Origin of the sequence: Herbaspirillum sp. LeCh32-8 (genome assembly GCF_017814915.1) — a bacterium.
GTDB lineage: Bacteria > Pseudomonadota > Gammaproteobacteria > Burkholderiales > Burkholderiaceae_D > Herbaspirillum.
The window spans coordinates 1-354,863 of the sequence record NZ_JAGIPZ010000003.1 but is presented as its reverse complement, the minus strand read 5'-3'; the positions used below and the strand labels follow the sequence as shown (position 1 = coordinate 354,863).

Here is a 354,863-nt window from a genome sequence, read left to right as displayed (position 1 = left end):
GTAGGTCATCGTCAGGCTTGTTACTCCGCATAACCCCACCATCACACGATGGTGGGGTTTTTGCTTTTGCGCTCCCACAACGCACTTCGCCACTCCAGCGGCATCCTCCACTCCCGCAGCGCCAGCACAACAACGTTTTTCTCCCACAACCCGGCCATTACGCCTCATACCCGGGCGCTCTTTTGCGTTTTCTCTGCCATTCCCACCGCTCTCGCATCGGATAACCTAGTTACGGCGTATCGGATCTAGCTGAAGAGGGCTTATCCGCCGAACGAACTGGTCCTCTCTTCAGAAAATCCCCCAAGATGAGTTGCGCTCGGAGCTCACAACATAACGCCGGCGGCGCTCCCGGCCGTTCTGGCTGTCCTGTGTGATGCGCAACGCTTGGGCGACCGCTCAGAGACGCGGAGATTTATCCTCGGGCTTCGTCGCATTGCTTCTCGCAGGGGTTAAGTTCTGCACAGGGAAATTCGGATGATGCCTGACCTGCATTTCTTCCCGCGCCTCGAATGAGTCCATTCGACGCCGACATCCGGACCAGCTTCACCAGGCGATGTGCATTTACCCGCATCACCGGCGGATAAGCATGACTGGCCATGACAATGAACATCGCCTCTCAGCGCTAAAGTTGTACACAGCCCAGATGCAGCGTGGTTTGATTTCTTATTCTTATGCACTGCGCGCAGTCGCCGTGCGTCCAATCAATCCATCTTGTTCACAGGCGCCTGAACAAAGCCCCATCTCGTTCCCCGCAAATCAGATCAGGCGGCAGCAAACAACGACAAACACCCAATAAAAAAGCCGGCTCGCGCCGACTTCTCAAGCAAACCAATTCCGACAGACCCGCCAACGTTCAAACATCGAGAGCACAACTCAATCTATCCACAGGCAAATTCGTAAACAACGCCTCGTTCTTGCCCTCCACCGCACGTCACTTAACGATCACGCAGCGCCTCCTTCATGCGCCGCTTCGTCTCCTTGAGCCATGGCTTGAGCAACTTCACATCATCCACCTGGGCAAGATCCGATTCGACAGCCGACTTCACGCTCGATTGCCTGGCGATCTCCTCCTTCAGCAGCGCCAGCGCCGTCTCAGGCGTCAGTCGTTGCGCGGAACGAATTCCATAGCCGTGCGCAAACTGCCCTTCCGCCTGCGCGACTTCCTGGTCAAGCTCGTCCAGCTGCTCCCTCAGCAATTTGTTGTAATGACGGAGACGATCGTCACCCAGGTCACCCAAGCTGTTCCGGTCAAGCTGCTGCAATTCGATCTGCACCTCCAGCAGATGCAGCAAGTCCTGCTTGTCATACGCCTGATTCACCGCCTGCAGCATGGCTGTCTTGCGCAACTTCAATTCAGGATCAGGCTCGCGATCCGGATGCAGTGCGCTTGCCAGCTTGCGGTAGATCTCGCGTAGCGACTGGTTCAGCTCCGCCTGCAGCGTCTCGCGTCGCAGTTGCGCGGCTGCCGGCTTCTTTGCCTTCGCACGTTCGGCGCGGCGCTCAGCGCGCGCCTCTTTGCGGGCCGTTTCCTGTGCTTGTTGATCGGCCAGCTTGCGCCGCGCATGGCGCAGCAACTCGGCCGTCGACGCGAAGTCCTCGCTGCGTCCCAATGACTGGCCCAGCCATTGCTCCATCTCGTCCTTCATTGCCGCTACTTCTTCGGCGGCATCCTCGTCATAGTCGGACGCGCTATGCCGATTGAACACCGCCTTCAGCACATCATCCGTTGCCACGTCATCTCGCTTGCCGGCCAAGGACGCCACCAGCGAAGACAACGTGCGTCGCTCCGAAGCGCTCAGCGCGTCGTTGCAGGCGTGCGCGTCGAGCGCCAGGATCAGCTGCCGCTCCAGCGCATCGGCGGCATTGCGCAATGGCAGCAACCGCCCGGAAAATGCCTGCTGGAAATCGGGAACCACACGCTCCCAGTCGGCCAGCAATGCGCGTCGCTGACCAATCTGGGCCACGAGCGAATTGAATGTCTGCTGCTCTCTCGACAGCGTCGCATCGGCAGCGAGCGACGCACTGAGCATCATGGAGGACATGGGGGAAGTGGGGGCAACGGACATGGCAAAAAGTGTAAATCAACGCAGGCCGCCAGTGTAACAACGAAGCGGCAAGGACGACCCACTGCGCCGTTGTCATCCGTCATGCGCGCGTGAGCGAGAAAGCCGCAGCGCGTCAGCAACTCATGTCGCCGTCACCGCCGCAAACATCACCATCGCATTGAGCCCGTCGCATTCGGCGCGACCAGGCGCGAAGCGGTTATCCAGCCGTATCGATGCATTCATCGAATCGACGATTTCGCCGCAGATCGTCAGCCCCAACCCACCGGACGAAGCGCCGCTGGAAGAAAACGCCTTGAACACATTCTCCATCGTCTCCGCAGCAATGCCCGCACCGCTGTCCCACACCAGCAGGCTGGCTTGCATGCCTTCGCTGCGAATACGCACGCCCAGCTTGCCGCCCTCGGGCGTATGGCGAATGGCGTTGTGCAGCAGATTGGAAATGAGCTCGCCCACCATCCACGGGTGGCCCATCACGAAGGCCTTTTGCGCGTCGAGCTCGAAGTCCAGGTTCTTCTCTGCAATCAACGGCGAGAGATCCACCGCCGTCTCGCGCGCCAGCATGCCGAGGTCGCAGACCTCCTGCACGCCGCGTCCGCGCAGCTGCTCCACCTTGGCCAGCGACAGCAGCTGATTGGCCAGGTTGGTGGCGCGCTCCACCGTGTCTGACATCTCGCCCAGGATCACCTGCGCCGGCGCATCGCCGCGCAGGCCGGATTGCAGCTGGGTCTTCAGTACCGCCAGTGGCGTACGCAGCTGGTGCGAAGCGTTGGCCACGAAGCGCTGCTGGTGATCGAGCAGGCGGCGCAGCCGCGACATCAACTGGTTCAGTGCATTGATGAACGGCTGCAACTCGCGCGGCGCCATCGGCGGCGCCACCGGGGACAGATCGTCGGCGCTGCGTTCGTCAAGCTGGCGCCGCAATGCATCCACCGGCTGCAACGCGCGCGAGACCACATACAGTGTCACCGACACAATCACCACCAGCAGCAGCGCCTGGCGTATCAACGTCTCCCAGAAGATCTTGCGCGCCAGGGCGCTGCGGTTCTCCATGGTCTCGGCCACCTGAACCAGCGCGGCGCCGTGCGGACCATTGGTCACCACCGGCTGGAACAGCGCGGCCACCCGCACCGGCACGCCGTTATACGTATCCTCGTAGATGCGCGCCAGCGCAGGGTAAATAGCCGCTTTGTCGGCCTTGCCCTTGTAGGCCGGCAACTCCGCGTCGCCGTCGAAGAACTTGCCGTCGAGGTCGTTGATCCGGTAGATCATGCGACTGGAGTAATCCGCTTCGTAGATTTCCAGCGCCGCATAGGGTAGCGATGCCTTGAGCTCGCCGTTCTCGATGCGCAGCAGGTCGCCGATGGAGTGCACTGAGGCGATCAGCATCCGGTCATAGGCGGTGTTCACCGACTCCAGCGTATTGCGATACAAAGAGAAGGAATCGATCACGATGAACAGCGCGATCGGCGAGATGATCCACGCCAGCAGATAGGCGCGCACCGAGCGGCGACGAGACAGCACGCGCATGGCTCAGCCTTCACCCGGCGTGCTGCGTTCGCGCAGCAGGTAACCCAGCCCGCGCAGCGTCATGATCTCGGTGCCGGTCGGCATCAACTTCTTGCGCAGGCGATGCACTACCACTTCCACGGCCTCGATCTGGGTATTCTCCTCCATCGGAAACACCAGTCGGAACAGCCGCTCCTTGGTCACCGCATGGCCCGGCTTGGCGATCAGCGCCTTGAGCAAAGTGTGCTCGCGCGGCGTGAACTCCAGCGGCTCGTCGTCGCAATAGAAGGCGCCCGAGCTGCGCTCCAGCTTCAGGCGGGCGCAACGCTGGAAACTGTCCTCGGCATTATTGCGCCGACGCAACAGCGCGCGGATACGCGCGTCCAGTTCATCCAGGTCGAACGGCTTGGCCAGGTAATCATCGGCGCCGGCATTCAAGCCCACCACGCGGTCGCCCACTGCGCCGCGCGCGGTCAGCACGATCACCGGCGTATGGATCTCCTGTGAGCGGATACGCTGCAGCAGGTGCAAGCCATCGAGCCCGGGAATGTTCAGGTCCAGCACCACCAGGTCGCCCACGCCGTCCTTGATGTGCGAGAGCGCGCTGATGCCGTCGGCGCAATGTGTCACCTGGAAGCCGCGCCGCTCCAGCGCGCGAAACAGGGCGCGCGACATGTCGATGTCGTCCTCTACCAGCAGGATATGCATGATCTCCGGTGTCGTTATCGTTAAGCAGTCGCCTTTATACCGCCAAACCAGGCCGGGCGCGAGCCCTCGCTGCGGCTCCCGCCGCGTGGTAATCCCGCGCCAGGCGCGGCATTGAAAGCAGATTGAAAGCCTGCAGAAAGCCGGCTGCAAGGAAACCCCGGATTTGCTGCGTGCGCGCAATAGTAAAAGCTGTCGCGCTCGCCTACACTCCCGCACATCCTCCGCACCCGCTGCGGACTATGATCACAAACCATCCATCAGGAGACAGCATGACCCAGCGTCTGATCAAGACCCTGCTCGCACTGGCACTGGCACTCGCCCTGCCGGCGATCGCCTTCGCACAGGACACCTGCCCCAACCGCGGCGACCTCGACCAGCAATACTGCGACGCCAACAACGACCTCACGGCCGACACCCCCACCGACCCGAAGAAGCTGAAGACCCCCAACACCCTGGTGTTCACCTTCACCCCGGTGGAAGATCCGGCCGTCTACGACAAGATCTTCAAGCCCTTCACCGACTACCTGTCGCAGTGCACCTCCAAGAAGGTGGTGTTCTTCCAGGTGCAGTCCAATGCCGCTGAAATCGAAGCGATGCGCTCCGGTCGCCTGCACGTCGGCGGCTTCTCGCCCGGCCCGACCAACTTCGCCGTGAACATCGCCGGCGCCGTGCCGTTCGCCGTGATCGGCGACGCCAAGGGTTACCAGGGCTACACGCTCAACGTGATCGTGCGCAAGGACAGCCCGATCCAGAAGATGACCGACCTGAAGGGCAAGAAAGTCGCCCACACCGCACCTTCGTCGAACTCCGGCCACATGGCGCCGATGGCCCTGTTCCCCAAGCTGGGCGTGACCCCGGACAAGGACTACAAGGTCATCTTCTCCGGCAAGCATGACCAGTCCATCCTGGGCGTGAACTCCGGCGACTACGATGCCGCCGCCATCGCCTCTGACGTCTTTGACCGTATGGTCGAGCGCGGGGTGATCAAGGCCGAGAACTTCCGCGTGATCTGGCGCAGCGAGAAATTCCCCACCCAGGACTTCGCCTACGCGCACGACCTGGAGCCGAAGTTCCGCGACAAGATGCTGCAATGCTTCTACGACTATCGCTTCACCGACGAACTGAAGAAGGCCTTCGCCGGCGCTGACCGTTTCTACCCGATCAACTACAAGAAGGACTTTGAAATGGTGCGCTTCGTCGCCCACTCTGCCGGCGAGTCCTTCAACCGCGCCGCCTACGACAAGCAGAATTCCGGCAAGAAGTAAGCCGCGCAGCAGCACACCTCAACCGGCCGCGCTCATCAGGCGCGGCCTTCGCAGCAACCGCAATACACCGTCACAAGCAACACGGCCCGGGCGCAATCCCGGGCCGCGGCCGCCTGCATCCCGCAGTCGCGCGCCGACCACCGATAGAAAGCTCCGCGCATGTCACACGCCATCGAAATCCAGGGCCTGGTCAAGGAATACAAGCCCGGCCACCCCATCCTCAAAGGCATCGACCTGAAGATCGGCGACGCCGGCCTGGTCGCCATCATCGGCCCCTCCGGCACTGGCAAGTCGACCCTGATTCGCTGCATCAACCGCCTGGTCGATCCCAGTCGCGGCGCGATCTGGTTCGAGAGCGAAGGCAAGCGCGTGAATTTGGCCGAACTGCGCGGCCGCGCGCTGCGCGAGAGCCGTCGCCACATCGGCATGGTGTTCCAGGAATACAACCTGGTGGAGCGCCTGTCGGTGATGGAAAACCTGCTGTGCGGCCGCCTCGGTTACGTGAACGCATGGACCGCATGGCGCCGCAACTTCGCCAAGGAAGATATCGCCCACGCCTTCGAGCTGCTTGACACGGTCGGCCTGGGCAACTTCGCCAACCAGCGCGCCGACGCATTGTCGGGCGGCCAGCGCCAGCGCGTGGGCATCGCCCGCGCACTGATGCAGCGCCCGCGCCTGCTGCTGGCCGACGAGCCGACTTCTTCGCTGGACCCCAAGACCTCCTTCGAGATCATCTCGCTGTTGAAGGAACAGGGTCGCGCGCAGAAGATCCCGGTGATCGTCAACATCCACGACGTCGAACTGGCCAAGCGCTACGCCGACCGCATCATCGGCATGTCCGGCGGTCACGTGGTGTACGACGGCAATGCCGAGAACCTGTCCGACGATTTCCTCAAGCAGATCTACGGCGGCGAGGACTGGCTGGCATGAGCGCGCTCAACAATACTCCACGCGTGAGCCTGGCCTTCAAGCCGCAGCTCATCACGCGTATCGTCGGCTGGCTGATCGTGCTGTACGCGATTTACGCCGCCACCCAGCTGGGCTTCTCGTGGGAGCGCTTCTCCTCGGGCCTGGGCAACGGCGCCAAGTTCATCGGCCGCATGTTCCCGCCTGACGTGAGCAAGGGCGACATCCTGTGGGACGGCATCAAGGAAACCCTGCAGATCGCCGTGCTGGCCTCGCTGTTCGGCATCCTGTTCTCGCTGCCCATCGGCCTGATGGGCGCGCGCAACCTGATGCCGGCCTGGATCTCCTGGCCCGCCCGCGCGCTGGTCTCGGTGTGTCGTTCGCTGCACCCGGTGATCGTCGCCATCCTGTTCGTGAAGGCAGTCGGTTTCGGCGCGCTGGCCGGCGTGCTGGCATTGATCGTGGCCTCGATCGGCTTCATCGGCAAGCTGTTCGCCGAAGCCATCGAAGAGATTTCCATCAAGCAGGTCGAAGCCATCCGCGCCACCGGCGCCTCGTTCATGAACGTGATCCTGTTCGGCGTGCTGCCGCAGGTGCTGTCGCGCTTCGTCGGCTTCTCCACCTATCAGCTCGACTCCAACCTGCGCAACTCGACCATGGTCGGCATCGTCGGCGCCGGCGGCGTGGGCGGCGTGTTGTTCTCCGCCTTCCAGCGCTTCGACTACGACTTCGTACTCACCATCCTGGTCACCATCATTACCATCATCGTCGTCGGCGAACTGCTGGCGAACTCGGTCAAGAAGGTCTTCAATGTCTGATACCGCACTCCGCAACCCGCAGGCCATCGGCAATCCGGCCGAGCGCGAATGGCAGCGCCACACGCCGCTGCAGCGCGTGCTGCGCTTCGCCGTCTGGCTGCTCATCGCCGCCGCCGTGGTGCAGTCGCTGCGCTACATCGAGATCATCCCCGAGTTCCTCTACGACGCGCCGGAACAGATGAGCGACATGCTCGGCCGCATGTGGCCGATCGACTGGGAATATTTCGGCACCGACGTCAAGGCCGGCCTGATCGAGACCCTGCACATCGCCACCCTGGGCACGCTGTTGTCCATCGCACTGGCGATACCCTTCGGCCTGCTGGTCGCACCCAACCTGACCCGCCATCGCGGCCTGAACCTGTTCGCCCGCATCGTGCTGGTGGCCAGCCGTTCGGTGAACTCGCTGGTGTGGGCGCTGCTGTTCCTGGCCATCTTCGGCCCCGGTCCGCTGGCCGGCACGCTGGCCATCGCCTTCCGCTCCATCGGCTTCGTCGGCAAGATGGCCGGCGAGACCATCGAGCAGATGCCGCGCGGCCCGATCGAGGCGCTGCAGGCTTCGGGCGCCGGCAAGTTTTCCGAGATCTGGTACGGCTATTGGCCGCAACTGAAGCCGGCCTTCATGTCCATCGTCCTGCTGCGCTGGGACATCAACGTGCGCGAATCCGCGGTGCTGGGAATCGTCGGCGCCGGCGGCGTGGGCATGGTGCTGGACACCGCGCTGAACCTGTTCCAGTGGCCGCGCGTGGCCACCGTGCTGGTCTCGATCTTCGCCATCGTGATCGTCACCGAAGTGGTGGTGACGCAGATCCGCAAGCGCGTTCTGTAAGCGGGTGGTCGACATGCATGCACAGAGCAGACAATCGGTCTCCTTCCCGCTGGAGTGTGATGTCCTGGTGGTGGGCGGCGGCATCAACGGCGCCGGCATCGCACGCGACGCCGCCGGTCGCGGCCTGTCGGTGGTGCTGTGCGAACAGCACGACCTGGCCTCGCACACCTCGTCCTCGTCCAGCAAACTGATCCACGGCGGTCTGCGCTATCTTGAGCACTACGAGTTCGGCCTGGTGCGCAAGGCGCTGATCGAGCGCGAGGTGCTGTTGCGCAGCGCGCCGCACATCATGTGGCCGCTGCGCTTCGTGATGCCGCATGCCAAGGGCCAGCGCCCGGCATGGCTGATCCGCATGGGCATGTTCCTGTACGACCACCTGGCGCGGCGCGAATTGCTGCCCGGCTCGCGCGCGCTGGATCTGCGCCGTCACGCCGCCGGTGTACCGCTGAAGGCGGAGTTCAAGCGCGGCTTCGTCTACTCCGACGGCTGGGTCGACGACGCGCGCCTGGTGGTGTTGAACGCCATGGATGCCGCCGACAAGGGCGCGCAGATCTACACCCGCACCCGTTGCGACTCGCTGGAGCGTCAGGGCCAACAATGGCAAGCTACGCTGCGCCGCGACGACGGCCATGCGGTGCAGGTGCGCGCACGCTGCGTAGTCAACGCCGCCGGTCCCTGGGTGGCGCAGTTCCTGGGCGAGGCGGCGCATGTGCGTTCCAGAAAATCGGTGCGTCTGGTCAAGGGCAGCCATATCGTGGTCAAGCGCTTGTTCGAGCACGACCATGCCTACATCTTCCAAAACCCCGACGGCCGCATCGTGTTTGCGATTCCCTATGAGCGCGACTTCACGCTGATCGGCACCACCGATGTCGAGTACCGGGGCGCAACCGAACACGTCGCTATCTCGCAGGAAGAAATCGATTACCTGTGCGCCCTGTCCAACCGTTACTTCAACCAGCCCATCACGTCGTCCGACGTTGTCTGGTCCTATGCCGGCGTGCGTCCGCTGCTGGAAGACGCGGCAGCTGACGCGTCCGCCGTCACGCGCGACTACCAGCTCGACCTGAACACCGAGGGCGCGCCCTTGCTGTCGGTGTTCGGCGGCAAGATCACCACTTTCCGCAAGCTGGCTGAAGAAGCCGTGGACATGATCGCGCCGGTGCTGGGCAACCAGCGTGAAGCATGGACCGCCAACGCCTGCCTGCCCGGCGGCGACCTCTTCGCCGCCACGCCGGAGAACCGCGCGGTGCGCGAGTTCGACGCCTTCGTGCAGGGTCTGCAAACACAATACGCCTGGCTCGCGCCGCAGTTGCTGCGTCGTTACGCGCGCGCCTATGGCAGCCGCACCCACGTGCTGCTCAAAGGAAGGAACAAATTGGAAGAGATGGGAGAAGAGATCTTCAGCGGATTGTATGCCGCCGAGGTGGACTACCTGCTGCGTCACGAGTGGGCCAACAGCGCGGCCGACATCCTGTGGCGCCGCTCCAAGCTCGGCCTGCATTTTCCCAAGGGAAGCGAGGCCGTGCTGGATGCGTGGCTGGCCGCGCGCGGCCAGCGTTCACTGCAACAAACTGCCGACGAGCCTCAGGCCGCCAGCAGATAAGCGCCCACGGCGGCAATGCCCACGCCGCCGATGCGCACCACGCGGTCGGCCATCTTCTGGCCGGCCACCACGCCCACGATCAGGCCGGTCGCATGCAGGACGGCGGTGGCCAGCACGAAGCCGGCGCCGTACATCGCGGCCATCGAGCCGTGCGGCAGTTCAGCGCCATGCGCGAAACCGTGGAACAGCGCGAACAGCGACACCACGGCGGTGCTGCCCCACAGCGGCATGCGCACCGCGAATGCAATCAACAGGCCCATCACCGCGACCGAGGCGGCAATACCGGTTTCCACCGCCGGCAGGCTCATGCCGCCGATGGCCAGCAGGGCGCCCACCACCATCATCAACGGGAAGGCCAGCGGCAGCACCCACAGCGCGCGCTGCTTGTTTTGCGCCGCCCACAGGCCCACGGCCAGCATCGCCAGCAGGTGATCAACGCCCGAGAACGGATGCGAGAAGCCGCTCATGAAGCTGGCCGAGGCGTCCATGTGCGCGCCGGGGTGGCCCGGGTGGGCGAAGGCCGAGCCGGTCGCCAGTGCGGCCGCTGCCAGCAGGCCGAGGCGGGCGCAGTTTTTGGTCGAGAGTGCAAACATGTTTTTCTCCTTGTGCAGAAAGCGGATCGTTAAGCTGAAATCGTTGGATGGACGGGCGCGGCGTGCATGAGCTGCAGATTCACTGCTTCGGTTTCTCGTCCAGCAAGCCCTGCTTGCGGATGTAGTCGATCACCTTTTCCACGCCGTCGCCGCTGCGCAGGTTGGTGAACACGAAAGGCCGCTCACCGCGCATGCGCTTGGCATCGGCCGCCATGATATCCAGATTTGCGCCGACGTAGGGCGCCAGATCGGTCTTGTTGATGATCAGCAGGTCGGAACGGGTGATGCCGGGGCCGCCCTTGCGCGGGATCTTCTCGCCGCCGGCCACGTCGATCACATAGATGGTCAGGTCCGACAGCTCGGGGCTGAAGGTGGCGGCCAGGTTGTCGCCGCCGGACTCCACCAGGATCAGGTCGAGGTCGGGGAAGTCGGCGCTCATGCGCGCGATCGCCTCCAGGTTGATCGAGGCATCCTCGCGGATCGCCGTGTGCGGGCAGCCGCCGGTCTCCACGCCCATCAGGCGCTCGGCCGGCAGTGCATCGGCGCGCAGCAGGATCTCCATGTCTTCCTTGGTGTAGATGTCATTGGTGATGACGGCCATGTCGTAGCTGTCGCGCATGCGCTTGCACAGCATTTCGCACAGCGCCGTCTTGCCGGAACCGACCGGGCCGCCGATGCCCACGCGCAGCGGATTGGGAGTGTTGGAGTGGCTCATGTGTTCTGTCTTTTGGTGATGTTGAACGATATTGTTGCGGAATCAGGATCGGTAGATGCGGCTGTACTGCACCTCATGCTGCATCGACAGCAGCGACAACCCGGGTGACCAGTTGGACAGTTCGTCGTCCTGCAGCGTCTGCGCGGTCGCGGCGGCGCGCTCCAGTTCCGGTTGCAGCGACAGCAGCATGCGCTGGCCGGCGACCTGGCCCAGCGGCACGGTCTTCACGCAGGCCAGCACCTGGTTCTCGGCCCAGGCGAACAGCATGCCCAGCACGGCCGCCTCGCGCGGCACCTGCAGCGCTACGGTGGCAAACGCCAGTGCGGTGGGCAGCGGCACCTCTGCTTGCGCCTGCAGGATCGCCAGCAGCTCGGGGTCGCCCAGCTTCAGGTCGGCCGCCAGCTTGCCCAGCGAGTAACCCATCTGGATCGTCTCGGCGCGAAACTCGGACGTGTCGCGCGCGGCGATGAAGCGCTCGGTCCACAGGGTCACCGCCTGCGCATCGCGCGCGGCGAAGGCATCCACCAGGCGCGTGAAGATGGGGGCTTCAAAACGCGCCACCACTTCATGCAAGGCATGCGCGATCCAGGCGCGCGCGCCCGCCTCGTTGGCCACGCGGCCGTTCTCGATGGCGGCCTCCAGTCCCTGCGAATAGCTGTACGCGCCGATCGGCAACGACGGACTGGACAGCTGCAGCAGGTGGAGCAGGGCGGCGGCGTGCATGGCGCTTACGATTCCTTCGGATCGCTTGGGCGATGGATCTTCTGGCGCAGCGGAATCGGCGCCAGCGGATTGTGATGGTGGTCGTCGCCATGATGGTGGTGACCGCCGCCGTAGGCGCCCGCCTCCGGTTCGAACGCCGCCTGCTCTTCCGACACGCGCGCGCCCAGACCTTCCAACATTTCTTTCAGCACCGGGTCCTTGCGGATGCGCAGGAAACCGACGCCGCCTTCCTGGCCGATATGCGCCTGCGTGTGGCGGTTGCCGAGGTGGAAGGCGCAGCGCAGCAGCAGGTGGGCGTCAGTGGCGTCGACCCGATAGGTGGCTTCGGCGGCGGCGGTGATCTTCACCACGCGGCCGTCATCGCCGCGCAGCAGGTCGCCGTTGCGCAGCACGGTGCCGCGCACGGTGAACACGGCCACGTCTTCGCCGGAGACCATGGTGGCGCGCAGGCGGCTCTTCTCGCGCTGGTCGTACGGCAGCACCAGCTCGCTGTCGATCTGGTCGGCCCGTTCGACCTTGGTATTGAGTGTCAGCATGTTTTTCGTGAATGAATCAGAACAGGAAATAACGTTGCGCCAGCGGCAGCGACACCGCCGGCTCGCACACCAGCAGTTCGCCGTCGGCGCGCACTTCATAGGTTTCGGAATCGACTTCCATCTTCGGCGTGGCGCCGTTGTGGATCATGTCGCGCTTGCGCAGGTTGCGCATGTTCTTCACCGCCACCACGGGTTTGTTCAGCTTCAGTTGCTCGCCGATGCCGGCGTCGAAGGCGGCCTGCGAGACGAAGGTCATCGAGGTCTTCAGCCCGCCGCCATAGGCGCCGAACATCATGCGGTAGTGCACCGGTTGCGGCGTCGGGATCGAGGCGTTGGGGTCGCCCATCTGCGCCGCGGCGATCATGCCGCTCTTCAGAATCATGGACGGCTTGGCGCCGAAGAAGGCCGGCTTCCACAACACGATGTCGGCCACCTTGCCGATTTCCAGCGAACCCACCACGTGCGAGATGCCGTGCGTGATGGCCGGGTTGATGGTGTACTTGGCGATGTAGCGCTTGATGCGGAAGTTGTCGTTGCGCGACGAATCTTCCTTCAGCGAGCCGCGTTGCACCTTCATCTTGTGCGCGGTCTGCCAGGTACGCATGATCACCTCGCCCACGCGGCCCATGGCCTGCGAGTCGGAGGACATCATCGAGATCGCGCCGATGTCGTGCAGGATGTCTTCGGCCGCGATCGTCTCGCGCCGGATGCGCGACTCGGCGAAGGCGATGTCCTCGGCAATCGCCGGGTCGAGGTGGTGGCACACCATCAGCATGTCGAGGTGCTCGTCCAGCGTGTTCACGGTGAACGGGCGGGTCGGGTTGGTGGAGGAGGGCAACACGTTGCCTTCGCCCACCGCCGCGATGATGTCGGGCGCGTGGCCGCCGCCCGCGCCTTCGGTGTGGAAGGTGTGGATGGTGCGGTCCTTGAAGGCGGCCAGCGTGTGTTCGAGGAAGCCGCCTTCGTTGAGCGTGTCGGTGTGGATCGCCACCTGCACGTCCATGCGGTCGGCCACCGTCAGGCAGTTGTCGATCGCCGCCGGGGTCGAGCCCCAGTCTTCGTGCAGCTTCATGCCGATGGCGCCGGCGCGCACCTGCTCCTCCAGCGGCAGCGGCAGGCTGACGTTGCCCTTGCCGAGGAAGCCCAGGTTCATCGGGAACGCATCGGCCGCGGCCAGCATCGAGTGGATGTGCCACGGGCCCGGGGTGCAGGTGGTGGCGGCGGTGCCCACCGCCGGCCCGGTGCCGCCGCCGAGCATGGTGGTGACGCCGCTCATGAGCGCCTCCTCGATCTGCTGCGGGCAGATGAAGTGGATGTGGCTGTCGATGCCGCCGGCGGTGACGATCATGCCTTCACCGGCGATGATCTCGGTGGCGCCGCCGATGGCCATCGTCACGCCCGGCTGGATGTCCGGGTTGCCGGACTTGCCGATGCCGGCGATCTTGCCCGACTTGATGCCGATGTCGGCCTTGACGATGCCCCAGTGGTCGATGATCAGCGCATTGGTGATCACCGTATCCATCACGTCGGCATGCGCGCGCTGCGACTGGCCCATGCCGTCGCGGATCACCTTGCCGCCGCCGAACTTCACTTCCTCGCCGTAGATGGTGTAGTCCTTCTCGACTTCCACGAACAGTTCCGTGTCGGCCAGGCGCACGCGGTCGCCCGTGGTGGGACCGAACATCTCAGCATAGGCCGAGCGGGAGATTGTGCTCATCTTATTTTCCCTTTCCGCTGTCTTTGTCCTGCGATTTGAGCTTGCCCATCACCAGCGCATTGAAGCCGTAGACGCGACGCTCGCCCGCCAGCGCCACCAGCTCGACCACGCGTTCCTGGCCCGGCTCAAAGCGCACCGCGGTACCGGCGGCGATGTTCAGGCGCATGCCGTAGGCCGCGCGACGTTCGAATTTCAGCGCCGGGTTGGTTTCGTAAAAGTGAAAGTGCGAACCGACCTGGATCGGGCGGTCGCCGCTGTTGGCCACCGTCACGCTCACGGTCGGACGGCCGACGTTCAATGCGATCTCGCCGGGTTCGACCAGCATTTCTCCTGGAATCATGGCGTGCTCCTCACGGGATGGGGTGGTGTACGGTAACCAACTTGCTGCCGTCGGGGAATGTGGCCTCCACCTGGATGTCGGGGATCATCTCCGGCACGCCCTCCATGACGTCGGCGCGGCTGAGGATGGTGGTGCCTTCGGACATCAGCTCGGCCACGGTCTTGCCGTCGCGCGCGCCTTCCATGATGGCCGCGGTGATCAGCGCCACCGCCTCCGGATAGTTCAGCTTCAGGCCGCGCGCGCGGCGGCGCTCGGCCAGCAGCGCCGCGGTGAAGATCAGCAGCTTGTCTTTTTCCCTTGGTGTCAGTTCCATGTTGGCTCCCGGCCGCGTGCGGCCTTCAGGTTCTTTGGATGTTGCAAACGGTATTGCGATATGCGTTCAGGTCGTGCGTGATGCGTTCGATGTTCGAGGCTCGGGTTCAGGTATTCCAGATGCGCGGTATTGCCGCCTCGTGCCGCGTCACCGCTGGCCGCAGCACGCGCCAGGCGGTGTGCAGCCAATGTCGCGCGGCCAAGCTGGAGTGCCCCAGGTAACGCGCCACCAGCACCTGCTTCATCAACGTGGCGCCGCTGTGGCCTTCCAGCTGCAGGGCGCCGATGGTCTCGCGCAGCCTGCCCAGCAGCGCCGCGTCCATGCCGTCGCCCACCACGATCAGGGTGCCGCACACGGTGCGGCCGTCCAGCGCCAGCGGGCCGCGCATCAGCTCGGCCTGCAGCTTGCCTTGTTCGAACCAGACCAGCTTGCCGCCGCGGCGAATCGACGTGCGCTGGGCCACCGCGCCGGTGTTGAAACTTTCTCCCGATGCGGTGCGGCCGAAGCAGAGGATCTCGGCGCCGATGTAGGCGGCGTCGGCGGCCAGATCCACCTCGTGCTCCATGCGCACGTCGGCATCGTCGAAGAAAATGGTTTCCTGCGGCAGCCATTCCAGCACCGCGCCGGCCTCGGCCTTGAGGTTCACCGCCTGGCGTGAATGCCCGCCGTTGGCGCGGTACCACTTGCCGGCGCCCGGCGTGGTCAGCAGCGCATGCGCGCCGGCGCCGAGCTCGGCCGTGATGGTCAGCTGGTCGCCGCCGACGATGCCGCCTGGCGGGTGCACGATGATGGCGTGGCAGATGGACGGATGTTCGGGATAGAGCGGCTTTTGGACACGTAGCGGGCCAAAGTGCTGGCGTCGCAGCAGGCGGGTGGTGCCGGTGTCGTCGGCAAATCCCAGCGACAGGCGCGCATGATCCGGCGCGTGGCGCTGCTCCGGCGCCGTCGCCGGGGACAAGGCCGCTGCGCCGGCGGATTCCGATTGGCCGGTGATTCGTTTCATACCTTGTTGTTGTCAGTTTGGAATGCAGCTCGCCAAGGGCGCGTGCAAGTTCTTCATTGTCATGGCAGCCACGTCTCCCGCCAGAGCTGTGAGTGTATAGCAGAGCGCCCGATTACACGGCGAGGTGCTTTTTGACGTCGTCGCCGTCCATCTGGTCCCGGGTGCCGGAGGCGACCACCTCGCCGCGCGACATCACCACGAAGGTGTCGGCCAGCTCGCGCGCGAAATCGAAATACTGTTCGCACAGCAGGATGCCGATGTCGCCGCGCTGGCGCAGCAGGCTGATGACGCGGCCGATGTCCTTGATGATGGAGGGCTGGATGCCCTCGGTCGGTTCATCCAGGATGATCAGCTTGGGTTCGGCCAGCAGTGCGCGCGCGATCGCCAGCTGCTGTTGCTGACCGCCGGAGAGATCGCCGCCGCGCCGGTGCAGCATTTCTTTGAGCACCGGGAACAGTTCGTAGACCTCGCCCTTGATCTGTGAGGCGCGCCGGCCCGACAGCGTGGCCATGCCCATGAGCATGTTCTCTTCCACCGTCAGGCGCGCGAAGATCTCGCGGCCCTGCGGCACGTAGGCGATGCCCAGCTTGGCGCGCTGGTGCGGCTTCAGTCTGGTGATGTCATGCCCGTCGAACATGACGTTGCCTTTGGCCACCGGCAGCACGCCCATCAGGCATTTCAAGAGCGTGGTCTTGCCCACGCCGTTGCGTCCCAACAGCGAGAGCACGCGGCCCTTTTGCACGTCCAGCGATACGCCGCGCAGCGTGTGTGCGGCGCCGTAGTACTGGTTGAGTTGATTGACTTGCAGCATATTCTTGCGCTCCTGCCTTAAGCTCTTGGTGGAAGTGCCGGGGCGGCATGTGCCGTGAAAACGGGTTGTCGTTCCTGCGAAAGCAGGAACCCGGTGTCGTTGAGCATTTCCCCGCCTGGCGAAAAAAGTCGCTGGGCTCCCGCTTTCGCAGGAGCGACAGTCGCTGTTGAGGCGTGATGCTGTCGCGCCCGCAATGTCTCGTTCATCGCTCAGCGTCCCAGATAGACTTCAATCACGCGTTCGTTGGACTGCACCTGCTGCATATTGCCCTCGGCCAGCACCGAGCCTTCATGCAGCACGGTCACCTTGCCGCCTTGCGCGATCTCTTCGACGAAGCCCATGTCGTGCTCCACCACCATGATCGAATGCTTGCCGCGCAGCTCGTTCAACAGCTCGGCGGTGCGTGCGGTCTCGGCGTCGGACATGCCGGCCACCGGCTCGTCCAGCAGCAGCAGTTGCGGCTCCTGCATCAGCAGCATGCCGATCTCCAGCCACTGCTTCTGGCCGTGCGAGAGCAGGCCGGCGGTGCGGTGCTCCTGGCCGTTCAGGCGGATCAGCTTGAGGATCTCTTCGATCTTGCCGATCTGCGCAGAGTTCAGCCGTGCGAACAGCGTGGTCTTGACGCGCTTGTCCATCTTCATGGCCAGTTCCAGGTTCTCGAACACGGTGTGCTGCTCGAACACGGTAGGGCGCTGGAACTTGCGGCCGATGCCGGCGTGCGCGATCTCGTATTCGGTCATGCGGGTCAGGTCGATGGTCTGGCCGAAGAAGGCGGTGCCCGCAGTCGGGCGCGTCTTGCCGGTGATCACGTCCATCATGGTGGTCTTGCCGGCGCCGTTGGGGCCGATGATGCAGCGCAGTTCACCCACCGAGATATCCAGGTTCAGGTTGTTGATGGCCTTGAAGCCGTCGAACGAGACCGTGATGTTTTCCAGATAAAGAATCGCGCCGTGCGTGGTGTCCACGCCTTCGGGTTTGATGCGCTCGTAGGACGTGCCATGGTCGGCGTGCGGCGTGTCGACGTTGCCGCCCAGGCCGCTCACGCCGTGCGCCTTGCCGGCGCTGTGCAGTTCGCTCATGCTGCCTCCTTGGATGCGGCTTCCTCTGTTGCGGGCGAGTTGCCGGCGTCGCGCTTTTTCAGTTTCTGCACCAGTCCCAGGATGCCTTGCGGCAGGAACAGCGTGACCAGGATGAAGATCAGGCCCAGCGCATACAGCCACAGGTCGGGGAAGGCGGCGGTGAACCAGCTCTTCAGGCCGTTGACGGTGAACGCGCCGATGATCGGCCCCAGCAGGGTGCCGCGTCCGCCGACGGCGGCCCAGATCACCATCTCGATGGAGTTGCCCGGCGACATTTCAGACGGATTGATGATGCCCACCTGCGGCACATAGAGCGCGCCGGCGACGCCGCAGATCACGGCCGACAGCGTCCACACGAACAGCTTGAACCACAGCGGGTTGTAGCCGATGAACATCAGGCGCGATTCGGAGTCGCGCACGCCCTGCAGCACGCGGCCCAGCTTGGAGGTGACGATCATGCGGCACACGAACAGCGCGCCGAACAGCAGCGCCAGCGTCACCAAATAGAGCGCCGCCTTGGTGCCCGGCGCGGTGATGGTGAAGCCGAGGATGCGCTTGAAGTCGGTGAAGCCGTTGTTGCCGCCGAAGCCGGTATCGTTGCGGAAGAACAGCAGCATGAAGGCGAAGGTCATGGCCTGCGTGATGATGGAGAAGTACACGCCCTTGATGCGCGAACGGAACGCAAAGTAACCGAACACGAAGGCAAGCAGACCCGGCACCAGCACCACCAGCAGCATGGCGAACCAGAAGTGGTCGGTCATCCACCAGTACCACGGGTAGACCTTCCAGTTCAGGAACACCATGAAGTCCGGCAGGTCGCTCTGGTACACGCCGTCGCGGCCGATGGCGCGCATCAGGTACATGCCGTGCGCATAGCCGCCCAGCGCGAAGAACACGCCGTGGCCCAGCGACAGGATGCCGGTGTAGCCCCACACCAGGTCCAGCGCCAGCGCCGCCATGGCGTAGCACATGAACTTGCCCACCAGCGCCACGGTGTAGCTCGACACGTGCAGCGCGCTGCCGTCGGGGAACATCAGGTTGCATACCGGCAGCAGCGCCAGGATCACCGTGCAGACCACGATGCCGGTCCATGCGGGTTTGGAAAACAGCGAAGGTTTCATCAGGGCGCTCATTCCACGCTCCTTCCCTTGAGTGCGAAGAGACCTTGCGGACGCTTCTGGATGAAGACGATGATGAAGACCAGGATGGCGATCTTGGCCAGCACTGCGCCTGCCACCGGCTCCAGGAATTTGTTCACTTCGCCCAGGCCGAAGGCGGCGATCACGGTGCCGGCCAGCTGGCCGACGCCGCCCAGCACCACCACCATGAAGGAGTCGACGATATAGCCCTGGCCGAGGTCGGGGCCGACGTTGCCCAGCTGCGAGAGCGCCACGCCGCCCAGGCCGGCGATGCCGCAGCCCAGGCCGAAGGTCATCATGTCGATCCGGCCGGTGGACACACCCACGCAGTCGGCCATGCGGCGGTTCTGCGTGACGGCGCGCACGAACAGGCCCAGGCGCGTCTTGTTCAGGATCAGCCACACCGCGACCACCACGAACAGCGCGAAGAACACGATCACGATGCGGTTATAGGACAGCACCAGCGAACCCAGCACGGTCACCCCGCCGGACATCCAGCTGGGGTTGGCCACCTCGACGTTCTGTGCGCCGAAGATGGAGCGCACGCACTGCATCAGCATCAGGCTGATGCCCCAGGTGCACAGCAGGGTCTCCAGCGGACGGCCGTAGAGCCAGCGGATCACCAGGCGCTCCAGCGCGATGCCCACGGCAGCGGCGACGATGAAGGCAGCCGGCAGCGCCACCACCAGATATGCATCGATGGCGCCCGGGAAGAATTTGCGGAACACCAGCTGGCACACGTAGGTGGTGTAGGCGCCGATCATCAGCAGTTCGCCGTGCGCCATGTTGATGATGCCCATCAGGCCGAAGGTGATCGCCAGGCCCAGCGCCGCCAGCAGCAGCACGCTGCCCAGCGAGACGCCGTAGAACAGCTTGCCCGCGAAGTCGACGACGGACAGGTGGCGATCCAGCGCAGCCAGCGTGCGCACGGCTTCGATGCGTACGCCTTCGTCGGGCTCGGCGTAGCTGCCGTCGGTATTTTTCGCCAGCATCTGTTCCAGCACCGGCTTGAGCGAGGCGTTGGTGGTGCCGGACAGCGTCTTCACCGCAGCGCGGCGCGCGGCCGGATCGGCGGCGTGCAGGTTGGCGGTGGCCTGCACCTGCTGCAGGATGTCCTTGATCTGCGCGTCGCTTTCCTTGGCCAGCGCCTTTTCGATCAGTGGCAGCTGCGACGGGTCGGCGTTCTTGAGCAGGTCGCCGGCCGCGGCCAGGCGTTCCTCGCGCTTGTCCGAGAGCAGCTTCAGGCCCGACAGCGCGCCATCGATGGCGCTGCGCAGTCGGTTGTTGGCGGTGATGCCTTCGGCGTCGTCCGGCGCCGGGCCGCTTTGGCCGGTGGCGGGATTGAAGGCGTTGCCGCTGTCGTCCACGATCAGTACCTCGCCGGCGGGCGTGGCATAGAGCGTGTCGCTACCCAGTGCTTTGAGCACCTTCACGGCGTCATCGGTGGCCAGCGCCGCGATCTGGTTGACGGCTTCAATGCGGGCGTCGGGGTCGTCTCCGCCGAGCGGTTTGAGCAGCGCCGGGTCGATCGCGGCCTGCGCGATGAATGCCTGCGCGCACAGCCAGAGCGCCAGCAGCGTGCGTAAAAAGTGAACCAACGGGATGGCAGGTTTCATTGTCGTTGTGCGCATCGATGCTCACGGCCGGGCACAGCGGTGCCGCAGGTGCACTATCTGAACAGGGCAGCTGAACAGGCCGGCGGATCGGGAAGCGGCTTTTGGTCGAGGAGGGTGGAACGCCTGCGCAGCCGTCTCAGCGCTGCGCAGGTCGGCCGGCGCGCGCGCCGGCCATGCCGCATTACATCTTCTGCTTGCTTTCGTTACCCGGGATGTACGGGCTCCAGGGCTGCGCGCGGATGGTGGTCTTGGTCTTGTTGACCACGTTGAACTGACCATCGGCCTTGATCTCGCCGATCATCACCGGCTTGTGCAGGTGGTGGTTGGTCTTGTCCATTTCCAGCGTGTAGCCCGACGGCGCCTTGAAGGTCTGGCCGCCCATCGCTGCGATCACCTTGTCGGTGTCGGTCGATTTGGCCTTCTCGACGGCCTGCGCCCACATGTGGATGCCGACATAGGTGGCTTCCATCGGGTCGTTGGTCACGACGGTGTCGGCGTTGGGCAGGCCCTTGGCCTTGGCGTAGTCCTTCCACTTCTTGATGAAGGCGGTGTTGACCGGGTTCTTCACCGATTCGAAGTAGTTCCAGGCGGCCAGGTGGCCCACCAGCGGCTTGGTGTCCACGCCGCGCAGTTCTTCTTCACCCACGGAGAACGCCACCACCGGCACGTCGGTCGCCTTCAGGCCGGCGTTGCCCAGTTCCTTGTAGAAGGGCACGTTGGAGTCGCCGTTGATGGTCGAAATCACGGCCGTCTTGCCGCCGGCGGCGAACTTCTTGATGTTGGCCACGATGGTCTGGTAGTCGGAGTGACCGAACGGGGTGTAGACCTCGTCGATGTCCGAATCCTTCACGCCCTTGCTGTGCAGGAAGGCGCGCAGGATCTTGTTGGTGGTGCGCGGGTAGACGTAATCGGTGCCCAGCAGCACGAAGCGCTTGGCACCGCCGCCGTCCTTGGACATCAGGTATTCGACCGCGGGAATGGCCTGCTGGTTGGGCGCGGCGCCGGTGTAGAACACGTTCTTCTCAAGCTCTTCGCCTTCATATTGCACCGGGTAGAACAGCAGGCTGTTCAGTTCCTTGAATACCGGCAGCACCGACTTGCGCGACACCGAGGTCCAGCAGCCGAACACCACCGAGACCTTGTCCTGCGAGATCAGCTGGCGGGCCTTTTCAGCGAACAGCGGCCAGTTGGAGGCCGGGTCGACCACCACCGGCTCGAGCTTCTTGCCCATCACGCCGCCCTTGGCGTTGATTTCGTCGATGGTCATCAGCGCCACGTCCTTGAGCGAGGTCTCGGAGATGGCCATGGTGCCGGAGAGGGAGTGCAGGATGCCGACCTTGATGGTGTCCGCGGCGAAGGCGGAAGGCAGCCATGCGGATGCGGCCAGGGCGAACGCGCCCAGTGCGGTTGCTTTCAGTACGGTACGACGTGACATGTTTGCTCCCTCGAGAAAAAAGTTTGAATGGTTTTTTTCACTGCCCTTGGCTCATAGCAGAATGCGTGCCAATGGACGGAGGAAGCTGGTGCGCGTGCATCAAAGCGGGGCGCACCGCAGCGAGGCGAGTCGGGATGTGTTGCCAATGCGGATAATTTTCCGCACCAAACACGGGAGGCATTGTCGACAAAAAATCGGAAAACAGAGCGCCTTCACCAAGCTGGAGCTCGGCTGTGCCCGATGTTGGGGCGCGCTGCGGCGGGCGCTTGCAGCGGGTGATGGCCCGCGCATGGGCAACAATCAGCGCGCAGTTGCCGCCGGTCATCAAGGCGGAGGACGCGACGGCAGCGGCCGCCGGGGCCGGCCCTAGCGCAGGATCACGCGCTGCATGAACTGGCGGATCGGGAACTCGATCATGCTCTGCACCGCCGTGGGCAACTCCAGCGGGCGCATGATCATCTTGATGGTGGTCTCGGGTTTGAGGTTCACGCGCACCGTACGGCTCATGCGCGAGGCCAGCTCCTTCACCTGCGCCGGATCGGCCGCCAGCTCGGGTTTGTGCACCTTCACCACGTGACGGATGGCGCAATCGGCATCCTCGTTCTTGAGCTCCAGCGTGCGCCGGCTCAGGGTGCCCAGCACGCGCGAGCGGCCGATGTTCTCCTGGTTGCGGTAGCGGCGGAAGTATTTATAGAAGTGCTTGTAGTGATTCACTTCATCGTTGGCGATCAGGCCGGCCAGGTGCTTTAACACCGGTTCGTCGGTGGCGCGCGCCAGGGCGCGGTAATAGGTCGAAGTGCCGGTCTCGACCACGCAGCGTGCGGCCAGCTCCAGCGCGCGCGTCGGCTCCAGCAGCTCCACCTTGCAGTATTGGGAATATTCGTCGAGGAAGCCCCGGTAGGCGCGCTCCCATTCGAACTCCGGCCATACGTACTCGACATAGGCGCGCAGCGCAGCGCCGTGCTGCAGTTCTTCCTTTTCCCATTGCTCGCGCAGCCACCCTTCGACCTCGTCATCGCCGCGGTAGTACTCCACCAGGTTGTGGGTGTAGAGGTCGGAGCCGCTTTCGATGAAGGAGGCGCAGGCCACCAGATAGAACAGCTCTTCGTCGCCGCGTACGCGCGCCACGTCAATGCGCGCCAGATCGATATCTTCCACGGTCCAGTGTTTTTTTTCTTCGCGGCTCGGCGTCATCTGCTGTTCCTTCTATTGATGGTTGGCATGCAGATATGACGCAACGCGCCATCATTGGTTCAGGTGAGACGGGGCCGGATGAGCATTCTTTGCATCTGCAATGCGAGCTGTCAGCTGCGCGTCAACAGATTGTCAGCAAGATGCCGGAAGGGCGCCGACAGCGCCGCCGGCATTCTGCCCGGCAGCCTGCGGCAAGAACAGGAATCGAGGGAAACGCGCGCCGCAGTGGGGCATGACCGCGTTCAGAGTGCGTGGGCGGCGTCGCTGCCCAGCACCACGCGGTTGCGGCCCTGATATTTGGCGTGGTACAGCGCCTGGTCGGCAATGCGCAGCACGCGCTCGGGGGCGACCTGGTCGTCCGGCTGCACCGCCGCCACGCCGATGCTGGCGGTGATGTAGCCGAAGGGCGAATCGGCGTGCGGAATCTTCAGCTCGAAGATGGCGTCGCAGATGTTCTCGGCCTGCTGGATGGCGCTGCCGGCATCGCTCTCGGCGACGATGATGACGAACTCCTCGCCGCCGTAGCGCGCCACCAGGTCGGTGGCGCGGCGTGAGCTTTTCTGCAGCACGCGCGCCACGATGCGCAGGCATTCGTCGCCGGCCTGGTGACCATAGCGGTCGTTGTATTTCTTGAAGTAATCCACATCCAGCATCAGCAGCGCCAGCGGCTTGTTGGAGCGCGCCGCGCGCCGCAGTTCGTTGGCCAGCGCTTCGTCGAAGCGGCGGCGGTTGGCCACGCCGGTCAACCCGTCGGTAGAGGACAGCGCCTCCAGCTTGCGGTTGGCGCGCTCCAGTTCGCGCGTGCGCAGCGCCACCTGGTCTTCCAGCTGTTCCTTGTTCTGGTGCAGCTTGCTGGCCATCTCGTTGAACTTGCGCGAGAGCACCGCGATCTCGTCGTTGCCGGCCTGTTCCACGCGGATGCGCGAATTGCCGGACTCGGTCTCTTTCATCACCATGATCAGCCGCTTGAGCGGCGCGGTAATGCTGCGCGCGATCAGCGCCGACAGCAGCAGCGAGGCGGCGAAGCACAACAGGCCGATGGCGAGGATCTTGTTGCGCAGCGAGCGGGTGTCGGCGTTGAGACGATCGTTGGAGGTAGCGCTGACTACCAGCCATGAGGTATGCGGCACCTTGGCAATGGCGGCGTAGTAGGGCACCTTGTCGGCGCCGGTGTAGGCGATGAAGTCGGCATCGCGGCGCTGCGCCAGGCTGTTGGCGATGCCCTGCAGCAGCGCCGAGTCGGCGGTGCCGGTGCCGCCGCCTTCGCGGTTTTGCACCACCACCGCGCCGTTGTTGGCGTCGACGATGAAGATGCTGGAATCGTAGCCCAGGTCGATGCCTTCAAAGATGCGGAAGAAGTAGCTCGGCCTTACCCCCACCAGCAGCGTGCCGGCGCTGCGGTTGTTGGCGGTGAAGCGGATCGGGCGCAGCATGGCCAGGCTTTTCTGGCCGTGGCCGGCGTTGTAGACGGTCCACCACGGTCGGCCGGCGAGGTCGGGCGCTTCCTCGGCCAGGCGGCCGATGCTGTTGGCCAGCGGAGCGAAGATCTGCGGATCGATCACTTGGCGATTGCGGTCCAGAACGTATTTCTGATTGACGTAGGAGAAGGCGCCGTAGCTGTCCAGCAGCACCTTGGTGACGCCGGTATGGGCGGCGGCGCTGGCCGCCTCGTCGCTGCCGTAGTAATCGGTCAGCAGGTTCTGCAGGCGGTCCGAGAGGACCAGCTCTTCGCTGGTGTCCTCGATCTTCTCCATGCGCAGCAGCAGGTTCTGCGAGATCTGCTTGACCACCTGCATCGAATATTCGCGCACCTTTTCCTGTGTGGCGCTGCTGGTTTCGCCATAGGCCAGGAAACCCGAGATCAGCAGCGGCAGCAGCGACACCAGGATGAAGGAATTGATGAGTCGATAACGGATCTCGATTTTGCGCACGAAATGCAGCAGGCGGAGATCGAGCCGGTTGCGCAGAGGTCGTTGTTCGCTCATCGGCTGTCCGTGCTTACTTGTTGTTGGAGCGGGCCTGGTCGGCGATCGAGGCCTGCAGCGCGCGCGCGGCCTGATCCGGCGATGTCTTGCCCGACAGCACGCCCTGCATCAGGCCGTGCAGCACATCGATGGTATTGGCCGGCAGATAGGAATAGTACAACCCCGGGCCGTCGCCGGCCGGACCGGTTTGCACCATGCGATCCACCAGCGAGAACAGCGCGCGGTCGCCGCTGACGTCTTCCGAGATCTTCCTGAACGGCGGAATGTTCTGCCGCTTGCTCTGCCAGATCGGCATGCCGGGGCCGTACAGGAAATCGATGAACTGCTTGGCCGCCTTGCGGTTGCGCTCACTGCTCTTTTGCGCCACGGCGAAACCGGTCTCACTGCCGATCACCGGCGTCAACGTCTGGCCGCGGTCGTTCCACGGCGGCATGAACACGCCGGCGCGCACCTCACGCCCATGCATCAGCGTGCCGGCCGCCCAGCTGCCCTGGAACACCATCGCCACCCGGCCTTCGACGAACTGGCGCAGTGTGTCGTCGTAGCCGGCGCGCAGGTTGTCGGGCTGCACCAATTTCTTGTCGGCCAGCGCGCGCAGCTTGGCAAAGATGCCGGCGCCTTGCGCGTTATCCAGCGCCAGCGTGCCGTGGTCGATGCGCGCGCGCCAGTCCGGCACGTGGGCTGCAACGGCATTGGCGAAACCGTAGCTGAACGGACCGTTGCCCAGCATGTTGGGAAACGCGCCCGACAGCGCCAGCGGCGTGAAGCCGGCCTTCTTCAGCGCGACGGCGGCGGCGATGAATTCGTCGAAGTCGGCCGGTGCTTTGCGGATGCCGGCGCGCTCGAACATGTCGCGGTTGTAGTAGATCAGCGTGGTGGCCAACCCGCCGGGGATGCCGAAGCGGCGCCCGCCGGGCGAGGTCCATTCCCGCTGCAGGCTCTCAAGCATATGGCCCCAGGCTGCGGTGTCGGCCATGTCTGCCAGCAGGCCCTGGTCGGCCAGCGTCACGGTATAGGGGTTGGGATTGACCGAGATGATGTCGGGCAAGTTGTCGGTGGCGGCCTTGGGCTTGAGGTTTTCCTCGACCGAGTTGCCGATCATGAATTGCAGGTTGATCCGGATGTCGGGGTGCTCGCGCATGAAGGTGTCGGCCACACGGTGCATCTCCTCGGACCAGTCCGGCGCCCACACCAGCGCGTTGAGCACGATGGGCTCGGCCGCGGCCTGCGGCGGCGCGCTCGCCTGCTCATGCCGGCCGCAACCGGTCAGCAGCAAGGCTGCAACAAGTCCGGCCGCCAGCACCCCCCGGCGGCTGCGTCTGTTCGCCGGCGCGGCCTCATCGGGCCCGGCGTCCGGCATTTTTTTCGCTGGTGGCGAAAATCGCGCAATCATTGCTTCCCCTGCGGCAATATGCTCTGGCTTGTATCGTTCGGCTTGTTGCCTGGCGCGCCATGCTGCGGCATCGCCGGCTATTGTCAGCTCGCATGTCGCTTGTATGTCAGCTTATTCCCGCCTCTCCTCGCCGATGATCCCGGTGAGTGAGAACTGTCTCGGGCAGTGTGCCATTTTTCGCAACAAGCTGCACGCGACTTGTCGGCAATATGTGTCACCGGCTTGGTTTTTTTATGCCTTGGTTGCCGCTGCGCAATCCCTGCGCCTGAATCGAAATGCCCGCGGACTTATAATGGCCGTCCGCACTTCAGGGCCGCGTACCGTGGCCGTCCCAAGACTTTCCACATGCACAACAACGATACTTCGCTCTCGACGGGCAAATTTCCCCCATGGCTGGCGGTCCTGGCCGGACTGACCGCGATGGGCGCGCTGGCCATCGACATGTACCTGCCCAGCTTCACGGCCATCGCGCGCGATCTCAACGTCGGCACCAACCTGATCCAGCTGACGCTGGCGGCCTTCCTGATCGGCCTGGCGGTGGGGCAGATGTTCTATGGACCTCTGTCCGACCGCTTCGGCCGCAAGCCGCCGCTGTTCTTCGGCATCGGCCTGTACTTCATCAGCTCCTTGCTGTGCATCTTCGCCCAGAACATCGAGACGCTGATCGTGCTGCGCCTGTTCCAGGGCCTGGGCGGCAGCGCCGGCATGGTGATTCCGCGCGCCATGGTGCGCGACCGCATGGGCGCCGAAGGATCGGCCAAGGCCTTCTCGATGCTGATGCTGGTGTTCGGCCTGGCGCCGATCCTGGCGCCCTTCATCGGCGGCATCATGCTGGTGTTCGCCAGCTGGCGCGGCATCTTCGTGGTGCTGACCATCTTCGCGCTGCTGTGCATCCTGGGCACCCGCAAGTACCTCAGCGAGACCGTCGACGTCAGCCGGGCCGAGCCGCTGCACATCGGCCGCACGCTGCGCCAGTACTGGGGTTTGCTGCGCCACCGGCAATTCATGTCCTACGTGCTGTGCGGCGGCCTGGTGCAGGCCGGCATGTTCGCCTACATCTCGGGCGGCCCGTTCGTGGTCATCGAGCTGCACGGCATCAAGCCGCAATATTTCGGTTTCGTGTTCGCCTCCAACGCCATCGGCCTGATCGCGGCTTCGCAGGTCAATGCGCGGCTGGTGATGAAGCGCTCGGCCGAGCGTGTGCTGGGCAAGGTGCTGTGGGTGCCGGCCGGCCTGTCACTGTTCGTGGCGCTGGCGGTGCTGGCCGGCTACGAAAGCCTGCCGTTGCTGCTGGCGGGCTTCTTCGGGTTTCTCACCGCGTACGGCTTCACCGGCCCCAACGCCACGGCCATCGCGCTCAAGCATCAGGGGCGCCAGGCCGGCACCGCGGCGGCGCTGATGGGCACGCTGCAGTTCGGCATGGGCGTGCTGTCGGGCGTCATCATGAGTTTCTGGCATGACGGCACGGCCTTGCCGCTGGTGGCTGTGATGGCCTTCTGCGGGGTGGCGGCTTTCCTGCTGTACCACCTGGTGGCCAAGCATGAGACCTCGGCGCCGGTGGTGGCGCAGCCGTAATTGTCGTTGCCGGTCTGATCGGGGAACGCCGCTGATGGTATCAGCGGCGTTTTCTTTTTGGCGACGCTGCGTCATCGATGTACATCGCCAACTTGGCGCACGCCGTCCACGCAGCGCACATTCTTGGCGCTGCACCATGCCCGTCGTGCGCCTGCGCGGCGGTGTTTTTCCCACTCCACGGCACATTTCCGTTTGGCACGCTAATTGCTGATCCTTCGTTCGCGGTCTGACCAGTCAGGCCAAACCAAGGATTGCACCATGAGCATGCCCAACATCGCAGCGCAGACCCTGCAGCGTCAGATCCTGTCCGGCACTTACGAGCCAGGCACGATGCTGCCCAGCCAGCGCGAATTGTCGGACTCCATGGGCATCAGCCGGGCATCGCTGCGCGAAGCATTGTCGATGCTGGAGGCGCTGGGCTTCATCCGCTCGGTGCCGGGCAAGGGCACGCTGGTGACGGAGCGGCAGGCCGGGCGCGTGGCGCCGCCGCCCTTGCATGACGCGGCCGATGGCGAGGCCGTCAGCGCCGCATCGGCGTTGCAGCTGGCGGCGATCTTTCAGCTGCGCTACGTACTGGAGCCGGCCTCGGCCGCGCTTGCTGCGCGCAACATCACGCCCCAGGCCACGCCGCGCCTGTGGGGTATACAAGCGCGCTTTGAAGAGGCGCTGAAGAACTTCGACCTGGTCAGCGCGTCCCACGCCGACCTCGAATTCCACCAACTCATCGCCGAGCTCTCCGGCAACCCTGGCTTTACGCAAGTGGTGCGCCAGTTCGAGAGCCCGATCAGCCACAGCCTGCGCGTGCCCTTCGCTGATCCCGAGCGCATCTGGACGCCCGCCGTCGAGCATCGCGCCGTCGCCGCGGCGATCTCCGCCGGCGATGTCGACGGTGCGCGGCGCGCCATGCAGCAGCACCTGGTCAATGCTGCCGCGCGCGTCGAACTGGAGTTCGTTCTGCCCTGACTATCCGTACCGGTTTCATGCGTCACCCGCATCCGTCGTTTGTTTCATCTGTCGTCGTTTCCACCGTCATCCCAACAAAGGAAAGCACTGATATGAAATTCCCGCAAACCGCAACCCTGACGCTGGCCTGTACCTTGGCTTTCGGCGCCTTCGCCTCGCTGCCGGCGCACGCCGAAAAGGTGCTGCGCATCGCCATGACCGCGGGTGATATCCCGCGTACGCTGGGCCAGCCCGACCAGGGCTTCGAGGGCAACCGCTTCACCGGTATCCCGATGTACGACGGCCTCACGCAGTGGGACCTCTCCAAGGCCGACAAGGCCAGCGAGCTGATTGCCGACCTCGCGCTGTCGTGGGCGGTGGATGCGAAGGACAAGACCAAGTGGATCTTCAAACTGCGTCCCGGCGTGAAGTTCCATGACGGCTCCGCCTTCAATGCCGGCGCCGTGGTGTGGAACGTCAACAAGGTGCTCGACAAGAACGCCGTGCAGTTCGATCCCAGCCAGGTCGGCGTCACCGCCTCGCGCATGCCCACGCTGCGCTCGGCCAAAAAGATCGACGACATGACCGTGGAACTGACCACCTCCGAGCCTGACTCCTTCCTGCCGATCAACCTGACGAACCTGTTCATGGCCTCGCCTGCGCAGTGGGAGAAGAAGCTGGCCGCGGTGCCGGCTTCGGTGACCGACAAGGCCGAGCGCAGCAAGCAAGCCTGGGCGGCGTTCGCAGCTGACGCCTCCGGCACCGGCCCGTTCAAGATGGCCAAGTTCGTACCGCGCGAGCGCCTCGAAGTGGTGAAGAACGATGGCTACTGGGATGCGCATCGCCGTCCCAAAATCGACCGCGTGGTGATGCTGCCGCTGCCCGAAGCCAACTCGCGCACCGCCGCACTGATGTCGGGCCAGGTCGACTGGATCGAAGCGCCGGCGCCGGACGCGCTGGATGCCATCAAGGGCCGCGGCTTCAAGATCTACTCCAACCCGCAGCCGCACGTCTGGCCGTGGCAGTTATCCTTCGTGACCGGTTCGCCGTGGCTGGACAAGCGCGTGCGCTACGCCGCCAACCTGTGCATCAACCGCCCCGCGATGAAGCAGCTGCTGGGCGGCCTCATGGGTGAGGCTACGGGCACCGTCGAGCCCGGCCATCCGTGGCGCGGCAACCCCACCTTCCAGATCAAGTACGACCCGGCCGCCGCCAAGAAGCTGATGACCGAAGCCGGTTACTCCGCCGCCAAGCCGCTGACGGTAAAGGTGCAGATCTCGGCCTCCGGTTCCGGCCAGATGCAGCCGCTGCCGATGAACGAGTTCATGCAGCAGAACCTGAAGGAATGCTTCTTTGACGTGCAGTTCGACGTGATCGAGTGGAACACCCTCTACACCAACTGGCGCATCGGCGCCAAGGATCCGAGCGCGCACGGCGCCAATGCGGTCAACATCAGCTTCGCCTCGATGGATCCGTTCTTCGCGATGGTGCGCTTCGTCGACACCAAGGCTGCGCCGCCGACCTCCAACAACTGGGGCTACTACAGCAACGCCGATGTGGATGCTCTGATCGCCAAGGCGCGCACCACCTTCGAGCCCAAGCAGCGCGACGCCTTGTTGGCCCAGCTGCACGCCAAGATCGTGGATGAGGCGCCGTTCGTCTGGGTAGCGCACGACACCGGGCCGCGCGCCATCTCGGCCAAGGTCAAGGGTGTAGTGCAACCGCAGAGCTGGTTCATCGATATCGCCACGATGAGCATGGACTGACGTGATGCGCTGAGCTGAGTTGAGCACCGCCGGTTGCAATGTGGCGGTGCGATCTCGCCGCAGGGCTCGGCCCCACGTCAACAAGACGCAGCAATTCTTTCTACCCAAGCCGCCGAGGCCGGCAACGGCGCCGGCGGCAGGCAAGAGCCATCATGATTTCCTATCTGATCCGCCGCGTGCTGTACGCCTTGCCCATCATGCTGGGCGTGGCCTTCTTGTGCTTCATGCTGGTCCACATCGCACCCGGCGATCCACTGGTGTCGATTCTGCCGCCGGACGCCTCGGTCGACCTGCAAAAGCAGCTCATGGAGCTGTACGGCTTCAACCGCAGTTATCCCGAACAATTCTTCAGCTGGGTCTGGCGTGCGCTGCACGGCGACCTCGGCAGCTCGATTGCCACCGGTCGTCCGGTCGCTGCCGAAGTGTGGAAGGCCGTTGGCAACACCTTCATGCTGGCGTCCATGGCCACCGTGATCGGTTTCGTCTTCGGCTCGCTGTTCGGCTTCGTGGCCGGCTACTTCCGCAATTCGTGGCTTGATCGCGCCGCCTCGTTCATTTCGGTGGTGGGCGTGTCGGTGCCGCATTACTGGCTGGGCATGGTGCTGGTCATCATCTTCTCGTCCAAGCTGATGTGGCTGCCGGCCACCGGGGCGGGGCCGGACGGCTCCGGCGCCTGGACCTGGGATCTTGAGCACATGAAGTACCTGCTCATGCCGGCGGTGACCATGTCCTTCATCCCCATGGGCATCATTGCGCGCACCGTGCGTGCGCTGGTGGCCGACATCCTCTCGCAGGAATTCGTGGTGGGGCTCAAGGCGCGCGGTCTGTCGGAGGCGGGCGTGTTGCGCCACGTGGTCAAGAACACCGCACCCACCGCACTGGCGGTGATGGGCCTGCAGCTGGGCTACCTGCTGGGCGGCTCTATCCTGATCGAGACTGTGTTCTCCTGGCCCGGCACCGGCTTCCTGCTGAACCAGGCGATCTTCCAGCGCGACCTGCCGCTGCTGCAGGGAACCATCCTGGTGCTGGCCCTGTTCTTCGTCGGCCTCAACCTGCTGGTCGACATCCTGCAGACCATCTTCGACCCACGCATCGAGCGAGCCTGACATGGACCTGTCCGCTACCCCTGCTTCTTCCCTTGCCGCCGCCGCGCCGGTCGCCCCCTATCGCCGCTCGCGCGGCCACTGGGCCAACGTCGCTGCGCGCCTGGTACGCAATCCCACGGCGATGATCGCCGGCGCCGTGCTGCTGGCGCTGATCGTCATGGCTATCGCCGCGCCTTGGCTGATGCCGGCCGATCCCTTTGCCACCTCGATGTTCGCGCGCCTGAAACCGATCGGCACCGCCGGCCATCTGCTGGGCACCGACGAACTCGGGCGCGATCTGCTCTCACGTCTGATCCTGGGCGGCCGGCTGTCGCTGTTCATGGGCATTACGCCGGTGCTGCTGGCCTTCGCCATCGGCAGCGCGCTGGGCATTCTGGCCGGCTATGCGGGCGGTTTCACCAACACCGTCGTCATGCGCACCATCGACATCCTGTATGCCTTCCCCTCGGTGCTGCTGGCTATCGCCTTGTCGGGCGCGCTGGGCGCCGGCATCTTCAACGCGCTGACGTCGCTGACCATCGTCTTCGTGCCGCAGATCGCGCGCATCGCCGAAAGCGTCACCACCCAGGTGCGGCGCAGCGACTATGTGGACGCCGCACGCGCGTCCGGCGCCGGCGCCTTCACCATCGTGCGCGCACACGTGCTGGGCAATGTGCTGGGGCCGATCTTTGTCTACTCCACGAGCCTGATCTCGGTGTCGATGATCCTGGCCTCGGGTTTGTCTTTCCTCGGCCTGGGCGTCAAGCCGCCCGAGCCGGAGTGGGGCCTGATGCTCAACACCCTGCGCACTGCCATCTACACCCAGCCGTGGGTGGCGGCATTGCCGGGCGCGTTCATCTTTGTCACGTCGATTTCCTTCAACATGTTGTCTGACGGCCTGCGCTCGGCCATGGAGGTCAAGCAATGAGCCTGACTGCACACCTGATGAACGAGGCCGACCGGCGCGATGTCGGCGGCCCACGCCAGCCCTTGCTGGGCGTACACAAGCTGCTCAAGCATTTCCCGTTGAAGAACAAAGGCCTGCCGTTTTCCGGTCGCGCCGGCGGCGCCGTGCGCGCGGTCGACGGCGTGAGCTTCGACATCATGAAGGGCGAAACCCTGGGCGTGGTCGGCGAGTCCGGTTGCGGCAAGTCCACTACCGCGCGCGTGCTGATGCAACTGATCGAACAGGATAGCGGCGAGCTGGTGTTCGACGGCCGCACCGTCGGTTCGCGCGCCATGCCGCTGCGCCAGTTCCGGCGTCAGACGCAGATGGTGTTTCAGGACAGCTATTCCTCGCTCAACCCGCGCATGACGATCGAGGATTCGATCGCCTTCGCGCCCATCGTGCACGGCCTGTCGTCGCGCGAGGCCATCAGCCGCGCACGCGACCTGCTGGCGCGCGTTGGCCTGCAGCCGGAACGCTTCGCCGGTCGTTATCCGCACGAGCTCTCCGGCGGCCAGCGCCAGCGCGTCAATATCGCGCGCGCATTGGCGCTGGAGCCGCGCCTGGTGATCCTCGACGAGGCGGTGTCGGCGCTCGACAAGTCGGTCGAAGCCCAAGTGCTGAACCTGTTGCTGGACCTGAAGCAGGAGTTCGGCCTGACCTATCTCTTCATCAGCCACGATCTCAACGTGGTGCGCTTCATCTCCGACCGCGTGCTGGTGATGTACCTCGGCCAGGTGGTCGAGGTGGGGCCGGCCGACCAGGTGTTCGACGCACCCAGGCATCCCTATACGCGCGCGCTGTTGCGCTCCATGCCCAGCATGGATCCCACCCGCCGCACCGAGGAGGCGCCGCTGGCCGGCGATCCGCCCAACCCGATCAACCCGCCGCCAGGGTGCCGCTTCCACACGCGCTGCCAGTTCGCGCAGGAAGTGTGCAAGCTGCGTGCGCCGTCCTTTGTGGAGGGCGACGACGGCCACGGTGTGGCCTGCCTGCGCTACGAACCGGGCAGCGGCTTTGATGCCGACACCTTCGATGCCGGCATGGCGATGCATTCCCAAGGCAAGGAGGCCGTTCATGGCTGAGATGAAAAGCATGGTCAGCCTGCGCGACTTGCGCGTGACGTTCAAGGCGCCCGACAAAACCATCCGTGCCGTCAGCGGCGTCGACCTGGATGTGGGCGAAGGCGAGGTGGTGGCATTGATCGGCGAATCGGGATCGGGCAAGAGCGTTACGCTGCGCTCCATCATGCGCCTGCATCCCGAGCGCCGCACCACGCTGGAGGGCGCGCTGGAAGTCGCCGGGCAGGATGTTCTGAAGATGTCGCCGCGCGCCTTGTCGGCGCTGCGCGGCGACACGGTGGCGATGATCTTCCAGGAGCCGCTACTGGCCCTGGATCCGGTCTATACCGTCGGCAGCCAGATCGCCGAGACCATTCGTCGCCACAAGAAAGTGTCCGGCGCCGAGGCGCGCGCGCAGGCACTGGCGCTGTTCGAGAAGGTACGTATTCCCAGCCCCGAACGCAGGCTGGATGCCTATCCGCACGAGATGTCCGGCGGCATGCGCCAGCGCGCGATGATTGCACTGGCGCTGTCGTGTTCGCCCAAGGTGCTGCTGGCCGACGAGCCGACCACCGCGCTCGATGCTACGGTGCAGATCCAGATCCTGCTGCTGCTGCGTGAGTTGCAGCGCGAGCTGGGCCTGTCCATCATCTTCGTCACGCACGACATCGGCGCGGCGGTGGAGGTGGCCGACCGCATTGCCGTCATGTATGCCGGACGCATCGTCGAGCAGGGTCCGGCGGCGGAGCTGCTCAAGCAGCCGCGCCATCCCTACACCATGGCGCTGCTGCAAAGCCGCAGCCACGGCGCGATGCAGAAGGGCCAGCGGCTGCAGACCATTCCCGGCTCGCCGCCCGATCTCGCCAACCTGCCGCCGGGTTGCGCGTTTGCTGAACGCTGCGCGCATGCCGCGACGCGGTGCCATACCGAACAGCCGCCGGAACAGGTGCTGGCCGCATCGCACACGGTGCGCTGCCTGCGCGTGCAGGAGCTGCAGTTCGCCGTCGCTTGAGTGAGGCGATTCGTCAGTATCATCGAACCATAAGCTGGCCACAATCGCACTGTATTCGCCGACCATTTGCATAAGGAATCCGCATGACCGCCGACGCTTCTTCCGCACGTTGTTTCGTTCCCTATCCCTTTGTTCCCGTTGCCTCCTCCAGCAGCGGACCGCTGGCCGGATTGACGTTCGCGGTGAAGGACATCTTCGACGTCGCCGGTTATCCGACCGGCTGCGGTAATCCGCACATGCTGGCGTTGTCTGGCATCAAGCCGCAATCGGCGGCGGCGGTGCAGGCGCTGGCGCAGGCCGGCGCGCGCTTCGCCGGCAAGGTCTACACCGACGAGCTGGCCTTCTCGATGAACGGCAGGAATGCCCACTTCGGTACACCGCGCAACGGCGGCGCGCCAGACCGTATCCCTGGCGGTTCCAGCTCCGGCTCGGCCTCGGCAGTGTCCAACGGCCTGGCCGATATCGCGCTGGGCACCGACACCGGCGGCTCGGTGCGCGCACCGGCCAGCCATTGCGGCCTGATCGGACTGCGTCCGACGCATGCGCGCGTATCGCTGGCCGGTGTGATGGATCTGGCGCCGGGCTTTGACACATGCGGCTGGTTTGCGCGCGACATGGATGCGTTCTCGCGCGTGGGTGACGTGCTGCTGGGCACCGACAGCGCCGCGCTGCCGGAGACCCCGCGTGTGCTGGTCGCAGCGGACGTGCTGGCTCTGCTGGAGCCGCGTGTGCAGGGCGTCTTCTCCGAGACGCTGGACCGTCTGGCCGGCGCCATCGGCACGCCGTTGCCGGTGAAGACCGCCTCACCTTCTTTCGACGCACTCTACTGGGCTTTCCGCCATATCCAGGGTTACGAGGCATGGCACAGCCACGGCGAGAACATCCGTCGTCACGACTTCCAGCTCGGCCCCGGCGTGGCCGAGCGCTTCGCCTGGTCGGCCACCATCACGCCGCAGCAGATGGCGCAGCACGCGGCGGTGCGTGCCGCCTTCCGCGAGGATTTCGCACGCCTGCTCGGGCGCGACGGCGTACTGCTGATGCCGACCATGCCCGATATCGCTCCGCTGTTGACCGATTCCGAACAGTCGCTGGAGAACTACCGCAACCAGGCCATCCGTATGCTGTGTCTGGCCGGGCTGTCGGGTTTGCCGCAGATTTCGCTGCCGCTGATGCGCCTGGATGAAGCGCCGTTCGGCTTCTCGGTGATCGCGCCGGCCGGCAGCGACCGCTCGCTGATCCGTTTTGCCGCAAGGCTGATGCATGAGTGCGCCTGAGGTCATGCGCGTCGTCGTGGCGCAGCCGCTTACGCATGAGGCCTTCACGCCTTATGGCGAGCTGATCGCACCGGGTGCGGATGAGCGCGCCATCAACTTCGGCACCACGCGTCGCTTCGATGGCGTGGCGCATCTGGATGTGGAGGAGGGCGGCGGTCGCGCCTGCGTGGCGATCTTCCGCACCGATGAAGGCACGCACCGCGCGCCGTATCCGCTGCGTGCCTTCGAGCGCCACCTGCTGGGCAGCCAGAGCTTCGTGCCGATGGGCGCCGGCCGCTGCTTGGCCGTGCTGGCCGGTGTCGGCGCGCAGCCTGACGAGGCGGCGATCGCGGCCTTCATCATCGAGCCGGGGCAGGGTGTCACGCTCAGGCGCGGCGTCTGGCACCATCCATTGATCACCATCGGCGCGGCCGACGTCCTCGTGATCGAACGCGCGGCGCAGGCCGAGGACTGCGAAGTGGTGATGCTGCACGCCCGCGCCGAAGTGCATCTGCCGCAGTAGCGCGGCCGCCGGACTGATCCGGCGCAAGCCGGGATCGGCGAATCCTGCAATAATGTCGCTTCCGCCGGGCTGTCATACAACTTGGGTCGCATATCAACGCGCGCGCCCGCACAACAAAGACAGTCTCCTATCCGAGTCCATTGTCGCCGCCATGCTTTACGCCGTGTCCGCCTCCGTCCTGTGGGGGCTGTTTCCGTTGTACTTCAAACTGCTCAAGGAAGTACCCTCCTTCGATATCGTCGTGCACCGGCTGTTCTGGTCCTTCGTGTTCCTGGCCGTGGTGCTGCTGTGGCGCCGGCAGTGGAGCTGGCTGGGGCAGGCGCTGCGGCGACCGCTGGTGGTGTTGAGCTTTTTGTTGTCGGCGCTGCTGCTCTCGGGCAACTGGACGCTGTATGTCTGGGCCGTCAATGACGGTCGCATCGTCGACACCAGCCTGGGCTACTTCATGAGCCCGCTCATGAGCGTGTTCATGGGCTACCTGATCCTGAAGGAGCGCATGCGCCCGCTGCAGTGGCTGGCCGTCTGCATGGCGTTGGGCGCGGTGCTGTGGCTGACGGTGGCCAACGGCAACCTGCCGTGGATCGCGCTGGTGATCGCCACCACCTTCGCCCTCTACGGCCTGCTGCGCAAGGTGGCTCATCTGGGCGCGCTGGAAGGGCTGTCGCTGGAGACCCTGCTGATGCTGCCATTGGTATTGCTGGTGCTGGGTTTGGACACCTGGCGCGGCAGCAACAGTTTCAGCAGCGCCTCGCTCGGCGTGCAGCTGCTGCTGGCGCTGGCCGGTCCCATCACCGCCGTGCCGCTGCTGCTGTTCGCCCAGGGCGCGCGCCGCATCCCGCTGTCGATGTTGGGATTGATGCAATACATTTCGCCCACCATTCAGCTGCTGACCGGGGTATTGCTGTTCGACGAGCCGTTTACCGGCCATCGCGCCATCGGGTTTTGCGTGATCTGGCTGGCGCTCGCGGTATACTCCGCGGAAGGCTTGTGGCGTTTCTGGCGCAGCCGCGCGCAAAGCGCCGCGGGCGCCTAGCTGCAACTCGCAACTCATCCATTTCATTTCACCGGCATCGCTAAAAATGGCTCAATACGTATTCACAATGAACCGCGTCGGCAAGATCGTGCCGCCCAAGCGGCAGATCCTGAAGGACATCTCGCTGTCCTTCTTCCCCGGCGCCAAGATCGGCGTGCTCGGCCTGAACGGCTCGGGCAAGTCGACCCTGCTCAAGATCATGGCCGGCATCGACAAGGAAATCGAAGGCGAAGCCATCCCGATGCCCAACCTGAACATCGGCTACCTGCCGCAGGAACCACAGCTGGACGCCGAGAAGACCGTGCGCCAGGAAGTCGAGAGCGCGCTGGGTGAAGTGTTCGAAGCCCAGGCCAAGCTGGATGCGGTGTACGCCGCCTACGCCGAGGAAGGCGCCGACTTCGACGCGCTGGCCACCGAGCAGGCGCGCCTGGAAGCGATCATCGCCGCGGCCGACGGCAACAGCCTGAACCAGCAGCTGGAAATGGCCGCCGACGCGCTGCGCCTGCCGCCGTGGGATGCCGTCATCGGCGTGCTCTCGGGCGGTGAAAAGCGCCGCGTGGCGCTGTGCAAGCTGCTGCTCTCCAAGCCCGACATGCTGCTGCTGGACGAGCCCACCAACCACCTGGATGCTGAATCGGTGGACTGGCTGGAGCAGTTCCTGCAGCGCTTCCCCGGCACCGTGGTGGCGATCACCCACGACCGCTACTTCCTCGATAACGCCGCCGAGTGGATCCTGGAACTGGACCGCGGCCACGGCATCCCCTGGAAGGGCAACTACTCGTCCTGGCTGGAGCAGAAGGAAGCCCGCCTGAAGCAGGAGGAGGCCAGCGAATCGGCGCGCCAGAAGACCATCGCCAAGGAACTGGAGTGGGTACGCCAGAACCCCAAGGGCCGCCAGGCCAAGAGCAAGGCGCGTCTGGCCCGCTTCAACGAACTGTCCGAATACGAATACCAGAAGCGCAACGAGACCCAGGAAATTTTCATCCCCGTGGCCGAGCGCCTGGGCAATGAAGTGATCGAATTCAAGGGCGTCTCCAAGGGTTACGGCGACCGCCTGCTGATCGACAACCTGAACTTCAAGATTCCCGCCGGCGCCATCGTCGGCATCATCGGCCCCAACGGCGCCGGTAAATCCACGCTGTTCCGCATGCTGGCCGGCCGCGAAACGCCGGACGCCGGCGAACTGGTGCTGGGCCCCACCGTCAAGGTGTCGCTGGTGGACCAGTCGCGCGAAGACCTGGGCAACAAGAAGACCGTGTTCGAGGACGTGTCCGGCGGCGCCGACATCCTGACCGTGGGCCGCTTCGAAATGCCGTCGCGCGCCTATCTCGGCCGCTTCAACTTCAAGGGCGGCGACCAGCAGAAGATCGTCGGCAACCTGTCGGGCGGCGAACGTGGTCGCTTGCACCTGGCCAAGACGCTGCTGCAGGGCGGTAACGTGCTGCTGCTGGACGAACCGTCCAACGACCTGGACGTGGAAACCCTGCGCGCGCTGGAAGATGCGCTGCTGGAGTTTGCCGGTACCGTGCTGGTGATTTCCCACGATCGCTGGTTCCTGGATCGTATCGCTACGCACATCATCGCGTTCGAGGGTGATTCGCAGGTGACCTTCTTCGACGGCAACTATCAGGAATATGAAGCCGACAAGAAGAAGCGTCTGGGCGAGGAAGCCGCCAAGCCCAAGCGTATTCGCTACAAGCCGGTGACGCGCTGATTGTTGTTGCTGTTGTTGGTTTGATGAGGACGCCGCTGATGTTTCAGCGGCGTTTTTCTTTTGGGGGTGGTGGGGTTGGGGCGGCGTTTTTGGCGGTTCTGTTTTCTGGTTTTTTTGATGGTGAGCATGGGGGCGGCCTGCAGTCCTGATGCGCAGGTTAGCTATCTCATTTAATCCGTCATCCCGGCGCAGGCCGGGATCCAGCGTCGTTCGTTGTGCTTCTTCGGCGCCGGCGTTCATCACTCAAGCCGCATCAGGTTTCATCGGTAGCGGCAAAGACAGACTCCCCCCGGTCATTTAATCCGTCGTCCCTGCGAAAGCAGGGACCCAGCGTCGTTTGTCGCGCTTCACCGGTGCTTGTTGAGGCGCGTTGGGTAGTCTGGTCTTGCTGCATGCAGATGTACTGGCTTTGTGTTTTTCTTTCTCCGGTCGGAACTGAGCGCCGGGGGCGGCCCGGCAGCCGCTCACTTTTCTTGCTCCGCCAAGAAAAGTAAGCAAAAGAAGGGTTGGAGCACTGCTCCAACAAAACCTAAGTGCCAGCCCCCTTCGGGGGTTCCCGTCGCAGCGCGCTGAAAAATGGGCAAGGCAGAGTCGCTGCGCTCCGACTGCCTTGCTGATCCATTTTTCACCGCGCTCCGCCGGCTGGCCCACAAGGGGAAATACCATCCGCCTCGCCTGCGGCATCGGGATGGGGCTCGCCTTCGGCATCGTGTTGCTTGCGCCTCGCCTGAGACTTCGATGTGTTGGCTCGCTATCTGAGTTAATCCGTCGTTCCTGCGAAAGCAGGAACCCAGTGTCGTTCGTTGCACATCACAGAACAAGGATCAGGACGCCCACCGTCGCATCTCCCACGTCGAAGCACCGCCTCGCCGTCCCAATTAACCCGTCATCCCGGCGCAGGCCGGAACCCAGCGTCGTTTGCTGCACTCCACCGTCCTCCCAAACGAAGCGCAGCAACCCCGTCGCCGCGATGTAAAGAGTTGTAGGGATGCATGACGTCATGCACGCCCGCCGCTAACATCGGCCCAGACATGCACACGAGGGGGATGGGAGCGGCAATGAAGGCACGATATCTGGCGATGGCAACAGCAGCAACTGCGCTCCTGGCCGCCTGCGCGTCTTCCAGCGGCGTCACGCAGCTGGATCGCGATACCTACATGCTGACCGCCAGCTCGCTGTGGCGCGGCAACGATGGCGTGGCGATACAGGGGCTGCGGCAGGCCGATGCGTATTGCAAGAACCTGGGGCGGCGCATGCGCGTCGTCGGCAGCGAGCGCTCCGACGGGCTGCCGGTGGTGTTGCCGCCCAAGGCGCTGCTGACCTTCAAGTGCGATCCGGCGACTTGATCTTGTGGCGGGTTTTCCCGGCGCTTGCCCCGGCCCTGTGCGGGCTTTCGGCAGAAATCCCGTGCCGCGGGTAGAATCACGCCCTTGCGCCCACAAGGCGCCATAACGAGAAGAGGCCGCCGCCATATGGGTGCGATGCCGAGCCTACGAGTCTGTTGTCCGCGTCATCCGCGATCATTCCTATAACTAAACAAACGCGCCTCCCACGCTGCCGTCCTCGCGCGGCGCAGGAAGCAGTACTTACTCATCCGGTTTCAACCATGCTCGCAACCATTACCCGCCTGTTCCCCGTGTGGGCGCTGCTGCTTTCCGCAGCCGCCTACTTCGCTCCGCCGACCTTCACGCCGATCGGCAAATACGTCACCCAGCTGCTGACCCTGATCATGCTGACCATGGGCGTGACGCTGACCGTCGACGATTTCAAACGCATCATCAAGCGCCCCGCGCCGGTGGCCGCCGGCATCATCCTGCATTACCTGGTCATGCCGCTGGCGGCCTGGGTGATCGCCAAGGTGCTGCGCATGCCGCCTGACCTGACCGCCGGCATGGTGCTGGTGGGTTCGGTCGCCTCCGGCACCGCCTCCAACGTGATGATCTATCTCTCGCGCGGCGACGTCGCGCTGTCGGTCACCATTTCCACGCTGTCGGCGCTGGTGTCGGTGTTTGCCACGCCGATGCTGACCGAGTTGTATGTGGACGCATCGATCCACTTCGACGCCCACGCCATGCTGATGTCCATCGTCCAGATCGTGGTGGTGCCCATCGTGGTCGGCCTGGTGCTGAACATTTTCGCCGGGGGCTTCATCCGCCGTATTGAACCCTATCTGTCGCTGGTGTCGATGGTCGCCATCCTGCTGATCATCGCCGCCGTGGTGGCGGGCAGCCAGGCCAGCATCGCATCGGTCGGCCTGGTGGTGCTGGTGGGCGTGATCCTGCACAACGGCCTGGGCCTCTTGGGCGGCTACTGGGGTGGTCGCCTGCTGGGCTTCGACGAAGCGGTGTGCCGCACGTTGGCCATCGAGGTGGGCATGCAGAACTCCGGTCTGGCCGCGGCGCTGGGCAAGCTGTACTTCACGCCGGTGGCGGCCCTGCCGGGTGCGCTGTTCTCGGTCTGGCACAACCTCTCGGGTTCGCTGCTGGCAGGTTATTGGCGTGGCCGTCCGCCGCGCGACTGATTTTTGCGGCGTGAAATCCGCACCATGAAAAACGGAGCTTCGGCTCCGTTTTTTGTTGTGCGGAAATTAAATCTTCGTTCGAATTCGATATTTTTTCGAATGTGACGGCAATGTGGCTTGTCACGTGGCCGAGCAGCTACCTTTCTCGGTTTTCCGGCCGGCATGGCTGTCGTCGCGCAGGGTGAGGCAGGCTGCTTGGGTCGTATTTCGGAGACGCCATGTTCAGCATCATCGCCCGCCTGAAGCAGATCGCCACCGTCGTACTGTTCCTGTTGTTGCCGCTCACGTCCATGGCGGCGCAGGAGGCGCAGGTGAAGACCGTCCTGATCGGGTTTTCGGGTCCCCTGAGCGGCGTGTCGGAGACCTTCGGCAAGAGCCTGGCCAACGCCGCCGAGATGGCGCTGGCGGAGACCAATCGGCAAAGCCCCAGGATCGGCGGCCAGCGCGTGTTCTATCGTCTGCTGCGCCAGGACGACCGCAACGATCCCCAGACCGCTGTGGCCGTGGCCAAGTACTTCTTGCAGGAGGGCGTGGTGGCGGTGATCGGCACCGCCAATTCCGGCACCGCGCAGGCGGTGGCCAAGATCTATGCTGACGCCGGCGTGGCGCTGGTGACGCCGGCGGTCAGCGCCAGCGTGTTGACCGAGCAGGGCTTCGGCAGCTTCTTTCGCATGATCGGGCATGACGACCTGGCGGCCGCCAACCTGCTGCACTACGCGATCCGCGTGATGAACCTGCGTCGTTTTGCCGTGGTCGACAACGGCTCCCTGTATGGCGTGGCGGTGTCGGCAAGCGTGCACGAGCAGGTGCGCCAGCTGGGCGCCCAGACCGTGGCGCGCGAGCGCATCAGCTACTCCACCGACCTGCATCAGCTGGTGCGGCGCCTGAAGCAGCGCGGCGCCGAGGCAGTGTTCTTCGGCGGCTACAGTTCGCAGGCGATGTTGCTGGCCCAGGTCATCCAGCAGGAGGGCGGCGGCCTGCGGCTGATGGTGGCGTCCATGGGCGCGGCCGGCTCCACCTTCCTGATCGCGGCGCGCTCGGCGGCCAATGGCGTGCTGGCCATCGAATCGGGCGTTCCCACTTCCTTCATGCCGGGCTGGCGTCGCTTCGAAGACGACTATAACCAGCGCTACGGCCTCAACCTGTACGGCCTTACGCCCTTCGCCTACGACGCCGCGCAAGTGCTGATGGCGGCGATGCGCCAGTGCGGCTGCACCCGGCCGCGCATGATCGTGGAGACGCTGCGCCAGATCGTCATCAAGGGCCTGACCGGACCCGTCGCCTTCGACGCTGCGGGCAATCCGCGCAACCAGGTGTTCACCATCTACCAGGCGCAGAACCAGCGCTGGGTGCCGCTGCAGACCTATGAGGACAATCCGGCGCCGATGCGCAAGCGCGGCGAGTCGGGCGAATCCGGTGATGACGCGGTTGCGGGGAGGGATGCCCGCCAGCCGTAAGCGGCATTCCGGCTCTACAATGCGGGCAGCGCGCCGTTCCGGCTGCGTCGGCCCCCATGCCTCATGGACAGGAGAGGAACACCCATGAAGAAGCGACACTTCCTGCGCACCGCCGCCTCCGCGCTGGCCGCCACCGCTGCGACGGCGACGATGAGCGCGCCGGCCCTGGCCGCCCGCAAGTCTGCAGCCGGCGCCGGCCCGGTGCTGCTGACGGTGACCGGCGAGATTGCCGCGCCCAACCGCGGTCCGCTCGACCATGCGCTGGACCAGATGATGCACAAGCAAAAGCTGGAGTTCGACAAAGCGCGCACCTTCGATTTCGCCGCGCTGACGGCGCTGCCGGCGCTCGACATCCGGCCCACGCTGGAATACGACGGCAAGCGCCACACCCTGCGCGGCCCCTTGCTGGAAGACGTGATGCGCGCGGCCGGCGCCGATCCTGCAGCGCAAGGCTATGTGCTGCGCGCCATCGACGGCTACGCGGTGATGGTCTCGCGCGAGGACGCGCAGAAATACCGTTTCATCGTCGCCACTCACCTGGACGGCAAGCCGATGGCGCTGGGCGGCCTCGGTCCGCTGTGGGCGGTGTACGAGGCCGATCGCTTCCCGGAGATGGCCTCACGCCCGGTCTCCGAGCGCTTCGGCCTGTGCCCCTGGGGCATCTATCACATCGCCGTGCGCAAGGGCTGAGGCAGGGAAGGGTGAATCAAGCAAGGGCGATCAGGTATCGATCGCGCTGCTGGACTTCATTCGTTTGCGCAACTCGAACTTCTGGATCTTGCCGGTGGAGGTCTTGGGCAGCGGGCCGAAGTACACCGCCTTGGGCGCCTTGAAGCCGGCCAGGTGGCCGCGGCAGAAGTCGATCAGTTCCTGCGCTTGCACTTGCGCTCCTTCCTTCAGCTCGACGAAGGCGCAGGGCGTCTCGCCCCATTTCTCGTCCGGCTGCGCCACCACGGCGGCGGCCAGCACCGCCGGGTGGCGGTACAGCACGTCCTCCACCTCGACGCTGGAAATGTTCTCGCCGCCGGAGATGATGATGTCCTTGCTGCGGTCCTTGATCTTGATGTAACCGTCGGCGCTCATCACGCCCAGGTCGCCGGTATGGAACCAGCCGCCGGCGAAGGCATCGGCGGTGGCGCGGTCGTTCTTCAGGTAGCCCTTCATGCAGATGTTCCCGCGGAACATGATCTCGCCGATTTCCTCACCGTCGGCCCTGACCGGCTCCATGGTCTCAGGCGAGAGTACCGTGACGCCGCTTTGCAGGTGATAGCGCACGCCCTGGCGCGACTTCAGCACGGCCCGCTCGTCCACCGACTTCGTGTTCCAGTCCTCCTGCTCGGCGCATACCGCGGCCGGCCCGTAGACCTCGGTCAGGCCGTACACGTGGGCCAGCTCGAAATCCATCGCCTCCATCTTCGCCAGCACCGCCGCCGGCGGCGGCGCGCCAGCCACCATGCCACGCACCGGACCGCGGATGCTCTCGCGCCAGTTCTCCGGCGCATTGGCCAGCGCCGCGTGCACGATGGGGGCGGCGCAATAGTGGCTGATGCCGTGTTCGCGGATCAGGTCGAACACCAGCTTGGGCTCGAACTTGCGCAGGCAGACGTTGACGCCGGCGCGCGCGGCAATCGTCCAGGGGAAGCACCAGCCGTTGCAATGGAACATGGGCAGCGTCCACAGGTAGACCGGGTGCTTGGGCATGTCCCATTCGAGGATGTTGGAGATCGCGTTGATGGCCGCGCCGCGATGGTGGTAGACCACGCCCTTGGGGTCGCCAGTGGTGCCGGAGGTGTAGTTCAGCGCGATTGCGTCCCACTCGTCGGCCGGCAGTTGCCAGGCGAACTGTTCGTCGCCGCCGGCCAGCAGCGCTTCGTATTCGAACTCGCCGAAGCGCTCGCCGGCCACCGGCGGCGGGCCCAGCTCGTCGTAGACTTCGACCACCTTCAGCGCCGGCAGCTGCGCCTTCAGCTGGCGCGCCATCGTTGCGAACTCGCTGTCGACCAGCAGGACCCTGGCCTCGCCATGGCGCAGCATGAAGGCGATCGAGTCGACATCCAGGCGGATGTTGAGCGCATTAAGCACGGCGCCGGCCATCGGCACGCCGAAGTGCGCCTCCACCATCGCCGGCGTGTTGGGCAGCATGACCGAGACGGTATCGTTCTTGCCCACGCCCAGCTGTTGCAGCGCGCTGGCCAGCCGGCGCGCGCGGCGATAGGTCTGGTCCCAATCCTGGCGCAGCCTGCCGTGCACGATGGCGGTGCGGCGGCCATAAACCTCGGCCGCGCGGGCGATGAAGTCGATCGGGGTGAGGGCGGCGTAATTGGCCGCGTTGCGGCCGAGGCCGGTGTCGAAATCTGCCATGCTGGTCTCCTTGCGGCGGCGTTTTCTGTCAGGGGCGGTGCGCGGGCCGCTTGTTGTTTTCTGATGGCCGCGCTTGTGTTTCTCCTAGGGTAGCACCGATGGCGGCTTGCGCTTTGTCATCACGACGACAAGGCGCGCGTGCGACAATGACCGCCTCACTGGAGCAATGGCGCACCCGATGGAGCAACACCTACAGCAGCACGACTGGTATAACGCGCTGTCGCCCGAACACCGCAAGCTGGCGGCCGCCGCCACGCAGCTCGCGCGCTTTGGCGCCGACTCGTTTATCGCGCGCCGCGGCGAGCTGTCCAGCCATTGGATCGGCGTGCATGAAGGCCTGATCAAGCTCGCCGTCTACAACGTCGACGGCCGCAGCAGCACCTTGTCAGGCGTGCCCGAAGGCGGCTGGTGCGGCGAGGGCAGCGTGATCAAGCGCGAGGCGCGGCGCTACGACGTGATCGCGGTGCGCGCCTCGCAAATCCTGCTGGTGCCGGCCGACACCTTCCACCTGCTGATGGCCCGGAGCCTGCCGTTCAACGCTTTCGTGATCCGTCAGTTGAACGAGCGCATGGGCCAGTTCATCGCCACCGTGCAAAACGAGCGCCTGCTCGACGTCGACGCCCGCGTGGCCCAAGCCATCGCCCAGCTGTTCCATCCCATGCTGTACCCGCGCACTTCGCCGGTGCTGGAGTTGTCGCAGGAAGAGATCGGCCTCTTGACCGGCCTGTCGCGCCAGCGCGTGAACCAGGCCATGCGCCGGCTGGCCGAGCTGGGGCTGGTGGAGATTTCCTACCAGAGCATCCGCGTGGTCGACCTCGACGGCCTGCGCGCCTTCGGCATGGCCTCGTTATGAGAAGATGCATGGTCGCCGCGGCGACAGTGTGTCGAGCGCGGCTCGCTTAACATCATCTTCACCTCATCATCGTCACCTGACTTCGGATTGCGTACCCCATGGCCATCGTCACCCACCATCACCTGCAGCTGCGCGAACTGCGTTTTACCGCGCCTGCGCGCGTGAAGGTGTGGAAAGGCGCGGCCACGCTCAAGAGCGGCGGCGTCACCATCGAGCTGCACGAGGGGGAGAGCTTCACCGTGCCGCCCTTCGTGCGCTTCTCCTGCCTGGCGCATCCGCGCATGGCGCAGCTGCTGATGCAGGGACCGCGCCCGGCGGTGTGGTCGCTGGCGCTGGAGACCGACGCCGGCAGTGACATGGAGCGCGCCGCCGACGCCAGTAAGCCCTGGACCCGCAAGCTGGCCGCCGCCATCTTTGCCGAGCCGACCGCCGACTGGAGCGCCGCGCGCATCGCCCGTCTGTGGCAACTGACTCCGGCACGGCTGCGCGCCTTGCTGTTTGCCGAGGGCGAGTCGCTGCGCAGCCTGGTGCGCGAGCAGCGTGTGGCCTGGGCGCTGGCGCGGCTGGCGCGCATGGATGACGCCGCTTGTGATTTTGGCGGCGCCGGGTTTGCCTCGGCTGCCGCCTTTGCGCGAGCTTGCCAGGATGTCATCGGCCTGCCGGCGGAGATCGCCGGCCGCGCGATCTCGCTGCTCAGCGCCGCGCCCGCACCTGCATCCAACGCATCCCAGCCGTCGGCGCGTACCGACGCCTCCGCGCGGCGGCCGCGTTATCGCCCGTATTTCTGAGCCGTCCGCCGCCGTCCGGCGGCAAGTTTGCTACCATCTGCGCTTTCCTCTTCAATTCGTCATGCCCCGCGCGGGCCGATTTCCCATGAGCAAGTTCTGGAGTCCCATCGTCAGCCGCCTGACGCCCTACACCCCCGGCGAGCAACCCAAGATCGCCAACCTGGTCAAGCTCAATACCAACGAGAACCCCTACGGTCCCTCACCGCGCGCGCTTGACGCCATCGCGCGCGAGGTGAGCGAGAGCCTGCGCCTGTATCCCAATCCGGATGCCGAGCCGCTCAAGCTGGCCATTGCCGCGCGCCACGCCGCCGATGGCATCACGGCGCGCGAAGTGTTCGTCGGCAACGGTTCCGACGAAGTGTTGGCGCACGCCTTCCACGCGCTGCTCCAGCACGGCAAGCCGATCCTGTTCCCGGACATCACCTACAGCTTCTACCCGACCTATTGCGGCCTGTATCAGGTCGAGCATCGCGCAGTGCCGCTGGCCGATGACTTCACCATCCGCGCCGACGACTACCTGGGCCACGGCGACGCCATCGGCGGCATCATCTTCCCCAATCCCAACGCGCCCACCGGCTGCCTGATGGGACTGGCCGAGATCGAGCGCATCCTGCAGGGCAATCCTGAGCGCGTGGTGGTTGTCGACGAGGCTTACATCGACTTCGGCGGCGATACCGCGATCCCGCTGGTGCAGCGCTATCCCAATCTGCTGGTGGTGCAGACCTTCTCCAAGTCGCGCGCGCTGGCCGGCATGCGCGTCGGTTTCGCGATCGGCCACGCCGACCTGATCGCTGCGCTCGAGCGTGTCAAGAACAGCTTCAATTCCTATCCGCTGGATCGCCCGGCGATCGCCGGCGCCACCGCCGCGATCGAAGACGAGCAGTATTTCCGCCAGACCTGCGACATGGTCATCGCCAGTCGCGACAAGCTGGATGCGTCGCTCACCGCGCTCGGTTTCGAGGTGCTGCCGTCGGCCGCCAACTTCGTGTTCGCGCGCCATCCGCGGCATGACGCCGCCAAGCTGGCGGCGGCGCTGCGCGGCGACGGCATCATCGTGCGTCACTTCACGAGTGCGCGCATCAACCAGTTCCTGCGCATTACCATCGGCACCGACGAAGCTTGCGGCACGCTGGTGGACGCTTTGAAACGTCATCTGGCGTAAACATTTGCGCGTAAAAAAAGCGGCCTGCGGGCCGCTTTTTTATTGTCGGAAGAAATGACTCATACGGGTTTGGGCAATGCTTGCTGACGCCAGGCCAGCGCCGCGCCCGCCAGCAGCGTCAGCGCCGAGAACACCAGCCCGCGCTGCAGCCCGCCGGCGCCGTCGGCGATCCAGCCGACGATGGTGGGGCCGACGATCTGGCCTGCCGCGAAGATGATGGTGAAGGCGCTGATGCCGGCCGGCCAGTCGGCCTGCGGCAAGTTGTGGCGCACCATCGCGGTGGTCGAGGCCACGGCCGACAGGAAGCAGGCGCCGAACAGGATGCCCGAGGCGAATACCGCCGCCGGTTGCGCGGTGAAGGCCGGCAGCAGCGTCGCCACGCACAACAGCGTGTTGAGCATCGCCAGCGACTGGCCGCCGCGGAAACGATCCAGCATGCGCGCCCAGATACGCGAGGAGGCAAAGGTCGCCACGCCCAGCAGCGTGAAGAACAGCGTGATGCGTTCGGGCGCCATGCCTTCTTCTTTCAGCAGCGCGATCACGAAGGTCATGTAACCGATGTAGCCCAGGCCGAAGCAAAGGTAACCCAGCAAACCGAACAGCAGTCCGCGCGCATGGAAGCTGCCGCGCGCCGAGGCCTGCGCCGGCGGCGAGGGAATGTGCCGCACCGGCAGCGACATGAACACGCTGGCCACCAGCGCCAGCGCGCCCAACAGCAACCAGGCCCATTGCCAGGGATGTGCGGCGCCGTGGGCGGCGGCCGCCTGCATCACCGGCGGCACCAGCAGCGAGGCGGCGGCGATGCCGATGCCGGTGCCGCCGTAATACAGCCCCAACAGCAGCCCGGCGCGTTGCGTATGCAGCGCCGCCAGGCGGCTCACCAGCAAACCGCCGGAGACGAAGATGAAGGCGCTGGTGATGCCGGTCGCCACGCGCAGCACGAGTTGCGCGCCGGTGTCGGTGACCAGGCCGGGGACGAAGGTCAGCAGCGCCGTGCCGAAGGCGCCGCCGACCAGCACGCGCCAGGCTTCATGGCGGCGCATCAGCAGCGGCGTGACCAGCGCGCCCAGCAGGTAGCCGAGTGCGTTGCCGGTGTTCATGCCGCCGGCGATCAGGTAGGGCCAGCCGAGGTCGGCGCGCATCGGCGCCAGCAGCAGCGCATACGAGAAGCGCGCCACGCCCAGCGCGACGGCGGTGCCCAGCGACAAGGCCAGGGCGGTCAGGATGGGATGGCGCAGGACGAAGTCCTGCGGCGCGGGTGGTGTGCTGTGCTGCGCGGTGTGCATGGGTGGCGTCTCCGGGGCCTGTGTTTTTTGTTCTGCCCCGAGTGTAGCCGAAAGGCCGGCCGGCGATGCGCTCAGGCGGCGGCTTCGTGCCAGAGATGTTGTTCGATCACCTGCAGGCAGGCGTCGACCACCGCCGGGTCCAGGCGGGTGCCGCGCAGGCGGCGGATTTCGTCGAGCGCGGTTTGCATGCCCAGTGCTTTGCGGTAGGGGCGATCAGCCGAGATCGACTCGACGATGTCGGACACGGTCAGGATGCGCGACTCCAGCGGAATCGCCTCATCGGTCACGCCGCGCGGATAGCCGCTGCCGTCCAGGTACTCGTGGTGGCACCAGACGATCTCGGCCAGGTTGAAGGGGAAGCTGATGTGCTTCAGGATGTCGTAGCCGATCTGCACGTGCGTCTTGAGCACGGCGTATTCGTCGTCGGTGATGCGGCCGGGTTTGTTGAGCAGTTCCTGCGCGATGCGCGCCTTGCCGATGTCGTGCACCTGGGCCGCCATGTGCAGCACGTCGATGCGTTCGGCCGGCAGGCCAAGCTGGCGCGCGATGGCCACGCACAATTCGGCGGTGCGGTCTTCATGGCTGGGCGTATAGCCGTCGGTGAGCCGATGCATGGCGATCAGCGCATCGACGATTTCCTGGTAGATCTTGTTTGATTCTGAAACTGGCATCCCTGTCCCTGCAAGATTGCAGCGCGCGGCGCGCTCAGAAGCGGCTGGCAGGTCCGGCGGCGCTGGGACAGTCGTGACAGTCTGCGCACATCGTGAACCTCTGAGAACGGCCGCCATCTGATGGCAGCCTGAGCGCAGCTTACCGACCATGGCTCATTTCATGGAGCCTTCCCGGTTGTCGGATAATAGCGGCTGCAATGCCAAGGCAGTTTACCTTCATGACGTATCGATGACAACCAAGCTCTCCACCTCCCGCGCCGGCCTGCTGGGCCAGGCGCGCTGGCGCCAGATCGCCATTCCGCTGTTTTTCCTGCTGCTGGGAATCGTCTTTTCCAGTTGGGCCGCGCGCATCCCGGCCATCCGCGATCACCTGCAGCTGGACGCAGCCACCTTGGCGCTGGTGCTGCTGTGCGGCGGCATCGGCGCGGTCGGCTCGTTCCCGCTGGCGGCCTGGCTGACCGGCCACTACGGCGCGCGCCACAGCACCCTGTACGCCGGGCTGGCGCTGCTGGTGTCGTTGCCGCTGCTGGGCCTGGCCCCCGAGCTATGGACGCTGATGGCCATCAGCACCTTCTATGGCGCCGCCTCCAGCTGCTTCGACGTGGCCATCAACGCGCTGGGCGCGCAGGCCGAGAAGGACGCCGGCCGTCCCATCATGTCGATGTTGCACGGCTGGTTCTGCGTCGGCACCTTTTCCGGCGCGCTCATCGCCAGCGCCATCGCCGGCATGGGGATCGCGCCGGTGTGGCACTTCCTGCTGATCTCGGCGCTGTTCCTGTGGCCGCTGTACGCGGCCTATCAGGCCATGCCGGACGACCGGCCCGAGCATGACCCGCATCGCAAGATCTTCGCCATCCCGCACGGCCACCTGGTGGTGCTGGGCGTGATCGGCTTTTGCGGCGCCATCGTCGAGGGCTCGATTGCCGACTGGAGCGGCATCTACATGAAGGATCATATCCACGCCAGCGACGGCGGCACGCCGCTGGCCTATGCCGGTTTCGCCGGCATGATGCTGGTCATGCGCATGATCGGCGACCGGCTGAAACAGCGTTACCGTGCGCGCCCGGTGGTGACCATCGGTACGCTGTTCGCGGCGTTCGGCATCGGTATTGCGGTGCTGGCGCATTCGATGGTCCCGGCCATCCTCGGTTTCGCGATTGCCGGCGCCGGCGTGGCGGCGGTGTTTCCGTTTGTCTTCAGCGCCGCCGGCCGCCATGGATCGAGTGCGCTGGCGGCGGTGGCCACGCTGGGTTACAGCGGCAGCCTGATCGGCCCGCCGGCGGTGGGCTTCCTGGCGCACGGCTGGGGCTTGCCGGCAGCGCTGGCCTTCATCGGTGTGCTGTGCCTGGCGATTGCCGCCTGCAGCAGCCGTGCGCAGTGGCTGGAATAAGGTCGACCAACATTGCGGCCAACGGGCCGCCAACAGAGAGGACACATCATGCGCAACCTGGTTCTGCTGCCAGGCTTCATGCTCAACGAGCACCTGTGGGACGACATGCGCGCCGACCTCGGCACGTTGGGTGCGCTCCACTTCGGTGACCTCGGCCGCGACATCGGCATTGAGGCCATGGCCGACGCTGTGCTGCGCGACGCGCCGGCGCGGTTCCTGTTGTTCGGCTTTTCGATGGGCGGTTTCGTGGCCCAGGCGGTGGCGTTGAAGGCGCCCGAGCGCGTGCTCGGGCTGGCGCTGCTGAACACCTCCTCGCGCCCGCAGAGCGAGCAGGAGTCGGTCTCCACCAAGGCCCAGATCGACATCGCCAGCCGCGCCCCCTTCAAGGGGCTGACCTCACGGCAGCTGGCGGCGTCGCTGCATCCGGCGTTGAGCACCGACCGCGCCTTGCTGGACCGCCTGCAGGCGATGGCGCTGTCCAACGGCAAGGAGGTGTTCCTGCGCCAGCTGCAGACGCTGCGCGACAGCAATGCCGAGCAGTTGAAGGAGTTGCGCTGCCCTGTGCTGATCGTCGCCAGCGACCACGATCGGTTGCGCTCGGTGGAAGAGTCGCAGGAGATGGCGCGGCAGATCGACCATGCGCGTTTCGAGATCGTCGCCGATTGCGGCCACATGACGCCGATGGAGAAGCCGCGCGAGTTGTTCGCGCTGGTCGATGACTGGATCGCGCGGTCGGGTCTGTAGATCGCCGCATCGGCCCATCGGCATCGCAGGCGCAAAAGAAAAGGCAGCAGGAAAACCCTGCTGCCTTTTTTCGTGTCGACATTTGCACGTCGGCCGCCATGTAGCTGCAACGGCCGCTGCCGGCCGGATCAGCCTTCGTCCGGCTCCTTGGGCGGCGCCCCGGCCGAACGGCGGCCGGGGGCCTTGTTGCCCTCGTCCAGTCCGCCGGTGCCGCGCAGGTCGGTATCTACCTGGCCCTCACGGATATCGTTGTAGGCATGGCGGATCTCTTGGCGCTCCACCTTGTGACCGCTGCGCCCCGCATCCTGGCGGTCGAAGTTCTGGTCATGCTCATGCGGCAGACGCGGCTTGTCGTGTTTTGGATGACGATCTTTTCTGGTTCTGAGAAAGCTGGTCATATTTTTTCCTCGCATCAAGTGTCGGGCTTTTCCCCCTTCGCCGTGCGCGGCAGGATCCGGGACAACCGACCGGATCACCGTGGCGGCGGTAGCGTTGAGCTGCGCGCGCCGTGCGCTTGGGGCAAGCGAACACGTACGACCGGGCACTGCACAAGAAGTGCCGGACGTTACAACTTGCATGAAAATTAGAGGAGTTGTCCGACGGACGAATCGCACAAGTGCGGTCAGATAAGCGGAGAAAGGTAGGGCCGCGAAGAGGGATGAGCCCACCCGGGGGCGCAATGCTTGGATGCGCGCGGTGGGTCGCAGGTTCAATTTGCGCGGATCGATGCGCAAAAAAAGGCGGATCAGCGATCCGCCCCGTTATTGCCGGCGTTGACCGCTTACAGCGCCAGGCGTGCGCGCGCCGCTTGGTATTCGGCTTCCAGGCGATCCACCATCTCCGCCACCGTCGGCACGTCGTCCATCAGGCCCACGCCCTGGCCTGCGCCCCAGATGTCGCGCCAAGCCTTGGCCTTGCTGTTGCCGCCGGAGCCGAAGTTCATCTTGGTCTTGTCCGCCTCGGGCAGGTTGTCCGGGTCGAGCCCGGCGTTGACGATGGACTTCTTCAGGTAGTTGCCGTGCACCCCTGTGAACAGGTTGGTGTAGACCACGTCGGCCGCGCTCGACTCGACGATAGCCTGGCGGTAGGCCTCGTCGACGTTGGACTCCTTGGTCGCCAGCCAGCGCGAGCCGATGTAGGCGAAGTCGGCGCCCATGGCCTGCGCGCCCAGCACCGCGTCGCCGGTGGCGATGGCGCCGGAGAGCACCAGCGGGCCCTTGAACATCTTGCGCACCTCGCCCACCAGCGCGAACGGCGACAGCGGGCCGGCATGGCCGCCGGCGCCGGCGGCCACCAGGATCAGGCCATCCACGCCGGCTTCCAGCGCCTTCTCGGCGTGGCGGATCGAAATCACGTCATGCAGCACGATGCCGCCGTAGCTGTGCACGGCGTCCAGCATTTCCTTGGGCGGCGCGCGCAGGCTGGAGATGATGATCGGCACCTGGTGCTTCACGCAGACCGCAACGTCCTGCGCCAGGCGATCGTTGGACTGGTGCACGATCTGGTTCACGGCGATGGGGCCGACCTTGCGCTCCGGATGCTGTTGCTGCCACTCGGCCAGCTCGGCCTGCAGCTCGGTCAGCCAGACGTCCAGTTGCTCGGCCGGACGGGCGTTAAGCGAAGGGAACGAACCCACCAGCCCCGCCTTGCACTGGGCCGCCACCAGGGCCGGGCCGCTGGCGATGAACATGGGCGAGCAGATAATGGGCAGGCGCAGATCTTGCAAGGCTTTCGGGTAGGCTGGCTGGGGCATGTCGTCTCTCGTCGGTTGTCGTTATGTCAAGGCCTTGGGCCGGTGTTATTCGGCGATTATAGGATAAAAATATTACGGTCGTGCTTTTTGTTGCGAAATCGAGAATTGCAGCTAGATTGTTAATGAAATTGTTCGACATGCCACCAGGATGGCGTGGTAACTTTGACATGACCGCCAACAACCGGGATCACACCGAACGGGGCGGCACACAGGGCTGGGGCCGGCACACGCCGGTTTGTTCGCGTCCATCTCATGATGGGGGAAAATCATGGAAACCTTCAGCTTGATCAATATCGTCGTCGTTGCCGTTCTGGCTGCCGCTGTCGTCGCCAGCGCCGTGCTGCATACCCGCCTTCTCCGAAAAAATCTCGCGTCCGACCTGCGTCGCCGCAGCAGTGGCCACGGCCGCTGGCGGGCTTGATTTTTTCCGCATCCAGCTACGCGGCATGAGCCGCGTTCTTCCTGCATCGCCTGTCTGAAATCCGGCCCGGCGCCTTTTGAGGCGCAGGTCGCTTCGTCGTCCGCGGCTTCGCCGCCTGCGGGCGCGCGCGCCATGGCCGCTGCCTTCTCTGAGGAGAACATGAAAAGCAATCTCACGCTCAAGCGCAGCTTTGCGCTTTTCGGCATCATGCTGACCGTCCTGGCGGTCCTGACCTTCGCCACGGTGCAGATGATGCACAGCGCCGAACTGGAGGTGCAAGACGCCGCCAATACCCGTTACCGCTCCTACCAGCTGGCCCAGGAGCTTAAACAGAGTTCGCAGGACCTGACCAGCGCCGTGCGCAGTTACGCCGCCACCGGCAATGCCCAATACGAAACCCGCTATCGCGAGATCGTCGACATCGTCACTGGCAAGAAGGCGCGTCCCAACGGTCAAATGATCTCAACCATCGACATGATGAAGCAGGCCGGCTTCACCGAGCAGGAGCTGGGCAAGCTGACCCAGGCGCAGAACCTGTCGCTGGCCCTGATCCAGACCGAGGAGCAGGCCATGGCGGCGGTCAAGGGCATGTTCGACGACGGCAGCGGCAAGCTTGCCAGGAAGGGCGAGCCGGATCTCGCTTTGGCGAGCAAGCTGGTCAACGACAAGGCCTATGAGGCCAAGGTCGCAGAGATCATGAAGCCGGTGGACGAATTCGTCGCCCTGATGGATGCGCGCACCGGTGACAACATGGTCGCCGCCAGCCGCGCCAGCGGCAATGCCTTCCTGGCTTGTGCCGGCATGCTCACGCTGATGCTGGCGCTGTCGATCGCTGCGCTGTGTGTGCTGTTCGTCGCCATCCGCAGTCAGTTGCACCGCGGCCTGAAGGCGGCCGAGCTGCTGGCCACGGGCGACCTGCGCGTGAAGCTTGCGATCGAGCGCGACGACGAGATCGGTCGCTTGATGGGCGCCATCAACGGCATCGGCCAGGGGCTGGCGCAAGTGGTCGCCACGGTGCGCAACAGCACCGAGACTATCAATGTCGCCGCCGGCGAGATTGCCACCGGCAACATGGATCTTTCGAACCGCACCGAATCGCAGGCCTCCAGCCTGGAAGAGACCGCCAGCTCGATGGAGGAGCTGACCTCCACGGTGCAGCAGAACACCGCCAACGCGCGCGAAGCCAACCAGCTGGCCAACACGGCCTCGGAGCTTGCCAACCGCGGCGGCTCGGTGGTGGGCAATGTGGTGCAGACGATGGATTCGATCAAGCAAAGCTCAAGCAAGATCGCCGACATCATCAGCGTGATCGACGGCATTGCCTTCCAGACCAACATCCTGGCGCTCAACGCCGCCGTGGAAGCGGCGCGCGCCGGTGAGCAGGGGCGCGGCTTCGCAGTGGTGGCCTCCGAGGTGCGCTCGCTGGCCCAGCGCAGCGCCACGGCTGCCAAGGAGATCAAGGAACTGATCGTCGATTCGGTGGAGAAGGTCGACGCCGGCGGCAAGCTGGTCGACGAGGCCGGCGCCACCATGGGAGAGCTGGTGTCTTCAGTGCGCCATGTGGCCGAGATCATGCATGAGATCACCATGGCCAGCGAAGAGCAGAGCACCGGCATCGCTCAGGTCAACGATGCCATCGTGCAGATGGAAGCGCTGACGCAGCAGAACGCCGCCCTGGTGGAACAGGCCGCCGCCGCTGCCGGCAGCCTGCGTGAACAATCGGACAGCCTGATGCGCGACGTCAGCATCTTCAAACTGGAGAATGATCAGGGCGCAAGCGTAGCGACGGCCACGCGGCCTGCGGCCAGGCCCAAGCCGTCACCGGCAGCCGCCAAGTCGCCCCCGCGCGCGGCCCCGGTGAAGACCCCGCCCAAGCTGGAAGCCAAACCGAAGCCGGAACCCGCTCGCCAGGCAACTACCGCCGCCGGCGGTGAAGGCGACTGGGCCGAATTCTGAGGTGCGCCTTCGGCCGGGCGCCGGAGCCATGCAGAGGAGGTGGCGCGTCAGCCTGCGCGCTTGGCCGCGATGGCGTTGCCGGCGCGGCTGACCGATTTGCGGCCCAGGTGCTGCGAGATGAACTGGCCGGCGTCGACCACCGCGTCGAGGTCGATGCCGGTCTCGATGCCCAGGCCCTTCATCATGTACAGCACGTCTTCCGAGGCCACGTTGCCGGTCGCGCCCTTGGCGTACGGGCAGCCGCCCAGGCCCGCCACCGACGAGTGATAGATGGTGATGCCGGCTTGCAGGCTGGCGTAGATGTTGGCCAGCGCCTGGCCGTAGGTGTCGTGGAAGTGACCCGACAGGCCTTCGATGTGGAATTCGCGGATGGCGGTTTCCATCACCGGCCTGACCTTGTCGGGCGTGGCCACGCCGATGGTGTCGGCGATGTCGATCTCGTCGCAACCCAGCTCGCGGAAACGGCGCACCACGTCGGCCACCGCGTCCAGCGGCACCTCGCCCTGATAAGGGCAACCGAAGGCGCAGCTCACCGCCGCGCGCAGGCGCTTGCGATGCTCCTTGGCGGCCTTCGCCACTTCGCGGAAGCGTTCGATCGACTCAGCGATCGAGCAGTTGATGTTTTTCTGCGAGAACGCCTCCGAGGCCGCGCCGAAGATCACGACCTCGTCCGCGCCGGCCTCCAGCGCCGCCTCGAAGCCCTTCATGTTGGGCACCAGCGCCGAATACACCACACCCGGCTTGCGTACGATACCGTGCATCACTTCGCTCGAGGTCGCCATCTGCGGCACCCACTTGGGCGAGACGAACGAGGCCGCCTCGACATTGGGAAAGCCCGCCGCGGTGAGCCGGTTCACCAGCTCGATCTTCACCTCGGCGGAGATGGTTTCCTTCTCGTTTTGCAGGCCGTCGCGCGGCCCTACTTCGACGATCTTGACTTGCTTGGGCAGGCTCATCTGGCTGGTCTCCGAATAGTTGGTATGGGGTGTGGGGTGTTGATCTTGAGCGTTGTCCCGGCGGACTCAGGCCGCTTCCGGCGCGGCTTCTTGGCGCACGTCCGCGACCGTGCCGCCGGTCATCTTTTCCAGTTGGGCGGCGGTCAGGTTGAACACTGCGTGCGGGTGGCCGGCGGCGGCCCACACGCTGGTGAAATTGAACAGGTCCCGGTCGATCAGCATCACCGGCTTGACCGCATGGCCGACCGGGCACACGCCGCCGATCGCATAGCCGGTGTTGTCGCGCACGAACCGGGCGTCGGCCTTGCCCAGGGCGCCGACCAGCGCAGTCACCTTGGCCTCGTCGACGCGGTTGCCGCCGCTGGCGATCACCAGCACCGGCGCATCGTCCGAGACGCGCCGGAAGATGATCGACTTGGCGATCTCGGCCACGCTGCAGCCCAGGCCGGCGGCGGCTTCAGCGGCGCTGCGGCCGGTCGCCGGCAGCATCACCACCGGCTTGTCGTGTCCCAGTTGCGCCAGCAGGTCGGCGACGCGTTGGGCGGAAGAGGGCAGGGCGGAGGCGGCGGTATCGTTCATGGCGGGAAATAGTGGTGTGGCAGGAGCCCAAAATGATAGCAGCATGGCCGCCCGCCTTCAGGCGGCTCAGGCATCCAGCAGGAACACGCCGTCGCTGCACGCCGCGCCTGCGCGTTCCAGTTGCGCCACGACCCAGCACGCGAGCTCCTCGTCAGCCATCTGCATGAAGCGCCGGTTGGCGACGCGTAGCAGCGGGGTGTCGCGCACGATCGCCGGCAATTCTTCCAGCGCGATGCGTTGCCGGTCCAGCAGCAGGAACTTCACCAGCACCTTGATGCCGTTGTGCGCATTGCGCAGCGGATCGGCCTGCAGGTAGTCCAGCCGCGAGAAGGCCTTGTCCAGGGCGTCGCCCACTTCGGTGAACGGCGCACCGTGGCCGGGGATGACCAGCTTCACGTCCAGCGTGCGGATCAGCTCCAGCGTGGCGCGCGCTTCGTCGAATCCGGTCTCGCCATCCAGCTCCGGGAAGATGATGCCGAAGCCATTGCGCCACAGCGCATCGGCCGAGATCAGAATGCCCTCTTGCGGACAGAAGAAAATCAGCGAATGCGGGTCATGCCCGGGCGCGGCCAGCGCCTGCCAGTCGAGCCCACCCAGGCGCAGCGCCTGGCCGTCGCCGATGGTTTGATCGAAGTTGAAGCGCGGGCAGCGCTGGCCTGTGGCGCGGTAGCTCAGCGCGTCCTCGTCCCAGCGCCGCACCTTGTCCGCCTCCGCCGCGGGGATCGCCGTGCGGCTGGCGAACGCGGCCTGCAGCGCCGCGTTGCCGCCGCAATGGTCGGAGTGCAGATGGGTGTTGAGCAGCAGGTCGAGCCTGTCGCGGCCGCGCTCCTTCAGTACGTGGCGCACCAGCGTCAAGGTCTGTTCGGCATGCGAGACGTAACCGCTGTCGATCATGGCGACGTCATCATCGCCGAACAGCAGCACATTGTTGGACGACAGCCAGCCGCGCTCCAGCACGTGGATGCCCGGATGAACCTGCAGCGCCGGCGCGTTCATGCGCTCACGCCGCCTTGAACTCGAGCAGCTGCGCGCCTTCGGCCACCTGGTCGCCGACCGCGTAGAGCAGATCCTCCACGGTGCCGTCGGCCGGTGCGGCGATGGTGTGCTCCATCTTCATCGCTTCCATGATCAGCAGCGGCGCGCCCTTGCCGACGCTGCTGCCCTTCTGCGCCAGCACCGCGACGATCTTGCCGGGCATGGGCGCGGTCAGGCGGCCGCCCTCGGCCTCGCTGTGACCGGCATGCGCCATCGGGTCGACGTGACGCAGGCTGCGTTGCGCGCGACCGTCGAACACGTGCAGCCAGTCGCCTTCGCGCACCACATCGGCGCGCAGCAGGCGGCCGTCCAGCGTGATGCTGAAAGCGCCGTCCCGGACCGACTCGATGCGCAACGCATGCGACTGCGCTCCGGACGACAAGGTGCAGCCGCTGCCGTTGCCCGCGTATTCCATCTGCAGCGTCGAGGCCCCAGCGTCGTCGGCGAACTCCAGCGTGCGCAGCAGTTTGCCGTTCATGCGCCAGCCGTGCGTGGACGACCACGGATCGGCGCTGTTGCCCGCAGTGCTTTCTTCGGTCAGCACCGCCGCCGCGGCGAAGGCCAGGATCTCCATCGGCGGAGCCGCCGGCGCCGGGAACAAGGCATCGTGGTGGCGTTCGATCAGGCCGGTGTCGAGCTCGGCCTGCGAGAACGCCGCGCCCGTCACCAGGCGCTGCAGGAAGCCGATATTGGTGGCCAGGCCGACGATCTGATATTGCGCCAGCGCGCGCGCCATGTTGCGCAACGCGGCGTCGCGGTTGGCGCCCCAGACGATCAGCTTGGCGATCATCGGGTCGTAGAACGGTGAGATGGCGTCACCCTCGCGCACGCCGGAGTCGATGCGCACGGCGGCGGCTTGCGACGCGCCCGCCTCGTTGAGGCGAAACTCGACCGCGCTTGCCGTACGCATGCGCGCCAGCGTACCGATCGAGGGCAGGAAGCCTTTCTCCGGATTCTCGGCATAAATGCGCGCCTCGATCGCATGGCCGGCAATGCGCAGCGCGTCCTGCCGCAGCGGCAGCGCCTCGCCGGAGGCCACGCGCAACTGCCACTCGACCAGGTCCTGGCCGGTGATCATCTCGGTCACCGGATGCTCGACCTGTAGGCGCGTGTTCATCTCCATGAAGTAGAAACTGCCGTCCTGGTTGGCGATGAATTCCACCGTGCCCGCCCCCACATAACCCACCGCGCGCGCTGCCGCCACTGCGGCCTCGCCCATGGCGGCGCGGCGCTCGGCGCTCATGCCCGGCGCCGGCGCTTCCTCCAGCACCTTCTGGTGGCGTCGCTGCACCGAGCAATCGCGCTCGAACAGGTAAACGCAGTTGCCGTGCGTATCGGCGAACACCTGGATTTCGATATGGCGCGGCCGCGTCAGGTATTTCTCGACCAGCACGCGGTCGTCGCCGAAACTGGAAATCGCCTCGCGCTTGCACGACGCCAGCGCGGCCTCGAAATCTTCAGAGCGCTCGACCACGCGCATACCCTTGCCGCCGCCGCCGGCGCTGGCCTTGAGCAACACCGGATAACCGATGCGGTCCGCTTCGCCGCGCAGGAAGTCGCTCTCCTGGCGCTCGCCGTGATAACCCGGTACCAGCGGCACCGCGGCCTTTTCCATCAGCGCCTTGGCCGCCGACTTGGATCCCATGGCGTGGATCGCCGAGGCCGGCGGGCCGATGAACACCAGGCCGGCATCGGCGCAGGCCTGCGCGAAGCCGGCGTTCTCCGACAGGAAACCGTAGCCCGGGTGGATGCCTTGCGCGCCGGTGGCCAGCGCGGCGGCGATGATCTTGTCGCCGCACAAGTAACTTTCCTTGGCCGGGGCCGGGCCCAGGCGCACGCTTTCGTCGCAGGCCTGCACGTGTTTGGCGCGCGCATCGGCGTCCGAATACACCGCGACCGTGGCGATACCCATACGGCGCGCGGTGGCCGCCACGCGGCACGCGATTTCGCCACGGTTGGCGATCAGGATCTTGTTGAGCATGTGATCTCCTCTTGTTTTTTTCAGGTCGGCGTCAGATGCGGAACACGCCGAACTTCGTCTCTTCGATCGGCGCGTTCAAGGCCGCCGACAATCCCAGCGCCAGCACCGTGCGCGTATCGGCCGGATCGATCACGCCGTCGTCCCACAGGCGCGCCGAGGCGTAGTAGGGATGGCCCTGCGATTCGTATTGCGCGCGGATCGGTTCCTTGAACGCGGCTTCTTCTTCGGCGCTCCAGCTGCCGCCGCGCGCTTCGATGCCGTCGCGCTTGACGGTGGCCAGCACGCTGGCGGCCTGCTCGCCGCCCATCACCGAGATGCGCGCATTGGGCCACATCCACAGGAAGCGCGGCGAGAAAGCGCGGCCGCACATGCCGTAATTGCCGGCGCCGAAGCTGCCGCCGATGATCACCGTCAACTTGGGCACCTTGGCCGTCGAGACCGCCGTCACCATCTTGGCGCCGTGGCGGGCGATGCCTTCGTTCTCGTACTTTTTACCGACCATGAAGCCGGTGATGTTCTGTAGAAAGATCAGCGGGATCTTGCGCTGGCAGCACAGCTCGATGAAGTGCGTGCCTTTCTCCGCTGCCTCCGAAAACAGGATGCCGTTGTTGGCGATGATGCCCACCGGCATACCGTGCAGGTGGGCGAAGCCGCACACCAGCGTGGTGCCGTAGCGCGCCTTGAACTCGTCGAACTCGCTGGCGTCGACGATGCGCGCGATCACCTCGCGCACGTCGAAGGGTTTGCGCGTGTCGGTGGGGATCACGCCGTACAGTTCATGCGCCGGATACTTCGGCTCTGCGCTCTCGCGCAGCGCCAGTTGTTGCGGCTTGGTGCGGTTGAGGTGGCTGACGATGCCGCGCGCAATCGCCAGCGCATGCGTGTCGTCTTGGGCCAGGTGGTCGGCCACGCCGGACAGGCGCGTGTGCACGTCGCCGCCGCCCAGCTCCTCGGCCGTGACCACTTCGCCGGTGGCCGCCTTCACCAGCGGCGGGCCGGCCAGGAAGATGGTGGCCTGCTCCTTGACGATGATGGACTCGTCGCTCATCGCCGGCACGTAGGCGCCGCCTGCGGTGCAGGAGCCCATCACCACCGCGATCTGCGGGATGCCCTTGGCCGACATGTTGGCTTGGTTGAAGAAGATGCGGCCGAAATGATCGCGATCCGGGAACACCTCATCCTGGTTGGGCAGGTTGGCGCCGCCGCTGTCGACCAGGTAGATGCAGGGCAGGTGGTTGAACTCGGCGATCTCCTGCGCGCGCAGGTGCTTCTTGGCCGTCATCGGATAGTAAGTGCCGCCCTTGACGGTGGCGTCATTGCACACGATCACGCATTCCTGGCCGGCCACGCGGCCGATGCCGGTGATGATGCCGCCGGAGGGCGCGGCATCCTTCAGGTTGCCGTCGCGGTCCTTCTCGCGGTACATGCCGTAGGCCGCCAGCTGTGAGAACTCGAGGAAGGGCGTGCCGGGGTCGAGCAGCATCTGCACGCGTTCGCGCGGCAGCAACTTGCCGCGCGCGATATGCTTGTCGCGCGCGGCCTGGCCGCCGCCTTCGGCAATCGCCGCGACCTTTTGCTTCAGGTCGTCGACGATGCGCTGCATGGCGTCGCGGTTGTGCAGGAAGTCTTCGCTGCGCGGGTTGAGCTTGCTGTCGATCTGCGGCATGGCTGTCTCTCTCTTTTGTCTCTTTTGGTCTCTTTTTGCCGGTGGCCTGCGCGTGCCTGCCGGCCTTATTGGTCGTCCGGGAAGTTGCCGTCGACGTAGTACCAGCGCGGCTTTCCTTCAGCGTCGGCCTGGCGCACGAAGTTGCTGATCTCGTGCATGCGGTGCGCCTTGCCGCCGACCTTGAAGCGCGCGGTGAATTCCACCGTCGCTTCATCGCTGCCGGCGACGTGCGTCTGCTTCTTGATGTCCAGGCCGATCCACTTGACGTCGGTCTCGCCGGTCAGTTCTTCCTCCGGCAGCGTCTCCGGGAACCAGGTCGCGCGCAGGTAGGCTTCGTCGCGCAGTGCGTAGGCGCTGTAGCGCGAGCGCATCAGCAGCTCGGCGGTGGCGGGAATTTCCGCGCCCGAGATGAAGCGGCCGCAGCAGCCGGCGAAGTTGCCTTTGCCGCAGGGGCAGTCGCCGGCGGCGGCCTTGTCTTTCTTGTTGCTCATCAGATCTTTCCGTTGTTCAAAAATGCTTCCAGTTGGGTAAAGCGGTCAAAGCCCCAGAACGGTTCGCCGTCGACGATCACGAAGGGCGAGCCGAACACGCCTTTTTTGGCGGCGTCCTCGGTGGCCGCGCGCAGCTTGTCCTTGATTTCCTGCGTGCCCAGAGCGGCTTCCAGCGCCGTCGCATCGAGGCCGACGTCGCCGGCGATGCGCAGCACGGTCGCGGCCACGCTGATGTCGATGTCCTCGGTGAAATAGGCGCTGTAGAGCGTGCGGATCAGGTCCTCCGCTTTTTCAGGATGCTGCTCCTGCGTCCACAGCACGGCGCGCGCGGCGACCTGGGCGCCGATCGGGAAGTTGCTCGGCTCCTTGAAGAAGATGTCGTGAAAGCGCGCGGTGCGCTTCATATCCAGGCGCGAGTAATCGCCCTTGACCGGGATGGTCACCAGCGAGTTGGTGCCGATCTGCTTGAAGATCGGACCCAGCAGGATGGGATGCCAGTTGACGGTGCGGCCGAATTTGGCCGCCAGTTTGCCGATCTCGACGGCGCCGAAGTAGCCGTAGGGCGAGCTGAAGTCGAAGTAGAAGTCGATGGGATTGCTCATGTCGGATGCCTTTGCGGTGAATGGTGGGCTTACATGGTGTCGGCGAACAGTTCGCGGCCGATCAGCATGCGGCGGATCTCGCTGGTGCCGGCGCCGATTTCGTAGAGCTTGGCGTCGCGCCACAGGCGGCCCACCGGGTATTCGTTGATATAGCCGTTGCCGCCCAGCGTCTGGATCGCCTCGCCGGCCATCCAGGTGGCCTTCTCTGCCGAGTACAGGATGGCGCCGGCGGCGTCCTTGCGCAGCGCGCGCACGCGCTCCGGCGAGTCGGCGCGATCACAGGCCTGGCCCACCGCATACACGTAGGCCTTGCACGCCATCATGGTGGAATACATGTCGGCCAGCTTGCCCTGCATCAGCTGGAATTCGCCGATGGCCTGGCCGAACTGTTTGCGCTCGTGCACGTACGGCACCACCGCATCCATGCAGGCCTGCATGATGCCCAGCGGGCCGCCGGAGAGCACGGTGCGCTCGAAATCCAGGCCCGACATCAGCACGTTCACGCCGCGCCCGATGCCGCCCAGCACATTCTCTTCCGGCACCTCACAATCCTGGAATACCAGCTCGCCGGTGTGGGAGCCGCGCATGCCCAGCTTGTCCAGCTTTTGCGCCACCGAAAATCCCTTGAAACCCTTTTCCACCAGGAACGCGGTCATGCCGCGCGCGCCGGCTTCAAGGTCGGTCTTGGCGTAGACCACCAGCACGTCGGCGTCAGGGCCGTTGGTGATCCACATCTTGCTGCCGTTGAGCACATAGCGGTCGCCTTTCTTGTCGGCGCGCAGCTTCATGCTCACCACGTCCGAGCCGGCGTTGGGCTCGGACATCGCCAGCGCGCCGATGAAGTCGCCCGAGATCAGCTGGGGCAGGTACTTGTTCTTTTGCGCGTCGTTGCCGTTGCGCTTGATCTGGTTCACGCACAGGTTGGAGTGCGCGCCGTAGGACAGGCCGACGGAGGCCGAGGCGCGCGAGATCTCTTCCATCGCCACGATGTGCGCCAGGTAGCCCATGTTGGCGCCGCCGTATTCCTCGCTGGCGGTGATGCCCAGCACGCCGAGCTCGCCCAGCTTCTTCCACAGATCCATCGGGAACTGGTCGCTGCGGTCGATCTCGGCCGCGCGCGGGGCGATCTCGGCGGCGGCGAAGGCGGCCACGGCGGCGCGCAATGCGTCAATGTCCTCGCCGTGGTCGAAGGTGAGGCCGGGCAGGTGAATCATGGTTGTCTCCTCGTTGGGTATGTTGGTTCTCGATGCGTCTTTTTATCTTCTTCGTCTTGCCTGATGCGTCTGATTTGCCGCTTCATTGACGCTTACGTCAAGCATGCCTGCATTCGGTCACGCCGCCTTGCGACGCGGCTTTACTGCGGCTTTCCTGCCGTCGCCCTTTGCGCTTTCCAGCAGGCGCCGGCATTCGTCTTCATGGCCGGCGATCTCGGCCAACGTCAGCTCCAGGTCCTCGCGCTGGCGTTCCAGCTTTTCGCGATGCTGCTGCAGCATGCCTAGGAAGCGCTGCAATTGCGGCTCGGTGTCTTTTGGCGACTCGTACATGTCGATCAGGTCCTTGATCTCCGCAAGCGTGAAGCCCAGCCGCTTGCCGCGCAGCGTCAGCTTCAACCGCGTGCGCTCGCGCGCCGGATAGACGCGGTTGCGTCCGCCCGCGCCTTCGCGCTTGGGATTGAGGATGCCGTGATCCTCGTAGAACCGGATTGCCCGCGGCGTGATTTCGAATTCTTCCGCCAGTTCGGTGATGGTGTAGGTGGGCATGGTGGCGCTTGCGCAGTCTGTGTCGAACGGGAATATTGGTTAAACTCGGGCCAGGCCGTGACGATACCGTCGTCGGTTCCGGGCGGCGTCTCTTTGCGCGGAACGGATGTCGCCCTGAGCTTGGCGGCAGTTTCACTTTACGTTAACGTAAAGTATATTGTGCCTGCCCGTCCAGCGGAAAATGCATGCGCCCTGGCAAGCGCGCATTTTGTTGTTGCGCGGGAAATGTCGTGGCGTTGCCGTATCCTTGCTGCCTACGTTTGCCTCAACCCAGTCCAGGTCTTTTCATGAACGCTCTTGAATCCCAGCTCGACTACGCCTTCGGCGATACCATGCCGGAGACCGGCCGCACCATGGAGGTCGCGCCCGGCGTGCGTTGGTTGCGCATGGGCCTGCCGTTCGCGCTGAACCATATCAACCTGTGGCTGCTGGAAGATGAAGTGGAGACGCCGCAAGGGCGGCAGCGCGGTTGGACTGTAATCGACTGCGGCATCGCCACCGACGCCACGCGCGAGGCCTGGGAAACCATCTTCGTCGATGAGCTGGATGGCTTGCCCATCGTGCGCGTGCTGGTGACGCATTGTCATCCGGATCACGTCGGCCTGGCCGACTGGCTGTGCAAGCGCTGGCAGGCGCCGTTGCTGATGAGCGCCGGCGACTACGCGTTCGCGCGCGTGATGTCGGCCGCATTGCCCGGCGCCGAGGGCACGGCGGCGACGCCGCATTTTCGCCGTCACGGCCTGGCTGACGTCGATACCGTCGCCAAGCTGCAGGGGCGCAATACCTACTATCAGGATCTGGTGCCGACGGTGCCGCATGCCTATGTGCGGCTGCAGGACGGCCACCATGTGCGCATCGGTGCACGCGATTGGGAGATCATCACCGGCTTCGGCCATTCGCCGGAGCACGTGTCGTTGTACTGCCGGGCGAGCAATGTGCTGATCTCCGGCGACATGGTGCTGCCGCGCATCTCCACCAACGTCTCGGTATTCGCCATCGAGCCCGAGAGCAATCCGGTGCAGCAGTATCTCGACTCGCTGAAAAAATACGCGCACCTGCCGGCCGATGCGCTGGTGCTGCCCTCGCATGGCAAGCCTTTCCGTGGCCTGCATACGCGCATCGGGCAGTTGAACGACCACCACGCGGCGCGTCTGGCCGAAGTGCTGGAGGCCTGCGCCACGCCGCAGTCGGGCATGGACATCTTGCCGGTGATGTTCAAGCGCCCGCTGGACACGCACCAGCTCTCGTTCGCGCTGGGCGAGGCAGTGGCGCACCTGCACAAGCTGTGGCACGACGGCCTGCTGAAGCGCCAGCTGGGTGAGGATGGGGTTTATCGCTTCGTCGCTGCATAAGTGCACGGCAAACGCGCACGACAGCATCGAACACGCCAGACGCCATAGCCATAAAAAAACGCCGGACATGTCCGGCGTTTTTTATTGGCTGCGGCGAGTGCGGTTCAACCGTTGGCGGCGTTCTTCTTCAGCTCGCGCTCTTCCTTCTGCAGCTTGGTCTTGATGCGATTGCGCTTGAGCGGCGACAGGTATTCCACAAACACCTTGCCCTTCAGGTGATCCATCTCATGCTGGATGCACACGGCCAGCAGGTCGTCGGCATCCACCTCGAACGGCTTGCCCTCGGCGTCGAAGGCGCGCACCTTCACGCGTGCCGGGCGCTCTACGCCGTCATAGATGCCCGGCACCGACAGGCAGCCTTCGTCGTAGACGCGCTTCTCGTCGCTGGCCCACAGTACTTCCGGATTGATGAACACCTGCAGCTGCTTGCCCTCGTCGGACACGTCGATCACGATCACCTGCTCGTGCACGTCGATCTGGGTTGCAGCCAGGCCCACGCCGGGCGCGGCATACATGGTCTCGGCCATATCGCTCACCAGTGTCTTGATGCGTTCGTCGAACACGGTGACGGGCTTGGCCACCTTGTGCAGGCGTGGGTCGGGGTAACGGAGGATATTGAGCAGGGCCATACGCGTAAATCTCGGAAATCGATCTTGGAAATCGGGGTCATCAGGGGCGACTGCAGGCGGCCGTCCCAGCGGCGCTCGCTGTTTTGCGAGCAGCCTGGAAAATTCATTTCGGGAATGCTTGGTAAATAAGGGCGGTTCACGCTGCTTCAAGCGCGGCAGCGGCAGAATCACCGGCTTTGCGGGCCGGATTGTCCGCATTGTCATCAGGCAATTCCTGCTTGCCGAGATGCCGCGCCGGCGTGGACCTTTGGATTTTTTACTTCCCCGAAAGCATGGAAAAGTTTAGCACAGCGCGAGGTCTTTCCTGCGCCTGCTCGCTGCTTGCGGGCCTGTGCACGGCCAGTTTGGCGGATTCGCTGTCGCGTGCCGAGCACAGGCAGTCGCCGCAGCCGCGCAGTTTGCCGCTCGTTGCGCCGGCCGCTTCGGCGGCAGTCGATGCGTGGCCGCAGGCCATCGTGCTGGATGCGCAGGCGGGCGCATTGGCCGAGGTGGCGGGCGCGGACGGCGGCGCGCAGCTGTTCATCGCCGGACAGGTGCTGCGCGTGCGGCGCGCCGGCACGTTGCGCGGCCATCGTTTGGCGGTCTATCGGCCGGGCCCCTGGCTGCAGGATGGCGTCGGGGGCCGTGCACTTGGGCGGCTGGCATTTCGCGTGGCGCGAGCGGAATGGCTACGCGCCGACAGCAATCGCGACGAGGTCGAGGCGGTGGCGCTGCATGGCGAACGTGAAATCCAGGCCGGTGACTTGGTGTTCGCTGCGTTGCCATTGCCGATCTCGGCATCGGCCGCCCCACCGCCGCGCGAAATGTCTGCGCACGTGGCGGCGCAGCGCGACGGCGAGGCGCTGCGCTTCGCCGCCGCCGGTCAGATCGTGGCGCTGGATCGCGGCGCGCTCGACGGTGCGCGCGTGGACATGTGCCTGCGCCTGCCGGGGCGCGAACAGCCTGCGGGGCGCGTGCTGCATGTCGGCGCGCATGCCGCGGCGGTGCTGCTCGAGCAGGTGCGCGCGCCGCTCGAGCCCGGAGCTGCCGTACTCCTGTCGCGTTGCCCGCACTGAGCGGCGGCGCGTTCATTTCCCTTGCATGGAGTGATATGTCTCAGATGTCCCATTCGCGGCACGACGCCGACGACGATGTCGCCAGCCTCGCCTGCTGGCTGAGGTTCGCCCTGACCGAGGGTGTCGGTTCCGACAGCGGTCGCCGTTTGCTGGCGGCATTCGGTTTGCCCGGCCAGGTGCTGCAGACCGGTCGGTCCATGCTTGAAGGCGTGGTGTCGCCGCGCGTCGCCGCCGCGCTGTGCAAGCCGCCCACGGCCACACGGCAAGCCTATATCGAAGCCACGCTGGCATGGTCTGCGTTGCCCGGGCATCGCATCGTCACGCTGGCTGATCCTGCCTATCCGCAAGCCCTGCTCAACATCCCCGACCCGCCGTTGCTGCTTTACGTGAACGGCGACGCCTCGCTGCTGCAGACCGATGCGGTGGCCGTGGTCGGTAGCCGCAATGCCACTGCGCAGGGGCGGGCGCATGCGGAGCTTTTTTCCGAGGAGCTCAGCCGCGCCGGCCTGACCATCGTTTCGGGTCTGGCGCTGGGCATTGATGCCGCCGCCCATGCCGGCGGCCTGCGCGGCCCTGGGTCGACGGTCGCGGTGATCGGCACCGGCATCGATATCGTCTATCCCCAGCGCAACCGCGCGCTGGCCCAGCAGATTGCCGAGCGCGGCTGCGTCGTCAGCGAATACCCGCTGGGCACGCCGCCGCTGGCGGCCAACTTTCCGCGACGCAACCGCATCATCTCGGGCCTGGCGCGCGCGGTGCTGGTGGTGGAGGCGGCGGCGCAGTCCGGCTCGCTGATCACGGCGCGCATGGCAGCCGAGCAGGGACGCGACGTGTTCGCGATTCCCGGTTCGATCCATGCGCCGCTGGCCAAAGGTTGCCACCAGCTGATCCGGCAGGGCGCCAAACTGGTCGAAACGACCCGGCACATCCTTGAGGAACTGCCGCAGTTGCAGTTACGCATGGAGATCGTGAAGAGCGCGCCGGAGGCCACGCAGTCTTGCCTTCAGGACATCGTCGCAGACGACGCGCCGGCCGCCCTTGTCATGCATGCAATGGGTTACGATCCGGTCGACGCAGATACCCTCGCGCTGCGCTGCGGGCTAGACGCAGCAAGGCTTGCGGCGCTGTTGCTGATACTTGAAATGGAGGGGCGCATCGAGGTGTTGCCGGGGGCGCGCTATCGTCGCTTGAGCTGAGCAAATTAATGCACGCGATCGGTAAAATCCTGCCATACTGGGCCAGCCGACTTGTGTATTAACACCCTTCGCGATAGAGTAGACCTATGTTTGATGTCCTCGTTTACTTGTACGAAACCTACTATCGCCCGGATGCCTGCCCTGAACCGGAGGCGCTGGTGAAGAAGTTGTCCGCGATAGGTTTTGAAGAAGAAGAAATCTCGCAGGCGCTCGGATGGCTGACCGACCTTGAAGTCGCCAACCACGAATTCGCCGACAGTTACCCCCAGCAAACCGCATTTTCCTTCGGCACCCGTATCTACGCGCGCCAGGAGACCGACGTGCTGGGCGTGGAAGCCATCGGTTTCATCCAATTCCTCGAATCGGCCAAGATGCTCGACGCCATGCAGCGCGAGATCGTCATCGAGCGCGCCCTGGCCGCCGGCGAAGTCCCCATCACGCTGGAAAAGCTCAAGGTCATCGTCCTGATGGTGCTGTGGAGCCAAGGTAAGGAGCCCGACGGCCTGATGTTCGAGGAACTGTTCCTGGACGAGGACGACACCGAGCCGCGCCTGTTGCACTGAGCGCAACAGGTGGCGCAAGGGGCACCTGTTGCCGCCTTGACCATGTAAAACACCGATCCGGCAAGCCCTTGGGCTTGCCGTTTCATTTGCATCACGCTTATCATTGCCCCGCATCGGCCCGTTATTGGCTACTATATAAAAATTCAGTTGTTCAGAAGCAATGAAAGCGCTGGCCGCACGCCACGCGGGCTGCAGGCAGGGTTTTCAAGCGCTTCGGGCGACATGGAGTTGTTTCGGGACGTCCCGGCCCCAGATGGGCATGGCGCCTGTATGAAGCGCTCCAGCAACCGACCTCTCCGACGAGACCCATACCTATGAGCAAGACCCTCATCATTGCCGAGAAGCCTTCTGTCGCGAACGATATCGCGAAGACGCTCGGCGGCTTCACCAAGCACGATGAGTATTTCGAATCCGACGAGTACATCCTGTCGTCCGCCGTCGGCCACCTGCTGGAAATCGCGGTGCCCGAGGAATACGACGTCAAGCGCGGCAAGTGGAGCTTCACCCACCTGCCCATGATTCCGCCGCACTTTGCGCTCAACCCGATCGCCAAGACCGAGTCGCGCCTGAAGGTGCTCTCCAAGCTGATCAAGCGCAAGGACGTGACCACCCTGATCAACGCATGTGACGCGGGCCGCGAAGGTGAGCTGATCTTCCGCCTGATCGCGCAGTACACCAAGGCCAAGCAGCCGGTGAAGCGCCTCTGGCTGCAGTCGATGACGCCGGGCGCGATCCGCGATGGCTTCAAGCAGCTGCGCGACGACGACGAGATGATGCCGCTGGCCAACGCCGCCCGCTGCCGCAGCGAGGCCGACTGGCTGATCGGCATCAACGGCACGCGCGCCATGACCGCCTTCAACTCCAAGGAAGGCGGCTTCTACCTGACCACCGTGGGTCGCGTGCAGACGCCGACGCTGTCGATCGTGGTCGAGCGCGAAGAGAAGATCAAGAAGTTCGTCCCGCGCGACTACTGGGAAGTGCACGCCGAGTTCGTCTGCGCCGCCGGCATTTATAAAGGCCGCTGGCTGGACCGCGCGCACAAGAAGGACGAGAACGATCCCGAGAAACGCCCCGAACGCCTGTGGGCCAAGGCCGCGGCCGACTCCATCGTGGCGGCCTGCCGCGACAAGATCGGCACCGTCACCGAAGAATCCAAGCCGACCACGCAGATGGCGCCCGGCCTGTTCGACCTGACCAGCCTGCAGCGCGAGGCCAACTCGCGCTTCGGTTTCTCGGCCAAGAACACGCTCGGCCTGGCGCAGGCGCTGTATGAAAAGCACAAGGTGCTGACCTACCCGCGTACCGATTCGCGCCACCTGCCGGAAGACTACCTGCAGACCGTCAAGGACACGATGGAGGCCCTGTCGGAGAACAACAATTACCACCAGTTCTCCAAGCAGATCCTGAAGCAGGGTTGGGTCAAGCCCAACAAGCGCATCTTCGACAACACCAAGATCAGCGACCACTTCGCCATCATCCCGACCACCCAGGTACCCAAGAACCTGTCGGAGCCGGAACAGAAGCTGTACGACCTGGTGACGCGCCGTTTCATGGCGGTGTTCTTCCCGCCGGCCGAGTTCCAGGTGACCACGCGTTACACCGAAGTATCTGGCCATCAGTTCAAGAGCGAAGGCAAGGTCATGATCAACCCCGGCTGGCTGGCCATCTACGGCAAGCAGGTCGAAGAAGATGACAAGGAAAAGGAAGGCGGCGGCAACCTGGTCGCCGTGGCGCCGGGCGAGAAGGTCAAGACCGACAAGGTCTTCGCCAACGGCCTGGTCACCAAGCCGCCCGCACGTTATTCCGAAGCCACGCTGCTGTCGGCCATGGAAGGCGCCGGCAAGCTGGTCGATTCCGACGAACTGCGCGAGGCGATGGCCGGCAAGGGCCTGGGCACGCCTGCCACGCGCGCGGCCATTATCGAAGGCCTGCTGAACGAAAAGTACCTGCTGCGCGAAGGCCGCGAAATGATGCCGACCGCCAAGGCCTTCCAGCTGATGACGCTGCTGCACGGCCTGGGTGTGGACGAACTGACCGAGCCCGAGCTGACCGGCGAGTGGGAACACAAGCTGTCGCAAATGGAGCGCGGCAAGATCAGTCGTGAAGAGTTCATGCGCGAGATCGCGCAGATGACGCAGATCATCGTCAAGCGCGCCAAGGAATACGATAACGACACCATCCCCGGCGACTATGCGACGCTGCAGACGCCGTGCCCGAATTGCGGCGGCGTGGTGAAGGAAAACTATCGACGCTTCGCCTGCACCAAATGCGAATTCTCGATGACCAAGGTGCCGGGCGGCCGCCAGTTCGAGATCTCCGAAGTGGAAGAGCTGTTGAAGAACCGCACCATCGGTCCGCTGCAGGGTTTCCGCTCCAAGATGGGCCGACCGTTCGCTGCCATCCTGAAGATCTCGCGCGACGAGGAAATCAAGAACTTCAAGCTGGAATTCGATTTCGGCCAGGACCAGTCCGAAGGCGAAGGCGGCGAGCCGGTCGACTTCAGCGAACAGACGCCGCTGGGCCCGTGCCCGAAGTGCGCGTCAGGCGTCTACGAAATGGGCCTGGCCTACGTGTGCGAGAAGACGGTCGCCAAGCCGAAGGCTTGCGACTTCCGCAGCAGTCGCATCATCCTGCAGCAGGAGATCCTGCCCGAGCAGATGGGCAAGCTGTTGAACGACGGCAAGACCGACCTGCTGCCGGGCTTCATCTCGCAGCGCACCCGTCGCCCGTTCAAGGCTTTCCTGGTGCGCGGCAAGGATGGCAAGATCGGCTTCGAGTTCGAGGAGCGCAAGGCCAAGGCGCCTGCAAAGGGCAAGGCCGCTGTGGCTGACGCCGAAGGCGGCGCCGACGAGGCAGCAGCCAAGCCGGTGAAGAAAGCGGCCGCCAAGCCCAAGGCAGCAGCCGCCAAGAAACCGGCTGCGGCGAAGAAGCCGCCGCTGAAGAAGGCCACGCCGAAGAAAACGGCCAGCGCGTAATCAGCGGTTTGCGTGAAGCCAAAAAGAAAACCCTCGCGGTGCGAACCGTGAGGGTTTTTTCATGGACGGTTCAACGACGCTGGGTTCCTGCTTTCGCAGGAACGACGCTGCAGAGATGCTCAATACCGCTGCAGCCCGACTTACCTCACTACACGTCGTCCCCGCGAAGGCGGGGATCCAGCGTCGTTCGTCGTGCCTCAGTCGTAGTTGGGTGACACGGCATCACCGCTTTATCTTGGACGACAAGCCGGCCTGCTTGAACCTGAGGCGATTGCAATTACCTGCTTCGTGTCGTTCCTGCGAAAGCAGGACCCCGTGTCGTTTTCCATGCATCCGTCGCAGTCGGATGACACGACGCTCCTGCTTTGCCAAGACGTCCAGCCGACGCATCTGGAACCTGAGACGACTCCAATGACATCTTCAGTGTCGTTCCTGCGAAAGCAGGAACCCAGCGTCGTTAGAGCCGTACGAGACCCAGCGCCTGCCTTCAGCCCGTGTAGCTTACCGTCAGCGGCGCGTGATCCGAGAAGCGCGCCTCCTTGTAAATCGCGGCGCTGCGGGCGCGCGAGGCGATGCCCTTGGTTGCCACGTGGTAGTCGATGCGCCATCCCACGTTGTTGGCCCAGGCCTGGCCGCGATTGCTCCACCAGGTATAAGCGTCGCCGGTGGTTTCCGGGTGCAGCAGGCGGTAGACGTCGACCAAGCCCAGCTTGTCGAAGATGTGGGTCATCCAGGCGCGTTCTTCCGGCAGAAAGCCGGAGTTCTTCTGGTTGCTCTTCCAGTTCTTCAGGTCGATTTCCTTGTGGGCGATGTTCCAGTCGCCGCAGATGACGATCTCGCGGCCGCTCTGCTCCAGTTCCATCAGATGCGGCAGGAACACCTCCATGAAGCGGAACTTGGCCTGTTGGCGCTCGTCGCTGGACGAGCCCGAGGGCGCGTACAGCGAGATCACGGTGAGGTCGCCGAAGTCGCACTCGACGTAGCGCCCCTCGTCATCGAACTCGGTATTGCCAAAGCCGATACGCACCGCGTCCGGCTCGCGCTTGCTGTAGACACCCACGCCCGAGTAGCCTTTCTTCTGGGCGTAGTGGAAGTGGCCGACATAGCCTTGCGGCGTCAGGAAATCGGGCGTCATGTCGGCGGCCTGGGCCTTCAGTTCCTGCACGCAGACGAAGTCGGGAGATTCCTTTTGCATCCAGTCGAAGAAGCCCTTCTTGGCTGCGGAGCGGATGCCGTTCAGATTGGCGGAGACGATTTTTGTCATGGGCGATTCCTGCAAAATAGGGCCGATAGTGAGGCCGGTAGCATAACCGATAGGGCGTTTCATTTAAAATGTCGGTCTGATTTCGCCGCGCGCGCCGGCTTGCCGAAAGGCAAACATGGGCCGCGCCGGCCTTCGTAACATTTTTCCCCGGGAATGCATCTTGAGCAATTTGAGACAGGAATTCATTGAATTCGCCGTGTCGGCAGGCGTGCTGCGCTTTGGCGAGTTCGTCACCAAGGCGGGTCGCACCTCGCCTTACTTCTTCAACGCCGGTCTGTTCTCCGAAGGCGCGACGCTGGCCCAGGTGGCCCGTTTCTACGCGCAGACGCTGGCCGACGCCGGTATCGAGTACGACATGCTGTTCGGCCCCGCCTACAAGGGCATCACGCTGGCCTCGGCCACCGCCGTGGCGCTGGCCGGCATGGGCCGCAACGTACCATTCGCCTTCAACCGCAAGGAAGCCAAGGACCACGGCGAAGGCGGCACCATCGTCGGCGCCAAGCTGCAGGGCAAGGTCGTCATCATCGACGACGTGATCTCGGCCGGCACCTCGGTGCGCGAGTCGGTGGACATGATCCGCGCCGCCGGCGCCACCCCGTGCGCGGTGCTGATCGCGCTGGACCGCATGGAGCGCTCGGGCAAGGACGGCGCGCTGTCGGAACATTCGGCGGTGCAGGAAGTGGCCAAGGAATACGGCATGCCGGTGATTTCCATCGGCAACCTGGGCGACCTGTTCGAGTACATCTCCAACGGCGGCGACGCCCGCCTGGCGCAGTACAAGGATGCGGTGGCCGCGTATCGCACGCGCTACGGGGTCTGAACAGCCTTGAGGGTATCGACCAAGGAATGGGCCAAAGAAAAAGGCTGCATCGCGAGATGCAGCCTTTTTTGTTGCCGAGCAGAATGGGCCGGGTGGGCGGTCAGAGCGGTTTGATGGCGCTGGTCGCGCCGTGGCGCTGGATGCGGTCGTCCAGCTCGCCGACCTGGGCGGCCACTGCGTTTTCGGTCTGCTCCACGCGCAGGCTCAGGTCCTTTTGCAGTGTATCGAGTCGCTGCGCCAGCAAGGTCTGTTGCTCGGTCTGGCGCCGCGCCAGTTGCTCCAGCTCGGCTTTGAGGAAGCCGCGCAGCTCGTTGAAGCGCGAATGTTCGGCCTGGTCGGCCAGGTCGCGCTGGCCCTCGAGCTGCTTGGTCAGGCGCCGGCTTTCCAGCATCACGCTGGTCTGCAGCGCCAGGATGTAGAGCAGGAAGAACGCCGTCAACAGCACCACCACGCCCAGCATCACCGCGCCCAGCGGCGCCTGGAAGTCGGTGTAGATCAAGGACAGCGTGGTGGGCGTCGTGAAGGCGGTCCAATTGATTGCGGCGAAGATGGCGATCAGCACCAGCAGCACGATCAGAAAAACGGTACGAAATCTCATTGCAGCCTCCTGTTCTGGGTTTGTTTGCAGGCACGCAAAGCACGGTTGCTATGGGCGGCGACGGCGCTGCCGCCGGGCAATGCTTGCCATTGCGACAAGCGCAATGGATTGGACTGCGGCGGGAAGGGTGATGTTCCTCGGAAATATACGGAAGGCGATGGCCGGCGGCGTGTGCGCCCGGCATAAAAAAACGCCGGCGACGGCCGGCGTTTTGTCATGAAGGCAAGATGGCGGGCTCAGGCCGCAGCCAGCGCCTTCTCCAGCAGCTGGTGCAGCTCGGCGAACTGCGGTTCGCCGACATAGCGCTTGATGATGTTGCCGTCCTTGCCGATCACGAAGGTGGTCGGGGTCAGCTTGACGTCGCCGAAGGCGTTGGCCAGCTTGTCCTGGGTGTCCAGCGCGACCTGGAAGGGCAGCTTGCGGGTTTCGGTGTAGTTCAGGACGTAGTTCGGCGGGTCATAGCTCATGGCGACGGCGACGAAGTCCAGGCCGCGGTCCTTGAACTTGTTGTAGGTCTCGATCATCTGCGGCATCTCGCCCACGCAAGTGGTGCAGCTGGTGGCCCAGAAATTGACCATCACGACCTTGCCGCGCAAATCCTTGAGGGCGACCTGCTGGCCATCGAGTCGGGTGAAGGTGACGTCAGGCGCGGCGTTGCCGGCGTTCACCTTGAAGAAGGCGAACGCGGCGATGACGGCGACTACGGCCAGGCCGGCCAGCTTGATCCAGAGGCCGCTGCGCGGGGAGGTTGCCTGTGCTTGCATGGGGTGCTCCGATGCCGGAAAGAAAACCCGACCATTATAGCTTCCCGCGCCGAATCGTGCGGCCGGGCGCCGGATGTGAAAACCGCCGGACAAGCCGGCGGTTTGACATGCATCAGGCGACAGCGGGAAGAATCAGCTGGTGCCCTTGTTCTCGCTGGCCGGCTTGCGCTGGTACTCCTGCAGTTCTTCTTCGGTGATGTATTCGTACAGCGTGATGACCTTCTGCACGCCCGCCACGCCGCTGGCGATCTGGGCGGCGCGCTGGCCTTCGCGCTGGGTCACGCGACCCATCATGTAGACGATGCCGCGCTCGGTGGTGATCTTGAAGGCGCTGGAATACAGCTGCTTGTCGTCCACCAGGCTGGCCAGGACCTTGCTGGTGATCAGCGCGTCGCTGGAGCGCGAGCCGAAGCTGGAGGCCGGGCCGACCTGCAGCTCGTCGTACACCGTATCGACGTTGGAAATGGCCTTGGCCTCGCGCACCGCCGCCTGCTTGGAGGCGTCGTCCACCACCTCGCCCGACAGCAGCACCTTGCGGTTGAAGGCGGTCACGTTGACGTGGGAACCGGCCGCGACCACTTCGGGAATGCGGCTCTCGCCCTTGACCACGATCGACTTGTCTTCAGTCTGCGCACCCAGCGTGCGGCGGTCGGTGGCGGCGAAGGTGCCGGCGATCGCACCGCCGGCCAGCACCGCGAAACAACCTTGCAGGCTCAGGGCCAGCATGCCGCCCAGCGCCACCACCGCCAGCGGGCGGCGCATTCTTGTCAACAGCGATCGTGCATCACTCATTCGTATCATCTCCAAAAAGCGCGACGTCAATGCCGTCGCAAATGCAGTGCAGGGACACCAGGTGCACTTCCTGAATGCGCGCGGTACGGTCATGCGGCACGCAGATGTGGACGTCGGTGTCGTTGAGGATCTTGCCGATCTTGCCGCCGCCCTTGCCGGTCAGCGCCACGACGCGCATGTCGCGTTCGTGGGCCACTTCGATGGCCGCCAGCACGTTACCCGAATTGCCCGAGGTGGAGAACGCCAGCAAGACGTCGCCCGCCTGGCCGAAGGCCTGGACCTGTTTCGAGAAGATTTCCATGTAGCTGTAGTCGTTGCCGATCGCGGTCAGGATGGACGTGTCCGTGGTCAGGGCAATCGCCGGCAGCGGCAGGCGCTCGCGCTCGAAACGTCCCACCAGTTCGGCCGCGAAGTGCTGGCTGTCGGCGGCCGAACCGCCGTTGCCGCAGGCAAGAATCTTGTTGCCATTCGACAGCGCGGTGAACATAAGTTCAATCGCCTGTTCGATCGGTTGCGCCAGCACGTTGGCGGCCTTCAGCTTCAGGTCGGCGCTTTCCTGAAAGTGGGCGAGGATGCGTGGATTGGTCATAGTGGCTGGGATTATAGATGAGTTGGAGCGGGCCTCGCCCGCACAAATCGTAAAGAAAGGTGTCAGGCCGGCGACCCTGACATGATACCGCTGCGCGCCGGCCGCCGAGCAATCAGGCCTCGATGGCGTTGCGCAGCCAGTCCATGCGTTCGCCGTCGAAGCCGATCACGTCGAAGCGGCAGGCCGGCGGCGAGGCATAGCGTTGCAGGAAGGAATGGGCGGCCACGATCAGGCGGCGCTGCTTGGCCGGGGTGACGCTGGCCGCCGCGCCGCCATGCGAGCCGCTGGCCCGGGCGCGTACCTCCACAAAGACCAGCGAGGCGCCGTCGCGCATGACCAGGTCGATCTCGCCGCCCTTGCAGCGGAAATTGCGATCCACCAGTTCCAGCCCGTGCCGGCGCAGGTGGGCCAGCGCGGCGTCTTCGGCGGCGTCGCCGGTGCGTTGGCGGGCGGTGCGGGCATCGGCTGCATCAGCGGGCGGCTGGCGCCGCAGGGCGTCGAACAGGCCCATGGCGACGGCCTCAGTACTGGTCGGCGATGGGCACCGGCAGGCCGTCTTGGAACACCGCCTGGGTTTCCTGACGTTGGAAATAAGTGGCGCCGCCGCCGACCATGTTCACGTTCAGGCGTCCCGTGACGCCGTCGAGGTCGAAGCCCGAGCGACGCAGGGCGATTTCGCGCGCCACCCGATAGCTGTCGATGCCCAGCGCGTACAGGCGCGCCAGGTCGGCATTGGGGCGGTCGCCCTCATTGCCGGCCGGGCGCGGGTAGCGCGATACGGCGACGTTGTCCGGCTCCAGCTGCCAGGGGATGTCGATCAGGCGCACGCCGTCCAGCTCTGGCATCTTGTCGTTGGGATTGTCGCGATTGAGCGTGAACGGGTTGATCTGCGAGGTGCCGTAGACCGGCAGCTCGGTGCCGATCGCGCTGCGCAGCTGCACCGCCTGGGAGGCGTCCAGCGCGGCGAAGATCAGCGCCGGCTTTTCCTGCTCCACGCGCTTGGTCAGCTGGGCCAGGCCCGGCGCCGACAGCGCGTTGTTGGGCGTGGTCAGCTCCAGCGTTTCGACCGCCAGGCCGAGCTGCCGGGCGCGCGCCTGGAAGGAGCGCACGGCGCGTTTTTGCCAGGCCACCGAGGTGGCGATCGCGAAGATCTTGCCCGGGCGCTTCTCTTTCTCGACCCAGTTGGCCACCTGGCGCGCCTCGTCGTCGATCGACAGGCCCACGGTGAGCATCAGCGGCGGCAGCTGGGCCTCGGTCTCGCCGGGCAGGTCAGGCTGGGCCAGCGCGATGGTGGGTTTGCTGACGCGACCGCTTTGCGCCACCGCGGTGACGGCGCTGCGCGAGAGCGGGCCGATCAGGATGTCATATTTGGCGGAGGCGTCGTCATAGGCGCGTTGCATGTCCTGCACCGAGTCGCCGGTCTCGACGATGGCCAGCTGGATGTTTTCCTTCTGGCGCGAATAGGCGGTCAGGAAACCGGTGCGCACCGCGTCGGCGGCGGCGCCGAACATGCCGTTGCGGTTGGGCAGCAACAACGCCATGCGCACCGGCGGGGAAGCCGGCATGGTGGCGCCCGGCGGCAGTTGGGCGGCGGCGGGATCGGTTGGGGCGGCCGGTACCGCCGATGTTGCAGGGGCGGCTTGCGCCAGCAGAGGTACACTGTCGGCTGCCGCAGCGGAGCCGGTCGGCAGCCACAACCCGGCAATGCCGCCCATGAAGCCCGCCAGTGCGGCCATTTTCTTCAATACATTGAACATCCCGCCTCCTCCAATGAATCAGAATTCGAGCGCAGCCGCTTCCATCCTGTCTGATGCCGCCCAGCAAAACTATCCGGTGTCGGCATTATATGTGCTGGCCACGCCCATCGGAAACGTCAGCGACATCACGTTGCGCGCGCTCCACGTGCTGACCCTGGCCGACGCCGTGGCCTGCGAGGACACCCGCAACACCAGCCAGTTGCTGCAGCGCTACGGTCTGTCCAAGCAGCTGCTGGCGGCGCACGAGCACAACGAGCGCGAAGCTGCTGCCAAGATCGTCGAGCGTCTGCGCGCCGGCCAGCGCATCGCGCTGGTCTCGGACGCCGGCACACCGGCCGTGTCCGACCCCGGCGCCCGCGTGGTCGAGGCAGTGCGCGCCGCCGGCCTGCAGGTGGTACCGCTGCCGGGCGCGTCGGCTGCGGTGACCGCGCTGTCGGCGTCGGGCTTCACCGACGAGCGCTTCCACTTCGTCGGCTTCTTGCCGTCCAAGCCGCGCCAGCGCGAGGCGGCGTTGCAGGAGCTGGCCGCGGTGCAGGCTGCGCTGGTGTTCTACGAAGCGCCACACCGCATCGTCGAGACCGTGCAGGCGATGCAGAAGGCCTTCGGCCCTGCGCGCGAAGTGGTGCTGGCGCGTGAGTTGACCAAGCTGTTCGAGAGCATCCATCGCTGCCCGCTGGGTGAAGCGCCGGCCTGGCTGGAAGCCGACGCCAATCGCCAGCGCGGCGAGTTCGTGGTGCTGGTGCAGGGCGCGCCGGCAACCGACGGCGATGAAGCCGAGGCCGAACGCGTGCTGCGCATCCTGCTGGAAGAGCTGCCGGTCAAGCAGGCTGCGGCATTGGCGGCCCAGATTACCGGCAAGAAGAAGAACGCGCTCTACGAGCGCGCGCTGGAAATCAAGGACGGCGTCTGAACAGCCGCCCCGGCGCTCAATGCGCCGACGATTTGGAAAACACGTTCAACACCACCACGCCGGCCATGATCAGGCCCATGCCGATGATGGCCGGCGCATCCAGCTTCTGGCCGAACGCGATCCAGGCCACCGCCGAGATCAGCACGATTCCCAACCCCGACCAGATGGCGTAGGCGATGCCCACGGGGATCGATTTCAGCGTCACCGACAGGAAGAAAAACGCCAGGCCGTAGCCGGCCACCACGATCACCGACGGCCACAGGCGCGAGAAACCGTCGGAGGCGCGCAGCGCCGAGGTGGCGATGACTTCGGAGACGATGGCGATGCCCAGGGCGAGATAGGGGTGCATGTGTGCGCTCCGCGAGGAAGTGCGCCGCGATGGGCGCAGGGGAAGAACGGCAAGGAGAAGCCGCAAGGAAGAACGGCTTCCGGCGCCCGCGTCAGCAGCGCGCCGGAAGGAAGGCCGTGGCTCAGCGTTCGACCACGAACGGCGTGCCGGCACTGCGCTGGCGCACCAGCAGCGCGGCATTTTGCGCCGCCGGGCGGGTCGGATAGGGTCCGGCGTAGAGGCGATACAGGCCGTTGACCTGCACCGCCTGCAGGCTGTCGATCACGCCCGAGAGGCTGGGCAGCAGCTTGTCGCGCGCCTGCAGCGCATTGGTTTCCTGCGAATAGGCGCCGAACTGCAGGTAATAGCCGGCCGACAGCGGCACTGCCTGCGGCATCGCCGGGGAGGGTGCCGAGCCGCTGGCCACCGCGTTGATGATGCCGCCGCCGCCCGCCATGCCGGCGCCGTCGGCTGAACTGGAGGTGGTGGCATTGATCGGCTGCACCGCGGCCACCGTCGGCTGCGGCGCCATGTTCTGCGAGCTCACCGAGGCGATGGTCACCGCGCCGGTGGATACGCCGGCACCGGTGTCGGCCGCGTTGTTGATCGGATCGGCCGCTGCCAGCTGGGTGCCGTTGCGGCGCGCATCGGCCATGCGCTGCGCCTCTTCCGGCAGGATGCGCTCGACTTCCAGTTCGCTGCTGCCGCTGCCGAGGTAACCCAGCTTCAGCGCCGCGGTGTAGGACAGGTCGATGATGCGGCTGGAATGGAACGGGCCGCGGTCGTTGATGCGCACGATCACCTGCTTGCCGGTCTTCAGGTTGGTGACGCGGGCATAGGACGGAATCGGCAGCGTCGGGTGCGCGGCCGTCATCTTGTACATGTCGTAGAGCTCGCCCGAGGACGTTTTCTGGCCGTGGAATTTCTTGCCGTACCAGCTGCCGATGCCGCGCTGGATGAAGGGCTGGTTGTCGGTCACCGGCACATAGGTCTTGCCGAACACCACATAGGGTTTGCTGGCAGCCCTGGAGAGCGGCTCCACCTGCGGTTCGGCGTCGGCCACGTCGAGCAGGCCATCGGGGATGTGGTCGCCCGGGCCGTCATCCTTGTAGTAGCCGCCGCGGCCGGAGCCGGCTGCCGGCAAGGCCGGGGCGTTGTTGGGACGGGTCGAGCCCGTCGCCTTGGTCGGTGCGGGCGCTTGCGCCGTGGTCTGGCGCGAGGCGGGCGGTGTGGTGCTGCAGGCTGCCAGCAGCACCGGAATTGCCAGTGCCGTCAGGCGCAGCGCCTTGCCATATTGTTCGATTGATATTGATCGCATGGTGGGTCGCATTCCCGGTTGGGCGTCGCCAGGCGGCACGTCGCGGGCGGCTTGCGCAGGCCCGCAATCGAGGTCGTCCTGATGACGCTTGAACAATGCGGCCGCTGTGTCCGGCCGAAATTTTTCGAAACGATACCAGAGTGCATCGCAGCATGGCTGACAACTCGTCAGTGGGGCAAGTTCATCGCGGCCCGATGCGGGGCCGGCGAACGCGCTTGAGAACGCGCTTGAATCAGGTCTGCACCAGCTTGCGGTGGCGCTGGATGCTCATCAGGATGCCGGTGCCCAGGCCCAGCGTCACCAGCGCGGTGCCGCCGTAGCTCATGAACGGCAAGGGCACGCCGACCACCGGCAGGATGCCGCTGACCATGCCCATGTTGACGAAGGCATAGGTGAAAAACATCATCGTGATGGAGCCGGCCATCAGGCGCGTGAACAGCGTCGGCGCGTTGCCGGCGATCATCATGCCGCGCGCCACCAGCATCAGGTACAGCACCAGCAGCACCACGTTGCCGATCAGGCCGAACTCTTCCGAGTAGACCGAAAAGATGAAGTCGGTAGTGCGTTCGGGGATGAATTCCAGGTGGGTTTGCGTGCCCATCAGCCAGCCCTTGCCGGTGACCCCGCCCGAGCCGATCGCGATGGTCGACTGGATGATGTGGAAGCCCTTGCCCAGCGGGTCGGAGGTCGGGTCGATCAGCATCATGATGCGCTGGCGCTGGTAGTCGTGCATGAACGACCACACCACCGGCAGGCTGGCCGCGCCGGCCACGAACAGGCCCGCCAGCACTTTCCACGGCAGGCCGGCGAAGAAGATCACATAGAAGCCGGCGCCCAGCACCAGTAGGCCCGTGCCCAGGTCGGGCTGGCGGATGATCAGGAAGCCCGGGATCATCAGCAGCACCGTGGCCACCAGGAAGGCGTCCCAGCGCAGCATGCCCTCGCGCTTCTGGAAGTACCAGGCCAGCATCAGCGGCATGGCGATCTTCATGATTTCGGACGGCTGCACCACCACGCCGATGTTGAGCCAGCGGCGCGAGCCCTTCTTGATGATGCCGAACAGGGCCACCGCGATCAGCAGCGTCACCCCCACCGTATAGACCGGCACCGCCAGCCGCAGCAGCAGCTGGGGCGAGACGTTGGCGGCAATCCACATCACCACGAAGGCGATCAGGATGTTGCGCAACTGGTCTTCCACGCGGCCCGGGAAGTTCATGCCGGCCGAGTACAGCGTGACGATGCCCACCGACAGGATCAGGAACACGATCAGCGACAGCGCGCCGTCGAACACCGTCAGGTGGGGCTTGACGATTTGCCACAGAGGGGGGCGTTGCAGGCTCATGCCGGCTCCCTTGCTTGGTCCGCGGCGCCGGCCAGGATGCGGCGCGCACGGGAATGATAAACGAATGCCATCCTCACTCCTGCACGTCCGGCTGGACGGTTGGCGTGTTGCCGCTGTCTTCGGCGGTCGGGCCTTCGACCGGCGTGTCGGCCGGGATCGGCTCGGCCGGCGCCACCGACTTGATCGGCTCGTTGGGGCGCTTGCCCAGCATGAAATAATCCATGGCCTTGCGCACCAGCGGCGCGGCCACGCCGGCGCCCCAGCCGCCGTTCTCGACCACCGCCGCGATCGCGATGCGCGGCGCGTCGGCCGGCGCGAAGCCGATATACAGGCCGTTGTCGTGGTAGATGCGGGACAGCTTCTTGGAGTCGTACTTCTGGTTCTTGGCGATGTTCACCACCTGCGCGGTGCCGGTCTTGCCGCCGGACTCATAGGGCGCGCCGGCGAACGCCGCGCGGCCGGTGCCTTCCTTGACCACGCCGACCATGGCGCGCTTGATGAAGTCGATGTTCTCCTGCTTCAGCGGGATGCGGTAGCTTTCCTTGGGCACGGTCTCGGTGCGCTCGTGGGTCACGCCGTCCTCGATGATCTTCACCAGGTGGGGCTTCATCACCACGCCATTGTTGGCCAGCACCGACATCGACTGCGCCATCTGCAGCGGGGTGAAGCTGTTGTAGCCCTGGCCGATGCCCAACGAGACGGTGTCGCCGGCGATCCAGCGCTTTTGCTCGGGTTTGCGGAAAGCGGTGCGCTTCCATTCGGTGGAAGGCAGGATGCCGCGCTTTTCATGCTCCAGGTCGATGCCGGTGATCTGGCCAAAGCCAAACGGCTTCATGAAGTCATGGATCGCGTTCACGCCCATATCGTTGGCCAGCATGTAGTAATAGGTGTCGCAGGAAATGGCGATCGAGCGGTACATGTCGACCACGCCGTGGCCGCCTTCCTTGTCGTCGCGGAAGCGGTGGTTGCCGAGGATGAAGTAGCCGGGGTCGCGGATGGCGTCCTGCGGACGGCGGCGACCCAGTTCCAGCGCCGCCAGCGCCATGAACGGCTTGTAGGTCGAGCCGGGCGAGTAGGTGCCGGAGAGCGGACGGTTCAAGAGCGGTCGGTCAGGCGACTTGTTGAGCTCGTCCCAGCTCTGCTGGTCGATGCCTTCCACGAACAGATTGGGGTCGTAGGAAGGCTGCGAGACGTAGGCCAGGATGTCGCCGGTGGCCGGGTTGATCGCCACCAGCGCGCCCTTCTGGTCGCCGAAGGCTTCTTCCACTACCTTCTGCAGCTCGATATCGATCGACAGGATCAGGTTCTTGCCCGGCGTGGCCGGCGTGCGCGAGAGCGAGCGCACGGCGCGGCCGCTGGCCGAGATTTCCACTTCCTCGTAGCCGGTGGTGCCGTGCAGCTGCGACTCGTAGCTCTTTTCCAGGCCTTCCTTGCCGATGTAGTCGGTGCCGTTGTAATTGGCCTCGTCGTCGGAGTCGGCGATGCGTTCGGCGTCGCGTTGGCTGATGCGGCCGATGTAGCCGATCACGTGCGCCGCGGTCTTGCCGTAAGGGTACTGGCGGAACAGGCGCGCCTGCACCTCCACGCCGGGGAAACGGTAGCGCTGGGCGGTGAACTTGGCCACCTCCTCATCCGTCAGGCGGGTGCGGATCGGCACGCTTTCGAAGTTCTTGGATTCGTCCTGCAGGCGGCGGAAGCGGCGGCGGTCGCGCGGCTGGATCTCCACCAGCGTGCCCAGCTCGTCGATCAGGTCGTCGATGTTGGTCTTGATCTTGGAGGGCGTGATTTCCAGCGTGTAGGCGGAGTAATTGCGCGCCAGCACCACGCCGTTGCGGTCCAGGATCAGGCCGCGGTTGGGCACGATGGGCACCACCGAGATGCGGTTTTCCTCGGCTTGGGCGGCATAGGCGTCGTGGCGCACCACCTGCAGCCACAGGAAGCGCGCCAATAGCAGGCTGAAGCAGATCAGCACCAGGGCGCTGCCCGCGACCAGGCGCAGCCTGAACAGCTTCAGCTCATGCGCGGTGTTCTTGAATTCGGTCATGCTGCTGCCGGCTCATCAAATAGGGCGGTTTTCGTCGCGGTTGATCGCGCGGCGTTGCGGCGCCAGCAGCAGCAGGCTCACCACCGGCCACAGGATGGCGGAGATGACGCTCTCGCTGAAGTAGAACCAGTGCGGGAACTTGCCGGTCACCAGCAGCTGCACCACCAGCTGCACCGCCTGCGTCAGCAGCAGCAGCGGCAGCACGTGCAGCGCCTGCGTGCGCAGCGGGAACCACAGCACGCGGCGGTGGATCATGATGGCGAAATAGGACAGCAGGGTGTAGGCCAGCGCGTTCTCGCCCAGCAGGGTGGCTTCGTTGACGTCCATCAGCAGGCCCATCAGGAAGGCCACGCTGATGCCGACCTTGCGCGGCTGGTGGATGTTCCAGAACACCAGCGCCAGCGCCACGAAGTCGGGCACGCCCACCATCTGCCCCCAGGGCATCAGGTTCAACAGGAAGGCCACCACCAGGCTGAACGCGATGAACAGCGGGTTGGCCGGCAGGAGGATGTAATGATCGTTCATCGTGCGTTTTCCTTGGCGGCCGGTTTGGCCGCAGGAGCCGCCGCCGGCGCTGCGGCAGGCGCGGCTGGTGCTGCGGCGGGCGGGGTCACGTTGGCCGCGCCTTTGCGCTCGTCGGCAGGCTTGTCCTTGGGCGTGGCGTTGGCGTCGTCGGCGGAGGTGTCTCGGGTGCTGTCGCGCAGGCGGCGCTTGAAGAGCTTGGCCGACTTTTCATCGACGGCTTCAGGTTCCGGGCGCGGCGGCAGGTTTTGTTCCACCAGCAGGATCAGCAGCTGGCGATGGCGGTCGATGCCGGCCAGCGGCTGGCAGACGATGCGGGCGAAGGAGTCGGCCGAACGGGTTTCCATCAGCACCACGGTGGCCACCGACAGGCCCGGCGGATAGACGCCGTCGATGCCGGAGGTCACCAGCGTGTCGCCCTTCTGGATGTCGGCGTTGGCCGGCATGAAGCGCAGGTCCAGCGCGCCGGTCTGGCCGCGGCCGTAGGCCACGCTGCGCAGGCCGTTGCGCAGCACCTGGACCGGGATTGCTTGATCCTTGTCGGTCAGCAGCGTGACTTCGGAGGTGAACGGAAACACGCGCGTGACCTGACCCACGATGCCGACTTCGTCGATCACCGGCTGGCCGGTGGCCACGCCCTGCTGGGAGCCGCGGTTCAAGATGATCTTGCGGGTGAAGGGGTCGCGCGCGTCGTACAGGATCTCGCCGACGATGGACTTGACCGGCACCTTCTGCTGCATGTCCAGCAGCTTGCGCAGCTGCGCGTTCTCGGCGGCCAGCTGGCGTTCCTGCTGCATCAGCTGCGAATTGACGATCTGCTGCTGGCGCAGGCCCTGGTTTTCCTTTTGCAGCGCGGTGATCGACGTGAAGTAGTCGGCCACGTTCATGGCTGCGTCGCGCGGCACCATGGCGACCGTCTGGAACGGATAGAGCACCGCGCCGATGCCCTGGCGTATCGTGCCCAGCACGTGCATGCGCGCGTCCACGACCAGCATCACGACGGACAACAGGGCGAAGATGGTGACGCGCACGCGGGCCGAGGCGCCCTGCTTGAAGAGTGGTGGGATTTCCATGGCGTCAGGCCGCCTGCAGGGCCGCAGCATGCGCTGCCTGCGGCCGGCTGCAGGAGGGGGCACTCACTTCCTGCGTCGAAAACGATATGAAAAGGGGAGCCGATGCATTCTTCATCGAACGGTCCGCCAGCCGAGCCTGCGCCAAGGGCGGAACGGTGATCCGCGCCGTGGGGCAAGTCGGTGTGAACTGCGTCATGACGAACGTATCGGTTCCCCGGTAATGGTGTTGCTTGCTACAGAAATGCGCAGCCGGCGTCTGGCGCCGGCTGCTGATGCTGAAGGAGGCTTACTCGGCCGAGAAGATCGAGCCCAGCTTGTCCATGCGGTCCAGCGCCATGCCCGAGCCGCGCACCACGCAGGTCAGCGGGTCTTCGGCCACAATCACCGGCAGGCCGGTTTCTTCCATCAGCAGGCGATCCAGGTCGCGCAGCAGCGCACCGCCGCCGGTCAGCATCATGCCCTTTTCGGCGATGTCGGCGCCCAGTTCCGGCGGGGTTTGTTCCAGCGCGTTCTTGACGGCCGACACGATGTTGTTCAGCGGGTCGGTCAGCGCTTCCAGGATTTCGTTGCTGGAGATGGTGAAGGAACGCGGGATGCCTTCGGACAGGTTGCGGCCCTTGACTTCCATTTCCTTGACTTCCGAGCCCGGGAAGGCCGAACCGATTTCCTTCTTGATCGCCTCGGCGGTCTGCTCGCCGATCAGCATGCCGTAGTTGCGGCGGATGTAGTTGACGATGGCTTCGTCGAACTTGTCGCCGCCCACGCGCACCGAACCCTTGTAGACCATGCCGCCCAGCGAGATGATGCCCACTTCGGTGGTGCCGCCGCCGATGTCGACCACCATCGAGCCGGTTGCGTCCGACACCGGCAGGCCGGAGCCGATTGCCGCCGCCATCGGCTCTTCAATCAGGTACACCTGCGAGGCGCCGGCGCCCAGCGCCGATTCGCGGATCGCGCGGCGTTCCACCTGGGTCGAGCCGCAGGGCACGCAGATGATGATGCGCGGGGAAGGGCGGAACAGCTTGGAGTCGTGCACCATGCGGATGAACTGCTTCAGCATCTGCTCGGTGACGGTGAAGTCGGCGATCACGCCGTCCTTCATCGGGCGGATCGCCTCGATGTTGCCGGGCACCTTGCCCAGCATCTGTTTCGCTTCCTTGCCCACTGCCTGGATGGTTTTCTTGCCGTTGGGGCCGCCTTGCTGGCGAATGGCCACAACCGAGGGTTCGTCCAGCACGATGCCGTGGCCGCGCGCGTAGATCAGCGTGTTCGCGGTGCCCAGGTCGATCGCCAGGTCGTTGGAGAAGTAACTGCGTAAAAATCCAAACATGAATTGTCCTGATGCGCCCTCGCGGGGCGCCTAGCTTTTTGATAGGGGGGGTGTTCGTTCATGACCGCGGCGACGCGAAAAACCGGCGCCAGCAAGGCATTAATCCGACATTCTACCTTATAATCCCACAGAAACCAGCAAGCGGAACAGCCAAAAATTCCGGGCCTTTGAAGCCCGTTGGCGGCCATTTGGCGCGGTTTAGCCGTCTTTTCGACTGCCGAACCGCACGTCCCGGAAGCGCCTCCCGCAAGCGGGCCTTCCCGGACCCGGCAGCGCCCGGAAATGCGCTTGCATCCGGCGCCGGCCCGCGCCGATCACCATTCAACATCATGCAGCGCGCCCGGCGCGCCCTTTCGACCATGTCCCTAGCCCTTTCCGACGTCAAACGCATCGCCAACCTGTCCCGCCTGGAGCTGACCGACGCCCAGGCCGAGCAAACGCTGGAAAAGCTCAACGGTATCTTCGACCTGGTGGAGCAGATGAAGGCCGTCGACACCACCGGCGTGGAACCGCTGTCGCATCCGATCGCCGCCATCGAGCCCATGCTGGCCCTGCGCCTGCGCGAAGATGCGGTGACCGAGTCCAATCGCCGCGAGGACTATCAGCAACCGGCCCCGGCAACCCAGGACGGCCTGTACCTGGTGCCCAAGGTCATCGAATAAACCCCGGCGCCGCCAAGACACGCCCGATAGCCCGACCTGCCGCGAAACGATTACTCATGCACAAGCTCACTCTCAAAGAACTGTCCGCGCAACTGCAAGCGCGCAAGATTTCCGCCGCCGAACTGGCGACGCTGTTCCTCGACCGCATCGACGCCAGCGACCTCAATGCCTTCCTGCACGTGGACCGCGAACTGACGCTGGCCCAGGCCAAGGCCGCCGACGCGCGCCTGGCGGGCAATGACGCCGGCCCGCTGACCGGCATCCCGATCGCCCACAAGGACATCTTCGTCACCCGCGGCTGGCGCACCACCGCCGGCTCGAAGATGCTGCAGAACTACGTGAGCCCGTTCGACGCGACCGTGGTGGATCAGTTCAACCAGGCCGGCGCCGTGACCTTGGGCAAGGTCAACTGCGACGAGTTCGCGATGGGTTCGGGCAACGAGAATTCCTTCTACGGCCCGGTGAAGAACCCGTGGGACAAGACCGCCGTGCCCGGCGGCTCCTCGGGCGGTTCGGCCGCCGCCGTGGCCGCGCGCCTGGCGCCGGCCGCTACCGCCACCGATACCGGCGGCTCGATTCGCCAGCCGTCTTCGCTGTGCGGCGTGACCGGCATCAAGCCGACCTACGGCAGCGTGTCGCGCTTCGGCATGATCGCCTTCGCCTCTTCGCTGGACCAGGGCGGCCCGATCGCCAAGACCGCCGAAGACTGCGGCCTGCTGTTGAACGCCATGACCGGTTTCGACGAGCGCGATTCCACCAGCCTGCAGCGTCCCAAGGAAGATTTCAACCGCTCGCTCAATGACAGCTTGCAAGGTCTGCGCATCGGCGTGCCGAAGGAATTCTTCGGCGCCGGCCTGGCCGCGGATGTGGAGCAGGCCGTGCGCGCCGCGCTGGCCGAGTTCGAGAAGCTGGGCGCCACGCTGGTTGACATCTCGCTGCCCAAGACCGAGTTGTCCATCCCTGTGTACTACGTGATCGCCCCGGCTGAAGCATCGTCCAACCTGTCACGCTTCGACGGCGTGCGCTACGGCCATCGCGCCGCGGACTACAAGGACCTGGCCGACATGTACAAGAAGTCGCGCGCGGAAGGTTTCGGCGAAGAAGTGAAGCGCCGCATCCTGGTCGGCTCCTACGTGCTCTCGCACGGCTACTATGACGCCTACTACCTGCAGGCGCAGAAGATCCGCCGCCTGATCGCGCAGGACTTCCAGAACGCGCTGGCCGGCGAGAACCGCCAGTGCGACGTGATCATGGGCCCGGTGTCGCCCACCGTCGCGTGGGATCTGGGCGACAAGACCAACGACCCGGTCGCCAACTACCTGGCCGACATCTTCACGCTGTCCACCAGCCTGGCCGGTTTGCCGGGCATGTCGATCCCCTGCGGCTTCGGTCAGGGTGAGAAGAACGGCAAGCGCCCCGTGGGCCTTCAGATCATCGGCAATTATTTCGACGAGGCCCGCCTGCTGAACGTGGCGCACCAGTTCCAGCAAGCGACCGACTGGCACCTGCGCGAGCCCGCGTAAGCAGTTTTTAGATTAAGAGTCGCTGACAAAGCGCCGCTGGCAAGGCGCGCCGAGGCAGACAGTACGGCTGTACGGCAAGGAGGCGCAACGCCGCCAGCGGTGCTTTGTCAGTGACGTACTGATTAACAGAATTCGCAAGGACAACATCATGCAGTGGGAAGTCGTCATCGGCCTCGAAACGCACACGCAGCTTTCGACCCAATCCAAGATCTTCAGCGGCAGCTCGACCCAGTTCGGCGCCGAGCCCAACACCCAGGCCAGTCCGGTCGACCTGGCGCTGCCGGGCGTGCTGCCGGTGCTCAACAAGGGCGCGGTTGAGCGCGCCATCCAGTTCGGTCTGGCCATCGGCGCCACCATCGCGCCGCGCTCGGTGTTCGCGCGCAAGAATTACTTCTACCCCGACCTGCCCAAGGGCTACCAGATCAGCCAGTTCGAGATCCCGGTCGTGCAGGGCGGCACCATGACCTTCGCCGTCGAGAAGGACGGCAAGACCGAACTGAAGACCATCAACCTGACCCGCGCCCACCTGGAAGAAGACGCCGGCAAGTCGCTGCACGAGGACTACCAGGGCATGACCGGCATCGACCTGAACCGCGCCGGCACGCCGCTGCTGGAAATCGTCACCGAGCCTGAAATGCGCAGCGCCGCCGAAGCTGTCGGCTACGCCAAGGCGCTGCACTCGCTGGTGGTGTGGCTGGGCATCTGCGACGGCAACATGCAGGAAGGCTCGTTCCGCTGCGACGCCAACGTCTCGGTGCGTCCGGTCGGCCAAAAGGAATTTGGCACCCGCTGCGAGATCAAGAACCTGAACTCGTTCCGCTTCCTGGAAGAGGCCATCAACTACGAAGTGCGTCGCCAGATCGAGTTGATCGAAGACGGCGGCACGGTGGTGCAGGAAACCCGCCTCTACGATCCGGACAAGAAGGAAACCCGCTCCATGCGCAGCAAGGAAGACGCGCAGGATTACCGCTACTTCCCCGATCCCGACCTGCCGCCGCTGGCCATTGCGCAAGAGTGGATCGAGCGCGTCAAGGCCACCATGCCCGAGCTGCCTGCCGCGATGCGCGAGCGCTTCGTCGCCGACTACGCGCTGCCGGAATACGACGCCATGGTGCTCACGCAATCCAAGGGCATGGCGTCCTATTTCGAAGCGGTGGTCACCGCCGCCGGCCGCGACCAGGCCAAGCCCGCCGCCAACTGGCTGATGGGCGACGTCGCCTCGACCCTGAACCGCGAGGACACCGACATCGCCGACGCCCCGGTCAGCGCCGCGCAGTTCGCGCTGCTGTTGAAGCGCATCGCCGACGGCACCATCTCCAACAAGATTGCCAAGGAAGTCTTCGCCGGCATGTGGGAAGCCAGGTCCGACAAGGACTCGCTGGCCGACGACATCATCGACGCCAAGGGCCTGAAGCAGATCTCCGACAGCGGCGCGCTGGAAGCCATCGTCGACCAGGTGCTGGCCGCCAACGAGAAGTCGGTGGCCGAGTTCCGCGCCGGCAAGGAGCAGGCCATCAACGCCCTGATCGGCCAGGCCATGAAGGCCACGCGCGGCAAGGCCAACCCGGCCCAGCTGACCGAGCTGCTACGCAAGAAACTGGCCGGCTGATACGCACACGCGCATTTGCCGGAGTTGAAAAAGCCGCATCCATGGATGCGGCTTTTTTTCGGCAACGCCATCGCGCCGGTCGAGGGCAATATCGATGCCGATGCCGACGAGCGTTGGCCACATCGGCCAGCGGTGCATAAGCGAGGCATCGCGTTTGATTTTGCGTAGCGCGCCGCATACGTTACGATGCCGCTGGCCCGCCACGGGCTGCATCCATCCCACCAGAAGAACGCGCCACCATGACAAGTTTCGATTCCGCGTATGTTGTCTTTCTGTTCAGCGTCGCCCTGATCCTGATCACACCCGGTCCGACCAACACCTTGCTGGCCATCGCCGGCCTCGGGCTGGGCTTGCGCCGCGCGCTGCACCTGCTGGCGTTCGAGTTCAGCGGCTACTTCCTCTCGATCTCGGCCTGGGGCCTGCTGCTGGCGCCGCTGCAGTCGCAGCATCCCTGGATGTCGCCGGTGGTGAAGATCGCCAGCAGCTGCTACCTGGCCTATACCGCCGTCAAGGTGTGGCGCGACGCGCGCTTGCTGCAGACGCCGCAGCAGCGCGCCATCACCCCGCGCATGCTGTTCATCGCCACCTTGCTCAACCCGAAGGCGCTGCTGTTCGCGCTGGTGCTGTTCCCCGCGCACAGCTTCGAAAGCGCACCGGCCTATGCGCTGGCCATGGCGTCGTTCACTTGCCTGCTGGTGCCGATCGGCGCGCTGTGGATCGCCGTGGGCCAGCTGCTGGGCGCGCGCCGTCGCGCCATCCTTGCGCCGGGCAATATCCAGCGCGCCAGCTCGGTGGCGCTGGCGATGTTTTCGGCCTTCATTTTCTGGGGCGCGTGGAGGTAATCCGATATGGCCGCCGCAATAAAAAAGCCCCGCGATGCGGGGCTTTTTTTCGGAAGAAGGGGATCAGCGGTAGAACGCTTCGACCCGGCCCTTCAGCTTGGTCATCAGGGGATTACCCTTGCGGTCCAGCGCCTTGCCGGCCGGGACGATGATCCATCCCTCGCTGATGCAATACTCGGCGACGTTGGTGCGTTCCTTGTCGTTGAAACGGATGCCGACGTCGAACTCGAAGATGGCCGCGTTGTAGTGCGGGCTGCGGGGATCGATCGAGAGGCGATCGGGCAGGGCTGGGCGTTGGGTAGTATCGTTCATGGCCGCAATTATCGACGATAAGGCCGGCCAAAACAATTCTTTCCGGGCGGCAGCTTACACCGGCCAGCGCAGCGCGAAGCAGGCCCCGCCCGACGGCGTGCGCGCGTAGCGCGCCGTGCCCCGGTGCGCGCCGGCAATGGCGCGTACCACGGCCAGGCCCAGTCCGCTGCCTTTCTGCTGCGCGCCGGGCGCCAGCGGGCCGCGCTGGAAGGCGTCAAAGATGTTGTGCGCATCGGCCAAGTCGATGCCGGGGCCGCTGTCTTCCACGCTCAGGCCGTGCTGGCCGGCATCGGTCCAGGTCCTGATCGTCAGCGTGCCGGGCGTGGCGTGCTGCAGGGCGTTTTCCAGCAGCGCCAGCAAGGCCTGCCGGATGCGCACCGGGTCGCACAGCGCCTGGCGCGTCTGCAGCGCCAGCGACAGGGCAAAGCCCTTTTCCTGCAACGCCGATTCGCAGGCCTTCACCACCGTCATCACTTCCTGCTGCAGATCGGCTTGCTGCAATTGCATCTGCAGGTGCCCGCTCTCGGCCAGGCCGACCACGCGCAAATCCTCGATCAGCCGTCCCAGCCCCTCGACGTGCAGCAGCAGGCTGGCGAACAGCGCCGGGTCAGGCTGGAAGATGCCTTCGGTCAGCCCCTGCAGGCGGCCGCGCAGGATGGTGACCGGCGTGCGCAGCTCATGCGCGATGGCGGCGTTCCAGAAGATGCGCTCCTGCTCGCCGCGTTCCAGTCGTTCGGCCATGGCGTTGAAGTCGTTGACCAGTTGCGTGGCCTCGCCCAGCGAATGGTCGTCGGTGGCCGCGCGCGCCGCCAGGTCGCCTTGCGCCACCTGGCGCAGGCTGGTCGCCACTGAATTCAACGGCGCCAGGATGCGGCGCGCGAGACGGATCGCCACCCACACCGCGATCCCCAGGCCGGTCAGCGTGGTGGCGGCAATCCAGCCCCATTCCGCCGGCGAGGGCAGCCAGCTGTCCGGCGCCGACAGGGCCGCCGGATAGAGCACCCACAGCGTGGCGTAAAAAGCGTAGGAGCCGAGCAGCACCATCATCATCACGGCCAGCACCAGGATGGCGACCGAGCTGACGATCTGGCGGCCCAGGCCCTTGGAGCGGGCGACGACGGAGAAGAGGTTCATGGCGGCGGCCTCAAAGACCCTGGTGGAAACGATAGCCGACACCGCGGATGCTGACCGGCACGCCGGCGATGCCGAGGTCTTCCAGCTTCTTGCGCAGCTTGCTGACATGGCTGTCGACGGTGCGCTCCAGCGTGTCGCCTTCGGGCAGGCAGGCCGCCAGCAGTTCGGCGCGGCTGAACACGCGACGCGGCGCGCGCGCCAGCTGCGCCAGCAGCCTGAATTCGGTCAGCGTCAGCGACAGCGTGTGCGAGCGGCCGTCGATCTCGGCCACCGCCTCGTGCTGGTCGAAGTCGATGATGAACGGCGCCACCCGCAGGATGCGGCGTTCGTCGCGCGCCTGGCGCGGCAGGCTGCGGCGCAGCACCGCCTGCACCCGCGCCACCACCTCGGCCGGGTTGAACGGCTTGACCACGTAGTCGTCCGCGCCGATGCGCAGGCCGGTGAGCTTGTCGACATCCTGGTCCAGCGCGGTCAGCATGATGACCGGCGTATCGCCGCGCTGGCGGATCTGCGCCAGCACCTGCCAGCCGCTGACATGCGGCATCTGGACGTCCAGCAGCAACAGGTCGGGCTTGAGCGCCAGGTGCAGCTCCAGCGCGCGGGCGCCGTCGGCGGCGTGCACGCTGCGCATGCCGCTGCGCGCCAGGTAGGCGGCCAGGATCTCGGCGATCTCCGGCGCGTCCTCTGCGATCAGCACCAGCACGTTGGCTTCCTGCGCGACGCCTGTCGGCCCGGTCTCGCCGGGCGCGGCCGCATTCTCGGACATTCTTTCGCTCTCCATCAAAACTCCACAATTGCGCAGCGCAATCCTCATCGTTGCCGGGCAGACTCCGCCTTCCCTTGCGATTGTACTGTCGGGTCGCCGCGCGCAGCAAAGCGATGTTGCCGGCATCGGCGCCACATCAGCGCAAGGCCGATTCCAGGAGTCTTGCATGCCCCAGTTCTTCATCAACCGCCCCATCTTCGCCTGGGTGGTTGCCCTGTTCATCATCCTGCTTGGCGTGATCGCCATTCCGCAGCTGCCGATTGCGCGCTATCCCTCGGTGGCGCCGCCGACCGTGGCCATCAACGCCAGCTATCCCGGCGCCACGCCGCAGGCGATGGACGACGGCGTGATCGGCCTGATCGAGCGCGAGCTCTCCAGCGTCAAGAACCTGCTGTACTTCGAGTCCTCGGCCGACACCTCCGGCACTGCCCAGATCACCGTGACCTTCAAGCCCGGCACCGATCCCGAGCTGGCCCAGGTCGACGTGCAGAATCGCCTGAAGGCAATCGAGGCGCGCCTGCCGCAGACGGTGCGCCAGAACGGCGTGACGGTAGAGTCGGCCGCCTCGGGCTTCCTGCTGATGGTCAGCCTCACCTCCATCGACGGTCGTCTCGACGAGGTCGCGCTGAGCGACTACATGGCGCGCAACATCGTCGAAGAGTTGCGCCGTATCGATGGCGTGGGTCGCGTGCAGCTGTTCGGCGCCGAGCAGGCGATGCGCATCTGGGTCGACCCCTTCAAGCTCAGCGCCTACAAGCTGTCGATGAGCGACATCAGCAGCGCTATCACGCAGCAGAACGTGCAGATCGCGCCCGGCCGCCTGGGCGACATGCCGGCGCTGCCCGGCCAGCAGATCGCGGTGCCGCTCACCGTGCAGGGCCAGCTGCAGTCGCCGGCGCAGTTCGCCGCCATCGTGCTCAAGGCCAAGGAAGACGGCTCGCGGGTGACGCTGGGCGACGTCGCGCGCGTCGAGCTGGGTGCGCAGTCTTACAGCTTCTCCAACCGCGAGGACGGCAAGGCCGCCGCAGTGGCCGCGGTGCAGCTGTCGCCCGGCGCCAATGCCGTGCGCACGGCCGAGGGGGTGCAGGCGCGCATGGCCGAGCTGCGCGCCAGCCTGCCCACCGGCGTGCATTACGCGCTGCCCTACAACACCGCGCCCTTCGTCAAGATCTCCATCCAGAAAGTGGTGCAGACCCTGATCGAGGCGATGGTGCTGGTGTTCATCGTGATGTACCTGTTCCTGCAAAACATCCGCTACACGCTGATCCCGGCCATCGTCGCGCCGATCGCGCTGCTCGGCACGCTGGCGGTGATGCTGGCGGCCGGCTTCTCGGTCAACGTGCTGACCATGTTCGGCATGGTGCTGGCGATCGGCATCATTGTCGACGACGCCATCGTGGTGGTGGAAAACGTCGAGCGCATCATGGCGCATGAAGGCCTGGGCCCGCGCGAGGCCACCCTCAAGGCAATGAAGGAAATCACCGGCGCCATCGTCGGCATCACGCTGGTGCTCACCGCCGTGTTCATCCCCATGGCGCTGGCCGGCGGTTCGGTGGGCGTGATCTATCGCCAGTTCACCTTGTCGATGGCGGTGTCCATCCTGTTCTCCGCCTTCCTCGCGCTGAGCCTGACGCCGGCGCTGTGCGCCACGCTGCTCAAGCCGGTGGCGCCGGGCCATCATGAAAAACGCGGCTTCTTCGGCTGGTTCAACCGCGCCTTCGCACGCATGACCGCACGCTACGAGTCGCGCCTGGTCGGCCTGGTGGCGCGCGGCACGCGCATGATGCTGGTGTTCGCGGGACTGGCCGTGGTGCTGGTGTTCGCGTTGCGTTCGCTGCCCTCGGCCTTCCTGCCGGAGGAAGACCAGGGCTACTTCATGACCTCCTTCCAGCTGCCCTCCGACGCCACTGCCGAACGTACTTCGAAGGTGGTCGCGCAGTACGAGCGCTACCTGAAGACGCGTCCCGACATCGGCGCCAACCTGTCGGTGCTGGGCTTCGGTTTCTCGGGTTCCGGCCCGAACGCGGCGATGGCCTTTACCGAGCTCAAGGACTGGAAGCTGCGTCGCGGGTCCAACGCCGCCACTGAAGTCGTGCATGCCCAGGCGGCGATGGAGAACAGCTCGGACGGCATCGTCATGAGCCTGATGCCGCCGGCCATCGAGGAGCTGGGCAACTCGTCCGGTTTCGCCATGCGTCTGCAGGATCGCGCCAACCAGGGCTATGACGCGCTCAAGCAGGCCGAGGCCAAGTTGCTGGAGCTGGCCGCGCACAGCAGCAAGGTGAGCGGGGTCTATCCGGACGGCCTGCCCGCCGGCGCCAGCATCCGGTTGGACGTCGATCGCCAGAAGGCGGCGGCGCTGGGCGTGTCCTTCGGCAGCATCAGCGACACATTGTCGGCCGCCATGGGTTCGCTCTACGTCAACGACTTCCCCAACCAGGGCCGTATGCAGCAGGTGATCGTGCAGGCCGATGCCGCTTCGCGCATGCAGATCGAAGATGTGATGAAGCTCTACGTGCGCAACGCCGGCGGCGGCATGGTGCCGCTGGCGGAGCTGATCAAGGCCTCATGGCGCACCTCGCCCACGCAGATGGTGCGTTACCAGGGCCTGCCGTCGGTGCGCCTGGCCGGCAGCGCCGCGCCCGGCGTCTCCAGCGGCGAGGCCATGGCCGAGATGGAGCGGCTGGCGCAGCAATTGCCGCCCGGCTTTGCCGTGGCCTGGACTGGCCAGTCGCTGCAGGAGCGCCTGTCCGCCGCCCAGGCACCGATGCTGATGGCCTTGTCGATGCTGGTCGTGTTCTTGGTGCTGGCGGCGTTGTATGAGAGCTGGTCCATCCCCTTGTCGGTAATGCTGGTGGTGCCGCTGGGTCTGATCGGCGCGGTCGCCGCGGTGCTGTTGCGCGGCATGCCCAACGACGTGTTCTTCAAGGTCGGCCTGATCACCGTGATCGGCCTGTCGGCCAAGAACGCCATCCTGATCGTGGAGTTTGCCAAGCAGCTGCGTGAAGAAGGCATGAGCCTCGCGCAGGCTGCGGTGAAGGCGTCGGCCCTGCGCCTGCGGCCGATCCTGATGACCTCCATGGCCTTCGCCCTGGGTGTGGTGCCGCTGATGCTGGCTGGCGGCGCCAGCGCCGAGACCCAACAGGCGATCGGTACCGGCGTGTTCGGCGGCATGGTCAGCGCCACCGTGCTGGCGGTGTTTTTCGTGCCGGTGTTCTTCGTGTTCGTACTGGGGTGGGTCGAGCGCCTGCGCGGCAAGGCGGTGCGCTGATGTGCCCGCGCGCGGACCTGCGGCTGTACGGACGCAGGCTCATTCCCAAGGATGGCTTCCAGTCGCTGATCCATCATGCGCAATATCGCAGCCACGAGATCCGCGTCATCGCCGTGGACAGTGAACAGGGCTGGCGCATGCAACTGCAGATCCTGCACCTGGGCAAACGCATCGCCCGCCATGCGCATCCGGACCAGCTTTACCTGGACTTTTCGCACGCCCGCATCGCCGGCCTGCTGCATGCCTATGAGATCGTCGACCGGCGTCTCGCGCGGCAAGGCGATGGTCAGCGACCGTGATGGCGACCTGCTGTTTCCCGCGATGCAATGGACAGGATGGCATGTAATTGCTCGTGTGCTATCAGTGCCATCCGCCGCACGTTGTCAGACTGACCAAGCAGGCTGCGCAAGGGTTTGCGCCAGATCAACTAAAACATGGCCAAACATGAAATGTACGTAAATTGCGTAACTAAAAGCTCGCTAATCCTCGCTTTGCCAAACTGGGTGCGGCTCTAAAGTAAGCGCTCTTGCCGGCACTCTCCCTACGAAAACGCAAGTCAAAAAAAATAGCAAAAAAGAAAACGCCAACGTCCCCAACAATAAAACCTGGCCTCGCCTTCGGTCGGTCTTCCGGCAAGATCCGACAACATTTTCCGGCTCCACCGCCACGGCGCCGGACATTCCTGTGCAAGGGGGGAAATACGATGGGCAAGCTAAAAGTGGTGACCAGGCTGGCGTGCGGGTTCGGCCTGATCCTGGTGTTCTTGTTATGCATTTCGATGCTGGGCCTGTACGGCATGTCCAGGATGAACGGCGCCCTGCAAGACATCACCAACGTCAACAATGTGGAAACCAAACTGGCGGCGTCGCTGCGCAACGCGCTCAGCTCGCGCGCCATCATCATCCGCAACATCGCCTTGCTGGACGATCCCGAGGCCATGCGCGCCGAGGCCGAGAATTTGGCCAAGCAGGAGAAGACCTACGCCGACGCCTACGCCGCGCTGCAGAAAGTGTTCGCCGGCGAGCCGTCCACCACCGATCGCGAGCGGCAGCTGATGGAGCAGATCAAGCTCGACGAGAACGCCACCGTGCCGTTGATGGCCAAGGCGTTGCAGCTGGGCCGCGACAACCAGAGCGCCGAGGCGGTCAAGGTGCTGATCACCGAGGTGCGTCCGAAGCAGGCGGCCTGGATCAAGAGCCTGACCGACCTGGCCGAATTTGAAGAGCAGCAGAACGAGCAGGCCGCGACCGCCGCCCAGGAAACCTACACGGGCTTGCGCGCCTTCACCCTCGCCGTGGCGCTGGCCGCCGTGGTGATCGGCGTCGCGGGCGCCACGCTGATCGCCCGCAGCATCCTCAAGCAGCTCGGCGCCGAGCCCGGCGAAGCCCAAGCGGTGGCGCGCGACATCGCCAATGGCGACCTCACCGCGGTGGTACGACTGCGCAACGGCGACGGCTCCAGCCTGATGGCCTCGATCGAGCAGATGCGCTTCCAGTTGAACGTCATCGCGCACGGCATCAAGTCGGCCGCCGAGACGATTTCCGTGGCCAGCGGCGAGATCGCGCAGGGCAATTACTCGCTCTCGCAACGCACCGAGGAGCAGGCCGCCTCGCTGGAAGAAACCGCCGCCAGCATGGAGGAGCTGACCAGCGCCGTGCGCCAGAACACCGAGCACGCCAGCGAAGCGCGCCGCCTGTCGGCCGGCGCTTCCGAAATCGCCGCCTCCGGCAGCGAAGCCTTCGGCCGTGTGGTGGCCACCATGGATCGCATCACGGCCAGCTCCAACAAAATGTCGGACATCATCGGCGTGATCGAGGGCATCGCCTTCCAGACCAACATCCTCGCGCTCAACGCCGCGGTGGAGGCCGCGCGGGCCGGCGAACAGGGGCGAGGCTTTGCGGTGGTGGCCAGCGAAGTGCGTTCGCTGGCGCAACGCAGCGCGGTCGCCTCCAAGGAGATCAAGGAACTGATCGGCGAGTCGGTCAGCCATGTCGGCGCCGGCGCGCAATTGGTGGCTACCACCGGTGAGCAGATGGCCAACATCGTGTCTTCGGTGGAGCGCTTCAGCGAGATCATGAGCGACATCGCCGCCGCATCGACGGAGCAGTCCAACGGCATCGAGCAGATCAACACCGCGATTGTGCAGATGGATCAGGTTACGCAGCAGAATGCCGCGCTGGTGGAAGAGGCCAGCGCCGCCGCGCAGTCGCTTGCGCAACAGGCCGGCGGCTTGCTCAACGTGGTGTCGGTGTTCAAGATCCGCAGCGACAGGAGCCTGGGCAACAGCATGGGCGGGCCGCTGCCGGCGATTTCCTGAACATCGTCGCCTCGCATTATCCCGGGTGAGCCGGTCGCGGCGCGGCTTACGCGCTGCGCACCGCCGCAGTCGAAGCGCGCTCCACCAGTTGCGGCGTGGCGGTCACGCGCATCGTGGGCGACGGGCTGCTACGGTTGATCAGCGACAGCAGCAGCTCGATGGCCATCTCGGCTGCGCCGGCAGTCGGCACCGCCACCGTGGTCAAGGCCGGTCGCGAAACGCGCGCCCACTGGATGTCGGTGATGCCGATGACCGAAATGTCGTGCGGCACGTTCAAGCCCATGTCGGCGATGGCGTTCATCGCGCCCAGGGCCGGCAGGTCGTTGCTGGCGAAGATGGCGGTCAGCTGCGGGAAGGCGGCCAGCAGCTCGCGGGTAGCCTGATAACCCGCCTCGACCGTATCGGCGATGAAGCGCGTGCGGTTCTGCGGATGCCTGATGCCAGCCTCGGCGCAGGCGTCGATATAGCCGCGATAGCGCTCGGCATGGATGCCGCCTTTCTTGCTGCCGACCAGCGCGCCGATGTGTCGGTGTCCCAGCGCCAGCAGGTGGCGTCCGGCGACGGCGCCGGCCTGGTGGAAGTCCACTGCGATGCAGGGTAGCTCGGGCGGCGCATCCGGTTTCTCCCACATGCACAGCACCACCGGCGCGCCGCGCTGCTCGGTCTTCTTGAGCTCATCGATGGAGAGATTGGCGTTCATGATCAGCACGCCGTCGGACAGCGTGCCGGCGATCTGGTCGAGATAGGCGCGCCCGGTCTCGGGATCGTCGTTGGTGTTGCACACGATCAGGAAGCGGCCATGCGCGCGCGCAGCGCGTTCGGCGGCCAGCGCGAATTCGGGATAGAAGGGGTTGGCGATGCTCGACACCATCAACGCCAGCGTCGGCGCGCGACCTTCGGCCAGTGCGCGCGCGGTCAGGTGCGGGCGGTATCCGAGTTCCTCGACGGCCGCCAGCACGCGTTGCCGGGTCTGCTCGCCGACCTTGCCGCGCTGGCGCAGCACGTTGGAGACGGTGGCGGAGGTGACGCCGGCCAGGCGGGCGACTTCGGATAGGGTAGTCATGGGGGCAGAAGTATGAAGGCCCTCGCATTCAATCCTCTATCGCCGGGCTTGTCAACGCGATGCCGGCGCTGTAAAGACTATTGCATCCCCAAAACAAGATGCGTATGATCGGACGCCACAACAAGCCGAAACCGGCCTCACAATCAGAACAACGATGTGGAGACAAAGCATCATTGCAGTCCGGAAACACCCTGCCGTCTTTTTTTTTGGGCGGTTTAATTAAGCGCTTAACCTTTTTGCTTTCTTGATGCGCCTTTGCCTGTCCGCTCGACAGCGAACGGACGGTGGCGGCCCCCGGCCGCGTGCGGTGTGATTCATTCTTTTGGGAATAGATGATGGCCAGCATTAGCTTGCGTGCAGCACAAAAATCCTACGGCGACGCTGCGCCGGTGATCCGCGATGTGAACCTGTCCATCGGCGAACATGAATTCTGCGTTTTCCTCGGCCCCTCGGGCTGCGGCAAGTCCACGTTGCTGCGCGTGATCGCCGGCCTGGAGGACCTGAGCGCGGGTGACCTGCTGATCGGCGACAAGCGCATGAATGACGTGCCCTCGGCGCAGCGTTCGGTGGCGATGGTGTTCCAGAGCTATGCCTTGTTCCCGCACATGACGGTGTTTGAAAACATGAGCTTCGGCCTGACGCTGGCCAAGCTGCCCAAGGCCGAGATCGAACAAAAGGTGAGGGAGGCGGCGCGCGCGCTGCAGCTGGAAGATCTGCTGCAGCGCAAGCCCAAGGAACTCTCCGGCGGCCAGCGCCAGCGCGTGGCGATCGGCCGCGCCATCGTGCGCCGGCCCGGCGTGTTCCTGTTCGACGAGCCGCTGTCCAACCTGGACGCCACGCTGCGCAGCCAGACCCGCATCGAGATCGCACGCCTGCATCGCCAGTTCGAGCAGGCCAGCGTGGTCTACGTCACCCACGACCAGGTCGAGGCGATGACGCTGGCCGACCGCATCGTGTTGCTGCATGCGGGCGCGGACACCGCGCGCTTCGGCAGCGTGGCCCAGGTCGGCACGCCCATGGAGCTCTACCATCAGCCGCGCAATCGCTTCGTGGCCGGCTTCATCGGCTCGCCGCGTATGAACTTCATCGCGGCCCAGGTCGCTTCCGTGGAAGAGGCGCGCATCACCGTGCGCCTGCCGGCCACGGGCGAGACCTTGCAGGTGGCCGCCGTCGGCGCCGGCATCCAGCCGGGCCAGGAGCTGACGCTGGGCGTGCGGCCGGAACACATGGACCTGGCCGACACCGGCTCACCGGGCATTACCCGCGAGGTGGTGCTGGTGGAGCGCCTGGGCGAACAGACCTATGTGCACCTGGATCAGCCGGGCGGCCTGCCGCTGGTGGCCAAGGCGCCGGGCAACGCCCAGGTCGGACGCGGCGACCGGCTGCGCTTCGGCATCGCGCCCGACAACGCCTACCTGTTCGACGGCGACGGCATCACGCTGGCGCGTCCGCAGGGCCACAACGCCTGCACCGGCCACGTCCCGCACGCCGCCGCTGCATAAATATCCGAGCGCCATCGCGCGCGCACGAACGCAAGCACTGCAACCAACGCAACCCGAAGGAGAGGCATCAATGTCGATACGATTGGGGGTCTGCTACTACCCCGAACACTGGCCGCAAAGCATGTGGGAGAGCGACGCCCGCCGCATGAAGGAGCTGGGCATCAAGCAGGTGCGCATCGGTGAATTCGCCTGGAGCCGCATCGAGCCCTCGCCGGGCGAACTGCGCTGGGACTGGCTCGATCACGCCATCGAAGTGCTGGCTGCAGAAGGACTGGAAGTGGTGATGTGCACGCCGACGGCGACGCCGCCGAAGTGGCTGGTGGATCGTCATGAGGACGTGCTGGCGGTGGATGCCAACGGCCGCCGCCGCGCCTTCGGCTCGCGCCGTCATTACGATTTTTCCTCCGACTCCTACTTCGAGCAATCGCAGCGCATCGTGCGCCTGCTGGGCGAGCGCTACGGCAAGCACCCCGCCGTCACCGCCTGGCAAACCGACAACGAATACGGCTGCCACCAGACCGTGGTCAGCTACTCGCCCTCGGCGCAGCGACGTTTTCGCAGTTGGCTGCGCGCGCGCTACGGCAGCATCGACGCGCTCAACAGCGCCTGGGGCACGGTGTTCTGGAGCATGGAATATCGCAGCTTCGACGAGATCGACGCGCCCATCGGCACCGTGACCGAGGCGCATCCCTCGCATCGCCTCGACTACCGCCGCTTCGCCTCGGACGAGGTGGTGCGCTACAACCGCATGCAGGTCGAGATCCTGCGCGCGCACGCGCCGGGCCGGGTGATGGTGCACAACTTCATGCAGATGTTCCTGGAGTTCGATCACTACCCGGTGGCCGCCGATCTGGACGTGGCCAGCTGGGACAGCTACCCGCTGGGCGCGCTGGAAGAGATGTGGTTCCCGCCGGAAGAAAAGGCATGCTGGCTGCGCACCGGCCATCCGGATTTCGCCTCGTTCAACCACGACCTCTATCGCGGCATGTCGGCGCAACCGTTCTGGGTGATGGAGCAGCAACCGGGTCCGGTCAACTGGGCGCACTGGAATCCGCACCCGCTCCCGGGCATGGTGCGCCTGTGGAGCTGGGAGGCCTTCGCTCACGGCGCCGGCTGCGTCTCCTATTTCCGCTGGCGCCAGGTGCCGTTCGGGCAGGAGCAGATGCACGCCGGCCTGAACCGTCCCGACAACCGTCTTGACGTAGGCGGCGAGGAAGCCGCCCGCGTGGCGCGCGAGATCGAGGAGGTCGAGCAGGCCGCCGGCGCGCTGGCGCAACCGCGCGGCAAGGTCGCGCTGCTGTTCGACTATCAGGCGAAATGGCTGTTCGAGATCCATCACCAGGGCGCCGATTTCCAGTACGCGCGCTTCGCCTTCGACTATTACTCGGCGCTGCGCTCGCTCGGGCTGGACGTCGACATCGTCCCGACCAGCGCGCCGCTGGATGGGTATGCCATGATCGTGGTGCCGCCGCTGCCGGTGGTGCCGGACGATCTGGCGCAGCGCCTGCAACAGAGCGGTGCGCAGGTGCTGTTCGGGCCGCGCACCGGTTCCAAGACGGTGTCGCTGCAGATTCCGCAGGAGCTGCCGCCGGGCCCGCTGCAATCGGTGCTACCGATCCGCGTGTGGCGCGTCGACTCGATGCGTCCCAACGTGACCGAGCCGGTGCAGGCAGGCGCATTGTCGGGCCAAGCCATGCACTGGCGCGATCTGGTCGAGTTCGACGGCGCCGATGTAGAGACGGTGGCCAAATTCGGCGACGGCCATCCCGCCATCCTCCGGCATCAGCGCATGCATTACCTGGCGGCGATCTTCGACGCCGGCCTGACGGCGGGCTACTTCGAGCAGGTCGCCCGCGCCGCCGGCCTGGCGCCGCAACGCCTGCCCGAGGGATTGCGCCTGCAGCAGCGCGGCCCACTGACGTTCGCGTTCAACTACAGCGAGGCCACGCTAACGCTGCCGGGTGCCGCCGACTTCATCGTCGGCGCCGCGGCGCTGCCGCCGCAAGGCGTGGCGATCTACCGCAGCACGCAGCAATAAGAAAACACACACTCTGGAAGAGCGCCCGGCGCCACGCAAGCGGCACCGAGGCCAAGCAGGCGCCAAGACCTGCGCATACGCTGAACGACATCGTGTAGAAAATTATTCGGAGACATCAATGAGCAAAATCATACGCATGGGCCTGCTGGCCGGCCTGTTGGCGACCGCCGCCGCGACCTCCACCGCGCCGGCCGCAGCCGGTACGCTGGCGGTGAACATCGCCTACAAGGGCGCGGTCCAGCGCACTGTCTGGCAGTCCACCCTGGACGAATTCAAGAAGGCCAATCCCGACGTCGACATCAAGGTCGCCTTCGTGGAAGAAGAGGCCTACAAGGTGCAGCTGCCCGGCTGGCTGTCGACCCAGGCGCCGGACATCATCAACTGGCACAACGGCGAGCGCATGGCCTTCTACGCCAGCCGCGGCCTGCTGGAAGACGTGAGCGAAGACTGGAAGAAGAACAACTGGGACGCCACCTACGCCTCCACCAAGGAAGCCTCGTCCTACCTGGGCAAGCAGTACGCCTTGCCGACCGTGTATTACTCGTGGGGCATGTTCTACCGCAAGGACATCTTCAAGAGCGCCGGCATCGCCGCCGAGCCCAAGACCTGGGATGAATTCCTGGACGCCTGCAAGAAGCTCAAGGCCGCCGGCATCGCGCCGCTGGCCGTGGGCGGGCGCGACGCCTGGACCCTGGCCGGCTGGTTCGACTACCTTGACCTGCGCCTGAACGGCAACGCCTTCCACCAGCAGTTGATGGCCGGCGAGATCGCCTACACCGACGCCCGCGTGAAGAAGGTCTACACCGCCTGGAAGACCCTGATCGACAACAAGTACTTCATCGACAACGCACTCTCCTATGACCTCGACGGCGCGCAGCCCTTCCTGTTCCAGGGCAAGGCGGCGATGATGCTGATGGGCACCTTCATCGCCAAGGGCTTCCCGGCCAAGATGGCGGCCAACATGGGCTACTTCCAGTTCCCCATCATCGACGCCAATGTGCCGACCGCCGAAGAGGGACCGACCGAGTCCATCCATATCCCCAGCAAGGCCCGCAACAAGGCTGACGCGCGCCGCTTCCTGGCTTTCGTCGGCACCCCGGCCATCAGCGCCAAGCTGGCCGACGGCCTGGGATCGCTGCCGGCCAACAGCAAGTCGCCCGAGCCGACCGAACCGATCTCGCGCATCGGCTTCCAGATCCTCTCCAACGCCAAGGGCGGCATCGCCCAGTTCTACGATCGCGACATGACCAAGGAAATGGCCGATGAAGGCATGAAGGGCATGCAAAAGTTCGTCAGCGATCCGAGCAAGCTCGATGACGTGCTCAAGGAGCTGGAGCAAAGCCGCCAGCGGATCTACAAGAAGTCCTGACCCCTGGCTTGTGACTTCTTGTCACTGAGTCAGGCCGCGGCGGGCAAGGCGAGTTCGCCTCCGCCGCGGCTCCGTCTTCATGCAGCAACACGCAACACGGGAGTGCATCGATATGCTGGTACAGACGCCCGCCATTCATTCTGAACGCGCCGCCGAGCCGAGCGCGCCGGCCGCCGCGCCGCCGCGCCGCGCAGCCGCGCGCCGCAACCGGGCCGCGCTGTGGTTCCTGGCGCCGGCCTGCGTGATGACGCTGGTCTACGTGCTCTATCCGATCGCGTACACCATCTACCTCAGCTTCTTCAACTGGGACGGCATGACCGCGCCCCGGTTCATCGGCCTGGGCAACTACATCGAGCTGCTGCACGCGCCGACCTTCTATACCGCCCTCAAGAACAACCTCGCCTGGCTGCTGATGTTCCTGCTGGCCCCGCCCATGGGCCTGGCCATCGCGCTCTACCTGAACCAGAAGGTGCGCGGCATGCGCGTGGTCAAGGCGCTGTTCTTCGCGCCTTTCGTGCTCTCCGGGGTGGTGGTCGGCCTCATCTTCAGCTGGTTCTACGATCCCAGCTTCGGCCTGCTCTCGCTGCTGCTGGGGCAGGGCATCCCGGTGCTGGGTGACGCCCGCTACGCCACCTTCGGCATCATCTTCGCCGCGCTGTGGCCGCAGACCGCCTACTGCATGATCCTCTACCTCACCGGCCTGACCGCCATCAACAACGACCAGGTCGAGGCCGCGCGCATGGAAGGCGCCAAGGGCTGGAGCATGCTGCGCTACGTGATCCTGCCGCAGCTGCGGCCGACCACCTTCATGGCCTTCGTGGTCAGCATCATCGGTGCGCTGCGCAGCTTCGACCTGATCTCGGTGATGAGCAGCGGCGGCCCCTACGAGAGTTCGACCGTGTTGGCCTATTACGCCTACGACCAGGCCATCAAGTATTACCGGCAAGGCTACTCGGCGGCGATCGCGGTGACGCTGTTCGCCATCATGCTGGTCTATATCGTCTACCAACTGCGCCGCATGCTGCGTACCGAAAGCTAGGAGAGCACCATGTTTCCCATGCCGATAGAAAAGTGGAAGCCGCTCAATCGCCTGTTCTACCAGCTGACCCTGCCGCTGGCGCTGCTGGTGTGGCTGCTGCCGATGCTGACCGCGCTGGTCACCTCGGTGCGCTCCAACGACGAGCTGATGGCGGGCAATTACTGGGGCTGGCCGCAGGACTTCGCGATGCTGGAGAATTACCGCGAAGCGTTGACCGCCTCACCGATGCTGCACTACTTCTGGAACAGCTGCCTCATCACCATCCCCTCGGTGATCGGCGCCATCGCGCTGGCGGCCATGGCCGGCTTCGCGCTGTCGACCTACAAGTTCCGCGGCAACACGCTGCTGTTCGCCACCTTCGTGGCCTGCAACTTCGTGCCGCAGCAGATCCTGATGATCCCGGTGCGCGACCTTTCGCTGTCGCTGGGCCTGTTCAACACCATCACCGGGATGATGCTGTTCCACATCGCCATGCAGACCGGATTTTGCACGCTGTTCCTGCGCAACTTCATCAAGCAGCTGCCCTTTGAGATGATCGAGGCCGCGCGCATCGAGGGCGCCGGCGAATGGACCGTGTTCTACCGCATCGTGCTGCCGCTGATCCGCCCCGCGCTGGCGGCGCTGGCGGTACTGGTGTTCACCTTCGTGTGGAATGACTACTTCTGGGCCCTGTGCCTGACCCAGGGCGATGACGTCGCCCCCATCACCGTCGGCGTAGCCGCATTGCGCGGCCAATGGACCACCGCCTGGAACCTGGTCTCGGCCGGCTCCATTCTGGCGGCCCTGCCGTCGGTGCTGCTGTTCTTCGTGATGCAGAAGCAGTTCGTGGCCGGCCTGACGTTCGGGGCCAGCAAGGGATAGAGGGGAGAGGGCGTTGTCCGGGACGTCCGCGATCAGTCGAACGCGGATATGCCCGGCAACTGCAGCGGCAGGCTTACCGCCTGGGGCTGTTGCGCAGCTTGTTGATGGCCACGGCGGCGTCGAACAAACTGCCTTTGCTGACCCAGCGCGTGTGCGCCGTCCGGTACTCGCCTTCAAGCGCCGGCGCAATGCCGTATTGCGCTTCCAGCTGCTGCAGGAACTTGTGGAACGCCCTCAGGCCCTTGCTTTCCAGGCTCTGGATGAAATCATTGGCCACGCCGGCATCCAGCGCGCCCTTTCCGCCTTCGACGTAGACGCCGGTCAGCGGGTATCCGGTGTAATGCACCAGCGCGTAGTCCAGCGCTTCATGCGGTGTGGCGAATCCATCCATGGGGCCGATCATGTCCTTGCCGTTGACGCTAAGCGTCAGCGCGAAATGGCCGCCCTTGCGCGCCTCGACTTGTACTTCAATGTGAGCCCTGTCTGCATACAGACTCACGCTCAGAACCTTGCTCATCGCTTTTTCTGCCGGTTGTATTGGGTAGCGAGAGCATACCACCGCTACCTTGCCCGTCACCGGGGTGCGACAGCCGACCGCGGGCGGCGTCGCAAAATCAATGTTTCCGGCGCAAGGCGCGCACGCTCAATCGGCAGCGTTGAAGCACGCGCTGAAAAACTCCTTCAGCTCTTCGCGCTGCATGAACTCTTGTTGTTCCTTGAACGGGAAGGGCTCACCTGAGAAATCCTCGCTGCCGGTGGCGTTGTACAGGTGGCCTTTGCGCGTGTACATCACGCTTGAAGCTGGCTGCTGATCGTATTCGAACGCGCCCGTGAGCGGTGTCCGTCTTTCGTTGAGTCACTCCACCCATCATCGCCAGCGCATTGCGCGGCCATTGATGGGTGTGTGGGCGCATGCTGCGCGGGTTTCATGGCAGCGCCCTTACATGCCTTGCCCCGCCCCCAGGAGCAGCGGCGTCGCCCTCGCCCAGCGGTTGGCCGAGAGCGAGAAGCTCATCGACTTGACCTGGTGGTACCAGCCTGCCGGCAGGTACAGCAGCTCGCCGGCTTGCATGTCGCATACCGTGATCGCTGCGTGGCGCGCCAGCGGGAAGTTGTCGAAGTCCGGCTGCCCGGGATCGAAGGGCGAGCCGAACAGGATGGCGTTGGCTTCCCTGGGGTAGAGGAATTCGTCATGGTGCGGCGGCGCCAGCCAGATGCGCTTGCGGCCCCAGATCTGCGCGAAGATGTTGTCGTCGTAGTCGCAGTGCAGCGGCGTGACGGTGCCGGCGGGGCCGATCCAGAAGCGCGGCGGGCCCATCTTGTCGAACCAGGTCGGCCAGTGGCACAGGGCATTGAGTTCGCGCAGCTCAAGGTTGCCGAGGTAGGGCGGCAGGGCGCCGGCGTCGGCCGCCGCATTGGCCAGGTCGAGGTATTGCAGCAGCGACATGTCCTGCATCGCGCGGTCCGGGGCGAAGGCGGTGTTGATGTAGTCGCCGGTGCGCGCGCGCACCGCGAGTTGGCCGAAGTGCTCGCGCAGGGTAGGCAGCGTCAGCGACGACAGCGGCCACTTGCCGACCAGCCCGGTGATGACGAAGGGCAGGCCTTGCGCGGCGCGCGCGCGAAAGGCCGCAGCGCTGAGCTGGCCCAGGCGCGGCACCTCGGTGATCATGGGCAGCTTGCGGCTGGCCGTCTTGATGGCCTCGCGCATGTCGTTGATCGAGCCGACGCCGCGCACCTGCGCGTCCCTTTGTTCCTTGGCAAGTTTCCGGGCGGCGAGCTCGACGTCGGACAGGCCGCTCCAGGCGGGCCGGGGCGGCAGCGCGCGCGCTGCGTTGCGGGCGCCGCCGGCGGGTTTCTTGTCTGCGGTGGGTTTGGGCATGCGCGTATTTTATCGCCCCGGGTTGCAACGAAGAACGCATATGGATATGCGTTCTTGTTCGTTGTTCGCATGAGGCGGCGGGAGTGTAATGGATGTTTTTCGCTGGCTGGCCTGTACGCATGGGCTCAAGACAGCCATGCATGCACGCACAGGAGCAGATATGTCGGTAGAGACCCTGGAGACCACGCAACGCGCAGCTTCGGCACGGCAGGCGCGCCAGTCATTTGAAATTCGTCCGTTCGACGGCCCGCTGGGCGCCGAGGTCATCGGGCTCGACCTCGATCTGGCGGTTTCCGACGAAGCGCTGCGCAGCATCCGCGCGGCCTTCGTGCAGCACGGCGTGGTGGTGTTTCGCGACCAGCGCATCACACCCGAACAGCACATCGACTTCAGCCGCCGCTTCGGTCCGCTGCAGGTGCATGTGCTGAACCGCTTCCACCTGCAGGGCCATCCCGAGATCCTGATCGTGTCCAATGTGGTGGAAGACGGCAAGCCGATCGGCCTGGTCGACGCCGGCGCCGACTGGCATTCGGACCTGTCCTATATGCCTCGCCCCAGCCTGGGCGCGCTGCTGCATTCGCAGGAGCTGCCGGCCGAGCGCGGCGACACGCTCTACGCCAATACCGCCGACGCCTATGACACGCTGCCGGCCGAGGTGAAGCGGCTGCTGGAAGGCAAGCGCGCGGTGCACTCCTATGTCTACCGCTACGAGCGTTTGCGCAAGTTGTCGCCGTGGCGTCCGGAGCTGACGCAAAAGCAGATCGACGAGGTGCCGCCGGTGGAGCATCCGGTGATCACCACCCATCCGGAGAGCGGGCGCAAGATCCTGTTCGTCAGCGAAGGCTTTACCTCGCACATCGTCGGCATCCCCCGCGACGAGAGCGATGCGTTGCTGCGCGAGCTGCATGCCCACATCACCCGCCCCGCGAACGTCTACACCCACAAGTGGCAGCCGCACGATATGGTGTTCTGGGACAACCGCAGCACCCAGCACTACGCCGCCATCACCCCGCAGCACCTGCGCCGCACGCTCTACCGCACCACGGTGGAAGGCGACGTGCCGCGCTGATCTGCCGCGGGCAAAGCCGTCTGCGCGCCGTCAGCTGCCCTGCGTGGCCGCCAGCGTGGGCGCACCCGTCGCACCTGATGCAACCACCGCGCCGCCTTCCAGGCGGAACACGCTGACCGCCTGCGACAGCGCCGCCGCCTGATCCTGCATGGACTTGGCGGCGGCCGCCGCTTCCTCCACCAGCGCGGCGTTCTGCTGCGTGGCCTCATCGATGTGGGTGATGGCCAGGTTGACCTGTTCGATGCCGTCGCTCTGCTCGCTGCTGGCGGCGGTGATCTCGCGCACGATGTCGGTCACGCGCGCCACGCTGGTGACCACTTCATTCATGGTGTCGCCGGCCTTGGCCACCAGGCGGCTGCCATCGCCGACCTTTTCCACCGAATCGTCGATCAGCTGTTTGATCTCCTTGGCCGCTGCGGCCGAGCGCTGCGCCAGCGTGCGCACTTCCGAGGCCACCACCGCGAAGCCGCGGCCTTGCTCGCCGGCGCGGGCGGCTTCGACCGCCGCGTTCAGGGCCAGGATGTTGGTCTGGAAGGCGATGCCGTCGATCACGCCGATGATGTCGGCGATCTTTTGCGACGAGGCATGGATCGCGCCCATGGTCTGCACCACCTGGCCTACCACGTCGCCGCCCTGGATCGCAATCTCGGAGGCTGACGTCGCCAGCTGGTTGGCCTGACGCGCGTTGTCGGCGTTCTGCTTGACGGTCGAGGTCAGCTGCTCCATGGCCGAGGCGGTTTCTTCCAGCGAGCCTGCCTGTTGCTCGGTGCGGGCCGAGAGGTCGAGGTTGCCGCTGGCGATCTCGCGCGAGGCGTTGCTGATGGTGTCGGTGCCGCTGCGCACACGGCCCACGATGTCGAGCAGGTTGCCGTTCATGGTGCGCAGCGCCGCCAGCAGCTTGCCGGTTTCGTCGCGCGCATCGGTGGTGATGTGCGAGGTGAGGTCGCCCGCGGCCACGGTCTCGGCAATGGTCAGCGCCTGGTTCAGCGGGCGCGTGATGCTGCGCGTGAGCAGCCAGGCCAGCACGGCTCCCAGCGCCAGTTCGATCAGGCCCAGTGCGATCAGCATGCTGCGGCCGGAACGGTAATTGTTGTCGATGCTGGTGGCGGCGTCGTCGATGAATTTTTTCTGGAAGTCGGCATAGCGCAGTACGCCGTCAGCGTAGGCATCCATCATCTTCACCAGCGTGGTGTCGGTCATCTCGCGCGCCTGCGCGATGTCGCCGGCTTTCTTCATGTCGAAGATCTTTTGCCGGGTGTCGCGATAGACCGCGCGCAGCTTGCCGACTTCGTCGAACAGGCGCTTCTCTTCAGGATCGGCGATGGCGGCCTCGACGCGCTTTTGCAGCTGGTTGATCTTGCCCGACTCGGTGTCGATCTGCTTCTGGAAGTATTGCTGGAAGGCGTCGTCGTCGCTCTTCATCACGGCGAAGGTGCGCACCCCGTTTTCCTTGATGGTGGCATGCCACTGCACGGCGTCGCGCTCCTTCTTGAGCGCCACCTTTACCATGTCGTCGGTGGCGTCGCCGATGTCTTCCAGGCGCCACACCGCGATACCGACCATGATGGCCATCAGGCCCAGCAAGGAAACAAAACCGATGCCCAGGCGTACACCTATCTTGAGGTTCTTCATCTCCGTCTCCCTTTGTCGTGGCGCCGCTGCTTGTTTGTTGTTGATGTTGCGGCGGGCTGGTCGCGCGTATTGTCGTTATCGCGGCATTGATATAAACAATATCAATGTCGCCAGTCCAGCCTAACACAGCAAGTGCGCTTTGCGTTCCGGCAAACGGGCCGTAGGGCGATGGGTGTTGTATTGGCGTACGCCGACTTCAGCCCGGTTCGCTGCGCACCGGGATGCTGCGCGGCAACAGCACGCACAGCGCGGCGCAAAAGATCAGCGCGAAGCCGGCCAGGTCCGACAGGCCGGGGCGCTCGCCCAGCAGCAGCACGGCGCCGGTGACGCCCACCACCGGCACCAGCAGCGTGCCCAGCGTCGCCACGCCGACCGGCAGGTTGTTGATGATGTTGAACCACAGCATGTAACCCAGCGCCATGGCGAACACGATGTGATAGGCCACCGCCAGCAGCACCTCCACGTGCAGCGCGCTCCATTGCGGCCAGTGCGGCATGCCCTCGAAGCTCAGCAAGCCGGTCAGCGCCACCAGCGCCCCGGTCAGCAATTGCCAAGCAGCCACGGCCAGCGGCTCGGCGGCGATGCGCGCCCACTTGCTGTAGATGGTGCCGGCCGCCCATGACAGCGCCGCCGCCAGCGCCAGCAGGATGCCCGGCGGCAGGCCGCCCGCGGCCAGCGGGGCCAGCAGCACCGCCAGTCCGCAAGCGCCCAGCAACAAGCCCGCGGCGCGCATGCGATCAAGCCGCTCGCCCAGCGCGAAGCGCGCGAACAGGGTGGCCCACAGCGGCATGGAATAGGTGATGATGGCCACGCGCGAGGTGGCCGCGCCCAACTGGGCGAAGGTCAGCAGGATGTTGAAGGCGGCAATGTTGAGCACGCCGGCCACCGCCACATGCAAGCGGTCGCGGCCGGAGCGCACCTTCATGTTGCGCCCGCGCGCCAGGCCCAGCGCAAACACCGTCGCGGCCGCGGCGCTCAGGCCAATGCTGCGCAAGGCCCACGGCGAAAGCTGCGACAGCGCCGTCTTCACCGCCGGCCAGTTCAGGCCCCACACGATGCCCAGCAACAGCAGCAACAGCTTGGCCCGCCCTGCGTGGTGGGCTGAATGGTCGGCGCTCATGCGCGTGTCTCCGTTATTGTGGTTTTCGGATCGCCGCCGCCGTGCAGCGAGGGCGGCGATCCGCGCCGGAATGTCCGGCGTGTTACGTACAGCGCCTGCCTACCACGCCATGTCCGCATCCAGCGGGTAGACCGGGCGGCGCACCTTCTTGATCGGGAACAGCTTCAGGTTGGCGCTGGTCGGCCCGCCGCTGTCGGAGTCGCACTCCACCAGCCCGCGACTGATCGGCACGAACACCGGGCGGCAATACATGCGCGACTTCAGGATCAGGAAGGACTCCTTGGCCGGATCCAGGCCCAGGCTGGTGAATACGCCCAGGTCATAGGGTTCGACCCGCTCCTCGGTCACGACGATCTTCGCGCGGCCGGTGTCGAGCAGCACGCTGCGGCCCATGTGGATGGTCGAGCCGGTGTAGATCGGGCCGGTCACGGTGAACTTGCCGTCGGTGATCGCCGCGACGCGCCCGGTCAGCAGCGGCGGCACCTTGCTGATGCCCTGTTGCGTCAGTTGCACCTTGTTGCCCACCGCCAGCGTGACGGTGGCGCCCAGCCCCGCCTCCACCATGTGCGCCACCGCCTCCGGGTCGCTGATGGGGCCCACGGCGATGCCGTCCAGGCCCGCCTCCAGCGCCGACTCCAGCACATCCATGGTGTTGCAGGTGCCGCCCGACATCACATTGTCGCTGTGGTCCAGCAACAGCACCGGGCCGCTGCCGGCGCCCATGCTGCGCAGCTTGGCCTGGGCCAGCGATTCTTTGGTCGGCAGGCTGTCGTAGACGAAGTCGTCGCGCTCGGTCCAGATCTGGCGCGCGATCTTTTCGGCCACGGCGGCGGCCAGGATGTTGTCGTTCTCGGTCACCACCACCACCGACATGCCGGCGTCGCGGAAGTCCGAGAGCGGGAAGCCCGCCAGCACCGACACCGCCAGCACGCCATCCTGCTTCTCCGCCTCCTTGGCCGCTTCCACCGCGCGCTGCATGGCCGAGGCCGAGGTGTTGCTGGTCAGCGTGGCCGACAGCAGCGGCACCTGGCGCCAGGCCACCAGCGGCTTGGATTTCTGCGCCAGCAGGTCGACCAGCAGGCGGCCGGCATGTTCGCCGGTTTCATACATGTCGATGTGCGGATAGGTCTTGAAGCTGACGATGATGTCGGCGTTGTCCACCATCTTTTGCGTGACGTTGCCGTGCAGGTCCAGCGCCACCGTCATCGGCGTGTCGGGCGCGATCTTGCGGATACGCTCCAGCAGCGCGCCTTCGCCGTCGTCGGCGTTCTCGGCGACCATGGCGCCGTGCAGGTCGAGCATGATGGCGTCGCAACCCTGCTCGATGGCGCGCACGATGCCGTCGCACATCACGGTGTAGGCGTCGGCGGCTACCGCCGCGCTGGGGTTGGCCCAGGCCGCCAGCGGCGTGACGATCGCGGCGCCCATGCCTTCGGCGATGTCGAGGAAGGCGCCCATGGCGGTGCGCGCGCCTTTCTGGTCTTTGTATGCAGCCTCGTCCCATTGCGGGGCGAAGGCTTCAAGCGGAGTGGGAATCGGCGAGAAGGTATTGGTCTCGTGATTCATGCGGGCGATCACTATCTTCATTGCATTCCTTTATTCGTTCACAACACCGGCGCTCGCCAGCATGGCCTGCAGCAGCACGTTGCAGCCGGCTTCCAGGTGTTCCGGCTTGGCGTCTTCGATTTCATTGTGGGACACGCCGTCCTTGCACGGCACGAAGATCATGCCGGCCGGCGCCAGGCGCGCGGCGTAGATGGCGTCGTGGCCGGCGCCGGAGACCACGTCCATGGTCTTGTAGCCCAGCGCGCCGGCGGCGCCGCGCACGTTGTCCACGCAATCCGGATGGAAAGGGCAGGGCGGGAAGTAGGATACGCGCTCCAGCTCGATCGAGAGGCCGGTCTTGTGGCGCATCGCCTCCAGGTAAGCCAGCAGGTCCTCGTGCATGCGGTTGAGCGATTCGTCGCTGACGTTGCGCAGGTCGATCGAGAACTTCACCTGACCCGGAATCACGTTGCGGCTGTTGGGCATCACCTGAACCTGGCCCACCGTGCCGCGGCCGTAAGGCGGATAGCGATTGGCGATGGCCACCACCTCCTGCATGATGTAGGTGGACACCTGCAGCGCGTCCTTGCGGATTTCCATCGGCGTCGGCCCTGCGTGCGACTCGAAACCGGTCACCGTGCAGTCGTACCACGACAGGCCCAGCACCGCCGGCACCACGCCGATCACGGTGTCGGCATTCTCCAGCACCGGCCCCTGTTCGATGTGCGCTTCGTAGTAGGCGCCGATGGGATGGTCGCCGCATTTCTGTTCGCCGATGTAGCCGATGCGCGCCAGCTCGTCCTTCACCTTCTTGCCGTCGACATCGGTGGCGTTGTACGCGTGCTCCAGCGTGAAGGCGCCGCAGAACACGCCCGAACCCATCATCACCGGCACGAAGCGCGAGCCTTCTTCATTGGTCCAAACCGCCACCTCGATCGGCGCCTCGGTCTGGATGTTGTGCCGGTTCAGCGTGCGGATCACCTCGATGCCGGACAGCACGCCGTAGTTGCCGTCGAACTTGCCGCCGGTCGGTTGGGTATCGATGTGCGAGCCGGTCATCACCGGCGGCAGCTCGTTGTTGCGTCCGGGCCGGCGCATGAAGATGTTGCCGATCTGGTCGACCACCACGTTCATGCCTTCGGCCCTGGCCCAGGAAGTGACCAGGTCGCGGCCCTGCTTGTCGAGGTCGGTCAGCGCCAGGCGGCATACGCCGCCCTTGGCGGTGCCGCCGATCTTGCCCAGCTCCATCAGCGAATTCCACAGGCGCTCGCCGTCGATGCGCAAGGCGGCTGCTTTGGTGTTCATGTCCATTGTTGTTCCTTCCATTCGGGTTCTGTCATGCGGCCAGGTTCACGCCCAGGTAGCGGTCCTTGACACCATCGTCGGCCAGGAATTCGGCATTGCTGCCGCTGTAGACGATGCGTCCCTGCTCCACGATGTAGTGGCGGTCGGCCAGTTGGGTGCACACTTCCAGGTTCTGTTCCACCAGGATGATGGACATCCCGGTGGCCTTGATCAGCTTGATCTGCGCCACGATCTCGTCGACGATCACCGGAGCCAGGCCTTCCACCGGTTCGTCCAGCATCATCACGCGCGGATGCGTCATCAGCGCGCGCGCAATCGCCAGCATCTGCTGCTCGCCGCCGGAGAGCTGGCCGCCGCCGTTCTTGCGGCGCTCCTTGAGGCGCGGAAAAATCTTGTACACATCTTCCAGGCCCCAAGCGGACTCCTTGCGGGCGGCCATGTTGAGGTTCTCCTCGACGGTGAGCAGCTTGAAGATGCCGCGATGCTCGGGCACCAGGCACACGCCGCGCGCGGCGATCTTGTGCGGCGGCAGGCCGCTGACCTGCTGGCCCTCGAACAGCACGCGCCCCTGCGCCGGCGGCACCACGCCGACGATGCTCTTCAACGTGGTGGTCTTGCCGGCGCCGTTGCGGCCCAGCAGCGTCACCACTTCGCCGGTATCCACCTGCAGCGACACGCCCTGCAGGATGTGGCTCTTGCCATAGTAGCCGTGAACGTCTTCCACTTGCAGGATCATGCTCGGCCTCCGGTAATCATGCTGCCGAGATAGGCGCGGCGCACGCGTTCGTCATTGCGAATCTCGTCGGGTTTGCCTTGCGCCAGGATCTGGCCCAGCTGCATGACGGTGATGCGGTCGGAGATGTCCATCACGATGTCCATGTTGTGCTCGATCAGCACGACGGTGTAGTCCTCGCGCAGGCTGTGGATCAGGCGCTTCATGTCGGCGATGTCGTCGATGCCCATGCCCGAGGTCGGCTCGTCGAGGAAGATCACCTTGGGCTGGCCGGCCATCGCCATGCCTACCTCCAGCCGACGCTGCTGGCCGTGTGAGAGTTCCGACGAGGGCCGCAAGGCCACGTTGTGCAGCGACAGCCGGGCGATCAGCTCATCGGCCAGCTCGCAGGCGGTGTGCATCTGTTCGGCGCGCCGCCACGGGTTCAACGCCGCCAGCGGTTCGCGGCCCTGCGCGGCCAGGCGCAGGTTCTCTCGCACCGACAGGTTGGGGAACAGGCTGGTCACCTGGAACGAGCGCGCCAGGCCTTTCTGCACGCGCTTGTAACCGGGCAGGTGGGCCACTTCCTCGCCCTCGACCCGGATGCTGCCCTCGGTGATTGGCACGGTGCCGGTCAGCGTGTGGAACAGCGTGGTCTTGCCGGCGCCGTTGGGGCCGATCACCGAATGCACGGTGCCGGGCAGGATGTCCAGCGTGATGCTGTTGACGGCGGTGAACTTGCCGTAGCGCTTGGTCACGTTCACCGCCTGCAGGATGGGCGCGCTCATGAATGCTTCTCCTTGGCGTTGATCTTGGGGGCCTCATCGGAGGCTTGCGCTTTGGCCGGACGCAGCAGCGTCATCAGTTTGACCGCCAGGCCGAACAGGCCCTTCTGCATGTATAGGCTCACCGCGATCAGCAGGAAGCCCAGCAGCATCAGCCAGCGCGGCCAAAGCGTCGACAGCCAGTTGCCGGCCAGCACGTAGAACGATGCGCCCAGCACTGAGGCGAACAGGTTGCCGGTGCCGCCGATGACGGTCATGATCAGGATCGACTCGCTGGTGTGATACTCGATGTTGGACAGCGGCGCCACGCCGGTCATCATCGCGTGCAGGCCGCCGGCAAGACCGGTGACCGCGCCCGAGATCACGAAGGCGGCGAGTTTGAGCAGGCGGATGTCATAGCCCAGCGCCGAGGCGCGCGCCTCGTTGTCGCGCACCGCCAGCAGGGTGCGGCCCAGCACTGAATCCACCACCCGCTGCAGCAGCCAGAACACCAGCACGAACAGGATCGCCACCACCGTGTAGTACTGCCAGGAGGACGTGGTCGGCAGCAGCGTCGCGCCGAACACCGACAGCGGCGGGCGCGGGATGTCCAGCAGGCCGTTGTCGCCGCCGGTGACGTCCTTCAGGGTGTAGGCCAGGAAGTAGAACATCTGGGCAAAGGCCAGCGTCAGCATCACGAAGTAGGTGCCGCGCTGGCGGATCGAGAACCAGCCCACCAGCAGCGCCGCCACCGCGCCGCCGGCGGCGGCCAGGACCAGCGTGGGCAACAGCGGCAGCTTCAGCTGCAGCAGCACCACGCCGGCGGTATAGCTGCCCACGCCGAAGAAGATGCCCTGGCCGAACGACATCAGTCCGGTGTAACCCAGCAGCAGGTTGCAGCCCAGCGCGGCCAGCGCGAACACCAGCACCTCGGTGGCCAGCGTGCCGGAGCCCACGCACAGCGGCAACAGCAGCGCGACCGCGGCGGCCAGCAGGGTATAGCGGAAATGCGCGATATGTTTCATGTGTCTGTTCCTTCCTTCACGCCGCGCCGGGTCGGCCCAGGAGGCCGTTGGGGCGCAGCAGCATGACTGCGGCCATGGCGACGTAGATCATCAGGTGCGCGCCCTCGGACCACACCGTGCTCATCACGCTTTGCACGATGCCCACCAGGATGCCGCCGATCAGCGCGCCCCAGAAGCTGCCCAGGCCGCCCACCACCACCACCACGAAGGCGATGCCCAGCGCTTCCACGCCCATGAACGGATCGGCGCCGCGGATCGGCGCGGCCAGCGCGCCGGCCAGGCCGGCGGTGGCTGCGCCCAGCGCGAACACCAGGCTGAAGATGCGGTTGATGTTCAGGCCCAGCAACGACACCATCTCGGTGGATTCGCTGCCGGCGCGCACGATCGAGCCCAGGCGCGTGCCTTCCAGCACCCACCACAGGATCACCGCCATCACCGCAGTCAGGCCGATCACGAACAGCCGGTACTTGGGATAGACGAAGCCGCCGGCCATCACCACGCCCTGCAGCAGATCGGGTGGCGAGACGTTGTTGCCCAGCGGGCCCCAGGCGGAGATCACCGCCTCCTGCAGCACCAGCGCCAGGCCGACGGTGAAGAGAATATGAAAGTGGTGCGGCAGCGCATACACATGGCGCAGCACGAAGCGCTCCACCACCCAGGCGAACAGGCCGACGATCACCGGCGCCACCAGCAGCGACCACCAGAAGCTGATGCCCATGTCGACGATCTGGAAGCACAGGTAGGCGCCCAGCAGGAAGAAGGCGCCGTGTGAGAAATTGACGAAGCGCAGCAGCCCGAACACGATGGACAGGCCCACCGCCAGCAGGAAGTAGAGCATGCCGATGCCGACGCCGTTGGCGATCTGCAGCAGATAGATATTCATGAGACCTCGATACGGAAGTGCTTGGGTTTGCAGAGGAAGAGGCGGCTACGTCGTCCTCCGCCGTTGCTTCCGCCACTTGCCCGTCGTTCCCGCGCAGGCGGGAACCCAGTGGCGTTCAACGTTCGTTGTGGCTCGACAGCCGTTCAACGACGCTGGGTCCCTGCTTTCGCAGGGACGACGGAAGTGGCTACCGCTTGCTTACAGTTTGCACATGGTCTTGTCCAACGGCAGGAACGACTTGCCCGACGACACGATGTCCGCATAGTCGTTCTTGTTGGCCATCTTCGACTTTGCCTTGCCCTTGAGCAGGTAATAGTTCTTGATGACCTGGTGGTCGCCCTTGCGGATTTCCTCGGTGCCGGTCAGGCCTTCGTATTTCATGCCTTCCATGGTCGCAATGACGGCCTTGGGATCGGTGCTGTTGGCCTTGATGATGGCGTCCAGCATGATCTTGGTGCAGATGTAGGAGCCGGCCAGGCTGTAGTTGGGATCGATCTTCAGCGTGTCGTTGACCAGCTTGACGAACTCCTTGTTGAACGGCGAGTCGATCGCGTGCCAGTATTGCGCGCCGAAGTAGACGCCGTCGCAGATATCCGCGCCCAGCGTTTCGAACTGTTCCAGGCCCGAGGCCCAGGCCATCAGGATCGTACAGTTGTTCTTCATGCCGAAGCTGACCGCCTGGCGCAGCGTGTCCGACGACTGCGAACCGAAGTTCAGCAGCAGCAGCACGTCCGGCTTGGCCGCCATGGCGTTGGTCAGGTAGCCGGAGAATTCCTTCTCGGTCAGCGAGTGATAGCTGTTGCCGACGTGTTCGACGCCCTTTTCCTTGAAGATGTTCTTGGCGGCGCTCAACAGGCCTTCGCCGAACACGTACTGCGGGGTGATGGTGTACCAGCGCTTGGCGTTGGGCATCTTTTCCAGCAGCGGGCGCACGGTCTGCTCGATGGCGCCGAAGGTCGGCACCGACCAGCGGAAGGTGGCGCGGTTGCAGTCGCTGCCGGTGATTTCATCGGCGCCGGCGGTGGTGATGAAGATGCTGCCGGCCTTGTCGGCTTCCTTGCCCATGGCCAGCGCTTCGCCGGAGAGGATGCCGCCGGCGAAGAAGCGCGTGCCCTTCTCGATGGTCTCCTGCATCTTGCGCACGGCGGTGGCCGGTTTGCCTTCGGTGTCCAGGGTCACGTAGCTGGTGTTCTTGCCCAGCACCTTGCCGTATTTTTGCAGCACCAGCTTCATGCCCATGTCGGCGAACTTGCCGTTGGCGGCGAAGGGGCCCGACATCGGCACCGGACAGCCGAAGGAGATTGCGTCGGCTTGCGCGAACACATCGTTGAAAGTTAGCGCGCCCGGCGCGGCAAGTGCGGACAGCTTCAGAAAATCGCGACGACTGATCATATTCACATCTCCCTCAGGATTAAAAACGACAGGTGACATCTACGAAAACTTCAACGGTGTTCAACGCAAATTCCATGCCCAAGGCATCGACGATGCGATGCGGGCGAACGGAATATTCAAGCGCGTGGACGAGCGCAACCCTCCGTCGGGAAGACACGGATAAGCCGGGGAAAACACGAACGCGCCGCGTTCCGTTCAGACGGAAAACGACGTGATTGCCGCTGGAGAGCGATGCCGGTCGGCGTATAAAGCCGCCGCATGTCGCCGGGCATGATGCGAACGATCATGTGGGCTCCTCCTGGCCACTGGGTATGACTTTGTCTCCGAACTTTTTTGCCTGCTCTTCATGCCGCCGACGTGTTCCCGCCGATCCGCATGCAGGCATTTTTTATTGCTGCTCCTGCACTGCGCTTGCCTGGATTCATCCCATCCTGCGAGACGCCTCCGGCATGCGCATCCGCTCAAAAAGCGAAACCTGATTGTGCTTGTTTTCCTCTCTCTGTGCGCACAAAAATTTTCATCGACATTGCGGTGCGTTTTTTCTTTTATCCGCCTGCACATGCACCATACGCTGGCCCTTGCTGCACCAACAACCGGCAACGATTTTGCGTGCCGGAAAATGAAAACCGGCATGAAGAGTTCATGCCGGTTTTCGTCACATCATTTCATCTGCGGGAACGCGAATTCCGCGCCTGCACTGGCAGTGTTGGGCCAGCGCTGCATCACTGCCTTGGCCCGGGTGTAGAAGCGCACGCCCTCCGGTCCGTACATGTGATGGTCGCCGAACAGGCTGCGCTTCCAGCCGCCGAAGCTGGAGAAAGCCATCGGCACCGGCAGCGGCACGTTCACGCCGACCATGCCGACTTCGATCTGGCGCACGAACTCGCGCGCCACGCCGCCGTCGCGGGTGTAGACCGCCACGCCGTTGCCGTATTCATGGGCGTTGATCAGTTCCACCGCGCTGGCGATGTCGGGCGCGCGCAGCACACACAGCACGGGGCCGAAGATCTCTTCCTTGTACACCGTCATCTCGGGCGTAACGTGGTCGAACAGCGTGCCGCCGACGAAGAAACCTTTCTCGAAGCCCGGCACCTTGTAGCCGCGGCCGTCGACCACCAGCTTGGCGCCTTCTTCCACGCCGCGCGCGATCAGGCCTTCGATGCGTTCCTTGGCCGCAGCGGTGACCACCGGGCCCATCTCGGCGCCGGCCACATTGCCTTCGTTGATCTTCAGGCTGCGCGCGCGCTCGGCCAGCGCTTCCACCAGCTTGTCGCCAGCCGCGCCCACCGCCACCGCCACCGAGATCGCCATGCAGCGCTCGCCGGCCGAGCCGAAGGCCGCGCCCATCAGGGCGTCGACCGCCAGCTGCATGTCGGCGTCGGGCATCACCACCATATGGTTCTTGGCGCCGCCCAGCGCCTGCACGCGCTTGCCCTTGGCCGAGCCACGGGCGTAGATGTATTCAGCGATCGGGGTCGAGCCGACGAAGCTGATGGCCTTCACTTGCGGATGGTCCAGCAAGGCATCGACGGTGACCTTGTCGCCCTGGATGACGTTGAACACGCCGTCGGGCAGGCCGGCTTCCTGCAGCAGTTCGGCGATCAGCAGCGCAGCCGAAGGGTCGCGCTCGGAGGGCTTCAGCACGAAGCTGTTGCCGCAGGCGATCGCGATCGGGAACATCCACATCGGCACCATCGCCGGGAAGTTGAACGGCGTGATGCCGGCCACCACGCCCAGCGGCTGGCGCATCGACCAGGCGTCGATGCCGCGTGCGATCTGGTCGGTGTATTCACCCTTCAGCATCTGCGGAATGCCGGCGGCGAATTCGACGATCTCGATACCGCGCGCGACTTCGCCTTGCGCATCCGAAAAGGTCTTGCCGTGTTCGCGCACGATGATGCGGGCGAAGTCGTCGGCGCGCTGCTGGATCAGGTGCAGGAAGCGGAACAGCACGCGCGCGCGGGTCAGCGGCGGCGTGTTGGACCATGCCGCAAAGGCGGCGGCGCCGGACTTGACGGCGGCATCGACCTCATCGGCCGTGCCCAGCGCGACTTGCGCCGCAGGCACGCCCAGCGCCGGGTTGAAGACGTCGGCGTAGCGGCCGCTGGTGGTGGCGACGCGCTTGCCGCCGATGTAGTGAGTGATTTTTTCCATTGTTGCCTGTTGCTCCGAATGTGTTTAGGCCAGCGTCTTGAGGATCGCGGCCAGCTTGCCGAACAGCTCGTCGATCTGTTGCTTGTTGATGATCAGCGGCGGCGACAGCGCGATGATGTCGCCGGTCACGCGGATCAGGATGCCGTCGTTGAAGGCGCGCACGAAAGCGTCGTAGGCGCGCGCGCCGACGCGGCCTTCGATCGAGGCCAGTTCGATGCCGGCGATCAGGCCGATGGTGCGCACGTCGACCACGTGCGGCAAGCCGCGCAGCGCGTGGGCGGCGTCCTGGAAGTAGTCCGACACCGATTGCGCATGCTCCAGCACGCCTTCCTGCTGGAACACGTCCAGCGAGGCCAAGCCGGCGGCGCAGGCCAGCGGGTGGCCGGAATAGGTGTAGCCGTGGAACAGCTCGATGCCGTCCGGCCCGTTCATGAAGGCGTCGTGGATCTCCTTCTTCACGAACACCGCGCCCATCGGCACCACGCCGTTGGTCAGGCCCTTGGCGGTGGTGAAGATGTCGGGTTCGACGTCGAAGTAGTCGGAGGCGAACGGGGTGCCCAGGCGGCCGAAGCCGGTGATCACTTCATCGAAGATCAGCAGGATGCCGTGCTTGGTGCACAGCTCGCGCAGGCGCTTCAGGTAACCCTTGGGCGGCACCAGCACGCCGGTCGATCCGGCCACCGGCTCGACGATCACGGCGGCGATGTTGGAGGCGTCGTGCAGGGCCACGATGCGCTCCAGCTCATCGGCCAGGTGCGTGCCGTATTCCGGCTCGCCCTTGGTGAAGGCGTTCTTTTCCAGGTTGTGCGTGTGCGGCAGGTGATCGACGCCTTGCAGCAGCAGCGGGCTGAAGGTCTTGCGGTTGCCGCCGATGCCGCCCACCGACATGCCGCCGAAGCCCACGCCGTGATAGCCGCGCTCGCGGCCGATCATGCGGGTGCGGGTGGCATTGCCTTTGGCGCGGTGATAGGCCAGCGCGATCTTCAGCGCCGTGTCCACCGACTCCGAACCCGAGCCGGTGTAGAACACGTTGGCGAAGCGGTTGCCGGTGTAGGCCTTGAGGCGCTCGGCCAGTTCGAAGGCGCTCGGGTGGCCGAGCTGGAAGGACGGCGCGTAGTCCAGCGTGGCCACCGACTTTTGCACGGCCGACACGATCTTGGGATGGGCGTGGCCCAGCGGCACGCACCACAGGCCGGCGGTGCCGTCGAGGATGGCGTTGCCGGCGTCGTCGCGGTAATGCATGCCTTCGGCCGAGACCAGCATGCGCGGGCTGGCCTTGAAATTGCGGTTGGCGGTGTAGGGCATCCAGTAAGCGGAGAGGCCGGCTTTCTGTTCGGTGTTGGACATGGGGCGCACCATCTGTGGTCGAAGTTGAGAACGACTTGATTATTGCCAGACAGTCGCAGTATTGTTAGCTACACTTTTCAATTTGATCTGAAACTGTATTGGTTGTTGCGGTGAACTGTGTTGATTCATTCGCCGGGAACAGTGGCGTGGAGCAACTACGGGACGGGTGCCGCTGAATCCCCGAAGAGGCCCGTCGTGCTGCGGAATTGCGACTGGCATGTCGGCGTTTCCTGGATTGCGCCAACGCCTGAACAGCAAGCAATACACTTTTAGATAAAACAAAACACTTGCGCCGAGCCGGCAATGAAGTAGCCGGTCAAGCCTAGATATGCCCAGAGGAATGCCCATGGCCAAGCTCCAGCGCGTGCCGCTGCAACTGGATTTGCAAAGAAATACCGCCGCCCGGCTGGTGGAGCAGGTGGCCGATGGCCTGGCGCTGCTGATCGAGCGCGGCGAGCTGCGTTCCGGCGAGCGCCTGCCCTCGGTGCGACAGCTGGCCGAGAGCCACAGCATCGGCGCCTCCACGGTGGTCGAGGCCTACGAGCAACTGGTCGCGCGCGGCATGCTGCTGGCGCGGCGCGGGGCCGGGTTCTTCGTCGCCGCGCGCGCCGGGCAGGGCGGGGCGCGTGCGGTATTCACGCCGCACGAACCGATGATCGACTCGGCCTGGCTGCTGTCGGAAATGTTTGCCGACGAACGCGTGCCGATCAAGGCCGGCTGCGGCTGGCTGCCCGGCAAGTGGTTGAACGACGAAGGCCTGCACCAGGCCGAGCGTCGCATCATCCGCTCGCCCGGTGCGCAGCAGGTCGGCTACGGCCATCCCTTCGGATATGCGCCGCTGCGCCAGCTGATCGCGCAGTTCCTCGGTCACTGGGCGCTGGATGTGGCGATCGACCAGGTGCTCACCACGCACGGTGCGACGCAGGCGCTGGATTTGGTGATCCGCACCATGACCCAGCCCGGCGACACCGTGATGATCGATGACCCCGGCTACTGCAACCTGATCGCCATGCTGCGCTTGGCCGGGCTGAACGTGATCGGCGTGCCGCGCACCCCCGGCGGGGTCGACACCGAACAGCTGGAGTCGCTGGCGCGCGCCCACCAGCCCAAGATGTTTTTCACCACCAGCGTGCTGCAGAACCCTACCGGCACCTCCTACACCCCGGCCTGCGCCATGCGCGTGCTGCAGGCGGCCGAGCGCCATGGTTTCTGGGTGGTGGAGGACGACATCTTCCGCGAGCTGGGCCAGGCCACCGATCCCATGCTGGCGGCGCTGGACGGTTTGCAACGTGTGATCTACGTGGGCAGCTACTCCAAGACCATCGCGCCCTCGCTGCGCGTCGGCTATGTCGCCTGCCAGCGCGAACTGGCGCGCCAGATCGTGCACACCAAGATGGTGTTGACCCTGACCAACTCCGAGATCAACGAGCGCCTGGTGCACAACGTGCTGACCGAGGGCCACCACCGCCGCCACGTGCAGACCCTGAACGCGACCTTGCTCAACGCGCAGTCCACCCTCAACGCCAAGCTGGCCGAAGCCGGGCTGACGCCGTTCACCGCCGCGCGCGGCGGCATGTTCACTTGGGCCACGCTGGAAGGCAGCGACCTGTCGGCGCGCGAGATCGCCGACCGCGCGCGCCAGAAAGGCATCTGGCTCGCGCCCGGCGACTTCTTCCACCTGGCCGCGCCGGAGCGGGCGAGTTTTCGTTTCAACGTCGGCTATGCCGACGCGCCGGAGTTGTTCGAGTTCTTCCGCTCGCTGTAGCTGCAGCGAGCGCCCGGCGCTTACACTTCTTCACGCGACGCCGGTGGCGCGGCAGTAGAATGGAACGCCCATTTTCTTGAGGATGCCACGCATGACCATTCCCGTCTCCTCCTCCGGTATCCGCGCCGTCGTGTTTGACTTTGGCGGCGTCCTGTTCGACTGGAGTCCGCTGCATGTCTACCGGCACCTGATCGCGGACGACGCCGAGCGCCTGCACTTCCTCACCGACGTCTGCTCCCCCGACTGGAACGTCCAGCAGGACGGCGGCCGTTCGCTGGCCGACGGCACCGCCGCGCTGGTGGCGCAGCATCCGCAGCACGAGAGCCTGATTCGCGCCTTCTACGATCGCTGGAAGGAAATGCTGCGCGGCCCGCTGGACGACGGCGTGGCGCTGCTGCAGCAATTGCACGCCCGGCAGGTGCCGCTGTTCGGCTTGACCAACTGGTCGGCCGAGACATTTCCCTATGCGCGCGACAACTACGATTTCCTCAATGTGTTCCAGGACATCGTGGTCTCCGGCGTAGAGAAATGCATCAAGCCGGATGCGCGGATTTATGAGATCGCATTGGCGCGTTATCGCCGTCACCTGGTTGACCTGAAGCCGGGTGAGCTGGTGTTTATCGATGATGTGAAAAAGAATATTGAAGCGGCTCAGGCGCTGGGCTGGCACGGCATCCATCACGTGGATGCGGCGCAGACGCGGGAACAGTTGAAGGCCCTGGGATTGCCTTTGTAATTCCTTGCCTTGTGCCGTGGTCGTCGGCGCACGACAAACGTCACTGGGTCCCTGCGTTCGCAGGGACGACAAGCAGGAGGCGAGCTTCACCGCAGGAGGTTCGAGTTATCTCTTCAGCGTTGTTCCCGCGAAAGCAGGAACCCGCGCGTCGTTCAACGATCGTCGCGGCACTACAAACGTCACTGGGTCCCGGCCTTCGCCGGGACGACAAGCAGGAGGGGAGCTTCACCGCAGGAGGTTCGAGCTATCTCTTCGGCGTCGTTCCTGCGAAAGCAGGAACCCAGCGTCGTTGAACCCCGTCAATGCACGAAAAGCGTCGCCGGATTCCGCGCTCTCAGGAACAGCGACATTGCAATACGGCCAAATCAGCAACGGCCGCCGTCGATATCGCATTGCGCGACCGGCGCGCCGTTGTCGCCCTTGATATCGCCGCCGGTTTCCTGCCGCAAGAACGCGGCCCATTCATCCGGTCGCCCTAGCCACATGCCCGTGTCGAGCACCTCCAGCGTATCGCCGCGTTGCAGGACGAAGGTGGGGAAGCCGCGCCCGCCTACGTAGTTCAGCAGCTCACGGCTGGCGTCGATATGACGCGCCAACTCGTCTTCCTCCACCTTGCGCATGGTCTGCGCAAATGCCTCGGCGTCCACGCCCAGCGATTGCGCCAGTTCGGCCAGCGTCGCCTGGTCGGCGATACGGCGGCCGTCCTGGTAGTGGGCGCGCTGAATCGCGGCCAGCATGTCCAGCCCGGCGTCCTCGCCCTTGAGCGCCTGCACCGTCAGCACGGCGGCGATCGGGGGCGCCGAGTCGAATACCGCCGTGGCGTCGGTCAGCAGGCCGTTGAAGTAGTGATCGCCGAACACCTGTCCGGTCATTTGCGCGATGCGGCGATCGTGCGGCATTACGTAGTTGCGCAGCTCGGCATTGACCGGGCGGCGGTTGCGGCCGGCCATCATGCCGCCGCCGTGCGCCTGCACCGGCAACACCGCGCGCGCGGCCGCCACCAGCGGCGCCGCGCCGTAGCACCAGCCGCACAGCGGGTCGTGGATGTAATGCAGCACGTTGGCGGGTGAAGTCATGTCATTCGATCCTGCAAATTGAATCCGTAAAACCGGCAGACGCCATGCGTGATGCTGGAGCATCGCGCATGGCGTTCCCGGCAGATCAGTAGCCTACGGTGAAGCGTGCGCGCACGTGCCTGGGCTGTTCCAGTTCGTCCAGCAGGGCGATGGCGTAGTCCTCGTAGGAGATCCAGCTCTTGCCGTCGGCGGCCGCCAGCAGCTGGTCGGTACCGAGGCGGAACTTGCCGGTGCGCTCGCCCGCGACGAACAGGGCGGACGGCGAGAGGAAGGTCCACTCGATCTCATTTTCTGCGCGCAGGTCGTTCAGGAATTCGCGGCCGGCCGAGGCTTCCGGCTTGTATTCGGCGGGGAATTCCGGAGTGTCGATCAGCGCCTTGCCTGGTGCAATCTGCAGGCTGCCGGCGCCGCCCACCACGGCTAGGCGCTTGACGCCGGCCTGCTTCAGCGCGGGCAGCACGTCGGCCGCCTTGAAGTTGGCGAAGCGGCCGCTGGAGACCACCACGTCGGCGCCGCTGATGGCGGCGGCCAGTGAGGCGGTGTCCTTGACGTCGGCGCTGCGGGCGGTGACGTTGTCGGCCGTGGCGATCTTGCCGGCGTCGCGGGCGATGGCGATGACCTTGTGGCCACGGCGCAGGGCTTCGGCCAGGATGCGGCTGCCGACATTGCCGGAGGCGCCGATGAGTGCGATGTTCATGTGATGTCCTTTCGTGGATGAATGGGGTCGTGCGTTGAATGGATAAAGGGAGGCGGTGGCGCGGCTTACGGCCACTTCATTTCGCCCTTGATGACCTTGGCCGACAGTTCCAGCGAGTCGCTGTCGCCGAGGTCCGGATAACGTTGCAGCATGGCCGCCACCAGCGCGGCGGAATCGGCCGCCTTGGCGGCTTCGATGTCGAAGGCCTTCAGGTAATCACGGGTGAAGCGCACGGAGTCGATGTTCAGCGGCGCGCCTTGCGCGAAGTGGCCCGGCACCACCACCGCCGGTTTCAGCTTTTCGATGCGGGCCAGCGTCTTGAGCCAATCCTTGCGCGATTGCAGGCTTTGCGTGTCGGCAGTCCACACGTGCAGCTTGCCGTCCACCACCACGCCGCCCACCACCGCCTTCAGCGACGGGATCCACACGAAGCTGCGGTCGGGCTGCGGGCCGTCGAGGCCGGTGATTTCCAGCTTGCGGCCTTCCAGCGTCAGGGTGCGGCCCTTGAGCGGTTCGGGAACGATAGTCGCGGCCGGCGCGTTGTCGCCCAGCTTGGGGCCCCAGTAGGCCAGCTTGCCCTGCACGGTCTGGCGGATATGCGCCACGGTCTGCGGGGTGGCGACGATCTTCGCGTCCGGATAGGCGCGGTGGATGGTATCTAGGCCGAAGTAGAAGTCCGGGTCGCCGTGGCTGATGTAGATGGTGGTCAGCGTCTTGCCGCTGGCGCGGATCTTGTCCACCACCTGTTGCGCTTCGCGCTTGCCGAACTGGGCATCGACCAGGATGGCCTCGCGTTCGCCGCTGACCAGCACCGAGCTGACCGGGAAGATGGCGTCGCGGCCGGGGTTGTAGACATCCAGCGTGAGAGGCGTCGCGGCGTGCGCGCCGGCGGCGATCAGGCTGGCAGCGGCGACGGTCAGCGCGCGGCGCAGTAGGCGGGTGGGGAAGGGCATGGGCGGGCTCCGTATCGGTAGCGGTTGGTCATCAGGAGTGCCCATGATAGGTTCGCTTTTGCGTTTGAAAAACAGCATAATCCATCACAGTTTGTTTCTAAAAACGTTCAGATAGGTGCGTCGATGGATCGCTTGACCGCAATGCGGGTATTCGTGACGGTGGTCGACAGCGGCAGCCTGTCGGCTGCGGCCCAGCAGCTGGACCTGTCGCGGCCGGTGGTGTCGCGCTATGTGGCCGAGCTGGAGGAATGGGTGGGCGCGCGGCTGCTGCACCGGACCACGCGGCGCCTGTCGCTCACGCCGGCCGGCAACGAGATCCTGCCGCGCTGCCGGCAGATGCTGGAGTTTTCCGACGATCTGCGCCACGCCGTGGACGCGCCGACCGAGACGCCGCGCGGCCTGCTGCGCATCACGTCCAGCACCTCTTTCACGCAGACCCAGCTGGTGCAGGCGGTGGTGGATTACGGCCGCCGTTATCCCGAGGTCGCGGTCGACCTGGTGGCGCTGGACCGTACGGTGAACCTGGTGGAGGAACGCATCGACCTGGCCATTCGCATGACCACGCGGCTGGAGCCCAATCTGATCGCGCGCCGGCTGGCGACCTGCCATTCGGTGATCTGCGCCACGCCGGAATATCTGGCGCGCCATGGCACGCCGAAGAAGGTGGAGGACCTGGCCCTGCACAATTGCCTGACGCACTCCTACGTCGGCCGCAGCCTGTGGCAGTTCGAGCCCAAGACGCGCGGCGGCAAGTCCTTGTCGGTGGCGGTAGGCGGCAGCATCAGCGCCAACGAGGTGACGGTGCTGCTGCAGGCGGTGCTGGCCGGGGTGGGCATCGGCCATATGCCGGCCTATTCGGTGGGGCCGCTGGTCGCTTCAGGGCAACTGGTGGCGCTGCTGCCGGAGTACGAGCCGACGCGACTGGGGATGTACGCCGTCTACGGCTCCCGCAAACACATGCCGGCGACCTTGCGCACCATGCTGGATTTCCTGGCGGAACGTTTCGCCGATCAACCCTTCTGAGCAATTCTTCCGAAAGGCGGCCGGCGTGTTGCCGGTAAAGATCAGGGCGTGATGCTAAGGAGTTTGTGGACGAGTTCGGAAGAGGTCGACGCCGCGAACTTGCGCATCAGGCGCGCGCGGTGCATTTCCACCGTGCGCGGGCTCAGCTCCACCTGGCGCGCGATCAGCTTGCTGGTCTTGCCCTCCACCAACAACGCCGCGATCTCGCGCTCGCGCGGCGTCAGGCCGGGAGCGATAGGGCGCTTGGCGCTCACGTCCTCGAAGGTCCAGATGCCGGCCGCGTGCGGGTCGCCCTGCACCAGCGAATGGCCGGTGACGTGGCACCAGAACATCTCGTCGCTGGAGCGCTTCATGATGCGTTCGTCGGAGTAGAAACCCTTTTCGTTGAGAATGGGCACCAGGCGCAGGCCGGTGCGCTCGAACTCGTCGGCGGTGGGATAGATCTGCTGGAACGACATCAGCTTCAGATCGCCGACCTCGTAGCCGAACATGGCCGCCATCGCCAGGTTGCCCTGCTGGATGATGCGGTTATGCGAGACGCACATGCCGATCGGGGCATGCATGAAGACCTGTTCGAAGTCGATGGGCGGTGGCGTGCTCATGGTGTGCTGCGAATCTGTGCGGGTTCCCTCGAACCTGGCGGCGTCCGGCGCAGCGGACGGTGTATGCTGCATTGCGCCAGGTATTTTTACCGTATTGTATGGCCTATTTCGCTGACCTATGATGATTGGCGCTTTTTAATGCCATTAGTGCAGTTATGCTCGGAACAAAAGAGCCGAAAGGAGACTTGTGAATAAAGTGTATCCAGACGCGGCCACCGCGTTGAAAGACATCGTCAAGGACGGCCAGATCATCGCAGTCGGCGGCTTTGGCTTGTGTGGCATCCCCGAGGCGTTGATCGCCGCCCTGCGTGATTCGGGCGTGCAGAATCTGACCGCCATTTCCAACAACGCCGGCGTCGACGGCTTCGGCCTGGGCCAGCTGCTCTCCACCCGCCAGATCAAGAAAATGATCGCGTCCTACGTCGGCGAGAACAAGGAGTTCGAGCGCCAGTACCTGGCCGGCGAACTGGAACTGGAATTCACCCCGCAAGGCACGCTGGCGGAAAAGCTGCGCGCCGGCGGCGCCGGCATCCCGGCCTTCTTCACCAAGACCGGCGTCGGTACGCTGGTGGCCGAAGGCAAGGAGATCCGCGAATTCGATGGCGCCAAGTACGTGATGGAGCGTTCGCTGGTGGCCGACGTGTCGCTGGTCAAGGCGCAGAAGGCCGACAAGGCCGGCAACCTGGTCTTCAACAAGACCGCGCGCAACTTCAACCCGAACGTCGCGATGGCCGGCAAGATCACCGTGGTCGAGGTGGAAGAACTGGTCGAAGTCGGCCAGCTCGATCCGGACCAGATCCACACCGCCGGCATTTTCGTGCACCGCATCGTGGTCAACGCCACGCCTGAGAAGCGCATCGAACAACGCACCGTGCGCGCATAAGGAGACAGACAAATGGCATGGACCAGAGATGAAATGGCTGCGCGCGCAGCCAAGGAATTGCAAGACGGCTTCTACGTCAACCTCGGCATCGGCTTGCCGACCCTGGTGGCGAACCACGTTCCCGACAACATCGAAGTGTGGCTGCAGTCCGAAAACGGCCTCCTGGGCATCGGCCCGTTCCCGACCGAAGACAAGGTTGACCCCGACCTGATCAACGCCGGCAAGCAGACCGTCACCACCATCCCCGGCTCGTCCTTCTTCAGCTCGGCCGATTCCTTCGGCATGATCCGCGGCGGCAAGATCAACATCGCCATCCTCGGCGCGATGCAAGTGTCGGGTCGCGGCGACCTGGCCAACTGGATGATCCCCGGCAAGATGGTCAAGGGCATGGGCGGCGCGATGGACCTGGTGGCCGGCGTCGGCCGCGTGGTGGTGCTGATGGAGCACGTGGCCAAGGCCAAGGACGGCTCCACCTCCAAGAAGATCCTGAAGGAGTGCAACCTGCCGCTGACCGGCGTGGGCGTGGTCAACCGCATCATCACCGACCTCGGCGTGATCGACGTCACCCCGAACGGCCTGAAGCTGATCGAGCTGGCGACCGGCGTGACCAAGGAAGAAGTGATCGAGAAGACTGAAGCGGCGCTGGATGTGAGCGCGGTGTAAGTTCAGGCAAGTGGTTTGAGGATCCGGCTCCGCGGTGCAGTGTGTGGAGTCGCTGGAGAAAGGGCGCTGAGGGATCAGCGCCCTTTTTCTATTTTCTTTGTGCAGAAGATGCATTCAACGACGCTGGGTCCCGGCCTTCGCCGGGACGACAGGACGGGGGAAATTTCAACCACCCAAGGTTCAAACTCTCTCTTCCTTGTCGTCCTGACGCAGGTCAGGACCCAGTGTCGTTTGTCGTGCCGCGACGCTCGCTGAACGAAGCATGGCAACGAACCCGTCACAACACCTGACCTCAATTCCACGCGCCGGTCGGCTCCAGGAACGGCGACAGCGCCGCCTCACCCCAGCGCAGCGGCAACGCATTTTCCAGCAGGCGCGCCGATTGCACGGTGAAGCGCATCAGCCGCTGCGCGCCGGCGAACGCCTCCACCTCCGCTCCCTCCCAGATCACCTCGGCCGTCATCGCCAGATACAGCAGCGCGCTGCTGTCGAAGTCGGCGAACAGCAAGCCGGCGCGCGGCTGCACCAGCAGGTTGCCGATGGTGTTGAAGAAGGAGTTGCCGATGAAGTCGGGCACCGTCAGCGTGCGATCGCCGTCGACACGCACGAAGCCGGGTTTGCCGCCGCGATGCGAGACGTCGGCGCCATGGCGATGTCCGTCGCCATGCGCCTCTGCATCGTCACCCGCCAGCGCGGTGGCGATGAAGAAGGTGTCGGCGCGGCGGATCATCTCCGTCATCGCCGGCGTCAGCGCGGCGCTGTCGGTAACTGTGGCAGCGGGCAGGGCGGCAATGTCCTGCAGCTCGGGCTTTCTGGCCTGAATGTATTTCGGGCAGTTTCCGAAGCTTTGCTCGATGGCGATATCCAGCCCGCCCTGTTGCAGCGCCTGCACCACGCCGTTGGCGCGATTGCGGCGGCGCGTATGCGGCTCCAGTCCGAGCAGGCCCAGCTTGGCCCCCGAATGCAGGTTCGCGGCCAGCGGGTCCTGCGCGGCAAGGTGCAGGCCGCGCACCTGCAGCGAGTGCATGTCGGGCGACTGGATGAAGCCCGGCGCGCCGCTGATGATCGATGCCCAGGGCTGGCCCGAGGCATCGACCGAGCCGACCACCAGGAACGGCAACTGCTGGAAAAAGTCGCGATGCTGGTCCGGCATGAAGTCGCGGATCACGCGCGGGCCGATCGCCGCCATCTTTTCCAGCATGCCGGCGCGCTGCTGCGCATGCAGCTCGCCCCGGTGGAAGGCCTGGTGCGGCATGTCCGGCGCAGGTGCGGGCAGGGACGGAAGGGATGGCATGGCGATCTCCATGTTGCGGTGATTTGGGTGGGCCCGGTGCGGGCTCAGGCCGCCAGGGCGTGCGGCGAGGCCTGCATCGGCACAAAGCGCGGCAGCTGCTCCACGCGGGCGATCCAGCTACGCACGTTGGCATAAGGCGCGAGGTCGACGCCGCCTTCCGGCACATGGGCCACATAGGCGTAGCAGGCCAGGTCGGCGATGGTGGCGTGGTCGGCGGCCAGGAAGGCGCGGCCGGCCAGGTGCTGGTCCAGCAGCGACAGCACCGATTGTGTCTTCTGCAGCGCCAGCGCGTAGTCGAGGTCGCGCTTGAGCAGCTTCACCAGGCGCACGCGGTTCGGTCCCTCGAAGATCTCGCCGGCCGCCAACGACAGGAATTGCTGCACATGCGCCGCACCCAGCGGATCGGAGGGCAGCCATTGTTCGCCGCCATAGCGCTTGGCGAGATAGACCAGGATCGCGGTCGAGTCGTACAGCGTGACGTCGCCGTCCACGATCACCGGGATCTGTCCGCGCGGATTCATCTTCAGGAACTCGGCGCCTTTGTGCTCGCCGCCGGCAAGGTTGACGTCGATCACTTCGTGCGGCAGTTCCAGCATGGACAGCAGCAGCTTCACGCGGTGCACGTGGCCGGACAAAGGGAAGCTGTAGAGACGGATGGCTTGTTGCGTTGACATGTTTTCTCCCGGTGGGTGTTGAGGTGGGGCAGGCACGAACCTGCCGGTGCGGCCGATGTGATACAATTTGAACCGAACGATCGGTACAATAGATCGTAGCGCACGGGTGTGTCAACCGGTGTTGCGCAAAATATTTTTTATCCCGGCGCGCGGGAAGCAGCCCGTCACGTGAAGCGAAGCGGTCTTATAATCGCTTGAAATCCTGCGCTCCGCCTGCACCTGCAGGGAAATCCAACGCAGCCGAAAGCCGCGCCGACATTGCCGCACGGCGCCTCGCGCACCGTTCCGGAGCTTTCAGAAAAGACAGAAAACGCCATGCCCGCACCCAGTCTCTCGCGTGAAGAAGTCGCGCAAATCCTGCTCGCCGAATTTCGTCGCTCCGGCTACGAGGGCGCCAGCCTGTCCACGCTGTCGGCCGCCACCGGCCTGGGCAAGTCCAGCCTCTATCACTATTTCCCGAACGGCAAGGTCGATATGGGGCGGGCCGCAATGGAGGTGGTCGGGCACTGGATGCGCGAGAAAATCATTCCCCTGCTCACTTCCGACGCCGAGCCTGAAAAGCGCCTCAAGCGCTACTTCGCCGCCATGAGCGACTTCTACGCCAAGGGCACGTTGCCCTGCCTGACCGACCTGTTCACCATCGGCGAGGCGGCCGGTTATTTCCAGCAACAGTTCAAGCAGAACATTGGCAACACCATCAAGCTGATCGCCGCCGTGCTGGAAGACGCCGGCTTTAGCGCCGCCGAAGCCGCGCGCCGCGCCGAGGATGGGCTGGTGATGATGCACGGCGCGCTGGTGGTATCGCGCGCCCAGGGCAGCACCGCCGTCTTCGCACGCGTGGTGCGCGGCATTCCGGACATGCTGCTGGCGCCTTAGCGTAGCTCCGGACTTCCCATGAATGGCCAAGGGCCGCACCGTCTGGTGCGGCCCTTTTTCATTTGCGCGCGCCGTCTGCCGCCAGCCATCTGCGTGCATTCACGCCACAACGGCCATCGCGACCCTTTGCGGCGCTTGACAGCCGCTTGGTTACTTCTATAATGCTAGTTACTATCTTTATGAAAGTGACGAGCCGTACACCGGCGTCATTCCTCCACGCAACATCAACGCACAGAAGGAACAGCAATGAACAGCAAAGCAACCAAGGGCCGTGCCCTGATCACCGGCGCCTCCACCGGCATCGGCGCCACGTATGCAGATCGCCTGGCCGCGCGCGGACACGACCTGGTACTGGTGGCGCGCGACGCCGCCCGCCTGGAGCAGGTGGCTGCCGGCATCCGCAGCCAATACGGCGTGCAGGTGGAAGTGTTCCCGGCCGACCTCACCAGCAAGTACGAGCTGCTGCGCGTGGAGCAGCGCCTGCGCGCCGACGACACCATTACCGTGCTGGTCAACAACGCCGGCATGGCGGTGCAGGGCAAGCTGATCGACGCCGACATCGACCGCTACGAAACCATGATCCAGCTCAACGTGATCTCGGTCACGCGCCTGGCCGCGGCCGCCGCCGCCACCTTCGGCAAGCGCGGCAGCGGCGACATCATCAACGTCGCCTCGGTGCTGGCGCTGGCGCCGGAAATGTTCAACGGCACCTACAGCGGCACCAAGGCCTATGTGCTGAACCTGTCGCAGTCGATGCAGGCCGAGCTCGGCCCCTTGGGCGTGCGCGTGCAGGCCGTGTTGCCGGGCGCCACCCGCACCGAGATCTGGGAGCGCTCCGGCGGCAGCATCGCGCAGCTGCCCCCGGAGATGCTGATGGAAGTCGACGACATGGTCGACGCCGCGCTGGCCGGGCTGGACATGGGCGAGGGCGTGACCATCCCGTCGCTGCCGGACGTGGCTGACTGGAACGCATTGACCGCGGCGCGCCACGCGCTCGGCCCGAATCTTTCGCGCAACCATCCGGCGCAGCGCTACCTGACCCATGCCGGCTGACGAGTCCGGTGCGCGACGCGCCCAGGGTGCGTCGCTGCAGGATTGCCCGGTGGCGCACACGCTGCACCTGATCGGCGAATGGTGGACGGTGCTGATCGTGCGCGACGCCTTCGCCGGCAAGACGCGCTTCGACCAGTTCCGCCGCAGTCTCGACATCTCCCCGGCCATCCTCGCCAAGCGCCTGCAGGCGCTGGTGGAGGCCGGCATCATGGAGCGTCGTCGCTATCACCAGCACCCGCCGCGTGACGAATACCTGTTGACCGATTCCGGCCGCGCCTTGCGCCCGGTGATCGCCGCGCTGCGCGCCTGGGGCGAGCAGCATTTCGGCGCCGCGCAGGTCCTGGCCGAAGAGCATCAGCAAGCCGCCGCCTGCGCCGACGCCGGTAAGAAAGCCGCAAAGCGGGCACAATAGGTTCTCCGCACGCAGCCACGCCCACGCCAAGGGCGGTGCGCATCCATAAGGAGAACAACATGAAGATACTGATCGTAGGCGCCGGCGCAGTCGGCGGATATTTCGGCGCGCGTCTGCAGCAGGCCGGTCGCGACGTCACCTTCCTGGTGCGCGACAAGCGCGCCGCGCTGCTGCGCGAGCACGGCCTGCGCGTGAAGAGCCCGGCCGGCGACCTCACCCTGCATGACCTGCAGCTGGTCGGCAGCAGCGAGCTGCAACCCAAGTACGACCTGGTCATCCTCAGCTGCAAGGCCTATGACCTCGACGACGCGATCACCTCGGTAGCCCCGGCCATCGGCGGCGACGCCGTGATCCTGCCGCTGCTGAACGGCATGCAACACCTCGACATCCTGGAGCAACGCTTCGGCGCCAACCGCGTCCTGGGCGGGCAGTGCGTGGTGGCCAGCACGATGGACGCCGACGGCGTGATCCGCCATCTCGGCACGGTGCACGGCCTGACCTTCGGCGAGTGCGCCGGCGGTGTTTCCGCACGTGCGCGCCAGATCCATGAAGCGCTGTCCGGCGCCGGCTTCGACGTCACCCTGAGCGAAAACATCCTGCAATCGATGTGGGAAAAATGGACCATGCTGGCCACGCTGGCGAGCGCCACCTCGATGATGCGCGCCGCCATCGGCGACATCCTGCAGGGACCGGGCGGTCCGCAATTCCTGGAAGGCGTGCTGGCTGAATGCGCCGGCATCGCCGAGCTGCAGGGCTACAAGCCGGGCGAGACCTTCTACAACCGCACACGCGGCGTGCTGTCCGAGCACGGCTCGACGCTGACCGCCTCGATGTTCCGCGACATCAGCGCCAACGCCCGCGTCGAGGCCGACCACGTGGTCGGCGACCTGATCCGTCGCGGCGACGCCAAGGGCGCCAAGACCACGCTGCTGCAGCTGGCCTACCTGCACCTGAAATCGTATGAGGCGCAGCGCGCGCGCATGCTGGGGTAATCGGCCTGCGCCACGGCCAATGAGGCGCGGCGCACGTCACTGGGTTCCTGCTTTCGCAGGAACGACAAGGAGGAGGCAACTTGAACCCGCAGCTGTTCGAAGCTATTCCTTAACTGTCGTTCCTGCGAAAGCAGGAGCCCAGCGTCTTTTTGCCGTGCATCTCCGCCACCTCGCCAAGTGCGACGAAAGACGCTGGATCCCGGCCTTCGCCGGGATGAGGGAAATGGAGAAGAGATTCTTCCCAACCCCGTCGATCACCACCCCCCACCCAACGCCCGGAACACCGATACCGCCGCGCGCGCGTTGTCGGCGTGCACCTGGGCCAGCTCATCCTGCGCCGACAGCAGCAGGCGGTCTTCGGTCAGCACCTCGGCCAGGCTTAGTACGCCGCCCTTGTAGGCTTCTTCGGCGTTGCCGCGCGCGGTCTGCTGGGCATCGACCTGCGCCGCCAGTTCGCGCGCTTGCTGTTCCAGTTGCACCAGCGCCATGATGGCGTTTTCCACATCCTCGGCAGCGCTCAGCATGCTCTTGCGATATTGGGCCAGCGCCTCCGCATTGGCGCCCTTGGCGCGCGCTATCTCGGCGTCGATGCGGCCGAAGTCGAACAGGCGCCAGCGCAGCCCCAGTCCGCCTTGCGCTTGCAAGCTGTTGGCCGTGAGCAGGCCGGCCGCGCCCAGACTCTGGAATCCCACCAGCGCCGACAACGACAGATCCGGATACCACGCCGCCATGGCCTGGCCGATGCGTTCGCTGGAGGCCGCGAGGCGACGTTCGGCGGCGACCACGTCGGGCCGGCGGCGCATCAGCTCCACGCTGCTGGTTGACACGCTGATGGCCGGCACGCGACTGGCGTCGGCCTGCTGCGCCAGCTGTTGCGCGTAGGTGCCGGGGGCCGCGCCCATCAGTACGTCGAGCCGGTTCAGCTGGCGTTCCAGCTCGGTACGCAGCGGCGGCAGGACGGCGCGCGACTGCGCCAGCCGCGCATCGGCCTGGGCGGTTTCGGCCACGCTGGCCAGGCCATCCTTCAGGCGCAGGCGCACGATGCGGCCCAGCTCGGACGCCGCCTGCACCTGATGTTCGGCCAGGGCAATGCGCGCCTGCGCGCCGCGGATGCGGAAGTAGGCGTCCGCCGCCTCCGCCGCCACCGACACCCGCACGCCGACCTGTTGCGCCTCGGCCGCCTGCAGCTCGGCGTCGGCGGCCTGCGCGCCGCGCTTCAAGGCGCCGGCCAGATCCAGCTCCCAGCTGGCGCCGGCATCAAGATCGAACAGGTTTTGCGTGCGTTGATAACCCGGGATGTTGCGGGCGATCTCGCCCAGCGGGCTTTGCAGCGACTGTCGCGCCCGGGCTGCCTGGCCGTTCAGATCGCCCTCCGGCAGTCGGCGCGCGCCGGCGATCTGCGCCGTGGCGCGCGCCTGCTCGACCCGCGCCAGCGCCGCCGCCAGGTCCAGGTTCTGCGCCAGCACGCGCTGCATGATCCCGCTCAGCACCGGATCGCCGAAGCCGTCCCACCAGTGATCCAGCGCCGGCATGGGCGTTTGCGCTGTCCGTTGTTGCAGCAAGGCGACGTTGTGCAGCGGCGCATCCTGGTAGGCAGGCTGCCGGTAATCAGGCCCGGTAGTGCACGCGCAAAGCAGCATTGCGCCGAGCAGGGAACTCAGCGCCGGCAGGCCGGCCTTGCGGATGCCGCGGGTGGAGGAGAGGGTATTCATGCGTCTGGCCTTTTCATCGGAATCCGTCGCCGCGGGCGCGCCGGCGGATGGTTGCGATCGGGTGTTGCGGGGTTGATGACGGTTACTTGCAAAATGATAGTGTCAAGTTTAAACTCACTATCGTTTTGAAAGCAACTGCTATTTGCAGGCCGCATCCACCCCAGCCATCGAGGCCATCATGACCACTCAAAGCTCCATCGGCGCAAGCGCGCAACCTGCCGGCGCCGCGCCGGCCGCCAGGAAGAAATCCGCATTGCTGAAATACGCCATCCTCGCCATCGCGGCACTGGCCGCCGTCGCCTGGCTGGCGCACTGGCTGGCCGTCGGTCGCTATATCGAGAGCACCGACGACGCCTATGTCGGCGGCGACATCACCGTAATCGCGCCCAAGGTCGCCGGCAACATCGACCAGGTGCTGGTGAAAGACAACCAGCCGGTGCGCGCCGGCGAGCTGCTGGTCAAGCTGGATGAACGAGACTACCAGGCCGCGCTGGCCAAGGCGCGCGCCGCGGTCGCCGCGCAAGAGGCCGCCATCGCCAACCTGGAGGCCGAGCGCAAGTTGCAGGAGTCGGTGATCGAGCAGGGCCGCGCCGGCGTGGCTGCCAGCGTTGCCGAGACCGTGCGCGCGCGCGACGATCAGGCGCGCTACCAGAGCCTGTCGGCCAAGGCCGCCGTCTCGGTACAGAGCGCGCAAAAGGCCGATGCCGATTACAAGCAGGCCCAGGCCAACGGCCAGAAGGCGCAGGCCGCGCTGAACGCCGCGCAGCGTCAACTGGACGTGATCGCCACCCAGAAGCAGCGGGCGGCGGCGGCGCTGCAGCAGGCCCAGGCCGAGAAGAACCTGGCCGAGCTCAACCTGGCCTACACCGAGCTGCGCGCTCCGGTCGACGGCGTGATCGGCAATCGCCGCGCGCGCGTCGGCGCTTACGCCACCGTCGGCGCCCAGCTGCTGTCGGTGGTGCCGGCGCAGGGCCTGTGGGTGGACGCCAATTTCAAGGAAAGCCAGATCGCCCATATGCAGGAAGGCCAGGCCGTCATCATCAAGGCCGACGTATTGCCGGGCGAAGAATTCCACGGCCGCGTGCAAAGCCTGGCACCCGCCACCGGCGCCCAGTTCAGCGTGCTGCCGGCGGAAAACGCCACCGGCAACTTCACCAAGATCGTCCAGCGCGTGCCGGTGCGCGTGGCGCTGGATGCCGAGGCCGCGCGCCTGGGCAAGCTGCGCCCGGGCCTGTCGGTGACGGCCGAAGTCGACCAGCGCGCCGGCCGGAGCTGAGCATGAGCGCCGCCACCGCAGCCCAGCCGGCCCTGTCCACGCCTGCCGCCTCCATGAATGCCGCGCTCGGGCCGGGCGGGCTCACCACGCAGCAACGCGTGCTGGCCTTCGCCACCATGTGCGTAGGCATGTTCATCGCGCTGCTGGATATCCAGATCGTTTCCGCCTCTTTGGCCGACATCGGCGGCGGCCTCTCCGCCGGCACCGACGAGACCGCCTGGGTGCAGACCAGCTACCTGATCGCCGAGATCATCGTCATCCCGCTCTCGGGCTGGCTGGCGCGCGTGATGTCGACGCGTTGGCTGTTCTCGGCCTCGGCGGTCGGCTTTACCGCCGCCAGCCTGTTGTGCGGACTGGCGTGGGACATCAACAGCATGATCGCCTTCCGCGCGCTGCAGGGCTTCCTCGGCGGCTCGATGATCCCGATGGTGTTCACGTCCGCCTTCTTCTACTTCCAGGGCAACCAGCGCGTGCTGGCGGCGGCCACCGTCGGCGCGCTGGCCTCGCTGGCGCCGACCATGGGGCCCACCATCGGCGGCTGGATCACCAGCAATTATTCGTGGCACTGGCTGTTCTTCATCAACCTGGCGCCGGGCGCCTTCGTCGCCATCGTGGTGCCGATGATGGTCAAGATCGACAAGCCGGATCTCTCCCTGCTGCGCGGCGCCGACTATCCCGGCATGGTGCTGCTGGCGGTGTCGCTGGGCTGTCTTGAATACGCGTTGGAAGAAGGTCCGCGCTACGGCTGGATGGGCGACGACGTGATCCGCGCGACCGCCTGGCTATCGATCATCACCGGCATCGCCTTCATCTGGCGCAGCCTGACCTACGCTCATCCGGTGGTCGACCTGCGCGCACTGAAGAAGATCAACTTCGCGCTCGGCTGCTTTTTCTCTTTCGTCACCGGCATCGGCCTGTTCGCCACCATCTACCTGACGCCGGTATTCCTGGCGCGTGTGCGCGGGTTCTCGGCACTGGACATCGGGCTGGCTATTTTTTCCACAGGCATTTTCCAGATCATGGCGATCCCGTTCTACATGATGCTGGCGCGCCGGGTCGACCTGCGCTGGCTGATGATGTTCGGGCTGGCCTGCTTCACGCTGTCGATGTGGCAGTTCACGCCGATTACCCACGACTGGGGCTGGCATGAGCTGCTGCTGCCGCAGGCGCTGCGCGGCTTCTCGCAGCAGTTCGCGGTGGCCCCGGTAGTGACGCTGACCCTGGGCTCGATCCCGCCGGAGCGGCTCAAGCTGGCCTCGGGCCTGTTCAACCTGATGCGCAACCTGGGCGGCGCGATCGGCATCGCGGTGTGCGGCACCATCCTCAACGATCGAACCAACCTGCACTTCCTGCGCCTGGCCGAGCATCTCAATGCCGGCAACGAAGCCATGCAGGACATGCTGCGCAACGGCGCCGCCAACCTGCTGGCAGCCGGCATCGACGTGGGCGCCAACAGCGCCGGCGCGCTGCGCAACCTGGCGCGCCTGACCCTGCGCGAAGCCCAGACCCAGGCCGTGGCCGATGCCTTCTTCGTCATCATGTTGTGCCTGCTGGTGGCCACCGTCATGGTGCCGCTGATGCGCAAGGTGGACGCGCCCAAGGCGCCGCCGCCGGATGCGCATTGAGGCTGTGCGAAGTCGGCCGCGGAAATGAAAACGGGATGGCGCAGGCCATCCCGTTTTGCTTGCAGCGTATCGATCGCGCCGCCTATCGACGACGCATCAGCATCAACTTGCCATCCAGCGACCACATGCCGCCGCCCTGTGCGGCAAAGAACAGCGCGGTGAACAGCATCAGCACCGGATACTCGATGCCGCGGTCGATCCACGGCCAGGTCGGCCCCAGGATGTAGCTGATCGCCACCATCTGCAACGCCATCAGCAAGGCCACCGGCCGCGTCAGCAGCCCGGCCGCCAGCATCAAGCCGCCCACGCCCTCCAGCAGCGCCACCAGCAGGCCGAGCAGGGGCGCCGCCGGCAGGTGCAGCACGCTGTCGATCAGCTTGACCGAGGCCGCCATCGGATCGGCCATCGAGCCGTGCGACGTACCCATCAGCTTGGGCAGGCCGTGGCTGAACATGATCAGGCCGAACACCACCCGCAGCAGCGTCGCCGCGCGCGGCGCCGAACCGGGCCGGCCGCCTGCCGGCGCGCGCTCAGACGAAGCCGCCATTGGCGCGCAGCACTTGCGAGTTGACCCAGGCGCCGTCGGCGCCGGCCAGGAAGGACACCACGTTCGAGATATCCTCCGGCTGGCCCAGGCGCTCCAGCGGCGGCAGCTTCTTCAGCTTCTCGACCTGCTCCTCGCTCTTGCCGTTGAAGAACAGCTCGGTCGCCACCGGCCCCGGCGCCACCGCGTTGACGGTGATGCCGCGGCCGCGCAGCTCGGCCGCCAGCACCTTCACCAGCGCCTCGACGCCGGCCTTGGAGGCGACGTACGGACCGTAGGTGGGGAACGCCATGCCCAGCGCCGAGGTCGACACGGCGATGATGCGCCCGCCGCTCTCCACATGCTGCGCCGCCTGCGCCAGCACGTTGAAGCTGCCGCGCAGGTTGACGGCGATAGTCTTGTCGAAGATGGCCAGCGTATCCGGCTTGATCGGCGCATTGCTCATCACGCCGGCGCTGTTGACCACCACGTCGACGCGGCCGAAGGCTTTCTTGGTCGCATCAAACAGGCGCGCCACGTCCTCCGGATCGGCGACGTCGCCGCGGATCGCCTCGGCCGTGCCGCCGGCCTTGCGGATTTGCGCGACCAGCTCTTCAGCTTGCTGGTGATTGCTGGCGTAGTTGACAACAATGGCGAAGCCGTCGTCGGCCAGGCGCAGGGCGATGGCGCGTCCGATGCCGCGCGATGCGCCTGTCACGATGGCGCTTTTTCGTATATCGTTCATGGCAATTCCTTTCCGTGTTGGGTTTGGTCCGTGCCGGTTTGCGACGAGCCGGGCGACAGGGAAATTATCGGATCGGGCCGCGGCTGGCGGAAGCCCCGGGACAGCCAAAACAGTATTCAACCAGCCTCAACAATCCACCAGACTCGCCGGAGCAAGCACCATGGACCGACTGGAGTCGTACCGGCTCTTCACGCTGATCGTCAACCTCGGCAGTTTCACCAAGGCCGCGGGGATCCTCGGCATTCCGCGCGCCTCCGCCACCCACGTGATGAAGGCGCTGGAGGAGCGGCTCGGCACCCGCCTGCTGGAGCGCACCACGCGCAACGTCCAGCCCACGCCGGACGGCCGCAAGTTCTACGAGCGCTGCTGCCGCATCCTGGCCGAAGTCGAGGACGCCGAAGCCGCCATGGACAGCAGCGCCGCCGCGCTGGCCGGCTCGCTGCGCATCGGCCTGCACGGCACGCACGCGCGACTGGTGATCCTGCCGCGCCTGGCCGAATTCCACGCGCGCCATCCCAACATCGAGATCAACATCAGCGCCGGCGACCGCCTGGTGGATTTGGTGGGCGAGGGCATCGACTGCGTGGTGCGCATCGGCGTGCCGCGCGACTCTTCGCTGGTGGCGCGCCCGCTGGCGGTGGTCAGCGACATCGTCGCCGCCAGCCCGGCGTATCTGGAACGTTTCGGCACGCCCAAAAAGCTGGAAGACCTGGAGCACCATCTGTCGGTCGGTTTCTTCTCGCGCAACCACGACATCCGCTATCCCTTCATCTTCGCCGACGGCAACCAGACGCGCGAGATCAAGGTGCCCAGCTGGATCGCCGTCGACAGCGCCGACTGCTACAAGGAAAGCGCCCTGCAGGGCTTCGGCCTGATCCAGGTGCCGCGCTTCGGCATCGCCGACTACCTGGAAAGCGGCCAGCTGGTGCAGGTGCTCAACAATTTCTCCGCGCCCCGGGTGCCGGTGCTGGCGCTCTACCCGCAGCACAACCAGCAGCCGCCGCGCGTGCGCTTGTTCCTCGATTGGCTGGCGGAAATCTATACGGAGTATTTCGGCGCCTGATCGACAAGCAGCCCGAGCGCGTCAGGCGTTCTGCTTCTTGATGCGCTTGAACGAGTCGGGTATCCACGGCCGCATCGCCACGATCAGCGCGTTGCCGTGGCGGCGCTCCAGCGGCAGGGCCAGGTCCTGCCGGTGCGCCTTCAGGAACTCCTTGGTCAGGCGCGCCATGCGGCGCTGCAGTTCGGCATTGCTTTCTTCCGAGAGCATGCCGCTGATCATGATCATCTTTTCCCCGGGCTGGTCGAAATGGGAGTTGAAGAAATCGTTGCGCAGCTGGTCGCGGAAATATTGCTGGATAGGCCCGGCCGGCAGCCATGAAAAGTCCGGCGCCACGCGCAGCCGGATGCGGTCGTTGGGCAGCAGGTCGATGATGCCCAGCTTGTCCAGCTGGGCCAGCAGCCTGATCAGCTCGGTACGCGGCAGCAGGTAGGCATCGACGATCTGCTCCGGCGTCCAGCGGTTCAGCACGTGCACCGCCACCAGCAGCAACTTCGGATCCGAGACCAGCTTCTTCTCCTGCTCGCGCGTCAGGTGCACCGGCGCCGGGTTGTCCTCGGCGACCATGCGCGCCAGGTCGCTGATCTGCATCTCCAGCAGGCCGCAAATCTGATCCAGCCGCTCCAGCGTGAAGCTGCGCTCGGCGAACACCCGCTTCACGCTGGCTTCGCTCAACGCCAGCCCCTTGGCCAGCTGCGCGTAGGTGACGCCGCGCGCCTTGAGTACGTTCTTCAATGCATTGACCAGCGATTCGGCCTGGGCCATGGCGATCCCCTTCTTGTTCCATTGTGATGTTTCGGTATTGTATTTCGATACCCGATCCGTCGAAAAGCGCGCTTCGGCAGGAAGCGCTCAACAGTGGCGAAACCCGTTGCTACATTGCTTTCCACCGGGCGGCCAGGGTGGCTGCACCGGCCCAATCACTTCACAAGGAGAAGAAAAATGAATGCCATGTTCCTGCGCCGCATGTCCCTCGGTGTCGTCGCTGCAGCGCTGTCTGCCGCCCTGCTGGCCGGCCCCGTGCATGCCCAGTCGACGCCCAGCAACGCGTCGTCCATTTCGGTGGTGGCCTCGGTGGTGGTGCCGGCCATGTTCATCTCGGAGGCGGGCACCTACGTGGTCAAGGGCGTGCAGGCTTCGGGCGAGGGTACCGTCTATGTGCTGGAGAAGGCCAGCGACGGCGTGCGCGGATCCCTGACCATCGCCGGCAACGTCAGCGGCGCCGCCTCGGTGGGCGTGGGTGAATCGGTGCGCTTCGTCGCCACCTCCAGCGGCATGCTGCTGGTGTCGGCCGGCAAGGTGCTGGCGATCATCCCCAATGAGCTGGGCCGCGCGCTCATGAAGAGCGACAAGCTGTCCTGATCGGGAGCCTGACATGAATGCCTTTTTCACATCCTTGCGCCGCGCCCGTGCGGCGTTCTTAATGGGTATCGCGCTGGCCATGCCGCTGGCCACGCATGCCGGACAGACCTGCGAGCGCAACGAGCCGCGCGAGACCGCCGTGCGCCAGCAGCTGGATATGGCCGTCAAGGCCGTCGAACAGCTCAACGCCAGCGGCGCCGAGGTTGTCGTGATCGGCCGGGTCGGGCAGGACCTGAGCAAGTACGGGCAGCGTTATTCGCACCTGGGTTTTGCGTACCGCGACGGCAGCAACTGGTACGTGGTGCACAAGCTCAACGAATGCGGCACGGCGCAGAGCAATATCTATGAACAGGGCATGGGACAGTTCTTCATGGACGACCCGTTCCAGCTGGAGGCGTATGTGTCGGTGCCGCGCCCGGAGATCCAGTCACGGCTGCGCGCGGCGATCAGGCCGGATCAGGCGACCAGCATGCATGACCCGCGCTACAACATGCTGGCCTATCCCTGGGCCACGCGCTACCAGCAATCCAACCAGTGGGTGGACGAGACGCTGGCGCACGCCATGGAGCCGCAGATCGCCACCCGCGAGCAGGCCCAGGCATGGCTGAAGTTCAAGGGATACCAGCCGGCCGTGTTGAACCTGGGGCCGATGACCCGGCTGGGCAGCCGCATGTTCAAGGCCAACATTGCCTTCGACGATCATCCGAACGAGAAGCGCTTTGCCGATAAAATCGAGACCACCACGGCCGATTCGGTATTCGCCTTCCTGCAAAAGGCGGGGATCGAAGAGCGCCATTTCGTGATCCGACCCTGAGCCCATGCCGTTAGCCTGTTCCATCCGCCCCGTCGCTTTCCTGTGCACCGCCTTGCCGGCGGTGCTGCTTGTCTTCCTGTCATCGTCCGCATGGGCGGCAGGCGACCCGGTCGCCGGCCGCGCTGCCTTTGCCAAGTGCGCCAGTTGCCACCAGGTCGGGCCGTCGGCGCGCGGCGGGTTCGGGCCGCAGTTGTATCTGGTGATCGGGCGCAAGGCGGGGTCGACTGCCGACTACAAGTATTCGCCGGCGATGAGCAAGGCCGGTTTCGTCTGGACTGAGGATAAATTGCGCGCCTTCATGAAAGCGCCCAGCGATGTGGTGCCGGGCAACAAGATGCGCTTCTGGGGCATCGGCAGCGATCGCCAGATCGACGACATCCTGGCCTATCTGCGCAGCGTCAAATAACGACAAGAAACGACAAGAAGACGGGAAAGCTCAGCCTTGCGGCGGCAGGCCCATGCGCTGCCGCGCCAGGTGGATGGAGCCGTTGCGCACCGCCCAGCGCAGCGGCGCGGCGGCCAGCGTCACCGAGCGCCGCAGCAGTTCGCTGCGCGCAGCCGAGCGCGGAGTGACGCCCAGCATCAGTTGCGCCCAGTGCGGCAGCAGGTCGACGCCGGCGCGCATCATCAGCCGCGTATAGGGCTGGGCCAGCGCGTTGGGCGCGGGAGCATTCAACACCAGTTCCAGGGTCTGACGGGTACGGTCGTCGCACACCAGTTGCGGCCGCGTCCGCTCGATGTAGGCATCGACGTCGGCGCGCGTGCGCGGCACGTCGACTGCGCCCAGCGCCTCGGCCACGCGGGCGATCTCATCGAAGTAGCGCTCCTGGCCGGCGGCGGAAAAGGCGGGGTTGCGGTAGCGCAGGTAGCCGCGCAGGAAACAGCTGACCTCGGCCGTATGCACCCAGGTCAGCAGTTGCGGATCGCTGGCCGAATAGGGCTGGCCATTGGGCGCGGTGCCGCGGATACCGGCATGGATGCGCCGCACGTGGGCGATCAGGCGTTCGGCGTCGGCGCGGCTGCCGAAGGTGGTGCCGGCGATGAACTGCGCGGTGCGCCGCAGCCGGCCCATCATGTCGGCCTGGAAATTGGAGTGGTCCCATACGCCGGCCAGCGGCAGCGGATGCAGCATCTGCAGCAGCAGCGCCGCCACGCCGCCGGTCAGCATGGCGGTGAAGTCGCTGTGCACCTGCCAGGCGGCCGAATCGGGTCCGAACAGGCCCGGGTCGCCGGGCGGATGGAGGAAGTCGGCGCTGCCGGGTGGACGGCTGATGGCGAGCACGCTGGCCTCGATGCGGGAGCGCAGGAATTCCATGGCGTGAGAATGGTGGCAAGCCGGACCGGGCCGGCGGAAAAGTCCAGGCGGCAGTTTGCCACAGCCGGGCCGGCCGCGCCGCCGGGAGGCGGGCGGCGCAGTCGCCTAACTGACATTTCTGTCAGAAAAAAATCCCCGCAACAGGCCGTCGCGCGCCCTTGTGCGCCGCTACAATAGCCCTCGCCGAGCGGCCGCCAATAAACAAAAGAGCAAGGTCCGGCTGCGCGACCGGGGTCGCGCGCGGATGGGAGAAACGCCACCGGCCGGCCGTATCAGGCATCACGCATCAAGTACCAAGCAAGCACTACACAAGCACCAATAAGAAATCAGGGAGTGCGGCAAGGCGCCGGGGGTTCGCGCGGCCGCACATGAACAGACAGCAAAGCGGGAGAGACGCGGGCCCAGCCTGCGCGCATTTGCTTTTCCGCCTCACCGGGATCGTAGTTCAATGAATATGGTTGCGCTGGCCTTGCGCCGCCCATACACCTTCATCGTGATGGCGATGCTGATCGTGCTCGCCACGCCGCTCACGTTGAAGACCATGGCCACCGATATCTTCCCGGAGATCAACATCCCGGTGGTCAGCATCATCTGGAACTACAACGGCCTGTCGGCGCAGGAGATGGGTCTGCGCATCGCCGCCCAGAACGAGCGCGGCCTGACCACCGTGGTGAGCGACATCGAGCACATCGAGTCGCAGTCGCTGGCGGGGGTGTCGGTGATCAAGGTGTTCTTCCAGCCCAAGGCCAATATCCAGCAGGCCATCGCCCAGGTGGTGGCCTCGGTGCAGTCGCAGATCCGCCAGCTGCCGCCGGGCATCACTCCGCCGCTGGTGATCAAGTATTCCGCCTCCAGCATCCCGGTGATGCAGCTGGCCCTGTCCTCGCCCACGCTGCCCGAGCAGGCCGTGTTCGACGCCGCCGTGCAGACCCTGCGCCCGCAGCTGATCACCATCCCCGGCGTGGCCGTGCCTTACCCCTACGGCGGCAAGTCGCGCCTGATTTCGGTCGACCTCGATACGCAGGCCATGCAGGCGCGCGGCCTGGCGCCGATCGACGTGGTCAACGCGGTCAACACGCAAAACCTGATCCTGCCCTCGGGCACCGCCAAGTTCGGCGCCACCGAATACACGGTCAAGATGAACGGCTCGCCGGAAGCGGTGGCCGGCCTGAACGAGTTGCCGGTGCGCACCGCCAACGGCGCCACCATCTACCTGAAGGACGTGGCCAACGTGCGCGACGGCTTCTCGCCGCAGACCAACGTGGTGCGCCAGGACGGCGCGCGCGGCGTACTGCTGTCGATCCTGAAGAACGGCGGCGCCTCCACCCTGGACATCGTCGACAACCTGCGCAAGATGCTGCCGCAGGCGCAGCAGACCCTGCCGGAAGACGTCAAGATCACGCCGCTGTTCGACCAGTCGCTGTTCGTCAAGGCGGCGGTCGCCGGCGTCATCAGCGAAGCGCTGATCGCCGCCGGCCTGACCGCGGCGATGGTGCTGCTGTTCCTCGGCAACTGGCGCAGCACGCTGATCATCGGCCTGACGATTCCGCTCTCCATCATGGCCGCGATCCTGGTGCTGGCGGCACTGGGCGAGACCCTGAACCTGATGACCCTGGGCGGCCTCGCGCTCTCGGTGGGCATCCTGGTCGACCAGGCCATCGTCACCATCGAAAACATCGAGCGCCACATGCACCTGGGCAAACCGCTGCACGACGCCATCATCGTCGGCGCCGGCGAGATCGGCGTACCGGCCTTCGTCTCCACGCTGTGCATCTGCATCGTGTTCGTGCCGATGTTCTTCCTCTCCGGCGTGGCGCGCTTCCTGTTCGTGCCGCTGGCCGAGGCGGTGGTGTTTGCGATGGTGGCGTCCTACATCCTCTCGCGCACGCTGGTGCCGACGCTGGTGATGCTGCTCATGGGCAGCCACGGCCAGGTCGACAGCGCCAAGAAGAGCCTGCTGCAACGCGTCTACCTCGCCTTTGACAACCGCTTCGAGCACGTGCGGCGCGGCTACACGCTGGTGCTGTCTTCGCTGCTGTCGCACCGGCGCCGCTTTGCGCTGGGCTTCCTCGGCTTCTGCCTGCTGTCCTGCCTGCTGTATCCCTTCCTCGGGCGCGATTTCTTCCCCAACGTCGACGCCGGCCAGATCCGCCTGCACATGCGCACCGCCACCGGCACCCGCATCGAAGAGACCGCCCGCACCGCCGACGAAGTAGAGCGCTTCATCCGCACGCTGATCCCCGCCGGCGAGCTGGAGACCATCCTCGACAACCTCGGCGTGCCCAACTCCGGCATCAACCTGTCCTATAGCAACGCCGGCACCATCGGCACGCTGGACGGCGAAATCCTGATGGCGCTGAAAGAAGGCCACCGCCCCACCGAAGAGCTGGTCGGCCTGCTGCGCGCCGAGCTGCCCAAGCGCTTCCCGGGCGTGGAGTTCTTCTTCCAGCCGGCCGACATCGTCACGCAGATCCTCAACTTCGGCCTGCCGGCGGCGATCGACGTGCAGTTCTCCGGCCCCAACATGGAAGCCAACGCCCAGCTGGCCGCCGAGCTGACCAAGAAGATCCGCCAGATCCCCGGCGCGGTCGACGCCCACGTGCACCAGCGCCTGGACGGTCCGGCGCTGGACCTGCGCATCGATCGCACGCGCTTGCAGCAGTTCGGCCTGTCGGCCTCCAATGTCGGCCAGAACCTGCTGATCGCGCTGTCGGGCAGCTCGCAGACGCAGCCGGCGTTCTGGCTCAATCCCAACAACGGGGTGGTCTACAGCATCGCCGTGCAGTCGCCGCAATACACGGTCGACTCGCTCGACTCGCTGCTCAACATCCCGGTCGGCGCCGGCGCCAATGCCGCCGCCAACGCCTCGCTGGCCAACGCCAACACGCAGCTGCTGGGCAACCTGGTGGATGTGCGCGCGGGCCGTCAGATGGCGATCGCCTCGCGCTACAACATCTCGCCGGCGATCGACGTCTTCGTCAGCGTGCAGGGCACCGACCTGGCCAGCGTGGCCGGCCGCGTCGACAAGCTGGTGGAAGAGATGAAGCCGAAGCTGCCGCGCGGCAGCCAGGTGGTGATCCGCGGCCAGGTGGAGACCATGAAGGCCTCCTTCCTCGGCCTGGGCGTGGGCCTGGCGATGGCCATCGTGCTGGTCTACCTGCTGGTGGTGGTCAACTTCCAGTCGTGGATCGACGCCGCCATCATCATCGCCGCGCTGCCCGCCGCCCTGGCCGGCATCGCGTGGATGCTGTTCATTACCGGCACCACCTTGTCGGTGCCGGCGCTGACCGGCGCCATCATGACCATGGGCGTGGCCACGGCCAACAGTATCCTGATCGTGGCGTTCGCACGTCAGCGCCGCGAGGAGGGCGCTACGCCGCTGGCCGCCGCGCTGGAATCCGGCGCTACCCGTATCCGCCCGGTGCTGATGACGGCGCTGGCGATGATCATCGGCATGATCCCCATGGCCCTGGGCCTGGGTGAGGGCGCCGAGCAGAATGCGCCGTTGGGGCGCGCGGTGATCGGCGGCCTGCTGCTGGCTACCGTATCGACCTTGTTATTCGTGCCGGTGGTGTACGCCGGCGTGCATCAGAGATTGGTCCGCCGGGCCGAGCGACGCGGGGGACAACATCCGCATCTGCCGCCGGCCGGCAATGTGCCACAGGAGAATTGAGTCATGTCGCAAGAACGTCATTCCGAGCTGGGCATCCACCCGCTGGCCGATGAGGCCGAACTGGCCAAGCGCCAGCAGATGACCCGCCGCGCAAAAATGGTGCTGGTGGTGGTGCTGGTGTTGTTGGCCGCGGGCGCGGCGCGCACCGTGGTCAGCCGCGTCGCCAACGCGCGCGAGCTGGAGGCCGGCACCGCCGAGCGCGCCAAGGTCTTCGTGCGCGTGACCGAGGCCAGGAGCAGCACCGATGGCCAGACCCTGGCCTTGCCCGGCACCCTGCAGGGCTTCGTGCAGTCGCCGATCTCGGCGCGCTCGGGCGGTTACCTGAAGCGCTGGTACAAGGACATCGGCAGCGAGGTCAAGAAGGGCGAGCTGCTGGCCGAACTGGACACGCCTGAGATCGACCAGCAGCTGTCGCAGGCCGTGGCTGCGCGTGCCCAGGCCGCCTCCAGCATGGAGCTGGCCAAGAGCTCGATGGCGCGCTGGGAAGCGCTGCGCAAGAAGGACGCGGTCTCGCAGCAGGAAGTCGACGAGCGCCGCAGCGCCTACGCCCAGGCCAACTCCAACCTCGCCGCGGCCGACGCCAACGTGCAGCGCCTGCGCCAGGTGGAAGGCTTCAAGCGTATCGTCGCGCCGTTCTCCGGCATCATCACGCGCCGCAACGTGGACGTGGGCGACCTGATCGACCCGGGCGCCGGGCGCGCGCTGTTCGTGCTGTCGCAGACCGATCCGCTGCGGGTGTACGTGAATGTGCCGCAGTCCTACGCCAACCTGGTCAAGCCCGGCCAGAAGGTAGTGGTGACCCAGGCCGAGCTTCGCGGGCGCAAGTTCGACGGCAAGGTGGCGCGCACCGCCGGCTCCATCGATCCGGCCACGCGCTCGATGCAGATCGAGGTCAGCCTGCCCAACGCCGACAACGCCCTGCTGCCCGGCGCCTTCGTGCAGGTCTCGCTGCCGCTGAAGCCCAGCGGCACGCTGCTGGTGTCGGCCGACACACTGATGTTCCGCCGCGACGGTTCGCTGGTGGCGGCGGTCGACGCACAGAACAAGGTGCGCCTGAAGAAGGTGCAGGTCGGCCGCAACTTCGGCCTGACGGTGGAAGTGCTGGACGGCCTGGAAGGCAACGAACGCCTGATTCTCAATCCCTCCGACTCGCTGGCCGACGGCGACGCGGTCGAGCCGACCATGGACAAGAAGAAGGCCGCCTCGTGAGCGCCCGGCGCACGCTGATCGGATTGGCCTGCGTCTCGATGCTGGCGCTGGCCGGCTGCGCGGTCGGCCCCGACTACCAGAAGCCGGCGGTCGACATGCCCGCCGCCTGGACCCCGGAAGCGCCGTGGCGACCGATGCAGCCGCAGGACGCTACCGCGCGCGGCCCGTGGTGGGAGCGCTTCAACGACGCCCAGTTGAATGCCCTGCAGCAGCAGGCGCTGGCCGGCAACCAGACGCTGGCGATTGCTGCCGCACGCCTGGCGCAGGCGCGCGCGCAGCTCAACGTGGCCTCCGCCGGACAGTATCCGCAGGTCGGCATCAATGCGCGCGCCGCGCGCGCCCGCATCTCGGCCAATCGTCCGCTGACGAACTACAACTCGCCCAACTACGCCACGGTGCAGAACGACTTCGCGCTGGGCCTGAACGTGAGCTACGAGCTCGACCTGTTCGGCCGCGTGCAGCGTTCGTTGGAGGGCGCCGGCGCATCGGCCCAGCAGTCGGCCGCCGATCTTGAAAACACCCGCCTGCTGCTCACCGCCGAGCTGGCCGGCAACTACTTCAACCTGCGCGAACTGGACGTCGAGCTGGACGTGGTCCGGCGCGCCATCGCGCTGCAGCGCCGCGCGCTGGAGCTGGCGACCTCGCGCCACGATCTGGGCGCGACCTCGGGCCTGGACGTGGCCCAGCAGCAGGCGCTGCTGGACAACACGCTGACCCAGGTCGACGTGCTGGGCAAGCAGCGCGCGCAGTACGAGCACGCCATTGCCACGCTGACCGGCACACCGGCGCCGGTGTTCTCCATCGCGCCGTCGATCGCGCCGATCGCGTTTCCGGCGATCCCGCTGGGCGTGCCCTCCGACGTGCTGGAGCGGCGTCCCGACATCGCCTCGGCCGAGCGCGCCATGGCCGCCGCCAACGCGCAGATCGGCGTGGCCAGCGCGGCCTTTTATCCCAGCTTCATGCTGCAGCCGTCCTACGGCGTCGACAGCCGCAACTGGGGCGCGCTGTTCAACGCACCCAGCGTGCTGTGGTCGCTCGGAGTATCGGCCTCGCAAAGCCTGTTCGACGCCGGCCGCCTGCGCGCCGGCGTGGATTTCACCAAGGCCGGCTACGAAGCGACCGTGGCCGCCTACAAGCGCACCGTGCTGACGGCGATGCAGGAAGTGGAAGACGGCATCACCGGCATCGCCTCGCTGGACCGCGCCTATGCGCAATCGCAGTCGGCCATCGCCAGCGCGCGCCGCGTGCTCGAGATCGCCGACAGCCGCTACGACGGCGGCGTCTCGCCTTACCTGGACGTGATCACTGCGCAGCAGGCCTTGCTCAACAGCGAACGCCAGGCGGCGCAGCTGATGGGGCAGCGCCTGCTGACCTCGGTGTTCCTGATCAAGGCGCTGGGCGGCGATTGGCATGAGCGTCGGGATGCCCAACAACCTGCCGATGCCGGCGCGCCAAAGGCGGTCGGCGGCTGAGGCGGCGTTCGCTTGTCTGTCAGGCAATTTTCTTGTTGCGCGAGAGAGAATCGGCTGGAGTGAGCGCTTCACTGGCATGACCACTGAGGCGCGCATTCTGACGCCGCCGACAGCTCTTTGTCAGATTGCGGTCACCGGCCGCAAAGCCGCGCCCCTCAAGGGTGCAATTGCCCTATAAACCCGCGCGTGCTCGGCGATATGGCGCCGGTTTGGTCTGCCTAGAATGACGTTGTCTCAACCGAACGCAACGCATAATCGAGGTCGCCATGAACTGGTTCTATAACCTGAAAATAGCCAGAAAGTTAATTCTTTCCTTCGCCGCCGTGATCATCCTGACGGTGATCCTGGGCGTATTCGCCATCCGCCAGTTGAAGGAAGTCAACCAGGCCTCGACCGATATCGCACAGAACTGGCTGCCGACCATCAAGGCGGCGCAGGCGATCCAGGCCTCGCTGCCGCGCATGCGCATCTCGGAATTGCAGATGGTCACTGCCAACCAGGAGGCCGACCGCGCCGACGCCGAGAAGGCCATCAAGTCGCGCCTTGAGATCCTTGCCAAACAGCGCGCCAACTATGAGGCGCTGATCTCCGAGCCGGAAGAAAAAACCATCTACGCGCAGTTCAGCAAGAACTTCGCCGCCTATGTAGACATCGACAAGCAGCTCAAGGCGCTGGCGCTGGAGAACAAGGAAGAAGAAGCGCGCAGCCTGTTCAAGGGCGAGTCCAACAAACTGTTCCGCGCGATGAACGACAACCTCGACGCCATCGTCAAGGTCAACGACGCCGGCAGCAAGCGCTCGGATGACGCCGCCGAGAGCATGTACGAATCGGCCAAGCTGGGCATCTTCATCTTGCTGGCCGCGATCGTGGTGATCGCCTTCGGTCTTGCCATCGCCGTGGCGCGCGTGGTCTCGCGTCCGTTGAACGACGCCGTCGAAGTCGCCCAGCGCGTGGCGCAGGGCGACCTCACCGTGCACATCCGCGCCACCAGCAACGACGAGACCGGCATGCTGATGCAGTCGCTGCGCGCCATGAACGACAGCCTGCAGAAGATCGTCGGCGAAGTGCGCCAGGGCACCGACACCATCACCAACGCCTCGCAGGAAATCGCCACCGGCAACCTCGACCTGTCCTCGCGCACCGAACAGCAGGCCGGTTCGCTGGAAGAGACCGCCTCGGCCATGGAAGAGCTGACCTCCACCGTCAAGCAGAACGCCGACAACGCCCGCCAGGCCAACCAGCTGGCGGTGTCCGCCTCCGAGATCGCGACCCAGGGCGGCGACGTGGTGGGCCAGGTGGTGCAGACCATGGAAGGCATCACCGAGAGCTCGCGCAAGATCGCCGACATCATCAGCGTGATCGATGGCATCGCCTTCCAGACCAACATCCTCGCCCTGAACGCCGCAGTGGAAGCCGCGCGCGCCGGTGAGCAGGGTCGCGGCTTCGCGGTCGTGGCTTCCGAAGTGCGCTCGTTGGCGCAACGCTCGGCGGCAGCCGCCAAGGAGATCAAGGAACTGATCGACGACTCGGTGGAAAAGGTCGGCGCCGGCAGCCAGCTGGTGGAGCGCGCCGGCTCCACCATGACCGAAGTGGTGGCCAGCGTGAAGCGCGTGACCGACATCGTCGGCGAGATCACCGCCGCCAGCCATGAGCAGAGCACCGGCATCGAAGAGATCAACCGCGCCATCACCCAGATGGACGAAGTCACGCAGCAAAACGCCGCGCTGGTGGAAGAAGCCGCCGCTGCCGCCCAGTCGCTGCAGGATCAGGCCGGCCGCCTGTCGCAGGTGGTCAGCGTGTTCAAGATCGTGCGCTGATCCCGTTCGATCGCTCAAAAAAGCCCGCACATGTGCGGGCTTTTTTTATTGGCGCAATCGATTCAGGCAGTGCCCGCTTCGCGGGTCTGTGTGCGCGCGTCTGTCCTATCGGGCGATGGCGGAGCGCGTTGTTGAAAGCGCCATTCATTTTCGAAGTATTCCCAAATATTCCTTCCGTTGCAGGATCCGGGCGTCGTGTGCAGGGGATGCGCTCTAGGATGGCCGCCATTCGTCTTTGTCGAAAGACGTTGCCTCGGCTCACCACAGTCATCAACCCCTTGAAGAAAGATCGCATGCCTATTCTCATCGTCAAAGCCAACATCCTTGCCGGCCGGCACAACGCGCTGCGCGAGTCGGCGCAAACCTTGCAATCGCATACCTTGCCCGAAGACGGCTGCATCAGGTACGAGCCGCATATCGCCGGCGACACCTTCATCCTGCTGGAACAGTGGCGCGACCAGGCCAGCCTCGATGCGCACTTGAATACAGCGCACATTGCCCTGTATCTGCCGCAGATCCGTGCCTGCATCGAAGACGGCCTGCTGGATGTGCAAATGATCGAACCCAAGTCCGTCAGCGAGATGCGCGTTTGACTTGGCGCCTAAGGGGCAGGCCGGTCGCCTGCCGCACGTGGTCAGCGTACTTCGGATCGCACGCTGGTCTTCCCGAAAAAAAGCCCGCACATACGCGGGCTTTTTTTCATGGAAAGGACAACACGGCTGTCGCAGATGCGAAGCCTGTGCGAGGTTCATTCCGCCATCTTCGGCAATTCGAAACTGTAACCCACGCCATACACCGCCTGGATCGCGTTGTGTCCAGGGAAGCAGGGTTCCAGCTTGCGGCGCAGGTTCTTGATGTGGGTGTCGATGGCGCGATCGGTGACCGAGCGGTATTCGTCGTGCAGGTGGTTCAGCAACTGCTCGCGCGAGAATACTTGTCCGGGGGCGGCGGCGAACACCTTGAGCAGGCGGAACTCCAGCGGCGTGAGGTTGAGCGCCTCGCCGCGTACGCTGGCCTGGCGGCGCGCGTCGTCAATCGCCAACAGCGCGTCCGGGGCCGCCGGCGCTTCGCCGGCGCTGCGCTGCAGCTGGCTGAGATGGGCGTTCCTGCGCAGCATCGACTTCACGCGCGCGACGATTTCGCGCGGCGAGAACGGCGCCTTGCTGATGTAGTCGTCGGCGCCCAGTTCCAGGCCGCGCAGGCGGTCTTCTTCTTCAGCGCGCGCGGTCAGCATCAGCACCGGTACGTCGGAAAATTCACGTAGTTGACGACACACCTCCCAGCCGTCCATGCCAGGCAGCATGATGTCCAGCAGCACCAGGTCGGGGCGTCTGGCGCGCACCGCCGGCACCGCTTCGTCGCCGCGCGCGACATGGCGCGAGGCATAGCCGGCGGCGGCCAAATACTTTTGCAGCAGCTCGGCCAGCTTGGGTTCGTCTTCGACGATCAGGATATCGGCGCTGGCCGGCGCCTCGAATTGGAATGCTTCGCTCATGCCGTCACCTTGGTCGTCGCGTAGCCGGCCGGCAGCGTGATCGTGATGCGCAGTCCGCCCAGCGGCGAGGCTTCGGCGGCGATGCTGCCGGCGTGCGCCTCGACGATGCGACGACAGATCGCCAGGCCCAGACCGGCGCCGCCGCTGGCGCGGTTGCGCGAGGCCTCGACCCGGAAGAAGCGCTCGAACAGCCGCGCCAGCGCCGGCGCTTCGACGCCGGGCGCGCTGTCGTCGAAGATCACGATCCAGCGTTGCTGTTCCAGCCGGCATTGCAGCTGCAGGCGGCCGCCGGCGTCGGTGTAGCGCAGGCTGTTCTCGAACAGGTTGTTGAACAGCTGCTGCAGGCGCGCGCCATCGGCGTGCAGCGGCATCGCCTCGGGCAATTGCGCGGTGAGGTCGAGGCCGCCCTTGCGGAAGCGTTCTTCATAGATCTGTACGGTGTCGCGCAGGATGGGTGCGAGGTCGAGGTCGGTCTTGCGATAGGCCAGTGCGCCGGCGTCGGCCAGCGACAAATCGTAGAGATCGCCAACCAGCTTGTTGAGATGGTCGACCTCGCTCTTGAGCGAGCGGATGGTCTGCTCGTCGGGCTGCAGCACGCCGTCCTCCAGCGCCTCCAGCTGACCGTTGAGAATGCCCAGCGGCGTGCGCAGCTCGTGCGAGACGTCGGCCATGAATTCGCGGCGCAGTTTCTCGTTGCGCTCCAGGGTGATGGCCAGCTGGTTGAAGTCCTGCGCCAGGCGGCCGACCTCGTCGCCGGATTCGACCTCGACCCGGATCGCGTAGTCGCCGCCGGCCAGACGGTGGGTAGCGCGCGCCACGCGCGTCAGCGGCCGGGTCAGCACGCCGGAGATGCGCACCACCATGAAGGCGGCCAGCATGATGGCGACCACCGCGATGATGATCTGCGCAAGAAACTGGCTCTGCTGGAAACGCAGGTCGACCGCGCCGATCACGCTCTCGAAGGGCGTCTGCGCGATCCAGCCGACGATGGCGTCGTCCTGCAGCAGCGGGCGCAGGCGCGCATCGGGGCCGACGTTGGGATAGCCGATCACGAACTTGCGGTTGGCGTCCAGCAGCGAGAAGCGCAGTGTGGCGCCGGTCAGGTCGGACGGCGTGAAAGTGGGGCCGGGCGTGGGCGTGGCGCCGTTGTGTTCGAGGATGGCCGGCTTCATCAGCTCGAACCAGATGCGCGGGTTGTTGCGGATGAAGTCCCAGCTGCCGTTCTCGCGGTAGGCCTGCTCCACGCGCGGGACCATGTCTTCCATGCGCTGTTGCGCCTGCTCGTTCAGGTAACCCAGGAAGTCGCGCGTGAAGATGTAGTGGCCGGCGCCGTTGATGGCTGCGATCAGCGCCACGATCAGCGCCAGCATCGCGTAGAACAGCTTCAGGCGAATGTTGGCGCGATAGAAGAAGCGATCGGTCAGATCGGCGATCCGGGTGACGGGAAACTTGGACACGGCAGCTTGTAAAGAAAGAAACTCCGCATGCGCGGGAAGCCGCCAGCTTATCAAGATAAGTCGCCGCGGTGGCCGCTTGTTGTAAATGAAGGTTTGCTCAAATTTCCTTCACATTTGGTTTTTATCATGCAAGGTCCGATAGCTCATAGCGCCCGGACCTTGCCGATTTCAAGCGGGGAAACGGGCAGAAAGTCGACGATGCCCAACAAGAACATTTCTCCCCGCACCACGCATTCCCTCGCCGCGCCGGCGCGCCTGCTGATGGCGCTGACCCTGGCCGTAGCGCTGGCGGCCTGCTCCAAGCCCGGCAACCAGCAGCCGCAGGCCCAGGCCGAAGTCGGTTACGTGGTGGTCAAGGCCCAGCGCCAGGCCGTCACCACCGAGCTGCCCGGCCGCACGACCGCTTATCTGGCCGCCGACATCCGCCCGCAGGTGGGCGGCATTATCCAGAAGCGCCTGTTCAAGGAAGGCGCCAATGTGAAGGCCGGCCAGCCGCTGTACCAGATCGACGCCTCCAGCTACCAGGCCGCGTATGACAGCGCCAAGGCGTCGCTGCTGAAGGCCGAGGCCACGCTGGCATCGTCCAAGCTCAAGGCCCAGCGCTATGCCGAGCTGGACAAGATCGACGCCGTCTCCAAGCAGGACAACGACGACGCCCAGAGCACGCTGCGCCAGAACCAGGCCGACGTCGAAGTGCAAAAGGCGGCCGTGAAGACTGCGGCGATCAACCTGGAATACACCAAGATTTTGTCGCCGATCTCCGGCCGCATCGAGAAGTCCAGCGTGACGCCGGGCGCGCTGGTGACCGCCAGCCAGACCACCGCGCTGACCACGGTGCAGAAGATCGATCCGATCTACGTCGACGTCACCCAATCCACCGTGGATCTGCTGCGCCTGCGTCGTGAGCTGGCCAGCGGCCAGATCAAGAAGAGCGGCGACAACTCGGCCCAGGTCAAGATCCTGCTGGAAGACGGTTCTACTTATGACCGCACCGGCAAGCTGGAATTTTCCGGCCTCTCGGTCGATACCGGCACCGGCATGATCACGCTGCGCGCGGTGGTGCCCAACCCGGACGGCATGCTGCTGCCGGGCTCCTATGTGCGCGCGGTGCTGGAAGAGGGCGTGGACGACAACGCGCTGCTGGTGCCGCAAAAGGCCGTCAGCCGCGACCAGACTGGCGCGGCCACCGCACTGGTGGTGGGCGCCGGCGGCAAGGTCGAGCAGCGCCTGGTGAGCGTGGCGCGCGCCGTGGGCAACAACTGGTGGGTGACCAAGGGCCTGGCCGAGGGCGACAAGCTGATCGTCGACGGCCTGCAGAAGGTGCGCACCGGCGACACCCCGCGCGCCATCGACATCACCGATACGCTGAAGAAGGACCTGGCGCGCGAAGCTGCCGCTGCGGCTGCCGATCCCTCGCTGGGCGGCGGTTCCAAAAACGGCGACGACGCCGCCAACGCTACCAACGCAGGCAACGCCGCCGGCGCCGCCGCGAAGTAAGGGGCGCACATGGCACGTTTCTTTATCGACCGGCCCATCTTCGCGTGGGTCATCGCCATCATTATCATGCTGGGCGGGATGATGTCCATCCGCTCGTTGTCGCTGGAGCAGTATCCCGACATCGCGCCGCCCAAGGTCAACATCAAGGCCACCTACACCGGCGCCTCGGCCAAGACCCTGGAAGACTCGGTCACCCAGGTGATCGAGCAGCAGATGAAAGGCCTGGACAACCTGCAGTACATGTCGGCCAGCTCCAGCTCCGCCGGCACCGCCACCGTCTCGCTGACCTTCACCGCCGGCACCAATCCGGACGTGGCGCAGATGCAGGTGCAGAACAAGCTGCAGCAGGTCACCGCGCGCCTGCCGCAGGCTGTGCAGAACAACGGCGTGACGGTGACCAAGGCGTCCACCGACATCCTGATGGTGCTGTCGCTGACCTCGGATGATCCGCGCATCACCAACATCGACATCGGCGACTTCATCAGCAGCACGCTGACCGACCAGATCAGTCGCGTCGAAGGCGTGGGCGACGTCACTGCCTTCGGCACCAACTACGCCATGCGCGTGTGGCTGGATCCGGCCAAGCTGCAGAAGTACGCGCTGATGCCCTCCGACGTCACCAGTGCGCTGGAAGCGCAGAACACTGAAGTCTCCGCCGGCGAGATCGGCGCGCTGCCGGCCGTGCCCGGCCAGCAGATCAACGCCACCATCACCGCCCGCAGCAAGCTGACCACACCGGACGAGTTCCGCGACATCATCGTGAAGTCGTCCTCCGACGGTTCGGTGGTCAAGTTGTCCGACGTGGCGCGCGTGGAGCTGGGCGGCGAAAGCTACCAGGTCGCCTCGCAGCAGAACGGCAAGCCGTCCTCGGCGCTGGCGATCCAGCTGGCCACCGGCGCCAACGCGCTGTCCACCGCCGACGCCGTGAAGAAGAAGATGGCCGAGCTCGAGCCCTACTTCCCGGCCTCGATGAAGCTCAAGACCAATGTCGCCTACGACACCACGCCGTTCGTGAAGGTGTCGCTGGAAGAAGTGGTCAAGACCCTGATCGAAGCCATCGTGCTGGTGGTGCTGATCATGTATCTGTTCCTGCAGAACATCCGCGCCACCTTCATTCCGGCCATTACGGTGCCGGTGGTGTTGCTGGGCACCTTCGGCATCCTGGCCATGTTCGGCTACTCGATCAATACGCTGACCATGTTCGGCATGGTGCTGGCAATCGGCCTGCTGGTGGACGATGCTATCGTGGTGGTGGAAAACGTCGAGCGTCTGATGACCGAGGAAAAACTCAGTCCCAAGGAAGCCACGCGCAAGTCCATGCAGGAAATCACCGGCGCGCTGGTCGGCATCGCCATGGTGCTGTCGGCGGTGTTCATCCCGATGGCCTTCTTCGGCGGCTCCACCGGCGTGATCTATCGCCAGTTCTCGATCACCATCGTCTCGGCCATGGCCCTGTCGGTGATGGTGGCCCTGACGCTGACGCCGGCGCTGTGCGCCACCATGTTGAAGCCGCATGACCCCAAGCATGTCCACAAGGGCCGCTTCTTCAGCTGGTTCAACCGCACCTTCGACCGCAACGCCGAGCGCTATCGCGGCGGCGTCGGCGGCCTGCTGAAGCGCGGCAAGCGCGGCCTGCTGATGTATGCGCTGATCGCCGTGGCGATGGCGGTGCTGTTCATGCGCCTGCCGACCTCCTTCCTGCCGGAGGAAGACCAGGGCGTGCTGATGGCGCAGATCCAGTTGCCCACCGGCGCCACCGCCGAGCAGACCACCGCGGTGGTGAAGACGGTGCAGGAATACTTCATGAACAAGCCGGAATCGGTGGATTCGGTGCTGGCCATCGTCGGCGCCGGCGTCGGCGGCAACAGCCAGAACGGCGCGCGCGCCTTCATCCGCCTGAAGGATTGGGACGATCGTCGCGGCGCCGGCCAGTCGGCCACCGAGCTGGTGCGCCGCGCCAACGCCGATCTGTCCAAGATCCGTGGCGCCCGCGTGTTCCTGATGAACCCCCCGGCGGTGCGCGGCCTGGGCCAGAGCTCCGGCTTCGACCTGGAGCTGAAGGACGTGGGCGGCGTCGGCCACGACCAGCTGCTGAAGGCGCGCGACCAGTTCCTGCAGCTGGCGCGCCAGAATCCGAAGCTGGCCAACGTGCGCGTCACCGGCCTGGACGACACGCCGCAGCTGCGCGTGGCCATCGACGACCGCAAGGCCGACGCGCTGTCGATCTCGACCTCGGACATCAACTCGACCCTGGCCACTGCCATGGGCGGCACCTACGTGAACGACTTCCTCAGCAACGGCCGGGTGAAGAAGGTGTACGTCATGGGCGACCGTCAGTTCCGCATGCAGACCGAAGACCTGAACCGCTGGTTCGTGCGTAATTCGGACAGCCAGATGGTGCCGTTCTCGGCCTTCATGAGCAGCAAGTGGACCTTCGGCCCGTCGCTGCTGGAACGCTACAACGGCGTGTCCTCCTTCGAGATCGTGGGGGAACCGGCGGCCGGCGTGAGCTCGGGCGACGCCATGAACGAAGTGCAGAAACTGGTCGGCCAGCTGCCCGCCGGCGTGGGCTTCGAATGGACCGGCGCGTCCTACCAGGAACGCCTGTCGGGCAACCAGGCGCCGATGCTGTACGCGATCTCCATCCTGTTCGTGTTCCTCTGCCTGGCCGCGCTGTATGAGAGCTGGTCGGTGCCGTTCGCGGTGATCCTCGCGGTGCCGCTGGGCATCATCGGCACGGTGCTGCTGACCGGCCTGTTCGGCATGTCCAACGACGTCTACTTCCAGGTCGGCCTGCTGACCACGGTGGGCTTGTCGGCCAAGAACGCGATCCTGATCGTGGAGTTCGCCAAGCAGTTGCACGAATCCGGCAAGAGCCTGTGGGATGCGACGCTGGAGGCGGTGCAACTGCGCCTGCGTCCGATCCTGATGACCTCGCTGGCCTTCATGATGGGCGTGCTGCCGCTGGCGATCGCCGTCGGCGCCGGCTCGGCCAGCCGCCGCGCGATCGGCACCGGCGTGTTGGGCGGCATGTTGTCGGCCACCCTGCTGGGCATCTTCTTCGTGCCGCTGTTCTATTACCTGATCGGGTCCTGGCTGGACCGCCGCGCTGCCAAGAAGGCAGGCAAGGGCGACGACGGCCATGGCGATCAATCCATGCAAAAGGAGGGCGTGTGATGGCTATCACCCAAGCGCTCGACAACAAGAAAATCTCTCTGCAACGTACGGTGCTGGCGCTGACGCTGGCCAGCGCCCTGGCCGGTTGCGCCAACCTGGCGCCGGACTACAAGCAACCCGCCGCGCCGGTGCCGGCCAACTGGTCGCAACAGGTCGACGGCAAGCAGGTGGTCGCCGCCGCCGGCGCCAAGTCAGCGCAAAACGTCGAGGCCGACGGCATCGGCTGGCGCGAGTTCTTCCTCGACCCGCGCCTGCAGGAAGTGATCGCCGCATCGCTGCAGAACAACCGCGACCTGCGCGTGGCCGCGCTCAACATCGAGAAGGCGCGCGCGCAATACCGTATCACCGACGCCGACCGTTACCCGGCGATCTCGGCCACCGGCGGCAGCAGCGCCAGCCGCACGCCGGCCGAGCTGTCCTCCAGCGGCGTGGCCACGGTGTCGCGCCAGCAGAGCGTGACGGTGGGCATCAGCGCCTATGAGCTGGATTTCTTCGGTCGCCTGAAGAACCTGTCCGACGCTGCGCTGGAAACCTACCAGTACAACGTCGAGACCCGTCGCAGCACCCACATCAGCCTGGTGGCCGAAGTGGCGACCGCCTGGCTGACGCTGGCCTCCGACCAGGAGTTGAAGAAGCTGGCCGAGGACACCTACGCCAGTCAGTCGCGCACCTTTGAATTGAGCCGCCGCAGTCACGACATCGGCACCGTCTCCGGCGTCGACCTGGCCAGCCAGGAGGCCACGGTGGAGTCGGCCCGCGCCGACGTCGCCAGGTACACCAGCCAGGTCGCGCAGGATATCAACGCGCTGCGCCTGCTGGTGGGCGCCGACCTGGACGAGAAGTGGTTGCCGCAAGGCCTGCCGCAAACTGCCAGCGTGCTGCCGGCGATGCCCGCCGACCTGCCTTCTGAAGTGCTGCTGCGTCGTCCCGACGTGCTGGCCGCCGAGCACACGCTGAAGTCGGCCAATGCCGACATCGGCGCCGCGCGCACGGCCTTCTTCCCCAGCATTACGCTGACGGCCAGCGGCGGCACCGCCAGCCGCACGCTGGGCGGCCTGTTCAAGGCCGGCAGCGGATCGTGGAGCTTCGCGCCGTCGATCAACCTGCCGATCTTCAATGCCGGCAGCCTGCGCGCCAGCCTGGACTCGGCCAAGATCACGCGCGACATCGACGTGGCCAACTACGAGAAGGCGATCCAGACCGCCTTCCGCGAGGTGGCCGATGCGCTGGCCGTGCGCGCCACGCTGGACCAGCGACTGGATGCGCAGGGCAAGTCCACCGCCGCCAGCGAAAAGTCGTTCCGCCTGTCCGAGGCCCGCTACAAGAACGGCATCGACAGCTACCTGACCACGCTGGTGGCGCAGCGCACGCTGTACTCGGCGCAGCAGACGCTGATCTCGCTGCGACTGACCGAGCAGAGCAACCGCATCACCTTGTACAAGGTGCTGGGCGGCGGCTGGAACGAGCAGACGCAGACGCCGGCGGCGAAGCCGGCGTCGTGAGCGGCGGGGCGTAACGACACTGGATCCCGGCCTGCGCCGGGACGACGCTGAAGAGGTCCTTGACCCTTCACCCGGTCGATCCCACCTGTGACTTGTCGTCCCTGCGAAAACAGGGAGCCGGCGTCGTTCTCAGCGCTCCTCCGGCGCCTGGGACAGTCAATGCGATCACGTCGCTGGGTTCCTGCTTTCGCAGGAACGACACGCAAGAGATGGCTTGATTCACCGCTGGTTGGAGTTCATCCACTTGCCGTCGTCCCTGCGAAAGCGGGGACCCAGCATCGTTCGTCGCGCCTCACCCGCGCCGACAGCAACAAAAGAAAACGGCCCGCAAGCGCGGGCCGTTTTTCATTGCCGGGCGAACCCGATCAGCTCGATCCGATGCGCTTTTGCACAGGCGCGCCGTCGACATCGACGATGTGCGCCTCGGTATCGACCACGTCGCCGTCCATCTGCGCCTGGCTCAACTTGAAGGCGCCGACCAGCCGCGTGAGGTGTTCGGCCTGCTGACTCATCGACTGTGAGGCGGCCGCCGCTTCCTCGACCAGCGCGGCGTTTTGCTGGGTGTTCTCGTCCAACAGTGCGATAGCGTCGTTGACGGCGTGGATGCCGGTACTCTGGGCGGCGCTGGCGGCGCTGATCTCGCCCACGATGGCGGTCACGCGCTGCACGCTGGTCACCACTTCACCCATGGTGTCGCCGGCTTCCTGCACCAGGCGGCTGCCGTCGGCCACGCTGGCCACCGAGCTGTCGATCAGTTCCTTGATCTCCTTGGCCGCAGCCGCCGAGCGTTGCGCCAGCGAGCGCACTTCGGAGGCGACGACCGCGAAGCCGCGGCCCTGTTCGCCGGCGCGCGCGGCTTCCACTGCGGCGTTCAGGGCGAGGATGTTGGTCTGGAAGGCGATGCCGTCGATCACGCCGATGATGTCCACGATCTTGCGCGAGGAGTCGTCGATCACGCCCATGGTGCTCACTACCTGGTTCACCACCGCGCCGCCCTTGGCGGCGATGCTGGAGGCCGAGTTGGCCAGCTGGTTGGCCTGCTGCGCGTTTTCGGCGTTGCGGCGCACGGCCTGGGTCAGGTCGTCCAGCGCGGCCACGGTCTTCTCCAGGGTTTCGGCCTGGTGTTCGGTACGCTCGGACAGGTTCTGGTTGCCGATGGCGATCTCCGAGGATGCCCCGGCGATGGTGTCGGTGCCGATACGCACCTGCTGCACCAGCGAGGCCAGCTTGTCGCGCATCAGGCGGATTTCGAAGAGCAGGCTGGAGGCGTCGTCGCGTCGGGTATCGACCGGCGTCGACAGTTCGCCGTGGGCGATGCGGCCGGCGATTTCCACCGCGTAGCGCGGCTCACCGCCGAGCTGGCCGACCAGGCTCTTGCGGATCAGCCAGGCGGTCGTCACCGACACGGCCAGGATGATCGCGGTACAGGCCATGATCAGCCGTAGCGAGCTGTCGAACAGGCCTTCGGCGAGGTCGCTGGCTTCTTCATTTTCCTTTTGCACCGACTTCAGCAGCACGTCGATGTCCTGCACGATCTGGCGTCGCAGCGGGCTGCATTCCTTGACCAGGAACACGCCGTACTCGGTCAGCTGGCCGGCCTCGCGGTATTTGCGCGGACGCTTGAGCTCTTCGGCCATGGCCAGCAGACCGGCCTTCACCTTGGCGAATTGGGCGTCGTTGCCGAATACGGTTTCCAGCTGCTTGCTGGCCTCCAGATACACCGCCTTCTGTTCGTCGAGGATGGCCAGCTCCTTCCTGGCGTCGGCGTCGTCCTGGAAAATGTAGGCGTTGCGCGCGGCCAGACCGGTCTGGTCCAGCGCTTCACGGGCGACGTACAGCGGCTCCAGCTTGGTGGCGCGCACCTGGTCTTGGTGCTTGACCGCGGCCGAGATGGAATTCATCCGCGAGAGCGCGAAGGAGACGAGGATCAGCATCAGGACGATCAAGATGCCAAAGCCCAGACGCAGCTGGGTTCCGATATTGAACCGGCTCAGGTAATTCATTTCAGTTCCGCCTATCAATTCTTTGGGAAAAGACGCCCAGGCAGGCCTGTTGGGGGGCGCGCCGGATTGGCTCTTCCTTTTTGTTGAACTCCGGCGGTTACCGATGATATCGGTCCCTCAAATCCCTCCGCCCGATGAGGTTGAATTGTAAAAGGGAACGATCGTTTTTCTATCGGGATTTTCCCTAAATGACGTGGTTTTCACGATGTTGGTGACAGATGGCGACAAATTGCTTGTGTATAGGAAAATTATTTACGAGTAATTGTGAGAATTTGGTGATTTTGCTCGCCGGTCGGATCCCCGGGGTGCCCCCCTCAATGAGCGGCGTAGTTGATCGAGCGGATGGCCTCGTGCGCCAGCAGCGTGCGCATGATCTGTTGCAGGTCGGCCGGGCGCAGATGCGTGAAGGTGAGCGTGACTTCATCGCAATCCTCCTGCACAGCCTTGCGCACGCTGAAGCCGTCTACCTGCCGCGCGCCGTCCCCCAGCGTGTCGCGCAGCAAGTCGGCATCGAACATGCCTGAGCGCACGAGCAGTTGCAGCTGGCGGTTTTCCTTGTCGGCGAAGTAGCGACGCTCCAGCTGTCGGATCCCGGCGAGGATCAACAGCACCAGCACAGTGCCCGCGATGCCGGCCTCATACATGCCGGCGCCGGTGGCCAGTCCGATCGCCGCGGCCGTCCACAAGCTGGCGGCGGTGGTCAGGCCGCGGATGATGTCCCCGCGCAGCAGGATCGAACCGGCGCCCAGAAAGCCGATGCCCGAGACGACCTGAGCCGCCATGCGGGAGGGATCCAGCACTACCTTGTCGGCCGTCAGAACGGAGAAAAAACCATAGGAGGAAACCAGCATGAACAGGCTCGCGCCCAAGCTGACCAGCATATGCGTGCGCAGCCCGGCCGAGCGGGAAAGTCGTTGTCGTTCGATCCCGATCACGCCGCCGAGCATCGCCGCGACCGCCAGTCTCAAGATCAGGTCCGTTGTCGAAATCATCATCGTGTTGCGCCTCGTCCGCCTTATGTGAAGGCTTGATTGACTGGGCACGGCATGAAATGATCCGGCGCGATATCGGAGCGGCGGCTATTTCGAGAAAAATAGAAAAATGATGATCAGGATGCCGTAATGAAGACGGGCAGCCTTCGCCGCCCGTCATGTGTTCTGCGTATTTCCTATTTCCTATTTCCTATTGCCTGCTGCGGCTGCCTGCGGTGACGGCAAGCAGCCGCGATCGCGCTCAGTTTGCCGGGCGCACAGCCTGGCGCGCCAGCAGCACCCAATGGCCATGCTGCTTCTGCCATACCTGCAGGACCTTGATGGTCACGTGGCCGGGCTTGCCGGAGTCATTGGTGTCGGCGTCCAGCGTGTGGCGCACGATGGCGTTGTCGCCGACTACCTTCACGGTCTGGTCCAGCAGCTTCATGTTGACGAAGTCGGAGGCGCCGGTCTTGAGGTCGTCGATGAACTCGGCCTGGGTTTGCACCTTGCCGCCGGAGTGGCCATAGCTCAGGTCTTTGGCGGTCAGCGCTTCCAGTTGCTTGAGGTCGGGATCGACCATCACTACGCGCAGCTTCTCGACGGCGGCCTCCACCGCCTGCTCGCCCTTGCCGGCGGCGGCGGCCGGGGCATTGGCGATCATCATGGTGCAGGCCAGGGCGCCGCAGAGCAGGGTGAATTTCTTGAACATCTCAGTCTCCTTGTTGTGGGGTGTTGCGGTTGAGTGAAGCAAAAAACGGGAATGGAAATCTCGGCGACCTCAGTTGGCCTCCTGCGCGCGGCGCAGGCGTTCGCGGCTGTTGGTGAGGTGGATGCGCATGGCCGCGCGCGCGAAGTCGGTGTCGCGCCGGGCGATGGCGTCGAAGATCTGTTCATGTTCGCGGTTCACGCGTTGCAGGTATTGGGTGAGCTGCTCGGCCGGGATGCGGCTGGAGGGCAGCCGCGTGCGCGGCAGGATGGTGGTGCCGAGGTAGTTGATGATCTCGGCGAAGTAGCGGTTGCCGGTGGCCTCGGCGATCTCCTGGTGGAAGCGGAAGTCGGGCGCCACCGTGGTCTCCGAGCGCGCCACGTTGCTGGCGAAATCGTCCAGCGCCGCGCGCATCACGGCCAGGTTGGCGTCGCTGCGTCGCGCTGCCGCCAGGCCCGCGGTCTCGGTCTCCAGGCTGATGCGCAGCTCCAGCACGGCCAGCACTTCGAAGGAGGTTTCCAGGTCGTCCGGGTCGAGCCGGAACATCGCCGGCGGACGCGGCTCCAGCACGAAGGTGCCGATGCCGTGGCGGGTCGCCACCAGGCCGGCCGCCTGCAGCCGCGACAGCGCCTCGCGCACCACGGTGCGGCTGACCTGGAACTGGCGCACGATCTCGGCCTCGGTGGGCAGCTTGTCGCCGGCACGCCAGTGCTGGGTCAGGATCAGTTGCTCGAGCGCCTGCACCAGCTCGCGCGAGAGGTTGCGCCGGCCCACGCTGCGGGCGACGCCGGTGGCTGGATCCGGATGCCGGCCGTTGGTCTCCGCGGCGCTGGTTCCGGTACGCTGCCCAGCCTCGGCAGCGAGGATATTTATCATTGTCGTGATCAAAGTTGGGGCCGGTTTTTCCCGGCCCGTTTGTTTCGTAGAAGCGACTTCCCGAATGCTATTGACAAGCTCTGACGCGCCGATAATAATCCGATCCAAGTGATATGACAACGTACAAGATTGAATTTGCCGGTTACTTGAAAAACCGGCAATTCCTTGCAGAGATCACACAACAAGAATAATTACAAACAATCAGGAGACAGCTCGTATGAGCGGAGAAAAAGACCCCGGCGCGTGGCAAACCGCGCGCTGTTCACGCCTCTTGCTGACCGGCGCCGCCGGCGGCGTGGGCCGTGCCCTGCGTCCCCGTCTGTCCGGCTTTGCCGACGCCGTGCGCGTGTCCGACCTGGCCGCGGCGATGGATGCGGCCGGCCCGGTGGCGCCGCATGAAGAAGCGCTGGCCTGCGACCTGGCCGACCGCGCCGCGGTCGACGCCATGGTGGCCGGTTGCGACGCCATCATCCACCTGGGAGGCGTGTCGGTAGAGCGTCCCTTCGAGGAAATCCTGGAAGGCAACATCAAGGGCGTGTTCCACATCTACGAAGCCGCGCGCCGCCACAAGGTCAAGCGCGTGATCTTCGCCAGCTCCAACCATGTGACCGGCTACTACCGCCAGGACGAGAAGATCGACGCGCGCGACCTGCGCCGTCCGGACGGCTATTACGGCCTGTCCAAGTCCTACGGCGAAGACATGGCTCAGTTCTACTTCGACCGCTACGGCGTGGAGACGGTGAGCATCCGCATCGGCTCCATCTTCCCGGAGGCCAAGGACCGCCGCATGATGGCCAGCTGGATGAGCCTGGACGACTTCGAGCAACTGCTGCGCCGCAGCCTGTTCACCCCCGGCGTGGGCCACACCGTGGTCTATGGCATGTCGGCCAATGCCCATACCTGGTGGGACAACCGCCATGCGGCGCACCTCGGCTACGCGCCCAAGGACAGCTCCGAGATCTTCCGCGCCAAGGTGGAAGCCCAGCCCAGGCCGGCGCCCACCGATCCGGTGGCGGTGCTGCAGGGGGGCGCCTTCACCACCGTGGGACCGTTCGACCCCCTGACCTGACGCAGCGCCGGCGCATGCATGCCCAAGGGCAGGCGGGGACGTCGTTTTTTCGGCTTGAATCGTATGTCGTCATACCACTTGAGTGCTGTAATGGCGTCATTTCCAGCTCCCCGGCATCCGCAGGCGTCACCGCAGCAACGGCAAGGCCAGCACAAATAGCACAACCAGCACTGTCCGCATCACCCGCATCACCGTTTTTGCAGCAAGGCAGCACCCGGAGCACCGGGCCGCCCGCACGCAGCAGGATCGCGCACGCGAGGACCGGGGTTTCCGGCAATGTCATTTCCGAGACCACTTGAATAACCGGCAGCCATGAACTTCACACTCGACTTCAGCAGTCTCGCGCCATATTGGCCCGTGTTCCTGCGCGGCGCGTGGCTGACGCTGAAGATGACCACCGTCGCAATCGTCGTCGGCGTCTCCATCGGCGTCATCGTCGCCTTCGCCAAGAACAGCAAGAATCGCCTCGTAGCCCGCGCCTGCGGCGCCTACATCGAGGCGGTGCGCAACACGCCGTTCCTGGTGCAGATCTTCCTTCTCTACTTCGGCCTGGCCAGCCTGGGCGTGCACATGCCCACCTTCGCCGCCGCCGTGCTGGCGATGATCATCAACATCGCCGCCTACGCCGCCGAGATCATCCGCGCCGGCATCGACTCGGTGCCGCGCGGGCAGATTGAGGCCGCCGAATGCCTGGGCCTGTCGGTCTGGCGCATCCGCTGGCACGTGATGCTGCAGCCGGCCATCGAGCGCGTCTACCCGGCGCTGACCAGCCAGTTCCTGCTGATGATGCAGGCCTCGGCGATGGCTTCGCAGATCTCGGCCGAAGAGCTGACCGCGATTGCCAACACCGTACAGTCCGACACCTTCCGCTCGCTGGAGACCTATATCGTCGTGGCCGGCCTCTACCTGGTGCTGTCGGTGCTGGTCAAGCTGCTGGCCTACGCCTTCGGCGAATACATCTTCAAGCGCCGCCGCACCATCCGCCGCGCCGCCGCACAGGCGCGCAGGAGCCCGGTGTCGCACATGGCGATGGCCAGCGTCGCCACCGCCGGCGCTGTGCCGGTGGCGCACGCGCCGTTCATCCACGGCGTCTCCCAGCCGCGCAATACTGTTGAAGGGAGCGCATCGTGATCGGCTCATTCTCCTGGACCCACCTGTTTTACCTGGTGCAGTCGATCGGCTGGACCCTGGTGCTCTCGGCGCTGGCCTTCGTGCTGGGCGGCATTGCCGGCTTCCTGGTGATGCTGGCGCGCATCTCGCCGCGCGCCTGGCTGCGCAACCCGGCCATCCTGTTCATCGAATGCATCCAGGGCATCCCGCTGCTGATCCTGCTGTTCATCGTCTATTTCGGCCTGTCGGTGTACGGCTTTGCGCTGCCCGCGCTGGTGGCCGCCGGCATCGCGATGATGGTGTACACCAGCGCCTATCTCGGCGACATCTGGCGCGGCTGCGTCGAGGCCATGCCGCGCCCGCAGTGGGAGGCCTCCGAATGCCTGTCGCTGACGCGCTGGCAGACGCTGCGCCTGGTGATCATTCCACAGGCTACGCGCCTGTCGCTGCCGCCCACCATCGGCTTTCTGGTGCAGCTGATCAAGATGACTTCGCTGGCCTCGGTGATCGGCTTCGTCGAGCTGACCCGCGCCGGCCAGATCATCAACAACTCGATTTTCCAGCCCTTCCTGGTATTTGCCCTGGTCGGGATCTTCTATTTCTTACTGTGCTACCCGCTGTCGCGCTGGAGCGCATCCATGGAGAGAAAGCTCAATGTCAGCAATCGCTAATCCCGAACCGGTGGTACACGCCGCTGCGCCGCAAGTGTCCCAGCCCATCGTCAAGGTCGACCAGATCTACAAGAGCTTCGGCGCCAACCAGGTGTTGAAGGGCGTGTCGTTCGAAGTGGGGCGCGGCGAGATGATCGCCATCATCGGCGCCTCCGGCTCCGGCAAGAGCACCGCGCTGCGCTGCATCGACCGGCTGGAGACGATCGACTCCGGCAGCATCGAGGTGGCCGGCATCCGCGTCGATGATCCCGACGTCGACCTGCACAAGCTGCGCCGCGAAGTGGGCATCGTGTTCCAGAGCTACAACCTGTTCCCGCACCTGACCGTGCTGGAAAACGTGATGCTGGCGCTGCGCCACGTGAAGATGCAAAACAAGGCCGAGGCGCAGAAGGTGGCGCTGGCGGCGCTGGCGCAGGTCGGCCTTGACGAGAAGGCCGGTGCCTATCCCGAGCAGCTCTCCGGCGGCCAGCAGCAGCGCGTGGCGATTGCGCGCTCGCTGGCGATGGCGCCCAAGGTCATGCTGTTCGACGAAGTTACCTCGGCGCTGGACCCGCAGCTGACCGGCGAAGTGCTGCGCGTGATGGAAGACCTCGCCGCCGGCGGCATGACCATGATCCTGGTCACGCACGAGATGAATTTCGCCAAGCGCGTGGCCGACCGCATCATCTACATGCACCAGGGCCGCGTGTGGGAAGTCGGCCCCGGCGAGATGCTGGACAACCCGCATACCCCCGAGCTGCAGGCCTTCCTCGCCGCCGACCTCTGACAAGCACCGACCGATCACGCAGCACCGCAGTTCTCACTAGAAGAAACATCCAACGTCACACACCGGAGACCTACCATGCAACTGAAGAAAATCTTTACCCGCACCTGCATCGCCGCGCTGATGTTCGGCGCCTTCGCCCACTCGGCCATGGCCGACCAGCTGGACGACATCAAGAAGGCCGGCAAGATTCGCGTGGCCATCGCCATGGGCACGCCGCTGTTCAGCTACGCCGACGACAAGCTGCAACCCACCGGCTCCGACGTCGACACCGCCAAGCAGCTGGCCCAGGACCTGGGCGTGCAGCTGGAGATCGTCTCCGTCACCAACGCCGCGCGCGTGCCGACGCTGCAAGCCAATCGTGCCGACATCGTGGTGGCCGACCTGTCGATCACCCCCGAGCGCCAGAAGGTGATCGACTTCTCGATTCCCTACGCCGTCATCAGCATCATCGTCGGCGGCCCCAAGAGCATGCAGATCAAAGACTATCCGGACCTGGCCGGTAAGCGCGTCGGCCTGACCCGCGCCACCGTCAACGACACCCTGACCACGCAGCAGGCCAAGGGCGCCGAGATCGTGCGCTATGAAGACGACGCCACGCTGATCACCTCGATGGTGACAGGCCAGGTGGAAGTCTTCTCCAGCACACCGTCCAACCTGCAGGAAATGCAGAAGAAGGCGCCGGGCAAGAACCTGGAGCTGAAGTTCGAACAGAAGGTGTTCGACCTGGGCATCGCGTTGAACAAGAACCAGCCGCGCCTGAAAGACTGGATCGACAACTGGGTCAAGACCAACATGAAGAACGGCAAGCTCAACGCCATGTACAAGAAGTACCACGGCCGCGACCTGCCGGCGTCGGTGCAGAACGTGCAGTAAGCATCAACGATATGACGGCGCCGGGAGGGAATCCCGGCGCCGGGTTTGTCTGCTCCATTGCTCTCCACACACCTGATTGCCGGCTGATTGTTCAGCCGGTTTTTTTCGTCCTTCATTTCGTTGGCGGTGGGGGGCGCCGATTCCGGCAAACGGTGTCGTTACCGTCCCTCGAAGATGCGCAGCCGCGCATGATCGATGTGCGCGCGCATGGCTTCACCCGCGCGTTCGGCCGAGCCGTCGGCAATGGCCTGGACGATGTCATGATGCTCGTCGTGGATCGCCGTGATGCGTTCGGCGCCATGCGGGCGGCCGAGGTTCTGCGCCAGCTCCATGCACTGGCGGATCGGGCTCAGCGCGTAGGCGATGGTGGAGATGAAGAAGGGATTGTGCGAAGCGCGGGCGATGGCCATGTGCAGCGCCAGGTCTTCGTCGACGCCGGTGCCGCCCTTGCGCTGGGCGGCATGCAGGGCTTGCTGCGCCGTGCGCATGGCGCCAATGTCGGCGTCGTTGCGCGCCTGGCTGGCGGCCTGCGCCGCGCCGACTTCCACGCACAGGCGGAAGGCGTAGTAGCGCTCGATGTCGTGGATGCTTTCGATCTGCGGACGCGGCAGCGTGTCCTGCGCGGGCAGGCGCTGGACATAGTTGCCCGAGCCGCGGCGCGATACCACGATGCCTTCCGAACGCAATCGCGTGAGCGCCTCGCGGATGGTCGCGCGCGACGCCGCGTACTGGCCGGCCAGCTCGACCTCGGTCGGCAGCTTGCGGTTGTCGCTCAGCTCGCCGCGCAGGATGGAGGCGATGATCAGCTTGCAGATCTGCTCGGCGCGACTGATCGGTTCGGCTTCCATGGCGCCGCCGCTGCTTACTGGATGCTCTGACATGTACGATGACTTCCGCAATAAGTTATGCACAAGGGATGATGAACGACCTGTCGGTCAGGCGCAAGGCAGTCTGACCGATGTCGCATCAAGTGTAACTGACAAGGCCCTGACGGCGGCATGAAATGGGGATTTATTGACGCCTGAGGCGGTAAATCAGGCGCAAATCCGGTTGACTTCCCGACCCCGCATCATTAGAGTTGTCCACCTGCATTGCGAATTAGTCAGACTAATTTCGTTCAATGTTATACGACGTCACATAACAATATTGCCAACAAGAACAATGGAGACCGGTGCTGAGGAGAACAGCGCCAGGCGGCAGTGGCACCCTCATCCGCATCCCCCGCATCCTGACTGCGGGCTGCCGGCATGCGGGCAGCCCGCGCCGCCGCATTACCGAACCAACAACAATCAATTCAATTGGAGCGACGATGAAGTACGTGAAAGGAATCCGCTGGTGGATGGTGACGCTGGTCACCCTGGGCCTGATCATCAACTACCTGGCACGCAACACCTTGTCCGTGGCGGCGCCGACCATGATGTCGGAGCTGCAGATGACGACCAAGGAATATTCATACATCGTGGTCGCCTGGCAGATCTGCTACGCGCTGATGCAGCCGGTGGCCGGCTTCGTGCTCGACGTGGTCGGCACCAAGATCGGCTTCGGCGCGTTTGCGCTGGCCTGGTCGCTGGTGTGCGCAGCGGCGGCGCTGGCTACCGGCTGGCAGAGCATGGCGATGTTCCGCGGCCTGCTCGGCATGGCCGAGGCGGCCGGCATTCCCGGCGGCGTGAAGGCGGTGACCGAGTGGTTCCCGGCCAAGGAGCGCTCGGTGGCGATCGGCTGGTTCAACATCGGCGCCTCGATCGGCGCGTTGTGCGCGCCGCCGCTGGTGGTGTGGACCATTTTGCACGGCGGCTGGAAGATGTCCTTCGTCGCCGTCGGCATCTTCGGCGTGATCTGGTTCGTGCTGTGGTCGCTGTTCTACAAGCATCCGCGCGACCAGAAGCGCCTGTCGCCCGAGGAGCGCGAATACATCCTCGACGGCAAGCAACCGCAGGAAGAAGAGCGCCCGAAGAAGGAGAGCTGGACCAAGATCGTGCGCAGCCTGAACTTCTGGTCGATCGCCATTCCGCGCTTCCTCTCCGAGCCGGCCTGGCAGACCTTCAACGCCTGGATTCCGCTCTACATGGCCACCGAGCGCCACATGAACATCAAGGAAATTGCCATGTTCGCCTGGCTGCCGTTCCTCGCGGCGGACATCGGCTGCGTGTTGGGCGGCTACATGAGCCCGTGGTTCCACAAGCGCTTCAAGGTGTCGCTGTTCACCTCGCGCAAGCTGGTGATGCTGGTCGGCAGCCTGTCGATGATCGGCCCCGCCTGCGTCGGCTTCGTCGACAGCCCTTATGCTGCGATCGCGCTGCTGTCCATCGGCGGCTTCGCGCATCAGACCCTGTCCGGCGCGCTGTATTCGATCACCTCCGACGTATTCCCCAAGAACCAGGTCGCCACCGCGACCGGCCTGACCGGCATGAGCGGCTACCTGGGCGCCACGCTGTTCACGCTGCTGTTCGGCATCCTGGTCACGCAGATCGGTTACGGACCGCTGTTCATGCTGCTGGCCGTGTTCGACCTGATCGCCGTGGCCGTGGTGTTTGCGATTGCGCGCCAGCGGCAGGATGCGATGGCCTGAGGACGGTAAGTCGCTCAGACTGCCGGTCTGAGAAATATCGCAGCAGTTCCAAAGAAAACGGGCGCCGATGTCGGCGCCCGTTTTTTATTTCCGGCCCGGATGGCAGGGGATCACGCCCCGTCCGGAATTTCCGGATCCACCAGCTGCGCCAGCAACTGTAGCGACTCCTGCCAGCCGGCGTAGCAGAACTCCAGCGGAATCATCGGCGGAATGCCCTCCTGCACCACGTTCAGTTCGCTGCCCACCAGCGTGGCGCGGATGCTGATGGTGACCTTCATCTCGCCCGGCAGGTTGGGATCGTCGAACTTGTCGGTGTAGACGATGCGCTCGTTGGGCACCAGTTCCACATACGTGCCGCCGAAGGAGTGCGTGCTGCCGGTGTTGAAGTTGGTGAACGACATCTTGTGCGAGCCGCCCACACGCGCGTCCATGTGGTGCACCTTGCCGGTGAAGCCGTGCGGCGGCAGCCATTTCACCATCGCATCGGGGTCGAGGAAGGCGCGGTAGACGCGCTCGGGTTTGGCGCGCAGCACGCGGTGCAGGCGCAAGGTGTTGGGGGTGTTCATGAGCTCTCCTCGGTGGTTGGATGCAGGGTCGGACATCTGTGGCTCGGGCGCACATCAATGTCGGCATCGCGCTGCATGCCGACGCCGGTGACGATCAGGCTGCCGGCTGGTGACACACGACTTCGATATTGTGTCCATCCGGATCCAGCACGAAGGCGCCGTAATAGTCCGGATGGTAGTGCGCGCGGATGCCGGGGCCGCCGTTGTCGCGTGCGCCGGCCGCCAGCGCGGCGCGGTGGAAGGCGTCGACCGGGGCGCGCTGTTCGACGCGGAAGGCCACGTGCATCGGCGGCTGGTTGGGCGTGCCGCGGCTGACCCAGAAATCGGGCTTGCCGTTCTCGCCGAAACCGGCGACGTCGGTGTGGCCGGTGACGGCGGCGGGGAGTTCCATGATCAGCGTGTAGCCGATGGGCGCGAGCGCGGCCGTGTAGAAGGCTTTCGCTTTGTCGAAGTCGCTGACGATGACGCCGGTATGGTCGATCATGCTTCGGTCTCCTGATGGATGTCGTGGGTGGAGGAAGTCCGATCATAGGGGCGCGGGTCAGGCCGGTCAATTACGACCGGGAACATCGGCGCGAGATCACTTATCATTCCAGTTTCCCCGCGCCAAGCTTGCCCTCATGTCTACTTCTGCTGAATTCTCCTTCCCCCGCCACGCAGTGATCATCGGCGCCGGCGCCGTCGGCCTGATGAGCGCCATTCACGCGCTCGACCAGGGGCTGCAGGTCACCATCCTCGACTTCAACGAGGCCGGCAGCGAGGAGGCGTCGAGCTACGGCAATGCCGGCTGGCTGTCGTCGCATTCGGTAATCCCGCCGGTGGAGCCGGGCATGTGGAAGAAGGTGCCGGGCTACCTGATGGATCCGCTGGGGCCGTTATCGATCCGCTGGCGTTATCTCCCGGGTCTGGCGCCGTGGCTGGTGCGCAACCTGGCCAGCGCGCGCCGCGCGCGCATCCGCCGCACCGCGCAGGCGCTGCGCACGCTGGTGGTCGATGCGCGGCTGCTGCATCAGGAGCTCGCGCAGCGCGCCGGCGTGGGTCACCTGATCGACACCTCGGGCGTGCTGCACGTCTACCGCTCGCGCCGGCATTTCGAGAACGACGCTTTCGGCTGGGGCGTGCGGCGCGACATGGGTATCCAGTGGAGCGAGCTGGAAGGCGAAGCGCTGCGCCAGCGCGAACCCGACCTCGACCCCGCATTCGGCTTCGCCGTGCACGTGGACGAGGCCGGGCATTGCAAGAACCCCGGCGCCTACATGCAGGCGCTGGACGCCTACGCGCGCGCCCGCGGCGCGCGTCGCGTGCAGGGGCGCGCCACCGGTTTTCGTCTTGAACATGGCCGGCTCAAGGCGGTGTTGACGGAGGACGGCGAGGTCGTCTGCGACGCCGCCGTGATTTGCGCCGGCGCGCGCTCCAAGCAACTGGCCGCGCAGGCCGGCGACCGCGTGCAGCTGGAGAGCGAGCGCGGCTATCACGCCACCATCGCCGGGCACCAGGCGCAGGCCACGGCCAACACGCCGATGATGGTGTCGGAATTCAAGATCATCGCTACGCAAATGGAAGGCGGCCTGCGCATCGCCGGCCAGGTCGAGTTCGCCTCTTTCGAGGCGGCGCCCGACTGGCGGCGCGGCGAGATCATGCGCGACATCGCGCTCAAGCTGTTCCCGGGATTGCCGCGCGAGCTGCCGGCCGCGGATGTGAAGTTCTGGCTCGGCCGCCGCCCCAGCACGTCGGACGGCATGCCGTGCATCGGCTATGCCAGCGCCTCGCGCGACATCGTCCATGCCTACGGTCACGGCCACATCGGCCTGGGCTGCTCGGCCCGCACCGGCCGCATCGCCGCGCAGCTGCTGGCGGGCCAGGCGCCGGAGATCGACCTGGCGCCGTTCAGCCCGCAGCGCTTCTAAAGCGCCATCGTACTCAGAAGGAAATATCGCGCGCCGGCGTGACGGTGGCGCGCACGCCGTACGCGCCCAGATTGGCCAGCGTGGCGTTGTGGTGGGCCACGATCTGCGCTGCCTGCAGCACGCCGTTGTCGATGGTGGTGTGGCCGTCCTCCACCAGCGTGACCGGATAGCCCAGCGCCAGCGCGCGGCGCACCGTTGACTCGACGCAGAATTCGGTCTGCATGCCGCACACCACCAGGCGCGAGATGTGGCGCATCTTCAGCATCGAGTGCAGCTCGGTGTGATGGAAGGCGTCGGAGCCGCGCTTGCGCACGCGCGCGTCCTGTGAGGTGGCTTCCAGCCGTTGGGCCAGCTGCCAGCCGGGACTGTCATGGCGCAGCGCGCCGCTGTCCTCGTGCTGCACCAGGATCACCGGCACCCGCGCCGCGCGCGCCTGCTGCGACAGCAGGTTGATGTTGGCGATGGTGCGGTCGGCCTCGGCCACCGGCGTGGGGCCGGTGCACAAGGCTTGCTGTACGTCGATGATGAGCAGGGCGGTGGGCATGACGCATCTTCACGTTGTTGTCAGGCCGTACAGGGTAGCCGATACCGGCATGCCCTGCTTTGATCTTCATCCACGCAAGTGTTCGCGCAAGCTGTTGCCCTGATATTGCTTGCGCAGTGATCCGCGGCGCTGCAATTCCGGCACCACGCCGTCGACGAAATCGTCGAAGCCGTGCGGCAGGTGCGAGGGCGAGATCACGAAGCCGTCGGCGCCGCCTTGCGCCACGATGTCCTCCAGCCAGTCCGCCACGTCCGCCGCGGTGCCGGCCACCTGCGGCGTCAGCACGCCCTGAGCGTACAGCCGGGCGGCGTCGGCCAGCGTCAGTTGGCGTTCGGCGGAAATTTCCTTCAGCAATTTGAACAGGCCCTGAATGCCGCTGACCTGCACGTCGCCGATGGGCGCGTCCGGCGCATAGGCGGAGAAGTCTACATTCATGTGGCTCGACAGCGTGGACAAGCCCACCAGCGGATCGGCCAGCCCATTGGCTTCTTCGCGCAGCTCCTCGGCATGCGCGCGCGAGCGGCCGACGAAGGGCATCACGGCCGAGAGGATCTTGATGTCCTGCGCGCGTCGGCCGAATTGTTGAGCGCGTCCCTTCAGGTCGCCGTAGAAACCTTGCAGTCGCCCCAGGTCGGGCTGGATGTTGAACACCACTTCGGCCCAGCGCGCGGCAAAGTCCTGGCCGCGATCGGAGGAGCCGGCCTGGATGATCACCGGGCTGCGCTGCGGCGTGGCCGGAATGTTGAGCGGGCCGCGCACGCTGAAATGCGCGCCGCGGTGGTCGACGGCCTCGACCTTGCCCGGATCGGCATAAGCGCCGTCACCCTCCAGCCGCAATGCATCCGGTTGCCAGCTGCGCCACAGCTTGTGTGTGAGTTCGAGGAATTCATCGGCACGGTCGTAGCGCACGTCGTGCGGCAGGGTTTCCTTCAGGCCGAAGTTATCGGCCTCGCCCTGGTTGACCGAGGTCACCACGTTCCACGCCGCGCGCCCACCCGAGAGATGGTCCAGCGTGGCGAACTCGCGCGCCAGGCTGTAGGGCTGCGAGTAGGTGGTCGAACGCGTGGCGCCCAGGCCGATGTGCTGCGTGACGGCGGCCAGCGCCCCGAGCAGGGGCAGGGGATCGAGCCGCGTCGCATCCTGGTCGCCCACGGCGATGCCGTGACGGTGGTTCTCGCCATAGCGCGTGGACACCGCCAGCCGGTCGGCGAAAAACAGCAGGTCGAATTTGCCGCGCTCCAGGGTCTGCGCGATGTGGCGGTAATAGTCCAGCTCAAGGAAGCCGCCGCGGCGGCTCTGCGGATGGCGCCACAGCGCCTGGCTATGGGCGGCGTTGCCGGCGATCAGGAAGGCGGCGAGATGCATGGCGGCCTTACAGCAACACGTCCGGATAGACCTTGTCCTGCACCCGCACCGCGCTTTTGATCAGGCCCAGCTTCAGGAAAGCGTCGGCGATCTGCTGCTGCTCGGCGACGATGCCGGCGTCCACCGCCACCGTGGTGTAGTTGCGGCGTTCGGTGGCCAGCTTCAGCACCTTGGCATCTACGCCCAGTTGCGGCGCCAGCAGGTCGGCGGTCTCTTGCGGATGCGACTGGGTCCAGTTGTTAGCCTTCTTCAGCTCGACGAAGAGCGTGCGCACGATGTCCTTGTTCTGGTCGACGAATGTCGGCACCGCGAGGTGGAAGGTGCGGTTGTTGGACAAGCCGGTGCCGTCGCGCAGGATGCGTGGCCGGGTGCTGATCTCCTGGCCCGCCAGGAAGGGATCCCACAAGGTGGCCGCGTCGACGTTGCCGGACTGGAAGGCGGCGCGCACGTCGGCGGCATTGGTCACGTAGACCGGTTCGATGTCGTTGTAGGACAGGCCGACTTCCTCCAGCGCCTTCAATAGCAGGAACTGCACGTTCCAGCCGCGCCCGGTGGCGACCTTCTTGCCCTTGAGGTCCCTGACGCTGCGAATCGGCGAATCCTGCGCCACGAAGATGGCGATGCCCTTGGGATACGGCTGCTCGGCGCCGAGGTAGGCCGCGTTCACACCCGAGGCGTTGGCGAACACCGACGGAGTGTCGGCTGCATGGCCGAAGTCGATGGCATTGGCGTTGAGCGCCTCGGTCAGCTGCGGGCCGGCCGCGAACTCGAACCACTTCACCGACCAGCCCCTGGGCTGCAGCGCCTGCTCCAGCTTGCCGGTGCCTTTGAGGATGTTGAGCGTATTGAATTTCTGATAACCGATGCGCAGCACCTTCTCCTGCGCCGCCAGCACCAGCGGCGCGCCGCCGGCCAAGGCGCCCGCGGCCAGGCCCTGCAGCAGCAGGCGTCGTTTCAGGCTGTGTTGTTCGCCGTTCATGTCCATGTCTCTCGCAATGTGGCTGTAAAGGCAACAGGGTAAGGAGGCGCCGCGCCGCCCGGAACGAATAAATCCGCGCAAGCAAATGCGCTTATTGCAGCCAGGGCGGCGCCGCAGCCGTCCGCTGCCATGTTGCCGGGGCGACACTGCGGCAATTTGTCCCATTCCGGGGCTGGGGGGGCTTGGGTAAAATGCTGCTTCCTTTTCTTTTCCGAGTCGGATCACCTCCGCCATGACCGCCCTGTTCGACAGCGTCGAAAGCTTCCTGCGCCGCGCCTCCGGCCTGCATATTGTGCTGGCCCTGCTGCTGGTATGCGGGCTGCTGTGCTGGGCGGTATGGGTCTGGGCCACCGGCGAAGGCCGCACGCCCTTCGCCGTGATGCTGGACTTGTGCATCACGCCCACTCCGGTGAAGTGAACTGCACGACGTAAAGGAAGCGGCCTACAATGGCCGCTTCTTTTTTTGTCCGCGTTTTCGCTTGCCGCCGGCATGTCCTCATCCAACGTCACCGCTACCGACACCGCCATCGCCATCGCCTTTCATCCGCGCCTGACGCTGCAAACGCTCACGCGCGGCGACGGCCTGCTCGGCATGCGCGCGCATGGCCTGTTCGGTCCGCGCGGCGGCATGGTGACGGTGGCGCAGATCGACTGGACCTACGGCGAAGGCGCGGCGCGCTGGAGCACGCCGGCGCCGGTCGGCTTTAGCGACGACGACAGCATCTACACGCCGGCCCACATCACGCGTGATGACGCGGCGGAAGCGGCGGCGCTGGAGCTGATCCGCGAACTGGGTTTTTTGCCGCTGCGCGAAGATGCGCTGCAATGGCGCGCGCGCAATCCGCTGCACGAGGCCGGCCCCCTGTGGACGCTGGTGCAGGAAGATTTTTACGGCGACTTCTGGGCCGACCAGGCGCCGCGCCTGCAGCAGCTGGGCTGGACGCTGGTGGTCAGGCCGGGCTTTGCGCACGAGAGCGTGCCGGTGACCGCGTGGCGCTTCATCGTCAGCAGCGAGACCGGCGAAGTGCTGGGCAAGGAAGTGGCTGCGCCGCTGCAGCCGCGCGCGTTTTCCAGCGAGGTGTTCGACGGCCTTGACCCGTCCGGGCGCTGGCTGCTGTCGATCGGCATCGAGGTCGACGGCGAGGTGATGGACGTCGGCCCGATGGTGGCCGACCTGCTGCGGCGCGACCCGCGCTGGGCCGACGCGCAGCAGGTGGAAAAGATCGATCCGCACGCGGTGATCTCGCTGCGCGCGCCTGGCGGTCGCCGCATCGACGCCATGGCCGGGCCGCTGAAGGCGGTGGTGCTGGCCTTGCTGGATTTGCTGGACGACCTCAAGCGCAAGAACGGCCCGCTGCGGCTGACGCCGTGGGATGCGCATCGCCTCGACGCCATCCACAGCGCGCTGCTGGCGCTGGATGGCGGCGCGCCCTGGCACATGAGCGGCGAGGCCGGCGTGCTGCAGCTGGCACAGCGCCTGCGCGCGGCGGGCGCGGTGCGCAGCATCGCCGCGCCGCCCGGCCTCGGGATCCAGTTGCGCGGCTATCAGCTGCAGGGGCTGGCCTGGCTGCAATACCTGCGCGAGCAAAAGCTGGCCGGCATCCTGGCCGACGACATGGGCCTGGGCAAGACCGCCCAGGTGCTGGCGCACATCCTGATCGAAAAGCAATCCGGCCGGCTCGACCTGCCGGCGCTGGTGGTGGTGCCCACCTCGCTGCTGTTCAACTGGCGCGAGGAAGCGCGCCGCATCGCGCCCGATCTGCGCGTGCTGACGCTGCACGGCGAAGGTCGCGCACAACACTTCGCTGAGATCGCCGCAGGCGCGGCTGATCTGGTGCTGACCACCTATCCGTTGTTGTGGCGCGATCTCGACCAACTGGCGCAGCAGCGGTTTCACCTGCTGGTGCTGGACGAGGCGCAGACCGTCAAGAACGCCTCCTCGCGCGCCGCCACCGCCGCGCGCAAATTGCAGGCGCGCCATCGCCTCAGCATGACCGGCACGCCGCTGGAGAACCACCTCGGCGAGCTGTGGACGCAATTCCATTTCCTGATGCCGGGCTTCCTCGGCGACGCGCGCAGCTTCTCGCGCCTGTGGCGCAAGCCCATCGAAGAGCAGGGCCAGACCGTGCGCGCCCGCCTGCTGGCGCAACGCGTGCGTCCCTTCATCCTGCGCCGGCGCAAGGAGGACGTGCTGCAGGAGCTGCCGCCGCGCACCGAGATCGTCGAACGCTTGCAACTGCAGGGCCGCCAGCGCGAGCTCTATGAAAGCGTACGCATCGCCGCCGACAAGCAGGTGCGCCGCGCCCTGCTGCGGCGCGGCCTGAGCGGCGCGCAGGTCACCGTGATGGACGCGCTGCTCAAGCTGCGCCAGGTGTGCTGCGATCCCTATCTGCTGAAGGGCGGCCGCATGCCGCGCGGCATCGAGCGCGCCAAGATCGAGCTGTTGCGCGACATGCTGCCGGCGCTGGTGGCCGAGGGTCGGCGGGTGCTGGTGTTCTCGCAATTCACGGCGATGCTGGCGCTGATCGAGGTCGAGCTGCGCGAGCTGGCATTGCCCTACCTCATGCTCACCGGCGACACCGATCCCGCCGCGCGCGGCGAAGTCATCGCGCGCTTCCAGGCGCAGCAGGCGCCGCTGTTCCTGGTCAGCCTGAAGGCCGGGGGCGTCGGCCTGAACCTCACCGCCGCCGACACCGTGGTGCTGGTCGACCCGTGGTGGAACCCGGCGGTGGAGGAGCAAGCCATCGCTCGCGCGCATCGCCTGGGACAGACGCGCCAGGTGTTCGTCTACAAACTGGTGGTGGAAGGCAGCATCGAAGAGCGCCTGCTGGAACTGCAGGCCCGCAAGTCGGCACTGGCCGACGGCGTGCTGGGGCGCGACGATGCGCAGGCGGTCAAGTTCGGCGAGGAAGAAGTGATGGCCTTGCTGGCGCCGCTGGGGGCGGGCATTGCCGAGAAGGTGAGCGGCGCAGCCTAGCGCGACAAACGGCGCCAGCTCACTACGAACAGCATACCGGGACGCAGGTTGGCCGCGTGCAGGGTCCAGCCGTGGCGGGCGACGGTGGCGCCGGCTACTGCCAGGCCGATGCCCGCACGAAAACTTGCCTGACCGGCGGCGCCGCGCCAGAACCAGCGGCCGACCCGGGCCAGTTCGTCGGCCGACATACCGGGGCCGTTATCCCTGACCGACAGGCCCTGCGGCGACGCCGTCACCGTGACCTTGCCGTGGCGCGGCGAAAACTGGATGGCGTTTTCCAGCAAGGCCTTCAGCAGCACCATGAAAGCGGAGCGATGCGCGTGCCGGGTGAAGTCGGCGGTCTGGATCACTTCAACTTCCACCGCGTGACGTTGTGCGTGCGCGTGCAGCTGGCTCACCGCGGCGCGCAACGCATCCCCGACGTCGACCTGTTCGAAGAGGTAGAAGCGCATCGCATCGAATGCGCGCTCGGCGCCGGCGTCCGTCTTCCTGTCCATGCGATTTCCTTTGTGTCGACGCTCATTGCTTGAGTAGCAGCCAGCCCGGGCCGGGGATCAAGGGCAACGCAAGCAGCGTCACGTTCAGAAGCGATAGGCGGTGAACACGCCGTAGGAGGTGGTGATGTCCTTGTCCACGATCGGGCTGTCGCTCACGGTATCGGGCAGGTAGGACACGCTGATGCGCGAACCCAGGCTCCAGCTGGGCGAGAGCAGGTAGGTCAGCCCGGCCGAGAAAGTGACGTCGCTGACACCGGCCGATGGCGAGTAGCGGCTGCGGCCCGAGTTCGCGCTCTGCGCTGCGCTGATGCCATAGAAGGTCTGGTTGGACCGTGCATTGGCCCAGGTGACGCTGGGGCCGGCGTTGACGATCAGGCTGGGGGTGATGCTGTGCGCCGCGTCGGCGCCCAGCTTCACCTGCGTGCCCTGGCCCTTGGCCGAGCTCACCACCGCACCGAACAGCGACATGCCGCCGTTGCTGTACTTGGCGAAAACGGACGTGCGCACCGTGCGCTCGATGTCGCCCAGGCCGCGCAGCTTGGCGGCGTTGTCGGACTCCTTGCGCACGCTGTAGATGTCGTAGCCGACGCCGATGCCCACTTTCCAGTGCTGATCCTGCACCAGGTTGTAGCCGATGCCCACCGGCACCGTTACGCCCACGTCGGCCGCGCCGGCGAAGAAGCGGCCGTAGGTGGCGCCCAGCACCGGGAAGCCTTTGGTATGGGTGTCGCCGGAGCCGGGGTAGGTCGGGCCGCGCATGGCGCCGACGCCGAGGGTGTAGTTCCATCCGCCGGCGACGGAAGATGGCGTGGATTGCGCGAATGCATGGCCAGGCGCGAGGGCGGACAGGGCGAGCATGCAGCAGAGGAAGCGTTTGTCTTTTTTCATCGGATTCATCGGTTTCGGCGGGCCGTCGACAGGACGGAGCGCAGTGAGGAGGAGCCCGCTGTGCAGGGCTCCGGCGCCGATGAAGTGTAAAGAAAGCGAAAGGTGCGCGAATCGTACCAAGTGCCCGGACGCTACTGTACTTTTGGACGAGGTGCGCGGCGCGCCGGGACGCTAGAATCGGCGTGGCGCGCCGCGTGTCGGGCGATTGTTGATCGCGATCCGGACGTGCGCCATCCAGACCATCCGATACAGGCCGAGAACCTTGTGACCATGAGAGAAGCGCATCAACCCGCCGGCGGCACCGCACTCTCGGCCGCGTTCCGCGAGTTCGACCTGCTGTGGGAAAAGGCCAGGACGCCGGAGACTGCCGCCCGCATGGAAGCCATCCTGCGCGAAATCGGCGACACCTTCTTCCTCGACGCCATCGAGCCGGCGCATTGCGCCGCGAACGACGCCTAGCGCCTGCCTATTGTTGCATCAGCCCGTTGCGCCACGCGAAGGCCACGGCCTCGGTGCGGTCGGACAGATTGAGCTTGGACAGCACGTTGCCGATATGCGATTTCACGGTGCGCTCGGTGATGTTGAGCGCCTGCGCGATGCGGGCATTGCTGGCGCCCTTGGCCAGCTCGGTCAGCACATCCACTTCTCGTGGGGTCAGCGTGCCGAACGGCGAGAGCGGCTGGTCGCCCTGGCGCAGCGACATCCTCAGGATGCCGTTGCTGACCGAGGGATGGATGATGTCCTCGCCCAGCGCCATGCGCGACAGCGCCGACAGGATATCGTCGCCCGACATCGACTTGATGAGATAGGAACTGGCCCCGGCCTTCAGCGCCGCAAGCGCCAGCTGGTCGTCCTCGGTCGAGGTCAGCACCGCGATCCTGCTGCGCGGGCTGGCTTGCTTGAGCAGCCTGATCGCCTCAGGCCCTGTCATGCCGGGCATCAGCAGGTCGACCACGATCAGGTCCGGCTGTAGTTCGCCGGCCACGGCGATGGCGGCCGCGCCGTCGGCGGCTTGCGCGATGCGTTCGAAGCGGCGGCCGATGGACAGCAGACTGGCCAGTCCCTCCCTGACCACGGCGTGGTCGTCGACCAGCAATATCGTTGGATTCATTGTTCTTCCCTCACAACCCGTCACAAGCGAAAGCGCACCCACACCGCCGCGCCGCCGGCGCTGCCGCCGGTGACCGAGAGCTCGCCGTGGGGCAGGCTGCGCGCCCGCAGGCGCATGTTGGACAGCCCCATGCCCATGGCGTCGCTGTTCTGGTCGTCGAAGCCGCGCCCGTCATCTTCGATGCACAGCGTGTAGCGGTCCTCGGATTCCTGGAAGGCGATCACGATGCGGCTTGCCTGCGCATGCCTGAGCACGTTGGCCGAGGCCTCGATGGCGATCAGCAGGATCTGCTGGGCCAGGTGCGGCGCCTCACGCAGCAGGTCGTCGATGTCGTCCGAAATGTGGATCTGCCAGTCGATGGCTGAACCCTCGAACAGGCTCGCCACTTCCTGGCGCAGCACTTCGCGCATGCCCAGCTCCGCCACCGTCGAGGCCGACAGACGCCGGATCACGTTGGATAGGTCGTTTTGCAGGTGATGCACCAGCGACGATGCGCTGCGCGTCAGGCGTGACGCCTCTGCCGGATCGCTGTCGGCCAGCGTGCGCAGCGCGGTGAGCTGCAGGTTAAGGGCGAAGGCGCGTTGCTTGGCGGTGTCGTGCAGGTCGCGGGCCAGGCGATTGCGTTCTTCCACCGCCGCCAGTTCCTGCTTGACCTTGATGACGTCGACGAAGGAGTCGGCCAGGGTGTTGAACGAGCGCACCAGGCTGCCGAATTCGTCATTGCGGGAGTCGTCGATGCGCGCATGCATGTCGCCTTCGGTCCAGCCGCGCGCGACCTTCTCCGCGCGCTTGATGCGTCGCACCAGGATGGGCGCCAGCGTGATGGCGCAGCACAGGTTCAGCACCGCCACGAACAGCACCAGCGCGTTCCACGGCATGTCCTTGGTGGCCACCCATTGCAGCGTCGGCGTACGCAGCACGTCGACGTGGAGCTGCAGCTGCTCGCCGGGCTGCGCGGGATTGGCGACCTGATAGCGATAGGTGCTCACGCTGGCCCCGTCAAGGGCGGCGTCACGTCGCGCGGCGTTGGGCGCATAGCGGCACAGGGTCTGGCCGTCCTGCAGATAGGCGAGGCTGATGCGCCCGGCCGGCGCCATGCGCTCGCGCGAGTTGGCGCCGAGGTTGTCCAGCACCTTCAGCGCGTTGCTGTTGAAGACCAGAGTTTGCAGCACCAGCGCGCAGGAAGGATCGCGGCCTGCGGTCTGGTGCGCGATCGCCGCGCCCTTGGCCAGCTCCGCGTTCAGCGCCGCTTCGAACTCCGGTGCGTCGAGCTTGCGGATCAGTTTGTGTTCGTCATAGGCCGAGCCCAGGATGACGAAAATCTCCAGGCCGATGAACGAGGCCAGGAACATCGCCACCAGAAAGCGCCAGAACATGCCCAGTTGCTTGCGCCTGGCCCACCAGCGCAGCGATTGCTTCAATGCCACGTCGATTCGCTCCGCGATTCATGTTGATGGATTGGAAAGGGCGGGCGCGGTCGGCCCGTTGCCGACCGCGATTGTACCGTCACGGTCCGTGCTCGCCATCGTCCCAAAGTACAGGGGGAACTGGGAACAGAGCACGGGGAAGGGGGGCTGGATCGGCCGCGGTTGCCGGGCCTGCTTTTATTCCAGTTCCGCCACTTCTTCCAGCCCGCGACGTTCCGCATCCACCGCAAAGCGCAGTGCGCACAGGCCGGCCAGTATCGCCAGCACCGCGCCCAGCGCGTAGCCGGCGGCCACTGCGTGGCGGTCGCCGCTGGCGATCAGCCATCCCAGCAAGACCGGGGCGATGAAGCCGCCCACGCCGGTGCCGACCGCGTAGAAGACGGAAATGGCCATGGCCCGCATCTGCAGCGGAAACACCTCGCTGGCGGTAAGGTAGGCCGAGCTGGCGGCGGCCGAGGCCACGAAGAACACCGCGCTCCAGCACAGCGCCAGCGTCAGCGCGGTAAGCAGCCCGGCGTTGAAGGCCCAGGCGGTGGCGGCCAGGCCGATGCCGGCCAGCAGGTAGGTGGCGCCAATCATGCGACGCCGGCCGATGCTGTCGAAGAGGTGGCCAAGCAGGACCGGGCCCAGCACGTTGCCCAGCGCGAATGGGAAGATGTAGAGCGCCACGCGGTTGTCGGGGACCTGGTAGAAGCGTGTGAGCACCAGCGAGTAGGTGAAGAAGATGGCGTTGTAGACGAAGGCTTGCGCCACCATCATCAGCGACACCATCAGGCTGCGCGCGCGGTAGCGATGCAGCAGCACGATGCCGATCTCGCGCAGGCCCATCATGCCGCTGCCGGCGCGACGCGCATGGGCGGGCTCGGGCGGCGGCAGCGCGCCGTGTTCGGCGGCGACCTGGGCCTCGATGTCGGCGACTACCTGCTCGGCGCGTGCGTGGTGGCCGTGCATCATCAGCCAGCGCGGGCTCTCGGGGACGTGGCGGCGCACCAGGATGATGGCTACCGCCAGCACCGCGCCCAGCAGGAAGCACACGCGCCAGCCCATGGCCGGGCCCAGCACGTGTTCGTCCAGGATCACCAGCGACAGGCCTGCGCCCAATGCTGCGCCAATCCAGAAGCTGGCGTTGATGATGAGGTTCACGCGTCCGCGCACGCGCGCCGGGATCAGCTCATCAATGGCCGAGTTGATGGCCGCGTACTCGCCGCCGATGCCCAGGCCGGTGACGAAGCGGCAGAGCGCCAGGAACAGGAAGTCGGTGGCGAAGGCCGTGGCCAGCGTGGCGGCCATGTAGACCGCGAGCGTCACCATAAAGAGTTTCTTGCGGCCGAGCCGGTCGGTGAGGCGGCCGAACAGCAGCGCGCCCAACACCGCGCCGGCAATGTAGAGCGAGCCGGTCCAGCCGACCTGGGAGGCGTCCAGGCCCAGCGTGTCGGGCCGCTCCAGCACGCCGCCGATGGAGCCCACCAGCGTCACCTCCAGCCCGTCCAGCACCCACGCCACGCCCAAGGCGATGACCACGCGCCAGTGCCAGCGCGACCATGGCAGCCGGTCGAGGCGTGAGGGGATATCGCTGGCGGGGGCAACGTTCATTGGAGGTCTCCGGTGTCGAGCTTCCAGAACCAGACACACGTGCAAGGCAGCCGGTTCCCCCGGCGTTGCTGTTCTGGCAATGTTGGGGCGTTGTCTACTCAGACATTTCCTGATGTCATCCTTTTGCCGTCGACGCTACCATGCGTGCATTGAATTTTCCGGCACGGGAGCGGCAGCGAGATGGAGTGGATGAGCACATTGATGCAGTACGCGATTTACCTCGTGCTCGGGGTATGCGTGGTGTGCCTGCTGACATCGGTGACGGTCTTCATCGTGATGGAGCGCCGCTGGCAGCGCAAGGTCGAACGCGACGCCGCCGCAGTGCTGGCACGGGCACGTTACCGGGAAACGGTGCGCGAGGATTCGGTGTCCGCGCAGCAATGGCAGGAGTTGCGCCACCGCTTCGAAGAGATGCAGATCATGGCTGACGAGAGCGGCCGTCCCGGGCCGTACAAGAACGTCGCCTGAGTCTGGACGGCTCCGCCGCCTGCGGCAAAGCCGTCGAGGCTGAAATTCCTACACACGGCCGAGGTGTTGTCCGCTTGGCGCAGTGTCTGTCCGATCCGATACTGAGAACATGCCGGGTGCCGTACGCGCACCGCTTTTCAAGGAATGCCTCTCGGGACATGCACGGCCATGAAGACTTCGGATCCTGCTGATTTTTTCCACCAATTTTGCACCGCCTGCGCGCATGTCGTCGGCACGTCCTGGACCTTCGTCCTCGCGCTCGCAGTGATCGTGCTGTGGGCTGTGACGGGGCCTCTGTTCGATTACTCAGACACGTGGCAACTGCTCATCAATACGGGCACTACCATCGTCACCTTCCTGATGGTGTTCCTGATCCAGAACGCCCAGAACCGCGACGCCGAGGCCACGCAACTGAAGCTCGATGAGCTCATCCGTGCCGTCAAGGGCGCCCGCAAGAGCATGCTCGATGTGGAAGACCTGTCCGATGACGAGCTCACGCGCCTGAAGGAGCAATTCGCGCGCATGGGCGACCATCCGGACGACCCGGTGCGCCGCCACCTGAAGAAATCGCTGGGGAGCGGCCGCAGGCACGAGCGCGTCCCTGAGGATGCCGGTGGTGAGCAGAGTCGGCAAGGCACGCAGGACAAGCCCATTCAGGCGGGGACGCAGCCGTCATCCTCGACAACGCCGCCGCGCCCCAGGCAACGTCAATTCGAGGAGTACACCCAACCGCTGCGGGTCAGCCAGCGGCAATGGAGCTGACACAAGGAAGAAGGAGGCCATCATGAACCAGCAGACCCGGGCGAATTCGGATCGTGCATTGGATGACAGACCCGACTCAGAACATGCGCCTGAGCCGGGAGTGAAAGAAGACAAACTGGGCGATGCCCGCGGTAAGGGGCGCACAGGCCTGGAACCGGGCGGCGCCAGCGACGCCGAGCAGATGCTGGACCAGGAGCTGCTCAAGCGCCCGCGTGACGGGGCGTAATCTGCTTTCACCTTGACGCCCGCGCGGCGCACTGCCGCCGGTTCTCTCGATGTCACTGCACAGTGGCGATATGAAGATAACCGGCCGGTATTTCCATTTCTGATAACTAGAAATAAACGCAACGATGATCACGTTGCGGTATCCACCTGCTTGGACAACCGGCGGCATGCGTCAAAGCGCTTTGCCGGCGCGGGTTTGCGGTAATTTTCTAAACAATTTCGCGGCAAGTCTGTTGCTATCGCCGCGATAGCGCCAGGCGATTGTTCCACTTTGCAGAACACTCAATTCTTGTTTGACGCATTTTTCTCCGGCAGGCATCTCCCTACACTGCAGTCATCGATGAACGACATCGCAACGCAAGAAACGATGCGGTTCCGAGAGGCACATGTCATCTCACACAACCGACACATGTACCGACATCCGAATGACTGAACACCCAAAGGAGAACATCATGTCCGCAAAATATATCGTCGCTGCCGCCCTGGCCCTGTCCGCTTCTTCCCTGGCATTTGCCGAGGCACCGTATCCGGTCGAGAAGCCTTTCGTTTCGCACACAACCCGCGCCGCCGTGAAGGCTGAACTGGCCAAGGCCCAGGAACAAGGCCTGGTCAACCAGGGTGATGCGGTCTACCCGATCGTCAATGCGATTCCGGCCAACCGCGGCCTGCAAACCGCGGGTGCGCAAACATCCCTTTACACCGGCGCTTGATCGGCTGGTGGGGCGGATACGGGCGGTTGAGTCCTGCCGGCGTATCCGCCCATCGTTTTCATTGAAGCAGGTAAAACAAGAAAAGAGGAACCATCATGTTGCACCAACTGTTCTCGCGCAGCCTGTCCGTGTACCCGCGGATCTATATGCAATTCGCCGCTCTGGTCGGCCTGTTGATCGCGGCCGAGTTCAGCATGGGCACCCTGAGCATGATGCTCACGCAGCGCGCCGTCTACCGCGTGTCGCAACGCGTGCGGCACGTACGGCATGCACGCCATCGTCGTGACGCTTCGCACCCGCAGCGCGATGAACACATCGGCGGCAATTGCTGCGCCTGAGTCCGTTCCCCCTGATCTGTTGCAAGCACGGCCCGATGCGGAAATGTCTGCATCGGGCCGCGGCTTTTGATGGCCGGGAGAATTGTTCTAGACTGGCGGGGGCGCAGCTTTGCGCCTCCTTGTTCATCCCCCCCTCACGGAAAATCCGACCATGCCACGCAAGCGCCATCTGCTCGTCATCGATCCGCAGAACGATTTCTGCGACCTGCCGCCCGCCTATCTGCCCATCGATCCCGCGCACGGTCAGCCGCACGCGCCGGCGCTGCCGGTGGCCGGCGCGCACGCCGACATGCGGCGCGTGGCGCAACTGATCGACGCCGGCGGCGCGGCCTGGTCGGCCATCAGCGTGACGCTGGATTCGCACCATCGACTGGATATCGCCCACCCCACGTTCTGGCGCCGCGGCGACGGCGCTGCGGTGGCGCCGTTCACGCAGATCGAGGCTGCGCAGGTGCGCGCCGGCCAATTCCTGCCGCGTGATCCGCAGGCGCTGGCGCGCACGCTGAATTATCTCGACGCGCTGGAGACCAGCGACCGCTATCGCCTCATGGTGTGGCCGGTGCATTGCGAGATCGGCAGCTGGGGCGGCGACGTGCACGCCGATGTGCGCGCTGCCTACAACCGCTGGGAAGACGCGACGCTGGGCGTGGTGGCCAAGCTGCGCAAGGGCAGCAACCCGTGGACCGAACATTACTCGGCGGTGCAGGCCGAGGTGCCCGACGCCGCCGATCCCGACACCCAGCTGAACCTGCCCTTCATCCACACGCTGGCGCAGGCCGACGCGGTCTATATCACCGGCGAGGCCGGCAGCCACTGCGTACGCGCCACCACCGAACACATCGCCCAGAACCTCGACGCCGCCGGCCGCGCGCGTCTGGTGCTGGTGACCGACTGCATGAGCCCGGTGGCCGGCTTCGAGCAGCAGCATCGCGATTTTCTCACCGCCATGCAGACGCAGGGCCTGCGGCTGGCGAGCGCGCAGCAGGTGCTGCAGGAGTTGCTGGCGGCCGATTGAGCCCGATTGGGCCCGGCTCGCGTATCGCCCGGCCCGCAACGCGGCAGCGTACGCCGCGCTGACGGCGCTACCGTGGCGACAGGCGCTTGCGACGGGTGTCGCGGCATTGCCGGAAAAGCTGTGCCATCAGCGCGGCTCGCCTTGCATTGCGCCTGCAATGCCAAGCCCGGCGCGCCTCATGCCAAAACGGCATGGGACGGCGGCAGTGCCGTTTCGGTATAGTTGCAGCCGGTTACAGCACGCTTGGGGCCGGCTGCGCGGCGTCGGCTGATTTATCCGCAGCGCGCCGGCACAGCGGCGACGTGCCGCAACTCCACAACTCCACAATATTCGCGCATCAGTGTCGACGGGCGACGCCGGGAAGGGGCAGGCAACAATGGAAATCAAGTGGGTCGAGGACTTTCTCTCGGTGGTGGAGACGCTCAACTTCAGCAAGTCGGCCAAGCTGCGCAACGTGACGCAGCCGGCTTTCGGGCGCCGCATCAAGTCACTCGAGACCTGGCTGGGCGCCGAGCTGTTTGATCGTTCTTCTTATCCCTGTACGCTGACTCCGGCCGGCGAATCCTTCGTGCCGATCGCGCGCGAGATGCTCAACCAGTCCATGCAGGCGCGTCTGGTGCTGCGCGGCCAGTTGGCCGGCGCGCAGTCGGCGGTGCGCTTCGCCATGCCGCACACGCTGCTGCTGACGCTGTTTCCGAAACTGCTGTGCGAGATCGAGAAAAAGGTCGGCGCCATCGCCACCACCGTCATGGCCGGCAACGTGCATGACGCGGTGATGGCGCTGGTGGAGCGCAACTGCGACCTGCTGATCTGCTACGACCATCGCCAGCAAGGCATCGCGCTCGACACCGAGCGCTACGACGTGCTGTCGCTGGGCAAGGAGCCGCTGCGGCCGTACGTGAAGACGCTGCCGGGCGGCGCGCCCAAATACGTGCTGCCGGGGACGCCCAACGATCCCCAGCCTTTCCTCAGCTACTCGCCTTACTCTTCGCTGTCGCGCATCGTCGAGAAGGCGCTGCACACCAGCGCGCGTCGGGTGCACCTGTTCCGCCGCTTCGAGACCGACCTCGCCGAGGGCCTCAAGTGCATGGCGGTGGAAGGCCACGGCATCGCCTGGCTGCCGGCCAGCGCGGTGGCGCGCGAGATCGCCGAGGGCAAGCTCACGCTGGCCATCGCGCCCAACGACCGCGAGGCGCTGGAGCAGGGACTGTGGTGCGACGAGATGGATATCCGCGCCTACCGCCGGCTCGACGGCGCCAGCCCCGAGATCGACCGCATCTGGAATTACCTCAAATCCGAACATGGCCCTCACTAAAGCACCGCTGAAAAAGCCGCCGGCGGCGTTGCGCCTTGCCCATGGCATTTTCAGCGCTTCCTGATGAAGCCGTGACCACTACTTAAATTCAAGGAGCCACACATGAAATTCCTCAGCAACCAGCAGATCAGCGAACTGCTCACCACCGAAGACGCCATCGCCTCGATGCGCGAAGCCTTCGCCGGCGCCGCCGAGGGCGCGCACCAGGGACGCGTGCGCACCAGCGCCTCCAACGGCGTGATGCTGTCGATGATGGGGGCGGTAATTCCCTCGGCCGGCATTGCCGGCGCCAAGGTCTACACCACCATCAAGGGCCAGTTCAAGTTCGTGATCCAGCTGTTCTCCACCGAGACCGGCGCGCCGCTGTGCACCATCGAAGGCGACACCATGACCGGCCTGCGCACCGCCGCCGCCACCGCAGTGGCCTGCGACGCCCTGGCGCGTCCCGACGTGCAGGTGCTGTCGGTGATCGGCACCGGCGTGCAGGCGCGTTCGCACGTGCCGGCGCTGCTGCAGGTGCGCAAGTTCAAGGAGGTGCTGGTGGCCGGCCTGTCGGGCCAGCAGGAACTGGCAGACGACATCGCGAAGAACTACGGCGTGCCGGCGCGCGTGGTCAGCGTCGACGAAGCCGCGGCGCAGGCCGACGTGCTGGTCACCGTCACCCGCGCCACCACGCCGCTGTTCGACGGCAAGCTCATCAAGCCGGGCGCCTTCGTGGCGGCGGTGGGCGCCTCCAAGGCCAACGTGCGCGAGCTGGACGACACCGCCATCGCGCGCGCCGCCGCGCTGTTCGTCGAATGGAAGCCGCAGGCCCAGCAGGAAGCGGGCGACCTGGTGCAATGCGCGCCCGGCACTTTCGACTGGAACAAGGTGATGGAGCTGGCGCAGGCGGTCGACGGCAGCGCGCCCTACCAGCGCAAGGACGGCGACATCGTCATCTACAAGGCTATCGGCATCGGGCTGGAAGACGTGGCATTGGCTGGCCTGGCGTATCGCAAGGCCAGCGCCAAGTTCGGCTGGTAAGCACGTCGCCCCTCAATAAAAAACGCCGCGCGTTGCGGTGATGTCGTCCATCAAGCGGAGTATCTCTCCTCAGTCGTCCCGGCGAAGGCCGGGACCCAGCGTCGTTCAACGGCCGTCGATATGCCACGAAAGCCACTGGATCCCGGCCTTCGCCGGGATGACCGAGGATGGATTCTGATTCTTGATTGAACAGCATCACCGCAACGCGCGGCGTTTTGCATTTGCGGAAAAGGATGTCAGGCCGATGCCTTCGCCGCCACGCGCGGCGCCGCCGGTTTGGCCCGCAAGGCGATCGCGGTAGCGGTCAGCACGATGGCGATGCCGGCCACGGTGCCGCCGGTGACCGGCTCGTCCAGCAACAGCCAGGCCCACAGCGACGCCGTCATCGGCACCAGGAAGGTGACGGTGATGGCCTTGGTTGCGCCTTCGGCGGAGATCAGCTGGAAGAACAGTGCGTAGGCGATGCCGGTGCACACCACGCCCAGCACCAGCACCGCGAGCAAGGCATGGCCGGCGCCGGCGGCGACCGCATCAGCCGCATGCGGCAGGCCCGGCAACGCGAACGGGATCAGGCACAGCGCGGCGGCAAACTGGCTGCCGGTGGCCATGGCGATGGGCGAGATGCCCGCGCAGCGCATGCGCGTGTACGTGGCGGCGAATCCATAGCTGACGGCCGCGCTCATCGCGGCCAGCACGCCGAAGATCACCATCGCCTCGGCCGGCACCGGACCCACGCCCACCAGCACCGCGACCCCCACCAGGCCCAGCACGAAGGCGCCCAGGCGCACCGCAGTCAGGCGCTCGCCCAGCAGCAGGAAGCCGAAGACGGCGGTGAACACCGGCGCCAGCGAATTCATGGTGGCCATATAGGAAGACGGGATGTACAGCGCCGACCAGGCGAACAGCGAAAACGGCAGCGCCGTGTTGCCGATGCCGATCACCAGGAAGGGCTTCCAGTTGCGGCGCCAGTCCAGCTTCACGCCGCGCGACTGCGCATAGGCCAGCAGTGCGACGGTGGCCAGCGAGGCGCGGCCGAAGGTGGTGAGCATGGGGCCGAACACCGGAGCGGCAATGCGCATGAGCATGAAGCTGGTGCCCCAGATGGCGGCGAGCAGCAGCAGTTTGAGGATATTCGTCGGAGACATGGCGGGAGAAATGCGGACGTCAGAACCGCGAGTCTACTGCCATGTGGAATCTCTGACACGATACAGTTGCGGTCAATTGCACCGGGCCACTTGCGCAGACGTAACAGCGACGCGCATCCGACGCAGGCAACTGTGCATGTTGCATCGGCGGCGCGGATGCTAAGGTAGCGCGGACCTTTCAAGCTCGACAACCACAGGAGAAACGCGTGCTCACGATCTACGGCCGGGACAGTTCCATCAATGTACGCAAGGTGCTCTGGGCCTGCGTCGAGCTCGGCATCGCGTTTCGCCGCGAAGACTGGGGCAGCGGTTTTCGCTCCACGCGGGAGCCGTCCTTTGTGGCGATGAACCCCAACGCCATGGTGCCGGTGATCGATGACGACGGCTTCGTGCTGTGGGAGTCCAACAGCATCCTGCGCTATCTGGCCAATCGCCAGAACAGCGAACTGTATCCGGCCGCGCCGCGCGAGCGCGCCCGCGTGGATCAGTGGATCGATTGGCAAGCCAGCGACCTCAACCGCGCCTGGAGCTACGCCTTCATGGCGCTGGTGCGCAAATCGCCGACGCATGGCGACGCGCAGCAGCTGGCGGCCTCGGTGGACAACTGGAGCGGCTTCATGCGCACGCTGGAGGGCCGGCTGCAGCAGACCGGCGCCTTTGTGGCGGGCGATCGTTTCACGCTGGCCGATATTCCGGTCGGGCTGTCGGTCAATCGCTGGTTCGGCACGCCGCTGGCGCATCCGGAGCTGCCGGCGGTGGCGGCTTACTACGACCGGCTCAACGAGCGTGCCGGTTTCCGCACTTTCGGGCGCAACGGCATGGCCTGAGCGCGCCGGGAGCGGTACACTTCGGTGTCGCGCTCCCGCGCCCACCCTTGATTGCCGGATCACCCATGGCCACCCGAAAGAAAAAACTGTTGTTCCTCGCCGCCTTCCTTGGCTGCCTGCTGCTCTCCAGCGTGCCGTTGATTACCTTGTTGTTCTACTGATCGACGTTTTTATTGCTGTCTGTCCTTCCTTCTTGCCGTTCAGGCAAAAAAAAGCCCCCGGACTTGCGGCCGGGGGTGAAAACCAAATCCCACAGGATTCAGAGGAGACATCGGTCGGGTGTCGTCGCGGCGACAGATCCCAGGTCGGTTGCGCTCGCCCGCAGCGTCGGCTGCAGCGCGCGCCGTAATCAGTAGGCGGCGGAAAAGCGCTCGACGCGGCGATAAGAAACTTGCGCCAGCGGATGCTTGTTCCACTTGGCCTCGGCGAACAGGTAAATGGCCACGGCCGAGCCGGCGACTGCGATCAGGGTGAAGAAAGCTGCCATCAGGAAGGTGGTGAACATGGTGATCTCCTTAAGATGGTTTCATCTTAGGGAAGGGCGTTCACGATGGCTGTAGTGGAAAACCTGAGAAGGGCGGCAAAGGCCGTCAGGTAATTCCCGGTCAGGGAATTCCCGAGTACTTGGCGCACCCGGGCATCCGCATGCGCGCCGGAGCAGCTCGCCCCGGCGCGCAGCGCATCAGTAGCGCTCCAGCCAGTGCGCGTAAGGCGCGGGCAGCGTCCAGGAGGCGCGCTCCACGTTCAGTTCCTTGGCCGCCTGGTAGGCCCAGTGCGGGTTGGCCAGGTGGGCGCGGCCGACCATCACCACATCCAGCTGTCCTTCCTTGACCACACGCTCGGCGATCTCCGGCGTGCCGAAGCCCCAGGCGGAAGAGACCGGGACGTCAGCTTCGCGGCGCACGCGCTCAGCGATCGGGCCCATGAAGGCCGGGCCCCAGGGAATGTTGGTTTCGGGAATCGTGAAGCCGACCGAGACGCTGATCATGTCCATGCCGGATTTGCGGAATTCGCGTACCAGGCCGATCGATTCCAGCATGGTCTGCTCGTCGCGGCCGTCATATTCGATCACGCCGAAACGCACCGTCAGCGGCAGGTTTTCCGGCCACACTTCGCGCACCGCGCGCAGGGTTTCCAACAGGAAACGCGCGCGGTTCTCGACGCTGCCGCCGTAGATGTCGTCGCGCTGGTTGGAGTGCGCCGAGAAGAAGCTCTGCGCCAGGTAGCCGTGGGCGAAGTGCAGCTCCAGCCACTCGAAGCCGACGTCGCGGGCGCGGATGGCGGCGTCCACGAAGTTCTGGCGCACGCGGGCGATGTCGTCCAGGTCCATGGCGCGGGGCACCTTGGGCAAGCCTTTGCCGAAGGCGATGGCGGAGGGGGCGATGGTGTCCCAGCCGCGCGCGTCGCCGGCGGCGATGTGGTCGTCGCCTTCCCATGGACGGTTGGCGCTGGCCTTGCGGCCGGCGTGGGCGATCTGGATGCCTGGCACCGAGCCGGCGTCCTTGATGGCCTTGACCACCGGCACGAAGGCCTGCGCCAGCTCGTCGGACCAGATGCCGGTGCAGGCCGGCGTGATGCGGCCTTCGGGCGCCACCGCAGTGGCTTCCACGATCACCAGGCCGGCGCCGCCGCGGGCGATGCTGGCGTAGTGCGACAGGTGCCAGTCGTTGGCGCGGCCGTCGACGGCCATGTACTGGCACATCGGCGGCACCGCGATACGGTTGCGCAGGGTGACGTCTTTGAGTTTGTAGGGCTGGAACAGGGCGGACATGTTGACCTTTTGCTATGGGTTGCGATCGTTGGCGTTGCCGGTTATTGTCGACGGAGCAACTGTGCCGCCGTCGATGCCGCCGGGCAATGCGAAGGATCAAGTCAGGATCGGGGAGACAGCGGACCGATATCAGTGCGGCATATCGGACACGCTCATCAATTTCGTTAGTTCGAATATATTCGAACTATGGAATGAGTATAACCCAAGGTGTATCATCCTGCCCATGCGTCCCTACAAACACCCCGCCGCCGATGAGCTGGTGCTCGAGCGCGTGCTCTATGCGCTGAGCGACTCGATCCGCCTGGACATCGTGCGTCATCTGTCCCAAGTCGCCTGCGCGACTTGCGGCGAGCTCGACGGCGGGCGTCCCAAGTCCACCGTCTCGCATCACTTCAAGGTGCTGCGCGAGGCCGGCCTGGTGCTGACCGAGAACACCGGCACCTCGCACATGAACACGCTGCGCCGCGCCGATATCGAGGGCCGCTTCCCTGGATTGCTGACGGCGATCCTGTCGCAGGGCGGCGCGCCGGTGCCAAAGAAAAAGGCGGCCTGAGCCGCCTTTTTTAAGTCCGCAGCGTCTGCGTCACAGCCGACCGGATGCGATATCCGCATCCACCGCCTGGCGCGCGCGCTCGGCCGCGTGCTGCTCCACTTCCACCGATGAATTGCCGCGCAGCTCCTCGCACACCACGCGCCGGAACGGCACCGGATTGTCGTTGCGATGCAGGTGATAGCTGCCCACCCAGCTGCCGTCGCGCTGCTCGCTGGCCGACACCTTGATGAAGACGCCGCGATGCTCGGAGGTGTCGGCGTCCAGCTCGGCATCGATCATCGCGCGCCCGAATGAGACCCCCGCCACCTGCGCCGCCATCAGCGAAGAGAAGGGATTGCCGCGCAGCTGCGGATACGCCGCACCGTCGATGCTGACCGCGCAGACGACGTCGCCGTCGCGCCGGGGCGTGCAGCTAACGCTGATGCGTTTGCCGCGATAGGTGGCGCCGTGGGTTTGGTTCATGCGTTGAAAGAGGAAGATTCGGAGTCGGCGTCTATGGTGACTTCTCGCCTGCGCGCGGTCAACCGCCGCGGCAGGTGCGCGCGCAAAAAGTGCAGTGAAAGATCAATGAAAGCGCGCCGCAAAAAAAGGCCCGCATGTTGCCATGCGGGCCTTGTTCATTGCGCTGTGCAAAGTGCTGCCGCCGGATCAGTGCTTCTCCAGCGTTGCGCGCACCTTGGCGGCCTGGCGCGCCGAGACGGCGTCGCCCTGGTTGCTCCAGCCCTGGCGCACGAAGGTGGCCAGTTCCGCCGCTTCCTCATCCGACAGGCGGTGCGCGAAGCCCGGCATCACCAGCACCGACGGCGCCTTCGCCGTCGACGGTGTGCGCGCGCCGGCCAGGATCACATGCAGCAGGCCGGTCGGGTTGTCGGCGTTGACCACCGAGGCGCCGTCCAGCACCGGGAAGATTCCCGGCGCGCCCTTGCCTGTCACGAAGTGGCAGGCCGCGCAGTTGTCGAGATAGAGGCGCTCGCCCAGCGTCAGGTCCTTGGCCGCGGTCAGCTTCTTCGCCGTAGCCTCGGCGCCTTGCGGCTTGGCGCCGCCGGTGCGCGCCGGCGGTGTGGACAAGGTCTTCAGATAAGCGGCGATCGCGTTCAGGTCTTCCTGCTTCAGGTGCGAGGTGCTGTGCTCCACCACCAGGCTCATCTCGCCGCCCACCGACGCGGTCTTGTTGCGACCGGTCTGCAGGTAGTCAACGATGTCCTGCGCGCTCCAGTGCGGCATGCCGCGCAGCGAAGGCACACTCCAGCCGTTGAGTTCGCCGCCCGACAGGAACTGTTCCTGCGAACTGTCGCTGGCCTTCTCGTTCATCGCGAAGCCGCGCGGGGTGTGGCAGCTGCCGCAGTGGCCCAGGCCTTCGACCAGATAGGCGCCGCGCTTGATCTCGCCGCTCCAGCCGGCCTGCTCCTTGAACGGCTTGTCATTGGCGAAGAACACGTTCCACAGCTTCATGCCCCAGCGGATGTTGAAGGGGAAGCTCATCTCCGACGGCGGCGGCGTGGTCGCCACCGGCTTCACGCCTTCCATGAAGTAGGCGTACAGCGCGTGGATGTCGTCGTCGTTGACCTTGGCGTAGCTCGGGTAGGGCATGGCCGGGTACAGCGGGGTGCCGTCGGCGCGCACGCCGTGGCGCACCGCCTTGGAGAACTGCTCCTCGGTGTAGTTGCCGATGCCGTGTTGCTTGTCGGGCGTGATGTTGGTGGAGTAGATGATGCCGTGGCCGCTGTCGATGGCCAGGCCGCCGGCGAAGGCCGGCTTACCGGCTGCGCTGTGGCAGGCCATGCAGTCGCCGGCGCGCGCCAGGTACTCGCCGCGCTTGAGCAATTCCTGGTCGGCGGCTGCGTGCGCTGCCGACACCGATGCCAGGCCCAGGGCCAGGACGGCCAACAGTTGGTTCAGTTTTTTCATGTTATGCGCCTCACACCTTGACCAGCGGGCCGGGGTTCTTCAGGTACTGCGTCTTGATCGCCTCGGCGGCCATCAGCGTGATGGCGCCGATGGTGGCGGTCGGGTTGGCCTGGAAGTTCTGCGGGAAGGCATTGCCGCCCGGGACGAACACGTTATGCACATCCCAGGACTGCAGGTACTTGTTCAACGCCGAGTCGCGCGGCGAATCGCCCATGATCGCGCCGCCCACGTTGTGGGTGGAGACGTACTTGGTGATGTCCCAGTGCGAGTCCAGCGCCAGGAAGCTTTCCGACATGAAGTCCGGCTTGAGCTCCTTGGAGATGTTGAGCACGATGTCGCGCAGGTAGCGTTGCAGCTTGAGCTCGTTCTGGCGCCAGTCGAAGGTCATGCGCAGCAGCGGCTGGCCCCACGGATCCTTGTACTTCGGATCGAGGTCCAGGAAATGGCCGCGGTAGGACATGCAGGTGGTGGTGATGCTGACCTTCATCGAGCGGTCGTACCAGTCCACCATGCCTTCCTTCCAGCCCTGGCCCCAGCTCGGCGTGCCCGGCGGCAGCGCGGTGCCGATCGGCGCGCCGGATGCCTGCGAGCTGTGGATCTTGGCGCCGCCGATGAAGCCCAGCTTGATGCCGTCGTTGAAGTTGCCCGGCGAGATGTCGTTGAACATTTCGCCGGTGGCGCCGGCGGTGGCGAACGAGTTGAAGTGCTTGTCCTTGAAGAACAGCGTGGCGCCGCCGTTGGACAGGAAGGCGTAGTTGCGGCCGATGGTGCCGGTTTCGGTCACCGGGTCATACGGCTTGCCGATGCCCGAGAGCAGCATCAGGCGCACGTTGGCGAACTGGAAGCTGGACAGGATCACGATCTTGGCCGGCTGGAACACTTCCTTCTGGTTCTCGTCGATGTAGGTGACGCCCTTGGCGGTCTTCTTGTCGGCATGCAGGTCGACTCGAATCACCATCGCGTTGACCTTGTAGTCGAAGTTCGGCATGCGCTTGACCACGTCCAGGATAGTGGTCTGCGGCGAGGCCTTGGAGTAGTTCAGGCACGGGTACTTGCTGCAGAAGCCGCAGTAGTTGCAGGGGGCGATCTGCGCGCCGTAGGGGTTGGTCCATGCGGTCGAGACGTTGGCCGACGGATTGGGGAAGGGGTGGTAACCCATCTTCCTGGCGACGTCGGCGAACAGGCTGCTGTTGTAGGTGTCATGCAGCGCCGGCAGCGGATACGGATTGGAGCGCGGACCTTCGAACGGATCGCCGCCCGGCTGGATCTTGCCCTTCAGGTTGCCGGTGTTGCCCGACAGGCCGCAGATCTTGTCGAACATGTCGTAGTGCGGCTCGATCTCGTTCCAGGTGAAGGGGAAGTCCTTGATGCGCATCTCGGGATCGAGGTTGCTGTGCTTGTAGGCCTGGTCGGCGTAGGTCTTGAGCTTGATGTCGGTGGGCGTCGGACGGATCAGCACGCCGGTCCAGTGCAGGCCCGAGCCGCCCACGCCGGTGCCGGGCGCGAAGGCGCCCCACTTGCGGGTCGGCAGCGCCTGCTGCGCGGTGTTGTAGCGCACCGTCAGGGCGGCGTCGCGCGGGGTGGCAAAGACCTTGTTGCGGGTCGCGTGGGCGTACTGGTCGGCCGGCTTGGGATAGGCGAAATCCTCGGGCGGGCGTTCCGGGCCGCGCTCCAGCGCGCGAACCTTCAGGCCGGCCTGGGCCAGTTCGATGGCCATGATGGAACCGGCCCATCCAAGGCCGACGATGACGACGTCGACTTCGTCGTTGGTGATGTTTGGCATACGTAAGCTATTCGTTGATTGGCGCGCGAGGCGCATTCACATTCGGTGTCAATGCAGGGCAGGCAGCGGCGCTCAGGCGCGCTTGCCCGACAGGCTGACCGGACCCAGCGGGTACTTCACGTTGTGCTGGTCGACCCACTCGGTGTACGCCGCGCGGGCGCCGGGGAAGCCGATCGCGACCCAGGCCTTCATGTCCTTGTTGCCGCCGTACATGGGGTCGGCCAGGTAGCCGTTCTTGGTGTCGCCCAGCAGCTGGCCGAAGAATTGCGAAGCCTTCATGGTGTCCACGCCCAGCGCGGCGAAGTCCACGGTGTTTTTCTGCAGGCCGGTCAGTAGTGCGTCCTTGTCCTTGGCGTCGAGCTGGTCGAAGGGTTTGCCGTATTGCTGCCGGCTGGCCTCCTGGGCCAGTTTGATGCCGGTGCGATACAGATCCTGCGGCGTGTGCGGGATCTGGAAGCCCAGTGTGGGCGCCGGATTGGCCGGGTGCGGGCCTTGCTGATAGATGTCATTGCCCAGGCCGCCCTTGAGCTGCTGGTCGATGAACACCGGCACGTTGGTTTCCAGCGCGCCGGGGCCGCGGCCTTCGGCCGGAATCAGGCGGTCGCAGGCGGCCAGGATGAAGATCCATTCGGCGTCGCTGAAGAACACCGGTTTGTAGTGCTGCAGTTCGATGCCTTCAAGGCCTTCGGCCTGGGCTTGCTTGAACATCGGGATCGAGACGATGGGAACGGCCGCCGCGGTGGCCGCGAGGACGGCGCGACGCGACGGGCTGAACTTGGTTTTCGACATGGTGAGCGGAGTGTTGTTGGTGGAAAAACAACCGGCGCGCCATCCGGGAAGATGGCGGCGCAGGGGCGGAGAAATCCGGCAAACGCCTGTCCCCGGCGCAGGCCGCAAGGCGTGCGCAAAGGACCGCCGCCGGTCAGGAGCGACCGGTGGCGACGGTGATCACGTCAGGGAAGCGCCTAAGCGCTGTCGCAGATGCAGCGTCGGGCCGCGCCGCCGCGCAAGGCGAAGGCAAGACCGCTGCCGCGCGCGGCGCGAGCCGGCGGGGAGTTGACGATGTCGACTGGAGGAAACGCCGGCCGCGGGTCTGCGGTGGCGTGCACGGCGCGTGTGGAGCGGCCGCTGTCTGGGTGATGGATGGTAACCATGTGCCGGAATTTCAGAGTTAATCAACTCGTCTCCGAAATCTCATCCAGCCTTTGCGGCCGGCATTTTTTCTTGTCCCGACGTGCGCCTTATCGCTGGCGCTGGAGCGGGGCGCGATGACACTGCGCAGGCCGGATTTTACCATCGATGGAGATAAGATGTCGTAACACCTTGGTATGACATGTGGCATCGCCGGCACAGCCGTGGGTCTGCAGCGCATGCAAATAGCGCTGAAAAAAATAGACTTCCTTGCTAGAGTCACGGCGACCGCAACTCGTCTCACTGCCGACCCGCCTACCGCCATGACGTCACAAACGCCCTTGCTCAACACCATTCTCCTGTACGCCAGGGACCCCGCCGCCAGCGCCGACTTCTATCGCCGGCATTTCGGTTTCGAAACCAGCGGCGAGATGGTGGAAGGCCTGATCGAGCTGAACTCGCCGCAATCGGGCGCCCAGCTGCTGATCCACCAGGCCGCCAAGAGCGTTCGCCAGGGGCAGGCCGTCGTCAAGCTGATGTTCAGCGTGCCGGACGTGGAGGCATTCAAGGCGCAGTGCGCGCAGCAGGGACTGGCGTTCGGCAGCACCCACCAGGCCAACGGCTATTGCTTTGCCAACGCCAAGGACCCGGACGGCAATTCGGTGGCGATTTCGAGCCGGGCCTATCGCCGGCCCGCCGAGCACGGTTGATATCAGACAACGGGAGACGCTGTGGACAAAACATCTTTTGGCAAATCCGTGCCGGTGCTGGCCTCGCTGGACATGGCGCGCACGCTGGCGTTCTACGAGTCGGTGCTGGGGTTCACGGTGCACGGCTTCGACGGCCACGGCTATGGCATCGCGGTGCGCGGCGAGACCGAGATCCATTTCTGGGCGTGCGACGACCGGCGCATTGCCGAGAACACGTCTTGCTATCTGCGGGTGCCGGATGTGGCGGCGGTCTATGCGGAGTTGAAGCCGCGCTTGCCGGGCTTGGGGGAGGTGGTGCGCACCGGCTGGGGGATGGATGAGCTTTACGTGCTGGATCCGGATGGGAATTTGATCAAGTTTGGGCAGGAGAGGGTGGAGGGGTAGTTTGCTTTGGTGCCGGTCAGCTTTTCTTTGTCCTATTTAATCCGTCATCCCGGCGCAGGCCGGGATCCAGCGTCGTTCGCCGCGCTTTTGCGGCGCTAATTTCCATCACTCAAGCTGCGTCAAGTTTCATCAGTAGCAGCACGCACAGACTCTCCATTCAATTTAATCCGTCGTCCCTGCGAAAGCAGGAACCCAGTGTCGTTTGTCGCGCTTCATGGGGGCTTGTTGTTGGGCGTGTTGGGCGTGTTGGGCAGTCTGGTCTTGCTGCATGCAGATGTACTGGTTTCACGTCTTTCTTTCTCCGGTCGAAACGGAGCGCCGGGGGCGGCCCGGCAGCCGCTCACTTTTCTTGCTCCGCCAAGAAAAGTAAGCAAAAGAAGGCGGCCCCTAAGTGCCAGCCCCTGCGGGGTTCCCGGCGCAGCGCGCTGAAAAATGGGCAAGGCAAAGTCGCTGCGCTCCGGTTGCCTTGCTGATCCATTTTTCACCGCACTCCGCCGGCTGGCCCACAAGGGGAAATGCCATCCGCCTCGCCTGCGGCATCGCCTCGGCTCATCCTCGCCTTCGGCCTCGTTTGCTTGCTGCTCGCCTGCGGCTTCGATGCATCGGCTCGCTATCTTCTGTAATCCGTCGTTCCTGCGAAAGCAGGAACCCAGTGTCGTTCGTTGCACGTTAATGAAGAGCGATCAGCACGCCAACCGTCGCATCTCCCACATCGAACCACAGCCTCGCCGTCCCAATTAACCGGTCATCCCGGCGCAGGCCGGGATCCAGTGTCGTTCGCCGCGCTTCATGAGCTGCATCCGACGCGGCATCAGCGTCGCGCCGGACATGTCAATGCGTCCGCTTCGCCACCATGAGAAGATGCCGACCACACCATCAAAAATAAACAAGGAGACACCAACATGAACAACATCTCGCAACGCATCGCCGACAGTTTCGCCGCCCAGGGATTGATGACGACACTGGGCGCGCGCTTGTTGTCAGTGGCCGAGGGAGAGGTGCAGATCGAGCTGCCGTTTTCACGGCATCTGTCGCAGCAGCAGGGCTTCCACCACGCCGGGGCGACCACCACCATCCTCGACAACGCCTGCGGCTACGCTGCGCTGACGAAGGCGCCGGCGGGGTGCGAGGTGGTGACGGTGGAGTTCAAGGTGAACTTCGTGCGGCCGGCCGTCGGCGAGCGCTTTGTTGCGCTCGGGCGCGTGCAGAACGCGGGCAGGTCGCTGGCGGTGTGCAGCGGCGAGGTGCTGGCGTTCTCCGGCGACAGCAGCAAGGTGGTGGCCCTGATGCAGGCCACCATGGCTTACGTCTCCGCCTAGCGGAGCGCTAGTTGGTGCGCGTCACCTTGTTGAGGTGGCGCGGCTTGTCGGCGTCCAGTCCGCGCGCGGCGGAAAGCTGCGCGGCCATCACGTAGAAGGCCTGGATGGCGACGATGGGATCCAAGTCCGGTGTGGCCGCGACCGGCAGCGTCAAGTCGCGCTGCGGGATGTCGGCCGGGGCCGCCAGCAAGACCTTGGCGCCGCGATGGCGCATCTCGTCGGCCAGCTGCACCATGCCGGCCTGGCTGGGGCCGCGGGTGGCGAACATCAGCAGCGGGTAGCCGTCGTCGATCAGCGCCATCGGGCCGTGCTTGATCTCGGCGCCGCTGAAGGCTTCGGCCTGGATGGCGCAGGTTTCCTTGCATTTGAGCGCGGCCTCCAGCGCCAGCGGAAAGCCGATGCCGCGTCCCACCACCATGATGCGGTCGCTGCCGTAGAGCGCTTCCACCGCCGTTGACCAGTTGCATTCGGCGGCGCTGCGCAGCGCGTCGGGCAGGCGTTCCAGCGCCTGCAGGAAGGCGGCGTCGTCCTGCCAATGGCCGGTGAACAAGGCGCCGGCCACCAGGCTGGCGATGAAGCTCTTGGTAGCGGCCACGCTCGATTCCACCCCGGCGTGCAGCGGGATGCTCCATTCGGCCGCGCGCGCCAGCGGCGAGTCGACGTTGTTGACCAGCGCCACCGTGGTGGCGCCGCCCTCGCGGAAATAGCGAATCGGCTCCACCACGTCCGGGCTCTGGCCCGACTGCGAGATGGCAATCGCCAGCGCGTTCTTTGCAATCAGCGGCGCGCGGTTCAGTGTCACCAGCGACATCGGCAACGAGGCCACGATATGGCCCAGGCGCGCCATGGTCAGGTAAGCGCAGTAGCCGGCGGCGTGATCCGAGCTGCCGCGCGCCACGGTGACGATGCCCGAAGGCGGCGCGGCACGCAGGCGACGGCCGAGCTCGGCATAGCGGTCGCGTTCGCGCATGAGTTGCATGGCCACGTGTTCGGCGGCCGAGCGCGCCTCCTTGAGCATCTGCGACTCGTTAGGCATTGCTGAGGTCAATCTTCTCTCCTTCCACATAAACGGCCTTGATGGCGAATTGCCTGTCCATCACGATGATGTCGGCATGGCAGCCGGCGTTGAGGCGGCCGCGATCGGCCAGGCCGAGGTAGTCGGCGGCGTAGGTCGAGGTGCGCAGCGAGGCTTCGGCCACGTCCAGTCCCAGCGACACCAGGTTGCGCAGCGCCTGGTCCATGGTCAGCGTGCTGCCGGCCAGCGTGCCGTCGGCCAGGCGTACGCCGCCGGCGCATTTGTGCACCACCTGGCGGCCCAGCGAATAATCGCCGTCGGGCATGCCGGCCGCAGCGGTGGAGTCGGTCACGCAATACAGGCGCGGGATGGCGCGCAGCGCGGTGCGGATGGCGCCGGGGTGCACGTGCAGCAGGTCGGGGATCAGCTCGGCGTATTTCGCATGCGCCAGCGCCGCACCGGCCATGCCGGGTTCGCGATGGTGAAAGCCGCTCATGGCGTTGAACAGATGGGTGAAGCCGGAGGCGCCGTGCGCCAGCGCCGCCACGCCGTCATCGTAGCTGCCCAGCGTGTGGCCGATCTGCACCTTCAGGCCGCGGTTGGCCAGCTTGCAGACCAGCTTCAGGTGGCCGTCCACCTCCGGCGCGATGGTGATCAGCTTTAACGGCGCCAGGCTGTTGAGATAGTCGACCTGCTCCAGCGACGCCTCGATGGCGAAGTCGGGCTGCGCGCCCAGCTTGCCGCGGTTGATGTACGGTCCTTCCAGGTGCACGCCGAGGATGCGCGCGTGGCCTCGCGCGCGTTCGCGGCAGGCCGCGCCGACGGCTGTCAATGCGCGCTCCAGCTCGTCCAGCGGCGCGGTCATGGTGGTGGCCAGCAGGCTGGTGGTGCCGTGGCGCGCGTGCAGGCGCGTCAGCGCGTCGACCGCGTCGCCGCCTTCCATCACGTCGCGCCCGCCGCCGCCATGCACGTGCAGGTCGATGAAGCCGGGCAGGATGTAGTCGCCCTCGTCGATGATGCGCGGCTCGCGTCGCAGCGGACGGCCTTCGATGGAGCGGATGCGCTCGTCGAAGATGATGTCGCCGCTGACCCAGCCCTGCGGCGTCAGCACGTTGCCATGGATGTTGTTGATGGTGTTCATGGTGTCGTTTCCCGGGTGCTCAAAGAATTCATGGCGCGTTGCGCCAGCAGCAGCGCGCCGTCGGCGGCGTCGGCGCGCGCCGGGACGATGCGCTGGCGCAGCCGCGTATCGAGATAAGGCTGCAGCGCTGCGGCCAGTCCGCCGGACAAGGCCAACGGCAGGCGCTGCGTGGGATCAAGCGCGTCGGCCATCAGCGTCAGCTCGGCGGCGGCGCCCTGCAGGATGGAGCGCGCGGCGGTGTCGTCCGCCGCGTGCGCCACCACCGGGCGCGCCAGCCGCGCGAAGGCGGCCTGGTCGGCCAGCGCCAGCCAGTCCAGCAGCGCCTCGCGTTCGTCCTGCTTGTCCTTGGCGACCTCTTCGCGGCACAGCGCGAGCACGGCGTCGGTCATCGGGCCGCGCGTCGAACGTCCATCCAGCGCCTGCTGCGCATGGTGCACGGCGCGCATGCCCATCCAGGCGCCGCTGCCGTCGTCGCCGGTGGGAAAGCCCCAGCCGTCCACCACGCGTTGCCGGCCTGCGCCGTCCACCGCGATGCCGATGGTGCCGGTGCCCACCGCGATCACCGCGCCCGGGCGGCCGTCGTGCGCGCCCAGCAAGGTGGCCACGCCGTCGTTGGCGATCTCCAGCGCGCCGAAGGCCGGCGCGCCGGCGCGAAAGTCGGCCGCCCACTGCTCCACGTTGTAGCCGGCAATGCCGATGCCTACCGCCAGCTGCGATACCGGCGGCAGCGTCAGGCCGGCATTGGAAAAGGCCTGGCCGATGGCGGCGCCGATGATGTCCCAGGCGGGGCCGGCGCCGTTGCGCAGCGCCGAGCCGGGGCCCGATGCCTGCGCCAGCACTTGCGCGCGGCGTTCGGCGCGCGTCAGGCGCACCAGGGTCTTGGTGCCGCCGCCGTCCACGCCCAGCAGGTAGTCGATGGATGCCATGGCCGGCGCCTCAATGACGGCGCGAGGATTGCAGGTTGCCCGGGCGCAGCCGGCGCAGCGCCTGGCCGTCGGCGCCGAACACGTGGAAGGCATGGCTGTCGGCCGACAGCTGCAGCCGCTCGCCGATCTCCACGCTGCGGTTGCCGTCGCCGCGCACCACGATGTCGACGCCGCCGTCCAGCGTCAGGTAGATGAAGTTGGCCTCGCCCAGGTGTTCGACCAGGTTGACCACGCCGGCGAAGCGCTCCGTGCCATCGCCGTGCTCGCGGATCTGCTCGGCGCGCAGGCCCAGCGTGACGTGGTCGCCGGGCTTGGCCGAACCCGGCGCCACCTCGGCGCGCAGGCGCGCGCCGCCGGCGATCTCCAGCACCAGGCCGTCGGCCGCGACCTCAGCCACGGTGGCCGCCATCAGGTTCATCTTGGGCGAGCCGATGAAGCCGGCCACGAACAGGTTCTGCGGCTGCTGGTACAGCTCCAGCGGCGTGCCGGCCTGCTGGATGCGACCTTCGTGCATGACCACGATCTTGTCGCCCAGCGTCATCGCCTCGACCTGGTCGTGGGTGACGTAGACGATGGTGGCGGCCAGCTGCTTGTGCAGCTTGGCGATCTCCAGCCGGGTCTGCACGCGCAGCGCGGCGTCGAGGTTGGACAACGGCTCGTCGAACAGGAACAGGCGCGGCTTGCGCACGATGGCGCGGCCGATCGCCACGCGCTGGCGCTGGCCGCCGGAGAGTTCACGCGGCAGGCGCTCCAGCAGATGATCGATCTTGAGGATGCCGGCGGCGTGGCGGATGCGCTGGTCGATCTCGCTCTTGCTGCTGCCGGCCACCTTCAGGCCGAAGGCCATGTTCTTGTACACCGTCATGTGCGGATAGAGCGCGTAGCTCTGGAACACCATGGCGATGCCGCGCTCGGCCGGCGGCAGGTGGTTGACCACCTTGCCGCCGATGGCCAGCTGGCCGCCGCTGATGTCTTCCAGTCCGCACAGCATGCGCAGCAGGGTCGACTTGCCGCAGCCGGAAGGGCCGACCAGCACGCAGAACTCGCCGTCGCGGATGTCGAGGTTCAAGCCGGCCAGCACATCGGCTTTGCCGTCGTAGGACTTGCGCAGGTTTTCTATGTTGACGTTTGCCATGTCGATTCCAGTGGGGTTACTTGACGGCGCCTGAGGTCAGGCCGCGGATCAGCTGGCGCGAGAACGCCATGTACAACAGCAGGATCGGAATCACCGCCATCGACAGCGCGGCCAGCACCGAATTCCAGTCGGTGGCGTATTGCCCGATGAACTGCTGCACGCCCAGCGTGACAGTGCGGGTGTCTTCGCCGGGCGCGAGGATGAGCGGGAACCACAGGTCGTTCCACGCCGGGATCATGGTGAACACCGCCACCGTGGCAATGGCCGGGCGGATCAGCGGCAGGATCACCTGGAAGAAGATCGCGATCTCGCCCACGCCGTCGCAGCGCGCGGCGTCTTTCAGCTCGGCCGGGATCTGGCGGATGAATTCGGACAGAATCATCACCGCCAGCGGCAGGCCTTGTGCGGTGTAGACCAGGATCAGCGCGGTGCGGGTGTTGATCAGGTCCAGCGCCACGATCAGTTGCAGGATGGAGACCGTGCCCAGCCGGATCGGGATCATGATGCCGATGGCGATGAAGAAATTGAGGAAGCGGTTGCCGGGGAATTTGTATTCCGACAGCGCCCATCCGGCCATCGCGCCGAACAGCACGATCAGCACCAGCGAGCCCACTGTGACCACCAGGCTGTTGCCGAAGTAGAGCAGGAAGTGCGTGCCGGAGAGCACCTTCTGGAAGCCGACCAGGGTCAGCGTCTCGGCCGTGGGCAGCGCCATCGGTCCTTCGAAGATGGCGTTGCGGGTCTTGACCGAGTTGATCAGGATCAGCGCGATCGGGAACAGCGCGATCACCGCGTAGATGCACAGCACGAAGTGCACCCACAAGTGGCCTGCCGGGCCGAAGCTGCGCTGCACCAGCGTCGGCGGCGCGGCGGGCTTGACCGAACCGGCGTAGGGAGTGGAGGAGGAAGAAGGCATCAGGTCATCCTTGCGCTCACAGCGCGTAACGGGTCAGGCGTCGCTGCACCATGACGAAGTAGGCGCCCACGCCGCCCAGGATCACCAGGAACATCAGCGTGGCCACGGCCGCACCCATGGTCGGGCTGCCGATCTGCGCCTGGTAGCCGAAGAAGGTGCGGTAGAAGTAGGTGCCCAAGAGGTCGGCCGAATAGTTGGGGCCGGCCAGCGCGCCCTTGACCGAGTAGATCAGGTCGAAGGCGTTGAAGTTGGCCACAAAGGTGAGGATGGTCACCAGGCCCAGCGTCGGGTAGATCAGCGGCAGCTTGATCTGCCAGAAGATGCGCATGGACGAGGCGCCTTCGGCGTGCGCGGCCTCCAGCACCTCGTCAGGCACCGCCAGCAGCGCGGCGTAGATCAGCATCATCGGGATGCCGATGTACTGCCACACCGAGATCAGCGACAGTGTCAGCAGCGCGGTCGACTCCTGGCCTAGCCAGGGACCGAACCAGTCGGCCAGGCCCACCAGGCCCATCAGCTTTTCGCCCACGCCCCACAGCGGCGAGAGGATCAGTTGCCAGATGAAGCCGATGATCACCACCGACAGCAACGTGGGCAGGAAGATCAGCGTGCGATAGGTGCGCGCGCCGCGCAGGCCCTTGAGGCTGAACAGCGTCGCCAGCAGCAGGCCGATCGGGTTTTGCAGCAGCATGTGGATGCAGAAGAACTTCACGTTGTTCCACATCGCGTTCCAGAAGGCGGCCGACCAGTCCGGGTCGAACAGGATGGTGCGGTAGTTGTCGAGGCCGACGAAGCTCTGCACGCCGGCGTCGTTGCTGGTGTAAAAGCCCAGGCGCAGCGTGTCCGCCAACGGCAGGGCGCTGAACATGGAATAAATGATGAGGGCAGGCGCAAGGAATACCAGCAGCTGCCAGGCGCGGACTTTTTTCACAGCGTCTCCTGAGGGCTTACAAGACTTGGAAGCTTTGTTTTTATGTGCCAAGTCGGCGGTGAACAGATCACCTTAAGCTGTTCGTGATCCGTAGCGAGAGGCCGTCAGCCGGTATCGGCCGGAGCGCAGGAACCGGAGTGTACTGATGTACACGAGGATTCCGGGCACCGCCCGATGCCGGATCACGGCCTCGCAGTAGGATCACGGACAGCTTACTGCTGGGGCTTGTACCACTTGGCGAAACCGGCCTGGATCTTGGCGGCCGCATCCTTCGGCGCCAGCTTGCCGTTCAGCACCTGGGCGTTGACGTTCCACATCTCGTTTTCCATGCTCGGCGTGCCGCGGTTCAGGATCTGCGAGTTCACGCGGATGGTCGAGGCGCAGCCCTTGCGCCAGCCAATCATCTGCTTGGCGATCGGATCCTTCACCGAGATCAGGTGGTTCGACAGCGAGAAGAAGCCGGTCACCTTGTTGGTGTAGAGATCGGCGAACTCCTGCGAACCCAGCCAGGCCAGGAACTTGTAGGCGTCTTCCTTGTTCTTGGACTTCTTGTTCACGCCCATGCCGATGTCGTTGTGGTCCGAGATGTAGCAGGCGTCGCCGGCCTTGGGCACCGGCGGCGGGAAGGCGCCCATGTCCAGCTTGCCGTTGAAGTAGGCGATGTCCCAGGAGCCGGCCGGATACACCGCGCCCTTACCCAGCGCGAACATGTTCTGGCTGTCGCTGTAGGTCTGCGCCGAAGCTCCCTTGGGCAGGTACTGCGCCAGCTTGGCTTCATATTCCCAGGCCGCCACGAATTGCGGATCGGTGAATTTCGCCTTGCCAGAGATCAGCGCCTTGCGGCCTTCCTCGCCCTTCCAGTAGTTGGGGCCGATGCCGGTGAACAGCACCTGGTGCGATTCCCACTGTTCGGACGTGCCCATCACCAGCGGCGTGTATTTGCCGCTGGCCTTGACGGTGTCGAGCAGCTTGAAGAATTCCGCCTCGGTCTTGGGCGGTTCCAGGTTCAGCTCCTTGAAGATCTTGGTGTTGTAGAAGAAGCCGTGGATCACCGAGGCGATCGGCATGCAGAAGGTGTCCTTGCCGTCATCGGTCTGCCACGCGGTCTTGGCGGCCGGCGCGAAGAATTCCATGCCAGGCTTGCCGTCCAGCTTTTCAAGATGGCCCTTGTTGTAGAGCGACAGCGAGACGTCGAACGGGCGGCAGGCCACCAGGTCGCCGGCGGTGCCGCCGGCCAAGCGCGCGGCCAGGCTGGAGTCGTATTCGGTAGGCGCGGTCGGCGAGAACTTCACGGTGATGCCGGGGTTCTTCTTCTGGAAGGCGGGGATCAATACGTCCTGCCACAGCTGCAGGTCGTCGACGCGCCAGCTTTCAATGGTCAGGTTACCGGCCTGGGCGTGCGGGGCGGCGCTGACCATTGCCAGCGCCAGCGCGCCGGCGCAGGTGGCAGTTGTGATCAGTTTTTTCACGAACGGGAATCCGCCCGCTTTGTTAGCGTTTTGCATCAAGGTCTCCTTGCTTATCGTTGGTATGCCTGCTTGATGTGAACTGCTGTCGCCGCCGGATGCGTGAGGGATGGGCAACAGCAGAGGCAGCGGGGCGACGTTAGCACCGAGGGGCGTGTGATGCGAGCATTCGCAAGGATGGGGTGGGGTATGTATAAGTTATTGATTCATAAGGATAAAAATATGCTGCGGCGCGGAGCGGTATTACATATCCTTACATGCGCCGAAAGCGCGGCGGCCGACTTCACGGCATGAAGAAAGGGCAAGCGGGGCGGGGGACCAACAGCGGGGAATAAAGATAAACAAAGACAGGCTTACATTTCTTTACACGACATCAGGCGACTTAATCATTTTTCAGGCGTCCAAGCGGACGCAAGCTCATCCGTAGCGCGCTCTCGCAAATTGCGCAACGGCAGTCGCCCGGCTATAGTCTCTCCCGGTTTGGAGACAATCACCATAATGATAAAAATGAAACGGTCCGTCGACGCGCGCATCGGCCCGGCCCTCGTTCGAGGCGCCGCCGCATGGCTGCTCGCGGTGATCGCATTTGCAGGCATGCTGCAGGGCGCGCAGGCGCAGGCGCCGCAGCGTTCGCTGCAGGTGCTGCACTGGTGGACCTCCGCCGGCGAGCGGCGTGCGCTGGACGTGGTGGTGAACCAGCTGGCCAGGCAGGATATCCAATGGCGCGACATTTCCATCCCCGGCGGCGCCGGCATGGGCGCGGTCAAGGTGTTGAAGAGCATGGTGCTGGCCAATCGCGCGCCCGAGGTGACGCAGTTGAACGGCGTGATCTTCGGCGAATGGGCCGACCTCGGCCTGCTGCTGGAACTGGACAACGTCGCCGTGCAGGGCAACTGGGAAAAGCAGATGTTCCCCACCGTGTGGCAGTTGCTGAACAATCGCGGCCATGTGGTCGCAGCGCCCCTGGGCATTCACCGCATCAACACTCTGTTCTACAACATCGCGGTATTCAATCGCCTGGGGCTGACGCCGCCCAAGACCTGGGACGACTTCTTCCGCGTCGCCAGGGTGCTGCGCGAGGCCGGCATCGTGCCGCTGGCGCAAAGCGCCGAGGCCTGGCAGGTGGCCACGCTGTTCGAGAACCTGGCGCTGGCCGAGAGCGGTCCCGCGTATTACCGGCGGCTCTTTGTGGACGTGACGCCCAGCGCCTATGCCGACGCGCGCATGCTGCACATCCTGCGCCAGCTGCGCAAGCTGGGCGAGGCCATGGCGCAGCCGGTGCGCGAGCGGCCCTGGACAGAAGTGGCGCGCAGCATGGCCGACGGCGAGGCCGGCATGTTCATCATGGGCGACTGGGCCAAGGGCGAGTTCAACGCCTGGGGGCTGACGGCCGACCAGCAGTTCGGCTGCACCCCGGTGCCCGGCACCGGCGAGTACCATCTGTACAGCACCGACACGCTGGCCATGTTTGCCGGCAGCTACGTCAACCAGCCCCAGCAGGAAACGCTGGCGCAGATCGTGACCTCGCCGGCGGTGCAGTCGGAATACAATAAATTCAAGGGCTCCATCCCGGTCTGGCGCGCGCCGGATCCGCACATGGACCGCTGTGCGCGCGACTCGTGGCGCGCCTTCAGCAAAGGCCAGGCCTACCAGGCACCCAGCCTGGTGCACCGCATGGCCACCGACGAGACCACCAAGGACGCCATCATCGCCGAGGTGCAACGCTTCTTCCTCGACCGCAACGTCACGGAAGAGCAGGCGCAGAAGCGATTGGCGGCGATCGCGCGAACCCTCTCGCGCAATCGCAACGACTGACAAGAATGACGAATGGAGATGGAGCGACAGCCATGACACGCAAGATATTGATTGTCGACGACGACCAGAAGACCCGCACGCTGCTGAAGGCCTATCTGGAAAAGAACCAGTACGAGGTGCGCCTGGCGCACGACGGCGCGGCCTTCCTGGCCGAGTTCACGCGCTTTGCCGATGAGCTCTCGCTGGTGATCCTGGACGTGATGCTGCCCGACACCGACGGCTTCGCGCTGTGCAAGACCGTGCGGCGCAAGTCCAACGTGCCCATCATCATGCTGACCGCCAGCTCCGACGAGACCGACCGCGTGGTCGGCCTGGAGCTGGGCGCCGACGACTACATCGCCAAGCCCTACAGCCCGCGCGAGCTGCTGGCGCGCATCAAGGCGATCCACCGCCGCATCGGCATCGACAGCGCCAATGCGCCGCGCTACTACCGCTTCGTCGGCTTCACGCTCGACACCGTGGAGCGCACGCTGGTCGACAGCGCCGGTGCCGCGATCTCGCTGACCGGTATGGACTACCAGCTGCTGAAGTACTTCGTCGAGCACCCCGGCGACGTGCTGGACCGCAACGTGCTGTGCGAGGAAACCCGCGGGCGCGATGCCGGCCCGCTGGATCGCTCGCTGGACGTGCAGATCAGCAAGCTGCGCCTGCGCCTGAACGACGGCGGCCGCCAGCCGCACCTGATCAAGACCGTGCGCGGCGCCGGCTATGTGTTCTCGGCCGACGTCAGCGCGGCCGCCGCGTGATCGCGCGGTTTTCCCCGTTATCGTGATGAACGACGCCGCACCCGCCACCGCCGCAGAACCGTTGGTCCCGCCCGCGACCGCGCCGCATGCGCGGCCGGCCACGCTGCGCGGCCGCATGGCGGCGCTGCTGGACTGGATGCTGCCGGATTCGCTGCTGGGTCGCCTGTCGGTGGTGATGATCTTCGGCGTGCTGGTGACCCAGGTGGCCGGCGGCCTGATCTGGGCCGCGCAGCTGCGCAGCAAGTCCGAGGCCGAGACCCGCGTGGCGGCGCAGCACCTGGCGCACAGCGCCTCGGTGGCGATCCGTTACTTCATGAGCCTGCCCGCCAACTACCGGCCGCTGATGATCCAGCAGCTGCGCGAGATGGGCGGCACGCGCTTCTTCATCAATGCCAACAGCGCCGCGGTGCCGGTCGCGCCGTTCGGCGACAGCCCGCTGGTCAAGGTCGCCATCGACGCCGCCGCGCAGACCCTGCGCGACGACCTGCCCTTCATGCCCGAGGCCAAACTGGACTTCGCCTGGCCGGACGGCCTGCAGGTCTCCAATGACGGCCTCAAGGTCGGCGATCTGCCCGACAACTGGGCCCAGCACATCCTGCTGACCAAGCCCAATTCGGCGCCGGTGCTGGTGATCCAGATGCAGGTGGAGAACGGTCGCTGGCTCTACCTGGCGGCGCTGATGCCCAATCCCTATTTCCTCGACAGCGACAATCCGCTGTGGTTGGATCGCCTGGTGCTGCAGGGCTTGTCGCTGGCGGCGATTCTGTTGCTGTCGATCCTGGTGGTGCGCTGGACCACGCGTCCGCTGGCGGCGCTGGCCGATGCCGCCGAGGCCTTCGGCAAGGGCGAGACCGTGCCCCAGCTGCCCGGCACCGGCAGCCGCGAATACGTGAAGACCGCGCGCGCCTTCTCCGGCATGCGCGAGCGCATCAAGCGTTATCTGGAAGATCGCGAGCGCCTGTTCGTCTCGATCTCGCACGATCTGCGCACGCCCATCACGCGCCTGAAGTTGCGCACCGAGCTGATGGACGACGACGAGATGCGCTCCGAATTCCACGACGACCTCGACGAGCTCGACATGATGGTCAAGGGCGCGCTGCAATCGGTGAAGGACAGCGACATCCACGAGAACCGTACCGAGGTGCGCCTCGACGCGCTGGTCACGCGCATGATCCGCGACGCCAAGATGGCCGGGCACGAGATCGCCTTCACGCCCTCGGGCATCAACGTCATAGCCAAGCCGCTGGCCCTGAAGCGCGCCATCGGCAACCTGTTCGACAACGCGCTGTACTACGGCCAGAGGGTGGAGATCGCGATCCGCCCCTCGCAGGGCGTGGGCGGCGCGCTGGTGGAAATCGAGATCCGCGACCACGGCCCGGGCGTACCGGAAGACGCCATGGGCACGCTGTTCCAGCCCTATGTGCGGCTGGAGCACGGACGCTCGCAGAACAGCGGCGGCATGGGCCTGGGCCTGGGCATCTCGCGCAACATCGTGCAGGCGCACGGCGGCGAGCTGCTGCTGCGCAACCATCCGGAAGGCGGCCTGATCGCCACCATCATCCTGCCGGCGCGCTGAGCGCGCGGATGCCTGGGCGGCGCAAGAGGCGCAGGCGATCCATCTGCCAGACAGATCAATCGCATCGTTATATTGCATTTAAAAAAGCAGCAACGGCGGCGTAGACTTTGCCGGGCTTTCCCCTCCGATGGCGCGCGCCTATGCCGTCGCACTCCAATCAAGAACAAGGACAACCATGACCTATATCGCCGATCCGTCCCGTTACGATGGCAGGATGCCTTACCGCCGCACCGGCAAGAGCGGCCTGCTGCTGCCGGCCATCTCGCTGGGACTATGGCAGAACTTCGGCGGCGTCGACAATTTCGAGACCGGCCGCGCCGTGCTGCGCCGCGCCTTCGATCGCGGCGTCACCCACTTCGACCTGGCCAACAACTACGGCCCGCCGGCCGGCTCCGCCGAAGAGAATTTCGGCCGCTGGCTGGCCAAGGATTTCGCGGCCTATCGCGACGAGCTGGTCATCTCCAGCAAGGCCGGCTGGCAGATGTGGCCGGGTCCCTACGGCGGTCCCAGCGGCGCGCGCAAGCACCTGATCGCCAGTTGCGAACACAGCCTGCGCCGCATGGGACTTGATTACGTCGACATCTTCTACTCGCACCGCGTCGACCCCGACACGCCGCTGGAAGAAACCATGGGTGCCCTGGCCCAGCTGCATCGCCAGGGCAAGGCGCTGTACGTCGGCATCTCGTCGTACTCACCCGAGCTCACGCGCAAGGCCGCGGCGATCCTGAAGAGCGAAGGCGTGCCGTTGCTGATCCACCAGCCGAACTACTCCATGCTCAACCGCAGCATCGAAGGCGGCCTGCTGCCCACGCTGGGCGAACTGGGCGTGGGCTGCATCGGCTTCTCGCCGCTGGCGCAGGGCCTGTTGACCTCCAAGTACCTGGACGGCGTGCCCGAGGGCGCGCGCGTGACCCGCGCGCCTTCGCTGCCGCAGCGCATGCTCTCGCCTGACAACCTGGAGCGCATCCGCGCCCTCAACGAGATCGCAAAGAAACGCGGCCAGACCCTGGCGCAGATGGCGATCGCTTGGGTGCTGCGTGATGCGCGTGTGACCTCGGCGCTGATCGGCGCACGCACCGTCGAGCAGCTGGACGACTCGCTGGATGCGCTGAAAAAGGCCGACTTCACCGCCGATGAGCTGAAGCAGATCGATAGTCACGCCACCGACGGCGACGTCGACCTGTGGAAGGTGTCGTCGGCGCTGACCTGAGTTGCCTCGGCGTCGACTGATGCAATGAAAAAAGCCTGCGCAGTGGGAGCTGCGCAGGCTTTTTGTTTTCAGCGAAGCGTGACGAAAGACACTGGATCCCTGCCTGCGCCGGGACGACACCGGGGAAGGAACTTGAGCCCTCGGTTGATCGAGCTCATCCACTCCTCGTCCCAGGAAGAAGAAATTTGCCCCCGGCTGGTCGAGCACACACACTACCTATCGTCCCGGCGCAGGCCGGGACCCAGCGTCGTTGAACGCGCCTTGAACAGAAACTGCAGCATGAAAGCAAAAGGGCCGCATGCAAGCAGCGGCCCTTTTGTTTTGCACAGCATGCCTAATCGGCCATCCCGTCCCCGGGTTTGGCATCTTCCACCCGCTCCGGCCGCGACCACATCCACATCGCCCCGGCCGCCATGCCCAACGCGGCCAGCACGATGATCCAGCGATGCTTCACGGTCAGCAGCATGATCACCAGGCACAGGCTCATCATCAGCGAGGCGCTGATCTTGGCGCGTCGCGCCACCACGCGGCCGTGGCGCCAGTTGTGGATCATCTTGCCGAACACCGGGTGGCTTTCCAGCCAGCGTTGCAGGCGCGGCGAACCCTTGCCGGCGGCCCAGGCCGACAGCAGGATGAATTCGGTGGTCGGAATGCCGGGGATGAACACGGCCACGATCCCCATGCCCAGACTGGCATAGGCCAGCGCCAGCCAGAGCCAGCGCGTGCGGGGCGGCGCCAGTTGTTGTGAAGGCGCAGTCTCGCAACCGGACTTCTGGGGATCGCGGGAGTGATCCGGCGATGGCGAAGAAGCATCCACCGGCGGATCAGGCCAGATCGAAGTGGCGCTTGAGCAGTTCGCCGAAACGACTGAAGGCGGCGGCTGCGCCATCGAGCACGGCGTCATGCTGGTCGGCGGCCAGCGTCGGCTGGTCGAGAAAGCTGACGAAGCGACGCCAGACGAGCGCCCGGCCTTCCGGATAAGCCGCCAGATTGCGCGCGCCGAAGGTCTCCGACAGGCCGAGTTTGTCTTTCACTTCCTTCAACAGGAAGGCGGCGCCCAGCGTCGAGCCTTCCGACACATACAGCCAGCCCAGCGCCTCCGGCATGGTGACGTCGCGGGTGACGATGACTTCTTCGCCGGCGGCGGCGCCGATGTCGGCCAGGTCTGCCAGCGCGGCAGCCTCGCGGCCGCGCACCTGCAGGTCGGGCACGGCGGCCTGGATCGCAGGATCGGCAAAGAGGTGCTCGACGTCGCGCTGGAAGTGGTATTGCGCGGCGACGAAGCGCGCGTATTGTTCGCGGCTGGCAAACGGCTGGGCTCGCTCCATCAGGTCGTGCATCAGTTCATGCAATGCAGCGGTCTCGTGCTTGAGACGCTGGGACAGCAGGGCGGGACGTTCAAGGACGGTATTCATGGCAAACAGGCTCGTTGGGTTTGGCGGCGGCGCCGCTGCCGCCAGGCGTATCCCGGCGGGTGGAGTCGTTTCATCCGACCTTCCGGCCGGCGCATCGTTGCACCGGCTCATGAAGCATAAGCGGTATCGGCGCGGCGTGCAGGCTGCGGGGCGGATGTCGCGGGGGCTGGCAAACACATGAGCGGGGCCGTCGGAAAAGAAGCGGCGGTGCGGGAGGTGTATCGCTGACTAGGCTGTCGATTCTATCCCAGGAATGAAAAACGCTCCCGGCAGGCGCCAATGCGGGATGGAGACACGTTATGCGACGTTGCTCTTTTTCCCGGTATCAGATGCCCGGCGAAAACGGCGGCCCCGGCAGGGCTTTGCCGTGATCGACTGCTTGACGCCTCTTGAGGAAAATGAAAGAAATTTCACTCATGTAACACAGCAGTAAAAATTGGGCCGTATAGTCCGCCTCGTAGCAGATAGCTGACAAAACGCTGACGTTTGGTCGGCAATCAGCGCAATGACAATGCCGGCCGGCGCGCACCAGCATGCGCGGCCGCTCCAATGGGCCACAGAGCCCTGTACACAACGCGGCGCGAGGGTGAGACACCGCCGCGAAACACATCGCCATTCTGTTTGGCTTCGACGAATACGGGAATGTCCGTAGGGACGGTTTCGCGCCTTCGTCGGGGCTGAATGCGATAGGGCCCTAAGAATGGGCCCGGGGTCGACTCGACCTTAAATTTTCAAACTTTCAGGGGTATTCATGAAAAAGACAGCATTTGCATTGGCCGCTCTGGGGCTGATCGCCTCGACCGCCGCGCAAGCGCAAAGCAGCGTCACCATCTACGGTATCGTCGACACTGCCATCTCGTACAGCAGCAGCGTCTCCCGCGGCACCACGCCGGGCAGCAACGGTTCCCGCTTCGGTATGGAATCGGGCGCACTGTCCAGCTCGCGCATCGGCTTCAAGGGCACGGAGGATCTGGGCGGCGGCCTGAAGGCACTGTTCGTTCTGGAAAACGGCTTTAACTCCGACACCGGCGCCATGGGTTCGGCCGCGACCATCTTCGACCGCAAGTCGGTGGTCGGTCTGTCGGGCGGTTTCGGCACCGTGACCGTGGGTCGCCAAGCGGACTACCTGGATGACATCGGCTCCAAGTACACCTCGGCGCAAGCCTTCGGCCAGAATGGCCAGAAGGGCGCCCACGCCAACAACCTGGACCGCACCTCCACCGGCCGTAACGACAACTCCGTGCGTTACGACACCAACAACATGGGCGGCTTCGTCGGCAGCCTGTACTACTCGTTCGGCGAAGTGGCCGGCAAGACCTCCGCCGGCCAGGGCTTCGGCATCGGCGGCAGCTACTCCAACGGTCCGTTCAGCATCGGCGGCGCCTACTTCCAGACCAAGCTGTCGGCGGCACAAATCACCCCGGCGGCCGCTGCGGGCGATACCAACCTGAAGACCTTCACCATCGGCTCCAGCTACCAGTTCGGTCCGGCCAAGCTGTTCGGCGCATGGTCGCAAGGCAAGCGCCCGGTGGTGGCCAACCAGACTGCAGTGCTGCCGTCGGTGAGCACCGCACGCAAGGCTAACATCTTCGACCTCGGCGTGGACTACAGCCTGACCCAGAACCTGCATCTGCTGGGTAGCGTGATCCATTCGCGCATGGACTTCAACCGCGTCGCCGGCAGCACCCTGAAGACCTCGGGCAAGACCACCCAGTTCAACCTGGGCGTGGACTATTTCCTGTCCAAGCGCACCGACGTCTACGCGCTGTACAGCAACCTGCGCGCCAAGGATGTTGTCAACCCGGGCGTGATCAACAACGCCGGCGACTTCGGTCCGTTTGACGATTCCAGCCAGAACGTCCTGCGCGTGGGCGTGCGTCACAAGTTCTAAGCGCGACGCCTGAATAGTCTTGAGAGGAGCAGTATTTGATACGGTGTTGTCTGCAAAGGCAACACCGTTTTTTATTTCTGCATCGGAGCAGGGCCGCTGGCGGAGCGCCCGGGTCTTTCCTTGGGAAACGTCAGCCTGAATATTGTGCGCTCGCCTGGTATGCTTTCGACCGATGCTTCTCCGCCGTGCAGGTTCACAATCGAGCGTACGATGGCCAGGCCAAGCCCGCTTGATCCGCCGGAACTGCTGCGCGACGCGTCGGCCCGGTAGAAGCGATCAAAGATCCGGCCAAGCACGTCAGGGTGAATGCCTTCGCCGGGATTGGACACCGTCAGGCTTGTGGCGTCGCCGGTCTGCGTTGCCTCAACGCGGATGGTTCTCCCTGCGGGGGTATATCGGATGGCATTGGCAATCAGGTTGCCGAGCGCCCTGCGCAACAATATCGGATCGGCAAAAATTTCCCCTGAGCCGTCAACGACAATCTTGACCCTCGCTTCGTCGGCGATCCCTTCGAAGTAGTCGAAGATCCTGGTCAATTCATCCTCGATGCTGAGTAATTGAATCTTCACGGCGACGTGGGCATTTTCCGCTCTTGCGAGGAACAGCATGCTTTCCATCATCCGGGCCAGGCGTTCATATTCTTCAATGTTGGAGCTGAGCAGACCCTGGTATTCCTCAAAGGATCGCTGCTTGCCCAGCGCGACCTGCGTCTGGACCATGAGATTGTTGAGCGGCGTGCGCAGGTCGTGCGCCAGATCGGCCGAGAACTGTGTCAGTTGCTCAAAGCTGCGATGCAGACGATCGAGCATCGCATTGAACGACTCCACGATCTCGTGCAGCTCCCTGGGCGCTGACCGGATGTCCAGCCGGGTATCCAGTCGGTTGGCCGAAATGGCATGGGTCTGCGCCGCCATCAGGCGCAACGGTCGCAGGCCGCTGCGAACGAGGAAGAAGCTCAGGATTGTCGCCAGAAGGGTGCCGATGGTGGCCGCGTACCAGACCTCGGTACGGTAGTTCGCCAGCAGCTCCATGCGGTCCGATGCCGTGCGCGCCACCACCACCAGGGTCTCTTCGCCGGAGCTGGTCGTGGGTCTGCTTGCGATGAGGCGGGCGCTGTTCTCTTCCAATACGACACGCCCAAGCGTATTGGGCCGGGCTGTCTGCAGACTGTTCAACAGCGCCGTTCCTTCTTCTTCGGAGCCCGTGTAGTTCTTCAAAATAGTGGCGCCTGCCGCATCGGTGATGAGCACCAGCAACCGGTCGTGACCGCTGATGGTATCCAGCATGGCGTGCCGGTTGGCTTTGATGCTCTCGATAGAGGCGGCCTCCTGGATCAGGTGACCGATGGAGCGACTCTTGCCGATCAATTCTTCATCGTCCCGCCGTTCAAGCTGGACGTACAGGGAGCGATACAGGTAGGTGCCGACTGCGGCGAAGGTGATGATGGCCACCAGCGCAAACAGGCTCACCAGGCGGGACGCCATCGAGGCGGGATTCCTGGCGCTCAATTTCGCGCCTCGAAGACGTACCCCATTCCCCAGACGGTATGCAGCAATTTGTTGTCGAAGCCGTCATCCAGCTTGGCGCGCAGGCGACGCACCGCGACGTCGACCACGTTGGTGTCGCTGTCGAAATTCATGTCCCATACCTGGGAAGCGATCTGGGGACGCGAGAGCACTTCGCCCGGGCGACGGATCAGCATGTGCAGCAGGGCAAACTCCTTGGCAGTCAGGTCAATGCGCTGCGAGTCGCGTGTCACCTTTCTGCGCAATACGTCCAGCTGCAGGCCGGCGTACTCGATCACGTCGGACTCCCGGCTCGGTCCGCGGCGCAGCAACGTGCGCACCCGTGCGAGCAGCTCGGTGAATGCAAACGGCTTGACCAGGTAATCATCCGCGCCCAGCTCCAGCCCCTTGACGCGATCCTCGATGTCGTCGCGGGCGGTGAGGAAAAGCACCGGCGTGTCATGGCTGCGGCGTAATTCACGCAGGATATCCCAGCCATTCATGCCCGGCAGCATCACGTCCAGGATGACGAGTTTGTATTCCAGCGTGCGCGCGTGATGCAAGCCGTCCACGCCGGACCGTACCCAGTCGACGACAAAGCCGGACTCGCTCAGGCCGCGGCGCAGATACTCTCCGGATTTCGGTTCGTCTTCTACCAGCAGGATGTGCATGATTTCGTTCCCATCGAATACCGCCCTATTCTGACCGGGCCGTCCCCCGTATTCATTACAAATCTGTAATGACTGGGCAATCTTTCTGTTCGTACCCGCTCCTTAGAATTCATTCCAACGATGCGCCACACCAGGAGTTGGCGGTCGAAACCGCCTGATTCGGGCAAACTCTTTTCCACTTCCATTCTAGGAGAAACGTCATGAAAGCAACCCAAATCCTGTTCGGCGCCATGGTGAGCGTTCTGTCGCTGTCGGCCTTCGCACAGTCGACCGTCAAGACCGAAGCCGAGCGCGATCAAGCCAACCTGAGCGCCCGCAACAACTACCCGGTGATCAAGTTCGTCAGCACCAAGACCCGCGCCGATGTGGTCGCCGAGCTGGAAGCCGCACGCTTGGGCAAGCCGGCGCCGGTCAGCTCGGTCAAGCCGGATGCTGCCGGCAGCCCGACCCAAGGCAAGGGCTTTGACGCGTCGCTGTACAACGGTGCATAATCGCCGCCGATGAATGGTCATGGCCACGACCATGACCATGTTGCTCATTGACTGCATGGCCGCCGGTCGGTACGGCTGGTAGCCATTATTCTTTTCACCATGCGCGCACTGATTATCCTGCTTGCTTTGTTGTTGCCGATGCAGCTCTCCTGGGCGGCGATGGCATCCTATTGCCAGGCGGAAAACGATCGGGCGCCGGCGCATGTGGGGCACCACGAGCATCCGGCAGCCGCGACAGCCGCGGCCGATGAGAACGCCGGGTCCGGGAAATCAAAGACCGGCGACAGCGATACCGGCTGTTCTTTGTGCCATTTTTGCTGCATGAAGTCGGTGCAGATCGGCCGCTTGAGCGTGGCGGCTCCCCCGCTTGCCGAGCAGAAGTCGCCTCCCGGCTACTTTCCACATCCCGCTTCCCATATAGCCGACGGGCCTGACAAGCCCAATTGGCCGCTCGCCGCCTAACTCGGCGAGAACAATCCACACTTACAACTGCTCTCGCCGAATTCCCCTTTTCATCACCGGAGAATTCGATGTATCGGCACAGCTTTTTGCTGGCGCTCGGGCTGCTTGCAGCCGGCCCCAGCCATGCGCAGTCCACTGCGCATGGAAACACGGAACCACCCCAACCCTACACTGCGTCGTCCCTTGCCAAGGAGCCGCGCCTGTTGTCGCTGCCGGCGGCCATCGACCTGGCGTTTGAGCAGAACAAGACCCTGGCCGCTGCCCGCAAGGAAATCGACGCCGTTGAGGCGACTATCATCCAAGCCGGCGCACGGCCCAATCCGGAGTTCTCGGCACTGATGGAGGACTTGCGCAAGTCCAGCCGGACAACGACATATCAAATCACGCAACCCATTGAACTGGGCGGCAAGCGCAGCGCCCGTATCGAGGCTGCCCAGCGCGCGCGCGACATGGCATTGCTGGACTACGCCGCGAAGCGCACCGAGATTCGCGCCGGCGTTATTGCGGCTTACTACGACGTGATGGTGGCGCTGGAGCGCCAGCGCCTGGCCAAGGAGCTGCTGGGCCTGGCAAAGACCTCTGCCGACATGACTGGCCGCCGCGTCGCGGCGGGCAAGATTTCTCCCGTTGAGCAAACCAGGGCGAAGGTGGCTGAGTCCGGCGCGCAATTGGAGCTGAACCAGGCCGACAGCGATCTGATCCTCGCGCAAAAGAAACTGGCGATGTTCTGGAGCTCGGTCGGCAACGAGTTCCAGCTGAGCGATGGCGGCGTCGAATCCTTGCCGGCGCTGCCGGCGATTGCGCAGCTGACCGAGAGGGTGGCAGGCGGGCCCGCGGTGAAGCTCGCGCAGCTTGAGGTCGAACGCCGTCGCGCGCTTGCCAGCATCGAGACCGGCAAGCGCACGCCCGATGTGAGCCTCACCTTCGGCAACAAGCGAGATGAGTCGAGCGCCCGAAACATGTGGGTGGTCGGCTTCTCCGTCCCCATTCCCGTGCTGGACAGCAACAAGGGCAACGAGCTCGAGGCATTGAAGCGCGTCGACAAAGCGCGCGACGAGCTCTCGATCGTCGAAGTGCAGATGCAAGGCGAAGCCGCACAAAGCTTCGAACGCCTGCGCAACGCCAGGGAAGAAGCCGCCGCCTTGCGCAGCGAGATTGTTCCGGCAGCGCACAGCGCCTATCAAGCTGCGCGGATCGGGTTCGAGCTGGGGAAGTTCGGCTACCTCGACGTCCTTGATGCGCAGCGCACCTATTTCCAGACCAAGGCGCAGTACTGGAAAGCGCTTTCCACCGCATTCCAAGCAGCCGCAGACCTGGATCGTCTGGCCGGCGCCGAGACACCTTCAGCTGAGTGAGATCACCCATGACCAAGAAACAAAAACTCGCCATTGCGGCGATCATCGTCATCGCCGCGCTCGTGTCGGGGATCACCCTGATGAAGGACGCCGGTTCGGCCGGAGGCGCAAAATCCGCCGCGCACCAGGACGAAGGCGGGCACAAGGACAACGAGCACCACGGTGAAGACAAGGGCTGCGAGCACAAAGACGCTGCCGCCCATGGCGACGGTGAGCACCATGGCGCGGCGCCATCCAAGGGCCCGCATGGCGGCTCGATGTACAAGGAGGGCGAGTCCGCCTTCGAAGTGCTGCTGTCCGAGGACGACGGCGCACTGATGGTCTATCCCTACCAGGCCGGGAAGCCGGTGTCGCCCGCTGCCGTGAAGTTGTCTGCGGTGCTGATCCGCCCGGGCAAGGCAGGCGAGCCGCTGGAATTGCGGATCGAGAAGGATGCGTTCAAGGCGAGCGCGCCGGTCGAGGAGCCGCATCTGTTTGACATCAGGTTCACTGCATCGACGCCGACCGCTTCGCAGGAGTTCACCTTCTCCAGGGAAGAAGGAAAGATCGAGCTGAACAAGGAGCAGATGGCCGCCGCCGGCATCCAGGTGAAGACTGCCGGCGCCATGAAGTTGAACAGCAGCCTGCAGTTGCCGGGCGAGATCCGCTTCAATGAAGACCGTACCGCCCATGTCGTGCCGCAGGTGGCCGGCATCGTGGAATCCGTATCGGCCAACCTGGGCCAGAAGGTGAAGAAGGGCCAGGTGCTGGCCGTCATCAACAGCAGCGCCGTGTCGGAGCAACGCTCGGAGCTGCTCAATGCACAGCAGCGCCTGACGTTTGCCAAGGCCGCGTACCAACGCGAGAAGGATCTGTGGGAGCAGAAGATCTCTGCGCAACAGGATTATCTGCAAGCGCAGACCACCATGCGTGAAGCGGAAGTCGCCGTGCGCAATGCGCAGCAGAAGCTGCGCGCCATCGGTGCGACCGGATCCTCCGGCGGCCTGAACCGCTATGAGATCCGGGCTCCGTTCGACGGCGTCGTGGTTGAAAAACACCTCGGGTTGGGCGAGGCCGTGCGCGAAGATGCGAACGCCTTCCTGATTTCAGACCTGACCAGCGTCTGGGCCGAGATCATCGTCTCGCCCAAGGATATGCAGGCGGTACGCGTGGGCGAGAAGGTCGTCGTTCGCGCCATCGCCTTCAACTCCAGCGCCGGCGGCAAGATCTCCTATGTCGGCTCCCTGATTGGGGAACAGAGTCGCACCGCCAAGGCGCACGTCGTACTGCCCAATCCGGATGAGAGCTGGCGGCCGGGCCTGTTCGTGAATGTTGAAGTGGTCTCCGACGAGGCCCAGGTGCCTGTGGCGGTGGCTGCCGATGCGCTGCAAAGCGTCGATGGGAAGAGCGTCGTATTCGTCCGTGTTCCCGGCGGCTTTGCCGCCCAGGAAGTCACCATTGGTCGCAGCAACGGCAAGTTCGTGGAAATCAAATCCGGCCTGGACGCGGGCGCCGAGTATGCCGCCGCGGGCAGCTTCGCCATCAAGGCCGAACTGGGCAAGGGCTCCGCCGAGCACAGCCACTAAATCAGGCGACTTCGAGAAAGACGACAATCATGTTTGAACGAATCATTCGCTTTGCCATCGAGCATCGATGGCTGGTGCTGCTCGCGGTGCTGGGGATGGGCGCCTATGGCGTTTATAGCTATCAAAAGCTGCCCATCGATGCATCCCCCGACATTACCAATGTCCAGGTGCAGATCAATACGGCCGCGCCGGGCTATTCGCCGTTGGAGACGGAGCAGCGGATCAGTTATCCGATCGAGACGCTGATGTCCGGCTTGCCGGGGCTGGAGCAGGTCAGGTCTCTTTCGCGCTACGGTCTCTCGCAAGTGACCGTCGTATTCAAGGATGGCACGGACATTTATTTTGCCCGCCAACTTGTCAATGAGCGCATTCAGCAGGCGCGAAGCCAGCTGCCGGCCGGCATCGATCCCGGGATGGGACCGATTTCAACAGGCCTGGGGGAGATCTATCTGTGGACCGTCGAAGCGAAAGAGGATGCCCGCAAGGACGACGGCACGCCTTATACGCCTACCGACCTGCGCGAGATACAGGATTGGGTGATCAAGCCCCAGCTGCGTTTGGTGCCGGGCGTCACCGAGATCAACACCATCGGCGGCTTCGCCAAGCAATATCTGGTGGCGCCCTCGGCGGAGAAGCTGGCGTCTTACGGCATGACGATGGATACCGTCGTCAAGGCATTGGAGAAGAACAACGGTAATGTCGGCGCCGGCTATATCGAGCGCCGCGGCGAGCAATACCTGATCCGTGCGCCGGGACAGGTGGCGTCCGTCGATGACATTGGCAACATCGTGCTGGCCAACGTCAAGGGCGTTCCCATTCGCGTGCGCGATGTGGCCGACGTCGATATCGGCCGCGAACTGCGTACGGGCGCAGCGACCGAGAACGGCCGCGAGGTGGTCCTGGGCACCGTCTTCATGCTCATCGGCGAGAACAGCCGCAAGGTGTCGCTGGCGGTCGACAAGAAGATGCAGGAGATCAATCGCACCCTGCCCAAGGGCGTTGAAGCCGTGACGGTGTACGACCGCACCGTGCTGGTGGACAAGGCGATCGCCACGGTGAAAAAGAACCTGGTCGAAGGCGCATTGCTCGTGGTGGCCGTGTTGTTTGTCTTCCTGGGCAACATCCGCGCGGCCATCATCACGGCAACCGTGATTCCGCTGGCCATGCTCTTCACGTTCACGGGCATGGTATCCAACAAGGTGAGTGCAAACCTGTTGAGCCTGGGCGCGCTCGACTTCGGCATCATCATCGACGGCGCCGTGGTGATCGTGGAGAACTGCGTGCGCAGGTTGGCGCACGCCCAGCAGCATCATGGCCGTACGCTCACGCGCAGCGAGCGCTTCCACGAGGTGTTTGCCGCCGCCAAGGAGGCGCGGCGTCCGCTGATCTTTGGCCAGCTGATCATCATGATCGTGTATCTGCCGATGTTCGCCCTGACGGGCGTCGAGGGCAAGATGTTCACGCCGATGGCATTCACCGTCGTCACGGCCCTGATCGGCGCCATGATCCTGTCGGTGACCTTCATTCCGGCAGCCATCGCCCTGTTCATCGGCGAGAAGGTGGCCGAGAAGGAGAACTTCATGATGACGTGGGCCAAGCGTCTTTATGCGCCGATGCTGACGTCCATCATGGAGAACAAGGCGGTCGTTCTGAGCTTTGCCGGCGCGCTGATCGTCGTGTGCGGCGTGGTGGCCACTCGCCTCGGAACGGAGTTCGTGCCGAGCCTGAATGAAGGCGACATGGCGATTCAGGCGCTGCGCATTCCCGGCACCAGCCTGACCCAGTCCCTGGACATGCAAAAGCAGATCGAAAGGACGCTGAAGAAAAAATTCCCCGAAATCGAGCGCGTGTTTGCCCGGACCGGCACGGCGGAAGTGGCGTCCGACCCCATGCCGCCAAACATCTCGGATGGCTACATCATGTTGAAGCCCGAAGGGCAGTGGCCTGAGCCCAAGAAGACGCATGATCAGTTGCGGGCAGCCATTCAGGAAGAAGTTGCGAAGATCCCGGGCAATAGCTACGAATTCTCGCAGCCGATCCAGCTGCGCTTCAACGAGTTGATCTCGGGCGTGCGAAGCGACGTGGCCGTGAAGGTATTCGGCGACGACATGAACGTGCTCAATGACACCGCCGGCAAGATCTCGGCCGTGCTGGAGAAAATTCCGGGCGCCGCCGAAGTGAAGATCGAGCAGACCACGGGCCTGCCGATGCTGACCGTGGACATCGACCGCCAGAAGATCGCGCGCTACGGCCTGAACGTATCGGACATCCAGGACACCATCGCCACCGCCATCGGCGGCAAGGAAGCCGGCACGATGTTCCAGGGCGACCGCCGCTTCGGCATCGTGGTGCGCCTGCCGGACAATGCCCGGACCGATCTGGAGGCGATCGGCCGCTTGCCGATCGCACTGCCTTTGCAGGATGGCGCCACCCGTACGAGTTATGTACCGCTGGGAGAGGTCGCTGCGTTGAGCATCGCCCCGGGGCCGAACCAGATCAGCCGGGAAGACGGCAAGCGCCGCATCGTGGTCAGCGCCAATGTTCGTGGTCGGGATCTGGGTGGCTTCGTGGCGGACGCCGAGCGTCAACTGCAGTCCGAGGTCAGGATTCCTGCCGGCTATTGGACCACCTGGGGCGGGCAGTTCGAAAACCTGCAATCGGCAACGCAACGTCTGCAGATTGTGATTCCGGTCGCCTTATTGATGGTCTTCGTGTTGCTGTTTGCCATGTTCAGCAACGTCAAGGACGGCATGCTGGTGTTCACCGGCATCCCGTTCGCGCTGACCGGCGGCATTCTTGCGCTGGCCATGCGCGGCATTCCCATGTCGATCTCGGCGGCGGTGGGTTTCATCGCCTTGTCAGGCGTCGCGGTGCTGAACGGCCTGGTGATGATCTCCTTCATCCGCAGCCTGCGAGAGGAGGGGCGCTCGCTGGATGTTGCGATTCACGACGGTGCGATGACGCGCCTGCGCCCGGTGTTGATGACGGCCCTGGTCGCTTCCCTGGGCTTTGTCCCGATGGCGCTGGCCACCGGAACCGGCGCGGAAGTGCAGCGACCGCTGGCAACCGTGGTGATCGGCGGCATTCTGTCCTCGACCGCGCTCACCTTGCTCGTGTTGCCCTTGCTCTACAAGTTGGCGCATGAGGCAGACGAAGAAGACTCGTCGGCGGGCAAGACGCGGCGTCGCCCCTTCTGGAAGTTCTGGGTCGGGCGCTCATCCGCTGCCAACTGAGAGGCCGATATGGGATGAGGCGTTGCGTCGCGAGGGGGCAGTGACAGGACGCAGAAGATCGCGCCGGCCCCTGGTGGCGCGCGCCGACGCGCATGGTTTTTCTTCCACAGGAAAGGAGGCTCATGATGAGCACACACAATCAACGCCGGATCAGACTGCCGTTGGCGGCAGCATCGATCGTCCTGCTGTCCGCCTGCGCGAGCCCGGCGCCCGATGGCGTTCCCTGCACGATATTGCAACAACATGGCGTGTGCGTCGCGGTGCCTGTGCATGACGACGCGCACGAGGACGAGGCCAAGGCATTGGCGCCGGCGCCTGAGGGGACGGGCTACCTGTACATCACGCGACCGTATGCGCAGCAACGCAGTACCAAGGCGCAGGTATTCGTGGACGGCGTGTTGCTGGCGGAGCTGGGACCGAAGACCTTCGCGCGTATCAAGCTGCGGCCTGGGGCGCATACGGTCAAGCTGACGGCGGATAAGATTGACGCGGTATCGATCTCGGTCGACCTGCAAAGCGCGGTCTTTCTGGAGTACCAGATCGCGGAGCATGTCTTCTCGACCGTAGCGGGAATCAAAGCGGTCGGCCGGCAACGGGCGAAAGAAACCATCCAGCCGCTGGATCTGGTGGTGGAGAAGGTCGAGTAGTCGATCTCGACGTTCAGTCGGGGCGCCAATTGGCGCCCCATTTTTTATGGACAGGCGGTTCGCCTGAAGTAGCGCAAATTTCCGAAGGGAAATTTTAGTTTCCGTGTTGCATCGGAATTGGTCTTGTCGGCACTGCAACAAGCCGGAAGAACCGCCGAAAAAGCCTTCTGTTCGCCCAAACAAGCGAGACGATACGGTTCACAATGAGCGTCTCCATCGGTATCTCCCCGCATGGTCGATACCGGGCTCCACGCCACTTCGGGAACAACAAGATGATCAGTGCAATCACCCAGACCGGATCAGCCTCCACCGCCGCCGGCAATGCGACCGGCAGCGCCGGCGGTACGCTGTCGGTGTTCCAGCAGATCCTGCAGACCGCCGCGCAGAGCACGCAAGCCGCCTCCGCCTCGCGCGACACGCTGGCCGCCGACCTCAACGCCGCGTTGCAGGCAGCCGGCATCTCGGCGCCGCCGGCCTTGCGCATCGTGGCCGGTCCTAACGGCCCGCAACTGGCGGACGACACGCGCAATGCGCAGTTCCAGTCGGCGCTGGCAGCCAATCCGGCGTTGTCGGCGCGTCTTTCGGCCCGCCTGTCGGCCGCCGAGATCGAGCGCAAGGCGGCGCTGGGCAACGCGCTCACGCAGTTCGCCGGCGATCACCCGACCAATGCCATGGCCGACTTCCTGCTGCGCTTTGCGCAACAGAACAAGCCGCAAGCCTACAGCCTCTCCTTCAACGGCACTGCGATGGAGGTGCAGGAGCTGGGGGAGCAGGGCTGGACGCCGGTCAAAAACGGCGATGACATCAACAAGGACCTGCTGGCCGCCTATACTGGCTACATGGTGACCCATGCGGTGAGCGTCGAGAAGCGCCGCGACGGCGACGACGACCCGGCCGTCGATTTCAAGGTGAAGCTGGCGCGCGTGCTGGACGGCCTGCAGGGCGCCTGACGTTCTTCCCGGCGTCTTTCCCCGCATCTTTTCCCGCTGCTTTCATCGTCCTCACAGCAGCACTTCAATCACCCCCGGAAACGCCACCCGCACCACCAGCCCGCCGCCATGGCGCGGCTGGTCGAGTGCGATCGACGCATGGTGCAGGGCGGCGATCTCGCGCACGATGGACAGCCCCAGTCCGGTGCCGGACGGGTTGATGTGCTGCGTGGCGCCGGCCCGGTAGAAGGGTTCGAACACGCGCTCGCGATCGGCCTGGGCGATGCCCGGGCCGCTGTCTTCCACTTCCAGCAGCGCCCCTGTCGCCTGGCCCGGTTCGCTTGCGGTCAGCACGCGCAGCGTGATGCGCCCGCCGGCGGGCGTGTAGCGGATCGCGTTGTCCAGCAGGTTGATCATCAGCTCATGCAGCAGCAGCGCGTTGCCGTTGATGCGGATCTGCGTCTCGCCTTCGAAGGCCAGTTCGATGTTGCGCGCCACTGCTTGCTGCGACAGCTCCAGCGCCACCTGGCGCACCGCCTCGGTGAGCGAGACCGGCGCCGTACCGCCTTCGGCCGCGCCATGCTCGGCGCGCGCCAGCGTGAGCAGGCGGTTGGCCAGGTGCACGGTGGCGTCGGTCGTGCGCGCCATGCCTTCCACCAGGTCTGTCATCTGCGCCGCATCGTGGGGCTCGCGGCGCAGCTCGCGCAGGCTCAGTTCTGCCTGGGTCTTCAATACCGTCAGCGGCGTGCGCAGCTGATGCGAGGCATCGGCGATGAAGCGGCGCTGGCCGCTGATCAAGGCCTGCAGTCGCTCCATGTAGCCGTTCATGGCCAGCACCAGCGGCCGCATTTCCTTGTGCACCAGCGCCGGGTCGAAGCCGGAGAGATCAGTCGGCGCGCGCGACTCCACCTGTTCGCGCAGCTGCATCACCGGGCGCAGCACGAAGCGCACCGCGAACCACACCAGCAAGGCAGCCACCGAGACCAGCGTGCCCTGGCGCCACAGCGTATCGAACAAAATCTTGCGCGTCATGCCGTTGCGCGCATCCATGGTCTCGCCGACCTGGATCAGCGCGATGCCGCGCATGCTGTCGTCATACACCGGCTGCAGCAGCGCGGCAATGCGGATCGGTTGGTGGTGATAGTCGGCCTGGTAGAACCGCACCAGCGCCGGGTAGGCTTCCGAACGCTTCACGTCGGGCGGCACCGGCGGCAGGTCGCCGTAGCCGGACACCAGCTCGCCGTTGGGGCCGGTGACCTTGTAGTAGATGCGGCCCAGCGTGTCGGTCTCGAAGCTGTCCAGCGCCACGTAAGGCACGTCGGCGATGACATGACCGTCCACCACCGAGACCCGCTCGGCCAGCGCGCGGGTCGATGCCAGGAGCGAGCGGTCGTAGGCCAGGTCGGCCACTTCCAGCGCGTTGTAGTAGACCGAGACCGCATCCACCGCCACCAGCAGGGTCAGGGGAATCAGCAGCCAGCGCACCAGTTGGCCGCGCAGGCTGCCCAGCTTGCCCGATCCCCGCACGGCGGCTTGCGTCATCCGGCCGCCTGCAGCAGATAGCCCAGCCCGCGCAGCGTGGTGATGGACACGCGCCCGGGGCCGGCGTGCTCCAGCTTCTTGCGCAGGCGATGGATGTAGATTTCGATGGCGTCGACGCTGGCGTTGTCGTCCAGCGAAAACACTTGCTGGAACAATTTCTCCTTCGGCACCGTGTGGCCATGGCGGCTGAGCAGGACTTCCAGCACCGCGTGCTCGCGCGGCGTCAGCGCCAGCAGTTCGCCGCCATAGCTGAAGGTGCGCGAGACGGTGTCGAAGCTGAGCGCGCCGCACACGATGGTGACCGCTTCATTGCTTTGCGTACGGCGCAGCAGCGCCTTCACGCGCGCCTCCAGCTCCGCCAGCTCGAAGGGTTTGGCGAGGTAATCGTCGGCGCCCAGGTTCAGGCCCGTGACGCGGTCGGCCAGTCCGCCGCGCGCGGTCAGGATCAGCACCGGCGTGCGGCTGCCGCGTGCGCGCATGCGTTTCAGCACGTCCAGCCCGTCCATCTTCGGCAGCGTCAGGTCGAGGATGATGAGGGCGTAGTCCTGCGTGAGCAGCAGGCTGTCTGCGTCGGCGCCGTTGGTCGCGCATTCCACGGTGAGATGGGCGTCCTGCAGGGCTTTGGCCAGCCAGCGGGAAAGTTCGAGGTGGTCTTCCACCAGCAAGATGCGCATGATGCTGCCTTGTTCGAATGATGTTGATGCTGCGCCGGCGCCTGTTCTTGGGCATGTCCGGCTTGTCTCCAGCGCGGATGCTAACAGAAGGGCGGCGCCGATTGAAATGCATGGATGGCAATTGCGGAAACTGCGTAGCCGGATTTTTTGACGATGACAGCTTCACTGAAAGCCGGCTGAAAGGCTTTTCTTGTAGCATTCGCCAACACCAAAAAAGAATACTCAGGAGACCGACCGTGACGCACTTCCTTTCTTTCCCGATTTCCCTGCGCGGCTGAACGCCGCCACCGCCATGACGGCTGAGCGCCTGCGCCGCCTGATTGCCGCATGCCTCCTGGCATGCGCGGCGCCGTGCGCGCTCGCGGTGGAGTGCATCGTGCCGGCCAAGCCCGGCGGCGGCATGGATGCCGCCTGCAAGATGCTGCGTCGGGCCCTGAAGGAAGAAGGCGTGCACGAGACTGTCAAGCTCAGTTATTTGCCCGGCGGCATCGGCGCAGTGGCGTGGAGTTCGGTGGTGTCGCAGCGGCGCGGCGGGCCCGATACGCTGGTGACGTTTTCCGGCGGCTCGCTGCTGAACCTGGCGCAGGGCAAGTACGGCAAGGCGGCGGTGGGCGATGTACGCTGGGTGGCCGGCGTGGGCATCGACTACGGCATGGTGGCGGTGCGCGCCGATGCGCCGTGGCGCAACCTGCGCGAGCTGTTGCAGGCGATTCGCAAGGATCCGGCCAGAACCACGGTCGGGCTGTCCGGCACCGTGGGCAGTCAGGACTGGCTGAAGATCGCCATGCTGGCCGGACGGGCCGGCATCGAGCCGCGGCAATTCCGTTTCGTGGCGCTGGAAGGTGGCGGAGACTCCTTCGCAGCATTGCAGGCCGGGCATGTACAGGTGATCTCGGGCGACGCCTCGGAAGCGGCGCACTTCATCGCCGAAGGCCGCGTGAGGATACTGGCGGTGCTGTCCGAGCAGCGCCTGCCGGGTTTGCTGCAGGCGGTGCCGACCGCGCGCGAGCAGGGCTATGACGTGGTGTGGCCCATCATCCGCGGCTTCTACATGAGCCCGCATGCGCCGGAGGCGGACTACCGCCGCTGGGTGGATGTGTTCGACAAGGCGATGGCCGATCCGGCCTTCGACCGGCAACGCAGCGCCAGCGGTCTGTATCCCTTTGCCATGACCGGCAAGGCGCTGACCGAGTACATCGCGCAGACCGTTGCGCGATACCGCAAGCAGTCCGAGGAGCTCGGGCTGGTGCGCTAGCACAGTCGAATCGGAAGATTCGAACGAAGAAGATTCAACGACGCAGAGATTCGCTTCAAGAGGCCCAGACCAGGCTTCCCACAACTCAAGGAGAACCCATGCTGCACAAACGTCGCCTGAGCATTGCGCTCGGCCTGGCCCTCGCTTTGCCTGTCGCTTTCAGCGGCGCTGCCCATGCACAGACGCCGGCCGGCTATCCGGCCGACTACGCCAAGATCGTCGACGGCGCCAAGAAGGAAGGCAAGGTCGTGATCTACAGCACCACCGACTCCAAGGCAGCCGAGTCGCTGATCAAGGATTTCAGCGCGCTCTATCCGGGCGTGAAGGTCGAGTACAACGACATGAATTCCACCGAAGCCTACAACCGCTTCATCTCCGAAGCGGCCGCCGGCGGCGCCACAGCCGACGTGATGTGGTCGTCCTCGATGGACCTGCAGGTCAAGCTGGCGTCGGAAGGCTACGGCCTGCCCTACAAGTCGCCCGAAGCCGCCGCCGTGCCGGGCTGGGCCAACTGGAAGGACACCGCCTACGGCACCACCTTCGAGCCGGCCGCGATCGTCTACAACAAGCGCCTGGTGCCCGAAGGCGACGTGCCGACCACCCACGCCGAGTTCACCCGGCTGCTCACCACCAAGCTGGACAAGTACAAGAACAAGGTCACCACCTACGACATCGAAAAGTCCGGCGTCGGCTTCTCGCTGATGACCTACGACCTGAAGCTGAACCCGCAATTCTGGGACTTCGCCAAAGCCATGGGTGGCGTCTCGGCGCGCGTGCAGTCCTCCACCGGCACCATGCTGGAGCGCATCTCTTCGGGCGAGAACCTGATCGGCTACAACATCCTCGGCCCCTATGCGCTGGTGCGCGCCAAGAAGGATCCGTCGATCGGCGTGGCCTTCACGAAGGACTACAACCTGGTGCTCTCGCGCGTGATCTTCGTCAACAAGTCGGCCAAGAACGTCAATGCCGGCAAGCTGTGGCTGGACTACATCCTGTCCAAGCGCGGCCAGACCATCATCGCCAATGATGCGCAACTGTTTGCCATCCGCGGCGACGTCACCGGCGCCACCACCTCGGCCGAGCTGACCAAGCAGCTGGGCGCGGCGCTGAAGCCGATGCCGGTGTCCACCGAATTGCTGGAATACCTGGACCAGAAGAAGCGCCTGGACTTCCTGAAGCAATGGAAGGACGCCGCCAAGAAGTAAGGCGGCAGCTTGCCGCGAAGCGTCTTTCGCGGCGATTTTCAACCAAGGGAAATGCGGGGAGCGCGACCAGCCGGTCGCCGCTCCATCGCCGCTGCTTTGCCTGAAATCCGGCAGGCACGGCGCAATTCCCGGTATCACGAGCCGAATCATGCAAACATCCACATCGCTGCCGCGCAGCACGGAAGCACCGGCCGGCCGGCGCCTGCGACTGAACTGGCCGCGCGGCCTGGTCGTCACGCTGGCGACGCTGGCCATCTTCGTGCCGCTGCTGCTGATCTTCTACCAGAGCTTCCTGTCGGCGCCGTTCTTCGCGCCGGTCAAGGAGCTGACGCTGGACTCCTACCGCTTCATCTTCGAGGATCCGGATTTCCGCCAGGCCTTCATCAACGGCTTCACGCTGGCCGCCGGCCTGACCGTGATCGCGGTGCCGCTGGGCGGCATGCTGGCCTTCCTGATGGTGCGCACCGACCTGCCGGGGCGCAGCTGGATCGCGCCGGCGCTGATGGTGCCGATCTTCGTCTCGCCGATGGTGATCGGCTTCGGCTACGTGGTCTCGATGGGGCCGGTGGGCTTCTACACCGTGTGGGTCAAGAACCTGCTGGCGCTGGTCGGCTTCGAGGGCGATCCGTGGAACGTCTACGCCTTCCCCAGCATCGTCATCATCGCCGGCCTGACGCACGTGCCGCACGTCTACCTGTACGCCTCGGCCGCACTGAAGAGCCTGGGCTCGGACGTCGAGGAAGCCGCCCGCGTGGCCGGCGCTTCGCCGCTGCAGGTGGCGTTGAACGTGTCGCTGCCGATGATCATGCCGGCGCTGGCCTACTCCGGCGTGCTGGTGTTCTTCCTCGGCTTTGAAGTGTTCGGCCTGGTGCTGGTGCTGGGCGATCCGGAAGGCCACCTGGTGCTGCCGACCTATCTCTACAAGCTCACCAACAAGCTGGGCACGCCGTCCTATCACCTGATGGCTGCGGTTGCCGTGTGTCTGGTGGGCGTGACCATGCCGCTGGTAATGCTGCAGCGCTGGCTGCTGCGCTCGGCCAACAAGTACGTCGCCATCAAGGGCAAGGGCGCGCGCCAGAAGGCGCTGCCGCTGGGCAAGTGGCGCTGGGTGGCGTTTGCGCTGATCGCCGTCTGGCTGGTCTTTACCGTGATCATCCCGCTCTCGGGCATCGCGCTGCGCACCTTCGTCTCGCACTGGGGCGACGGCGTGAACCTGCTGGAGGTGCTGACGCTGCAGAACTTCCGCGACGTCTGGGACCAGCCATCGCTGGTGCGCGGCATCGTCAACACGGTGCTGATCGGCGTGATCGGCGGCGCGCTGGCCGTGGCCTGCTACACCGCCATCGCGCTGGCCATGCACCGCAAGCAGGACGGCATCACCCGCTTCCTCGACTACAGCGTGCTGGTACCGCGCGCGGTGCCGGGCCTGCTGGCCGGCCTGTCCTTCCTGTGGGTATTCCTGTTCGTGCCGTCGCTGCTGGATTCGGCGCTGAAGGGCTTCGATAACCCGGTGGCGCTGTGGCTCTCCGAGAGCTTCATCCCGACGCTGCGTTCACTGCGCTCGACCATCTTCTCGGTCTGGCTGGCGTACTCGGTGGTGTGGCTGGCGTACGGCCTTCGCCTGATCAATACCGCGCTGCTGCAGGTCGGTCCGGAGCTGGAAGAAGCCGCCCGCGCCGTCGGCGCCCCGCGCTCCCGCGTCACGCGCGACGTCACCATCCCGCTGGTGCGCTACGGCCTGATCGGCGCTTGGCTGATGGTGTTCCTGATCTTCGAGCGCGAGTACTCCACCGGCGTCTATCTGCTCTCGCCGGGCACCGAGGTGATCGGCTCGATGATCGTCTCGATGTGGGCCGCCGGCGCGGTCGAGCTGGTGGCGGCGCTGTCCTTCATCAACATCACGCTGGTGGCCGTGGGCCTGGGCATTGCCTTGCGCTTCGGCGTCAAGTTGCACGATTAAGAGTCGCTTACAAAACGCCGTCGGCGGCGTTGCGCCTCCTTGTTGTTATCAGCTGTGTACCACCGTATTGCCCGCGTCGGCGTGCCTTGCCGCCGACGCTTTGTAAGCGACTCTTGAACAATAGGAATCATCATGACCGAACTTTCCGTCAACGATCTGCACCTGGACTACGGTACCGGCGCGCATGCCAATCCCATCCTGAAGGGTGTTTCGATGCAGCTGCAGCGCGGCGAAGTGGTGGCGCTGCTAGGCCCCTCGGGCAGCGGCAAGACCACGCTCTTGCGCGCGGTGGCCGGGCTGGAGTCGCCCAAGGCCGGCACCATCGACATCGGCACGCGCCGCGTGTTCGAAGGCGTACGCAATTTCGAGATGCCGGCCGAGGAGCGCAACCTGGGCCTGGTCTTCCAGTCCTATGCGCTGTGGCCGCACAAGACCGTGTCCGACAACGTCGCCTACGGGCTGAAGCTGCGCAAGGTGTCTTCCTCCGACATCGCCGCGCGCGTCAAGGCGGTGCTGGCGCAGCTGGGCCTGGGCCACTTGGGCGAGCGCTACCCGCACCAGCTCTCCGGCGGCCAGCAGCAGCGCGTGGCGATCGCCCGCGCGCTGGTCTACAACCCGCAGGTGATCCTGCTCGACGAGCCGCTCTCCAACCTCGACGCCAAGCTGCGCGAAGAAGCCCGCGCTTTCCTGCGCGAGCTGATCGTGCGCCTGGGCCTGTCGGCGCTGATGGTTACGCACGACCAGGGCGAGGCGATGGCGATCTCGGACCGCATCCTGCTGCTGAACAACGGCCGCATCGAACAGCAGGGCACGCCGCAGAGCATGTACCAGACCCCCGACACCCTGTTCACCGCCGAATTCATGGGCAGCAACAACAAGCTGGCCGCGCAGGTCGTCCGGCGCGAGGGCGAGCGCGTCACGCTCAAGCTTGACGGCGGCACCGCGGTGGCCACGCTGCGCGGCAAGAGCGAGGTGCAGCCGGGCCAGGACGTGACCGGCATCATCCGCGTCGAGCAGGTGCGCATCTCCGGCCAGCCGGCCGACAACGCCATCCGCCTGCCGCTTTCCACCTGCATGTATCTCGGCGACCGCTGGGAGTGCCTGTTCAAGGCCGGCAGCGGTCCGGCCGGCGCGGTCGGTTTGCGCGCCTATGCGCCGCAACACCTGGAACAGGGCGAGTACTGGCTTTCCCTGCCCGAGCAGGCGCTCTGGGCTTTCTGACCTGTCCGCCTGCGGATCGGGGAAGGGGAGGCGCGGGGCCACCAGCCGCGCGCCTGCCGCAACGGATCGCGACAGGGTCCGCCACAACAACGACAGACAAATACAACATCGCTTTCAACCAAGGAGATCACAAGTGCAAAAGAAACATCTGGCCGCCGCTGCAGCGCTGGCCGCATTGAGCGCCGCCGGCACGGCGCAGGCGCAGAGCAGCGTCACCATCTACGGCCTGATCGATTCGGGCGTGGAGTTCGTCAACCACGCCGGCGCCAACGGCGGCAGCGTCACCCGCCTGTCCTCGGGCACCATGAACACCTCGCGCATCGGCTTTCGCGGCAGCGAAGACCTGGGCGGCGGCCTGAAGGCGGTCTTCCAGCTGGAAAACGGCTTCAAGCTCGACAACGGCAACTTCGACGGCGACGCCAGCCAGCTGTTCAACCGCCAGGCCAACGTCGGCCTGGAAGGCGGTTTCGGTCGCGTGGTGGTGGGCCGCTCGTTCTCGACCACCTATGACTTCATCCTGCCCTTCGACCCCATGGGCTACTCGGCCAACTATTCGTGGGTGACCTCGGCCGGCGCCACCGGCGGCCGCAAGGACGGCATGCCCACCGGCGTGTCCAACCTGGTGAAGTATCAGGGCGAATTCGGCGGCGTGAAGATCGGCGCCATGTACGGCTTCGGCGAAGTGGCAGGCAGCGCCAGCGACAGCTCCAAGTACGGTGTGGGCCTGGGTTGGGGCACCGGTCCCTTCAGCATCGCCGGCACCTATGACCGCGTCAACGGCACGGCCGCGATCGTCGGCGCCGCCTACGACAAGACCACCACCGCCCACCTCGCCGCCGGCTACCAGCTGACCGATGCGTGGAAGTTCAACCTCGGCTATCGCTACTACAAGAAGTCGCTGGCCAGCGGCGCCACCGATCTGCGCAGCGATTTCTTCTGGGGCGGCGCGAGCTACAAGTTCACGCCGGCGATGACCGTGATCGGTACGGTCTACTACCAGAACATCAAGAACGTGGCCAACGACGCCGACCCGATCATGTACTCGCTGCGCCTGAAGTACGCCATGTCCAAGCGCACCGACCTGTACCTGAGCACCGCTTATGCCAAGGCCAAGAACGGCCAGCTGGTCGGCCTGTCGCGTGACGACGTCGCCTTCGGCAGTAGCCAGTTCGGCATGACGCTGGGCATGCAGCACCGCTTCTGAGCATGAGGCAGTACCCCGGGCGCGTGCCCGGGGCATGAATAGTCGTGAGGCGTGGGATTTGATGCCGACGCAAGGGAGCCCCTGTGTTTCCCTTGGCCGGCTTTTTTATTTGTCCGGCAGCAGATAGGCGCGCGGATTGTCTGTGCTTCAATGCCTCGCCGGCAGCGCCAGCCTGGAAAAGGCCCAGACGCTGCAGGCCGGCAGCAGCGCAGCCAGGCACCATTGCGCGGAAAACGCCGCGCCGCTTTCCCCTGCCGCCGGCAGGCGGGCAACCCAGTCGTGCGCCCACCCCAGCAGGATATTGCCGAACAGCGTCATCGCACCCCCGACCGACGCCAGTACGCCGTAATAGAGCGGCAAGGGCCGCTCGCCTGCGAAGCGAGGCAGCAGCGACATGGCGACGGGAACCGCGCACATTTGTCCCAGGCTCAGCAGGATCGTGAACAGGACCGCCGGCAGGACGGCCAGATCGGCAAAGCCGTGGGCGTCGCCAAGGCAAGGGCCGGCGGCCAGGCAGAGAAATGCTGACGACATCATTGCAAAACCGATCATCAGGGCAAAGCGCGGCTGCCATCGGGCACACAGCGCCGCGATCGGCAGCTGCAGCAAGATCACCAGTGCCGAGGCCAGCACAAACAACCAGGCAAGCCAGGCTTCGCCCGCCGCGATGCGCGCCAGTTCGGCAGGCAATGCGAGATACAGCTGGTTGTAGTTGAACAGGTAGCTGCCATAGGCCAGCGCGAAGGCCAGGAAGGCGCGGTCGCGCAGCACGTCTCGCCAGCCGTCGAGGACGCCGGCGCTAGGGCGCCTGTCATCCGCCGGCAGGCCGGCATACAGCACGGCCGTCGCTACCGCGAACATCCCCGCGCACAAGATCGCTGCCAGCGGGAAGCCGCCGCGCATCAACAGGCCGCCCAGCAACGGCCCCGCCACCGCACCTAATTCTCCCGCCACCGCGAAATGCGCAAAAATGCCGTGGCGCCGACGTCGCTCGACGGCGTGATCTTCGCGCTCGAGTTGCGCGGCGAGCGCTTCCAGGCAAGGTGAAAACGCGGCGCCGCCGAGACCGGTCAGGCAGGCGCTGATCACCATCTGCGCCGGCGTGCCGGCAACGGCCAGGCCCAGGTAACCGAGGACGCGTACCGCGCAGCCGGTGATCATCACGCGCCGGTATCCGAAACGCTGCGCCAGCAGGCCGCCGAGGAAGAACATGCCCTGCTGCGAGAAGCTGCGCATGCCCAGCGTCAGGCCGATGGCGGTGGCGCTCATCAGCAGGTGATCGCGCATGTGCGTTGCCAGGAAGGGGACGACGGCATAGAAGCCGAGATTGAACGTCATTTGGATGCCGAGGACGATGCGGCGTGACGGCAGGCGAGAGGAATGCATTTCGGCGGGAGCGCGGCGGGCGAGCAAGCGGTGATGAAGATGTTTCGAATTATCGCTGGCGCGGCGGTGAATCGATTCCCGCAAAATCTTGGCTTTTACGGAAAAAATGCAGGCGAAGTAAATAATTCCCATGTTTGTCTTTAGCATCCGCAGCAATCCCGAGGCGCCATGCCGCTGCATCCGGCGTCGGATCTGACCGAATGTCGAAGGACAAAAAATGACGCTGCGAAAACTTCCCCTCATTCTTTTTCTCTGGATCTTGTGCGCGTTCGCCGCGCATGCGCAAACCACCACACTGAGCGACGTCCGCGGCCGCCAGGTGCGGCTGGAACTGCCTGCCAAACGCGTCGCGCTCGGCTTCTATTTCGAAGACTACCTGGCGATTTCGGGCGAGCAGGGCTGGGGCAACGTGGTCGGCATTTCGCGCGATGCGTGGAAGGTCTGGCGGCCGGACAGCTGGCGCCTGTATGTCGCGCGCATGCCGGCGTTGGCGCGCCTGGCCGACTTCGGCGAGGTGGAGGCGATGAGCTTCTCGGTCGAAAAGCTCATCGAGCTCAAGCCCGACGTGCTGGTGCTGGCCGACTGGCAATTCCAGGGGCTGGGCAGCGAGGTCGAGCGCATCGGCGCGGCCGGCATTCCCATCGTCGTGGTCGACTACAACGCGCAGAAGCTGGAAAGTCATCTCGCCAGCACCACGCTATTGGGCGCGATCGCCGGAAAGCCGGAGCGCGCCCGCGCCATCAACAAGGACTATCGCGACGCCATCGCCCAGATCCGGCAACGCCTGGAACGTGCCGACCTGCCGCAGCCCAGGGTCTATGCAGAATTCGGCAACAAGGGGCCGGCGGAATACGGCTTCACCTACGGCAAAAACATGTGGGGCGCCATGATCGAGCAGGCCGGAGGCGTCAACATCGCCAAGCCTTTCGTCGAGTGGTGGGGACCGATCAATCCCGAGCAGATTCTCGCTGCGCGGCCCGATGTGGTGCTGATCTCCGGCACCGAGACCAGCAAGAACCCGTCCGCGATGCGTATGGGCCAGGGCGTGGCGCGCAAGGATGCCGCCGCCCGTCTGGCGGGATACGCCATGCGTGCGGGCTGGGACAGCCTGCCCGCCGTCAAGGGCAGGCGCATCTACGGCGTGTATCAGGGCGCGTCGCGTACCCAGGCCGACTATACGATGGTGCAATATCTGGCCAAGGTGCTCTATCCGGGCTTGTTCGACGACATCGACCCTGAGCGCAACTATCTGGAGTTCTATCGGAAATACCTGCCGGTGGTGCCGCAGGGGACGTTCATGACGGATCTGGCGGCGCTGCGCTGAGCCATGCAGGCCTCCGATCTCTACCGCGCCGCCGGATCATCCTACCGGCAGCGCCAGCGGCGGCACGGCTGGCTGCTGCTCGCCGGCGCCGCGCTCTGTCTTTGCTTGCTGGTGCTCGACATCGCCACCGGCCCGTCGGCCATTGGCTTGGCGGAGGTGGTTCACACCCTGCTGCAGCCGGAGGCCGGCGACAGCGCCACCCGCACCATCGTGATGAGCATGCGCTTGCCGGTGGCGCTCATGGCGCTGGCCGTCGGCGCAGCGCTGGGACTGGGCGGCGCCGAGATGCAGACGCTGCTGAACAATCCCCTGGCCAGTCCTTACACCCTCGGCCTGGCCGCCGCCGCCGGTTTTGGCGCTGCCTTGACACTGTACTTCGACGGCTTCGGCCTGCCGGTGCTGATCGCGGTGCCGCTGGGCGGATTCCTGTTCTGCATGCTGGCCGCGTCGCTGCTGTTCGCGCTGGCCTTTGTGCCGCGCGCCGGCGCGCATGTGCTGGTACTGGCCGGGATATCGTTGCTCTTCCTGTTCCAGGCCATGCTGTCGCTGCTGCAATTCATCTCGTCGCCGGAGCTGAGCCAGCAGATCACCTTCTGGCTGTTCGGCAGCCTGTTGCGCAGCACCTGGCACAGCCTTGCCTGCCTGGCGGCGGTGCTGCTGGCATGCGGCACCCTGTTGCTGCGCGACGCCTGGAAGCTGACCGCGCTGAATCTGGGCGAGGAGCGCGCCGCCAGCCTGGGCGTGGACGTGCGCCGGCTGCGCCTGAAGACGCTGTCGCTGGTGTCGCTGCTGACTGCCACGGCGATCGGTTTCGTCGGCGTGATCGGCTTCATCGGCCTGGTGTCGCCGCACATTGCGCGCATGCTGGTGGGCGCCGACCAGCGCTTCTTCCTCCCCTTGTCCATGCTATGCGGCGCCGCGCTGCTGTCGGCGGCATCGGTGTTGTCCAAGATCCTGCTGCCGGGCGCGATCTTCCCGATCGGTATCGTCACGGCGCTGGTCGGCGTGCCATTCTTTTTCGCGCTGATCATCAACGGCGTGCGCAGACATGCTTGAGATCGACGACGTTCGTGTCAGCAGGGGCAACACCTGCATCCTGGATGGCATCACGCTGCGGCCGCGCGCCGGCAACCTGTGCGCCGTTATCGGCCCCAACGGTTCGGGCAAATCCACCTTGCTGAAGACGATTGCCGGGCAATGCCGGCCGGACTCGGGAAGCATCCGTTTCGGCGCCGGGCGATACGAGCGCGACGAGGCCGCGCAAGCGGGCGAACGGGTTTCCTTCATGCCGCAGGACATCCGCCTCGACCTTGACCTGAGCGCCGTCGAGCTGGCGCTGCTGGGACGCCTGCCCGATCTGCGCGCACGCGTCGACGATGCGCTCCTGCAGCAGGCCTTGAGCGTGCTCGACACGGTCGGGCTGCTGCCGTTGGCCAACCGCAGCATTGCCCGCATGAGCGGAGGGCAGCGCCAGATGGCGCTGTTCGCGCAGCTGCTCATGCGCAGCTGCGCGGTGCTGCTGCTGGACGAGCCGGTCAGCGCGCTCGATGTACGGCATCAGGTCATGCTGCTCGACGTGCTTCACCGTGAGACGCGGTGTCGGCAATGCACCACGCTGGTCGTGCTGCACGACCTCAACCTGGCAGTCCAGTACGCCGACGACATCGTGGTCATCGACCGCGGCCGCGTCACCGCTCAGGGCAAGGCGCACGAGGTGATGACGGCGGCGTTCCTGGAGCGAACCTACGGCATCCGCACCGATGTCGTGGCCGGCAGCGACGGGCTGCCGCGCATCACCCCCTTGCGCGGCGCTGCACCGGCCGCGCCGCTTCCTTGGCCGGCGTGCCCGTCGCAGAACCCGCCGCCGGCCGACCACCCTTGACCCGCTTTTTCTCATGACACCAATCATCCGTATCGTCACATCCATGCTGACTAGCGGGGCATGCTTATGCCCCGTGGCATCGGCGCACGCCGCAGAGCACGTCGTGCAGATGCTGGACCAGCACGCCGGATCGACCATGCTGTTCGAGCCTGCCTACCTGAAGGTGGCGCCGGGCGACAGCGTCACCTTCCGGCCCGTCAACCGGTCCCACTACGTCAAGGCGATCGCCGCGCCGACCGGCGCACACAAGTTCTCCAGCGCGGAGGACGAGCCGCTGACGGTGAAGCTGGAGCAGCCCGGCCTCTATGTCTACGTCTGTCCGCCGCACCTGATGATGGCCATGATCGGCGCGATCCAGGTGGGGGAGGGGGAGTCCGTCAAGCCGCAGGTTCCTGCGGCCGTGAAGTCGGTGCGTGAGCTGCGCTCCCGCATGTTGAGCAACGGGCAGCGCGCCGAGGCATTGGTGAGCAAGATGGAGGAGATCCGATGACGCCGGGCAAGCGAAAATACCGGTGCCCGCGCGCGTGCCGAGGATTGTTCCATGTGCTGTTATTGGCCGCTGTCTGCGCCGACGCGCCGGCAGCCGGCCAGCAGGACGCGCGGGGATTGTTCGAGGACGCGCATCTGCAGATGCAGAACCGTCTCGTCTATGAGCAACTCGATTATCGCAACGGCAGCAGCTTTCGCGCCGCCAACGGCCAGCGCGGCAAGACGCGCGCGGTCGAGTCTGCCTACGGCCTGATGTTCGGTCTGCAGTCGGGTTACACGCCGGGCGTGCTCGGCGTGGGGCTGGACGCGCACGCCTACGGCGCCGTCAATCTCGGCACCGATGCCGGCAACGCGCGCTATTCGCCGCGCTACCTGGCCAAGGACGAGCAGGCCATCCGCGATACCTTCGGCCGCGCCGGCGCGGCGTTGAAGCTGCGGGTGTCGGCCACCGAATTCAAGTGGGGCGAGCTGCGCACCAGCAATCCCATCTTCCATTCGTCCGACACGCGCCTGCTGCCCGAGACCAATCGCGGCTGGCTGCTCACCAGCACCGACGTGCCGACGCTGGCCCTGCAGGGCGGCCGCTTCACCGCCTGGGCAGACCGCAACAGCGTGAAGAACGGCAACGCGTTGTTCGCCAATTATTCCGGCAAGACTGCGGGGGCATTCAGCTTCGCCGGCGGTGCGTGGACTGCGCCGCTGCCAGGGCTGTCGCTCTCCGCCTATCTGGGACAGCTGGAGGACAACTGGAACACCCTGTACCTGGGCGGCTTCTACAAGCACGTCCTGGCCGACAAGCGGGCCCTGTCGTTCAACCTTAATCGCTACCAGAGCATCGACGCCGGCCAGGCCCGTTCAGGCAAGCTCAACACCACTGCCTGGAGCCTGATGACGTCCTATATCCTCGGTGCGCACAAGTTCGGGCTGGGCTACCAGAAGATCGACGGCGACAACCCCTTCGACTACGTCAACCGCGGCTCGATCTGGCTGGACAACGCCATGCAGCTGTCGGACTTCAACGCGCCCGGCGAGGCGTCCTGGCAACTGCGCTATGACGCCGACCTGAGTGCGCTGGTGGCGCCGGGCCTGAAGGCAGGACTGGGCTACGTCCGCGGGTCCGGCATCGACTATCGTCGCATGAACGGCATCTACGCCGGCAACCTCGGCTACAAGGGCAGCGGCGGGCGTCACTGGGAGCGCGACCTGATACTTGCTTACACGGTGCAGGAGGGAAAGGCCAAGGGACTGGTCGTGCAGTTGCGCTACAGCACGCACCGGGCCAACAAGGCGCAGGGAGAGCCGAACGTCGATCAGGTGCGCTTGCTGGTGGAGATGCCGGTCAGTCTGTTCTGACGCGGCGCAGGATGTCGCAGCGTGTGAATAAAGAGGAGGCTCGCCTCCTCTTTTTTATTTGCCCAGCAGCAGGTAGCCGGTGGGATTGTCTTCGCAGGCGCCGGCGCCGCATTCGAGCACGGTCGAGGCCAGGTTGCCGGCCACCAGCAGGATGAAGAGGATGCAGGCCAGCTTGCCGCCGGCTGATTTCCAGGCGCCGCTGCTGGCGGGCGGCTCCCAGCTCTTGAGCATCAACAGCAGTGCGATGCCGGCCACCGCCGCCAGCGAGGACAGTGCCGCCAGCGTGTAGAAATGCAAGCCCATGAAGGTGGAGCCGTAGCCGGCGTCGCCCGGGGCGATGTGCAGCAGCACCTGGCGCAACGCGATGACGCCGGTGGCCAGCGCGCCGGCCAGGGCCACGCCGTAGTGCGCCGCGCGCACGCCGAAGCGCACGTTCATCATCAGGCCAATGCCGGTCAGGATCAGGCCGGCGCGTTGCAGCAGGCAGAGCGGACAGGGCAGTTCGTTCTTCTCCAGCTGATAGTAGAAAGCGACCCCGAGCGCGGCGCACACCGCCAGCAGCGCCAGCACGTTGAGGACGTTGCCGGCCGACCTGTCGCGGTCGCGCAGCGAGGAGAGGTGGGAAGGATTCATGGCATCCCCGTCAGAAGGAAAGCTTGAGGGCGTCGGTCGCGTGGAAGCTGAAGCACCACAGCGTCACCGCCAGCGTACCCAGCCACATCGCGTAGCTGAACGTCTTCCAGCCGAGGGCGATGCCGAGGACGGCAAGCAGCGCCAGCAGGAACGGTAGATACATGAACATGGGAAATGCCTTTGTCTTGATCCGGATCCGCATTGGCGGTTTTGTTTGTGCGCGATGATAGCCTAAAGCTGATGCTAAGCTGCCGGGATTTCGGGGAAAGCATCGATTTTCAGGCGCCAGCCGAAACATTCCTTGTCGTCGCGGCAAGTCGCCGCCGACATCGACATAACGGGATGACAATAATCCCGGCGATCGGGAAGATTCAAAAAAGAGGAGAGACCCATGCAGCAACAGCAAGCCGGCATCGCCGGCAACGAAATCAAACGTATTGCCGTGGTCGGCACCGGCGTCATCGGCGCCAGCTGGGTGGCCTACTACCTGGCGCGCGGGCTGGACGTATCGGCCACCGACCCCATGCCGGACGCCGAGCGCAAGCTGCGCGACGCGGTGGCGCGCCATTGGCCCAGCCTGGAAACGCTGGGCCTGGCGCCGGGCGCATCGATGCAGCGCCTGCGCTTTTTCGACAAGCTGGAAGACGCGCTGGACGGGGCCGATTTCGTGCAGGAAAACGGCCCCGAGCGCGAAGACCTGAAGATCGATTTGTTCCAGCGCATGGACGCCGCGTTGCCGGCCCATGTGATCCTGGCGTCGAGCTCGTCCGGCCTGCTGATGAGCAAGGTGCAGGCAGCCTGCCGTCATCCGCAGCGCGTGGTGCTGGGCCATCCGTTCAACCCGCCGCACCTGATCCCGCTGGTGGAAGTGATCGGCGGGCAACTCACCTCCGACGCTGCGGTGCAGGCGGCGCTGGCGTTCTACACCGCGGTGGGCAAGAAGGCCATCCACGTGCGCAAGGAGGTGAAGGGGCATATCGCCAATCGCCTGCAGGCGGCGCTGTGGCGAGAGGCGTTCCACCTGGTCGAGCAGGGCGTGGCCAGCACCGAGGATATCGACACCGCGATCGCCTACGGCCCTGGCCTGCGCTGGGCGCTGATGGGGCCTTATCTGAACCTGCACCTGGCCGGCGGCGAGGGCGGGGCGCGCCACGCGCTGGACCATCTGGGGCCGCCGATCGAGAGCTGGTGGGCGGATCTGGGGACGCCGGCCATTACCGAGTCGTTGAAGGAGTTGATCCGGGAGGGGGTGGACGGGCAGATGGAGGGGAAGACGTCTGCGGAGTTGGCGGCGGAGAGGGATCGTTTGTTGGTGGAGTTGCTGGTAGCCAAGGCTGGGGCGAAGGTGATTCCTTGATTCTGGCGGCTGGTGCTGCTGTTTGTGGTTGATTGATGTGCAGGCGCGCGCTTGCATTTAATCCGTCGTCCCTGCGAAGGCAGGGACCCAGCGTCGTTCGTTGCGTTTCTTCGGTGCTGGCATCCATTACCCAAGTAGCATCAAGCTTCATCAGCCATCGCCAAGGCAGTCTCGTTCTCGATTGAATCCGTCGTCCCTGCGAAAGCAGGGACCCAGTGTCGTTTGTTGCGCTTCACTGGCGCTTGTTGTGTCGCGCTTGGGTAGTCTGGTCTTGCTGCTTGTTGGTGCTCTGGCTTTGTGCTTTTCTTTCTCCGGTCGGAACGGAGCGCCGGGTGCGGCCCGGCAGCCGCTCACTTTCTTTGCTCCGCCAAAGAAAGTAAGCAAAGAAAGGCGGCCCCTAAGTGCCAGCCCCTGCGGGGTTCCCGTCGGAGCGCGCTGAAAAATGGGCAAGGCAAAGTCGCTACGCTCCGGTTGCCTTGCTGATCCATTTTTCACCACACCCCGCCGGCTGGCCCACAAGGGGAAATGCCATCCGCCTCGCCTGCGGCATCGGGATGGCGCTCGCCTTCGGCATCGCCTCTGCTCATCCTCGCCTTCGGCCTCGTGTGCTCGCTGCTCGCCTGCGGCTTCGAATTGTTGGCTCGCTATCTGATGTAATCCGTCGTCCCTGCGAAAGCAGGGACCTAGTGTCGTCCGTCGCACGCTACCGAAGAGCGGTCAGAACGCCGGCCATCGCATCTCCCACATCGAACCACAGCCTCGCCATCCCAATTAACCCGTCATCCCGGCGCAGGCCGGGATCCAGTGTCGTTCGTCGCACGTCACCGAAGGTCATCCGCAGCCGGAACGACAAAGCCGCATGCCGATGCGTTCCATAACGCAAGCGCTACTTCCCCTTCCTCCTGCTCGGCGCCATCTCCCGCATCAAGGCGATGAAGCGTTGCGCGCCCAGGCCCAAAGGCCGGTCCTTGCTCCACACTACGTCCACCCACAGGCGCTGCTGGTTGCTGATGTTGTCGAAGTCGATGGCGACCAGCAGGCCGGCGTCGATTTGCGGTTGCACCAGGCTGTGCGGCAGGTAGGCCCAGCCCAGGCCTTCACGCACCATCGAGAGCGTGGCGAGGTGGTTGTCGGTGCGCCAGATCTGGCGGGCGAGGAAGAAGCGCGGGTCGGAGATGCTGGCGTCGCGGCTGGCGACGGCGATCTGGCGGATGTCGTACAGGTCTTCGTAGCGCAGCTTACGTTTTTTGGCCTTCAGCGCCGGGTGCTGCGGCGAGATCACCGCGACCAGCATTTCGCTGCTGAATTCCTGAAAGGCTTCGCGGTCGTTGCCGGCGTGGCGTTCGAACACCAGCGCCAGCTGCGCGCAGTCTTCGTAGAGCATGCGCATGGCGTCGGCCTGCGGCGAGGAGAGTACTTCCACTTCCAGCGAAGGGAATTCCTCGGCCAGTACCGCCAGCGGTTTGGCCCAGGGCACCGACAGCAGTTCAGGCGCCACCGCCAGCGTCAGCTTGCGCTCCAGGCCCTGGTGCATGGCCAGCGCGTGGGCGTCGAGTTGGCGCAAGGTGCTGGCCAGCAGGCGCGCGTCCGGTTCCAGCGCGCGCGCCATGTCGGTGGGACGGGCGTCGCGCGCGGTGCGGTCGAACAACATCAGGTCCAGCTCGGCTTCCAGCTGGCTGATGGTCATGCTGACCGAGGACGGCACGCGGCCCAGCATGCGCGCGGCGGCGGAGAAGGAGCCGCCGTCGAGCACGGCGAGGAAGACCCGGACGTTGTCGCTGGAGAAAGCCATGTTGGTTTTTTGCTTATCTTTTGTTTATCTTTTGCTTATCAATAAAATTGAAAGAAGCTGACTTCTTCTTTCAAAAATTAAACCATAAAATTCTCCCCGTATCCAAGGCCTTCGCGCATTCCATTGGCGCCATCCCGCGCTGCGAGGCCGGCAATTCAGGAGAATCACCATGCAAGGTTTCAAACGCAAGTTCGTCTACGCCTGCCTGTTCGAGGCGCTGGCGATCGTCTTCACCACCTTCGGACTGGCCGTCATCGCCGGCCATGACAGCGCCCATTCGACCGCGGCGGCGGTGGCGTCGTCCACCATCGCCTTCGTCTGGAATTTCATCTTCAACGGCCTGTTCGAGCGCTGGGAAGCGCGCCAGGCCAAGCGCGGCCGCGGCTTCGCTCGCCGCGCGGCACACGCGCTGGGCTTTGAGGGCGGCCTGGTGCTGATGCTGGTGCCGCTGTTCGCCTGGTGGCTGGGCATCAGCCTGTGGGACGCCTTTGTGCTGGACCTGGGCCTGATCGTGTTCTTCATGGTCTATACCTACCTGTTCAACCTGCTGTTCGACCGTGTATTCGGCCTGCCCAGCTCGGCCATGCCCGCGCCCCAGGGCCAGCCGGCTCAGGCTGGCTGAGGCAGGGTTTCGGATCGGGTCCCTGTTGTCCTTCGGGAAATAGGGAATCCCCTGAGCCCATGGCCGAGGTTCTCAGGATCCCCCCGATACTTGGCGGATCAACAAAAAATTAAAGTGTCTCCATACCCGCTGCACACAGAAGTTCTCGCACACGGCGAGGACAGCGCAGGGACCCACTGGAGAGAAACATGTTTTTTGCCAAGAAAAATCGCTTCGTCTGCGCCAGCATCGCCGCCGTCGTCCTGGCTTCCAGCGCACCTGCTTCCTTCGCAGCAACTGCCACCAGCTCGCTGACCATCAGCGCCTCGGTGGTTGCTTCCTGCACCGTGCTGGGTTCGGCGATCGCCTTCGGCAACTACACGCAAACCGTGGTGAACCAGACCGGCAGCATCACCGTGCTGTGCACCAACGGCACCACCTACAATGTCGGCCTGGATGCAGGCACCGGCACCGGTTCCACCACCAGCAGCCGCAAGATGTCGGCTACCGGCGGCGGCACGTTGAACTACGCGCTGTACCGTGACTCGGCCCGCAGCAACAACTGGGGCTCGACCATCGGCACCGACACGCAAGCCGGCACCGGCAGCGGCCTGACCCAGACCCTGACGGTCTACGGCCAGATCCCGGCCTCGCAAACTCCGCTGGCCGGCGCTTACTCGGATACCGTTACCGTCACGCTGACCTACTAAGACCCAGCCTTCCGCGCCAAAGCAAGAAAAGAAAAAGCCCGCCATTGCGGGCTTTTTTCATGCACAGGTCATGTGCCGCTCACGCAGCGAGCGCGACAAGAAATTTGCCCCTGCTACAGGCAGGGATAAGCCATCTCGATTTCCCTCTAGAATTGAATCTTTTCGTCTTGCGGGCATCTGCACGCAAGACCGGACGCCCCAGTCCACCGCCACCCAACCGGCAGCCTCCGAACGGTCCGCTCGCAACGCAGCAGCATGCGGCGGCCGCACATTCATCCCCCATCGGAGAAATGCCATGCCTTATACCTTGCCAGCCCTTCCTTATGCCTACGATGCGCTTGAGCCGCACATCGATGCGCAGACCATGGAAATCCACTACAGCAAGCACCACCAGACCTACATCAACAATCTCAACGCCGCGGTGGCCGGCACCGAATGGGAAAAGCTGCCGGTCGAACAACTGGTCGCGCGCGTGAAGGACGTGCCCGACAATATCCGCGCCGCCGTGATCAACCAGGGGGGCGGCCACGCCAACCACGCGCTATTCTGGACCGTGATGGCGCCCACCGGCGGCGGCAAGCCCGAGGGCAAGCTGGCCGCCGCCATCGACAGCGAGCTGGGGGGCTTCGACGCCTTCAAGGAAGCCTTCACCAAAGCCGCGGTGTCGCGCTTCGGCAGCGGCTGGGCCTGGCTCTCGGTGACGCCGCAAAAGAAACTGGTGGTGGAAAGCAGCGGCAACCAGGACAGTCCGCTGATGAACGGCAACACCCCCATCCTCGGCCTGGACGTGTGGGAGCACGCCTACTACCTGCGCTACCAGAACCGCCGCCCGGAATACATCGGCGCCTTCTACAACGTGGTGAACTGGCCGGAAGTCGCGCGCCGTTACGCCGCCGCCCTCGGTTGAGCACGGCCGACGCATGAGCGTCATGCCCCTGCGCTGACGCAACCAGATGCCGGCATTGTCGCCGGCGACGCTTCACCTCCGGGACGTCTTGCGACGACCCGGACCGATTTCCTCCGATACGGCGCGGATCACTTGCGCCAGCTTGCGCGCCGCCGCCTCCATCTGCTCGCCGCTGAATCCGCCAAAGCCCAGCACCAACCCCGGTCGCGCACTGCCCGGCGCGTACATCGGCGACACCGCGCGCACCGCTACGCCGGCGGTCGCAGCGCGTTGCGCTACCTCGATGTCATCCAACTTTTCGTTCAGCCATAGCAGCAGGTGCATGCCCTGGTCGCTGGCTTGCAGCCAGGCAAGATCGGCCGGCAGCAGGCGCGTGAGCGTATGCATCAGCTGGCGCCGGTGCTCGGCGTAGATGCCGCGCACGCGCCGGATGTGGCGATCCAGATGGCCCTCCTGCATGAAGGCGGCCAGCGCGTGCTGGTCGGCGCCGGGCGGGCTGCGGTCCATCAACACGCGCGCGCCGATAAAGGCCGGCACCAGCGCCGGCGGCGCAATCAGGTAGCCCAGCCGCAGCGAAGGGTAAAGCACCTTGCTGAAGGTGCCGAGGTAGACCACGCGCTGCGCATCCAGGCCCTGCAACGAGGGAAACGGGTGGCCGGCATAGCGCAGCTCGCTGTCGTAGTCGTCTTCCACGATCCATGCGCCGGCCTGGCGTGCCCAGTCCAGCAGCGCGTTGCGCCGGGCCATGCTCAGCGGCATGCCCAGCGGATATTGATGCGAGGGCGTGACGAAGGCGACCCGCGCATCCGGCGCCAGCCGTATGCCGGCGGCCACGTCCAGGCCTTCCTCGTCGACCGGCACGCGCACGATGGCCGCGCGCGCGCCGTGTTCCAGGATGGAGGTGATGCCGGAGTAGGCCGGATTCTCGACCCAGGCGCGTTCGCCCGCCCCCAGCAACACCTGGCAGCACAAATAGAGACCCTGCTGGGTGCCGCTGGTGACGATCACCTGCTGCGCCTCGCAATGCACCGAGCGCGAGCGCCGCACATAGTCGGCGATGGCTTGGCGCAGCGGCAGCGCTCCCTGCGGATCGCCATAACCGGACGGCGCACCCAGGCCGCGCGTGCGCAGGCGGTTGCCCAGGCGTCGCCATGCGTCGCCGGGGACGGTCGCACCCAGCGGCACCGAGATCGCGAAGGGCACGTGCGGCAGCGCGCTGAATTGCTGCGCCACACGGGCAAAGGCGGCGGCCGGCGGCGGCAGGTCGGGCGCCGCCGTTGCGCGTGTACGCGGGTTCTTGCGCACGGCATTCTGTGGCGGCGCCTCACCCTGCGCGGCCGCAGCCACACGGGTGCCGGCGCCGGGGCGTGATTCGAGGAAACCCTCTGCCACCAGCTGCTCGAAGGCTTCCACCACGGTGCCGCGCGCCAGTTGCAGCGACTGCGCCAGCAGGCGCGTCGAGGGCAGCGCCTCGCCCGGGCGCAGCTCGCCGCGATGGATCGCCTCGCGCAGGGTCTGCGCCAACTGGCGGCCCAGCGCGCCGGCGGCGCGGTCCAGCGTACCCAGCACGGGCAGGTCGATGGCATTGGCTTTCCTGGGCATGATTCCGGTCCACTCAGATATGTTGAAACTGGATCTGCATATTAAGCCAGTTTGGCGGCACAATTCTCCCATCGCCTCCCATCGCCCACGCCATCCAGTTCATTGACCACACAGCCGCCATGTACATTCCCGCCCATTTCGACGAACCCGACTCCGCCGTGCTGCACGGCATGATCGCCGCCCATCCGTTCGGCGTGCTGGTCACGCACGGCGCCGACGGCCTCGACGCCAACCACCTCCCGTTCCATCTCGACCCCGCGCAGGGTCGCCTGGGCACCTTGCATGCCCATGTGGCGCGCGCCAATCCGCTGTGGCGTCAGCTGGCCGACGGCGACGCCGTGCTGGCGGTGTTCTCGGCCGGCGACGCCTATGTCTCGCCGAGCTGGTATCCCAGCAAGCATGAGGCCCATCGCCAGGTGCCGACCTGGAACTACATGGTGGCGCATGCCCACGGCCGCGTCGTGGTGCGGGACGACGAGCGTTATGTGCGCGGTGTGGTGGCGCGGCTGACGCGCACGCATGAAGCGGGCGAAGAAGCGCCGTGGAAAATGACCGACGCGCCGGCCGATTTCACCGACACGCTGCTCAAGGCCATCGTCGGCATCGAGATCGAGATCACGCGCCTGGAAGGCAAGCGCAAGCTCTCCCAGAACAAGGAGGTGCGCGACATCCGCGGCGCCGGCCAAACCTTGCTGGCGCGCGGGCATTCCGCGGTGGGTGAGGCCATGCTGGGCGAGGCGGACCGCAAGGAGCAATAACCACGGACCGCAGGGGGTAACGACAAGGCGCAATGGCGTATTGATGACCCGCCATCGATCCAGCAAAACGGCGTCCCGGCGGCGCCGTTTTTTTGTCCGTATGACGTGGGAACGTGGGAGTTTCACCCCGCAACAAAAATTGTGCCGCGCACAAATTCTGCAGTATCTGTAAAATCGGAAAAATCAAAAAAACGCGCCGACGGGCGCTCACGCGAGTGGCGAGATCGGAAGCCGGTTTTGCCGCACCGCTTCAAAGCTGACGAGTATTCCTGTCTCCAATGAGGTCCCTGTCCATGTTTGCTTCGACTTCCTTTGCCGACTCTTCCGCAGCGCCGGCCGGCGTCGACTCGCTCGGCTGCCTGCATCACCAGCTGCACCAGAGCCAGGAACTGCTGCGTCCCGACCTCAGCTTTTACCGCAAGCGGGTGGACGACAGCGGCGTCTCGCAGGTGCGCACCGATGCCTCCGACCGCGGTTTCCTGCTGGGCATCTCGATGTCGCAGCAGCACCGACGCAGTATCTTTCGCGGACGGCGCGGCGCGCAGCATGACTTTGCGCGCGGCGGGATTTACATCCGCGATTTCTCCGAGGACTACCGCGCCGACATCCACGGCGCCTTCGATTTCATGCTGGTGGAGTTGCCGCCGCGCTTTTTCGAGTACGCCGCCGACCATGCCGGCGTGCAGCGCGTGAGCGGCCTGGCCACCGTCACCGGTCAGCACGACCCGGTGCTGGAGCACCTGGCGCATGCGCTGGCGCCGGCGCTGGCGCGACCCGATCAGGCCAGCATGCTGTTCGTCGATCAACTCGGCATCGCGCTGGGCACCCACCTGCTGCAACGCTACGGCGGCGCGCGCACCGTGCCCACGGTGCGCAGCACCGGGCTGTCGCGCATGCACGAGGAGCGCGCCAAGCAGATGTTGCTGGAGAAGGTGAAGGGCAACGTCTCGATTCCCGAGATCGCGCGCGAGTGCAATATGTCGGCCAGTTATTTCCTGCGCGCCTTCAAGGAAACCACCGGCCAGACTCCGCACCAGTGGCTGATGACGCAGCGCGTGCAGCGCGCCCGCGAATTCCTGCGCGACACCGAGCTGCCGCTGGCGGAAGTTGCGGTGGCTTGCAACTTCTACGACCAGAGCCATTTCTGCCGCGTGTTTGCCCAGGTGGTGGGCACCTCGCCGGGCAGCTGGCGTCGCAACAGCCGCAACTGAGTCGCGCCCTGCCGCGCAAAGGAAGACGCCTCAGGGCACGCGCGGCAGATTGAAGCGAAAGACCGTGCCGCAGGGCTCGGCCGGCCCTACCTTGATGCGGCCACGGTGATGCTCGATGATCGAGCGGCAGATCGCCAATCCCATTCCCATGCCGTCATCCTTGGTGGTGTAGAAGGCATCGAACACGCGCGGCATGGCGTCGGGCGCGATGCCTTCGCCATTGTCCTGCACCGCTACCTCAATACGCTGTTCATCGATCGCGGCCGAACTCACGCTGAGCAAGCGTTGCGTCCCCTCCGGCTGCCCGGCGGCCGCCATCGCCTCGATGGCGTTGACCACCAGGTTCAGCAGCACCTGCTGCAGCTGCACCATGTCGCCCAGCACGCAGGCTTCGCCCGGGGCCAGGCTCAGGTGCAGCGTCACGTCGCGTCGTTCCAGCTCACTTTTCGAGATGGCCAGGATGTGTCGGATCGCCGCATTCAGGTTCACCCGCTCGAACACCGGCTCGGTATTGCGCGTCAGTCCGCGCAGGCCGGAGATCATGCCGCCGGCGCGCTGGCCTTCGGCCACAATGTCGCGCAGGCCGGCGCGCGCGTTCTCCAGGTTGGGCGGATTGCGGTCCAGCCAGCGCAGGCTGGCGCCGGCGTTGGAGACGATCGACATCAGCGGCTGGTTGACCTCGTGCGCGATGGACGCCGTCAGCTGGCCCACGGTGTTGGCGCGCGAGACGCGTTCCAGGTCGGCCTGCGCCAGGCGCATGGAAAACTCGGCCTGGCGTCGCACGGTGATGTCGGTGGCGGTGCCCACGTATTCGACGAAACTGCCATCCACCCACACCGGCTTGCCGATGCCGGAGATGAACCGCACCTCACCGTTGTCGCGCCGGCAGATGCGATGCTCCACGCGGATTGTGCCGCCCATGGCGACGGCGGCGTTGACGGTATCGATCACTTCCTGACGGTCGTCCGGATGCATCAGGGCGGCGAACTCGTCGTAGGTGATGCAATTGCGCCCGGCTTCCAGTCCATAGATGCGGCACAGCTCGTCGGAGCAGAACATCAGGTCCTCGCGCACCAGGTAGCGCATGCTGCCGGTGTGGTTGAAGCGTTCGCCCTGCTTGAGCAATTCCTGGCTGGTGCGCAGCGCCCGTTCGGCGCTGGCCAGTTGCTCGTTCTCGCGGCGCAGCGCGGCGTAGGCGGCGTCGATGCGCGTCAGCGCGGCTTGCGCGTCACTGCCGGCCAGCGCCGCCAGCGTACGCATGGCGTCGGCGAAGTCGGCGTCGCGGTTTGAAAGGGGGGCGGCGGGAGCGGGGGCGAAGGGCAAGGCGGTCTTCCTGATGGCGGGCGTCAGGCGCATTGTGCACTATCCCGGCGCGGCGATGATCGCGCGCAGCTGCGCCAGCAGGGTATCGGCATCGAAGGGTTTGAACAGCAAGGCCGCCGCCCCCAGTTCGCTCGCGCGTTGCCGCTGCAGCGCATTGTCCCGGGCCGACATCAGGATCACCGGCAATTCCGGTCGCAATTGCGCCAGTTGTTCAGCCAGATCGAAGCCGCTCATGCATGTCAGGTCGAGGTCCACGATCGCGCAGGAGGCGGCCGGCAGGCAATCGCTGCGCAGGAATTGCTCGCCGGCGGCGAAGCTGCAGCTGCGATAACCGGCCGAATCCAGCAGGTTGCACAAGGCGGTGCGTACGCCCTGGTTGTCGTCGATCACCGCTACCGGCCAATCTCCGGCGGGCGGCGTCGACATGGTCTCCCCATCGCTCATCCGCGCAAATCCTCGGTTGTGCGTCTCACCGGCGCGGCTCTGGCGGCCGCATCATGGCAAGCGCTATTAGTGTGGCGAGATGCGACGGCGGCTTTGCTGGCGCCGTCGCACGGAAAATTGCGCTTACTGCTGGTCCGGCGGCGGCGTGCCGGTGATCTTGGGCACGCATTCGTTGCGGAACCACGAGGCCGTCAACGGTTCGCCGGCCAGCTTGCGGCGCAGGATCGGCACCAGCTGTTCGCCGATCAGCATGCCCAGCAGGCCCAGCAGCGCGATGATGGGCGGCGCCGGCGACTGCACCTGCAAGGCGTAATAGATGACGCCGGCAATGGCGCCCATCAACAGGGAAATCAGGTAGGGCTTCATGGTGTATTCCTCGGTGTCAGCCGGCCGCCAGGTGGCTCAGCACGGGGATCAGGCGTTCGCCGATCACCATGCCCAACAGGCCGATCAGGGCGATGCCCGGCGGCGCCGGCGAGCGCACTTTGAAGAAGGCGTAGAACACGCCGATCAGGATGCCGGCGCAAAGCGAGATGAGATAGCTGGTCATGTCAGGTAGCCGAAGTGGCGATCAGGGCCTGCGCCCGGAAATGCGCGGCACGGCCGCCCTGCATCGGGCGCGGCCGTGCCGACGTACGAGTCGGCTTACTTGGCAGGCACCGGCGCCAGGGTCTTCTGGTTGCCGTGCGGACGCTGTTCGGCCTTGTGCACCATGGTGTAGGCGTAGTCCACGCCCATGCCGTAGGCGCCCGAGTGCTCGCGCACGATGTCCATGACGGCGTTGTAGGTGCCCTTGCGCGCCCAGTCGCGTTGCCATTCCAGCATCACCTGCTGCCAGGTCACCGGAATCACGCCGGCCTGGATCATGCGCTGCATGGCGTAGTCGTGGGCTTCCTTGGAGGTGCCGCCGGAGGCGTCGGCCACCATGTAGATTTCATAGTCGCCTTCAGCCATGGCGCACAGCGCGAAGCTGTTGTTGCAGACTTCGGTCCACAGGCCGGCGACCACGATCTTCTTCTTGCCGGTGGCGGCCAGTGCGTCGCGTACCTTCTGGTCATCCCAGGAGTTCATCGAGGTGCGTTCCAGGATGTTGTGCTCGGGGAAGACCGACAGCAGTTCCGGATAGGTGTAGCCGGAGAAGCCTTCGGTTTCGACGGTGGTGATCACGGTCGGGATGTTGAACACCTTGGCTGCCTTGGCCAGGGCCACGGTGTTGTTCTTCAGGACCTGGCGGTCGATGGATTGCACGCCGAAGGCCATCTGCGGCTGATGGTCGATGATGATCAGCTGGCAATTGTCGGGGGTGAGGACGTCGAGTTTGGTGTTGGTGGTCATGATCGGATCCGTAGAGGTGAGGAGGTGGGATGGCCGCCGGGCGGAGCAGCGGCTGCCGGAGGCGATCATAGGCAAGCGGGGTGGGCGCTGCCATTATCCGTTCGTATAGCTGGACGCCCGCGCGGCGTTTTTGCACACTCCCATTAACTTCAGATCCGTGCGGGATCGCCTGCCATGTTCCATGCGCCGGCGTCGATGTGCGGACACCCGCCATCACCCATTAGCACGGAGCCAACATGACGACTGCAGCAAGCACGACGCCTGACCTGATCCTGATCAACGGCAAGATTCACACCGTGGACAAGCAAAACCCCATCGCCGACGCAGTTGCCATCGGCGGCGGCAAGTTCATCGAGGTGGGCGACGCCGCCTCGGTGATGCGCCTCAAGCAAGCCGATACCAAAGTGATCGACCTGGGCGGGCGCACCGTCATCCCCGGGCTGAACGACTCGCACCTGCACCTGATCCGCGGCGGCCTGAACTACAACCTCGAGCTGCGTTGGGAGGGCGTGCCCTCGCTGGCCGACGCGCTGCGCATGCTCAAGGACCAGGCTGCGCGCACCCCGCATCCGCAATGGGTGCGCGTGGTCGGCGGCTGGACCGAATTCCAGTTTGCCGAAAAGCGCCTGCCCACGCTGGAGGAACTCAACGCCGCCGCGCCCGACACCCCGGTGTTCGTGCTGCACCTGTATGACCGCGCATTGCTGAACCGCGCCGCGCTGGCCGCCGTCGGCTACACCAAGGACACGCCCAACCCGCCCGGCGGCGAGATCGTGCGCGACGCGTCCGGCAACCCGACCGGCATGCTGATTGCGCGTCCCAACGCCATGATCCTGTACGCCACGCTGGCCAAGGGCCCGACCCTGCCGCTGGCGTACCAGGTCAACTCCACCCGCCAGTTCATGCGCGAGCTCAACCGCCTGGGCGTGACCAGCGCGATCGACGCCGGCGGCGGCTTCCAGAACTACCCCGAGGATTATCAGATCATCAACAAGCTGGCCGAAGAGAACCAGCTGACCATCCGCATCGCCTACAACCTGTTTACGCAGAACAAGGGCGGCGAGCTGGCCGACTTCCAGAAGTGGACCGACATGGTCAAGCCGGGCGACGGCAACGACTTCTTCCGCCACAACGGCGCCGGCGAGATGCTGGTGTTCTCGGCCGCCGACTTCGAGGACTTCCTGGAGCCGCGCCCCGACCTCGCCGCCGGCATGGAAGATGAACTGGAGCGCGTGGTGCGCCACCTGGTGTCGAACCGCTGGCCGTTCCGCCTGCATGCCACCTACGACGAGTCGATCTCGCGCATGCTGGACGTGTTCGAGAAGGTCAACCGCGACATCCCCTTCGACGGCCTGCACTGGATGTTCGACCACGCCGAGACCATCACCGAACGCAACATCGAGCGCGTGCGCGCGCTGGGCGGGGGCATCGCCATCCAGCACCGCATGGCCTTCCAGGGTGAATACTTCATCGACCGCTACGGCGTGGAAGCCGCCGAGCACACCCCGCCGGTGGCCAAGATGCTGGAGATGGGCGTGCCCGTCGGCGCCGGCACCGACGCCACCCGCGTGGCCAGCTACAACCCCTGGACTGCGCTGTACTGGCTGGTGTCGGGACGCACCGTGGGCGGCGCCAAGCTGTACGGCGCCGCCGGCCGCCTGCCGCGTGAGACCGCGCTGGAACTGTGGACCGCAGGCAGCGCCTGGTTCTCCAGCGAGCAAGACAAGAAGGGTCGCATCCAGGCCGGCCAGCTGGCCGACCTGGCCGTGCTGTCGGCCGACTTCTTCAGCGTGCACGAGGACGACATCAAGGCCATCGAATCGGTGATGACGGTGGTCGACGGCCGCGTGGTCTACGCCACCGGCGCCTTCTCCTCGCACGGCCCCGGCGAGATTCCGGTGCTACCCGACTGGTCGCCGGTGGCCAAGGTGCCGGGCCACTATCGCGCGGTTGCCAAGCAGTCGCAACAGAAGAAGGCCGCGCTGCCGCACGCCTGCGTCGGTTCCTGCGGCGTGCACGGCCATTCGCACGATGTCGCGCGCAAGTCCGACGTGCCGGTGTCCAACTTCGCCGGCTTCTGGGGCGCGCTGGGCTGCAGCTGCTTCGCGTTCTGATCATGGACGCGCGCAAACTCTCGCGGCTGCCGACGCCGCCATTGGATTTCGGCCTGCTGTTCCTGCGCATCGCCGGCAGCTTCATGCTGTTCTACGTGCACGGCCTGCCCAAGCTGCTGCACTACGCGCATGAGCTGACCGCAATCGAGGACCCGTTCGGCCTCGGCCCGGCGCTGTCGCTGTGGGCGGCGATCTTTGCCGAGGCGCTGTGCCCGCTGCTGATCGCGGCCGGCGTCTTCACCCGCCTGGCCTGCCTGCCCATCATCGGCGTGCTGCTGGTGGCGATGCTGGCGGTGCACCCCGACTGGAGCATCGCCGAGGGCCAGTTCGGCTGGCTGCTGCTGGTGATCTTCACCTCGATCGCACTGTGCGGCCCGGGCAACTGGCGCCTGGGCGCCGCGGCCCGCAACCAGGCCTGATCTTTTCCGCATGAAGCTTTGCACGCATCCGGCTGCACGCCGGGTGCGTGCATGTCTGCGTGCGCCGCTTTCTCCCCTTCGCCTGCCGCACGACGGCCGGCGAGTCCCCGCATCACCCAACCGCCACTTACAAGGAGCGCAAGCATGAGCACCATCACCACCCGCGACGGTACCGAAATCTATTACAAGGACTGGGGCAGCGGCCAACCGGTCGTGTTCGGCCACGGCTGGCCGCTGGACGGCGACATGTGGGAATACCAGATGAACTTCCTGGCCGAGCGCGGCTATCGCGTCATCGCCTATGACCGCCGCGGTTTCGGCCGCTCGGGCCAGCCCTGGAACGGTTACGACTACGACACCTTCGCCGACGACCTGCATGAGCTGATCGAAAAGCTGGACCTGCAAGACGCCGTGCTGGTCGGCTTCTCCATGGGCGGCGGCGATGTCGCGCGCTACATCGGCCGTCACGGCACCAAGCGCGTTGCCAAGGCGGCGCTGCTGGGCGCGGTCACCCCGATCTTCGGCAAGGCCGAGGGCCATGAGCAGGGCGTGCCCAAGGACGTGTTCGACGGCATCAAGGCAGGCCTGCGCGCCGACCGCGCGCAATTCCTGTCCGACTTCGCCACCGTCTTCTTCGGCACCAACCGTCCCCACCACAAGGTGTCGCCGGGCATCCTGGCGCAGACCTTCAACATCGCCATGCTGGCCTCGCTCAAGGGCACGCTGGACTGCGTGACCGCCTTCTCGGAAACCGACTTCCGCGAAGACATGAAGAAGTTCGACATCCCGACCCTGGTGATTCACGGCGACGACGACCAGGTGGTGCCGCTGGAAGTCACCGGCAAGCTGGCCGCGGCCATGGTGCCGGGCGCGCAGCTGAAGGTCTACGGCGGTGCGCCGCACGCGCTGTGCTTCACCCACAAGGACCAGCTCAACGAAGACCTGCTGGCCTTCCTCAAGGCATGAGCGGAGCCACCATGGATGCCACTCAACGCCAGCAAGTGGAGCAGCGCCGCATGGCGGCGCTGGCCACCCCCAGCCTGCTCAGCGAGCAAGCCAGCAAGGAAATCAGCGGCGGCCTCAACATGCTGCTGGCCGACGTCTTCGCGCTGTACCTGAAGACCAAGAACTTCCACTGGCACATGTCGGGCCCGCACTTCCGCGACTACCACCTGCTGCTGGACGACCAGGCCCAGCAGATCATCGCCATCACCGATGCGGTGGCCGAGCGGGTGCGCAAGATCGGCGGCACCACGCTGCGCTCCACCGGCCACATCGGCGAGCTGCAGCGCCTGTCCGACAACGACAGCGACTTCGTCACGCCGGCCGACATGCTGGCCGAGCTGCGCGAGGACAACCTGCGCCTGGTCGGCTTCATGCTGGCCACGCACGAACTGTGCGACGAGCACGGCGACGTCGCCACCGCCAGCCTGCTGGAAAACTGGATCGACGAAGCCGAGCAGCGCGCCTGGTTCCTGTTCGAATCCGGACGCGGGGTGGGCTGAGCGGCAACCACGCCGGATTCCGAGGTTCGTCGGGATGAACAGCAGAGCGATATGCGCCCAGGTGCGGCCGGATTGCTCAACTGAGTCATCCCGGCGCAGGCCGGGATCCGGCGGCGTTGGTTGCGCATAGCAGGGGTGTGCAAGACAACAGGAAGGCGTTTGCGGCAGAGACGGAAGTCTCGTATATTGCCGGCAGGGGATGGGTACGGCGTGGGCCGCATCCATCCCTTTTTTGCTTGCCTGGCAACTTTCGTCACCGGAGTCCGATGATGCCTAACGCCGCTTCTTCCCCGCCCGCCCTCGTTCCCGATCCCGTATCCGCCCCGCGCCGGCGCACGCTGTCGCAGGCCGGCATCGCGGTGGCGCGCAGCAGCATGGCGCAAGCCTTACCGGCGCCGCCGGTGATCGCGTTGCCCAGCGACGACGCGTTCTCGCTGATCGTGCAGCTGGAGGACTTTCGCCATCACAAACTGTGGCGCGGCAAACGCCTGCTGCACGCCGGCGCGCATCGCCGCGGCGAGATGGCCATCACCGACATGCGCGACGAGTGGCGTTGCCAACACCTGTCGGCCTTCGACAACCTGCGCTTTCATTTGCCGCGCGCTGCGCTGGAAGAGTTGAGTCGGGAAAACGGCACGCGCGTGGCGGCCTTGAAGCCGGTACAGGCCGTGCGCGATCCGGTGGTGTTCCACCTGGCGCAGGCCTTGTTGCCGGTGCTGGATGAGGGTAGCGCCGATCCCCTGTTTATCGACGCCGTGACGCTCGCGCTGCACACCCACCTGAGCGCACGCTACGCCGGGCAGGACTGCAAGCCGGCCGTCGGTCGCCTGGCCGGGTGGCAGGAGACGCGCGTGCGCGACTACATGCTGGCCAATCTGGCGCGTCGCCTGTCGCTGGCCGAAGTCGCCGCCCAGTGCGGCTTGTCGCGCGCCCATTTCGCGCGCGCGTTCAAGAACACCTTCGGCATGCCGGTGCACGCCTGGCTGCAGGTACAGCGAATTAGGCGCGCGCGTCGCCTGCTGGCGGCGCAGGACAAGAGCATGACCCAGGTGGCGCTGGAATGCGGCTTTGCCGACCAGAGCCATTTCAGCCGCGTCTTCAAGCGCGTGCTGGGCGTGACGCCGGCCGCGTGGCTGCGCGCGCAGTGAATTGAGGAGAGTTACGCTTTACGCCGCGGGGCGTTCCAGCTTGCCCAACGCGAGGCGCACCGCGCCGTGCTGGATGGTCAGCTCGGGCGAGTCGTGCAGCGCGCTCAGGTATTTCTCGCGGAATTCCGGCTGGCTGGCCGGCGCCGGGCCGATCAGCTTTTCCAGCGCGGACTTGAATGTCGTCAGCTCCTGGTCCGAAGGCACCGCTTCGTCGTCGAGCCGCTCGTCGATCTCCACCATGAATTCCGACAGGATGCGCAGCCAGGCGAAGTCCGGGTGGGTCGTCACCAGCTGCAGGTGATCGAAGGGCGTGCCGACCGCGCCGAAGACACGCGACTGGCAGTCGATCAGCAGTTTGTGCAGCTTGCGCAGGTCGGACGACAGTTGGCGCAGGTCGGCGCGGTTGGCATCGCTCATGAGAATTCCTTGTTCCGTTTCTTGCTTCAGCGTGTCCTGGCGCTGCTGATCTGCAGCCGCTCGGCGGCGCGCACCAGGTCGGCCAGGGTCTTGGTTTGCATCTTGTCCATCACGCGGCGTTTGTGCACCTTCACCGTGATCTCGCTGATGCCCAGCTCGGTGGCGATCTGCTTGTTGAGCAGGCCGCCGATGGCCAGCTCCAGCACCTCGCGCTCGCGCGGCGTCAGCGTTTCCAGGCGCAGTGTCGAGGCCGCCCGTTCGGTGCGCGCGGCAAGATGGCTGCCGGCGATGGTGAGCGCCTCTTCCACCGCTTCGAGCAGGCGGTCGCCGTGGATGGGTTTGGTCAGGAACTCGTGCGCGCCGGCCTTCATCGCCTGCACCGTGTCGGGTATGGTGCCATAGCCGGAGATGAAGATCACCGGGATGGCGTCGCCGCGCTGTTCCAGCCGGCGCACCACGTCAAAGCCGTCCGAGTCCGGCATCTTCATGTCCAGGATCAGGCAGCAGGGCGTGCCGGGCAGCCGCTGTTGCAAGAATTGCCCGGGCGAGGCGAAGCCCAGCGCTTGGTAGCCGGCCGACGCCAGCAGGCGCAGCAGCGCTTCCCTGACCATGCCGTCGTCGTCGACGACAAATACTGTTCTGTCCATGCTGGTATCCATCATGCTCGGTTGCAGGAATCATGGCCCTTGCGGGCGCGACCGTTGCGGCATGGCGGTGTCGCCGCCCGGCGACGCCGGGCCAGGCAGGCTGTGCGCTGCGGTCGGCAACATGATGTGCATTCGCACCGGTTTTGGATTGTATGAATGTGCTGTTTTTTGTACAAAACGCGCTCGCCTGGCACGCATGGCCGGCGCGCATGTCCAGGTGTTGGTCCGGGTACTTGTCGGACTGATAACGCGGGGTCCGCGGGTTTGACTTATCCACATGGGTAATGGGCATGCCGCGGCCGCGATGCTAAGGTGGGCGCCAATCGCATGCATCCCAGATAGTGAGTCCCATGAACGCAGCTCAACGCAACCGCCTCCAATCCTCCAGCCTGGCCTTCCTCGCCGGCTATGTCGACACCCTCGGCTTCATCGCCCTGTTCGGCCTCTTCACCGCCCACGTCACCGGCAACTTCATCCTGATCGGCGCGGCGTTGGCCGATAGTTCGCAGATGTCCATCCTGCTGAAGTTCCTGGCGTTCCCCGCCTTCGTCGTCGGCGTGGCCGGCGCGCGCCTGTTCATCGCGGCGATCCAGCGCCGCAACGGCCGCGCGCTGGGATGGTCGTTCCTGCTGCAGCTGCTGTTCCTGACCGGTTTCATGGCCTGCGGCATCGCCGCCGCGCCGGTGCAGTCGCCCACGTCGGGCTGGGTGATGGCCTCGGGCCTGTTGGGCACCGTCGCCATGGGCATTCACAGCGCCATCAGCCGACTGCTGCTGTCGCACCTGGCGCCCACCTCGCTGATGACCGGCAATGTGACCCAGGTGGTGATCGATACGGTGGACGTGCTGCGCGGCGGCGCCGACGGCGCCACCGCCGAGCGCTGCTTCAAGTTCCTGTGGCCGGTGCTGTCCTTCGGTATCGGCGCGATTGCCGCCGCCTTCGCTTACCACGCGTTCGGCTTCGCCGGCCTGCTGGTGCCGGTGGCGATGCTGGCGGTGATGGTGTGGATCGAACTGCGCCAGCCGCTGCCAGCGCCGGCGGCATGAACAAGTCCCGCCTGGAGGCCTTCAGCGACGGCGTGATCGCGGTCGCCATCACCATCATGGTGCTGGGCCTGCAGACGCCGGGCGGCGCCACGCTGGACGACCTGCTGGCGCTGATGCCGCAGCTGCTGAACTACGTGCTCAGCTTTGTCTACGTCGGCATCTACTGGGTCAACCATCACCACCTGCTGCAGGCGGCCACCCAGGTGGATCGCCGCGTGCTGTGGACCAACCTGCACCTGCTGTTCTGGCTGTCGCTGATTCCCTTCGTCACCGGCTGGATCGCCAGCCACCATCGCGACGCGGTGCCGGTGGCCTGTTACGGCCTGGTGCTGCTGATGTGTTCGCTGTCCTTCCTGCTGCTCAAGCGCGCGCTGCGTCACAGCGAAGAGGCGCATCCCTCGCTGGCGGCGGTCATCGGTCACGGCCGCAAGAACGCCATTTCCATCCTGCTCTACGCGCTGGCGATCCCACTGTCGTGGTGGAGCCCGCTGGGCGCCAACGCCATCTACGTGCTGCTGGCGGCGCTGTGGTTCCTGCCCGACCATCGCTTCGAACGGCTGGGCCGGTCCGCATGAGGCAGCTCATGCGCGGCGCGCCATGAGGTCGGTGTTCATCGACACCAGTTCCCAATCATTCAGTTCTTCCTGCATGTCGCCCAGCTTGCGGCGCACGTTGTCCAGCGCCGCACTGCCCAGCAGCAGGCGGCGAGGCGGACGGCGCGTGGCCGCCACCAGCAGCAGCGCATGGGCTGCCCGTTCCGGATCGCCCAGGTTGGCCGGGCCGCCGGCGCGGCGCGCGCCGGGTGTGTGGTAGTCGGCGATGCGGCGTCGCGCGCGACCGCCGCCGTCGGCCTGCAGGCGGCCCTCGCCGTCGGCGAAGCAACCCGGCGTCACCGCCGTGGCGTGAATGCCGAAGGCCGCGACCTCGCGCGCCAGCGCTTCGGTCATGCCCTCCAGCGCCGACCTGCTGCCGTGGTAGACGCCCGCGCCCAGCGCCTCTTCCTGGCAGGCCGCAGGCAGGATGTTGAAGATGCGCCCGGCGCGCCGCCCGCGCATGTAGGGCAGCACCGCCTGGATCACCGCGATGGCGCCGAATACGTTGGCCTCGAAGTGGGCGCGCATCTCATGCAGGGTGACTTCCTCGATCATGCCGCGATAACCGGCGCCGTCGTTGTTGACCACCACCGCGATGCCGCCGGTGAGCGCCTCGATCTCGTCCACCGTGGCGCGCACCGCGTCGCTGTCGGTCACGTCCAGCACATAGCACAGCGGCCGCGCGGCGAAGCGGGCCTCGTAGCTGCGGCGTTCTTCCTCGCTGCGCACGGCGGCGGCGACCGCATGCCCGCGCTCCAGCAATTCAGCGGTGAGTTCCAGCCCGAAGCTGCTGTGGGCGTTGGTGATCAGCCAGGTATCCATGTTGCTCTCCAGAAGGTTGGTGTGGCATGGCGGTGCTGTGTATGAGTGTGCTGCTTTGTGGGCCTCGGCGCATCTATACCAAGGTATGAGGACGTGTCGCCGCCGTCACAGGTTGCCGCGCGCGATGCGCTGCGCAGCGTAGTTGCGCGCCGCCTCGATCGCCTGCTCGCGGCTCATCGCGGGCACGCCGCCGTCGACGCGCTGGCGCTGCATCACGCAGATGCTCTGGTATGACGCCGAGCGCCCGCGGTAGATGGTGACGAACGGCATCCACGACGTATTGCTCAGGTTGCGAAAGGCTTCCAGCACGATCTCGTACTGGCCCATGACTTCGATATGCACGATGACATCCCCGCTAGGACTTGGTTGAACGCAAGCATAGAAAGCCCTGGCGCATCGCGCCATCCCACCATCGTCTGTGTTCCCCATACCTTGGTCTGATCTGTACCGCATCCTCCGGATCGCACGCAAAACTGTGCTCCTCGCATGCTGTGTACTGTGTGCGCCCCGACCGCACTGGCAAAAACCTAGACTTCGTTCCAGGATCCCGCACCACCGTCAAAGCCGAGCCGCCCGCACGGGCAGCTCACTTTCCACGGCGAAACGGGATGTCGCTATCAGAGGCTTCCACGCAGCCGTACCGTGACCCGCGCCACATCCCGTGGACGCGGCAGGGAAGCTTTTTTCTTGAAAAGAGGGGATCGACATGGGCGGTGCTGCAAATCTATCCATCGGGGCGCGCCTGGGCGGCGCGTTCGCCATCGTGCTGGCGGCGATGGCGGTATTGATCGCGGTGGCCATCAGCCAGGTGATGCGCATCTCGGACATTGAGGAGCGCGTGATGGACCAGGACTGGACCAAGCTGGAGGCGGCCCGCAACATCGACGCGCTGACCCGCTCCAACGCCGCCCGCCTGCTGTCGCTGTTCATCATCGACGACAAGGCCGAGGAAGCCCGGACGCTGGCGCGGGTGGACCAGAACATCGCCACCATCAGGGACGCGCTCGACCTCCTGGATCGGCTGGTCAGCAGCAGCGAAGGCAAGCGGCTGGTGGGCGAGGTGCGCGAGTCGCGCCGGGTATTCGGCGAAGCGTTTGCCCGCGTACGCACGCTGCTCGGGCGCGATGAAGACAAGCAGGCCGCCGCGCTGGTGCGCACCCAAGTGATTCCCGCTATCGAGAAGTTGCAGTCCAGGATCCAGGCGCTGGTGCAGTACCAGGACCAGATCGTGCGCGACAGCCGCGGCGAATCGCGCCGCATCGTAAGCTCGGCGCGTGAGCTGATGATCGCGTTGGGCGCGGCCACGTTGCTGGCGGCGGCACTGCTGGCATGGTGGATCAGCCGCAGCATTACGCGCCCGCTGGCGCGTGCGGTGGGCTTTGCCCAGACCGTGGCGCAGGGCGACCTGCGCCAGCGCGTGGGCGCAACCGGCAGCGATGAAACCGCGCGCCTGTTGCAGGCGCTGGAGCAAATGAACGGCGCGCTGGTCGGCATCATCAGTGACGTGGCCGACGGCTCGGCCTCGATGCTGCAGGCTTCGCGCGAGATCGCCCAGGGCAGCATGGATTTGTCGGCGCGCACCGAGTCGCAGGCCTCGTCGCTGGAAGAAACCGCATCCTCGCTGGAGCAACTGACGGTGGCGGTGCACCAGAACGCCGACCGCGCGCGCGAGGCCAGCCGCCTGGTGGGCGCGGCCGCCGACGCCGCCCGCGAGGGCGGGGCCGCGGTGGAGCGCGTGATCGGCACCATGTCCGCCATCGACCGCACCGCGCGCGAGGTGGTCGGCATCACTGCCATCATCGACACCATCGCCTTCCAGACCAACATCCTGGCCCTCAACGCCGCGGTGGAAGCCGCCCGCGCCGGGGATTCCGGCCGCGGCTTCGCGGTAGTGGCGGGCGAAGTGCGCGTACTGGCGCAGCGTGCCGCGACTTCGGCGCACGAGATCAAGCGCCTGGTCGACGACTCGATCCGCCAGGTCGAGGAGGGTGGACGCCAGGTACAGGATGCCGGCCACACCATCGCCCAGGTGGTGAGCCAGGTGCGCGGCGTGGCCGACACCATGTCCGAGATCGCCATGGCCAGCAATGAGCAGAGCGGCGGCATCGACCAGATCAACAGCGCCGTCACGCAGATGGATCACGTGACCCAGCAGAACGCCGCGCTGGTTGAAGAGACCGCCGCTGCCGCCGCGGCCCTGAGCCGCCAGGCGCAGCAGCTGGAACGCGCGGCCGCGCGCTTTCAACTGCCGGGCCAGCACGCCATGCGCGAGGCCGATGCGCCGGCCGGGGATGTTCCCGGCGTCCATGACAGCCAAGACATCCACGGCACGCCGTCGCTGCCCGGCGCCCATCCGCCTTTGCGGCTGGTCGCACGCAGCGGCATGTGAACTGCACACCGGGAGTCCATCATGCACAGGGAATCACTTGAACAACCCGGCTTCAGTCGCAGCGTCATCGAGTGGAGCACCTATTTCGCCGTGCTGTTGTTCACGGCATTGCTGATCGCCAATTTCGTCTGGTCGGAACGGCGCCTGATCAACGCGTCGGAAACCTCGCGCATGCAATTGCAGGCGCACATCATCGAAGAAAACCTGGCGCATCAGTTCCTGGGCGTGCGCAATGCGCTCGAAGCAGCGCGCAGCGCCGCCGCCGATGACCGCCGCTGCAACGCCGAGTGCGAACGCCTGCTGCTGCGCTCGCTCAAGAGCGCCATGCCCGGCGTGCGCGCCATCGTGTTGCTGGACGCGGAGGGCCGCATCACCCGCTCGGCCGACGACATCGAGGACCGGCACCTGGACGACCGCGACTTTCTCTCGCAGATCGCGCGCATGTATTCGCGCAAGCTCATGTACGTTTCCCAGCCGTACGAGAACACGCCGGGCGTGTTCAACATCAAGCTGTCGATGCCCATCATGTCTGCCGACGGCCGCATTGAAGGCGCCGTCAGCGCCATCCTCAATCCGGACTATTTCGATGCCGTCATGCGCTCCGCGCTCTACGCCGACGACATGAACAGCGCCATCACCGGCGAGGACGGCCGGCGCCTGCTGTTCGTCCCGGCCAACGCCGCCAAGCTGCGCAGCAGCGCCGACGATGACGACTTCCTGCGCCTGCACCTGCGCGGCGGCGCGGTCTCCAGCGTGTTGCGCGCCAGCGCCCCCGACGGCGAGCGCCGCATGGCGGTGCAGCGCACCGTCACCCAGGGCGAGCTGGGGCTGGACAAGACCTTCGTCATCAGTCTCTCGCGCAGCGTGGCCCGCATCAATGCCGGTTGGCACGAGCTGGCGCTGTCCTACTTGGTCATGTGGTGCGTGTTCGGCCTGCTGGGCGCGCTGGCGCTGGTACTGATGCAGCGTCGTCGTCGCGCGTTGGGCGAGCTCACGCGCCAGCGCGAGGCGCATCATGCCGAGCTCAGCGAACGCATGGAGCTGGCCCTGTCCGGCGCCAACCTCGGTTTGTGGGACTGGCACATTCCCAGCGACGCCCGTCGCGTCGATGCCCGCGGCAATGCGATGCTGGGCTACGCCGCCGATTGCCAGTTCGACGCGCCCGGCGAATGGCGCGCCATGGTCAACCCGGAGCAGATGGAGGCGCTGAACCATGCACTGAAACTGCACCTGGCGGACAGCGCGCAGTCCTTCGAGGCCGAGTACCAGATGCGCCACAAGGACGGCCACTGGGTCTGGATCCAGTGCCGCGGCAAGGTGGTGCAGCGCGATGCGCAAGGCCGGCCGCTGCGCATGGTAGGCACGCGCATGGACATCAGCGCGCGCAAGGAGGCCGAGGAAGAGATCGCCCGCCTGGCCTATTACGACGGCCTGACCAACTTGCCCAACCGGCGCCTACTGCTCGACCGCCTGGAGCACGCCGTGGCGCGCTGCGGTCGCGCCGGCTATCACGGCGCGGTGATCTTCGTCGACCTCGACAACTTCAAGTCCCTCAACGACACCATGGGTCATGACGTCGGCGATCGGCTGCTGGAGCTGGTGGCGTTGCGCCTGAAGCAGGTCACGCGCGAGGTCGATACGGTGGCGCGCCTGGGCGGGGACGAGTTCGTGGTGCTGCTGGAGGATCTGGGCGCCGATGCGGCGGAGGCCGAGAACAATGCCCAGTTCGTGTGCCGCAAGATACTGGCATCGCTCAATGCCGGCTACACGATGGAGGGCTATGAAGTGCGCAGCACCCCCAGCCTGGGGGTGGTGCTGTTCGGGGCCGGGCGCCACAGCGTCAACGACTTGCTGCGCCAGGCCGACATGGCGATGTACGAAGCCAAGGCCGCCGGCCGCAATACCTATCGCTTCTTCAGCCCCGACATGCAGGAAGTGCTGGACCAGATCGCCATGCTGGAAACCGATCTGCGCCACGCGCTGGTGCGGCATGAGCTGCTGCTCCACTACCAGCCCATCGTCGGCAGCGACGGCAAGCTGAGCGGGGTGGAGGCGCTGATGCGCTGGCACCATCCGCGGCGCGGCCTGGTCTACCCGGGCGCCTTCATCGCCCAGGCCGAGAAGTCCGGCCTGATCGTCGAATTCGGCGAATGGGCGCTGGCCACGGCGTGTGAACAACTGGTGGAGTGGGCCGCCGACGCCAGCAGCGAGCCCTTGACCATCGCCGTCAACGTCAGCGCGCGCCAGTTCCGCCAGCCCGATTTCACGCAGCGTGTGCTGGAGATCCTGAACCGGACCGGCGCCAATCCGCGCCGTCTCAAGCTGGAGTTGACCGAGAGCATGTTGCTCACCGACGTCGACGACCTGATCTGCAAGATGGGCGTGTTGAAGGAGGTCGGCGTGAGCTTCTCGCTGGATGATTTCGGCACCGGCTATTCCTCGCTGAGCTACCTCAAGAAGCTGCCGCTGGACCAGCTCAAGATCGATCGTTCCTTCGTGCAGGACATGCTGCTGACGCCGCACGCCTCCTCCATCGTGCGCACCATCGTCAGCCTGGCGCACAGCATGGGCCTGAACGTGGTGGCTGAAGGGGTGGAGACGGCCGAGCAGTGGGCGGCGCTGCGCAAGATAGGCTGCACGACCTTCCAAGGCTACCTGTTCGGCAAGCCCGCGCCGCGGGAGGACATCGCGGCGCAGTTCCTGCTGCGCGGCGACCAGTCGGGACGCTTGTCGCGCCAGCCTCAGCTGGCTTTGGTCAGTCCGTTCAGCGGTGCCTGACGCGGCGGCTCGGCAACCGGTTGCGCCGGGGCGCGCGCCGCCAGTTCATGCGCGATCTCGCCCAGCAGGCGCACGGCCTGTTCGATCCCGGCATCCCAGGCGAAGCTGTAGTTGAGGCGGATGCAGTGGGCGAAGGCGTTGTCGGTGCTGAACATGTTGCCGGGGGCGACACTGATGCCTGCCGCCTGCGCGCGTGCATGCAAGTCCATCGCCAGGATGCTGCGCGGCAGCGTCACCCACAGCAGATAGCCGCCGCCCGGCTCGGAGCACTGCGTGCCCGCCGGGAAAAAGCGCAGCACAGTGGCGCGCATGATGCGCTCCTGCTGCGCCAGGGTCTTGCGCAGGCGGCGCAGGTGGAAATCGTAGCCCTCGTTTTGCAGGTACTCGGCAATCGCCCGTTGCGGGTGCGACGGCGTCGATACCGTGTTCAGGAACTTGAGGCGCTCGACCGCTTCGCGATAGCGGCCGGGCAGGGTCCAGCCGATGCGGTGCTCGGGCGAGAGGCTCTTGGAGAAGGAGCTGCAGTACAGCACCAGGCCGTGATGATCGAAGGCCTTCAGCGTGCGCGGGCGCTGTTCTGCGTAATGCAGCTCGCCGTAGACATCGTTCTCGATGAGCGGCAGGCGATGCGACGCCATCAGGTCGACCAGCGCGCGCTTGCGCTGCTCGGGCATCTCGAATCCCATCGGGTTCTGGAAGGTCGGCATGACCACCGCGCCGGCCACCTGGCCGGCCTCGATCACCGCGTGCAGGGACGGCAGGTCGATGCCGTTGACGCCGTCGGCAGGCACGGGCACGGCACGCATGCCGATGCGCTCGATGGCGTGCAGCAGCGCGTAGTAGGTGGGCGCCTCCACCGCGATGCCGTCGCCGGGGCGGGAGATGGCTTGCAGGCACAGATTGATCGCCTCGGTCGCGCCCTCGGTGACGACGATCTCCGCAGGGTTCACCGGCAGCCCGGTCTCCAGGTGGCGGCGCGCAATCTGGCGGATCAGATCCGGGTTGCCGGGCGGCAGCGAGCCCATCAGTTCCTGGCGATCGCGGCGCTTGTACAGGCCGTGCGCAAGCTGGCTGATGCGCGCCGACGGGAACAGCGTCGGGTCGGGATAGGGCGAGCCCAGCGGGATGCGGTTCTCGGAATTGATCGACCTCATGTTGGAGAGCACCAGCGCGGCCGGCGCCATGTCGCGGCTCATCTGCCCGGCGGCGGCGGGTATGTCCGCATGCGTGGGCGCACCTTGCTGGTGCGTGCGCACGAAGTAACCGGACTGGGGACGGCTCTCGATCAGGCCGCGGCTTTCCAGCAACAGGTAAGCGCGGATCACCGTCGAAATGCTCAGCTGGTATTGCTGGCTGGTGCGACGCACCGAGGGGATCTTCTCGCCGGCGAGCATGATGCCGTCCTCTATCTGTTGACGTATCGTGTCGGCGAGTTGTTCATAGAGCTTCACTGTGCCTCCCGTAGGCGCGAAATCAGGATGAACGCATCGTAGGACCGGCGCCCGGGACGCGCCAATCATACGAGAGTATGAAACTGTTTTTCCGTCTGGAAATTCGATGCGTCGCACCGGTCGTTCTTGTTCTCGCTACATGCGAATGCCGTGCCGGATTCGCAGGGTTCGCAGGGTTCGCCTTCGCGCCGCTCCCCCTGAAAGCGGCCATGGCCTACCTATACTTTGGTGTAATACGCGTATCCGTTCGATCGTCGCACATTTATACTCGTGTTCTGCAAAAAGGGGAATCGCCTGCAGGCGCGGTTCTTCCCGATAAACATAATGATTGATCCGGTTCGAGCGCGAGGGGCGCGCACCATGCACACATCCGGCGCACGTCCGGGCGGGTGCGTTGTCGAACCGGCCGGGAGAATGCATGTTCATTTCTGCTCGTTCGTCGGTGGTGCCGGTGGTGGGAGCGGCGCTGACAGCGGCGATCTTTGCCGTCGACGCCTTGACGCCGTTGGACGTCGCCATCGCCGTACTCTACGTCGCGGTGGTGCTGTTGTCGGCGACGGTATGGCCGCGCCGCGGCGTAATCGCGGTCACCGTGGTGTGCATCGCGCTCACGCTGATCGCCTACGGCAGCTCGCACGGGTTCGACCAAAGCGACGCCGCGCTGGCGCGTTGCCTGGTGAGCTTGGCGGCCATCGCCATCACCGCATTTCTGGCCCTGAAGGGACAAGCCGCCGCGCTGGCCCTGCTGCAGCGCGAGGAGGCGCTCAATGTCGCGCGCGGCCAGTTGGCGCATGCCAGCCGCGTCAGCACGCTGGGCGAGCTGGCCGCGTCCATCGCCCATGAGGTGAACCAACCGCTGGCCGCCATCGAGACGCACGGCGAGGCTTGCCTGCGCTGGATGAACCGGCCCGAACCCGACATGGGCGAGGCGCGCAGCGCCGTGCAGGCGATGCAGCGCGATGCCCGTCGCGCCAGTGAAGTGATCCGCCGCATTCGCGCCATGGCCAGCCAGGCCGCGCCGTCGTTTGCGGCGCTGGACGTCAACCAGGTGGTGGCCGAAAGCTGCGACCTGCTGCGCCGTGAACTGCAGCGCCACGGTGCTGCGCTGAAGATGGAGCTGCAGGCCGATCTGCCTGCCGTCATGGCCGACAAGATCCAGCTGCAGCAGGTGGTGATCAACCTGGTGATGAACGCGGCCCAGGCCATGGCCGGCGCCGGCGCGCGCGAGCGTCGCATCGACGTGCGTTCGTTCACCCGGCGAGATGAGCGCGACGGCGCGTCCGTCGTGGTGGTCGAGATCGCCGACAGCGGCCCGGGCTTCGCGCCCGATGACCTCAAGCGCCTGTTCGACGCCTTCTTCACCACCAAGCAGGACGGCATGGGCATGGGCCTGCCGATCTGCCGCTCCATCATCGAGACGCACGGCGGCGTCATCCGCGCCTGGAACCGTGAGCCCGGCGGCGCAGCCATGGCGTTCAGCCTGCCGACGCCGCCGGCGGGAGCGGCGACATGACGCCTGCGACCAAACCGGCCGGCGACCCCATCGTCTACATCGTCGACGACGACGAGTCGCTGCGCAGCGCGCTCGACAGCCTGCTGCGCTCGGTCGGCCTGCAGGTGCGCGGCTACGCTAGCGCCGCCGCCTTCCTGCAGCGCCCGGCTGCCGACGTTCCCGGCTGCCTGCTGCTGGACGTACGCCTGCACGGCATCAGCGGGCTCGACTTCCAGGCCGAGCTGGCGCGCTCCGGCGAAACCATGCCGGTGATTCTGATGACCGGGCACGGCGACATTCCGATGAGCGTGCGCGCCATGAAGGCCGGCGCGATCGATTTCCTGACCAAGCCGTTTCGCGACCAGGATCTGCTGGACGCGGTGGCCTCGGCCCACGAACGCGACCGGCGCCAGCTCGAACAGCGCCAGGCCAACTCGGGCCTGTATGCGCGTTATGCCGGCCTGACCCCACGCGAGACGGAGGTGATGTGGCTGGCCGTGAGCGGCCTGCTGAACAAGCAGATCGCCGGCGAACTCGGCACCAGCGAGGTGACGGTCAAGATCCACCGCGGCCATGCCATGAAGAAGATGCAGGCCAAGACCTTCGCCGATCTGGTGCGCATGGCGCAGGTGCTGGAGCTTGGCGGCCTCAAGCCGTCTGCCTGACGGCGGCCGGCGCCGCCGACATGGCAGGCCTGGCAGGCCGGCATCCTGACCGTTCCCTAAGCTTTCTTTACGTATTGTCATCCCCGCCTTCTTTGCTCTCATACCAACGTATGATTTTCGGCGCGCTTGCCGGTTGCTAATCTGCAAGCTACCGTCGGCGCCACGCCGCGGCACAGTAAAGGAACAGGCAGTGACAACAATGAGCAAGATCGCGGTAGTGGATGACGATGGTTCGATGCGCGATGCGCTGTCGGCGCTGGTAAGGTCGCTCGGCATGGCCGTCGCCAGCTATGCCTCGGCCGATGCCTTCGTGGCCGCGCACGCCTGGGAGGATGCCGATTGCATCATCACCGACGTGCAGATGCCGGGCATGAGCGGCATCGAACTGCTGGAGTTCATCCGCTGCCGCCGCCTTGCCGTTCCTGTGATCGTGATCACCGCCTATCCTTCGGCCGCGCTGCAGGCGCGCGTCACCGCCGCCGGCAACGCCGGCTTCATGGGCAAGCCGTTCGACGCCAATGCGATGGTCGAGCAGATCGAGCAGTTGCTGGAGAAACCTTCAACAGCGTAATGGAGAAACGCGTAATGGAAAATCTCTTGGAAGGTCGTGCGCCGGGCGCCTGGGAGCAGGGCATGCGCCTGGGCCAGGACCAACGCCTGCGCCACTTGCTGGCGCGCCACGCGCGCTGGCCGATCTACCTGTTGCTGACCATCGTGGTGGCTTGCGGCATCGGCCTGTCGGTCTTCATGCAGCAGACCGTGGAGAATATCCGCAACGCCGCCCAGCCGCTGGTGCACTGGGAACTGTCGGCGCAGAACATGCGCGACGTCGCCGAGCTGCTGCGCGAAGGCGGCATGGTGGACGTCAACATCAACCGCATCGCCCGCCTGGTGCACTGGTTCAACCTGCTGGCGCTGACCACCGCCCTGTTCATGATGTACCACATCTGGGCGCGCTTTCGCTCCGAGGACGCGCTGGCGCACCAGGCCGCGCACGATCCGCTGACCGGCCTGGGCCACCGTCGCTCGCTGGAGCGCAGCCTGCAGGACCTGCGCGGTCGCAGCCACGTGGTGGTGCTGGGCAGCGTCGATCGCTTCGAGCGCGTCATCGGCGCCTACGGCCATGAGTTTGCGGACCACATGATGCTCGACATCGCCGGCCGCCTGCGCACCCTGGTGGCGGCGCACGACGGCGAAGTGTTCCGCCTGGACGGCGCCAATTTCGTGATCCTGTATCGCCACACCGTACAGTCGCCCGCCTTCGCACGCGCGCTGTCGGCGTTGCAGGCGGAAATGCAGCGCCCCTATCGCGGCCGCATGCACGAGGTGTTTTCCAATCTCAGCCTGGGCGCCGCCGAATATCCCCGCCACGGAGAGGCGCCGGCCACGTTGCTGCGTAATGCCGATGCCGCCTTGCAGTCGGCGCGGGCGCAGGGTGGCGGCGCGCTGGTGGCGTATTCGGAAGAGCTCAACGCGCAGGCCAGCCGCCGCGTCGACCTGGAGGCGCAGCTGATGCACGCGGTCGAGCGCGATGAGCTGGAGCTGCATTTCCAGCCGCAACAGCGCCTGGCCGATGGAGAGCTGCTGGGCTTCGAGGCGCTGGTGCGCTGGCGTCGCGATGACAAGCTGGTGCCGCCGGGCGAATTCATCCCCATCGCCGAAGAGTCGGGACTGGTGATCGCCATCGGCGAATGGGTGCTGGAACGCGCCTGCTGGCAGATCCTCGCGCTGCGCGAAGTGAGCGGCCGCGACCTGGTGGTGGCGGTGAACATTTCGGCGCGGCAGTTCCGCCATCCCGACTTCTATCGCAAGATCGAGGCGCTGCTTGAGCGCACCGGGATCAAGCCGTCCAGCCTCGAACTGGAAATCACCGAAGGCGCGGTGATGGAGCAGACCGAAGTCGCCATCGCCTTGCTGCACCGCCTGCGCGCGCTGGGGTTGAAGTTGTCCATCGACGATTTCGGCACCGGCTACTCCAGCCTGTCCTACCTGAAGCGTTTTCCCATCGACAAGCTCAAGATCGACCAGTCTTTCGTGCGTCAACTGAAACCCAATTCCCATGACGCCGCCATCGTGCAGGCCGTCATCGGCCTGGGCCACACGCTGGGCATCGATGTTATCGCCGAGGGCGTGGAGACCTTCGAGCAACGTGAATGGCTCAAGCGTCTGGCCTGCGACGAGATCCAGGGCTATTTCTACAGCCGGCCGCTGGCCGAGCCGCAGCTCTATGGCTTTGTGATCAGGCAGTTGCGCCCGGCCCATGCCGCCTGAGCGGCATGTCTGTGCTGTGGGATGATCAATAAAAAACGCCCGCGCTTGCGGGCGTTTTCACAGGCGGTCGTGCCACTGTCCATTTAATCCACTTGCTCAGTTCAGCCAGTCCAGGCGCGTCAGCTTGATGCGCTCGCCCAGACGCGGCGCGTTGACCAGGTGCCAGGCGGTGTACTGCTCGGCATAGGCGGCGTCGGAGGCCATCAGGTCCACCGGCACGATCACGTCGAAGCCGCGGAAAGCCGCGCTGGCCGAGGTATGCAGCACCGCGCCGTGGGCCGCTGCGCCGATGCTGATGACGGTCTTGATGCCCTTCTCGCGCAGCGTCTTGTCCAGCTCGGTATTGACGAACTTGTCGGGGCCGGCGGTGAACAGCAGCTCGTCGCCGCGCATCGCCGCCTCCGGCCAGATGTCGGCCGGCTTGCTGGCCGCGCCCAGGGTGTAGATCACGGTCAGTTTTTTGGCGCGGGCGAATTCCAGCATCTTCGCCACCCGGGGCAGCATGGCCACGCAGCGCGGCCGGCTCTCGGCATTGCAGGTCTGTTTGGCCAGGTCCAGCACCAGCAGCGCGGTGGTGGCGGGGTCGACCGTGATTTTGGCCAGCGGCGGCGGCGCCGGCGCCTTCACGGTAGACCAGTCGTCATAGACGCCTTGCGCCGAGGCGGCGCCGCCGGCGCTGGCGAGGACGAGGGCCAGGGCGCTGCCGGCCAACCAGCGGGAGATACGGTTCATGGAGATTCCTTTCTGCTGAGCTTTTGAGGAGGAGTGCGATTGGTTATGCTGGCGATGCGGAGATGGCCGATACGGCATGCCCGCGCCGGCGAACATCATAAGTCACTACGATCAGCCACCGCGAATGAACCGGCATTCGCCCATCCGAGGAGACCGCCATGGCCAGCCAGGTCAGCAAGAACACGATTTGCCTGTGGTACGACGGCGACGCGCTGGACGCCGCCACCTTCTACGCCGAGACCTTTCCCGACAGTGCGGTCAAGGCGGTGCATCACGCGCCGGGCGACTATCCGTCCGGCAAGCAGGGCGACGTGCTGACGGTGGAGTTCACCGTCATCGGCATCCCCTGCATCGGCCTCAACGGCGGACCGACGTTCCGGCACAGCGAGGCCTTCTCCTTCCAGGTCGCCACCGACGACCAGGAAGAAACCGACCGCCTGTGGAACGCCATCGTCAACAACGGCGGCGAAGAAAGCGCCTGCGGCTGGTGCCGCGACAAATGGGGCCTGTCGTGGCAGATCACGCCGCGGGTGTTGACGGCGGCCTTCACCGACCCCGATCGCGCCGCGGCCGCACGCGCCTTCCAGGCCATGATGACGATGCGCAAGATCGACATCGCCGCCATCGAGGCGGCGTGGCGCGGATGAATTATCCCGCGTCGCCGGCGCTCAGCCTGCGGCCTTGATGTGCGCCCACAGGGCCGGCGCGGTGAAGTCGCGGATCGCCGCGCTGGCGCCCGCCGCCTTCAGTTTTTCCTCATCCAGCCCGGTCAGCATACCGAAGGTGTAGAGCCCGGCCGCGCTGGCCGCCTTCACGCCCGAGGACGAGTCCTCGAACGCCACCGCATGTTGCGCCTGCGCGCCCAGCCGCTGCAGCGCAGTGAGGTAGGGCAGCGGATCGGGCTTGCCGCGCGCCAGCTCGTCGCTGATCACCAGGGTCTCGAAACGGCTGGCCAGCCCACTGGCCTTGAGCATCAGTTCGGCATTGGCGCGCGGCGCGTTGGTGACCACCGCGGTGCTGCCGCCGATCTGTTGCACGTGATCCAGCAGCGCGTGGATGCCGGCCATGGGTTCCACCTTCTGATCCAGCTGCGCGCGAAACAGCTGCTCCTTCTCGTCGGCCAGCGGGATGTACTGCGAGGCCGGCATGCCGGGGAACAGATAGCCGAAGATCGAGGCGTTGGTGTGGCCCATGATGTGGGTCTTGTAATCGTCCACGCCGATGCTGCGATCCCAGCGCGCCAGGATGGTGTTGAAGGCGTGGTGATGCAACGCGTCGGTGTCCATCAGCGTGCCGTCGAGGTCGAACAGGAAGGTGGTGATTGCCATGTGCTTGTCTTTTCTTCTCTTGTCTTGCGGCGACCCGGTGCTTACCAGGTCGTCGGTTTGGGGTTGCGGTTGTCGAAGCCCATCTGGTGCCAGTAGGGATAGACGGGCGTCTCGCGGCTGACGGCGTCGAGCCGGGCCACTTCCTCCGGCGTCAGGCTCCAGCCGATGGCGCCGAGGTTCTGGACCAGCTGTTCCTCGTTGCGCGCGCCGATCACGATGTTGCAGACCGAGGGCCGCAGGCTCAGCCAGTTCAGCGCCACCTGCGCGACCGTCTTGCCGCGCGCCCTGGCGATGTCGTCGGCCACGTCGACGATGTCATACAGTTTTTCATCGTTCACCGGCGGTCCGCCCTCGGCGCCGCCGGAGGCGATGCGGCCGTCGGTCGCCGGCGCGCCGCGGCGGATCTTGCCGGTCAGGCGGCCCCAGCCCAGCGGACTCCACACCATGGTGCCCACGCCCTGGTCCAGCATCAGCGGCATCAGCTCCCATTCATAGTGCCGGCTCACTAGCGAGTAACAACCCTGGTAGGCGACGTAGCGGCCCAGGCCGTAGCGTTCCGAGGTGGCCAGCGACTTCATCAGTTGCCAGCCCGAGAAGTTGGAGGCGCCGATGTAGCCGATCTTGCCGGCCGAGATCAGGTCGTCCAGCGCGCGCAGGGTTTCGTCGACCGGCGTGAGCGCGTCGAAGCCGTGCATGAAATAGAGGTCGATGTGGTCGGTCTGCAGGCGGCGCAGGCTGTCCTCGCAGGCGCGCACCAGGTGATGGCGCGAGGAGCCGACGTCGTTGGGGCCGTCGCCCATGCCGAAGGTGGCCTTGCTGGAAATCAGCGCGCGCTGGCGCTTGCCCTTGAGGGTCTGGCCCAGCACGGTTTCCGACAGGCCGGCCGAGTAGACGTCGGCGGTGTCGAACATGTTCAGCCCGTGGTCCAGGCACAGGTCGACGATGCGTTGCGCCTCCTGGCCCTGGGTCGAGCCCCAGCGTTCGAAGAAGGCGCCGGCGCCGCCGAAGGTGCCGGTGCCCAGGCTGAGAAGAGGAACCTTGAGGCCGGAGCGGCCGAGTTGTCGGTATTGCATGAGAACTCCTGCGGTGAGTGAGCGGGGCTCGTTGAGGGAGGACTGCGCAACTGCGGGACAGCGGTGACCGGAGGATTTTATAAGACAAAGCGCCATGACGGGGGCGGCGACGAGCTCATCAGCGCGACGGATCGGTGGGGATAAAGGAAATCAAAAGAGATGCGGCGGCCGCAAGGGCCGCCGCAATCCGGCGAAGACGAACGCCGACCGGAAGCCGGCCCGCTTACTTGCGCGGCGCCGGCGCGTTGTCGGCGAAGGCGGGGATCGTCTTCAGGCGCGCGTAGATCGCCGCCGCCGCCGGCCATTGGGCGAGGTCCATGCCCGCGCGCTCGGCGTTCACCATCTGCGGGAACAGCAGGATGTCGCCCAGCGAAGGCGCGTCGCCGGCGACGAAGGGGCCGGCGCGATGCGACGCCAGGAGCGCATTCACGGCGCTAAGGCCTTCCACGGTCCAGTGGGTGTTCCACTCGGCGAGGCCGGCCGGCGTCATGCCGGGGATGGTCGACAGGCGGCGCGCGATGCGCGGCGGCACCAGCGCATGGATCTCGGCGGCGATGGCAATGGCCACCGAGCGCGACAACGCGCGCTGCTCCAGCCCCTGCGGCAGCAGCGGCGGCTCGGGCTGCAGCTCGTCGAGGTACTCGATGATGGCGATCGATTGCGTGATCAGCGTGCCGTTGTCGGTCACCAGCGCCGGCACCAGGCCTTGCGGATTCACGCGCAGGTAGTCGCTGCCGCGGTTCTCCGGGTTCTCGCCGAGGATGGTCACCGGCAGCGTTTCCACGCTGATGTTCTTGAGGGCCAGGGCGATGCGCACGCGGGAGGCGGCGGAGGAGATTTCATTCAGGTAAAGCTTCATGGTGCGTCCTTTCAGTGGGTGGTTGGTGCGGGAATCGTGTTTGCGGGCGCTGCCTGCGACAGCAGCGTCGTCGGGTTCATGCGTTCAGTCAGTTCGCGCTGGCTGGTGTCCCATGCGCAGGGACTGGCGGAAATGGCGGCGGCGGTAAGCCAGCCGATCATGGATTTCATGTGCAGCTCCTTTCAGGTCGTTTGCAAAACATTCAGCCGAAGGTGAAGGCGTAAGCCGTCGCGCCCGGATCGAGGAAGCGCACCTCGAAGGTCCGCGGCTTCACCTCGCCGCGCTGGCGCACCAGCTGGAACAAGCGGGTGCGTTCCACCGTGCCGCGACCGGCGGCGTCGATGTCGGCGCCATGCAGCTCGCCCGGCGCCTTGCCGTCCACCGTCACCTGAAAGCGCACCGGACGGCCGTCCTGGTCCGGGCCCAGCACCAGGTGCAGGTCGCGCGCCGAGAAGCGGTATGCGATGCCGGCGCCGGCGCGCATGGCGATGATGGCCTCCGCGCCCACGCGCCAGTTGCCGTCCAGGCTCCACTGGTTCACGCCCAGCGGCGCGGCGCTGTAGTCGCGGGCGACGTCGGGCAGCACACGCTCGTTCGAATTGAAGCCGGTGGCCTGGCGGTAGCCGAGATAGGTTTCGTCGGAGCCCAGTTGCGCCAGGTCGGGGGCGGCCTGGATGCCGGGGGCGTCGGGCGCGACCGATCCGGCCGCAGCCTGTCCGCCGGCACGGCTACCGACTTCCTTGAGCAGTTCCTGGATGGCCTTTTCCGAGGCCTCGTAGCGACCCTCGCCGAAGTGGTGGTAGCGCAGCTTGCCCTGGGCGTCGGCCAGGTAGATCGCCGGCCAGTAGCTGTTGTTGAAGGCGCGCCAGATGCGGAAGTTGCTGTCCACCGCCACCGGGAAACCGAGCTTGAATTCGCCCAGCGCCTTCTTCACGTTGTCGACCTTCTTCTCGAAGGCGAACTCCGGGGTATGCACGCCGATCACCACCAGGCCCTGGTCCTTGTACTTCTCGGCCCAGGCGCGCACGTAAGGCAGCGTACGGATGCAGTTGATGCAGGAGTAAGTCCAGAAGTCGACCAGCACTACTTTGCCGCGCAGCTGCTCGACCGTCAGCGGCGCCGAGTTCAGCCACTCCACCGCGCCGTCCAGCGCAGGCAGCTGGCCTTCCACCGGCAGCAGGCTGCGGTAGGGACGGGGTGTCTGGGACGACTGCGGCAACGCGCCCGCCATGGCGCCCGCGCCGGCCGTCAGGCTGCGCTCCGGCGTGAGCCATTCCAGCAGTACGTTTTCCAGCTTGTCGGTGGCGCGCGACGAACCCGGCGGTGTGAAGTCAGCGCCCACCGCGACGCTGGCCACGCCGGCCAGCACCGCCACGCCCAAGGCGCGACGCACCCATTCACCGACGTGCAGGCGGCGCCTGGCAGCAGCCAGCAGGCGGGCGCCGGCGGCCATGCACAGGCCCAGCGCGCTGGTCGCGCCGGCGGCGTAGGCCAGCAGCAGGCCGGCGGTTTGCACGCTGGGACCCTGCCAGGCGGCGCCCGACAGCACCAGACCGAGGATGGGGCCGGCGCAGGGCGTCCACAGCAAGCCGGTGGCCGCGCCCAGCAGTACCGAGCCGCTCACTGTGGCCGGGCGCCGGCGCGAATGCTCGGCCAGCACATTGCCCAGCATCACGCCGGGACGCGCCAGCAGCAGGGCCAGCGCCGGCCACACCAGCGCCAGCCCGAACAGGGCCAGCACCAGCATGGCGGCGATGCGGCCGATTTCATTGACGTGCACCGCCCAGTTCGCACCCACCGCGGCCAGCGTCGCCACGGCGGCGAACACCAGCGCCATGCCGGCCAGCATCGGCAGGCGCGCGGTGAGGAAAGGCTGGTCGGCGCGGGCGAACAGGAAGGGCAGAACCGGCAGGATGCAGGGGCTCAGGAGTGTGAGCGCCCCGCCCAAGAAGGCGGCGAGATAGAGGATCATGATGTGGCTCCTTGCGAGGGTGGATGCGGTATGTGTTGCGACCCCTGCATGAAACCGCGCCGGTGTATCCGCCATGTGTAGCCCAAGCCGGTCTTGTGTATCGCAAGTTGTCCGGCGGCGGCGCTTGTACATGCGCGTACAAATCGGGAGAAAATACGGGGCGACGCCGCAACGTCGATGTCATTCGAGCAACTTTGCGACGCCTTTGTCGTTTGCTGTGTCGGCAAACCGCCCGGATACATTGGGGTACAAATCTGCGGCCGCGCCCGCTTGCGGGATGGGCGTGCACCACGTAAAAGACAGGATTGGGAAAATCCGAAGAAACCAGAAAAGCAAGAGAGGCTGCAGGTGGAACACATCGATCACATCCTGATCGTCGACGACGACAGGGAAATCCGCGAGCTGGTGGCGGACTATCTGAAAAAGAACGGGCTGCGCGTGGACGTGGCCGCCGACGGACGCCAGATGCGCGCTTTCGTGGCCGCCAACGCGGTGGACCTGATCGTGCTGGACATCATGATGCCCGGCGACGATGGCCTGGTGCTGTGTCGCGAGCTGCGCGCCGGCAAGCACCGCGCCACGCCGGTGATCATGCTGACCGCGCGCTCGGAAGAGACCGACCGCGTGATCGGCCTGGAGATGGGCGCCGACGATTACCTCGCCAAGCCGTTCGCCGCGCGCGAGCTGCTGGCGCGCATCAAGTCGGTGCTGCGCCGTACGCGCATGCTGCCGCCCAATCTGCAGGTATCCGAGGCGGGCAAGATCCTGAGGTTCGGCCCCTGGCGGCTGGACACCAGCGAGCGCCACCTGCTGGCCACCGACGGCACGGTGGTGACGCTCTCCGGCGCCGAGTATCGTCTGCTGCGCGTGTTCGTCGATCATCCGCAGCGCGTGCTCAACCGCGACCAGCTGCTGTCGCTCACGCAGGGCCGCGAGGCCGAGATCTTCGATCGCTCGATCGACCTCCTGGTGAGCCGCGTGCGCCAGCGCCTGGAGGATGACGCGCGCGAGCCGCGCTACATCAAGACCATCCGCAACGAGGGCTACGTGTTCTCGATGCCGGTCGAGATCGAAGAGGCGCGCACGTGAACGTCACCGCTGCGTCCGCCGCAACCACCCACGCCGCGCCGCGCCGCCTGCTGCGCATGCCGCGCACGTTGGGCGCCCGCCTGTTCCTGATCCTGCTGGCCGGGCTGGCGCTGGCGCACATTCTGTCCTTCGGCGTGCTCTTCATGGAGCGCTACATGGCCGCGCGCGCGGTCATGCTCGACACGCTGGAGAACGACGTCGCCACCTCGGTCGCCATCCTCGACCGCCTGCCCGCAGCAGAACGTCCTGAATGGATCGGCCCGCTGCAGCGCGGCACCTATGGCTATGTGATCGGCGAAGGCATGGCCGGCGTGCCCGAACTGTCGCCGCGCGCGCAGCAGATCGCCGGCAAGATCCGCGACGCGCTCGGCGCGCGCTATCCGTTCACGATGGAAACCGTGCCCGGCCCGCGCGAACACCTGCAGGCGCACCTGAAACTGTCCGACGGCAGCGCGCTGGCGGTGGACATCAAGCCGGCCATGAAGCCGCTCACGCAGTGGCTGCCCTATGTGCTGGCGGCGCAGTTGCTGGTGCTGGTGCTGTGCAGCTGGTTTGCGGTGCGCCTGGCGCTGCGGCCGCTGGCCGACCTGGCCGACGCCGCTGATCGCCTCGACCTCAGCAAGAACGCGCCGCCCTTGCAGGAGGACGGCCCGGTCGAGGTGGCGCATGCGGCGACCGCCTTCAACGCCATGCGCGAGCGCATTTCGGATTACCTGCAGGAGCGGGTGCAGATCCTGGCCGCGGTGTCGCACGATCTGCAGACGCCGATCACCCGCATGAAGCTGCGCGCCGAGATGGCCGAGGAGAGCGCCGGGCGCGACAAGCTGATGCACGACCTGGCCGAGATCGAGCGCCTGGTGCAGGAGGGCATCGCCTACGCGCGCAGCGCGCACGGCAGCACCGAAGCGCCGGTGCGCATCGACCTGGCGTCGTTCCTGGAAAGCATGGTGTTCGATTACCAGGACACCGGGCGCGATGTCGCCATGCCCGAGCCGCTGCCGGTGTCGGGCCTGGCGCTGGTGACGCGTTCGCATGCCTTGCGGCGCATTCTGACCAACCTGATCGACAACGCCTTGAAGTTCGGCGGCTCGGCCGAGGTGGAGGCGCACCTGCTGGACGGCGGGCGGGTGGCGGTGTTCGTCCGCGACCGCGGGCCGGGGATTCCGGCGGACCAGCTTGATGCGGTGTTCCAGCCGTTCTTCCGGCTGGAGTCTTCGCGCAATCGCGGCACCGGCGGGACTGGGCTGGGACTGGCGATTGCGCAGCAGCTGGCGGAGGCCTTGAATGGTTCGTTGGTGTTGAGAAATCGTGAGGGAGGTGGGCTGGAGGCGGAGCTGGTGGTGGCTTCTTTGGGCTGACCATAGGATGCTGAGTGCTCCGAATCACAGAGCGTTGTATGCCGTGCTCGGTACGCCATCCTCCGTCATCCCGGCGCAGGCCGGGATCCAGTGTCGTTCGTTGCGCTGCTTCGGCGCCGGCATCCATCACCCAGGCAGCATCAAGCTTCATCCGTCATCGCCAAGGCAGTCTCGTTCTCGATTGAATCCGTCGTCCCTGCGAAAGCAGGGACCCAGCGTCGTTTGTTGCGCTTCACGGGTGCTTGTTGTTGGACGTGTTGGGTAGTCTGGTCTTGCTGCATGCAGATGTACTGGCTTTGTGCTTTTCTTTCTCCGGTCGGAACGGAGCGCCGGGTGCGGCCCGGCAGCCGCTCACTTTCTTTGCTCCGCCAAAGAAAGTAAGCAAAGAAAGGCGGCCCCTAAGTGCCAGCCCCTTCGGGGTTCCCGCCGGAGCGCGCTGAAAAATGGGCAAGGCAAAGTCGCTGCGCTCCGGTTGCCTTGCTGATCCATTTTTCCCCGCGCTCCGACGGCTGGCCCACAAGGGGAAATGCCATCCGCCTTGCCTACGGCATCGGGATGGAGCTCGCCTGCGGCATCGCGCTGTTTCTTCCTCGCCTGCGGCATCGCCTCCGTTCAGCCTCGCCTTCGGCCTCGTGGGGGCGCTGCTCGCCTGCAGCATCGATAGGGGGGCTCGCTATCTCGCTTAATCCGTCATCCCGGCGAAAGCCGGGATCCAGCGTCGTTCGTCGCACCTCTCATTGGCGCCAGTCACCCTGGCTGCATCAAGCTTCAGCAGTTGCAAGGCAGACTCCCGCTTCATTGAACCCGTCGTCCCTGCGAAAGCAGGGATCCAGTGTCGTCCGTCGCGCCGCACCGGAGGTCGATCAGCGCTCGACGGCAAGGCGGCGCATCGGACAACCCCAACCGCCCCTTTCGTATCCCAATGTATCTGCCGCCGTACAAGGTACAAAGCCTTGCAATCCGGCGCTTTCCCATACACAAGCGCGATACATGGCGCGCGCATTCTCCGTCTTGCCCCTTCCACACAACCGGAGAACAAGATGTCCAACGAAATCAATCTTCAGCGCCGTCGCCTGTTCGGCGTGGCAGCCGCCACCGCCGTGGCGGCGCAGTTCGGCCTTTCGGGCAGCGCGCATGCCCAGGCCAACAGCCTGCTGGGCGGCGTTACCGCCGGCGGCCACACTTCCTTTCGCGAGCTCAAGCAGGTCCGGGCCGGTCTGCTTGACGTCGGTTACGCCGAGGACGGTCCGGCCGACGGGCCGGTGGTGATCCTGCTGCACGGCTGGCCGTATGACATCTACAGCTTCGTCGACGTCGCGCCGGCGCTTGCCGCCGCCGGTTATCGCGTGCTGGTGCCTTACCTGCGCGGCTACGGCACGACCCGCTTCCTGTCGGATTCGACGGTGCGCAACGGCCAGCAGGCGGTGGTGGCGCTGGACATCATCGCCTTCATGGATGCGCTGAAGATCCGCCGCGCCGTGTTCGGCGCCTTCGACTGGGGCGCGCGCACCGCCTGCATCATCGCCGCCCAGTGGCCGGAGCGCGTCAAGGCGCTGGTGTCGGTCAGCGGCTACCTGATGACCAACGTCGACGCCGGCCGCCAGCCGCTGCCGCCGCAGGCTGAGCTGGACTGGTGGTATCAGTTCTATCTCGCCACCGACCGCGGCGTGGCCGGTTACGACAAGTACCGCAAGGATTTCAACCGCCTGATCTGGAAGACCGCCTCGCCCAAGTGGAACTTCGATGAAGCCACCTACGCCCGCAGCGCCGCCTCCTTCGACAATCCGGACCACGTGGCCATCGTCGTGCACAACTATCGCTGGCGCCTGGGCCTGGCGCAGGGGCAGACGCAATACGACGCGCTGGAACAGCGCCTGGGTACTTTTCCGGTCATCACCGTGCCGACCGTGACGCTGGAGGGCGACGCCAACGGCGCGCCGCACCTGGATCCGGTGGCGTATCGCAAGCGCTTCTCCGGCCCGTATGCGCACCACACGCTGTCCGGCGGCATCGGCCACAACCTGCCGCAGGAGGCCCCGCGCGAGTTCGCGCAGGCCATCGTCGAGGCTGATCGCATGTAAGCACCGGCGCGCGGCCGAGCTTGCCGGTCGCCCCGGGCGGCGTCGTGTCCAACGGGCACGGCGCTGCAGCGCATGCTTGCGTTCGCAGCCAACCTTGCGGCTTCCTCCGCAGTTCCCTTCTTCCGGCACCCCTTCGCCAACTCTCCTACGGCATGTCGCGTTGTCGTCTTATAGCCCGCGTCGTGCCGAGCTCGCTACAGTCAGCCTGTCTTAATGAAATCCAGATCCGCGCACCTGCGGAGTCCTGCTCATCAAGAAAGCGAGGAGACACATGGCAACTCATCCACTGCATGCCGTCGAAGCGGGGCCCGAGGCCTCCGCCGCGTCCGGCGTTTCATGGGGCGCGATTTTTGCGGGGGCGTTTGCCGCCGCGGCGCTGTCCTTCATCCTGGTGATGCTCGGCTTCGGCCTGGGCTTCTCCTCCATCTCGCCATGGTCGGGCGAAGGCTTGTCGGCCAAGGCGATCGGTTATTCGACCGCCGGCTGGCTGGTGTTCACCCAGATCGCGGCGGCCGCCGTCGGCGGCTTCCTGGCCGGGCGCCTGCGCGTGAAGTGGGCCGGCGTGCACACCCGTGAAGTGTATTTCCGCGACACCGCGCACGGCTTCCTGGCCTGGTCGGTGGCGTCGCTGGCGACCGCCGCGCTGTTGGGCACGGCGGTCGGCACGGTCATTTCGGGCGGCGCGCGCACCCTGGGCGTGGCCGGCTCGGCGCTGGGCATGACGGCCGCTGCGGCAGGCGCCGGCGCGGCGCAGAACCCGGGCGAGGCGGTCAATCTGGCCGACCGCATGTCCGGCTACTTCATCGATACCCTGTTCCGCGGCAGCACCGGCGCGCCTGCTGCGGCGTCGTCCACCCCCGCTAACCCGGCCGCACCCGCACCGGCTGCAGAGTCAGCACCGCTGGCAGTGCCGGGTCCGGCCAACGCCACGCCGCCCGAGTCGGACGTGTCGCCGGCGCAGCGGCTGGAAGTAACGCGCATCTTCGCCTACTCCCTGCGCAGCGGCAGCCTGGCGGCGGCCGACAAGACCTACATCGGCCAGATCGTGGCGCGCCGCACCGGCATGGGCCAGGCTGACGCCGAGAAGCGCGTGGCCGACGTGTACGCCTCCTACCAGCGGGCCATTGACGAGGCCGGCGCCAAGGCCAAGCAAGCTGCCGACGCCACCCGCAAGGCGGCTGCCTACGGCGCGATGTGGATGTTCCTTTCCCTGCTGTGCGGCGCCTTCATCGCCAGCCTGTTCGCCACCTTCGGCGGCCGCATGCGCGACCGTGTGGAGCTGTTCGGCGACGGCCCGGTTCGCCGCCGCGAGAACCTCGCCGACACCAACCTCAACGCATAAGGAGACCATCATGGGTGCCATTTTGCTGTGGCTGCTGGGTGTGCCGATCCCCCTCATCCTGCTGCTGATCCTGCTTACCTGAGGGGACCAGCCTGTAAAAAAGGGCCGCTTTGATGCGGCCCTTTTGCTTGCACGGCATGCCTGTCTGATGCGCTCAGCCCAACCGGATGCTGCGATCAGCCACGTTGCGCGCCAGATAGATATCGTGGGTCACCAGCAGCAATGCGCTGCGATGTCGGCGGCACTGCTCCAGCATCAACTGCACCACCTCCTGCTGGGTGAGCGGATCGAGCCGAGAGGTGGGCTCGTCGGCGAAGATCAGGGCCGGCTTCAGGAGCAGCACGCGCGCCAGCGCGATGCGCTGCAGCTCTCCGCCCGACACCTGGCCGGGTTTGCGTTCCAGCAGTTCCAGCGGCAGGCGCATGCGTTGCAGCAGATACTCCAGCTCCTGCCAGTCCAGTCGGTGCAGGCGGATCAGGTCGCGCAGCGCTTGCTTCAGCGTCAGTCCGGGGACGAAGGCCGCCACCGGATCCTGATAGAGCTTCTGGAACGCCGTGGCCGGCAAGCCGGGCGCGCGCCGCACGCTGCCGGCGTCCGGCTGCAGCAGGCCCAGCACGATATTGCCGAAGCTGGTTTTGCCGGCGCCGCTGGGGCCGTTGACGGCGACCACCTCACCGGGCGCAATACGCGCATCGATGCCGCTGAAGAGGTGCTGCTCGCCGAAGGACTTGGCCAGGCCGGTGATCTCCACCACCGGTGTGGCGTGGTCGACATCATGCGACGCGGAGGGCGTCGCATGCGGCCACCGCTGCGGATCGGCCGCCAGCAGCCGCTGCGTGTAGGCGTGTTGCGGCCGTTCCAGCACCTGCCGGGCCGGCCCATGCTCCACCAGATTGCCGTCGAGCAGCACACCGACCTCGCCGCCCAGCGCGTGCGCCAGCCAGACGTCGTGGGTAATGCACAGCAGGCCGATGCCCTCGGCCTGCGCGGCCTGCAACAATGCCAGCATGTCGTTGCGTCGTTCATGGTCCAGGCCCTTGGTGGGCTCGTCGATGATCATCAACGGCGCTCCTGTCGCATGGGTCGCCAGGAAAGCGACGCGCTGCGCCATGCCGCCGGAGATCATGAACGGATATTTGTGCGCCGCTTGCGCCAGCCCCAGCCGATCAAGATCGGCCAGCGCAGCCTGGCGGGCACCGTTGCGTGCGGTGCGCAAGCTGTCGTTCTGGCTGTCTTGCGCGGCGCGACTGACCAGCTCATAGGTCAGCGCTACCTGGCGCCATACCTGCATGGTGGGATCCAGCGCCAGCCAGGGTTCTTGCGGCAGCAGCGCCATCTGGCGCCCCCATGCCGCATGGCGTGCGTGCTGGTCGGCGGCGTCGCTGCGGCGGCCGGCGAGCTCGATGCTGCCCTCACAGCGCAGCTGCGCCGGCAATTTCCCCATCACCGCCTGTGCCAGCAACGACTTGCCGGAGCCGCTTTCACCCAGCAACGTGAACACGCCGCCGGCCGCGATCTGGAAGGAAATGCCCTGCACCAGCGCGTCCTGACGATGCAGCACCGCGAGGTCCTGCACGCGCAGTACGGGCGTTGGCGCGATGTCCTTGTGTTTCTTGCTCATCATGCCGGCTCCTGTTCGCGCGAGAGCAGCAGCAAGCCCAGCAGCGTCAGGAACAGCAGCAGCACCGGCGAGCCGATCAGCCACGGCGCCTCGCTGTAATAGGGCAGCAGCTCGATCATCATCACCCCCAGCTCGGGCGTGGGCGGTTGCAGCCCAACGCCGACAAAGCCCAGCGCCGACATCGCCAGCACCGCGCCGGCGAAGCCGAAGCGCATCAGCGTGAACAGGCGCGGCAGCAATTCGGGCAGCAGTTGGCGGCGCACGATGTAGCCGGCAGCGAAGCCCAGCATGCGCGAGGCCTCCACCTGCGGCCCGGCCAGCAGGATGCGTGCGGCCGCGCGCGCCACGCGGAAATATTCCACCCATAGAGCCAGCGCGATGCCCACGTACAGCGGCCAGAAGCCGCCGGGCGCGAATGCCGCCAGCAGCAACACCAGCAGCAGGCCGGGCAGCGCCAGCACGGCGTCGGCGATGGCCGACAAGGCGCGCTCGAGCCAGCCGCCATGCCAGGCCGCCAGCAGGCCCAGCGCGGTGCCCGGAATGGCCGCGCTCATCACGCTGAGCAAGGCCAGCGACAGCGACAGGCGGGCGCCGTGGGCCAGGCGCGCCAGCATATCGCGGCCGAGGTGATCCAGGCCGAGCGGATGCGTCAGGCTGGGGCCTTCGAGGAAGCGCTCCAGTTGCTGGCGCGCCGGGTCGCCGCCGCTCAGCCAGGGCGCCAGCAGGGCGAAGACGGCGATGGCCAGCAGCAGGGCGACGGCGATGCGTTGGCCCGCGCGCATGGGGACGGCGGGAGCCGGGGGAAAGGATTCGGTTCTCATGGTCGGCGGCGCGGATCGATGAGTGCGCAGGCCAGGTCGACCAGCGCATTGAAGAGGACGAACATCAGGCCCAGCACCAGCGCCGTTCCCTGGATCATGGGTACATCGCGCCCGAAGATGGCATGCACCAGCGCGTGTCCGATGCCGGGCCAGGCGAAGATGGTTTCTACCAGCACCACGCCTTCGACCAGCATCACCAGCTGCACGCCGAGGTAGGCGACCACCGGCGCGGCGACGTTGCGCAAGCCATGCCGCGCCAGCGCCTGGTGCTCGCTCAAGCCCTTGGTGAGGGCGAACCCGAAGTAGGCGGATGAGCGCACGCTCACCATCGCGTCGCGCGCCACCCGGCACGATACGGCGGCCAAGCCCAGCGCCAACGTCAGCGCCGGCAGCAGGATGCTGCCGTGGTCGCCATGGCCGGCCGCCGGCAGCGCCCCCAGTTGCACCGAGAACAGCAGCACCAGCACCAGGCCGAGCAGGAAGGCGGGCAGGGCGCGCAGTCCGACCGACAGCGCCAGCGTGGCGCGATCGAGCACGCCGCCGGGGCGCAGCCCGGCCAGCACGCCCAGCGGCGGCCCCAGCAGCAACGACAGCACCATGGCCAGCGCCGACAGGCGCAGCGTCGGGCCGAGCTGGTGCGCGAGTTCCGTCAACACCGGTTGCGCGGTGACCTGCGACTGGCCAAGGTTCAGCTGTAACAGGCGCGACCACCACTCGGCCAGTGCCGCCAGCAACGGGCGGTCCAGTCCGAGCTCATGCCGCACCGCATCTGCCGCCGCGCTGGTGACCATGTCGTAGCCGTAGCGGCCGGCGGCGATGCGATAGGCCATGTCGCCGGGCAGCATGCGCGTCATGAAGAAGCACAGCGTGCCGACCAGCAGCGCCACCATCGTCGCTTGCAGCAGGCGGCGCAGCAGCGCCGGCGCGAGCCTGCGCCAGCCGGCCGGGGAAAGGAGAGGCATCAAGTCCATTGCAGTTGCGAGATCCTGTAGCTGCGTTCGAAGGGGTCGATGCTGGCGTTGGCCACGCGTCGGTTGACCGCGCAGGTCTGGCGGTACCAGACCACCGGGATGACCGGCAATTCATCCTGCAGCACCGCGGCGATGCGCGTGCGTTCAGTCTGTCCGCCGGCGCCTGAGGACAGGCGCGCCAGCGCTGCGGCGAGATCGGGATGGCTCCACCCCATCGCGCCCCAGTCGCCGCCTTGCGCGCCGAAATCCTGCAGCAGCGTGGCGACCGGATCAGGCAGGTTGCCGAAGTTGCGCGCCGCCAGGCCCATCTGCAGCGTGCCGCTGCGGTGGCCGGCGGGGATGTCGCTGGAGTTGCCGATCACCACACGCACGGCGATGCCGATCTGGCGCATCTCCTCCTGCAGGGCGGCGGCGATCAGCGGCAGCTCCGGGCGATCCACGAAGGTAGTCAGATTCAGCGTCAGGCGTTCGCCGTCCTGGTTGCGTCGGATGCCGTCGGCAGCAATGCGCCAGCCGGCCTCATCCAGCAAGGCCCGCGCGGCAGCCGGGTCGGTGCGCAGCGGCGCCAGCGCGGCGTCATGCCAGCGTCGCAGGGACGGCGGGAACAGCTGTGTTGCGCCCAGTTCCGGATCGCGCAGCAATGCGCGCGCAATGCCTTGGCGCTCCACGCACAGGGCGATGGCGCGCCGCACGCGCACGTCGCGCAGGAAGGGATGGCCGGCGTTGAGCTTGATGAAGGTCGTGCGCGGCAGCATCGCCGACACCAGCTGTGCGCGCGGATTGTGCTGCAAGGCGCGGATGCTGGGCGGGTCGAGCGAGAAGGCGAGGTCGGCCTGGCCGCTTTGCATCAGCAGCGTGCGCGTCTCGGCGCGCGCCACGCTGATGTAGCGCGCACGGGCGATGCGGCGCGCCGCCGGCTTGCCATCGTCATGGGGCGCGAAACGTTCGATGTCGAACTGCTGCGGCAGCGACAGCGAGGCAATGCGGTACGGACCGCTGCCGATGATGCGAATGACGTTGCCGGCGGCGTCGAACGAGGTCGGCGCCAGGATCTGCGTGCTGTAATGCGTGAAAAGATAGGGCAGGGCCGTGAACGGTTGCTCCAGCTCGACCACCAGCTGTGCGCCCTCCACGCGCATGGCGCTGATGCGCGCCAGCGCGAGTACCCCAGGGCGCGCCTGCGCGCGTTGCAGGCAGGCCAGCACGCTGGCCGGAGTGAGCTGCGTGCCGTCGTGATAGCGGCGCCCGGCGCGCAGCGTGAAGCGCCATTGCAGGCCATCGGCGCGGGCGTGCCAGTCGGCGGCCAGTCCGGGCAGCAGATTGCCGCCGTCGTCCACTTCCAGCAGCGTCTCCACCACTTCCATGCGCGCGAACATGTAGCCGGAGCGGGAGGGATCGAGTCCGGTCATCTCCCACGGGCCGACTACCGTCAGTACGTCGGCGCCGGCGGCGTCGATGGCATGCGAATGGGTCTTGTCGTCGCCGTGCGCAAAGGTCGCGCGGTGCGGCAGCATGGCGCTGCCGACGGCGGTGATGGCCGCCGTGGCGAGCAGGCGGCGTCGCCTTATCTGTGGAGCTGGCATGCGGCGCGTCAGAATTTCAGGTTCATGCTCAAGGTCGCGCTGCGTTCGTCGCCGGGCATGATCCAGAGGTTGTTGTAAGAGCTGGCGTAGTAGCGCTTGTTGAACAGGTTGTTCATGTCTAGCGACAGCTTCACCTGCGGCGTCACCTGCCAGTAGGCAAGCGCGCGCGCCGTCACATAGGCGGGCAGCTTGAAGCTGCCGGCCTGGTCGCCGGTGCGTTCACCCACATAACTGGCGCCGCCGCCCACGCCCCACACGCCGTCGCGCGCATCGGCGTCTTCATACACTGCCAGCGCACTGCCCGAGGCGCGCGGCACGTTGACCAGGCGCGAGCCGATGGCCAGCGTGTTGTCGCGGCTGACGTAGGCGTCGGTGTAGGCGAAGTTGCCGGTCAGGCGCCAGTGGCGACCCAGCTTGCCGCTGTAGTCCAGCTCCACGCCGCGGCTGCGCACTTCGCCGGCGGCGATGGAGAAGCCGGCATTGGCCGGGTCGCCGGTCAGCACGTTCTGCTTGGCGATGTCGAACACGGCCAGGGTGGCGCCGCTGCGTCGGTCTTCGCTCTGCCATTTCAGGCCCAGTTCACCGGCGCGCGAGGTCTCTGGACTGAAGGCGTTGCCGTTGACGTCGCTGCCGCTGTTGGGGCGGAACGATTTGCTGGCGCTGGCGTAGGCCGAGAGGGCATCGGTGAACAGGTAGGTCACGCCCAGGCGGGGCGAGACGGCGCCCTTGTCCTGGCGCGTGCTGACGGCGGTGCGGCGATTGTCGAGCGTGGAGCGGAAGTTGTCGGCGCGCACGCCGCCCAGCAGCCGCCAGCGTCCCAGGCTCAGCTGGTCTTGCAGGTAGAGGCCGGTGCTGGTCTGGTGCTCGGCAGTGTCGGTGTTGGGCAGCGGGGTCGGCTGCGCCTGGCCGTACACCGGGTTGTTGATGTCGATTGCATACGGCGCGCCGGCGGATGGATTGATGCGCAGCATGCGCTGGTCCAGCGTCATCCAGTCGGCTTCCACCCCGGCCAGCACTTCGTGGCGCAGCTCGCCGGTGGCGAACTTGCCGCCGAGCTCGGCCTGCAGCGAGGTGTCGTGCCAGCTGTAGTCGCGGTAGCGGCGCTGGCGCCAGAGGGTGCTGTTGTCGGCGCGCAGCGACGAGGCTTCGGTGGAGTAGCCGTCCAGCGTGCCCTGTTTGTGGAATACCCCGGTGCGCAGATGCCAGTCCTCGTTGAGACGGTGCTCCAGCGTCAGCAGGTGGTTCTGGTTTTCCATCTTGACGTCGCCGTCGCCGGGTTCGCCCAGGAAGCGCGAAGCCGGCAACGCGCCGGGATTGCCGTTGACCGCGACCACGCCACGGTCCAGCGGCGCCTTCTGGCGCAGGAACTCGGCCTCGTAGTTGAGGATGGTGTGGTCGCCCAGCGCCCAGGTCAGCGCCGGCGCCAGGAACTCGCGCGTGCTGCGCATGTTGTCGCGTACGCTGCCGCGCGTCTCCATTGCCGCGTTGAGGCGGTAGGCGACCTCGCTGGAGAGCGCGCCGGTGGAGTCCAGCGCGCTGCGGTAGAAGTTGTTGGTGCCGATCGTCAGGTCCAGCGCGTTGGCCGCCTTGAACTGGGGCTTCTTGGTGACCACGTTGATGGTGCCGCCCGGCTCGCTGTTGCCGTACAACGCGGCCGCCGGGCCTTTCAGGAAGTCCACGCTCTCCACATTGGCAGTGTCGCGCGGGGGCGCATAGCCACGGTTGGAGGCAAAGCCGTTCCACAGGATATTCATGCCGCCGTTCTCGTTGCCGGAGAAGCCACGGATGGAGTAGTTGTCCCACAGACCGCCGAAATTGTTCTGGCGCGCCACGCCGCTCACGTAAAGCAGCACGTCGTCCAGGCGCGTGGCGCCGAGATCGTCCATCAACTGGCGCGGCACCACCTGCACCGCCTGCGGCAGTTCCTGCAGCGGCGTATCGGTGCGGGTGGCGCTGCTGCTGCGGGCGGCCCGGTAAGGACGGCGCTCGGCATCGTCGGTGATGACGATGGGCGCCAAGCCGCCATCGGTGACGCCGGTGGCGGGCGTGTCGGTCTCAGCGGCACGCGCCTGACTGGCGGGCGCGAGGGCGAACAGGCTCAGGACGGCGAGCCGGATGGCCGGATTCTTCATGGACGATGCTTCCCCTGTTGATGCATGCCGCAAAGCGTGTGCGGCGCATGTTGTTGTGCGTAAGCGAGGCGACTGGCGCCGGCGCGAGTTGTGCATTGTATTGCAACTGTGTTGCATTTATCAAATACGAATATCAAATACGCATGCAGCCTGCACATGGCACGCACGTGCGCAGGCTGCGCTCCGACCACGGCGTCGGACGCATGCGATGATGTCGCTGAAAAAGGCAACGGCTTTGCCAGGCGGGCCGGCACACCCCGGCCGTCCGCTGGCATCGTTCGGGCCGGTATCCGGGCTGACAGAGCCGGCTGCCACGCCTTCCCATGCCGATGGCACAGTGGACCGAGGAGGCAACCTGCCGCATATCGACATGCGGCGCCTGTCTTACCGTTGCGGGGGCAGCACACGTTGGCCGGCGGCGGCGCCGGCGCGTGTTTCCCGTTTAACGGCCGCCGGCAGAAGACCGGCGGCGCGCACCAAACGCGAGCATGATACAGGCGTATCACCGGGATGGGCAGCCGTGCGGCAAATTGCCGCAGCGCTGTGTGGCGGCGATTAAAATATCGCCCTTCGGTCGCGGCGACGCGGCGGCATTTTCGGGGTCAATGCAGTGAGCGAATGGGCAAGCGTGAAGATCAAGGACATCAGCGCCAGTACGTCGACGTTGATCGGCATGTCGGCGGTGCTGATGTGGAGCGCGTCGCTGGGCCTGATTCGCAGCATCGCCGAGATCTTCGGCGCGGCCGGCGGCGGGGCGTTGATCTTCACGGCCAGCGCCGCCTTCGCCACCTTGTCGGTGGGTTGGCCCAGGGTGCGCGAGTTGCCGCGCGCCTACCTGTTGGGTAGCGGCGCGCTGTTCGTGGCGTATGAAGTGGCGCTTGCCTTGTCGGTGGGCATGGCGCATGGTCGCGCGCAGGCGCTGGAGCTGGGCATGATCAACTATCTCTGGCCCAGCCTGACCATCCTGCTGGCCACGCTGATGCGCCAGCAGCGCGGCTCCTGGCTGCTGCCGCCGGCCATCCTGCTGTGCTTCGCGGGGATCGTGTGGGTGATGAAGGGCGACGGCGCCTGGTCGCCGGCGCTGCTGTGGGCCAACATTCAAAGCAATCCGCCGGCCTACGCGCTGGCCTTCGGTGCGGCCATCCTGTGGGCCGCCTACTCGGTGCTGACGCGCCGCGTCGGCAACGGCAAGAACGCCGTGCCGCTGTTTCTGGTGGCAACCGCGACGCTGCTGTGGATCAAGTACGCGTTGAGCGCGGAGCCGGCGCTCTCCTTCAACCTGGCCGGCGTGGCGCAGGTGCTGGTGCTCAGCGCGCTCACCGCCACCGCGTATTCCTGCTGGAACCACGGCGTGCAGCACGGCAGCATCACGCTGCTGGCGACCGCTTCTTATTTCGCGCCGGTGCTCTCCGCGCTGCTGGCCAGCGCCTGGCTGGGCGTGCGCCCGGGCGCCGGTTTCTTCCAGGGGGTGGTGATGGTCACCGCCGGCTCCTTCGCCTGCTGGTGGGCCACGCGCCGGCGCGGCTGATGTCTGCCTTCAGGTCCCACGCCTAGCGTTGCCGCTCCAGGTTGCCTTGCATTACTTGCAGCAACTGCACCAGCTCTTCGCATTGCTCGGCTGACAAGCCTTCCACCGCGCGCTGCAGGATCTGCGCGCCGGATTTGCGCAACTGGCGCTGCAGGGTCTGGCCCTGCGCGCTCAGCGACAGGCGCACACTGCGCCGGTCCTGCTCGTCCTCCTGCGCCTCCAGATAACCCCGGTCCCGCAGCCCGCGCACCAGCCGCGTGAGCTGGGCCTTGTCGCGGCCGGAATGCAGCACCAGGTCGCTCTGCGTGGCGCCGGGATGACGCGCGAAATAATCCAGCACCCGGCTTTCCATGTGGGTAATGTCGCGCTCCTCCTCGCGGAAGGCCTGCGAGCGGCTGGAACGGTACAGGTGCATCACCGTATGGATGGCGTCAAAGACCCTGTCGGCAGCAGGTGAATGGTTGACTTTATCAACTTGTGTTTTCATAATGGGGACATTATCAACTAATTTGGGAGCCACGGCCATGGACGCCATGACAACACCACGCACTGTGCAGCGCATTCGCCACGAAGTGAAGTTCCGCGACGTCAAGGTCGCGGCGACGCGGCAGACCGGCGCCAACATGTTGAGCATCACCTTTCGCGGCGAAGCGCTGAAGGACTTTGTGTCGATGTCCTTCGACGACCACGTCAAGTTCGTCTTTGCCGATGCGACAGGTGAGCAGATTCGGCGCGACTATACGCCAACCGGCCACGACCCACAACGCGGCGAGCTCACATTGGAATTCGCGCTGCACGCCGAGGGTGCGGCCACCGACTGGGCGCGCCAGGCCAAGGTCGGCATGGACGCCGTCATCGCCGGCCCGCGCGGCTCGATGGTGGTGCCGCTGGACTACGACTGGCATGTATTGGTGGGCGACCTGTCGGCGTTGCCGGCGATCACCCGCCGCCTGAAGGAATTCGGCCCCGGCGCCAGGGTCACCGTGATTGCCGAAATCGCCCACGTCGGCGACCTGCGCGAGTTCGAGAGCCAGGCCGAGGTCGAGATCAAGTGGGTGCCGTCCGGCGAAGAGTTGGTGGCGGCAGTGCGCGCTCTGGTGCCGCCGTCCGGCGAGGGCTACATTTGGGCCGCCGGCGAAGCGTCGACCATGAAGACACTGCGTGCCGTGCTGACCGAGGAGAAGGCGCATCCCAAGGAAGCCATGCGCGTATCGGCCTACTGGAAGCGCGGCGCGTCCGACTTCCACGAGAAGCTGGACTGAGGCGCGGCGCGCCACATCGGCCATGCACAGCAAAAGGCCCGCAGACGCGGGCCTTTGTCGTTCTTCACGGTTTATTTCTTCAGTCCCTATCTTATCCACAGGCGAGCACCGCCAAACTCTCCTGATACGGTGGCAAGCTTCGGACCTCAGACCTCAGCCGCCGCGATCCCAACCGAGGTAAGGCTTGACCGCATCGCCGTCGAACAACTCGGTGCAATGTCGCGCCACGATCTCCAGGCTGCGCCCGGTGCTGACCGTGGGTTGCTTGTGGGTGAGCTTGTAGCAGGTGTAAGGCGGGGCAGCGTCGGTCAGCTCGCGGTACATGAACGGCCCCTTGGAGGCCGCGGCCTGTGCCAGCCACAGCGGCACGATGGACCACTGGCGCGGATGGTGCAGCATAGACAGGATCAGGTGGCCGCTGTCGAGCTTGATGCGCGACGGCGTGAGCGGATCCCACCAGCGATCATGCCAGGCGTCGAACTGGCGACCCCAGGGAACGAACAGTTCGTGGTCGGCGGACAGCGCCTGCGGCCTTACCTTGCGGCCGGATCCGGCGCGTCCCGATTGCAGGCTCAGTACCACCATCGGCGAGGAGAAGAACACTTCCACGTTCACGTTGGGCATGCTGCGCTCGCGCAGCGTGAAGGCCAGATCCAGTTGCCGGCGCTCGATCATGTCGTACATCTCATACGAGTGCAGCGTCACGATATCCATCTTCAGCGATGGATGTTCCTCATGCAATGCGCGGTACAGGCGCGGGAAGACGAACACGTTCAAGCTGTCCACGCTGCCAATGGTCAGGCTCAGTCGCGGCCCCTGCGAACTCAAGATGTTGACCTCTCGCGAGAGCAGGCTCCAGCGCTCGGCGATGCGTGAAAACTCTTCGCCGCTGGCAGTCAGTTTGACTTGGCGAATACCCTTGCCGCGCTCCAGCAGCTGCATGCCCAGTTCTTCTTCCAGCGCCTTGATACGCTTGCTGATGGTGGTCTGGGTCAAGTTCATTTCCGCCGCCGCGGCGCTCAGGCTGCCGGTGCGGACGATGGTGACGAAAGTATCGATGGCGTGGGAAAGCATGGTGCGTGAGCTGGGACAGAGCAGGGGCAGGAAACGCAGAATATAGTCCTAAGGTGACTATATTATCGTCGTATATCTCATTTTACGTCCCTATCTATCGTATTTAGAATCGACGCCGGCATAAAAACACAACAGGCGCCCGTCGCCGAACCAGGTGCCGCCACAATTCTTATACGGAGATATCGATGTCGCAACCATCGGGCCGCGAGGCCTCGTCCGCAGTGTCGCACCCGACGCGACCAACCCGCTTCCGCTGGGTGGTCGCTGCAATGATCTTCCTGATTTACACCATCGCCGCGGCCGATCGCGCCAACATCGGTGTTGCCTTGCCATTCATCCGCAAGGAATTCACGATGAGCAATACCGAGGCCGGGGCCTTGCTGAGCCTGTTCCTGTTCGCCTATGCGCTGGCGCAGTTGCCTTCGGGGTTTGCCACCAGCCGCTTCGGCGTGCGTCGCATCTTCACCGGCGCGATGATCCTGACCTCGCTGTTCACGGGCCTGATCGGCACCACCAGCTCCATTCTCGGCCTGAAGATCTATCGCTTTGCGCTCGGCCTGGCGGAAGGCCCGCTGCCAGTCGGCATCGCCTCCACCATCAACAACTGGTTCCCGCCGCATGAAAAGGGCACCGCCAGCGGTATCTTCCTGTCGGCCGTGAAATTTGGCCCGGTGATCGTGCCGCCGGTGTGCGCGGCCATCATCGCGCTATGGGGCTGGCGCGAGATTTTCATTTTCTTTGCCGTGCCCGGCCTGGTGTTCTCGGTACTCTGGTATCTGCTGGTGACCAACCATCCGGCGCAAAGCGCGCGCGTGTCGCAGCAGGAACTGGACTACATCACCGGCGCGGCGGCGGTCGATCAGGCCGCGGCGCGCGCCGCGAAGGTCGGCAAGCCTGCGCCGGCCTGGCTGGATAAGTTCGTGCGCGCCCGCAAGCTGGCACCGCTGACTGACAGCAAGAGCGTGTTCCGCTCCTGGAACGTGCTGGGCTGCGCGCTGGGTTACTGCTTCCAGCTGGGCATCTCCAACGTGCTGCTGGCCTGGATCCCGACCTACCTGCTGTCGGTCAAGAAGTTCTCCGTGATGAATATGGGCTTTGTTGCCGCCGCCCCCTGGGTCGGCGCGGTGATCGGCAACCTGCTGGGCGGCATGGTCTCCGACCGCCTGCTGGCCAAACGCCGCAAGCCGGGCATGATGCTCTCGGCACTGGCTACCGCCGGCATGATGTACGCCCTGATCAATTCGCCGGCCGATCCGGTGAGCTACGGGGCGCTGCTGTTCTTGACCGGCGTGCTGCTCAGCTTCGGTTTTTCCGCCTACATGGCCTATCCGATGGGCGTAGCCGACAAGAAAACCTTCCCCATCGCCAGCTCGGTGGTCAACATGGGTGGCCAGATCGGCGGCGCCATCGCACCGCTGGCCACCGGCATGCTGCTGGATCACTACGGCTGGGACTACGTGTTCTCCTTCATGGCGGTCGGCTCGCTGATCAGCTTCGTGGTGCTGCTGACCATCGCCGAGCCGGTGGACGACACTACCGTCGCGCCCTGAGCCCTTCCGATTACGCCTTCGACTGAAAGACAAGCATGACGGCATCCCCTTTCCTTCTCCAGCCCGCGCCCGCGGTGGCCGCCGCCGACGTCGTGGCTGCCCTGCAGGACATTGTTGTCTCTCACCTGAGCGACAACCTGCAACGCTTGTCGGGCGTCACCGGCCTGCGCCGCATCCACCGCTCGCGCAAGCTGGTGGGCACCGCCCTGACGATCAAGACTCGCCCCGGCGACAACCTCCTGATCTATAAGGCCCTGACCATGATGCAGCCTGGTCACGTTCTGGTGGTCGACGGCGGCGGCGAGACCAGCAACGCCTTGGTGGGCGAGCTGATCATGCTGTACGCGCAGCAGCGCGGCTGCGTGGGCTTCGTGCTCGACGCCGCAGTGCGCGACACGGCGGCCTTCGAGGCGGCCGACTTCCCCTGCTATGCGCGCGGCGTCAGCCACCGCGGTCCCTACAAGACCGGGCCGGCGCAGATGAACGTGCCGGTCAGCATCGACGGCCAGGTGATCCATCCGGGCGACCTGATCGTGGGCGACGAAGACGGCCTGGTCAGCTTTGGTCAGGCGCAGGCCGCGGCGCTGATCGAGGCGGCGCGCAACACCGCTGCGATGGAGGATGGCATCAAGGCCGAGATCGCCAACGGCAAGGTGGAGCAGGCCTGGCTGGACAAGGTGCTCAAGCCGTTCGGCCTGTAAGGCGATACTTGGCTTTCGATGCCGGTTTCAGTTGCACTGCCGCCGGCCCTCTGCACGGAGCCGGCGGCAGTCCGTCCATCTTTCCCAGGTAATTATGAGCACCGCGAACCTCAAGCGCTTCCTGTCGCTGCACGATTTCGAGCCGGCGGCCCGGCGTCTGCTGCCGCATCCGCTGTATGCCTACGTGTCGGGGGCGGTGGAGGACGAGCAGTCTGTCAACGCCAATCGCAGCGCGTTCACGCGCTATGCCTTCAAGCCCAATGTACTGGTGGACGTATCTGCGGTGGATATCTCGGTAACGCTGTTCGGTACGCGCTATGCGATGCCGGTAGGCGTGGCGCCGATGGGGCTGGCCGCAATGACCAGTTATCGCGGCGACGTCGCGCTGGCGCTGGCGGCGAAGAAAGCGAACGTCCCCTGCATCATGAGCGGCTCCTCGCTGATCCGGCTGGAAGAAGTGATGGCGGCCGCTCCGGAAACCTGGTTCCAGGCCTACCTGCCCGGCAGGCAGGATCAGATCGACGCGTTGATTGACCGCGTGCGCGCGGCCGGCGTCCAGACCCTGGTGCTGACGGTCGACACGCCAGTGTCGGCCAATCGCGAAAACAATATTCGCGCCGGTTTCTCCACTCCCCTGCGGCCCAGCGTATCGCTGGCCTGGCAAGGCTTGACGCATCCGCGCTGGCTGCTGGGCACTTTCGGTCGGACCTTGCTGCGCCATGGCATGCCGCACTTCGAGAACAATTACGCCACGCGCGGCGCACCCATCATGTCGTCCAATGTGCTGCGCGATTTCTCCGATCGTGGCCACCTGAGTTGGGAGCACGTTGCGCGCGTGCGCAAGATGTGGCGCGGCCCGTTGGTGATCAAGGGCATTCTCAATGGCGCCGACGCTGCACGCGTTCATCAGCTGGGCGCCGACGGCGTGATCGTCTCCAACCACGGCGGCCGCCAGCTCGACGGCAGCGTCGCACCCTTGCTGGTGTTGCCTGAAATTCTGCAAGCGGCCGGCGGCTTGCCGGTGATGCTAGACAGCGGCGTGCGCCGCGGCACCGACGTGTTGAAGGCGCTGGCACTGGGCGCTGCAGCGGCCTGGATCGGACGCCCCTTCAATTACGCCGCCACCGTCGGCGGCGAGGCTGGCGTGGCCCGCGCGCTGGAGTTGATCGGCCAGGAAGTCAAGCGTGACATGGGCCTGCTGGGCGTGACCAGCGTCGCCGCGATCGGCCGCGGCCACTTGCATGTGAACTGAGGCGCTGCATGCAAACGCAGAGCGGTCGCGGCTACGCTCCTCAGGCCATCACAGCCGCGCCGCCTATCCATTGCCGGGCCTGCGCCACGGGCATGGGCGGCGAGAAGTAGTAGCCCTGCATCGCCGGGCAGTTCATGTCTTGCAGCATGCGCAGGTCTTCCACGCTTTCCACGCCTTCGGCCACCACCAGGAAGTTGAACGACTCCGCCAGCTGCAGCACCGCCTGCACCAGCGCCTGGTTCTCCGCGCTGTCGTTCAAGCCGGTGACGAAGCTGCGGTCGATCTTCACGCGCGACACGCGCATCTGGCGCAGCACGCCCAGTGAGGAATAACCCACGCCGAAGTCGTCGATGGCGATGCTCACGCCCAGTTCCGACAAGGCCGCCAGGGTCTGGCGCGCGGCCTGCAGGTCGAGCGCGGCTTCTTCGGTGATCTCGATTTCCAGCATCGCCGCCGGCAGGCCGAACTCCTGCAACTTGCTGCCCACCAGGTCGTCGATCAGGATGCGTTCCAGTTCGCGCGGGGAGATGTTCATCGCCACGCGCAGTTCGCTGCGACCGGCGGCGTGCAGGAAGCGGATCATCTCCGTCACCTCGCCTACGATGAAGTGCAGCAATTCTTCCGACAGGCCGGCCAGCGCCGCGATCTCGATCAGGTCGGGCGGTGCGATCCACCCGTGCTTGTGATGACGCCAGCGCAGCAGCGCCTCGAAGCCTTCCAGCGCGGTACCGTTGCGCTGGATGATGGGCTGGAACCACACCTCCAGCTCGCCGTTCTTGAGCGCTGCGGCCAGGTCGCGCTCGACGTCGCGCTTCATCTGCAGGCGCGCATTGAGCACCGGGGTGAAGAAGCTGTACTGGTTGCGTGCGCGGCGCTTGGATTCGTACATCGCCGCGTCGGAGCAGATCAGCATCTCGTTGATGTCGTCGGCGTCCGACAGGTGGATGCCGATGCTCAGGCCGATATGGCGGTTCGGCAGGCGCGGATAGGGCGCCCGGATCGCCGCGATCAGTCGGGCCGCGATCGCAGCCGGGTCGGTGCGCTGCGTTGCCTGATACAGGATCGCGAACTCGTCCCCGCCCAGGCGCGCCAGCGTGAATTCATCCGTCAATGCGCCGGCCAGCGTGCTCTCCAGGCGGCGCGCCACTTCGATCAGCATCTGGTCGCCGGCGTCGTGGCCGTAGGCGTCGTTGATGACCTTGAAGCCGTCCAGGTCGAGGAACATCATGCACAGCGACTGCGCGCGCGGCGTTGCCACCGCCTGCGTCTTCTGCATGAAGCCGGCGCGGCTGAGCAGCCCGGTCAGCAGGTCGTGCTCGGCCTGGTACTGCATCTTCTCGGCGAACACGCCCAGTTCGCGGTGGGCGATCTCCAGCGCCTGGGTGGCCGAGGTGGCGCGGTTTTTGGACGCGCTGGCGTCGGACACCAGCTTCTCGCTCACGCGCGCGCCGCGGATCAGCGCCGCCAGATACAGCAGCACTGCCAGCGAAAGCGCCACGCGCACGGTGTCGCCCTGCCAGGCCAGGCAGACGATGATGGACAGCAGCGGCGGGGTGATGAAGCAGATCGGGATGCGGGCGAAGGCGAAGCCGTGGGTCACGGCGCCGGCCGTGATGCCGCATACGCAGGTCAGGTAGAACAGGGTCTCGGGCGTGGTGTAGCCCTCGCACAGGAAGGGCACACCGGCCCACACCAGGCCGGACATCAGGGCCAGGATCCAGTGCGCGCGCAGGTTCAGCTCCACAGCGCTCTTGCCCTTGCTGCCCGGCAAGAGGGCCAGCAGCGGCAGCGCCGCCACGCGCGCCACCGGCAGGCGGCAGGCCAGGAGACGCGACAGGTTGACCGCGCCGGAGCAGGCCAGCCAGATCAGCGCGATATCGAGCTTGCCGGCGCTCCAGGCGAGCGCCGCCGAGATGATCCCCAACACTGCGTTGACCGGCATGGACAGTCGCACGGTGTGGCGCACGGCGGTCAACTGGTCGGCCAGGATGAGCTGATCCAGGCCGGACGGATGTGCCGACGGGGAGGGCGGTTCTGAAGGAACGGCGCGATTCAAAGTTAACTTCCTATTCCGGAATCGAAAATATGATTCCAACGAACGTCAAACCAATGACGAACGGGGGCTGTTCTTGTTGTTGGGGTGATCAGGCAATGCGGGGATCCGGACGGATTTCCCCTGATTCGGAGCTAGTCTAACCGAAGCGCCCAGAAAATCATTATTTGGAAGTCATGCCGGGCGCATTAATTGCAACTTTGTTGCGTCAATGAAGGCGCGGTCGGCGCGCGCAAAAAAACACGGGCGACCCGGAGTCCGGGCCGCCCGTGCTGATGCTGGCGTGCGAGGAATGTGCGTCAGCGGGGACGCCGCTGCGTTCAGCTGCCTATTTCAGCCACGCCTTGATGCGCTGGCTCAACACCTCGCAACTGATGCCGTAGCGGTCGTGCAGCGTGGGCAGGGCACCGGCGTCGAGGAAGGCGTCCGGCAGGCCGGCCATCTCGAAGCCGGCCGGATGCACGCGGTGGCGCATCAGCGTGGTGGCGACGATCTCGCCCAGGCCGCCCACCACCGAATGGTTCTCGGCCACCACCACCAGGCGGTTCTTGCGCTTGACCTGCTCCACCACGGCGGCCTCGTCGAAGGGCTTGATGGTCGGGCAGTGCAGCACCGCCACACTGACGTTATCGGCTTCCAGCGCCTTGGCCACTTCCAGCGCGCGCATGGTCATGAAGCCGCTGGAGATGATCAGCACGTCATTGCCGTCGCGCAATTCCTTGGCGCGGCCCAGCTCGAACTTATAGTCGTACTCGTCCAGCACCAGCGGCACGTTGCCGCGCGCCAGGCGCATGTAGACCGGCCCCTGGTGGGCGGCAATCTGCGGCACGGCCTGCTCCAGGTCCAGCGCGTCGCACGGGTCGACGATGGTCATGCCGGGAATGGCGCGCATCATCGCCAGGTCTTCGGTGGCCTGGTGGCTGGGACCGTAGCCGGTGGTCAGGCCGGGCAGGGCGCAGCAGATCTTCACGTTCAGGTTTTCTTCGGCGATCACCTGGTGGATGAAATCGTAGGCGCGGCGCGTGGCGAACACCGCGTAGGTGGTGGCGAACGGCACCAGGCCTTCCTTGGCCATGCCGCCGGCTGCCGCCATCAGCAGCTGTTCGGCCATGCCCATCTGGAAGAAGCGTTCCGGATAGGCCTTCTGGAACAGGTGCAGGTCGGTGTACTTGGCCAGGTCGGCGGTCAGGCCGACGATCTCGGGACGCTCGGCCGCGTATTCGACCAGCGCCTTGCCGAACGGTGCGGCGGTCACGCGCTGGCCCTCGCCGGCGATCGAGGCGATCATGGCCGAGGTGGTCAGGCGCGGCTTCTTGTCGGCGACGGTATTCATGCTTGGTTTCCTTCTTGATGGGACTGGTCGAGGATGGACAACGCCTGTTGCCATTCAGGCGGATCGACACGGATGAAGTGGTTCTTCTCGCGCTGCTCCAGGAAGGGCACGCCTTTGCCCATCAGGGTGTCGAACAGGATCACGCGCGGCTTGGCTTCCTTCAGCTTGCGCGCCGCGTCGAAGGCCTTCACCACGGCCGCCAGGTCGTTGCCGTCCACGCGCTGCACGTGCCAGCCGAACGAGGTCCACTTGTCGGCCAGCGGCTCGAAGCCCATGATCTTGCTGGAGGGGCCGTCGGCCTGCTGGTTGTTGATGTCGACCAGGCAGATCAGGTTGGACAGGCCGTGGTGCGCCGCGCCCATCGCCGCCTCCCAGGTCGCGCCTTCGTCCAGCTCGCCGTCCGACATGGAGTTGTAGATGAAGGCCGGGTTGTTCTGATAGCGCAGACCCAGCGCCATACCCACCGCAATGGCCAAGCCCTGGCCCAGCGAGCCGCCCGAGATTTCCATGCCCGGCGTGTAGGCCGCCATGCCCGACATCGGCAGGCGGCTGTCGTCGCTGCCGTAGCTTTCCAGTTCTTCTTCCGGCACGATGCCGGCCTCGATCAGCGCCGCGTACAGCGCGATCGCATAGTGACCGTGCGACAGCAGGAAGCGGTCGCGCCCGACCCATTCCGGCTCGGCCGGGCGCAGCTGCATGGCGTGCTTGTAGGCCACCGCCAGCACATCGGCCCAGCCCAGCGCCTGGCCGATGTAGCCCTGACCCTGCACCTCGCCCATGCGCACGGCGTAGCGGCGGATCCGATATGCGCTCTCGCGCAGACTTGCCAAATTCTCAGACATGAACATTCCTTGTTGATTGAATACGTTGCGGTCCGCCCGGAGCCATCACAGGAACCCGATCGAGAACCACGGCACGAAGGCCACGATCAGCAGGCCCACCACCAGCGCCCCGAGGTAGGGCCAGATGCGCTTGACCGCGAGGTCCGGATGCACGCGGCCGATGGTGCAGGCGGCGTAGTAGCCCAGGCCGAAGGGCGGCGCGAACAGGCCCACGCCCATCGACAGGATGATCACCATCGCGTAATGCACCTCATGCACGCCGATCGCCTTGGCCACCGGGAACAGCAGCGGCGCGAACAGCACCATCGCCGGAATGCCCTCCAGCACGCTGCCCAGCACGATGAAGGCGGCGATCGACACCAGCAGGAAACCGTATTTGCCGCCCGGCACGCTGGTCATCGCCTCGGCCAGCGAGTGCGAGAAGCCGGACTGCGTCAGCGCCCACGACATGCCGGTGGCGGTGCCGATGATGAAAAGAATGGCGCCGGACAACGCTGCGGTGTCCACCAGCATCGGGTACAGGCGCTTCCAGTCGAACTGGCGGTAGACCAGAAGCCCCGCCACCACCGCGTAGGCGATGCCGATGGTGGAGACTTCGGTGGCGGTGGCCACGCCCTCGACCACCGCGGTGCGGATCAGCATCGGCAGCAGCAGCGCGGGCAGGGCGATCACCAGCGAGCGCAGCACCACCTTGCCGGGCGCGCGCTTGAAGCCCTCGACGACTTCGGCGCTGCGCCAGCGCGCCAGCACCGCCAGCAGCACGGCCAGCACGATGCCGGGCATGATGCCGCCGGTGAACAGCGCGGCGATCGACACGCCGGCCACCGAGCCGATGGTGATCAGCACCAGCGAGGGGGGAATGGTTTCGGCCATGGCGCCGGACGCCGCCAGCAGCGAAATCAGTTCGCCCTCGTGGTTGCCGCGGCGTTTCATCTCGGGCAGCAGTACCGGCGCCACGGCCGCCATGTCGGCGGTCTTGGCGCCGGAGATGCCCGACACCAGCAGCATCGCGCCCAGCAGCACGTAGTTCAGGCCGCCGCGCACGTGGCCCAAGAGCGAGGCCAGGAAGTCCACCATCGCCTTGGCCATGCCGGTCATCTCGACCAGGTGGCCCAGCAGGATGAACAGCGGCACCGCCAGCAGGATCAGCGAACTCATGCCCTCGTCGAAGCGGCCGGCCACCACCGCCAGCGGGCTGGTGGTCACGGTCAGCATGAAGGCCACCGTCGCTAGGCCGAAGCAGAAGGCGATGGGGATGCCCAGCAGCACCGACACCGCCAGCACCACGCCGAAGAACACCACCAGGTTCCAGTTGCCGATGCTCTGCAGCCAGCCGGCGCCCAGATACATGGCGGCGGCCACCACGGCGATGGTCGCCGCCGCGCCGATGAAGTCCACCAGGCGCTGGCGCGACATGCGCAGCAGGCTCAGCGCGATCATCAGCGCCGCGCCGGTGGCGACGGCGGCCGCGCGCACGGTGTTGGGCCAGCCCAGCGCCGGGGTCTGCACGAACATCTCGTCTTCCGCGTACTCCCACATCGGCTGCATCAGGATCAGCAGCATCAGGCAGGGCGCGACCACGGCCAGGGTTTCCGCCCAGGCGCGGCCGCGCTCGCTCATGAAGTTGACCAGCACCGTGGTGCGCATGTGGGTGCCGCGGCGCAGCGCCACGGCCGCGCCCAGGTTGGCCAGCCACAGGAACAGGATGGACGCCAGTTCGTCGGCCCAGGGAATCGGGCTGTTGAAGATGAAGCGCATCACCACGCCTGCCAGCAGCACGGCGACTTCGCCCACCACCAGGGCGGCGGCCGGGATCTCGATGGCATGCCCCAGCCAGTTCTCCATGCGCGCCGGCAGCGAGCTGTCATCGACAGCCGGCCGCTCCAGCGAGAGCGCGCTCATCCCAGGCTCCCGACGCTGTTTTGCAGCAGCTTCCAGGCTTCATCGCCGAACTTGGCCTTCATGTCCTTGTAGAAGTTGGCCTTGGCCAGCGCTTCCTTGAAGGAGTCCTTGTCCGGCTCGATGATCTGCAGGCCCTTGCCGGCCAGGTCGTTGCGGGCAAAGCCGGAGAACGAGGCGATGTCGGCGCGCTCGTCGGTGGCGGCCTTGTCGAGCTCGCGTCGCACGATTTCCTGGATGTCCTTGGGCAGCTTCTCGAAGGCGCGGCGGTTGCCCAGGATCCAGTAGGCGTCCCACACGTGGTTGGACATGGTGCAGTACTTCTGCACTTCATACAGGCGCGCCGTGCTGATGATGGCCAGCGGGTTTTCCTGGCCTTCCACCAGCTTGGTCTGCAGCGAGGAATAGACCTCGTTGAAATTGATCGGGCTGGGGCTGGCGCCCAGCGCGGTGAACAGCGAGGTCAGCATGGGCGCGGCCGGCACGCGCAGCTTCACGCCCTTGACGTCGGCCGCGTTCTTGATCGGCTTGGTGGAGGTGGTGATCTGGCGGAAACCGTTGTCCCAGGGTTTGGACATGGTCAGCAGGCCGACCTTCTCGATCTGCGCGCGTACATAGGCGCCCAGCTGGCCGTCCATGGCCTTCCAGACATCGCCGTAATCGTGGAACGCGAAGCCGGTGTTGACGATGCCGGCGGCCGGCACCAGCGTCGACAGCACGGTGTTGGCCTGGTTGAAGAATTCGACGCCGCCATTGCGGATCTGCGACATCAGGTCGGTGTCCGACCCCAGCTGGTTGGCCGGGAACAGCTTGATTTCCATGCGCCCGTTGGTGGCGTTGCGGATGCGGTCGATGGCTTCCTGCGCGCGCTTGTTGACCGGGTGCGACGGATCCTGGCCGGTGGCGAACTTATAGGTGAATTCAGCCGCATTGGCCGGACGGGTCATGATCGAAAACAGCGGCAGCGCGGCGGCGGCAGCGCCCACTTTCAGCACCTGGCGGCGGCTCATGGCGTTGCTGGATTTCTTGGTGGTCTCGTTGCTCATGTCTGGTCTCCTTGAATGTTCTGGGTGTTCTGATGTCGACAAGTGCGCACCGGCCCCCTTGGCCGGCGCCGGGATAGCTGCGGCTTAGTGGATCAGCATGCCGCCGTTCACGTCCAGCGTGATGCCGGTGCAGTATTGCGAGAGGTCGCTGGCGAGGAACACGCACACGCCGCCGACGTCGTCCGGTCCGCCCAGGCGGCCCAGCGGAATGGTCTCGGCGATCTCGGCCTTCTTCTCGGCGGAGAGGATGTTCTTGTTGATGTCGGTGGAGATCAGGCCCGGCGTGACGCAGTTCACGCGGATGCCTTCCGGGCCGAACTCGCGCGCCATCGCACGCGCCAGGCCCAGCACGCCGGCCTTGGCCGCCGAGTAGTGCGGGCCGCCCAGGATGCCGCCGCCGCGTTGCGCCGACACCGAGGAAATGCAGACGATGGAGCCGCTCTTTTGCGCGCGCATCGCCGGCAGCGCCGCTTGCGACATGTACAGCGTGCCGCGCAGGCTCACATCCAGGATGCGGTCGTAGTCGCGGCCGGTGATGTCGAGCAATTTCGCCGGCTGGGTGATGCCGGCGTTGTTGACCAGGATGTCGATGCGGCCGAACTGCTTGACCACGGCGGCGGCGGCCGCTTCGCAGGAAGCCTTGTCGGTCACGTCGGCGACCAGGCCGAGATGGCCCTCGCCCAAACGGGCGGCGGCCGATGCAGGTTCGGCTTGCGCCAGGTCGAGGATGACCACGCGGGCGCCTTGGGCCGCCATCAGGCGGGCGGTGGAAAAGCCGAGGCCGTTGAGGCCGGCGCCGCCGGTGATGATGGCGACTTTGTCCTTGAGCAGCATGAAATATATCTCCAGTAAGTGGGCGTTCTAGTAGGGAACACTGGAGACAATGCGGGCGGTCGTTGGCTGCGGTGCGTGCAGTGACGGCAACTTCCTTGTGCAGCGTTTCATTACAACCTGGCATGCAGCTCTTGCGGCCGCTCGCCTGTGTCTCCGTAGGGCCTGTTCACATTAGATCTGCGAGATGCGTTGCTCCTGGGGGCAACCCTCCGGGAGCGGCCAGCAAGCGTCGCCTGCCGTTGTTACAGCTCCTTGCCGTAGCACCACTACGCCGCGTCGCTGCGCCTAGGCAGGCAACGCTTGCTGGCCACTCGCACTCGCAGATCTAATGTGAACAGGCCCTGTTGTTCTGGCACCGATGTTCAACCTTTCCCGATCCTGCGACAAGTGATGGTTTGTCATGGAGAAGTGATGAACCATCATCTCTTCATGCAGGCCGCGCCAGGCGCGAAAAATGCCGCGTTACAGGATCAGGATCGCGCGGAAATCGTTGACGTTGGTATGCGTCGGCCCGGTCACGAACAGATCGTCCAGCGCCTGGAAATAGCGGTGGGAGTCATTGCGAGCGGCATGCTCGGACAGCTTCAGTCCGGCCGCCGCGGCGCGCGCCACGGTGTCGGGCGTGACGAAGGCGCCGGCGTTGTCTTCCACGCCGTCGATGCCGTCGGTGTCGGCCGCCAGCGCCCAGATATCCGGATAGCCCTGCAAGGCCTCGGCCAGGCCCAGGCAGAATTCGCCGGCGCGTCCGCCCTTGCCCTTGGGCGCGTCCGGCGCGCGCGGGCGGATGGTCACCGTGGTCTCGCCGCCCGACAGCAGCACGCAAGGCCGGTTCAGCGGCGTGCCGTCGCGCGCGATGTAGCGCGCCAGCGCTGCGTGCATCTTGCCGATCTCGCGCGACTCGCCCTCGATTTCGTCGGACAGGATATGCGCCTCGATCCCGGCCGCGCGCGCGGCCGCCGCGGCCGCTTCCAGCGAGCGCTGCGGCGTGGCGATCAGGTGCACCTCATTGGCGCGAAAGCACGGATCGCCGGACTTGGGTGTCTCCAGCGCGCCGGCTTCCAGCGCCGCCACGATAGAAGAAGGCACCTCGATGCCGTAGCGCCGGATCACGGCCAGCGCATCGGCGCAGGTGGTGTCGTCGGGCACGGTGGGGCCGCTGGCGATGACCGAGATGTCGTCGCCCGGCACGTCGCTGATGGCCAGCGTGATCAGCGGCGCCGGCGCGCACGCCAGCGCGAGGCGTCCACCCTTGATGCGCGAGAGGTGCTTGCGCACGCAATTCATCTCGACGATGCCTGCGCCGCAGTCCAGCAGCTGTTGGTTCACGTGCTGCTTCTGGACAAAGCTCATGCCGTCGGCCGGCAGCGTCAGCAAGGCCGAGCCGCCGCCGGAGATCAGGCAGATCACCAGGTCGTCCGCGCCCAGCCCCTGCACCAGCGCCAGCATGCGCTGCGCGGCATCGAGCCCGGCGTCGTCAGGCACCGGGTGCGCGGCTTCCACCACGGCGATGCGGCGGCGGGCGTCGGCGGCAAGCGGCGGCGTATGGCCGTAACGCGTCACCACCAGACCTTCCAGCGGGGCGTCGGCAGGCCACAGCGCGTCGAAGGCATGCGCCATCGCGCCGCTGGCCTTGCCGGCGCCGACCACGATGGTGCGGCCCTTGGGTGGTCGGGGCATGAATCCGGACAGCACGTCGGCCGGCTGGGCGTAGCTGACCGCGCTGTCGAACAACATCTTCAGGAAGGCTTTCGGATCGTCCATGTTTATCGTCTGCAGTGTCGTGTGGAATGGAGTGGTGAAGCTGCGGCAACACGCCGCCCATCATCTATCGGAGACTTGATTTTGCTGCTGTTGCAAATGAGGGGGCAAACGATAAAATCTCAGGAATACTTCGAACCTGTGCATGTTGCGCCGCATCAGAAATCGGCGAAGACATCAAAAAAGACACCAGAAAGAGACGAGCTTCGAACGCCATGATTCCTCCGCTGACCTCCCTGATGGCTTTTGAAGCGATCGCGCGCAGAAAGAGTTTCAACCTCGCCGCAGCCGAGCTGCACCTCACGCCTTCGGCCATCAGCCACCAGGTCGCGCGACTGGAAAAACTGCTCGGCCTGCGCCTGTTCGAGCGCTCCACCAAGGGGGTTGAACTGACGCCCGCCGGCCAGTCCTATCTCAAGCGCGTGGCCGGCGCGCTGGGCGCGATCAACGCCGCCACCGACGACCTGCGCCACGGCGTCGAGAACTCGCTGCACATTCACTCCAGCCCCAGTTTCGCCAGCCTGTGGCTGATGCCGCGCATCGGCCGCTTCGCCAAGCTGCATCCGGATATCTCGTTGGGTTTGTCGGCCTCGCCCGACTTTTCCGATTTCGAGATCGGCCAGGTCGACCTCGACATCCGCTGCGGCGTGCCGGCCTGGCCGGACCTGGAAATCGAGCCGGTGCTGGCCGAACGCATCATCCCCATGGCCAGTCCCGACTTTCTCGCCCTGCACCGCATCGAAGGGCCGGCCGACCTGGTGCAGTCGCCGCTGATCCAGTCGCGCGGCAGCCTGCTGCAGTGGCCGGAGTGGTTCGCCAAGTACGCGCCGGAGTTGCGTCCGGAGCGCATCGCGCTGCGTTTCGACCGCGCCATGATGAGCATCGAGGCCGCCGTGCAGGGCCTGGGCGTGGTGTTCGAGAGCGACGCCTTCGCCGCCGAGCATTTGCAAAGCGGCCGCCTGCAGCCGGTGTTTCGCACCGGGCTGGTGCTGGACCTGACGCAACACTTCGCGGTATGTCCGGCGCGCAACAAGTCGCGTCCGGAAGTCATCAGCTTCCTCCAGTGGCTGCGGGACGAAGCCGCCCAGGCCAGCCAGACGACGCGCTAGCGGCCCTGCAACGGGGCAGATGACAGGGATTCAGACATCCCTGAATTTTCATCGCTTGCCTGCGCAGCAGGCCGTCGAAAACAATGAAGTCCCTTTTATAAAAAACGGAGACAAGCGTCCGGGGCGTTGTGCCCGGCCGCGTCATTGCCATGAGCGAACACACACTGCAGCCGCTGGCGCACGCCATCCGCTTCCTCTCGATCGACGCCATCGTGCGCGCGACCGAAGGTCACCAGGGCGTGCCCCTGGGCATGGCCGAGATCGCCACCGCGCTTTACGCCAAGCACCTCAGATTCAACCCCGCGCAGCCGACCTGGTGGGATCGCGACCGCGTGGTGCTCTCCAACGGGCACGGCTCGATGCTGCTGTATTCGCTGCTCTACCTGACCGGTTACGAGCACATCTCGCTGGACCAGATCAAAAGCTTCCGCGAGTTCGGCTCGCACTGCGCCGGTCATCCGGAATACGATCCCAGACTGGGCATTGAAGTCACCACCGGCCCGCTCGGCCAGGGCATCGCCAACGCCTTCGGCATGGCGGTGGCGGAGGCCTACCTGAACGCGCGCTTCGGCGACGGCATCGTCAACCACCGCACCTACGCCTTCGTCGGCGACGGTTGCCTGCAGGAAGGCATCGGCCAGGAGATGATCTCGCTGGCGGGCCACCTGCGCCTGTCCAAGCTGACCCTGCTGTGGGACGACAATCAGATCACCGATGACGGCAAGACCGAGCTCTCGATCAGCGAAGACGTCGCCGAGCGCTTCCGCGTGGCGGGCTGGAACGTGGTCGAGGTCGATGGCCACGATATCGATGCGGTATCGCGCGCGCTGGATGCGGTGCGCAGTGTCGACCGGCCTTCGATGATCGCTTGCCGCACCGTGATCGGCCGCGGCATTCCGCGCGTGCAGGGCCAGCGCGGCGGCCACAGCGCGCGCCTCTATGACGACGATGCAAAGGCCGCGCGCGAGCTGCTGAAGTGGCCGCACGGCCAGTTCGAGGTGCCGTCGGAGGTGTTGTCGCAATGGCGCGCCTTCGGCCGTCGCAGCGATGCGCAATATCAGGAGTGGCAGGCGCGGGTCGCGGCCCTGCCGTCGGCCGATCGCGCCGAACTGGAACGCATCATGCGCGGCGACCTGCCGGCCAACTGGCAGGACGCGCTGCAGACCTTCAAGAAGGATGCGATCAAGCCCGAGAACGCGCAGGGCGGCATCCTGATCTCGGCCGCGATCAACAAGCTGCTTTCGGAGGTGATCCCCGAGCGCATGGTCGGCTGCGCCGATCTCGAAGCGCCGACCGCACACAAGGGCCCGCTGGAGGCCTTCACCGCCGACAACCGCGGCGGCGCCTACGTGCACTGCGGCGTGCGCGAGCACCTGATGGGCGCGATGGCCAACGGCATGGCCGCGCACGGCGGCATCATCCCGTACTCGGTGACCTATCTCGCCTTCTCCGACTACGAGCGCCCGGCCATGCGCATGGCGGCGTTGATGGGGCTGCCGGTGAAGTACGTGTTCAGCCATGACTCGATCGGCATCGGCAAGAACGGCCCGACCCACCAGCCGGTGGAGATCCTGGCTTCGCTGCGCGCCATGCCCAACATGTGGGTGATGCGCCCGGCCGACGCCACCGAGGCGGTGGAGTGCTGGGAAGCCGCGATGCAGCGCAAGACCGGTCCGGTCAGCATGGTGTTTGCGCGCCAGACGCTGGCGCCGGTGCGCAAGACATTCAGCGCCGACAACCTGAGCGCGCGCGGCGGCTACGTATTGGCTGAGGCCGGGGCCGACACCAACGGCGGCGTGCGCCAGGTGACGCTGCTGGCCACCGGCTCGGAGGTGGCCATCGCCGTCGAGGCCCGCGCGCAGCTCGAAGCGCAGGGTATCGCCACCGCCGTGGTCTCGCTGCCGTGCTGGGAGTTGTTCGACCAGCAGGACGCGACCTACCGGGCCGGCGTGCTCGGCGCCGGCGCCGTGCGCGTGGGTGTGGAGGCGGCCGTGCGCTTCGGCTGGGACCAATACCTGGGCAGCCGCGGCGGCTTCGTCGGCATGAAGGGCTTCGGCGCGCCCGGCCCGGCCGACGTGCTGTATCGCCACTTCAACATCACCGCCGAGGCCGTCGTCCTCGAAGCCACGCGCCTGCTTGGCGCTACCGGAGCCTGAATGCCATGAGCAACGCAATGAACATCGTCTTCCTCGACCGCGCCACCTTGCCGCCGCAGACCACGCTGCGCCAACCCTGCTTTGCACATCGCCTGCAGGTGTTCGACTACACCGCGCCCGGGGAGGTGGCTGCACGCATCGCCGACGCCGACATCGTCGTGCTGAACAAGTCCAAACTGAGCGCTGAAGCGATTGCCGACGCCCCGCGCCTGAAGATGGTGGCGGTTGCCGCCACCGGCACCGACAACGTCGACATCGCAGCCTGTCGCGCACGCGGCATCGTGGTCAGCAACATCCGCAACTACGCCATCCACACCGTGCCGGAACACACCTTCGCGCTCATCTTCGCCCTGCGTCGCAGCATCGCCGCCTACCAGGACGCGGTGCGCCGCGGCCGCTGGCAGGCGTCCGGGCAGTTCTGCTTCTTCGATTACCCGATCAAGGATCTGGCCGGCGCGACGCTGGGGGTGATCGGCGACGGCGTGCTGGGCCAGGCTACCGCCGCCATGGGCCGCGCGCTGGGGATGCAGGTGCTGTTCGCCGCGCACAAGGGGCGCAGCGACATGGGGCCGCTTTATACCGCCTTCGACGAGGTGCTGGCGCGCGCCGACATCATCAGCCTGCATTGCCCGCTGACGCCTGACACCAGGGGCATGATCGGCGCTGCCGAGTTCGCGAAGATGGCGCGCAAGCCGCTGCTGATCAACACCGCCCGCGGCGGCCTGGTCGACGAGGCGGCGCTGGGGCCGGCGCTGGAGGCCGGCCATATCAGCGGCGCCGGCTTCGACGTGGTCAGCGTGGAGCCGCCGCCGCCGGACCATCCGTTCATGGCGCTGCTGGAGCGTCCCAACTTCCTGCTCACGCCGCACGTGGCCTGGGCCAGCGACGAAGCCACCCAGGGTCTGGCCGATCAGCTGGTGGACAACATCGAGGCCTATGTCGCCGGCCAGCCGGTCAATCTCGTCGGCTAGCATTGTCGTCGCATGGATGGCCGCGCCAAAGAAGACGCCCGCGACTGCGGGCGTTTTTCCTTTTGTCTTCGGCGGTTTTTTCTTTATAGTCGCGTCAGCAGATTTGCCTGCGTTCCAGCGCCGCAGAGCGCGCCTATCGCCCTGGAGACATCATGATACTCGCCCCATCTTCCCGCATTCGCAGCATCGCCGTGTTCTGCGGCTCCAACTTCGGCAACTCGCCCGAGTACGGCGACGCCGCCCGTGCGCTCGGCGCCGAGCTGGGACGGCGCGGCATCCGGCTGGTCTACGGCGGCACCAACAAGGGCCTGATGGGCGTGACGGCAGAGGCGGCGCTGGCCGCCGGGGCGGAAGTGACCGGGGTGATCACCCGCCGTCTGCATGAGCGCGGTCACCTGGCCGCGGGCCTGAGCTCGCATGAGATCGTGGCCGACATGCGTGTGCGCAAGGCGCGCATGGCCGAACTGGCGGACGCCTTCATCGCGCTGCCCGGCGGCCTCGGTACTTTCGAGGAGTTGTTTGAAGTCGCCACGCTGACGCAACTGGGCGATCACAGCAAGGCGTGCGGCGTGCTCAACGTGCGCGGCTTTTACGAGCCCATGCGCGCCATGCTGGCGCTGGCCACCGAGCAGGGTTTCATGAAGCCGGAGCACCGCGACATGATCGTCGCCGCCGACACGCCGGGGCCGCTGCTCGACGCCATCGAATCCTGGACCGCGCCCACCGTCACCAAGTGGATCGCGCAGCCGGGCTCCTGAGGCGTCTCAGCTGGCACCGGACAGGGCGGCCGGATTGGCGACGAGGGCTTGCTCGCGCAATGCCGGTTCCCGGTTGCTGATTCACTAAGCAAGAGCCTCGCCGGGCAAGCCGATCAGGATGTCTTCATAGAACGCGCCGACCGCATAGCTGGGATGGCGCAGCTGGATTTCCAGCACCCAGATCGCCTCGCTGGGGACGATGTCCATCTCGGCCAGCTTGGCCGGGCCGAACAGCGCATGCGGGAAGTCCGAGACGCGATGGCCGGCGAGATTGCGTTCCAGCATCCAGCCGCCGCGCAGCGCTTGGGCCTCGGCAAAGTCATACAGCGCGCGGCCGGTGAGGCCGGTCTTCCACGCTTGCTTGGCGGCGCTGAATACGTCGCGCGCGGCTTGCGCGCAGGCGCGATGCAGGCGCTCGTCGCCGAACACGAAGGTGTCGCCGAAGTCGCCTTCATAGCCGTCCCACACCGGGCCGATGTCGACCACCACGATGTCGCTCTCCTGCAAGACGCGTTCGCGCTGCACGCCCTGGCGCGGCGTGCGTACGGTGTCGTCGCCGAAGCGGATGTAGGTGGGATGCCAGGTGTGCGAAGCGCCCATGTCACGCAGGTGCTGATCGGCCATTTCCACCGCCTCTGAAGTGCGCATGCCGATGCGCAGCTTGCCGGCGATCTGGGCCACCGCGCGGATCGACTGTTCGCGCGCGGCCAGCATGCCGTCCAGCGAATAGCGCGGGCCCACCCGCTCTAGCACCGGGTCGAAGCTGCCTGTGGCCAGCGGCGGCGCACTGGCGCCGGACGGCACAAAAGCTTCGGCCACCATCTCATGCGCGGCCACGCCCCACTGCGCGCAACGCTCCTTCACCGCCTCGACCATGGCCGGGTTGCCGCAGGCATAGACGCGCGCAGATGACCAGGCATGGTCGCGCGCGGCGGCCGCATCTTGCACGCGGCCGTCGGCGGCGTTAATGCCGAACCAGCGGAAGTGGTGATGTGCGGCAGCCAGCGCATCGAGGAAGGCGCGGTCGTAGCAATCTTCGTCCCGGCGGCCGCCCCAGTACAGCGTCACCTTGCGGTTCGGCGGCGCATCCTCCTGCGCCAGCGCCGCCAGCAGGATGGGCTTGATGCCGGCATAACCGGTGCCGCTGGCGAACAGCAGCAGTTCCTCATGCGCGCCCGGCTGCCAGGTGCAGGCGCCGAAGCCGCCTTCCAGACTCAGGCGCTGGCCGGGCTGCAGCTGGTCCAGCATGGTCTGCGAGAAGCGTCCGCCGGCCACGCGACGGATGTGGAATTCCAGCCGGCCGTCATCGGCGGCGGGCAGGTTGGCCACCGAGAAGCAACGGCTGCTGCCGTCGTCCAGGTAGAACTTCATGTATTGCCCGGGGCGGATCTCGGGCGCCTGCGCGCTCTCCGGCTGTAGCACCAGGCGCGTCACGTCGTCGGTCGGCGATGATTTATCCACCACCCGGGCTTCGAAGCGCAAGGCCGGCGCATCGAAGGACCAGCCGGGAATGTCGATGCGCATGTCGCCGCAGGCGCGGCTCTGGCACAGCAGCAGTTCATCGCTCTGCAGCCGGTAGGGCGTGCCCAGCGCCTGGTAATCATCGGCCCGGTGCTCGCCGGCCAGCACGCGCACCTTGCAGCAGCCGCATTCGCCGCGGCGGCAGGAAAAGGGCACGTTGACGCCTTGCGCCAGCGCCTCATCCAGCAGCAGGCCGTCGCCGGCTTCGAAGCGCTTGCCGCTGTTTCCCAATGTGATGATGTGAGCTTGCTGCACCCTGGTCTCCTCATGAAAGCAATACGAATGACCGGAATTGTGGCGCTAGAATAGGACCCTATAAACCTCCAGATTGTGAAAGTTCATATGGTCCAGATGAGAAACTGGCGCCTCCTGCTGGAACTGGATGGCGCATCGGGCGGCGCGTCCTATCGCGACATCCTGGCCGGCCTCGCGCGCGCCATCCGGGATGGGCGGTTGCCGCCCGGCGCGCCTTTGCCGGGCACGCGCGAGATGGCGGCCATGCTGGGCGTGAATCGCAAGACGGTGATCGTGGCCTACGAGGAGGCGGCCATCAAGGGCTGGCTGGTTACCGAGCAGCGCCGCGGCACCTTCGTCAATGCGGCGTTCGATCCGGTGGCGCTGGAGGAGGGGCGCGACGGACAGGGGCGTGCGCAGGCGCGCGTCTTCGCGCCGGCGTTCCAGGAGGTGGTGCTGCCGCCGTACCTGAACGCGCTGCCGCCGCGCGGCCGCGCGCAGGCCGGCAGGAAAGAGCCGAGGCAGGGCGGCATGATGTATGTCGACAACGGCTCGCCGGACCATCGGCTGCTGCCGCAGGCGGTTCTGCACCGCCACTACCGCAGCGCACTGCGCGACAGTCTGCGCTCGGGCGGCGTGCGCTACGGCAACCTGGACGGCGCGCACCAGCTGCGCGCGGCGCTGGCCGGCATGCTGGGCGCCACGCGCGCGCTGGCGACCACGCCCGCCAACATCTGCCTCACGCCGGGCACTCAGATGGCCTTGCACCTGGCGGCCGCGGCGCTGATCCGCCCGGGTGATGTGGTGCTGGTGGAGCGCTTGAGTTATCCACCGGCCTGGGCCATCTTCCAGTCGCTGGGCGCACGGGTGGAGACGGTCGATATCGACGTCGACGGCTGCGTGGTGCAGCAGGTGGAAGACATCTGCCGGCGCGAGGCGATTCGTTTCATCTACCTGACGCCGCACCACCAGTTCCCCAGCACCGTCAGCCTGCGCGCTGACCGGCGCGAGAAGCTGCTGGCGCTGGCCGCGCAGTACGGCTTTTCCATCATCGAGGAAGACTACGACCACGAATACCATTTCGCCGGTCGTCCCTATCCCCCGCTGGCCAGCGACCCGCGCCAACGCAGCGTGATCTACATCAGCGCGCTGTCCAAGTTGCTGGGGTCGAGCTTTCGCTGCGGCTTCATCGTGGCGCCGGAGAACCTGGTGGCGGCGCTGGAGCGGCATCACCAGCTGCTCATCAGCCATGGCGACGCGGTGATGCAGAAGATGCTGGCCGGCCTGATCGCCGACGGCGAATTGCGCCGGCATGTGCGACGCAGCAGCAAGCATTACCGGGCGCGCCAAGAGGTCTTGCTGGACTGCCTGCAGCGCAGCTTCGGCGGGCGCATCGCCACGCGCGCGCCGGAGGGCGGGCTGGCCTTGTGGGTGACCTTCGACGATCAGGTGGATGTGGATGCCATGGCGCGGCATGCGCTGGAGGAGGGCCTGTTCGTGCGCAGCGGCAGCCAGTTCTCGCCGCGGGGGGAGGCCATCAACGGCATACGCTTCGGCTTCGCCTCGATGGCGCCGGACGAGCTGGCGCAGGCGGTGGCGCGACTGCGCCGGGCGTGGGAACGCAGCCGGCGTTAGCGCCTGCGGCGGCCGCCTGACGCCGATACATCAGCCAGCTCGGCGGCGATGAAGTCGACGAAGGCGCGGATCCGGTTCGACATCTGGTGCCGCTGCGAATAGACCGCGTAGATGTCGGCGTTGGGCGTGCGCCAGCCGGGCAGCACCTGCACCAGCCGGCCGTCGTGCAGGTAGGGGCGGACGTCCCACTCGGCGCGCATCAGGATGCCGTGTCCTTCCAGCGCCCACTTCACCGCAATCTCGCCGTCGTTGGTGGTGAGGTTGCCGCGTATCTTTACCGTTGCCGTCTTGGCCGCCGGGCCGCTGCCGGCACTCAGCCGCCACACCCCGTAAGCCTCGTCGCCCTGGCGTATGCCCAGGCAGTTGTGTTTGCTCAGGTCGTGCGGGGTGACGGGCACGCCGCGCCGCTTGAGATAGGCCGGTGTGGCGCATAGCAGGCGCGCATTGGCCGCCAGGCGGCGCGCCACCACCCGGGTGTCGGGCGGCTCGCCGAAGCGGATGCAGACGTCGAAGCTGTCGTCGGTCAGCGGCGGCGGCATCACCGACAACTGCAGCTGCACCGAGACCTGCGGATGCAGCGCGACGAAGCGCGAGATCACCGGCGCCACATGGCTGCGACCGAACCCGAGCGTGGCATTCACGCGCAGCAGGCCTTCCGGGCGCCGCCTGGCGCTGCCCAGCAACTCCGACAGTTCATCGATTTCGTCCAGGATGCGGCGCGCATGTTCCAGATAGAGCTCGCCCTCGGGCGTGAGCGTCATGCGCCGCGTGGTGCGGTTCACCAGCGGCACGCCGGCCCGGCTCTCCATCTGCGCCAGGTGCTTGCTCACCGCTGCGGTCGTCAGGCCCAGCTCGCGCGCTGCCGCCGACAGGCTGCCGGCCATGGCCAGCACCGAGAAGAAGCGCAAATCCGAAGGAAGCACGATGTCTTGCATGATTGATCTTTAAATTGAAGTTAAAGATGCTTTGAGTTTAGCACCGGTTTTTAGCGGGATATCTGCGTACAGTGCGGCCACACCCCACCCATTTCGAAAGGTCGCAGACATGAAGACGTATCGCATTGCCACCATCCCCGGCGACGGCATCGGCAAGGAAGTCGTGCCCGCAGGACGCCAGTTGCTGGAAGCGCTGGCCGCCACCAGCAGCGCATTCAGATTCGAGTTCGAGGACTTCGACTGGGGCGGCGACTACTATCGCAAGACCGGCGCCATGATGCCGGCCGACGGACTGGACGCGCTGCGCAACAAGGATGCGATCCTGTTCGGCTCGGCCGGCGATCCGCACATCCCCGACCACATCACGCTGTGGGGCCTGCGCCTGAAGATTTGCCAGGGCTTCGACCAGTACGCCAACGTGCGCCCGACGCGCATCCTGCCCGGCATCGACGCGCCCTTGAAGCGCTGCAAGCCGGAGGACCTGAACTGGGTCATCGTGCGCGAAAACTCGGAGGGCGAATACGCCGGCGTCGGCGGCCGCGTGCACCAGGGGCATCCGATCGAGGCCGCCACGGATGTTTCGATCATGACCCGCGCCGGCGTCGAGCGCATCATGCGCTTCGCCTTCAAGCTGGCGCAGTCGCGCCCGCGCAAGCTGCTGACCGTGGTCACCAAGAGCAACGCCCAGCGCCACGCAATGGTGATGTGGGATGAGATCGCGCTGCAGGTCGCGAAGGAATTTCCGGACGTGAAATGGGACAAGGAGCTGGTCGACGCCGCCACCGCGCGCATGGTCAACCGTCCCGCCACGCTGGACACCATCGTCGCCACCAATCTGCACGCCGACATCCTGTCGGATCTGGCCGCCGCGCTGGCGGGCAGCCTGGGCATCGCGCCCACCGGCAACATCGACCCCGAGCGCCGCTATCCGTCGATGTTCGAGCCTATCCACGGTTCGGCCTTCGACATCATGGGGCGCGGCCTGGCCAATCCGGTCGGCACGTTCTGGTCGGTGGTGATGATGCTGGAACACCTGGGCGAACACCAAGCCGCCGCGCAGGTGATGCAGGCGGTCGAGGCGGTCACCGCCGATCCGTCGCTGCACACCGGCGACCTGGGAGGCAAGGCCACCACGGCGCAGGTGACCGAGGCCGCGTGCGCCTTCGTCAGCAAGGCGGCCGGCGCGAAGAAGGCAGCCTGAGCCGGATCGATCGAAAAAAAGCCCGCTTGCGCGGGCTTTTTTCATGGGGACGTGAGCACCGTCAGGCGCCGGCCCGCAGCTTGAACACGCTGACCAGCGAGGACAACTCGCCGGCCTGCTCCTGCATCGACTGCGCCGCGGCGGCGGCTTCTTCCACCAGCGCCGCGTTCTGCTGGGTGACCTGATCCATCTGCGCCACCGCGCGGTTGATCTCTTCGATGCCGGTACTCTGCTCGTTGCTGGCGGCCGAGATCTCGGCCACGATGTCGGTCACGCGCTTGACGCTGTCGACCACCTCCGACATGGTCGAGCCGGCCTGCTGCACGAGCGTGGTGCCGGCGCCGACCTTGGTGACGGAATCGTCGATCAGCACCTTGATCTCCTTGGCGGCCGAGGCCGAACGCTGCGCCAGCGAGCGTACTTCGGAGGCCACCACGGCGAAGCCGCGGCCCTGCTCGCCGGCGCGCGCCGCTTCCACCGCTGCGTTCAGCGCCAGGATGTTGGTCTGGAAGGCAATGCCGTCGATCACGCTGATGATCTCCACGATGCGGTTCGACGCATCGTTGATCGAGGCCATGGTGGTCACCACCTGGCCCACCACGTCGCCGCCCTGCACCGCGATGGTGGAGGCGGTGCGCGCCAGCTGGTTGGCCTGGCGGGCGTTGTCCGAGTTCTGCTTGACGGTGGAGGTCAGTTCTTCCAGCGCCGAGGCGGTCTCTTCCAGCGAGCCGGCCTGCTGCTCGGTGCGGCTGGAGAGGTCGAGGTTGCCGCTGGCGATTTCGGTCGAGGCGGTGGTGATGCGGTCGGTGCCGGCGCGCACGTTGCCGACCACGTTGAGCAAGCCCTCGTTCATGGTCTTCAGGGCCGACATCAGCTGGCCGGTCTCGTCGCGGCTCTGCGCGCGGATATCGGCAGTCAGGTCGCCCTGGGCGACGCGCTGCGCCAGGCTCACCGCGTCCTTGAGCGGCTCGGAGATGATGCGCGCCACGTACAGCGCCAGGCCGGTGCCGATGGCCAGCGCCGCGACCAGCATGCCGATGACCCACAGGCGCCCCTGCGCGAAGGTGTCGTCGGCGCCTTTGGTGGCGGCTTCGCCGCCATCCTGGTTGACCTTGATCAGCTTGTCGAGATTGCCCAGGATTTGCGGATACAGCTTGTTGGACTGGCCGAGAAACAGATCGCGACCCTCGGCGTTGTTCTTGGCCAGGAAGGCGGCGACGATCTTGCCGTGCTCGACCAGGAATTCGGCCATCTGCTTGCGCACCAGCGGATAGATCTCGCGCTCCTGGTCGGTATCGATCGAGGCTTCATATTCCTTCATGGTCTTGTCCAGGCCGGTCAGGATCGCCTGGCTGCGACCGATCAGGCCGTTCATGGCGTCCAGGTCGCCCTCATAGATCGCCAGCTGGGACTCGGTGCCGCGCAGCCGCACGTAGAGCAGCTTGATGTCGCCCAGCGTCTTTTGCGCTGGCATCCAGTCGCCCGTGATTTCCGAGGAGGCGCTGTTGAGCTTGGCCAGTCGCGAAATCGAAAATATCCCCAGGATGGCGGTCAGCGCCAGCACGGTCAGAAACGCCAGCAGCAGTTTCTTCGCGATCTTCAGATTCCGGAACCAATTCATTTTTTTCCCTTTTGCCCCATGTGTTGAGAATGAGAATGATTGCCAACGTTTGCCGTGCAATCATTCGCGCAACATCCCACCTGCTTTTCTGCCGGAAAGACTTTCGCAGCCTGATTATCGCCACGCCATTTGCGCTTCAATCGTGAAAACAGAGATGGATTTTCCTCTGCCGGGCAGGGCTGTCGCTACGGCCGGTGGGCGGTGGTGCAGGCATTGCTTGAGTGAACGGAAACATCGCGGCGCATTTGCAACGCTGCGGCGCGCCTGCTCAGGCACGCGGCGCCAATCCCTGTTAGCATTCGCCCCGAATCGCCCGTCCGGATCGGGTGACGCAGATGTAAAGAATGCAGCAGGAAGCCACACGCCAATGAATGAAATCAGCAAGAAAGTCATGATGTCGCGGCGCAGTCTGATGCTGACCGGGATCACGCTCCTGGGCAGCTATGTCGCGGTCTCCAGCCTGCCCTCCTGGGCCGTGCCGCAGGAGGACGCCAGCCTGCAGGCGCAGTTCATGCGCCTGTCCAATCTCCTGGTGAACCACCGTCTCAATCCCGCCGTCGGCGCCCGCATGCTCAAAGTCGCGGCGGCCGAGCATGCGGAGCTGCCCAGGATGATGGGCGAGATCATCGCCATCGCCGAGCGCAAACAGGCCAGGATCGTCGAAGACTTCTTCGCCGACATTCCCGAAGGCCCGCTGCAGACGCTGGCGCACTGGATCATTTTCGCCTGGTACACCGGCTGCTCATCGCCCAAGCGCGACGCCAAGGTGTTCACCTATGAAGAGGCGCTGACCTACCAGACCACCATCGACGTGGTCGCCATTCCTTCCTACGGCATCAGCGGTCCCAACCGCTGGCGCCAGGACATCGTTCCGTTGGCAGCAATGCCCCGCTTCTGAACGCATTTCACGTACAAGAGTCATTCGCATGAACAGCACTAGCAACGCCGACGTCGTCATCGTCGGCACCGGCGTCGTCGGCGTCCTGATCGCGGAGCAGCTTCTGGATGCAGGCATTTCGGTGCTGATGCTCGAAGCCGGCCCGCGCGTGGCGCGCTCCGAGATCGTCGAGAGTTTCCGCAACCTGCCGCTGGCCTTGAAGGGCGATCCCTCGTCCTGCTATCCGCCGCGTCCGTGGGCGCCGCACCCGATGCCTTCCAGCGAGAATCCGGACGACCACTACCTGGATCTGTCCGGCCCCGACAAATACGCGCAGACCTTCATCCGCTACGCCGGCGGATCAACCTGGCATTGGGCCGGCACCTGCTGGCGCCTGACGCCGGACGACATGCGCCTGCAATCGCGCTACGGCGTGGGGCGCGACTGGGCGTTCGGCTACGACGTGCTGGAACCGTACTACACCCGCGTGGAGCACAAGCTGGGCATCTGCGGCCCGTCCGACCCGGAACTGCAATGGCCGCCGCTGCGCTCGCAGCCGTACCCGATGGAGGCCTTGCCGTTCAGCCCCGGCGAGCAGCGCTTCACCGAGGTGGTGCGGGAACTGGGCTATCGCAACATCCCCACCGCGCAGGCGCGCAACAGCGGCATCCCCTACGATGATCGGCCGGCCTGCTGCGCCAACAACAACTGCGTGCCGGTGTGCCCGGTCGGCGCCAAGTACGACGCCGCCACCGCGCTGGGCCGCCTGGAAGCCAAGGGCGCGACCATCCTGACCGATGCCGTGGTGTACAAGGTCGAGACCAACGCGAAGAACCAGGTCGAGGCGGTCAATTACTTCGACGCCAACAAGCAGAGCCACCGCGTCGGCGGCAAGCTCTTCGTGCTGGCCTGCAACGGCATCGAGACGCCCAAGCTGCTGCTGATGTCGAAGAACGAGCGCAACCCCAACGGCCTGGCCAACAGCTCCGACCAGGTCGGCCGCAACATGATGGACCACCCGCAGCTGACCATGACGCTGACGCTGTCCGAGCCTTACTGGTCCGGCGTCGGGCCGGTGGTCAACAGCGGCATCATGGAAACCTCGCAGGGCGACTTCCGCTCGGAACACGCCGGCGCCTACTTCCGCTTCAACAACTTTGCGCGCAATCGTTTCGTTACCTTCGGCGCGCTGAAGAAGGGCTTGGTCGGCAAGGCGCTGGACGAGGAAATCCGCCGCATGGCCGGCTGCACCGCCGATATCGTGCTGGCGCACGAAGTGCTGCCTGACGCCAACAACCGCCTGACGCTGTCCGACAAGAAGGACTGGCTGGGCCTGCCGCGACCGGCGGTGCACTACGACGTGGGCGACTATACCCGCAAGTCGGCCGAGGTCTATTCGCTGCCGATCGGCCATCGCATCGCCGAGGCGATGGGCGCCATCGACGTCAAGATCAGCCCCAAGTTCGCGCAGAGCAAGCACATCATGGGCGGCACCATCATGGGCAACGACCCGACCACCGCGGTGGTCGACGCCGATTGCCGCGCCTACGACCACGACAACCTGTTCCTGCCCGGCGGCGGCGCCATGGCCAGCACCGCGTGCGGCAACAGCACCATCAGCATGGCAGCGCTGGGCCTGAAGGCGGCCGACGCCATCGTGCGCCAACTGCGAAAGGCCTGAGATGAACAAGACCTCGACCTTCATCCTCGCCGGCCTGGCCGCCGCGTTCGCGCTGGCAACATTGCCGGCCCGCGCCGAGACCGCGCCTGAACCTGCAGCACAATCTGCAGCACAACCCGCAGCACAACCCGCAGCACAACCCGCAGCGCCAGCCGCGTCGCAAGCCGCGTCGCAAGCCGCACAGCAGCCTGTCGAGCAAGCCGCCGTTCAGGCTGCCGTTCAGCCAATTCAGCCGGCAGCGCCGTCGCCCGAGCAAGCCCTGATCGAGCGCGGCCGCTACCTGGCGGTGGCGTCCGACTGCATGGCCTGCCACACCGCCGCGCGCGGCAAGCCGATGGCTGGCGGCAACGCCATCACCTCGCCGGTGGGCGAGATCATCGCCACCAACATTACGCCGTCGAAGCGGTTCGGCATCGGCAACTACACCGAGGCGCAGTTTGCCGACGCGTTGCGCCGTGGCGTGCGCGCCGACGGCGCCAATCTCTATCCGGCGATGCCCTACACGGCCTATTCGGTGCTCACCGATGAGGACGTGCACGCGCTGTACGCGTACTTCATGAAGGGTGTGCAACCGGTGGAGCAGGCCACGGCCGAGACCAGGCTGCCGTTCCCGATGAACATCCGCATGTCCATGAAGGCGTGGAATGCGCTGTTCCTCAACGACAAGCCGCTGCCGCCGGCGCCGGAGCGTTCGCAGCAATGGCTGCGCGGCCGCTACCTGGCCGAAGGCCCGGCCCACTGCAGCACCTGCCACACGCCGCGCGGCTTCCTGATGCAGGAAAAGCTGAGCCTGCAGCTCTCCGGCGCCCAGGTCGGCCCGTGGTATGCGCCGAACATCACGCCGCACCCGGTCAGCGGCATTGGCGCATGGAGCAACGACGAGCTGGTCGCCTACCTGAAGACCGGCCGCCTGGAAGGCAAGGCGCAAGCCGCCGGCAGCATGGCCGAGGCCATCACGCACAGCTTCAGCCACCTGAGCAACGACGACCTGCGCGCGATCGCGGTCTATATCAAGGATCGCCCGCCGGTGGCCGACGCCGGCGCCGAGCAGCATCGCACGCGCTTCGAGCAGGGCAAGGCTGGCAACGCCTTGCCGGCCTTGCGCGGCCTGTCTGCCGATCCGACGTCGGCCGAGGAAGTGCGCGGCGCGCGCATCTTCTCCGGCAGCTGCGCCTCTTGCCACGGCTACAACGGCCAGGGCACCAAGGACGGTTACTACCCCAGCCTGTATCGCAACTCTGCTACCGCCGGCGTCAACGCGAACAACCTGATCGCGACCATCCTCTACGGCGTCGAGCGCGAGACCGAGCACGGCGGGCATGTCTTCATGCCGCCCTTCGGCGACCAGCCCAATGCGTTGAACAAGCTCAACAACGAGGACGTGGCGGCGCTGTCGAACTACATCCTGAAGTTCTACGGCAACCCCGACGTCAAGGTCAGCGCCGCCGATGTGGAAACGATCCGCCAGGGTGGTCCGCGCTCCAACCTGTTGCTGCTCGCGCGCATCGGCATGGGCTTGGGCGCAGTGGTGGTTCTGCTGCTGCTGTTGTTCTTGCTGCTGGCAACACGCCGCAAACGACACAACCCGGAGTCGGACTGGAAATAAGCCTGCTCCTTCCCGACAAGAACGCCGTGACGACCTGGTCGCACGGCGTTTTTCTTTGGCGCCGAGGCGGGTGGCGGCTTGCGCGGGGCGCTGTGGTGAATATATACTTCGTATATAAATCATATATGCGAGGCAAGCCCATGGGCATCGTCAATATCGAAGATGAGCTGCACGACCAGATCCGCAAGGCCAGCGCGGTGGCGTGTCGCTCGATCAATGCGCAGGCCGCGTTCTGGGTCAAGATCGGCATGCTGTGCGAGATGAACCCGACCCTGAGTTTCAACGAGGTCGTCGCGCGCGAACTGAAGGCGGCGGGGGTAACGGTGCCGCCGGCCAGGAGCGGCGCATCGTGACCAAGAGCGCGGAAGAAATCGCCCTGATGGCGCAGTCCGGCCGCCTGCTGGCCAGCGTGTTCACGTATCTGGACGGGCTGGCGCTGACCGGCATGTCCACCATGCAGGTCAACGACCTGGTGGATCGCTTCATCGTCGATGAGCTGCAGGCGCGCCCCGCCAGCAAGGGGCAGTACGGTTTCGCCTACGCGCTCAACGCCTCGCGCAACAGCGTGGTATGCCACGGCGTGCCGTCGGCGCAAGAGATCCTGCAGGGCGGCGACATCGTCAACTTCGACATCACGCTGGAGAAGAACGGCTTCATCGCCGACTCCAGCAAGACCTATCTGGTGGGCGAGGTGGCGCCGGCCGCGCGGCGGCTGGTGCAGGTCACCTACGAGGCGCTGTGGAAGGGCATCAAGGCGGTGCGCCCGGGCGCGCGACTTGGCGACATCGGCCATGCCATCGAGAGCCACGCCAGGCGCCACGGCTATTCGGTGGTGCGCGAATACTGCGGCCACGGCATCGGCCGCGAGATGCACGAGTCGCCCGAGGTGCTGCACTGGGGCAAGCCGCGCACCGGCCAGCTGCTGCGCGAGGGCATGACCTTCACCATCGAGCCGATGATCAACCAGGGCAGCGACGAGGTCTTCACCGAAGACGACGGCTGGACTGTGCGCACCGAGGACGGCAAGTTGTCCGCCCAGTTCGAGCACACCGTGGCCGTGACCGCCGCCGGCGTGAAAGTGCTGACCTTGCGGCCGGGGGAAAAGTCGCCGGTGTAAGTACGCCGGGCTCGTATTCGGCACAGCCCTTTTGTTGACGAGTCACCGAAGCCACCTGCGGGTGGCTTTTTTCATTGGCGCGGCAGCGATGGCGGCCGGCGCAGCCTCTAGCGCCTTGATGGACGGCGGTTTGCGGTCGCCGATGGGGCTGGCACACAAAACTTAGGCAAGACTTAGGAGGTGGAAATTTGCAACGATATAGGGCGGCTGACACACTTTGTTGATAATTGCTATCAATTATTAACAATTATCATTTATATTTCAGCCTCCTGAAAATTTCCCTCAAGTTCCATGCAAACACGAACGTGCAGCATCCTGCGTCGCCACCTGCTGGCGGCCGGCCTCATCTCCATCAACTTCTCGATGAACATGGCTCACGCGCAAAGCGCGCCGGCCGACGCCTCCGCCAATGCCCTGCCGGAGATCAGCGTGGTCTCCGCCGGCGAGCAACAATCCTACAAGGCCTCCAGCAGCAGCGGCGCCACCCGGACCGAGACGCCGCTGATGGAAGTGCCGCAGTCGGTGCGGGTGATGACCAGCCAGCAGATCGAAGACGTTGGCGCGCTGCGCCTGGCCGATACGGTGGAATACGTGAGCGGCATCACCAAGCTCAACGACTTCGGCGGCACCTGGGACAACTTCGGCATCCGCGGCTTCAGCAGCACCGACATGGGCTTCCTGATTAACGGCTTCCCCGGCTCGCGCGGCTACAACCCGCGCCGCGACACCGCCACCGTGGAGCGCATCGAATTCCTGAAGGGCCCTGCCTCCGCCATCTACGGCAGCAGCGAGCCGGGCGGCACCATCAACATCGTCACCAAGAAGCCGCAGTTCACCCAGAAGAACGTGGCCGAGCTGAGCGCCGGCAGCGGCGGCCTGAAGCGCGCCACGCTGGACAGCACCGGCCCCTTGAGCCAGAACGTCGCCTATCGCCTCAACGTCATGACCGAAGAAGGCGACACTCGCAACAGCATGCTCAGCAATCGCCGCCAGCTGGTGGCGCCGGCCGTCACCTGGGTCATCAACCGCGACACGGTGCTGAACTATGAAGCCGAGATCCTGCGCTCATCCACGCCGCTGGACCGCGGCATCATCAACGTGCGCGGCGTGCTGGGCACGCTGCCGCGCGACCGCGTGCTGAGCGAGCCGTCGGACGGCAACATGCAGTTGAATAGCGACACCCATCAACTGACGCTGGAACATCACTTCTCGGAAAACTGGCGCGCCAAGTTTGGCGCCAGCTATAAGGAAAGCAGCTTCGACGGTTACTACACCGAGGCGGCGCTGAGCAATCCGCTGGCCGCCGACAACCGCACGCTCAACCGCACCCGCACCTGGCGCCAGCTGCCCTCGCGCGATACCTCGCTGCAGGCCGAGCTGGAAGGCAAATTCAAGACCGGCAGCATCGGCCACGACGTGCTGTTCGGCGCCGAGGCCTCGCAGCTGTGGATGAACACCGAGATCCTGCGCTCGGCCAACGAGCCCATCGACATCTACAACCCGGTCTACGGCACGGCGCTGCTGCCGGTCACCAACCGCACCTCAAGCTCCGACGAACGCCAGCGCGTGAAGGCGCTGTTCGTGCAGGACCAGATCAGCCTGTCGCCGCAATGGAAGGTGCTGGGCGGCGTGCGCTGGGATCAGTACAACCAGAGCGTGCAGACCCGCGCGCCCTCGGTCAGCAATACCTCGCAGCAGCAAAGCGCGATCTCCCCGCGCGCGGGCGTGACCTATTTGCCCAATGACTGGAGTTCCTACTACATCACCGCCGGCAGGTCCTTCCGTGGCAACAGCGGCGTCGACATCAACGGCCGCGCTTTCGACCCGCAACGCTCGACCGCCTACGAGGCCGGTGTGAAGCTGCAATCGCGGGATGAAAAGCTGGGCGCCAACTTCGCCGTCTACGACATCACCAAGACCAACGTGCTGACCGCCAGCGACGTGGCCGGCTTCTCGGTGGCCGCCGGCGAGGTCAGGAGCACCGGTTTCGAGGCCGATGTGTTCGGCCAGCTGGACACCCACTGGCGCGTCTCCGGCAACTTCTCCTGGGACAACGCGCGCGTGACCAAGGACAAGACCTACGCCGCCGGCACGCGCCTGGCCAACATTCCGGCCTACAGCGCCGGCCTGCTGGCCATCCGCGAGGACGCGCTGTCCAACGGCGACCGCTACGGCGTTGGCGGCGGCGTCACCTATGTCGGCAACCGCTCGGGCAACACCGCCGACACCTATACGCTGCCGGCCTATACCACGGTCAAGTTGCTCAGCTACTGGCAGGCCAGCAAGAACGTGCGCGTCTCGCTGGACGTGCACAACCTGTTCAACCGCAACTACTACACGGGATCGTGGGGCAACCTGTACGTCATCCCCGGCACCGAGCGCACGGTGGTGGCGCGGGTGAAGATCGACATGTAAGGTTGCACTGCAGAGTTGAGTGGATGCCCCGATGCCTGCTCGCGCCGGGGCGCGCGCGATAGGCGCTGCTCTATATGGAGCAGCGTCCCGGCGGGCCTGTTACAACTTTTTCGACCTGGGCTGATCCCTTTCCGATTTTCGCGTGTCATCGAAATAAGAACGCTTCTTTTTCTCAACTGAAAGCGTTTCAGTTTCCTTGTTTACAACACGAAAGGTCAGATCATGGGGCAGGTCCAGGCGTCGAAGCGCCAACGCAATTCCGTTTTCCAACTGAAGGCCGTGGCATCCGCCGCGCGCCATCTGGTGCTGATGGCGCCGATGCTGGCCGTGCCAGCCGCCTACGCGCAGACCGCGTCGACCACCACCGACGCCGCCACTCCCACGTCGACGACGACCACCACCACCACGAGCACCAACAGCGGCAGCAACAGCAACGCCGTGCTGCCCACCGTCACCGTCACCGAAAGCGCTGACCCCACGGCACCCTACGCCGGCGGCCTGGTCGCCCGCGGCGGCAGCCTTGGCGTGCTGGGTACGGCCAGCGTGATGGACACCCCGTTCAGCACCACCAACTACACCTCGCAGGGCATCGAAGACGTGCAGGCGCGCGCCATCGGCGACGTGATCGCCAACGACGCTTCGGTGCGCAACACCAACGGCAACGGCGGTTTCGGCGACAGCTACCAGATCCGCGGCTTCACCATGTCGGCCAACGATGTGTCCTTTAACGGCCTGTACGGCCTGGTGCCGCTGACCCGCATGCCGATCTCGATGGTCGAGCGCATCGAAGTGCTCAAGGGCCCGGGTACCCTGATGTATGGCATGGGCCCGGCCGGCGGCATCGGCGGCGCAGTCAACCTGGTGCCCAAGCGCGCCAACGAAGATCCGAACTCCAGCATCACGGCCACTTACCTGTCCAATTCGCAGTTCGGCCTGAAGGCTGACATCGGCCGCCGCTTCGGCGAAAACAAGGAGTGGGGCATCCGCGTCAATGCGCTGGGCGCCGACGGCAACACCGGCCTGTCGGGCAGCAATCAGCAGCAATCCATGGGTTCGGTCGCGCTCGATTACAACGGCAGCCGCGTGCGCTGGAGCCTGGACGCCTATACCCAGCACGAAGACACCCGCAACTTCCGTCCGCAGTTCAGCATCAGCAGCGCGGTGATGCCGGACGCGCCCGATGGCAATACCAACCTGTATCCGGGCACCACGCTGCAATCGGATGACAAGGCCGTGGCGACGCGCCTGGAGTTCGACATCAACAACAACCTCACCGCCTATGGCGCGGTCGGTTACCACGTGGCGCAGTCGTACCAGACCTGGCCTGGCGCCAGCATCCTCAATACCCGCGGCGATACCAGCGCGCTGACCGAAACCTACTACGACCAGCGCGTCACCTCGACCTCGGCCGACGTCGGCCTGCGTGCGCGCTTCAATACCGGCGGCATCCAGCACACCCTGATCGTGGGCGGCAACATGCTCGATCAGCAGACCGATTACTTCTACTCGCCGCCGGTCAGCACCGGCGTGAGCTCGAACCTGTACAACCCGGTTGCGCTGCCGGCCAATCCCGTCACGCGCGGCCAGATGACGCCGCAATCCCAGACCCGCCTGACCAGCCTGGCGGTGACCGACTCCATGTCGATGCTGGATGATCGCCTGCGTCTGATCGCCGGCTTGCGTCGTCAGCAGATCTATACCAATGACCTGACGGGCTTCTCCGCCAGCGCCAACCAGACCGGCATTTCGCCGGTCGCGGGTGTGGTGGTCAAGCCGATGGATCGCGTCTCGCTGTACGCCAGCTACACCGCCGCGTTGACCGCCGGCCCCAGCATCTCGGCCACCGACGGCAACGGTCCCAAGCAGTTCCCGCCGGCCCGCTCCAAGCAATATGAAAGCGGCGTGAAGGTCGACTGGGGCCGCATGACCACCACGGCGGCCGTGTTCCAGATCGACCAGGCCAATACCAGCTCGACGGTTCGCGACGGTATCACCTATACCACCCAGGACGGGCGCAACCGCGTGCGCGGCCTGGAGCTGGCTGCCTACGGCGAACTGCAACGCGGCTTGCGCTTCAACGCCAGCAGCACCTTCTTCGACACCAAGCAGTCGCATACCACTAACGGCACCAATGACGGCAAGGAAATCGGCGCCGTGCCCAAGTACAACGTCAACGCCGGCGTGGACTGGGATGCACCGTGGCTGACCGGCCTGGCGCTGAACTCCCGCATCGCCCACACCGGCTCCATGTGGTACAGCGGCGCAAATACGATGAAGGTGCCGGGCTGGACTCGCGTGGACATCGGCGCGCGCTACATCACCAGGACCGCCGGCCAGGTCGTGACCTACCGCGCCAACATCGAGAACCTGTTCGACAAGAACTACTGGGTGATGCAGAACGGTTACGTCGGCACCGCTTCGGGTCGTACCTTCGTGCTGTCGGCTCAGGTCGACTTCTGATGTAGCGACATAAGCCGGCTGCGCGCTCCGATGCGTCGCCGGCGCCGTCTGCAGTATCGGCAGCATTGCGCCGCTGCGCCCTCACGGGCCGGCGGCGTTTCATTTGGCGGCGGACTTGTCCGCCTCCCTCCGTGCGACTATCCTTGCCGCTTCTTCCCCGTAAGGCGTCGCGCCTGATCCTGCATGCACATCCTGGCCATCTCCGGCAGCGCCCGCAAGGCGTCCACCAACACCGCGCTGCTCAGGGCGATGCAAGCGCTTGCGCCGGCGGGCATGACGCTGAGCGTCTTCGACCGGATCGACAGCTTGCCGGTGTTCTCCCCGGACGCCGAAGGCGAGGCCACGCCGGCGCAGGTCCTGGCGCTATTGGCCCAACTGGCCGCTGCCGATGGCGTGATCATCTCCAGTCCGGAATACGTGCGCGCGATTCCCGGCGGCATGAAGAACGCGATCGACTGGATGGTCTCGCGCGATGAGATCATCGGCAAACCGATGGCGCTGGTCCACGCCTCGCATCGCGGGGACGATATGTTGGCGTCACTGCGGCTGGTGCTGTCGACGGTGAGCACGCGATTTTTCGCGGAGCATTTTTTGCGCATCGGGGTCGTGGGCAAGTCGCCGCAGGAGGTGCAAGAGCAGATGCGCGCGCCGCATTGCGCGCAACAGGTGACGGCCTTCCTGCAAGGCTTCGCTCAGGCGATCAGGCGGGACGGGCAAGCCCTGTAAGCACGGCATTGGCTCTCGAGCCGGCAGGCCGACGACGCGGGAATTGTTGCTCGCTGGCATGCTGCAGCACGGGGTGTCGTCATTAGGCGACGGTTTCTGAATCTTTTGTGTACCTGCTAGTCTTATTTGGTGATGATTCGACAACGCCGAACCTGATTGCCTTTGATGAACGACACCAGCCAGTCGCCGATTTCGGTACTCGTGGTCGAGGACAACCTCGATGCCCGCGATATTTTTTCCGCCACCCTGTCCAACCAGGGATACCGCGTCCTGGAGGCGGGAGATGGTGTGGAAGCCCTGGTCAAGCTGGAGAGCGAGCCCGTGGACATCATCCTGACCGATCTGCGCATGCCGCGTATCGACGGCATCACGCTGGCCTCCACCATACGCAAACTACCGCACCTGCGCAGCATGCCCATCATCGCGCTGACGGCCACGCCGCTGACTGACAAGTCATGGATGCTGGGCTTGTTCGACGAGGTACTGCTCAAGCCCTGTTCGATCAAAGAGCTGGTGGAGACGGTGGGGAAGTTCTCCGGCAAGGCGATCAAGCCCTAGCAGGCTTGGCCTCGCGGCGTCAACGGCAAATGCCGGGTGAACGGTGCGGGACTGTGGAACTGCAGGAGCGATGGGGCCACGGAGCCACGCGCATCGGTGCCTGCTCGCGCGCACTTAAGTTATCCACAGACGGTTTGCAAGATCAGCCGGATCCGGTCGAGCTTAGCCCTTCCTGTCTTTCTTGTCCTTCTTCCCGAGCTCTTTCAAGCGCACCGAGGCGCGTTCCACGGTCGCCTTCTTGTCCTTGTGCTTCATGCCTTTCCACTTCTTGATTTCATCCTTGGTGCGGCCGCAGCCGACGCACACTTCATGCTTCAGCTTGCACAGCGACGTGCACGGGCTTTCCACTTCCTTGCTCACCTGTTGGTCCCATCGGTAGGTCAAAAACGGAGATATCCGGGACCGGCGCCGTCGTTCATTCGGACATGAAGCAACGCGCGCGGCGCATGCGGCGCACCGGCCCGGCGGACGCGGGCGCGAAAAAACGGGCACCGTGCCGGTACCCCATTGTATTGAATCTCTCGGGTGCTTGCGTTCGGGTCTGCGCCGCCTGCCCGGCGGCCTCGCCGTTCAGTTGGCGTTTGCCAGATGGGCGCGGCGCGCCAGGATCTTGCGGATCTTGTCATCCAGCACTGCTGCGGTGAAGGGTTTGACGATGTAGCCGTCGGCGCCGGCTTCGGCCGCTGTAACGACGTTTTCCTTCTTGGCTTCCGCAGTGATCATGAGAACCGGCAGGTTGGCCAGCTTGGGCGTGGCGCGGATCTTTCTGAGCAGCCCGATCCCGTCCAGCACCGGCATGTTCCAGTCGGTGATCACGAAGGTCACCGGCGCGGTGCCGCCGTCGAGAATCTTCCAGCCTGACGAGCCGTCGTCGGCATCGATCATGTTGACGTATTCCAGTTCCTTGAGCAGCCCCATGACCACGCGACGCATCGTCGCCATGTCGTCCACTACAAGGAAATGCTGGTCGGTATTCTTCATCATCTTCCCCTCGTGATGTTGCGAACCGGATCGAGCGCAGGGGACTTAATTTATCGGATTTCCAGAGGCAATGCATCTGCAAAATATGTCCTTTCCCAAGGGAAATTGCGATTCAGACATGGTTTGCCGCCGGCCGTAGCGAGACGCCGCCGCGGCGCTGTGCAAGCGCGTTTGGGCAAGCCACTCATCTAAACTTCGCAGGCTCGTTTCGAATCCGCCCGAGCCTTTCCGCTTCCATCAGTCGCAGATGCATGCGGTGGCGCATGACCGCAGGATGCAGACATTTCCAGGCCCGCAATAGGAGGACACCTTGGGGTTTCGTGGGTGCATCGCCAGGTTCAGATCTGAACGCGATAAAAGTTCTTCGTAAGGCAAAGACGGATGTCGTTCGCGCCGACCGTTGAATTTTCGCCGGTGGTTGTCGCGGCTAGCCCGTTTCGCGCCGGCATGAGGCTCATTTTGCGTCTCTCATTTAGCTGTTCTTATGGATGAGTTGCGCAATGGCGACACGAGGCGCAATTCGTTTTCAGTGCGGATGCGCTTGAACAATACGAGCCGGCGGCTTCAGTTCTTCCACTTTTCCCGGGAGGGAGCGCAGCCGAACGAAGGCATGCATGCACGTTCAATCGCGAATGTGGTTCATCGTCAGGTTTGTCCATGTGGCGGACACGCAAATGGCAAAGATCACCAGCATGAAGAGATGCTAGCATCTCGCGCTGAAAGCTCGGGGAAGGGGCCTACGCGGGAGCGTAAGGGGCGGGCGATAGACGTGAAATGTCCAGGTAAAAATAATGAAGTGCAGGTTCCGTAGTAATCAAGTTCAACATATCCAACGTAGTGCAGCAAGCCAGCAGCACACCACCACTCACCAACAACAGATCGCCCGGCCGGTGCGCTGCTTCATGTCGCTGGCCGTTGCGAGCGCCGTGCTGATCGGGATGTCAGGTCATGTCCATGCGACGCCCGTGCTGTGCGGCAGTTCGTCGACCACGAGCTGCGAGTTTTCCTCCGGCACCTACACCAACGCGGCTGGCAACACTGTAACGGCAACCGGCGGCGCCGCGCCTGCCGTCTACGTCACCAACGGCACCACCTTGACCAACGATGGCACCATCACCGGCACCAGTGCCGGCTGGGACGCATTAATGATCGGCAACAGCGCGGGCACCGTCTCCGGCTCCTTGCAGACCCTGATCAACAATGGCGTGATCATCAGCACGACAAACGCTGCCTTTCCGCTGACGGGTGGTACCGCCATTGACGTGATCGGCAACACCATTCCTTTTGTGATCGACAATTACGGTACGATCACTGGCGGGATGTTGGCCATCGCGGGCAACAACAACACCATCACCCTGAACATCAAGGGCACGCAATCGGTCATCAACGGCGATGTGGTCGGCGGCCTGATTACTGTCAATCTCGACGCCGGCGCGACCTTCACCCAGGCCAACGCTTTCCTGGTCAGTAGTGTCTCCATTGCCAATGGGGCGACGTGGACCTTGGGCAGCGCCTCGCCTTCTTCATTGGTCCCGAATCACGCCGGCATCGAAGCCATCCACGGCGTGACCAACAACGGCACCCTTTCACTGGTGGCCGGCCAGACTGGGCTCATCACGGGCAACTACGTGCAGAGCGCAACCGGCGTGCTGCGTACCAATGTCACTTCCGACAGCGCCTACGGCAAGTTGAATGTCACCGGCACGGCGACTTTTGCCGCCGGCACGGGAATTGATGTCAATGTCTCCAATCCGTCGTTTGCCTTTACCGCTGCTTCATTGAGCAACGTGATCACGGCAGGCACCCTGGTGCAGAACGGTTTCACGGTGACCGACAACTCGCTGTTGTTCAACTTCACGCCGGTGGTCAACGGCAATTCGGTCTCTCTGCAGATCGTCGCGGCCTCCAGTGGCGGCGGTTCCGGCAGCGGTGGCTCTGGCAGTGGCGGGGCCGGTGGAGGTTCCAGCAGCGGCGGTCCCAATTCGGTGACGTCGTCGGTCGACCAACAAGGCGCGAACGCCGCAAGGGGATCGGCCAACGTGCTCGACCAGTTCGTCAATTCATTCGCCGCCAACGGAACCACGGGCAATGGCGATATGGACAATGTCGTCACTGCGCTGGGCCGGTTGTCGACCGCTTCGCAAGTCAGTATTGCGGCCAAGCAGACGCTGCCGCTGCTGGCGGGCAATTCGGTGGCTGGCGTGCAGAATACCTTGACGCAAACACAATCTATCGTCCAGAACCGGCAAAGCAGCTTGAGCGGCATCTCCTCCGGGGAAAGTGTGCTGATCGACAAGGGCGCGTGGATCAAACCGTTCGGCTCGCACGCGCGGCAAAGCAGTTATGAGGGTTTGCTCGGTTTCACGGCCAACACCTACGGCCTGGTGGCAGGCGCTGACGCGCAAGTCAGCAGTGCAGACCAGGTCGGCGTCGCCTTGGCATACGGCCATACCAACTTGAACAGCGGCGATAGCACGGCTCCCAGCGACGCCGACGTCGATAGCTACCAAGCCATCCTGTACGGCACCCATCGCTTGGACGAAACCACCAATCTGGATTATCAGGCCGACGGCGGCTATCATCGTACCAGCGGCGAGCGGCGCATCAACTTCGGCGGTCTCAGTCGCCAGGCCAATTCTGGCTTCAGCGGTTATAGCGGCCACGCCGGTGTAGGCTTGTCGCGCACCTTTGCGCTGCCCATGGATCGCGCCTACACCACACCTCGCCTGAGCCTGGATTACTCATGGATTCGCGAAGCCGGTTATCGGGAAAACGGTGCCGGTGCGCTCAATCTGGATGTGGGGAGCCACACCACGCAAGCGCTGATCTTCCGCCTCGGTAACCAGTTCGATCAATACGTGGGCGACCACCTCAAGCTCTCGGCTTCGCTGGCCGCCGGTTACGACGCCTTGGCCAAGCAGAATCTGATCTCATCCAGTTTCGTCGGCGGCGGTGCCACGTTCTCCACTTACGGTGTGCGTCCCAGCCATTGGCTGGTCGACGGCGGCCTGGGTATCTCGGGACGCTTGAACAGCACCACGACCGTATCGCTGGATTATGCCGTCGAAGGGCGCGAGCACTATACCGAGCAGACCGTGTCCGCCAAGCTGCGCCTGCTCTTTTAATGAGGGCGTCTGGAGCAAAGCATTTGGATCGGCCGCCTCGGCGCCGCGCTCACGCTTCTGAACATCATTGTTTCTGACAAAGAAAGCCTGCGGCAATGTCGCAGGCTTTTTTTATTGACCGATGCCAAGATGATCGGAAAGCTCTGCACTCTTTGCAGCAGCGCCGTCCTGTTGCCAGTTTTTCCCAGGATGCGTTTCGTTACCCAGCCCCGAGCAACGCCGCATTGCCGCAGATACGCTTGCGAAGGCACAAGGCTGGCACAGATAGTCCATTGCAGCTGGCGCCTTTACCTTGATGTCGTATGCACCCACGCGCCAACCGTCCTCGGCACATCTGATCGTCTATATCGAAGGTGATGGCTTGACGCGGATCAGTAGTGACTTGCCGTCGCTCGACCCTACACCTTTGCGCCCGCTGGCCTTGTAGTCGGCGCTCGCCCGGCCATCGGGCAACGTGGCCTATCTCGGGCGGCCCTGCCAATATGCGGATACAGAAGCGACCGGATGCGCGCAACGCTACCGAGCCGGGCAACGCGTTGCGACGGAAGTCATCAGTGCGGCCGGCCTTGCAATGGACCGTCTCAACCAATAGTTCGATGCGTGCGCGAGCCTGGCAGTTCAAGCCAGGCCGCCAGACGAGAGACGAAACCGCCTTGTGCGCTCCCGCTGGCGGGTTCGGTCAACTCAGGCGCGCACGGAGCGGAAAGCCTTGCGCAACTCTTCGGTGAACAGCCGGGGTTGCTCGAGGGCGGCAAAGTGGCCGCCGCGATCGACTTCATTCCAGTAGATCAGATTGGACCAGCGTTCCTGCGCCCAGGACTTTGGCGCCCGGTAGATTTCCTTGGGGAAGATCGTCGCGGCCATGGGAAGGTCGATCTTGCCGGCGTCGAATCCGCCGCCGTTGCGCGTGTTTTCCCAATAGATCCGGGCCGACGACGTTGCCGAGTTGGTCAGCCAGTACACCGAGATATCGTCCAGCATTTCTTCGGTGGAAAGCACGTCCTCGACACGACCGTTGTTGTCGGTCCAGGCCTGGAATTTCTCGTAGATCCATGTGGCCTGACCTGCAGCAGAGTCCGCAAGCGCATAGCCGACCGTTTGGGGTCGTGTTGCCTGCTCGGCAAAGTAGCCTGCTCCGTCGGCGAGGAACTTTCCGGCGGCCAGAAGCGCGGCTTGCTCCTCGGGAGTGGGATGCTCGGGCGGCTTGGCAGGGATCACCAGCGGCCAGTTCACGTGCGCCGCCACAAGTCCCTCGGGGCGGATGTGCCCCAATGCGTGCGTGACGCCCGAGCCCCAGTCGCCGCCCTGCGCGACCCAGCGTGAATAGCCGAGCCTGGCCATCAGCACGCCCCAGGCCTTGGCGGTCCGCACCACGTCCCAACCTGTCCCGGTCGGCTTGTCGGACCACCCGAAGCCGGGCTGCGAGGGAATCACGACATGGAATGCGTCTGCAGGCGTGCCGCCATGGGCGGTCGGGTCCGTCAGGGGCCCGATGACTTTCAGGAATTCCACGATGCTGCCCGGCCAGCCATGGGTGAGGATGATCGGCATGGCGTCGGCGTGCTTCGACTTCACGTGAATGAAGTGAATGCCGAGTCCATCGATCGTCGTGCGGAATTGCGGGAAGGCGTTCAGCTTGCGCTCGAATTTGCGCCAATCGTAGCGGTCGTGCCAATACGTGACCAGGCGCTTTGCGGCATCAAGCGGAACCCCTTGGCTCCAATCGCTCACGGTCTCGCGATCGGGCCAGCGCGTTGCCGCAAGACGCTGCTTGAGGTCGTCGATACGTGCCTGCGGCACCGCGACGCGGAAAGGCACGACGGCGCCCTCCGGGAGCGCGTCATTTTTTGTCGCTGCCTCGGCAATGCCGTGGGCGAACAGGCTGGAACCGAGCGCGGCCATGGTGGCGCCGTGCGCCAGGCCCATCAGCGCCTGGCGTCGGGAAATTGCTTCAGAGGACAGCAGGGTAGAGATCTTGGACATTAGAAATTCCTTTTCAGAGCGAGGCGCTGCATTGCGTGCGTGGTCGATTTCTGCGGAGGTGACATGTGGGATAGCGGCGCCAACGAAGCATGGTCGCTGGAGCGGTCGTGTTTGCCCGGTTGCCCGGGCGAGCAGGGGGGCATCAACAGCTGTGCTCAGGATGGCGCGCCGCGTGAGGGATGTCGCCCTGACCGCAGGCGTCAGGGTGATCGAAGACAGAGCAGGCCTCTCGGATGCCTTCGAGCGTATCGCCAGCAAGTAAAAGGGGCAGCTTGCCGCCGGCAAGATGCGGCGCACCTGCCCCCGGCTCCGATCAGCTACGTACGAAGGCCAGCAGGTCCGGATTGAGAATCTCCGCGTGCGTGGTCAGCATGCCGTGCGGCAGTCCCTTGTACACCTTCAGTTGTCCGTGCTTGAGCAATTTGACGGACAGCAAGCCGGAGTCGGCGATGGGCACGACCTGGTCGTCGTCGCCGTGCATGACGAGGGTAGGCACGTCGATCTTCTTGAGGTCTTCAGTCTGGTCGGTTTCCGAGAACGCCTTGATGCAGTCGTAGTGCGCCTTGGCGCCGCCCATCATGCCCTGGCGCCACCAGTTCTGGATGATGCCCTGGCTGACCTTGGCGCCCGGTCGGTTGAAACCATAGAACGGACCGCTGGGAACATCGAGGAAGAACTGGGCGCGGTTCGCTGCCAACGCGGCACGGAAACCGTCGAAGACCTCAATGGGCGTACCGCCAGGATTCGACGCCGACTTGACCATGATCGGGGGAACGGCGCCCACCAGCACTGCCTTCGACACGCGGCCCGGTTTGGCGCGACTAACGTAGCGCGCGACTTCGCCGCCACCGGTGGAGTGGCCGATGTGCACCGCACCCTTCAGGTCAAGATGGTCGGTGAGGAAGGCCAGGTCCGCGGCATAGGTGTCCATGTCGTTGCCGGTGTCGGTCTGCGTCGAACGGCCGTGCCCACGACGATCGTGCGCGATCACGCGATAGCCGTTGGCCAGGAAGAACAGCAACTGGGCATCCCAGTCGTCGCTGCAAAGCGGCCAGCCATGGGAGAAGACGATAGGCGTTGCAGATTTCGGGCCCCAATCTTTATAGAAGATCTGGGTGCCGTCCTTGGTGGTGACAAAAGACATTTGTTCGTTCCTTTCGTGGGTTGGCGAGACAGTTTGCGTTTCAGCGCTGCCGGCGACGGCAAGCAGGGGCACGGCGCAGCCAGCGATGGTGGCCGCACCGGCAAGCATGAACTGCCGCCGGGTGAGTTCGGCCATGGGGCGAGAATGAGTGGTTGACACCAGATGGTCCTTTGAGGTGGCTGCATCGCAGCGGGCTTGCAGTACGTGGAGAATTCCGCGCCCAGTGTCGGGAAAATATCCCGATTGCGCATCTCTCCAATAGCGGTCTGCCGATGGCTGAAAGTAGTAGTGCGAGCGTCCCTGCCGCAGCGCTTCGATATTGCCGGCGGCCCGCCGGAACGCGTATCCGCGTTTCTTAAAAAAGTCGCGCCGACCGGGAGAAGCCTGCGCGACCGAGGTGTTTCCCCCTCAGGGGAGCTGCGGGGGAAACAGTCAATCTAGTTCTTATAGGAAGCCATACGCAGGGCGGCGGTACGCAGCCAGGCGCCCGGTGACGTGCCCACCAGCTTCTTGAATACCCGGTTGAAGTGGCTTTGATCGAAGAATCCGCAATCCATCGCGACCTGGGAGATGTCATCGCGGCCGAAGTGGAACAGGCTTATCGCCAGGATGATGCGCTGTTCCTGTATCCATGTCCGACAGGAGACGCCAAGTGATTTCTTGAATTTGTGCGCAAACCGGGCACTGGAAAGATTGCAATGGCGGGCCACATCCTTGATCAGAAAGCGCTCGGGAAGACGCCTCAGTATGTAATCGCGAGCGGCTTTCTCCTGAGACATGGACAGACCATTTGACGCGGGCTCAGGAAGCGACGGCGCCGCGCAACGACAGTGCGGACAAGCATGCGGCCTGCTCAGCCTTGCCGGATGAATGTTCATATCGAGGCTGGGCATGGCGTCACGTCCGGCCTGATGGCGCGTTTTCCATTCAGGCCACCTTGTCCCTGGGATCGTCGATGATCTGACGCGCCACTTCATAGCGCACACCTTGCCGATCAAGGATGCGGACATGCTTCACGACAGTCGACAGTGCGGCGAGGAAGGTCTCGGCGGCTTCATGGCCTTCGTATGACGCTTCGTCCGCCCAACCTTCGACGAGGTGGAAAAGATTGGCGTCGGTGAGATCCTGCGCAAAGGCGTAGTAAACGCAGCCGGGCATCTTTCTGGCGGCCGTCATCTCGGGGATGACGGCATCGATGAAGGCCTGCCGGTCTTCGGGGTGCACGCGATAGTAGGCGCTCACCACGAAGGCAGTGCCCAGGTTCTTGTCGTGATCCGCCGCCGAATTGCCATGATCGGGGAATTGCGCGCTGTAGGCGGCGCTGTCGATTGCGTTGCTCATGATTCTTCCTGTTGATATGACGGTGTGATGCGGCGATCTCAGTTGGCCGGCTTCTTCGGGTTCCACAACTTCACCGACGAGTGCTTCTCGTAACCCTTTCCCTTCGGATAGCTCACCAGTTCCATTTCAGATCCCCACGGCGAGCGGAAATGCACCCAGGTCTCGCCTTGCGTATCGCCGGAGGGCATGGTGATGGGCTCGCCCAGAATCGTGATGCCTTGCGACTTCAGGTAGGCCACCGCGCCGGCGATGTCATCGGTGTAGAAGGCGATGTGCGATGCGCCGATGTCTTCGGCCTTGGGCATGTCCATGCTGCCCTTCGAGTTCTTGTATTCGAACAGTTCGATATTGGAGCCGGTGCCACAGCGCAGCATGGCCAGCGTGACGCTGTCGGCGCGCGGGGCGAACTTGGTGTCACCGCCGCCCGCCGCGCCATCCAGTTTGAACGGGCCGATGTGCGTCACCGGCACACAGCCGAAGGCGCTGGAAAAGAACTGCTCCGCCTGCTGCAAGTTGGGCACATTGATGCCGACGTGATCGACGCCGACCGCTTGCACCCCGGCGGCATGGCCCTGAACGGTGGCAAGCAACAGCAGCGAGGTGAGCATGGAAGCGAAATATTTCATGGCAAATTCCTGATTCATTGAGGATTGAGAAAGACGTGCATGCTGGCAAGCTTGCCGTCCTTGATGGTGAAGATGTCTTCACCGCGCACCAGGTTGGGGTTGCTGCGCGGCCCGTAACCCCAGGTCACGCGGCCAAGGCCGTGGTTCCAGGTGATCGGGTCGGGCGTGAAGACAAAGCCGGCGTGTTCCGACTGCACCCGCTGGATCAGCTGGCCCACGCTGACGTAGCCGCTGGCCACGGCCTTGGGGTCGGCCACGGAAAAGTTGGGCGCATAGGCCTGGGAAAACTTGGCCGGCCAGTTCTTGGGCTCGGGGTCGTTCCAGATGTTGAAATGCAGGTCGACCAGCTGTTGTGCCAAGGCGGCATCTGGGATGGAAGTGATAGTCATTTTGCTGTCCTGTGCGAAGGCCATTGACGCGACGGCCAGCGCCGTCGCCATCAAGGCGTGTCGGATGATGGATTTCATCGGAGTCTCGGTATTAAGGCCAGGCCGCCCGGGCCTGGCCGCGACGATCAGACCTGCGCCATGCCGCCGTCGACGAACAGCTCGATGCCGTTGATGAAGCTGGCGGCGTCCGAGGCCAGGAAGGCGACTGCCTTGCCGATCTCTTGCGGCTCGCCCAGGCGGCCCAGCGGCACCTGGCCGGCCAGGTAGTCGAACAGGCCTTGGCGCGCTTCGTCAGGCACCAGGTCGCCCAGGCCAGGGGTGCGGATCGGGCCGGGGCTGACCACGTTGACGCGGAT

General features: G+C 65.5%; 325 protein-coding genes and 1 riboswitch. Of the genes, 160 read left to right on the top strand and 165 right to left on the bottom strand.

The genetic code is table 11. From position 1 onward, the window contains the following. Positions 1-935 precede the first annotated feature (935 nt). The 3 genes from J8I26_RS09345 to J8I26_RS09335 form a co-directional block, all read right to left on the bottom strand. The gene (locus tag J8I26_RS09345) at positions 936-2,042 is read right to left on the bottom strand and encodes a J domain-containing protein (protein ID WP_209606398.1); all 1,107 of its coding nucleotides are present in this window, start codon (positions 2,040-2,042) and stop codon (positions 936-938) included. Between the two features lie 144 nt (positions 2,043-2,186). Beyond that, on the bottom strand, positions 2,187-3,593 hold the full coding sequence (locus tag J8I26_RS09340; RefSeq protein ID WP_209606396.1) for a sensor histidine kinase: 1,407 nt from the start codon (positions 3,591-3,593) through the stop codon (positions 2,187-2,189). A 3-nt stretch (positions 3,594-3,596) separates the two neighbouring features. Continuing rightward, the gene (locus J8I26_RS09335; protein WP_209606394.1) at positions 3,597-4,280 is read right to left on the bottom strand and encodes a response regulator transcription factor; all 684 of its coding nucleotides are present in this window, start codon (positions 4,278-4,280) and stop codon (positions 3,597-3,599) included. Positions 4,281-4,549: 269 nt separating this feature from the next. Between J8I26_RS09335 and phnD the strand changes: the two genes are divergently transcribed. From phnD to glpD, 5 genes are all read left to right on the top strand, one after another. Then, positions 4,550-5,545 carry a phosphate/phosphite/phosphonate ABC transporter substrate-binding protein gene (gene phnD / locus J8I26_RS09330; RefSeq protein ID WP_209606392.1) on the top strand — a complete coding sequence of 332 codons (996 nt, stop codon included), beginning with the start codon at positions 4,550-4,552 and terminating at the stop codon, positions 5,543-5,545. A gap of 159 nt (positions 5,546-5,704) precedes the next feature. Further along, positions 5,705-6,475 carry a phosphonate ABC transporter ATP-binding protein gene (gene phnC / locus J8I26_RS09325; RefSeq protein WP_209606390.1) on the top strand — a complete coding sequence of 257 codons (771 nt, stop codon included), beginning with the start codon at positions 5,705-5,707 and terminating at the stop codon, positions 6,473-6,475. Continuing rightward, entirely contained in the window at positions 6,472-7,269 is a 798-nt protein-coding gene (gene phnE, locus J8I26_RS09320) for a phosphonate ABC transporter, permease protein PhnE (RefSeq protein WP_209606388.1), read from the top strand. Before phnC ends, phnE (J8I26_RS09320) begins: the two co-directional genes overlap by 4 nt. After that, on the top strand, positions 7,262-8,095 hold the full coding sequence (gene phnE / locus J8I26_RS09315) for a phosphonate ABC transporter, permease protein PhnE (protein ID WP_209606385.1): 834 nt from the start codon (positions 7,262-7,264) through the stop codon (positions 8,093-8,095). Before phnE (J8I26_RS09320) ends, phnE (J8I26_RS09315) begins: the two co-directional genes overlap by 8 nt. A 13-nt stretch (positions 8,096-8,108) precedes the next feature. Continuing rightward, on the top strand, positions 8,109-9,698 hold the full coding sequence (glpD, locus tag J8I26_RS09310; RefSeq protein WP_209606383.1) for a glycerol-3-phosphate dehydrogenase: 1,590 nt from the start codon (positions 8,109-8,111) through the stop codon (positions 9,696-9,698). On the opposite strand, the gene J8I26_RS09305 is transcribed toward glpD, so the two are convergent. The 16 genes from J8I26_RS09305 to J8I26_RS09230 all read right to left on the bottom strand — a co-directional run bounded on the left by J8I26_RS09305 (position 9,680) and on the right by J8I26_RS09230 (position 26,200). Beyond that, entirely contained in the window at positions 9,680-10,291 is a 612-nt protein-coding gene (locus J8I26_RS09305; RefSeq protein ID WP_209606381.1) for a HupE/UreJ family protein, read from the bottom strand. The genes glpD and J8I26_RS09305 overlap by 19 nt on opposite strands. A 79-nt stretch (positions 10,292-10,370) precedes the next feature. After that, entirely contained in the window at positions 10,371-11,006 is a 636-nt protein-coding gene (gene ureG, locus J8I26_RS09300; protein ID WP_209606378.1) for an urease accessory protein UreG, read from the bottom strand. A gap of 42 nt (positions 11,007-11,048) precedes the next feature. Beyond that, positions 11,049-11,729 carry an urease accessory UreF family protein gene (locus tag J8I26_RS09295; RefSeq protein ID WP_209606376.1) on the bottom strand — a complete coding sequence of 227 codons (681 nt, stop codon included), beginning with the start codon at positions 11,727-11,729 and terminating at the stop codon, positions 11,049-11,051. A gap of 5 nt (positions 11,730-11,734) precedes the next feature. Continuing rightward, positions 11,735-12,265 (bottom strand): urease accessory protein UreE, encoded by a 531-nt coding sequence (ureE, locus tag J8I26_RS09290; protein WP_209606374.1) that lies wholly within the window; start codon positions 12,263-12,265, stop codon positions 11,735-11,737. 16 nt (positions 12,266-12,281) lie between these two features. Beyond that, the gene (ureC, locus tag J8I26_RS09285) at positions 12,282-13,982 is read right to left on the bottom strand and encodes an urease subunit alpha (protein ID WP_209606372.1); all 1,701 of its coding nucleotides are present in this window, start codon (positions 13,980-13,982) and stop codon (positions 12,282-12,284) included. Between the two features lies 1 nt (position 13,983). Next, a complete protein-coding gene (locus J8I26_RS09280) occupies positions 13,984-14,322 on the bottom strand; it encodes an urease subunit beta (protein ID WP_209606370.1) in 339 nt (112 codons plus the stop codon). Positions 14,323-14,332: 10 nt separating this feature from the next. Continuing rightward, positions 14,333-14,635, bottom strand: a complete 303-nt coding sequence (locus tag J8I26_RS09275; RefSeq protein WP_209606368.1) for an urease subunit gamma — start codon at positions 14,633-14,635, stop codon at positions 14,333-14,335. Positions 14,636-14,741: 106 nt separating this feature from the next. Beyond that, positions 14,742-15,638 (bottom strand): urease accessory protein UreD, encoded by an 897-nt coding sequence (locus J8I26_RS09270; protein WP_209606366.1) that lies wholly within the window; start codon positions 15,636-15,638, stop codon positions 14,742-14,744. A gap of 112 nt (positions 15,639-15,750) precedes the next feature. After that, on the bottom strand, positions 15,751-16,449 hold the full coding sequence (gene urtE / locus J8I26_RS09265; RefSeq protein ID WP_209606364.1) for an urea ABC transporter ATP-binding subunit UrtE: 699 nt from the start codon (positions 16,447-16,449) through the stop codon (positions 15,751-15,753). Between the two features lie 209 nt (positions 16,450-16,658). Then, complete coding sequence (gene urtD, locus J8I26_RS09260) at positions 16,659-17,528, bottom strand: urea ABC transporter ATP-binding protein UrtD (RefSeq protein ID WP_209606362.1); 870 nt, start codon at positions 17,526-17,528, stop codon at positions 16,659-16,661. Further along, complete coding sequence (urtC, locus tag J8I26_RS09255; RefSeq protein ID WP_209606360.1) at positions 17,525-18,661, bottom strand: urea ABC transporter permease subunit UrtC; 1,137 nt, start codon at positions 18,659-18,661, stop codon at positions 17,525-17,527. Before urtC ends, urtD begins: the two co-directional genes overlap by 4 nt. Beyond that, positions 18,658-20,283, bottom strand: a complete 1,626-nt coding sequence (urtB, locus tag J8I26_RS09250) for an urea ABC transporter permease subunit UrtB (RefSeq protein ID WP_209606358.1) — start codon at positions 20,281-20,283, stop codon at positions 18,658-18,660. The genes urtC and urtB overlap by 4 nt, the downstream gene beginning before the upstream one ends. Positions 20,284-20,464: 181 nt before the next feature. Then, positions 20,465-21,718 carry an urea ABC transporter substrate-binding protein gene (gene urtA / locus J8I26_RS09245; protein WP_209606356.1) on the bottom strand — a complete coding sequence of 418 codons (1,254 nt, stop codon included), beginning with the start codon at positions 21,716-21,718 and terminating at the stop codon, positions 20,465-20,467. Positions 21,719-22,084: 366 nt separating this feature from the next. Further along, positions 22,085-22,912 carry a ferritin-like domain-containing protein gene (locus J8I26_RS09240; RefSeq protein ID WP_209606354.1) on the bottom strand — a complete coding sequence of 276 codons (828 nt, stop codon included), beginning with the start codon at positions 22,910-22,912 and terminating at the stop codon, positions 22,085-22,087. Positions 22,913-23,154: 242 nt separating this feature from the next. Next, entirely contained in the window at positions 23,155-24,897 is a 1,743-nt protein-coding gene (locus tag J8I26_RS09235; protein ID WP_209606352.1) for a sensor domain-containing diguanylate cyclase, read from the bottom strand. Between the two features lie 13 nt (positions 24,898-24,910). Next, positions 24,911-26,200: an extracellular solute-binding protein gene (locus tag J8I26_RS09230; protein ID WP_348635306.1), complete on the bottom strand. Its 1,290-nt coding sequence runs from the start codon at positions 26,198-26,200 to the stop codon at positions 24,911-24,913. Between the two features lie 435 nt (positions 26,201-26,635). Here J8I26_RS09230 and J8I26_RS09225 point away from each other — a divergent pair, with 435 nt between their 5' ends. The 11 genes from J8I26_RS09225 (at position 26,636) to ettA (ending at position 39,200) form a co-directional block, all read left to right on the top strand. Continuing rightward, positions 26,636-27,865, top strand: coding sequence for a Bcr/CflA family multidrug efflux MFS transporter (locus J8I26_RS09225; protein ID WP_209606348.1), 1,230 nt, complete (start codon positions 26,636-26,638; stop codon positions 27,863-27,865). A gap of 258 nt (positions 27,866-28,123) precedes the next feature. Then, positions 28,124-28,828 carry a FadR/GntR family transcriptional regulator gene (locus J8I26_RS09220; protein ID WP_209606346.1) on the top strand — a complete coding sequence of 235 codons (705 nt, stop codon included), beginning with the start codon at positions 28,124-28,126 and terminating at the stop codon, positions 28,826-28,828. A gap of 92 nt (positions 28,829-28,920) precedes the next feature. Then, positions 28,921-30,573: an ABC transporter substrate-binding protein gene (locus J8I26_RS09215; RefSeq protein WP_209606343.1), complete on the top strand. Its 1,653-nt coding sequence runs from the start codon at positions 28,921-28,923 to the stop codon at positions 30,571-30,573. Positions 30,574-30,725: 152 nt separating this feature from the next. Continuing rightward, entirely contained in the window at positions 30,726-31,679 is a 954-nt protein-coding gene (locus J8I26_RS09210) for an ABC transporter permease (protein WP_209606341.1), read from the top strand. Position 31,680: 1 nt separating this feature from the next. After that, complete coding sequence (locus tag J8I26_RS09205) at positions 31,681-32,586, top strand: ABC transporter permease (RefSeq protein WP_209606340.1); 906 nt, start codon at positions 31,681-31,683, stop codon at positions 32,584-32,586. After that, positions 32,583-33,689, top strand: a complete 1,107-nt coding sequence (locus J8I26_RS09200; RefSeq protein ID WP_209606338.1) for an oligopeptide/dipeptide ABC transporter ATP-binding protein — start codon at positions 32,583-32,585, stop codon at positions 33,687-33,689. The genes J8I26_RS09205 and J8I26_RS09200 overlap by 4 nt, the downstream gene beginning before the upstream one ends. Beyond that, on the top strand, positions 33,682-34,677 hold the full coding sequence (locus J8I26_RS09195; RefSeq protein WP_209606336.1) for an ABC transporter ATP-binding protein: 996 nt from the start codon (positions 33,682-33,684) through the stop codon (positions 34,675-34,677). Before J8I26_RS09200 ends, J8I26_RS09195 begins: the two co-directional genes overlap by 8 nt. Positions 34,678-34,760: 83 nt before the next feature. Beyond that, the gene (locus J8I26_RS09190; protein ID WP_209606335.1) at positions 34,761-35,951 is read left to right on the top strand and encodes an amidase; all 1,191 of its coding nucleotides are present in this window, start codon (positions 34,761-34,763) and stop codon (positions 35,949-35,951) included. Then, entirely contained in the window at positions 35,938-36,453 is a 516-nt protein-coding gene (locus tag J8I26_RS09185) for an ureidoglycolate lyase (protein WP_209606334.1), read from the top strand. The genes J8I26_RS09190 and J8I26_RS09185 overlap by 14 nt, the downstream gene beginning before the upstream one ends. A 151-nt stretch (positions 36,454-36,604) precedes the next feature. Beyond that, a complete protein-coding gene (gene rarD, locus J8I26_RS09180; RefSeq protein WP_209606333.1) occupies positions 36,605-37,486 on the top strand; it encodes an EamA family transporter RarD in 882 nt (293 codons plus the stop codon). Positions 37,487-37,532: 46 nt separating this feature from the next. Then, positions 37,533-39,200 carry an energy-dependent translational throttle protein EttA gene (gene ettA / locus J8I26_RS09175; RefSeq protein ID WP_209606332.1) on the top strand — a complete coding sequence of 556 codons (1,668 nt, stop codon included), beginning with the start codon at positions 37,533-37,535 and terminating at the stop codon, positions 39,198-39,200. On the opposite strand, the gene J8I26_RS09170 is transcribed toward ettA, so the two are convergent. Further along, positions 39,179-39,328, bottom strand: coding sequence for a hypothetical protein (locus tag J8I26_RS09170; RefSeq protein ID WP_209606331.1), 150 nt, complete (start codon positions 39,326-39,328; stop codon positions 39,179-39,181). The two genes, ettA and J8I26_RS09170, sit on opposite strands and share 22 nt — an antisense overlap. 930 nt (positions 39,329-40,258) lie before the next feature. Between J8I26_RS09170 and J8I26_RS09165 the strand changes: the two genes are divergently transcribed. The 4 genes from J8I26_RS09165 (at position 40,259) to J8I26_RS09150 (ending at position 43,868) form a co-directional block, all read left to right on the top strand. Then, a complete protein-coding gene (locus tag J8I26_RS09165) occupies positions 40,259-40,546 on the top strand; it encodes a hypothetical protein (protein WP_209606330.1) in 288 nt (95 codons plus the stop codon). 260 nt (positions 40,547-40,806) lie between these two features. Continuing rightward, positions 40,807-41,721 (top strand): bile acid:sodium symporter family protein, encoded by a 915-nt coding sequence (locus tag J8I26_RS09160; protein WP_209606329.1) that lies wholly within the window; start codon positions 40,807-40,809, stop codon positions 41,719-41,721. Positions 41,722-41,939: 218 nt separating this feature from the next. Continuing rightward, positions 41,940-43,178, top strand: a complete 1,239-nt coding sequence (locus tag J8I26_RS09155) for a branched-chain amino acid ABC transporter substrate-binding protein (RefSeq protein ID WP_209606327.1) — start codon at positions 41,940-41,942, stop codon at positions 43,176-43,178. Positions 43,179-43,262: 84 nt separating this feature from the next. Continuing rightward, positions 43,263-43,868, top strand: coding sequence for a molybdopterin-dependent oxidoreductase (locus tag J8I26_RS09150; RefSeq protein WP_209606325.1), 606 nt, complete (start codon positions 43,263-43,265; stop codon positions 43,866-43,868). 30 nt (positions 43,869-43,898) lie between these two features. On the opposite strand, the gene J8I26_RS09145 is transcribed toward J8I26_RS09150, so the two are convergent. Beyond that, a complete protein-coding gene (locus tag J8I26_RS09145; protein WP_209606323.1) occupies positions 43,899-45,539 on the bottom strand; it encodes an acyl-CoA synthetase in 1,641 nt (546 codons plus the stop codon). 178 nt (positions 45,540-45,717) lie between these two features. Between J8I26_RS09145 and J8I26_RS09140 the strand changes: the two genes are divergently transcribed. From J8I26_RS09140 to hisC, 3 genes are all read left to right on the top strand, one after another. After that, on the top strand, positions 45,718-46,392 hold the full coding sequence (locus J8I26_RS09140) for a Crp/Fnr family transcriptional regulator (protein ID WP_209606321.1): 675 nt from the start codon (positions 45,718-45,720) through the stop codon (positions 46,390-46,392). Between the two features lie 98 nt (positions 46,393-46,490). After that, positions 46,491-47,180 (top strand): hypothetical protein, encoded by a 690-nt coding sequence (locus tag J8I26_RS09135; protein ID WP_209606319.1) that lies wholly within the window; start codon positions 46,491-46,493, stop codon positions 47,178-47,180. Between the two features lie 85 nt (positions 47,181-47,265). Then, positions 47,266-48,342, top strand: a complete 1,077-nt coding sequence (gene hisC / locus J8I26_RS09130) for a histidinol-phosphate transaminase (RefSeq protein WP_209606317.1) — start codon at positions 47,266-47,268, stop codon at positions 48,340-48,342. Between the two features lie 59 nt (positions 48,343-48,401). On the opposite strand, the gene J8I26_RS09125 is transcribed toward hisC, so the two are convergent. Then, entirely contained in the window at positions 48,402-49,628 is a 1,227-nt protein-coding gene (locus J8I26_RS09125) for a YbfB/YjiJ family MFS transporter (protein ID WP_209606315.1), read from the bottom strand. Positions 49,629-49,699: 71 nt separating this feature from the next. Then, positions 49,700-50,299 carry an HD domain-containing phosphohydrolase gene (locus J8I26_RS09120; RefSeq protein WP_209606313.1) on the bottom strand — a complete coding sequence of 200 codons (600 nt, stop codon included), beginning with the start codon at positions 50,297-50,299 and terminating at the stop codon, positions 49,700-49,702. A gap of 229 nt (positions 50,300-50,528) precedes the next feature. Between J8I26_RS09120 and J8I26_RS09115 the strand changes: the two genes are divergently transcribed. Both J8I26_RS09115 and J8I26_RS09110 read left to right on the top strand, forming a co-directional pair. Continuing rightward, positions 50,529-51,689 carry an MFS transporter gene (locus tag J8I26_RS09115; protein WP_209606311.1) on the top strand — a complete coding sequence of 387 codons (1,161 nt, stop codon included), beginning with the start codon at positions 50,529-50,531 and terminating at the stop codon, positions 51,687-51,689. Between the two features lie 48 nt (positions 51,690-51,737). Beyond that, complete coding sequence (locus J8I26_RS09110; protein ID WP_209606309.1) at positions 51,738-52,433, top strand: alpha/beta hydrolase; 696 nt, start codon at positions 51,738-51,740, stop codon at positions 52,431-52,433. A 128-nt stretch (positions 52,434-52,561) separates the two neighbouring features. Here the strand turns inward: J8I26_RS09110 and J8I26_RS09105 are convergent, their stop codons facing one another. Both J8I26_RS09105 and J8I26_RS09100 read right to left on the bottom strand, forming a co-directional pair. Beyond that, positions 52,562-52,831: a hypothetical protein gene (locus tag J8I26_RS09105; RefSeq protein WP_209606308.1), complete on the bottom strand. Its 270-nt coding sequence runs from the start codon at positions 52,829-52,831 to the stop codon at positions 52,562-52,564. Between the two features lie 383 nt (positions 52,832-53,214). After that, positions 53,215-54,186, bottom strand: a complete 972-nt coding sequence (locus J8I26_RS09100) for a nitronate monooxygenase family protein (protein ID WP_209606306.1) — start codon at positions 54,184-54,186, stop codon at positions 53,215-53,217. Between the two features lie 268 nt (positions 54,187-54,454). Between J8I26_RS09100 and J8I26_RS09095 the strand changes: the two genes are divergently transcribed. Further along, on the top strand, positions 54,455-54,607 hold the full coding sequence (locus J8I26_RS09095; RefSeq protein WP_209606304.1) for a hypothetical protein: 153 nt from the start codon (positions 54,455-54,457) through the stop codon (positions 54,605-54,607). A gap of 159 nt (positions 54,608-54,766) precedes the next feature. Further along, complete coding sequence (locus tag J8I26_RS22810; protein ID WP_280868659.1) at positions 54,767-56,563, top strand: methyl-accepting chemotaxis protein; 1,797 nt, start codon at positions 54,767-54,769, stop codon at positions 56,561-56,563. Positions 56,564-56,610: 47 nt separating this feature from the next. Here the strand turns inward: J8I26_RS22810 and J8I26_RS09085 are convergent, their stop codons facing one another. The 9 genes from J8I26_RS09085 to J8I26_RS09045 form a co-directional block, all read right to left on the bottom strand. Next, complete coding sequence (locus J8I26_RS09085; RefSeq protein ID WP_209606303.1) at positions 56,611-57,519, bottom strand: hydroxymethylglutaryl-CoA lyase; 909 nt, start codon at positions 57,517-57,519, stop codon at positions 56,611-56,613. A gap of 66 nt (positions 57,520-57,585) precedes the next feature. Next, entirely contained in the window at positions 57,586-58,098 is a 513-nt protein-coding gene (locus J8I26_RS09080) for a YbaK/EbsC family protein (RefSeq protein WP_209606301.1), read from the bottom strand. Positions 58,099-58,164: 66 nt separating this feature from the next. After that, positions 58,165-59,094 carry an MBL fold metallo-hydrolase gene (locus tag J8I26_RS09075; protein WP_209606299.1) on the bottom strand — a complete coding sequence of 310 codons (930 nt, stop codon included), beginning with the start codon at positions 59,092-59,094 and terminating at the stop codon, positions 58,165-58,167. Positions 59,095-59,098: 4 nt separating this feature from the next. Next, positions 59,099-61,114, bottom strand: a complete 2,016-nt coding sequence (locus tag J8I26_RS09070; RefSeq protein ID WP_209606297.1) for an acetyl/propionyl/methylcrotonyl-CoA carboxylase subunit alpha — start codon at positions 61,112-61,114, stop codon at positions 59,099-59,101. A gap of 31 nt (positions 61,115-61,145) precedes the next feature. Further along, the gene (locus tag J8I26_RS09065) at positions 61,146-62,780 is read right to left on the bottom strand and encodes a carboxyl transferase domain-containing protein (RefSeq protein WP_209606296.1); all 1,635 of its coding nucleotides are present in this window, start codon (positions 62,778-62,780) and stop codon (positions 61,146-61,148) included. Positions 62,781-62,845: 65 nt separating this feature from the next. Next, positions 62,846-63,271, bottom strand: a complete 426-nt coding sequence (locus J8I26_RS09060) for a YchJ family metal-binding protein (RefSeq protein WP_209606294.1) — start codon at positions 63,269-63,271, stop codon at positions 62,846-62,848. Beyond that, complete coding sequence (locus J8I26_RS09055) at positions 63,271-63,873, bottom strand: 2-hydroxychromene-2-carboxylate isomerase (protein WP_209606291.1); 603 nt, start codon at positions 63,871-63,873, stop codon at positions 63,271-63,273. The genes J8I26_RS09060 and J8I26_RS09055 overlap by 1 nt, the downstream gene beginning before the upstream one ends. 29 nt (positions 63,874-63,902) lie before the next feature. Then, the gene (locus tag J8I26_RS09050; RefSeq protein ID WP_209606290.1) at positions 63,903-65,087 is read right to left on the bottom strand and encodes an isovaleryl-CoA dehydrogenase; all 1,185 of its coding nucleotides are present in this window, start codon (positions 65,085-65,087) and stop codon (positions 63,903-63,905) included. Between the two features lie 117 nt (positions 65,088-65,204). Then, positions 65,205-65,633 carry a MerR family DNA-binding transcriptional regulator gene (locus tag J8I26_RS09045; RefSeq protein WP_209606288.1) on the bottom strand — a complete coding sequence of 143 codons (429 nt, stop codon included), beginning with the start codon at positions 65,631-65,633 and terminating at the stop codon, positions 65,205-65,207. A gap of 287 nt (positions 65,634-65,920) precedes the next feature. Between J8I26_RS09045 and J8I26_RS09040 the strand changes: the two genes are divergently transcribed. Continuing rightward, entirely contained in the window at positions 65,921-66,985 is a 1,065-nt protein-coding gene (locus J8I26_RS09040; RefSeq protein ID WP_209606285.1) for an MBL fold metallo-hydrolase, read from the top strand. A 104-nt stretch (positions 66,986-67,089) separates the two neighbouring features. On the opposite strand, the gene def is transcribed toward J8I26_RS09040, so the two are convergent. Further along, on the bottom strand, positions 67,090-67,614 hold the full coding sequence (gene def / locus J8I26_RS09035) for a peptide deformylase (RefSeq protein WP_209606283.1): 525 nt from the start codon (positions 67,612-67,614) through the stop codon (positions 67,090-67,092). A gap of 272 nt (positions 67,615-67,886) precedes the next feature. Between def and J8I26_RS09030 the strand changes: the two genes are divergently transcribed. The 4 genes from J8I26_RS09030 to J8I26_RS09015 all read left to right on the top strand — a co-directional run bounded on the left by J8I26_RS09030 (position 67,887) and on the right by J8I26_RS09015 (position 73,403). Continuing rightward, positions 67,887-68,669 (top strand): hypothetical protein, encoded by a 783-nt coding sequence (locus J8I26_RS09030; RefSeq protein ID WP_209606281.1) that lies wholly within the window; start codon positions 67,887-67,889, stop codon positions 68,667-68,669. A gap of 44 nt (positions 68,670-68,713) precedes the next feature. Further along, positions 68,714-69,865, top strand: coding sequence for a DNA-processing protein DprA (gene dprA / locus J8I26_RS09025; protein WP_209606452.1), 1,152 nt, complete (start codon positions 68,714-68,716; stop codon positions 69,863-69,865). An 86-nt stretch (positions 69,866-69,951) separates the two neighbouring features. Next, complete coding sequence (locus tag J8I26_RS09020) at positions 69,952-70,428, top strand: DUF494 domain-containing protein (RefSeq protein ID WP_209606280.1); 477 nt, start codon at positions 69,952-69,954, stop codon at positions 70,426-70,428. A gap of 314 nt (positions 70,429-70,742) precedes the next feature. Further along, positions 70,743-73,403 carry a DNA topoisomerase III gene (locus J8I26_RS09015; protein ID WP_209606278.1) on the top strand — a complete coding sequence of 887 codons (2,661 nt, stop codon included), beginning with the start codon at positions 70,743-70,745 and terminating at the stop codon, positions 73,401-73,403. 487 nt (positions 73,404-73,890) lie between these two features. Here the strand turns inward: J8I26_RS09015 and J8I26_RS09010 are convergent, their stop codons facing one another. Further along, positions 73,891-74,667: an exodeoxyribonuclease III gene (locus J8I26_RS09010; RefSeq protein ID WP_209606276.1), complete on the bottom strand. Its 777-nt coding sequence runs from the start codon at positions 74,665-74,667 to the stop codon at positions 73,891-73,893. 160 nt (positions 74,668-74,827) lie between these two features. Between J8I26_RS09010 and pyrE the strand changes: the two genes are divergently transcribed. Further along, positions 74,828-75,487: an orotate phosphoribosyltransferase gene (pyrE, locus tag J8I26_RS09005; protein WP_209606274.1), complete on the top strand. Its 660-nt coding sequence runs from the start codon at positions 74,828-74,830 to the stop codon at positions 75,485-75,487. 100 nt (positions 75,488-75,587) lie between these two features. Here the strand turns inward: pyrE and J8I26_RS09000 are convergent, their stop codons facing one another. The 6 genes from J8I26_RS09000 to J8I26_RS08975 all read right to left on the bottom strand — a co-directional run bounded on the left by J8I26_RS09000 (position 75,588) and on the right by J8I26_RS08975 (position 79,987). Further along, on the bottom strand, positions 75,588-76,085 hold the full coding sequence (locus J8I26_RS09000) for a LapA family protein (protein ID WP_209606272.1): 498 nt from the start codon (positions 76,083-76,085) through the stop codon (positions 75,588-75,590). Between the two features lie 236 nt (positions 76,086-76,321). Further along, on the bottom strand, positions 76,322-76,849 hold the full coding sequence (locus tag J8I26_RS08995; protein ID WP_209606270.1) for a TlpA disulfide reductase family protein: 528 nt from the start codon (positions 76,847-76,849) through the stop codon (positions 76,322-76,324). A gap of 132 nt (positions 76,850-76,981) precedes the next feature. Continuing rightward, the gene (locus J8I26_RS08990) at positions 76,982-77,641 is read right to left on the bottom strand and encodes a BON domain-containing protein (RefSeq protein ID WP_209606269.1); all 660 of its coding nucleotides are present in this window, start codon (positions 77,639-77,641) and stop codon (positions 76,982-76,984) included. Next, positions 77,634-78,230 (bottom strand): phosphoheptose isomerase, encoded by a 597-nt coding sequence (locus J8I26_RS08985; protein ID WP_209606261.1) that lies wholly within the window; start codon positions 78,228-78,230, stop codon positions 77,634-77,636. The genes J8I26_RS08990 and J8I26_RS08985 overlap by 8 nt, the downstream gene beginning before the upstream one ends. Before the next feature lie 112 nt (positions 78,231-78,342). Further along, positions 78,343-78,741 carry a YraN family protein gene (locus J8I26_RS08980; protein WP_209606259.1) on the bottom strand — a complete coding sequence of 133 codons (399 nt, stop codon included), beginning with the start codon at positions 78,739-78,741 and terminating at the stop codon, positions 78,343-78,345. 10 nt (positions 78,742-78,751) lie between these two features. After that, positions 78,752-79,987 carry a penicillin-binding protein activator gene (locus tag J8I26_RS08975; RefSeq protein ID WP_209606257.1) on the bottom strand — a complete coding sequence of 412 codons (1,236 nt, stop codon included), beginning with the start codon at positions 79,985-79,987 and terminating at the stop codon, positions 78,752-78,754. A gap of 13 nt (positions 79,988-80,000) precedes the next feature. On the opposite strand from J8I26_RS08975, the gene rsmI reads away from it, so the two are divergent. Further along, complete coding sequence (rsmI, locus tag J8I26_RS08970; RefSeq protein WP_209606255.1) at positions 80,001-80,897, top strand: 16S rRNA (cytidine(1402)-2'-O)-methyltransferase; 897 nt, start codon at positions 80,001-80,003, stop codon at positions 80,895-80,897. Between the two features lie 16 nt (positions 80,898-80,913). Here rsmI and J8I26_RS08965 read toward each other — a convergent pair whose 3' ends face one another. The 7 genes from J8I26_RS08965 to J8I26_RS08935 all read right to left on the bottom strand — a co-directional run bounded on the left by J8I26_RS08965 (position 80,914) and on the right by J8I26_RS08935 (position 88,854). Then, positions 80,914-81,246 carry an SMR family transporter gene (locus tag J8I26_RS08965; RefSeq protein ID WP_209606253.1) on the bottom strand — a complete coding sequence of 111 codons (333 nt, stop codon included), beginning with the start codon at positions 81,244-81,246 and terminating at the stop codon, positions 80,914-80,916. 121 nt (positions 81,247-81,367) lie between these two features. Then, a complete protein-coding gene (locus J8I26_RS08960; protein ID WP_209606251.1) occupies positions 81,368-82,543 on the bottom strand; it encodes a septal ring lytic transglycosylase RlpA family protein in 1,176 nt (391 codons plus the stop codon). Positions 82,544-82,775: 232 nt separating this feature from the next. Beyond that, positions 82,776-83,885: a rod shape-determining protein RodA gene (gene rodA, locus J8I26_RS08955; protein ID WP_209606249.1), complete on the bottom strand. Its 1,110-nt coding sequence runs from the start codon at positions 83,883-83,885 to the stop codon at positions 82,776-82,778. Between the two features lie 73 nt (positions 83,886-83,958). Beyond that, complete coding sequence (gene mrdA / locus J8I26_RS08950) at positions 83,959-85,929, bottom strand: penicillin-binding protein 2 (protein WP_209606247.1); 1,971 nt, start codon at positions 85,927-85,929, stop codon at positions 83,959-83,961. Positions 85,930-85,944: 15 nt separating this feature from the next. After that, positions 85,945-86,454: a rod shape-determining protein MreD gene (gene mreD, locus J8I26_RS08945; RefSeq protein ID WP_209606245.1), complete on the bottom strand. Its 510-nt coding sequence runs from the start codon at positions 86,452-86,454 to the stop codon at positions 85,945-85,947. Beyond that, entirely contained in the window at positions 86,451-87,524 is a 1,074-nt protein-coding gene (gene mreC / locus J8I26_RS08940) for a rod shape-determining protein MreC (RefSeq protein WP_209606243.1), read from the bottom strand. The genes mreD and mreC overlap by 4 nt, the downstream gene beginning before the upstream one ends. A gap of 286 nt (positions 87,525-87,810) precedes the next feature. After that, positions 87,811-88,854 (bottom strand): rod shape-determining protein, encoded by a 1,044-nt coding sequence (locus J8I26_RS08935; RefSeq protein WP_006465688.1) that lies wholly within the window; start codon positions 88,852-88,854, stop codon positions 87,811-87,813. A 359-nt stretch (positions 88,855-89,213) separates the two neighbouring features. On the opposite strand from J8I26_RS08935, the gene gatC reads away from it, so the two are divergent. From gatC to gatB, 3 genes are all read left to right on the top strand, one after another. Beyond that, complete coding sequence (gene gatC, locus J8I26_RS08930; protein WP_209606241.1) at positions 89,214-89,516, top strand: Asp-tRNA(Asn)/Glu-tRNA(Gln) amidotransferase subunit GatC; 303 nt, start codon at positions 89,214-89,216, stop codon at positions 89,514-89,516. Between the two features lie 56 nt (positions 89,517-89,572). Then, positions 89,573-91,039 (top strand): Asp-tRNA(Asn)/Glu-tRNA(Gln) amidotransferase subunit GatA, encoded by a 1,467-nt coding sequence (gatA, locus tag J8I26_RS08925; RefSeq protein WP_209606239.1) that lies wholly within the window; start codon positions 89,573-89,575, stop codon positions 91,037-91,039. A 148-nt stretch (positions 91,040-91,187) separates the two neighbouring features. After that, on the top strand, positions 91,188-92,648 hold the full coding sequence (gene gatB / locus J8I26_RS08920; protein ID WP_209606237.1) for an Asp-tRNA(Asn)/Glu-tRNA(Gln) amidotransferase subunit GatB: 1,461 nt from the start codon (positions 91,188-91,190) through the stop codon (positions 92,646-92,648). On the opposite strand, the gene J8I26_RS08915 is transcribed toward gatB, so the two are convergent. Continuing rightward, positions 92,625-92,894 (bottom strand): hypothetical protein, encoded by a 270-nt coding sequence (locus J8I26_RS08915; protein WP_209606235.1) that lies wholly within the window; start codon positions 92,892-92,894, stop codon positions 92,625-92,627. The genes gatB and J8I26_RS08915 overlap by 24 nt on opposite strands. Here J8I26_RS08915 and J8I26_RS08910 point away from each other — a divergent pair. Further along, positions 92,888-93,490 carry a LysE family transporter gene (locus J8I26_RS08910; RefSeq protein WP_209606233.1) on the top strand — a complete coding sequence of 201 codons (603 nt, stop codon included), beginning with the start codon at positions 92,888-92,890 and terminating at the stop codon, positions 93,488-93,490. The genes J8I26_RS08915 and J8I26_RS08910 overlap by 7 nt on opposite strands. A gap of 63 nt (positions 93,491-93,553) precedes the next feature. Here the strand turns inward: J8I26_RS08910 and J8I26_RS08905 are convergent, their stop codons facing one another. Genes J8I26_RS08905 through J8I26_RS08895 form a run of 3 tightly spaced genes read right to left on the bottom strand, consistent with a single transcriptional unit; the run spans position 93,554 to position 95,702 of the window. Then, entirely contained in the window at positions 93,554-93,802 is a 249-nt protein-coding gene (locus tag J8I26_RS08905) for a DUF3297 family protein (protein WP_209606231.1), read from the bottom strand. A 54-nt stretch (positions 93,803-93,856) separates the two neighbouring features. Beyond that, positions 93,857-94,936, bottom strand: a complete 1,080-nt coding sequence (locus J8I26_RS08900) for an ATP-binding protein (RefSeq protein ID WP_209606229.1) — start codon at positions 94,934-94,936, stop codon at positions 93,857-93,859. Between the two features lie 10 nt (positions 94,937-94,946). Beyond that, complete coding sequence (locus J8I26_RS08895; protein ID WP_245200224.1) at positions 94,947-95,702, bottom strand: response regulator; 756 nt, start codon at positions 95,700-95,702, stop codon at positions 94,947-94,949. Between the two features lie 166 nt (positions 95,703-95,868). Here J8I26_RS08895 and J8I26_RS08890 point away from each other — a divergent pair, with 166 nt between their 5' ends. The 3 genes from J8I26_RS08890 to J8I26_RS08880 all read left to right on the top strand — a co-directional run bounded on the left by J8I26_RS08890 (position 95,869) and on the right by J8I26_RS08880 (position 101,290). Next, the gene (locus tag J8I26_RS08890; RefSeq protein WP_209606225.1) at positions 95,869-98,973 is read left to right on the top strand and encodes an efflux RND transporter permease subunit; all 3,105 of its coding nucleotides are present in this window, start codon (positions 95,869-95,871) and stop codon (positions 98,971-98,973) included. Beyond that, positions 98,973-99,272, top strand: a complete 300-nt coding sequence (locus J8I26_RS08885; protein ID WP_209606223.1) for a hypothetical protein — start codon at positions 98,973-98,975, stop codon at positions 99,270-99,272. The genes J8I26_RS08890 and J8I26_RS08885 overlap by 1 nt, the downstream gene beginning before the upstream one ends. A gap of 404 nt (positions 99,273-99,676) precedes the next feature. Then, the gene (locus J8I26_RS08880) at positions 99,677-101,290 is read left to right on the top strand and encodes a methyl-accepting chemotaxis protein (protein WP_209606221.1); all 1,614 of its coding nucleotides are present in this window, start codon (positions 99,677-99,679) and stop codon (positions 101,288-101,290) included. 46 nt (positions 101,291-101,336) lie between these two features. Here J8I26_RS08880 and J8I26_RS08875 read toward each other — a convergent pair whose 3' ends face one another. Continuing rightward, on the bottom strand, positions 101,337-102,353 hold the full coding sequence (locus J8I26_RS08875) for a LacI family DNA-binding transcriptional regulator (RefSeq protein ID WP_209606219.1): 1,017 nt from the start codon (positions 102,351-102,353) through the stop codon (positions 101,337-101,339). Between the two features lie 28 nt (positions 102,354-102,381). Then, on the bottom strand, positions 102,382-102,699 hold the full coding sequence (locus J8I26_RS08870; RefSeq protein ID WP_209606217.1) for a hypothetical protein: 318 nt from the start codon (positions 102,697-102,699) through the stop codon (positions 102,382-102,384). On the opposite strand from J8I26_RS08870, the gene ugpC (J8I26_RS08865) reads away from it, so the two are divergent. From ugpC (J8I26_RS08865) to J8I26_RS08845, 5 genes are all read left to right on the top strand, one after another. Further along, positions 102,689-103,855 (top strand): sn-glycerol-3-phosphate ABC transporter ATP-binding protein UgpC, encoded by a 1,167-nt coding sequence (gene ugpC / locus J8I26_RS08865; RefSeq protein WP_209606450.1) that lies wholly within the window; start codon positions 102,689-102,691, stop codon positions 103,853-103,855. The two genes, J8I26_RS08870 and ugpC (J8I26_RS08865), sit on opposite strands and share 11 nt — an antisense overlap. 70 nt (positions 103,856-103,925) lie before the next feature. Beyond that, positions 103,926-105,893: a beta-galactosidase gene (locus J8I26_RS08860; protein WP_209606215.1), complete on the top strand. Its 1,968-nt coding sequence runs from the start codon at positions 103,926-103,928 to the stop codon at positions 105,891-105,893. Positions 105,894-106,011: 118 nt separating this feature from the next. After that, a complete protein-coding gene (locus J8I26_RS08855) occupies positions 106,012-107,262 on the top strand; it encodes an extracellular solute-binding protein (protein ID WP_209606213.1) in 1,251 nt (416 codons plus the stop codon). A gap of 112 nt (positions 107,263-107,374) precedes the next feature. Continuing rightward, positions 107,375-108,301, top strand: a complete 927-nt coding sequence (locus tag J8I26_RS08850; protein ID WP_209606211.1) for a sugar ABC transporter permease — start codon at positions 107,375-107,377, stop codon at positions 108,299-108,301. Between the two features lie 9 nt (positions 108,302-108,310). After that, positions 108,311-109,162: a carbohydrate ABC transporter permease gene (locus J8I26_RS08845; RefSeq protein ID WP_209606209.1), complete on the top strand. Its 852-nt coding sequence runs from the start codon at positions 108,311-108,313 to the stop codon at positions 109,160-109,162. A 73-nt stretch (positions 109,163-109,235) separates the two neighbouring features. On the opposite strand, the gene J8I26_RS08840 is transcribed toward J8I26_RS08845, so the two are convergent. From J8I26_RS08840 to J8I26_RS08830, 3 genes are all read right to left on the bottom strand, one after another. Further along, positions 109,236-109,679: a hypothetical protein gene (locus J8I26_RS08840; RefSeq protein ID WP_209606207.1), complete on the bottom strand. Its 444-nt coding sequence runs from the start codon at positions 109,677-109,679 to the stop codon at positions 109,236-109,238. Positions 109,680-109,805: 126 nt separating this feature from the next. Further along, on the bottom strand, positions 109,806-109,952 hold the full coding sequence (locus J8I26_RS08835; protein WP_209606205.1) for a hypothetical protein: 147 nt from the start codon (positions 109,950-109,952) through the stop codon (positions 109,806-109,808). Between the two features lie 150 nt (positions 109,953-110,102). Beyond that, the gene (locus tag J8I26_RS08830) at positions 110,103-111,041 is read right to left on the bottom strand and encodes a cupin-like domain-containing protein (RefSeq protein WP_209606203.1); all 939 of its coding nucleotides are present in this window, start codon (positions 111,039-111,041) and stop codon (positions 110,103-110,105) included. A 160-nt stretch (positions 111,042-111,201) separates the two neighbouring features. On the opposite strand from J8I26_RS08830, the gene J8I26_RS08825 reads away from it, so the two are divergent. After that, positions 111,202-112,110 carry a TauD/TfdA family dioxygenase gene (locus J8I26_RS08825; protein WP_209606201.1) on the top strand — a complete coding sequence of 303 codons (909 nt, stop codon included), beginning with the start codon at positions 111,202-111,204 and terminating at the stop codon, positions 112,108-112,110. Positions 112,111-112,140: 30 nt separating this feature from the next. Here the strand turns inward: J8I26_RS08825 and J8I26_RS08820 are convergent, their stop codons facing one another. The 11 genes from J8I26_RS08820 to J8I26_RS08770 form a co-directional block, all read right to left on the bottom strand. Next, positions 112,141-113,742, bottom strand: a complete 1,602-nt coding sequence (locus tag J8I26_RS08820; protein ID WP_209606199.1) for a methyl-accepting chemotaxis protein — start codon at positions 113,740-113,742, stop codon at positions 112,141-112,143. Between the two features lie 196 nt (positions 113,743-113,938). Next, positions 113,939-114,862 (bottom strand): EamA family transporter, encoded by a 924-nt coding sequence (locus tag J8I26_RS08815; RefSeq protein ID WP_209606198.1) that lies wholly within the window; start codon positions 114,860-114,862, stop codon positions 113,939-113,941. A gap of 99 nt (positions 114,863-114,961) precedes the next feature. Continuing rightward, entirely contained in the window at positions 114,962-116,449 is a 1,488-nt protein-coding gene (locus J8I26_RS08810) for a M81 family metallopeptidase (RefSeq protein WP_209606196.1), read from the bottom strand. 9 nt (positions 116,450-116,458) lie between these two features. Beyond that, the gene (locus J8I26_RS08805; protein ID WP_209606194.1) at positions 116,459-117,718 is read right to left on the bottom strand and encodes a Zn-dependent hydrolase; all 1,260 of its coding nucleotides are present in this window, start codon (positions 117,716-117,718) and stop codon (positions 116,459-116,461) included. A 25-nt stretch (positions 117,719-117,743) separates the two neighbouring features. Beyond that, a complete protein-coding gene (locus J8I26_RS08800; protein WP_209606192.1) occupies positions 117,744-118,448 on the bottom strand; it encodes an ABC transporter ATP-binding protein in 705 nt (234 codons plus the stop codon). After that, entirely contained in the window at positions 118,445-119,212 is a 768-nt protein-coding gene (locus J8I26_RS08795; RefSeq protein WP_209606189.1) for an ABC transporter ATP-binding protein, read from the bottom strand. Before J8I26_RS08795 ends, J8I26_RS08800 begins: the two co-directional genes overlap by 4 nt. Beyond that, positions 119,209-120,213: a branched-chain amino acid ABC transporter permease gene (locus J8I26_RS08790; protein WP_209606187.1), complete on the bottom strand. Its 1,005-nt coding sequence runs from the start codon at positions 120,211-120,213 to the stop codon at positions 119,209-119,211. Before J8I26_RS08790 ends, J8I26_RS08795 begins: the two co-directional genes overlap by 4 nt. Positions 120,214-120,229: 16 nt before the next feature. Then, a complete protein-coding gene (locus tag J8I26_RS08785) occupies positions 120,230-121,096 on the bottom strand; it encodes a branched-chain amino acid ABC transporter permease (protein WP_209606185.1) in 867 nt (288 codons plus the stop codon). A gap of 198 nt (positions 121,097-121,294) precedes the next feature. Beyond that, complete coding sequence (locus tag J8I26_RS08780) at positions 121,295-122,488, bottom strand: ABC transporter substrate-binding protein (RefSeq protein WP_209606183.1); 1,194 nt, start codon at positions 122,486-122,488, stop codon at positions 121,295-121,297. Between the two features lie 660 nt (positions 122,489-123,148). Beyond that, a complete protein-coding gene (locus J8I26_RS08775; RefSeq protein ID WP_209606181.1) occupies positions 123,149-124,642 on the bottom strand; it encodes a CoA-acylating methylmalonate-semialdehyde dehydrogenase in 1,494 nt (497 codons plus the stop codon). Positions 124,643-124,666: 24 nt separating this feature from the next. After that, on the bottom strand, positions 124,667-125,989 hold the full coding sequence (locus J8I26_RS08770) for an aspartate aminotransferase family protein (protein ID WP_209606178.1): 1,323 nt from the start codon (positions 125,987-125,989) through the stop codon (positions 124,667-124,669). A gap of 346 nt (positions 125,990-126,335) precedes the next feature. On the opposite strand from J8I26_RS08770, the gene J8I26_RS08765 reads away from it, so the two are divergent. Together J8I26_RS08765 and J8I26_RS08760 are read left to right on the top strand one after the other, a co-directional pair. After that, a complete protein-coding gene (locus tag J8I26_RS08765) occupies positions 126,336-127,754 on the top strand; it encodes a PLP-dependent aminotransferase family protein (protein ID WP_209606176.1) in 1,419 nt (472 codons plus the stop codon). A 91-nt stretch (positions 127,755-127,845) separates the two neighbouring features. Beyond that, the gene (locus tag J8I26_RS08760; RefSeq protein WP_209606174.1) at positions 127,846-128,490 is read left to right on the top strand and encodes an HAD family phosphatase; all 645 of its coding nucleotides are present in this window, start codon (positions 127,846-127,848) and stop codon (positions 128,488-128,490) included. A 365-nt stretch (positions 128,491-128,855) separates the two neighbouring features. Here J8I26_RS08760 and J8I26_RS08755 read toward each other — a convergent pair whose 3' ends face one another. From J8I26_RS08755 to J8I26_RS08745, 3 genes are all read right to left on the bottom strand, one after another. Then, a complete protein-coding gene (locus J8I26_RS08755) occupies positions 128,856-129,566 on the bottom strand; it encodes a DsbA family protein (RefSeq protein ID WP_209606172.1) in 711 nt (236 codons plus the stop codon). 85 nt (positions 129,567-129,651) lie between these two features. Continuing rightward, positions 129,652-130,263 carry an NAD(P)-dependent oxidoreductase gene (locus J8I26_RS08750; protein ID WP_209606170.1) on the bottom strand — a complete coding sequence of 204 codons (612 nt, stop codon included), beginning with the start codon at positions 130,261-130,263 and terminating at the stop codon, positions 129,652-129,654. A 65-nt stretch (positions 130,264-130,328) separates the two neighbouring features. Next, positions 130,329-131,216 (bottom strand): MBL fold metallo-hydrolase, encoded by an 888-nt coding sequence (locus tag J8I26_RS08745; protein WP_209606168.1) that lies wholly within the window; start codon positions 131,214-131,216, stop codon positions 130,329-130,331. A 123-nt stretch (positions 131,217-131,339) separates the two neighbouring features. Here J8I26_RS08745 and J8I26_RS08740 point away from each other — a divergent pair, with 123 nt between their 5' ends. Further along, positions 131,340-132,239: a LysR family transcriptional regulator gene (locus J8I26_RS08740; RefSeq protein WP_209606166.1), complete on the top strand. Its 900-nt coding sequence runs from the start codon at positions 131,340-131,342 to the stop codon at positions 132,237-132,239. 41 nt (positions 132,240-132,280) lie between these two features. Here J8I26_RS08740 and J8I26_RS08735 read toward each other — a convergent pair whose 3' ends face one another. Then, positions 132,281-132,841, bottom strand: a complete 561-nt coding sequence (locus J8I26_RS08735; protein WP_209606164.1) for a helix-turn-helix transcriptional regulator — start codon at positions 132,839-132,841, stop codon at positions 132,281-132,283. Between the two features lie 187 nt (positions 132,842-133,028). Here J8I26_RS08735 and J8I26_RS08730 point away from each other — a divergent pair, with 187 nt between their 5' ends. After that, positions 133,029-133,724: a CoA transferase subunit A gene (locus J8I26_RS08730; protein WP_209606161.1), complete on the top strand. Its 696-nt coding sequence runs from the start codon at positions 133,029-133,031 to the stop codon at positions 133,722-133,724. Between the two features lie 12 nt (positions 133,725-133,736). Further along, on the top strand, positions 133,737-134,387 hold the full coding sequence (locus tag J8I26_RS08725) for a 3-oxoacid CoA-transferase subunit B (RefSeq protein ID WP_209606159.1): 651 nt from the start codon (positions 133,737-133,739) through the stop codon (positions 134,385-134,387). 292 nt (positions 134,388-134,679) lie between these two features. On the opposite strand, the gene J8I26_RS08720 is transcribed toward J8I26_RS08725, so the two are convergent. Beyond that, a complete protein-coding gene (locus J8I26_RS08720; RefSeq protein ID WP_209606448.1) occupies positions 134,680-135,642 on the bottom strand; it encodes a pyridoxamine 5'-phosphate oxidase family protein in 963 nt (320 codons plus the stop codon). Positions 135,643-135,725: 83 nt separating this feature from the next. Beyond that, positions 135,726-136,355 (bottom strand): glutathione S-transferase, encoded by a 630-nt coding sequence (locus J8I26_RS08715; RefSeq protein WP_209606157.1) that lies wholly within the window; start codon positions 136,353-136,355, stop codon positions 135,726-135,728. Positions 136,356-136,670: 315 nt separating this feature from the next. Between J8I26_RS08715 and J8I26_RS08710 the strand changes: the two genes are divergently transcribed. The 4 genes from J8I26_RS08710 to panE all read left to right on the top strand — a co-directional run bounded on the left by J8I26_RS08710 (position 136,671) and on the right by panE (position 139,688). Then, the gene (locus J8I26_RS08710) at positions 136,671-137,231 is read left to right on the top strand and encodes a TetR/AcrR family transcriptional regulator (RefSeq protein WP_209606155.1); all 561 of its coding nucleotides are present in this window, start codon (positions 136,671-136,673) and stop codon (positions 137,229-137,231) included. Between the two features lie 246 nt (positions 137,232-137,477). Beyond that, positions 137,478-138,284 (top strand): SDR family oxidoreductase, encoded by an 807-nt coding sequence (locus tag J8I26_RS08705; protein WP_209606153.1) that lies wholly within the window; start codon positions 137,478-137,480, stop codon positions 138,282-138,284. Then, positions 138,274-138,696 (top strand): helix-turn-helix domain-containing protein, encoded by a 423-nt coding sequence (locus tag J8I26_RS08700; protein WP_209606151.1) that lies wholly within the window; start codon positions 138,274-138,276, stop codon positions 138,694-138,696. The genes J8I26_RS08705 and J8I26_RS08700 overlap by 11 nt, the downstream gene beginning before the upstream one ends. Before the next feature lie 59 nt (positions 138,697-138,755). Continuing rightward, entirely contained in the window at positions 138,756-139,688 is a 933-nt protein-coding gene (gene panE, locus J8I26_RS08695) for a 2-dehydropantoate 2-reductase (protein ID WP_209606148.1), read from the top strand. Between the two features lie 254 nt (positions 139,689-139,942). On the opposite strand, the gene J8I26_RS08690 is transcribed toward panE, so the two are convergent. Beyond that, on the bottom strand, positions 139,943-141,400 hold the full coding sequence (locus J8I26_RS08690) for an efflux transporter outer membrane subunit (RefSeq protein WP_209606146.1): 1,458 nt from the start codon (positions 141,398-141,400) through the stop codon (positions 139,943-139,945). A gap of 178 nt (positions 141,401-141,578) precedes the next feature. Here J8I26_RS08690 and J8I26_RS08685 point away from each other — a divergent pair, with 178 nt between their 5' ends. Together J8I26_RS08685 and J8I26_RS08680 are read left to right on the top strand one after the other, a co-directional pair. Further along, complete coding sequence (locus J8I26_RS08685; protein WP_209606144.1) at positions 141,579-142,676, top strand: HlyD family secretion protein; 1,098 nt, start codon at positions 141,579-141,581, stop codon at positions 142,674-142,676. Between the two features lie 2 nt (positions 142,677-142,678). Further along, positions 142,679-144,301, top strand: a complete 1,623-nt coding sequence (locus J8I26_RS08680) for a DHA2 family efflux MFS transporter permease subunit (protein ID WP_209606142.1) — start codon at positions 142,679-142,681, stop codon at positions 144,299-144,301. Positions 144,302-144,383: 82 nt separating this feature from the next. On the opposite strand, the gene J8I26_RS08675 is transcribed toward J8I26_RS08680, so the two are convergent. Both J8I26_RS08675 and J8I26_RS08670 read right to left on the bottom strand, forming a co-directional pair. Further along, positions 144,384-144,848, bottom strand: coding sequence for a DoxX family protein (locus J8I26_RS08675; RefSeq protein ID WP_209606140.1), 465 nt, complete (start codon positions 144,846-144,848; stop codon positions 144,384-144,386). Then, positions 144,832-145,569, bottom strand: coding sequence for an SDR family oxidoreductase (locus J8I26_RS08670; protein WP_209606137.1), 738 nt, complete (start codon positions 145,567-145,569; stop codon positions 144,832-144,834). The genes J8I26_RS08675 and J8I26_RS08670 overlap by 17 nt, the downstream gene beginning before the upstream one ends. 160 nt (positions 145,570-145,729) lie before the next feature. Here J8I26_RS08670 and J8I26_RS08665 point away from each other — a divergent pair, with 160 nt between their 5' ends. Next, the gene (locus tag J8I26_RS08665; protein ID WP_209606135.1) at positions 145,730-146,632 is read left to right on the top strand and encodes a LysR family transcriptional regulator; all 903 of its coding nucleotides are present in this window, start codon (positions 145,730-145,732) and stop codon (positions 146,630-146,632) included. Positions 146,633-146,653: 21 nt separating this feature from the next. Here the strand turns inward: J8I26_RS08665 and J8I26_RS08660 are convergent, their stop codons facing one another. Continuing rightward, positions 146,654-147,394 carry a helix-turn-helix transcriptional regulator gene (locus tag J8I26_RS08660; protein ID WP_209606133.1) on the bottom strand — a complete coding sequence of 247 codons (741 nt, stop codon included), beginning with the start codon at positions 147,392-147,394 and terminating at the stop codon, positions 146,654-146,656. A 177-nt stretch (positions 147,395-147,571) separates the two neighbouring features. Between J8I26_RS08660 and J8I26_RS08655 the strand changes: the two genes are divergently transcribed. From J8I26_RS08655 to J8I26_RS08645, 3 genes are read left to right on the top strand one after another with little or no spacing between them, the layout of a single operon-like run. Further along, positions 147,572-147,991: a hypothetical protein gene (locus J8I26_RS08655; protein ID WP_209606132.1), complete on the top strand. Its 420-nt coding sequence runs from the start codon at positions 147,572-147,574 to the stop codon at positions 147,989-147,991. Between the two features lie 13 nt (positions 147,992-148,004). Further along, a complete protein-coding gene (locus J8I26_RS08650) occupies positions 148,005-148,805 on the top strand; it encodes a DUF2145 domain-containing protein (protein WP_209606131.1) in 801 nt (266 codons plus the stop codon). Positions 148,806-148,809: 4 nt separating this feature from the next. Then, positions 148,810-149,211: a cytochrome c family protein gene (locus J8I26_RS08645; RefSeq protein ID WP_245200223.1), complete on the top strand. Its 402-nt coding sequence runs from the start codon at positions 148,810-148,812 to the stop codon at positions 149,209-149,211. Between the two features lie 30 nt (positions 149,212-149,241). Here the strand turns inward: J8I26_RS08645 and J8I26_RS08640 are convergent, their stop codons facing one another. Further along, positions 149,242-150,120: an oxygenase MpaB family protein gene (locus J8I26_RS08640; protein WP_209606129.1), complete on the bottom strand. Its 879-nt coding sequence runs from the start codon at positions 150,118-150,120 to the stop codon at positions 149,242-149,244. Positions 150,121-150,568: 448 nt separating this feature from the next. Between J8I26_RS08640 and J8I26_RS08635 the strand changes: the two genes are divergently transcribed. The 5 genes from J8I26_RS08635 to J8I26_RS08615 all read left to right on the top strand — a co-directional run bounded on the left by J8I26_RS08635 (position 150,569) and on the right by J8I26_RS08615 (position 158,884). Then, positions 150,569-153,793 (top strand): efflux RND transporter permease subunit, encoded by a 3,225-nt coding sequence (locus J8I26_RS08635; protein ID WP_209606128.1) that lies wholly within the window; start codon positions 150,569-150,571, stop codon positions 153,791-153,793. Between the two features lie 3 nt (positions 153,794-153,796). Continuing rightward, complete coding sequence (locus J8I26_RS08630; RefSeq protein ID WP_209606127.1) at positions 153,797-155,002, top strand: efflux RND transporter periplasmic adaptor subunit; 1,206 nt, start codon at positions 153,797-153,799, stop codon at positions 155,000-155,002. Between the two features lie 38 nt (positions 155,003-155,040). Further along, complete coding sequence (locus J8I26_RS08625) at positions 155,041-156,474, top strand: efflux transporter outer membrane subunit (protein ID WP_209606446.1); 1,434 nt, start codon at positions 155,041-155,043, stop codon at positions 156,472-156,474. 266 nt (positions 156,475-156,740) lie between these two features. Continuing rightward, entirely contained in the window at positions 156,741-158,291 is a 1,551-nt protein-coding gene (locus J8I26_RS08620) for a methyl-accepting chemotaxis protein (protein ID WP_209606126.1), read from the top strand. Between the two features lie 131 nt (positions 158,292-158,422). Then, positions 158,423-158,884, top strand: coding sequence for a putative quinol monooxygenase (locus J8I26_RS08615; RefSeq protein ID WP_209606125.1), 462 nt, complete (start codon positions 158,423-158,425; stop codon positions 158,882-158,884). 155 nt (positions 158,885-159,039) lie between these two features. Here the strand turns inward: J8I26_RS08615 and J8I26_RS08610 are convergent, their stop codons facing one another. Together J8I26_RS08610 and J8I26_RS08605 are read right to left on the bottom strand one after the other, a co-directional pair. After that, complete coding sequence (locus tag J8I26_RS08610) at positions 159,040-159,786, bottom strand: response regulator (protein ID WP_209606123.1); 747 nt, start codon at positions 159,784-159,786, stop codon at positions 159,040-159,042. After that, positions 159,783-161,243, bottom strand: coding sequence for an ATP-binding protein (locus J8I26_RS08605; RefSeq protein ID WP_348635304.1), 1,461 nt, complete (start codon positions 161,241-161,243; stop codon positions 159,783-159,785). The genes J8I26_RS08610 and J8I26_RS08605 overlap by 4 nt, the downstream gene beginning before the upstream one ends. Before the next feature lie 198 nt (positions 161,244-161,441). Between J8I26_RS08605 and J8I26_RS08600 the strand changes: the two genes are divergently transcribed. Genes J8I26_RS08600 through J8I26_RS08590 form a run of 3 tightly spaced genes read left to right on the top strand, consistent with a single transcriptional unit; the run spans position 161,442 to position 167,419 of the window. Next, positions 161,442-162,740, top strand: a complete 1,299-nt coding sequence (locus J8I26_RS08600; protein ID WP_209606121.1) for an efflux RND transporter periplasmic adaptor subunit — start codon at positions 161,442-161,444, stop codon at positions 162,738-162,740. Between the two features lie 9 nt (positions 162,741-162,749). After that, positions 162,750-165,917 carry an efflux RND transporter permease subunit gene (locus J8I26_RS08595; RefSeq protein WP_209606119.1) on the top strand — a complete coding sequence of 1,056 codons (3,168 nt, stop codon included), beginning with the start codon at positions 162,750-162,752 and terminating at the stop codon, positions 165,915-165,917. Beyond that, positions 165,917-167,419: an efflux transporter outer membrane subunit gene (locus J8I26_RS08590; protein WP_280868622.1), complete on the top strand. Its 1,503-nt coding sequence runs from the start codon at positions 165,917-165,919 to the stop codon at positions 167,417-167,419. Before J8I26_RS08595 ends, J8I26_RS08590 begins: the two co-directional genes overlap by 1 nt. A 365-nt stretch (positions 167,420-167,784) precedes the next feature. Here the strand turns inward: J8I26_RS08590 and J8I26_RS08585 are convergent, their stop codons facing one another. The 4 genes from J8I26_RS08585 to J8I26_RS08570 all read right to left on the bottom strand — a co-directional run bounded on the left by J8I26_RS08585 (position 167,785) and on the right by J8I26_RS08570 (position 171,978). Continuing rightward, on the bottom strand, positions 167,785-169,422 hold the full coding sequence (locus J8I26_RS08585; protein WP_209606117.1) for a methyl-accepting chemotaxis protein: 1,638 nt from the start codon (positions 169,420-169,422) through the stop codon (positions 167,785-167,787). 314 nt (positions 169,423-169,736) lie between these two features. Continuing rightward, a complete protein-coding gene (locus J8I26_RS08580; RefSeq protein ID WP_209606440.1) occupies positions 169,737-170,414 on the bottom strand; it encodes an MgtC/SapB family protein in 678 nt (225 codons plus the stop codon). 241 nt (positions 170,415-170,655) lie between these two features. Further along, positions 170,656-171,105, bottom strand: coding sequence for a nuclear transport factor 2 family protein (locus J8I26_RS08575; protein WP_209606115.1), 450 nt, complete (start codon positions 171,103-171,105; stop codon positions 170,656-170,658). A 69-nt stretch (positions 171,106-171,174) separates the two neighbouring features. Then, positions 171,175-171,978, bottom strand: coding sequence for a FadR/GntR family transcriptional regulator (locus tag J8I26_RS08570; RefSeq protein ID WP_209606113.1), 804 nt, complete (start codon positions 171,976-171,978; stop codon positions 171,175-171,177). A gap of 217 nt (positions 171,979-172,195) precedes the next feature. Between J8I26_RS08570 and J8I26_RS08565 the strand changes: the two genes are divergently transcribed. The 5 genes from J8I26_RS08565 (at position 172,196) to J8I26_RS08545 (ending at position 176,467) form a co-directional block, all read left to right on the top strand. Further along, positions 172,196-173,047 carry an NAD(P)-dependent oxidoreductase gene (locus J8I26_RS08565; protein ID WP_209606111.1) on the top strand — a complete coding sequence of 284 codons (852 nt, stop codon included), beginning with the start codon at positions 172,196-172,198 and terminating at the stop codon, positions 173,045-173,047. Positions 173,048-173,359: 312 nt separating this feature from the next. Next, the gene (locus J8I26_RS08560) at positions 173,360-174,178 is read left to right on the top strand and encodes an amino acid ABC transporter permease (protein WP_209606109.1); all 819 of its coding nucleotides are present in this window, start codon (positions 173,360-173,362) and stop codon (positions 174,176-174,178) included. Next, positions 174,175-174,828 (top strand): amino acid ABC transporter permease, encoded by a 654-nt coding sequence (locus J8I26_RS08555; RefSeq protein WP_209606106.1) that lies wholly within the window; start codon positions 174,175-174,177, stop codon positions 174,826-174,828. The genes J8I26_RS08560 and J8I26_RS08555 overlap by 4 nt, the downstream gene beginning before the upstream one ends. Then, entirely contained in the window at positions 174,812-175,594 is a 783-nt protein-coding gene (locus J8I26_RS08550; RefSeq protein WP_209606104.1) for an amino acid ABC transporter ATP-binding protein, read from the top strand. The genes J8I26_RS08555 and J8I26_RS08550 overlap by 17 nt, the downstream gene beginning before the upstream one ends. Before the next feature lie 75 nt (positions 175,595-175,669). Then, positions 175,670-176,467: a transporter substrate-binding domain-containing protein gene (locus tag J8I26_RS08545; protein WP_209606102.1), complete on the top strand. Its 798-nt coding sequence runs from the start codon at positions 175,670-175,672 to the stop codon at positions 176,465-176,467. A gap of 158 nt (positions 176,468-176,625) precedes the next feature. Here J8I26_RS08545 and J8I26_RS08540 read toward each other — a convergent pair whose 3' ends face one another. Then, the gene (locus tag J8I26_RS08540; RefSeq protein WP_209606100.1) at positions 176,626-177,348 is read right to left on the bottom strand and encodes an FCD domain-containing protein; all 723 of its coding nucleotides are present in this window, start codon (positions 177,346-177,348) and stop codon (positions 176,626-176,628) included. A gap of 428 nt (positions 177,349-177,776) precedes the next feature. Here J8I26_RS08540 and J8I26_RS08535 point away from each other — a divergent pair, with 428 nt between their 5' ends. Next, positions 177,777-179,036 carry an MFS transporter gene (locus J8I26_RS08535; protein ID WP_209606098.1) on the top strand — a complete coding sequence of 420 codons (1,260 nt, stop codon included), beginning with the start codon at positions 177,777-177,779 and terminating at the stop codon, positions 179,034-179,036. Between the two features lie 110 nt (positions 179,037-179,146). On the opposite strand, the gene J8I26_RS08530 is transcribed toward J8I26_RS08535, so the two are convergent. Both J8I26_RS08530 and J8I26_RS08525 read right to left on the bottom strand, forming a co-directional pair. Then, on the bottom strand, positions 179,147-179,602 hold the full coding sequence (locus J8I26_RS08530) for an SRPBCC family protein (RefSeq protein ID WP_209606096.1): 456 nt from the start codon (positions 179,600-179,602) through the stop codon (positions 179,147-179,149). A gap of 94 nt (positions 179,603-179,696) precedes the next feature. Further along, positions 179,697-180,086: a VOC family protein gene (locus J8I26_RS08525; protein ID WP_209606094.1), complete on the bottom strand. Its 390-nt coding sequence runs from the start codon at positions 180,084-180,086 to the stop codon at positions 179,697-179,699. 136 nt (positions 180,087-180,222) lie between these two features. Here J8I26_RS08525 and J8I26_RS08520 point away from each other — a divergent pair, with 136 nt between their 5' ends. Next, complete coding sequence (locus tag J8I26_RS08520; RefSeq protein WP_209606091.1) at positions 180,223-181,509, top strand: FAD-binding oxidoreductase; 1,287 nt, start codon at positions 180,223-180,225, stop codon at positions 181,507-181,509. Between the two features lie 13 nt (positions 181,510-181,522). On the opposite strand, the gene J8I26_RS08515 is transcribed toward J8I26_RS08520, so the two are convergent. The 3 genes from J8I26_RS08515 to J8I26_RS08505 all read right to left on the bottom strand — a co-directional run bounded on the left by J8I26_RS08515 (position 181,523) and on the right by J8I26_RS08505 (position 184,397). Further along, entirely contained in the window at positions 181,523-182,053 is a 531-nt protein-coding gene (locus tag J8I26_RS08515) for a cysteine hydrolase family protein (RefSeq protein WP_209606089.1), read from the bottom strand. A 66-nt stretch (positions 182,054-182,119) separates the two neighbouring features. Next, positions 182,120-183,418, bottom strand: coding sequence for an LLM class flavin-dependent oxidoreductase (locus tag J8I26_RS08510; protein WP_209606087.1), 1,299 nt, complete (start codon positions 183,416-183,418; stop codon positions 182,120-182,122). A 7-nt stretch (positions 183,419-183,425) separates the two neighbouring features. Next, positions 183,426-184,397 carry an aliphatic sulfonate ABC transporter substrate-binding protein gene (locus J8I26_RS08505; protein ID WP_209606085.1) on the bottom strand — a complete coding sequence of 324 codons (972 nt, stop codon included), beginning with the start codon at positions 184,395-184,397 and terminating at the stop codon, positions 183,426-183,428. 232 nt (positions 184,398-184,629) lie between these two features. On the opposite strand from J8I26_RS08505, the gene J8I26_RS08500 reads away from it, so the two are divergent. Beyond that, entirely contained in the window at positions 184,630-184,815 is a 186-nt protein-coding gene (locus tag J8I26_RS08500) for a metallothio multi-domain protein (RefSeq protein WP_209606083.1), read from the top strand. Between the two features lie 72 nt (positions 184,816-184,887). After that, positions 184,888-187,374, top strand: a complete 2,487-nt coding sequence (locus J8I26_RS08495) for a DEAD/DEAH box helicase (RefSeq protein WP_209606081.1) — start codon at positions 184,888-184,890, stop codon at positions 187,372-187,374. On the opposite strand, the gene J8I26_RS08490 is transcribed toward J8I26_RS08495, so the two are convergent. Together J8I26_RS08490 and J8I26_RS08485 are read right to left on the bottom strand one after the other, a co-directional pair. Then, on the bottom strand, positions 187,371-187,871 hold the full coding sequence (locus J8I26_RS08490) for an ATP-binding protein (RefSeq protein WP_209606079.1): 501 nt from the start codon (positions 187,869-187,871) through the stop codon (positions 187,371-187,373). The two genes, J8I26_RS08495 and J8I26_RS08490, sit on opposite strands and share 4 nt — an antisense overlap. Before the next feature lie 84 nt (positions 187,872-187,955). Beyond that, positions 187,956-188,759, bottom strand: coding sequence for a MipA/OmpV family protein (locus J8I26_RS08485; protein ID WP_209606077.1), 804 nt, complete (start codon positions 188,757-188,759; stop codon positions 187,956-187,958). A 270-nt stretch (positions 188,760-189,029) separates the two neighbouring features. Between J8I26_RS08485 and J8I26_RS08480 the strand changes: the two genes are divergently transcribed. Beyond that, positions 189,030-189,218: a hypothetical protein gene (locus J8I26_RS08480; protein WP_209606075.1), complete on the top strand. Its 189-nt coding sequence runs from the start codon at positions 189,030-189,032 to the stop codon at positions 189,216-189,218. Positions 189,219-189,225: 7 nt separating this feature from the next. Here J8I26_RS08480 and J8I26_RS08475 read toward each other — a convergent pair whose 3' ends face one another. The 3 genes from J8I26_RS08475 to J8I26_RS08465 form a co-directional block, all read right to left on the bottom strand. Then, positions 189,226-189,870: a response regulator transcription factor gene (locus J8I26_RS08475; RefSeq protein ID WP_209606073.1), complete on the bottom strand. Its 645-nt coding sequence runs from the start codon at positions 189,868-189,870 to the stop codon at positions 189,226-189,228. A 20-nt stretch (positions 189,871-189,890) separates the two neighbouring features. Continuing rightward, positions 189,891-191,297 carry a histidine kinase gene (locus tag J8I26_RS08470; RefSeq protein WP_209606071.1) on the bottom strand — a complete coding sequence of 469 codons (1,407 nt, stop codon included), beginning with the start codon at positions 191,295-191,297 and terminating at the stop codon, positions 189,891-189,893. Positions 191,298-191,474: 177 nt separating this feature from the next. Beyond that, on the bottom strand, positions 191,475-192,890 hold the full coding sequence (locus J8I26_RS08465; protein ID WP_209606069.1) for an MFS transporter: 1,416 nt from the start codon (positions 192,888-192,890) through the stop codon (positions 191,475-191,477). 189 nt (positions 192,891-193,079) lie between these two features. Here J8I26_RS08465 and J8I26_RS08460 point away from each other — a divergent pair, with 189 nt between their 5' ends. From J8I26_RS08460 to J8I26_RS08425, 8 genes are all read left to right on the top strand, one after another. Next, positions 193,080-193,358, top strand: coding sequence for a hypothetical protein (locus tag J8I26_RS08460; protein ID WP_245200222.1), 279 nt, complete (start codon positions 193,080-193,082; stop codon positions 193,356-193,358). 168 nt (positions 193,359-193,526) lie between these two features. Continuing rightward, positions 193,527-194,120 carry a low affinity iron permease family protein gene (locus J8I26_RS08455; RefSeq protein ID WP_209606068.1) on the top strand — a complete coding sequence of 198 codons (594 nt, stop codon included), beginning with the start codon at positions 193,527-193,529 and terminating at the stop codon, positions 194,118-194,120. 22 nt (positions 194,121-194,142) lie between these two features. Continuing rightward, on the top strand, positions 194,143-194,346 hold the full coding sequence (locus J8I26_RS08450) for a hypothetical protein (RefSeq protein ID WP_209606066.1): 204 nt from the start codon (positions 194,143-194,145) through the stop codon (positions 194,344-194,346). A gap of 451 nt (positions 194,347-194,797) precedes the next feature. After that, positions 194,798-195,055 (top strand): DUF4148 domain-containing protein, encoded by a 258-nt coding sequence (locus tag J8I26_RS08445; RefSeq protein WP_209606064.1) that lies wholly within the window; start codon positions 194,798-194,800, stop codon positions 195,053-195,055. A 95-nt stretch (positions 195,056-195,150) separates the two neighbouring features. Further along, positions 195,151-195,393 (top strand): hypothetical protein, encoded by a 243-nt coding sequence (locus J8I26_RS08440; protein WP_209606062.1) that lies wholly within the window; start codon positions 195,151-195,153, stop codon positions 195,391-195,393. Positions 195,394-195,544: 151 nt separating this feature from the next. Then, the gene (locus J8I26_RS08435; protein WP_209606060.1) at positions 195,545-196,408 is read left to right on the top strand and encodes a cysteine hydrolase; all 864 of its coding nucleotides are present in this window, start codon (positions 195,545-195,547) and stop codon (positions 196,406-196,408) included. A gap of 376 nt (positions 196,409-196,784) precedes the next feature. After that, positions 196,785-197,723 (top strand): LysR family transcriptional regulator, encoded by a 939-nt coding sequence (locus J8I26_RS08430; RefSeq protein ID WP_209606058.1) that lies wholly within the window; start codon positions 196,785-196,787, stop codon positions 197,721-197,723. 102 nt (positions 197,724-197,825) lie between these two features. Further along, entirely contained in the window at positions 197,826-198,746 is a 921-nt protein-coding gene (locus tag J8I26_RS08425) for an ornithine cyclodeaminase family protein (RefSeq protein WP_209606056.1), read from the top strand. A 236-nt stretch (positions 198,747-198,982) separates the two neighbouring features. On the opposite strand, the gene J8I26_RS08420 is transcribed toward J8I26_RS08425, so the two are convergent. After that, on the bottom strand, positions 198,983-199,891 hold the full coding sequence (locus J8I26_RS08420; RefSeq protein ID WP_209606054.1) for a DMT family transporter: 909 nt from the start codon (positions 199,889-199,891) through the stop codon (positions 198,983-198,985). Between the two features lie 206 nt (positions 199,892-200,097). On the opposite strand from J8I26_RS08420, the gene J8I26_RS08415 reads away from it, so the two are divergent. Continuing rightward, positions 200,098-200,718, top strand: a complete 621-nt coding sequence (locus J8I26_RS08415) for a glutathione S-transferase (RefSeq protein ID WP_209606052.1) — start codon at positions 200,098-200,100, stop codon at positions 200,716-200,718. 349 nt (positions 200,719-201,067) lie between these two features. On the opposite strand, the gene J8I26_RS08410 is transcribed toward J8I26_RS08415, so the two are convergent. Both J8I26_RS08410 and J8I26_RS08405 read right to left on the bottom strand, forming a co-directional pair. Next, complete coding sequence (locus J8I26_RS08410; RefSeq protein WP_209606050.1) at positions 201,068-201,223, bottom strand: hypothetical protein; 156 nt, start codon at positions 201,221-201,223, stop codon at positions 201,068-201,070. A gap of 177 nt (positions 201,224-201,400) precedes the next feature. Continuing rightward, the gene (locus J8I26_RS08405; protein WP_209606048.1) at positions 201,401-202,489 is read right to left on the bottom strand and encodes an NADH:flavin oxidoreductase/NADH oxidase; all 1,089 of its coding nucleotides are present in this window, start codon (positions 202,487-202,489) and stop codon (positions 201,401-201,403) included. 223 nt (positions 202,490-202,712) lie between these two features. Here J8I26_RS08405 and J8I26_RS08400 point away from each other — a divergent pair, with 223 nt between their 5' ends. Continuing rightward, positions 202,713-203,042 carry a helix-turn-helix domain-containing protein gene (locus tag J8I26_RS08400; protein ID WP_209606046.1) on the top strand — a complete coding sequence of 110 codons (330 nt, stop codon included), beginning with the start codon at positions 202,713-202,715 and terminating at the stop codon, positions 203,040-203,042. Positions 203,043-203,072: 30 nt separating this feature from the next. Here J8I26_RS08400 and J8I26_RS08395 read toward each other — a convergent pair whose 3' ends face one another. The 4 genes from J8I26_RS08395 to J8I26_RS08380 all read right to left on the bottom strand — a co-directional run bounded on the left by J8I26_RS08395 (position 203,073) and on the right by J8I26_RS08380 (position 207,522). Then, entirely contained in the window at positions 203,073-203,504 is a 432-nt protein-coding gene (locus tag J8I26_RS08395) for a hypothetical protein (RefSeq protein ID WP_209606044.1), read from the bottom strand. 186 nt (positions 203,505-203,690) lie between these two features. After that, positions 203,691-204,950, bottom strand: coding sequence for a cytochrome c (locus J8I26_RS08390; RefSeq protein WP_209606043.1), 1,260 nt, complete (start codon positions 204,948-204,950; stop codon positions 203,691-203,693). 10 nt (positions 204,951-204,960) lie between these two features. Further along, positions 204,961-206,733, bottom strand: a complete 1,773-nt coding sequence (locus J8I26_RS08385; RefSeq protein ID WP_209606041.1) for a GMC family oxidoreductase — start codon at positions 206,731-206,733, stop codon at positions 204,961-204,963. A gap of 72 nt (positions 206,734-206,805) precedes the next feature. Further along, a complete protein-coding gene (locus tag J8I26_RS08380; RefSeq protein WP_209606039.1) occupies positions 206,806-207,522 on the bottom strand; it encodes a gluconate 2-dehydrogenase subunit 3 family protein in 717 nt (238 codons plus the stop codon). Positions 207,523-208,187: 665 nt separating this feature from the next. Between J8I26_RS08380 and J8I26_RS08375 the strand changes: the two genes are divergently transcribed. The 3 genes from J8I26_RS08375 to J8I26_RS08365 all read left to right on the top strand — a co-directional run bounded on the left by J8I26_RS08375 (position 208,188) and on the right by J8I26_RS08365 (position 210,277). Then, the gene (locus J8I26_RS08375) at positions 208,188-208,574 is read left to right on the top strand and encodes a VOC family protein (RefSeq protein WP_209606038.1); all 387 of its coding nucleotides are present in this window, start codon (positions 208,188-208,190) and stop codon (positions 208,572-208,574) included. A 72-nt stretch (positions 208,575-208,646) separates the two neighbouring features. Beyond that, positions 208,647-208,958, top strand: coding sequence for a VOC family protein (locus tag J8I26_RS08370; protein WP_209606437.1), 312 nt, complete (start codon positions 208,647-208,649; stop codon positions 208,956-208,958). Positions 208,959-209,860: 902 nt separating this feature from the next. Next, positions 209,861-210,277: a PaaI family thioesterase gene (locus J8I26_RS08365; protein ID WP_209606036.1), complete on the top strand. Its 417-nt coding sequence runs from the start codon at positions 209,861-209,863 to the stop codon at positions 210,275-210,277. A 7-nt stretch (positions 210,278-210,284) separates the two neighbouring features. Here the strand turns inward: J8I26_RS08365 and J8I26_RS08360 are convergent, their stop codons facing one another. The 7 genes from J8I26_RS08360 to J8I26_RS08330 all read right to left on the bottom strand — a co-directional run bounded on the left by J8I26_RS08360 (position 210,285) and on the right by J8I26_RS08330 (position 217,759). After that, complete coding sequence (locus tag J8I26_RS08360) at positions 210,285-211,295, bottom strand: SIS domain-containing protein (protein WP_209606435.1); 1,011 nt, start codon at positions 211,293-211,295, stop codon at positions 210,285-210,287. A gap of 10 nt (positions 211,296-211,305) precedes the next feature. Next, positions 211,306-212,433, bottom strand: a complete 1,128-nt coding sequence (gene nagA / locus J8I26_RS08355) for an N-acetylglucosamine-6-phosphate deacetylase (RefSeq protein ID WP_209606033.1) — start codon at positions 212,431-212,433, stop codon at positions 211,306-211,308. Beyond that, a complete protein-coding gene (locus J8I26_RS08350) occupies positions 212,430-213,359 on the bottom strand; it encodes a BadF/BadG/BcrA/BcrD ATPase family protein (protein ID WP_209606031.1) in 930 nt (309 codons plus the stop codon). Before J8I26_RS08350 ends, nagA begins: the two co-directional genes overlap by 4 nt. A gap of 10 nt (positions 213,360-213,369) precedes the next feature. Further along, positions 213,370-214,494, bottom strand: coding sequence for a sn-glycerol-3-phosphate ABC transporter ATP-binding protein UgpC (gene ugpC, locus J8I26_RS08345; RefSeq protein ID WP_209606030.1), 1,125 nt, complete (start codon positions 214,492-214,494; stop codon positions 213,370-213,372). Between the two features lie 16 nt (positions 214,495-214,510). After that, complete coding sequence (locus tag J8I26_RS08340; RefSeq protein ID WP_209606029.1) at positions 214,511-215,410, bottom strand: carbohydrate ABC transporter permease; 900 nt, start codon at positions 215,408-215,410, stop codon at positions 214,511-214,513. Between the two features lie 16 nt (positions 215,411-215,426). Beyond that, positions 215,427-216,341 carry a sugar ABC transporter permease gene (locus J8I26_RS08335; RefSeq protein WP_209606028.1) on the bottom strand — a complete coding sequence of 305 codons (915 nt, stop codon included), beginning with the start codon at positions 216,339-216,341 and terminating at the stop codon, positions 215,427-215,429. A 212-nt stretch (positions 216,342-216,553) separates the two neighbouring features. Further along, positions 216,554-217,759, bottom strand: a complete 1,206-nt coding sequence (locus tag J8I26_RS08330) for an ABC transporter substrate-binding protein (protein ID WP_209606433.1) — start codon at positions 217,757-217,759, stop codon at positions 216,554-216,556. A 546-nt stretch (positions 217,760-218,305) separates the two neighbouring features. Here J8I26_RS08330 and J8I26_RS08325 point away from each other — a divergent pair. From J8I26_RS08325 to mgrA, 4 genes are all read left to right on the top strand, one after another. After that, a complete protein-coding gene (locus J8I26_RS08325) occupies positions 218,306-219,622 on the top strand; it encodes an ABC transporter substrate-binding protein (protein ID WP_209606027.1) in 1,317 nt (438 codons plus the stop codon). Between the two features lie 32 nt (positions 219,623-219,654). After that, the gene (locus J8I26_RS08320) at positions 219,655-220,368 is read left to right on the top strand and encodes a response regulator transcription factor (protein ID WP_209606026.1); all 714 of its coding nucleotides are present in this window, start codon (positions 219,655-219,657) and stop codon (positions 220,366-220,368) included. A 115-nt stretch (positions 220,369-220,483) separates the two neighbouring features. Then, positions 220,484-221,944 (top strand): ATP-binding protein, encoded by a 1,461-nt coding sequence (locus J8I26_RS08315; protein WP_209606431.1) that lies wholly within the window; start codon positions 220,484-220,486, stop codon positions 221,942-221,944. A 175-nt stretch (positions 221,945-222,119) separates the two neighbouring features. After that, the gene (mgrA, locus tag J8I26_RS08310) at positions 222,120-223,154 is read left to right on the top strand and encodes an L-glyceraldehyde 3-phosphate reductase (RefSeq protein WP_209606025.1); all 1,035 of its coding nucleotides are present in this window, start codon (positions 222,120-222,122) and stop codon (positions 223,152-223,154) included. A 334-nt stretch (positions 223,155-223,488) separates the two neighbouring features. Here mgrA and J8I26_RS08305 read toward each other — a convergent pair whose 3' ends face one another. The 3 genes from J8I26_RS08305 to J8I26_RS08295 all read right to left on the bottom strand — a co-directional run bounded on the left by J8I26_RS08305 (position 223,489) and on the right by J8I26_RS08295 (position 225,104). Beyond that, the gene (locus J8I26_RS08305) at positions 223,489-223,971 is read right to left on the bottom strand and encodes a YbaN family protein (protein ID WP_348635303.1); all 483 of its coding nucleotides are present in this window, start codon (positions 223,969-223,971) and stop codon (positions 223,489-223,491) included. A gap of 7 nt (positions 223,972-223,978) precedes the next feature. Further along, entirely contained in the window at positions 223,979-224,569 is a 591-nt protein-coding gene (locus tag J8I26_RS08300; RefSeq protein ID WP_209606023.1) for a biliverdin-producing heme oxygenase, read from the bottom strand. 325 nt (positions 224,570-224,894) lie between these two features. Then, the gene (locus J8I26_RS08295) at positions 224,895-225,104 is read right to left on the bottom strand and encodes a hypothetical protein (protein ID WP_209606022.1); all 210 of its coding nucleotides are present in this window, start codon (positions 225,102-225,104) and stop codon (positions 224,895-224,897) included. Positions 225,105-225,320: 216 nt separating this feature from the next. On the opposite strand from J8I26_RS08295, the gene J8I26_RS08290 reads away from it, so the two are divergent. Then, positions 225,321-226,460: a porin gene (locus J8I26_RS08290; RefSeq protein ID WP_209606021.1), complete on the top strand. Its 1,140-nt coding sequence runs from the start codon at positions 225,321-225,323 to the stop codon at positions 226,458-226,460. Positions 226,461-226,531: 71 nt separating this feature from the next. Here J8I26_RS08290 and J8I26_RS08285 read toward each other — a convergent pair whose 3' ends face one another. Further along, complete coding sequence (locus tag J8I26_RS08285) at positions 226,532-227,944, bottom strand: heavy metal sensor histidine kinase (protein WP_209606020.1); 1,413 nt, start codon at positions 227,942-227,944, stop codon at positions 226,532-226,534. A gap of 20 nt (positions 227,945-227,964) precedes the next feature. Beyond that, complete coding sequence (locus J8I26_RS08280) at positions 227,965-228,636, bottom strand: heavy metal response regulator transcription factor (RefSeq protein WP_209606019.1); 672 nt, start codon at positions 228,634-228,636, stop codon at positions 227,965-227,967. A 200-nt stretch (positions 228,637-228,836) separates the two neighbouring features. Here J8I26_RS08280 and J8I26_RS08275 point away from each other — a divergent pair, with 200 nt between their 5' ends. From J8I26_RS08275 to J8I26_RS08245, 7 genes are all read left to right on the top strand, one after another. Next, positions 228,837-229,127 carry a DUF4148 domain-containing protein gene (locus J8I26_RS08275; protein ID WP_209606018.1) on the top strand — a complete coding sequence of 97 codons (291 nt, stop codon included), beginning with the start codon at positions 228,837-228,839 and terminating at the stop codon, positions 229,125-229,127. A gap of 99 nt (positions 229,128-229,226) precedes the next feature. After that, entirely contained in the window at positions 229,227-229,589 is a 363-nt protein-coding gene (locus J8I26_RS08270; protein ID WP_209606017.1) for a cobalt transporter, read from the top strand. A gap of 68 nt (positions 229,590-229,657) precedes the next feature. Further along, on the top strand, positions 229,658-230,944 hold the full coding sequence (locus tag J8I26_RS08265) for a TolC family protein (RefSeq protein WP_209606016.1): 1,287 nt from the start codon (positions 229,658-229,660) through the stop codon (positions 230,942-230,944). Between the two features lie 8 nt (positions 230,945-230,952). Next, positions 230,953-232,509, top strand: a complete 1,557-nt coding sequence (locus J8I26_RS08260) for an efflux RND transporter periplasmic adaptor subunit (protein WP_209606015.1) — start codon at positions 230,953-230,955, stop codon at positions 232,507-232,509. Positions 232,510-232,538: 29 nt separating this feature from the next. Further along, entirely contained in the window at positions 232,539-235,742 is a 3,204-nt protein-coding gene (locus J8I26_RS08255) for a CusA/CzcA family heavy metal efflux RND transporter (RefSeq protein ID WP_209606014.1), read from the top strand. 122 nt (positions 235,743-235,864) lie between these two features. Next, the gene (locus J8I26_RS08250) at positions 235,865-236,389 is read left to right on the top strand and encodes a hypothetical protein (RefSeq protein ID WP_209606013.1); all 525 of its coding nucleotides are present in this window, start codon (positions 235,865-235,867) and stop codon (positions 236,387-236,389) included. A 272-nt stretch (positions 236,390-236,661) separates the two neighbouring features. Next, complete coding sequence (locus J8I26_RS08245) at positions 236,662-237,339, top strand: hypothetical protein (RefSeq protein WP_209606012.1); 678 nt, start codon at positions 236,662-236,664, stop codon at positions 237,337-237,339. 51 nt (positions 237,340-237,390) lie between these two features. Here J8I26_RS08245 and J8I26_RS08240 read toward each other — a convergent pair whose 3' ends face one another. Together J8I26_RS08240 and J8I26_RS08235 are read right to left on the bottom strand one after the other, a co-directional pair. After that, entirely contained in the window at positions 237,391-238,860 is a 1,470-nt protein-coding gene (locus tag J8I26_RS08240) for a sensor histidine kinase (protein ID WP_209606011.1), read from the bottom strand. Next, positions 238,857-239,534 (bottom strand): response regulator, encoded by a 678-nt coding sequence (locus tag J8I26_RS08235; protein ID WP_209606009.1) that lies wholly within the window; start codon positions 239,532-239,534, stop codon positions 238,857-238,859. The genes J8I26_RS08240 and J8I26_RS08235 overlap by 4 nt, the downstream gene beginning before the upstream one ends. A 292-nt stretch (positions 239,535-239,826) precedes the next feature. Here J8I26_RS08235 and J8I26_RS08230 point away from each other — a divergent pair, with 292 nt between their 5' ends. The 5 genes from J8I26_RS08230 (at position 239,827) to J8I26_RS08210 (ending at position 246,379) form a co-directional block, all read left to right on the top strand. After that, a complete protein-coding gene (locus tag J8I26_RS08230; RefSeq protein ID WP_209606007.1) occupies positions 239,827-240,789 on the top strand; it encodes a tripartite tricarboxylate transporter substrate-binding protein in 963 nt (320 codons plus the stop codon). A gap of 98 nt (positions 240,790-240,887) precedes the next feature. After that, positions 240,888-241,994 carry an ABC transporter substrate-binding protein gene (locus J8I26_RS08225; protein ID WP_209606005.1) on the top strand — a complete coding sequence of 369 codons (1,107 nt, stop codon included), beginning with the start codon at positions 240,888-240,890 and terminating at the stop codon, positions 241,992-241,994. Positions 241,995-242,142: 148 nt separating this feature from the next. Then, positions 242,143-243,954 (top strand): iron ABC transporter permease, encoded by a 1,812-nt coding sequence (locus J8I26_RS08220; protein ID WP_209606003.1) that lies wholly within the window; start codon positions 242,143-242,145, stop codon positions 243,952-243,954. A gap of 132 nt (positions 243,955-244,086) precedes the next feature. After that, a complete protein-coding gene (locus J8I26_RS08215; RefSeq protein ID WP_209606001.1) occupies positions 244,087-245,175 on the top strand; it encodes an ABC transporter ATP-binding protein in 1,089 nt (362 codons plus the stop codon). A gap of 133 nt (positions 245,176-245,308) precedes the next feature. Further along, a complete protein-coding gene (locus tag J8I26_RS08210; RefSeq protein ID WP_209605999.1) occupies positions 245,309-246,379 on the top strand; it encodes a porin in 1,071 nt (356 codons plus the stop codon). A 147-nt stretch (positions 246,380-246,526) separates the two neighbouring features. Here the strand turns inward: J8I26_RS08210 and J8I26_RS08205 are convergent, their stop codons facing one another. After that, positions 246,527-247,897, bottom strand: coding sequence for an MFS transporter (locus tag J8I26_RS08205; RefSeq protein ID WP_209605997.1), 1,371 nt, complete (start codon positions 247,895-247,897; stop codon positions 246,527-246,529). An 85-nt stretch (positions 247,898-247,982) separates the two neighbouring features. Between J8I26_RS08205 and J8I26_RS08200 the strand changes: the two genes are divergently transcribed. The 5 genes from J8I26_RS08200 (at position 247,983) to J8I26_RS08180 (ending at position 252,813) form a co-directional block, all read left to right on the top strand. Continuing rightward, positions 247,983-249,089, top strand: a complete 1,107-nt coding sequence (locus J8I26_RS08200) for an ABC transporter substrate-binding protein (RefSeq protein ID WP_209605995.1) — start codon at positions 247,983-247,985, stop codon at positions 249,087-249,089. Between the two features lie 3 nt (positions 249,090-249,092). Continuing rightward, positions 249,093-250,145, top strand: coding sequence for an iron ABC transporter permease (locus tag J8I26_RS08195; RefSeq protein ID WP_209605993.1), 1,053 nt, complete (start codon positions 249,093-249,095; stop codon positions 250,143-250,145). Then, positions 250,138-250,971, top strand: coding sequence for an ABC transporter ATP-binding protein (locus J8I26_RS08190; protein ID WP_209605991.1), 834 nt, complete (start codon positions 250,138-250,140; stop codon positions 250,969-250,971). Before J8I26_RS08195 ends, J8I26_RS08190 begins: the two co-directional genes overlap by 8 nt. A gap of 109 nt (positions 250,972-251,080) precedes the next feature. Then, a complete protein-coding gene (locus J8I26_RS08185; protein ID WP_245200233.1) occupies positions 251,081-251,461 on the top strand; it encodes a plastocyanin/azurin family copper-binding protein in 381 nt (126 codons plus the stop codon). Positions 251,462-251,514: 53 nt separating this feature from the next. After that, positions 251,515-252,813 carry an OprD family outer membrane porin gene (locus tag J8I26_RS08180; protein ID WP_348635301.1) on the top strand — a complete coding sequence of 433 codons (1,299 nt, stop codon included), beginning with the start codon at positions 251,515-251,517 and terminating at the stop codon, positions 252,811-252,813. A gap of 54 nt (positions 252,814-252,867) precedes the next feature. Here the strand turns inward: J8I26_RS08180 and J8I26_RS08175 are convergent, their stop codons facing one another. Then, on the bottom strand, positions 252,868-253,446 hold the full coding sequence (locus tag J8I26_RS08175) for a disulfide bond formation protein B (RefSeq protein ID WP_209605985.1): 579 nt from the start codon (positions 253,444-253,446) through the stop codon (positions 252,868-252,870). 10 nt (positions 253,447-253,456) lie between these two features. Continuing rightward, entirely contained in the window at positions 253,457-253,615 is a 159-nt protein-coding gene (locus tag J8I26_RS08170) for a DUF5993 family protein (protein ID WP_209605983.1), read from the bottom strand. A 222-nt stretch (positions 253,616-253,837) separates the two neighbouring features. Here J8I26_RS08170 and J8I26_RS08165 point away from each other — a divergent pair, with 222 nt between their 5' ends. After that, positions 253,838-254,803 (top strand): 3-hydroxyacyl-CoA dehydrogenase NAD-binding domain-containing protein, encoded by a 966-nt coding sequence (locus J8I26_RS08165; RefSeq protein ID WP_209605981.1) that lies wholly within the window; start codon positions 253,838-253,840, stop codon positions 254,801-254,803. 886 nt (positions 254,804-255,689) lie between these two features. Here J8I26_RS08165 and J8I26_RS08160 read toward each other — a convergent pair. After that, positions 255,690-256,595 (bottom strand): LysR family transcriptional regulator, encoded by a 906-nt coding sequence (locus J8I26_RS08160; protein WP_209605979.1) that lies wholly within the window; start codon positions 256,593-256,595, stop codon positions 255,690-255,692. A 169-nt stretch (positions 256,596-256,764) separates the two neighbouring features. On the opposite strand from J8I26_RS08160, the gene J8I26_RS08155 reads away from it, so the two are divergent. The 3 genes from J8I26_RS08155 to J8I26_RS08145 all read left to right on the top strand — a co-directional run bounded on the left by J8I26_RS08155 (position 256,765) and on the right by J8I26_RS08145 (position 258,813). Continuing rightward, complete coding sequence (locus J8I26_RS08155) at positions 256,765-257,217, top strand: PACE efflux transporter (RefSeq protein WP_209605977.1); 453 nt, start codon at positions 256,765-256,767, stop codon at positions 257,215-257,217. Between the two features lie 188 nt (positions 257,218-257,405). Continuing rightward, the gene (locus J8I26_RS08150; RefSeq protein ID WP_209605975.1) at positions 257,406-257,906 is read left to right on the top strand and encodes a spore coat U domain-containing protein; all 501 of its coding nucleotides are present in this window, start codon (positions 257,406-257,408) and stop codon (positions 257,904-257,906) included. 295 nt (positions 257,907-258,201) lie between these two features. Further along, a complete protein-coding gene (locus J8I26_RS08145) occupies positions 258,202-258,813 on the top strand; it encodes a superoxide dismutase (RefSeq protein ID WP_209605973.1) in 612 nt (203 codons plus the stop codon). Positions 258,814-258,885: 72 nt separating this feature from the next. Here J8I26_RS08145 and J8I26_RS08140 read toward each other — a convergent pair whose 3' ends face one another. Further along, positions 258,886-260,415, bottom strand: a complete 1,530-nt coding sequence (locus J8I26_RS08140; protein WP_209605972.1) for a PLP-dependent aminotransferase family protein — start codon at positions 260,413-260,415, stop codon at positions 258,886-258,888. Positions 260,416-260,534: 119 nt separating this feature from the next. On the opposite strand from J8I26_RS08140, the gene J8I26_RS08135 reads away from it, so the two are divergent. Next, on the top strand, positions 260,535-261,173 hold the full coding sequence (locus J8I26_RS08135) for an FMN-binding negative transcriptional regulator (RefSeq protein WP_209605970.1): 639 nt from the start codon (positions 260,535-260,537) through the stop codon (positions 261,171-261,173). Between the two features lie 293 nt (positions 261,174-261,466). Next, complete coding sequence (locus J8I26_RS08130) at positions 261,467-262,384, top strand: AraC family transcriptional regulator (RefSeq protein WP_209605967.1); 918 nt, start codon at positions 261,467-261,469, stop codon at positions 262,382-262,384. Between the two features lie 30 nt (positions 262,385-262,414). On the opposite strand, the gene J8I26_RS08125 is transcribed toward J8I26_RS08130, so the two are convergent. The 5 genes from J8I26_RS08125 to J8I26_RS08105 all read right to left on the bottom strand — a co-directional run bounded on the left by J8I26_RS08125 (position 262,415) and on the right by J8I26_RS08105 (position 265,486). Continuing rightward, positions 262,415-263,740, bottom strand: coding sequence for an ATP-binding protein (locus J8I26_RS08125; protein WP_209605965.1), 1,326 nt, complete (start codon positions 263,738-263,740; stop codon positions 262,415-262,417). Between the two features lie 6 nt (positions 263,741-263,746). Further along, the gene (locus J8I26_RS08120) at positions 263,747-264,151 is read right to left on the bottom strand and encodes a response regulator (protein WP_209605963.1); all 405 of its coding nucleotides are present in this window, start codon (positions 264,149-264,151) and stop codon (positions 263,747-263,749) included. Positions 264,152-264,274: 123 nt separating this feature from the next. Continuing rightward, positions 264,275-264,517 (bottom strand): DUF1427 family protein, encoded by a 243-nt coding sequence (locus tag J8I26_RS08115; protein WP_209605961.1) that lies wholly within the window; start codon positions 264,515-264,517, stop codon positions 264,275-264,277. Positions 264,518-264,533: 16 nt separating this feature from the next. After that, positions 264,534-264,701, bottom strand: coding sequence for a DUF1427 family protein (locus tag J8I26_RS08110; protein WP_209605959.1), 168 nt, complete (start codon positions 264,699-264,701; stop codon positions 264,534-264,536). Between the two features lie 95 nt (positions 264,702-264,796). Then, the gene (locus J8I26_RS08105) at positions 264,797-265,486 is read right to left on the bottom strand and encodes a hydrolase (protein ID WP_209605957.1); all 690 of its coding nucleotides are present in this window, start codon (positions 265,484-265,486) and stop codon (positions 264,797-264,799) included. Positions 265,487-265,722: 236 nt separating this feature from the next. Between J8I26_RS08105 and J8I26_RS08100 the strand changes: the two genes are divergently transcribed. From J8I26_RS08100 to J8I26_RS08080, 5 genes are all read left to right on the top strand, one after another. Further along, a complete protein-coding gene (locus J8I26_RS08100) occupies positions 265,723-267,600 on the top strand; it encodes an amidohydrolase (RefSeq protein WP_209605955.1) in 1,878 nt (625 codons plus the stop codon). A 2-nt stretch (positions 267,601-267,602) separates the two neighbouring features. Continuing rightward, complete coding sequence (locus tag J8I26_RS08095; RefSeq protein WP_209605952.1) at positions 267,603-268,019, top strand: DoxX family protein; 417 nt, start codon at positions 267,603-267,605, stop codon at positions 268,017-268,019. A gap of 144 nt (positions 268,020-268,163) precedes the next feature. Beyond that, entirely contained in the window at positions 268,164-268,985 is an 822-nt protein-coding gene (locus J8I26_RS08090) for an alpha/beta hydrolase (protein WP_209605950.1), read from the top strand. 11 nt (positions 268,986-268,996) lie between these two features. Then, positions 268,997-269,524 carry a DNA starvation/stationary phase protection protein gene (locus J8I26_RS08085; protein WP_245200221.1) on the top strand — a complete coding sequence of 176 codons (528 nt, stop codon included), beginning with the start codon at positions 268,997-268,999 and terminating at the stop codon, positions 269,522-269,524. A gap of 266 nt (positions 269,525-269,790) precedes the next feature. Beyond that, positions 269,791-270,672 (top strand): AraC family transcriptional regulator, encoded by an 882-nt coding sequence (locus J8I26_RS08080; protein ID WP_245200220.1) that lies wholly within the window; start codon positions 269,791-269,793, stop codon positions 270,670-270,672. Between the two features lie 18 nt (positions 270,673-270,690). Here the strand turns inward: J8I26_RS08080 and J8I26_RS08075 are convergent, their stop codons facing one another. Both J8I26_RS08075 and J8I26_RS08070 read right to left on the bottom strand, forming a co-directional pair. Beyond that, entirely contained in the window at positions 270,691-271,089 is a 399-nt protein-coding gene (locus J8I26_RS08075) for a hypothetical protein (protein WP_209605946.1), read from the bottom strand. A 26-nt stretch (positions 271,090-271,115) separates the two neighbouring features. Continuing rightward, entirely contained in the window at positions 271,116-271,736 is a 621-nt protein-coding gene (locus J8I26_RS08070) for a response regulator (protein WP_209605945.1), read from the bottom strand. Positions 271,737-272,086: 350 nt separating this feature from the next. Here J8I26_RS08070 and J8I26_RS08065 point away from each other — a divergent pair, with 350 nt between their 5' ends. Both J8I26_RS08065 and J8I26_RS08060 read left to right on the top strand, forming a co-directional pair. Next, positions 272,087-272,782 (top strand): YoaK family protein, encoded by a 696-nt coding sequence (locus J8I26_RS08065; RefSeq protein ID WP_209605943.1) that lies wholly within the window; start codon positions 272,087-272,089, stop codon positions 272,780-272,782. Beyond that, positions 272,779-273,357 carry a TMEM175 family protein gene (locus J8I26_RS08060; RefSeq protein WP_209605941.1) on the top strand — a complete coding sequence of 193 codons (579 nt, stop codon included), beginning with the start codon at positions 272,779-272,781 and terminating at the stop codon, positions 273,355-273,357. Before J8I26_RS08065 ends, J8I26_RS08060 begins: the two co-directional genes overlap by 4 nt. 6 nt (positions 273,358-273,363) lie before the next feature. Here the strand turns inward: J8I26_RS08060 and J8I26_RS08055 are convergent, their stop codons facing one another. Together J8I26_RS08055 and J8I26_RS08050 are read right to left on the bottom strand one after the other, a co-directional pair. After that, on the bottom strand, positions 273,364-274,197 hold the full coding sequence (locus J8I26_RS08055; protein WP_209605939.1) for an SDR family NAD(P)-dependent oxidoreductase: 834 nt from the start codon (positions 274,195-274,197) through the stop codon (positions 273,364-273,366). A gap of 105 nt (positions 274,198-274,302) precedes the next feature. Beyond that, entirely contained in the window at positions 274,303-274,539 is a 237-nt protein-coding gene (locus J8I26_RS08050; protein ID WP_209605937.1) for a hypothetical protein, read from the bottom strand. 364 nt (positions 274,540-274,903) lie between these two features. Here J8I26_RS08050 and J8I26_RS08045 point away from each other — a divergent pair, with 364 nt between their 5' ends. Together J8I26_RS08045 and J8I26_RS08040 are read left to right on the top strand one after the other, a co-directional pair. Next, positions 274,904-276,586 (top strand): methyl-accepting chemotaxis protein, encoded by a 1,683-nt coding sequence (locus J8I26_RS08045; protein ID WP_209605935.1) that lies wholly within the window; start codon positions 274,904-274,906, stop codon positions 276,584-276,586. 21 nt (positions 276,587-276,607) lie between these two features. Next, positions 276,608-279,364, top strand: coding sequence for an EAL domain-containing protein (locus J8I26_RS08040; protein ID WP_209605933.1), 2,757 nt, complete (start codon positions 276,608-276,610; stop codon positions 279,362-279,364). Here J8I26_RS08040 and J8I26_RS08035 read toward each other — a convergent pair. Then, on the bottom strand, positions 279,328-280,815 hold the full coding sequence (locus J8I26_RS08035) for a PLP-dependent aminotransferase family protein (protein ID WP_209605931.1): 1,488 nt from the start codon (positions 280,813-280,815) through the stop codon (positions 279,328-279,330). The genes J8I26_RS08040 and J8I26_RS08035 overlap by 37 nt on opposite strands. A 418-nt stretch (positions 280,816-281,233) precedes the next feature. Here J8I26_RS08035 and J8I26_RS08030 point away from each other — a divergent pair, with 418 nt between their 5' ends. The 4 genes from J8I26_RS08030 (at position 281,234) to J8I26_RS08015 (ending at position 285,243) form a co-directional block, all read left to right on the top strand. Then, positions 281,234-282,328 carry an ATP-binding protein gene (locus tag J8I26_RS08030; RefSeq protein ID WP_209605929.1) on the top strand — a complete coding sequence of 365 codons (1,095 nt, stop codon included), beginning with the start codon at positions 281,234-281,236 and terminating at the stop codon, positions 282,326-282,328. Then, the gene (locus tag J8I26_RS08025; protein ID WP_209605927.1) at positions 282,325-282,972 is read left to right on the top strand and encodes a response regulator transcription factor; all 648 of its coding nucleotides are present in this window, start codon (positions 282,325-282,327) and stop codon (positions 282,970-282,972) included. Before J8I26_RS08030 ends, J8I26_RS08025 begins: the two co-directional genes overlap by 4 nt. 199 nt (positions 282,973-283,171) lie before the next feature. After that, complete coding sequence (locus tag J8I26_RS08020; protein WP_209606427.1) at positions 283,172-283,543, top strand: response regulator; 372 nt, start codon at positions 283,172-283,174, stop codon at positions 283,541-283,543. A 14-nt stretch (positions 283,544-283,557) separates the two neighbouring features. Then, positions 283,558-285,243 carry a bifunctional diguanylate cyclase/phosphodiesterase gene (locus J8I26_RS08015; protein WP_245200219.1) on the top strand — a complete coding sequence of 562 codons (1,686 nt, stop codon included), beginning with the start codon at positions 283,558-283,560 and terminating at the stop codon, positions 285,241-285,243. A 96-nt stretch (positions 285,244-285,339) separates the two neighbouring features. Here the strand turns inward: J8I26_RS08015 and J8I26_RS08010 are convergent, their stop codons facing one another. Further along, the gene (locus J8I26_RS08010; RefSeq protein ID WP_209605923.1) at positions 285,340-285,975 is read right to left on the bottom strand and encodes an isochorismatase family cysteine hydrolase; all 636 of its coding nucleotides are present in this window, start codon (positions 285,973-285,975) and stop codon (positions 285,340-285,342) included. A 158-nt stretch (positions 285,976-286,133) separates the two neighbouring features. Between J8I26_RS08010 and J8I26_RS08005 the strand changes: the two genes are divergently transcribed. Further along, on the top strand, positions 286,134-286,622 hold the full coding sequence (locus J8I26_RS08005; RefSeq protein WP_209605922.1) for a VOC family protein: 489 nt from the start codon (positions 286,134-286,136) through the stop codon (positions 286,620-286,622). 21 nt (positions 286,623-286,643) lie between these two features. On the opposite strand, the gene J8I26_RS08000 is transcribed toward J8I26_RS08005, so the two are convergent. The 5 genes from J8I26_RS08000 to J8I26_RS07980 all read right to left on the bottom strand — a co-directional run bounded on the left by J8I26_RS08000 (position 286,644) and on the right by J8I26_RS07980 (position 291,207). After that, positions 286,644-287,303, bottom strand: coding sequence for an HAD-IA family hydrolase (locus J8I26_RS08000; RefSeq protein WP_209605920.1), 660 nt, complete (start codon positions 287,301-287,303; stop codon positions 286,644-286,646). 41 nt (positions 287,304-287,344) lie between these two features. Beyond that, entirely contained in the window at positions 287,345-288,376 is a 1,032-nt protein-coding gene (locus tag J8I26_RS07995; protein WP_209605918.1) for an aldo/keto reductase, read from the bottom strand. Between the two features lie 223 nt (positions 288,377-288,599). Continuing rightward, positions 288,600-289,235: a maleylacetoacetate isomerase gene (gene maiA / locus J8I26_RS07990; RefSeq protein ID WP_209605916.1), complete on the bottom strand. Its 636-nt coding sequence runs from the start codon at positions 289,233-289,235 to the stop codon at positions 288,600-288,602. Between the two features lie 11 nt (positions 289,236-289,246). Further along, a complete protein-coding gene (locus tag J8I26_RS07985; protein WP_209605915.1) occupies positions 289,247-289,405 on the bottom strand; it encodes a hypothetical protein in 159 nt (52 codons plus the stop codon). Positions 289,406-289,437: 32 nt separating this feature from the next. Further along, a complete protein-coding gene (locus J8I26_RS07980; protein ID WP_209605913.1) occupies positions 289,438-291,207 on the bottom strand; it encodes a cytochrome c biogenesis protein DipZ in 1,770 nt (589 codons plus the stop codon). A 348-nt stretch (positions 291,208-291,555) separates the two neighbouring features. Here J8I26_RS07980 and J8I26_RS07975 point away from each other — a divergent pair, with 348 nt between their 5' ends. The 4 genes from J8I26_RS07975 to J8I26_RS07960 all read left to right on the top strand — a co-directional run bounded on the left by J8I26_RS07975 (position 291,556) and on the right by J8I26_RS07960 (position 297,077). After that, a complete protein-coding gene (locus J8I26_RS07975; protein ID WP_209605910.1) occupies positions 291,556-292,296 on the top strand; it encodes a response regulator in 741 nt (246 codons plus the stop codon). A 56-nt stretch (positions 292,297-292,352) separates the two neighbouring features. Then, a complete protein-coding gene (locus tag J8I26_RS07970; RefSeq protein ID WP_209606425.1) occupies positions 292,353-293,654 on the top strand; it encodes a HAMP domain-containing sensor histidine kinase in 1,302 nt (433 codons plus the stop codon). Between the two features lie 1,040 nt (positions 293,655-294,694). Beyond that, positions 294,695-295,735 carry an alpha/beta hydrolase gene (locus J8I26_RS07965; protein ID WP_209605908.1) on the top strand — a complete coding sequence of 347 codons (1,041 nt, stop codon included), beginning with the start codon at positions 294,695-294,697 and terminating at the stop codon, positions 295,733-295,735. 271 nt (positions 295,736-296,006) lie between these two features. Continuing rightward, positions 296,007-297,077, top strand: a complete 1,071-nt coding sequence (locus J8I26_RS07960) for a hypothetical protein (protein ID WP_209605906.1) — start codon at positions 296,007-296,009, stop codon at positions 297,075-297,077. 154 nt (positions 297,078-297,231) lie between these two features. On the opposite strand, the gene J8I26_RS07955 is transcribed toward J8I26_RS07960, so the two are convergent. The 5 genes from J8I26_RS07955 to J8I26_RS07935 all read right to left on the bottom strand — a co-directional run bounded on the left by J8I26_RS07955 (position 297,232) and on the right by J8I26_RS07935 (position 304,205). After that, positions 297,232-298,701: an ATP-binding cassette domain-containing protein gene (locus tag J8I26_RS07955; RefSeq protein WP_245200218.1), complete on the bottom strand. Its 1,470-nt coding sequence runs from the start codon at positions 298,699-298,701 to the stop codon at positions 297,232-297,234. Continuing rightward, the gene (locus J8I26_RS07950) at positions 298,698-299,480 is read right to left on the bottom strand and encodes an ABC transporter permease (protein WP_245200217.1); all 783 of its coding nucleotides are present in this window, start codon (positions 299,478-299,480) and stop codon (positions 298,698-298,700) included. Before J8I26_RS07950 ends, J8I26_RS07955 begins: the two co-directional genes overlap by 4 nt. 35 nt (positions 299,481-299,515) lie before the next feature. Next, the gene (locus J8I26_RS07945; RefSeq protein WP_209605902.1) at positions 299,516-300,490 is read right to left on the bottom strand and encodes an ABC transporter permease; all 975 of its coding nucleotides are present in this window, start codon (positions 300,488-300,490) and stop codon (positions 299,516-299,518) included. Beyond that, complete coding sequence (locus J8I26_RS07940; protein ID WP_209606421.1) at positions 300,481-302,004, bottom strand: ABC transporter substrate-binding protein; 1,524 nt, start codon at positions 302,002-302,004, stop codon at positions 300,481-300,483. The genes J8I26_RS07945 and J8I26_RS07940 overlap by 10 nt, the downstream gene beginning before the upstream one ends. Positions 302,005-302,081: 77 nt before the next feature. Then, a complete protein-coding gene (locus J8I26_RS07935) occupies positions 302,082-304,205 on the bottom strand; it encodes a TonB-dependent siderophore receptor (RefSeq protein ID WP_209605901.1) in 2,124 nt (707 codons plus the stop codon). Between the two features lie 263 nt (positions 304,206-304,468). Continuing rightward, positions 304,469-304,701: riboswitch (cobalamin riboswitch) on the bottom strand. Positions 304,702-304,815: 114 nt separating this feature from the next. Here J8I26_RS07935 and yddG point away from each other — a divergent pair. Beyond that, positions 304,816-305,733, top strand: a complete 918-nt coding sequence (gene yddG / locus J8I26_RS07930) for an aromatic amino acid DMT transporter YddG (protein ID WP_348635300.1) — start codon at positions 304,816-304,818, stop codon at positions 305,731-305,733. A gap of 22 nt (positions 305,734-305,755) precedes the next feature. On the opposite strand, the gene J8I26_RS07925 is transcribed toward yddG, so the two are convergent. Next, positions 305,756-306,220 (bottom strand): MarR family transcriptional regulator, encoded by a 465-nt coding sequence (locus tag J8I26_RS07925; RefSeq protein ID WP_245200216.1) that lies wholly within the window; start codon positions 306,218-306,220, stop codon positions 305,756-305,758. 46 nt (positions 306,221-306,266) lie between these two features. Here J8I26_RS07925 and J8I26_RS07920 point away from each other — a divergent pair, with 46 nt between their 5' ends. Then, positions 306,267-306,995, top strand: a complete 729-nt coding sequence (locus J8I26_RS07920) for a siderophore-interacting protein (protein WP_348635299.1) — start codon at positions 306,267-306,269, stop codon at positions 306,993-306,995. Between the two features lie 153 nt (positions 306,996-307,148). On the opposite strand, the gene J8I26_RS07915 is transcribed toward J8I26_RS07920, so the two are convergent. Further along, positions 307,149-308,069: a LysR family transcriptional regulator gene (locus tag J8I26_RS07915; RefSeq protein ID WP_209605897.1), complete on the bottom strand. Its 921-nt coding sequence runs from the start codon at positions 308,067-308,069 to the stop codon at positions 307,149-307,151. A gap of 185 nt (positions 308,070-308,254) precedes the next feature. Between J8I26_RS07915 and J8I26_RS07910 the strand changes: the two genes are divergently transcribed. The 3 genes from J8I26_RS07910 to J8I26_RS07900 all read left to right on the top strand — a co-directional run bounded on the left by J8I26_RS07910 (position 308,255) and on the right by J8I26_RS07900 (position 311,572). Beyond that, positions 308,255-309,619, top strand: coding sequence for an MFS transporter (locus tag J8I26_RS07910; RefSeq protein ID WP_209605896.1), 1,365 nt, complete (start codon positions 308,255-308,257; stop codon positions 309,617-309,619). A gap of 35 nt (positions 309,620-309,654) precedes the next feature. Continuing rightward, a complete protein-coding gene (locus J8I26_RS07905) occupies positions 309,655-310,320 on the top strand; it encodes an RraA family protein (RefSeq protein ID WP_209605895.1) in 666 nt (221 codons plus the stop codon). A 94-nt stretch (positions 310,321-310,414) separates the two neighbouring features. Beyond that, complete coding sequence (locus J8I26_RS07900) at positions 310,415-311,572, top strand: alpha-hydroxy acid oxidase (protein ID WP_209605894.1); 1,158 nt, start codon at positions 310,415-310,417, stop codon at positions 311,570-311,572. Positions 311,573-311,612: 40 nt separating this feature from the next. Here J8I26_RS07900 and J8I26_RS07895 read toward each other — a convergent pair whose 3' ends face one another. The 7 genes from J8I26_RS07895 to J8I26_RS07865 form a co-directional block, all read right to left on the bottom strand. Continuing rightward, positions 311,613-313,628, bottom strand: a complete 2,016-nt coding sequence (locus J8I26_RS07895; protein ID WP_245200215.1) for a bifunctional diguanylate cyclase/phosphodiesterase — start codon at positions 313,626-313,628, stop codon at positions 311,613-311,615. A 325-nt stretch (positions 313,629-313,953) separates the two neighbouring features. Next, entirely contained in the window at positions 313,954-314,958 is a 1,005-nt protein-coding gene (locus J8I26_RS07890; RefSeq protein ID WP_209605893.1) for a transketolase C-terminal domain-containing protein, read from the bottom strand. Then, positions 314,955-315,800 (bottom strand): transketolase, encoded by an 846-nt coding sequence (locus J8I26_RS07885; RefSeq protein ID WP_209605892.1) that lies wholly within the window; start codon positions 315,798-315,800, stop codon positions 314,955-314,957. Before J8I26_RS07885 ends, J8I26_RS07890 begins: the two co-directional genes overlap by 4 nt. Positions 315,801-315,845: 45 nt before the next feature. Beyond that, positions 315,846-317,702 carry a TRAP transporter large permease subunit gene (locus tag J8I26_RS07880; RefSeq protein ID WP_209605891.1) on the bottom strand — a complete coding sequence of 619 codons (1,857 nt, stop codon included), beginning with the start codon at positions 317,700-317,702 and terminating at the stop codon, positions 315,846-315,848. Continuing rightward, positions 317,699-318,745 carry a TRAP transporter substrate-binding protein gene (locus tag J8I26_RS07875; protein ID WP_209605890.1) on the bottom strand — a complete coding sequence of 349 codons (1,047 nt, stop codon included), beginning with the start codon at positions 318,743-318,745 and terminating at the stop codon, positions 317,699-317,701. Before J8I26_RS07875 ends, J8I26_RS07880 begins: the two co-directional genes overlap by 4 nt. A gap of 84 nt (positions 318,746-318,829) precedes the next feature. Next, positions 318,830-319,579 carry an SDR family NAD(P)-dependent oxidoreductase gene (locus tag J8I26_RS07870; protein ID WP_209605889.1) on the bottom strand — a complete coding sequence of 250 codons (750 nt, stop codon included), beginning with the start codon at positions 319,577-319,579 and terminating at the stop codon, positions 318,830-318,832. Between the two features lie 462 nt (positions 319,580-320,041). After that, on the bottom strand, positions 320,042-321,340 hold the full coding sequence (locus J8I26_RS07865) for a glycerate kinase (protein WP_209605888.1): 1,299 nt from the start codon (positions 321,338-321,340) through the stop codon (positions 320,042-320,044). Between the two features lie 212 nt (positions 321,341-321,552). Between J8I26_RS07865 and J8I26_RS07860 the strand changes: the two genes are divergently transcribed. The 4 genes from J8I26_RS07860 (at position 321,553) to J8I26_RS07845 (ending at position 326,331) form a co-directional block, all read left to right on the top strand. After that, positions 321,553-322,446 carry a LysR substrate-binding domain-containing protein gene (locus tag J8I26_RS07860; RefSeq protein WP_209605886.1) on the top strand — a complete coding sequence of 298 codons (894 nt, stop codon included), beginning with the start codon at positions 321,553-321,555 and terminating at the stop codon, positions 322,444-322,446. Positions 322,447-322,595: 149 nt separating this feature from the next. Continuing rightward, a complete protein-coding gene (tkt, locus tag J8I26_RS07855) occupies positions 322,596-324,602 on the top strand; it encodes a transketolase (RefSeq protein WP_209605884.1) in 2,007 nt (668 codons plus the stop codon). A 17-nt stretch (positions 324,603-324,619) separates the two neighbouring features. Further along, complete coding sequence (locus J8I26_RS07850) at positions 324,620-325,573, top strand: D-2-hydroxyacid dehydrogenase (protein WP_209606410.1); 954 nt, start codon at positions 324,620-324,622, stop codon at positions 325,571-325,573. Positions 325,574-325,725: 152 nt separating this feature from the next. Beyond that, positions 325,726-326,331 (top strand): TIGR00730 family Rossman fold protein, encoded by a 606-nt coding sequence (locus J8I26_RS07845; protein WP_245200214.1) that lies wholly within the window; start codon positions 325,726-325,728, stop codon positions 326,329-326,331. A gap of 84 nt (positions 326,332-326,415) precedes the next feature. Here the strand turns inward: J8I26_RS07845 and J8I26_RS07840 are convergent, their stop codons facing one another. Beyond that, the gene (locus J8I26_RS07840; protein ID WP_348635297.1) at positions 326,416-328,107 is read right to left on the bottom strand and encodes an NAD(P)H dependent flavin oxidoreductase family protein; all 1,692 of its coding nucleotides are present in this window, start codon (positions 328,105-328,107) and stop codon (positions 326,416-326,418) included. A gap of 87 nt (positions 328,108-328,194) precedes the next feature. On the opposite strand from J8I26_RS07840, the gene J8I26_RS07835 reads away from it, so the two are divergent. Continuing rightward, positions 328,195-329,721, top strand: coding sequence for a PLP-dependent aminotransferase family protein (locus tag J8I26_RS07835; protein ID WP_245200213.1), 1,527 nt, complete (start codon positions 328,195-328,197; stop codon positions 329,719-329,721). Here the strand turns inward: J8I26_RS07835 and J8I26_RS07830 are convergent. Continuing rightward, positions 329,718-330,656 carry a LysR family transcriptional regulator gene (locus J8I26_RS07830; protein ID WP_209605882.1) on the bottom strand — a complete coding sequence of 313 codons (939 nt, stop codon included), beginning with the start codon at positions 330,654-330,656 and terminating at the stop codon, positions 329,718-329,720. The genes J8I26_RS07835 and J8I26_RS07830 overlap by 4 nt on opposite strands. 109 nt (positions 330,657-330,765) lie before the next feature. On the opposite strand from J8I26_RS07830, the gene J8I26_RS07825 reads away from it, so the two are divergent. Further along, complete coding sequence (locus J8I26_RS07825) at positions 330,766-331,857, top strand: tartrate dehydrogenase (protein ID WP_209605880.1); 1,092 nt, start codon at positions 330,766-330,768, stop codon at positions 331,855-331,857. Between the two features lie 61 nt (positions 331,858-331,918). Here J8I26_RS07825 and J8I26_RS07820 read toward each other — a convergent pair whose 3' ends face one another. Continuing rightward, positions 331,919-333,478 (bottom strand): methyl-accepting chemotaxis protein, encoded by a 1,560-nt coding sequence (locus J8I26_RS07820; protein ID WP_209605878.1) that lies wholly within the window; start codon positions 333,476-333,478, stop codon positions 331,919-331,921. 367 nt (positions 333,479-333,845) lie between these two features. On the opposite strand from J8I26_RS07820, the gene J8I26_RS07815 reads away from it, so the two are divergent. The 9 genes from J8I26_RS07815 to J8I26_RS07775 all read left to right on the top strand — a co-directional run bounded on the left by J8I26_RS07815 (position 333,846) and on the right by J8I26_RS07775 (position 344,918). After that, positions 333,846-334,376 carry a sorbitol dehydrogenase family protein gene (locus tag J8I26_RS07815; RefSeq protein WP_209605876.1) on the top strand — a complete coding sequence of 177 codons (531 nt, stop codon included), beginning with the start codon at positions 333,846-333,848 and terminating at the stop codon, positions 334,374-334,376. A gap of 28 nt (positions 334,377-334,404) precedes the next feature. Next, on the top strand, positions 334,405-336,036 hold the full coding sequence (locus tag J8I26_RS07810; protein ID WP_209605874.1) for a GMC family oxidoreductase: 1,632 nt from the start codon (positions 334,405-334,407) through the stop codon (positions 336,034-336,036). A gap of 1 nt (position 336,037) precedes the next feature. After that, positions 336,038-337,642, top strand: coding sequence for a cytochrome c (locus tag J8I26_RS07805; RefSeq protein ID WP_209605872.1), 1,605 nt, complete (start codon positions 336,038-336,040; stop codon positions 337,640-337,642). 140 nt (positions 337,643-337,782) lie between these two features. Continuing rightward, complete coding sequence (locus J8I26_RS07800) at positions 337,783-337,995, top strand: ParD-like family protein (RefSeq protein WP_209605870.1); 213 nt, start codon at positions 337,783-337,785, stop codon at positions 337,993-337,995. Beyond that, complete coding sequence (gene map, locus J8I26_RS07795) at positions 337,992-338,759, top strand: type I methionyl aminopeptidase (RefSeq protein WP_209605868.1); 768 nt, start codon at positions 337,992-337,994, stop codon at positions 338,757-338,759. Before J8I26_RS07800 ends, map begins: the two co-directional genes overlap by 4 nt. A gap of 363 nt (positions 338,760-339,122) precedes the next feature. Beyond that, positions 339,123-341,174, top strand: coding sequence for a TonB-dependent siderophore receptor (locus J8I26_RS07790; RefSeq protein WP_245200227.1), 2,052 nt, complete (start codon positions 339,123-339,125; stop codon positions 341,172-341,174). Between the two features lie 279 nt (positions 341,175-341,453). Next, positions 341,454-343,634, top strand: coding sequence for a TonB-dependent siderophore receptor (locus tag J8I26_RS07785; RefSeq protein WP_348635295.1), 2,181 nt, complete (start codon positions 341,454-341,456; stop codon positions 343,632-343,634). 183 nt (positions 343,635-343,817) lie between these two features. Beyond that, positions 343,818-344,360 (top strand): NADPH-dependent FMN reductase, encoded by a 543-nt coding sequence (locus tag J8I26_RS07780; RefSeq protein ID WP_209605863.1) that lies wholly within the window; start codon positions 343,818-343,820, stop codon positions 344,358-344,360. A gap of 165 nt (positions 344,361-344,525) precedes the next feature. Then, entirely contained in the window at positions 344,526-344,918 is a 393-nt protein-coding gene (locus J8I26_RS07775) for a response regulator (protein WP_245200225.1), read from the top strand. A 162-nt stretch (positions 344,919-345,080) separates the two neighbouring features. On the opposite strand, the gene J8I26_RS07770 is transcribed toward J8I26_RS07775, so the two are convergent. Both J8I26_RS07770 and J8I26_RS07765 read right to left on the bottom strand, forming a co-directional pair. Continuing rightward, a complete protein-coding gene (locus tag J8I26_RS07770) occupies positions 345,081-345,278 on the bottom strand; it encodes a DUF1289 domain-containing protein (protein WP_209605859.1) in 198 nt (65 codons plus the stop codon). A gap of 210 nt (positions 345,279-345,488) precedes the next feature. After that, positions 345,489-345,899, bottom strand: a complete 411-nt coding sequence (locus J8I26_RS07765) for a response regulator (RefSeq protein ID WP_209606403.1) — start codon at positions 345,897-345,899, stop codon at positions 345,489-345,491. A gap of 791 nt (positions 345,900-346,690) precedes the next feature. Here J8I26_RS07765 and J8I26_RS07760 point away from each other — a divergent pair. Continuing rightward, a complete protein-coding gene (locus tag J8I26_RS07760) occupies positions 346,691-349,024 on the top strand; it encodes an autotransporter outer membrane beta-barrel domain-containing protein (protein ID WP_209605857.1) in 2,334 nt (777 codons plus the stop codon). A gap of 684 nt (positions 349,025-349,708) precedes the next feature. Here the strand turns inward: J8I26_RS07760 and J8I26_RS07755 are convergent. The 7 genes from J8I26_RS07755 to J8I26_RS07725 form a co-directional block, all read right to left on the bottom strand. Then, positions 349,709-351,007, bottom strand: coding sequence for an epoxide hydrolase family protein (locus J8I26_RS07755; RefSeq protein WP_245200211.1), 1,299 nt, complete (start codon positions 351,005-351,007; stop codon positions 349,709-349,711). A gap of 313 nt (positions 351,008-351,320) precedes the next feature. Then, positions 351,321-352,151, bottom strand: a complete 831-nt coding sequence (locus tag J8I26_RS07750) for an alpha/beta hydrolase (protein WP_209605855.1) — start codon at positions 352,149-352,151, stop codon at positions 351,321-351,323. A gap of 437 nt (positions 352,152-352,588) precedes the next feature. Then, positions 352,589-353,044, bottom strand: a complete 456-nt coding sequence (locus tag J8I26_RS07745) for an AraC family transcriptional regulator (RefSeq protein ID WP_209605853.1) — start codon at positions 353,042-353,044, stop codon at positions 352,589-352,591. Positions 353,045-353,078: 34 nt separating this feature from the next. Then, on the bottom strand, positions 353,079-353,492 hold the full coding sequence (locus tag J8I26_RS07740) for an antibiotic biosynthesis monooxygenase family protein (protein WP_209605851.1): 414 nt from the start codon (positions 353,490-353,492) through the stop codon (positions 353,079-353,081). A gap of 38 nt (positions 353,493-353,530) precedes the next feature. Beyond that, the gene (locus J8I26_RS07735) at positions 353,531-354,118 is read right to left on the bottom strand and encodes a VOC family protein (RefSeq protein WP_209605849.1); all 588 of its coding nucleotides are present in this window, start codon (positions 354,116-354,118) and stop codon (positions 353,531-353,533) included. A gap of 14 nt (positions 354,119-354,132) precedes the next feature. Next, positions 354,133-354,507, bottom strand: a complete 375-nt coding sequence (locus J8I26_RS07730; protein WP_209605847.1) for a nuclear transport factor 2 family protein — start codon at positions 354,505-354,507, stop codon at positions 354,133-354,135. A 125-nt stretch (positions 354,508-354,632) separates the two neighbouring features. Next, on the bottom strand, positions 354,633-354,863 hold a 231-nt coding region (locus J8I26_RS07725; RefSeq protein ID WP_209605845.1), incomplete at its 5' end, for an SDR family oxidoreductase.

Excerpts from the sequence above, each read along its gene's own strand:
- J8I26_RS09345 (WP_209606398.1), bottom strand. The coding sequence starts at position 2,042 with ATGTCCTCCATGATGCTCAGTGCGTCGCTCGCTGCCGATGCGACGCTG.
- J8I26_RS09340 (WP_209606396.1), bottom strand. The coding sequence starts at position 3,593 with ATGCGCGTGCTGTCTCGTCGCCGCTCGGTGCGCGCCTATCTGCTGGCG.
- J8I26_RS09335 (WP_209606394.1), bottom strand. The coding sequence starts at position 4,280 with ATGCATATCCTGCTGGTAGAGGACGACATCGACATGTCGCGCGCCCTG.
- phnD (WP_209606392.1), top strand. The coding sequence starts at position 4,550 with ATGACCCAGCGTCTGATCAAGACCCTGCTCGCACTGGCACTGGCACTC.
- phnC (WP_209606390.1), top strand. The coding sequence starts at position 5,705 with ATGTCACACGCCATCGAAATCCAGGGCCTGGTCAAGGAATACAAGCCC.
- phnE (WP_209606388.1), top strand. The coding sequence starts at position 6,472 with ATGAGCGCGCTCAACAATACTCCACGCGTGAGCCTGGCCTTCAAGCCG.
- phnE (WP_209606385.1), top strand. The coding sequence starts at position 7,262 with ATGTCTGATACCGCACTCCGCAACCCGCAGGCCATCGGCAATCCGGCC.
- glpD (WP_209606383.1), top strand. The coding sequence starts at position 8,109 with ATGCATGCACAGAGCAGACAATCGGTCTCCTTCCCGCTGGAGTGTGAT.
- J8I26_RS09305 (WP_209606381.1), bottom strand. The coding sequence starts at position 10,291 with ATGTTTGCACTCTCGACCAAAAACTGCGCCCGCCTCGGCCTGCTGGCA.
- ureG (WP_209606378.1), bottom strand. The coding sequence starts at position 11,006 with ATGAGCCACTCCAACACTCCCAATCCGCTGCGCGTGGGCATCGGCGGC.
- J8I26_RS09295 (WP_209606376.1), bottom strand. The coding sequence starts at position 11,729 with ATGCACGCCGCCGCCCTGCTCCACCTGCTGCAGCTGTCCAGTCCGTCG.
- ureE (WP_209606374.1), bottom strand. The coding sequence starts at position 12,265 with ATGCTGACACTCAATACCAAGGTCGAACGGGCCGACCAGATCGACAGC.
- ureC (WP_209606372.1), bottom strand. The coding sequence starts at position 13,982 with ATGAGCACAATCTCCCGCTCGGCCTATGCTGAGATGTTCGGTCCCACC.
- J8I26_RS09280 (WP_209606370.1), bottom strand. The coding sequence starts at position 14,322 with ATGATTCCAGGAGAAATGCTGGTCGAACCCGGCGAGATCGCATTGAAC.
- J8I26_RS09275 (WP_209606368.1), bottom strand. The coding sequence starts at position 14,635 with ATGGAACTGACACCAAGGGAAAAAGACAAGCTGCTGATCTTCACCGCG.
- J8I26_RS09270 (WP_209606366.1), bottom strand. The coding sequence starts at position 15,638 with ATGAAACGAATCACCGGCCAATCGGAATCCGCCGGCGCAGCGGCCTTG.
- urtE (WP_209606364.1), bottom strand. The coding sequence starts at position 16,449 with ATGCTGCAAGTCAATCAACTCAACCAGTACTACGGCGCCGCACACACG.
- urtD (WP_209606362.1), bottom strand. The coding sequence starts at position 17,528 with ATGAGCGAACTGCACAGCGCCGGCAAGGCGCACGGCGTGAGCGGCCTG.
- urtC (WP_209606360.1), bottom strand. The coding sequence starts at position 18,661 with ATGAGCGCCCTGATGAAACCTTCGCTGTTTTCCAAACCCGCATGGACC.
- urtB (WP_209606358.1), bottom strand. The coding sequence starts at position 20,283 with ATGAAACCTGCCATCCCGTTGGTTCACTTTTTACGCACGCTGCTGGCG.
- urtA (WP_209606356.1), bottom strand. The coding sequence starts at position 21,718 with ATGTCACGTCGTACCGTACTGAAAGCAACCGCACTGGGCGCGTTCGCC.
- J8I26_RS09240 (WP_209606354.1), bottom strand. The coding sequence starts at position 22,912 with ATGACGCCGAGCCGCGAAGAAAAAAAACACTGGACCGTGGAAGATATC.
- J8I26_RS09235 (WP_209606352.1), bottom strand. The coding sequence starts at position 24,897 with ATGAGCGAACAACGACCTCTGCGCAACCGGCTCGATCTCCGCCTGCTG.
- J8I26_RS09225 (WP_209606348.1), top strand. The coding sequence starts at position 26,636 with ATGCACAACAACGATACTTCGCTCTCGACGGGCAAATTTCCCCCATGG.
- J8I26_RS09220 (WP_209606346.1), top strand. The coding sequence starts at position 28,124 with ATGAGCATGCCCAACATCGCAGCGCAGACCCTGCAGCGTCAGATCCTG.
- J8I26_RS09215 (WP_209606343.1), top strand. The coding sequence starts at position 28,921 with ATGAAATTCCCGCAAACCGCAACCCTGACGCTGGCCTGTACCTTGGCT.
- J8I26_RS09210 (WP_209606341.1), top strand. The coding sequence starts at position 30,726 with ATGATTTCCTATCTGATCCGCCGCGTGCTGTACGCCTTGCCCATCATG.
- J8I26_RS09205 (WP_209606340.1), top strand. The coding sequence starts at position 31,681 with ATGGACCTGTCCGCTACCCCTGCTTCTTCCCTTGCCGCCGCCGCGCCG.
- J8I26_RS09200 (WP_209606338.1), top strand. The coding sequence starts at position 32,583 with ATGAGCCTGACTGCACACCTGATGAACGAGGCCGACCGGCGCGATGTC.
- J8I26_RS09195 (WP_209606336.1), top strand. The coding sequence starts at position 33,682 with ATGGCTGAGATGAAAAGCATGGTCAGCCTGCGCGACTTGCGCGTGACG.
- J8I26_RS09190 (WP_209606335.1), top strand. The coding sequence starts at position 34,761 with ATGACCGCCGACGCTTCTTCCGCACGTTGTTTCGTTCCCTATCCCTTT.
- J8I26_RS09185 (WP_209606334.1), top strand. The coding sequence starts at position 35,938 with ATGAGTGCGCCTGAGGTCATGCGCGTCGTCGTGGCGCAGCCGCTTACG.
- rarD (WP_209606333.1), top strand. The coding sequence starts at position 36,605 with ATGCTTTACGCCGTGTCCGCCTCCGTCCTGTGGGGGCTGTTTCCGTTG.
- ettA (WP_209606332.1), top strand. The coding sequence starts at position 37,533 with ATGGCTCAATACGTATTCACAATGAACCGCGTCGGCAAGATCGTGCCG.
- J8I26_RS09170 (WP_209606331.1), bottom strand. The coding sequence starts at position 39,328 with ATGCTCACCATCAAAAAAACCAGAAAACAGAACCGCCAAAAACGCCGC.
- J8I26_RS09165 (WP_209606330.1), top strand. The coding sequence starts at position 40,259 with ATGAAGGCACGATATCTGGCGATGGCAACAGCAGCAACTGCGCTCCTG.
- J8I26_RS09160 (WP_209606329.1), top strand. The coding sequence starts at position 40,807 with ATGCTCGCAACCATTACCCGCCTGTTCCCCGTGTGGGCGCTGCTGCTT.
- J8I26_RS09155 (WP_209606327.1), top strand. The coding sequence starts at position 41,940 with ATGTTCAGCATCATCGCCCGCCTGAAGCAGATCGCCACCGTCGTACTG.
- J8I26_RS09150 (WP_209606325.1), top strand. The coding sequence starts at position 43,263 with ATGAAGAAGCGACACTTCCTGCGCACCGCCGCCTCCGCGCTGGCCGCC.
- J8I26_RS09145 (WP_209606323.1), bottom strand. The coding sequence starts at position 45,539 with ATGGCAGATTTCGACACCGGCCTCGGCCGCAACGCGGCCAATTACGCC.
- J8I26_RS09140 (WP_209606321.1), top strand. The coding sequence starts at position 45,718 with ATGGAGCAACACCTACAGCAGCACGACTGGTATAACGCGCTGTCGCCC.
- J8I26_RS09135 (WP_209606319.1), top strand. The coding sequence starts at position 46,491 with ATGGCCATCGTCACCCACCATCACCTGCAGCTGCGCGAACTGCGTTTT.
- hisC (WP_209606317.1), top strand. The coding sequence starts at position 47,266 with ATGAGCAAGTTCTGGAGTCCCATCGTCAGCCGCCTGACGCCCTACACC.
- J8I26_RS09125 (WP_209606315.1), bottom strand. The coding sequence starts at position 49,628 with ATGCACACCGCGCAGCACAGCACACCACCCGCGCCGCAGGACTTCGTC.
- J8I26_RS09120 (WP_209606313.1), bottom strand. The coding sequence starts at position 50,299 with ATGCCAGTTTCAGAATCAAACAAGATCTACCAGGAAATCGTCGATGCG.
- J8I26_RS09115 (WP_209606311.1), top strand. The coding sequence starts at position 50,529 with ATGACAACCAAGCTCTCCACCTCCCGCGCCGGCCTGCTGGGCCAGGCG.
- J8I26_RS09110 (WP_209606309.1), top strand. The coding sequence starts at position 51,738 with ATGCGCAACCTGGTTCTGCTGCCAGGCTTCATGCTCAACGAGCACCTG.
- J8I26_RS09105 (WP_209606308.1), bottom strand. The coding sequence starts at position 52,831 with ATGACCAGCTTTCTCAGAACCAGAAAAGATCGTCATCCAAAACACGAC.
- J8I26_RS09100 (WP_209606306.1), bottom strand. The coding sequence starts at position 54,186 with ATGCCCCAGCCAGCCTACCCGAAAGCCTTGCAAGATCTGCGCCTGCCC.
- J8I26_RS09095 (WP_209606304.1), top strand. The coding sequence starts at position 54,455 with ATGGAAACCTTCAGCTTGATCAATATCGTCGTCGTTGCCGTTCTGGCT.
- J8I26_RS22810 (WP_280868659.1), top strand. The coding sequence starts at position 54,767 with ATGAAAAGCAATCTCACGCTCAAGCGCAGCTTTGCGCTTTTCGGCATC.
- J8I26_RS09085 (WP_209606303.1), bottom strand. The coding sequence starts at position 57,519 with ATGAGCCTGCCCAAGCAAGTCAAGATCGTCGAAGTAGGGCCGCGCGAC.
- J8I26_RS09080 (WP_209606301.1), bottom strand. The coding sequence starts at position 58,098 with ATGAACGATACCGCCGCCTCCGCCCTGCCCTCTTCCGCCCAACGCGTC.
- J8I26_RS09075 (WP_209606299.1), bottom strand. The coding sequence starts at position 59,094 with ATGAACGCGCCGGCGCTGCAGGTTCATCCGGGCATCCACGTGCTGGAG.
- J8I26_RS09070 (WP_209606297.1), bottom strand. The coding sequence starts at position 61,114 with ATGCTCAACAAGATCCTGATCGCCAACCGTGGCGAAATCGCGTGCCGC.
- J8I26_RS09065 (WP_209606296.1), bottom strand. The coding sequence starts at position 62,780 with ATGCCGCAGATCGACAGCAAGCTCAACCCGCGCAGCGAAGACTTCCTG.
- J8I26_RS09060 (WP_209606294.1), bottom strand. The coding sequence starts at position 63,271 with ATGAGCAACAAGAAAGACAAGGCCGCCGCCGGCGACTGCCCCTGCGGC.
- J8I26_RS09055 (WP_209606291.1), bottom strand. The coding sequence starts at position 63,873 with ATGAGCAATCCCATCGACTTCTACTTCGACTTCAGCTCGCCCTACGGC.
- J8I26_RS09050 (WP_209606290.1), bottom strand. The coding sequence starts at position 65,087 with ATGATTCACCTGCCCGGCCTCACCTTCGACCACGGCGAGGACATTGAC.
- J8I26_RS09045 (WP_209606288.1), bottom strand. The coding sequence starts at position 65,633 with ATGCCCACCTACACCATCACCGAACTGGCGGAAGAATTCGAAATCACG.
- J8I26_RS09040 (WP_209606285.1), top strand. The coding sequence starts at position 65,921 with ATGAACGCTCTTGAATCCCAGCTCGACTACGCCTTCGGCGATACCATG.
- def (WP_209606283.1), bottom strand. The coding sequence starts at position 67,614 with ATGGCCCTGCTCAATATCCTCCGTTACCCCGACCCACGCCTGCACAAG.
- J8I26_RS09030 (WP_209606281.1), top strand. The coding sequence starts at position 67,887 with ATGGAAAAGTTTAGCACAGCGCGAGGTCTTTCCTGCGCCTGCTCGCTG.
- dprA (WP_209606452.1), top strand. The coding sequence starts at position 68,714 with ATGTCCCATTCGCGGCACGACGCCGACGACGATGTCGCCAGCCTCGCC.
- J8I26_RS09020 (WP_209606280.1), top strand. The coding sequence starts at position 69,952 with ATGTTTGATGTCCTCGTTTACTTGTACGAAACCTACTATCGCCCGGAT.
- J8I26_RS09015 (WP_209606278.1), top strand. The coding sequence starts at position 70,743 with ATGAGCAAGACCCTCATCATTGCCGAGAAGCCTTCTGTCGCGAACGAT.
- J8I26_RS09010 (WP_209606276.1), bottom strand. The coding sequence starts at position 74,667 with ATGACAAAAATCGTCTCCGCCAATCTGAACGGCATCCGCTCCGCAGCC.
- J8I26_RS09000 (WP_209606272.1), bottom strand. The coding sequence starts at position 76,085 with ATGAGATTTCGTACCGTTTTTCTGATCGTGCTGCTGGTGCTGATCGCC.
- J8I26_RS08995 (WP_209606270.1), bottom strand. The coding sequence starts at position 76,849 with ATGCAAGCACAGGCAACCTCCCCGCGCAGCGGCCTCTGGATCAAGCTG.
- J8I26_RS08990 (WP_209606269.1), bottom strand. The coding sequence starts at position 77,641 with ATGAGTGATGCACGATCGCTGTTGACAAGAATGCGCCGCCCGCTGGCG.
- J8I26_RS08985 (WP_209606261.1), bottom strand. The coding sequence starts at position 78,230 with ATGACCAATCCACGCATCCTCGCCCACTTTCAGGAAAGCGCCGACCTG.
- J8I26_RS08980 (WP_209606259.1), bottom strand. The coding sequence starts at position 78,741 with ATGGGCCTGTTCGACGCCCTGCGGCGCCAGCCGCCCGCTGATGCAGCC.
- J8I26_RS08975 (WP_209606257.1), bottom strand. The coding sequence starts at position 79,987 with ATGTTCAATGTATTGAAGAAAATGGCCGCACTGGCGGGCTTCATGGGC.
- rsmI (WP_209606255.1), top strand. The coding sequence starts at position 80,001 with ATGAATCAGAATTCGAGCGCAGCCGCTTCCATCCTGTCTGATGCCGCC.
- J8I26_RS08965 (WP_209606253.1), bottom strand. The coding sequence starts at position 81,246 with ATGCACCCCTATCTCGCCCTGGGCATCGCCATCGTCTCCGAAGTCATC.
- J8I26_RS08960 (WP_209606251.1), bottom strand. The coding sequence starts at position 82,543 with ATGCGATCAATATCAATCGAACAATATGGCAAGGCGCTGCGCCTGACG.
- rodA (WP_209606249.1), bottom strand. The coding sequence starts at position 83,885 with ATGAGCCTGCAACGCCCCCCTCTGTGGCAAATCGTCAAGCCCCACCTG.
- mrdA (WP_209606247.1), bottom strand. The coding sequence starts at position 85,929 with ATGACCGAATTCAAGAACACCGCGCATGAGCTGAAGCTGTTCAGGCTG.
- mreD (WP_209606245.1), bottom strand. The coding sequence starts at position 86,454 with ATGAACGATCATTACATCCTCCTGCCGGCCAACCCGCTGTTCATCGCG.
- mreC (WP_209606243.1), bottom strand. The coding sequence starts at position 87,524 with ATGGAAATCCCACCACTCTTCAAGCAGGGCGCCTCGGCCCGCGTGCGC.
- J8I26_RS08935 (WP_006465688.1), bottom strand. The coding sequence starts at position 88,854 with ATGTTTGGATTTTTACGCAGTTACTTCTCCAACGACCTGGCGATCGAC.
- gatC (WP_209606241.1), top strand. The coding sequence starts at position 89,214 with ATGTCCCTAGCCCTTTCCGACGTCAAACGCATCGCCAACCTGTCCCGC.
- gatA (WP_209606239.1), top strand. The coding sequence starts at position 89,573 with ATGCACAAGCTCACTCTCAAAGAACTGTCCGCGCAACTGCAAGCGCGC.
- gatB (WP_209606237.1), top strand. The coding sequence starts at position 91,188 with ATGCAGTGGGAAGTCGTCATCGGCCTCGAAACGCACACGCAGCTTTCG.
- J8I26_RS08910 (WP_209606233.1), top strand. The coding sequence starts at position 92,888 with ATGACAAGTTTCGATTCCGCGTATGTTGTCTTTCTGTTCAGCGTCGCC.
- J8I26_RS08905 (WP_209606231.1), bottom strand. The coding sequence starts at position 93,802 with ATGAACGATACTACCCAACGCCCAGCCCTGCCCGATCGCCTCTCGATC.
- J8I26_RS08900 (WP_209606229.1), bottom strand. The coding sequence starts at position 94,936 with ATGAACCTCTTCTCCGTCGTCGCCCGCTCCAAGGGCCTGGGCCGCCAG.
- J8I26_RS08895 (WP_245200224.1), bottom strand. The coding sequence starts at position 95,702 with ATGTCCGAGAATGCGGCCGCGCCCGGCGAGACCGGGCCGACAGGCGTC.
- J8I26_RS08890 (WP_209606225.1), top strand. The coding sequence starts at position 95,869 with ATGCCCCAGTTCTTCATCAACCGCCCCATCTTCGCCTGGGTGGTTGCC.
- J8I26_RS08885 (WP_209606223.1), top strand. The coding sequence starts at position 98,973 with ATGTGCCCGCGCGCGGACCTGCGGCTGTACGGACGCAGGCTCATTCCC.
- J8I26_RS08880 (WP_209606221.1), top strand. The coding sequence starts at position 99,677 with ATGGGCAAGCTAAAAGTGGTGACCAGGCTGGCGTGCGGGTTCGGCCTG.
- J8I26_RS08875 (WP_209606219.1), bottom strand. The coding sequence starts at position 102,353 with ATGACTACCCTATCCGAAGTCGCCCGCCTGGCCGGCGTCACCTCCGCC.
- ugpC (WP_209606450.1), top strand. The coding sequence starts at position 102,689 with ATGGCCAGCATTAGCTTGCGTGCAGCACAAAAATCCTACGGCGACGCT.
- J8I26_RS08870 (WP_209606217.1), bottom strand. The coding sequence starts at position 102,699 with ATGCTGGCCATCATCTATTCCCAAAAGAATGAATCACACCGCACGCGG.
- J8I26_RS08860 (WP_209606215.1), top strand. The coding sequence starts at position 103,926 with ATGTCGATACGATTGGGGGTCTGCTACTACCCCGAACACTGGCCGCAA.
- J8I26_RS08855 (WP_209606213.1), top strand. The coding sequence starts at position 106,012 with ATGAGCAAAATCATACGCATGGGCCTGCTGGCCGGCCTGTTGGCGACC.
- J8I26_RS08850 (WP_209606211.1), top strand. The coding sequence starts at position 107,375 with ATGCTGGTACAGACGCCCGCCATTCATTCTGAACGCGCCGCCGAGCCG.
- J8I26_RS08845 (WP_209606209.1), top strand. The coding sequence starts at position 108,311 with ATGTTTCCCATGCCGATAGAAAAGTGGAAGCCGCTCAATCGCCTGTTC.
- J8I26_RS08840 (WP_209606207.1), bottom strand. The coding sequence starts at position 109,679 with ATGAGCAAGGTTCTGAGCGTGAGTCTGTATGCAGACAGGGCTCACATT.
- J8I26_RS08835 (WP_209606205.1), bottom strand. The coding sequence starts at position 109,952 with ATGTACACGCGCAAAGGCCACCTGTACAACGCCACCGGCAGCGAGGAT.
- J8I26_RS08830 (WP_209606203.1), bottom strand. The coding sequence starts at position 111,041 with ATGCCCAAACCCACCGCAGACAAGAAACCCGCCGGCGGCGCCCGCAAC.
- J8I26_RS08825 (WP_209606201.1), top strand. The coding sequence starts at position 111,202 with ATGTCGGTAGAGACCCTGGAGACCACGCAACGCGCAGCTTCGGCACGG.
- J8I26_RS08820 (WP_209606199.1), bottom strand. The coding sequence starts at position 113,742 with ATGAAGAACCTCAAGATAGGTGTACGCCTGGGCATCGGTTTTGTTTCC.
- J8I26_RS08815 (WP_209606198.1), bottom strand. The coding sequence starts at position 114,862 with ATGAGCGCCGACCATTCAGCCCACCACGCAGGGCGGGCCAAGCTGTTG.
- J8I26_RS08810 (WP_209606196.1), bottom strand. The coding sequence starts at position 116,449 with ATGAAGATAGTGATCGCCCGCATGAATCACGAGACCAATACCTTCTCG.
- J8I26_RS08805 (WP_209606194.1), bottom strand. The coding sequence starts at position 117,718 with ATGGACATGAACACCAAAGCAGCCGCCTTGCGCATCGACGGCGAGCGC.
- J8I26_RS08800 (WP_209606192.1), bottom strand. The coding sequence starts at position 118,448 with ATGATCCTGCAAGTGGAAGACGTTCACGGCTACTATGGCAAGAGCCAC.
- J8I26_RS08795 (WP_209606189.1), bottom strand. The coding sequence starts at position 119,212 with ATGAGCGCGCCCATCCTGCAGGCGGTGAACGTGACCAAGCGCTACGGC.
- J8I26_RS08790 (WP_209606187.1), bottom strand. The coding sequence starts at position 120,213 with ATGAAACATATCGCGCATTTCCGCTATACCCTGCTGGCCGCCGCGGTC.
- J8I26_RS08785 (WP_209606185.1), bottom strand. The coding sequence starts at position 121,096 with ATGAATATCTATCTGCTGCAGATCGCCAACGGCGTCGGCATCGGCATG.
- J8I26_RS08780 (WP_209606183.1), bottom strand. The coding sequence starts at position 122,488 with ATGATCAGTCGTCGCGATTTTCTGAAGCTGTCCGCACTTGCCGCGCCG.
- J8I26_RS08775 (WP_209606181.1), bottom strand. The coding sequence starts at position 124,642 with ATGGAAAAAATCACTCACTACATCGGCGGCAAGCGCGTCGCCACCACC.
- J8I26_RS08770 (WP_209606178.1), bottom strand. The coding sequence starts at position 125,989 with ATGTCCAACACCGAACAGAAAGCCGGCCTCTCCGCTTACTGGATGCCC.
- J8I26_RS08765 (WP_209606176.1), top strand. The coding sequence starts at position 126,336 with ATGGCCAAGCTCCAGCGCGTGCCGCTGCAACTGGATTTGCAAAGAAAT.
- J8I26_RS08760 (WP_209606174.1), top strand. The coding sequence starts at position 127,846 with ATGACCATTCCCGTCTCCTCCTCCGGTATCCGCGCCGTCGTGTTTGAC.
- J8I26_RS08755 (WP_209606172.1), bottom strand. The coding sequence starts at position 129,566 with ATGACTTCACCCGCCAACGTGCTGCATTACATCCACGACCCGCTGTGC.
- J8I26_RS08750 (WP_209606170.1), bottom strand. The coding sequence starts at position 130,263 with ATGAACATCGCACTCATCGGCGCCTCCGGCAATGTCGGCAGCCGCATC.
- J8I26_RS08745 (WP_209606168.1), bottom strand. The coding sequence starts at position 131,216 with ATGCCCTTCCCCACCCGCCTACTGCGCCGCGCGCTGACCGTCGCCGCT.
- J8I26_RS08740 (WP_209606166.1), top strand. The coding sequence starts at position 131,340 with ATGGATCGCTTGACCGCAATGCGGGTATTCGTGACGGTGGTCGACAGC.
- J8I26_RS08735 (WP_209606164.1), bottom strand. The coding sequence starts at position 132,841 with ATGAGCACGCCACCGCCCATCGACTTCGAACAGGTCTTCATGCATGCC.
- J8I26_RS08725 (WP_209606159.1), top strand. The coding sequence starts at position 133,737 with ATGGCATGGACCAGAGATGAAATGGCTGCGCGCGCAGCCAAGGAATTG.
- J8I26_RS08720 (WP_209606448.1), bottom strand. The coding sequence starts at position 135,642 with ATGCCGCACCAGGCCTTCCACCGGGGCGAGCTGCATGCGCAGCAGCGC.
- J8I26_RS08715 (WP_209606157.1), bottom strand. The coding sequence starts at position 136,355 with ATGTCAACGCAACAAGCCATCCGTCTCTACAGCTTCCCTTTGTCCGGC.
- J8I26_RS08710 (WP_209606155.1), top strand. The coding sequence starts at position 136,671 with ATGCCCGCACCCAGTCTCTCGCGTGAAGAAGTCGCGCAAATCCTGCTC.
- J8I26_RS08705 (WP_209606153.1), top strand. The coding sequence starts at position 137,478 with ATGAACAGCAAAGCAACCAAGGGCCGTGCCCTGATCACCGGCGCCTCC.
- J8I26_RS08700 (WP_209606151.1), top strand. The coding sequence starts at position 138,274 with ATGCCGGCTGACGAGTCCGGTGCGCGACGCGCCCAGGGTGCGTCGCTG.
- panE (WP_209606148.1), top strand. The coding sequence starts at position 138,756 with ATGAAGATACTGATCGTAGGCGCCGGCGCAGTCGGCGGATATTTCGGC.
- J8I26_RS08690 (WP_209606146.1), bottom strand. The coding sequence starts at position 141,400 with ATGAATACCCTCTCCTCCACCCGCGGCATCCGCAAGGCCGGCCTGCCG.
- J8I26_RS08685 (WP_209606144.1), top strand. The coding sequence starts at position 141,579 with ATGACCACTCAAAGCTCCATCGGCGCAAGCGCGCAACCTGCCGGCGCC.
- J8I26_RS08680 (WP_209606142.1), top strand. The coding sequence starts at position 142,679 with ATGAGCGCCGCCACCGCAGCCCAGCCGGCCCTGTCCACGCCTGCCGCC.
- J8I26_RS08675 (WP_209606140.1), bottom strand. The coding sequence starts at position 144,848 with ATGGCGGCTTCGTCTGAGCGCGCGCCGGCAGGCGGCCGGCCCGGTTCG.
- J8I26_RS08670 (WP_209606137.1), bottom strand. The coding sequence starts at position 145,569 with ATGAACGATATACGAAAAAGCGCCATCGTGACAGGCGCATCGCGCGGC.
- J8I26_RS08665 (WP_209606135.1), top strand. The coding sequence starts at position 145,730 with ATGGACCGACTGGAGTCGTACCGGCTCTTCACGCTGATCGTCAACCTC.
- J8I26_RS08660 (WP_209606133.1), bottom strand. The coding sequence starts at position 147,394 with ATGGCCCAGGCCGAATCGCTGGTCAATGCATTGAAGAACGTACTCAAG.
- J8I26_RS08655 (WP_209606132.1), top strand. The coding sequence starts at position 147,572 with ATGAATGCCATGTTCCTGCGCCGCATGTCCCTCGGTGTCGTCGCTGCA.
- J8I26_RS08650 (WP_209606131.1), top strand. The coding sequence starts at position 148,005 with ATGAATGCCTTTTTCACATCCTTGCGCCGCGCCCGTGCGGCGTTCTTA.
- J8I26_RS08645 (WP_245200223.1), top strand. The coding sequence starts at position 148,810 with ATGCCGTTAGCCTGTTCCATCCGCCCCGTCGCTTTCCTGTGCACCGCC.
- J8I26_RS08640 (WP_209606129.1), bottom strand. The coding sequence starts at position 150,120 with ATGGAATTCCTGCGCTCCCGCATCGAGGCCAGCGTGCTCGCCATCAGC.
- J8I26_RS08635 (WP_209606128.1), top strand. The coding sequence starts at position 150,569 with ATGAATATGGTTGCGCTGGCCTTGCGCCGCCCATACACCTTCATCGTG.
- J8I26_RS08630 (WP_209606127.1), top strand. The coding sequence starts at position 153,797 with ATGTCGCAAGAACGTCATTCCGAGCTGGGCATCCACCCGCTGGCCGAT.
- J8I26_RS08625 (WP_209606446.1), top strand. The coding sequence starts at position 155,041 with ATGCTGGCGCTGGCCGGCTGCGCGGTCGGCCCCGACTACCAGAAGCCG.
- J8I26_RS08620 (WP_209606126.1), top strand. The coding sequence starts at position 156,741 with ATGAACTGGTTCTATAACCTGAAAATAGCCAGAAAGTTAATTCTTTCC.
- J8I26_RS08610 (WP_209606123.1), bottom strand. The coding sequence starts at position 159,786 with ATGAGCGAAGCATTCCAATTCGAGGCGCCGGCCAGCGCCGATATCCTG.
- J8I26_RS08600 (WP_209606121.1), top strand. The coding sequence starts at position 161,442 with ATGCCCAACAAGAACATTTCTCCCCGCACCACGCATTCCCTCGCCGCG.
- J8I26_RS08595 (WP_209606119.1), top strand. The coding sequence starts at position 162,750 with ATGGCACGTTTCTTTATCGACCGGCCCATCTTCGCGTGGGTCATCGCC.
- J8I26_RS08590 (WP_280868622.1), top strand. The coding sequence starts at position 165,917 with ATGGCTATCACCCAAGCGCTCGACAACAAGAAAATCTCTCTGCAACGT.
- J8I26_RS08585 (WP_209606117.1), bottom strand. The coding sequence starts at position 169,422 with ATGAATTACCTGAGCCGGTTCAATATCGGAACCCAGCTGCGTCTGGGC.
- J8I26_RS08580 (WP_209606440.1), bottom strand. The coding sequence starts at position 170,414 with ATGATTTCGACAACGGACCTGATCTTGAGACTGGCGGTCGCGGCGATG.
- J8I26_RS08575 (WP_209606115.1), bottom strand. The coding sequence starts at position 171,105 with ATGTTCAAGAAATTCACCCTGCTCTGCGGCGCCCTGGCCTGCACCATG.
- J8I26_RS08570 (WP_209606113.1), bottom strand. The coding sequence starts at position 171,978 with ATGATAAATATCCTCGCTGCCGAGGCTGGGCAGCGTACCGGAACCAGC.
- J8I26_RS08565 (WP_209606111.1), top strand. The coding sequence starts at position 172,196 with ATGAGCGGAGAAAAAGACCCCGGCGCGTGGCAAACCGCGCGCTGTTCA.
- J8I26_RS08560 (WP_209606109.1), top strand. The coding sequence starts at position 173,360 with ATGAACTTCACACTCGACTTCAGCAGTCTCGCGCCATATTGGCCCGTG.
- J8I26_RS08550 (WP_209606104.1), top strand. The coding sequence starts at position 174,812 with ATGTCAGCAATCGCTAATCCCGAACCGGTGGTACACGCCGCTGCGCCG.
- J8I26_RS08545 (WP_209606102.1), top strand. The coding sequence starts at position 175,670 with ATGCAACTGAAGAAAATCTTTACCCGCACCTGCATCGCCGCGCTGATG.
- J8I26_RS08540 (WP_209606100.1), bottom strand. The coding sequence starts at position 177,348 with ATGTCAGAGCATCCAGTAAGCAGCGGCGGCGCCATGGAAGCCGAACCG.
- J8I26_RS08535 (WP_209606098.1), top strand. The coding sequence starts at position 177,777 with ATGAAGTACGTGAAAGGAATCCGCTGGTGGATGGTGACGCTGGTCACC.
- J8I26_RS08530 (WP_209606096.1), bottom strand. The coding sequence starts at position 179,602 with ATGAACACCCCCAACACCTTGCGCCTGCACCGCGTGCTGCGCGCCAAA.
- J8I26_RS08525 (WP_209606094.1), bottom strand. The coding sequence starts at position 180,086 with ATGATCGACCATACCGGCGTCATCGTCAGCGACTTCGACAAAGCGAAA.
- J8I26_RS08520 (WP_209606091.1), top strand. The coding sequence starts at position 180,223 with ATGTCTACTTCTGCTGAATTCTCCTTCCCCCGCCACGCAGTGATCATC.
- J8I26_RS08515 (WP_209606089.1), bottom strand. The coding sequence starts at position 182,053 with ATGCCCACCGCCCTGCTCATCATCGACGTACAGCAAGCCTTGTGCACC.
- J8I26_RS08510 (WP_209606087.1), bottom strand. The coding sequence starts at position 183,418 with ATGCATCTCGCCGCCTTCCTGATCGCCGGCAACGCCGCCCATAGCCAG.
- J8I26_RS08505 (WP_209606085.1), bottom strand. The coding sequence starts at position 184,397 with ATGAACGGCGAACAACACAGCCTGAAACGACGCCTGCTGCTGCAGGGC.
- J8I26_RS08500 (WP_209606083.1), top strand. The coding sequence starts at position 184,630 with ATGACCGCCCTGTTCGACAGCGTCGAAAGCTTCCTGCGCCGCGCCTCC.
- J8I26_RS08495 (WP_209606081.1), top strand. The coding sequence starts at position 184,888 with ATGTCCTCATCCAACGTCACCGCTACCGACACCGCCATCGCCATCGCC.
- J8I26_RS08490 (WP_209606079.1), bottom strand. The coding sequence starts at position 187,871 with ATGGACAGGAAGACGGACGCCGGCGCCGAGCGCGCATTCGATGCGATG.
- J8I26_RS08485 (WP_209606077.1), bottom strand. The coding sequence starts at position 188,759 with ATGAAAAAAGACAAACGCTTCCTCTGCTGCATGCTCGCCCTGTCCGCC.
- J8I26_RS08480 (WP_209606075.1), top strand. The coding sequence starts at position 189,030 with ATGAGAGAAGCGCATCAACCCGCCGGCGGCACCGCACTCTCGGCCGCG.
- J8I26_RS08475 (WP_209606073.1), bottom strand. The coding sequence starts at position 189,870 with ATGAATCCAACGATATTGCTGGTCGACGACCACGCCGTGGTCAGGGAG.
- J8I26_RS08465 (WP_209606069.1), bottom strand. The coding sequence starts at position 192,890 with ATGAACGTTGCCCCCGCCAGCGATATCCCCTCACGCCTCGACCGGCTG.
- J8I26_RS08460 (WP_245200222.1), top strand. The coding sequence starts at position 193,080 with ATGAGCACATTGATGCAGTACGCGATTTACCTCGTGCTCGGGGTATGC.
- J8I26_RS08455 (WP_209606068.1), top strand. The coding sequence starts at position 193,527 with ATGAAGACTTCGGATCCTGCTGATTTTTTCCACCAATTTTGCACCGCC.
- J8I26_RS08450 (WP_209606066.1), top strand. The coding sequence starts at position 194,143 with ATGAACCAGCAGACCCGGGCGAATTCGGATCGTGCATTGGATGACAGA.
- J8I26_RS08445 (WP_209606064.1), top strand. The coding sequence starts at position 194,798 with ATGTCCGCAAAATATATCGTCGCTGCCGCCCTGGCCCTGTCCGCTTCT.
- J8I26_RS08440 (WP_209606062.1), top strand. The coding sequence starts at position 195,151 with ATGTTGCACCAACTGTTCTCGCGCAGCCTGTCCGTGTACCCGCGGATC.
- J8I26_RS08435 (WP_209606060.1), top strand. The coding sequence starts at position 195,545 with ATGCCACGCAAGCGCCATCTGCTCGTCATCGATCCGCAGAACGATTTC.
- J8I26_RS08430 (WP_209606058.1), top strand. The coding sequence starts at position 196,785 with ATGGAAATCAAGTGGGTCGAGGACTTTCTCTCGGTGGTGGAGACGCTC.
- J8I26_RS08425 (WP_209606056.1), top strand. The coding sequence starts at position 197,826 with ATGAAATTCCTCAGCAACCAGCAGATCAGCGAACTGCTCACCACCGAA.
- J8I26_RS08420 (WP_209606054.1), bottom strand. The coding sequence starts at position 199,891 with ATGTCTCCGACGAATATCCTCAAACTGCTGCTGCTCGCCGCCATCTGG.
- J8I26_RS08410 (WP_209606050.1), bottom strand. The coding sequence starts at position 201,223 with ATGTTCACCACCTTCCTGATGGCAGCTTTCTTCACCCTGATCGCAGTC.
- J8I26_RS08405 (WP_209606048.1), bottom strand. The coding sequence starts at position 202,489 with ATGTCCGCCCTGTTCCAGCCCTACAAACTCAAAGACGTCACCCTGCGC.
- J8I26_RS08400 (WP_209606046.1), top strand. The coding sequence starts at position 202,713 with ATGCGTCCCTACAAACACCCCGCCGCCGATGAGCTGGTGCTCGAGCGC.
- J8I26_RS08395 (WP_209606044.1), bottom strand. The coding sequence starts at position 203,504 with ATGAACCAAACCCACGGCGCCACCTATCGCGGCAAACGCATCAGCGTT.
- J8I26_RS08390 (WP_209606043.1), bottom strand. The coding sequence starts at position 204,950 with ATGAAAAAACTGAACCAACTGTTGGCCGTCCTGGCCCTGGGCCTGGCA.
- J8I26_RS08385 (WP_209606041.1), bottom strand. The coding sequence starts at position 206,733 with ATGCCAAACATCACCAACGACGAAGTCGACGTCGTCATCGTCGGCCTT.
- J8I26_RS08380 (WP_209606039.1), bottom strand. The coding sequence starts at position 207,522 with ATGTCGAAAACCAAGTTCAGCCCGTCGCGTCGCGCCGTCCTCGCGGCC.
- J8I26_RS08375 (WP_209606038.1), top strand. The coding sequence starts at position 208,188 with ATGACGTCACAAACGCCCTTGCTCAACACCATTCTCCTGTACGCCAGG.
- J8I26_RS08370 (WP_209606437.1), top strand. The coding sequence starts at position 208,647 with ATGGCGCGCACGCTGGCGTTCTACGAGTCGGTGCTGGGGTTCACGGTG.
- J8I26_RS08365 (WP_209606036.1), top strand. The coding sequence starts at position 209,861 with ATGAACAACATCTCGCAACGCATCGCCGACAGTTTCGCCGCCCAGGGA.
- J8I26_RS08360 (WP_209606435.1), bottom strand. The coding sequence starts at position 211,295 with ATGCTCAAGGAGGCGCGCTCGGCCGCCGAACACGTGGCCATGCAACTC.
- nagA (WP_209606033.1), bottom strand. The coding sequence starts at position 212,433 with ATGAACACCATCAACAACATCCATGGCAACGTGCTGACGCCGCAGGGC.
- J8I26_RS08350 (WP_209606031.1), bottom strand. The coding sequence starts at position 213,359 with ATGGCATCCATCGACTACCTGCTGGGCGTGGACGGCGGCGGCACCAAG.
- ugpC (WP_209606030.1), bottom strand. The coding sequence starts at position 214,494 with ATGGCAAACGTCAACATAGAAAACCTGCGCAAGTCCTACGACGGCAAA.
- J8I26_RS08340 (WP_209606029.1), bottom strand. The coding sequence starts at position 215,410 with ATGCCTTCTTCCTCCTCCACTCCCTACGCCGGTTCGGTCAAGCCCGCC.
- J8I26_RS08330 (WP_209606433.1), bottom strand. The coding sequence starts at position 217,759 with ATGGTCAGCGCCGCCCCGCACGCCCAGGCCGGTAACCTGACCATTGAA.
- J8I26_RS08325 (WP_209606027.1), top strand. The coding sequence starts at position 218,306 with ATGATAAAAATGAAACGGTCCGTCGACGCGCGCATCGGCCCGGCCCTC.
- J8I26_RS08320 (WP_209606026.1), top strand. The coding sequence starts at position 219,655 with ATGACACGCAAGATATTGATTGTCGACGACGACCAGAAGACCCGCACG.
- J8I26_RS08315 (WP_209606431.1), top strand. The coding sequence starts at position 220,484 with ATGGCGGCGCTGCTGGACTGGATGCTGCCGGATTCGCTGCTGGGTCGC.
- mgrA (WP_209606025.1), top strand. The coding sequence starts at position 222,120 with ATGACCTATATCGCCGATCCGTCCCGTTACGATGGCAGGATGCCTTAC.
- J8I26_RS08300 (WP_209606023.1), bottom strand. The coding sequence starts at position 224,569 with ATGAATACCGTCCTTGAACGTCCCGCCCTGCTGTCCCAGCGTCTCAAG.
- J8I26_RS08295 (WP_209606022.1), bottom strand. The coding sequence starts at position 225,104 with ATGCTGGTGCGCGCCGGCCGGCATTGTCATTGCGCTGATTGCCGACCA.
- J8I26_RS08290 (WP_209606021.1), top strand. The coding sequence starts at position 225,321 with ATGAAAAAGACAGCATTTGCATTGGCCGCTCTGGGGCTGATCGCCTCG.
- J8I26_RS08285 (WP_209606020.1), bottom strand. The coding sequence starts at position 227,944 with ATGGCGTCCCGCCTGGTGAGCCTGTTTGCGCTGGTGGCCATCATCACC.
- J8I26_RS08280 (WP_209606019.1), bottom strand. The coding sequence starts at position 228,636 with ATGCACATCCTGCTGGTAGAAGACGAACCGAAATCCGGAGAGTATCTG.
- J8I26_RS08275 (WP_209606018.1), top strand. The coding sequence starts at position 228,837 with ATGAAAGCAACCCAAATCCTGTTCGGCGCCATGGTGAGCGTTCTGTCG.
- J8I26_RS08270 (WP_209606017.1), top strand. The coding sequence starts at position 229,227 with ATGCGCGCACTGATTATCCTGCTTGCTTTGTTGTTGCCGATGCAGCTC.
- J8I26_RS08265 (WP_209606016.1), top strand. The coding sequence starts at position 229,658 with ATGTATCGGCACAGCTTTTTGCTGGCGCTCGGGCTGCTTGCAGCCGGC.
- J8I26_RS08260 (WP_209606015.1), top strand. The coding sequence starts at position 230,953 with ATGACCAAGAAACAAAAACTCGCCATTGCGGCGATCATCGTCATCGCC.
- J8I26_RS08255 (WP_209606014.1), top strand. The coding sequence starts at position 232,539 with ATGTTTGAACGAATCATTCGCTTTGCCATCGAGCATCGATGGCTGGTG.
- J8I26_RS08250 (WP_209606013.1), top strand. The coding sequence starts at position 235,865 with ATGATGAGCACACACAATCAACGCCGGATCAGACTGCCGTTGGCGGCA.
- J8I26_RS08245 (WP_209606012.1), top strand. The coding sequence starts at position 236,662 with ATGATCAGTGCAATCACCCAGACCGGATCAGCCTCCACCGCCGCCGGC.
- J8I26_RS08240 (WP_209606011.1), bottom strand. The coding sequence starts at position 238,860 with ATGACGCAAGCCGCCGTGCGGGGATCGGGCAAGCTGGGCAGCCTGCGC.
- J8I26_RS08235 (WP_209606009.1), bottom strand. The coding sequence starts at position 239,534 with ATGCGCATCTTGCTGGTGGAAGACCACCTCGAACTTTCCCGCTGGCTG.
- J8I26_RS08230 (WP_209606007.1), top strand. The coding sequence starts at position 239,827 with ATGACGGCTGAGCGCCTGCGCCGCCTGATTGCCGCATGCCTCCTGGCA.
- J8I26_RS08225 (WP_209606005.1), top strand. The coding sequence starts at position 240,888 with ATGCTGCACAAACGTCGCCTGAGCATTGCGCTCGGCCTGGCCCTCGCT.
- J8I26_RS08220 (WP_209606003.1), top strand. The coding sequence starts at position 242,143 with ATGCAAACATCCACATCGCTGCCGCGCAGCACGGAAGCACCGGCCGGC.
- J8I26_RS08215 (WP_209606001.1), top strand. The coding sequence starts at position 244,087 with ATGACCGAACTTTCCGTCAACGATCTGCACCTGGACTACGGTACCGGC.
- J8I26_RS08205 (WP_209605997.1), bottom strand. The coding sequence starts at position 247,897 with ATGGGAATTATTTACTTCGCCTGCATTTTTTCCGTAAAAGCCAAGATT.
- J8I26_RS08200 (WP_209605995.1), top strand. The coding sequence starts at position 247,983 with ATGACGCTGCGAAAACTTCCCCTCATTCTTTTTCTCTGGATCTTGTGC.
- J8I26_RS08195 (WP_209605993.1), top strand. The coding sequence starts at position 249,093 with ATGCAGGCCTCCGATCTCTACCGCGCCGCCGGATCATCCTACCGGCAG.
- J8I26_RS08190 (WP_209605991.1), top strand. The coding sequence starts at position 250,138 with ATGCTTGAGATCGACGACGTTCGTGTCAGCAGGGGCAACACCTGCATC.
- J8I26_RS08185 (WP_245200233.1), top strand. The coding sequence starts at position 251,081 with ATGCTGGACCAGCACGCCGGATCGACCATGCTGTTCGAGCCTGCCTAC.
- J8I26_RS08175 (WP_209605985.1), bottom strand. The coding sequence starts at position 253,446 with ATGAATCCTTCCCACCTCTCCTCGCTGCGCGACCGCGACAGGTCGGCC.
- J8I26_RS08170 (WP_209605983.1), bottom strand. The coding sequence starts at position 253,615 with ATGTTCATGTATCTACCGTTCCTGCTGGCGCTGCTTGCCGTCCTCGGC.
- J8I26_RS08165 (WP_209605981.1), top strand. The coding sequence starts at position 253,838 with ATGCAGCAACAGCAAGCCGGCATCGCCGGCAACGAAATCAAACGTATT.
- J8I26_RS08160 (WP_209605979.1), bottom strand. The coding sequence starts at position 256,595 with ATGGCTTTCTCCAGCGACAACGTCCGGGTCTTCCTCGCCGTGCTCGAC.
- J8I26_RS08155 (WP_209605977.1), top strand. The coding sequence starts at position 256,765 with ATGCAAGGTTTCAAACGCAAGTTCGTCTACGCCTGCCTGTTCGAGGCG.
- J8I26_RS08150 (WP_209605975.1), top strand. The coding sequence starts at position 257,406 with ATGTTTTTTGCCAAGAAAAATCGCTTCGTCTGCGCCAGCATCGCCGCC.
- J8I26_RS08145 (WP_209605973.1), top strand. The coding sequence starts at position 258,202 with ATGCCTTATACCTTGCCAGCCCTTCCTTATGCCTACGATGCGCTTGAG.
- J8I26_RS08140 (WP_209605972.1), bottom strand. The coding sequence starts at position 260,415 with ATGCCCAGGAAAGCCAATGCCATCGACCTGCCCGTGCTGGGTACGCTG.
- J8I26_RS08135 (WP_209605970.1), top strand. The coding sequence starts at position 260,535 with ATGTACATTCCCGCCCATTTCGACGAACCCGACTCCGCCGTGCTGCAC.
- J8I26_RS08130 (WP_209605967.1), top strand. The coding sequence starts at position 261,467 with ATGTTTGCTTCGACTTCCTTTGCCGACTCTTCCGCAGCGCCGGCCGGC.
- J8I26_RS08125 (WP_209605965.1), bottom strand. The coding sequence starts at position 263,740 with ATGCGCCTGACGCCCGCCATCAGGAAGACCGCCTTGCCCTTCGCCCCC.
- J8I26_RS08120 (WP_209605963.1), bottom strand. The coding sequence starts at position 264,151 with ATGAGCGATGGGGAGACCATGTCGACGCCGCCCGCCGGAGATTGGCCG.
- J8I26_RS08115 (WP_209605961.1), bottom strand. The coding sequence starts at position 264,517 with ATGAAGCCCTACCTGATTTCCCTGTTGATGGGCGCCATTGCCGGCGTC.
- J8I26_RS08110 (WP_209605959.1), bottom strand. The coding sequence starts at position 264,701 with ATGACCAGCTATCTCATCTCGCTTTGCGCCGGCATCCTGATCGGCGTG.
- J8I26_RS08105 (WP_209605957.1), bottom strand. The coding sequence starts at position 265,486 with ATGACCACCAACACCAAACTCGACGTCCTCACCCCCGACAATTGCCAG.
- J8I26_RS08100 (WP_209605955.1), top strand. The coding sequence starts at position 265,723 with ATGACGACTGCAGCAAGCACGACGCCTGACCTGATCCTGATCAACGGC.
- J8I26_RS08095 (WP_209605952.1), top strand. The coding sequence starts at position 267,603 with ATGGACGCGCGCAAACTCTCGCGGCTGCCGACGCCGCCATTGGATTTC.
- J8I26_RS08090 (WP_209605950.1), top strand. The coding sequence starts at position 268,164 with ATGAGCACCATCACCACCCGCGACGGTACCGAAATCTATTACAAGGAC.
- J8I26_RS08085 (WP_245200221.1), top strand. The coding sequence starts at position 268,997 with ATGGATGCCACTCAACGCCAGCAAGTGGAGCAGCGCCGCATGGCGGCG.
- J8I26_RS08080 (WP_245200220.1), top strand. The coding sequence starts at position 269,791 with ATGATGCCTAACGCCGCTTCTTCCCCGCCCGCCCTCGTTCCCGATCCC.
- J8I26_RS08075 (WP_209605946.1), bottom strand. The coding sequence starts at position 271,089 with ATGAGCGATGCCAACCGCGCCGACCTGCGCCAACTGTCGTCCGACCTG.
- J8I26_RS08070 (WP_209605945.1), bottom strand. The coding sequence starts at position 271,736 with ATGGACAGAACAGTATTTGTCGTCGACGACGACGGCATGGTCAGGGAA.
- J8I26_RS08065 (WP_209605943.1), top strand. The coding sequence starts at position 272,087 with ATGAACGCAGCTCAACGCAACCGCCTCCAATCCTCCAGCCTGGCCTTC.
- J8I26_RS08060 (WP_209605941.1), top strand. The coding sequence starts at position 272,779 with ATGAACAAGTCCCGCCTGGAGGCCTTCAGCGACGGCGTGATCGCGGTC.
- J8I26_RS08055 (WP_209605939.1), bottom strand. The coding sequence starts at position 274,197 with ATGGATACCTGGCTGATCACCAACGCCCACAGCAGCTTCGGGCTGGAA.
- J8I26_RS08045 (WP_209605935.1), top strand. The coding sequence starts at position 274,904 with ATGGGCGGTGCTGCAAATCTATCCATCGGGGCGCGCCTGGGCGGCGCG.
- J8I26_RS08040 (WP_209605933.1), top strand. The coding sequence starts at position 276,608 with ATGCACAGGGAATCACTTGAACAACCCGGCTTCAGTCGCAGCGTCATC.
- J8I26_RS08030 (WP_209605929.1), top strand. The coding sequence starts at position 281,234 with ATGTTCATTTCTGCTCGTTCGTCGGTGGTGCCGGTGGTGGGAGCGGCG.
- J8I26_RS08025 (WP_209605927.1), top strand. The coding sequence starts at position 282,325 with ATGACGCCTGCGACCAAACCGGCCGGCGACCCCATCGTCTACATCGTC.
- J8I26_RS08020 (WP_209606427.1), top strand. The coding sequence starts at position 283,172 with ATGAGCAAGATCGCGGTAGTGGATGACGATGGTTCGATGCGCGATGCG.
- J8I26_RS08015 (WP_245200219.1), top strand. The coding sequence starts at position 283,558 with ATGGAAAATCTCTTGGAAGGTCGTGCGCCGGGCGCCTGGGAGCAGGGC.
- J8I26_RS08010 (WP_209605923.1), bottom strand. The coding sequence starts at position 285,975 with ATGAACCGTATCTCCCGCTGGTTGGCCGGCAGCGCCCTGGCCCTCGTC.
- J8I26_RS08005 (WP_209605922.1), top strand. The coding sequence starts at position 286,134 with ATGGCCAGCCAGGTCAGCAAGAACACGATTTGCCTGTGGTACGACGGC.
- J8I26_RS08000 (WP_209605920.1), bottom strand. The coding sequence starts at position 287,303 with ATGGCAATCACCACCTTCCTGTTCGACCTCGACGGCACGCTGATGGAC.
- J8I26_RS07995 (WP_209605918.1), bottom strand. The coding sequence starts at position 288,376 with ATGCAATACCGACAACTCGGCCGCTCCGGCCTCAAGGTTCCTCTTCTC.
- maiA (WP_209605916.1), bottom strand. The coding sequence starts at position 289,235 with ATGAAGCTTTACCTGAATGAAATCTCCTCCGCCGCCTCCCGCGTGCGC.
- J8I26_RS07985 (WP_209605915.1), bottom strand. The coding sequence starts at position 289,405 with ATGAAATCCATGATCGGCTGGCTTACCGCCGCCGCCATTTCCGCCAGT.
- J8I26_RS07980 (WP_209605913.1), bottom strand. The coding sequence starts at position 291,207 with ATGATCCTCTATCTCGCCGCCTTCTTGGGCGGGGCGCTCACACTCCTG.
- J8I26_RS07970 (WP_209606425.1), top strand. The coding sequence starts at position 292,353 with ATGCCGCGCACGTTGGGCGCCCGCCTGTTCCTGATCCTGCTGGCCGGG.
- J8I26_RS07965 (WP_209605908.1), top strand. The coding sequence starts at position 294,695 with ATGTCCAACGAAATCAATCTTCAGCGCCGTCGCCTGTTCGGCGTGGCA.
- J8I26_RS07960 (WP_209605906.1), top strand. The coding sequence starts at position 296,007 with ATGGCAACTCATCCACTGCATGCCGTCGAAGCGGGGCCCGAGGCCTCC.
- J8I26_RS07955 (WP_245200218.1), bottom strand. The coding sequence starts at position 298,701 with ATGATGAGCAAGAAACACAAGGACATCGCGCCAACGCCCGTACTGCGC.
- J8I26_RS07950 (WP_245200217.1), bottom strand. The coding sequence starts at position 299,480 with ATGCGCGCGGGCCAACGCATCGCCGTCGCCCTGCTGCTGGCCATCGCC.
- J8I26_RS07945 (WP_209605902.1), bottom strand. The coding sequence starts at position 300,490 with ATGGACTTGATGCCTCTCCTTTCCCCGGCCGGCTGGCGCAGGCTCGCG.
- J8I26_RS07940 (WP_209606421.1), bottom strand. The coding sequence starts at position 302,004 with ATGCTGCCGCACCGCGCGACCTTTGCGCACGGCGACGACAAGACCCAT.
- J8I26_RS07935 (WP_209605901.1), bottom strand. The coding sequence starts at position 304,205 with ATGAAGAATCCGGCCATCCGGCTCGCCGTCCTGAGCCTGTTCGCCCTC.
- J8I26_RS07925 (WP_245200216.1), bottom strand. The coding sequence starts at position 306,220 with ATGAAAACACAAGTTGATAAAGTCAACCATTCACCTGCTGCCGACAGG.
- J8I26_RS07920 (WP_348635299.1), top strand. The coding sequence starts at position 306,267 with ATGACAACACCACGCACTGTGCAGCGCATTCGCCACGAAGTGAAGTTC.
- J8I26_RS07915 (WP_209605897.1), bottom strand. The coding sequence starts at position 308,069 with ATGCTTTCCCACGCCATCGATACTTTCGTCACCATCGTCCGCACCGGC.
- J8I26_RS07910 (WP_209605896.1), top strand. The coding sequence starts at position 308,255 with ATGTCGCAACCATCGGGCCGCGAGGCCTCGTCCGCAGTGTCGCACCCG.
- J8I26_RS07905 (WP_209605895.1), top strand. The coding sequence starts at position 309,655 with ATGACGGCATCCCCTTTCCTTCTCCAGCCCGCGCCCGCGGTGGCCGCC.
- J8I26_RS07900 (WP_209605894.1), top strand. The coding sequence starts at position 310,415 with ATGAGCACCGCGAACCTCAAGCGCTTCCTGTCGCTGCACGATTTCGAG.
- J8I26_RS07890 (WP_209605893.1), bottom strand. The coding sequence starts at position 314,958 with ATGAATACCGTCGCCGACAAGAAGCCGCGCCTGACCACCTCGGCCATG.
- J8I26_RS07885 (WP_209605892.1), bottom strand. The coding sequence starts at position 315,800 with ATGTCTGAGAATTTGGCAAGTCTGCGCGAGAGCGCATATCGGATCCGC.
- J8I26_RS07880 (WP_209605891.1), bottom strand. The coding sequence starts at position 317,702 with ATGAGCGCGCTCTCGCTGGAGCGGCCGGCTGTCGATGACAGCTCGCTG.
- J8I26_RS07875 (WP_209605890.1), bottom strand. The coding sequence starts at position 318,745 with ATGAGCAACGAGACCACCAAGAAATCCAGCAACGCCATGAGCCGCCGC.
- J8I26_RS07870 (WP_209605889.1), bottom strand. The coding sequence starts at position 319,579 with ATGCTGCTCAAGGACAAAGTCGCCATCATCACCGGCGGCGCCGGCCTC.
- J8I26_RS07865 (WP_209605888.1), bottom strand. The coding sequence starts at position 321,340 with ATGGACGATCCGAAAGCCTTCCTGAAGATGTTGTTCGACAGCGCGGTC.
- J8I26_RS07860 (WP_209605886.1), top strand. The coding sequence starts at position 321,553 with ATGATTCCTCCGCTGACCTCCCTGATGGCTTTTGAAGCGATCGCGCGC.
- tkt (WP_209605884.1), top strand. The coding sequence starts at position 322,596 with ATGAGCGAACACACACTGCAGCCGCTGGCGCACGCCATCCGCTTCCTC.
- J8I26_RS07850 (WP_209606410.1), top strand. The coding sequence starts at position 324,620 with ATGAACATCGTCTTCCTCGACCGCGCCACCTTGCCGCCGCAGACCACG.
- J8I26_RS07845 (WP_245200214.1), top strand. The coding sequence starts at position 325,726 with ATGATACTCGCCCCATCTTCCCGCATTCGCAGCATCGCCGTGTTCTGC.
- J8I26_RS07835 (WP_245200213.1), top strand. The coding sequence starts at position 328,195 with ATGGTCCAGATGAGAAACTGGCGCCTCCTGCTGGAACTGGATGGCGCA.
- J8I26_RS07830 (WP_209605882.1), bottom strand. The coding sequence starts at position 330,656 with ATGCAAGACATCGTGCTTCCTTCGGATTTGCGCTTCTTCTCGGTGCTG.
- J8I26_RS07825 (WP_209605880.1), top strand. The coding sequence starts at position 330,766 with ATGAAGACGTATCGCATTGCCACCATCCCCGGCGACGGCATCGGCAAG.
- J8I26_RS07820 (WP_209605878.1), bottom strand. The coding sequence starts at position 333,478 with ATGAATTGGTTCCGGAATCTGAAGATCGCGAAGAAACTGCTGCTGGCG.
- J8I26_RS07815 (WP_209605876.1), top strand. The coding sequence starts at position 333,846 with ATGAATGAAATCAGCAAGAAAGTCATGATGTCGCGGCGCAGTCTGATG.
- J8I26_RS07810 (WP_209605874.1), top strand. The coding sequence starts at position 334,405 with ATGAACAGCACTAGCAACGCCGACGTCGTCATCGTCGGCACCGGCGTC.
- J8I26_RS07805 (WP_209605872.1), top strand. The coding sequence starts at position 336,038 with ATGAACAAGACCTCGACCTTCATCCTCGCCGGCCTGGCCGCCGCGTTC.
- J8I26_RS07800 (WP_209605870.1), top strand. The coding sequence starts at position 337,783 with ATGGGCATCGTCAATATCGAAGATGAGCTGCACGACCAGATCCGCAAG.
- J8I26_RS07790 (WP_245200227.1), top strand. The coding sequence starts at position 339,123 with ATGAACATGGCTCACGCGCAAAGCGCGCCGGCCGACGCCTCCGCCAAT.
- J8I26_RS07780 (WP_209605863.1), top strand. The coding sequence starts at position 343,818 with ATGCACATCCTGGCCATCTCCGGCAGCGCCCGCAAGGCGTCCACCAAC.
- J8I26_RS07775 (WP_245200225.1), top strand. The coding sequence starts at position 344,526 with ATGAACGACACCAGCCAGTCGCCGATTTCGGTACTCGTGGTCGAGGAC.
- J8I26_RS07765 (WP_209606403.1), bottom strand. The coding sequence starts at position 345,899 with ATGAAGAATACCGACCAGCATTTCCTTGTAGTGGACGACATGGCGACG.
- J8I26_RS07760 (WP_209605857.1), top strand. The coding sequence starts at position 346,691 with ATGAAGTGCAGGTTCCGTAGTAATCAAGTTCAACATATCCAACGTAGT.
- J8I26_RS07755 (WP_245200211.1), bottom strand. The coding sequence starts at position 351,007 with ATGTCCAAGATCTCTACCCTGCTGTCCTCTGAAGCAATTTCCCGACGC.
- J8I26_RS07750 (WP_209605855.1), bottom strand. The coding sequence starts at position 352,151 with ATGTCTTTTGTCACCACCAAGGACGGCACCCAGATCTTCTATAAAGAT.
- J8I26_RS07745 (WP_209605853.1), bottom strand. The coding sequence starts at position 353,044 with ATGCCCAGCCTCGATATGAACATTCATCCGGCAAGGCTGAGCAGGCCG.
- J8I26_RS07740 (WP_209605851.1), bottom strand. The coding sequence starts at position 353,492 with ATGAGCAACGCAATCGACAGCGCCGCCTACAGCGCGCAATTCCCCGAT.
- J8I26_RS07735 (WP_209605849.1), bottom strand. The coding sequence starts at position 354,118 with ATGAAATATTTCGCTTCCATGCTCACCTCGCTGCTGTTGCTTGCCACC.
- J8I26_RS07730 (WP_209605847.1), bottom strand. The coding sequence starts at position 354,507 with ATGACTATCACTTCCATCCCAGATGCCGCCTTGGCACAACAGCTGGTC.